We start from the raw sequence: 461,373 nt of genomic DNA, 5'->3' as shown, positions 1-461,373 counted from the left end.
TTTGTTCCGCTGCTGTGGTTCTTCGGTATTCACGGTTCACTGGCGCTGACTGCGCTGGACAGCGGTATCATGACGCCATGGGCGCTGGAAAACATCTCTATCTACCAACAGTTTGGTTCCGTAGATGCCGCGCTGGAAGCCGGTAAGACGTTCCACGTCTGGGCGAAACCGATGCTCGACTCCTATATTTTCCTTGGGGGTAGCGGAGCAACGCTGGGTCTAATTATCGCTATCTTCCTGGCATCGCGTCGTCCTGACTATCGTCAGGTTGCTAAACTGGCACTGCCGTCAGGTCTGTTCCAGATTAACGAACCTATCCTGTTCGGTCTGCCGATCATCATGAACCCGGTGATGTTTATCCCGTTCATTCTGGTGCAACCGATTCTGGCGGCGATTACGCTGGCAGCTTACTACTCAGGCATTATTCCACCGATTACCAACATTGCACCGTGGACTATGCCAACCGGTTTGGGCGCGTTCTTTAACACCAACGGTAGCGTCGCTGCTCTGCTGGTCGCGCTGTTCAACCTCGGTATCGCAACGCTGGTTTACCTGCCGTTCGTGGTGGTAGCCAACAAAGCGCAGAACGTTATTGACCAAGAAGAAAGCGAAGAAGATATCGCTAACGCATTAAAATTCTAAATTTAATCCGGCATGGCTTTACGGTCATGCCGGACTGAACCAGAGGAAAAAAGTATGTTGGATATCGAGAACATCGTCGATACGCAGTCAGAAGCAGAAGAACTTGAAGAAGTGGTGATGGGCCTCATCATCAACTCCGGTCAGGCGCGTAGCCTGGCGTACGGCGCACTCAAAATGGCCAAGCAGGGTGATTTCGAGTCAGCTAATACCATGATGGACCAGTCTCGTCTGGCGCTGAACGAAGCGCACCTCGTGCAAACGAAATTGATTGAAGGCGATCAGGGCGAAGGTAAAATGAAAGTTAGCCTGGTGCTGGTCCACGCACAGGACCACCTGATGACATCAATGCTGGCGCGTGAGCTGGTGACTGAACTGATTGAGCTTCACGAAAAGCTGAAATAGCGAGGAGTGCATAATGCAGCTACAGATTAACGCACCGGAAATCAAAACCGTTTATGAACAGCAGCTGTTTAATGGCAAAAATTTCCATGTGTTCATCTATAACAAAACTGAGAGCATCAGCGGGCTGCATCAGCATGACTACTATGAGTTTACCCTGGTTTTAACCGGGCGCTATTATCAGGAAATCAACGGTAAACGCGTACTGCTAGAACGTGGAGACTTTGTCTTTATCCCGTTGGGATCGCACCACCAGAGTTTTTATGATTTTGGTGCGACAAGGATCCTTAACGTTGGCATCAGTAAACGTTTTTTTGAACAGCACTATCACCCGCTGCTGCCATTTTGTTTCGTTGCATCGCAGGTCTACCGGGCGAATAACTCGTTTCTTACCTACATTGAAACGGTTATTGCATCACTTAACTTTCGTGAGAGCGGGCTGGATGAATTTGTAGAAGTGGTCACCTTCTATATTATAAATCGGTTACGCCATCATCGCGAAGAGCAGGTGCTGGATGATATTCCGCAGTGGCTTAAAACCACCGTCGAGACCATGCACGACAAACGGCAGTTTAGCGAGAATGCGCTGGAAAATATGGTACACCTGTCCGCGAAATCCCAGGAGTATCTGACCCGCGCTACCCAGCGTTATTACAGCAAAACGCCGATGCAGATTATTAATGAAATCCGCATTAACTTTGCTAAAAAACAGCTGGAAATGACGAACTATTCTGTAACGGATATTGCTTACGAGTCTGGCTACAGTAGTCCAAGCCTGTTTATTAAAACGTTTAAAAAGCTGACGTCGTTTACACCGAATAGCTACCGTAAGAAATTAACTGAATTTAATCAGTAGATATTATTTGCCAATAACCCATTTTTTATAGCTTGCCCAAAATAGCGTCGGGACAGCCACGCTATACCTGACAAACGGGTTGAGCATAATACACGTCAGTGTTTTTACACTGAAGGGAGAAAGTATGAGCCAGAAATTAAAAGTCGTCACTATCGGTGGCGGGAGCAGCTACACCCCTGAATTACTTGAAGGCTTTATTAAGCGCTATCATGAATTACCGGTTTCTGAGTTGTGGCTGGTTGATGTCGACGGTGGAAAAGAGAAGCTGGACATTATTTTTGACCTTTGCCAGCGCATGATCGACAAAGCCGGCGTACCGATGAAGTTGTTTAAAACGCTGGACCGCCGTGAAGCACTGAAAGATGCTGATTTCGTTACCACCCAACTGCGCGTAGGGCAACTGAAAGCCCGTGAAAAGGATGAACGCATTCCGCTGAGCCACGGTTATCTGGGACAGGAAACCAACGGTGCTGGTGGGCTGTTCAAAGGTCTGCGTACCATTCCGGTTATCTTTGATATTATTAAAGATGTGGAAGAACTGTGCCCGAATGCCTGGGTGATTAACTTTACTAACCCGGCAGGGATGGTGACTGAAGCGGTCTATCGCCACACAAATTTCAAGAAATTCATCGGCGTGTGTAATATTCCTGTCGGCATGAAAATGTTCATTAGCGATGTGCTGGCGCTGAAAGAGAGCGATGATTTATCCATCGATCTGTTCGGTCTGAACCACATGGTCTTTATTAAAGACGTGCTGGTGAACGGTACATCACGCTTTGATGAACTGTTGGATGGCGTAGCTTCTGGACAACTGAAAGCTTCCACCGTGAAGAACATTTTCGACCTGCCGTTCAGCGAAGGGTTGATTCGTTCGCTGAAGCTGCTGCCGTGCTCGTATTTGCTGTACTACTTTAAGCCAAAAGAGATGCTGGCGATCGAAATGGGCGAGTACTATAAGGGCGGCGCACGTGCCCAGGTAGTACAAAAAGTAGAAAAACAACTGTTTGATCTCTACAAAAATCCTGAGCTAAACGTTAAGCCGAAAGAGCTGGAGCAGCGCGGTGGCGCGTATTACTCCGATGCGGCCTGTGAAGTGATCAACGCCATCTACAACGACAAACAGACCGAGCACTACGTCAACATTCCACATCATGGACATGTTGATAACATTCCTGCGGACTGGGCGGTTGAGATGACCTGCACGCTCGGACGTAACGGTGCTACGCCGCACCCACGTATTACCCATTTTGATGAGAAAGTGCTCGGTCTTATCTACACCATCAAAGGCTTTGAGGTTGCGGCGAGCAATGCGGCATTGAGCGGCGAGCTGAATGATGTGCTGCTGGCGTTAAACCTGAGTCCGCTGGTTCATTCTGACAGCGATGCCGAGATTCTGGCGCGTGAGCTAATCCTGGCGCATGAAAAATGGTTGCCAAACTTCGCCGGGTGCATTGAGAAACTCAAAAGCGAACAACACTAACTGAGGTCGGCTATGGAACGCGTACTGATTGTTAATGCGGATGATTTTGGCCTGAGTAAAGGACAAAACTACGGCATTGTTGAAGCCTGTCGTAATGGCGTTGTCACCTCGACAACAGCACTGGTTAACGGTGCGGCGATTGACCATGCGGTACAACTGAGTCGCGACATACCTGCACTTGCCGTCGGGATGCATTTTGTTCTGACGCTGGGTAGGCCGTTGACGGCAATGCCGGGCCTTACTCGTGACGGATTACTGGGGAAATGGATCTGGCAGATGGCAGAGGAGGACACTTTGCCGCTGGATGAAATTTCTCAGGAACTGGCCGCGCAGTATCAGCGTTTTATTGACCTGTTCGGGCGGGAGCCGACGCATCTGGATAGCCATCACCATGTGCATATGTTCCCGCAAATTTTCCCTATCGTAGCCGGGTTTGCTGCCCAGAAGGGGATTGCATTGCGTATCGATCGTCAGACCGTGTTTCAGGCGTCTGATTTTCCGGAAACGTTACGTACCTCCCAGGGATTCAGCAGCGAGTTTTACGGTGAAGCGATTTCCGAGGCTCTGTTTTTACAGACGCTGGATGCGTCAGCCGACCGGGGAGAGTCTTCGCTGGAAGTGATGTGTCATCCGGCCTTTATCGATGACATTATTCGTCAAAGTGCCTACTGTTACCCCCGCTTAACTGAGCTCGACGTGCTGACGTCTTCGTCACTGAAATATGCAATTGCGGAGCGCGGTTATCGTCTTGGCAGTTTTCTGAACGTGTAATTCCTGAGTTTGCGGCGCAATCGTGCGCCGCATTTTTTTAGGCGGGAATCGTTTCTATTTTTCCGGCACGTGACCAGACGCGGTGCGCGGTCATCAGCGTCAACAGGGCATCCATAAACTGTGCGTCTGCACTGTCCGCTTCCACCACGCCTTCTTCTCCTTCATTTTTGATATTCAACGTTGCTTTAAACTGACGAGCATCGCCGGCCAGGGCGATAGGTTTTAAGTGCTTATACGCTTCGAGTAAATAATATCGGGCATCACCGTTCTTAATGATGTCCGCGAGATTACCGCATGGAACGATAACCGCATCGACCGTCAGGGATGGCGAACCCGCAAAAGTACCGGCGATCGTCAGGGCAGATCCATCATCGGCAACTACCTTACCCATTCGGGAATAGAGCAATTTGGCATGAACGCCTTTGGCCTGTAGGGCTTGCATGATGGCGAGCAGGTCGCTCGATTTCACCTGGTCATTAAGTAGGATGGCGACCACGCGGCCCTTAATCTCACCTTGCGCACCTGCATATAAACTGAGTGACGGTGCATTTTTCAAACCGTTGACGTTGGGCGGTGGCGCAATGCTGGCCTGTTCCTTGGTTAGCTTAAAACCGAGTTTATCGGCAACCGCCTCGGCGAGGGCAGTATCAATATGAGCTAACTGTTCGACCACTCTTTCCCGAATATAGGGGCGCGTAACCTTACTGAGTTCGAAACTGAATCCGCCGATAATATGCTGCTGTTCAATTGGCGTCTGACTTAGCCAGAACAGGCGAGGGTGCGCATAGTATTCGCCAAAAGAGGGGCTACGTTCGCGGATTTTGTTTCCTTCAATCCGTTCCTGATACGACTCAAATCCACCGCGTTTTGGCCCCGGCGGCGTTTCACGCGGCCAGTTATCATTGATGGAATTCGGTTCATAGTTGGCTGGATTGGTATCGATGTCCATACGATGCATGCCGTCACGCTGGAAATTATGGTACGGACAGGTCGGGCGATTAATCGGGATTTCATGGAAATTGGGCCCGCCCAGGCGACTAATTTGGGTATCGGTATAGGAGAACAAGCGACCCTGCAGCAGGGGATCGTTAGTAAAATCGATGCCAGGGACGATATGTCCGGGATGAAAAGCGACTTGTTCATTTTCGGCGAAGAAATTATCAGGATTGCGGTTCAGCACCATTTTACCGACGCGTTGCACCGGAACCAGCTCTTCCGGGATCAGCTTGGTCGGGTCGAGCAGGTCAAAATCGAACTTAAATTCATCTTCTTCGGGAATCAGCTGTAGTCCCAGTTCATATTCCGGATAATCGCCCGCTTCGATAGCTTCCCACAGATCACGGCGATGAAAGTCGGGATCCCGACCGGTAAGTTTTTGCGCTTCATCCCATACCAGCGAGGCTTTGCCTGCCAGCGGTTTCCAGTGGAAACGGACAAAGGTGGCTTTCCCTTGCGCATTAATCAAGCGAAATGTGTGAATACCGAAGCCTTCCATCGTGCGATAGCTGCGCGGAATACCCCGATCGGACATTGCCCATATGACGTTGTGCAACGTTTCAGGCTGTAATGAGACATAATCCCAGAAGGTGTCATGGGCGCTTTGGCCCTGCGGGATAGCCCAATGCGGCTCCGGTTTAACCGCATGGACGAAATCCGGGAATTTATGGGCATCCTGAATAAAGAAGATGGGAGTATTGTTTCCCACCAGGTCGAAAATGCCCTCTTCAGTGTAAAACTTGGTCGCAAATCCCCGTATATCTCTGACCGTATCCGCAGAGCCTGCGCCGCCCTGAACGGTAGAGAATCGGACAAAAACCGGGGTGATTTTATTTTCATCACTTAGAAAGTCCGCTTTCGTCGTCGCACTCAGGTTGGCATAGGACTGAAAGTAACCATGAGCGGCAGAACCTCGGGCATGTACGATCCGCTCCGGGATGCGTTCATGATCAAAATGGGTAATCTTTTCCCGCAGGATAAAGTCTTCCAGTAGGGTTGGCCCGCGATTACCCGCGCGCAGAGAGTTTTGATCGTCCGCGATGCGCACGCCCTGGTTGGTGGTCAGAGCAAAATCTTCGCTTCCTTTACGAAAACTGTCCAGTGCATTGAGTTTGTCACTTTTGATATCCGGCGCTTTTAAACTGCCGGACGTAGTGGGCTGCATACCTGGCGGCGTGGGTTCAGGTGTTGACCGATGTGAACCGTCTGTGGGTGCCAGTGAGTCAAGTCCTGGCTGGGATTCGCTGGCATCATGAACCGGCGCTGAGTGATGGAGTGGATGCTTATCATTCTGTGACATTAAACTCGTCTCCTGGTTTCATTGCTGAAAGGGTCGTTGTTGCTGTCAAAAGCTTTAACTATAGACCACTCACTCAGTGGCGCAGGTACAGGTCGATGACGTAAAGCGCGATGAACCAGGCAAACAGCGCACGCAAGGCAGGACGCAAGGCGGCAAAATCGGCTAAGATAGCGGTTTTCTGATTTTTAGAATTTGTCTTTAGTGAAGCAACTGATTATGAAACCTCTTCGCCAACAAAATCGTCCGGTTATCAGCTATGTTCCTCGCGTGGAGCCCGCGCCACCAGAGCATGCGATTAAAATGGATGCGTTTCGTGACGTATGGATACTACGCGGAAAATATGTCGCTTTTGTCTTAATGGGGGAGGCGTTTCAACGTTCGCCTGCATTTACGGCCCCGGAATCAGCACAGCGCTGGGCTAATCAGATTCGCCAGGAAAATGAACTAAGCGATTAATGGATATAAAAAAACCGCAGGAGCATGACACTCCGGCGGTTTTTTGTTTTTTAGCTGACAGACTTAGCGATGCGCCAGTTCGGCGTTATCGTCGCTGTCCAGAATCGTTTTATCAGTCTGCTTGAGCCATTGGCTGGTCAGCGTACCGGCAGTCATGGAACCGCTTACGTTCAGCGCGGTACGACCCATATCGATCAGCGGCTCAACGGAGATCAGCAGCGCAACCAGCGTGACCGGCAGACCCATAGCGGGCAGGACGATCAGCGCGGCAAATGTTGCACCGCCACCCACACCCGCAACCCCTGCGGAGCTCACGGTCACGATACCAACCAGCGTGGCAATCCACATTGGGTCCAGTGGGTTGATACCGACGGTCGGTGCAACCATTACTGCCAGCATTGCCGGGTACAGGCCCGCACAACCGTTCTGACCAATCGTGGCACCAAACGAGGCGGCAAATGAGGCGATGGATTCAGGCACGCCCAGACGACGGGTCTGCGCTTCAACGTTCAGCGGAATTGAGGCTGCGCTGGAGCGGCTGGTGAAGGCGAACGTCAGCACTGGCCATACCTTGCGGAAGTATTTTAACGGGCTAACGCCGTTAATACCCAGCAGGATCCCGTGTACAACGAACATAATGCCCAGACCGAGATAAGAGGCCACGACGAAGCTACCCAGCTTGATGATGTCCTGCAGGTTGGAACCTGCAACCACTTTGGTCATCAGCGCCAGAACACCGTACGGCGTCAACTGCATCACCAGACGAACCAGTTTCATCACCCAGCTTTGCAGGGTATCGATAGCGACCAGAACGCGCTCGCCTTTTGGTGCATCATCTTTCAGCAGTTTCAGTGCGGCTACACCCAGGAATGCGGCGAAGATAACCACGCTGATAATCGACGTCGGGTTCGCGCCAGTCAGATCGGCAAACGGGTTTTTCGGAATAAACGACAGCACCAGTTGCGGAACGCTGAGGTCAGCCACTTTGCCAACATAGTTGGTTTCAATCGCGTTCAGACGGGCGGTTTCAGCACCACCTTGCACCAGACCTTCGGCGGTCAGGCCGAACAGGTTGGTCACCAGAACCCCTACCAGCGCGGCAATCAGCGTGGTAAACAGCAGCGTTCCGATGGTCAGGAAGCTGATTTTACCTAACTGAGAGGCGTTATGCAGACGAGCAACGGCACTGAGTATAGAGGCAAAGACCAGCGGCATAACAATCATTTGCAGCAACTGGACATAACCGTTGCCGACAATGTTGAACCACTGTACTGAATCTTTAAGAACCTGGCTGTCGGAGCCATAAATGGTGTGCAGGGCAAGGCCGAACACGACACCCATGACCAGACCGACCAGTACTTTTTTTGCCAGACTCCACTGTTTGTGACGGGCTTGCGCCAGCACGAACAGCAGCACTACGAACACGATAATGTTCGCGATTAATGGAAAGTTCATCCCCGTTCTCCTGATCTTATTATGCGTATCACCATTGAAAGGTGATTCTGTTGGCGCAAGATTAGCAGAACTGTGACTTGCCTCTTATATTCAAATGGAATTGTTTATACCGAAAATGACTTTTGGGCTGATTTATTAGTCAATCTGATGCGTTATGAAACGATTGAACTGCATTTGTAGCGTATTAATCATCTGCGAAGACCAGCGTACCGCGCTGTTCTCTTGTACGGTCTGCGGCATCCAGATTGCCCACGCGAACAGTGCCATGCACAGAAACCGCTCCAGTTGATTGCCTTTTTGCGGCACGAGGATGGGCAGACGAAAACGCCAGCGGCAGGGCCAAAGCAGGGGAACGCCTGCTGGAGTCAGCATGTCAGCCAGAATGTGACTAAGATAGCCGAGTACCATACCTTGTAAGGCATCGGCCGGTATTATCCAGGTATCCGGGACTTTCAGGTAGAACGTGGCCAGCAGGGCAAAGACTGCCAGCAGGCTATGCGTAAACCCGCGATGGCCAAATGCGCGGGCAATGGGTTTTGATATCCACTTCAGACGCTGCCCCAGCAGAGATTTGGGATGATCGATATCCGGCAGCAGGCACGTTAAAATGGCTGAAGGAACAATATGCCACCAGTCACCCTGCGCAAGAACGGGCGTTAGCTCGGCATTTTTGGCAAATACCGCACAGGCAATAGAAAAAAGAAGGTGGCCTTCCGCCGTCATGATAAAACCCAATAAACTGTCGATTCATACAGTATAGGGGTTTTATACAGTAGGCGGAAGAGGTGACGTTGTAACCCTTTGTCACAAGTGCGCCTTTACCGCGCCAGCCAACCACCGTCCACGGCCAGCGTATAGCCATGAATATAGTCAGAGGCGGGACTTGCGAGGAACACGACCGGACCTTTTAGATCATCCGGCGTGCCCCAGCGCCCTGCGGGAATACGATCGATAATCTCCTTATTGCGCTCGCTGTCTGCGCGCAGTTGCTGGGTGTTGTTGGTCGCCATATAGCCGGGCGCGATAGCATTGACATTAATTCCTTTGGCCGCCCATTCATTGGCGAGCAGGCGAGTGATGCCCAGAACGCCGCTTTTTGATGCGGTATAGGAAGGTACACGGATACCCCCCTGAAAAGAGAGCATCGAGGCAATGTTAATGATTTTTCCACCATTGCCCTGCGCCACAAACTGGCGCGCCACGGCCTGCGACAGAAAGAAAACGGATTTGAGATTCAGATTCATCACGTCATCCCAATCTTTTTCACTGAAGTCCAGCGCATCCTGACGGCGTATAGTTCCTGCATTGTTGACCAGAATATCGACCCGGCCAAACGCCGATACCGTTTGTGTCACGATGCTGGTGAGAGCATCTTGTTGACTGAGGTCGGCCTGAATGGCCATAAAGCGTCGACCGAAGGCGTTAATTTTCTCTGCGGTTTCATGCGGTATTTTACGATTCACGCCGACTACATCGCAGCCCGCTTCAGCCAGCGCCACTGCCATACCCTGCCCGAGGCCGGTGTCACATCCAGTGACGATGGCGACTTTACCTTCGAGACGAAAAGCTTCCTGAATCATGTTTACCTCAACTATTTATGTCATTAACGCTTGCGCTATAGGGCAAGGATAGGAGAGGTTAAACAGAAATACAATTAAAAATGAAACGGCGTTTTAAAATAGAAAGTCTGAAAAGACGGGCAATACGATCATTGCCCGTTACAGGATTAGCCGCGCAGATGAGCGGCTGTGAGTTCGGTGAGCGAGGTTAGTTTGACGTCGGCAAGCACGAAGCGAGGATTGTCCTGATTCTCATGCGCTGGTACGACGATGGAACGCATACGGGCAGCTTTCGAGGCAATCATGCCGTTCACTGAGTCTTCCAGTGCTACGCAGTTTAACGGGTCAATGCCCAGTTTTGCCGCACAATCGAGGTAAACTTGCGGGTGCGGTTTGCTGTAAGGCAGTTTTTCTGCAGAAGCCAGCGCGTCGAAGTCATCGCGCAGATCAAACATGGTCAGCACTTTTTCCAGCATATGTAGCGGCGAGGCGGATGCCAGTCCTACTTTGATTCCCTGAGATTTGCACAGTGCCACAGCTTCACGAACGCCTGGCAGCAGCGGTTTTGTCTCTTCAACCAACGCAATGGCCCGGGTAATGATGCGCTCGGTGACTTCCTGACGTGAGGGGCCGTTCCAGGGTTGCTGCGCAAACCACAAATCAACCACCATGTCGATGCGTAAGCCAAGGGTATCGGGAAGTTCATGGCGGCGGGAGATATCAACGCCTAAACTTGCTATCACATCCAGTTCAGCCTGATCCCAAAGCGGTTCAGAATCGACCAGTAACCCATCCATATCGAAAATTGCAGCAAGAATTTGACGCGGGGTTGACATTACAACCTCTCCTTTACGGTGATAAAAGGGATTAGAGCCAGCCTGGACGGACTCTGAGCGTTCATTATGGCTAATTCAGAAGTATACCGCCTTTAAAGATCAGGCGAAAACGGTAATCAACGGGTAAACTTAGGCCAAAATGACACGTCTTAATCAAGGGGAACTCATGACGTATCAACAAGCTGGACGCATTGCCATCTTGAAAAGGCTGGTGGGATGGGTGGTTTTCATTCCCGCGCTGATTTCAACGCTGGTTTCAGTACTGAAGTTTATGTACGCGCACAGCGAAAAGCAGGAAGGGATTAACGCGGTCATGCTCGATTTTGCCCATGTGATGATCGACATGATGCGGGTGAACACACCTTTTCTTAACGTGTTCTGGTATAACTCGCCAACGCCCGATTTTCAAAGTGGGCTGAATCTCGTTTTTTGGCTGATATTCATCCTGATTTTTATCGGCCTGGCGTTGCAGGACTCAGGCGCCAGAATGAGCCGTCAGGCGCGTTTCTTACGCGAAGGCGTAGAAGATCAGCTAATTCTGGAACAGGCAAAGGGCAGTGAAGGATTATCCCGCGAGCAACTTGAGTCGCGAATTGTGGTACCGCACCATACGATCTTCTTACAAATTTTCCCGCTTTATATTCTGCCGGTGATCGTTATCGTGATCGGCTACTTCTTCTTCTCACTGCTGGGCTTTTTGTAAGTGCCACTCTATCGGGCCTGCCACGTTGCGAAACGGCAGGCCTGATAAGCAACATGGTACGTCGTTAAGCCGCCAGTAATCTATCCAGCGCTTTCTGCGCCACAACCAAATGCTGTCCCCCGAACAGAATTGCCCGATTCAGCAGCGTATAGAGCTGGTAGATTGGCTGCCTGTCGAGAAAATCCAGCGGTAGTGGCGAGACAGACTGGTAACCGTCATAAATTTGCGGCGGCTGATCGGTATGTAACGGCAGCATTGCCAGGTCACACTCTCTGTCCCCCCAGTAGCAGGCAGGGTCAAAGATGTACGGACCGTTCGGGCCGAGGGCGCAGTTCCCGGACCACAAATCACCGTGCAGGAGAGACGGCTGCGGCTGATGAGAAGAGAGACGTTGCTGGACATGTTCGACTATGGCGTCAATATTGCCAAACGCTATGCCTTTTTCAGCGGCGAGTTCCAGCTGCCAGCCTATACGCTGCTCGGCGAAAAAGGTTGACCAGCGACGTTGCCAGGTATTTGGCTGCGGCGTGGTAGAGAGCGCGTTATCGAAGTCGAGACCAAACTGAGGCTGGTCGCTCCATTCGTGCAAATGCGCAAGCTGTTGACCGAGGATAAACGCGTTATGCGCATCAAGCGGACGGGGAGGGAGGAAATCCATCACCAGAAAGCTGTAATCTCTGTCTGCACCTACTGCCCAGACTTTCGGTACAGATACAGTTTGACTGCGGGAAAGTAGCTCCAGCTGATCGGCTTCTGCCGTAAAGCCGGTTAACAGCTCTCTTTCATCGCATTTGACGAAAAAATCTCGCCCCGCATAGCGTAAATGCCATGCGGCGTGGATCTCTCCGCCGGGCAGTTCATTACGCAGTTCGATTTCGCCTTCACCTAATTGCTCGCTTAAAAGACGACTGATAGCCTGCCACATGATGTCTCTCCCCATGTTGTCTGCCAGATCATAAGGTTAGCGCAAGAATGCGGTTAAAAAACACGAACTGACGCACACCACGGACGCGTCATCGCTGGAAAGGCACTTAATGTTTGTCGCTCTTCTTCACCTCGCACCGTTGTGGAGACGTCTGACTGCACATGATTCACTTCTTTGTAATCACGTGATTTTTTATCATAGTCGCATAACACCCATGCTGACAGTTTTACGCGAGAATCCCCCTTTTTCTTCAAAAGAGGGACGGTGTCATTACTGAGCGAGATACGAATATATTTTTTGCGTGTCGTCCAAAGAGCACAGGCGAGTACCCTGATTCAGCGTTGCTGCGCTGCCCGCGGCGACACCGTAACGGACAATATCCTCAAAAGGCGCGTTCTCTGCCAGTTTAAGCGTCATGGCCCCGACCATACTGTCGCCTGCACCTACGGTACTTTGACTTTTCACCGGTGGCGGAACCACCTGAACGCAGGTATCGCGATCTACACCCAGCGCCCCTTGCGGCCCAAGCGAGACCACAACGCGGTGCGCTTTTCCGCTTTGTACGATTTCCTGCGCGGCCTTGCGCACATCATCGGGTTGAGTGAGTTCGCGGTTTACCAGCGCACTCAGTTCTTTGAGGTTGGGTTTGACCAGTTCGATATTGCCGATGGCTAACGCCGCCGTCAGTGCTTCGCCTGAACTGTCGACAATACAGCGGATCCCCTGTTTTTGTGCGGTGGTAATGAGTCGGGTCAATTTCTCAAGCTGTACGCCGGGCGGCAAACTGCCGCTGATGACCAGCAGCGCGCCAGATTCAATTTCCAGCACCTGATCCTGAAGTTGGTAGAACTCTTCATCGGTCAGCGCAGCGCCTGGCATGACAAAACGATATTGTTCGCCGCTGGACTCCACGTGGACATGAAGATTTTGTCGGGTCCAGTCTTTGGCTTCGACGGTAGATACGGGAACATTTTCGTCGGCGAGCAATGCAACAAGATGCTCTCCGGTTGCTCCCCCCGCGGGGAAAATCGCCGTTGCGGTTCCGCCAAGATGGGCAATTGCGCGTGCGACGTTGATACCGCCGCCGCCGGGTTCAAAAACCGGCGAGGTACAACGAAGCTTACCTTCCGGGTAAATTTGCGGGGTGATTGTTGCGCTATCGAGAGAGGGCGCAAGTGTTAACGTATAGATACGTACCATCTTTACCTCCTGTTAGGCTGAACTCAGTCTGGCACTTAACCTCCCGAAAGTGAAGTAATTAACAACATGATTTTTCATATCTTTATTTAAAATTATCGTCATAAAGATATATAAATAAAATAAAGGTTTAGGAACGCTCTTATTCAAAAAATGAAATAAGAATTTATTGCTATGTTATTCGAGTCTTTTTATAATTTGTTACCTTTCAAGGGTCTTTTGTCATTGATCCATATGAAAGTTTCCGAGACCGTAATGGTCTCTTTTTTTGTTGTACGGACTCTTAATAAATGAAGCTTTTGAAGACAGTGCCCGCAGCATTACTGCTGACGGGAGGCCTGCTTGCGTCAATGCATGCTGTAGCCGATGATTCCGTTTTTACTGTCATGGATGACCCTTCCAGCGCGAAAAAACCCTTTGAAGGTAACCTGAACGCGGGATATCTCGCCCAGTCAGGCAACACAAAAAGTTCTTCTTTAACCGCAGATACCACCATGACCTGGTACGGCCAAACGACCGCATGGTCTCTGTGGGGAAATGCCAGCAATACCTCCTCAAATGATGAGCGTTCATCGGAGAAATATGCCGTAGGTGGCCGTAGTCGTTACAACATGACCGACTATGACTATCTCTTTGGACAGGCAAGCTGGTTGACCGACCGTTACAACGGTTATCGCGAGCGTGACGTACTGACCGCAGGTTACGGTCGTCAGTTCCTCAACGGACCTGTGCACAGCTTCCGTTTCGAATTCGGTCCTGGCGTGCGCTATGACGAGCACACGGATGGCACCACCGAAACACAGCCGTTGGGCTATGCGTCCGGGGCCTATGCATGGCAGATGACGGACAATACCAAGTTTACTCAGGGTGTGTCGGTATTCGGCGCTGACGATACCACGCTCAACTCTGAAACTGCCCTCAACGTTGCCATCAATGAGCACTTTGGGTTAAAGGTGGCTTACAACGTGACCTGGAACTCTGAACCGCCGGCAACAGCGCCGGAGCATACCGATCGCCGCACGACAGTTTCCCTCGGCTATCGGATGTAATGACAAGCCGGGTCAAATAAATGACCTGGCTTTCCTAAATTAAAGTTAAGTTTATTTAATATTTAATTTGCGTTTTATTTTTTTATCTGGTCATAACGCACTATTTTCAGACAAATTCGATTAATCGATAAATAAACGAAAGCGGAACAGTGGGTGAGCGTCATTTAGCCCCAGATCATCGCAGCCCAGCGCAGCATCAACATGGCCGCACAAATAACGAGCAGAATCACAACCATCTTCCAGTGTTTCTTCGCAAAGCGATTTGTGGGCATTGTTTTTTTCTGCTCAGGTTAGATGACTTTGTGCAAGTGTAACAAAGACGGTTGGGTGTCAGTGAATTGATTTACATCATAGAGCGCGCGTTGATTGTTGCTTTTATCGACCCGTAATGCCGTGTACACTGTCAAACGGTGTTATCAAAAAGCGGGTGTAGGTCCAGTGTGGTCTTTAAGGCAACCAGTGACATATTTCGCAGAGTGAAGCGGGAATCAGCCCAGACCTTTTTGATAATTTTAAATATTGAATCTTTGTATGTGCTCTTACGTGTGGGGCACCACTGCAAATAAGGATATAACATGCCTGTTATTACTCTTCCTGATGGCAGCCAACGCCATTACGACCACGCTGTAAGCCCCATGGATGTTGCGCTGGACATCGGTCCAGGTCTGGCGAAAGCCACTATTGCTGGCCGTGTTGACGGTGAGCTGGTAGATGCTTCCGATCTGATTGAGCATGATGCGAAGCTCTCCATCATCACCGCGAAGGATGAAGAAGGTCTGGAGATCATTCGTCACTCCTGTGCGCACCTGTTAGGGCACGCGATCAAACAACTCTGGCCGCACACCAAAATGGCGATCGGACCGGTTGTTGATAACGGTTTTTACTACGATATCGATCTTGACCGTACGTTAACCCAGGAAGACGTCGACGCGCTCGAGAAGCGGATGCACGAGCTCGCTGAGAAAAACTACGATGTCATTAAGAAGAAAGTCAGCTGGTACGAAGCGCGTGAAACCTTCGTGAAACGTGGCGAGACCTATAAAGTCTCCATTCTTGATGAAAACATTGCCCATGATGACAAGCCTGGCTTGTACCATCATGAAGAATATGTCGATATGTGCCGTGGCCCGCACGTGCCGAACATGCGTTTCTGCCATCACTTCAAACTGATGAAGACCGCAGGGGCATACTGGCGTGGCGACAGCAATAACAAGATGCTGCAGCGTATTTATGGTACTGCATGGGCAGATAAAAAAGCCCTGAATGCCTACCTGCAACGTCTGGAAGAAGCGGCCAAACGCGATCACCGTAAAATCGGTAAACAGCTTGACCTGTATCATATGCAGGAAGAAGCACCGGGTATGGTGTTCTGGCACAACGATGGCTGGACTATCTTCCGTGAACTGGAAGTATTCGTTCGTTCAAAACTGAAAGAATACCAGTATCAGGAAGTGAAAGGTCCGTTCATGATGGACCGCGTGCTGTGGGAAAAAACAGGTCACTGGGATAACTACAAAGATGCGATGTTCACCACCTCTTCTGAGAACCGTGAATACTGCATTAAGCCAATGAACTGCCCAGGCCATGTGCAGATCTTTAATCAGGGTCTGAAATCCTATCGCGATCTGCCGCTGCGTATGGCTGAGTTTGGTAGCTGCCACCGTAATGAACCGTCAGGTGCGCTGCATGGCCTGATGCGTGTTCGTGGCTTCACTCAAGATGATGCACATATCTTCTGTACTGAAGAGCAGATTCGTGATGAAGTTAACGCGTGCATTCGTATGGTCTACGATATGTACAGCACCTTTGGCTTCGAGAAAATCGTCGTCAAACTGTCCACTCGCCCCGAAAAACGTATCGGTAGCGATGAAATGTGGGACCGTGCTGAAGCTGACCTGGCCGTTGCGCTGGAAGAAAACAACATCCCGTTTGAGTTCCAACTGGGTGAGGGCGCGTTCTACGGTCCGAAAATTGAATTTACCCTGTATGACTGCCTCGATCGTGCATGGCAGTGCGGTACTGTACAGCTGGACTTCTCCCTGCCGTCCCGTTTAAGCGCCTCTTACGTTGGCGAAAACAACGAGCGTCAGGTTCCGGTTATGATTCACCGTGCAATTCTTGGGTCGATGGAACGTTTCATCGGTATCCTGACCGAAGAGTTCGCTGGCTTCTTCCCGACCTGGCTCGCGCCGGTTCAGGTTGTGGTCATGAACATCACCGATTCTCAGTCTGAATACGTTAACGAATTAACGCAGAAACTACAAAATGCGGGTATTCGTGTAAAAGCAGACTTGAGAAATGAGAAGATTGGCTTTAAAATCCGCGAGCACACTTTACGTCGTGTCCCTTACATGTTGGTCTGTGGCGACAAAGAGGTAGAAGCAGGCAAAGTTGCCGTGCGCACCCGTCGTGGCAAAGACTTGGGCAGCCTGGACGTAAATGAAGTGATTGAGAAGCTGCAACAAGAGATTCGCAGCCGCAGTCTTCAACAACTGGAGGAATAAGGTATTAAAGGCGGAAAACGAGTTCAAACGGCACGTCCGAATCGTATCAATGGCGAGATTCGCGCCCTGGAAGTTCGCTTAACAGGTCTGGAAGGCGAAGCTTTGGGTATTGTGAGTCTGAGAGAAGCGATCGAAAAAGCTGAAGAAGCTGGAGTAGATTTAGTTGAAATCAGCCCTAACGCCGAACCGCCAGTTTGTCGTATTATGGACTACGGCAAGTTCCTTTATGAAAAGAGTAAGTCTTCTAAGGAACAGAAGAAAAAGCAAAAAGTTATCCAGGTTAAGGAAATTAAATTCCGTCCTGGCACCGACGATGGCGATTACCAGGTAAAACTCCGCAGCCTGGTACGCTTTCTGGAAGATGGCGATAAGGCTAAGATCACGCTGCGTTTTCGCGGTCGTGAGATGGCCCACCAACAGATTGGTATGGAAGTGCTCAACCGCGTCCGTGACGATCTGAGTGAACTGGCAGTAGTCGAATCCTTCCCTACGAAGATCGAAGGCCGCCAGATGATCATGGTGCTCGCTCCTAAGAAGAAACAGTAAGGCCTTCAAGTAGCAATGTCTGTGGAGCCTACGGGTTCCACAGCCGTTGTTCGCCTACGTTTCGTTTATTAACAATGCGAAGTGGAAGTTATTAAAATGCCAAAAATTAAGACCGTACGCGGTGCTGCTAAGCGTTTCAAAAAAACCGGTGGTGGTGGATTTAAGCGTAAGCACGCAAACCTGCGTCATATTCTGACCAAAAAATCTACTAAGCGTAAACGTCACCTGCGTCCAAAAGGCCTCGTGTCTAAAGGCGATCTGGGTCTGGTTATCGCGTGCCTGCCGTACGCATAAGCCGTTAACGTTTAATTCATTTTTTTACTAAGAATATAGATACAGGAGAGCACATATGGCTCGCGTAAAACGTGGTGTAGTTGCCCGTGCACGTCACAAGAAAATTTTGAAACAAGCTAAAGGCTACTACGGTGCGCGTTCTCGCGTATACCGCGTTGCCTTCCAGGCTGTTATCAAAGCTGGTCAGTACGCTTATCGTGACCGTCGTCAGAAAAAGCGTCAGTTCCGTCAACTGTGGATTGCGCGTATCAACGCAGCAGCACGTCAGAACGGTATTTCTTACAGCAAATTCATCAACGGCCTGAAAAAAGCCTCTGTTGAAATCGACCGTAAGATCCTGGCTGACATCGCAGTATTCGACAAAGTAGCGTTCACCGCTCTGGTCGAAAAAGCGAAAGCAGCTCTGGCATAAGCCGGTGAAAAGAGGGAGCCTGGCTCCCTCTCTTTTATTTGTAGTGCAATCAATTAGTTGACAATTTATCCGTAAGCCTTTTCAATAAAGGTTGTCCGGTTTTTACCACACAAGGTAACGCAAGCATGAATGCTGCTATTTTCCGCTTCTTCTTTTACTTTAGCACCTGAACTCAGGAGGCTTGCGCGTGAAAGAAGAAACGGAAAACAGCGCCTAAAAGCCTCCCTGGTGGAGGCTTTTTTTATACGCGTCATCTTTCAAGTTGTCTCTGTATTGGCTGCATTCGCTCTTTGGCCGCGTTGATACAACTTGAATGATTTTGCGTATATACGAGCGACTAGTGAATATCGCAACATAACGAGGAAAACCATGTCACATCTCGCAGAGCTGGTTGCCAGTGCAACAGCCGCCATTAACCAGGCTTCAGATGTTGCCGCGTTAGACAATGTCCGCGTCGAATATTTGGGCAAGAAAGGGCACCTGACCCTTCAGATGACAACCCTGCGCGAACTGCCGCCAGAAGAGCGCCCAGCAGCAGGTGCGGTGATTAACGAAGCCAAAGAGCAGGTACAGCAAGCGCTGAACGCGCGTAAGGCCGAATTAGAAAGTGCTGCGCTGAATGCTCGTCTGGCTGAAGAAACGATCGATATTTCCCTTCCTGGGCGTCGTATCGAAAACGGCGGTTTGCACCCGGTAACGCGTACAATCGACAGGATTGAAAGTTTCTTCGGTGAGCTGGGCTTTACCGTGGCGACTGGTCCGGAAATCGAAGATGACTATCATAACTTCGATGCGCTCAACATTCCTGGCCATCACCCGGCGCGCGCTGACCACGACACTTTCTGGTTTGACGCGACGCGTCTGCTGCGCACACAGACTTCCGGCGTGCAGATCCGCACCATGAAAGAAAAACAGCCGCCGATCCGTATTATCGCCCCGGGCCGTGTATATCGTAACGATTACGATCAGACACACACACCAATGTTCCACCAGATGGAAGGGCTGATTGTTGATACCAACATCAACTTCACCAACCTGAAAGGCACGCTGCACGATTTCCTGCGCAACTTCTTTGAAGAAGACCTGCAGGTTCGTTTCCGTCCTTCCTACTTCCCGTTCACTGAACCATCTGCGGAAGTTGACGTGATGGGCAAAAACGGCAAATGGCTGGAAGTGCTGGGCTGCGGGATGGTTCACCCGAACGTGTTGCGTAACGTTGGAATCGATCCGGAAATCTATTCCGGCTTTGCGTTCGGTATGGGTATGGAGCGTCTTACTATGCTGCGTTACGGCGTTACCGATCTGCGTTCTTTCTTCGAAAACGATCTGCGTTTCCTCAAACAGTTTAAATAAAGGCAGGATAAAACAATGAAATTCAGTGAACTGTGGTTACGCGAATGGGTAAACCCGGCGATTGATAGCGATGCGCTGTCAAACCAAATCACGATGGCGGGTCTTGAAGTTGACGGTGTGGAACCTGTTTCCGGCGCGTTCAATGGCGTTGTGGTAGGTGAAGTGGTTGAATGTGGCCAGCACCCGAACGCTGACAAACTGCGCGTCACCAAAGTGAATGTAGGCGGCGACCGCCTGCTGGATATCGTCTGCGGTGCGCCAAACTGCCGTCAGGGGTTGAAAGTGGCTGTGGCAACCGTTGGTGCCGTTCTGCCGGGCGATTTCAAAATTAAAGCCGCGAAACTGCGCGGTGAACCGTCTGAAGGCATGCTGTGCTCGTTCTCCGAGCTGGGTATTTCCGACGATCATAACGGGATTATCGAACTGCCTGCCGATGCGCCAATTGGCACCGATATCCGTGAATACCTGAAGCTTGACGACAACACCATCGAAATCAGCGTCACGCCGAACCGCGCCGACTGCTTAGGCATCATCGGTGTGGCGCGTGATGTTGCTGTACTGAACAAAGCCCCGCTGGTTGAGCCGGAAATCGCGCCAGTAGCCGCGACCATTAGCGACGTCCTGCCGATTCAGGTCGAAGCCGTGGAAGCCTGCCCACGCTATCTGGGCCGCGTGGTGAAAGGCATCAATGTTAAAGCGCCGACCCCGCTGTGGATGAAAGAAAAACTGCGCCGTTGCGGTATTCGTTCTATCGATGCCGTGGTTGACGTGACTAACTATGTGCTGCTCGAACTGGGCCAGCCGATGCACGCATTCGACAAAGACCGCATTGAAGGCGGAATTGTTGTCCGTATGGCAAAAGAGGGTGAGACCCTGGTATTGCTGGACGGCAGCGAAGCGAAGCTGAATGCAGATACGCTGGTGATTGCGGACCACAACAAAGCGCTGGCGATGGGCGGCATCTTTGGTGGCGAACATTCCGGTGTGAACGATGAAACACAAAACGTCCTGCTGGAATGTGCATTCTTCAGCCCGCTGTCTATTACCGGTCGCGCGCGCCGTCACGGTCTGCACACCGATGCATCTCACCGCTATGAACGTGGTGTCGATCCTGCGCTGCAACATAAGGCCATGGAACGTGCAACGCGCCTGCTGATTGATATCTGCGGCGGTGAAGCGGGCCCAGTCATTGACGTGACGAACGAAGCCACGCTGCCAAAACGCGCAACCATTACGCTTCGTCGTAGCAAACTGGATCGTCTGATCGGACACCATATTGCCGATGAGCAGGTGAGCGACATTCTGCGTCGTCTGGGTTGTGACGTGACGGAAGGGCAGGATGAGTGGAAAGCGGTCGCGCCGAGCTGGCGTTTCGATATGGAAATCGAAGAAGACCTGGTCGAAGAAGTCGCCCGCGTATACGGTTATGACAATATCCCGAACACGCCGATTCAGGCGGGTCTTATCATGGGTACGCATCGTGAAGCGGATTTGTCGCTGAAACGTGTAAAAACCATGCTGAATGACAAAGGCTACCAGGAAGTCATTACCTATAGCTTCGTCGACCCGAAAGTCCAGTCACTGCTGCACCCGGGTGAAGAAGCGTTGCTGCTGCCAAGCCCAATCTCTATTGATATGTCGGCAATGCGTTTGTCCCTGTGGACCGGCTTGCTGTCTACGGTAGTGTATAACCAGAATCGTCAGCAGAACCGCGTACGTATTTTCGAAACGGGTTTACGTTTCGTGCCAGATATGCAGGCCAACCTCGGGATCCGTCAGGATCTGATGCTGGCGGGCGTGATCTGCGGTAACCGTCATGATGAACACTGGAATCTGGCAAAAGAGACAGTTGATTTCTATGATCTGAAAGGCGATCTGGAAGCGGTTCTCGACCTGACAGGCAAACTGGCAGACATTCAGTTCAAAGCTGAAGCGAATCCAGCACTGCATCCGGGTCAGTCTGCGGCGATTTATCTGAAAGGTGAACGTATTGGTTTCATTGGGGTTGTTCATCCTGAACTGGAACGTAAACTGGATCTGAACGGTCGCACTCTGGTGTTTGAACTGGAGTGGAATAAGCTCGCAGACCGCGTGGTGCCTCAGGCGCGTGAAGTTTCTCGCTTCCCAGCGAACCGTCGCGATATCGCAGTCGTTGTGGCAGAAAACGTTCCCGCTGCGGATATTTTATCCGAGTGTAAGAAAGTTGGCGTAAATCAGGTAGTTGGCGTAAACTTATTTGACGTGTACCGCGGTAAGGGTGTTGCGGAGGGCTATAAGAGCCTCGCTATCAGCCTGATCCTTCAGGATACCAGCCGTACACTTGAAGAAGAGGAGATTGCCGCTACCGTCGCCAAATGTGTAGAGGCATTAAAAGAGCGATTCCAGGCATCATTGAGGGATTGAACCTATGGCGCTTACAAAAGCTGAAATGTCAGAATATCTGTTTGATAAGCTTGGGCTTAGCAAGCGGGATGCCAAAGAACTGGTCGAGCTGTTTTTCGAAGAGATCCGTCGTGCTCTGGAAAATGGTGAGCAGGTAAAACTCTCTGGTTTTGGTAACTTCGATCTGCGTGATAAGAATCAACGTCCGGGCCGTAACCCGAAAACGGGCGAAGATATTCCCATTACAGCACGGCGCGTGGTGACCTTCAGACCCGGACAGAAGTTAAAAAGCCGGGTTGAAAACGCAACGCCCAAAGAAGAGTGATTTAACGATACGCAGAGTATGACGCGTATAACTAAAAAGGCCGCTATGCGGCCTTTTTCCTTTTCACTACCGAATCAGCACCGTAGAATCACCTCCATCTCTTTTCAGCAGAATGGAAAACATGCTGACTTTCGCCCATCAACAACAACGCCGAAACGTGCGCTGGATACTGTCACTGTCAGTACTGATGCTACTGGCAACGATTCTAAGCTTGTGCGCAGGAGAACAATGGATCGCTCCCGGCGACTGGTTCAGCGCCCGCGGCGATCTGTTCGTCTGGCAAATTCGACTTCCCCGTACCCTTGCCGTTTTGCTGGTAGGCGCTGCATTGGCCTTATCTGGCGCAGTGATGCAAGCTCTGTTTGAAAACCCGCTCGCAGAGCCTGGATTACTGGGCGTATCTAACGGCGCGGGAGTCGGGCTTATCGCGGCGGTGCTGCTGGGGCAGGGGCAACTCCCCGGCTGGGCGTTGGGCCTTTGCGCGATTGCCGGGGCGCTGATTATCACGCTTATTCTGCTACGTTTCGCCCGTCGACATCTGTCTACCAGCCGTCTGCTGCTGGCGGGGGTGGCGCTGGGGATTATCTGTAGCGCGCTGATGACATGGGCTATCTACTTCTCTACCTCGTTTGATTTACGTCAGCTGATGTACTGGATGATGGGGGGCTTCGGTGGCGTAGACTGGCATCAGGCCTGGCTCATGGTGGCGTTGATTCCGGTGCTGGTGTGGATCTGCTGTCAGTCGCAGCCGATGAATATGCTGGCGTTAGGAGAGACTTCTGCGCGTCAGCTAGGACTGCCATTATGGTTCTGGCGCAACCTGCTGGTGGTTGCCACAGGCTGGATGGTTGGTGTGAGCGTGGCTCTGGCAGGGGCGATTGGTTTTATTGGGCTTGTGATCCCGCATATTTTGCGACTGTGCGGCCTCACCGATCACCGTGTTTTACTGCCAGGTTGTGCGTTGGCTGGCGCAATCGCATTATTGTTTGCTGATGTTGTCGCGCGTTTGGTGCTGGCCTCGGCTGAGTTACCTATCGGCGTGATAACGGCCACCATGGGCGCACCGGTATTTATCTGGCTATTGTTAAAAGCCGCGCGCTAGAACGCGTTGGTACGGTCTATGATTAAAAACTGAAAATCCACCTGTTGTTCTGGAGATGCTATGCAAAACACTATCCTCGATACAGAAGTGACGACCATCGACGGCGAGGTTACCTCACTGCAGCCGTATTCCGGGAATGTGCTGTTAATCGTCAACGTTGCTTCAAAATGTGGACTGACGCCGCAGTACGAGCAACTGGAAAATCTGCAGAAAGCCTGGCACCAACAGGGCTTCAGCGTTCTTGGTTTCCCTTGCAATCAGTTTCTGGGCCAGGAGCCGGGCAGCGAAGAGGAAATAAAAACGTACTGCAGTACCACATGGGGCGTAACTTTCCCGATGTTCAGCAAAATTGACGTCAACGGTGAGGGACGCCATCCGCTGTATCAGAAGCTGATTGATGCCGCACCAACGGCCGTTGCGCCTGCGGACAGTGGGTTCTACGAGCGAATGGCGAGCAAAGGTCGTGCGCCGCTCTACCCGGACGATATCCTGTGGAATTTCGAGAAGTTTTTAGTGGGTCGCGATGGAAAAGTGCTGCAACGATTCTCACCGGATATGACGCCTGAGGATCCCATCCTGGTGCAAACCATCAAGCAGGCGCTGGCAAACTAATGTCTCGATTGATGCAGCTACAGGACGTCGCGGAATCGACCCGTCTCGGTCCGCTTTCTGGTGAGATAAAAGCAGGAGAGATCTTGCATTTAGTGGGACCAAACGGTGCCGGAAAAAGTACGCTGTTGGCGCGTATGGCGGGTCTGACAAACGGAGAGGGTAGTATCACTTTTGGTGATATGCCGTTGGAGGAATGGCCGGCCGCCAGGCTGGCGCAATATCGCGCCTATCTTGCGCAACAGCAAAATCCGCCGTTTGCCATGCCGGTCTGGCATTTTCTGACGCTGCATCAACCCGACAAAGCACGCACCGATCTGTTACAGGAGATCGCCGATGCGCTCGGCCTGGGAGATAAACTGGGGCGCGGCGTGAACCAACTTTCCGGCGGTGAGTGGCAGCGTGTGCGCCTGGCTGCGGTTATCCTGCAGATTTGCCCACAAGCGAATCCATTAGGTCAGCTTTTACTGCTGGATGAGCCGATGAACAGTCTGGACGTCGCGCAACAAAACGCACTGGACCGACTGTTGAGTCAGCTGTGTTTGCAGGGCATAGCGATTGTGATGAGTAGCCACGACCTTAATCACACCTTACGCCATGCGCATAAAGCCTGGCTACTCAAACGCGGGAAACTGCTTGCCAGTGGTTCACGAGATGCGGTACTGACGCCGGCCAATCTGTCTGCGGCCTATGGCGTCAACTTCCGACGTTTGGATATTGAAGGGCACAGAATGCTCATATCAACCACTTAAGTGAAATGGGTTCTTGAAAATCATATAATTTCCACGCTAAATTGGCATAAAAATAAAATTCAGAGGATTCGTACTGAATGCGCTTTTGGCTCCTTTTCATCACAGCATTGTTTTTGGCGGGCTGCAGCAGCCATCGTGCGCCTGCGCCAAATGCCCGCTTGTCGGATTCTATTGCCGTTATCGCCGGTCTTAATGATCAGCTACAAACCTGGCATGGCACACCCTATCGTTATGGCGGTATGAGCCGTAGTGGGGTGGATTGTTCTGGATTTGTTTTGATGACGATGCGCGATAAATTCGACCTGCAACTTCCGCGCGATACGCGTACGCAATCAAAGATTGGTACCGAAATTGATAAAGACGATTTGCTGCCAGGCGATCTGGTTTTCTTTAAAACCGGGTCTGGGGAAAGCGGTCTGCATGTTGGTATTTACGATACCAATAATCAATTTATTCATGCTTCAACCAGCCGTGGCGTGATGCGCTCGTCTCTGGATAACGTTTACTGGCGTAAAAACTTTTGGCAGGCGCGACGTATTTAATCCCCCGCAACTCCGAGGCTGCCATCGAGTGCGCAGCCTCAACATCACCATTTGAAAGTTAACTTTTATTTCTGCTTTTGGTTAGACAATACCCCTGAACATTAAGAGCGTATCTTGCTAAAAATATGATTTATTCCGAGATATTAAAAAGTGTAAAGCTGGATATTCGCTTATAATCAGGATAAGCTAAAAAAAAGGATTCGATTTACCGGCTAAAAAGGGAAAAATGAAAGGGCCTCTACTTGCATCAGCAGTAACGTATTTCTCCATCCTTTGCTACAGGATGCCGGATAACACCCATGCAGCGGGGCTGGCACGATGATTGTTTCACTGGATAATCTTTACCATTCTGAGTTCTCTTTTCTTCCTGCGAGAAGCGAAAAAGGCGATCTTGAATTCGTCAATATCATCACCAGTTTCGCCAGTGCGCATGGGGATGTGCGTATACCCACCGAGCTGGTCCTACCTCGGATGTCAGACGACGAACAATGTCGTTTATTTGTAGAAAAACTAGAATTAATCGAAACGTGCCAACATTTTTTTATTCAGCGAAAAGTATCCGCCTGGATTAATTTAACGCCAGCAGTTGCTAATACTTTATTATCAGATACTGAACTTGCTTCACAAGTTGAACGATTTTCATTTCTGGAGCTGACTATTAATGAAAGCTATCCGGAGTTAAACAAAGGTAAAGATAATCCAATATTGGCCGCACTTGCTGCGCGATTTCCATTAGTCCTGACAAACTATGGTTCCGGCGGTATATCAACCCGGGCAATTTTTGACGGCCTGTTCAAACGCGTCGTGCTGGATAAAAACTTTGTTCAACAAAGGATTGCACATATTTCGTTTGAACCGTTTATGCGGGCTATTCTGGCGCAACTATCGCCCAGCTGTGAGTCAATAATCATTAGCGGAATTGATACACAAGAGATGCTGGAGCGCGTCTTGCCTGTGGGATTTAGTGCCATGCAGGGAGGATTGTGGCCTGCGGTGCCTCCTGCGCAGATAATTTCGCTCGCTAAGATATAACCCTTTTATTTGCTGGTGTTTAACAGCCTATTAACAGTCTACACTAGAGGCAGGAGGCCCTATGACCCTGTCTTTTACCACTCGCTGGCGTGATGAACTACCAGCAACCTATACCGCGCTTTCACCCACCCCTCTGAAAAACGCGCGCCTTATCTGGCATAACGATGCGCTGGCGGAGCAATTAGCCATTCCTGCGGCGCTATTTGATATTCCGACTGGTGCAGGCGTTTGGGGCGGCGAATCGTTGCTTCCCGGGATGTCGCCTTTAGCCCAGGTTTATAGTGGGCATCAGTTCGGCGTCTGGGCTGGTCAGCTTGGCGACGGACGTGGGATCCTGCTGGGCGAACAACAGCTCGTGGATGGTTCAACGTTTGACTGGCACCTGAAAGGCGCCGGACTCACGCCGTATTCCCGCATGGGTGATGGGCGTGCCGTGCTGCGCTCGACCATTCGTGAAAGCCTGGCCAGTGAAGCGATGTACTACCTGGGAATACCGACCACGCGGGCATTGTCGATTGTCACCAGTGACACGCCGGTTTATCGCGAAACGGTCGAAGCAGGGGCGATGCTCATTCGCGTGGCGCAAAGCCATATGCGGTTTGGCCACTTTGAGCATTTTTACTATCGCCGAGAGCCGGAAAAAGTGCGTGAGTTGGCTGACTTTGCGATTCGCCATTACTGGCCGCAATGGCAGGAAGAAGCCGATAAGTATCAGCTGTGGTTTAACGATGTTGTCACGCGTACTGCGACGTTAATCGCTGACTGGCAGGCGGTAGGATTTGCGCATGGTGTTATGAACACGGACAACATGTCGATTCTGGGTCTGACGATGGATTACGGTCCATTCGGTTTTCTTGATGATTACGTGCCCGATTATATCTGCAACCACTCTGACAACCAGGGGCGATACAGTTTCGATAACCAACCGGCTGCCGCGTTGTGGAACTTGCAACGTCTGGCGCAAACCCTGTCGCCGTTTATCCCGCTCGAGACGCTCAATGATGCGCTGGACGGTTACCAACTGGCGCTGTTAACTCGCTACGGTCAGCGGATGCGGCAAAAGCTCGGCTTCTTTAGCGAGCAGAAAGACGATAACGAATTGCTAAGCGAACTGTTTAGTCTGATGGCGAGGGAAAGAAGTGATTATACGCGAACGTTTCGTATGCTCAGCCAAACGGAACAACACAGTGCGCAATCCCCACTGCGCGATGAGTTTATCGACCGCGCGGCGTTTGACGACTGGTTCACGCGGTATCGCTCGCGTCTGCAGCAAGACAACATTGCTGACGCAGTCAGACAAACGCAGATGAAGGCGGCTAATCCGGCGATGGTATTACGTAACTGGCTGGCGCAACGGGCGATTAGTCAGGCAGAGCAGGGGGATTACGCCGAGCTGCATCGGTTGCACCAGGCGTTGCGTACCCCGTTTGCCGATCGCGATGATGACTATGCCAGCCGTCCACCTGACTGGGGCAAACGGCTGGAAGTAAGTTGTTCAAGCTAAGGGGCCAGAAATACCTGCGGGGAGGCGCTGGCCGGATGCTGGCCAACGTGTACCTGAGCACCGTACCAGCGCTTCAGATCATCGGCCTGTAACACAGTTTCCGGTGTTCCCTGCGACACCAGCCTGCCGTTGTGCAGCAGCACTATTCTGTCTGCCCACAGTGCGGCGAGGTTCAGATCGTGAAGCACAATGCACACATGCAGCTCACCCGAAGCGGTTAGCGTTTTTAGCATGCGCAACAGATGCTGCTGGTGGTAAAGATCCAGCGCGGAGGTCGGTTCATCAAGGAATAACCAACCGCGAGGCGCACCTTCGCACCAGAGTTGCGCCAGCGCACGGGCTAACTGCACTCGCTGTTGCTCGCCGCCGGAAAGCGCGGCGTATTGCCGGCCTGCCAGAGGCGTACATCCGGTCATCTCCATTACCTGTGCAATAAGCCCAGGTTCCGGTCGTTGGGTCCAGGGCGCGCGACCCATCGCGATGACGGCCTCTACCGGCCAGTCAAATCCCAGTTGCGTTTGCTGACGCATTACCGCCCGGTGTCGCGACAGCATTTGGGTAGGCCACTCCTCCAGCGGTTTGCCCGCCAGCACGCAGCGCCCGGTAGCCGGTTTCAGAAAACCGGTCAGCAAGCGTAGCAGAGTGGATTTCCCCGCACCGTTTGGGCCGATGAGCGCCACCAGTTCACCTTTTGTAAGGGCGAGGGATACATTGTCAATTACCGCTCTGCCAGCTACGTGATAGTGAAGCCCTTCAGCGATGAAATGTTCAGCCATGCGGTCCTCGCTGACGAAAAATAAGCCATAAAAACCACGGTGCGCCGAGAAGACTGGTCAACAGACCGACCGGCATCTCCGCAGGCGCAACCGCCGTACGGGCCAGTGTGTCGGCAATCAGCAATAAAAATGCGCCCGCCAGCACGGAACCCGGAATAACGGCCCGATGGTCTGAGCCGAGCCACATACGTATTAAATGTGGGATGACCAACCCGATAAAGCCAATCACGCCGCTTACCGCCACGGCTGAGGCAACCAGTAGTGCGCTACAAAGCAGCAAAATACGCTGGATTGTACGCACATCAACGCCGAGATAATGCGCCTCTTCCTCACCCAGTTGTAGAAGATTCAGCGCCGGAGCAAGTCGCCAGATGATCAGCACTGTCGGGATTGTCAGTGAAGTGACAGCCAACAGTGTGGACCACTGCGCGGCCCCCAGACTTCCCATTCCCCATAGCGACAGCTGGCGCAGTTGCGCATCATTACTGACCCACGACAAAACGCCAACCGCCGCCCCACAGAGCGCGTTAATGGCAATGCCGACCAGCAGCAGGCGTGAGAGTGAACCGTCGCGCTGTTGGCTAAGGATAAAAATCACTATGGTTGCCGCCAGCGCGCCGAAAAAAGCGGCCAGCATTGGAGCATACAACATCAGCAGCGCGGGCAAGGAGACAGGCAGCACCACCCACAGGGCCACAGCGCAGGCGGCGCCGCTGCTTATTCCCAGTAATCCAGGGTCTGCAAGTGGATTGCGAAACAGCCCCTGCATCACGCAGCCCGCGAGCGCCAGAGAGCCGCCAATCACCAGCGCCAGCAGGACGCGGGGCAGACGAATTGTGAGCCAGATTTGACGCAGTGCCTCATCGCCATCACGCCAGAGCAGACTTACCGGCAGGCGCAACGCGCCAAAACCGGTAGCCAGAACCGTCATTACAACCAGCATCAATGCCAACATCCACAACGAACAGGTGATCCGCCGGGACATCAGGGCAATTGCTCCGCTTTAGCACGAAGCTGCAAAATAGCCTGTGGCGTGCGAACGCTGAAGCCCAACAGCGCCATATCGTCAACCTGCAATACCTGCTTATTCCTTCCGGCAGGTGTTTGCGCAAGTCCAGGTAGCGTCCACAGGTTTGCCTCGCCACCCATCGCCTTAACACCTTCTTGTGAAATCACTACCAGATCGGGCTGGCTGGCAATGACGCCTTCTTGTGACAGCGGCTGATAGCGATTAACGCCCTGCATCGCGTTGCGTAGACCTGCGGCACGAATCGCCGCATCGGCTCCGGTTTGCTGGCCCGCCGCCATCGCGGTCATCCCGCCATGATTGAGAATAAACAGCACACGTTTATTAAGTTCAGATGACGGGAGCGTCGCCAGTTCCTGACGTAACGTTGCGCGCAGCGTTTCGCCGTCGGCATCCCGATGAGTAGCCTCGGCGATAACCCGAACTTTTTCATCAATCGCGTTAAGATCGTTGCTTGCTGGGATCGTGACAACCCTGACGTTGCTCTGCTCGAGCTGTTTTAACACCAGAGAAGGCTGCGCCTGCGCGCTGGCAAGGACCAGCGTAGGGCGTGTGGCAAGGATCCCTTCGGCGTTGAGCTGGCGCAAATAACCAACATCAGGTAACGCGGTTGCCGCAGCAGGCCATTGGCTGGTACTGTCTCTCGCCACAAGGGAGGGTTGTGCTCCCAGTGCGTATACGATCTCGGTGACATCGCCACCGAGGGCAACAACTCGTTCCTCGGGCGCAGCCAGTGTGGCGAAGGGCAGCAGCGCGATCAGGGCCAGCAGTTTTTTCATGGGGCCAGTCCTTTCGGCGTCAGTGCGTCAATCTGTGCGCGCCATTGCGTCTGCTCCGGCTCGCCTTCCGTACGTTGACCATACAGTTGTGCGATTTGCGTACCGTCGGCAGCAAACAGTTCCAGACTGGTGACGTGACCATCGGCGGTCGGTTTGCGCGTCACCCACGTTTCGGCCACGCTCTCTTCCAGCAGATGCAGGGTAAAGGTTGAGTTGAAGATGTTTAGCCAGCCTTTCATCGGTACCAGTTTTTCAATCACGCCGGTAAAAATCTGTACACAGCCGCGATTACCCACAAAAACCATAATTTCGTTGCCATCCTGACGCGCGGTGTCGAGTAACTGCGCCAGTGCACTATTAGAAACCTTACAGGCCAGATCGTCGCCCACCAGATTAAATGCCTGTTGGCGGGTGAGTTCATGGCGTTTCAGCAGACCGAAGAACTGGTGGACATCGGTCATCGCTCGCCACTCTTGATCGACGGTCTGCGCATCGACCGTGACGGCGGCAGGCGCAGAATTGTTGGCGGGTTGCAGTGCCAGCGGCGGGTTTTCTGCAAAGATGAAACGGGTCAGCAACGCTGCCCATTCCTCAACGAGGGTATTTTGCGTGGTATAGACCTTCAGCAGCGCATCTCCCTGATGGTCGAAGAACTGAATGCTCTGACGCTCACCATGGGCGGTTGTTTCGCTGATATGAAAGGTACTGGCCCACTGATTCAGGAACAGACGCAGATCGAGGGCGCGCGGATTGAGAACCAGTCCGGCATGACCGTTGAGGTGCTGATTGGTAAAAGCACCCACCTGCTCATGTACTGCGTATTCATTGCGGCAAATACATTTGGTTTCGCCAACTGCTTCCAGTGCGCTGAGAATTTCACGCACTTCGCCACGTAAGCGCCAGGCATCGTGACCGACGCGTGCAAAGGTCAGTTCGGCTTCGCTAATATTCATCAACCCCGCAATATCACGTGCGTATTTGCCAGGATTTTCTTTCTTCAGTTCCAGCCAGCGTGTGTAATGATTCATTGTCTCTTCCTTCCAGATTGCGGCCCCGGCGAACCGGGGAAAAGTGATTACCACTGATAACTCACGAAAATTTTGCCATTACGACCATCCTGCGGAATGCCTTGCGGCGACCAGTACTCTTTGTCGAAGGCGTTGCCTAGTACCAGCGTGGTGGTCATGCCTTTCAGCGCTTGTTGGCCCTGATAGCTGACGTAGAAATCGTTTACCGCATAGCCGGGCTGTTTAGCGTAGGTGCTGCTGATATGCGTTGAACGGTCAGCAAATGTCCCTATCCAGCCGACAGAGAAACCGCTGTGCGCAACCGGCACATTCAGTTTGCTGGTGACGGTGTCCGGGTTAATGCTGGAAATGTATTCGCCGGTGTCAGTATCTTTTCCGCGTGTGCGGTTATAGGCCATGTCGAGGCTGAACAGATCGGTGGAATATTTCGCCATCACATCCCAGCCCCAGATTTTGGCGTTGGGTACGTTATAGGACATGGTTGTCGAAGCGGCGAAATCGACGCTGGTGGAGATGTAATCTTTCGCTTTGGTGTCGAAATAGCTGGCTTTAAATTCGAGCGCGTCGCTCGCCATCAGAAGATCGTCAAAGCGCAGGCCAAATCCGTATTCCTGTGTTTCGTTGGTTTCCGGGCGCAGGTTAGGGTTCGGTACCCAGTAGTTGGTGTAAAAACGACCAATCGAGAAGTGTTTCGCATCGTTATACATCTCGCCCATAGTCGGGGCACGGAAAGCCTGAGCGTATGAACCGAACAGCATCAGCCAGTCAGTTGGCGCAACCGTTAATCCGGCGCGGGACGACCATTTATCGGCATCGACATCTTCATAACCGTCGCTGCTGCCGCGATAAGAGTCATAACGGGTACCGCCCAGCAGCGTAACCGGCAGGTCGCGCAGGGTGATTTCATCCTGGAGCCAGCCGGAGCTGAAATCGATCTTAGCCTCCGGGAAACCAGTTGTTGCTCCTCCCGGTTGTTGTTCCTGACGATAGTATTCACCGCCGTAGGTCAACAGGTGAGATGCAAAAGAGTCGGTAAACAGACGGCTGCGGTTGTCGATCTTCCCGCCTTTGGTGGTTTGCTTGCGAAATTCGCCAGTGTTATCTGCATTCTGAGCATTAATGCGCGCTTCGGACCAGTAGATACGGGCGTCAGCGTTCAGCCAGTCATTGTCCGCCGGAGCGAGCGAGTAGGTCAGTTGCGCATCACGCTGGATCGTTGAACGGTTGGTCATCGGATTGCTGGCATCCGCCGCGCTGGTCTGCGGATTTTTAGGTTCCCGGGCGTCATTATTGTAGTAACGTAGCGAACCGGCCAGCGTCTGGTCGCTGTCAATTTTCCAGCTACCTTTCGCCAGCATATTGTTAATTGCTTCGTCATTCGGCGCAGTAGTACCGTCACTCTGGCGTAAATCACCGCGATCGCGGCTGGACCAGGCAAGCAGTCCGTCCAGCGTATCGGTACGGCCATACGTGCTGGCGCCCATGCCGAGACTGTGATCGCCGGTCGCCGCGGTACCGAACACGCGATAACCACTGTTTTTCCCGACGTCCAGTAGATCTTTGGCATCTGCAGTGTCATAGGCGATCACGCCGCCTAGCGCGCCGCTACCGTACAGTAGTGCGGAAGGGCCACGCACGACTTCGATGCGTTTGATAAGCGCCGGGTCGAGGAAGGTACTGTTCAGGTGTCCGGTGTCGGTTCCCTGACGAACGCCGTCAACCAGTACCAGAACTCCGCGTCGATCGTAGCCGCGCAGATTCACGTCCTGGCCGTTGGTACGGCCCGTACCGTCAAGGGTCAGGCCTGGAACCTTACGTAACAGGTCGGCAGCGGAGCTGGCGGTTTGGTTTTCTGGGGCGGTGGCGTCAATGACGCTAACCATCATAGGTGCTTCAAAGGCGCTACGGGCATTGCCGGTGGCGGTAACGGTCATATCCTCGACCGCCGCCCAGGCGACGGCGGGCAGGTTACCGATAATCGCCAGCGCCAACAGCGATGGGCGCAGGGAAGCGGTGTGCAGGTAAGGCATAGCAACTCTCCATTAGGAAATCGAAAAGCGCTGGCTGCCTGGGTATGACCTGGGTGGCTGGCGAAATGTGTTGTTTATTTAGTCAGAATGAGTTTTCCGGCTTGTGTCTGGCGCAGCAGGTAGTGCTGACCATCATGTTCTATGATCACGCGTCCTTCGTTACCAAGCAGGGTTTTACTGTCAATTCGTCGGTCGTTTGGCGCGACGGAAGGCGGTGTTTTGTCTTTTGCGGGCGTTGCCGTTGTGTTATCCATACGTGACATAGTGTTTAAAAATAACAATCAATGTAACAATGATAATCATTATCATCAAACTGCAAATTTGCGGCAAGCGTTTTTGTGAAATAATTGTGACGAGAACGTTTTTTGCGCAATAAGCAAGGGAAAAACAAGGGATTAGCGCCGGGCAAGCTGATATTGCCCGGCGAACAGCATTAAAAACGGCTATCAACCGCAGAGGCGAGTTTTTCAACCAACAGTTCAGTATCTTCCCAGTTCAGGCACGGGTCGGTAATGGACTGACCGTAAACCAGCGGCTGGCCGCTAACGATTTTTTGCGTACCTTCACGCAAGAAACTCTCCGCCATAATCCCGGCAATCGCCGTCGAACCATTGCGAATTTGCTGGCATACATCATCACAAACGTCCAACTGACGGCGATGCTGCTTCTGGCAATTGCCGTGGCTAAAATCGACCACCAGATGCTCAGGCAGGGAAAATTCGTGCAGGGTATCGCAGGCGGCAGCAATATCTTCAGCATAATAATTCGGTTTTTTACCGCCACGCATGATGATATGCCCGTAAGGGTTACCGCTGGTCTGGTAAATGGTCATCTGACCGGTTTTATCCGGCGAGAGGAACATGTGACTGGCGCGGGAGGCGCGAATCGCATCGACGGCGATGCGCGTGTTGCCATCCGTTCCGTTCTTAAAGCCAACCGGGCAGGAGAGCGCGGAGGCCATTTCACGATGGATCTGACTTTCGGTGGTGCGCGCGCCAATAGCTCCCCAACTGATTAAATCAGCAATAAACTGGCCGGTCACCATGTCGAGGAATTCAGTCGCCGTGGGGACGCCCAGTTCGTTGACCTGCAACAGCAGTTTTCGCGCCAGTTCAATACCGTGGTTCACACGATAACTGCCATTCAAATCCGGGTCGGAAATCAGGCCTTTCCAGCCTACGACGGTGCGTGGTTTTTCAAAATAGGTACGCATCACGATTTCCAGACGCGCCTGGTGCTTAGTGCGCAGCGCCTGTAACCGTGTCGCGTATTCCATCGCGGCATCAAGATCGTGAATCGAGCAGGGACCTACGATCACCAGTAAACGGGGGTCTTCACCATTTAAAATTTTTTCTATCCGACGTCGGGAGTCCGTAACATGACGGGCGACGGAGGACGAAACAGGATGCCGTTGCGCAAGCTCTGCTGGAGTGACCAGGTTGTCAATACGCGCAGTACGGAGTTCATCGGTTCTGTTCATTACTTGTCTCAGAAATTTGTTGCTTCAACGGCAGGACTACCGGGAAGTGATGTACATCACAATATCACACTCATCCTGCCTGGTGGCGAGCATAATAACAAAAAATCGAACCAATGCACTAGCATTCTAGTACATGCGGCGATTCAGTCCCATGATATCGAGGATCTTGGTAGCAATCTCTTCTACCGAATAATTGGTACTGTTCAGCCAGGGGATCTGGTTTTTCCGGTACAGCGCTTCCACCTCAGCGACTTCCATACGGCACTGACGCAGCGAGGCGTAACGGCTGTTCTCACGGCGTTCTTCGCGGATGGCCGCCAGGCGCTCAGGGTCGATAGTCAGACCGAACAGCTTATGCTGCAACGGCTTCAGGGAAGTGGGCAGCACCAGATTATCCATATCATCGGCAATAAAGGGGTAGTTGGCCGCGCGGATACCAAACTGCATGGCCAGATACAAACTGGTTGGGGTTTTGCCGCAACGGGAAACGCCGAGCAGGATCACCTGCGCCTGATCGAGGTTGCGCAACGAAATACCGTCGTCGTGGGCGAGGGTGTAGTCAATGGCAGCGATGCGCGCGTCGTACTTGTTGAGGTTACCGGGATTCAGACCGTGCGTACGGTGGGCGATAGGCGTAGGGTCGAGTTTCATCTCGTGCTGCAGTGGGGCAACCAATGCCTGCACGATATCCTGACAAAACCCTTCGCTTTGCAGAATGATCGAGCGAATTTCCGGCAGGACGATGGAGTAAAACACTAAAGGGCGCACGCCAGTTTGTTGGTAGATAGCGTCAATCTGGTCTTTAACCGCGCGCGCACGACTCTCATTTTCCACAAACGGCAGCGTAATGCTGCTGATCGTGACCGGAAATTGCGACATCACCGCGTGACCCAATACCTCGGCGGTGATGGCCGTACCATCAGAAATATAAAATACGTGACGATCAACAGCATTATCCATTTTGCTCATCCTGGGGCAGATATAATTCTCTGAAAGCATAAATTAAAATTCGCCAGAAGCGAATATTGCTGCATCTATTTTATAAAATGAAACAGTATTTTTATATTTAATGAAAAGTACATTTCATTTTTCGGAACAAATGTTTATACCGGTCGTTTTTGTGGTGATCCCGTGTGGCTCGCGGGTTTGCGCAAATGCGGAAACAATCTGAAAAAATAAAAAATAAAGTTGCTTGAACGATTCACCGTTTTTTTCGCCGGAGTAAATATGCCAAGATAATTACGCAAAATTGAGTTTCCTAACCTCGTTCATATATAAGGATTGTTCGATGTCCAACAATGGCTCGTCACCGCTGGTGCTTTGGTATAACCAACTCGGCATGAATGATGTAGACAGAGTTGGAGGCAAAAATGCCTCCCTGGGTGAAATGATTACTAACCTTTCAGGTATGGGTGTTTCCGTACCGAATGGTTTTGCAACGACCGCCGATGCGTTTAACCAGTTTCTGGACCAGAGCGGTGTAAACCAGCGCATTTATGAGCTGCTGGATAAAACGGATATCGACGATGTCACTGAGCTTGCGAAAGCCGGGGCACAGATCCGCCAGTGGATTATCGACACTCCTTTCCAGCCCGAACTGGAAAATGCCGTCCGCGATGCCTACGCGCAGCTGTCAGCGGACGATGCCAATGCCTCTTTTGCCGTGCGTTCTTCCGCTACCGCAGAAGATATGCCAGATGCGTCATTTGCCGGTCAGCAGGAAACCTTCCTCAACGTCCAGGGATTTGATGCCGTACTGGTTGCCATCAAACACGTATTTGCCTCGCTGTTTAACGACCGCGCGATCTCTTATCGTGTTCACCAGGGCTATGACCACCGTGGCGTCGCACTTTCTGCTGGCGTTCAGCGGATGGTGCGTTCTGACCTCGCGTCCTCAGGCGTAATGTTCTCCATCGATACCGAATCCGGTTTCGACCAGGTTGTCTTTATCACGTCCGCCTGGGGCTTGGGCGAAATGGTCGTGCAGGGCGCCGTTAACCCGGATGAATTCTACGTGCACAAACCGACCCTGGCGGCTAACCGTCCGGCGATCGTCCGTCGCACAATGGGATCGAAAAAAATCCGCATGATTTACGCGCCGACCCAGGAACACGGTAAGCAGGTGACCATTGAAGATGTCCCGCAGGAACAACGCGACATTTTCTCCCTGACTAACGAAGAAGTGCAGGAACTGGCCAAGCAAGCGGTGCAGATCGAGAAGCACTACGGTCGTCCAATGGACATCGAATGGGCGAAAGACGGTCATACCGGCAAGCTGTTCATTGTTCAGGCGCGTCCAGAAACCGTGCGCTCTCGCGGTCAGGTGATGGAGCGTTATACGCTGCATGCTCAGGGTAAAATTATTGCTGAAGGTCGCGCCATCGGCCACCGCATTGGCGCGGGTCCGGTCAAAGTCATTCATGACATCAGCGAAATGAACCGCATCGAACCAGGCGACGTACTGGTTACCGACATGACCGACCCGGACTGGGAACCGATCATGAAGAAAGCGGCAGCAATTGTCACTAACCGTGGCGGTCGTACCTGTCACGCGGCAATCATTGCCCGTGAACTGGGGATCCCGGCCGTGGTTGGCTGTGGCGATGCGACCGAGCGCATGAAAGATGGTGAGAAGGTAACTGTCTCCTGTGCCGAAGGCGATACCGGTTATGTTTACGCTGACATGCTCGACTTTAGCGTGAAGAGTTCCAGCGTGGAGACCATGCCGGATCTGCCGTTGAAGGTGATGATGAACGTCGGTAACCCGGACCGGGCTTTCGACTTTGCCTGTCTGCCAAACGAAGGCGTCGGCCTGGCGCGTCTGGAATTTATCATCAACCGCATGATTGGCGTACACCCGCGTGCGCTGCTGGAGTTCGATGACCAGACGCCTGAGCTGCAAAATGAAATCCGCGCCATGATGAAAGGTTTCGATTCTCCGCGTGAATTCTATGTCGGTCGTCTGACGGAAGGGATCGCAACGCTGGGTGCGGCGTTTTATCCAAAACGCGTCATCGTGCGTATGTCGGACTTTAAGTCCAACGAATATGCCAACCTGGTCGGCGGTGAGCGTTATGAACCGCATGAAGAGAACCCGATGCTGGGCTTCCGTGGGGCGGGCCGTTATGTTGCCGACAGCTTCCGCGACTGCTTCGCGCTGGAATGCGACGCAGTAAAACGTGTCCGTAACGACATGGGCCTGACTAACGTTGAAGTGATGGTACCGTTTGTACGTACCGTTGCCCAGGCGAAAGCGGTGGTGGAAGAGCTGGCACGCCAGGGGCTGAAACGCGGCGAGAACGGACTGAAGATCATCATGATGTGTGAGATCCCGTCTAACGCCTTGCTGGCCGAGCAGTTCCTCGAGTACTTCGACGGCTTCTCCATCGGCTCAAACGACATGACGCAGCTGGCGCTGGGTCTGGATCGTGACTCTGGTGTGGTTTCTGAACTGTTTGATGAGCGTAACGACGCGGTGAAAACGCTGCTGTCGATGGCGATTCGTGCAGCCAAGAAACAGGGCAAATACGTGGGTATTTGCGGCCAGGGACCTTCTGACCACGAAGACTTCGCGGCCTGGCTGATGGAAGAGGGGATCGACAGCCTGTCGCTGAACCCGGACACTGTCGTACAAACCTGGCTGAGTCTGGCTGAACTGAACAAGTAATATCATGCCTTATCCGGCCTATTCAACGTAGGCCGGATAAGATGCGTGAGCATCGCCATCCGGCGCTTTATCCTGTAATACTCTCCACGCTCAAACGCTGAATAATATCCTGACGAAGCTGGTATTTTTGTACTTTACCGGACGCCGTGCGTGGTAATTTCTCCACGATCACAATGTGCTCAGGGTATTTGTACTTTGCCACCCGCTTGCGGCTAAAAAAGGCCACCACTGATTCCAGCGACAACGAATGATGCGGAGGTTTTAGAACCACGTAAGCACACGACCTTTCACCTAACCGTTCGTCCGGCATCGCGACAACACAGGCATCGTGAATGCGAGGATGCTGCAATAAAATATCCTCAACTTCGCGGCTGCTGATGTTTTCTCCACCGCGGACAATGATATCTTTTTTCCGTCCGGTGATTTTGATGTACCCCGCATCGTCCATTCGGCATAAGTCTCCGCTGTAATACCAGCCGTCTTGATCCAGCGCGCGGGCGGTGAGTTCGGGTTCATCGAGGTAGCCCATAAACACATTGGGACCACGCGAAGCTTCTTCACCTTCTACCCCCGCGGGCAACGTATTGCGTGCTTCGTCGACCACTTTAATTTCGACGCCTGCAGCAGCATATCCGTCGGTATTCATCATGCGAGAAAGCGAATCATCGAGATTGACCAGCGCATGCGGTGAACTCTCTGTCGAGCCATAAATGCTTAATAATTTTATGCCGAGCTGCTGGCAGTCACGGGCAATCTTTTGTGGAATGGTTGTGCCCCCACATAAGAAAAAGCGTAGCGATGAGAGGTCGCGTGGTCGTTTTTCCATGCTACACAACATGTCGTAGACGAAGGGCGTTGCGCCGAGCACACAGGTACAGTGTTGTTGCTCCAGCAGTTCAAGACAGGCGATTGGGGTGAAAATGTCTAACAATACGCTGCGTGCGCCGATTAAAAACGGTGCGGTAACGCCATGCAGAAAACCGGTAGCGTGTCCCAGTGGTGCGGGCATCAAAAACACATCCTGCCAGGTGAGATTGAGGCGGGCACAATAGGCGCGCTCGCTGGCAAGGATGTTGTTGTGGGTCAGCATTACGCCTTTTGGCATTCCCTCGGTACCGGAGGTAAACAACACCGCCGCCAGTTCATCGGCGTGAACATTAATCGTCTGGGTTAAAGGCGGAGCTAAAAGCAGTTGACTGAGCGCCAGCGAGGTCGTTGCCGGAGCCAGTTTATCCACGGCAACGATCTGTTGCAGATGCGGCAACTGGTTTTGTAAGGGGAGGATCAGATCGACCGGTCGGGTCTGTTTAAACAGCGTCGGTGCGAAAAAAATCTTCGCTTTGCACTTATTCAGCACCCATACCAGCTCTGCTTCACGCCACGCTGGCAGCAGAGGTACGGAAACGGCCCCGATTTTCAGACAGGCCAGGTAGATAATCGTAAACTCGCACCAGCCCGGTAACTGGAAGGCAATGCGATCGCCGGGTTGAATACCGCAGGCTAAAAACCAGGTTGCCAGACTGCTGGCCGCGCTGTCGAGTGCAGCATAGGTGTATGAAGCGCCATGGTTATCAACCACGGCGATTTTATCTGGCATGGCTCTGGCAGTTTGGTTCCAGTAATCGCCAAGCGAAGCATCTCCCCATAAACCCTGTTGCCGCCAGACTTCGCGGCGTTCGGCGTTAAACGTTAGTGTGATACTCATGAAGTTATTCCCAGGATGATTTCGGCATACATCTGACCGGATGGCCGGCGTGGCCGATCCGGTGTACTACAGGCAAAATCCATTAGCCGTAGCGAAAATCAACGCCAAATGTTCCGACCGGATATTCCCATTGGTCGAGGATCGTGTCGCCGCACAGTACTCGACACGTTCCGCACTCCAGGCAACCAGCAGAATCAAAATGAATGTTTCCACTCTCATCCTGCTTATACAGCCCGGCGGGGCAGGCTTTCAGCAGCTTGCGAAATTCATTAAGGTCTGGATGTTCGGCCAGGATAATGTGCGGGTGGCCTTCATCGACATTGAATTTATTGACGCCCAGTTTGACGTCAACGTTAACGGTATTGTCCTGATTCATAGTGCAGTTGCCCCCTTGATACCGTCTTTCAGTAAGTTCATCAGCCCGATTTGTTTTGCGTGGGACATAATCATCTTGCGAACCGGTTGATTTGGACGTCCGTCAACGGTGAACATATCGCTCATGATGTCGGCCACCATACGCGGATACTGAGTGAACAGCCGTGGGTTTTCCATTAACGCCGGGATCTTGCGAAAATGCTGTAAATCACGCATCACACAGCCCTGTTCGAGCGCGCGCTTGTAGTCCATCAGGCTGCTGGCAGAGAAATCCTGGCGTTCTTTTGCTGCAATAGCTGTTTGGGCAGCGGCTTCTGCGGAAGCGATGGCCAAATCCATACCTCGCACCGTGAAACCCAGGTTCAAACAGAAACCGGCGGCATCGCCCGCGATCATCACACCGTCATCGACCAGCTTTGGAACCATTGCCAGACCGCCTTCCGGCACCATATGCGCGGAATATTCCAGTAGTTCTCCACCGGCAATCAATGGCCGAATAGTTGGATGTTGCTTAAAGTCTTCCAGCATTTGTGGAATGCTTTTTGTGGCATGGGCAATATCCCCCAGACCACACACCAGACCCAGAGAGATGGAGTCCTGGTTGGTATACAAAAATCCGCCTCCCATCAACCCATCAGACGGTGAGCCTGCAAACAGCCAGGCCGCGCCTTCATTACCTGAAAGATTGAAGCGATCTGCAATGACCGCTGGAGGTAAGCCGATCAGCTCTTTTACGCCAACGGCATAGTGATGTGCAGAAGAGGGCGGAACCATCCCCAGAGAACGCCCCAGCATAGAGTTGACGCCATCGGCAAGGATGACAATATTGGCTTCCAGGATATCGTCACCGGCCTGAACTCCGGTAACCTTATTACCTTCGCGGATCAGGGCATCGACGCGCACGCCGGGGATGAACTGCACGCCAGCTTGTTCCGCCTTATCCATTAGCCATGGGTCAAGTCTGTTGCGCAAAACGGTATACGAATCCTGCGTTGGTGCGTCAGCTTTTTCACGATGGAAATCGAGAGTGACGGCGCTTTCTTCGGTCAGAAAGGAGATTTTTTCGCGGGTAACTTTACGCTCGAGCGGCGCTTCCTGCGCGAACCCCGGCATGATGTGCTCAAGACTATGTGCATAGAGTCTTCCGCCGGTCATATTTTTACTACCAGCACTGTTACCGCGCTCGATGACCAGTACGTCCAGTCCGGCCTGAGCCATCACGTAGCCTGCAACCGTACCCGCCACGCCAGCACCGACCACAATGGCATCAAATTTTTCATCTGACATGCTTTATGCTCCCTTCCCGCTGCGAGGGCAGCGGGATATGTGCGTTAAATGTGGGGGTTAGCGGCTGAGATGCTCGATAAGAGCCGGAACGACTTTGTAGATGTCGCCGACCAGTCCGTAATCGGCGTAATTGAAAATAGGGGCTTTCTTATCTTTGTTGATGGCAACAATGACTTTCGCGCCGTTACCGCCAACCATATGCTGAATTTGTCCTGAAATGCCGAGGGTGAGGTAAAGGTCCGATTTCAGTAACACGCCAGAAACGCCGATGTAGCGTTCGCGTTCCATCCAGTTTTCGCCTTCGGCAATCGGTCGTGAACAACCCACTTCTGCACCCAGTACAGATGCCAACTGGCGCACCATCTCCAGATCGTTTTGCGCAACCAGGCCGCGGCCCACACCCACCACACGTTTGGCTTTGCTGAGATCCACGCTGCTCACGGATTTGGCGCGACGTTCCTGGCACATAATTTCATGGTGTGGTGCGATGTAAGGTGCAAAGACAACAGGGCAGGTATGTGAAGCATTAGCCTCTACCGGTTCAAGTACGCCTGGGGCAAGGGTGATAATTGCCTGAGTTGTTTTGATTTTTTCTTTGCCGAATGCCAGGCCACCGTACATACGGTGTTCTGCGAACAGTGAGCCATCATCAAGCGTTACCGACGTGGCGTCATTTACCATCGCTGCATTGAGCTGAATACTTAACCGCGCACCAAGGGATTTAGCGCGTTTTGTAGCTGGCATCAGCAATAGCCCGGTATGTTCTTGTATCAGGGCGGCGATGGTCTCGGCAAAATTTTCAACACGCTGTAAACCAGACGTTGTTTCAAGCACGACAATCTCATCGGCACCCAGAGGTTTAACCTGATTGGCCTGTTCGTTGCCTTGTACAATAAGGTGTACCTGTTCACCCCACAGGCGTGCGCCGGCCATTAATTCTGCATAGCGTTCTACGTTATCGCTGAACACCCATACGTTAGCTAATTTACTCATGATAATTTCTCTCCGTTGGGCTTAGTTCAGGGCTTTTTTCAGATGCTCAGCCAGCTCGGCGATGGCTTCTGCTGAGTCATTTTCCAGAATGATGTGCTTACGTTCTGTTTGTGGCGGAACGGTGAGGCTCACTAGTTCTGCTAACGGTGAGGCAGGTGTCCAGCCAATATCGCTGGCTTGCCACGGTGTGACTGGTTTTTTACCTGCGCCCAGAATGGCTTTCATCGAGGGAATACGCGGCGTGTTGATATCCGAGGTTACGCACAGCACGGCGGGGAGCGGCAGTTCAATCACTTCAACTTCGTCTTCCAGCGTACGTTCAACCACAATGCGATCGCCGTTACGTTGGATGTTGCTGACGGCGTTAATCACCGGAAGTTGTAAGAGTTCGCCAACCAGTAAGCCAACCTGCTGGGCGTAGATGTCTCCAGACCCTTCGCCGAACAGCATCAGGTCGAATTCAATGTTTTTGGCCGCGCAGGCCAGCGCCTGAGCCGTGTCTCGCGGTAATGAATGCTCCAGTTGGGGATCCTGCACCATAAACAAACTTTCCGGCCCGCGGGACAGTACGTCTTTACGCACTTTGGAGTTTTGCAGTAGCGAGCCGCCAACCGTTAAGGCGACAATTTCATCACCTTCCGCACTAAGTTGCGTCGCGGCCTCTATTGCATTCAAATCAAACTGACTGATTTTGGCATCGGCCCGGTCAAAGTTAAGCGAACGTTCTGGGGTAACAACAATGTCCTGTTCTTCAGGCACCAACTTAAAGCAGGTTATTAGTTTCATGGCATCTCCAGTGATTCTCGTGTTGATGATGACGGGGAGTGCCATCATCAACAGTAGGGAAAATTGACTGAAAATAGTGTGCGGCAGAGGGAGACTGTTTTCGACGGGGCAATCTGTTTTCATTCCCAACAATCTTGCAAAAAAAAGGACTTTAGGAATGCTGAGTTTATGAACGTAAAGACGACGTCGGGTGTTAAAGTGATAAATATGGAAATAAAATCGAGACGTTTTTTTGAGAAATGGATCATATTTTTATCCGTTTCTGCATGCACTTTGTTTCTGGTGTGTAAATTATTATTGCTGACTTAATAACATTTACATTTTCCTGTTATTTTAAAATAAAAACAATTTGTGCGAGCAGCGTGCTGAAGTTGGAGGTGTCATCTTGCAGACGACGCAAATAATTTTGTTTCGCCTGGACAGAATAACGTTGTATAACGTCTTCATCGTTTTTACTTTTCGATATTAATTATCCGCAAAATTACTGCCTTTCGGTGGAGGTTGTCATGTATCAACGCTGTTTTGATAATGCCATGGAGACCCTTTTTGAACAGGGAAAAACCCCGAGATTTTCGCGATTCGTCATCAGTGATGATCCTAACTGGGAGTCGGGTCATCATGTTCATGACAATGAAACAGAGCTTATCTATGTAAAAAAAGGTGTCGCAAGGCTAATTATCGACTCTTCGCTGTATGTCGCACATGCGGGTGACATCGTAGTGATAGAACAAGGGCGGTTACATGCGGTTGCTTCCGATAGCAGCGCACCTGCAACCACTTACACCTGTGCGCTCTACGGCTTTCGTTTCAACGACTGGCAGGAGAACCAACTCTTGCAGATACACTCGTGTCCGGTTATTAGCGTTAGCCAGGGCAAAGAGGTTATTAAAAGTATCTTTAATGAACTGAGTGTTATGATCCCGCAGAGCAAGAATAACCTGACGTCTTCCGCTTATGACGCCTTCGCTTATGCATTAACCGTTTTATATTACGAAAACTTTAAAAATGCTTATCGTTCTGAGCAGGGATATATTAAAAAAGATATCTTAATTAAAGATGTGTTGGTTTATTTAAATAACAATTTCCGAGAGAAAATTACGCTGGAACAGTTGTCTAAGAAATTTCGTGCCAGCGTGAGCTATATCTGTCACGAGTTTACTAAGGAGTATCGTATTTCGCCGATTAATTATGTGATTCAGCGGCGAATGACAGAGGCAAAATTTGCCCTGACGAATACGGAGTCCTCGTTGGCAGAAATTTCCTGGCGGGTAGGGTATGAAAATGTCGATCACTTTGCCAAACTCTTTCAGCGGCATGTGGGTTGTACCCCCAGCGATTATCGTAAGCAGTTTAAAAATAACCTTGTAGAACAGGAATGTTTGATGCCAGAAATATGATTAACCTGGCTCGTGCCGGATAACGCATTTGCGCTATCCGGCAAGCATTACTGCTTACTTATTCTGATAATCTTTCAGGATTTGGCGACCCGCGACGTAAATCATGATTTCATCTGTACCACCGCCAATGCGTTCACAGCGGACATCACGCCAGAAGCGGGAAACGCGTGCTTCGTCGGTGTAACCCAGCCCACCCATAATCTGAATGGCGTCATCAATCACTTCCATTGCAGTACGTGCACAATACAGTTTTGCCAGCGCTGCACTGGTGCGCAGAGACTGTTCCTGATCGGCCTGCCAGGCGACTTTTAACACCATATTGCGCATGTTATCGATTTTAATCGCCATCAGCGCCAGTTTTTCCTGGATCATCTGATTGTGACCAATTGGCTTACCGAATGCGATGCGCTGGTTGGCGTAACGGGCGGCATCTTCGAAGGCGCATTCAGCAAAACCGGTACTGCGCGCAGCGTTGATCAAACGTTCCATTTCGAAGTTGTACATGACGTTGAGGAAACCCATGCCTTCCTCTCCGACCATATCGCTTTCGTCCACTTCGACGTCATCAAGATAGACTTCGCAGGTGCTGAGCATATGCCAGCCGATTTTATGCAGCGGATTAACCTTAATGCCGGGTTTCTTCGAATCGACCCACCACAGCGTAAAAGCTTTTTTCGGATCTTTTGGCTCCGGATCGCGGGCCAGTACCAGCATATATGGATACTCTTTTGCGCCGGTGATAAAGGTTTTTTGCCCGTTGAGATAGACCTTACCATTTTTGCGAGTGTAGCTGGTGGTCGCGCTGTTGTTGTCGGAGCCAGCTCCCGGTTCGGTTAATGCCAGCGCATACGCTGGATCGCCCGTTTCCATGGTGCTTTCTGCGGTCTTACGCAGCTGTTCAGCGGATCCAAAACGACGCATACTGTGAATGCACTGACCGTTAGTGATCAAAAAAGCGGGTGCGCCGCATTTTGAAACTTCCATCAGCGCCAGCATCTGTGTGACGTAATCTGCCGGGATGCCACCAAACTCTTCCGGAACGCCCAGCATCGAAATACCGTTGTCCGCCAGGGCACGCATAAACTCTTTCGGGTAGGTCGCCGTCTGATCGCAGGTACGGAAATATTCTTCCGGGAAATTGCTGGTAATCAGTTCTCGAATACTGGCAAGCAGCAGTTCTTGTTCTTCAGTTAAAGAAAAGTCCATCAGGGTACTCCTTTTAATTGGCGGCGTCGGGTAATACAAAACCCATCGAGACATCGATAAATAATCTTTCGTCCATCAGCTTCAGATTTGGCGAAATAATTGGCGTAAAATCCATCTTGTCCAGGATGTCTTCCTGTAAAGAGACTCCCGGTGCAATTTCGATTAAATGAAGACCATCTGCTTTTAACGTAAAGACAGCGCGTTCAGTGATGTAACGCACATCAAGTCCACGTTCGAGAGCAATTTTTCCGCTGAAAGTCACTTCAGGTAATTCGTTGACGAATTTTTTCACCCGACCTTCCTGCACGATATTTAACTTGCCATCGGCAACTTCCGTTTTCAGACTTCCGGCAGTTAACGTGCCGCAGAAAATAATTTTTTTGGAGGTGGCGCTAATATCGATAAAACCGCCGGTACCCATGATTTTGCCATTGAATTTGTGTACGCCGACGTTGCCGTGGCGATCGACTTCGGCAAAACTTAAATAGCACACGTCCAGTCCACCACCGTGATAGAAGTCAAACTGGGAGGTCATATCCAGAATGGCGCGGGTGTTGACGTTGGCGCCGAAAGCAATACCTTGAGAGGTGATGCCGCCAATCGGACCCGTTTCGACTGTCAGAATAAAATCGTCAGCACAGCCTTCTTCGCGCGCGACGAGGCCAATGCCATCGGCAATGCCTACGCCAACGTTGCCGACCGCACCTTTGCGCATTTCAAACAGGGCGCGTCTGGCCACCAGTTTACGCTGATTGAGCGGCAGGGCAGTCTGTTGGCTGTCATCGAGAACAAAATCGCCAGAGATAAAGCGGTTAACCGGCGCGCCACCATACAGTTGCGTTTGGTCGGGGTCGATGACCACAATATCGACCAGATAGCCGGGAATACGCACCGATTTCGGATGCAACGTGGCTTTCTTCACCATCTTTTGCACCTGCATCATAACGATGCCACCGTTATTGTGTACGGCCTGGGCAATCACCAGCGCATCAAGATACATCACTTCATCTTCAAAGGTGGCGTAGCCTTCACTGTCGCAAGTGGTGGCGCGAATAAAGGCGATGTTTGGCGCAATGGCCTTGTAATACAGATACTCTTTGTTATCAATTTCCACCAATTTGATCAGATCTTCGGTGGTCACTTCATTCAGCTTACCGCCCTGTTGGCGAGGGTCAACAAATGTACCAATGCCGATATCACTAAGGATCCCCGGCTGGTGAGCCGCCGATGCACGCAGGGTTTGGGTTAATACGCCCTGAGGATAGTTATAGGCGGCAATTTTATTTTGTTCAGCCAGATCGGAGATTCGCGGTGATTGTCCCCAGTGTCCGCATAATGCCCATTTGACTAAACCTTCCTGTGCCAGTGGGCTAATTCCCCGGTCGGCACGGTCACCCAAACCTGTAGGACTAATCAATGCTAAATTTCGCGGTGACTGAGAGTTTTTATATTTTTCAGCCAGTGCATTAATTAATGTTGTTGCTTCGAGAATACCCCCTCCAGCACCTAATACACAAAGCGTTGCTTCATCAGGAATATAATTGACTGCATCTGCAGCGGATAATACGGGTACCCGACCATCTATACGATTTGGCCTTGAAAATTTCATGTGAACTCCAGATTATATGCGTGCGACTACCTGTCGCTATATTCGACAATAATATTGTGAGTTATTTAATAACGCTTAATTACCGGCCAGATATCCGTGGTTAGACGAATATCTGGGGTGGGGCATTACTGATATTTATATGGATATATCTGTAATTAAGCCTGATGCAATATTGTCAATACAGTACGCAGGTCGGTGACCGAAATTTGTCCTGGTGCGGAGGCTTTTTTTACTGCCCCAAAGGTTGCCGCTGAACCGAAAACCTCACCAGACAGACGTGAAATCACCCCTGTTTTAGCCATCGACATGGTGATTATCGGGCGATCGGCATAGCGTTCTTGCATTTCCAGCGTGGCACTAAGCAGCGTCAGAACATCCGTTTTATTTTGCGGCATCAAGGCAATCTTCGGAATATCTGCGCCCAGCTCCTGCATTTTACGCAGGCGCTGGACAATCTCTTCCGCGGCTGGTGTCTTATGAAAATCGTGATTGGACATAATCACAAAGACATTTTTCGCATGCGCATGCTCGACGGTCGCTTTGACCAGTTCGTCACCGGTAAACAGTTCCAGATCGATCATATCCACCAGACTGCTGTCTACCGCCGCGCGGTTAAGTGCAATATAGTGCTCGACAGACAGAGCCTGTTCACCGCCTTCTTTGGCGCTACGGAAGGTGAAAAGCAGTGGTTTGTCAGCCATCACATCGCGGATGGTGCGCGCAGCTTCCAACACCGCCTCAATGGAAGAGACATCGGTGAAATGGTCTACGCGCCATTCCAGAATGTCGAAATCCGCTTCGCGATAGGCCAGCGCTTCGCTTTTTACCGTTGCGATGTCTTTACCCATCAGCGAGACAATGATCTTCGGCGCACCCTCGCCAATAACGAGGTTTTTTACGGTTACGGTTTTCATTGATTACCCTTTAACTATTGTACAAATGCTTGCCCGTCAGGCGGCAAAACCCATAACCTGTTTCACATACTCCAGTGGGAAATCTTTCCCGGTCCAGAGCTTGAACTGTTCAGCCCCTTGCCACAACAACATGCCGTAACCATCAATTGTTTTGCAACCAGCACTTTGTGCCTGCTGCAATAATTTGGTCATATGCGGGTTGTAGACGCATTCGGTTACCAGCAGTTCCGGACGCAGCAGGGAAGCGTCGGTCACGAGAGATTCATTTTCCAGCGGCTTCATGCCGACTTTAGTGCCGTTGGTCAAAATATCTGCGCTGGCAAGTGCGTCAGCAAAAGCCTGGCGATCGGCGAGATCGATAACGGTGACCACGCAGTCGGTGTTTTCATTGACGCGTTTGGCAAACTCCTGCGCTTTGGCAAAAAACTCATCCTGGCGGTTAAAGAGTTTAATTTCTTTGACGCCTTCAATCGCTGCCTGTGCACCAATAGCCGTCGACGCACCGCCTGCGCCCAACAGTACCATGGTTTTACCTTTGATATCGAAACCACTTTCCTTAATTGCACGAATATGGCCCGTGCCATCGGTATTGTAACCGCGCAGGTAACCATCATCATTGACGATAGTGTTAATTGCGCCGACCAGCTTGGCTGCGGGTGTTAATTCATCAACATACTCACATGCCAGTTGCTTGTTGGGCATTGAGACCCCGGTCCCCCGCATCTTTAAGGCCTTCAGCCCGGCAATGGCATTAGCAAACGTTGAGTTATCAACTTCAAATGCCATGTAAGTGAATGGCAATCCCGCTTTTTCTAATGCCTTATTTTGCATTTCAGGCGACAGACTGTGTCTGATAGGGTAAGCCATCAAACCAATCAGTTCATATTTAGCAGTTACGTCCATTTGATACTCCTTCTAAACAATTTATTGAAAATAACGCTCGCCCAACCGCACATCATTTTTGGGGATATCAAATACGCGGTAGTAACGAATAAAGACGATGATGGCGGTGACAAAAGCCAACAGAGCAAATGCAAGGTCCAGCAAAATAATGTATTGCAGACCAATGTTAGAGAGGTATCCGGTGATTAATGGGATAATAAAGTTGGCTACGCCACCCATCATCATATAAATACTGGTGACTTTGGCCTTGCTCTTGGGAAAGAACTCTGACATCACCGAGACACCGAGCTGTAAAATACCGCCAGCGGCAGAAAATCCAATGAGAAATGAACCGGCGTTACATACCAGCGGAGATGGGTATAAATAGATCATGGCTGCGGTGATGGTTGCCAGTCCGGCGTTAAATACGTTTGCCCAAATAGGTCGTACCCATTTTTTCAACAGTGCGGCAAAGATAAATACGCAGACCAACGACCCCATACTGTAGTAAGAGATTGTTTTCAGTGCGTCGGATTCTGCCATACCGGCAAAGGCCATCGCATATTTCGGCATCCAGACCACGATGACGTAAAAAGTCGAAAAGGCAGCAACACCAAACATGACGGATGCCACACCTTCCAGCCAGACCAACGGTTTACTGTTCATCTGTGGCAGATCTTTCGCGATGCCGGCATCCACCATCTGGCTGGGGAAACGACTTTTTAGCAGCATCAGGGTAATGACTACAAACAACGCACCCGGGATAATGACCGCATAACCGTACCAGATATGGTTGAGCAGCATGGTGCTGACGACGATGGGGTAGATCATCTGCCCAAACGAGACCATAGCTTTCACCAGGATAACGGCTGAGCCAGAGGCTTTAGGGAAGCATTCCATTAACGCCGGGTACCCACCGGTATCCAGTGCCGAGTTTGCCACACCAACGCAAACGGCCAGAATAAAGGCAATCATCAGATTAGGGCTGGCGGGAATACCGAAGAAGAACAGTATATAAAGAATAGCCCCTAACAGAATGATAGCCCGACGACCAAATTTATCTGAGAGCACGCCAAAGAATAATATGCTCACCAGTCGTCCCAGACCAATGCCTGAAATCAAATAGGCAATTCCTGCATTGTCGGTGGAAAACTTTTCTGCAAGAGAGGTCATATTTTGCGCCAGTGTAATGACGCTAATGCCGTGTAGGAAATAACTTAAATAAATACAGGTTATCGCCAAAAGAAATGGCGTATTAAAGGTCTTGCTTTGAGACATTTTCACAACTCCTTGCGGATTTTAAAATTGTTCTGTGCTCGTCGATATTGTTTAAATTGCGGCGACCTTGTAATTAATATACCGGGTGGCAGCCACAGAACCTACATAGCATGGCGTTTAAGTTACCAGGTATATTGCATAACACACTGTGAAATTGAACTCTGCCAGCCGGTGTTTTGTTGATGTTTTAAAACATATGCCAATTATTTTGCAGAAGGGGGGAACAATATTGCATCCACGCTATTCTACGGCTTGTATCATTTTTAGCTGATGCTTTGACGCGATGTGGCTGCGATAACCAATAAATAACGCCAACAGGAACCCAACAGCAGCTATGCCAGTATCAAACCACATGATGTGAGCAATACTGGTTTCTGAGAGTTTTGCTGTTATCAATGGAATGGTGAAGGTCGCAATGCTGCCCGCGCTATAGTAAATCCCGGTCGCTTTACCCTTCGCATGCGGAAAGCGTGCGGCCATGAGCGTTAAACCGATTTGCACAACGCCCCCAGCGGAAGAAAAACCGATGACAAACGCAAAGATAATGACCACGTAGGGTGTCGGATGCAGACAAACCATCAGCAATGCGACAAATGAGATAAACGTATACAGCATCAGCATCGATGTCGCGCGTTCTGCTTTTCGCGCCAGCGGGGCGGTGATCAGCACGCACAGTAGAGAGCCGCAGGTATAAATGCTTAACAGTTTGATAGATAACGTATAGGACATTCCTGCGACAAACTGTCCGTATTGCGCCAGCCACTGGCTTACCAGGTAAAATGTTGCCATTGCGATGTAGCCGTATAGGGTGTAACTGGCAAGGTCGAGCAGGGAGCAACGATGTTCAGGTTGTGCGATTTCTCGTTCAGCAGGTTGTGCCCGGATGACGATATGAGTCCCGGGGTGTGGCGGAAACCGACAGCGAAACAAAAACACGCCGTTGAGTATCATAACGGCAGCCGCCAGCAGGAAGGACCAGCCAAACCAAAGTTCGCTCCACACCAGCAGGCTGATGATCATTGGCAGCAAGAACTGACCGCTGGAGACGAAGGCTTTAATCAAAATATTGGCTGTGCTGGGGGAGCGGGGGAATGCCTCCATCAGGCTGGGATAGGTTCCGGCATCGAGAAAACTGTTTGCCATTCCTGCTAAAAAACCAAAAGCATAGGCAAGAAAAATACTGTGAGTATTGATGATGCCAATAAAGAAAATCAGGTAGCAGGTCATACCAAGGATAATAAATGGTCTGCGACCGTAGCGATCGGAAAGCATCCCTGCCACTAATAAAACGCTTAAGCGGCCGATGCCGAGTGAGGAAATAACAATCGAGACGCCCGCAGCATTGGTTTGCCACTGTTGTTCCAGCGAAGACATATTGAGGCTCATCAGAATGACCCCCATACCGTGCACAAGGTAATTTAGGTACAGCCCTATCGCAGTGGAGAAATAGGTGTTTTTCATAATGTGTTACTCAGCGAAGAGGCTAAATAGGTATGGCGTTGCAATCTCTTAACACATACGCTCGAGATCGTGAGCATAGAGTTCAACAGCAACCGACTGATAGATTTTCCAGTCGAGAAAACCATCGTGGTGATAAACCGCCTGAAAAGCGTTCAGATCGGGGAAAAAACGCATGGTGTTATTACCGATACGATTATTTATTTTGTCGATAATTGCATTAATTCTTAACTTCCTCCTGGCTTTCATTTCTGAACAAATGCGGATGATGTCTTCTGGAATTTCTCTTTCACCCTTTTCCCATTGCTGCCAGGCGGCAACATTGTTATCGCGCGCGATATACCTGGCGCTTTCTTCCACCGTCATAGCAAAAATATGGCGGATCGCCTGTAGTTCTAATGCGTTCATTATTTGGTCACTTCATAAAAGACGGTGGAATAGTAATAACATTGCTGTGGATATTTCTGCTTGAAGAGAGTCACAGTATTTTGTGCAATATTATTTGTTCCTTGACGGGGAAGATAATGTGTTGGTGCGTTAAGGTTGGTGGAGTGGCGCGCGAAAGACAAAAAAAAGCCCAACGTGGGAGTTGGGCAAAGACTACACACAGCAATTCGTTGTTTCACTCAGGGGATTTCCATGCTTATAAATCAATGTGTTGATCTAAAGCCATGAGCTAATAGTAGGCATAGTGATTTTTTACGTCGATCAGATTCATCTCAATAGTTTAAAAACTGTAAAGAATTTGCGACACAAATGATTATTTAAAGAAGGACGAGGTTGGGTCTAATCCCGCAAGAGGGAGGATTGATTAGTATTGTTAAACAATCAGGCGGCGCTGCCGCCTGATGTTGGATTACTTATTGCGTTCGATTTCAGCAATTTCTTCGAGGATTTCATCCGGATTGGTACCTGGCGCAGGGGCTTCGTTTACCCAGGCGGAGAACAGACGCCAGGAAACGGCCAGCACTACTGGACCGATAAACAGACCAATCATGCCGAAGGCAATCAGTCCGCCGATGACCCCGGAGAGAATCAGGATCAGTGGCAAATCAGCCCCCATACGAATCAGCATTGGTCGAATTACGTTATCCAGTGTTCCGACCACGCCGCTCCACACCAGCAGCACTGTGCCCCAGGTGGAATCCCCCGTCCAGTATAGCCAGATAATGGCCGGAATCAGCACTGGCAACGGCCCCAGTTGCACCAGACAAGACAGGATCATCAATACCGCAAGCAGTGTGGCGTAAGGCACGCCGGTTACCGCCAGACCAATACCCCCGAGCACTGCCTGCACCAGAGCGGTGACCACAACGCCCAATGCGACGGCGCGAATGGCTTGCGCGGCCAGCAGAATGGCAGCATCGCCACGTTTTGAGGCAAGACGGCAAGCGAAGTGACGAATACCTAATGCGACCTGTTCACCGCGCCAGTACAACAGGGCACTGAACAGCAGCATCAGACCACAGTGCATCATAAAGCGGCCGATATGCGCGGCCTGACCGACAAACCAGGTGGTGGTGGTACCGATATAAGGACGAACCTTGGCCATAATGGCCGAACCGCCCATATCCAGTAAACTGTGCCATGCGCCATACATCTTGGCACCCACCAGTGGAATGCTGTTCAACCATGCCAGATCCGGTAGCGTCATATCACCTGCGGTTACGGCATGGATCAGCGGCCCGCTGCCATCGACGATACTGTTAACCAGCAGCGCGATAGGGATGATGAACAACAGCACTAACAACAGTGTCATCACCAGTACGGCAAGTGAACGACGTCCCCAGAGCAATTTTTGTAAGCGTAGCAGGATAGGCCAGGTCGCAATGACAATCGTACCTGCCCAGGCAAAACCGAGGATAAAGGGCTGAACAATCCAGAGACAGGCCACAATCAGGATGGCTAAAAACAGCACCGATAGCAGCACTTGTGCAATATCCCTGGGCTGACGGAAATTTACCATAAATACTTTTCACCTTTGTCTTTGCGCCAGAACGTTGACGCGACGTGAACACGTTAATCACACTCTATAATGATGAGCAATTTCAGCGGTTTTGAACAGGCGGATTCTGCCTGTAAATCTGCTGAGCGTATTAGAAAAAAATGTGATACAACAAACAAAGCAACACGCAAACGATTAAATTCACAACACAGACCGCAGGAAAGGGTCACTATAATGATTCCACAAATTTCTCAGGCGCCAGGTGTCGTTCAGCTGGTGCTCAATTTTTTGCAGGCGCTGGAGCAGCAAGGATTCACGGGTGATACGGCAACGAGCTATGCCGATCGTCTGACAATGTCGACGGATAACAGTATTTATCAGCTGCTTCCTGATGCTGTCGTTTTCCCTCGTTCAACCGCAGATGTGGCGTTAATCGCCCGTCTGGCGGCAGAACCGCTATTCTCGTCGTTGATTTTTACCCCGCGCGGCGGCGGCACCGGGACCAACGGTCAGGCGCTGAACCAGGGCATTATTGTTGATATGTCCCGCTATATGAGCCGGATTATTGAAATCAACCCGCAAGAAGGTTGGGTGCGGGTAGAAGCCGGGGTGATAAAAGACCAGCTCAACCAGTTTCTGAAGCCATATGGCTATTTCTTTGCCCCGGAATTATCCACCAGTAACCGGGCAACGCTCGGCGGGATGATCAACACCGATGCGTCCGGGCAAGGATCGTTGGTTTACGGTAAAACTTCCGATCATGTGTTGGGCATCCGTGCGGTGCTGATGGGCGGTGATATTCTGGATACCCAGCCCATGCCGGTCGAGCTTGCCGAAATGCTGGGTAAAAGCAATACCACGATTGGCCGTATCTATAAGACCGTTTATGAGCGTTGTCGTGATAACCGACAGCTGATCATGGATAAATTCCCGAAACTTAATCGCTTCCTGACGGGTTACGATCTGCGGCACGTCTTTAACGATGAGATGACCGAATTTGATTTAACCCGCATTCTTACCGGCTCTGAAGGTACGCTGGCGTTTATCACCGAAGCCCGCCTTGATATCACGCCACTGCCCAAAGTCAGACAGTTGGTTAACGTTAAGTACGATTCGTTTGATTCGGCGTTGCGTAACGCGCCGGTGATGGTGGAAGCGCGCGCATTGTCGGTAGAAACCGTCGACTCCAAAGTACTCAATCTGGCGCGTGAAGACATCGTCTGGCACTCGGTAAGCGAACTGATTACCGATGTCGCGGATAAAGAGATGCTGGGCCTGAATATTGTCGAGTTTGCCGGTGACGACGAAACCTTGATTAATTCGCAGGTCAGCGCACTCTGCGAACGCCTGGATGGGTTAATCGCTCGCCAGGAAGCGGGCGTTATTGGCTGGCAGCTATGTACCGAACTGGCGGGCGTCGAACGAATTTACGCCATGCGCAAAAAGGCTGTCGGTCTGCTGGGCAATGCAAAAGGTTCCGCGAAGCCAATTCCGTTCGCCGAGGATACCTGCGTTCCTCCGGAGCATCTGGCTGACTATATTGCCGAGTTTCGCGCGCTGCTCGACAGCCATGGTCTGAGTTACGGCATGTTCGGCCACGTGGATGCTGGCGTGCTGCACGTCAGGCCGGCTTTGGATATGTGCGACCCGCAGCAGGAAGTGCTGATGAAACGCATTTCTGATGATGTCGTCGCGCTGACGGCAAAATATGGCGGTCTGTTGTGGGGTGAGCACGGGAAAGGTTTCCGTGCGGAATACAGTCCGGCGTTTTTCGGTGATGAACTGTATCGTGAACTGCGCAAAGTGAAATCGGTGTTTGATCCGCAAAACCGGCTCAACCCTGGCAAAATCTGTCCACCGGAAGACGTTGATGCGCCGATGATGAAAGTGGACGCGGTGAAACGCGGAACGTATGACCGTCAAATCCCGCTGGCCGTACGCCAGGAGTGGCGTGGGGCAATGGAGTGTAATGGCAACGGGTTATGCTTTAACTTCGATGCGAAAAGCCCCATGTGTCCGTCGATGAAAATCAGCCTTAACCGTATCCATTCTCCGAAAGGGCGAGCTACCCTGGTACGTGAATGGCTGCGTCTGTTGGCCGATCGCGGGATCGATCCTGTGCAACTGGAAAAAGAGCTACCGGAGAAACGCGCCAGTTTACGCACGCTGATTACCCGTACCCGCAACAGCTGGCATGCACGCAAGGGCGAATACGATTTCTCGCACGAAGTAAAAGAGGCGATGTCAGGGTGCCTGGCGTGTAAAGCCTGTTCCACACAGTGTCCGATTAAAATTGATGTGCCGGAGTTCCGCTCACGCTTCCTGCAACTGTACCACACGCGTTATCTGCGCCCGTTGCGCGATCATATGGTGGCGACCGTTGAGAGCTATGCACCGCTAATGGCGCGGGCGCCTAAAACGTTTAACTTCTTCATCAATCAGCCGCTGGTGCGAAATCTGGCTAAAAAGCACATTGGAATGGTTGATTTACCGCTATTGTCTGCGCCGTCGCTGCAACGCCAACTTGTGGGGCATCGTTCCGCCAATATGACGCTGGAACAGCTCGAATTACTCAGCCTCGAGCAAAAAGCCCGTACGGTGCTGGTGGTGCAGGACCCTTTCACCAGCTATTACGATGCGCAGGTGGTGGCTGATTTTATACGTCTGGTAGAAAAACTGGGTATGCAGCCGGTACTGCTGCCGTTTTCGCCAAATGGCAAGGCGCAGCACATTAAAGGCTTTTTAAACCGTTTTGCCAAAACGGCGAAAAAGACATCCGAGTTTCTTAACCGGGTAGCGAAGCTGAATATTCCGATGGTGGGTGTTGATCCGGCGCTGGTGCTTTGTTATCGCGATGAATACAAGCTGGTGCTGGGAGAACAGCGGGGTGATTTCCATGTGCTGCTGGCCAACGAATGGTTATCAAAAGCTGTGGAAACACAGCAGTCAGTCGCTGTTGGCGGTGAACCGTGGTACTTCTTTGGCCACTGTACCGAAGTGACGGCTTTACCGGGCGCGCCTGCACAATGGGCGGCTATTTTTGCTCGCTTTGGCGCAAAGCTGGAGAACGTCAGCGTGGGGTGCTGTGGTATGGCTGGCACTTACGGTCACGAAGTGAAGAATCACCAAAACTCATTGGGTATCTATGAGTTATCATGGCACCAGGCAATGCAACGATTGCCACGTAACCGTTGTCTGGCTACAGGGTACTCCTGCCGCAGCCAGGTTAAACGCGTTGAAGGTACGGGCGTTCGCCACCCATTACAGGCACTGCTGGAGATTATAGGATGATCTGGAAACGTGAAGTCACACTCGAGGCGCTTAATGCCATGGGTGAAGGAAATATGGTTGGGTTGCTCGATATTCGTTTTGTGCACATTGGCGACGATACGCTGGAAGCTACGATGCCAGTGGACCATCGCACCAAACAACCCTTTGGTTTGTTGCACGGCGGTGCATCCGTGGTGCTGGCGGAAAGCATTGGTTCGGTAGCTGGCTACTTGTGTACTCAGGGTGAGCAGAAAGTGGTGGGCCTGGAGATCAACGCCAACCATATCCGTTCTGCGCGGGAAGGGCTCGTCAGGGGCGTATGTCGCGCGTTACATACAGGTTCTCGTCACCAGGTGTGGCAAATAGAAATCTTCGATGAGCAGGGGCGATTGTGCTGCACGTCGCGTCTGACGACCGCAATTTTGTGATGCATATTGCTTTTGGTCATTATCTGCACAGGGAATGGTGTTATACTGTGCAGGTTTTGAACACAAGCGAGGATGATATGTCTACCCAATTAGACCCTGCCCAACTGGCAATAGAATTTTTACGTCGTGATAAAACCGATCTTTCACCGGCTCAGTACCTGAAAAGGCTGAAACAGCTTGAGCTGGAGTTTGCAGATCTGTTGGCGCTCTCTTCCACTGAACTGAAAGAAGAGATCTATTTTGCCTGGCGCATGGGCGTTCATTGATTCCGGTATGCTTATCGTAACGAAACCCCGACACGCGTTCGGGGTTATTTTTTGCCTTAAATCTTCATTACCACTTCATCTCGCCGCTGTTAACTTTTGCACTTAGTTCCAGCGAGCTTACGTCTGCAAGGCCTGGCCATGCTGCCGTCATGGTTTTAATCACATAACCCGATCCTTTTTTCGCCCCTAGCGCCTGCTCAAACGACTGCAAATAGTCCTGGGTGAAGCGAATAGCTTTATCACCGGTTGGGCGGTCGCCAATGTAATGACCCGGTACCACCTGAGTGGGCTGTAAGCTCTGCATTTCGCTCAGTACGCTACGCCATGCACTACGTTGTTGTTCAGACTGTGTGTCCGCCGTCCAGACGTGAATACCTGAAGCCACGCCTGTGCCGCCAATAATGGCTCGATTCGCCGGGATCCAGATATACGCGGCATAATCGTTGGCGTGACGCAGTTCCAGCGTTTCGTCATCAACCGTGAACTGCGTTTGCGTAGTCGCCTGCGGAACGGTGAGCGATGTTGGTGCGCCGTCCTTCATTTGCGGGCCCCAGAACTGCAGCTTGGCCTCTTTGGTGGCGCGGATATGGTCTACCACCTGCGGCGTTGCCAGGACTTTTACCTGTGGGAAGGCCTTAACGATGGGCTCCAGACCAAAATAGAAATCTGGATCGCCGGAGGTGATCACAATAGCCTTCAGCGTTTTACCGCTGGCGCGAATCATTTGCACCAGTTGTTCACCATCTTTGGTACTGAACTGGGCGTCAAACAAAATCGCCTCTTTTGGGCCAGACACCAGCGTCGAAGAAACCGGGAAAATAGCCTTATCCTGTGGATTATAGACGTCCAGCTGTAGCGGCGCGGCGAAAGCTGAAGACGCAAACAGAGGTAACAGCAGGGCCAGAGTTTTAACTTTCATACCAGGTAACCTTGTGCAGGAAATTGTCTTTTGATAGTTCCCGTATTTTAAGGATATTCGGATCTGTTAGAATTCCCTCATTAGGACATGCTGAGTTTCATAAAACGATCGGATGGGAACAATGGACAGAGTGATGGCGGCAACGGTATTCAACCATATCTGTGATTTGGGTAGCCTTAGCGCAGCCGCGCGTGCGTTGGGGCTTTCCCGTCCGATGGTCAGTCGTTATCTCGACGAGATGGAAAAATGGGCAGGCGCAAGGCTTCTCCATCGCTCATCGCGTCGCTTGACGATCACGCCAGCGGGTGAAGAGGCATTAGTGAAAACACGTTCTCTGGCGCAACTTTCGCTGGATATTGGTGCCGCCAGTGCCGCGCAAATTCCCTCCGGCACGCTACGTGTAGCCTGCGCCCATTTTACCGCGATGCATATTCTTGCTCCGGTTCTGCCGACGTTTATGGCGCAATATCCGCAATTACGTATTGAGGTGGAGATCAATAATCAACCGGTAAGCCTTGTGGGGGAACGCATCGATGTGGCGATCCGCATAACGGATAATCCAGAGCCAGGGACTATTGCCCGTCGGTTGGGCGACTGTAAATCGGTGCTTTGCGCGTCTGCAGATTATCTGCATCATCATGGCACGCCTGAGACAATCGACGATCTCACACGGCACAATTGCCTGTACTACAGCGGTTTTGCCGGACAATCCTGGCACTTTTTGGATCCTCAGGGGCAGCCTGTCTCCGTTGCAATCAAAGGGAATTTGAGTGCAGGGATCTCTTCGCTGCTCTGCGAGTCGGCGGTGGCCGGAATGGGGATCGCGTTGGTGCCAGAGCTGGAGGCGCAGGAAGGGCTGGCGCAGGGAAAGCTAATTCGATTACTGCCAGAACTTCAACCTAAGTGCCTGCCGATTTATGGTTTATACCTTTCGCGTGAACATCAACCCGCAGGGCTACGCCTGCTGCTGGACACGCTCAGTGAGGCACAGCGTTAAATATGTGATTGAACGCGTTTATAAAAGAGTCAAACCGCAATTAGTGTTAAAAAAAACTAATCGGTGTATGAGATTCTTCTTATCGCCCCTTCAAGAGCTAAGCCAATATGAGTGCCGGAGATAAGCGCCGGATGGGGCCGGAACCCTTAAGCCTGCCAACAAGCAGACTTAAGGGTTTTTTGTTGTTTGTTTATTATTTGAATTGTTTTTCCCTACCTTCATCCCCACCTATCCCTTAAATAGACATTTTCTATACATCTTTTGTCATTTGACCTGACTGAACGATTGGATTTTCATAATCCATTATTAATCAATGCATTGAACAAAATAATCCATCCCTGTAAACCCTCGCTGCAGGGTCTATGCTTAGTAAAAGTAGTCAAAAAGGGCGATTAACCCGAATGCCCCTGCTGTTGAGGGGTTGAAGTGATAATCATTATCACTAACATGGTGTTATAGCTTAAAAGCTAGTGACTCGAGGTAACTCTATGGAATTGCATTCAGGAACATTTAACCCGGACGATTTTGCCTGGCGTGGGCTGACGTTAACGCCAGCGGCTGCGGCGCATATCCGTGAACTGGTGGCAAAGCAACCTGACATGTTGGGTGTGCGTTTAGGCGTGAAGCAAACAGGGTGCGCGGGATTCGGTTACGTGCTGGATACCGTCCGCCAACCCGAAAAAGACGATCTGCTGTTTGAAACGGAGGGCGCCAGACTTTATGTGCCGTTGCAGGCGATGCCGTTCATTGACGGCACAGAAGTCGATTTCGTTCGCGAAGGATTAAACCAGTTATTTAAATTTCATAACCCGAAAGCCCAGAACGAATGCGGCTGTGGCGAAAGTTTTGGGGTATAGGCGGTACTATGTCTCGTAATACTGAAGCAACTGACGATGTCAACACCTGGGCTGGCGGGCACCTTAATTACAAAGAGGGCTTCTTCACCCAACTGCAAACCGATGAGCTGGCAAAAGGGATCAATGAAGATGTCGTGCGCGCGATTTCGGCAAAACGAAATGAACCCGACTGGATGCTGGAATTTCGCCTGAATGCCTTTAAAGCGTGGCTGACCATGGAAGAACCACACTGGCTTAAAGCACATTACGACAAACTGAATTATCAGGAGTACAGCTATTACTCCGCACCTTCCTGCGGTAACTGCGATGAAACCTGTGCGTCTGAACCGGGAGCGGTACAGCAAACGGGCGCGAATGCATTTTTAAGCAAAGAGGTTGAGGACGCATTCGAACAGCTTGGCGTGCCGGTACGTGAAGGCAAAGAAGTTGCGGTTGATGCCATTTTCGACTCGGTATCGGTAGCGACCACCTATCGCGACAAACTGGCGGAACAGGGCATTATTTTCTGTTCGTTCGGTGAGGCCATTCACGATCATCCTGAGCTGGTAAAACAGTACCTGGGCACGGTTGTCCCCGGCAATGACAATTTCTTTGCCGCGCTGAATGCGGCGGTGGCATCTGACGGCACGTTTATTTATGTACCGAAAGGCGTACGTTGCCCAATGGAGCTGTCGACCTATTTCCGTATCAATGCGGAAAAAACCGGGCAGTTTGAACGCACCATTCTGGTTGCGGATGAGGGCAGCTACGTCAGCTATATCGAAGGCTGTTCAGCCCCGGTGCGCGACAGTTACCAACTACACGCGGCGGTGGTGGAAGTCATCATCCACAAAGATGCCGAAGTGAAATACTCCACGGTGCAAAACTGGTTTCCCGGCGATGGCAATACGGGCGGTATTTTGAATTTCGTCACCAAGCGCGCACTCTGCGAAGGCGAAAACAGCAAAATGTCGTGGACGCAGTCGGAAACCGGCTCGGCCATTACCTGGAAATACCCAAGCTGCATTTTGCGTGGCGACAACTCGATCGGCGAATTCTACTCCGTCGCGCTGACCAGTGGACATCAGCAGGCCGATACCGGCACCAAAATGATCCACATTGGCAAAAACACCAAATCGACCATTATCTCGAAAGGGATCTCCGCCGGACACAGCCAGAACAGTTATCGCGGCTTAGTGAAAATCATGCCGACCGCTACTAACGCCCGCAACTATACCCAATGCGACTCGATGTTGATCGGTGCGGATTGTGGGGCACACACCTTCCCGTATGTGGAGTGTCGTAACAATAGCGCCCAGCTTGAACATGAAGCCACCACGTCGCGTATTGGTGAAGACCAGTTGTTTTACTGCCTGCAGCGCGGCATCAGTGAAGAGGATGCCATTTCGATGATCGTGAATGGTTTCTGTAAAGACGTGTTCTCTGAACTGCCGCTGGAGTTTGCCGTGGAAGCGCAAAAACTTCTCGCCATAAGTCTTGAGCACAGCGTCGGTTAAATTTTAAGGAAAGCACATGTTAAGCATCAAAGATTTACAGGTCAGTGTGGAAGATAAGGCGATCCTGCGTGGGTTGAGCCTTGAGGTTCACCCCGGAGAAGTTCACGCCATTATGGGACCAAACGGTTCGGGGAAAAGTACGCTTTCTGCAACTCTTGCTGGGCGGGAAGACTACGACGTCACTGGCGGGACGGTAGAGTTCAACGGCAAAGATTTACTGGAACTGTCGCCGGAAGACCGGGCCGGTGAAGGGATCTTCATGGCATTCCAGTATCCGGTGGAAATCCCTGGCGTCAGTAACCAGTTTTTCCTGCAAACGGCGCTGAATGCGGTGCGAAGTTACCGTGGCGAAGAGTCGCTGGATCGATTCGACTTCCAGGATCTGATGGAAGAGAAAATAGCGCTGCTGAAGATGCCGGAAGATTTGCTCACGCGCTCGGTAAACGTCGGTTTCTCCGGCGGTGAGAAAAAACGTAATGACATTCTGCAAATGGCCGTGCTGGAGCCTCAGTTATGCATTCTTGATGAGTCAGATTCCGGGCTGGATATTGATGCGCTGAAAATCGTTGCGGATGGCGTGAACTCGCTGCGTGACGGGAAACGCTCATTCATTATCGTCACTCACTATCAGCGGATCCTGGACTATATCAAACCCGATTTTGTTCACGTTCTCTACCAGGGGCGAATTGTGAAGTCCGGCGATTTTACGCTGGTCAAACAACTGGAGGAGCAAGGTTATGGCTGGCTTAGCGAACAGCAGTAACGTGCTGCAACAGTGGCATCATCTGTTTGAGACGCAAGGGGAGACACGCTCAGACCATGCGCAGCAGCACTTGCAACAGATGCTGCGTCTGGGGCTGCCAACGCGTAAACATGAGGACTGGAAATACACGCCGCTGGAGGGATTAACCAACAGCCAGTTTGTCAGTCATGTCGCTGAGATAACGTCAGCCCAATGTGCAGCGTTGTCGCCGACAATTGATGCTGTACGACTGGTGTTTGTTGACGGGCAATTCTCTCCGACGCTCAGCGACAGTACAGACGGTAGCGGTTTTGACATTACCATTGACGATGCGCGCCAGGCGCTGCCAGCGGCTATCCAACCGGAAGTGTTTTTGCACCTTACCGAAAGCCTGTCCCGTAGCGTAACGCACATTCAGGTGAAGCGTAACCAGCGCCCCGCGAAACCGCTGCTGCTGCTGCACGTAACCCAGGGGCTGGCGGGCGATGAGGTGAATACGGCGCACTATCGCCACCATCTGGAGCTAGCGGAAGGCGCAGAAGCCACCGTCATTGAACACTATGCCAGCCTCAGCGAGCGTCGCCATTTCACCGGCGCACGCTTAACGATGAACGTCGCGGCAAACGCCCATTTGCGCCATATCAAACTGGCGTTCGAAAATCCGTTTAGTCACCACTTCGCGCATAATGACATTCAATTGGGCGCGGATGCTACTGCCGTTAGCCACAGTTTCTTGCTTGGTGATGCGGTATTGCGCCATAACACCAGTACGCAGCTTAACGGTGAAAACACCACGCTTCGGCTGAACAGTCTGGCGATGCCGGTGAAAAATGAAGTCTGTGATACACGGACCTGGCTTGAGCACAACAAAGGGTATTGCAACAGTCGCCAGCTGCATAAAACGATTGTCAGCGATAAGGGACGAGCGGTCTTCAATGGTCTGATCAACGTCGCCCAGCACGCCATCAAAACCGACGGTCAGATGACCAACAATAATTTGTTGCTCGGAAAGCTGGCGGAGGTGGATACCAAGCCACAGCTCGAAATTTACGCCGACGATGTGAAATGCAGCCACGGGGCGACGGTAGGACGGATCGACGACGAACAGATGTTCTATCTGCGTTCGCGAGGGATCGGCCAGCAGGATGCTCAACACATGATTCTCTATGCGTTTGCCGCTGAGCTGACGGAAGCCCTGGGCGATGAAACGCTGAAACAACAGGTACTGGCGCGGATCGCCCAACGCTTGCCGGGAGGCGCAGCATGACATTTCCCATTGAAAAAGTACGGGCTGACTTTCCGGTCCTGACGCGTGAAGTGAACGGTTTACCGTTGGCGTATCTGGACAGCGCTGCCAGCGCGCAAAAACCCAATCAGGTGATTGATGCCGAGGCCGAGTTTTATCGTCACGGCTATGCGGCGGTCCACCGCGGTATTCATACGCTGAGCGCCCAGGCCACGGAAAAAATGGAAAATGTGCGCAAGCTTGCCTCGTTGTTTATTAACGCCCGCTCAGCGGAAGAGCTGGTGTTTGTTCGTGGTACGACGGAAGGCATCAATCTGGTGGCGAACAGCTGGGGCAGCAGCAATGTGCGAGCGGGCGATAACATTATCATCAGCGAAATGGAGCACCACGCCAATATTGTGCCCTGGCAGATGCTGTGTGCCCGCGTAGGGGCAGAGCTGCGCGTTATTCCGCTCAATGCCGATGGTACGTTGCAGCTGGAGACGCTGCCGACGCTGTTTGACGATCGTACGCAACTGCTGGCGATTACCCACGTTTCTAACGTGTTGGGTACCGAGAACCCGTTATCGGAAATGATTGAGCTGGCGCATCAATACGGCGCAAAAGTGTTGGTGGATGGCGCGCAGGCGGTGATGCATCATCAGGTGGATGTCCAGGCACTGGATTGCGATTTTTATGTTTTCTCCGGGCATAAACTTTATGGACCAACCGGTATTGGCGTTCTGTATGCCAGAGAGTCGCTGTTGCAGGAGATGCCACCCTGGGAAGGCGGTGGTTCAATGATTGCGACGGTGAGTTTGAGTCAGGGAACAACGTGGGCTAAAGCCCCCTGGCGTTTTGAAGCCGGAACGCCAAATACCGGAGGTATTATCGGACTCGGCGCGGCTATTGAGTATGTTTCAGCACTGGGGCTTACTGAAATCAGCGAATATGAACAGTTCATGATGCGCTATGCGTTGGAGCAGCTGGCGGATGTGCCGGATTTGACACTCTACGGACCGGATAACCGCCTGGGTGTGATTGCATTTAACCTTGGTAAACATCACGCCTTTGACGTCGGCAGTTTTCTTGATAACTATGGAATAGCCGTGCGGACGGGGCATCACTGCGCTATGCCGCTGATGGCCTACTATAACGTTCCTGCTATGTGCCGGGCGTCGATTGCAATGTACAACACCCATGAAGAAGTGGATCGCCTGGTAACGGGCCTCAAGCGTATTCATCACTTACTGGGCTAACAGGGAGGCGTTATGGCTGCGCTACCGGATAAAGAAAAGTTGTTGCGTAATTTTCTGCGTTGCGCTAATTGGGAAGAGAAATACCTGTACATTATTGAGCTGGGTCAGCGTTTGCCGGAATTAAACGACGACTTACGCTGCCCGGAAAATAGCATCCAGGGATGTCAAAGTCAGGTATGGATTGTTATGAACCAGAATGGCGAAGGGATTATTGAATTACAGGGCGACAGTGATGCGGCAATTGTGAAAGGACTTATTGCCGTGGTGTTCATTTTGTATGATCGCATGACGGCCCAGGATATTGTGAATTTTGATGTGCGTCCGTGGTTTGAAAAAATGGCGCTCGCACAGCACCTCACGCCGTCTCGTTCACAAGGGCTGGAGGCGATGATTCGGGCTATTCGCGCCAAAGCCGCAACTCTTAGCTAAACTGATAAAACACGTTAACTTTCAGACCGACTTGAAAGCGTTCGTGTAAGGCAACGCAGTGACTCGTAAGCCGGATTGGGCGCTCGCCGCCGTCCGGCAAGAACGCCAGGGGGGTGAGTGAGTATGAAACGCGCGTCTGTTATTACGTTAATGCTAATCGGCGCTTACAGCGCTATTCAGGCCGCATGGGCGGTCGATTATCCTTTGCCCCAGGCGAACAGCCGCCTTGTTGGGCAAAACCAAACCTACACCGTGCAGGAAGGCGATAAAAACCTACAGGCGATAGCCCGTAAGTTTGATACCGCTGCCATGCTGATCCTTGAAGCCAACAACACTATTGCCCCCGTACCTAAACCCGGAACCCTGATTACTATTCCCTCACAATTACTGCTGCCGGATGCACCACGCGAAGGCATTATTGTGAATCTGGCGGAACTGCGTCTGTATTACTTCCCGCCGGGAGAGAATATTGTTCAGGTATTCCCAATTGGTATCGGTTTGCAGGGGCTGGAAACGCCGGTAATGGAAACCCGGGTTGGGCAGAAAATCCCGAATCCTACCTGGACCCCTACACCAGGCATCCGTAAACGCTCTCTGGAGCGCGGCATCACATTACCGCCTGTTGTGCCTGCCGGGCCAAATAACCCGTTAGGACGCTTTGCACTGCGTCTGGCGCATGGAAACGGTGAGTATCTGATCCATGGCACCAGCGCGCCGGACAGCGTGGGCCTGCGTGTGAGTTCTGGTTGTATTCGCATGAACGCGCCGGACATTAAAGCACTGTTTGCTCAGGTCCGCACAGGCACGCCGGTCAAGGTGATTAATGAGCCGATAAAATATTCGATTGAGCCGAACGGCATGAGGTATGTCGAAGTGCATCGACCGCTGTCGCCGGAAGAGGAGCAAAACGTCCAGACCATGCCGTATGTGCTGCCAGCCGGTTTCACCCAGTTTAAAGACAATAAAGCGGTGGATAACAGTCTGGTGGAAAGGGCGTTGTATCGTCGCGCAGGTTATCCGGTCACCGTCACTGCCGGGCAAGCATCGGTCGCGAGCAATGGGCCAGAAGTGAAGTCTGCGCAAAATGGCGTGCCGGGAGGAGATGCTGAGGTGCGCGCTACGCAATAACAGGGAAGGGGAATTCAGAGCAAAAAAAATGGCGCACAATGTGCGCCATTTTTATTACACAGATACTATTACTTGCGGTATTTAGTAGCTGCGTTGTCCAGACGCTGGTTAGCGCGAGCTGCGTCATCTTTAGCAGCCTGAACGTCGGAACGCATTGCGTTCACGTCGTTGCTCAGCTGGTCAACTTTAGCGTTCAGAGTCTGAACGTCAGAAGACAGCTGATCGATTTTAGCGTTGCTGGAGCAACCTGCCAGCAGAGTAGAACCCAGGATTACCGCGCCCAGTACCAGTTTAGTACGATTCATTATTAATACCCTCTAGATTGAGTTAATCTCCATGTAGCGTTACAAGTATTACACAAACTTTTTTATGTTGAGAATATTTTTTTGATGGGAATGCACTTATTTTTGATCGTTCGCTCAAAGAAGCATCGAATTGTGCAAAAACGGCTAAAAACCCGAGTGAAAACAGAAAGCTTCCATCGGATTCATCTTAGATAATCACGGATTAGATAGTGAAATCCGATTTGATTTTTTATTAATTGTGGCTATCGATAAAATAAAAAAAGCGCCACCAGGGCGCTTTTTTAAGCAAATTAATTCGCGATGGAATTATTACAGCACGTGAACGGATGCGGTGTTGGTGGTGCCGCTCGGAACCAGTGCACCAGAAACCATAACCACAACGTCACCTTTCTGAGCCAGACCGCTTTCCAGAGCGACTTCTTTACCCAGACGATAGAAATCATCGGTAGAGCTGATTTCTTTAACCACCTGTGCAACAACGCCTTTGCTCAGCACCAGCTGACGCGCGGTAGTTTCGTTGGTGGTCAGCGCCAGGATGGTGGCATCCGGGAAGTATTTACGTACTGCGCGAGCGGATTTACCACCCTGGGTTGCGACGACGATCAGCGGCGCGTCCAGTTTTTCAGCAGTTTCAACCGCGCCACGGCAAACGGCTTCGGTGATGCGCAGTTTGCGGCTGTCGTTGTTGAAGTCCAGACGGCTGGTCATCACACGGTCAGTACGCTCACAGATGGTCGCCATGATGGTAACGGCTTCCAGCGGGTATTTACCTTTTGCAGACTCGCCAGACAGCATTACTGCGTCGGTACCGTCGAGGATGGCGTTCGCTACGTCACCGGCTTCAGCGCGGGTCGGACGCGGGTTTTTGATCATGGAGTCCAGCATCTGGGTCGCAGTGATAACGACTTTACGTGCACGGATACATTTTTCGATGATCATCTTCTGCGCGAAGATAACTTCTTCAACCGGGATCTCAACGCCCATATCGCCACGCGCAACCATGATGCCGTCAGACGCTTCGAGGATTTCGTCGAAGTTGTTCAGGCCTTCCTGGTTTTCGATTTTGGAGATGATCTGGATGTTTTCACCGCCATGCGCTTTCAGGTGCTCACGGATTTCAACGACGTCAGAACGTTTACGGATAAAGGACGCTGCAACGAAGTCAACGCCTTGCTCGCAACCGAAGATCAAGTCTTGTTTGTCTTTTTCAGCCAGTGCTGGCAGCGCGATGGAAACGCCCGGCAGGTTAACGCCTTTGTTTTCGCCCAGGTCGCCGTTGTTCAGCACTTTACAGATAACTTTGTTACCTTCGATGGCGGTAACTTCCATGCCGATCAGACCATCGTCAACCAGAACGGTGTTGCCGACAGACAGATCTTTAGTGAAGCCTTCGTAAGTTACAGCAACGATTTCGTTGTTGCCTACGACAGATTTGTCGGTGGTGAAGGTGAAGGTCTGGCCCGCTTTCAGGGAAACGTCGTTACCGCCTTCCAGTTTGATGGTACGGATTTCCGGACCTTTGGTGTCGAGCAGGATTGCGGCTTTCTTGCCGGTTTTGCTCATAACGTTGCGCAAATTCTTGATGCGCTGACCGTGTTCTGCGTAGTCGCCGTGGGAGAAGTTCAGACGCATGACGTTCATGCCTGCGTCCAGCATTTTGGTTAACATCTCTTCGGATTCGGTTTTCGGACCGATGGTGCAAACAATTTTCGTCTTTTTCATGACAGTCTTAGTCTTTAAGTTGAGAAGGATATGGAAATCTGGCTCCCATCGCGCACGGATGGGAAGCTAAACCTGAGTTACGAAAGTTGTGATGCCTCGCTCTAAGGATAGGTGACATCGAAAAAGCGTGCAGAGGAATGTGTGCTTGTGTTTCAGCCCAACGGGATGGTGAGTTCTGTAGTCGTTGAGTTTTACAGGTCAATGTGCTGAAACCATTCAAGAGACAATTGGCGCGCATTATACGCTGAAAATTATCAAAAAGGAAAATGGAAACAGCGTTTCAAAACACTTCTGTGCAGTTTTACAAAAATTATTCATTAATTTGTTCATCGGTATGGATAAAGAGGTTATCCGGCGTTGCGATTTGTTGCGCAACAAACAGCATTTAACATCTCGATGACTACGTTTTATGCCGTTGACGTCGATGCAGCACTATATTCCTAAAAGTTATATCAAATGCGTTTTAATTCATTTTAAAAGCCAATTCCACTGATTACACTCGTTTGGACATCCATACTGCTAAACAGCCAAAAGCGCTAGCAGAAGAACAATAAGCAGCAGCGGATACCCAAACGACATGATTGTCCTGAAAAATATTTCGAAAGTGTTTACGCCAGGCAGGCTTGCCATCACCGCTGTCGATAACGTCAACCTAACGGTTGAACAGGGGCAGATTTACGGCATTATTGGTTACAGCGGGGCAGGTAAAAGCACCTTAATTCGTTTGCTCAATGGTCTCGAAAAACCGACCTCCGGCAGCGTGACGATTAACGGCCACGATATCTCGGCCGCCAGTGGGGAATCGTTACGCCAGGCGCGACTGAAAATCAGCATGGTGTTTCAACACTTCAATTTGCTGTGGTCGCGGACCGTTAGCGAAAACATTGCGTTCTCTATGCAAATCGCCGGTGCGTCCAAAGCGTCCATCAAAGCGCGGGTTGCTGAACTGATTACGCTGGTTGGGCTGAGCGGTCGTGAAAATGCGTATCCTTCCCAGCTCAGCGGTGGGCAAAAACAGCGTGTAGGAATTGCTCGCGCGCTGGCGAACAATCCAGATGTCCTGCTGTGTGACGAAGCCACATCGGCGCTGGATCCGCAAACTACCGATCAGATCCTCGATTTACTCCTCGATATTAACCGTCGTTTCAAATTAACCATTGTGCTGATCACTCATGAAATGCACGTGGTACGCAAAATCTGCGACCGCGTCGCGGTAATGGAAAACGGCAAGGTCGTTGAGGAAGGTGATGTGCTCAGCGTCTTTACCCATCCTCAGCAGCCTATTACCCGACAGTTTGTTCGTCAGGTGAGCCAGTACACCGAAGAAGACGAGTTTAATCCGCAGCTGGCAAGCGAGTTGGGTGGGGTGGTTATCAAATTAACCTTTACCGGGCAACGTACCCATCGGCCTGTGGTTGGGGAATTGACCCTGCGCTATGGCCTGCCGTTCAACATCTTGCACGGCAAGATGACGCAAACCGCACACGGCGTGTTTGGTCAACTCTGGGTGCACGTGGTGGCCTCTGAGGAACAATTGAACAATATTTTGGCCGACCTGCGCCAGAGCGACATTGAAGGCGAGGTGATTCAACATGGCTGAAGAACTGTTTCCCCATCTGAAGTGGGAACAACTGTTAGCGGCAACCCAGGAAACGCTGTATATGACAGCTCTTTCGGGGGCGGCGACCTTTATCCTGGGCATCGCGCTTGGCCTGGCATTGTTCCTGACAGCGCGCGGCGGATTGTTCCCTAATCGCGCGGTATATAGCGCTATTTCACTGGTGGTGAATATCTTTCGTTCGATCCCATTCATCATTTTGATCGTGCTGCTGATCCCGTTTACCAAAGCGATGGTAGGCACCATTCTCGGCGCCAATGCCGCGTTGCCTGCGCTGATCGTGGGGGCCGCGCCGTTTTATGCGCGTCTGGTCGAAATCGCTCTGCGTGAAGTGGATAAAGGCGTTATTGAAGCGACGCGTTCGATGGGCGCACGGCTGAGCACGCTTATTTTTCGAGTTTTACTGCCGGAATCCTCTCCTGCTCTGGTGTCCGGGATCACCGTGACGCTAATTGCGTTGGTTAGCTACAGCGCGATGGCAGGGGTAATTGGTGCCGGTGGTTTAGGGAATTTGGCCTATCTGGAAGGATTCCAGCGCAACCACAGCGACGTCACGCTGGTGGCGACGGTGACGATTTTGCTCATTGTCTTCATCATCCAGCTTTGCGGCGATGTGATCACCTCTCTGTTAGATAAACGCTAATAAAATACGGAAACCATTATCATGAAAAAATCACTGACGTTACTCGCCGCAGCAACCTTAAGCGCCCTGAGCTTTGCCTCCTGGGCTGATACTCTGACCGTTGGCGCGTCTAACGTGCCGCATGCGGAGATCCTTGAACAGGCCAAACCGATTCTGGCGAAGCAGGGGATCGATCTGGAGATTAAACCGTTCCAGGATTACATTCTGCCGAACACTGCGCTGGCTGGCCGTGAGATTGACGCCAACTACTTCCAGCATATTCCGTACCTGAACAGCGTGATTAAAGACCATGCAGGCGATAAAACGTATGACTTCGTCAGCGCCGGAGCGATTCACATTGAGCCGATTGGTATCTATTCGAAAAAAGTGAAATCACTTAAAGATCTGCCGGAAGGCGGCAAAGTCATCATGCGTGACGCGGTATCTGAGGAAGGCCGTATTCTGTCGATTTTCGAAAAAGAGGGGGTGATCAAGCTGAAGCCGGGCGTGGATAAAGTAACCGCGCGCATTAGCGATATCGTCGAAAACCCGAAAAAGCTGAAGTTCCTGCCAAACGTGGAAGCCGCGCTGTTACCGCAGATGTATAACAACGACGAAGGCGATGCGGTGGTGATTAACGCCAACTACGCCATCGATGCCGGGCTGGATCCAGTGAAAGATCCTATTGCCGTTGAAAGTGGTGAAAACAACCCGTATGCCAACATCATTACCGTGCATCGTGGCGACGAGAAGAAAAAGGATATCGTAGCGCTGGTTGATGTCCTGCATTCAAAAGAGATCCAGGACTGGATCCGTACTAAATATAAAGGTGCGGTGATCCCGGTAAACAACTAATCTGCTTTTTGCCGGGTGGCGGCAGTGCTTTATCCGGCCTACGACGTCCTGTAGGCCGGGTAAAACGCGTTCGCGATGCCATGCGGCACCAGAGCTACACTCGCTCAATTCTCGCTGGCAACCCCTGACGCACCGACGCACCCGACACCCAGTCAAGCCAGGTATTGGCTACCTGTCGGGTTGGGTCCGCAAAACCCAATTCGTTGAGATTAATCCCCGACTTAATCTGCTCATCAAACGCCATCGGCTCACCGTCGAGGGTATGCTGTGCCGCGCCCATTTCTTTATGTCCGTAACCATGTTCAATGGCGATGACACCCGGCATGACGCCATGCAGCAGGCTTATCTGCGCTTGCGCCTGACCACCAGGGGTGGTGATACGCACGATATCGCCGTGTGCTAAACCATACCGCTGACCATCCTGTGGATTGAGCGCCACCAGATTAACCGGCTTCAGATGATGAAGGCGTGGGATCACCGCCGTGGCGCTGGACATGGTATTGGATTTGAAGGAAATCAGTTTCAACGGCCACTCTTGTTCCGGGAACAACTCCTCGACCGCACGTCCATCTGACAGACGTGATGGATACCAGGCCGGGCAGCCGCTGTAGCGCTCGCCAGTAATCGCATGGCGGTGCGCGGCGACGTTCGCATTCCAGATTTGGAGCGGTTTTTCCCAGGCATTGCCGACGCGGTTATCAACTCGCCCGCTGTTGTCCGGCGCAAAGCGCCCGCCGCGGGAGTAGATAAACGCCACTCGGCTGATTTCATCGGTTTTCAACGTTTGTGTCATCACAGGCATGATCCGCTGGACCCCGGTCAGCGCTATGTCTTCCGGCTGTGCTTCAGCAACCGGAGCTTTGCCCATAAACGCAATATTGGCCGCGAGACGCAGGTAGTAATCTTCCGCACGGTTCAACGGATAGTGATTACCTTGCGGATCGGTAATTGCATTGTCGCCGAATCCAGGTAGCCCGATGCGCTTTGCCACTGCGATACAGAAAGACTCCATCGAGGCCGGTTGACCGTCAGCCGTGAGGCTGGTCGCCGATCTGACAACTGGCCAACGCGCGGTGGTGGCTTTGCTGGCCACGCCCGCCCACGGAGCGCTGAATCCCCAGCTTTCGAAGTTGTGGGTATCCGGCACGATGTAATCTGCCAGCGCCGTGGTTTCGTTCATAAAGGCGTCAATGGCAATAAACAGCGGCAGACGAGCAGGATCCTTGAGCTTTTCTTCCGCCACGCCGCGTAACCCCGCAATGCCGTAAAACGGGTTGGTCATGTTGGAGATCCAGGCTTTCAGCGGATAAGGGTAACCTTCAAGCGCCGAGACGAGGAGTTCGGTAAGCTGACCGGCGACAAACGGATACCACGGCGCTTTAGCCGGGAAGGGCGATTGCCCGGCAGCCACCTTATTGCGGTACTCTTCCGAAGACTCATAAGCGGTTTTACTGCGCGCGATGCTTAACCCTTTCGGTTTTACCTTCCCGGCGAAGCTGTCCATGTTGTAGCGCGGACCGTCGGTGGCGCCATTAAACTTGCCGCCGCCGACGAACACGCCGCCTTCAAGGCTGAGGTTACCAATAAGCGCATTGAGCATCATCACCGACCAGGCGTTATAAAATCCATTGCCTGCCATCATTCCGCCGTGCGTGATCACCGCCGCTTTACGCCCGTGGCGGGTGAATGCGTCGGCCAGAGCGGCAATGTCTGCTTCTGACACCCCACACTGCTGGCTGTACTGCGTTAGCGACAGTTTCTCTGCGGACTCACGCAGACACTGGAAGCTGCTTTTTACCGTTACTGTCTGCCCGTCGGCCAGCGTCACTTCACGGGTAACAAACAGCTGAGCGCGCGGGCAACTGCTGGCGACGACAATCTCACCGGCCTCGTTGACGACCATCGGCTCCTGGGCTGCGTTTGCACTCAGATGGGCGAGGGTCAGGTGTTGTCCGGCAAGCGTTGGAATTTCATCGGTAATCACCAGATGCGTTGCATTAGTCCAGCTTTTTTCTCCTGCCTGCTGCATGGCCTGCACGCCGGGAATGGCGAGATAATCAGCGTTATAGCGTTGTTTATCGATAATCCAGCTTATCATCCCCATAGCCAGCGCGGAGTCGCTTCCCGGTCGTACGGGCTGCCAGTGGCCGCGATCGTCAGCCAGCACCGTGGTTAATGGCAGGGCTGGCGCCACCACAACATAGCGGAAGTCGTCACGTAAACGGGCGCTGGCCAGCTGGCGGGCCTGGCGCTTAAACGGGTTGCCGGATTGCGCCGGAGAGGTGCCCATAAACAGTGCGAATTCGACGTTATCCCAGTCGGGTTTTACGTGGGTATTTTTATCCAGATCGCCCATTAACGCGCCGGAACCGGCCCGATAGGCCAGACCGCAGTAAGCGCCATGAGCGCCGAAGTTTTTACTGCCGAAACTGTTCAGTGCGAAGCGACGTAAAAAGGTATCACGTCCTTCATCGCTGGTATTGGTGACCAGCAGTTGATTGGATTTTGGGCCAAAGCCGGGATGTTTCGCATCAAGCGGTGTAGTGGGATCGTGGATGGCTCTCAGACCATCAACGTGGCCTTCACCAAACAAATCGCCACCTTCCACCACCTCTTTGATCAGCTGTTCGAAGCTGATGCGCTGCCATTTTCCTTCACCGCGTTTACCGACACGCTTCATAGGCTCCAGAATACGTAGCGGGCTGTACAGACCTTCGAGTAAGGTTGCGCCACGGGCGCAGGCGGTGGAACGTGCGTCAAGACCTGACTCCCCGGCCAATTGTTCCATTGCCGTGGCAAAGGGGACGGAGGCGTCTATATGGTGCTCGTGCGACAACGGATGATAAGGGTTGCCCGCAATGCGCAGCACTTTGCCTTGCTCAGTGTCAACGCGAACCCGTACACCACACTGCGTCCAGCAACCAAAGCACTGCGTCATCGAGATCACCTGCTGCGGGTTTTGCTGCCAGTGAGGCCGGGCGTTGGCTTCTGGGATTAGCGCGTTGGCAAAAATGCGGTCACGGGTAATTTTGCCCGAGGTTCCGTCCAACAAACCGTCTATCGCGCGCTTTGCCACATCCCGATAACTCAGGCCAAAAGTCACCATGCCACCTACGGCAAGGCCCACTTTAAGCCACTGACGACGGGTTAAATTAGCCATGTTGCATTCTCCTTGCGATCGCGTTCAGGGCTTCACGAACAATAATAATCAGTGCTATCCACAGGCCGAAGGTACCCACAATAGCCAGCCAGCCATCGGTGCCGCCGGGCAGGGTATAGGGATTAAACTGCGCGTTAAATTTCGGTACGGTCTGCACCTGGATGAGTAACGTCCAGCGCATTAGCCAGCACAGCGCCATAGCGCTAAAAGCGAGTAATATGCGCAGCGGTAGCGACAAGGGGTAACGTACAACCAACCCGCAAAGAGCAAGCGAAACAAGCCATAGCGCAACCCAACCGATAGCGTAGTGTTGTGCTGAAGAGGCAACATCCAGCCAATGACGGATAGCCGAACCGGAAAGCGTATTACCACTCGCCCAGATCGCCACCACGATAGCCAGCGCGATCAACGTGACCATTTGCCCCCACGCTAGCTTACGCGGTAGTGCGTCCTTGCTATTTGTCGTGGCAATAAGCAGGGCAAGAAATGTTTGCAGCGCGCTGAGGAACATCGCAACCGGAAAGGCGTAACTGAACCAAATGGGACGCGCCTGTACCACCGACACTTCACGGCCGGTGTAAACCAGCAATCCGATGGCGGACAGCGCGCTACCAAGTGCTAACCATTTTGTGACGCTGTAACTTTTTAGCGTTAGCCGTTTCACATGTTGCGCCAGAAACCACAGACCTAAAAAACCGGTAAACAGCGGTAAAAACAGTGCGCCCCACGGCATCCAGGACCATGGCGTCGGATACGCATAGAAATGCCAGACGCGGGAGGTTTGGTGTAGATCAGCGGTCAGCGCCAGTGGCGCGGTAATCGCGCAGGTCAGGGCGATTAACAGCGTCAGATTCTCCAGGTCTGCCGTTTCTTTTTTGCGCCAGTGAAGAACGCAGGCGAACAGCGCGGCGCAGGCGGCAATGCCGATGAAAAAGAAGTATTGTACGGCCCAGGGTAACCAGCTTACATCCTGAGGATGGGCCAGAACCTCGTCGATAATCAGTGAATGGTTCATTTAAACCTCCTGCCAGAGAGCGGGTTGAGCTCGTCCCATCAATGGGGTAACAAACGCCTCATCCAGCCCCAGATAGAACACGTGAGGAGACGTACCGCTTTCCGGCTTCAGGACTTTGATGGCGTCATGGTGCTCATGCAGCATTTGCGAAATGCGGCTGTGCGGATCTTTAATATCGCCAATGATGCGCGCGCCGCCAACGCAGGATTCCACACAGGCCGGGAGCAGCCCCGCTTCGAGGCGGTGAACGCAAAAGGTACATTTATCGGCGGTTTGCGTTTCATGGTTGATGAATCGCGCATCATAAGGGCAGGCCTGCACGCAATAGGCGCAGCCCACGCAGCGTGTGTTGTCGACCACCACAATGCCGTCTTCGCGTTGGAAAGTGGCTTGTACCGGGCAAACGGGCACGCAAGGGGGATTATCACAATGGTTGCACAGTCGCGGCAGCAGGACGTTGGTAACGCTTTGCTGGCCTTCAATCTGTACTTGATACTGGTTGACAAGTGTACGAAATTCGCCCTGTGGCGTCTGGTTTTCAATGGCGCAACTGACGGTACAGGCCTGGCAGCCGATACAGCGTCGCAGGTCAACCAGCATGGCATAGCGATGCTGTTGTGAGCCTTCGTGGCGTTCTGGCGAAAAGGGAAATTGCGCCTGAGCCAGCGGAACCAGTGATGCGCCAGCGGTCAGGACGCCCAGTTGCTGGAGAAACTGCCGTTTACTGCTGTCCATATTTTCTCCCGTCACGATGCAACAACGAAACATTGGTCACGCCGTTGATTTGCGTGTGATGAATAAAGAATCTCAATGATTTACAGTGTAAAAATCGTGACGGGGTATACTCTATTGTGGTTAACCACATACCCGGCTTGTTGTTGATCTAAAACAACATAATTGACAGGGATAATTGAGTGGGACGCAACGTAGTAAGATGTCTGACGGTACTGGCGTCGCTGTGGATGCTAAGCGGCGCGGTCAGGGCGCAGACATGGAACATTGGCGTTTTGGCGATGCGCGGGGAGGTTTCTACACGTAATCACTGGCAGCCGCTGGAAACCTTGTTGAATCAGCAAATCCCCGGTGAGCAGTTTCATATTCAACCGCTGGACCTGCGGCAGATGCAGGAGGCGGTGAATCGTGGAGCGGTACACTTTGTGGTCACCAATCCGGCGCAGTTTGTCCAGCTTAACAGCCACTCAGCGCTACGCTGGCTGGCGTCGTTACGATCCACCCGTGGTGGGAAAGCCACCAGTAACGTGATTGGCAGCGCCATTCTCGTCAGGCGCGACAGTGGGTTAACCTCCGCACACGATCTGATCGGCAAAACGGTTGGCGCCATTGATGCTCAGGCGTTTGGCGGCTATTTGCTGGGATATAAAGCGCTCAGTGATGCCGGTCTGCGCCCTGAACGTGATTTACGTCTGACGTTTACCGGATTTCCCGCCGATGCCTTACTCTATTTATTACGTGAAAAAGCCGTGCAGGCGGTGATCGTGCCGGTGTGCCTGCTGGAAAAAATGGATGAAGAAGGCCTCATCCGTAAAACCGATTTTATGACCGTGTTGAATCATCCGACTTCAATTCCCTGTTTAACCAGTACGCCGCTCTATCCGGACTGGTCATTTGCCGCACTACCTGCAGTGAGTGACGAGCTGGCCGATCGCGTCACGCGGGTACTGTTCAATGCACCGCAAAACGCGTCGTTTCGCTGGGGCGCGCCCGCCTCGACCCGTGAAGTAGAAGCGTTGCTGCGCGACGTCCGACAGCATCCGCAGCAGCGTCAGCTGTGGCTGGATGTCAAAAGCTGGTTTATTCAACACCGACTGGCGATGGGGGGCGTGGTCATCGTATTGCTGTTGCTTACGCTCAATTACATCTGGGTGATGCTGTTGGTTCGCCGACGTGGCAGGCAGCTGGAGCGGAACAACGTGTTGTTGCACAAACAGGAACAGGCGCTGGAGACTGCCCGCCAAATGAGCGTGCTGGGGGAGATGACCTCCGGTTTTGCCCATGAACTCAATCAGCCGTTGTCTGCTATCCGTCATTATACCCAAGGCTGTCTAATTCGCCTGCGTGGTCAGGATGAGCAGCATCCGTTGCTGCCCGCGCTTGAGCACATAGACGCCCAGGCACAACGAGGAGCCGATACGCTGCGCAATCTCCGGCAGTGGGTCAGCCAGGCACAGGGCAATCCGGTACTCACCGATGACTGGCAAGCCATCAACGTTCACGATGCTATCCATCACGTCTGGCAATTACTGCGTATGCCCCAGCAATTCCCGGCGATAACGCTGCACACGCAGGTTAGTAAGGCGTTAACGTTGATGCTGCCAAGCGTTCTTCTTGAGCAGGTGCTGGCTAACCTGGTACTCAATGCCGCCCAGGCAGGCGCTACGACGGTATGGTTTAGCGCCCTGCATAAGGATGGCGGCGTGCGTATTCAGGTGCAGGATAATGCCGGAGGTATTGACGAGGCTCAGTTGTATCAGGCGTTTCAGCCGTTTATGACCACCCGCAAAGAAGGTATGGGACTAGGACTGGCCATTTGTCAGCGACTGGTGCGCTACGCAAACGGAGATATTGAGATCAAAAATCAGCAGGCCCCGGACGGCAAAGCGGGGGCGAGAGTGACATTGTATTTTAAGCCAAATCAGGAAGGAGGCCGTAGTGGCGATAATTCATCTGCTGGATGACGACATTGCTGTTACCCAGGCCTGTGCGTTTTTATTGGAAAGTCTGGGATATGAAGTGTCTTGCTGGGAGCAAGGCGAGAAATTCCTCGCCGAGGCAAATCTGCACCAGGTGGGCGTACTACTGCTGGATATGCGTATGCCGGTACTGGATGGGCACGCTGTGCATGAAATCATGCGTCAGAAAGCAAGTACGCTGGCGGTGGTCTTTCTCACCGGGCACGGCGACGTGCCGATGGCGGTTGAGCAAATGAAACGTGGCGCGGTCGATTTTTTGCAAAAACCGGTGTCAGCCGTGCCGCTGCAGGCAGCATTAGAACATGCCTTGCAGGTCTCGGCAGCGGCGTTCTCGCGACAAGAGATCATCTCATGCTACCAACAACTTACGCCAAAAGAACGGGAACTGGCGCATCTGGTAGCAAAAGGGTTAATGAATCGGGAAATTGCTGATGCCATGAATATTGCCGTGCGTACGGTTGAAGTGCACCGGGCGCGGGTGATGGAAAAAATGCAGGCAGGAAGTCTTGCTGAGCTCGTTAATCGACTTCAGAGAGTTCAGTAGAATGATGACATTTATTTGATTTTCATTGAATTTTGTCTAAATCCTCAGAGTGATATATGCTGTTGGTTTGAGTTAATGACGAGCGGGCAAAAATGGGAAATCAGACGAAAGACGACGAGTTGTACCGTGAAATGTGCAGAGTAGTCGGTAAAGTAGTGCTGGAAATGCGCGATCTGGGACAAGAACCTAAGCATATCGTCATTGCGGGAGTACTGAGAACCACCCTTGCTAACCAGCGCGTGAAGCGCAGTGAGTTAGAAAAACAGGCTATTGAGACCGTAATTAAAGCATTGGCCGGTTAATTCATAAAAAGAGGACCGCAGAAATTTTTTGCCGTCCTCTTATTCTCGATACGTTAATCTATCAATCTATATAATTTATCTCCGTTAATAATTGGTTGTAGAGAACTATAAATCGATATGTATTTATTTATATATCGGTGGCCGTGCAATATTATATTTGGGAGAGGGTTCACAAATATTTGTAATTTAAATGGGCTGCTATTTCACTCCATTTCTTAATGATAATAAATCTCACTCCGCATTAATTATATCCCTTCCGTTTTTTAATTGATGACGATCAAGACTATGTATTCTGAATAACCACATTATTTCTGCGCCTAACCCTAAAGGATTAGATTCATTCAGTTTAACCACCGTCATTTACGCGATCAGGTTAGGGCAAAAATTTACGTGTTGTTGGCAACATTAACCGCCCGATATGGCTTGAGCTGCGCTGGTTTAAATTAGCCTGGATGTGTTGCTACCACAGCATTTGCGAAGAGGATGCGAAATAAATGAACCAGGTTGATCGTCCATTTTTAGATTGTGGTTTAACGCGACTAGAATTCCTGCGGATATCAGGGAAAGGACTGGCGGGATTAACGATTGCCCCCGCGCTGTTATCCCTATTTGGTTGTAAGCAGGAAGATGTCGATAGTGGGACCGTGGGGCTTATCAATACGCCGAAAGGGGTTCTGGTGACCCAGCGAGCCCGCTGTACGGGCTGTCACCGCTGTGAAATATCCTGTACCAATTATAACGATGGTGCCGTAGGGACCTTCTTTTCCCGGATAAAAATCCATCGCAATTTCTTCTTTGGCGATGATGGCGTCGGGTCCGGTGGTGGGCTGTATGGCGATTTAAACTATACCGCTGACACCTGCCGACAATGTAAAGATCCGCAGTGCATGAAGGTCTGCCCAATTGGTGCAATTACCTGGAAACAAGAAGACGGTTGTATTGCGGTGGACCACAAACGCTGTATTGGCTGTAGCGCGTGTACCACAGCCTGCCCGTGGATGATGGCGACCGTAAATACCGAAACGAAAAAATCCTCAAAATGTGTGTTATGCGGAGAATGCGCCAATGCTTGTCCGACTGGGGCATTAAAAATTATCGAGTGGAAAGATATTACTGTTTGATAGATAACAGGCATACCTGATTCGCGCCATTAATTGCCAAAAATACTGCAGTTTTAGATCAAAAAGCTGCCTGAAGAATGGCGGGTATATCTATTAAACCTTCTTGCAAAGGAAAACATGATGGCTAATGGTTGGACAGGTAATATTTTACGGGTCAATCTCACCACGGGTAATATCACCCTTGAAGATTCCAGTAAATTTAAAAAATTTGTCGGTGGGATGGGCTTTGGTTATAAAATTATGTACGACGAAGTCCCGCCAGGCACCATGCCTTTTGATGAAGGGAATAAACTGGTTTTTGCCACCGGACCATTGACGGGGTCAGGCGCTCCCTGTAGCTCCCGCGTCAATATCACCTCCTTATCGACGTTTACCAAAGGTAACTTAGTCGTAGATGCCCATATGGGCGGTTTCTTTGCTGCACAAATGAAATTCGCCGGTTACGACGCCATTATTATTGAAGGCAAGTCCGCATCACCGGTCTGGATCAACATCAAAGACGATAAAGTCAGCATCGAAAAAGCCGATTTCTTGTGGGGCAAGGGGACTCGCGCCACAACCGAAGAGATTTGCCGGATTACCAGCCCTGAAACCTGCGTTGCCGCTATTGGGCAGGCGGGTGAGAATCTGGTGCCACTGTCCTGCATGATCAACAGCCGCAACCACAGCGGCGGTGCAGGTACGGGTGCGGTGATGGGTTCTAAAAACCTGAAGGCCATTGCGGTAGAAGGGACCAAAGGCGTCAACATTGCCGATCGTAAAGAGATGAAGCGTCTCAATGACTACATGATGACCGAGCTTATCGGCGCCAACAACAACCACGTTGTGCCAAGCACCCCGCAGGCCTGGGCAGAATACTCTTCGCCAAACTCGCGCTGGACAGCCCGTAAGGGACTTTTCTGGGGCGCGGCAGAAGGGGGGCCAATCGAAACCGGTGAAATCCCGCCGGGAAACCAAAATACGGTGGGTTTCCGTACCTATAAATCGGTGTTCGATCTGGGTCCAGCCGCAGAAAAATACACGGTCAAAATGAGCGGCTGCCATTCATGCCCTATTCGTTGTATGTCGCAGCTAAATGTCCCGCGGGTGAAGGATTTTGGCGTGCCGAGTACCGGCGGCAACACCTGCGTGGCGAACTTTGTTCACACCACCATTTTCCCCAATGGCCCGAAAGATTTTGACGATAAAGACGATGGGCGAGTCGTAGGGAACCTGATCGGACTGAACCTGTTTGACGATTACGGTATCTGGTGTAACTACGGCCAGCTGCACCGTGACTTTACCTACTGTTATTCGAAAGGCGTCTTTAAACGCGTGCTGCCAGCCGCAGAGTACGCGGAGATCCGTTGGGATCAACTGGAGGCGGGCGATCCTAACTTTATCAAAGATTTTTACTATCGACTGGCGCATCGCGTGGGGGAACTCAGTCATCTTGCGGACGGTTCGTATGCCATTGCTGAACGCTGGGATTTGGGCGAAGAGTACTGGGGTTATGCCAAAAATAAACTGTGGTCGCCGTTTGGTTTTCCGGTCCATCATGCAAACGAAGCCTCGGCGCAGGTGGGGGCGATCACCAACTGTATGTTTAACCGTGACTGTATGGCGCACACCCATATCAACTTCATCGGTTCCGGTTTGCCGCTGAAATTACAGCGCGAAGTGGCGGGTGAGTTATTTGGGTCGCAGGACGCCTATGACGAAACCAAAAACTATACCCCAATCAATGCCGCCAAGATCAAATATGCCAAATGGACACTGCTGAAAGTCTGCCTGCATAACGCGGTTACGCTGTGTAACTGGGTTTGGCCGATGACGGTTTCACCACTCAAGAGCCGCAACTATCGCGGAGATTTGGATCTGGAAGCGAAATTCTTCCAGGCAGTCACCGGTGATGAAACCACGCAGGCGAGTCTGGACCTGGCCGCTGAACGCATCTTTACCCTGCATCGAGCCTATACGGTCAAACTGATGCAAACCAAAGATATGCGTAATGAACACGATCTCATCTGCTCCTGGGTGTTTGATAAAGACCCAAAAATTCCGGTCTTCACCGAAGGCACCGACAAGATGGACAGGGAGGATATGCGCCAGTCACTGACGATGTTCTATCAGGAAATGGGCTGGGATCCCGAGTTGGGTTGCCCAACGCGTGAAACCCTGAATCGACTCGGACTTGAAGACGTGGCAGCCGATTTGGCTGCGCAGGATCTGTTGCCAGCGTAAGGAACGCGAGATGACTAACGTGAGCAACGTTCAGGCACCCGTTGGGGCGCTTCCTGACGAGGTTGATAGCCAAAAGAGACACTGGTTACAGGCGTTTCACCCGCCGGTCGAGCGGGTGACTGCGCCGCAGGTTCAGGAAGCCGCCAGCCCGGAGTCGATTGTGGCAGATTTTATCCGCCAGCATTCGGCATCGGGGCACCTGGTGGCGCGCAGCGTGTTTCTGCAGCCACCTTATTCGATCCCTGAAGCCGATCTCTCCGCGCTGCTGGATGTGCTGTGCCAGGACGCGAATAACGCGGATATCACCCGTGTGCAGGGTGCGGAAGATGTCTATTTCTACTCAACGCAAACCATGACGGCAAACTACGCCGGTATGTGCGTGCAGGTGGTGGAAAACGACATCTGCCGTGCGATTGCCGAGGCGGTACGCTTCGACTGTCGAACGTATCCTCGCCCCTATAAGGTCGCCATGTTGACGCAACCGCCGTACAGCTTTGAGTCTCAGCAGATTTCAGCGGCGCTCACGGCCATGGAAACGCACCCTGATTACGCAGATATAAGTACTGTGGAATCGTCAAATGCGGAGCCTTATTTGTTCAGCGAACGTTTTATGAGTTATGGCAAAGCGTACGGCCTTTGTGAATGGCTTGAGGTTGAGCAGTATCAGAACCCCTGAAATATTCAGGTTGATGTCATGGAATGTGTGGACGACCACTGTCACAGCATTAGAGGATAACCCGATGTCCTTCACCCGACGAAAATTTGTCATTGGCATGGGGACGGTGATTTTTTTTACCGGCCCAGGTCAAAATCTGTTAGCGAGTACCAGGAGCCCTAAAGCCGTTCGTTACGTCATGATTCACGACGAATCACTGTGTAACGGATGCAATATTTGCGCTCGTGCATGCCGGAAAACCAACCATGTACCTGACCAGGGCAGCCGTTTGTCTATAGCGCATATTCCGGTAACCGATAACGACAACGAAACGCTGTATCACTACTTCCGTCAGTCCTGCCAGCATTGTGATGATGCACCTTGTATTGAGGTGTGTCCGACCGGTGCCTCCTGGCGAGATGAGAACGGTATTGTGCGAGTAGATACGTCTTGCTGTATTGGCTGCAGTTACTGTATTGGCGCGTGTCCTTATCAGGTGCGCTATCTCAACCCGCAAACTAAAGTGGCGGATAAATGCGACTTCTGCGCTGAATCTCGGCTGGCAAAAGGTTTCCCTCCGATCTGTGTTAACGCTTGCCCGGAACATGCGCTGATTTTCGGTCGTGAAGATAGCCCGGAAATTCAGACCTGGTTGCGAGAAAACAAGTATTACGAATATCAACTTGCAGGCGCCGGGAAACCCCATCTGTATCGTCGGTTCGGTCAACATTTGATTAAAAAGGAAAATGTATGAACGCGTCGCAGAATGCCGAACAGTTTCACGCCCAACTTGCACAGTATGTCCCCCTGTTTTCACCGGACTACTGGCCTGTGTGGTTAGTCGTTGCCGGGTTAATGCTGGTGGGAATGTGGCTGGTGCTGGCGCTTCACGCCATGTTGCGCTTTCGGGCGGCGCATAAAGCGTCGGCAGGGCATGGTGAGAAGGTCTATTTATATTCGAAGGCTGTCCGCCTGTGGCACTGGTCGAATGCGCTGTTATTTCTGTTGCTTCTGGTTAGTGGCCTGGTCAATCACTTCTCTGCCGTTAGCGCACCGGTAATGAAAAGCCTGCTCACCGTTCATGAGGTTTGTGGCTTTTTGCTACTTGCCTGCTGGATTGGTTTTGTGCTGATCAACCTGATTGGCGGCAACGGACATCACTATATTATTCAACGTCAGGGCTGGATCGCACGTGCGCAAAGACAAACTCGTTTTTACCTGTTTGGCATTATGCAGGGCGAGTCACACCCATTTCCGGCCTCACCTCGCTCTAAATTTAATCCGTTACAGCAGGCGGCCTATGTTGGCGTGATGTATGGTTTGTTGCCACTGCTACTGATCACTGGATTGTTATCGCTTTACCCGACGGTCGTCGGCGATCTGTTCCCCGGGGTGCGTTACTGGCTGCTTCAGGCGCATTTTGCGCTGGCAATAGTCAGTCTGTTTTTCATTTTTGGGCATCTTTATCTCTGCACTACGGGGCGCACGCCGGGCGAAACCTTTAAGTGTATGGTGGATGGCTACCACCGGCATTAAGCGATGATGATTACGCGAAGTGACTTACGGGCCTGGCGTGTTGGGCCCGTCATGTACCGCTGGTTTCTACGTGCGTTTCCCGCAGGAGGAAGCTATGCCGATGTTCATCGTGCGCTCCAGCGGGAAGGGTATTCCGATTGGGCAAATAGCCTGGTGGAATACGGCTGGTCAAAATGGCGGGAAGAGGCGAGTTTTGCTCAGCAGGATATTGACGCAATGGGGAATATTTCCTGTGAGCAAGCCGCGGGGGAAACTAGTCGTCCGTTGGCGAGTGCGGAAGATTATGCCCGATTTAGCAGTGCGTGTGACAACGTTAAAATTGCCAGCGCCGGGTATGCTGCACAGATCGCCTGTGCCGGTTACAGCGCACGGATTGGCTGTGTAGGCTATAACACGCATATCGGCAGTTCAGGCGATCGCGGGCGAATAGCGATTGCGGGAAACTCGGCGCGTATCAGCAGTGTGGGCGATGGAACACGTATTGCCAGTACCGGCATGCGCGTACGTATCAGTTCACTCGGCGACCGAAATCGGATTGCCAGTAGCGGTGATTTAACCCAACTGGCCTGTTTTGGCGCAGAGGCGAAAATCGCTAACTGCGCGGACAATATCCACATTATTGCCAGCGGAGAGAACGCCGTTGTTGCCAGTACCGGTGCTGTCGACTCGATAATTCTTGGTCCCGGCGGATGTGCGGCGCTGGCTTATCACGATGGCGAAAGAATGCGTTTTGCGCTTGCCGTTGAAGGGGAAAATAACATTCGGGCGGGCGTGAAATATCGGCTCAACGAAGACCATCAGTTCGTGGAATGCTGAGCCGAGAGGTCATTTTAGTGCGAATCGGCGCTGGGTGATTTTTTCAAGGCTAAAGCACAGCAGGTAATAAACCAGCCCGGTAAAGATAAAAATGGCTGCGGGGTAAATTTGCACCCGGCTGTTAACCTGACCGGCAACTGTCGTGAGTTCCGGCACGTTAACGATAAACGCCAGTGACGTGTCCTTCAGCAGCCCAATAAAAATCCCTGTCAGCGACGGTAGTACGTTACGCAGCACCTGCGGCAGCAAGATAAGCCACAGGGCCTGATCCGGGCGAAAACCCTGAACGACTGCCGCTTCATATTGCCCGCCAGGCAGTGCGCTAATTCCAGCATACACCGAGTGCATCACCGAGGCGGCGGTGAACCATGCCAGCGCCAGCGTCACGGTAACGGCACCGGGCAGATCGCTTCCGGTCAGCATGGGTAGCAAATACCACATCCAGAAAATCACAAAGATGAGCGGAATGCCGCGAATAAATTCCGCCCAGATAAACAACCCGTTGCGAACCGCGCCCGGAAATCGCCAGGCACAACAGGCAAGAACGATCCCGCCAGGCAGCGCCAGCAAAGCCGCACCGATAGCCATCAGCAAAGTGAGCAGGACGCCACCGGGTTGCCCCTCAGCTACACGTCCCCACAGGAGATAGTCAAGATTGTCGGTAATGACCGAAACATTAGCGATCATGCAGTATGCTCCTGACGCTGAAGATGCGCATTCTTATCTTTGACGATTTACCCGACGCAGACTGCGGGCCAAGACGGGTAAGCAGCATACCCAGAACGATGCCGGTAAACAGATAGAGTGCAGTGCCAACGGCAAAGGCTTCCAGCGCGTGCGCGTTGTAGCTCTCAATTTGCCGTACCTGGTAGGTGAGCTCAGCAAATCCAATACCGCTGGCAAGCGAGGAAAGCTTCATCAGGTTGAGATATTGGCCAACAATCGGTTGCCAGGCGTTTGCCAGCCCCTGAGGCAGCAGAATGTGACGAAATATCGCCCAGGATGAAAACCCCTGCGCCACGGCAGCCTCGCGTTGTCCGGCAGAAACAGCCTGTAAACCCGAAGCGATCTCTTCAACCAAAAATGCTGAGGTAAATACCCCCAACCCCCATGCTGAACAGATAAATTCCGGCGTTAACCACCAGACATCACCCGGCAAAATTGACCATGGATGATCGGCATTGATAAAGCTAATGACGTTACGGGGTAGCCAGTTCCAGGCGGCAAAATACCAGAACATCAGTTGCACCAGTAAAGGCGTGTTGCGAAACACCGAGACCCACACCCCGACCATCGCTTTAGCGAGACGATTGCCCGTCAGGCGCAGGCCGAGCAGTGAGATGGCAATGAGCGTGGCGAGCACAATACCCGCCAGCGTCACCCAGAGCGTGGTGAGAAAACCGGAAATTATCCATTGCAGGGGTTGCCCGCTCAGCACCCCCTGCCAGTCCATTGCATGCATTATGACGATGACTCCTGGTGTAACGGGTCGAGCACTTTTTTCAGGAAACGCTGGGTTCTCGGGTGCTGTGGTCGGACGAAAAAATCCTCCGGCGCGGCCACTTCCAGAATATCGCCACCATCGATGAAAACCACCCGATCGGCAATTTCGCGGGCAAAATGCATTTCGTGGGTCACGACGATCATGGTGATACCGCTGTGGGCCAAATTTTTCATTACCTGTAATACCTCGCCGATCATTTCCGGATCCAGCGCGGAAGTGGGCTCATCAAACAGAATAATTTGTGGAGACGAAGCCAGTGCGCGGGCGATGGCCACGCGCTGCTGCTGCCCACCGGACAACTGCGCGGCATAGGCGTTGGCTTTTTCCGCCAGTCCCACTTTTTCCAGCAACTCAAGAGCCCGACGATCCGCTTCCGTCTTGTTCCAGCCGTGAACATATTCCAGCGCCAGTGCGATGTTCTGCAGCGCAGTCAGGTGCGAATAGAGATTGAATTGCTGAAATACGAAACCGATACGGCTACGTAGCTGGCGTAACGCCGCCCCGCGCAACTTGCTAATCGGTTTACCATCAATGAAGATTTCGCCACCGGTGAGCGACTCAAGCTGGTTGATAAGACGTATAAGAGTGGATTTTCCTGAGCCGGAAGGCCCCAGAATAGTCACCACTTCACCAGGTTCAACTGCCAGGCTGACGCCGTTAAGTACGGTATGAGCGTCATACTGTTTAAACACATTGTGCAGTTTTACGCTTGCCTGACCCAATTGGGTAGAATCCGCAGCCGAAGCTGCGGAACGATGAAAAAGAGCTGAGAGCATATTACTGGGCTTCTATTTTAAAGGCGCGGGGCTGCGGATTTTTGGTTTCAGGGCCGAACCACACATCATAAATTTTTGCTGCCTGACCGGTAGACTCCAGCTTCAAAAGTTCATCGTTGACGGCTTTTAACAGCGCGGGTTCGCCTTTTTTTACCCCCACGCCGATCTCTTCTTTACTCAGCAGGTCCGGCAAAATTTTGAAATCCGCTTTATCCGGCGCAGCGCCTAATAAACCGGCCAGAATCGTACTGTCCTGGGTAATGGCCTGAACATTGCCGTTGCGTAGCGCGGTTAACGCCAGCGGGATATCGTCGTAGGCCAACACGCGCGACTGCGGGAAGCGCTGATGCAGTGCCTGTTCACCAGTAGTGCCTTTTACCGCGCCGATGCGTGCTTTGCTGTATTCATCGAGCTTATCCGGAGATTTTGCTGGCACAAGGAACTGCTGGCCGGTAACAAAATAAGGAACGGAGAAATCTATTACCTGCGCCCGTTCAGGTGTAATCGTGATATCTGCGACGATTAAATCAGCTTTACCAGATTGTAATAACGGAATGCGGTTTGCCGGATTGGTCGCTACAAGTTCCAGTTTTACACCCAGGGATTTGGCCAGCGCTTCGGCAAAATCAACGTCGTAGCCGACAATCTTATGGGTTTTGGCATCGACGGAGCCAAACGGAGGATTCGCGTCAAATGTCGCGACTTTTACGACGCCTGCGGCTTTGATATCGGCCAGTTGGTCAGCCTGAACCTGCGAGACGGTAAGTCCTGAGGCCAGCAGCACGCCCAATGCCAGCAGTGTTTTTTTAGCGCGGTAAGTTTTCGTTGCCATCATTGTATGAAATCCCTGTAGTTTTTTGGTTTGTGCTTTTTACGCTCCCATAACTTACGGTTGGGACAAAATAAGAAAAAATTCTTATCTATATACAAAATGTTATTAGTGAAGGATGTGTTAATAGCGGGTGAAAATAATGCAGGAGTGAAAGGTAAAATCGTGCATAAGCCTGGTAATAATTCGCATTTTGTTTTTGTGTGAGAGCACGCTTGAATAAGATTGAGCTGTGCTAATGTCCAGAAATGCTACTGGAATACCCTCCGGACCTGTACCATATATCACAACAGGTCTGGAGTGGGGATAAGCATGCTGCGTGATAATTTTAACGATCTCTATTATCTCATTATCGTTGCCCGCGAGCGTAGTTTTACCCGGGCAGCGGCAAAACTTGGGGTTTCGCAATCCGCGCTAAGCCATGCGATTCGTGGGCTTGAAGAGCGGCTGGATGTACGGCTTCTGACCCGCACCACGCGCAGCGTTGCGCCGACCGAAGCCGGAGAACGGCTTATCAACAGTATCAGCCCGCGTTTTGATGACATTGAAACAGAGCTGCTGGCATTAACCGATGTCCGTCAGCGCGTGGCCGGTAACATCCGCCTGACGCTGGGCGAACATGCATTGCAATCTACCGTCTGGCCCGCGCTGGAGCCGTTTTTGCAGGCTTACCCTGATGTTAATGTGGAAATGACCATCGACAATAGTCTGACGGATATTGTGACTGGCCGTTATGACGCGGGTATTCGGCTCGGTGAGCAGGTGGCAAAAGACATGGTAGCCGTCAGAATTGGCCCGGACTGGCGCATGGTAGTGGTGGGGTCACCGGCGTATTTTGCTCGTCATGGCAAACCGCAAACCCCTCACGACCTGCAAAATCACAGCTGTATTAACATGCGCATGCCGACGTTGGGCGGATTATACGCCTGGGAGTTTGCTAAAGACGGGCAAGATTTGCGCGTACGGGTGGAAGGGCAGCTTATTTTTAACAATCTACCCCCGCGAATTAGCGCAGCGATGGCGGGAATGGGGCTGGCTTTTGTGCCGGAAGACACCGTCGAGCAGGCTGTTGCAGAGGGGGCATTGGAAAAAGTGTTGGAGGACTGGTGCGAACCTTTTCCTGGCTATTATTTGTACTATCCCAGCCGAAAACAGCATACCGCCGCCTTTGCCCAACTGATTGAGGCCTTACGGTATACGGGCTGAAGTGGGTGGGGTTAACAGGCGATAAAAAACCGGCATTGCGCCGGTTTGGAAATCAGATTTTGCAGGCGTCGCCGCAGTCATTATCAGCAATAATTTCCTGCGCTTTCTTGTCTGCATCTTCCAGACGTTCAGCGTTACGCTCTTGCGCTTCTTCCAGTCCATCAAAGACCAGATTATCGAGATCAATTTCCATCATTCACCTGCTCAGGTTCAGCGTTTAACATCACGTTATTATATTGCAAAAATGTTGCTTAACAGCAGCGATTCTTGCTACTTAGCATCGAACGCAATCCGCTGTGCGTATTTATCCGCCAAAATAGCCTATGGTTCGCAATTGCTAAAGAATCGTTGGTTGTAAATACCGCAAAATTCTCGCTCTCTCTACCGTTTTATCTCCACTTTTTCATTAACGTGATGCGCGATCATTTTTAACAAATCTGCGACAAAATCACTATACATATAACTTAATATCTTTTATACATTAATTGTTCAACCCTGCGACTATTCCACAAAAGAGAAAGCAATATGGAACAGACACCTGATAAGAAAAACGATAATTTTCAAAAAGATGGCAAAGAACAGTTCAATCGCTCGATCGGTCTTATTTCAAACTTTGCGTTGGGTTTTACCTACCTGTCGCCGCTTACCGCCGTATATTCGCTGTTTGCGCTGGCCGTAACGCTGGCGGGGCCGCCCGCAGTATGGTGGATTTTAATCGTCGCATGTGGGCAACTTTTGGTGGCATTGGTGTTTGGTGAGGTCGCTTCCCAGTATCCGATAACCGGCGGGCTTTACCCCTGGGCCAGAAGGTTGTGGGGCAAGAAGTATGCGTGGATCGCCGCCTGGATCTACCTGTGGGCGCTGGTGGTCACCATTACGTCGATCGCGGAATATACATCAACGTTTGTTGAATCACTCTTCCACTATGGTCAGACGCCGGCCACGATGTTGGTGACTTCCGTCCTGCTGCTGCTGTTGATGATGGCCGTTAATATGTCCGGGACTAAAAATCTGGCCCGGGTGGCAAAAATTGGCTTCTGGTGTGAAATTGTCAGCGTGATCGCGCTGGGGATTTATCTGCTGATTTTCCACCGTTCACAGCCGTTCTCCGTGATTTTTGACTCGATGGGCGTGCTGGCTCATGACGGCAGCTACTCCACCGCATTTATGTCTGCTGCGCTGATGGGACTGTTTATGTTCTTTGGCTTTGAGGCCTGCGGTAACGTTGCGGAAGAGGTGCAGAATCCGAGTAAAAAGATCCCGGTGGCGATGATTTTAAGCATCGTATTCGGCGCGATTTCCGCCATTATTTCTGTTATGGGTTATTTGCTGGCTTCACCGAATCTGGTCAGCATCGTGAATGGCAAAACGTCCGATCCGATCCCGGCAATCCTTAATGAAGCTCTGGGCGAAACTGGCGCGACTGTCTTTATCGTGGTTGCAATTATCGCCATGTTGTCGTGCATTTTGTCTCTGCAGGCTGCGTTAAGCCGTCTTATCTTTTCTTTCTCCCGCGACAGAATGCTGCCGGGAAGTGAATGGATGGCCAAAATCTCTAAAAATGGTGTTCCGGATAATGCCATGGTCGTCAGTTACCTGCTGCCAGTGATCATCTGCGTTTGGGTTTATTTCCAGCCAGATAACCTGTCGCGTATCACCGCGTTTGCTGTTATCGGGATTTACATCTCGTTCCAGATGGTTGTGCTGGCCGCGCTGCGTCAGCGTCTGAAAGGCTGGAAACCGGCGGGGGAGTGGACCATTGGCGGTTGGGGCGTAATCGTGAATGTGCTGGCGTTAGCTTACGGATTGTGCGGGATCTGGTTACTGGCGCAACCGGCAGACAGCAGCGACTTCATCGACCGTTGGACGGTCCTGTTCGGCCTGGCGATTGTTGTTGGCTCGGGGCTTATTTATATGTTCCTGACCCGTCCGTTTGGTCGTTCAGCGGCGCCGGAAAACGACGCCATTGCCTACGCCAATAAGCTCAATATGGGGCAGGATAACTAAAAACTAAGGGCCTTCGGGCCCTTAGTTTTGATAGTGATAAAGGATAAAGTAGTCGCTCCGATACACCACGGTACTGTTTGCAGGTGACAGCAATTCACCCACGCGAAAACGTGGCCAACTGGAGAAAATGATCCTGTTTTCCAGATTAGTCAGAATCACATAGTCAGGATGGGCACAGGAAAGCAGTTCGGCTTCTATCTGACTGACCAGCAGATCGACCGCGGCAACACCGAGAAACTGGTTGTTGTAGTAGACCGGGACGGCTGACGTTAGGGTATAGGAGATATTGCAAATATAGTCGACGTAGGGGCCGTGGATATAGGCTTTGCCTGCCGGAGGAGAATGCTTAAACCACTCAAAGGTTCTGAAATCCAGTCGTTGTTGCGTGGCCTGATCCAAATCCAGATGCGCCTGGCTTAAACCATTATCTTTCTTATACCACCACTCCAGCAACCAGTACTCTTTTGTGGTTGCGGTGCTCTCAATATGGCTGGCGAATCCTGCCCCTGAGCAGTAATGGTTGTTATTGAGCGTGCGCTTGATGTGCTGTTGAACGGTGGATCTGACTGAGGGGTCGAGAACGACCTCGGCTGAGGCCTTTTGTACCCCTGAAATCGCCTCATGGATGCTCCTCGCCAGCGCAACGGTAGAATCTACGGTAGAAACAGTAATGTCATCAATTTTACGAATTAATGCGCTTAGGGATGTCGAAGAGCTCATTGTCTGTCCTGCCTTCACTGATTGTCAGTTCGAGTTATATTTCAGCTTTTTTTCAATAAGGTAGTAGGTAAACGTGTCGATGATCCGCGTGGCAAACTGTACTGACTCTGCCTCGTTGTGAGCAGCCAGCGCATCGGCCAGCGCCGAATAAAGCGCGATAATTTCTGCATGAATACTGTCTGTGCGATAAAGTATCGCCACCAGCGATGCCCATTCAGCCTGAACCTGCAGCTCCTGATTGGCCAGTCGCGCTGAATGCGAACTGGCGGCAATCGCCAGCAGACAACGCATATCGGCCTGGGTCATCAGCTCAGGTGAGTTTGCCTTTCTGAGCACCTCGACAAACTCGCGAAATTTGGCGATATCCGCACCGGTCATCCGTCGGGAAGCCAGCCTCGCGCTATGGCTAATAATGGCGCAATGCATTTCACCCAGATCAGACAGATAATCCGTACTGATCGCCTTGAACGGATGCAGGGCGCTATTTTTGCCATCAATATTTTCGCAAACGAAACTCCCGCCATTACGACCACGAACCGTATGGATAAGATTATTAGCCCGAAGCGTGTTTAGCGCTTCCCTGATAGTGATATGTGAGACACCCATCATCTTTGCCAAATCAGTTTCGTTGGGGAGCTGTTCTTTTGGCTCCAGCAACCCCGTGATAATGGCATTTGAAAGGCGTTGGACTATCTGGTCTGAACGACTGACCTGCCCGATAGGCGCAAATATGACCGCGTGAGTAATCATAATCTTTTCTGTACTCAATTCCCTGAAACAACGACCATTTTTAACACATGCCCGTCGGGCAAGGAAGGTAAGAATGGCCGAGTTATTTTACATGCCTGGGCGCAACGTCACTGCACAAGCGGATGTGTGTCCCGATAACCTTATGATGAGCTGGGCGTAACGCGTCAGCTGGCAATAAAAAGCCTCATCCTGCAAATGTGAAAACTAAGTTAAAAATGCGAGGCTTATCATAGTGTCAATGTTGCGCATTTGAAAAAATTTTACAATATATATATTACATAAGATTCTTTATGTATTAATTGGCAGGAGACAAACATGAAAACCCTGAAGCATTTTATTAATGGGCACTATGTAGCAGGCAGTAGCGAAGATAGCTTCGAACTGGTGAGTCCGGTTGACGGTGAAACGTACGCAATATCTCCCAACGCTAACGAGGCGGAGGTAGAGCAGGCTTACTCAGCAGCGGAGGCGGCGTTTAGCATCTGGAGAAAATCGACGCCGGCACAGCGGCAAAAGGCGTTATTGCGGCTGGCCGATGAGATTGAACGCAACGTTGAGCGACTGGTAACCGCGCAGAGCCAGGAAACCGGTCAGCTTCGCCATTTTATTGAGAAAGAGGAGATCGCAGCATCTTGCGATGCCATCCGCTTTTTTGCCGGTGCGGCGCGCTGTCTTGAAGGAAAGGCGGCCGGAGAATATTCCTCAGGATTTACTTCAACCATTCGTCGTGAACCGCTGGGTATTGTTGGGCAAGTGACGCCGTGGAACTACCCGTTCATGATGGCGGTGTGGAAGATTGCACCAGCGCTGGCGGCAGGCAACACGGTGGTGCTAAAACCAAGCGACACCACGCCAGTCAGTACGCTGCTGTTGGCTGAACTGGCCGCACCGTTGTTCCCGAGAGGGGCATTTAACGTTGTATTGGGCAAAGCCAGCACTGGTTCGCTGGTGGTTTCAAACCCGAAAGCCTCACTGGTCTCGATTACCGGTTCGGTCCGTGCGGGTTTGCAGGTTGCGGCTTCGGCGGCGGCAAATCTGACCCGAGCACACCTGGAATTGGGTGGGAAAGCGCCCGCAATCGTATTCGCCGATGCGGATATGGACAAGGCGATTGCGACGATTACCACAGCAGGCTTTTTCAATGCCGGGCAGGATTGCACAGCGGCAACGCGGATTCTGGTAGAGCAATCTATCTACGCTGAGTTTCTGGAAAAACTGATCCAGAAAACAAAAAGTATCAAATTTGGGCCGCCAGAAGATCAAAATGCACTGTACGGCGCATTGAATAGCCGGAATCAGCTGGAGCAGGTGAAAGGCTTTATTGAGCGTTTACCGGCACATGCAAAAATTGAAACCGGTGGGCGCGCAGGATCTGGTCCAGGCTTCTATTTTGAGCCGACGATCGTCTCCGGTTTGCATCAAAATGATGAAGCTATTCAGCATGAAGTATTTGGCCCGGTAATGACTATTCAGTCGTTTTCTACTGACGAAGAGGTACTACACAAAGCGAATGATGTGGAGTATGGTCTTGCCGCCAGCGTCTGGACCAGTAACCATGGTCGCGCCCAACGCTTCAGCATTGACCTCGATTTTGGCACGGTGTGGATTAACAATCACATTCCTCTGTGTGCCGAGATGCCGCACGGCGGGTTCAAAAAATCGGGGTACGGCAAAGATCTCTCATCTTATTCACTCGAGGAATACACTCGGGTGAAACATATCATGTGCGACATTTCTGAATAGAGAGGGTTACGATGAAAACATTAAAAATCGCGGTGCTTTCATTAGTGATGTTCTCGGGCTATAGCCTGGCAGAAAGTACATCGCTGAATACCGTAAAAGAGTATATGGCGGCGTGGAATGCGCATGATGCTTCGCGAGCCGCTCAATTTCTTGCTGATGATGCGGTCTATTATGATGCCGCCGCAGGAGAACCGATAAACGGCAGGGAAAAAGCAGAAAAAGAGGTTATCGGCGCTTTTATTAAGGCGGTTCCAGATCTTAGCTGGAAAATGGTTGGAAAACCCGTCTACGACGAAGATACCGTGGCCTTTCGTTGGGAATTTTCAGGCAAAAATAGTGGTGAATGGGCAGGGAGTCCGCCGACAAATAATCCGATCAAATTTGAAGGCGTCAGCTATATTCATGTTAAAGCAGGAAAAATCACCTGGCAGGGTGATTATTATGATTCTAAAAAACTGGATGAAGAGTTAAAGCCAGTGAAGTAGTCGGTTGTACCCCTTTATAAATAAGAAGGGGTATCTCTCTTATTTGTGTCGTATTAAAGGCAGTGTGTAGCAATAAGGAAAAAAGTTAATGGCAATTACCAGACGTGATTTTCTCAACGGCGTCGCGGTGACTATTGCGGCGGGACTTACCCCGCTGGAGTGGGTCAGGGCGGCAGGAAAGGGAAACGCATTTATAGATGGAAATTATTATCCTCCTGCGCTGACGGGGCTGCGGGGCAATCATCCTGGATCGTTTGAAATGGCGCATGTGCTAGGTCGCGAGCATAAACATTTTGATTTAAACGCTCTGCCCGTTGAGGAAGAGTACGATCTGGTGATTGTGGGTGGCGGTATTAGCGGGTTAGCTGCCGGTTGTTTTTGGCGTCAAGTTGCCGGGCAAAATAGCCGGATCCTGATCCTCGATAACCATGACGACTTTGGTGGACACGCCAAACGCAATGAATTTACCAGCTCGGGTAAGAAATTACTCGGTTATGGTGGCAGCGAAGCATTCCAGTCCCCTGCGCATAATTTCAGCCCTGAAGTACAAAAGTTGATGGAAACCGTGGGCGTCAGCGTCACGCGGTTGAAAGAGAGTTTTGACGTAAACTTCTACCCCGACTGGCAGCTCAGTCGCGGCGTTTTCTTCGATAAGAAGAATTTTGGCGAAACAAAAATCGTCAGCGGCGATCCGGGCCGCGCGGTATCTGATGATATTCCGCCGGACAGGCTCAATGGGCGTAAAATTGAAGACTTTATCAATGATTTTCCGCTAAGTGAGAATGACAGAAAAGCGCTGATCGACCTGCACGTCCGGCCCGGTGATTACCTGCCGGGAATGACGGTCGATGAGAAAATGGAATGGCTGGATACCCACAGCTACAGTGAATTTTTGGCAACAAAAGTCGGTTTGAGCAAAATGGCGCTGCTCTATTTCCAGCAGCGTTCCAACGACTTCTTTGCTATTGGTATTGAAGGTATTTCTTGTAGTGATGCCAGGGCGTGCGCCTTACCCGGCATGGAAGGGATGGGGTTACCGCCGCTGGACGGAGAGTCGCTGGCCGACCTCGAAGAGCCGTATGTTTACCACTTCCCGGACGGTAACGCCGGGTTAGCCCGCCTGTTAGTCAGATATATGCTGCCGGATGCGCTACCGGGCAACACGATGGAAGACTCTGTCCTCGCCAGACTACATTACGAAAAGCTGGATCTGCCGGAAAACACCACGCGCCTGCGCCTGAACAGCACGGTGATTAATGCGGCCAACGTGCAGGATGGCGTGGCGGTGACCTATCTGCGTGACGGTAAAATGCACCGTGTGCGCGGTAAGAACACCATCATGGCAGGTTATAACATGATGATCCCGTATCTGGTGCCTGAGATGCCGGAACAGCAGCAGGCGGATCTTAAACTGAACGTGAAGGCACCGCTGGTGTACACCAACGTGGTGGTCAAAAACTGGCAGGCGTTCAAACAGCTTGGCGTACATGAGTTTTATTCTCCGGCGGCACCTTATAGCAGGGTCAAGCTCGACTATCCGGTCAGTATTGGTGGGTATCAACATCCGGCCTCCCCGGACGATCCGATGGTCATTCATATGGTCTATGTGCCGACCTATCCGGGCAGTAACCTGTCGGCCAGAGAGCAGTTCCGTCTGGGACGAGCCTATTTGCTGGGGACCACTTTTGCCGCGCATGAGGAGATGATTCGCTCCCAGTTGCAGGAAATGTTTGGCTCAACGGGCTTTGATAATCAACGCGATATTGCCGCCATTACGGTTAACCGCTGGGCGCATGGCTATGCGTACTACGCCAACTCGCTGTTCGATGATATGGATAAGATGCCAGAAATTATCGAACGGGCGCGTAAGCCAGTCGGTCGCATTGCCATCGCTAACTCTGATTCTGACTGGAGTGCTTATGCCCACACGGCAATCGATCAGGCATGGCGTGCGGTTAATGAACTCAAGGATATGGGGTGATCTATGCGTAATGTAACCATTCTCGCCGCCTGTTTATTTACCGCTTCGGTTTCCGCTGCTGAATCTAACGGTGAATACATCGCGCGAATTTCAGACTGCGTCGCCTGTCACACAGCAGAAGGTGGTGCGGCGATGGCGGGGGGCAAAAAGTTTCCTACTCCGGTGGGGGATATTTATTCGACCAACATTACCCCGGACAAAACGCAGGGTATTGGAAATTATTCTTACGAGGATTTTGAAAAGGCCGTACGGCAGGGGATCGCCAAAGATGGTCATCCGCTCTATCCGGCTATGCCTTATCCCTCCTATGCGAAACTTTCTGACGAGGATGTTAAGGCGCTGTATAGCTATTTTATGCATGACGTCACGCCGTCAGCAGAGCCCAATAAAGAGAATGCCATTCCGTGGCTACTCTCCGCCCGCTGGCCGCTGCATATCTGGAACTGGCTGTTTACCGACGCGCCAGTGACGGCTGTAGAGGGCGTGAAAACGGATGATAATGCTGCCCTGGTAAAACGGGGTGCTTATCTGGTGGAAGGCCCCGGACACTGCGGTTCATGCCATACCCCGAGAGGCATGGCGATGAACGAAAAAGCGTATACTAATGCTGATGCCGAATACCTGAGCGGCGCGATGATTGACGGCTGGTATGCACCGTCGCTGCGCGGCACCGGTATGTCTGAGCAGGAGTTAAAATCGCTGTTGCTGACCGGTAAAAGCAAGCATGCCGCGGTTTCAGGTTCGATGGCTGAAGTCGTCACGCAGAGTACACAGTATCTGACCGACGAAGATGCCACGGCGATCGCCCAATATCTGTTGAGCCTGAAAAGTGCGAAGCCTGAAACGGTACGTGCTGCGGCGACTACAGCATCCTGGTCGAATTCACCTGAGGCGGGCAAAGTGACCTATAACCGCTACTGTTCAACTTGTCACGGTCTGGAAGGGAAAGGTACGGATGATAACGCGCCTTCTTTAGTTAACAATCCACTGGTGATGGTTGATGACCCGACACCGCTGTTCAGAGTGATTGCCCACGGCGCAGAAACACCGACAACGCGTGGCAGCGTCTCCTTTAAGATGCCTGCCTACGGTGGCTTGTTAAGCGACAACGAAATGCGCGACGTGATCAACTACGTGCGTAAGAGCTGGGGTGAAGGGAATGGCGAAGTAAGCCAGGAAGACCTGGCTGGCGTTAAAAAAGCGTCACATTAAACAGTTTGCCGGAGAAGGTGCTTGCACCGTTATCCGGCAGTGCTTACACGGTGTTTACCCTGATAATATCCGCGAGTCGGGTAAACGCCGACGTCATTTCATTTTCTTCTATACTGGCAAATCCCAGCAACAGGCCGCTGCGTTTCTCTTCATTCACGTAGTAGCGTGACAGTGGGCGCACCAACAACCCTTGCGCATTCGCCTGTTGGGTAATGACCGCATCATCGCTCCCGGAGGGTAACTGTAAGATCATATGCAGCCCGGCGTTGCTGCTGAAAGAACCAAGAAAATGTTCACCAAGTTGGCGGCTGATAAGCTCTACCAGCATCTGGCGACGACGACTGTATAGCTGACGCATTTTCCGAATGTGTGCCGCGTAATAACCCTCGCGAATAAACTCCGCCAGTGCGGCCTGAATCAACAGATGCCCACCACGATAGAGGTCGTTATGAACCTTTTTCAGCGGAGCGGCTAACGATTTAGGTAGCACGACATACCCGAGTCGCAGTGCGGGATAGAGTGTCTTACTGAATGTCCCGATGTAAATGACCGGTGTCTCTTCTTCCAGCCCCTGCAAAGAGGGAATCGGCTGGCCGGAAAAGCGGAACTCACTGTCGTAATCATCTTCCACTATCCAACTTCGCGTTTCACGTGCGCGAAAGAGAAGTTGCCGGCGGCGGCTCAGACTCATTACCGAACCGAGCGGGTATTGATGTGACGGTGTCACAAAAATAAGTTTTGGCGGTGTTTCACCTGCATCCGGCGGGACCATGCCTTGTTCATCAACCGGGATAGCCGAAAAATTAACGGCATTGATGCGCAGAATATTTTTGATTCCCCAGTAGCCCGGTTCCTCAATCCAGGCGTGATCGCCGGGGTTGCATAAAGTCCGGGTCACCAGATCCAGGGCCTGGTGAATACCTTCAGTAATCAGAATTTGCTCCGGTGAGCACCGTACGCCGCGAGCGGTGCGCAGATAGTCTGCCAGTGCTTCTTTTAGCTCATTCACGCCGCCTGTGGCATCGTAAGTGAGATACTCCGGGCGCAGTCGTCTTGCCAGCCTGTCCTGAATTTTCTTGAGCACCCGGTGCGGGAAATGCTCTACATCAGGTACGCCTGGAATAAATGCCCCCCACTGACGGGGACTGGCGCTGGCATGACCCAGCAGCTCAAGGCAGCGGGCGGATAAGCGGGTGTGATCTTCCAGAGCGGCAGCAACAGGCTCTTTGTCAGGACGCAGGTCGAGATTGTCCAGCACGCTGTCGGTCACAAATGTGCCGCTGCTGGTGCGCGCGGAAATATACCCTTCAGCTTGCAACTGTTCGTACACCCGCAGGACGGTATTGCGCGATAGCGTCAGCTCTCCTGCCAGGTCACGCGACGGAGGCATTCGGGTAGCCGGTTTCAGGCTACCTTCGAGGATGCAACTACAAATGGCGGCATACAGACGGCGATGTAGTTTTTCGTCAGTCTGCTGATTAAATGCATGCTTGATCACATCTCCGGCAAGTGAACGCATTTGGATCCTTAAAATAAAACGATTTGGCTCTCGATTAAAGTACCAGACGGCGTCTAAATTTAAAGGGTAATTCAACCGAAATGTATTAATGGACAAGGTGTAGAGAATGAACAATAAAAACCTGCAACAACGTCGTCTGGATGCCACCCCGCGTGGCGTGGGTGTGATGTGTGATTTTTATGCCCAGTCGGCAGAAAACAGCACGATTACCGATATCGAAGGCAATCAGTACATCGATTTTGCCGCCGGGATCGCCGTGCTGAACACCGGACACCGCCATCCTCGCCTGGTGCAGGCAGTCGAAGCGCAACTTCAGGCTTTTACCCATACGGCTTATCAGATTGTCCCGTACGAAAGCTATGTGTCTTTGGCTGAGAAAATCAACGTCGTTGCGCCAATCGACGGCAAGCGTAAAACCACATTCTTCACTACCGGGGCTGAAGCGGTAGAAAACGCGGTGAAAATTGCGCGCGCGCATACCGGCCGTCCTGGCGTTATCGCATTTGGCGGTGGTTTTCACGGGCGTACTTACATGACGATGGCGTTAACCGGCAAGGTGGCACCCTATAAAAAAGGTTTCGGCCCGTTCCCTGGCTCTGTTTACCATGCGCCGTATCCTTCTGAATTGCAGGGCATTTCCACGGCGGATTCCCTAAAAGCGATTGAGCGTCTGTTTAAAGCCGATATCGATCCAACCCAGGTTGCGGCGATTATCTTCGAACCCGTCCAGGGCGAAGGGGGCTTCGTGGTGGCACCGCCAGAATTTGTGGCTGCCATCCGCCGTATTTGCGACGAGCATGGCATCGTGATGATCGCTGATGAAGTACAAAGCGGGTTTGCCCGTACGGGTCAGCTGTTTGCGATGGATCATTACGCCGATAAAGCGGACCTGATGACCATGGCGAAAAGCCTTGCGGGCGGCATGCCGCTGTCAGGCGTCGTGGGCAAAGCCGAAATTATGGATGCGCCTGCGCCGGGTGGTCTGGGGGGAACTTACGCCGGAAACCCGCTGTCGATTGCAGCGGCCCATGCGGTGCTGGATATCATTCGTGATGAGCAGCTATGCCAGCGTGCGGCGGCTCTCGGCGAACAGCTGCGCGCCGCTCTGACAGACGCGCAAGCAGGGTGTCCTGAACTGGCCGAAGTGCGAGGTTTAGGCTCTATGATTGCTGCTGAATTCTGTGATGCAGCGACAGGAGAACCCAACGCTGCTGCCGCACAACGCGTGCAGAAGAAAGCCCTTGAGCAAGGATTACTGCTGCTGACCTGCGGTCAGTATGGCAACGTTATTCGTTTCCTTTACCCGCTGACAATTCCGCAGGATCAGTTCGCCAAAGCGCTCGATATTATCAAAGCAGCAACCAAGTAATTCGTTAGTTGTCATTTACCCAAAGCCGACGGTCGTCATCACCGTCGGCTTTTTTGTTGCCGTGGATTTACCAACCACATTCCGTTATATATTTACATATATATCGATTGGATCTATTCTATTCATCATACAAATATAATAACTGTACTCTTCAAGAGAAGGCGCTTGCGTTAGCGGCCTCCAGTCTTTCTATCTAACGAATTGAATTAACGAATGTTAAATAACAAATTTACCCCAGTGGCCTCTGGGTTGTTAACCTTTGCCTGTTTTTCCACCGCCGTCACGGCTCATGCTGAAGATACCGTCATCGTTTCGGCGCCAGCCACGTCACAATCCTCGTTATCGGAACATGAACCTCCGGCGAGCGAAAAAAAAGTCACGTTAGGTAGCCTCGGCGAGCGAGAGTTGATAGACGTTCCCTGGTCGGTGCAGACGTTGTCGAAAAAAGTGCTGGATCAGCAACAAATCAAAGATGTGAAAGACGCCTATCGCTACCTACCGTCCGTTCAGGGTGACGGCGTCCGCCCACAAACCCGCGGCATGCAAGGGAGCGTGGTACAAAACCATATGATTGATGGCCTGAACGCCGTCTCCACGACGGAATATTCGACCGAACAGTTCCAGAACATTGAGGTGTTGAGCGGCATCGTTGGATCGCTGTATGGCCCTGCTAATCCAGCAGGGATGTTTAATTTGGTGTCTAAACGACCTGTCGATACACCGTTGCATCGCGTCACAGTAGGGCAAGGTACAGGGTCGGGAACGTTGGCATCGATGGATTTCAGCGGCCCAATCGATGCGGGAGACCGGGTGAAATATCGCCTCAACTTGCTGAACGATGAGGGCCATAGCTACACCACCGATAGTCATGTCCGTCGACAGTACGCTGGCTTGGGGCTGGACTTTCAACTGACAGATCAAACGGTGCTGGAGAGTAATTTCAGCTATTACCATTATTACGAAAAAGGCATGCCGGGTAGCTTTGCCCTGGCGAAAGGCGTTCACTTTCCCGCGGCATTTGATCCTACGGACAGTAAATATGGTCAATCTTATGCCGGTCATGATGACGAAACGACTACCGTCGATATGCATATTAAGCATGATTTTGACGGCAACTGGATGCTGGATCTGGGGGCGCTGCACCAGGTTGCAGACCGCGAGTCGACGGCCGTGACCAACACCCTGACGGATAACCGGGGCGATTACACCACTACAACCTCTAATTCGGCGGCCAGTCGGTTTACCATCAACAGTTATTTAGCGAACCTGACCGGTAGCATTGATACCGGCTGGCTGACGCAGGATATTGCTACCGGAATGCGTGGATTTGTGTGGAAAAACTATAATCCAAGAAACGGCGGCACTTTCACTCTGGGGCATTCTTCCCTCGATCAACATCCCGACTATCCACGACCACCGTATCCAGATTTTAACGATCGCTATCATTCAGCGACCACCACTCAACATGCATTTTTGCTCAGCGATACGCTGCATTTTTCCCCGCAGTGGAGTTTGCTGCTTTCCGGCAGTGAGAACCTGTTTACCGTCAGTAACTACAACAAAGCTGGACATGAAAGCAGCCATCAGCAGGACAATGGCATGAGCGGTTCTACCAGCCTGATGTATAAACCGGTGGAGAACGTCACGCTGTATACCACCTGGGCGGACAGTTTGCAGCAGGGCGATACCGCGCCCGCCGGGGCGCGCAATGCCGGGCAGGTGTTAGATCCCTACCGTAGCCATCAACTGGAGGTGGGCGCAAAATATGCGCCAGTAAAAGATCTGCTGCTTACCGCTGCGCTTTTTGAAGCCAAACGCCCCTTTGCCTATACCAACGACAATGGCGATTTTGCTCAGGATGGTACGCAGAAAAACCGTGGGCTGGAACTGATGGCTGATGGGCATATCACCCGTAATTTGCGCGTGTTAGGCGGCGGAGCCTGGCTTGATCCAACGCTTCATAATACCGCGGCCAGCAATGCGGATGGTAAGCAAGTTGTTGGTTTGCCGCGCTTCGCCTCGAATATCCTCGCAATCTACACCATCGAACGGGTTCCGGGACTGGATATCGACACGAACATGCATTACGTCGGACGTCGGGCTACCGATAATGCCAACGACAGCTGGGTCGGGAGTTACACCACGGTGGACATCGGTACGCGTTATGCCACCAGACTGTGGAACACACCAACCACTTTCCGGTTTGATATCACCAATCTCACCGACCGTCACTATTGGACCAATATTGTTCCGGGCGCATTGACTGGTTACACGGGCGCAGGGGCTGCCAGCGCTCAACTTGGCGCACCGCGCCAGGCTCAGTTTTCTGTTCAGGTTGATTTTTAGGGGTTGCTTATGAAAACGTGCCACACATGGCTGCTTTGTGTGTGGCTGGCGTTTCCTGCCCTGGCAACACGCCAGGTTGTGGATGATGCTGGTCACACAGTTACCGTTCCCGCGCATGTTGAACGTATCGCGGATGGCTGGTTTGCCCATCATTCGGTGCTGATGACGCTGGGTGCTGGTCGTAACATTGTTGCGACGGTCAACCATGAGGAAAACCAGCCATGGATGTTCAAAATCAATCCTTCTCTGAGACAAGCCTTACAGATACGAGGAACATCATTTAATAGCGAGGATTTGCTGGCCCGGCACGTCGACGTGGTGTTTGTGGCAAAAGGAAAAGGGGATGCTCAAAGCTACAGTCAGGCGGGTATTCCGGCCCTTGAAATGGCATTTACTGACTATGCTTCGATGGAAAAATCGGTCACTACGACCGCAGAGGTTCTGGGTACCGAGCAGGCTCGCGTCCGGGCAACGGCTTACAATCAGTATCTCAACCGTGTACTCGCGGATGTGCAGGCTAAAACTGCGGAGCTGGCGGAAAATCAGCGCCCTCGGGTACTTCATATTCAATCGCTAAATCCGCTTAAAGTCGACGGCAGGAACACGTTGATCGATACCTGGATTACGCTGGCGGGTGGACGGAATGCGGCAGGTGAAGTTGACGGCAACATGAAAGAGGTGTCGCCCGAGAGGGTGCTCTACTGGCAACCGCAGGTCATTATTCTCGGTGCGGGGTGCGGTGATATCGCCAGTTCGCCATACGCAGCATTGTTCAAAGAACTTAACGCAGTGAAACAGGGTAACGTCTGGCGCAATCCGGCGGGCGTGTTCCCCTGGGATCGCTACGGCACTGAAAGCGCGTTGCAGCTACAGTGGGCTGCATCGAAACTGCATCCGGCATTGTTTAGCGGCCTGGATATGGTCAGCGTAACGCGAGATTTTTATCGCCAGTTCTTCGATTATTCGCTCACTCAGGAGCAGGCGATGCGAGTTTTAAACGCGTTACCCCCACAGGAGTAGCGCTCGCGTATAAAGACAGGCGTAATAAGGATTGCACGCCATTTTTACCCCTCTGAAATGTGGGGTTTGGTGCGCTCATGATGAAAATGGTTTGCCAGGCCTCTCGTTATATAATTTAATGCATATCGTTTTTACTCCTCTATTCAGATGGTATCCCATGTTAACTTTCCGCTCTTTTGTGCTGGTTTGCGCCAGCATGTTGTTTGCGTTTTCTGCTCAGGCCGACCGAACGATCACCGATCAGCTTGGTCGACAGGTCACGATTCCTGACCACGTGGACAAAGTGGTCGTGCTGCAACATCAGACGTTGAATATTCTGGTCCAGCTCAATGCCCAGCAGGACATTGTTGGTGTGATGTCGAGCTGGAAAAAGCAGCTCGGGCCTGAATTTGCGCGCTTTATGCCGACGATTACTACATTGCCGACGCCAGGCGATCTCACCAGCGTGAACATCGAAAGCCTGTTGGCGATTCATCCGCAGGTGGTTTTTGTCGCCAACTATGCGCCCGCGGAAATGATCCAGCAGATTCAGAACGCCGGTATTCCGGTCGTGGCTATCTCATTACGCAAGGATGCCACCGGGCAACAGAATAAAATGAACCCGACCATGGCCGATGAAGAGCAGGTCTACAACGAAGGGTTGAAGCAGGGTATTCGCCTGATCGCTGACGTGGTTGGGCGCAAACCGCAGGCCGAAACGTTAATCGACTACGTTTTTGCCGCGCGGGCAAAATTCAATGCGCCGGTTGCAAAAATCCCGGATGCACAAAAAGTCCGTATTTATATGGCTAACCCCGATCTGATGACTTACGGCTCCGGGAAGTACACGGGACTGATGATGCAGCACGCGGGGGGATTAAATGTGGCGGCTGCCAGTGTGAAAGGCGCCCATCAGGTTGCGCTGGAGCAGGTATTAGCGTGGAACCCGCAGGTGATTTTTGTCCAGGATCGCTATCCGCAGGTGGTAACTGAGATCCAAAACGATCCGAACTGGCAGGGGATTGATGCGGTGAAAAATCATCGCGTCTGGTTGATGCCTGAATATGCCAAAGCCTGGGGCTATCCGATGCCGGAAGCGTTGGCGATCGGTGAACTTTGGATGGCCAAAAAACTGTATCCGGATGCCTATAAAAACGTAGACGTTGATGCGCAGGCCCAGGACTACTATCAACGTTTTTATCGTGTGAACTGGCAGCCTGATGCAGCTAAGTAACCGTATTCTGCCCCAGCAACCGCTCTTAATCGTTGTGGTCCTGTTGCTGGGCGTCAGTTCGCTATGCCTCGGACAGTATCCGCTGTCGTTAAGCGAAGTGTTTTACCACCTGACGCACTATAGCGACGCTGAGGGAATAGGCAGCCAGGTTATCTGGACGGTCAGGCTACCGCGTATTCTGATGGCACTGCTGGCGGGGGGCGCGCTTGGGTTATGCGGCGCGACGCTGCAAGGGGTATTTCATAACCCTCTGGTCGACCCGCATATTATCGGCGTGACGTCGGGGGCGGCCTTTGGTGGAACACTGGCCATCCTGCTCGGTCTTTCGCCCTGGCTGATGATGGGATCAACGTTTTTCTTTGGTCTGACAGCGTTGATCCTGGTGTATGCCATTGCTGCGTTACAGGGGCTGGAGAATACGCTGGTATTGATCCTGTCGGGTATCATTTTGAGCGGTTTTTTTGCCGCGCTGGTGAGCCTGATCCAGTATCAGGCTGATACCGAAGAGACGTTACCTAATATTGTGTTCTGGCTACTGGGCAGCTTCGCGACGGCCAACTGGCATAAAGTGCTGCTGTTGGCGGTCCCGGTCGGTATCGCCGCGACGGTTTTGTACCAGCTACGCTGGCGGATAAACCTGTTGTCGCTCAATGACAAAGATGCCAGAGCACTGGGTGTGGCGGTGGTTCCTCTGCGACGCAGCGTTTTGGTGTGCTGCGCATTTTTGGTCGCTGCTCAGGTGGCGGTCAGCGGCAGTATTGCCTGGGTTGGATTAGTGATTCCGCATCTGGCGCGTTTGCTGGTGGGGGTTGATCATCGTCGTTTACTACCGTGCGCCTTCTGGTTGGGGGGCGGATTTATGATTGTGGTGGACGATATTGCTCGCACCCTGATGCACGCGGAGATACCGTTGGGGATTATTACCGCATTGTTCGGCGCGCCGTTGTTTGCTTTCTTACTCATTCGTACCAGCCGTCGGGAGAAATCATGATACCTGCCGCACTGCGTGTACATCAGCTTACTTATGGGTATCGTGCGCCACTATTTGAGCCGCTTACGTTCTGTTGCCAGAAAGGTGAGGTCTGGGCCGTGCTGGGACGCAACGGCCTGGGTAAAAGTACACTGCTCGATACGTTAACCGGCACGCTGCCTGCTTTAGGCGGGAGTATTGAAAATAACGGTGGGATAGGGATTGTGGCACAGCATAGCCATTTGCCGTTTCCGTACACGGTCAGCGACGTGGTGCTGATGGGGCGAGCACAGCACGTGAAGCTGTTTGCGCAACCCAGTCCGCAGGATCAAAAAAGAGCAATGCAGGCGTTAGAGCAGTTGAATATCGCGCATCTCGCCTCCAGCTCATTTGGCTCACTTTCCGGCGGGCAGCAACAGTTGGTGATGATTGCCCGGGCTTTGGTGACAGAGTGTCAAACGCTGTTACTGGATGAACCGTGTTCCGCGCTGGATCTCGCCAATCAGCAGGTGGTGCTGCAGCTCATCAGCGATCTGGCCCATCAACAGGGATGCAGTATTCTCTTTTCGACTCACGATCCGCTTCATGCGTTACAGGTTGCTTCCCATACTTTGCTGCTACTCCCTGAAGGAAAATGGCGGGCAGGGCCCACGAACAGCATTGTGACGGAGGAGAATTTATTCCTGGCCTATGGCTTAACGCTGAGAAAACTCAGCGTGGAGAACTACCAGACGCCGTTTATCGCACCGTTGTTTTCTATTCGTCGTTAAGCGTTAAGAATCCTGCGGCGCTAAGAAATTCCTGCCCGCCGCGGGAGAGTATGAAATCAACCAGCGCCATGACTTCATTGGATGCATCAAGCACCGCCAGTTGGTATTCGCAGCGAATATTGTGCTCATCGGGAATAGCCACGTAATGTACGTCGGGCATCGCGCGCAGCGCGTGTGCGTAATGCGCGTAACCGATAAACAGATCGGCCAGTCCCTGGCGCAGGATCCAGGCGCTCGCCAGTTCTCCTTGCGGGATTTTTACCGTATCACGACCACCCACCAGCGGGATTGCGCGCGTCCGAAGCTGTTGCCCGAGTCCTGGCTCCAGTACATCCATATTGTCGAAAAATGCCCAGGTATAGTCTCCGGAAGGGTCGCAGCCGGGCGTTGATGTACCTGGTCGCAGCGTTGGGTCGCGGAGTAAATCCAGCCAGACACCGGTTCGGTTGCTGACCAGGCTCAGTTTGTTCCAGCAAAAAGTGTGCGTAGAGACGGCTATATTACGTGCTAACAGGTTTTGCGGATGTTCCCGGTTGGCCGAGGCAAAGAGCGCACACGGTTCTCCCGCTTCAATACGCTCACGCAATAAACCGGCCGGACCATATTCAACATTAACGTCTATTCCACTCATGCGCGTGAACTGGCTTATCAGTGGCGTAAATGCAGGGCGCAAACTGCCTGCGGTTAACAGGAATATGGAAGAGGGCATGGTATCCGATCTCTGGCGAATGACATTATGCGAAGAAGGTGAATGATACGCGTTGAGCATGGAATTTAGAATGATTTAGCGCAGTGCTATTGAATCATCAAAGGAAATGATAAAACTGACGGATACAAACTGAAGATAAAAAAATAGTTTTGAAGTGAAATAGCACCAAATCAAAGGGATATGATTTGGTGCGTCCGAGTGGACTCGAACCACCGACCCCCACCATGTCAAGGTGGTGCTCTAACCAACTGAGCTACGGACGCAAGATGGTGCGTTCAATTGGACTCGAACCAACGACCCCCACCATGTCAAGGTGGTGCTCTAACCAACTGAGCTATGAACGCAACGTTGTAGGTGACAACGGGGACGAATATTAGCGGCACAGACCGAATGAGGCAAGAGGGAAATAGCATTTTTCTTCCTGATCTCACGCGATTGCAGAGTAATTAAGCAAGTTGATTATATTTTGTTGATTTTGCAGCGTGTTTTTTATTCAGACAGCGAACTGGGGCATACCAGGATCGGTTCGAATTACAGAGGCGCTCAGACTTTAAGCGCTGTAAGGATAGTGGTTTCTATTTTCTCTGGGGTAGTGAAGGGGGCAAATCGCTTAAGCGGCTTGCCGTCACGCCCGATCAGGAACTTAGTAAAATTCCACTTGATCCGACTACCCAGCACGCCAGGTAATTCGTCTTTCAGGTAACGAAATACCGGGTGTGTAGCGGCACCGTTGACTTCCACTTTCTCAAACATCGGGAAGCTTACACCGTAGTTGATGTGACAGGTTTGCGCGATTTCGTCGGCTCCACCGGGCTCCTGGTTACCGAACTGGTTGCAGGGAAAACCAAGCACCACCAGACCCTGCGCGGCGTACTTCTTGTAGAGCGCTTCGAGGCCTGCATATTGTGGAGTGAAACCACAATGGCTGGCGGTATTAACCACCAGAACCAGTTTGCCAGCGTAGTCGGCCATACAGATGGGCTGGCCATGCAAACTGGTGGCAGTCAGTTGATGAAAGGGGGCCATGCCTGAATCCTCAAATAAGATAGCATTACTCATGTTGCCCGCGAGTGACAGGCTTCGCTGCGTATCTATTTATTATGATCGCAACTGCAGTTTTAATAAACTTGCCATTGGTGCAGGGCAAAAATAGAAATTTTCTGCGGTTCGGTTATGGACATTCCATAATTTATTTTAACCAACCTGACGAGCGTTCCATTCGTCGCGTGTGATTTCCCAAAGTTCAGAATCCAGCAAACCGCTGACATACTCTTTCTTTTCCGTTTTGATAAGCCGCATGCCGCTACTGTCTGAAATACGTTTGGAACGGATATTGAGAGAGGCTTTCGGCGCACGCAATACCGTCTTATTTAACGTATTAAACCAATAATCCGTAGCGACATTACTGGCCTCACGAATAAAACCCTGCCCCTGATATTCCGGAGCTAACCAAAATCCACGGTTATTATCCTCAACGTCATAAAGGCAAATTAAACCTATGAGAGCGTCAGGGGCCTCACGGAGTCTGATAGTCCAGATCCACGCAATCCCTTTTTCCATATCAGGCAGGGCAACGTTATTGACGTAATTCTCCGCACCGTTATCAGGATAGGGCCAGGGTACTGAGGAGACCATATAGCGAACTATCTCCCAGCGGGGATAAAGCACCTGAATCTGCGAGGCATCTTCGGCTTCTAATGGTTTTAACAGCAAGCGTTCCGTATGGAGTATTGGTATTTTCATATGCACTTTTCCTACTCGATCAAGATAAGAGGATCAATGTGGGGAGGATTTTGAAAAAATATTAATAACCAGAACCCCAGCACAAATAAGAAGCATACCTGCGATCGCCGGAAAATCTAGCTTTTGCCCACTTACCAACCAGCCCAAAAGACTGATTAATACGATTCCAGCACCTGACCAAATTGCGTACGCTATACCCGTTGGAATAGTCGACAGAGTCTGGGAGAGAAGATAAAAGGCTGTGCAGTAGCACACAATAGTTGCTACAGATGGCCATAGGCGTGTGAATCCGTCAGAGAACTTCATCAGGGTTGTACCTATGACTTCAGCTACGATGGCCCCGGCAAGGAAAATGTATGAATTCAAAATCTGACCTCATGTGACAATTTAAAGCTAATATCGTATCACAAAGGGGTGGGTGAGTTTGAACACAGCCCAAACTACTACTGAAATGCCCGTTTCATGGCATCTAGTGAAGCGCCGCAAGGTCCGCTGTGAGCGAGGAGCGGACATGCTCCTTACGAGATAAATAATAAAGAAAAGCCTAGATTAAGCTAAGTATTTAAGCGTAAAATTTTGGCAGACATTCACTATTTTTCTTTAAAGTGAAATATATTAAAAGAGATAACTAATTGTAAAAGGATTACTTAATGTTTGATTTTTCATTTATTAAAAATGATCGTTCTAATGAAACGATTAGTGTTCGTTGTGGAGAGGTTGTTTTTTTTGTCGGTGGAAATGGAACAGGAAAATCATCTCTCGTTAATAAACTATACCGAGAACACTCCGATGATAATTCCGTATACGTGGTTGCACATCGGAAAAATGCGTTTAAGACGGATATAATTGATTATAGTAACTCAGATTATAAAAGTGCATCCCAGAGAGTCTTTAATGATTCCAGGTCTGCAAGTAGTAGGTATCGGACGGCTTGGGAAGATGATAGAACTGCAGTGCCAATAGTAAGATTAAAAAATAAAGCGACATCCCATGCGGTCAAAAGCATGCAACACTTAAAGGCAGGTGGTAAAACAGAAGAACTTGTTCTTCACAACGAGATTGATCTTGTTAACAATATTTTTAAAAATAGTGGATTTAATCTTGAATTTATCATTGATGAAGAAGCAAACTTAATGGTGAATAATTTTAGCTATGAACCGGTAAAAAAATACTCATTATCCCGGATGTCTGATGGAGAAAAAAGCGCATTAATCATCTGTTGTGAGGTTTTATGTGCTAATAGTGGTGCACTTATTGTGCTCGATGAACCTGAGCGCCACTTACACAAACGGATCGTATCTCTTCTCTTATCGAACCTAATAGAGGCTCGCAGAGACTGTGCTTTTGTCATATCAACGCATGAATTGACATTACCTTCTTTTTTTAAAGAGTCTACAGTTGTAAGTATTAATAGCTGCATTTATGAAAATGATCAACCTATTCAATGGAATGCGGCTGTTATAAAAAAATATGATGAGGCGTTGAATGGTTTAGATGAGCAAGTCAAAACTGATATTCTTGGTGCAAGAAATAATATGTTATTTGTGGAAGGTACACAATCAAGCTTGGATGCTGAGTTGTACGGTGCTTTATTTGAAAATGTATCAGTAATATCAAAAGAAAAATGTGATCTTGTTGAACAGGCAGTTAAAGGCTTGAGAAATAACACTGCTGCGCATTGGGTTAACGCTATCGGAATCATAGATAATGATAATAAGGTTCCGTCACAAATAGAAAATTTAAATTCGAGTTTTGTTTTTAGTCTTTCAGTACATTCAATCGAATCAATTTACTATCACCCTAAAATGATAAGATGGGTATTGCATTCTGTTAAGGATACTAATTTGACTTCTACTATTGATGAATGTTTTAGTAAGGTTTGCGAAATTATACGCTCTGCTCTTGAAGAGAAAAAAGAACATTTATGTTGTCGAGCAATAGAGAAAAAAATTCGAGCAGATGTGATGTCCTCAATTCCAACGCAAAGAGATATTCGTGAAGGCGGAACCTACAGTAAAGAAATTAATTTTTCTTCATTTTTAAATGATGAAATTATTTATTTCAATAGTTTAATGAACTCATCTGATTTTGACTCGCTTGTTGGTCGTTACCCAATAAGAGAAACGAATTTGCTGACTCCTGTTGCCAAACAATGTGGGTTTATAGATAAAAAAAGATATGAGCTAAATGTTATCAGAGTTATAAAAAATAATTGCGACGCCAGAAATTTTGTGCTTTCTTTACTTGGCGGTGCTTCCGAAGCTCTCATTCACTAAAAAAAATAAGCTAATTAATCATATAAAGCAACAGCCTTCGTTAAAGAAAGGTTGTTGCATTATGATCTGATATGTTGTTCAAATCTCTATCAATCTTTTTAATGTCCGCTGTTGGCACGAAGCGGACGCTATGAAAAATCATCAAGCTCGATTAAGAAGAGAAGAAGACATTGTTTTTAGGTAAGATGAATGGCTCAACTCATTAGCATGTATCTTTAAGATCTCAAAGCAACTTTCTTAGGGCGTGTTACTTTTTTCTTTATCATATTGCTCTCTCCTTTACGCCCATTAATAACATAATGCACTTCGCAAAAAATTCTATACTGCGAAAAGAAATGTGAAAGTGCTATATGTAATTCACCTGCCCATGGAAGACGCTCAACTTCCTTATCAAAAAAATGATGTATAAAGCCAGTACTTTCTCTAAGATGAAAAACATTATTTCTAAATATCCTGAGTGAGTTCGAATGTTCGTTCATCAATTTTCCGATGCCATCTGAAATTGGTAATAATTCTTTAAATTCTCTAGGACGTTCATTATCGAGTAAGAGTCGCATGTTTAAGCTTTTAAATCCTTCGCAGACCACACCTAAAAAACCTAACCATGTAGAGAGATAAATTCCCATGTCAAATTTATCTCTCTCACTCAAATGGCCATTCTTTGTCATTTTTTTTGTTGAGCTTATTGTAATTTTTAAACATAAGATCAGCCGTTTCGAAATAATGAATTTGTAATGTTAATACGCGGTCGTGATTGCGACATGGGAGCATGTCCTCAGGGATGCGGCAATCTGTATCTATAGCGTAAGTATGTGGGACATTAGCAAAATAATAAAGATCATGATCTGGAAAAATCAGTTCTCCATCATCTAGGGCCTTTTTTAAATGATCAGAGACATCATCAAAATTTCTGAATCCGTAATCTATTAGATTTTCCCCTGCAAAGTTGGTCAACCACCAAGAATTAAACCCTCCTACCTCACCTCGCCCCCCAAAATCAAAATCTACGCTCCCGGAGTTTAGATCTACCCTGCATCCAGTCCCATGTTTATAATATTTGACACCACCATCTAACTCACCAACATTGGGTATATCAGATTCAATCCACCCATAGCAACTTGATGGCATTTTAATTCCAGACCGATGCATTAGCTTTAAAGCCACTTGGACATTTTCTTGAAAATCAACAATCAAACGATAAAGATTATTATTCATACCACAAGCTCACTTCAAATTATTGAGAAATGGATGCAAGACTTCACTCGGAACCAAAAACGCTATTAAGGATAATATCCCTTTTCCCGATAAATTAACACTTGTTATGCTCTTGATATCCGCTTCTGGCACTAAGCAGTCGTAAGAGAGGGCACTGTTTATCACGTAAGATTTGATTAGTTGAAGGTTATAAGTACGAATGATCAAATCGGTGATGAGAATGTGATGTGCAAAAGGCAGGCATACAACAACTCAAAGACTGAACAATGTGCGGTGGCTCGAAATGAGCTACGGAAATATGTTAATGAGAGGAATGAATGATCTGTGTGGTTATGGAGCGGTTTAACCCTACTTGAGGGCGTGATTTTGGAGGCAAATTGGGGCATAAACAGGCACACATTAATAGCTGCTATACCCTGATCCTTAAGTTTATTATCTTACTGATTTATATTTGTTTAACTTTGTGGTTGATTGATTTTTCCCTGTGTAATTGCAGCGTGTTTTCGTGCAAATAGCGTGGCAGGGCGTCATTGCAAAAAAACACCCAGCGCATTGGCTCACTGACCGAAAAATCTGTGAGTTAATAAGTTAACGTAATCACTACAGTGTCAGTATAACCCCCTGGTGATGGCCATTTCTGCGCTGGGACGGAGCCGTAAACCACCAGGCTCTGCGCTTGCCCATCAGCGGAATACTGTTTTTCCGGATTGCCCTGCGTCCATTCCATGGAGTGTGCTGCATCCTGATACAGCGCATAGTTTACGCACTCACCGTTATGACACATTGAACGCTGGTTCCCCTTGGGGTGCAGACCATGACCGATGCTGACGGAATAATCCGTCCCGGTTGGGCACTGGACAGTAATATTCGCCGTGGATGTCGCCTGTAGCAAATCGCTCTGGGCGGGGCTCTTGCTGCCGAATGCCATATCATCCACGTTGACAACTTCACAGCCGTTTTTCACCGTGGCAGAGGCGCTCATCTGGTCAGTAATTGTTGTACCATTCAGGGCGCCACAGGCCGGGAGCGCTTGTAATGAATTGGCTGAGGTGTATGCAATTTGGATTGCTGTGGCGTAATCATAGTATATCCCGGCGCTGACATTACTCTGACCGGGGTTTATCTTGCCGATAAGCGGTATGTCATGTTCAGCGGTTCCGCCTGTAGATAAAGCAAAATCGATTTGAGCATACACGTTGTTGTTTTGACTCAGCGGTGAATGTTGATTGTAAATCGAGTAGACCGAAAAATAGAGCGGGGTACTTGAAGGTTCGTTCTGGCTCATCGCCAGCGGATTGTTCGCCATAACCTTTAGACAGGCGCGGACATACTCGGCCTGACCGTCGTAATTATTACAGGTAAACGAAAGTCGGGTTGCGGTTGTCTCAGTTTGTCCGGGGGTGACAGTACCAAAATCCAGTCCAGCAGGGCTACCATTCCAGCAGTTAGCGGCCTCAGCTACTGGGCTGAATTTAAACATCATCACCACAAAAAGGGCGATAAACCAAAGGGAACGAGTTACTGACATAGTGCGTTTATTTTCTCCACCGAATGAGAAGAGTTAAATTGTGATGGCAGTTTTAGCGAACAAGAGTTAGATGCCCACTGAACGTTCAGCGTTCCGCCTGTCGGGGGATCTTCCAGATAAATTTTACCTTCATAACCAACAATGGTTTGTGGGGTGCCCTGACTGGGTGTCTGTCCATGAGTATCCTGCACGCTAACTTTTGCGGAGAAGGGCACATTTTTACCATCACGCATAGTGACGGTTAACAGAACGGCATGTGTGCGATAAATGTTAAAATTGGCGACGGCACCGCGCCCGGTTTGCGGGATCAGGATTTCATTAGTGTAGGGGGCGCGATAATCTTCATCGAGACTGAGAGGATCGATGTCGATATGGTTTGCCTGGTACGGATTAAGGTTGTTCAGAAACAGCATGCCATTACTATCCGTATGGCCAACCGGGCGATGTTCGAGATAAATCGGCACATTCGGTACCTTAGCCGTATCTACGAGGGCGAAAGCGCTACCTAATTCGCGGGTGGCGTAAAAGTGCCCCATAAACAAACCTACGGCACCGGTCATTGAACCGTAGTAGTTATTTTGTTGTTCATCACGATTATAGCCTAACGCCAGATCGCTCCAGGTGTTGCGGCGCTGGAGGCTTGCATGGATGCTTCTATTCTTACCTTGTTGTGCAGAGAGATTCCAACCCCAGCCCGGTTTATTAGATTCCAGTGAGCGCGTTAGGTTAGCTTGCACGGAATTTCCGTCTTTATCATGGTTATCCTGGATTGAGAGGTAATTCTGATGACGGAACAGTGGAATACTGAACGTGACGTACACGGTAGTGTTGTGATCGTCGCCAAGTGCTTGTGTGATGCTGGATGAAATGTTGATCTGGTTATCAAAACTTTTAGACCAGGATAATCCCAGATAGCGTTCCGCATACTCAGGGAATGTCTGGCTGACCCAACTCGCACCGAAAGTGCCCGTCATATCAAACGACACGCTGGCAAATGCAGAATCTTCACGGGTGGCAATATCATTATCTGCTATAGATGAAATATCGCGAAATCCCCGAGTGGCCTGTGAGTGTGAGAGCGAGAAATTAAAAATCTGATTGTTCCACTGCCAGCCGGAACCCCATTGGTTGCCACTATTGGCCTGATAACGGCTGGTGGCTGCGTTGGCATGTAGCGTCCCCAGTGACGGAGAGAGCAAATAGTCCCAACCGATCCCTTGATTATGCAGGCTGCCACTCTGTTCGGTATGCATGCCGATGGTGGTACTGTCGTTCAGCCCGTGACGCCAGTCGCCCACACCTACCAGTTGTGGATCATAGGCAAAAGAACGATAGGTATAATCTTCACGTACCCAACCCAGGCTCATACCCCAGGTTGTAAGGCCATCAGAAAGGAGTTGGTTGGTGCCGTACAGATTCAAATCCACCACGCGTTGTTTACCATTCACATCGGTGATGACCACCTGCGCACCTTCGCTGCCGGTAAAAATCGGCGCTGTGTTAAGCGTAAATTGTCCGGGCTGAACTTTCTGCGAGGAGGTTCTGATTCCTCTGACGTACAGATCAACCGTGGATGGGAGCGTAACACTATCGGTCAGGATATCCTGCGATGACGTATTGAAGGTGGGTTGGGTACTGTAGTTATGCGCAAGGCTAACGCCGCCAAAACGAACGCTATTTGTCCATGATTGCGAGGATGTAAAACCATCGCCGATCCTGAGTGTGAGCAGTTTATCCACGTTTTCGTAGTTCCAACTACTCATCAGGCGATGAGTACCTGTTTGTGCCTCGTTGCTGCTCGACTCCTGTGTGTTAAAAGAGGTCGAGAAAAAGCCGGGGCCAACGCCAAAGGTGCGAAACTCGCTATAGGCTGAAGTCTCTTGTACGCCGTCTTCATTGCTGGCAAATAAATCGTAGTTAAGTGCCAAACCCCGCACTTCAGGTGATAACTCGGACATACGGATAAGGCGCGAGCTATTGCTATTGGAAAGATGGCTTTCTCTGTCGAGCCAGTTTTTACTGGCAGTAATAATCAGGCTTTGATTCAGGTTGTCGAAGGTAACACTGAGGCCATCTTGTGAACTGATATCAAAATAACCCTTTTGTTCCGGCAGGGATGACTCTTTCAGGTTAAGCTTATCCATATCTTGAGCAGCAATATAAATCTTATTATTGCTATTTTTGGCTTTGATAAACCCCTTAACTGGTTGATCATTTATCGTTGCAGTCAGATACAGTGTCTCATTTTCTGCTGACTGGACAGAAGGACATACCAATAAAAAAACAACAATGGATTTAAGGTGTAATGTTAATGATCTGCGTTTTAGCATTGTCATTCAAATTAAGTGATAAAGATGACGCAGTAGTTATTCCATTCGGTAACGGCCATTCCTTTTCACTATGCGGTAATACATACCCGAGTAATCCATTGCTCATGGCAACACTTTTCTTGCCAGAGAAAATAAAAACATCGCTTAATTTAACATGTTGGGTACCATTGTTTTTTATTTTTAACATTAATGGATGAACTGAACGATCGATTGATACATCTAGTTGACTACTGACGGGTTGGGTATCTTTACAATTAACAAATACCGGGATGGAGTAACGCAGCAAGAAACGAACCCCATCTTTATCAGCCATATTATTTTCACCAGGGAGTTCATCAACGATAATACGGTAGGCCTGCTCGGTATCACCACTACCTGGCGTTGCTAAGATAACCCGGATCAATTGCTGGCGGGAGACCGGGATTGTGGTCATAGGAGGGCTAACCATTACATCCTGGGTCTCGGTCAAGTTGTCTTTATTATTTTGCTGTTTCCACGCATAGACACGGATCTGTGCCCCGATAGTGGCGCTACCCGTGTTACGTACATAGATAGCCTGGGCTGATTCTTTACCACAGAATCCCAGGGTGACCGGGTACACCTGCAAGGTGGCAGCGTATGAATTTATTGTGCAGGCCAGGCTCAAGACGCTAACACCAACCCATAAAATAAATCGTTTCATATGCTGCACCTTTAATATTAAATCAATATGTAACTGTTAATGTAACGGTATCGGTATAGTCCCCAGCAGAGGCCTGTTTCAGGGCATTTGCCGTTACTTTCCCGAAGATGGGCAATGCTTGCTGTTCACCGGTACCGATAGCTGAAATACCGTTATCAGCCAGAGAAGTGCCGCCAGGATGATCGGTAGAAAGGGTATAGGCTACTTTTTTTGCATCGGCGGTGTCGTTAGAACTCATTTCGAAATCGTGAGTTTTATCCGTTCCGAGCATATACCCTGTGCCGTTTGTACAGGTTACATAAGCTTTGGCAGAGGCTGTAACAGCCCCATCATTACTACCGTGTGAACCAAAATCCATATCATCAACGCTGACCTTGCATGATTTTTCGACGGTCAGTTTTACCGTCATTTGGTCGCTAACGCTGCCTGAATCATCTGCAAAGACAGCGGATGAAAATAAAATGCTAATCGCAGTCAGAGATAATGCAGTGGCTTTACGGTTAATCATTTTAAAACTCGCTAAGGTTATATAATCGATTTTATAAGGGTGGGAAAAGGCGAGGAAGGATAGAGATTACTGGTTAATTTTGATTATGTATTTGTGCTATGTGTAAATCATGTAAATGGCTGGAAAGGGTAGTTACATTCAGCAGGGTATCATTGAATCACAACCTCGGGTGTCACGTGATATGAGTTGAATTAGCGCCATAAAGAGTCATCCCTCCCGATGCTTATTTCCCACCGGGAGAGACATCAATCCAGATTAAAACACCGGCAAACCCAGTCCTTGCTTCACTTCTCTTAATGTCTGCTGCGTAATCTCGTGCGCCTGCTCGCTTCCTTTTTTGAGCATCGCCATCAGCATGCCTTTATCCTGAATGTAGGTTGCACGCCGCTCGCGCATTGGCGCGATGAGTTCTTGCAAGCACACTTCCAGCTCGTTTTTGCATGTCCGGTCACCCAGTCCACCCCGTTGGTAATGCGCTTTCATTTCCGCCACTTTTGCTTTATCCGGATGAAAAGCATCGAGGTAAGTGAATACCATATTGCCGTCTATTTGCCCTGGGTCGGACACTTTCAGATGATTAGGGTCGGTGTACATTGCGCTAACCGCGCGGTGAATGGTTTCTTCGCTGGCTGACAGGAGCAATGTGTTACCAAGCGATTTTGACATTTTGGCATTTCCGTCGATCCCTGGAAGGCGGCTGGTTTCACTCAGCAGCGCTTTGCAGTGCGATAGGACGGGGGCCGGTAACAGGCTATTCATCTTATGCACTATCTCATTAGTCTGTTCAATCATTGGCAACTGATCGTCGCCGACGGGAACGACTTCGGCTTTGAAGGCCGTAATATCTGCCGCCTGACTGATGGGATAAACCAGAAAACCAACCGGTAACGAGCGGGCGAACCCTTTCTGCGCAATTTCGTTTTTGACCGTAGGATTACGCTCCACGCGAGCCACGGTGACGATGTTCATATAAAGCGCGGTTAACTCTGCGAGAGCAGGCAGTGCAGATTGCAGACAGATGGTGGTAAGTGACGGGTCTATTCCTGCGGCAAGATAGTCGGCAAGTACTTCGGGAATATTGTTGCGGATCTTTTGCGGTGTGCTGCCGTTATCGGTTAACCCTTGTAGGTCAGCCACCAATATAAACTGCTGATAATCGTGTTGCAGCGTGGCGCGCTGGCGCAATGACCCCACATAATGGCCAAGATGCAGCGGGCCGGTGGGACGATCGCCAGTGAGGATGATGGTTTTATTGTTCATGTAAGACTCCTTAGTCATAAAACCGAAAGGGGTCTCTAAATGCAAATAACCGCCTTTCGGCGGTTATTTAAAATGAGGAAAACACATTCTGACCGCCTTTAAGAAGGCAGCCACCACAGGTTGTGATTAAAACCGTTGATATCGTGTTTTGTGTTCATCCAATTAACATACCACCTGGCGTAGAGGTAAAGCAATGCCCGAAGTGCTGGCTCCTATCAGCTCGCTTCCAGCATGCCAAAGCTCACAATGCGCGAACGACCTAACTCTTTCGCGCGGTACAGTGCGACATCTGCGGCGCGTAACAGGTTGTCGCTCTGGGCATGCTGCGGGTAACTGGCGACACCTATAGAGACATCCACGTGTCCAATATCGGAAACGCCAAAGCGCAGCGACAGTTCGCGTACGCCGTTGTAGATTTCCGTAGCAAAGCGGTTAGCGGCCTGTTCATCCGTATTGGCCAGCAGTACCAGAAACTCTTCACCGCCGTAGCGGAAGGCCATGCCGCTGTCGTGGACAACGCGCAGAATAGTCGCAGCGATACTTTTGATTACGCTATCGCCTGCCTCATGGCCAAAGCGGTCATTAATACTTTTAAAATGATCGATATCGATCATCAGGCAACTGATCGGTTCTTTGTTACGCACTGCCTGGCTCATCTGGGTACGCAGTGTATCTTCAAGATGATGACGGTTGCGCAGTCCGGTTAGCGGATCGTAGAGCGCTTTCTCCAGCAGGGCGTCACGCAGACGCTGGTTGGCTAATGCGAGGCCGAGTGCTTCTGCCATCAGCTCCAGATATGCACGGGAGGGGGCGGAATCATCGCTAAGGTTCTGGAATGAGAGCAGGCCGATGGCTTCGCCCTGGGCAATCAGCGGGACGCACAGAGTGTGGTGCTGGCATGACTCTGGCAGATGGTAGCAGGCGATATCGGGTTCACCTTGTACCGGAGGATGACTCTGACCGCGGCGCACAGCCCAGCATTCGTCCGGGTGGAACGCATCCGCTTTACCCTGCGGAGAAAGCCATTGCGCAACGCAGCGCATTTGCCAGGGTTCCTGGTCCAGTATGTAAAGCCGCCCGGCGATACCTGGAGCAATATTCGGTGCAAACAGCTCTGCCACATTGATGACATCGGCAAAACTCTCGCAACCCTGCAGACGTTGCGTCATGCGCGCCAGCAAATCGCGGATTGCCCAGTCGGCATCTCGCTCTTTCTCCAGTCTCTGACGCGCCAGACCGTTCTCGCGAAATATCCGGATCGCCTGTGCCATGTCGCCTATTTCATCTATCTGGTTAAAACTGGGCGTCTCAACGGCATAATCCTGCGATGCGAGACGGTTTACGACATCGCTCAAACGCACGACGGGGCGCAGGACGCGACGCTTTAAAATGAAACCGAGAACGAATAAAAACAGCAGCGCCGTCAGACCGACCATCACTTCAGAGGCCGTCCGCAGCATGCGGGATGACTGGGTTGCATCTTCAATCGTATTACGTACGCGGTTATCGAGCAGTTGGCGGAAATGATCTATCCGGTCCTGGGCGCGTTCCAGTTCCTGTTCATAGCTTTTCCCATAGAGCAGGGCAATAGCCTGCGACTCTTCTGCGCGCGCGATGCTGGCAAGCGCCGCAGCTTGCTCGTCCTGCAGGGCATCAACAATCTGCAGCCCTTCGTGCAATAGCGCCAGCTCTTCATCCGTTGCTCCAAGGTCCTTGAGCTTCGACAGACGATGCTCAACAGCTTTCAGCGACATTTCTTTCTGACGATAGGCGTCAAGCACCTCAGGATCTTTTGCAATAACATAGTCGCGTGCCAGGTCTGACAGCGACCAGGCATCGAGTTCGACTTCTTCGGTAAGTTGATCGAACTGATAACGCTGTTCTACCACCTGGCGTTCTGTGTTATCGGCGCTGGATGCCATCAGCATGACAACGCCTGAAGCGATGGTCAGGCATACCGTCGCGCTATAGGCCCAGTTGGTGATTGTGGCAATTCGCACTGATTAGTTCCTTCTGCGACGATTAATGAATACGCATGATTGCAATTATAGGAAACGCATGATTTTGCGTGAAAATAAAAAAGGCGGTCCCGAAACCGCCTTCTGTTATCGTCCTGCAATCATAAATCTGGAGGATTTTTTCCTTCTTCCATAAAGGCTTCGTCGATTCCTTCCACGTTACCTTCATGGTCACGCCCGGAAAACAGGTTCCAGCAGGTTATGAATAGTGCAGCAATCAGGGGGCCAATCACAAAGCCGTTAATGCCGTAGATCTCCATGCCTCCGAGAGTGGTAATCAAAATCAGATAGTCCGGCATTTTGGTGTCTTTACCTACCAGCAGCGGGCGCAGGATATTGTCCACCAGCCCAACGATAATCACGAAGAAGCCAACGATAAACAGCCCTTGCCATAGCTGGTGGGTGGCGAACAGGAATATTGCTGCAGGTACCCAGACGATCGCTGAGCCCACGGCAGGCACGAGGGAGAGAAACGCCATCAACGCCCCCCACAGAACGCTGCCGTCGATATCCACAATTGCAAACGCGATGCCGCCAAGAATACCCTGAACCAAAGCGACGACCGCCGTGCCCTTAACGGTTGCCCGCGTCACGCCGACGAATTTGGCAAACAGGTGCTGTTTGGCAAAATCAGAAAGGGGTAATGAGTCCAGAATCTGGCGCACCAGATACGGTCCATCCTTCAGTAAGAAGAACAGCAGATACAGCATGATGCCAAAACTGATAGCAAAGCCGAATGTCCCTTTCCCAATCAGAAATGCACTGCCAGCAAGGTACTGCCCGCCTTGCAGCACGACATCGGACAGTTTTTTCTGGATCTGCGCGACATCATCCAGATTGTGTTCTGCCAGAAATCCTCTGGCCCAATCAGGAAGGTACGAAAGAATAGAAGTGACGACTTCCGGGAACTGCGTGTCATTCTGTTGCAGTTTGGTGTACACCACGTTCAGTTCAATGGCCAGCGATGACAGGATTACCATCAGCGGGATAAAGACAATCAGACAGATAATGACGATGGTAATCAACGATGCCAGCCCGTTGCGTTCGCCAAGCGCGCTACGCAGTCTGTTTTTTACCGGGTTAAAGATAGTCGTTAATATCGCGGCCCACAAAATGGCGGAAAAGTAGGGGGACAATACATCGAAGAACGCCCAGGTCACGAGGGCAAGTATGAAAATGAAGAAACCTTTAGTTAGTCCGTTAAATCGCATTAGTGAACCCTGTAATGAGAAGCAGTCCCGACTATAGAACCGTTCAGGGGATTTACCAACTTTAGCTGCAGATATTTAGAATAAAGATGTTGCACTAAAGCTACATTCTTATTGTCCTTGCTTCACTGGCGGGAGAGCTATCCTCGCCTCAGTTCAAACTTAATCTTAGACATATACGAATTCCTTCTTTTCAATGATACTCTTATGTCTTGACTTCAAATAAGCAGCGTTATTACAGCTCTTCAGACAGATTCAATATCAACGTCGAATAATTTTTCGATATCCAAACTGCACCTTAATCAGTCCGGTGCATGGCAGACAGCCTCAATATTATGGCCATCAGGTGCAATGACAAATGCGGCATAGTAGTTTTCACTATAGGAACGTAAGCCAGGTGCTCCGTTATCCTGGGCTCCCGTGCGCAAAGCAGCATTGTAAAATTCATCAACTTGCTGCCGGGTTTTTGCGACAAACGCCAGATGCAGAGGAGCCGGCTTGTCATTCGTCTGGAACAGACAAAGTGAAACATTCTCGGAGCCCATTTCAACACCGTAGCTTGGTGTGCCTTCATCGATGAGTTCTACGCCAAGCGGTTGAAGCGCGTTGAGAAAGAAAATTTTACTTTTTTCGTAATCACTTACACCGATTTTTACATGATCGAACATACTTTATTCCTCATGAAGATATGAACAAATAAAGAGTATATAAAGAGATTGAAGTCGCATTCACGTAAGAACCTGTCAATGTGATGAACATCAATTTAGAGATCTATATATCTACAGTACCTGCCTTTGCTGTTTTAATTGGATTCTTTGATTGCCTGGTTTGTATCCCGCCTAAATATTCATTAGGAATGGCACGATTATGGGGGATACTTACACTTGCATCTATCAGTTCAACTCACAGCAGATAACTTACGCTATGATTTAATAGTGAAACCGTCATTTTTTCCCGAAAAGGGTCGTCAATTAACGAGGGGGTCGCTATGAACACTCAGCCTGTCATCGGGATTAGTGGATGTTTAACTGGTTCAGCCGTGCGATTCGACGGTGGGCATAAACGGATGGGGTTTGTGATGGACGACCTGGCTCAGTGGGTGACTTTCAAACCTGTCTGCCCAGAGATGTCCATCGGTTTGCCTGTACCACGTCCCGCGTTGCGTCTGGTTCAAACCGCCCAAGGGAATGTCCGCATCTGTTTTAGCCATGCGCCTGGTGAGGATGTAACCGATAAAATGTCCGATTTCACCAACTCATATCTTCAGGGACTTGGTGGCCTCTCGGGTTTTATCGTCTGTGCTAAATCACCGAGTTGCGGTATGGAAAGAGTGAGACTGTATGACGAGAAGGGAAATCGTGGGCGAAAAGAAGGGACTGGTCTGTTTACTGGCGCGTTAATGGAAACCTACCCGTGGTTGCCAGTCGAAGAAGATGGCCGCTTGCACGATCCAGTGCTGAGGGAGAACTTTGTCGAACGCGTGTTCGCATTGCATGAGCTTAATAGGCTGCGGGCCAATGGTCTTACTCGCCATGGCTTACTCAACTTTCACAGTCGCTATAAGCTACAGCTTCTGGCTCATCACCAGGCCGGTTACCGGGAAATCGGCCCATTCGTTGCCTCGCTTCACCAGTGGGATGATTTGGACGCTTTTTTCGTTGTCTATCGTGAAAAGCTCATGACGATCCTCAAAAAGCCCGCCTCACGAAAAAATCACACCAACGTACTGATGCATATCCAGGGCTACTTCCGCGAACGGTTGAACTCCCGCCAGCGCGGAGAGTTACGTGACGTTATCCTCAACTATAGCGGTGGGCTGCTGCCAATATTGGCGCCTCTGACGCTACTCAAGCACTATCTGGCTGAATACCCAGACAGCTATCTGCTTACCCAGAACTATTTTGATCCTTATCCGAATGATTTAGCGCTACGGTTGATGATCAAATAGTCTGAGAGCGATTCAACCGTTTCTGATTTTCTCATCGATACAAGGCTGAGGTTTACCAAACAGATATCCTTGGGCGAAATCGCAGCCCAGCGCCTGAAGGCTTTTTAGTTGTTCCTGCGTTTCAACACCTTCAGCAACAGCCTTCATATTGAGGGATTTCGCCATGCCGGTGATCAGTTTGATGATATTAAGCGCATCTTCCTGTGTGGATATTGAATGGACAAACGACTTGTCTATTTTAATTTTATCGAAGGCAAGCCTGCTCAGGCGCGAAAGGGAAGAATATCCGGTGCCAAAATCATCGATGGAGATTTTTACACCCATGGCTCTGAGTTTGTTAAGTGTGTTCATCGGCGTCGTACTCTCAGTGAAGAGAGAGGATTCTGTTACTTCCAGTTCAAGACGATCGGCTGGGAGTCCAGTTTCTTTCAGAATAGACAGTACGATACCGACAAAGGCTTTGCTGCTTAGCTGGACAGGAGAGACATTCACTGAAATTTTAGCCGGAACCGCCCAACAAGCCGCTTCCCGGCAGGCAATTTCAAGCACAGCTTTCCCCATCTCATTAATCATTCCGGTTTTTTCAGCAACAGGAATAAAGTTATCCGGCGACAGGAGGCCCTTTAGAGGATGGAGCCAACGAATTAGGGCTTCATAGCTATAAATTTCCTGGCTGAAGGAGTCAACAATGGGCTGATAATAAACCACGAATTCTTTGTTCACTATTGCCAATGCCATATCATGCTCAAGCGTTCTGCTTTCTTGTAGCTTTTCTAACATTCGTTGTCGGAAGACTTTTATCTTACCAGAGCCTTCACCTTTGGCTTCATAAAGGGCCAGATCGGCAAATTTATAAAGATAGTCGGAACGACGTTCAGTGTCTGAGATAACAATGCCAACACAGGTGGTTATGTTGATAATCGTGTTATAAATAGTGTAGGGCTGGCTGATAAATTCACATATTTTCTGGGCGCGCAAAACAGCGTGGCTTTCTGTCAGGCCACTTGAGAGAAACGCAAATTCATCTCCACCCAGGCGATACAGCGTATCCGAAGTAAGGCTCATCGAAACCAGTCGGTCAGATATCTGGCGTAGCAACATATCACCGGCATCATGACCATACGTATCATTTACTTCTTTGAATCGATCTAAATCAAACAACATCACAGTCACAGAATCGTGATTTTTTTCTGCTCTCTCAATTGTTTTATTTAAATCGCTCCAGAATAGCTGACGGTTATTCATCTCGGTAAGAGAGTCATGGTAGACGTCATATTCCAGTTTAGCATTCTGAATTTGCAGTTTTTCTTTAGATTTCTGCAGTTCTTCGGCAAGACTCTTGACCTGCAGGTGCGCCCGCAGAATATTTCTGTTTTGATAGAAAATGAGCACGCCCAGAATCGCACTCAGTATTATCAGCAGCACAGAGGTTGCAGAATAAATATAGTACAGCGTCTGGATTTTTTGGTTGGCGTTATTGATCGAGTTAACATCTTTGTTTAACGCACCAGATGAAAGACGACCCAGTGGCGCATCCAGAGTATGCATTTTTTTCAGATAAGCCTGGAGTGCTGAACGGTTCATTTTTTCTAGATTAACATCCAGAAAACTAAGGGTATTTTCAAGTTTTACCGCCAGCTCGCGGTGGGCTATATTGCTTTCGATGTAGCGCCCTAGGTCACCTTCTTTTATCAAATCACTCTGGCTAAGCATAATGTCGAGGCGCATGCGTACATCATCGAGATTCATCGTATCATCGATAGTGTAAAGACCAAGCAACGATTCAAATCGGTAATATTGTGATACCAGCTGAGCAGCAGACCAGGAATCGGTGTAGTGAGTCAGTTTCTGTAACTCTTGTTGCCGTTCATGCACGAGGAAAGAGATATACCCGGTAGATATAAAAAGAAAAAAGATGATGCCAGCCAGTATTCTGTTCATGATGTTCCTCTGAACGCTTACTCAATATCCATACTACTGACCTGCCATGCAGACCTTGAATAATAAATCTGATTATTCAATTCTGGCATGCTGTCATAGGGGTACACAATGAATAACGGGCCTTTGTCACGGATGCGCATATATTTTCCGTTGATTTTTAACGCAAGGATAGCATTGTATTTTTTGAAATCACTAAGAGGGATAACAGTGGTGTAGTCATTGAGTGCAGTGACCTTAACAACAGAGCCGTTCGCCCCGACATAATCCATGAGCTTTTGTAGCGGAATACCCGTAAAGGTAGTGCGTCCATTATACCAAGGGGAAGTGGTCTGGAAACTGACCATGCCCAGCTTCTCAAGGCTGGCGGTATCAAAAACGGCTTTCCCGTCTGCATTTGTATTTTCAATATTACCCGACAGCGTTAAAAGCACTTTACCGGTGGGCCTGGAAAGTTCACCTGCCCATAGCTGGGTGGAGAGTACAAAGCTTACCAACATGATCATTAACCGCATTCTTACCTCACCAATCAGCCGGATGTTAAAGAATTATAATTTAGATATCACGCTATTTATATATATTGCATGGGTATTATTGGTGTAATAACTTCAATATCTTTTTAACTCTTTTAAATCAGTGAGTTAGTTGTTGCTTGTTCTGTTGTGGTGCATTAAAAATGCTGGTGTGTTATTTGAGTAAAGATAAATTTCACTATGTATGTACAAAAATAAATCATCTATTTACTCAGTGCCAATAAATACGCACGAAAATAAAGGTTTATTTTTTCACTGCAGCTGGATTTGGTTGTTTACTGGTGGGTAACTATATCGGGCACGAAGCCACCTTTAGTGGAGCGGGAGCGCTTCGTGTCGGGAATCAAGGACAGAAATTCTATACGCGGCAAGTGTGGTCTATCTGAACCCGTTTATTCACCCGCCTGAGCTGACTGGCGGGCATACAGATAGGCGGTGGCCCTCGATACGCCCAGATGCTGTGCAACCGTATCCATAGATTTGCGTACGTTCAGCAAACCGTCCTGGCGTAATTGTTGAATCAGCAGCTTACGGTCTTGAGGTTTAAGGGCTCGGGCCGTCGTGGCGCGTTTAGCGGCAAAGTCATCAATACGCTGGCGAATGACTTCATTACTGCCGGGATCGATATGTTCCTTAATGGGGGAATTTTCAGTTTCAGTAAAACGCGCAAGAGCACTCTGCATACCACGGAACAGCGTCATATCGACATTCAGGCAAAGTGCCGCTACGTATTTGCCGTCTTCGTCCTTGATGCCAATGGAGGTACTTTTCACCGGACGGCCATCGGCAAACTGATTACTGTAGTTCGCAATGATGCTGGGAAAGTCAGGTGATGCGATTCTCGCCAGGCCAAGCTCGGTTGCTGGCTGGCCAGGTTGACGTCCGGAAAGATTATTATGGATGGACAAAATGGCATGTTCTGGATTTTTGAGGTCATGAACCACCACTTCGCAAAACGGAGAGAAGGTCTCACTCAATCCCCTGGCGATAGTATCAATTTGGCTGAGAAGCGAGTTATTGTCGGTTTTTGGCATGCCAGTCTCCTGCGGTGATGTCTGTTGCCATGATTGCGAGCAGTTTACAGTGACCTGGGAGCGTTTTTCCAGACGGGAGTGTACCGACAGTAAAAGTAGGGTATCTGCATGGCAGATACCCTGTTTATCATCCGGCCAGAAATTCACTGTAGCGACTGATATCCACATTTCCGCCGCTGATGATAATGCCGATTTTCTTGCCGCGAAGCTCAGCTTTACGCGCTCTGGCGGCAGCAAAACCCAAACACCCGGTCGGCTCAACGACGATTTTCATGCGTTCAGCGATAAATTTCATTGAGGCGATTAACTCAGCGTCTGAAACAGTCAGAATATCGTTCACGTTTTGCTTGATAATCTGAAACGTATAGTTCCCGAGATGTTGAGTCTGGGCACCGTCAGCAATGGTTTTGGGCGTATCGATATGAACTATTTTGCCGCTACGAAACGACTGTTGACCATCGTTACCCGCCTCAGGTTCGACACCATAGATGATGCAGTCAGGAGACAGATGTCTGGCCGCCAGGGCGGATCCTGAGAGCAGGCCGCCACCGCCCAGACACACGAAAAGGGCGTCTAACTGACCCACTTCTTCAATTAGCTCTTTTGTGGCGGTGCCCTGGCCTGCGATCACGTGCGGATGGTCGTAAGGGGGGATCAGCGTTAACCCCTGTTTCTCTGCCAGGTCCCGACCAATTTTTTCACGATCTTCAGTATAGCGATCGTAAGTTACCACTTTTCCGCCATAGCCTTTCGTCGCCGCAACTTTGGCCGCCGGGGCATCATGCGGCATGATAATTGTTGCTGGAATGCCTAACAACTTTGCCGACAAGGCAATGGCCTGTGCATGGTTGCCGGAAGAAAATGTCACGACGCCCGCAGCGCGTTGTTGTGGCGTGAACTGGCGTAGCGCATTCATAGCGCCGCGAAATTTGAAGGCGCCCATTCTCTGGAAGTTTTCGCACTTAAAGAAGACTTCCGCGCCAAATTCTTCATTTACCGTTCGGGAGGTCATCACCGGCGTTTTGTTAGCATAATCTGCGATGCGCTCTGCCGCAGCGGCAACATCGTAATAATCAGGCAGTGTCATTTCAGTCATTGTTGTTCACCTGTATGTTGTTAAACGTCACGCTTGCGGGGCCAACGCAATAGCTTCAACTTCCAGCGCAAAACCATAATGAAGTTCCGCAACACCTGCTACTGCACGGGATGGACGGAAATCGCCGATCCACTCTCCATAGATTTTGTTAAACGTCGGCCACTGGTTCATATCCGTCACATAGACGCGAACAGACACCAGATGCTGACGTGATGCCCCAGCACCAGCCAGACAAGCATCAATATTCTTGAGTACCAGCCGGGTTTGATCTTCAAAAGAGGCATCCGCTTTTTTCTCGCCGTCGAAAGTGACCGGCAATTGCCCGGAAATGAAGACGAATCCGCCAGCCGTTGTACTGTGCGAGTAATGACCTGCTGGCGGGAAGCTTCCAGCAGATGAGTTCAGTGTAATGTCCGCGGTCATATGAGAATCTCCAGTCGCCGTTTGTGATTCATTTTGTATAAAATAATACTGTTTGTATTATTTTATACTCCTTCATAGTGCGTTCGGCCAGCGATAGTTTTCGCTAACGCTGATTTTGTGAACTACTGCAAACGTGGCCCAGGCTAAATCACTGTCCTGGAGCGGTGACGGGGATATCGCTGTTGAAAGGGGAAAGCAGGAGGAAATGAAGAAACGCCCCGGGAGGGGGCGTCTAAGGCAAAAGTTTAGCTGATATGACCGTGGTTAATTTTACTTAGCGGTTCATTGATATCGAAGATTTTGAACGTTACTTCCTCCACACCCAGGTGCTTCAGGCGGGCGGTATGCTTTTTGATATAGGCCTGAGCGGTGTCTTCGTCCTGGAACAGGTAGATGCCTCCCGCTTCGTGATTTGCTTCGTTCTCGGTCCAGATTTTCCAGATGAACCCCGGCTCCTGGTTGATTGATTCGGCCAGTTCAACGAGCTGATTCGACATCTCAGCCCCAAACGGACCATGAAAATCAAAGTGTATCTGCACGAGTTTGTTCGACATAAATCCTCCATGGATTGGTTATTTTGGGTAAGGCTGCTAGCGCAACAGCACTTTACCGGTCAGATAAGTTATCGCCTGCCCACTGATATATACACGCGTTCCTGCTAACTGACAGCGTAAATCCCCGCCGCGTTCAGAGACCTGGCGTGCCAGCATCTGTGTTTTATTCAGTTTTCCAGCCCAGTAAGGGATCAGCATGCTATGTGCCGAGCCTGTGACCGGGTCTTCCGCGACGGCTTCGCCCGGGCAGAAGAAACGGCTGACAAAATCGTATTCCCCGTCACCTGGCGCGGTGATGCATACCATTTTCCCCAGCGGAATCATGGCGTGGATGTTTGGGCGCACAGCCTCAACCTGCTGTTGATTTTCCAGCACCACCATGTAATCGCGTGCCACACGCACCTCTTTGTATTCGGTGATGCCTAATGTTTCCAGCAGTAAAGCGGGCGGCACGGCAGATTCGCTTTGCCAGGCTGGAAAATCAAGCGTCAGCCATTCACCGCAGCGCGTGACCGTCAGCGGTCCCACAAAGCGGGTAGCAAATTGGATTTTGGTATCCGGGTAATCCAGATGTTCAAAGATGACATGCGCGGCGGCAAGCGTGGCATGCCCACACAGATTAATTTCACCCTGAGTGGTAAACCAACGCAGCTCAAAGCCATTCTCATTGGCGACAAAAAAAGCGGTTTCTGACTGGTTATGCTGCTGCGCCATCTTTAATAATGTTTCATCGGGCAACCAGTCCGTGAGCGGACAGACTGCTGCGGCATTACCACCAAATGTCGTGGTGGTAAAGGCATCCACCATGTAAAAATCGATTTGTTGCACAGAGTAACCCTCTCATCGCACTCAGGATAAATCACACTCTACCATGCCAGCCATTGGGTCAATGCTCAGATTCGCCACTGTGGTGAAAATTCGTTATCATCCGTTCCCACACCTCATTCTGGCCGCCTGATGTCTACGATCCTCGATACTTTTATTGCCCCGCCTTGCCATGACGAGATAGAGACCCTCTATCAGGACGAGCATCTGGTGCTCATCAATAAACCCAGCGGGTTGCTTAGCCTGTCGGGCAAAAATCCGCAGAATCTCGATTCGGTACATCACCGGCTGGTACAGATTTACCCTGGCTGCACGCTGGTACATCGACTTGATTTCGGCACTTCTGGGCTGATGGTGGTCGCTCGTAACAAGGCTATTAACGCCGCGCTTTGCCAGCAGTTCAGCCAGCGGACGGTCACTAAGGTGTACAGTGCGCTGTTATGCGGGCATCTGGAAAATGACGAAGGGGTTATCGACGCCGCAATTGCCAAAGACCCGGCGCTGTTTCCATTGATGTCGATTTGTGCTCTCAACGGCAAACCCGCGCGCTCGCGCTATCAGGTTGTCGAGCGTTTTTATCATCGTCAGGAAGAGGGGACGTTGCTCCCCTTGACGCGGGTACAACTGACCCCTGAAACCGGGCGCACCCATCAACTACGGATCCATTGTCAGCAGTTGGGACATCCTATTTTGGGGTGCGATCTGTACGGTGGGCGTCTGCTGCCGGGGACTGAACAAACGTCACGGCTGATGCTACATGCCAGTGAACTGCATTTCAGGCATCCCATTAGTGAAGCGTGGATGAACGCCAAAAACGCCAGCCCGTTTTGAGGCGAAAAAAAGCCGCCTGGTGGCGGCTTTTATGAGGTTATCGCGCAGCGCGTTGTAAAATAACCGCTGACGGCTGGCGTTGTAGAAACCGCATCCGCAGCATCATCAGTATCGCCGCAGAGGTCAGGCCGATAATAAAGCCCATCCAGAATCCCGCCGGTCCCATCCGGTCAACTACCAGATCGGTAAGCGCCAGAATATAACCGCTCGGCAGGCCCAGCACCCAGTATGCCGTAAAGGTAATAAAGAAAATGGAACGCGTATCTTTATAACCACGCAGGATCCCGCTGCCAATAACCTGGATAGAGTCCGAAATTTGATATACAGCGGCCAGTAACATGAGCTGAGCCGCCAGGGCGACAACTTCCGGGTTATTGTTATAGAGCAGGGCAATATGCTCGCGGAATGTCACGGTGAAAATCGCCGTTACGACCGCCATGCACACACCAACACCCAGACCCGTTCTGGCTGCGGTTTGCGCATCCAGCGTGGAACCCTGGCCCAGACGATAACCGACACGAATGGTGACGGCGGCAGCCAGAGACATTGGCAGGACGAACATTAACGAGCTGAAGTTCAGTGCGATCTGATGTCCGGCTACGTCGACAATCCCCAGTGGAGAAACCAGCAGCGCGACCACCGCAAACAACGTCACTTCGAAAAATAACGCCAGCGCGATAGGTAAACCCAGCTGTACCAGACGCTTCATTACTGCGGTGTCAGGTTTCTGGAAACCACGCGCATTACGGATATCGCGCATTGAACGCGCACGTTTGATGTAAGAGAGCATGGCGATAAACATCACCCAGTAAACCGCTGCTGTTGCCACACCACAACCCACGCCGCCCAGTTCCGGCATGCCTAAATGCCCATAAATGAAAACATAGTTAACCGGAATGTTCACCAGCAGGCCGAGAAAACCCATCACCATCGCCGGTTTAGTCTTGGCTAATCCTTCGCACTGGTTACGGGCTACCTGGAAGAACAGATAACCCGGTGCGCCCCACAGCAGGGCACGCAGGTAGCCAACGGCTTTATCCGCCAGCGCCGGGTCGATGTTATGCATGGAGCGAATAATGTACCCCGCATTCCATAGCACAACCATAATCAGCACGGAGACGCTGCCCGCCAGCCAGAATCCCTGACGTATTTGATGGGCGATACGGTCGCGGCGTCCGGAACCATTGAGTTGCGCAATTACCGGCGTCAACGCCAGCAGTAGTCCGTGACCAAACAGAATGGCCGGTAGCCAGATGGACGTACCAATGGCGACTGCCGCCATATCCGTCGCGCTGTATCCGCCCGCCATGACGGTATCAACGAATCCCATTGCGGTTTGAGCGATTTGCGCAAGAATCACCGGAATTGCCAGAGCTAATAACTGACGCGCTTCACTTACATACTTTTGCACGTGTACACCACTATATTGTTGTTATTTGAGAGACTAAAAAAGCCGCCTTATATGGCAGCAAGGAGAAAAAGCAGGGGAAATTTCAGTCTATTGTAGCGAGGAATACGTAATTCTCCAGTGAAAAAACAGGCGCTGGTGGTGCATTGCTGGCAACCTGAATTTCCACCTGCTATTGTGCTGTGCAGAGATGTCTTAATTGAGTTCAGGAGTAGGAAGTATGTTTACGGGTATTGTGCAGGGCACCGCAAAATTGGTGTCCATTGATGAAAAACCAAATTTTCGTACGCATGTTGTGGAGTTGCCTGAATATATGCTGGATGCGCTGGAGACCGGCGCATCGGTTGCCCACAATGGGTGCTGCCTGACGGTCACCGAAATTAACGGTAACCAGATAAGCTTCGACCTGATGAAAGAAACGCTGCGTATCACCAACCTGGGCGATCTGAAGGTTGGAGATTTGGTTAACGTTGAACGTGCGGCAAAATTCAGTGATGAGATTGGCGGACATTTAATGTCGGGCCATATTATGACCACTGCCGAAGTGTCGAAAATTCTGACCTCGGAGAATAACCGTCAGGTGTGGTTTAAAGTCCAGGATCCGTCGCTGATGAAATATATCCTGTACAAAGGATTTATTGGTATTGACGGTATCAGTCTGACGGTCGGTGAAGTGACGCCGACGCGTTTCTGTGTACATTTGATCCCGGAAACGCTGGAGCGTACGACGCTTGGCAAGAAAAAGCTGGGCGCACGGGTTAATATCGAAATCGATCCCCAAACGCAGGCGGTGGTTGATACCGTTGAGCGTGTCCTGGCGGCGCGTGAAAGCGCCATCAGCAACATAACGGGCGAAGCGGGAGCCTAAGCCTGAGAGTAAAGCCCCCGTTGCTACGGGGGCGAAAACGATTAGCGGGGAACGCGCAGACCGTGTTCAACACCGCGGGAAAATACCACCTGCCATAGCTGAATATCTCGAGCACGAAACGCCCCGGCGCAGGCGTTCAGATAATAGCTGAACATCCGTTTGAAACGTTCGGTATAGTTATCGGCGATTTCAGGCCAGGAGCTCATGAAACGCTCGTGCCATGCCATCAGCGTCGTGTCGTAATCCGCGCCAAAATTATGCCAGTCCTCCATCACAAAATGCGGTTCGCTGGCGTTGGCAATCTGGCGAACTGACGGCAAACACCCGTTTGGGAAGATATACTTATTGATCCACGGATCAACGTTATTGTCGGTTTTTTTGGAGCCGATGCTGTGCAGTAAAAAGAGACCATCCGGTTTTAAATTACGATCGACCACCTCAAAATAGGTGGCGTAGTTCTTCGGTCCAACATGTTCAAACATGCCGACGGAGACAATGCGGTCGAATTTGTCGTTCAGGTCGCGATAATCCTGCAGCAAAATGGTGACATCCAGCCCAGCGCAACGTTCCTGTGCCATTTTCTGCTGTTCTGCCGAAATGGTCACACCCACCACGCTCACGCCATATTGCGATGCCATAAACTGGGATAAACCACCCCAGCCACAGCCAATATCAAGCACCCGCATTCCTGGCTTCAGTTGCAATTTTTCAGCAATCATTTTGAGCTTCGCCTGCTGGGCAGATTCCAGAGTGTTGGCATCTTTCCAGTAGGCGCAGGAATACTGCATATAAGGGTCAAGCATGCGGGTAAAGAGATCGTTGCCCAAATCGTAATGTTCTTTGCCGACCATCCACGCACGTTTTTTGGTCTGTAAATTGAACAGGCGAGCCGTGGCGATACGTAGCGTATCTTTAAAGTGGCGGGGGAGTTGGTTTTCAAGACCGGCGCGCAAGACTTTACTAAAAAACATGTCCAGCCGGTCGCATTCCCACCAGCCATCCATATAACTTTCACCCAACCCTAACGATCCTTCCTGCAATACGCGTTTGAAAAAATCGGGGTTCTTTACTCGAATATCAGCCGGTGCATTGCCATTAATGGCAATGCCTGCACGGCTCAATAATTCATTGGTAATGCGGTACCAGTCATCATCCGGTACGCTGACGTCTTCTATACATGATGAACTCATAGCTTCTCCATCACTGGTCGGTGATCAGAACCTTAAAACAGCGTAGACGCTTTTTTGGGCTTTGTGAGAAATCTCACGGAATTAATCCGCGAATCTATAATCCGACGTAGAACAGAGGAAGGGAGAAACCCTTGCCGAAAAGGCCATCCGTGGTAAAACGGGAACGTTCTTGTCCCCGTTAACGCATTAAAATTATCGTTTTTTTAACAACTGAAAATCAGTATATGCCTGAATTTTTGACGATTCAACCAATAATTGTTAGCGGGCTAACTAAATGCCCGCAACCATTATTAGTGCGACTCTCCGTGGGCAACTTGCGCACGATCATCTGTTTGCGGGGCGTCAGTTTTCTGCGACTGCATTTTGTAACCCACAGCAGCCAGCAATACTGTTGTCAGCATAACGCTGGTGGTGGTGAGCAGTGGGGTGGCAATCAACCAGGAAACGACAAGGCTTGCCAGGAAGCATAAACCCAGTTGCAGCGTATTCTGCAATGCGGCTGCGCGTCCAGTGGCCTGTGGGAAAGGGCGTAATGCCTGCGCGACAACGATAGGGTAGATTGCGCCGTTCGCAATCGCCATAACGCAGAATGGGATCAGGATTTCAGCCAATGCAACATGATGAATAAAGCCGGTCGCCCAGGTGCCTACAACGCTGAAGGCATACAGAATGAGTAACCAGGGCAGCAGCTGACGACCCTGCCATTTTTGCAGCGCTGCACGACAGCCGTAACCACCAATTAAGAAGGCGATAGTTTGCGGAACATAGCTCAGACCAATTACCGCTGGGCTATAACCCATTTCGCTGAGGATGAACGGGGAACCTGTCAGCCATGCGAAAAAGCTCGCGGAACAGGCGGCATAAATCAGCACGTTTCCACGGTAAGTTTTCGAGCGCAGCAAGGTAGCGAAAGTCAGTTTATCCTGGCTGTCATCGCGCGCTTTAGCCGTTGGCTTGAGACGCAGAGCCGGAAGCATCAGAATCAGAGTAATGGCAAACAGAGTGGCAAAAATGGCCTGCCAGGAAAAATGTACCAGGATCCAACTGCCTAATAGCGGGGCGAGTGCAGGAGATAACCCGACCAGCGGCATAATAGTGGCAAAGATGCGGTTTACTTTTTGTGAAGGATAATAATCGGTAACCAGCGCTTGCCAGATAACCGATGCCGCACAGACGCCAACGGCCTGAACAAATCGCAGTACCAGCAGACCAGTGGCGTTTTCAACCCATAGCATGCCCAGACTACCCAGTGCGAAGATAGATAAACCCAGCAGCAAAATAGGCTTGCGACCATAGTGGTCAGAAAGCGGCCCCCACAGCAGTTGCGCGACGGCAAACCCCGCTAAGAACAAGCTCAGGCTGGCGCTGACGGCAGATGCAGGTGTTTGCAGATCGGACTGAATAGCAGCAAAGGCAGGTAGATACATATCCGTTGCCAGAAAACCGAGCACGCTAAGACCTGCCAGCCAGACTAAAAACCCTTTCCCAGGTTGCATCATCATTTCTCTTTTTTAGCAGTAGAACAATGCCGCTGAGTGTAGTGAGTGTAATTCTCGCTGTGAAACGCTAATATTTGCTTACTGATTTCAAATTTTTTGCAGGCAGAATATGTGGTCGGAATATTCACTTGAAGTGGTTGATGCGGTTGCGCGTAACGGCAGTTTTAGTTCGGCCGCGCAGGAGCTGCACCGTGTACCTTCGGCAGTAAGCTACACCGTACGCCAGCTGGAAGAATGGCTAGCGGTGCCACTTTTTGAGCGACGCCATCGGGATGTGGAATTAACGCCTGCCGGGGCATGGTTTTTAAAAGAAGGCCGCTCTGTTATCAAAAAAATGCAGATCACGCGCCAGCAATGTCAGCAAATTGCCAACGGCTGGCGCGGACAGCTGGCGATCGCCGTCGATAACATTGTCCGCCCGGATCGTACCCGACAGATGATCGTGGATTTCTACCGTCACTTTGATGATGTGGAGTTGTTAGTTTTTCAGGAAGTGTTTAACGGCGTGTGGGACGCACTGTCTGATGGGCGTGTGGAGCTGGCCATCGGGGCCACACAGGCCATTCCGGTCGGGGGGCGCTATACCTTCCGCGATATGGGAATGCTGAGCTGGAGCTGCGTGGTAGCCAGTCATCACCCACTGGCGTCAATGCCCGGACCGTTAAGTGATGACACGTTGCGCAACTGGCCGTCACTGGTGCGCGAAGATACCTCCCGAACATTGCCGAAGCGTATTACCTGGCTGCTGGACAACCAAAAGCGCGTCGTCGTGCCGGATTGGGAATCCTCTGCGACCTGTTTGTCCGCGGGATTGTGCGTGGGCATGGTACCGACGCATTTTGCCAAGCCGTGGATCGATAGTGGTAAATGGGTTGCACTGCAACTGGAGAACCCCTTTCCTGATGCCGCATGTTGTCTGACATGGCAGCAGAACGATACGTCACCAGCATTGAGTTGGCTGCTGGACTATTTAGGGGATAGTGAAACGTTGAACAAGGAATGGCTGCGGGAGCCAGATGAGACTCCCGCACAACAGGCTTAACGGCGGTAATCGCGGAACGGACCGTCGGCAACGGAGCGACGCTCAACCAGGCGCGGATGCACCTCGATAGACTGTGACTCTTCACGTTTATTCACGATACGGTCTAACAGCATGTTGAAGGCCGTTTCACCCAGTGAATCCTTCGGCTGGTGAATGGTCGTCAAGGCCGGCGTGAAGAAGCGGGCGTTGCGCACGTTGTCGTAGCCGATGAGTGAGACATCCTGCGGTACGCGCAGTCCCATTTCGTCAGCGGCGCACAGCGCACCCATTGCCATAATATCGCCACCGCAGAAGACCGCGGTCGGACGATGAGACTGCGACAGAATTTGCTGCATGGCGCGGTAGCCGGATTCAGGCTCAAAATCGCCCTGGACAATCCAGTTTTCAGGCACTTTAATCAGCGCTTCTTCCATCGCTTTCATAAAGCCAGCCAGACGCCCAGCCCCGGTGTTACGTTCCATTGGGCCAGGGATCACGCCAATCTCACGATGACCGCGTTCTACCAGATACCGACCCGCCATGTAACCGCCTTCGAAGGCGTTATCAATGACCGTATCAGTAAAGTCGGCTTTTGCTTCGCCCCAGTCCATGACGACCATCGGGATATGGCGATACTCTTCGAGCATCGAAAGCAGCGACTCCGGATACTCAGAACACATCACCAGCAGACCATCAACGCGCTTTTGCGCCATCATCGACAGATAAGCCTGCTGTTTTTCGAGACTGTTCCATGCGTTACCCAGGATCAGGGTATAGCCTTTCTGGAAACAGTTTTTCTCAACGGCTTCGATAATTTCGGCGAAATAGGCCGCTTCGCTGCTGGTCGCCAGCAAGCCGATAGACTTGGTGTGATTTACCTTCAGGCTGCGGGCAACTGCGCTCGGAGAATAGTGCAGTTCTTTGATCGCTGCCCAGACAGCATTACGTGTTTCTTCCGCGACAAAGCGCGTCTTGTTAATTACGTGTGATACGGTTGTAGTGGAAACGTTTGCTCGCTTCGCTACATCTTTAATTGTTGCCATTACATCTCACTCCAGACCATATCCTAAGCTCCTGAGAATACTCCAGGTAAACGTTTGCCTTTACATACCCTTATCGCAACGTAAGGGTTGCGGCACGCCGGGAAAACGACACGGAACGTCAGGAAGGGGTCAATGGCCGGTACGCTAATCAAGTAAGCGTGGAATTTTGTCTGATCTTAACGAAAAGGGGAAGAGTTAAAAGCAGTTATCAATATAAATCGTGAGAGATTTTTGCTTTCAAGTGTGTAAAAATGCGCAATATCACTTTTTGTGTGGGAATAAAAAGGAGAAAACTTGATGAGCACCGATCTGAAATTTTCGTTAGTGACTACCATTATTGTTCTGGGTTTGATCGTCGCGGGTGGTCTGACCGCAGCGCTGCATTGATTCCCCCGAGGGAGTTAGCTCTCCCTCATCCCTTCGATTCGTTTTTCCCCTCTATTGTTTGCGAATAAGCAAAAGTCTTTTGCAGTTTTGTTAACTTTATTAATTTTGCGATCAATGTCATGCTTTTGACTCTTATTTTATGTCGTGCCACGGCTCGACGAAACGGAGTCGAAATATGAAAATCAATTACCCTTTACTGGCGCTGGCAATCGGGGCGTTTGGTATTGGCACCACCGAGTTTTCGCCAATGGGGTTATTGCCCGTCATTGCTAAAGGTGTGGACGTCTCGATTCCGGCGGCTGGCATGCTGATCAGCGCTTATGCGGTAGGTGTGATGGTAGGTGCACCGCTGATGACATTGCTGCTGTCTCATCGTGCGCGACGTAATGCTTTGATATTCCTGATGGCGATTTTCACGCTGGGTAATGTGCTTTCGGCTATCTCGCCGGATTACACCACGCTGATGCTATCGCGTATTTTGACCAGTCTTAACCATGGAGCCTTTTTTGGTCTCGGTTCTGTGGTTGCAGCCAGTGTGGTACCCAAACATAAGCAGGCCAGCGCCGTGGCAACGATGTTTATGGGGTTAACCATCGCCAATATTGGCGGCGTTCCGGCGGCGACCTGGCTTGGTGAAACCATCGGCTGGCGCATGTCGTTTATGGCCACTGCGGGGCTGGGTGTCATTGCGATGGTCAGCCTGTTCTTCTCATTACCCAAGGGTGGAGCAGGAGAGCGCCCGGATGTCCGTAGCGAACTGGCGGTACTTATGCGCCCACAGGTGCTGTCGGCGTTACTGACTACCGTACTGGGTGCTGGGGCGATGTTCACGCTGTATACCTACATCTCGCCGGTTCTGCATACTATCACTCATGCTACACCGGCATTTGTTACCGGGATGCTGGTGTTGATAGGCGTTGGCTTCTCGATCGGTAACTATTTTGGCGGCAAACTGGCTGACCGTTCAGTCAACGGTACGCTGAAAGGCTTTTTACTGCTGCTGATGGTTATTATGCTGGCCATTCCTTTCCTTGCGCGTAATGAGCTGGGAGCGGCGGTCAGTATGGTGGTCTGGGGCGCGGCGACGTTTGCGGTCGTTCCACCGTTGCAGATGCGTGTGATGCGCGTTGCCAGCGAAGCGCCTGGATTATCATCGTCAGTCAATATTGGCGCGTTTAATCTGGGGAACGCCCTTGGTGCAGCGGCCGGTGGGGCGGTGATATCTGGCGGCCTGGGCTACAGTTTTGTGCCGGTGATGGGGGCGATTGTGGCGGGACTTGCGCTGCTGCTGGTGTTCATATCCGCAAGAAGACAGCCTGAAGAGGCTTTCACTATCGTGAATTAATGCAAAAACGCAGAAGGAAGTCCTTCTGCGTTATCTTTTTTATGCTGCGAAGTTATTCGCAACAAATTCCCAGTTCACCAGTGCCCAGAAATGTTCCAGGTAGCCAGGACGAGCATTGCGATAGTCGATGTAGTAGGCGTGTTCCCACACGTCAACGGTCATCAGCGGCGTCGCGTCGGTAGTCAGCGGAGTACCTGCGTTGGAGGTGGAAACGATAGCCAGTTTGCCATCAGTTCCTTTAACCAGCCAGGTCCAGCCAGAACCGAAGTTTTTGATAGCTGCATCGGTGAATTGCGCTTTGAAATCTGCAAAGCTGCCAAAGGAAGCGGCGATTGCATCGGCTAGTTTACCGGTTGGTTCGCCACCTGCGTTCGGTGCCAGGCAGTTCCAGTAGAACGTGTGGTTCCATACTTGTGCTGCGTTATTGAATACACCGCCTTCAGAGCTACGAACGATCTCTTCCAGTGATTTGCCTTCAAACGCCGTGCCTTTAATCAGATTGTTCAGATTGGTCACGTAGGTTTGATGGTGTTTGCCATAGTGATATTCCAGCGTTTCGGCAGAAATGTGCGGTGCCAGAGCATCTTTGGCATACGGTAATGCAGGTAATTCAAACGACATTGCTTCTCTCCTTATTATTTATATTGAGTACACACAATAGCCTCATTGTGAGTAAGGATAGGGTAGCAAATTGAAAGGTTATGCAAAAGAAGAACTTACCCTACAGCATGTTCTGTAGGGTAAGTTTTTAGCGAATTGTTTTTGGCGTCATTACCCGACGAGCGCCCACATAGTGGCGCTGCCAGTAATCTTCGCTCAGAGAGGTGATTTGAATTTCCTGCCCGCTGCGCGGTGACTGAATAAACTTACCGTTGCCGACGTAGACGCCGACGTGATCGGCTGTTCCGCGACCCTGGGTACGAAAGAATACCAGATCACCATTTTTCAGTTCGCCACGTTCAATTGGTGCGGCATCACGCAGATGGTACATTTCATTCGCGGTACGCGGAATGCGGAACTTCACCAGATCTTTATAGGCGTAATAAACCAGACCGCTGCAGTCAAACCCGGTTCTTGGCGAGGAGCCGCCCCAACGATAAGGTTTGCCGATTTGGTTCATCAAGGTGGACATAGCGGTTTTAGTCGCTTTCTGCACTTTCACTTTATGTGCATCAGCAAGCGTAGTCGGTGCAGTGGTTTTCATCTTCACGCAGCGTGGTTTATGACCTTTGCGCGGTGTGCATTTTTCCGTCCAGGTAACGGCTGCGGTTTGTGCTGCGGCAGTTTTACCACGGCGATTTGCAGTTTTAGTCGACTTTGCCGGAGTGGCAGTGCGTTTTTTAGAAGAGGAAGCGGTTTTGGTGCTGGTTTTGCTGGTGGTTTTTGTCGCCGTTTTCTTACTGGTCTTTGTTGTTTTTTGGCTGGTTGTTGCGCTTTTCTTTTTATCTACCGTTTTGATGGTGTGAGAATTGGTAGGTGTCGTCCTGGCCTGCTTGGAAGCATGAGCCATAGGCGTAAAGGGCAGTGTAGTAAAAAGTAAAGCACAGAGCGTGATCGAGATTCGGTTTATCCGCGCCACTGAGCAGTCCTCTGGTAAGGCAGGTCTATCGTGCCTGCGTGTGATTTTCAAAACTTGACGATTCTAATCTATAGAAAGAGGGAAAGTTAATAGCTTTTTTAGTTTAAAACTGCGTTTCGTAACCGACCGCAAAAAAAAACAGCAAATAGAGATAGAATTGGTGAACAGATAATCAAATCCACATGTTTGAAGGGGATAAGTGAGATTGTGAATGCAACTTTTAGCGTCAGGGGATAAAATAATAACGCGTAATGAAAATGTTATTTTCCGTTGCCTGTCTGACCCGTTACAATGTCAGACTACTGCCGTAAAAGAAGTTTAAGGAAGCAAGATAATGAGCACCACTATCGAAAAAATCCAGCGCCAGATCGCTGAAAACCCGATTCTCCTGTACATGAAAGGTTCCCCTAAACTGCCAAGCTGCGGTTTCTCCGCACAGGCTGTGCAGGCGCTGTCAGCCTGTGGTGAACGCTTTGCTTATGTTGATATTCTGCAGAACCCGGATATTCGCGCCGAACTGCCGAAATACGCAAACTGGCCAACTTTCCCACAGCTGTGGGTTGATGGTGAGCTGGTTGGCGGTTGTGACATTCTGATCGAAATGTACCAGCGCGGTGAGTTGCAGCAGCTGATTAAAGAAACAGCAGCAAAATACAAAACCGAAGAGCCGGACGCTGAGTAATACCAGCAGAAGTAAAAAAGCGACCTGAAATGGTCGCTTTTTTTATGTCGCCGTTACGCTTCTTCAGGCACGGGAAGAGGCCAACCGCCGAGACGTTTCCAGCGGTTAACGATTTCGCAAAACAGCACGGCCGTGCGTTCGGTGTCATACAGCGCTGAGTGCGCCTGATTCCCGTCAAACTCCATTCCCGCCGCCAGGCACGCTTTTGACAACACCGTCTGCCCCAGAGACAGACCGCTTAATGCCGCCGTATCAAAGGTTACAAATGGGTGGAACGGATTACGTTTGAGCGAGGCGCGTTCTGCTGCAGCCATCATGAAACTGTGGTCGAACGTAGCGTTATGCGCCACCATGATCGCCCGATTGCAGCCGCTGTCTTTAATTCCTTTACGCACCATTTTGAAGATGGCATGCAGAGCATCATATTCGCTGACCGCACCGCGTAGCGGATTGTTAGGGTCAATACCGTTAAAGGCGAGCGCTTCCGGTTGCAAATTGGCACCTTCAAACGGCTCTACGTGGAAATGTAACGTCGTGTCCGGCATCAGCCAGCCTTGTTCATCCATTTTCAGTGTGATGGCGGCAATCTCAAGCAGCGCATCGGTTTTGGCATTGAACCCTGCGGTTTCGACATCAATGACGACAGGATAAAAACCACGAAAACGGTCACACAGACCGGAAAGTTGAGCGTTATCGGACATCTGGGTCTCTTAATACGGGAAAATTGCAGCGCGTATTATGGCAAAATGATGAGTATAAAACTATGGGCACAGACGATCTGCGCCCGAGGGGGAGATTAATCGCCCAGGCCGCGCCCGGCGTCTTTCTCTTCGATCAGCTCAATTTTGTAGCCGTCCGGATCTTCAACGAACGCAATCACTGTGGTGCCGCCTTTTACTGGACCTGCTTCACGCGTTACGTTACCGCCATTCTGGCGAATACGTTCACAGGCTTCAGCCGCGTTGTCTACGCTCAGGGCGATATGGCCATAGGCAGTACCCAGATCATACTTGTCGACACCCCAGTTATAGGTCAGTTCGATTACTGCTTCACTGGTTTCAGGACCGTAGCCGACAAAAGCCAGAGAGTACTTGTATTCAGGGTTTTCGCTGGTACGCAGCAGCTTCATGCCCAGCACGTTGGTATAAAACTCGATGGAACGCTGCAGGTCACCCACGCGCAGCATGGTATGGAGTAAACGCATCTTTTTCCCCTTCGAAAATGGCTAATACATTCAAAATGTTGTTTTAGTATAGCGGCGTTGTTACGCCGCTATCAATGGCAGAACGGAGATTGTGACGTTAGAGGGTAGGATAGTCGGTGTAACCTTCCGCGCCGCCGCCGTAGAAACTCTCGGCACGTTGCGGATTCAGTTCTGCTTTTCGTTGCAGACGCGCCACCAGATCCGGGTTAGCAATATAGGCGCGACCAAAAGCAACGGCGTCGATCAGACCTTTCTCGATCAGCGCTTCTGCTTTTTCTGGGGTGTAAGCACCAGCACCAATGATAGGGCCGTGGAAGCGCGCGCGAACTTTTTCGCGGAACGCATCGGAATACGGCTCGCCACCGGCCCAGTCCGGCTCAGACATGTGCAGGTAAGCGATTCCGCGCTTGCCCAATTGTTCAATCAGATACAGCGCATCGGCTTCTTCGTTTGGACCATTGTCTACGTTCTGGAAAGTGCCAATCGGGGAGACGCGAATACCAATGCGATCGGCACCCCATTCTTTAATTCCGGCATCAACCACTTCCAGTACCAGACGCGCACGATTTTCGACGCTGCCACCGTATTGATCGGTACGCTGGTTAGACGTTGGCGACAGGAACTGGTGCAGCAGGTAGCCGTGGGCAGAGTGCAGTTCAACCATATCGAAACCCGCTTCGCGCGCATTGGCTATCGCCTGACGGAAGTCATTAACGATGCCCGGAATCTCTTCGGTTTCCAGCGCACGCGGCATTGAGGTATCGGCACGCGTTGCCAGGCCGTTTTCATCGCGCAGCGAGGTGCGGGTTCCAGCGCTAATCGCGGAAGGTGCAACTGGAGCTCGACCGTTTGGCTGCAGACTGGCGTGAGAGATGCGTCCAGTGTGCCACAACTGGACAGCAATATGACCTTGCTCAGCGTGTACGGCAGCAGTGATTTTCTTCCATGCGGCAATTTGCGCTTCGCTGTGTAAGCCGGGTGCTCCGGCATAGCCTTTAGCCTGTGCGGAAATCTGCGTCGCTTCGCTGATGATAAGACCCGCGCTGGCGCGTTGACGGTAATACTCGGCCATCAGCGGAGTAGGGATGTCGCCAGGCTCAATACTGCGCAGACGCGTCAGTGGCGCCATAAATACGCGGTTTGCTGCCGTAATGGCACCCACTTTCAGTGGGGAAAACAGTTTTTCAGATGACATGTGGTACTCCTGAATAGACCGGTCGTCTAGTGATAAAGAAAATAAAAACGCCTGTTAAACGGCAGGCGTTGTGATGATGTTTTTAACGTGCGCCAGCGCATTTTCCAGCGGAGTGGCGCTACGAGAAATCTTGGCCTGCAGGTTGGCGCCAAGCCACAGCGCATACAGTACCTGCGCCTGCTGTAACGGTTCGCCAACAAAAGACAGACAATGGCTGGCCTGACCTTTCTCCAGCGCCTGCGCTAACAGCACAATAATGTGCCGCGCGCCTTTATCCATCGCTGTGCGCATATCTTCTGACAGATCGCACACTTCGGCAGACAGTTTTACAGTTAAACAGCCGCTAATAATGCCGTGCTGGCTAAACTGGTTCAGGGTTTCCTGATAGTAGGCCAGAATGCGATCGCGGTAGTTTCCCGCTCCCGTATCAAAGTGCGTAGCCAGTCGCTGATGATAGGCCGCATAGTGGCGTTCCAGCATCGCGACACCGAACGCTTCTTTAGAGCGAAAGTAATGATAAAACGAACCTTTGGGTACTTCAGCGGTTTTCAGTAGTTCGCTTAACCCCATGCCGGTGAAGCCGCGCTGCATACACAGCAGTTCGCCAGTCGCCAGCAGATGTTCGCGTGTATCGTGTTCAGTGATTTTGTTCATGGGAAGGAGTGTAATAGACCAGTCGGTCTAATGCAATAGCGCTTGCGAGAAATTCAGTTAACGTCTTCAATAGGTATATCAATCTTATTAAAGGAGGGGATGTGGCCGAACAGCTGGAGTTTTTCCCCGTCCAGAGCCCATGCCGTGGAATATGTCAGTCTGACGAACGCGGCTTTTGCCGTGGCTGTTTTCGCAGTCGGGATGAGCGTTTTAACTGGCAAAAGATGAGCGATACCCAAAAGCAGGAAGTGCTGCGGCTTTGTCGTCAGCGCCTGATGCGTAAATTACGTGCAAACAAAGCCAACCCTTCGGAAGAACCGCAACAACCTTCACTCTTTTAAAAGCGTAATTGCGTATACTCGAGGCACATTCACTTAAAAGGAAGCTGCTATGGTTCAGCGTATTACTATTGCGCCGCAAGGCCCGGAATTTTCTCGCTTTGTGATGGGGTACTGGCGCCTGATGGACTGGAATATGTCCGCGCGCCAGCTAGTCAGCTTTATTGAAGCGCATCTGGATCTTGGCGTGACCACCGTCGATCACGCCGATATTTACGGTGGATACCAGTGTGAAGCGGCGTTTGGTGAAGCAATGAAACTGGCTCCGCATTTGCGTGAAAAAATGCAGATTGTGACCAAATGCGGGATCGCGACGACGGCGCGCGCGGAAAATGCGCTGGGCCACTACATCACCGACAGTGCACATATTATTGCCAGTGCGGAAGAGTCGCTGAAGCTGCTGGCGACCGATCATATTGATCTGCTGCTGATCCACCGTCCCGATCCGCTTATGGATGCTGACGATGTCGCCGACGCTTTTAAAAAATTGCACCATAGTGGCAAAGTGCGTCACTTTGGCGTCTCCAACTTCACCCCGGCACAGTTCTCATTGCTGCAATCGCGTCTGTCGTTTACTCTGGCGACCAACCAGGTAGAAATTTCACCAGTACATCAGCCGCTCCTGTTGGATGGTACTTTAGATCAACTGCAACAGCTGCGCATTCGCCCGATGGCCTGGTCCTGTCTCGGCGGTGGTCGCCTGTTTAATGATGATGCTTTCCAGCCTTTACGTAATGAGCTTGCCGTGATTGCTGAAGAGTTGAATGCGCAATCTATTGAGCAGGTGGTATACGCCTGGATTTTACGTCTGCCGTCTCAGCCGCTGCCGATTATTGGCTCAGGAAAAATAGAGCGTGTACGTGCTGCCATTGAGTCTGAGTCGCTGAACATGTCTCGCCAGCAATGGTTCCGCATTCGTAAAGCGGCGCTGGGTTACGACGTACCCTAATCGCGTTTTTGGCGCATCTCCGTTCAAAATTGTGTCACTGGTTTACACTTAACAATCAGACACCTTTTGGACGGAGGTCTTATGAAGCGTTTGAGTTTGGCCATCATCACTCTACTCGCCTGTGCAGGTGCGCAGGCTGCCAATGAAGAAAAAGTGACGATGAATCTGGTCACGTCGCAAGGCGTCGGCCAGGCGATTGGTACGGTCACTATTGCTGAAACCGCAAAGGGGCTGGAGTTTACGCCCGATCTGAAAGCGTTGCCGCCAGGTGAACATGGCTTCCATGTGCATATGAATGGCAGCTGCCAACCCGCGATTAAAGAAGGGAAAGCCTCAGCCGCAGAATCGGCTGGTGGCCATTATGATCCGCATCAAACCGGTAAACATGAAGGCCCGGAAGGCGCAGGTCATATGGGCGACCTGCCGCTATTGGTGGTGAATAACGAAGGTAACGCCACAACGCCGGTCGTTGCGCCGCGGCTGAAAACGATCGATGAGGTTAAAGGCAAAGCGCTGATGATCCATGTGGGCGGCGATAATATGTCCGATCAACCGAAACCGCTTGGCGGTGGCGGAGCGCGCTACGCCTGTGGTGTTATCAAATAATCAACGACTGAGAGTACCCGGCGGCGGCGCCTGTTCGAGTTGTGAAAGCGAGCAGTGTAGCCGCCAGACCAGTGCCGACAGTTCCTGCGCAGCGGGTTGATGATGGTGGGCAAGCGTATCGCAGATGCGCTGTAGCTCATTCAGCGTGGCATTCAGTGGTCGTTGCTGGACGCCACGTTCGCTCATTACATCGCGCAGCAGCGAGATACACACGTCCCTGACGCGAGCCAGCGGATCGGAACGCGCCTCCCAGGTGCGCAGTTGCCACACCACATGCGAGCAGTTCAGTAAAACGACCCCCCAACGTAATAACCAGCGTCGCGCCAGCGCATCCTGACTGTTGCTGAGCTGGCTGACGTGATGATACGTCAGCGATTCAAATTCGTTTTCACTCAGTGATGGATGTCGGCTGAGCTGATCGACAAAATCCCGGCGCAGGGCGCGAATATGGCGGCGACTTTTCCGTGCATCCGATCCGGGGCGCAGAATGGCGAAGGCCAGCCATGACAGCGCCACGCCGGTGATTTTCGCCATATTGTCATTCAGGAAATCAGCAAAATCATATACCGGCGGATTGGTCACCGCGATAAACGAACCCATAAATACAATCAGCTGCCCCCAAAGACCTGCCAGGGCAGGCATTTGTAGCTTCAACAGTTGCATGGTGGCGAGTAGTGGGAAGAGAAAGAGAATAAACTGCCAAAGGTCGGAAATTTGCACCATCAGGCCAAACTTAACTACAAAGCTAAATAGCGACAGTAGAACCAGCGTACGCATCAGCAAAGAAAGCGACTTGAACGGTGTGGCAACGGCGGAATACAGCACACTGCTGATCGCGGCGAGCGTGAGTGCGCCAGAGCCTGATTCCCATTGTGCACCAATGCTCCATGCGCCGATAAGCATCAAAGTGCAGAACGTACGCAACCCGCTCCAGATAGCTTCCGCATTATCGGTATGACGGGCAAGTCCCGGCGTGCGGGCGATATTAATACGCTCGGCGGTAACACCATTTTCCAGTAAATGCAGATAATGACTGCTGCGCAGGTAGAGCCGACAAAAATAACGCAGTCGTTGCCAGAAGGCGACGTGTCGATAGTCGCGGGCATCGACGGGCCGCAGCGGGGCAATAATACATGCGACGGTGTAGCTATTCGCATTGGATTTTATTAGTTCGCTGAGCAACTGCTCGATGATTTCCCGGGTGTTGGACGGGGGATTAGGCCAGTTCAGCAGCATCCTGCGCAGACTGGAAATCACGCTGGTCATCCGTAACTGCTGGTGCAACAGCGAATTGAGCAAAGCATTCTGGCGACGAAAGCGGTAATGACTCCAGAATGCCTGAATACGCAGCAGGTTCATGGTCAGAATCTGCCCGATAACACCTTCATGGGCTGTGCGAATGGCATCCGTGGTTTCTGGTTGCCAGAGTAGACTGGCATGTTCCAGTAAACGTGAATGCATGTTTTTCAATGCAGTCAGTAACGTGGTGCCATCGGAGGTGCTGGGCAGGATCATCATCATCACGCCGCCACACAGGATACCGACGATGACTTCACACACGCGTGCCTGCGCGATATCCCATAACTGCGTAATTTCCACGGTATTGACCATGGGAAACGCAATGATCGCCGCCGTATAACCCGCCAGTTGAAAGGCGTAGGCAACGTTATTGGTGAAGTGCGCGCATGCCCAGGTACAAAAACCGATCCACACTGACATGCTCAGCAAAAACAGCCACGGCTCATTGAGAGTATGACCGGCAATAATCAATGCGGCGGTGGCTCCCAGTAGGCTACCCGCCACGCGACCCAGACTTTTGCTGATAACCCCGCCAACGGTGGGAAAACTAACCACCGCCGCCGAGGTCATCGCCCAGTAGGGCTCGTCCAGATTCAGATAATAAGCAAAAGTTAACGCCAGACACATCGCAATGGTGTTACGCAGCGCATAACGCCACTGTGCCGCTGTGGCTTTAAACCACGGCAAATTGCCTGGTGTCAGGCGGGGCTGTTTCATTTACGCTGGCCGATGGATACGCTGCAGGTTGTACCTGACACAAGCGTGACCTCCCGCGGCAAGGCGTCGAATTCGATGCGTACCGGGACACGCTGCGCCAGACGCACCCACGGCACGTTGGGTTTGATGTCGGGAATCAGGCCGGAATCACTTTCCACACTTTGATCGTAGATGGCACGGCCAATACTGGAAACGTGACCCTGTAACTTTATATTGCCACTGTAGAGCGTAATCGTCGCAGGTGCGCCTTCTCGAATATGGCGCAATTTGGTTTCTTCAAAATACCCCATCACATAAAAAGAGTGACTGTCGACAAGGGCAAACAGGGGCTTACCGGTTGAAGCGTAATCACCGGTACGGGTAGACAGGTTTGTGACCCAGCCCGCCACGGGGGATTTGACCACCGTTTGCGTCAGTTGCCACTGGGCCTGGCGCAGACTGGCTTCTGCTGCTTCAACGCTTGCCTGCATGGCTTTCACGTTGAGATTTGCGGTATCCAGATCCTCGGCTGAGATGTAATTTTGCGATAAATGACGGCGGCGGTTGGCTTCGTTATTGGCTTTCGCCAGGTCAGACTGCGCTTTTGCCAGTTGCGCTTGCGCATTCAGTTCAGCAATGTGAAATGGCGTCTTGTCGATAATAAAAAGGACATCGCCTTTATTCACAAACTGGTTATCTTTTACATAGAGTTCGCTAATGCTGCCTGACACCTGCGGCGTGATGCTGACCTGCTCAGCACGTACTTTGCCATCACGTGTCCAGGGCGATTGCATATAGTAATTCCACATCCACCATCCGGCGAAAACTGCGATTGCAGCGACTATAATAGTGGAGAAGTATTTAACGGTTTTAAGCGACATAATCACCACGCTATCAGCATAACAAAGGCCAGACATACGCAAAGCGTAAAGAGTGACAGATCCATTAGCAGGGGATGCCAGATTTCGCCGGAGTAAATCCAGTCGCGCAGCAGGCGATGAACAACCAGCCAGAGAATAAATCCTGCTACAATCGCCTTGAAAACAGGAGGAAAGTAGACAGATGCGCCGATCATTAAATCTTGTAGGGGCAATCCTGTTGCATTAAACATAAACTTCACGGGCAAAATCCTTGACGGAAGAGAGCATTGCTATAGGTTTAGCAAAAAAGAGACAATGAGTCTCCGTAACGCATAATGTCTGAAAAAATGTCAGCCGGTAAGCAAATTTGGCAATACATTTGTTTTGGGAATACAAATGCTGCACACTATTCTAAAATCAGCACAATAACTTAGCAAGCTAATTATAAGGAGATGAAATTGGAATCGCCATTAGGTTCTGATCTGGCACGGTTGGTGCGCATTTGGCGTGCTCTGATTGACCATCGCCTGAAACCTCTGGAGTTGACGCAGACGCATTGGGTTACGCTGCACAACATTCATCAGTTGCCGCCGGATCAATCGCAGATTCAGTTGGCTAAAGCGATTGGCATCGAGCAGCCTTCGCTGGTACGTACGCTTGACCAGTTGGAAGAAAAGGGACTCATTTCACGACAGACTTGCGCCAGCGATCGTCGAGCTAAGAGAATTAAACTGACAGAGAAGGCTGAGCCGCTGATCGCTGATATGGAAGCGGTGATCAACAAAACACGTGGAGAAATTCTGGAAGGGATTTCAGCTGAGGAAATTGATCTGCTGATTAAGCTGGTTGCCAAACTCGAACACAATATTATTGAACTGCAGTCACAAGGTTGAAACGATAAGTTACGTGTGGCCAGAGCCTGACCACACGTGAATTCGATTAGCGTGGAGACACGGTAACCTGGCTGCCGTTGTTAGCCATAACAACGCGCTGGCCGGCTGAAAACTTGGTCGCACCCTGTTTCTGAACCACCATGATGGTATTACCATCATCCTTACGGATTTCCAGTTCCACACCCTGGGTTTTATTCATCGCACCTTGTACGCCTTGACCCGCTACGCCACCGGCAACTGCACCTGCCGCTGTGGCTAATGAACGACCCGTACCGCCGCCGACGGTGTTACCAAGGAACCCGCCGAGTACCGCACCACCAATAGCACCAATCACGTTTGCGTCATCGCCACCCTGGATTTGCACCGGACGAACATGAACAATCGTACCGTAGGTAACGTTCTGAACTTGTTTCGCTTCGGATGCGGTATATACGTCGCCTGAAAGGCTGTCATTGTTAACGCAACCCGCTAAAGATACGCCCATTAATGAAACAATCAGCACACGTTTAATCATTTACAAATCTCCTTTGTCACCACGAAACGCTAATAAAGCACCTTTCATGGCTAAATTATATGGCATTTGTGAGCCTAAGGTCACATGTTCTACTGGAACAATATGAAAATCTTAACCGAAATCGGATCAACCGAGTATAAACGAATCATTCATGTAATTGATGTAATTAAACGATCATTGTAATGATTAGCCACCAAAAATCATTAAGGAAGCATGGCATTAGTCGACACTTTATGGTTGAGTGTCAAGGCTAATTTGCTTAAAAGGATGACCTATGAAATCGGGCCGTTTTATCGGTGTAATGTCTGGAACCAGCCTTGATGGCGTCGATGTTGTGCTGGCGACAATAGATGAAACGATGGTTGCGCAGCAGGCGAGTCTGACCTGGCCCATCCCCATTCATGTTAAACAAGCGATTCTGGATATCTGCCAGGGGCAGCAGCTTACACTTTCTCAGTTTGGTCAGTTAGATGCACAGCTCGGTTATCTATTTGCTGAGGCGGTGAATGCGCTGTTGGCGCAAGAAAAATTGAAACCGCAGGATATCGTTGCGATTGGTTGCCACGGGCAAACCGTGTGGCATGAACCGAACGGTGCTGCGCCGCACACGCTGCAAATTGGTGATAACAACCAGATTGTCGCGCGTACCGGGATAACCGTAGTCGGCGATTTTCGTCGACGTGATATCGCCCTCGGCGGGCAGGGTGCACCGCTCGTTCCCGCGTTTCACCAGGCACTTCTGGCACATCCAACGGAACGGCGAATGGTGTTAAACATCGGCGGAATTGCCAATCTGTCTCTGCTTATTCCGCAACAACCCGTTCGCGGATACGACACCGGGCCGGGCAATATGCTGATGGATGCATGGATCTGGCGGCAATGTGGCCAGCCCTACGACAAAGATGCGCAGTGGGCCATTTCAGGAACGGTGATCCTGCCGTTGCTGCAGAATATGCTTAACGACCCTTATTTTTCCGCGCCTGCGCCGAAAAGCACCGGCCGTGAGTATTTTAATTACGGCTGGATAGAGCGTCATCTGGCGCAGTTTCCGGGAATTAGCCCACGAGATGTACAGGCGACGCTTGCCGAACTGACGGCAGTAACCATTTCAGAGCAGGTCTTGTTAAGCGGCGGCTGTGATCGACTCATGGTTTGCGGTGGAGGAAGCCGTAATCCACTGCTGATGATGCGTCTGGCGGCATTATTACCGGGTACAGAGGTTACCTCTACTGATGAAGCCGGGATCAGCGGTGATGATATGGAAGCGTTAGCCTTTGCCTGGCTTGCGTGGCGAACGCTGGCCGGATTACCGGGAAATTTACCGTCTGTGACGGGGGCGTCAGAGCCGAGTGTTTTAGGGGCAATTTATCCTGCCAATCCACGAACTCAGAGTTAACTGAAATTATTCAGCGCGGTGTGCCGGTAAACTAAGGATATTAGGGAGGGTGCCATTACCCTCCAGGACCAGGAAAGTCTTCAGGATATGGCTATGAAAAAACTGTTGTTAGTGTGTCTGCCCGTACTGCTTAGCGGTTGTAGTGTGTACAACCAATTTGTCGAGCGTATGCAAACGGATACGCTTGAATACCGCTGCGACGAAAAACCGCTGACGGTGAAGCTGAACAATACCCGCCAGACGGCAAGCTTTGTTTATGATAATCAGCTATTGAACCTCAAACAGGGCGTGTCGGCATCAGGTGCACGTTATACCGATGGTATCTACGTATTTTGGTCTAAAGGCGACGAGGCAACGGTCTATAAACGAGACAGAATTGTGCTAAATAACTGTCAGTTACAGAACCCGAAGCGTTGAGATTTTCACCTGGGCGGCGCACAATAGCGTCACCCACTGACAATCCGTAGCCCAACATCATGTCTGATAACGACGAATTGCAGCAAATCGCGCATCTGCGCCGTGAATACACGAAAGGCGGTCTTCGCCGCCGCGATCTTCCCGCCGAACCCCTTGCGCTGTTTGAGCGCTGGCTGGGGCAAGCCTGTGATGCCAAACTGGCCGATCCCACCGCAATGGTCGTTGCGACCGTCGATGAAAATGGTCAGCCGTATCAGCGTATCGTGTTACTCAAGCATTATGATGACAAAGGGCTGGTGTTCTATACCAACCTTGGTAGCCGTAAGGCGCATCAGATCGAGAAAAATCCACGCATCAGCCTTTTATTTCCCTGGCATACGCTGGAACGGCAGGTGATGGTGATCGGCAAGGCAGAGCGTCTTTCCACACTCGAAGTGGTGAAATACTTCCACAGTCGCCCACGCGATAGTCAGATTGGCGCCTGGGTCTCAAAACAATCCAGTCGAATCTCCGCGCGCGGTATTCTCGAAAGCAAATTCCTCGAACTGAAGCAGAAGTTTCAGCAAGGGGAAGTTCCTCTGCCCAGTTTCTGGGGCGGCTTTCGCGTGAGTATTGAACAAATGGAGTTCTGGCAGGGCGGTGAAAACCGTCTGCACGATCGTTTTTTATACCAACGCGAAGATAACGCGTGGAAAATTGATCGCCTGGCCCCCTAAAGATGCAAATTTCTTGTTTTAAGCGCTGGTGCTGATCAATCCGGCGCTTTATTCTATGTTTCTTTCGCATCAGGCGAAAAGTCGTGTACCGGCAAAGGTGCAGTCGTTTTATACATGGAGATTTTGATGGCAAGCAGTAACTTGATTAAACAATTGCAAGAGCGGGGGCTGGTGGCCCAGGTGACGGACGAGGAAGCGTTAGCAGAGCGACTGGCGCAAGGCCCGATCGCGCTCTATTGCGGCTTCGATCCTACCGCTGACAGCTTGCATTTGGGGCATCTGGTTCCATTGTTATGCCTGAAACGCTTCCAGCAGGCAGGCCATAAGCCTGTTGCACTGGTAGGTGGCGCAACCGGTCTGATTGGTGACCCGAGCTTTAAAGCCGCCGAGCGTAAACTGAATACCGAAGACACTGTGCAGGAGTGGGTGGATAAAATCCGCAAACAGGTTGCACCGTTCCTCGATTTCGACTGTGGCGACAACTCGGCGATTGCTGCGAACAACTACGACTGGTTTGGCGGTATGAACGTACTGACTTTCCTGCGTGATATCGGCAAACACTTCTCCGTTAACCAGATGATCAACAAAGAAGCGGTTAAGCAGCGTCTGAACCGTGACGATCAGGGGATCTCCTTTACCGAGTTTTCTTACAACCTGCTGCAGGGTTATGACTTTGCCTGCCTGAACAAACTGCACGGCGTGGCACTGCAGATTGGTGGTTCTGACCAGTGGGGTAACATTACTTCGGGTATCGATTTAACCCGTCGTTTGCACCAGAATCAGGTGTTTGGTCTGACCGTTCCGCTGATCACTAAAGCTGATGGCACCAAATTCGGTAAGACGGAAGGCGGCGCAGTGTGGCTGGATCCGAAGAAAACCAGTCCGTACAAATTCTACCAGTTCTGGATCAACACCGCCGATGCGGACGTTTATCGCTTCCTGAAATTCTTCACTTTCATGGACATTGAAGAAATCAATGCGCTGGAAGAAGAAGATAAAAACAGCGGTAAAGCGCCGCGTGCCCAGTATGTTCTGGCCGAACAGGTTACGCGTCTGGTTCACGGTGAAGAAGGTCTGGTCGCGGCAAAACGCATTACCGAAAGCTTGTTCAACGGCAATCTCAGCGATTTGAGTGAAGCAGATTTCGAACAGCTGGCGCAGGATGGCGTGCCGATGATCGAGATGGACAAAGGTGCCGATTTGATGCAGGCGCTGGTGGACTCCGAGCTGCAACCTTCTCGCGGTCAGGCACGTAAGACTATTGCGTCAAACGCGGTAACCATCAACGGTGAGAAGCAGTCCGATCCGGAATATTTCTTCCAGGATAGTGATATCCTGTTCGGGCGCTATACCTTACTGCGCCGTGGCAAGAAGAACTATTGTCTGATTTGCTGGAAGTAAGATTGAGTTAGCAGGGGCGTGGGAAACTACGCCCCTTTATTTTTTCAGGGTTGTGGTAAGTAAAATGAAGAATATCCTCGCCATCCAGTCCCACGTTGTTTTTGGTCATGCGGGCAACAGTGCAGCAGAATTTCCGATGCGTCGTCTTGGCGCAAATGTCTGGCCGCTGAATACCGTTCAGTTTTCAAACCACACGCAGTATGGCAAATGGACCGGTTGCGTTATGCCGCCGAGCCACCTGACTGAAATTGTTCAGGGCATTGCTGATATTGATAAACTCCAGACCTGTGACGCAGTACTGAGCGGCTATCTTGGCTCAGCAGAACAGGGCGAGCATATTCTGGGTATTGTACGCAAGGTAAAAGCGGCAAACCCGCAGGCAAAATACTTTTGCGATCCGGTGATGGGACACCCTGAAAAGGGGTGTATTGTTGCACCCGGAGTGGCGGAATTTCATGTACGCCATGCGCTTCCGGCCAGTGACATTATTGCCCCAAATCTGGTTGAGCTCGAAATTCTGTGCGAGCATGCGGTGAACAATGTCGACGAGGCCGTTGCAGCAGCGCGTGAACTGATCGCTCAGGGACCTGAAATTGTACTGGTGAAGCATCTGGCACGCGCAGGTATCAGCACCGACCGTTTCGAGATGCTGCTGGTCACCGCTGAACAGGCGTGGCATATCAGTCGTCCGTTAGTCGATTTTGGCGCACGTCAACCGGTTGGTGTGGGTGATGTGACGAGTGGCTTGTTGCTGGTGAAACTGCTGCAGGGCGCATCTTTACAGCAGGCGCTTGAGCATGTGACTGCGGCGGTGTACGAAGTGATGATTGCCACTAAAAATATGCACGAGTATGAGCTGCAGGTTGTGGCCGCACAGGATCGTATCGCCAAGCCTGAACACTACTTTAGTGCAACTCAGCTGTAATTAATGCCCGATGGCGCTCACGCTTATCGGGCATATTTTAGCTGTAGGCCGGGTAAGTGCCACCCGGCAACAACTATTAATTTAACCCTTCTGCTTTCAGCGCTGCGGCAACCGCCGGGCGTTCAGCCATTCGCGCCATATAGGCATCAATATTACTTAATCCTGCCATATTCAGCTTAACCGCATAGGCCCAACGCAGTACGGTAAACAGATAGGCATCGGCGATGCTGAAGCGCGGGCCGCAGATCCATTGGTTATCTTTCAGCGAGTCGTTCACATACTGCATTTTTTTCTCCAGCAGCGCGCGAACGGTTGGCTTGAAGTCTTCCGGCGTATCGGGACGGAACAGTGGCGTAAAGCCTTTATGCAGTTCAGTCGCAATGTAGTTAAGCCATTCGATGGTTTTGTAACGGGAGAGGCTGCTGGTAGGGGCAAGGAGCTGGCGGTCTGGCACGCTGTCCGCCAGGTATTGCATGATGGCGACACCTTCGGTAAGTAGCGTCCCGTCATCCAGCAACAGTGCGGGAACTTGCCCTTTTGGGTTTACCGCGAAAAAATCATCGCCATTTTCCAGACGTTTCTTCATCAGATCAACACCATCCAGCGTGAAATCTTTACCGCTCTCACGAAGTGTGATGTGGGAAGCGAGAGAACAAGCGCCCGGTTTGTAGAACAGTTTCATCGGTAACTCCTTTTGGCTGAGGTATATCGTATGGTAGTGCTACCTCAGGCAAAAAAAAAGCCGCTAACAACAGTTAGCGGCCTGAAAATGAGTTTCCCTGAGAATTACGCTGTCGCGGCCTTAGAGGCTTTCTCATTGACGTCATCGTCCTGAGTCATACGGTTCAGTTTCGGAGCCGTCAGCAGCATCAGAACAGCGATAACAGCCGTTGCGACACCAATCTGCAGGAACACACGACCGTAGACTTCAAGGGACATCAGCGGGTCAGTCACGTTCTCTGGTACAGCCATCATGTTAGCTACGTAGCCACCGATGATGTTTGCACCGGCAGTGGTCAGGAACCAGCTACCCATGATGAAGCCCATCAGGCGTTGCGGAACCAACTGTGCCACCATTGCCAGACCCAGACCGGAGATCATCAGCTCACCGATACTTTGCAGACCGTAGCAGATAATCAGCCAGTTAACGGAAACGATGCCTGCATCGGTAGCGAATTTCGCGCCCAGCGGCAGGATCAGGAATGCACCGGAACACAGCACCATACCAATCGCAAACTTGGTCGGCATCGGCAGGGTATCGCCCATCTTGTTATAGATAGCAGCGAGGATTGGGCTACCAATGATGATCCAGAACGGGTTCAGTGCCTGGTACTGTTCAGGTTCGAAAGCAATGCCAAGAATAGAGTGCTCAACGTTACGAATCGCAAAGAAGTTCAGTGAGGTCGGCATCTGGCTGTACAGCACGAAGAAGATAATCGCTTCCAGCATCAGGATGAAGGCGACGATCATTTTACGACGCGCAGCACCGTGCATGGTGAAGGCTTCTTTACCGAAGATGAACACGATACCCAGCGCAATGACACCCAGAACCATACGTGCGATCTGCTGGTTGTGCAGCAACCAGGTTGCAATCGCGATCAGTACCACAACGCCAGCAATGGTCAGCAGCAGGTTACGGAAGTTGATCGGTTCAAAGTCAGGTTTAGAACCATACTGTTTAACCCAGCGCTGACAGAATGCGAAGTTAACAACGGTAATCAGCATACCCACGACGCTCAGAGCGAACGCGGTGCTCCAGCCGTAGCGCGCAGCCAACCACGGTGTTGCCAGCATAGAGAAGAATGAACCGATGTTGACGGACATGTAGTACATGGTAAATGCACCATCAAGACGCGGGTCATCTTTGGCATAGCAGGTAGAGAGCAGGGAGGATGGGTTTGCTTTAAACAGGCCGTTACCGACCGCGATGGCCGCCATGCCCATATAAACGATACCCGCATCGTGACCGGACCATGCTACCAACGCATAACCGATGGCCAGCACAACGGCACCCAGCATAATGACACGTTTTGTTCCCAGAACTTTGTCACCTAACCAGCCGCCAATGGCAACCAGACCGTACACCAGGGCGCTAAAGGACGAGAAAAGGGTGATGGAATCCGCTTCTGACATACCCAGCTGTTTAACCAGGTAGACGGCCATAATCCCTTGCAGGCCGTAATAACCAAAACGTTCCCACAGCTCAATAGAGAAAATGAGATAGAACGCTTTTGGTTGTTTGAAGGCGTTTAAACTTACGCTTTCTGTTGGTTTATTGTTTGCAGTAGACACTTTTACCTCTTTTTTTACATCCCATATCAACGGGGGTGTTCAGGTACGTGATGAGTCAAGTTCATCCGTCCGATTGTTATAGTGGGAGGGGAAACGGCAAGTAATGTTCACTATCTTGACCATTCAGACAAGTGGTTTGTAATAATCTGTTACATATATCATGACTGGTGAAATCGTCGGGGCTGTGAAATGTTATCTAGCGTTAAATTTCTTCATTTCTAAAATGGCAGATTTTTACACTGTTTAATCACCGCCATAACCGCAATGTGGCGATATGTTCTGCTATTTAAGGTTGAATCCAGTGATATAGGCCATTATCTGAAAAATAGGCAGTGTAATGTTTTGTTTAGAAACTGTGCAGTTGGGTCATCTAATTGTCACCTTAACTAAAAAATAAAAATTTATTAACATTGTGTTAGCTGGATGATCTGGATCACGTATAGATAGAAATTTCTTTTGCTAAAAAAACGATTAACCTGCTCAGGTGTTAATTAACAAGAATATTGCATTAGATATGAGCAATTGAATGGCATCATTGTCGGGAAAATAAACGCAGGGGAGTGCATAACTAATCGTTATGTATGTAAGGGGCGAGGAGGATGCCCCGGCAGCATTAGATATCGACTTTCTCTTTGAATTCGCAGAGATCTTCAATAATACAGGAACCACAGCGCGGCTTTCTGGCGATGCAGGTGTAGCGACCATGAAGAATTAACCAGTGATGGCAATCGACTTTAAATTCACTGGGTACGACTTTCAGCAGCTTCTCTTCAACCTGCTCGACGTTTTTACCCGGGGCGAATTGCGTGCGATTACAGACGCGAAAAATGTGGGTATCTACAGCGATAGTGGGCCAGCCAAAGGCGGTATTTAACACCACATTAGCCGTCTTTCGCCCAACGCCGGGGAGAGCTTCTAACGCCGCACGGTCTTCTGGCACTTCACCATTATGTTGTTCCAGCAGAATGCGGCAGGTTTTAATTACGTTTTCCGCTTTGCTGTTAAACAAACCGATTGTCTTGATGTAGGACTTAACACCTTCAACACCGAGCTCCAGCATCGCAGCCGGCGTATTGGCGACGGGGTATAGCTTAGCTGTCGCTTTATTGACGCTGACATCGGTCGCTTGTGCGGAGAGCAAGACCGAAATCAACAGTTCAAACGGCGATGTAAAATTGAGCTCGGTTGTCGGATGCGGGTTGTTATCCCGCAGACGCGTCAGTATTTCCAGACGTTTTGCTTTGTTCATTACGCATTCCCTGTTTCACCCGCGGGACTGTCCACGACAGCCGCCTCGGCACGACGTTTCTTCATTTTCTCATCAATCAGATACTTCACTGCCAGCATCAGACCCAGGCCAATAAACGCGCCCGGTGGCAGCATGGCCAGCAGAAACGGCGTATCAGTATGGAAGATCTCAACGCGCAAGACTTTGGCCCAGCTACCCAACAAACCGTCTGCACCATCAAACAGTGTACCGTTACCAATTATTTCACGCAGCGAGCCCAGAACAAACATAGCACCTGTTGCGCCCATGCCGATGGAGAAACCATCAAGTGCGGATAACGCAGGGCCCTTTTTGGCGGCGAAGGCTTCTGCACGGCCAACAACAATGCAGTTGGTTACAATCAGCGGGATGAAGATGCCCAGAGACTGATACAGGCCGAAGGCGTAGGCATTGATCAACATCTGTACCGCACTCACCACGGAGGCGATAATCATGACATAAATCGGAATACGAATTTCTGGCGGTGTCCAGCGGCGAAGGGCTGAAATCGTCAGGTTGGTCAGCGTCAGGACGAGCGTAGTCGCAAGTCCAAGACCCAGCGCGTTAGTTGCGGTAGAAGTGACGGCCAACAGCGGACACATCCCAAGTAGTTGCACAAGCGCGGAGTTATTTTTCCATAACCCCTGGACAATCACGTCTTTAATTTCGCTCATGGTTATTCTCCACAGGCGCTAAGTTGAGGGAGTTGCGCAGGCAGCGTCTGCGCATACAGGCCGGCACGTTTAACCGCGTTAACCACCGCACGTGGTGTAATGGTTGCGCCAGTAAACTGGTCAAAGTCGCCGCCATCTTTTTTCACTGCCCAGTGAGAGGTGTTATCCGCAGAAATTGTTTTACCGCTAAAATGGGTGATCCAGTCGGACAGTCGCAGTTCGATTTTATCGCCCAGCCCAGGTGTTTCATGGTGTTCGGTAACCCGCGTACCCAACACGGTACCCGTGAAATCGACACCCACCAGCAGTTGAATCGCCCCGGAATAACCATCTGGCGCCGTAGCTTCAAGAATCGCAGCAACAGGACGATCGTCCTGGCGGGCAATATATACACGGTGCGTACCTTTGCCTAACGCTGGCGCATTGACCAGATAACAACTTTCAGACAAGTTATTATTGTAGCGATCGCCAGGCAGAACCTGATCGAACAGCGTTTTTTGCTGTATCGCGGCCTGTTCATCAATGGTTGACTTGGTTAATTGATTGATTGCTGCGGTTAACCCCGTTGAGCCCGCAGCAAACAGCGCTAGCGTAATACCGTGTTTACGAATCGTTTTCAGCATATCTAGTCCTTAGCGATGTCCGTACACGCGAGGGCGGGTGTAATAATCAATCAGGGGAACCGTGATATTTGCCAGCAACACGGCAAAAGCCACGCCATCAGGATAACCACCAAAACTACGTATCAACCACACTAACAGGCCCGCAAGCGCGCCAAAAATCAGACGACCACGGTTGGTTGTTGATGCTGTAACGGGATCGGTAAGAATAAAGAACGCACCTAACATCGTCGCGCCGGAAAGCAAATGCAACTGAGGCGATGCCAGTGAGTCTGGCGAAAAAATCCAACCTAAAGTGGCGCAAACGGCGAGCGACAGCAGGAAGCTAACCGGGATATGCCAGCGAATCGCTTTTTGCCATAACAGCACGATGCCACCAACCAGCCAGGCAAGGTTCACCCACTGCCAGCCAGCGCCTGCCAGCATGCCGCTGTAGATCGGGTATTGCATCACCTGCTCAACGGTACGTCCGGCATGCAGGGATGTCTTAAAAGTATCAAGAGGTGTTGCCTGACTGATACCATCGATACCCATACGCAGCGAATTCATATCACCTCCGCTGGCGGTATGCCCGTTAAAGATAACGTTCAGGGCGTCAAAGAAACCAGGCACCGTGGCCGCAATTTCATGCGGCGGCAGCCAACTGGTCATCTGTACCGGAAATGAGATGAGCAGCACGACATAACCAATCATGGCAGGGTTAAACGGGTTCTGCCCGAGCCCGCCATACAGGTGTTTCGCAATGATAACCGCAAATACCGTGCCTAATACCACCATCCACCATGGCGCGAGGGGCGGAATACTGACGGCCAAAAGCAACCCAGTGAGTAGCGCAGAGTTGTCTTTTAAAATTGCCACAATGGGTTGTTTACGCAGTTTAAGCACACCCGCTTCGGCAGCAATAGCGCTGATGGCAGCGAGAACGATCTGGAACAACGTGCCCCAGCCGAAGAACCACAGCTGAGCGGCGATCCCCGGCAATGCAGCAAGTAACACCAGCATCATGATACGCGATGTCTGGCGCTGGTTATGGGTATAAGGGGAGCTTGCTATTCTGAATACCATTTATTCCTCGTTTACAACCTGCTGCTGTGCGGCTTTCTTTGCCTGAGCGCGTGCGATGGCGGCCGCGACGGCGGCTTTACGTGGATCAACCGGCTCGGCTGTTTCTGTTACCGCTTCTTGTTCAAGCTTGCGGGCTTTGGCGCGGGCGATTGCCGCTTCCACGGCAGCTTTACGCGGATCAACCGGTTCGGTTGTTTCTGTTACCGCCTGCTGCTCGAGCTTGCGAGCTTTGGCGCGGGCGATTGCCGCTTCCACGGCAGCTTTACGCGGATCAACCGGTTCGACTGTTTCTGTTACCGCTGCTTGTTCAAGTTTGCGGGCTTTGGCGCGAGCGATTGCTGCTTCCACGGCGGCTTTACGTGGGTCAACCGGCTCGGCCGTTTCTGTTACCGCTTCTTGCTCAAGCTTGCGGGCTTTGGCGCGGGCAATTGCCGCTTCCACGGCAGCTTTACGCGGGTCTGTACCCGTGCTGCTGCCTTCACTTTGCGGCGGATTTTCCTTACGGGAAGCACGAGCTTGCGCCTTACGCGCCTCGCGTGCTGCAATCACGGCGCTATTGTCAGGTTTTTCACCTGCCTGAATGACCACCGGTTGCAGTGCCTGAGCCTGCTTTTCTTTTACGCGAGCCAGCGCGGCGGCAATGGCATCATGATCTTTGGCCGCCGGCTGAGCAGCGGCGCTCTTATGGCGTTCAAGACGTGCCGCTTTTTCACGTTCAAGGCGCGCCTGTCGGGCTTCAAACCGAGCTTTTGCTTCTGCGGCGCGCTTTTCTTCCTGACTAATGGCGTAAATCTCGGCTTTTTCCTGACGGAAATACTGTACCAGTGGAATATTGCTTGGGCATACCCAGGCGCAGGCACCGCATTCAATACAGTCGGCGATATTGTGGGCCGTCGCTTTGTCGTGCTGTTGCCCTTTACTGAACCAGTAAAGCTGTTGTGGCAGGAGATCGGCCGGACAGGCATCGGCGCATGCGCTACAGCGAATGCAGCCTTTCTCTTCTGGCGTTTCACCCATTTCACTGGCAGAGGGGGCCAGAAGACAGTTGGTTATCTTCACCACCGGGACATCCAGCCACGGCAGCGTAAAGCCCATCAGCGGCCCGCCCATAATCACCATCTGGTCGGCGGAAGGGCAGAAGCCCGCGTCGTTGAGCAGATGACGAACCGGCGTACCTAAACGCGCCCAGACGTTGCCCGGACGACTGACTGCTTCACCGGTTAGCGTCACGACACGTTCGGTGATCGGCTCTCCGTCGATTACTGCACGTTTAATTGCATAGGCGGTTCCGACGTTTTGCATCAATACGCCGATATCAGAGGAGCGTCCGCCGTGGGGAACCTGCTTGCCGGTCAGGATTTGTGTTAACTGCTTGGCCCCGCCGGATGGGTACTTGGTGGGGATCACGCGTAGGCTAATGTCGTGTGAATCAGCCAGCACCGCGCGCAGCATAGATATTGCCTGCGGTTTGTTATCTTCGATACCCAGGAGGATCTCGCGTGGCTGAAGAATGTGCGCCAGGATGCGGATACCTTCGACGACCTGAGCGGCACAGTCCTGCATCAGGCGGTCATCTGCCGTAATGTACGGCTCGCATTCGGCGGCGTTAATGATCAGCGTTTCAATTTTATCTCCGCCGCCCTGCAGTTTAACGCCGGTGGGAAAACCTGCGCCACCCAGCCCGGCGACGCCGTACTGATGAATACGCGCAATCAGCTCTTCCCGGCTGTGGGAGCGATAATCGGTCCAGCCGTCTCGCTCAATCCAGCGATCTTCGCCATCGGCGTCTATGATGACGCTCAACTCAGCCAGTGCCGAAGGATGCGCGGTGGAGTGCGGGGCAATGGCAACAACGGTGCCTGATGTTGGCGCATGGACTGGAAGCATTCTGCCACGTCCGCGGGTTAAGGGCTGACCACGCAGCACGGTGTCACCCACGTTTACGCACAGTTCACCCTCCGCACCAATATGTTGTTTCAGCGGAATAACGAAACGCGGCGCCAGCGGAACCTGTCGCAACGGCGTTCCGTTTGACTGGGTTTTCATTTCTGGTGGATGAATGCCGCCATCAAAGTCCCAGATTTTATTTTTTCTGAATGCAGAGAATAACTTAAACATGTTGTTCCACGGGAATGATGCGCACAGGGATGGTGTTTAAATCCCATTTCCAGCTATCGGGTGTCTCGGCTACCGGGCGTAATTCAATACATTGCGTCGGGCACGGGTCAACGCACAGGTTGCACCCGGTGCAGAGATCGCTCATTACCGTGTGCATGGCGCGGGTCGCGCCCACGATGGCATCGACCGGGCAGGCCTGAATACACTTAGTGCACCCAATACAGTTATTTTCATCAATGACCGCCAGCATTCGCACCGGCGTAACGTCTTGTTCATCGCCATCAATAGGCTGCGGATCGACATTCAGCAGGGCGGCAATTTTTAACATCACCGCTTCGCCGCCGGGGGCGCAACGGTTAATTTTTTCACCCTGAGACCCGATCGCTTCAGCATAAGGATGACAGCCCGGATAGCCGCACTGGCCACACTGGCTTTGCGGGAGAATTTCATCAATTTTCTCCACGACCGGATCATCTTCAACGGCAAAACGTCGTGAGGCGTATCCCAAAATAGCGCCGAACGCCAGACCCAGTAGACTCACTGCGGCAACGGCAATCCAGATAGCATTCATTACAACTTCACCAAACCACTAAAGCCCATAAAGGCCAATGACATTAAACCAGCGGTAATCAGCGCAATCGCATTGCCGCGAAACGGCGCTGGGACGTCCGCCACGGCGAGGCGTTCGCGGATCGCGGCGAACAGTACCATCACCAGCGAGAAGCCGACGGCGGCGGAAAAACCGTATAGCGCCGACTGTAAAAAGTTATGGCCGAGGTTGATGTTCAGTAGCGCAACACCTAACACTGCGCAGTTAGTGGTGATCAGCGGTAGAAAGATCCCCAGCAGGCGGTACAGCGCAGGGCTGGTTTTGCGCACAACCATTTCGGTAAACTGCACGACGACGGCGATAACCAGAATAAAAGCCAGCGTGCGCAGATAGATGAGATTGAGCGGAATTAGGATCCAGGTATCAATCAGCCAAGCGCAGATGGATGCCAGTGTCATGACAAACGTCGTGGCAAGGCCCATACCCATTGCGGTTTCCAGTTTTTTGGAAACGCCCATAAACGGGCAAAGGCCCAGAAACTTCACCAGTACAAAGTTATTGACCAGTACAGTTCCGACAAACAGCAGCAGGTAATCAGTCATTTTTCGGCCTGAAATAAAAAGCCGCCTATTATCTGACAATCTTCAACAGGCGACAACAGGTTAACTGTAGGGTTATTACGGGTTCACAAACGTCGATTTAACGCGCTGCGATCGTTTGAAGTAGGGCACCAACAGTGCTGCAGCCAGTAATGGGAACAGCAGTTGGCGCACGGCAAAAGCGTCTGGGACGGGTGAAAACGCAAACGCTTTAATCGCCAGCAACACGGAGATCAGCAGCCACAGAATATAATGCTTAGGTACACAGGTTCTGCGTTTGAAAAACGCAATCGTCAGCCACAGTGTGTAATACCACATGGCGATCGCGGTAACAAAGGAGACACCCCATAACAGCAAATTGGCCGTACTTTGCTCACCCAGCGTTTTGAAGGTTTGCGGTGTAGCCAGCGCAGTGACATAAAGTAATAACGCCAGCGAAGCGCTCAACAACGCGACTAACAGCCAGGCCAGTGGCCCAAGTAGCCAGCCTCCGATACGTTGTGCCGGTGTCGTAGTCATCTCTTCTCCAGGTTTACGCGCGCAATCAATCATGCCATTCATTTTGGGGCAATTATTATAAAGCTTTTAACGTTGAGCGCTACTTTCTTCTTTATTGCACGTAATGCCAGACTGATTTAGGTACCTGACCAACATCAAACAGACGACCTCCGGAGATAAGCTCCGCACGGCGATGGTCTGCGGCACGGTACATATTGATAATGTCGTTATCATCGGTGAGCGTGTAGTTAAGATGGTCGAACAGTTTTTCCAGACTTTCGAGCGAACTGATTTTGCGGAATTTTAATAAGTAATCCTGAACGGTCATAAATGCAGATCCATATTAATAAAATAATACCAATGGAGTAGAAAATATAAAAATGAACAACGAGCACAGGTAAAAACGCATTTACGTGCAAATGTAAGAAGAGTGTTCATACCTGTGAAAAATCAGGCGCTATGCGCGTCTTGAGCAAGGGTAACGCGCTTAGCGATCGCTGGCAATATGCAGCGGAGCGGGACGCGGCATAATTCGCTTTTTTTGACAGAAAGCGATCTTTTGCCGGCAGACCCTGCAACTACCAATGTTAATTGCCGGGCAATAAAAGGCTGCGGATGCTTATTTCTTCTGCACTGCCGCAACGGGCTCTGGTGGCTGGTAATTGTCAATATGATTGGCAACACCCAGCAGGATCACGGAGACGGCGAGAACAACCCAACCTGTTAATTCAATAAGACGATTCATTACTGATGACATTTGCTTTGATTTATCCATAAACACAGGCTGCAAATGTTACTAATCTCTCATTAATACAGCAAGATGATTGGGAACGATTTCTACCTCTTTTTCGCTGCAAGTTAAGCATAAGTGGCATATGTTTGACTTAAGTTAAAAAACAACCTTTGTAGCGCAAAGGTTATTAAACTATTGAGACGTTGCAAGGTATGGTGTGAAATAGGTCAGTCCTGAATTGAGAGGCAATAACATGAGTGACAACATCCGCGTTGGGCTAATTGGCTATGGTTATGCCAGCAAAACCTTCCATGCCCCACTGATTGTGGGCACGCCGGGTCTGGAACTGGCTGCAGTGTCCAGTAGTGATGAAGCAAAAGTGAAGGCAGACTGGCCTACGGTAACGGTTGTTGCTGAGCCTAAGCATCTTTTTAACGATCCAAATATCGACCTGATTGTGATCCCCACGCCAAACGACACGCACTTCCCGTTAGCGAAAGCAGCGTTGGAAGCGGGCAAACATGTGGTTGTTGATAAGCCCTTTACCGTGACACTGTCACAAGCACGTGAGTTGGATGCGCTGGCACGTAGCCTGGGGCGTGTGTTGTCTGTATTCCATAACCGTCGCTGGGACAGTGATTTTCTGACGCTGAAAGCTCTGCTGGCGGATGGTGTTTTGGGAGAGGTGGCGTATTTCGAGTCCCATTTCGATCGTTTCCGCCCACAGGTTCGTGACCGTTGGCGTGAACAGGGCGGTCCGGGAAGCGGTATCTGGTACGATTTAGCACCGCATCTTTTGGATCAGGCGATTAATCTGTTTGGTTTGCCCGTCAGCCTGACGGTAGACCTGGCCCAGCTGCGTCCGGGCGCGCAGGCGACGGATTACTTCCATGCCATCCTGACGTATCCGCAGCGTCGTGTGATCCTGCATGGCACCATGCTCGCTGCCGCAGAATCGGCCCGTTATATTGTGCACGGATCGCGTGGCAGCTATGTGAAGTATGGTCTTGACCCGCAGGAAGAGCGCCTGAAAAATGGCGAGCGACTTCCACAGGAAGACTGGGGTTATGATATGCGCGATGGCGTATTGACGCGAGTCGAAGGCGAAGAGCAGGTTGAAGAAACCTGGCTGACCGTACCGGGCAACTATCCGGCGTACTATGCTGGCATTCGGGATGCGCTAAACGGCAACGGTGAAAACCCGGTACCGGCGAGACAGGCTATCCAAATTATGGAGCTGATTGAGCTGGGTATAGAATCTGCGAAACATCGTTCGACGCTGTGCCTTGCCTGATTAGGTAAATGGCGCAAGGCGGTACCTTCCTGGCATCGTATCCGGCCTACAATGAAAACCAACGTAGGCCGGATAAGCGTTAGCGCCATCCGGCACTTTACCTGTTACGCTGCGGCGACTTTCTCGCGCAAGGCTCGTTTTTCCTCGTTACTCAGGAATGCCATTTCCAGACCGTTGATTTGCGCCTGGCGGATCTGTTCGGGCGTTAGGCCTGCAGCTGGTGCGGCAATGGTGTACTCGTGAATAATATCCACACCCTGAACAGCCGGGTCGTCCGTATTCAAACTGGCGATAACGCCATGCTCAAGGAACGTTTTCAGCGGATGGTTCGCTAGTGAGGCAACGGTGCTGGTCTGAATGTTTGATGTCAGGCAGGATTCGATGCCGATACGGTGCTCGGCGAGGTAATCCATCAACGCACGATCTTCAACGGCTTTAACGCCGTGACCAATACGCTCAGCGCCTAGCTCTTTAATGGCCTGCCAGATGCTTTCTGGTCCCGCGGCTTCGCCCGCATGTACGGTGATATGCCAGCCGGCGTCGCGTGCCTGGTTGAAGTGAGACAGGAACAGGCTGCCCGGGAACCCCAGTTCGTCACCGGCCAGATCCAGTGCCGTAATATGGTTTCGGTGGGCTAACAGCGCATCCAGTTCCTGCAGACAGGCGGCTTCGCCGAAAGTACGGCTCATAATGCCAATTAAGCGAGCTTCGACGCCAAAGGTCTTGCAGCCCTCGCGTACGCCTGCGATGACGGCTTCAACCACACCTGCAACCGGGAGCTGATGCGCCATCGCCATGTAGCCTGGGGAAAAACGCAGTTCAACATAGTGCAGGCCGTTACGTGCTGCGTCCTCAATATTTTCAAATGCCACGCGACGACACGCATCCAGCGAGGCCAGTACCTTCACGCCCCAGTCGAGCTTGGATAAAAAACTCACTAAATCTGGCTCAGTTGATGTGACTTGCACATGAGGGATCAGCGTTTCCAACGTTTGTGCCGGAAGCGTTAAGTTGAACTGACGGCCCAGATCCAGGATCGTTTGTGCACGGATGTTACCATCAAGGTGGCGATGGACGTCGGTCAGGGGGAGGGAAGTATCAATCATGGTCGCACTCGTGTATTTAGGTAAAGTGCAGGCCATTATACAACAGAAAAATGTACCTCTAAAAACTTTAAAAAAAGCAGTGCAGAGTTCGGGGTTATGGGGAAGCAAGCATCGCCAAATTGTTGACCATGCTGTTAGCGTACCAACAGAGTGGTGTTCCGACTCCCTGATCCTTGAGACCGTATCACGATGCTTTTGCTTGCGGTGGTAAGACGGGCGTAAAATAAGCAATAACGCATTTCCTGCAGCATGTGTGTAATAAGAGGATTTCATTTTTTAAGATTATTTACCTCGTTTTTATTTAATTACTACCTGTCAGTGTTATTTTATTCAGATATTTATTGAGTAACATTGCTAATAGCGAAAAATGGACACTTTCCAGTTTATGAATGTGCTGCGAAGTATGTTATAAAAACACAATAATGACTGAGGGTATTAATAAAGTGAAAAGTGTAAAGCTAATTGTCAGTACAATGTTCTGTGGAAGTTTGCTGCTGGCAACTGTGCCTGCGCATGCGGCGTATAAAGCGGATGAAACGCATGTAATCCAGTTTAAGAAAGGCACCAGTGGCGCAGATATCAAGGGGACAATTACGGGTGATAAAACAAAAGATTATACGTTTGTCGCCAAAAAAGGGCAGACCATGCAAGCAGTTCTGAAAAGCGCCTGGCCTCATCCTTTCATGAGTATTATTGCACCGGGCGAACAATTCATTTTTGATGGCATGATGAGTGGTGACACTTATAAAAATACGCTGCCTGCCAGCGGTAAGTATACCATCAGAATATATCAAAAAGGCGCGGCGAAGGATGAGGGGAAAACCAACGCATTCCAGCTGCACATGAAAATTACCAACTGATCATGAGGAAAAGATCGCCCTGGTGGTGATCTTTTCCTTTGCTATTAAACTTCTTCGCCAGAATAAGCCACAACGCAATTACGGCCTCGGTTTTTTGCCATATACAGGGCGCGGTCTGCGCAATCAGCAAGTTGTTCGGGGGCTGAACGGTTATCAACCGAGGTTACGATACCCAGGCTGATGGTGATGATGCGTGGAAAATCACCTTTAGTCGTCGCCTGAGTTTGTTGTTCTACGTGTTTTCTGATTCGCTCTGCGATGTTAAATGCTGCATCAGCGTTAGTTTCAGGTAGCAAAATAGCAAACTCTTCTCCGCCAATGCGTGCTACGATGTCGTTACGCCGACTCAGTCGCTGCATAATTTCTGACAATTTAATTATCACTCTGTCACCCTGTAAATGTCCCCAGGTGTCATTGACCGACTTAAAGAAATCAATGTCGCAAAAGACAATGCTCAGGGGGTTATGGGGCGCTGTCATTTTAATCTCATTGCTGAGTGCGTTATAAAAATAGCCACGGTTGAAAAGTCGGGTCATCGGGTCGCGGACTGAATTTTCATAGGATAATTCATAGGCCTGACGTGAGGCTTTGTAGCGCTTGAAAATATCAGACATGAGCACGATCATCACGGCCATTGCGCTAAGGCACTCCAGGCCTCTGGCGAGATACCATCCAGCGGAGTCTATATGTGTGTACTTCAGCATAATGATGACACTTAACAGATTGCTCAGAGCAACCAGTGACATACTTACCCAAAACTGTGTTTTTAGCCGGGTTAATTTTGCCCCTAATAAAACAATACAGGTCCACAAGATAATGAGGACATAAATAAAGCTACCACGCCAGGGTCTAAGCCATTCAAACATTTCTGTGTCAACCAACTGAAACGATATTGGCGTAATACGGATGGAGTAGAGGATAGCCATTACCAGATGCAACATGCACCATAAATAAGTGGCGTAAATAACTGTTTTACCGTGCTTTTCTTTTTTATTTTTAAACGTATATAAATAGTATGTTGCAAAAAACAACCCTGTAATTAACATGTTCCTCATAAAGTATAAAACAGCAATGTCATTGTAGATGACACCAGGAAGGCCGTTTTTATAAAAATAAATATAGAGCGCAAGAAATAAGAAAACCCCCGAGAAATAAAACGCGCAGGCCAGGGGTAAAAGATATTTTTTGCGCCGATAACTCATGTAATTCATCGTCATAAAGCACCCCGTCTGAATGTGCAATACACCAGCAAAGGTTGCAATAACCGGGTAAAAAGAGAGGCTATAACGCTGATTACTAAAAGGGATATACCAAAGAAAAATGGATGTTGTTACGGACAGGAGTAAAAAAAAAGTTAAATTCTTTTTGTGAATGTTTATTTGTGTTGTATTCATGATTTTTATGTATATAAAACAGCGCTATATTTCGGCTATCTTCTCAGCTTTGTATCTTGTCTTTTTGATTTTTATTGCTGTTGATTTTGACTGGCAGGAAAAGTCAGGGAGGAATTAGTATTAAAAAAAACGATAAAAAACAGATTTGTTTTTTTATATAAGGAGTTGCGCAATGAGTTCTTCATTGCGCAAGACTATTTAACGTATTGTGCGGATGGCGTTAATCAACCCCTGAACGCCTTTTTCAAGTTTGGAACGTGGACATCCGGCATTGAGGCGCACAAAACCGCGTCCTTCTTCTCCGTATGTGTATCCGGGCATGATGGCGACTTTCTGCTGATGGATGAGTGCATCCTGCAGTGCGTGGTCATCAAGGTTGAGTGGACGCAAGTCAATCCATGCCAGATAGGTGGATTGCGGAACCTGCCAGTTCAGTTCGGGGAATGCGTTATTCAGCTCGTGCGCGATGTAATCCAGGTTACTGGCAAGATATTCCCGCAGCGCATCAAGCCAGCTAGCGCCCTGTTGGTAGGCTGCGATATGTGCGCTAAGCGCGAGCACTGCAGGTGAGGAAAGACCATCCCGAGCCTTTAACGCACTGAGGTAATCGTTGCGACTCTGCTCATCCTCAATAATCCCGTAAGCCCCGGTTAATGCCGGAATATTGAAGCTCTTTGAACCGGAGGTGAACAGCGCCCAACTGTCGCGCGCGACGTTACTCCACGGGATGTGCGGCTGGTCTGCCCATACCATATCCATATGGATCTCATCAGAAATGACTTTTACACCGTGGCGCTGACACAGTTCCGCCATGGTTTCCAGTTCATCGCGCGTCCATACCTTACCGGTTGGGTTGTGCGGGCTGCAAAGCAGGAGAATTTTGCTTTCAGGCCGGGACAGAGCTTTTTCTAGTGCAACCATGTCGCAAAACCAACCGTCAGCGCGTTTTTCAAGTCCGACAGCGCATACCTGACGCTGATTACCTTCAATCGCTTTGTAAAACGCGTCGTAAGCCGGCGTATGAATAACCACCGCATCACCCGCAGAAGACCATTGGCGGATCAGCTCCGATACCATATAGATGACCGAGGGGCCATAAACCAGCGACTGAGGATTGATTTGGGTATTATGACGCGATAGAAACCAGTGGCTAATCGCCGCCAGAAATTCATCATTTTTCCAGCGACTGTAACCCAAAACGCCATGTGACAGGCGCTGAGCCAGCGCCTCCAGAATGCAGGGGGCGGTGGCAAAATCCATATCGGAGATGGTGAACGGCAGCAGGTCGGCTGAACCAAAACGGTCGGCAACGTAATCCCACTGGGTACACCAGGTACCATGCCTGTCCACAACTTTTGAAAAATCAAACATATTGTTGTCCTTAAGCCTGTACGGTGTTCATCAGAACTGCGATCTCGTCTTTCACTGACTGGACCTGCGGACCAATAACAACCTGAAGATTATGCTGATTGAGTTGCACTACGCCAATGGCGCGATTGTCCTTCAGTGCCTGTACGTTCACAAGCGACATATCCTTCACTGACAAGCGCAGACGGGTAATGCAGTTATCAAGGCTGACAATGTTTTCCGCACCGCCCAGCGCCGCCAGAATGGCAGGGACGTTGTAACCGGATTTACCCGGTGCTCCCGCCATGACTTTTTCGATATTGCTGGCAATTTCGACGTCCCGACCCGGGGTCTTGAGATTGAAGCGTGTGATGGCGAAACGGAAGATCACGTAGTACACAGCGAACCAGATTGCAGCCACGACAGGGACCAGATACCACTTGGTAGAGAGTCCGTGCAGAATGCCGAATACCACAAAGTCAATCAGGTTACCGTCCGTGTTACCGATGGTGACGCCTAACACAGCCATCACGGTGAAACCAAGACCGGTCAGCAGGGCGTGGATTACATACAAAACAGGGGCAACGAACAGGAATAAGAACTCGAGTGGTTCGGTTGTACCGCCGATCACGCAGGCAATGAGACCAGAAATTAACAGCCCTTTAATTTTATGACGATTTTCAGGGCGAGCACAGTGGTACATAGCGAGCGCTGCCCCCGGCAAACCCCCGAGGAACGCCGGCATTTTACCCTGCGACAGGAAGCGGGTTGCGCTTTCAGAGAAACCTTGTGTTGTCGGGCAGCTCAGTTGAGCCTGGAAAATAGTCAGTGCGCCGCTCACGCTGTGACCGCAGACTTCCTGCGTGCCGCCAGCTTCGGTGAATCGAATGAGCGCCACCAGAATATGATGCAGACCAAACGGCAGCAGCAGACGTTCACCGGTACCAAACAGCATTGGACCAAATTCGCCCGCGCTGTTGATGATGTGGCCGAGCCCGTTAATGCCCATGGCGAAAACCGGCCAAACCAGGGGAATGACCAGGCCGACCAGTCCCATCACCACCGAAGAGATAATTGGTACAAAGCGGGTACCGCCGAAGAACGCCAGTGCATCCGGCAGGCGAATGTTGTGGAAACGTTCATGCAGCATCCAGACGATGATCCCGGCAATAACAGCGCCGAGGATCCCGGTGTCGATCGACTGGATCCCCAGGATATTCTGTACGTTGTTAGCCTTCAGGATCGCGGCATCGGTGGTAGGCAAGATACCTTTCGCGGTTAACCAGAAGTTGACGGCAAGGTTCATCACCGCATAACCAACAAAACCGGCAAATGCCGCTACGCCTTTGTTCTCGCGGGCCAGGCCGAGAGGTATGGCAATACAGAACATCACCGGTAAGAAGCTAAACGCAAATGAGCCTACTTTGCTCATCCAGGTAAAAATAGCCTGCAGTACCGGATTACCCAATGCTGGAATCAGCGTTAAGACATCATGACTACTTAACGAGCTGCCGATCCCTAACATGATCCCGCAGAATGAGAGCAGAGCCACGGGCAGTATAAAGGTTTTGCCCAACTGCTGGAAAAATTCCCATAACGTAATTTTTGGTGTGGTTCTCGTCGTCATCAAACGACTCCTCGTAAAAGCTAGCTGACTAATGATGGCGAGAAGATAAAACGTTTTACCTAATTTTAGTGCGGTATAAATCACATTATCGAACGATAATAGGGCGTATAAATATATGTGATTGATAAAACGTTTTATCAGTCACGTTATCAGGGAGTTTTCCGTTTTTATGGCTATAGCCAAAAAAATAACCATCCATGATGTTGCGCTGGCCGCGGGCGTTTCGGTTAGTACCGTCTCATTGGTGCTCAGTGGAAAAGGCCGTATTTCATCCGCGACCGGCGAACGGGTGAATGCCGCTATTGAGCAACTGGGGTTTGTGCGTAATCGCCAGGCATCAGCGCTGCGTGGCGGGCAGAGCGGGGTAATTGGTTTGATCGTGCGCGACCTCTCCACCCCGTTTTACGCCGAGTTGACGGCGGGTCTGACGGAAGCTTTAGAAGCGCAGGGGCGCATGGTCTTTTTATTACATGGTGGCAGAGATGGCGAACAGCTGGCGCAGCGTTTCGCTATGCTGCTTAATCAAGGGGTTGATGGTGTGGTGATCGCCGGGGCTGCCGGCAGTAGCGACGACCTACAACAACTGGCCGCCGATAAGGGGATTCCGGTAGTGTTTGCGTCTCGGGCCAGCTACCTGGATGACGTTGACACCGTCAGACCTGACAACATGCAGGCAGCGCAATTGCTGGTTGAACATCTGATACGCCATGGACATCAGCGCATCGCGTGGTTGGGGGGACAGAGTTCTTCATTGACCCGTGCAGAGCGTGTCGGCGGCTATTGTACGACGTTGCTAAAGTATGGTTTACAGTTTCATAGCGACTGGGTGCTGGAGTGCTCATCCAGCCAAAAGCAGGCCGCAGAGGAGGTGACCGCGCTATTACGTCGTAACCCAACGATCAGCGCAGTGGTGTGCTACAACGAAACCATAGCCGTTGGCGCCTGGTTTGGCCTGATGAGAGCAGGGCGTCAGAGTGGTGAAATTGGCGTAGATCGCTACTTCGAACAGCAGGTCTCGTTAGCTGGATTTGCCGATGTAGCGGAAAATGCACTGGACGATATCCCCATTATTTGGGCCTGTACGCCCGCGCGTGAAATGGGATATACCCTTGCTGAGCGCATGCTACAGCGCATTGGGCACGATGATGGTCATTCGCGTAACTTAACGCTTTCCGCCCGTCTGGTGGTGGCAAAATAAAAAAGGCCCGATAAACACACGGTTATCGGGCCTGTTGTCACGCGTATTTACTGTTGCGGAATAGCCGGGGCATCCGGTTCGCCGAGAGAAGGCATACCGAACATGCCAACAAACTCATCCAGCGACATTTTTTGTCCGTTTAAGGTAACCTGGCCGTTTGCGTATTGCAGGCTGGAGCCGATGACGTTGTCCTGCATCGTTGTAATACGGAACATCTGACCCATTGCCGCCAGGCCATTCACCTGTTGTTTCGCCAGATCGGCCGCTTGTTCCTGCTGATAGCCTTCAATTTTGGCAATCTGCGTCATGAACTCAGTCGCCATATCAACCGGAATCGTCAGCTTAGCATCCAGTGATTTGACCGAACGATCCACTTCCTGAGCCAGCGTTTGTGGTTCCTCAGTATTTGCTGTCGGATCTTTTAGCAGCAGTGACAGATTAAATGCAGTTTCACCTTTTGCATTTTTCCAGCTCAGCGGGGCAATGGTGATAACCGGCTCGCCTTTCATCAGAATCGGCAGCGCATTGAAGAAGGCTTCAGTGACTTTTTGCTGATAAAGCTCAGGATTTTGTACCACATCAATCTGCGCCATCAGCGCCTTGGTTTGGGCGCTATACTGCTGACTGAACTGGTGTAATGCTTCACCGTCAATCTGGCCAACTTTCAGCGTCAGTTTACCGCTACCCATATCCTGACCCTGCAATTTCAGACTGTTCAGCGTGTAATCCAACTGGCTGTTGACAGTTTTACCCTCGTTGATCAGATCGGATTTGCCATCAATACCCATGCCTTCAAGAACCGCCAACTCTTTACCTTCGACGGAAATCGACAGTTTATCGAGTGACAATTTCTGGTCGCCGATGCGCTCACCAAAGCTGGCAATACTGCTGGAACCCTCAGTTTTCAGGTTATTGAAAGTCATTTGTACTTTCTGGTCATACTCGTTGACCGCATTGACCACGCCGCTTTGCGCATTGCCTGTCAGCGAGACAGCGTTACCTTCTTTGTCTGCTGTAAACTGGAATTCCCCGCCACTGAAGGCTACTTTTTCGTCGCCTTTCTCATAGTTTAGTGGTTTGAGGGAGAGATCGGAACGGGTATCGCCGCTGTAGCCGATTCGGGAATTAATGACAAATGGCGACTCACCTTTAGCAATATCAAACAGCGGTTTGGTAACGTCGTTATTGACCAGCGTCGTTTTCACGGAGGCCATAGCCGGGACCAGATTCAGTGATTTCAGTTGCGCCAGCGGGAATGGACCGTGATCGACGGTTTCATTCAGGACGATACTTTGCCCCGGTTTTAGCCAGGAATCTGCCTGCCCGGCGATTGGTTTCACCACCAATTGCAGTTGGCTATTGAACACCCCGCGCTGGTAGTTTTGATAACTCAGTTCAATGCCCGCCTCAGGGGAGAAACGTTTTAACTGATCGTTTGCCTGTGTCACCATCTCGGCGAGATGCGTTTCAAGTTTCTTACCTGTGTACCAGGCGCCGCCCGTCCAGACGATACCCAGCGCAACCACCACACCCGCAGCTACCAGCGATTTTTTCATTTCGATATCCATAAAATAAAACCAGGCGTTTGAAGACGCCTGGAGGAGTGACATGTCTTTAACTCACTACAGCTTAGCAAGAGTTGTTAAAAATATCAGTATCTTGCTATAGCTTGTTATAAACCCGGGCTAAACGACCTGCGCCACTGATGTTAACCGGCGATTCATTCGCGCCAATAAAGGCCGATTCACCCGGTCGCAGAACCAGACGTTGCTCGCCTTTGCTCAGCACGGCTTCACCCTCTATGCAGAACAAAATGGCTGCACTTTGCTGGCTGATATCTGCGCCATTGGTAGTAAGGTCATGCAGGGAGAACGCAAAATCGTCAACCGGGATTGGGAAGTCCAGTTCACCATCAGATTCAACCGGCGTGGTCAGTAACTGGTTTGCTGGCTTGGCGACAAACTTCACGTTGGCGACCAGTTCCGGGATATCAATATATTTTGGCGTCAGTCCGGCACGCAGCACGTTGTCCGAGTTAGCCATCACCTCAAGCGCCACACCTTGCAGGTAAGCGTGCGGAGTTTCGGCAAATAAGAACATAGCCTCGCCTGGATTGAGTTTCACCACATTGAGCAGCAGCGGGGAGAAAAGCCCACTGTCGTTCGGGTAGACGTCGGCGATCAGACGGATGGTTTGCCAGGGTTCACCCTGCTGGCTGTTCAGCGCTGATTTCAGGATCGCCAACGCATGGGATTTCTCCTCATCCTGCATATTCAGCAAGCTGGCGAAAAGATAGCTCAGACGTTCCGCACTCGGTTCTTCCAGGAAATGTGCAATAGCCGGATGTGCGGCGGAAACGGGTTGTAACAATGCAACAATGTCAGAGAACTCGCGGAATGCGTTCATCGCCAGGAAAGGCGTCAAAGCAAATACCAGTTCTGGTTTGTGGTTAGGATCTTTGTAGTTGCGCTCGGCGGCATCCATCGGGATCCCCGCAGCGTTTTCTTTGGCAAATCCAATTTCAGAATTGTGCTTGTTAGGATGAACCTGAATCGAAAGCGGTTGAGCAGCACAGAGCACTTTAAACAGGAAGGGCAGTTCACCAAAACGTTGCGCTACGGCATCGCCTAGCAGTGCGGATTTATCGTGCTCGATAACGTCGCGCAGAGCAACCGTCTGACCGTCAGCGCCCAGAACCTGCGAACTGCTTTTCGGATGCGCGCCCATCCACAACTCAGCCATCGGTTGCTGAGTGGGGTTGGCAATGCCATAGAGTTCCGTTAACGCCGTTTTACTTCCCCAGGCGTAGTTCTGCACTGAGTTGATGAGTTTTTGCATTATCAAGCCCTGTTTCAATGTTGAATTTTCTACGGCTATTAAACCAAGAAACCCTGAGGGAAGTAACCTGCACATGTAAAAAGTCGTACTTGTCTCAGTTTTTGTTAAAAAAATGTGTAGGATATGGTGACTCGCTTTTAATACCCTGAGTAATTCCGGTTGCAGAAAGCTCTTCCTTCTACAACCGGATCTGCGGCAGGGAAGCAGGGCAATGGAACATCTGCCCAGAGAATAACCAGACCGAGCAGTAAGTGAGAGCACAATGTCAAACAAACCCTTTCATTATCAGCATCCTTTCCCCCTCAAAAAGGATGATACCGAATACTATCTGCTGACCAGCGACTATGTCTCTGTTGCCGAATTTGAAGGGCAGGAGATTGTTAAAGTTGCACCGCAAGCCTTAACCCTGCTGGCTCGTCAGGCCTTTCATGATGCGTCGTTTATGCTGCGTCCCGCACATCAACAGCAGGTAGCTGATATTCTGCGCGACCCGGAGGCCAGCGAAAACGACAAATATGTGGCCCTGCAATTCCTGCGTAACTCTGACATCGCGGCAAAAGGCATTTTGCCGACCTGTCAGGACACCGGAACTGCGATTATCGTGGGTAAAAAAGGTCAGCGTGTCTGGACCGGTGGGGGCGATGAGGAGGCGCTGGCACGAGGCGTCTATAACACCTACATCGAAGACAACCTGCGCTATTCACAAAACGCCGCGCTGGATATGTATAAAGAGGTGAACACCGGTACCAACCTGCCAGCACAAATCGATTTGTATACCGTCGACGGAGATGAATACAAATTCCTGTGTATTGCCAAAGGTGGTGGTTCGGCGAACAAAACCTATCTGTACCAGGAAACCAAAGCGCTGCTAACGCCGGGCAAATTAAAAGATTACCTGGTTGAGAAAATGCGTACGTTGGGCACTGCGGCTTGTCCGCCGTATCACATCGCGTTCGTAATCGGTGGAACATCGGCAGAAGCCACGCTGAAAACGGTCAAACTGGCTTCTGCAAAATACTACGACGAATTGCCGACAGAAGGTAACGAACATGGTCAGGCATTCCGCGATGTTGAGCTGGAAAAAGAGCTGCTGATTGAGGCGCAGAATTTGGGGCTTGGCGCGCAGTTTGGCGGGAAGTACTTCGCGCATGATATCCGCGTGATCCGCCTGCCGCGTCACGGCGCGTCGTGTCCGGTTGGTATGGGCGTTTCTTGCTCAGCCGATCGAAATATCAAAGCCAAGATCAACCGCGAAGGTATCTGGATCGAAAAACTGGAGCATAATCCTGGGAAATTTATACCGGAAGAACTGCGCCAGGCGGGAGAGGGGGAAGCGGTGCGCGTTGACCTCAATCGTCCGATGAAAGAGATTCTGGCTCAGCTTTCCCAGTATCCGGTTTCCACGCGTCTGTCGCTCAACGGTACAATTATCGTTGGCCGTGATATTGCGCATGCGAAACTGAAAGAACGTCTGGATAACGGCGAAAGTTTGCCGCAGTATGTTAAAGATCACCCGATCTATTACGCAGGTCCGGCAAAAACGCCGGAAGGCTATGCCTCTGGTTCGCTGGGGCCAACCACTGCCGGACGTATGGACTCGTATGTTGACCAGCTTCAGGCCGCTGGTGGGAGCATGATTATGCTGGCGAAAGGCAATCGCAGCCAGCAGGTGACCGATGCTTGCCATAAACATGGCGGCTTCTATTTGGGCAGTATTGGCGGCCCCGCCGCGGTGCTGGCTCAGGGCAGTATTAAGAGCCTGGAGTGCGTGGAATACCCGGAACTCGGGATGGAAGCCATCTGGAAAATTGAAGTAGAAGATTTCCCGGCATTTATCCTGGTAGATGACAAAGGCAACGATTTCTTCAAGCAAATTCAGACGTCGCAGTGCGCACGCTGCGTTAAGTAACGTCAGCCGCCCTTCGGGGCGGTTTTTTTTACCGCACGAACCACCAAACGACAGCTTTATCCTCGTTAATACTCATAAGACCAATGCAAATGGGCAATGTCGAAACATAACCTAATCAACTGTTAATGTAAGGAGCAGGTAATGGTAACGGTACGCCGCGAGAATGATTCAATGGGGGCGATTGATGTTCCTGCCGATAAGCTTTGGGGCGCGCAAACCCAACGTTCGCTGGAGCATTTTCGTATCTCTACGGAGAAAATGCCGGTCTCGCTGATCCATGCGCTGGCGCTGACGAAACGCGCCGCGGCAAAGGTTAACCAGGATCTGGGGCTGCTGGCGGAGGATAAAGCCAGGGCTATTATGCAGGCTGCAGATGAGGTGTTGGCAGATAAACACCGCGATGAGTTTCCGCTGGCCATCTGGCAAACCGGCTCAGGCACGCAAAGCAATATGAACATGAACGAGGTGCTGGCAAACCGGGCCAGCGAATTGCTGGGCGGCGTGCGGGGGATGGAGCGAAAAGTACACCCCAACGATGATGTCAATAAAAGCCAAAGCTCGAACGATGTCTTCCCGACCGCAATGCACGTTGCCGCACTGCTGGCGCTGCGTAAATCTTTGATCCCACAATTAAATGTGTTGACCAAAACGCTCAGTGATAAGTCCCACGCTTTCGCCGATATCGTTAAAATTGGTCGTACACATCTGCAAGATGCAACTCCACTTACGCTTGGCCAGGAGATTTCCGGCTGGGTAGCAATGCTTGAACATAACCTCAGACACATTGAAAACAGTTTACCGCATGTGGCAGAACTGGCGTTGGGGGGAACCGCGGTAGGTACCGGACTGAACACTCATCCCGAATACGCCCGCCGGGTCGCGGACGAACTGCGGGTCATTACCTGCGCGCCGTTCGTTACCGCTCCGAATAAATTTGAAGCGCTGGCCACCTGCGATGCCCTGGTTCATGCCCACGGAGCGCTAAAAGGGCTGGCAGCGTCGCTGATGAAAATCGCCAACGATGTACGCTGGCTGGCATCTGGCCCGCGCTGTGGTATTGGCGAAATTTCAATTCCGGAAAATGAACCGGGCAGCTCGATCATGCCGGGTAAAGTCAATCCTACCCAGTGTGAAGCGCTGACCATGTTGTGCTGCCAGGTGATGGGTAACGATGTCGCCATCAATATGGGCGGGGCGTCAGGTAACTTTGAGCTCAACGTCTATCGACCGATGGTCATCCACAACTTCCTGCAGTCGGTACGCCTGCTGGCGGACGGTATGGAAAGCTTCAATGAACATTGCGCGACGGGAATCGAGCCCAACCGTGAACGAATAGATCAACTGCTCAATGAGTCGCTGATGCTGGTGACCGCGCTCAACACCCATATCGGTTACGATAAAGCGGCTGAAATTGCCAAAAAAGCGCATAAAGAAGGGCTGACGCTAAAAGCCTCCGCTCTGGCGCTGGGATATCTAACCGAAGCGGAGTTCGACAGTTGGGTACGTCCGGAGCTGATGGTTGGCAGCATGCGGCCAGGCAGTTAATCCGCAACGTACAGGTGCAGCCGGGGAATAATCAATCTCAACGGCTGCGCCTGAGGTTTAAAGCGATGCTGAACGTTATCGGCATCGTAATTCAGTAACTCGCCGATATCCGGTACGGTCATACCGTTGTCGTCATTAAGCAGTGCAATTAGTGGCGTCGGGCAGGCATATTGCACCTGTTTTTGCTCTCCTTTGTACCAGACTCGGGCAATAGGCTGCACTTTTACCGGCCTTTTAATTTTCAGGCGGGCCTGCTGCGGTAAGTCGGCGATATCCTGATATTCGCGTTCAAGCTTCGCCTGCCATTCTTTACGTGTCCAGGGATGTACGCTGCGCGGTGAGGTCAGGCTTTTTTCCAGTTGCTGCAGTACTTCATCACGTTTCAGGTTTTTAATAATGTGCTTGTTAGCCCAGCCGAATCGCAGGGTGGCAGGATCTCTGACAACGGTGAGCGTGCGATAGGCATTCAGTGTAATCAGCCCCGGCAGGTGGCGATGCACCCATTCGAAACGTGCTGCCGGCGCCAGCCCTGATTCTACTGTAACAATACGCTCGAAGGTGGTTTTCAACTGGTTTATACGCTGGATTTGTTCTTCCAGAGCACATTGCCCCGCATTATCAACCTGGTAGCACAATACACCCGGTAGGCGGACGGCCGCTTTGCTGCTGCGGTTTTCGGACTGCTGCTGAATAAACAGGTGACGGTAATGGCGCAGTGCCAGCGCTTCAGCCTCTTTGCCTAAATGCTGCTTAACATCAATGCTCTGCAGAGGGGCATGCTCTGCCTCTTTGACCACTTCCGGTAACGAGAATACGCGGGCAATCAGCAGCGTCTGCTGCAACAGGTTTTCATTCAGAAGCGCCAGTTCTTGTTCCATCTGGCGAAAGGTGCCGTTCAGGCGGTCAACGAGATCGTAACGGGCCATAGATTTACCATTTTAGTTACAACATACTTTTTTATAGCACAACATTCACCGCCTGGCCACCGAGCGGAATAGGTCAGGCAGCCGAAATTTCAGGAATGTTATGCCAGACGGGCCAACGGAAAGTAAACCGGGCGCCGCCAAGTTCACTTTCATCACAGACGACCGTCCCTCCCATAGCCAACGCTATTGAGTGGACGATGGCTAACCCAAGCCCACAACCCCCGGTCGCCCGGTCACGGCTGGGGTCAAGGCGTACAAACGGTTCAAAAACCTGTTCGCGAGCGTCTGGTGCAATACCGGGACCGTCGTCTTCCACTACCAGCGTGGCTTGATTGCCGTTCAGCAGCAGACTGGCTTGCACCGTTGACTGGCAATAGCGCAGGGCATTATTCAGCAAATTATCCAGGACCCGCTCCATCAGGCGCATATCCAACGCGCCGTAGTCGCCAGTTTCGAGATGACGTAATTGCACCGCACGGTCAGGATTTACGCTTTGCACATCCTCCAGATGGGTTGTCAACCAAGCAGGCAGGTCCGGTACGCTGAGTTTCAGTTCATTTTGCGGGCGATCCAGGCGGGCGTAGGTCAGTAACTCTTCGATCAACGCTTCCAGTTGGCCGATATCACGATTCAGCGCCTGAGATTCCTGCTCGGTGAGGTTATCACTCATTTCCAGCCGGTAACGTAAACGTACCAGCGGGGTACGAAGCTCATGGGCAATACCATCGATGAGCTGTTTTTTACTGGCGATCAGCGCATTGATATTGTCGGCCATTTGGTTAAACGCTACGCCCAGGCGCTCAAAGCTGGAACCGCTGTCAAAATGAAGGCGTTCACTCAGATGTCCTTCACCAAAACGTTGTGCGGCGGATTCGAGTCTGAGCATTTCCTGCCAGTGCGGGCGCATCCAGATCAGTACCGGGAAGGCCAGTGAGATAGCAATAAACGCCATCAGCGCGATGTCCAGCAAGCGCATTTGATGGAGAAAATAGAGGTAGGGAACCGGACCGACGGCCAGCACATAATGGCTGCGAGGAATGCGTTGAATGAAGGTGTATTGATCGTCAAGTGCCACAATATCGCCTTCGCGCAAACGCTGCATGGTTGGGGCATCCAGTGTGTACTTATTCAGCGGTTCAACGCGCAGGTCAAATGAAAGGTTTAAATCCATCTCCTTCAGCGTCTTACCCCAGTCGCGTGGCGGGATTTCGCGTAGTTCACTGCGCATCAGGTACAACGAGCTTTTCATCAAATCGTCGAGCGACTGTCTGCCTGCGCGTTCTGCGGTGAATTTGTATACCAGACCGACCAACAGGGTCATCACCAAAAAGCAGACAAACAGCAGGAGGTAAAACTGCACAAACAGTTTCTTCATAAAAAAATCACCGAACGCTCAATAAGTTAGCGAGTGCACGTGTCCCACAGGGGAAAAGTGAGCACAGCGGTATCCGCCGATGCGTGGGTTCAGAAAGGTTCTCCGATCACCATCCGGCGTGCTTGTCCACGCAGAGTACACTGTATATCTCTTTTCTGCATTCTTATGGCTCCTACGGGCGCGGAATGACCTTTCGCTGGATCACGCATTGCTTTCTACGCTGTAAGTTAATCAAAATCGGGATGGGGTTGTTCTGGCGTATGTCACGACCGCACCTAAAAGGTTACTTCGTTTCTCAACGTAGATGGTGTTGTTATATTCGTAGTTACCTTCGGGATAGCAAATTCTTATGTTAGTCCCGAGATCCGGATCGTCAACATCAGCCCCCGAACAGCTTTTAGAACTTCCTGTAGCATAGACGTATGTGGCGGTATAGGACGAGGGGACACCCGGAATGAACCAGGTTATCGCCATAACCATGATCACTGAAAACAGCACCATGGCAATGCTGATGCCACCAAATAATTTCAGATAGGTTTGGAAGGGACTTTTTTTCATTATCCCATTACCTACCAGAAATAAGGTAATTAACAATGACACTGCCAGAGAAATAAGCATGAGGTATTTGGATGTGAGCGGGTAGAGAAATGTCGCTCTGTAAATCGTTACCTTCCACCAGTAAAAGAGAAATATTGCGCCGAGAGATGAGACGGTAACAAAAAACAAATATGGATATGAGTATTTTCTCATCCTTGTGACTCCAGAACAATTTCTCCATTTGGGTTTAATAAATTACCATTTGTTTTGAATAATGAAAACGGCTCTCTTGTTTGAATTGTTAGGTACCCCGCAGACCAGAGAATTTGCGCTATCTTTGGGGATATAGGCATAATAATAAAAGGGATATTCTCACCCGTGGCAGGGATGACTGACCTTGCGTATAATGCGTGCCGATACCTCCTGAAAAGTGCTGTGACTGAAAATATGAATCTCAATCGCTGTTGTTATTCGCTACTCATTTTCGCAGCGGTCGGCTGCATTTTCACCGCTTATCCTCTTGTTATATGGTTTCTACTCGCCAACGTTTTGACGCTGCTGTTATACGGCGTGGACAAAATGGCGGCACGCAAGGACTGGCGCAGAGTGCCGGAATCCACATTGCTGGTGTTTGGCGTTGTGGGCGGATGGGGCGGCGCGATAGCGGGTCAACAAATCTTTCGCCATAAAACACAAAAGCAGCCTTTCAAAACCTACTTCATTATCAGTGTGATAGTGAGTGTTTCTGTGATGGGCGTGATTTATAAGTTCTATCCATTTTTACCTTCCTGAGCATGGTTGGTGAATAAACTGCGGTTTATTTGAGGCAGGAAATATATTTTTCACCTGAACGGCGCACAATTTCATCGGCATTTTGCGTAATATCTTTTCCTTCAAATGCGCCGTAAAGTTGCTTAAATTTCACTGTTCTCAGGCGTTGGATGATGTCGCTGACGGTGGCGGCTGGCAACGGTAGCATATTGGGGTAGCTCCACATAAAAGAGACTGCATGGGCACCTGGTGTAACTTGAACGATGTCGCCAGAAAGCACCACGCCTTCGTCACGTGCCCAGTGCAGGACGCAGCCGCCAGCAAAGTGCCCGCCGAGACGTATCATCGTGACGTCACGGGTTAACTCAATGGTGTCGCCATCCCAGAATCTAATCCACGGGCTGTCACGCATTACCCACCTTCTGTCGCTGGCATGAAGGTAAATCGGCGCGTTAAATTCCGCAGCCCAGTCCTGCATGGTGGTGTAGTAATGAGGATGCGAAATCGCGATAGCCTTAAGGCCGCCAAGGGACGTTATTAGCGTTTTTGTGGCATCGTCGAGCGTGGCAATGCAGTCCCACAGAATATTTCCTTCTGGGGTACGCACAAGAAACGCGCGCTGATCAATTGCAAAATCAGGAACGGTGCGGATGCTGAGGAGAGTACTGTCGTGTTGCTTCCACTTATTTGTATGCGATGCACACAGGGTGTCAAAATCGATCCATTTCTGCCCGCTTGTGGGGACATATTGACGTTCATCCAGGCAGATATCGCAATGTTCCGGATGGGCGCCAGTTACCTCATAGGATGTTCCACAGGTTTTGCATAACGTGATCATCGTGTCCTCCTCATATACCGAACACAGTCAGCATGGCACACAGATACACAAGGATGTGCCTGTTAGTGCTCTACCCGATAAGTCAGTGATGATGGAAGTGGGGGTTGTGGCTCAACCAAAAGAAAACAGGAATAATGCCGACACGGATCTTTTTGATTACCATCTTCCAGAGAAAAATGAGGATATTGTTTGGAAAATCGTCTGTTCAACACTTGGCTTAACCGTTGGGGGCTCACTCCAGATGGTGAACCGTTTGAAACGCACACATCGCAGCTTTTGCCTGTGGTGGTGGTCAAGGACGGGCAGAAAGCCATATTAAAGATCACCGATGATGACAGTGAACGGATCGGCTGTGAACTCATGGTCTGGTGGAACGGAAATGGCGCAGCGAAAGTACTTGCTCATGCAGCAGGGGCGATTCTGCTGGAACGTGCGACGGGGACAGAGTCTTTAGCGGACATGTCCTGGACTGGCAACGATGCGCAGGTCTGTCGCATTATTTGTCATGCTGCCAGTAGACTCCATCTCTCCCGAAATGCTTCTACGCCTGCGTTAACACCTCTGCACCATTGGTTTCGCGATCTGGCTCCTGCCGCGAAAAAGCATGGCGGTATCCTGACGCGTTGTGCTGCGGTGGCAAACTTACTGCTATCTTCACCCCATGATGCAGTCGTATTACATGGCGATCTACACCACGGCAATATTCTTGATTTCGGAACGAGAGGATGGCTGGCTATCGATCCCAAAGGGCTGGTGGGCGAGCGTGGCTTTGATTACGCCAATATCTTTACTAACCCCGATCTTGCCGAACCTACCAGACCTGTCGCCATTGAGCCTGAAAGATTCACGCAACGAGTCAACATTGTGTCTGAAATCGCCAGAATTGAACGGCAGCGTTTACTGATGTGGATTGTTGCCTGGTGTGGGTTGTCGTCCGTCTGGTTTCTGCAAGAGGGTGACAGCGCAACGGTACCTCTGCGTATTGCGGAGCTAGCGATGGCAGAACTTGCTTCAGGTGGTAATCAACTTTGATCTACGACACTGGGTTAGTAATTCTTAAGAGTTATCATTAGCTTGGTAAACGTTGTATTAATCAATTAATGAACGGCGGTGTGGTGTGTTGTTGAGCGAAAATTTGACAGGCCGGAAACAATGAACGCATTGTTTTCATTATTAAAAAAACGCCCGAATATTCTTTTGTTGATGGTCTTACTCATCGGGGCAAACATCGTAGCGTGGCTGTGGGCTTTCACCGCGTTTAGCAACAATACTTCCTTATTGGCACTGAGTCTGATTGCGTGGTGCTATGGTTTGCGCCATGCCGTTGATGCCGATCATATCGCCGCGATAGACAGCGCGACGCGTAAACTCATGCAGCAGAAAAAACGTGCCCTGACAACGGGGGCCTGGTTTTCTCTGGGACACTCTACCATTGTGGTGCTAGCCAGCATTGGCATTGCGCTAACTACCAGCGTGTTTAAGCAACATATGGCATGGTTTCAGAATGTCGGTGGTCTGATCGGAACTACGGTTTCTGCCGTATTTTTGCTGATTCTGGCTACCATCAATCTCATTATTTTCTGCCAGGTCTGGAAGGCATTCCGCCATCTTAAACGCACCGGTACTTACGATGGCACTACGGAAGACATTACAGTTTCAGGCCCTCTGAACTGGCTTTTCCGCTCAGCGTTTCGGCTGGTAGGTAAAGACTGGCATATGTATTTTGTCGGCTTTCTGTTTGGTCTGGGTTTTGATACCGCCACTGAAATTTCTCTGCTGGGAATTTCTGCTTCAAGCGCGTCCAGTGGCATGTCGATTTGGTCAATTCTCGTGTTCCCGGCGCTGTTTACCTGCGGTATGGCGTTAATTGATTGTCTCGACAGTATTCTGATGGTTGAGGCCTATGGATGGGCGTTCAATAAGCCGCAACGTAAGCTCTATTACAATATGACCATTACCGGGACTTCCGTGATTGTTGCGCTATTTATTGGCGGGCTGGAGGCGCTGGGACTTCTCTCTGACGCGTTTTCGCTTCAGGGTGGTTTGTGGGATACCGTCAGCAATTTGAGTGACCATATGGGGAATGTCGGTTTTGCGATTATTGGCGTCTTTATCGGCTGCTGGATTATCTCCGCCGTAAACTACCGTTGGAAAAAATACGACGGACTGACGTTTAGTTAGCTATCAATGTGACAGTGTAACGCCAGGTAATTAAGAGGGCCGATCAAAGTGACCGGCCCGGTTGGATTACTTCTGCGGCTCGTCGTCCCAGGCGTGCGGTGCGAACAGATAACCTTTGTTGCGTACCGTTTTGATTCGATAGGGTTCAGTCGCGTTATCGAGCAGTTTTTTGCGTAAGCGGGAAATCGCGACATCGACGCTGCGATCCATGCCGTCATAACTTACGCCGCGCAGGTTTTTTAGCAACGCATCACGGTCCATAATCTGCCCGGCATGGGTTGCCAACTCCCACAGTAATTCAAAATCAGCGGTAGAAAGAGAGATTTGCTCGCCGCCGAGCAGCACGGAGCGGTTGGTGGGATCGATTGTGAGTGTGCCAAAGCGCAGCGTTGTGTGCGGTGTGATGGTTGCCGCTTGAATGCCTTTAGACTGTGCTGAGTGTTCATTCTGGCGCAGGTGCAGGCGCAGGCGAGCCAGCAGCACAGCTGGCGGCGTTGTCTTCAGGATGTAGTCACAGGCGCCCATTTCCAGCGCCAGGATATGGTTCATGTCGCTGTCCAGCGAGGTGAGCAGAACAATCGGGCCTTGCCAGCGTCCGCGTAAATCGCGGCAGATAGTCATCCCGTCTTTGCCCGGCAGCATGATATCTAATAACACCAGATCGGGTTGAACGTGCAGGATTTTCTCCTCGGCCAAATCACCACGAGGTTCAAGGATAACCTCAATATCATGCCGGGCCAGATAGGCTGCAATCAGTGAGCCAACTTCGGGATCATCTTCAACAAATACGATGGTGTTCATATCATTCATTTTGAATATAAAACGCCAACATACACCGCCCCGGTTTTTCCTTCCATTAATCTTTTCTAAACAAGAACGCTTCCGTTATGCTAGAGGCTGATGTTATTGATGTGTTAAGGCAGAGTGATGGGACTCGTTATAAAAGCGGCGCTCGGTGCGCTGGTGGTGGTGTTGATAGGTTTGCTGGCGAAAACAAAGAATTACTATATTGCTGGATTAATTCCACTGTTCCCGACGTTTGCGTTGATTGCCCACTACATCGTGGCCAGTGAGCGTGGGATCGAGGCGTTACGTACAACCATTGTATTCAGTATGTGGTCGATTATTCCCTATTTTGTCTACCTTGTTTCACTGTGGTATTTCACCGGGTTTATGCGCTTACCCATCGCGCTCGGCGGTGCAGTAGTGTGCTGGAGCCTGAGCGCGTGGTTACTGATCTTTTGTTGGATCAAACTGCACTAACGTAGATGACGCCCGCCATCAAGGGCAAAACTACGTCCGGTGACAAAACAACTGGTTAGTAGGTAGTCAATTAAATCAATGACCTCTTTTTCACCAGGCGCGGTTTTCATCAGTGATTTGTTTAGTGCCTGCTGGCGATACTCTGCATCGTCACCCTCGTTAAACAGGATAAGTGAGGGGGCAATCGCGTTCACTTTCACTTCCGGTGCCAGTTTGCGCGCGAACGAGCGGGTCATATTATCCAGCGCCGCTTTGCTGGCAGCATAAGCAATGTGTTTGTCGCTGCCACGCTCCACAACATAATCCGTAAAATGGATGATGTCGCTGGCTGCGTGCCCATGACCGCGTAGCAATCCTTCCAGCGCGTGGTTGAGCAGGTAGGGCGTATTGACGTGGATCTGCATCATGCGTGACAGTACTTCGCTGAGCGGTGTGCCGGGTTTTTCGGCGACCCAGGCGCTGGCATTGTGCACAATGGCGCGCAAGCCATCCGTCTGTGCTTTGACCTCATCAGCAAAGGCCAGCACGCCTTCATCCGTGGAAAAGTCAGCCGGGATACAAATCGCGCCCGCTTCTCGCAGGCCGTCAATGGCAGGATAGTGAGTTCGGTAGCTGACGATAACTGGCTGTTTTTGGTTCAGAAAGTGCCATGCGACGGCGAGGCCGATACGACGACCACCTCCGGTGATAAGAATTGGCAAAGGGTTTTTTTTACCCATCGTAATCTCCATATGTCGCGAACGATGGGTATAACGTTATCCCATCAGCATCCAGGTAGCCGGCACAGCAGCAACAAGCAACAGGCCGATCAGCGCCATCTCCTGGCGTTTTAATACGTTTTCATGCGTGTGCGTTTTACGGGCATAAAGGAAAACCAACAGCCCTGGCGCATACAACACTACAGACAGCAGTAGGTGCATCGGACCTGACGCATACAATAACCATATGCCATAAATACTCGCGCCGATACCGACAGCCTTATGAATCGGACGGGTGGCAATTTTTAACAGAAATGCGCCGACCAGCAAATAGGGCACCAGAATCATCTCTGAGGCGATTGTCAGTAACGTATTGTAGTCGGAGCCTGTGAGCCAGATTAGCACAAGGCAGATTTGTACACAGATGTTCGTTAGCCACAGCGATGCCGATGGCGCACCCTGTGCATTCTGTCGCGCAAAAATACGCGGAAACGCTTTGTGCGTGGAGGCGAGGAACGGCACTTCAGCCGCCATAATCGTCCAGCTTAAATAGGCACCACACACGGAAACAATCAGACCCGCGGCAATAATAATTTCGCCCCATGGCCCCATCATTTTAACCATCAGACCGGCCATTGATGGATTGCGGATCTCTGCCAGTTCTGGCCGCGCGACAACGCCTAGAGATAGCAGGGTGACTAGCAGGTAAACGCCCAGTGCGGCGAGTACAGCTAACAGCGTGGCGCGACCAACATCGCGTTTATTTCTGGCGCGGGCAGATACCACCACCGCGCCTTCCACACCAATGAAAACCCACAGGGTGATGAGCATGGTGTTTTTGACCTGCTCCCAGACAGGCACGCCCAACGCGACGCCGGTAAAATCGAGAGTAAAGGTGTCGAGCTTAAACAGCATGAATGCCAGCACGATAAAGAGGCCTAGCGGCAATAGTTTTGCCAGAGTCGCGGCCAGGTTAATGCTGGCCGCGGTTTGTACTCCCCGCAACACCAGAAAATGGACTATCCATAACAGTACCGATGCGCCGACAATCGACTGCCAGGTATTACCGTCGCCGAACAGACGTAATTCCGGTGTGTCGGTAAAGAAACTGAGCGCAGAGAAGACGATGACCAGATACGAAACGTTAGCGATAACAGCGCACAGCCAGTATCCCCACGCAGAGCAGAAGCCAATCAACTCGCCGAAACCTTCACGTGCATAGGTGAAGATACCGCCGTCCAGTTCAGGACGGATACGCGTCAGGATCAGCATGGCAAAGGCGAGCAAAAGAATACCCGCACCGGTAATCGCCCAACCAATCAATAATGCGGCCGGGCTGGCTACTGCTGCCATATTTTGTGGCAGGCTGAAAACGCCAGCGCCGAGCATTGAGCTTAAAACCAGCGCGGTCAGTGCGCTCAGACCCAATTTCTTTTCCATTTGTATCCAGTTACAAAAACGAGAGTGAGAGAATAATTATTTTGGCAAACCGCATAAAAATGGTGAAAGCCACTAAGGCGCGGGATTTTACGGAGAGAAGAGAACGCATGCAATGGGGATAGAGAGATTTGTGACTAATAGTGTGAAAAGTTGTCTTAATACTGCTGTTTTTGTTTTGTCTGGAAACAGAACTGCGCGAAATTATCAGGTCTACAAGGACTGTAGACCTGATAAGGCATTGGGTATTACTTATACAAATCGGCGCTGATCGTCACGTTGTTACCACGTTCTGACCACTGGCGGGTAATGTGATAGTACTTCGCGCCTTTCTTCGCTGCGCGTTTTGCTACCTGATAAGAGACTTCCGTCATGTTGCCGTAGTTACCGGTGAACTTGATGCTGTCGAACGGTACCATCATGGCGGCTGTCGCTTTGTTCAGTTCTTCAACTTTGGTTCCATCCGGTAGCGTGACAGTGTAACGTCCGCCTTTGGTCGATTGCGTTTCGAAGAAGCGGCCGACTTCAGCACTCGGAGAAGCGGTAGTTGCTACGCCCGGGATCTCAACTTTCTTCGCGGCTTCGCCACCTGCTGCTAATGCGGCACGACCAGCATCTGAATCTGCTGGGATCGCATCAGGGCTTTGTACAATGCGTTTTTTCGCATCAGCTTTATAGATGAATGCAGTAATACGCTGGTTGCCGCCCTGGTTAGCATCGACCTGACGCACGATATAGAAGGAGTAAGCACCTTTCTCTTTCGCTGCTTTGGTGATGGCATCGTTTACTTCAGGCTGGCTACGGTAGAAACCTTGCACTGTAACGGTGTCGTAAGGTTCTATCAGAACGGCCTGATCTTTTGGCAATTCCATAACGCCGTTAATGACACGGTTTTTTGACGCTTCCGCTTTTTCAGCGTCGGCTTTATAGACGTCGGCAACAACGCGCCAGTTACCGCCGCTGCCAAAATCTGAGGTATCAACAACATAAAAGGAGGCTGCACCGTCTTTATCTGCACGGCGCGAAACGGCAGCAACCGCATCACCGATAGCATTAAAACGACCGGTGACCACAATGCGGTCATAGGGTTTCAGGGCAGCCGCTTGCTCCGGCGTCAATTCTGTCGCTGCATTTACAGAAAAAGCAGTCGCAGAAATTAGTGCGGACGCCAGGAGAGTGTTCTTAAGCTTCATAAAAATAATCCTTCGCCTTGCGCAAACCAGGTACTGGTATTGTTATTGACTAGAAACGTCGCTGATTATTGCATTTAAATTGTGTCAGTGTCTGCGTCATTTTTCACTCATCGTGTCACGTTAGGTAACAACAGCGATAACATTTTGTGATATGCCGAAAATTTCGGCGTTTGGTGACCAAAACTGATAAAGCAGTTGAATTTCATAAGTTAATTTAATGTTAATTAATTGTTTTTGGCAGGTAGGTAATCATGTTTTGCCGCTTCGCTTGAGCGAATTATCAGCCTTTGTGGGCTATTTTTAGGGCATTTTATCTGTCTGAGGTTCGATTCATCTCTATTTCGCGAATTTCATAATAAATACTGTTTTTTGGCGCTAGATCACAGGCGTCATTTTCAGTAGGTTATACAGAGTTTGTTACTGTTTTATTTTATTGAGGTAACACTGACCTCTCTCGAGAGTGCGCGCATGCCTCGTGCGAACATTGATAAACCATCATCATAATTACAGATGGAAGGGAACATTATGCGAATTGGCATACCAAGAGAACGGTTAACCAATGAAACCCGCGTTGCAGCCACGCCGAAGACGGTTGAGCAGTTGCTTAAACTGGGTTTCAGCGTCGCGGTTGAAAGCGGTGCAGGTCAACTGGCGAGTTTTGACGATAAGGCGTTTGTACAAGCAGGCGCAGAAATTGTTGATGGAAATGCAGTCTGGCAGTCAGAGATCATCCTGAAGGTCAATGCGCCGGAGGAGGCGGAAATTCCGTTACTCAATCCGGGCACGACGCTGGTGAGTTTTCTTTGGCCCGCGCAAAACCCTGAGCTGCTGCAAAAACTTGCAGAGCGCAACGTGACGGTCATGGCGATGGACTCCGTGCCGCGTATTTCGCGCGCGCAGTCGCTGGATGCCTTAAGCTCGATGGCGAACATCGCCGGGTATCGCGCTATTGTTGAAGCTGCACATGAATTCGGTCGCTTCTTCACCGGCCAGATCACCGCCGCAGGCAAGGTTCCACCTGCCAAGGTCATGGTGATTGGTGCGGGTGTGGCAGGTCTTGCGGCGATCGGTGCGGCAAACAGCCTGGGTGCTATTGTGCGTGCTTTTGATACCCGTCCGGAAGTGAAGGAACAAGTGCAGAGTATGGGCGCAGAGTTCCTTGAACTGGACTTTAAAGAAGAAGCGGGCAGCGGCGATGGCTATGCCAAAGTGATGTCCGAAGCGTTCATCAAAGCTGAAATGGAACTCTTCGCTGCGCAGGCGAAAGACGTCGACATTATCGTTACCACAGCGCTGATTCCGGGCAAACCGGCCCCGAAACTGATCACTCGTGAAATGGTCGATTCGATGAAAGCGGGCAGCGTAATTGTCGATCTTGCCGCGCAAAACGGCGGTAACTGCGAATATACCGTGCCTAATCAGGTGACCACCACCGAGAACGGGGTGAAGGTTATCGGCTATACCGATCTGCCTGGCCGTTTGCCAACGCAGTCTTCCCAATTGTACGGCACGAACCTCGTCAACCTGCTCAAACTGTTGTGTAAAGAGAAAGACGGCAATATCACTGTCGATTTTGACGACGTGGTTGTGCGTGGTGTCACGGTGGTTCGTGATGGTGAAATCACCTGGCCTGCGCCGCCGATCCAGGTTTCTGCTCAGCCGCAGGCAGCGCCAAAAGCCGCACCTGCGCCGAAAGAAGAGAAAAAACCTGTCTCTCCGTGGCGCAAATATGCGCTGATGGCGCTGGTAGTGATTTTGTTTGGCTGGCTCGCCGACGTCGCGCCGAAAGAGTTCCTTGGTCACTTTACGGTGTTCGCGCTTTCCTGCGTGGTGGGTTACTACGTGGTCTGGAATGTGTCACATGCGTTGCATACTCCGCTGATGTCTGTGACTAACGCCATCTCGGGGATTATCGTGGTTGGGGCGTTATTGCAAATTGGCCAGGGTGGCTGGGTGAGTTTCCTGAGCTTTATCGCGGTGCTTATTGCCAGCATTAATATTTTCGGTGGCTTCACCGTGACTCAGCGCATGCTGAAAATGTTCCGGAAAAACTAAGGGGTAACATATGTCTGGAGGATTAGTTACAGCTGCATACATTGTTGCCGCGATCCTGTTTATTTTTAGTCTGGCGGGGCTTTCGAAACACGAAACCTCTCAGCAGGGTAACAACTACGGCATCGCCGGGATGGCGATTGCGCTGATTGCTACGATTTTTGGCCCGGATACCGGCAACGTTGCGTGGATCCTGGTAGCGATGATCATCGGCGGCGCGATTGGTATTCGTCTGGCGAAGAAAGTCGAAATGACCGAGATGCCGGAGTTGGTGGCGATTCTGCACAGCTTCGTCGGTCTGGCTGCGGTACTGGTGGGGTTCAACAGCTACCTGTATCACGATACGGGCCTGGAGCCGATTCTGGTGAACATTCACCTGACGGAAGTGTTCCTGGGTATCTTCATCGGTGCGGTGACCTTTACCGGTTCTGTGGTGGCCTTTGGCAAACTGCGCGGCAAGATCTCCTCTAAACCGCTGATGCTGCCGAATCGTCACAAAATGAACCTGGCGGCGCTGGTTGTTTCTTTCCTGCTGCTGGTGGTGTTTGTTCGTACCGAAAGCGTGGGCCTGCAGGTTCTGGCGCTGCTGGTGATGACCATTATTGCACTGGCTTTTGGCTGGCATCTGGTGGCGTCCATTGGCGGTGCGGATATGCCGGTTGTTGTTTCAATGCTTAACTCCTATTCAGGATGGGCGGCGGCGGCGGCGGGCTTTATGCTGAGCAACGATCTGCTGATCGTTACCGGTGCGCTGGTCGGTTCTTCTGGTGCAATCCTGTCTTACATTATGTGTAAGGCGATGAACCGTTCATTTTTCAGCGTTATTGCGGGCGGCTTTGGTTCTGACGGTTCTTCTACCGGATCTGATGAAGAAGTTGGTGAACATCGTGAGATTACTGCGGAAGACACAGCAGAAATGCTGAAGAACTCGCACTCCGTGATCATCACCCCGGGCTACGGCATGGCAGTGGCTCAGGCACAGTATCCGGTCGCGGAAATTACTGAGAAACTTCGCGCGCGCGGCATCAAAGTGCGTTTTGGTATTCACCCGGTAGCAGGGCGCTTGCCAGGTCATATGAACGTGCTGCTGGCGGAAGCCAAAGTCCCTTATGACATCGTGCTGGAAATGGATGAGATCAACGATGATTTCGCCGATACCGATACCGTGCTGGTCATTGGTGCCAACGACACGGTAAACCCGGCGGCGCAGGATGACCCGCGCAGCCCGATCGCCGGCATGCCGGTGCTGGAAGTGTGGAAAGCGCAGAACGTAATTGTGTTCAAACGTTCAATGAACACCGGCTATGCAGGTGTGCAGAACCCGCTGTTCTTTAAAGATAACACCCATATGCTGTTTGGCGATGCCAAAGCCAGCGTGGATGCGATCCTGAAAGCGCTGTAATTGCCAGTAAAAGTAAGACGGCCTCTGCGGAGGCCGTTTTTTTAAACATCCAGTTTACGCTGGGTGATCCATTCCACACGAGCCGGATCGCGATGCGAGAAGAACGCGCTGGTTCCGCTGTCCATCGCGGCAATTTGCGTCATCTCTTCCGCCGTTAGGGCAAAGTCCAGCACCTGAATATTCTCGGCCATCCGCGTTTTACGCACGGTTTTCGCCAGCGAAATAATCCCACGTTGATAAATCCAACGCAGCACGACTTGACCAACGCTTTTGCCATATTTTTCACCAATAGCCGATAAGACCGGGTTCTGAAACAGGTCATTGCGTCCTTCAGCGAACGGCGCCCAGGCTTGCGGTTGAATATTCCGGCTCTGCATCCAGGCTACGGCATGCGGTTGCTGATGAAAAGGATTCACCTCAATCTGGTTAATGGCTGGAATAATGCGGTTGAAAGCGATTAAATCCGCCAGACGATCCGGATGAAAGTTACTCACGCCAATCGCGCGGATTTTCCCTTCTTCATATAATTCTTCCATCGCGCGCCAGGCACCGTGCACATCGCCATAGGGCTGATGAATCAAATAAAGGTCAATATAATCCAGTTGAAGCCGTTGCAGAGAACGTGCGAATTGCGCCTTTGCGCCTGCATAGTTGGTATCCTGTAACCACAGTTTGGTAGTCACAAAAAGCGCCTCGCGGGGGACTCCGCTTTGCTTAAGTGCATTGCCGACCTGAGTTTCATTCTGGTAGGAGGCTGCGGTATCAATCAGGCGATATCCTGTATCGATGGCATCCCGTACGGCTTGCTCACATTCGCTGGCATCAGTCATTTGATAAACGCCAAATCCGAGCAGGGGCATCTCAACTCCGTTATTCAGAACTGTTGTATTCATTGGGTTCTCCTGAGCATCATCGTTGCATTGGCTGCAGATTAGCAAATCTGTGTTGATACGATTAGTCTGTGAAATTCGCATGGACCTATGAGTAGAATTCATTTCTGAATGGTAATTGTTGGAAGTCAGTCACAAAATATGACGCATATGATTTCACCATTCATGATTTCAGTTCATAAACTCATGCGGTTTTAACCGTCTAATCACGGCAATACGTTGTCTATATACTGCGACCTGACTTTTTAGAACATGACAGGGCACTATGCGTACACGTGAACATGCTTCACCGGTAACTACCGCAAGCCAGACCGGTCTTACTTTTATTCTGATCCTCAGTGGCCTGATGGCCTTTACATCGCTTTCTACCGATATTTATCTTCCAGCAATGCCGACGATGGCCGAGGATTTACATGGCAATGTTGAGCTGACGATTACTGGTTTCTTAATTGGTTTTACTATCGCACAGTTGATTTGGGGGCCGATTAGCGATCATATGGGGCGGCGCAAGCCGCTGTTTATCGGCATGGTGCTATTTATCATTGGTTCCGCAGGGTGTGCGCTGTCTACAAGTATCACGCAAATTGTTTTCTGGCGGGTATTTCAGGCGCTTGGAGCCTGTACCGGGCCTATGCTGGCGCGAGCGATGATCCGCGATCTCTTTGCACGTACTCGTGCGGCGCAAATGCTCTCGACCCTGGTGTTGGTTATGGCGATTGCGCCAATCGCCGGACCGTTGATTGGCGGGCAAATTATTCGCCTGAGCACCTGGCACTCTATTTTTTGGCTGCTGGTGGTGATTGGTGCGCTGATGTTTATCTCCCTAAACTGGCTGCCCGAAACATTGCCGGAAGATAAACGGGTGAAAGCCTCTTTGGCTGGCGCATTTCGTAATTACCGCTCGTTGTTAACCAATGGGCGTTTTATGCGCTATACCCTGAGCCTGACGTTTTATTACGTCGGTGCGTACGCGTTTATTACCGGGTCACCGTTTGTTTATATTAGCTATTACCATGTTGATCCACAGCATTACGGCTGGTTGTTTGCGCTAAACATTATCGGTGTTATGGCGATGAGCGTGGTTAACCGTCGTCTGGTTCAACGACATGCTCTGGAACAACTGCTGAAATATGCGACGATGCTGGCGGCGCTGGCCGCAGTGGCGCTTGCACTGCTGGTTAAGCTGGAGTCAGGCGGAATTGTTGCCATTATCGTTTCCATTTTTCTGCTGTTCTCGATGAATGGCATTATTGCCGCGACGTCGACTGCCGCGGCGTTGGACGCGGTACCGAACATTGCGGGTTCAGCTTCGGCGCTGATTGGCGCGTTGCAATATGGCAGCGGTATTATCTCATCGTTGCTGCTGGCTGCCTTCAGTGATGGCACGCCCTGGACCATGGCGTGGATAATAGCGCTATTTACGCTGTTAAGCGCCGTTTTGGCTTTCCGCGTGAAACGATAAAGGAAATGCCCCGTAATGGCGGGGCGAAAACTCATTCTTTGTTCAGATCGCTAAGCAGCACGGCAATGCTTTGACCGCCGTTGGTTTGCTCAAGCGCGATTTTCACGATGATGGTCAGCGGCACAGAAAGCAGCATCCCCACGGGACCGAGCAACCAGCCCCAGAAGATTAACGACAGAAATACCACCAGCGTAGACAGCCCCAGCCCGCGGCCCATGATCCGCGGCTCGAGGATATTCCCGAATACCAGGTTGATGACCAGATAGCCTGCCAGAACCACCAGCGCATCGTAAAGACCGCTGAATGCCAGCACCTGAGCAATAGGGGGAATGGCCGCCAATACAGAACCGATATTAGGGATGTAGTTCAGGGCGAAGGCCAGTAATCCCCAGACAAAGGCAAAGCGCACATCCAATGCAGCAAGCATGCCCCAGGCGACCAACCCGGTCACAATGCTGATTGCCGTTTTAAGCACCAGATAGTGGGAGACGCTGTCGATGGCGCGTTGAATCGCCGCCATACCTTCAATGGGGCGACTCATCATTTGTTTGAGTTTGTTGGGCAGTTGCGGTACTTCCAGCAGCATAAAAACTACCGTCAGTAGCAGTAAAAATATCGATGACATAGCATTTGAAAGCTGCGCCAGTAAATTGGTCACCAGCGTCATTGCCGCGTTTGGATCGATATATTTGACGAGCTCGTCCACGGAAACGCCGATCCCTGCGCGTTGTAACCATGGTTCAAGATTTTTTAGTGGGATAACCAGTGAAGAGCGATATTGCGGTAGCGTTCGCGCAAGTTCATTTAAGGATGTACCTAAATACGCCAACAGCAGCACCATTAACATTACAATAATAACTATAAGCAATGACACCGCAATTACGCGCGGTATGCGAAGCTTGACCATCCGCTGCACCACGGGATTGAGCACAACGGCTATAAATAACGCCAGAATAAAGGGGACGATGATATCTGCGGCAAAGCGAATACCGCTCAGGATGATAACCAGCATGCCCAGCATAATGACTATTTTTAGACCGTTAAGCGTGATGATCGGTTTCGCCATGTGTATTCCCGCATTTTTCATTTTTGAATCTGCATAATAATGTGATTTGCGTCGAGCCGTTATAACAAAAATCAAACGGGACAGGTAAAGAAGTGAAAAGACTTTGAGTTCGTCTTGAAGCTATGATACAAATCATCTGTGTTTAACTACCGAGGACAATTATCATCCGCGATGATGAGAAGCAACACTGCGGATAATTGTAATATTATGGACAATATGTTCAGGATGTTTTTGCGTTTACCTACACTTCTTCGTACCTCCTCCACTTTCTTGCTTGCGGGTGAGCAACACTGGCGCAACGCGCTTTAGTCCCTTCTTCTGCCTGAGCTGGCGCTGTGCGCTGAGCTAACTAATTTTATTTTTTGGTTTACTGCATGCAGTAGGCCTAAAGGACTATATTCTCAAGCAGGAGAAGCATCATGTTTTACTGGATATTATTAGGTCTGGCCATCGCGGCTGAAATTACTGGTACGCTGTCAATGAAATGGGCAAGCGTTGGCCATGGTAATTCAGGCTTTATTTTAATGCTGGTAATGATCGCCTTATCATATATTTTTCTTAGTTTCGCTGTTAAAAAAATTGCCCTTGGTGTGGCCTATGCCTTGTGGGAAGGTATCGGTATTTTATTTATTACGCTGTTTAGTGTGTTGTTATTTGACGAAACCTTGTCCACGATGAAAGTGGCTGGACTGGTCTCGCTGGTATTAGGCATTGTGCTGATCAAGTCTGGTACTCGAAAACCTGCCAAAACGAGCAAAGAGGTGACCCATGCAGCAGTTTGAGTGGGTTCATGGTGCCTGGCTTGGCATGGCCATCGTGCTGGAAATAGTCGCTAACGTCTTTTTGAAGTTTTCTGATGGATTTCGCCGCAAGATTTATGGCGTGCTGTCGCTGGCTGCCGTGTTAGCGGCCTTTAGCGCGCTGTCGCAGGCGGTAAAGGGTATTGACCTTTCTGTTGCCTACGCTTTGTGGGGCGGGTTTGGGATTGCCGCGACGTTAGCGGCTGGTTGGGTGTTGTTTGGTCAGCGCCTGAATAATAAAGGCTGGATTGGCGTGGCGCTGCTGCTGGCCGGAATGGTGATGATTAAACTTGCCTGATATCCGTGCTGCCCGTTAATGCGGGCAGCATATGTTACTCCTGCGCCAACTCTTCCAGCTTATCGCGAAAACCGGTCACGGATATGGCGCGATTATCGGCTCGCCAGCGATCTTTTGCCGCCGGAGCGGAGCTTTGTACACCAATCAACTGCCAGCCTGAATCTGTCTTAAGCATCAATGGTGAACCGCTGTCGCCCGGTAGCGTGTCGCACTGGTGCGACAAGACGGTATTCTGCGCCCAGCCGGTCACCACGCAATCCTGATGGGTGTACAAATCGTCCAGATGATCTTCCGGATAGCCCGACTGTGTGACTTTACGATCGGCGGTTTTCAACGCCGCGGTTAACGCCGCTTTATCACCTTCAAATAATGGTAGGGGCGTGATTCCGGAAGGCGGGTAACGCAGCACCACCAGACCAAAATCCCACGGGGCTGCTGATGGCGGCACAATCCAGCCATCGCCATCGGCTTTCAAACGCTTTCCGAGTGAGGGATCAACCCGTCCTTCGATTCCATGGATTTCATAGCGCCAGACACCCTTTTTCGACACAAAGCGTAACGCGACGGCTTTATCCGGTTTGCCTTTCGGTGGAGCGAGCAAGCAGTGTCCGGCAGTCAGGGCCAGATGCGGTGAAATGAGCGTGGCGGTACACAGATTACCACTGGCGGTTTCCAGTTGTCCGATAGCGTCCCACGGTGATTGCGTTGGGTCCGTTACTTTCGTGCGATCGTCATGACCAAAAAACAGCGTTTTTATGTTTTCTGCTTCAGCGGTGGTCGTTGCTGGCTGATCCGCATGCGCAACAACAGGAAAAAAACAAATTGAGCCCAGTAATACAGCAATGGTTTTATGCATATCACACTCTGGTGGGGAATTATGATTATAAACAGCAAACCCTCAGTTAATACTATAGACGGGACGGCGAGAAAGTGGGAGTAAAATCAGATAACTACACTCAGGAAAGATAAAAATGCATGGCAATAAGGGCGCAAATTATCAGAGTAATAAGAATGAACTCAAAGCGGTAATGTGACACCATTTTACCCTCCGAAAGGCGGCGCTACATCAGGTCGATCTAGCGCCGTATGCTATGGCGTGGGGGACGCCATAGTAACTACAAATGCGTTATGCTGCAGGTTGAGCTGCTGGTTTAGCGGCGTCGTGTTTTACGGCTTTTTTGGTGTGTTTTTTAGCGGCCTGAGCTTTCTGCTCTGGTGCTTTTTGTTCTGCTGCTGGCTTGGTTGCTGCTTTTTTGGTGTGTTTTTTAGCAGCCTGAGCTTTCTGCTCTGGCGCTTTTTGTTCTACAGCCGGTTTAGTGGTGGATTTTTTAGCGTGTTTCTTGGCAGCCTGCGCTTTCTGCGGCGCTGCTTTGTGCTGTTTTTTATGATGCGTGGTTTTTGCCGGCGCTGCTTTGGTGGTTGCAGCAGCAGTCGGAGCGGTAGTAGCAGTTGTTTCAGCAGCAAAAGCAGCAGAAGACAGACCCATAGCAGCGGCAACAACCAGAGCTAATACTTTTTTCATTCTCATACCCTCGATTTGGTTTTTCATTCAACCCCACTGCGGGGCCGTTGAAATAACTATATCGCTGTAAACACAGGGCTTCCGTGAGTCATTGGTTTCGGCGTGTAACCGTTTGTACACTTTCAGCCTAAATAAAATATCCCTTCAAAATCAGACGTATGCGAAAGCACTTCAAGCCCTTGCCAGGGGTATTGACCACTATTATTGTATATTTATTGATATTTATCGCGGGGCAGTACCCCCCGCAGTACCCCCTGGGGAGGCGTTTGCGATGGCGTTTTACACTATTGAAAAGAGAGTTACTTCTAAAGGAGATATCCGCTACCGCGTAACGGTGGGAGTAAAGGAGGGCGGAAAGTACATCCACCGGGAAAACAAAACATTCCCAAGAAAGCCCCTGGCGGTCACGTGGGGTGCGCAACGTGTCACAGAGATAGAAACGGTGGGGTTAGTAAAGAAAACGCCAGGAATCAATTTGCGTGGCCTTATCTTGCGATACTTAAGCGATAGCACCATAACCAACAGCGTGAGCAAGAAAAGCTCGCTAAACACTATAATGAATTCGTCGTTAGGCGATCTGCTATTGGGCGACCTGACTATGAATAGATACATTGAATACGCAAGGGTGAGGCGGCAGACGGTCAAGCCATCAACGCTTGGGACTGAGCTTTCTTACTTAAAAACGGTCTTAGATGTGGCGTTACCTTTCTATGATATCCAGACGCTACCAGCGGAACTGGGCGCTGCAAAAATTTACCTGACCCGTAAAAACATTATTACGCCATCAGATAAAAGAACGCGCAGACCAACACGGGAAGAGTTTAATTTACTTCATCAGGAGTTAACGAGGGCATTTAATGGTTCGCGCCTAAAAATTAGATACCATGATGTTTTTGAATTCGCCGTTTATTCGTGTATGAGGCGCGGTGAGATATGCCGTATAACATGGGATGACGTTGATTTTAACAACCGTTCTGTAATTGTCCGTGACCGTAAGGATCCAAGAAAAAAACTTGGCAATCATATGGTTGCACCTCTTCTTGGGAGGGCTTGGGATTTGCTGGACGCTCAGCCAAGGATAAGCAATTACATTTTTCCTTATAAGCCATGCACTATTAGCGAGGCATTCAGAAGGGCGCGAGATAAATTAAAAATATCAGATATAAGACTGCATGATATGCGGCGCGAAGCGGCGAGCCGCTTATTTGAGCATGGTTTTTCTGTTGAGGAAGTTGCTCAAGTTACGGGACACAAAAACTTAAAAACACTTTGGACTGTATATCGGGAAATTTACCCCGAATCACTTCATGACCGCTTTGCCTACCTGACAGCCAACCGCACTAAAAGCTAACTTTCTCCCTCGTCACTTCTACCCCATTTCATAAATCCTAAAAAAAGAAGCCACTCCCCAGGGGGTGGCCTGCTGTGCTCATAACCATTTGGGCATAGAGCAACGCGAGAGCACTTTACACCCCCGGCGGGGTGGGTTGGGACGGCGTTGCATTGTGGTGGGAGGCTGCATTCAACTCTGGCGCATCGCCAGACAGGCTTACAGCGTTTGTACCCATCCGGGAACCGGGCCAGTGTCGAACGTCGCAGCCCGGAGGTTAGTCCAGGGGGCTTTGTAACTACCGGGCAAGTGATTGAGTTCGCGCCAGTACCGGGGGCCAACTGACTGGAGAACCTGACCGCGTGACCGTAGGCGCGAATACTCCAGTAATCCGAAGCATGGTTAGCGGTAGCCAGAGCGATAAGGGCGGTAGAAAACCTCGACAGAATGAGGCGGTGCATTCGTGCACCTGCTGCCTGGCATAGTTTGCGAGAAATCGTGAACTATGTCTGTTTGCGGTCTGCTTCCTGACTGAATGTCTACTCTGGCCTGTATGTTTCTGGTTTTTATAAAAAAACAGTTGTTGATGTGTGCACTAAGGGGAGTGAATGGCAACGCCAACAAAAGCAGTTGAGCGAGTGGAGGCTGAGAAGAAGCGCAGGCTTGCGGCAGGAAAGCGCCAGCTTGCTGATCAAGTAAAGCTGATGCGAGCACTTGGAATATTGCCGAACGGCGCAACGCCAAAGACAAAGCATTTCAACATGCTGGCAGCGCATCACAACGGAGTTGCGGCGGCAAACAGGGCGATCAGCATACAGCGTGACCTGGCAGCATTTGAGCAGGCGGGCGGTATTGGCGCGGCAATCATGGCAACGCTGAATAACCCAAAAGCCAAAGCAACAGAGAGGGCCTACGCATTGCAAGCAATGATTCAGCTAACCAAAGCAGCGCCGCAAGTTGTGGCAGCAACGCCAGTGACCACTGATGACGACACGTCATTCCTGATTGATGATAACGAACTGGCTGCGATCGAGAGGGAATTCTCTGGTGGCTGACGTATCGCTTGAGCATCGCATGAGGGTTAGGGCGGCGGCACAACTGCTGGTAAAGGCTGGCAGGGCTGCAATCAAGGAGCACCCGGCAACAATCCGAGCAGCGCAATACTTCAATAAATTCTATCGGTGGGACACGTTCAACCCATACGCATACCAGGTGAAATGGTTCGCGAGTGGGGCCAGCTACCTATTGCGCTACCTGTCAGCGGCTAACCGTATCGGTAAGACTTACGGCGCAGCGCATGAATTTGCCTATCACGCTACCGGGCAATATCCGGATTGGTGGAAGGGCTACCGTTGCGGCGCTGGCACGTTGTGGGCGGTTGGTATCAGTAGCGACTCAACGCGAAAGGTGCTGCAAAAGGAGCTAATCGGGACCAATGATGCGCGGTCAATAAACCTGTATGGGACGGGTTCAATCCCGCGCGATCTGATTGTTTGGGATTCAATCGTAAGGTGTGGCGAAACGCTGGTTTCACTGCGTGTGCGGCACGTATCGGGAGAAGAAAGTGAGATTCATTTTTACAGCGCGACTCAAGATGAAACAGTCTACATGGGGCAATCCATCGTCTTTGCCTGGGTTGATGAACAGTCAGAACGCGAACAGCAAATTATTGCGCAATGCACCACTCGTACTACGACAACAGGCGGTTGCATTGCTGTTACCGCGACACCAGAAGTCGGGGCGACAGATTTTTATGCTCAATGTCGGGACGACACAACAGGGGAAATCTATTTCCAGAATGCTACCTGGGACGATGCCGATCACCTGACACCAGAAGTCAAAGCGTCACTACTGGCCCGTATCCCGTATTACCAGCGCAAGATGCGTAGTCTGGGGATTCCTGTATTGGGCCAGGGTGCAATCTACCCGTTTGCTGATGAACAAATCACGTGCGCGCCGTTTGAGATTCCCGATCACTGGCAAGTGGTGGGCGGTATGGACTTTGGTTATAGCGGGATTAGCGACCCGTCAACCATCGTTAAATGCGCCTATGACCCTGACACGGGTAACAGGTACATCTTTGCGGAATGGTCCAGCGAAACAGACCAGGACACCTACGCGAACAGTCATATGCCTGACTACATGGCCCGCAAGGTTATTGGCTATGAGCCTGACGATTGGGCGGCGGCAACTGGCGGGCTGGTGGCGTTTGAGGGCTTGGGATTGCCTGGCATTGTCCTGAAGTCGCCGCATGACGGTAACGGCATCCAGGCGGGTACGCAGCAAAGCAGGACCGAAATAATGAGGGCAGTTGGTGCGAACGTTCACCACGAGTTATGGGAGATACCACCAGACCTGGCCCCGATGGAAGCGAACCGCAGGAGCCTGGCGGGTTCAATCGCGATCATTGCGCAATGGTTTCAAGACGGCGTGTTGAAAATCTTTTCCAACTGCCTGGGGCTGATGAAAGAACTACGCGTTTATCAGTGGGTTAAGCAAGGGCATCGCACTGTGCCAGCGGATAAGAATAACCACTTTTTGGACGCAATGAGGATTGCGGCTATCCGTGTGAGTTATGACGGCGAATACATGAGCGCGGCACGTAAGCAGCATGGCGAACCGCACCAATACACAAACAGTTATCAAACAGCAATGGCGGCATTTGGATGAATACGGACCAGTTATTTACAGAATTACAATCACACATGGACGCGGGGAAACAGCGCCAGGACGAACTACAACCACGCTATCGCAATGCCTGGGGGTTTTATCGTGGGGAGTTGCCAGCAGTCATGCAGGAGGGAGACATTGCCGCACGTCGCGTTATGTGGGAGGCGTTCGAAAGTATTTACCCGTCATTGGTGGCGATCTTTACCGACACGCAGAAAGCGCCGTTTAACTACGACAGTGACGCATTCAAAAACAGCAAAGTGGCGCTAGCTATTACGCGAGCCGTTCACGCAGCAACGCTCAAGGTTGACGACTACTACCGCAAGACCATGCTGGCGATTAAGGAAATGCTAGTCACTGGCAACCAGGCAGGGATTGTGGGCTATGACTCAAAGACTTACACATCCGAAAAGCACGCATTTAAAGATGCGCCCGCGTCTGAATTGCTGGCGCGTCAAAAGGTTTTATCACTATGCCAGCGTCATTTGCGTCGATATTAAGTCGAATGTCAGACGATGAATTGAATGAATTGCTTGAATGGGATAGTGATTCGTCCCGTAATTTCAAGGCGTTACAGGCCATTAAAGCGGAGATTGCAAAGCGTGAGAATAAGGCCAAATAAACCGGGCTGGAATAATGGATATCAGGCGAAACCGTTATTTGATAATGCGCCGCATACCCGCAAAACAGTGGTGAGCATATTTAAAGAATCAGCGCCGTCGCCAATTTCGCGCCAGGCAATAAGTAGTTGGAAACGTAGCGACCAAACAGGGGCATCAGATGATTGATTTATTCGGTATCAAAGCACGTAAATTGCTGGCGGTAGCAAAAGAGCACATTGCGGATCAAAACGCAGAGCTTGCCGCGCTTCGTGGGACTCGCGTTGCGCAGGCTGTGGTAATTCGTGAGCAAGGCGATGCAATGGGTGTATTTCGTTCGCAGATAAAGCAACTCCGTGACCTGGCTGGCGAACTGCGTGATCGCATCCACTCACACGGCAAAACAACGGCAGAGGGTGAATTTATCGCGACCTGTGAGGACATCTACGCCAACGGGAAAATGCTGTCATCAAAACGCTTTGTAGCGTCAATGCAATCCATCCAGGCAGAACGTAAAAGCATGGAGGATTTTAAATGCGGAGAGTGATGGCGGTTGCGCTGGTGGTGGTTTTGTCCGGTTGTTCGGTAGCGAGCAAATCAGGCAATCAAGAGCAGGCGTTTTCGGTGGGGCGCGGGTGCGCGGCAATTGTTGATTTCCCATCTGCTTACCTGGTGGCGTGTAGCAGTATCGACCCTCAAAAAGTTATTTCAGCAATTAAGGCGGCAAAGCAATGAATTTTAAAACGGTACACGGCCTGGGCCGCGCTGAGTACGCGCAGAAAGCGCTGGATGCGGCAATGTCCAATCTTCATAAACCTGAATATGTTGATGCCTGGATTAAGTGGTTTGACGCGCAGCCAGCTGACGTTGCCAGCAATTTCACGCCGGAGCAGTTGAAAGCGTACACGGAAAAAGAATTACTGGAAGCTAACCCGGTAATGATGGACCAGTGCGCACATTGCACCCCTGGCGTGGTTTGCCCTGATGACTGCCCGCAGCCAGAGTTTTACCTGGGGGATCTGGAGGAAGTGGCCCATGCCGTTGTTAGCCGTGTTGAGGCTGAGTTGGTGGCATTTCTTAGAAGCAACGCGCCGCTAATGACGTGTCCGCCATTGCCGCTGGAATTGCAGAACATGCTAAATCTCATTCGGGGCGAGCTGTCAGAGCCTGGATACGTAGAGGGGTTATTACCACAATGACCGCTATCACACCATCACGCAAGCTGGAGGCGCTGGCATTAATTAGCGCGGCGGGGAATGAGGGCGCGACGGTTCGCGACCTTTCCGAATCCATGTGCATGACCAAATCGGGCGTTGGTCGCTATATCAAGCAGTTACGCGATGCCGGGTTAATCACGGAAGTGGGCCAGATTCCGGGAACAAAAATCCCGGTTTACATGGCTGGCGACGGTTCCGGGTACATCCATGCGGAGCGCAAGACGACGCGCGACATAATCGTGGACTTCCTGACTGAGAACGGAGACTCAACGGCACAGCAGATTGTTGATGCGCACCCGGAAACCAACTACAACACCGTGGCGACGATGATCACCAAATTGCGCCACCTGAACATGATTGAAACAAAGATACCGGGGCGCGGTGGTAGGCCAGCGGTGTATGGCCTGGGGTTGCCTGACGCGTCACTTGATGGCGATATCTTCGAGCAGTGCAAGCGCAATTGGGGCGGGTATCACATCCACAAGATTTTCGGTAGTGCCGGGAGGGTTGCAGCATGAAGGGGATAGCTTGCGTGGCATTGGGGATGGTTGCTTATTACTTATGGGGTTCCTCCGCTGTTTTTTGGGTTGTTTTGGGATGCGTATTAATTTAGTCAATTAACGGAGCGCCCCGAAAGGGGCTGTAACGGAATGAGGATAAATTGCTGGATAACGCCGGAAAACCGGAAAGGACTAAGCAATCTGATCACCGCAGTGAACATCAAACGCGCGGAGGCTGGTCTTGACGAAGTAAGCCAGGCCCATGCTTTAAACGATGTTATTGCGCGGGTTGTGGAAATGAGCACTGTTAATTTATGCGGCACATTCCTGATAAAGCAGAGCCGGGGAGGGTGCGAAAAAGTGGGCGTGAGGATTGAATGAATACGCTTTACTTCCTGATGGCTGAGTTTGAAACGGTAACGCCAGCGTTATCAGATATATGTGAAAAGTATCTGGGCATGAAGCCCAGGACGGCAGAGGATAAGGCGGCAATAGGGAAATTGCCGATCCCAACATTCAGGCTTGGCGATACGCAGAAAGCGCCGCGCCTGGTTCACCTGGAGGATCTGGCTTTTCATATCGACAAAATGAGGCAGGATGCCAGGGATTTGCACAATAAATTTTTCCCATCATAACCCCGCATTGCGGGGTTTTTCTTTGCTGGTCAGCACCCCATACAGCACCCCAGCCGCATGTAACTCATTGAAAAACGCCGCTATGTTTTCGACGTGTAACGATATGTACAATGACTCACGGTATGAGATTACAAATAGCGGGATTCCAGATGAGAACGGAAATAACGGCTGCTGAGCGGCTCCCCGGTCGCCTGGGTAATAAGCTGTTCAGTAGTAAAGCGGCTGCCATGCTGCCAGATGTTCTGACGTAACCAGTCAAACAGAGCACCAAACTCACCTTGGGCAATAGACTGATTCAAATCAGGCAATGCGCGGTTAGCGGCACTGAACAACTGCGCTGCATACATGGCGCCTAATGTATAGGAAGGGAAGTAGCCAAAGCCGCCGTCAGTCCAGTGAATATCCTGCATACAACCGTTACGGTAGTTTCCGATCGTTGACAGCCCCAACCAGGCCTGCATTTTCTCGTTCCATAATGCAGGGATATCATCCACTTCAATATCGCCATTAATAAGCGCACGTTCGATTTCATAACGCAGGATCACGTGAGCGGGATAGCTTACCTCGTCGGCATCAACACGGATAAACCCGGGTTTGACCTGCTGGTTCCAGGCGATGAAATTGCTTTCTTCAAACGCTGCCTGATCGCCAAAGTGGCGCGTTACAGCCGGAATCAACCGCATCAGAAAGGCTTTACTGCGTCCCAGTTGCATCTCAAAGAACAGACTCTGGGACTCATGAATGGCGGTTGAGCGTGCCAGAGCAATAGGTTGCCCAGACCAGCTGCGTGGCAGGTTTTGCTCATAGCGCGCATGACCGGTTTCATGGATCACGCCAAACAGCGCGCTGAGTAATTCGTTTTCATCATAGCGGGTGGTAATGCGAACATCTTCTGGTACGCCGCCACAGAAAGGATGTGCACTGATATCCAGCCGACCAGCGGTAAAGTCGAAACCTAGCTGTGCCATTGTTTCAAGACCAAGCTCTCGCTGTACAGCTGTTGGGAAGGGACCTACCGGGGCGATGAGCGACTGCTGAGACTGCTTTGCCACCACCTTGTTTAGCAGATCGGGCAGCCAGCTTTTAACGTCTGCGAAAAGGACATCCAACTGAGCGCTGGTCATTCCTGGTTCAAAGATGTCCAGTAGCGCGTCATACGGTGAACAACCTTTAGCTTCTGCGCGCAGTCGGGCTTCTTCGCGGCTGTACTTCACAACTTCTTTCAGGTTATCGGAAAATCCTTCCCAGTCATTAGCTGGTCGCTGGCTACGCCAGGCATGCTCACAGCGGCTTCCCGCAAGAGATTTTGCTTCTACCAACGATTCGGGCAACAAGGATGCCTGGTGATGCAATCGCGACATTTCGCGCAGGTTCGCCTGTTCTACATCGTTGAGATCTTCCTGTTGCGCTGCGGCGATCCACATTGCCACTTTCGGATCGGTTAACAGTTGGTGCTCAAGCACGCTCAGCTCGGCCAGCGCTTCGCCCCGGGCTTTACTGCCTCCTGGCGGCATCATGGTAAACATGTCCCAACTGGCGATTGCCGAGAGGTGGGAGAAGCGAGAGAGCCGCTGGAACGTGCGGGTGAGCTGATGGTAATTATCATTGTTACTCATTTTTTGTTCTCGTTCTGTTTAGGTGTGGTTAAGAAGTTTACCGTGATTCACTCACTTTTCATAAACACACCTTTGTACCCGGTTTTCCGTAACAGCTTTTTATAGCGAAAAGCCAGCAGAACCACAAAACAGATGGCGTAGATAATAGGGAGCGGTGATAGCACTTTTACCGACCACAGATAATGCAGCGGTAGCAAAATGGCGGCCAGGTAGACGTAGTTGTGCAATGTTTGCCAGCGTTTGCCCATTTTACGCTGAGCGGCTTGTGTCGAGGTCAACGTCAACAGGAATAAGATAATCCAACCGGCCATACCCAGCATTAGCCATGGGCGTGAAACCAGTTCACGACCCAACAATCCCAAGTTTTGTATACCCAGTTCCAGCAGAGCATAGCTGGTTATATGCAGTGTGGCCCAGGCAAAGCACCATAAACCTAACAACCGCCGGGTACGAAACAACAAAGGCTGCTTTGCATAGCGCGCAAGCGGCGATACCAGCAGGGTAGCCAGCAAAAACTTCAGAGCGGTAATGCCCGTAAAGTGCTGGATATCTTTTCCCGGGTCGGCGCCCAACCCGCCATGCTGCGCGGCCCAGAAGAGCCATAGCAGGGGTAAAAAACCGGCGAGATGCAGCAGCACTTTCAGACCGGTTATCTGTTTTGCAGTCAACCTCACTTAAAAATACTCCCGAAGATCCATGCCCTGATATAACGATGCCACCTCATCGGCATAACCATTAAAAGGTAACGTGGGCTGTCGCTGTACATCGAGAATGCCACCCGAACCGATAAAACGCTCAGTAGCCTGAGACCAGCGAGGGTGATCCACCTGCGGATTTACGTTGGCGTAAAATCCGTATTCATTCGGTGCTGACATATTCCAGGTCGTCGGCGGCTGTTCACGCGTCAGCTTGATACTGACTATCGATTTAATGCCCTTGAAGCCGTATTTCCAGGGTACGGTCAGGCGTATCGGCGCCCCGTTTTGCGGCGGCAATGCTTTGCCATATACGCCTACGGTGAGAAGTGTGAGCGGGTGCATAGCCTCATCCAAACGAAGACCTTCGACATAGGGATATTTCAACCCACCGCCAATAAAGCGGTCTTTCTGGCCCGGCATTTCATCAGGGGCGTAGCGTGTTTCAAAAGCGACGTATTTGGCGTGACTAGTTGGCTCAACCAGCGCCAGTAATTTATGCAACGGAAAACCCACCCACGGCACAACCATTGACCAGGCCTCAACGCAACGCATCCGATAAATACGCTCTTCTAATGGAAAGCGTGTGGTCAGCGCATCATGATCTAAGGTTAAAGGTTTGTTGACCTCACCGCTGATGGTTAACGTCCAGGGATCGGTTTTCAGGCTACCGGCATTGGCCGCAGGATCGGCTTTATCCAGACCAAATTCGTAGAAATTGTTGTAGCCCGTCACCTTGTCTTCTGGCGTCAGTGACAGGCTGTTTTGCCAGCGTTCGGGCTTTGTGAACTCAAGCGCTTTGCCTGTGGGTGCGGGTGGATGATCGTTGCCTTTAAACCAATCCAGCAAATTAGCCTGTGTAGGGGAGGACAGCGTGGCCGCAGCAGCACCTATCCCAAGTGCTTTGAGGATCTGTCGTCGTTGCATAAAAAATACTGACTCGGCTGTAACATCTGCTTCCCGAAGTGGACTTTTTTTTAGCATGACTTTTCCTTCTTATTTTCATGTTAAGGAAAACAAGCGACGTTTCCCTGTTGATGTCTGACGTGTCTATAACGACATACTGCTCGCATGCGTATCCCTGGATCCTCACGAAAAGTTAAAAATTTTGTGATAACTTCCGCCCCTTGCCTGAGGTAAGCTTTCAGCACGACGAGAGGGGGATGACACTGATGGCAGGCGCGAAAAAGATATTTTTGGTTGAAGATGACAGCGATATTGCCTCACTTTTGCAGCTTAGCCTGAAGGATGAGGGTTACGAGATTGTTCATGAGGCAGACGGAGCTCGTGCGCTTGAACAACTGGAGAAACACGTCTGGGATGCCGTTATCCTCGATCTGATGCTGCCGGGTGTCGACGGGCTGGAGATTTGTCGTCGCATTCGCCAAATGAGTTTTTATTTGCCCGTCATTATCATCAGCGCCCGCACCAGCGAAACGCACCGTGTATTGGGGCTGGAGATGGGTGCCGATGATTATCTGGCCAAACCTTTCTCGGTGCTGGAGTTGATGGCCCGGGTAAAGGCATTGTTTCGTCGTCAGGAAGCGATGAGTCAGAACCTACGTATGGAGGCGGGGATTATCACTGTTCATGGCGTAGAGATTGACCCATTAGCCCGGGAAGTCCGGCTGCATGGTAAATCCCTCGATTTAACGCCGCGCGAATTCGATCTGCTCTATTTTTTCGCCCGTCATCCAGGCGAGGTCTTTTCGCGTCAGGCGCTGTTAGATCAGGTGTGGGGCTACCAGCATGAAGGGTATGAGCATACGGTGAACAGTCATATTAATCGCCTGCGGACCAAAATTGAAAAGGATGCTGCCGAGCCGGAAATTATTCTCACTGTTTGGGGACGAGGCTATAAGCTTGCTGCGGTTAACGCGGAGCATCAGCCATGATTTATCGCCTGTCGCTGAGCCAGCGTCTGACCCTCGTCTTTACCGCCATTATGCTGATTTGTGCGGTTACCGTCAGCGCTGTCCAGATCCGCAGCAGTAAACAGTATGGCGACGCCATGGTGCAAAGGCTCTCGCTGGAGTTGGCGAGCAAGATTGTCAAAAGTGAGTCGCTTATTGATGCCAGCGGGCAGGTTAATCGCCAGACCTTAAAAGGATTGTTTAATCACCTGATGACGCTCAACCCCAGCGTGGAGCTGTATCTGGTTTCACCATCAGGTGAAATACTCGCTGATGCCGCACCGCCTGGGCATATCCAGCGGCAGAAAATTAGCGTGCAGCCGATTCAGAATTTCCTTAATTCAGAAGAGTTGCCTGTATATGGCAACGATCCGCGCAGCAGCCAGCAAAAGGTATTCAGCGCCGCGCCGGTTTTATATAACGGTGAGCTGCATGGCTATTTGTACATTATTTTGCAGGGTGAAGACCTGAATATGCTGGCGAATACCGCATGGCAAAAAACGCTCTGGAATACCGTGGCCTGGACGTTAATACTGGTTTTATTAGCCGGTGCCATCGCGGGATTCCTGGTGTGGCGATGGGTGACGAATCCAGTGAAAAGGCTGACTGGGCAGGTGGTCAAACTGGAACAGGACAGCATTACCGTCATCAAACAATTGGCACAAAAAAATCCCGAACCGGTACCGGAGAATGAAATAGCGCTGCTGAACAATGCGTTTATCGAGTTAGCGCAGAAAATTGCCCAGCAGTGGGATTTATTAGCAGACAGCGATCGTCAGCGCAGAGAGTTTATTGCCAATATTTCGCACGATTTACGCACGCCGTTGACTTCACTGTTGGGATATCTGGAAATGCTGTCGCTGAAAGCCGATACGATGACGCCGGAGGAAAACCGGCATTATCTTAGCATCGCGCTGCGCCAGGGGCATAAAGTTCGCCATCTGTCACAACAGCTGTTTGAGCTGGCAAGGCTGGAGCATGGCGGTATAAAACCGCAGCGTGAACGTTTTGCTATTGGTGAATTGATCCAGGATGTGGCACAGAAATTTGATCTCCCTGTTGCCACGCGTCATTTGCAGTTGCACCTTGACGTAACGGGGCCGTTACCACTGGTGAATGCCGATTTATCGATGATAGAAAGAGTCGTGACGAATTTGCTGGATAACGCTATCCGTCATACGCCTGACGGAGGCGAAGTGCGGCTAAAAGTCTGGCGTGATGAAGACCGTTTATTCGCCGAAGTGCAGGACAGTGGGCCAGGGGTAGAAGAAGCTGTGCGAAAAGTATTGTTTCAGCGCCCGACCGCGTTAATTCCCCGTGAGCAGCGGGCCGAGCGCGGCGGCCTGGGCTTACTGATCGTGCGTAGAATGCTCGAACTGCATGGAGGGGATATACATCTGGTTAGCTCAACGGCAGGGGCCTGCTTCCGTTTCTCGTTGCCGCTGGCGGATTCTCCCCTGAGTAGTTGACGGTGATGTTTCAGAGTAAATAGGGTTTTGGCATTGTCCCCATGGGCATTGCGTAAAAGTTGGTAGGTTGTCAGTGATAATGAGAATTTTTATCATGCATAGGTAATTCATCAACTTATCTTCGATGAGCGCAAGGAGATCGTATGTCACAGGATGCCGACAACCTGTACATCGCCAGGACTAAAGCTGTTGCTGGCTGCTTTTCAATGTTTTTACTGATGTTTGGCCTCACGTTTACCCCGTTGTTTTTGCCCGCGAGTCAGGACCTGCTTGCCAAAGGGCTACTTTTTCCGCTGTTGTTTGCTTTGGAATTTGTTGTGCTGGTTCCGCTGTATTATTTCTTCTTTAGAAAAAGAGAGGGGCTGGGCAAAGGCATTTTCAACGCCAGGTGGTTTACCATTTTGTTTGCGGCGCTGCTTTTTATTCAGCTTATCCTGCCATTGGTTTTGGGGCTTAGACAAACCGAAGCGTGGGTGACCAGCCAAATATCCTTAAGTAGTTATGCGTTGTGGTTATCTACGTTGACCCTGATATTTATCGCGCCAGTTTATGAAGAAATTGTTTTCAGAGGCTGTTTATTCAACGCGTTCCAGTACTGGTTCAATAATAAAACCTGGCCGTCGTCAGTGGTGGTATCGGTCATTTTTGCCATCATGCATACGCAGTATGTGGATCTACGCACGTTGCTGATGTTGTTTCTTGTGTCGCAGGTGTTGATCCTGGCCAGACTGAAAAGCAACGGTCTGTTGATGCCAATTTTGCTGCATATAGTGATGAACGGGACAGTTGTTGCTCTGCAGATGGCGGCTCAGACGTTACAGCCAGGGTGATGAAGGTGATGCCCGGAACCCGGGCATCGCGGATTATACGTGCAGACGATGGTGCAAACGCGCACCGACCAGCAACGCCAACACCAGCATCAGGGCGATAAATCCGCCCACGCCGTTCCAGCCATAGCTGTGCCAGAACACACCGCCCAGCGTACCGGCAATACTGGATCCCAGATAATAGCTGAACAGATACAGGGAAGAAGCCTGGCCTTTAGCGCGTTTTGCCCGTGGTCCAATCCAGCTGCTTGCTACGGAGTGCGCGGCAAAAAAACCGGCTGAAAAGAGCAGCATCCCGGCGAAGATCAGCCATAGCGATGTGAACAGGGTCATCAAAAGTCCAACCAGCATCACGCCTGTTGAAAAGAGCATTACCGGGCCACGGCCATAACGAGTGGTCATAGAACCCGCCTTTGGCGAACTCCATGTCCCGGTCAGATACGCCACAGATAACAAACCTACAACCGCCTGGCTGAGCTCCCACGGGGAGAGCATCAGGCGGTAGCCGATATAATTAAACAGCGTGACAAACGATCCCATCAGTAAAAAACCTTCCGCAAACAGCAGCGGCAAACCTTTGTCGCGCCAGTGCAAACGGAAGTTGATAAACAACGTTTTCGGGCGCAGCGATGTGGGTCTGAAATGACGGGATTCCGGTAAGATTTTCCAGAACATCAGCGCAGAGGCAAGGGCAAAACAGCCGATCGCCGCCAGCGCGATACGCCAGTTAAAAAAGTCGGTAAACACGCCGCTGATCAAGCGACCACTCATTCCGCCAATTGAGTTACCGCTGATATACAGGCCCATTGAGAAGGCGACGAAACTGGGATGAATTTCTTCACTCAGATAGGTCATCCCTACCGCTGCGACGCCGCTCAGTGAAAGTCCTATCAGAGCACGCATGATTAAAATACCGTGCCAGCTGGTCATCATCGTTGAAAGCAGCGTACAACAAGAGGCGAGCAGCAGCGCGGTAACCATCACCGGCTTGCGGCCAATAGCATCTGAAAGTGGGCCGGTAAACAGTAACCCTACCGCCAGCATCGCCGTCGAGATGGAAAGCGAGATACTGCTGCTTGCGGGAGAAACCCCAAACTCGTGCGAGAGCACTGGCAGTATGGGTTGAACGCAATAGAGGAGGGCAAAAGTCGCCAGTCCGGCGGAAAACAGCGCCAGCGTGACGCGCATAAATGGGGATGTTCCGCGTTTGATAAATCCATCCGGCGGGGTAACTATCTGTTCATCAACATCGCTTGTTGGCGCGGTATCGACAGTTGTTGTACGGCTCACTTGAAATCCTTGCTCATTCAATTACGTCTACAGGACCAGCCTTAAGAGTATGAAAATCACAATATTCTGTCTAATATATTAATAATCTCAAATAATACTTTTAAAATATGAATATCGAACTGCGTCATTTACGTTACTTTGTGGCCGTTGCCGAAGAGTTGCATTTTGGTCGGGCGGCGGCGCGGTTAAACATTTCGCAACCGCCGCTAAGTCAGCAGATCCAGATCCTTGAACAGCAGGTTGGCGCCCGGTTACTTGCCCGAACTAACCGTAGCGTGGCGCTGACCTCTGCCGGAAAGCAGTTTCTGGCGGACAGTCGGCAGATCCTCGGGCTAGTTAATGAAGCCGCCGCCAGGGCTGAGCGTTTGCATCTGGGAGAAGCAGGGGAATTGCGTATCGGTTTTACGTCGTCCGCGCCGTTTATCAAAGCGGTTTCAGATACGTTATCTCTGTTTCGCCAAAGCTACCCGGCAGTGCATATGCAAACCCGTGAAATGAACACACGTGAGCAAATAGCCCCGCTCAATGAAGGAACGCTGGATTTGGGACTTCTGCGTAATACGCAGCTTCCGGAAACGCTGGAGCGTGAAATCATTCTGCATGAACCACTGATGGCAATGATCCCACGTGCGCATCCGTTGGCGCAAAAACCCGTGGTCACGTTGGCCGAGCTGGCGAATGAGCCATTTGTCTTTTTTGACCCCCATGTGGGGACAGGGTTGTATGACGATATTCTGGGCCTGATGCGTCGCTATGGACTGAAGCCGAAGATTGCACAGGAGGTTGGCGAGGCGATGACTATCATTGGGCTGGTGGCCGCAGGATTAGGGGTTTCTATACTTCCTGCTTCTTTTAAACGGGTGCAACTGTATGAAATGTGTTGGATCCCGATAGCGGAAGAAGATGCTGTCTCGGAAATGTGGCTAGTGTGGCCAAAGCATCATGAGCAAAGTCACGCCGCGCAACGCTTTCGTGAGCAGCTGCTGGCGGCCGTTCAGGCGATTAATTTAGTTTAAAAATGGGTGAAAATGTGCAGTAAATCACAAGGCTAAGTAAAAAGTTGACGGAAGCCATTGAAGTGCTTCACCATAGCCCGCAGATTATTTCGGAGCGCGAAAATAAAGGGAGTAAGTGGTGGTTGCTGATAGTCAGCCTGGGCATATCGATCAAATTAAGCAGACCAATGCGGGTGCGGTTTATCGCCTGATTGATCAGCTGGGTCCGGTATCGCGTATTGATCTCTCCCGCCTGGCACAATTGGCGCCTGCCAGCATTACCAAAATTGTCCGCGAAATGCTCGAAGCGCATCTGGTGCAAGAGCTGGAAATCAAGGAAGCGGGTAGCCGTGGTCGTCCGGCCGTTGGGCTGGTTGTCGAAACGGAGGCCTGGCACTACTTATCCATTCGTATCAGTCGTGGCGAGATTATTCTGGCGCTACGCGATCTGAGCAGCAAGCTGGTGGTTGAAGATTGTCTGGAAATGGCGCTGGTCAGTGAAACGCCTCTGCTGGAACGCGTTATTACCCAGGTCGATCAGTTTTTCATCCGCCACCAGCAAAAGCTGGAGCGCTTAACCTCCATCGCCATCACCTTACCCGGTATTATCGATACTGAAAACGGTATCGTTCATCGCATGCCATTTTACGAAGATGTCAAAGAGATGCCGTTGGGCGAAGCGCTTGAGAACCATACCGGCGTGCCGGTGTATATTCAGCACGATATCAGCGCCTGGACGATGGCCGAGGCGCTTTTTGGCGCATCGCGCGGTGCGCGCGACGTCATTCAGGTGGTGATCGATCATAACGTGGGTGCAGGGGTGATCACTGACGGCCATTTGCTGCATGCAGGCAGCAGTAGCCTGGTGGAGATTGGTCATACGCAGGTCGATCCCTACGGTAAACGCTGCTATTGCGGCAACCATGGTTGTCTGGAAACAATCGCCAGCGTCGACAGCGTGCTCGAATTGGCGCAGGTGCGCCTGAAGCAGTCAATGAGTTCTTCTCTGCATGGGCAACCGTTAACGGTAGACGCGCTGTGTCTGGCGGCCATGCAGGGTGATTTATTGGCGAAAGATATCATTAGCGGCGTTGGGACCCACGTCGGTCGAATTCTTGCCATCATGGTGAATTTGTTCAACCCGCAAAAGATATTGATTGGCTCTCCGCTCAGTAAAGCGGCAGATATCTTGTTCCCAACCATCGCTGACAGCATTCGTCAGCAGGCGCTTCCGGCTTACAGTCAGCATATAGTCGTAGAAAGTACCCAGTTTACCAATCAGGGGACGATGGCGGGGGCGGCGCTCGTGAAGGACGCGATGTATAACGGTTCTTTGTTGATTCGTCTATTACAGGGTTAACATTTTTTAACTGTTGTACGAAAAATTGCGCTATCTCAAGCTGATCCTGGTCGTCATACCTTAGACTTTCTCCACTGTTTTATTTTCCTGACTTATATTTTCAAAGCATAACGGTGGAGTTAGTGATGCTGAAGCGTTTCTTTATTACAGGTACAGACACTTCTGTTGGGAAGACCGTGGTTTCCCGCGCATTACTACAAGCGTTAGCGTCAGGGGGTAAAAGCGTTGCGGGTTACAAACCTGTAGCCAAGGGCAGCAAAGAGACGCCCGAAGGTCTGCGCAACAAAGATGCACTGGTACTGCAAAGTGTGTCATCTATCGAGCTGCCTTATGAGGCGATTAACCCAATTGCGTTGAGCGAAGATGAAAGTAGCGTGGCGCATAGTGGTCCGGTCAATTACACCCTGTTATCCAACGGTCTCGCAAGCCTCAGCGAAAAAGTCGATCACGTTGTCGTGGAAGGCACCGGAGGCTGGCGGAGCTTGATGAACGATCTGCGTCCGTTATCGGAGTGGGTGGTGCAGGAACAACTGCCGGTGCTGATGGTAGTGGGTATCCAGGAAGGCTGTATTAATCATGCGATCCTCACCGCGCAGGCGATAGCCAGCGACGGGCTGCCGTTGATTGGTTGGGTTGCGAACCGCATTAACCCTGGGCTGGCGCATTATGCGGAAATCATTGATGTGCTGGGTAAAAAATTACCTGCACCGCTGATCGGTGAACTGCCTTATCTGCCTCGTGCAGAGCAACGTGAGTTGTCGCAGTACATCCGCCTTTCAATGCTCGGCAGCGTGCTGTCGGTAGATAGAGTCGTGGCGTAACGTACGCGACAGTACCGACGCCAGGACACAGGCGATCAGTAATCCGGGGAGCAGGCGATACTCCCCGGTCATTTCACAAACCATCAACGTCGACATTATTGGTGCATGCGTGGTAGCCGCCAGCAGCGTGGCCATCCCCGTTAATCCCAGCAAAATGGCAATTTCATCCGAGCCCGGAAGCCATAATCCCCATACCTGACCCAGCAACATGCCCACCGACAAGCCGACAAACAGCGTTGGCGTAAACACGCCACCCGGAGCACCGGATCCACTGCTGGCAAGCACCGCCAGTAATTTGCAGATAAAAATCCCGCCAACCACGGCCAGCAGCGGTGGTGAAAGTAAATATGACTGCACCACGCTGTAGCCATTACCCCAGACCGTAGGCGTGAGCAATGAAAGCAGGCCAACGATCAACCCGCCAAGCGCCAGTTGCCACGGTGGCGAGAGTTTTAAGCGCAAAAATACATTATGGCTGGCGGTCATCAACCACATGAAGAGCGGTCCGCAGATGCCAGCAGCCAGACCGGTGCTGACAATCATAACGTATTCCAGAGCATGTAATTCCCGCGACAGGTGCACGGTATACAGCAGCGCATTGCTGCCGCTAAGCAGATTGGTGGTGAGTAATGCGACTACGGCGGACACCACTACCGGCCCCAGTGAGGCGAGGATCAGTGTGCCAAACAATACTTCGGCAATAAATAAACTGCCCGCCAGCGGGGCATGATAGGCTCCAGCCATACCTGCAGCGGCGCCGCAGGCAATCCATAACTTCCATTCTGTACGCGGGGTAAAGCGTTGAGCAAAGCAGGAGGCTGCCAGGGCCGCCAGTAAAATCATGGCACCTTCACGTCCGATGGCGCTCCCGCTGGCAACGACCAGTAACGATGCCAGCGATTTCACCAGGCTTGCACTGACGTCAAATTGTCCGTCGGTTTGCAGGGCTTCCATATAATCAGTGGGAGCCTGCGGACGTAAACGGTTAAATTTTTGCCAGCCCCACAGTAGTAATCCAGCCGCCAGACCGCCGAGTGCAGGTGTCAGCATACGCCTTAAGGGCGAAAGGTTTGTCGCTGCGTTGACCAGACTCCCTGTGTTGTTGCTCAGAAACAACCATTCGAGAAGTAGCATGGCATGACGAAATCCTGCGACGGCCAGCGCAGCAAGGACGCCAATCAACGCGGCGATCAGCAGGCGGCGGAACATGGCACGCAGGTCAGGGTAAGCATGTAAATGATGCATGAGTGGCCAGACTGGAAAATTCAGACGCTCTATTTTGCGGCTATTAGGTAACAGAAGCAAAAGCTCAGCGTGCGCAACAGGATGCACCACAGGCAGGACGCATCCTACCTGTGACGAAACTAACGGAACAAAGGCTTATCGGCTACCAGGATCAGTAACTGTGATTGCCACTGTGCCAGCGTCAGACGCGCCAGCTCACCCAGCGCCTGGTAGAACGGATGGTCGGCTTTTTCGATAAACACATTAAGGAAGCGCGATGACCATGGGAACAGATGCCAGGCCAGCAGTTGCTCGCACTCGGTGTGGCGTTCGTTCTCGGCAAGCCAGGCCGTCAGCAACAGCAGCGAACCAAAGTGATCTTCTGGCTCATTTTGCTGCATGGCAAACTGGATGCCGTTGTCCCGCATCCACTGGCGTAATGCCAGCGTGGAGTCGCCAAACAACACGTTTTCACGATCCAGCCAGACGGATCCCCATGGCGGAGAAGGGAGCGCATAAGGCCCAACAAACAGACGTTGCCAGGCCTGCGGGAGAGACTCATCGGCATCAGCCTGAAACTGATCGACTAACGGCGAAAGCGTTGTCTTTTCAAGCGGCCACTGCGACTGCCAGCCTTCGGTTCTTAATGCACTGACCAGTGCCGAAGCTTCCGCACTGTCTGGGGCATAATAAAACAGCGCGCCGAGCACACGCGCTGCAGTAGAAAAGTTGTCTCGTTGTGAAAAATGGGTCATGCAAACAATCCTGAACAGTGCGGGTTGCCCCGCACCCGAAAGTTAACCTGCAACAGCCATTCCGACTGTCATATGTAAACCGTAAAACAATCCGCGGCCAATGATTTCACCGACAAGCACCAGAATTAACCCGAGCGCCAACCCGCCAACGGACGGTCGTTTGCGACGGATCAACGGACATATCCAGCAACCCAGACCCGCAGCCAACAGCAGCACACGCCAGACCTGTAAACTGCCGTAGTCGGGAACCAGCGCGCTGGCGGATTGTACCGAACTGTGGATCTCGCCGAGTGACAGTCCCTGCAGCACAATAACGGCCACCGTAACCAGCAGAGCCAATACGCTGATACCGGCGAATCTGACGACGTTAAAAGAAACACCTGCAGCACGCAGCAGCAGAGCGGCAAATAGCGGTCCACTGAGCAGCATCGTCATGAAAAACGCCAGTGTAGTATAGCCGTTATACCAGGTTGGGACGGTGTCTATCTGGTAGACGTTGGTCATCGCAAAGACAAATACCAGGCCCAGCAACATGCTCAACAGCAGCCAGATTTTACCTAACGCTGCGGGCATTTTACCGAGAAACGCCACCAGCCACCACAGGCCACCGACGGCGAAAAACAGCGAACCGCTGGCGATTTCGTTACTTAGCGCCGATGCGCCAATTTTGTTCAGCGAGTTAAACGCGCGCAGCGGCGAACCTAAATGCATAACCGAGGCGAGAAAGGCGATGCCCATTACCAGCCAGAGAAAAAACATACTGCGAACGATACGTTGTTTTGCCAGCTCGTCTTTAGCTGTCAGCCAGCCGCAACCACTGACGATCAGCGCCCCGGCTACGCACTGGCCCAGCACCGTAAACAGTACCAGCGGCCATTCATGCCATCCATTTCCCATATTACACCTCCTTTGGATTAGCCAGAAAACCCGTGGTATCCCCGGTCGGGCGGCAATTGGCGTTTGGTTTGATCACAATATTTGGTTTGGTGAAGTGCGCACCCGGCAGCGGGGCGACGGCAGCCAGTTCACCATGTTTTTTGCGCAGTTCGTCGATGGGGCCAAAATCCAGCGCACGCAGCGGACAGGACTCGACGCAGATGGGCTTTTTGCCGTCTGCCACGCGATCATGGCAGCCATCACACTTGGTCATATGTCCTTTCGCAGCATTGTACTGTGGCGCACCGTACGGGCAGGCCATATGACAGTAGCGACAGCCAATGCATACGTCTTCATCGACCACCACAAAACCATCCTCACGCTTATGCATCGCACCACTTGGACAAACCTTGGTGCAGGCCGGATCCTCGCAGTGGTTACAGGAGATGGAGAGATAGTAGGCAAAAACGTTCTGGTGCCAGACGCCGTTGTCTTCCTGCCAGTCACCACCTGCATATTCGTAAATCCGCCGGAAACTGACGTCAGGAGTGAGGTCTTTGTAGTCTTTGCAGGCCAGTTCGCAGGTTTTGCACCCGGTGCAACGACTGGAATCAATAAAAAATCCATACTGAGTTGTCATGGGTTAGTCCTTAAACCTTCTCGATCTCGACCAGATTAGTGTGCTGTGGGTTGCCTTTTGCCAGCGGTGAAGGGCGCTGTGTTGTCAGCGTATTGACGCAGGCGCCATGGTCAATTTTGTCGCCGGCCATATCGGCATCGTGCCATGCACCCTGGCCCATTGCGCTGACGCCAGGCAGGATCCGTGGCGTCACTTTGGCCGGAATACGTACTTCCCCGCGGTCGTTAAAGACCCGCACCATATCGCCATTTGCAATACCACGCTTTTGGGCATCGACGGGGTTGATCCACACTTCCTGACGACAGGACGCCTGCAGAACATCAATATTGCCGTAGCTGGAGTGCGTACGGGATTTGTAATGAAAGCCAAACAACTGCAGCGGAAATGCGCTGCGTTTAGGATCGTCCCACCCTTCAAACGTGGAGGCGTAGACGGGAAGTGGACTAATTACTTCATCCTTCTGCAACTCCCAGGTGTTGGCAATTTTCGCCAGCCGGCTGGAGTAAATTTCAATCTTTCCAGACGGTGTTTTGAGTGGATTGGCCTGCGGATCGTCGCGGAATTTTTTATAAGCGACAAAATGCCCGTTAGGATCTTTGCGTTTATAGATCCCCATTTTTTTCAGCTCGTCATAAGAAGGGAGCGCGGGGTCCTTGGCCAGCATTTTTGCATACAGATACTGGAGCCACTGTTCCTGAGTACGGCCTTCCGTAAACCGTTGATAGATATCATTGCCAAGGCGTTTGGCGACTTCGCTCATTATCCAGTAGATCGGTTTGCGTTCGAACTTCGGTGACGTCGCGGGTTGAATAAAAATGAGGTATCCCATGTTGCCCGCATAGTCGTTAGGAATGATGTCTTCCTGTTCGACGGTCATTAGGTCCGGCAGCAGGATATCGGCATATTTCGCTGAGGAGGTCATGAAGTTTTCGATGACCACTATCATTTCGCATTTCGTATCATCCTGAAGGATCTCATGCGTTTTATTGATATCTGAGTGCTGATTAGTAATGGTGTTGCCCGCGTAGTTCCAGATAAATTTAATCGGTACATCGAGCTTATCTTTACCGCGCACGCCATCGCGGGTTGCGGTCATTTCCGGACCCCGGGCGATGGCGTCGGTCCAGCTAAAGCAGGATATCTGGGTCTTGATGGGATTATCCGGCAGCGGCATGCGTTCAATCGTGATGGTGTAGGTTGATTCTCGTGCACCGCTATTGCCGCCGTTGATGCCAACGTTGCCGGTCAGGATTGGCAGCATCGCGATCGCGCGCGAAGTCAGTTCGCCGTTAGCTTGACGTTGTGGACCCCAACCCTGACAAATATACGCCGGTTTTGTACTACCGATTTCCCGTGCCAGTTTAATGATGCGCTCGGCCGGGATCCCTGTGACATGCGAGGCCCATTGGGGCGTTTTAGCGACACTGTCATCGCCATTGCCAAGTATATAGGCCTTGTAATGTCCGTTAGCGGGGGCGTCAGCGGGTAGGGTTTTCTCGTCATAACCGACGCAATATGTGTCGAGGAACGCCTGGTCGACCAGATCTTCGTTAATCAGGACCCAGGCGATTCCCGCCACCAGTGCGGCATCGGTTCCCGGACGGATAGGGATCCACTCATCTTCACGACCCGCAGCGGTATCGGTATAACGCGGGTCGATGACGATCATGCGGGCGTTAGAACGCTCCCGGGCCTGCTCAAGGAAGTATGTTATGCCACCGCCGCTCATGCGCGTTTCGGCAGGGTTATTGCCGAACATCACCACCAGCTTCGTGTTTTCAATGTCGGAGGTACTGTTGCCGTCATTTGAGCCGTAGGTGTAAGGCATTGCCGCCGCGATTTGTGCGGTACTGTATGTGCCGTAATGGCTCAGGAATCCGCCATAGCAGTTCATCAATCGAGCGACCAGCGAGGCATAAGGGGAGGAGCGAGTAATATTGCCGCCGACAATGCCAGAGGTGTAGTTGATATACACGGCCTCATTACCATATTTCTGTACGGTATTTTTTAAACTGGTGCTGATGGTATCCAGCGCTTCCTGCCAGGTTATGCGTTCGAATTTGCCCTCACCGCGTTTACCCACGCGCTTCATAGGATAATTGAGGCGGTCCGGATGATTGATCCGTCGACGGATTGAGCGTCCACGCAAACAGGCACGCACCTGGTGCTGACCATAAATATCGTCTCCGGTCGTATCAGACTCCACCCATACGACCTCGTCATCTTTGACGTGGAGTTGCAGGGCACAACGACTGCCGCAGTTCACGGAACAAGCGCCCCAAACCACTTTCTCTTCAGCCGGTTGCATTGCCTGTTGTACCGCAGCAGCTGCGGTGCGCATCCCAAAAGGTAACGATAACCCGCCAGCGGCAAGCGCCAACGAACCTATAGCCGAGGATTTCACTAACATCCTGCGGCTAATGCCTCCATATTGCTCAGTATCAGACATAACTCACTCCATTATAGTTATCGCTATATACTAATCTCTACAGCGAAATTAATAGCATGCTAATAATAGAGTGAGTTTACCCATTTATGAGTATGGCATCTTAATGCATATCAAACTGGAGTAACCCTCCGCGTACGGAGGGTATGATTTATTGCGGTTCGGCGACGTGCCCGTCCTGTGCAGGCGAGCTGTTGGCAGGGGCGTTTCCACTGTTAGTCCGGGTGTAGAGAATTTTGTGCGTATCGTTTGCACAATGTCCTACCACCAGTGAATCAGGTTGATCGGCCTGATCGTTGGGGACAATGTTCAGCGTAAAGCTGGACTCTGCGACGCCATTATTGATGATGCGCTGCTCGATATCGCTTTTCACGCGTTCACATGACGCAGGTGCCGCCAGAACCTGTGGGGATGCAACTGCCAGTAAGATCGCGGCAATTCCTGTTACGTATTTCATCATCAGCTCCTTTATGATCGACATAGACTAAGATTAGCATTTCTGGTGTAAATAACTGTATTTGCTAATATGATTGAGAATTATCTTCTAATCCCGGTGAAAAATGTGAAGAAACAGACCCTGTTAGGTTTCCTGTGTGTCGTGCTGGTTGGGTGTGATAACGCCAAAGGGCTGGTTTCCTTTACGCCGGAAATGGCCAGTTTTTCCAATGAGTTTGATTTCGATCCGCTGCGCGGGCCGGTGAAAGATTTCAGTCAGACGCTGCTCAACGACAAAGGTGAGGTCACTAAGCGCGTTGCTGGTACCCTGTCACAGGAAGGGTGTTTCGATACACTTGAACTGCACGATATCGAAAACAATACCGGTATGGCGCTGGTCCTGGATGCTAACTACTATCGGGATGCCGAAACGCTGGAAAAACGGATCCGTTTACAGGGCAAATGCCAACTGGCTGAACTGCCTGCTGCCGGTGTGGTGTGGGATACCGACGATAACGGCTTTGTCGTTTCCGCCACGGGGAAAGAGATGAAGGTGCAGTATCGATATGATGCCGAAGGCTACCCGCTGGGCAAAACAACCGTCAGTAAGGACAGCACTTTGCAGGTTGATGCTAAACCGTCGGTTGACCCATTGAAGAAGTTAGATTACACCGCGGTGAGCATGCTCAATAATCATCCGTTAGGCAATGTCAAACAAACGTGCAAATACGATGAATACGCAAATCCGATCAACTGCCAGCTTGTTATCGTTGATGAGAGCGTGAAGCCGGCAGTTGAACATCATTACTCGATTGAAAACACGATCGACTACTACTAGTCGTGTTTACTGAGCGGTAGGTTGCAGCAGGTTAGGGCCTGCCGTTTTGTGTTCTGCCAGATACTGCTGCTGGAAGATGCACATGCGGATAGTGTTGCGGTACTGGCCGTTAATGAAAAATTCATGAATCAGCTCGCCTTCCACCATAAAACCGAGTTTACGGTAGATGTGGATGGCTTTTTCGTTCTCTTTATCAACGATCAAATACAGTTTATAGAGGTTAAGTACGGTAAAGCCATAGTCCATTGCCAGCTTTGCTGCCCGTGAGGCCAGACCCTTCCCCTGATATTCCGGCGAAATAATAATCTGGAACTCGGCCCGGCGGTGTACATGGTTAATTTCAACCAATTCCACCAGCCCGGCTTTTTCACCGTCGCACTCCACCACGAAGCGGCGTTCGCTTTGGTCGTGGATGTGTTTGTCATACAGGTCTGACAGCTCAACAAACGCTTCGTAAGGCTCTTCGAACCAGTAGCGCATTACGCTGGCATTATTATCAAGCTGATGGACGAATCGTAAATCTTCACGCTCCAGCGGGCGCAACTTAACACTGAGGGCGCTAGTCATATCGTATCCTTTCAATATCCTTCAAAGTGCAATGATTATGGGGCAACGGTGCGGCCAGTACGGCGGTCGAGGCAGCGCAGGGTGTTAGGTTCCCAGTACGCATTAATATTAGCGCTCTGCTCGCACTTATCACGGCTATCAAAGGCCGTATCGGCTTTGTCCCACTCTTTCTCTGCACGTTTATTGACTTTCTGGCGAAGCTGACGCGTATCGTTCCATTGTTCCTTTTCCATTGCGGCTTGTTGACGACTTTGCGCACTGTCTCCGGATTCAATGACCAGTTTACTGGTTTCAGCAAATGCCGAAGAGGTGTACACAGCCGCAGCCAGCGTCAGCATAGCCGTCAGGCACAGGCGTTTGGTCAGTGTAATTTTCATGGTGAATTCCTTTTATGGGAAAGGGTAAAAACGATAAAACAGGGTTAAATTCTACACTATTCCAGTTTGCGGGCATACCCACCCGGTGGATATGGATACGCTAACGAGATTCTGTCGTATCATGGTTAAACCGAAGGTAACTGAATAACATCAATGCTTAAGACCACATTTCTTTTTTTCATCACCGCGTTATGCGAAATCATTGGCTGCTTTTTACCCTGGCTTTGGCTTAAGCGAGGAGCTACAGCCTGGTTGCTGATACCCGCCGGGGTGTCACTGGCTTTATTCGTCTGGTTGCTGACACAGCATCCGGCAGCCAGCGGGCGTGTATACGCAGCCTATGGCGGTGTTTACGTGGTGACCGCGCTGCTATGGCTACGTATTGTCGATGGTGTAAAACTCAGTTTGTATGACTGGTCTGGCGCGCTGGTGGCGTTGTGCGGCATGCTGATCATTGTGGCTGGATGGGGGCGCGCATAGCGCCTTTTTTGTGATCAAACAGCGTTTTTTTGATCTTTATACTTGTATGGTAGTAGCTCAGTTGAGTAAATTTCCTGCATCACAAGAACAGATGTAGGGAATAAGAAATGAAGATTGTTGGGGCTGAAGTGTTTGTCACCTGTCCTGGGCGTAATTTTGTAACGTTGAAAATTACGACAGAAGATGGGATCACCGGGCTGGGAGATGCCACGTTAAATGGACGCGAGCTGTCCGTGGCGTCCTATCTGAAAGATCACGTGTGTCCGCAGCTTATTGGTCGCGATGCGCATCGTATTGAGGACATCTGGCAGTTTTTCTACAAAGGTGCGTACTGGCGTCGTGGTCCGGTCACCATGTCGGCGATTTCTGCGGTGGATATGGCTCTCTGGGATATCAAAGCGAAAGCGGCGAATATGCCGTTGTACCAGTTGCTCGGCGGTGCTTCTCGTGAAGGGGTTATGGTCTACTGCCACACCACAGGCCATACCGTTGATGACGTACTCGAAGATTATGCACGTCATAAAGAAATGGGCTTTAAAGCGATTCGTGTGCAGTGCGGCGTACCGGGTATGAAAACCACTTACGGTATGTCTAAGGGCAAAGGACTGGCCTATGAACCCGCCACCAAAGGGCAATGGCCGGAAGAACAGTTGTGGTCAACGGAGAAATACCTGGATTTCACGCCAAAACTGTTTGCCGCCGTGCGTGACAAGTTTGGTTTCAACGAACATCTTTTACACGATATGCACCACCGTCTGACGCCAATTGAAGCGGCCCGTTTCGGCAAAAGCATTGAACAGTACCGTTTGTTCTGGATGGAAGATCCAACACCCGCTGAAAACCAGGAGTGCTTCCGCCTGATCCGCCAGCATACCGTCACGCCGATTGCGGTAGGGGAAGTGTTCAACAGCATCTGGGACTGTAAACAGCTTATTGAAGAACAACTGATCGACTATATCCGCACCACCATCACCCATGCGGGTGGTATCACCGGTATGCGCCGGATTGCTGATTTCGCGTCGCTGTATCAGGTTCGTACCGGTTCACATGGACCTTCCGATCTGTCGCCTGTGTGCATGGCCGCCGCGCTGCATTTTGATCTGTGGGTACCGAACTTCGGCGTACAGGAATATATGGGCTATTCCGAGCAAATGCTGGAAGTGTTCCCACATAACTGGACCTTTGATAACGGCTATATGCACCCAGGAGACAAACCTGGTCTTGGGATCGAGTTTGACGAAAAACTGGCGGCGAAATATCCGTATGACCCTGCATATCTGCCCGTTGCTCGCCTGGAAGATGGCACGCTGTGGAACTGGTAAATATAAATTTTACGTACGAAAGATGTTGATTAACCCAATACCCTACAGAAGGTTAAACTTATGGTTAGTTCAGTCGATATTAAAAATAACGTAGATAATAAGCCTATTATTCGTCGAGTGGCTTCAGCATCCGCAATTGGTACTGCTGCTGAGTATTATGATTTTTTTGCATACGGGACTGCAGCTGTACTCTTTTTTGGTCATCTATTTTTCCCGAGTGACGATCCGTTAATAAGTACTCTCGCTGCTTTTGCAACCTATGCTGTTGGTTTCCTTGCAAGACCATTAGGAGGAATCGTCTTTGGGCATATTGGCGATAAGGTTGGGCGTAAAAAAGCACTGGTTATTACTATATTAATTGTTGGTTTGGGGACGTTCTGTATAGGGTTATTACCTACATATGAGAAAATAGGTGTCTGGGCTCCAGCTTTACTTATTTTTATTCGTGTATTACAGGGATTTGGCGTTGGAGGTGAGCAAGCTGGTGCAGTACTGATGACGGCTGAATATTCTGAACCCAAACATCGTGGATTTTTTTCCAGTTGGGTTCAAATCGGTGCGCCGGTTGGTTTCCTCCTGCCGTTAGCGCTCTTTGCGCTGTTAAATGCCACACTTTCTCCAGAGGCAATGATGGATTACGGGTGGCGTATACCGTTTCTGTTGAGTCTGTTGCTGGTTATTGTTGGACTGTTTATCCGCTTAAAAATTGATGAATCACCTGTCTTTGCTCAGATTAGGGAGACAAAAGCAGAAGAATCACGTCCATTAGTTGAAGTTATCCGCGATTTTCCTGGCATTGTTGTCAAGGGGGTCTGCGCGAAACTGATTGAAGCTTGCACATTTGCAATGTTCACAGTGATTGTTTTGGCTTACGGCAAGGCAAACAATCTTGATGCTAATATTTTGATGGAGACAATGATCGTTGCGGTCATAATAGAAATAATTGCAATACCGTTGATGGGGTCGCTATGCGATAAAATTGGACGTAAACCAGTCTATATTATCGGTGCGCTGCTGCAGGTCGTTATGATTATTCCTTTCTTTCTTGCGATTAATCAGGATAGTTTTTGGCTTACACAAATAGTAATGATCCTGGTACTGAGTGTTGGGCATAGTATGTGTTATGCACCTCAGGCTTCTTATTTTCCGGAGCTTTTCCCAACTCATATTCGCTGTAGCGGAATAGCTTTAATTTGGCAACTGGGGTCGCTAATAGGCAGTGGCATTCTTGGACTGGTAGCAGTAAAAATTCTGCAAGTAACAGGTGGACATTACTATGGACTTGCAACCTATGTGATTGTACTTGGAGTTATCTCAATTATTGGTTTGTTGATGATGCCGGAAACCGCTCCGCAAAGACTTAAGCGTGAATATCAGCAGTGGCAGAAACATTAATATCCTTTGGCGGCAGTATGCCGCCAAATTCACTGACTTTGGTATATAACTCAACAAATGATGTCATACCAATCATAAAAAGCTTAATGCAAATCAAAACATACAACCATACAGGCGTTACTCTGGAACAGTCCTGATTTCATTTATAAGTAGGCCATACCATGCAAAACAAGCTCTTAGCGGCAAAGGCTGCACTTCCTGACTACGATCGTACAAAACTGGTTCCGCGTATTGTTCATCTGGGGTTTGGCGCGTTTCACCGCGCACATCAGGGTGTTTACGCTGACATTCTGGCCGCCGATCACGGCAGTGACTGGGGCTACTGCGAAGTGAACCTGATTGGCGGCGAGCAGCAGATTTTCGATCTGAAACAGCAAGATAATCTGTATACCGTTGCAGAGATGTCTGCTGATGCCTGGACTGCGAGAGTCGTGGGCGTGGTGAAAAATGCATTGCATGCGCAGGTTGATGGTCTGGAAAGCGTACTGGCAGCGATGTGTGAACCGCAGGTTGCGATCGTTTCCCTGACCATCACCGAGAAAGGATACTGCCATTCTCCGGTGACCGGCCAACTGATGTTAGACAACCCAATGATTGCAGCCGATCTGCAAAACCCCAAACAGCCTAAAACTGCGCCGGGCGTGGTGGTTGAAGCCCTGGCGCGTCGCAAAGCTGCGGGTTTAGCCGCCTTTACCGTGATGTCCTGCGATAACATGCCAGAAAACGGTCATGTGATGCGCAATGTTGTCACTGCATATGCCCGAGCGGTGGATATGCAACTGGCCGCGTGGATCGAACAACATGTGACCTTCCCATCAACAATGGTTGACCGCATTGTCCCAGCGGTTACGCAGGAGACACTAGACAAAATTGAACATATCACCGGTGTACGCGACCCGGCAGGCGTGGCATGCGAACCGTTCCGCCAGTGGGTAATTGAAGATAACTTTGTTGCCGGCCGTCCTGAATGGGAAAAGGCCGGGGCGGAACTGGTGGCCGATGTCATTCCGTTTGAAGAGATGAAACTGCGTATGCTCAACGGCAGCCACTCTTTCCTTGCGTATCTTGGATATCTGGCGGGATATCAACACATTAACGATTGCATGGGCGATGAAAACTATCGTCTTGCTGCACGTGCGTTGATGTTGCAGGAACAAGCACCTACGCTGAAAGTAAAAGGTGTTGATCTACAGCGTTACGCCGATCTGTTAATTGAACGCTACAGCAATCCGGCGCTGCGTCATCGTACCTGGCAGATCGCCATGGACGGTAGCCAAAAACTGCCGCAGCGTATGCTTGATTCCATTCGTTGGCACATTGTGCACGGTAGTGACTTTGCGCTGCTGGCACTGGGTGTCGCTGGTTGGATGCGTTACGTTGGTGGTGTGGATGAACAGGGCCAGGCGATTGAAATTAGCGATCCACTGTTGCCGGTGATCCAGAATGCAGTGCGTAGCAGTAACGAGGGCGAAGAGCGCGTTCAGGCGCTGCTGGCAATCGATGCTATTTTTGGTCACGAACTGCCACAGGTTGAACTGTTCAACCGTCAGGTCACACAAGCGTATCTTACTTTACTGGCTGAAGGGGCGAAGGCGACGGTTGCGAAGTATGCAGCAAAACTGAAATAACGAAGATTATGCTCTATGTCGCCATCTGGCTTGCAACGGCCAGATGGCGCTGTGTTTTCTGGCATTCACACCAATTAGTTCATGCCTAAACGAATCAGCTCGAGGGGGGCGTATTTGCCTTCACATCCTTCGATTTCCACTGTTTTCCCGCGGCGAATCTGCTCAGCGGTCAGGCCATCGGTATCTATCGCTGTAATGCGGCCTGTGAGTCCGGTGTCGCTGATCATGACGCGGCTGCCAGTGGTGATTGCGTTACGGTTACGATCGTATGTTTTCATGGTGTTTTCTCCTTTCCAACTTACCGTCAAAGCCCGTGGGCTTTTAGTCCCACGTAACGGGCGCAATATAAATACGCTTCTCGTTAATGATTTTTTTTGTTTTCGATCAAAATCACAGCTTTTTTTATGCAGTTATGCAGGAGAGGGGAAAATGCAGGAGAAACTCACCCCGGAGTGAGGTGAGCGTAGTATTAATCTTCGCTGAACCAGTCGCTATTTTCCTGACGAATAAGCTGAACGGACTCACCAATTTCCTGAAGATGGAGCATCATTGCGCGCTCGACCGCATCGCCATCATGCTTCTCAAGGGCGGCAAAGATATCGTGATGCTGGCGTAGCAGCATTTCAGGCGGGGAAATATGATCCAGGCTCATATAACGAACGCGGTCAATTGTAGCCTTTATATTCTCAACGGTATCCCAGGCGAGTTGGCACTCGGCGATTAAAGCCAGTTTCTGATGAAACTCATCATCAAGCTGGAAGAAATCATTAATCTGTTTTCGGTCAATTGCGATGCGCTGCTGATGCAAATTTTGTTCAAGCTGATAGCACTGTTGATCGTTGATCAGCGATGCGGCACGACGTACCACAGCACATTCAATTGCCTGGCGAACAAAACAGCCGTTTTGCACCTGCGACAGCGAAATTTTATTCACGTAGCTGCCACGCTGTGGGCGGATCTGAATCAGACCGTTCTCGGCCAGTTTGATGAATGCTTCTCGTACCGGCTGGCGTGACACATTAAAACGTACGGAAACCTCTTTCTCCGACAGCGGTGTACCGGGTGCAATCAGACAATGCACGATATCACGGCGAAGAATACGGTAAATCTGTTGATTTACTGGCTGTGTAGGGTTGAGCTGCGTTTCTACGGTCATTCATTCTTACTTTTTAGAGAGTTAACCCGGATATTTTATCACTTCTTTCAGGCTATCTATACCCGGCGCAAGGCCGGGCAGAGAAATTAGCTCCGGTGGATACTCAGCCCGGCAAAAGACTGTGTGACAGGCATCATTTCAAGGGTGTTGATATTGACATGAGCCGGTAAAGAAGCCACCCACCATACCGCTTCTGTAACATCTTGCGGAGTCAGCGCCGTGGTATTTTCGTAGGCTTTTTCAGCTTTGGCGTCATCACCTTTAAAACGGACATTAGAGAACTCCGTACCGCCAACCAGACCCGGCTCGATGTCGGTAACGCGAATTGCAGTGCCGTGTAAATCAGTACGTAAATTCAAGCTAAACTGGCGAACAAACGCTTTGGTCGCACCGTAGACGTTACCGCCAGCGTATGGCCAGCTGCCCGCGGTAGAACCGATATTGATAATATGACCGCGGTTGCGTTCAACCATGCCTGGCAGAACGGCACGGGTCATATAAACCAGCCCTTTGTTGTTGGTGTCGATCATATTCTCCCAGTCTTCAATGCTGGCCTTGTGAGCAGGTTCAAGGCCCAGCGCCAGACCCGCGTTGTTGACCAGAACATCAATATTGCGCCATTCAGCAGGCAGGGCATCCATCATCTCTTCAATCGATGCACGATTACGTACGTCCAGTTGCGCGGTATAGAGGCGGTCACCCAATTCCTCTTTCAGTTCCTGCAGGCGCTCCTGGCGGCGTCCGGTGGCAATAACTTTATGCCCATTCTCAATAAAACGACGCGTAATGCACTCACCAAAACCTGCGGTTGCTCCGGTTACTAAAACGATCATCTCACTGTTCCTCAACGCTTTTTATGTCGTACTACCATAGCACGTCATTTCCGTTCAGAGCTATTCCTGCGTAACGCGATTGCGGTTGATTCCTGGGAAGTCTACTCTGGTAAACAAATCGTTTTCAGGAGTGAAAGATGTCGTTAACGAATCCTTTTTTACGTCACAGCACGTTGCCGTACCAGGCACCGCAGTTTGATCAGATAGAGGTGCAGCACTATCGCCCAGCGTTCGATGAAGGCGTGCGGCAAAAACGTGCAGAGATCGAGGCGATTGTGCAAAACCCGCAGGCCCCTGATTTTGCCAATACGTTGCTGGCGCTTGAACAAAGCGGCACGCTGCTCACACGTGTAACCAGCGTTTTCTTCGCGATGACGGCGGCGCACACAAACGATGAACTACAGCGCCTTGACGAAGAGTTTTCCGCAGAACTGGCGAACCTTGCCAATGATATTTATCTCAATGGCGCGCTTTTTTCGCGCGTTGAAGCGGTCTGGCAACAGCGAGGTTCGCTGGGGCTCGATTACGAATCATTACGCTTGCTGGAGGTCATCCACCAGCGTTTTGTATTAGCCGGCGCGCGTCTGAATGAGGTCGATAAAGCGAACCTTAAAGCGCTCAATACAGAGTCCGCCACGTTGACCAGCCAGTTTAATCAACGTCTGCTGGCGGCGAACAAGTCCGGTGCTCTGGTGGTGGATGATGCACGTTACCTGGACGGACTCAGCGCAGAGGAAATTGCTGTTGCCGCCGAAGCTGCAAAGGAGAAAGGGCTTGAAGTGCGTTGGGTTATCCCGCTATTGAACACGACTCAGCAACCGGCGCTTGCGGCGTTACGCGATCGCCAGACCCGTGAGAATCTGTTCAACCGCGCATGGACGAGAGCAGAAAACAATGACGCTAACGATACTCGGGCGATTATTCAGCGACTGGTCGAGATCCGGATGCAGCAGGCGAAGCTACTCGGTTTTGCCAATTACGCTGCATGGAAAATTGCCGATCAGATGGCAAAAACACCGGAAGCGGCACTCAATTTCATGCGGGCGATTGTTCCCGCTGCGCGAGCCAGGGCATTGGATGAACAGGCCGAAATCCAGAATGTTATCAATCACGAACAGGGGCAATTTAACGTCGAGGCCTGGGACTGGGCATTTTATGCCGAGCAGGTTCGTCGTGAGAAATATGCTCTTGATGAGGCGCAGCTCAAACCTTACTTTGCCCTTGATACGGTGCTGAACGAGGGCGTTTTCTGGACAGCTAATCAACTCTTTGGCATAAAATTTATAGAACGGTTCGACATTCCTGTTTATCACCCGGATGTTCGGGTATGGGAAATATTCGATCACGATGGCGTAGGGCTGGCGTTATTTTACGGCGATTTCTTTGCCCGGGAATCGAAAAGCGGTGGTGCCTGGATGGGCAATTTTGTTGAGCAATCGCAACTCAATGAAACCCGGCCGGTTATTTACAACGTGTGTAATTATCAAAAACCGGCAAAAGGTCAGCCTGCATTGTTATTGTGGGATGATGTTATTACGTTATTTCATGAGTTTGGGCACACGTTGCATGGCCTGTTCGCCACTCAGCGTTATGCCACGCTTTCAGGGACCAACACTCCGCGTGATTTTGTTGAGTTTCCTTCGCAGATCAACGAACACTGGGCGAGTCATCCGCAGGTCTTTGCTCGTTTTGCTCGTCATGTTGATACCGGGGAGCAAATGCCGCAGGCGTTGCGGAATAAGATGCAGCGGGCCAGCCTGTTTAACAAAGGTTACGACATGACCGAACTGCTCAGTGCCGCATTGTTGGATATGCGTTGGCACAGTCTGGAAAAGAGCGCGTTATCTCTTTCGGTCGATCAATTTGAACAGCAGGCGCTGGCGGCTGAAGGTTTGGATCTCAAGGCTGTGCCGCCTCGTTATCGCAGCAGCTATTTTGCCCATATCTTCGGCGGCGGCTATGCCGCAGGGTATTACGCCTATTTGTGGACGCAAATGTTGGCCGATGACGGCTATCAGTGGTTTGTAGAGCAGGGCGGATTAACTCGCGAAAACGGGCAGAAATTCCGCGAAGCGATTTTGTCCCGCGGTAACGGTACTGATTTAACTGAACTTTATCGCCAATGGAGCGGGCGTGATCCAAAAATGGAGACAATGCTGGAACATCGTGGTTTGAGCGTCTAAGAGATTATTAGCCAGAATATTGAGCCGGGCGTGATGCCCGGTTTTTTATTATTTTAAAAGATGGCAATTTTTAGGGTTTTATATGAAAGTTGACAATAATAGTTATCAACAAATGATGATGAAATATATTCAGGAATGCTAGTTTAATAATGATGATGCCTTTGGATGTTTGATAAGATTAGCGTTCATGTACGGGCAGGTTTCTCAGGTAATTGTTAATGAAAATAGGGGTTCTAATAGCTGTGCTTGTTATGTCCGGATGTGCAGATAGTAAAATTGTGCAATCCAGCGTCACTCCGTTTACGCCACATGTTTCACGCTCAAATGCTGAAATCATCGCACGGTATAAGGAAGCGCGTGAATCCGGGTTTTCCCATGGTTCTGCGTATCAATATGCCAGAGGCGACAAAACCTACACATCCGATCAATTAGAGGTGATTGGGCTTAATGAAATGCTGAATGAACCGTTATTGGTTTGACCACTTTATTGACAACGCTATGCCACACCAGATGGTATAGCGTAATATCCTGTTAATTACGATTTATTAATTACTATTAAAAAATTTACATAAATTTTCTTTTTTATCGTTAAGATAATTCCATCAGAAACGCTCGAACAGGGAGGGAGAACGTGATGATGAGAAATACGAAGGAAATAGATGCAATTTTGATTGAGTTGAACAAGTCCATTGATGCCCACTACAAATGGTTAGTGACAATGTTCCGCTGCGTGGTGTCTTCAGATGTTACACAGCCGGATATTATGGGTGAAAACTCGCATTTTGCTTGTCGATTTGGACAGTGGCTTGATAATCAATCACGGTACAATGAGGATGATTGTAGTTACGTAAGCAAGATAAGCGCCACCCACGAAAAGATGCATTTATCAGGCAAGAAATTGCTAATGGCTATCGTGGAGAATCGTAGCCATTCATGGCATTTCGACAGCTTCCAGGATGCGCTGCTGGCATTTACCTCATCTGTAATGGACTACAAAATATATTTATTGAGTATCCGCAGTAATATCGACGCATTAACAGGTTTACCTGGCAGAAGAATGCTCGATGAGTCTTTTGATCGGCAGTTGCTCGATGCCGAACCGCTTAATCTTTATATATTGTTGTTAGATATCGATCGTTTTAAATACGTTAACGATACCTACGGCCATTTGGTTGGTGACGTGGTATTGCGGGCTCTGGCATCAAATTTATTGTCATGGACGCGATATGATGAGGCGGCGTACCGCTACGGTGGAGAAGAGTTCATTATCATCATCAGGACAAAAACGGACGAGCAGGCATGCCAGGCGGGTTTGCGACTTTGTCGTCTGATTGGTCAGAAAAAAATTCCCTACGCTGAGGGAGAGATCGGTATCACGGTGACGGCAGGCATAACCCGGGTTCAACAGGGTGAAACGCTGGATACCGCGCTTGGTCGGGCCGACAGGGCGATGTATCAGGGGAAACAGACCGGCAGGAATCGCTGCATGTTTATGGATGAAAATGAGCAAATTGCGTTGGTGGACACCAATGACGGAACCTCGTATCCCCTCAGTGCGTGAGTTTTCGAAAAACGCTTTGAGGTAGTTGCGTTTCGTTTAACTTTCATTGGGGTTGTCGGTGATAGGTTAGCTGACTATCCGTTATCTTCGCAGGGAATTGCCAGATAGCGTATAAAAGCAAAACACAAATCTATCCATGCAAGCATTTACCGCTGGTTTATCCGGCGGTTTTTTTTATCTGTAAATCAAGAAAAAGGCACAGCGAGTGCGATTCAGGTAAAAAAATGGCCCCTTGTGCAGCTACGCAACAAGGGGCCGGTTCGGTGCAGGACTATCTCCGTTCATCAATCATCCCATCTGTGGCTAAAATACGCGGCCAGGAAACCGGAAAATAAAATAATTCCCAGAACAGCCATAAAAATATTCATATTACCCAGCATAGTAAATGCTCCTTTATCTGTGAGTTTCCTCTCTTACCTTAAGTTCACCTCGCTTATGACTATAGTAGCAATTCAATCTTAAACAAAGGCTGAACTGTGTGATTATTTCGACTGAAAAGTAAATTTTTGACATGATCACGTCGAATAAAATAAATAATAGTGACGAGACACATTTATCTGCGCACAAATAACCCTGTTTTTAAACCCTGAGTCGCTGTTATGACGGTGTGCTGCTGATACAGATTGTTGCACGTTTATAATGCAGAGTTGTCTCATGGTGGTTCAATTTTTCGTGTGATTAATCCTTTTGGCGGGAAAATGTAATACTGATCTATGTGCGCGAGATGCTAATTTGTTGATTTTATATGAGGTTTTAATATCTGGCATCGTTTTTGCCTTATCACTTCTGAACACCCTTAATTTGCACCGTTTTGTCTGCCCGGCTGCACCGGAGCTTTCAGCAAGTCTAATTTCAGGAGTGAAACTATGCAGCGTCGTACATTTTTAAAAGCTTTTGCACTTTCTGCCTCTGTTGTCGCAATGGGCGTGAGTTTTAGCGTTCAGGCAGCCGACACCATTAAAGTTGGCATCATGCATTCGTTATCCGGCACGATGGCCATATCCGAAACGCCGCTAAAAGATGTGGCGTTGATGACCATCGATGAAATAAATGCTCAGGGCGGTGTGTTGGGTAAAAAGCTGGAACCGGTGGTGGTTGACCCGGCCTCGAACTGGCCGTTATTTGCTGAAAAAGCAAGACAACTGCTGAGTCAGGACAAGGTGGCGGCAGTTTTCGGCTGCTGGACATCGGTTTCGCGTAAATCGGTTCTACCGGTATTTGAAGAGTTGAACGGTCTGCTGTTTTACCCGGTGCAATATGAAGGTGAGGAGATGTCGCCTAATGTCTTCTATACCGGCGCAGCCCCCAATCAGCAGGCGATCCCTGCGGTTGAGTATCTGATGAGTGAGGACGGCGGTAGCGCGAAACGCTTCTTCCTGCTGGGCACGGATTATGTTTATCCGCGCACGACCAACAAAATTTTACGCGCCTTTTTGCACTCAAAAGGGGTCGCCGATAAAGACATCGAAGAGGTGTACACCCCATTCGGACACAGCGATTACCAGACCATTGTCGCCAGTATTAAAAAATTCGCCGCAGGGGGAAAAACGGCGGTGGTATCAACCATCAATGGGGATTCTAACGTACCGTTCTATAAAGAGTTAGCGAATCAGGGGCTGAAAGCCACCGATGTGCCGGTGGTGGCTTTTTCCGTGGGTGAGGAGGAGCTACGCGGTATTGATACCAAACCGCTGGTGGGTAACCTTGCCGCCTGGAACTACTTTGAGTCCGTCGATAATGCGGCCAACAAAAAGTTTGTCGCTGATTACCGGGCGTATGCCAAAGCGCACAAATTACCGAATGCTGATTCGGTGGTGACGAACGACCCAATGGAAGCCACATATGTTGGCCTGCATATGTGGGCGCAGGCGGTAGAAAAAGCCGGAACTACCGATGTGGATAAAGTTCGTGCAGCTATGGCGGGGCAATCCTTCGCTGCGCCATCAGGTTTTACCCTGACCATGGATGCGACCAACCATCACCTGCATAAACCCGTCATGATTGGCGAGATTGAAGGCAACGGCCAGTTTAACGTGGTGTGGCAAACCGATGAGCCGGTCCGCGCCCAGCCGTGGAGTCCGTACATCGCTGGTAATGATAAAAAATCTGAACAGCCTGTGAAAACCGTCAGCAACTGATCTAACGCCCTCCTGCGGGAGGGTAATGCTTTGGAGAACGCTCATGAAAGCTATGCGCTTTATTCGTGGTGTGTTGTTGCTGATGTGGTTTTTGCCGTGGATAGCCCATGCCGCAGATGCTGATACCTTTACCGCCGCCAACCGTGCTCAGCAGGCCGCCTTGCTTGAACAATGGGCGGTGAATCCCGACGTTCAGCGCATCCCGCTGCTCAGCGCGCTGCGAGATGAGAACCTGCTGACCGATAACGCGAAAAATGCCTTCATCATGAACGGCTCGCACGTACAGCCGTTAGGAACAGCGACAGCCCCAAACGGCGAGCTAAAAAAAATTCGCCTGACTAACCGCCTGCGTAATCTGGTAGCCGGAGCGTTGGCTGTCCATCAGCTTTTAAGTGACAGTGTCACGGTAAGGCTAAAGGCAGCTCGTACATTACAGCGTGAGGCGCAGCCGGGCATGCTGCCGTTTTTACAGCAACGACTGGCTCAGGAGTCAGATGGTGATGTGAAATCCGCACTCGCTATTGCACTGGCAAATCTGCAACTGAGCAGCACCTCGCCGGAGGTCAGGCTTCAGGCAATCGAACTATTAGGGGCGTCAAATGATCCTGAAACTCAGGCGCGCCTGCAGCCATTCACCCGGGCTGAACATGAACCCGATGCCCTAGTGCGTGCTGCCGCTGACGAAAGTCTGAATTCCATCTCGCATCGCATGAAGGTTGGGGATCTTCTAGGGCAGGCTTTCATGGGACTGTCACTGGGTTCTATTTTGCTGCTTGCGGCATTAGGTCTGGCGATAACCTATGGATTACTCGGCGTCATCAATATGGCGCATGGCGAGATGTTAATGCTCGGGGCGTACTGTACCTGGATGGTGCAACAGCTGATGGGGCAGTTTTTCCCGCACGGGTTAGCCTGGTATCCGGTTATTGCACTTCCGGTCGCCTTTTTGCTGACTGCGGCAGTAGGAATGCTGCTCGAGCGTGGGGTGATACGCCATTTATATGGCCGTCCGCTTGAAACGCTACTGGCGACCTGGGGTATCAGCCTGATGCTCATCCAGTTGGTGCGTATGACTTTCGGTGCGCAAAACCTGGAAGTCGCCAATCCCGCATGGCTTTCCGGCGGCATTCAGGTTTATGCCAATCTGATATTGCCGTGGAACCGAATAGTGGTGCTTGGCTTTGCCATGCTGGTGCTGTTCTTCACCTGGCTGCTGTTGAATAAAACGCGCCTCGGGCTGCGCGTGCGTGCCGTGACGCAAAATCGCAATATGGCGGCCTGCTGCGGCGTACCTACCGGACGAGTCGATATGCTGGCCTTTGGCCTTGGTTCAGGAATTGCCGGACTGGGAGGCGTGGCGCTCTCGCAACTAGGTAACGTAGGACCGGAGCTGGGGCAAAGCTACATTATCGATTCGTTTTTGGTGGTAGTACTGGGCGGCGTTGGACAGCTTGCCGGGAGCGTGGCTGCGGCATTTGGGCTGGGGATCTTCAATAAAATTCTGGAGCCTCAGGTGGGGGCGGTTCTCGGCAAAATCATGATCCTGGTGTTGATCATTCTGTTTATTCAGAAACGACCTCAGGGACTGTTCGCGCTGAAAGGGAGGGTTATTGACTGATGACGATGCCAATGACAATAACGCTGGCGCGTAAAGCGCCGCGTACAACACGCGTGCTGGGTCTGGGCTTACTGCTGGCGTTGATTATTCTGCCGTTTCTTGCGCTGTTACCTGCGGAGCATCCGCTGGCCATATCGGTGTGGACGTTGACGCTGGCCGGGAAGATTCTCTGCTATGCCATTGTGGCCGTTGCGCTGGATCTGGTGTGGGGCTATGCCGGAATGCTCTCGCTGGGACACGGTATCTTCTTCGCGCTGGGGGGCTATGCGATGGGAATGTACCTGATGCGCCAGACTTCCGGCGAAGGATTACCGGCCTTTATGTCGTTCCTGTCGTGGAGCGAGCTGCCCTGGTTTTGGTGGGGGACGCAACATTTTCTCTGGGCAATGCTGCTGGTTGTTCTGGTGCCGGGCTTGCTGGCGCTGGTATTTGGTTGGTTTGCCTTCCGTTCAAAAATCAAAGGTGTCTATTTCTCCATCATGACCCAGGCCCTGACTTTCGCCGGAATGCTGCTGTTTTTCCGCAATGAAACCGGCTTTGGTGGAAATAACGGTTTTACCGGTTTTACCACCATTCTGGGGTTTCCGGTGACCGCGACGTCCACCAGGATCGCGCTGTTTCTGGCGACGGTTATGCTGCTGGTGCTGGCAATATGGCTGGGACTTGCGCTGGGCCGCAGTAAGTTTGGTCGTATTCTGACCGCCGTGCGCGATGCCGAGAACCGTTTGATGTTCTGTGGTTACGATCCGAAAGGTTTCAAGTTACTGGTGTGGACGCTTTCCGCTGTGCTGTGCGGCCTGGCCGGGGCGCTTTATGTCCCGCAGGTAGGGATTATCAACCCCAGCGAAATGTCGCCGACCAACTCGATTGAAGCGGCGATTTGGGTTGCTCTCGGCGGACGTGGAACCCTGATCGGCCCGGTATTTGGCGCTGTACTGGTGAACGGTGCTAAAAGCCTGTTTACCGTCATTATGCCGGAATACTGGCAGCTGTTTCTTGGCCTGATCTTTATTGGCGTTACGCTTTTTTTACCCCGTGGTGTGATTGGCCTGTTTCGCAAAGGAGACAAATAATGCAGCCGGATGAAGGACTTTTTACTCGCCAGATGCCGGGCGATCGGTTTCGCGAACAAACGGACCCGGTACTCCAACTGGAAAAAATTAACGTTAATTTCGACGGATTCCAGGCATTAACGGATCTCTCGCTCAATATTGGCATCGGGGAGCTGCGCTGTATTATTGGCCCCAACGGCGCCGGGAAGACGACGTTAATGGATGTCATAACCGGTAAAACCAGACCGCAAAGTGGTCGTGCGATATACGATCAGTCGACCGATTTAACAACGCTGGATCCCATTGCCATCGCGCGTCAGGGGATTGGACGGAAATTTCAAAAGCCCACGGTATTTGAAGCATTAACGGTGGAAGAGAACCTGGAGCTGGCGCTGAAAAATGATAAATCTGTCTGGGGGGCTCTACGGGCACGACTCTCAGGCGAACAAAGGGATCGTATTGATGAAGTATTGGCGCTGTTGCGGCTTGGTAATGAGCGGGGCCGCCGCGCCGGTCTGCTTTCGCATGGGCAAAAACAGTTTCTCGAAATTGGCATGCTGCTGGTGCAGGAGCCGCATTTACTGCTACTGGATGAACCCGCGGCGGGGATGACGGATGCGGAAACGGAATACACGGCGGAGCTGTTTCGCCAGCTTGCCGGTAAGCACTCTCTGATGGTTGTTGAGCACGATATGGGATTTGTTGAAACCATTGCCGATCGCGTCACAGTATTACATCAGGGACGTGTCCTCGCTCAGGGGAGTCTTCGCGATGTGCAGGCCAACGAGCAGGTTATTGAAGTTTATCTCGGGCGTTAAGGAGTTTACATGCTGCAGGTGAAAGAACTGAATCAATATTATGGTGGCAGCCATATTCTGCGCGGGGTGAGCTTTGAAGCGCGTATCGGTGAGGTGACATGCTTGCTGGGGCGTAACGGCGTGGGGAAAACAACACTACTAAAGTGTCTGATGGGGCTTATTCCGGCCCGTAGCGGAAGCGTACTCTGGCAGGATAAAAATGTCACTCACTGGAAGCCACACCAGCGGGTCAGAGCCGGTGTGGCGTATGTCCCACAGGGGCGTGATATTTTTCCGCGTTTGACGGTCGAAGAGAATCTGCTGCTCGGTCTTTCCCGTTTTTCAGCACCGGAGGCCCGACATGTGCCTGATGATATTTACGCGCTCTTTCCGGTTTTACAGGAGATGAAGCATCGGCGTGGCGGAGATTTGTCCGGCGGGCAACAGCAGCAACTGGCCATTGGACGAGCGCTGGCAAGTCGCCCACAGTTGTTGATTCTTGATGAGCCAACGGAAGGGATCCAGCCGTCGGTGATTAAAGAGATTGGTCAGGTGATTTCTCAACTGGCGCACCGGGGGGATATGGCTATATTGCTGGTGGAGCAATTCTACGATTTTGCGCAGCAGCTGGCCGACAAATACCTGCTCATGTCGCGGGGCAGTATTATTCAAAGCGGCGATGGTAAAAATATGGAGGCCGAGGGCGTTCGGGGACTGGTTGCAATCTGAGGTATGCGACAGAGCGGCTTCGGCTCTGTCGCTATACTCATCAGCAGACCACCGTCTGCCCCCAGGGTTTGGCGCGCATGCCTTTTATCATGAGCGCCCAGGCAAGAACGATCGCCACTATCAGCGCGACAAACAGCGACCATGGCGGCAATGTGGTTAAAATGACGCCGCTGACTAATGGGTTAACCGCTGCGCCAAGCCAGCCCAACGACTGGGCGGAAAAATAGCTGGCTTTCATGCCTGCTGGCGCGATGTTGTCGATAAGCATGTATTCACCCGGCGCGTAAATGACTTCGCCGATAGTGAAAAAGGCAGCAGAAATTCCCCATAACAACAGACTGTTGCCGGAGAAAGCGAAACCGACCAGGCCAACGACAAAGAAGACTGTACCCACTGTCATCAACGGGCGGATATTCGTGGCGGTGAGCCTACGACCAAGTGCGTATTGCAGTGATACTACGATGGCGGCGTTAACGGGCAGGACGACTGCTACCACTTTCTCGGCAAAATCGCCATCCGCTACCACCATAACGTATTGCGAAATACAGGACGCAAAAGCACCGCCAACAAACGATGCCAGAAAGGCCGATAACGTAAACCAAAATAATGCCCGGTCGCGCAGGAGTACCGAAGGGGACCACACCGCGGCGTTTAAACCTTCTGATGGTGCTGTCGAACGTTTTACCCAGGTCTGGATAAACACCAGTGGCAATGCTGAACAGGCGGCAGCCAGCCAGAATGGCAGGTTAATGCTTTGCATCACCAGTAGAGTGCCCAGCGGTGGACCAACGGTCCAGCCAATATTCAGCACGGTATAGTTAAGCGAGAAAATTTTAGTCTTGTTGGTGGCTGACAGATTATCGGCAAACCAGGCCTTCAGCACCGTGGCGAAGACGGAGTAGGCACAGTTGATCAGGGCAAAGAGTAAAACCACTACCACCACGTTATGCACCAGCGGGATTGCAATAAAGCCGGAAGCAAAGCCACAAATTGCCAGCAGCATATAGCGTTTTTTATCGAACTTGTCGGCCAGAATACCAAAGCCAAGGCTGAACACCACGCCAATGGTCAGCGCGACCGTCATCGCATAGCCGATCAGGTCAACGCTCAGATGATACTGCCGACTGAGGTAAATCGTCATAAATGGCAGAGTGGCGCCACGGCCAATTGTTAATAACAAAGATGACGCGAGTAACGCGAGAGTGGACCTTCTCAAGGAGATATTCATTTGCCTGCCCGACAATGCATGTTGTTATGTTTTTTTTAGATATAAGAAACAAATAGCATGTCAAAACTGTGATGTACACTCAATAAGTTGTCCGAAAATGCCTTGCGTGGCCTACCTGAAATAATGATCTGTTACGGCACAACGATTTCCGTTACTTTAACTTGTTTACAAAAATTTAATATTTGCAGGGGCGGTGGTATGTCGCGTAAAGACGGGTTGTTAGCGTTACTGGTTGTCGTGGTTTGGGGACTGAACTTTGTCGTTATTAAAGTGGGTCTGCACAATATGCCACCGCTAATGTTGGCGGGATTACGTTTTTTACTGGTTGCGTTTCCGGCAATACTCTTTGTTGCCAGGCCGAAAATCCCACTTTCGCTGTTGCTCGGCTATGGCCTGACCATCAGTTTTGGGCAGTTCGCATTTCTCTTTAGCGCTATCAAATTCGGTATGCCTGCAGGGTTAGCTTCTCTGGTATTGCAGGCTCAGGCGTTTTTTACCATTGTTCTGGGCGCATTTGCTTTCGGTGAGCGCCTGCAGGGTAAACAATTGGTTGGGATTGCGCTGGCGGTATTTGGCGTGCTGGTGCTGATTGAGGCCAGTCTGAACGGTCAGCATGTTGGCATGCTCGGTTTTATGCTGACGCTGGCGGCGGCGCTAAGCTGGGCCTGCGGTAATATCTTTAACAAAAAAATCATGCAGCATACCTCGCGCCCAGCCGTTATGTCGTTGGTGGTATGGAGCGCGTTAATTCCTATTGCTCCGTTCTTCCTTGCTTCATTAATTCTCGATGGTCCAACGCAAATGATCCACAGTCTGGTGGAGATAGATATGACCACCATTCTTTCACTGGTTTATCTGGCGTTTGTGGCGACCATTGTGGGTTACGGTATCTGGGGTTCGTTACTCGTACGCTATGAAACCTGGCGTGTCGCGCCGTTGTCGCTGTTGGTGCCGGTCGTTGGACTGGCAAGCGCCGCCGTGCTGCTGGATGAAACGCTGACCGGATTGCAACTGCTCGGTGCGCTACTGATCATGGCAGGGTTGTATATCAATGTGTTTGGCTTTCGGTTGCGTAAGGTTGCGTCGGTGAGGGGCTAAAAAAGCCCCGCAGTGGAGTAATGCTCGTCAGTTAAGCATGTATGGTGAACATGTGATTATTGCTCATGGTTCCGTTCACCTCAGAGGTGTCATTTCTCTGAAGCGTAGATACCCGTGAACGTGCAAGGGAGACTCACCGCCGTCTCCCTTGCATCCCAGGCTCCCGGCGGGAAAATCGTCGCTGCGCGATTATTCGCCCCATCCCTGGGGCTTACCCCTTCGGGGCCAGCACAAGCGCTGTTCAAAATTGCTCCCGGCAATTTTGTTATTCGTCTTATGTCGTCTGCCTGTCGGGTCGGGGCCGAGCCTGCGTCCATGCAGGCCGTCCCCTCTGTCCGCATCCCTGCGGACAGCCCCGGTCAGCCGTCAACGCCTCATCGATTTTCAGCCGGACCGGGGTCATCGCTTCAACGCACTGACTTCCAGTTAAATCTTTTTTGCTGTTTAAACAAAAAACGCAGATGGTCAGGTGTGGGCTGGTCCGGCTGAAAATTGCCGACGTGTTTCCGTAAGGCCCGGTAGCCAGGAGGAATAAGCGGAGGGTATTGCGTAGCAACAATTTTCCCGCCGGGAGCCGGGATTGTAAAGGGCGTGGCGGAGAACGCCCTTTACACGTTCACGGGAATCCGTGTTTCAGAGAAACGATGAACATGAGGTGAACGGAACTCTATTTCCGAGATAGCATGTTTTTTACCTCCGCCAGTTTACTGAAACTGAGGCGCTAACTGACAGGCATTACCGCAGTTGCTGGGCAATATAATTACAGGTTGCGCATATTGTAATAAGGCACACCTAATTCGTCGGACTTGTCGCTGCCTGCACCCATATGATTAAAATCGAACGGGGACTGATCGTGCGCAGGGGGCATAATCATCGCGTCGCGACTGTTCTGGGTGGCAGGTTGCGCGGTCTGTTCCGCCATGCTCTGGCCCGAAACAACAAACATCAGGGCCAGCATTGCATAAGACAGAAGTTTCATGATTTCCTCGGTTACGTCGTTAACTGGCGATTAGCAATTACATTGATTGAGTGGAAGCAAATAGCGTGATTCGCCGTGCATATTCGTCATACGGTACTTATGCGGCGGAACATCAAAATAGTTTTTGAATGTCCGGGTCAGCGTCTGCTGAGACTCAAAACCGTAACGCTCTGCCAGATAAAGAATGGGCTCGTTACTCTCTTTTAATTTTTGCGCTATTTCAGTCATTTTACGGCTGCGAATGTATTGACCCAGTGAATGGCCGGTTTCTTTTTTAAACATCCGTTGCAGGTGCCATTTGGAGTAACCTGAACGCTCAGACACTTTTTCCAGCGAGAGCGGCGATTCAAGGTTATTTTCGATCCAGTCCAAAATGCTATGAATAGTGATTGTGTCAGTATTGCGTCTGGACATCGTCATACCTCTTTCTGTTTACGGCAGGATTCTCTTAAGCAAGTGCTCAAGTGTGGCTACTTCATCCGCCGTTAAGTTTTTTGTTAGTTCCTGGTGCAGGTCTTGCCCTACTAATTGATGACACTGCTCGCAAATTGCTGCGCCATGCTCAGTGAGTTTCACCAGCACGCCACGCTTGTCATGTGGATTCGGAAGCCTTTCGATCCAGCCTTTACAGGCCAGTCTGTCCAGCATTCGCGTCAGGGCGCCAAGGTCGACAGACAGCACTTTTTTCAATTCGACAGGGGTGATGCACACCGCGCAACGGATGGAGCAGAGCACCTTGAACTGCGATGCCGTGATATCCAGCGGTGACAGATAGTCGTTTAGCAAACGATCTTTTTTCTGATTAACCATATAGATCAAACGACCCAGTGGGATGATTTCGTTAAACAGATCACTGGTGTTTTTCACAATGGTTGCCCTGGCAAGTAGTTAGTCACGGCTGATATTATTGCTTAGGCAAATATAAGTCAAATGAATGAGTCAGCAAATGCCACGTTTTGTTAAATCATCAGACTCAACATCCGATGAGTGAAATTTTAACGATCTGATAATTATGGTTTATACGCGTGGATGAAAAATGAATCCTTACATCGCGAAAATGGCTTATCTCGCGGATTTCACCGTATACTTGCCGTTGACGATTAACGCACAGGAAAGATGACATTATGATGGACTTGTTTAAAGCTATAGGACTTGGGCTGGTAGTCCTGTTACCGTTGGCAAACCCGTTAACCACCGTAGCGTTGTTCCTTGGCCTTGCCGGCAATATGAACAGCGCAGAGCGTAACCGTCAGTCACTCATGGCTTCCGTTTACGTGTTTGCCATCATGATGGTGGCGTACTATGCCGGGCAGCTTGTGATGAATACCTTCGGGATTTCGATTCCCGGACTACGTATTGCGGGTGGGTTAATCGTTGCGTTTATCGGCTTCCGGATGCTGTTTCCGCAGCAGAAGGCGCATGATTCTCCGGAAGCGAGAAGTAAGTCAGAAGAGCTGGAAGACGAGCCGACTGCCAATATCGCCTTTGTACCGTTGGCTATGCCAAGCACTGCCGGTCCGGGGACGATTGCGATGATCATCAGTTCCGCGTCAACCGTGCGTCATGGTTCCGAATTTCCGGACTGGGTGATCATGGTCGCACCGCCGATTATTTTTGCGGTTGTTGGGATTATCCTGTGGGGCTGTTTGCGCAGTTCCGGGGGGATCATGCGCCTCGTCGGCAAAGGTGGTATCGAAGCGATTTCTCGTTTGATGGGCTTCTTACTGGTGTGTATGGGCGTGCAGTTTATTATTAACGGCGTGCTGGAAATTATTAAAACCTACGCTTAGAACGCTGTGCCCGGTAATATCTACCGGGCATATTTTTTTATGAATGCTGAGGTTGTTCTTCCAGCGATACCGGCCATTTACGAAAGATAATCACCGACCATATCAACGCCACCACGGCAGGCACTGCGCCGACGTAACCAATCGTAGACATCGACCAGTGCAAACTCACCTGATTGCCTACCAGCGCACCAGCGCCAATACCGATATTAAAGATACCTGAGAACAGCGCCATTGCGACGTCAGTGGCATCCGGAGCAAGCGCCAGCACTTTCACCTGCATACCCAGACCTATCAGCATGATGGCGACGCCCCAGAAAATACTCAGGACAGCAAGGTGCATTTCGCTGTCAGCAGCGGGAAGTAACAGCACCAGGCATACCGTCAACAGGGCAATGGCACTGCTAATCAGCACGGATGCATGCAGATTCCCCAGCTTACCGAAAATGACGCTACCGACAATTCCCGCGCCACCCAGAACCAGCAACAGCACGGTAGCAAAGTTTGCGCTCAGACCCGCGACGGTCTGCACAAACGGCTCGATATAGCTGTAGGCCGTGTAATGTGCGGTGACCACAATCACCGTCAGTAGATACAGACTCATCAATGCCGGACGATGAAATAACACCGGCAGGCTTTTTAAAGAGCCGGAGTGCTCACTGGGTAGTTTGGGCAGGAGCTTAATCAGGCAAAGCAGGGTAACTAACGCCCCCATACCGATGGCGAAGAAGGTCGTGCGCCAGCCAAAATACTGACCGACGATACGTCCGATTGGCAGGCCAAGCACCATCGCCAGCGCGGTGCCGGTGGCAATCAGGCTGAGAGCCTGTGCACGTTTACCGGCAGGGGCCAGGCGGATCGCCAGCGATGCGGTAATCGACCAGAAAATAGCGTGCGCAAAAGCAATACCAATACGGCTAATTACCAGCACGGTAAAATTCCATGCCAGGAAAGAGAGCACATGGCTGGCGATAAACACAACAAACAGACAGATCAGCAGTTTTCGGCGCTCCACCTGACTGGTAAGTAACATAAAAGGGAGCGACATCAGGGCGACAACCCAGGCGTAGATCGTCAGCATGATCCCGACCTGAGCGGTCTGCATATTGAAGCTTTGTGCGATGTCGGACAGCAAGCCGACAGGGACAAACTCGGTGGTATTGAAAATAAAACCGGCAATGGCAAGCGTAACTACCCGTAGCCACGCGACCTTGCGGGAAACAGTGTCTGTTGTCATATCAAATAAGAGGATTAGCTGCGAAAAGGTAAGGCCACGATCTTAAAACGTTTGCTGGCGAAAATACAATCATTTTGTGATATGAATCTCATTTCATTGGCAGGGCGCCACAATATGCTGCCGAACATTCCTCGTATTTTTAAGTATTTCAATAATAATGAAATTCCGGGCGTATGACTTCACCCGGATTTACAGGTATTCATGTTCTTTGAGGATTGCCAGTTACTCCGGGCTCTGTGATAACTGAGGGTTCAACACCTCAATAAACGCTTCCAGCTGACGTGTCATTGCACCTCTGCGCCAGACCAGCCATGTATTCAGCCAGCGCCAGTTCTCGCTTAGCGGCCAGGCGTTGACCTGATGATGCCCAGGCATGCTCTCCAGCATCGATCGCGGGATCAGTGCGATACCCGCACCGGCAATGACGCAGGCCAGCATGCCGTGATATGACTCCATTTCATGAATGGTGCCGGGCATGGCGCGATCGGCATGAAACCAGCTTTCAAAATGGCGGCGATAGGAACAGTTGGCGCGAAAGGCGTAAATACTGCAACCGTTGACGTCGCTGGCCCGCTGAATGGGGGGATGGCCGTGCGGCGTCACGATCATCATCTCTTCACGGTAGACCGGCATTCCTTCAAGTCCCGGATGGGTAATTGGGCCATCGACAAAGGCCGCGTTCAATGTACCGTCGAGTACGCCGTCCAGCATTGTGCCTGAAGGACCTGTCGCCAGCGCGAACTGAATTTTGGGGTAACGCTGGTTATATTCAGCCAGCGTGGCGGGGATGCGTACTGCTGCTGTACTTTCAAGCGAGCCGAGAGAGAAGAGTCCTTGTGGCTCATCCCCGGCGACGACCATCCTGGCTTCCTCAACCAGTGCCAGGATCCGCTGGCTGTAGCGCAAAAAGTTGTGCCCGGATGGGGAAAGCCGCAGGCGCTGGTTTTCACGAATAAACAGATCAACGCCCAGGTCGGCTTCAAGCTGACGTATACGGGTGGTGAGATTGGATGGCACGCGATGCACTTTCGCGGCGGCCTGTGTAATACTGCCAGTCTCCGCGACGGCATTGAACATTTCCAGCTGCGTCAGATCCATAATCTTCTCTATTCGTGAATGGTATGGTTAATATTATTCATTTTTCAGAAAGAGTAAATATGCTCATGATATAACCATACCCTGCGATAAAGAGAGGCACTTATGACTATCACAGCAGCAACACATGCGATTTCCATTGACCCTGCCAGCGGTGAAAGGCTGACGGCGACGCCGTGGGCCAGCGCGGAAGAGATTGATCATGCGCTGAACCTTGCCGCGAATGGCTATAGCGAATGGAAACATACTTCCGTTGAGCACCGTGCGCAAACGCTGCGCCAGATCGGGCAAGCTCTGCGCCATCGTGCGGAAGAGATGGCACAGTGTATCTCACGTGAAATGGGTAAACCCATTAAGCAGGCGCGTGCTGAAGTCGCCAAGTCAGCTGCATTGTGTGACTGGTACGCCGAGCATGGACCGGCGATGCTCAATCCGGAACCTACGCTGGTGGAGAATAACCAGGCAGTGATTGAATATCGTCCGGTAGGAACCATTCTGGCGATCATGCCGTGGAACTTCCCGCTCTGGCAGGTAATGCGAGGTGCCGTCCCGATTCTGTTGGCCGGAAATGGCTACCTGTTAAAGCATGCGCCTAACGTAACAGGCTGTGCTGCAATTATTGCGCAGGTTTTCGCTGATGCGGGTGTACCTGCGGGGGTTTACGGTTGGGTGAATGCCGATAACGCCGGGGTCAGTCAGATGATCAATGACCCGCGTATTACGGCGGTAACGGTGACAGGCAGTGTACGTGCCGGTGCGGCGATTGGCGCCCAGGCGGGTGCCGCGCTGAAAAAATGTGTGCTTGAACTGGGCGGCTCCGATCCGTTTATTGTCCTCAATGATGCTGACCTCGATCTGGCCGTTAAGGCGGCAGTCGCTGGGCGTTATCAGAACACCGGGCAGGTTTGTGCGGCAGCCAAGCGCTTTATTATCGAAGAAGGGATTGCGGCAGAGTTTACTTCACGCTTTGTGACCGCTGCGAGCGCGCTCAAAATGGGTGATCCGCTGAACGAAGAAAACGATCTGGGGCCGATGGCGCGATTTGATCTGCGTGATGAGCTGCACCAGCAGGTAGAAACCACCCTTGCCGAAGGGGCACGGTTACTTCTCGGCGGGGAAAAAATTGCGGGTCAGGGCAATTACTATGCCGTGACGGTACTGGGCGATGTCACTCCAGAGATGACGGCGTTCCGCCAGGAGCTGTTTGGTCCAGTTGCGGCAATTACCGTGGCGAAGAATGCTGAACATGCCTTAGCGCTGGCGAATGACAGTGATTTCGGCTTATCCGCCACTGTCTTTACTGCGGATGAAGCGCTGGCGCAGAAGATGGCGTCACGCCTGGAGTGTGGTGGCGTATTTATCAATGGTTACAGCGCCAGCGATGCCCGCGTTGCGTTTGGTGGTGTGAAGAAAAGTGGCTTTGGCCGCGAACTTTCTCACTTTGGCCTGCATGAGTTTTGTAACGTGCAGACCGTCTGGAAAAACCGCCTTTGATGGTGTGGGTGCCTCCGCTGGGGGCACCTGTCTTATTTCTGCAATTTTTCTGTCATTTACTCTCCGTACACTCGCGGCTAACGCTTTGATACAGAAGAGTAATATGAACATAACGCAAATTTTCCATCGTCTAATACCCCGTCACTTCGGTCTGTTAACCGGCATTTTTTGCATTATTGCGCTGTTCTCTGTTTTGCAGGTCGTGTCCTCCTTGATGCTCTCGGCCTCAGTCAGCGACGCACAGCATAATGAAGGGCGTAATCAACTCGCGCTTTTGCAGCAGGCAAAGGTCGATGAAGCGCGGGTGGCATTATTATCTGCCAGCGATTTACTTAACCGTGCGGGGATTTATTTTATGCAGGATGCCGCCACCGGTTCGGACGGGAGTTGGCGGCCGTTAATGGAAGAGGCATACCGGGCACTGGCGCAGTCAAAAAGTGCATGGGATGCCTGGCGGGATATGAAGCCGCAGTCGGACCCGGGTCTAACGGAGAGCTATCAGCGTTTTTATAGCGGTATTCAGGAGCAGGCGGATGGGCTGATGCAGTCAGGTTCCATTGATGCGTTTTTTGCCGTACCCGTGCAGGCCTTTCAGACAGACTTTAACGGTAATTACGCGCGCTTTCAGCAGGACAGTGGGCGACATGCGGAAGCTGGGCGTCAGCAGCTGTTGACCAGTCTTGAGCGTTTACAAAATCTATTTTTGTTTATTCCTCTGGTGCTGGTGGTTATCGCCTTTCTGGTCTGGCGTAGTATGTTCCGTTGGGTGATTATGCCGCTGCGACGGCTGATCGATCATATCGATATTTTAGCGGCGGGGGATCTTTCTCGGCCAGCCCCGCAGGTGAGTCAGTTTAATCGGGAAGTGACGCAATTAAGTTCGCGTATTGCTGCAATGCAGCAGGGGCTCTGCGCGCTGGTGCGGCAGGTGAATGATGCCACCACCGCAATGGTAGGAAATATCAACGAACTTGCGCAGAACAATAAACAACTATACCAGCAGTCGGCAAAACAAAGTGAAGAGTTGAGCACTGTGACATCGCATATTTCGGTTCTGGAAACGCATGTTGAGGATAACAGTGGCTTTGCTGAACTGGCGAATCAACGCGCAGTGCAGGCGCGTGATATTGCGGCAGGTGGAGACCGAATGATGGCGACGGTAAATGCGTCAATGCAGGCGATTGTGACTCGCTCGTCTGAAATGCGAGGGATTACAACGCTTATCGACAACATTGCATTTCAGACAAATATCCTGGCTCTTAACGCGGCAATCGAGGCAGCACATGCCGGGGAGCAAGGGCGCGGGTTTGCCGTGGTTGCGAAAGAAGTTGGGCTGCTGGCGCGAAAAAGTGGTCAGTCTACGCAAAACATTCAGACACTGATTAAACACTCGTTACAGGGCATTGAAGAGGGCTTTCACGCGGTTAACGGACTGGATAAGAATTTGCAGCAGGTTCTCGCACTGGTGGAAAACCTCGGTGCGTTACTGAACGACATTTCGACTGCAACGTTAAATCAGGGGAACAGTATTCACCAGTTAACCCGTCAGCTCCATGTCCTGAACGGCGAAGCCCGACAAACCAGTGATCTGGTGAATGCTGCATCTGATTCTTCCTTACAGCTTCACCATGAATCTAACCAGCTTATGCAGGCCGTGGCCAGATTCCGCCTTCCGGCCTGACGCTGCGTATTCAGCTCTGTTATACTCGCAGGCCTTTCATACCTGCGAGCAAGGAGCATGTTGTGGCCAGGGCCATGGACAATTCAATTTTAGAGACCATTGTGCAGCAGGTTCGTCCGCTGATTGGTCAGGGTAAAGTCGCTGATTACATTCCGGCATTAGCCTCCGTCGACGGTTCAAAACTGGGTATTGCTATCTGTACCGTTGATGGACAGCACTATCAGGCGGGAGATGCGCAAGAACGTTTTTCTATTCAGTCGATTTCAAAGGTGCTCAGTCTGGTCGTGGCGATGCGTCACTATCAGGAAGATGAGATCTGGCAGCGCGTCGGCAAAGATCCTTCCGGTCATCCTTTTAACTCCCTGGTGCAGCTGGAAATGGAGCAGGGTATCCCTCGCAATCCCTTTATTAATGCCGGGGCGCTGGTGGTTTGCGATATGCTGCAAGGGCGTCTAAGCGCACCGCGTCAACGGATGCTGGAAGTGGTGCGGGCATTAAGCGGCGTGTCGGATATCGCCTATGATGCGACGGTCGCGCGATCGGAGTTTGAGCACTCGGCGCGTAACGCCGCTATTGCATGGTTGATGAAATCCTTCGGCAATTTTCACCATGACGTGCCCACCGTTTTGCAGAACTATTTTCACTACTGCGCGCTGAAAATGAGCTGTGTGGAACTGGCGCGGACTTTTGTCTTTTTGGCAAATCAAGGGCATGCCTTTCATCTTGCGGAGCCTGTGGTCACTCCGATGCAGGCCCGGCAGATCAATGCACTGATGGCGACCAGCGGCATGTATCAGAACGCAGGGGAATTTGCCTGGCGGGTCGGGCTTCCGGCGAAATCAGGTGTGGGTGGCGGCATCGTGGCGATCGTGCCACACGAGATGGCGATTGCTGTCTGGAGCCCGGAACTGGATCCGGCGGGAAATTCACTGGCCGGTATCGCCGTGCTGGAGCAATTAACACAACAGCTGGGGCGCTCGGTTTACTGATGAAAACGCTCGATCCTCTTTTTGCCCGGCTGGCGAAATCAACGTTTCGCTCGCGGTTTCGTCTTGGTCAGAAAGAAAGGCAGTATTGTCTGGATAAAGGGGCGCCAGTTATCGAACAACATGCTGCGGATTTTATAGCTAAACGACTGGCACCTGCGTTTCCCGCCAATGATGGTAAACAGACTCCTATGCGTGGTCACCCGGTATTTATTGCTCAACATGCTACGGCGACGTGCTGTCGAGGGTGTCTGGCGAAATGGCATGATATACCTCAGGGTGTAGCGCTAAACGATGAACAGCAACGTTACGTTGTCACGGTTATTTACCACTGGTTAGTGCTCCAAATGAACAAGCCATAGATAACATTATCCTATGATATGCCCCCTTGTGTTGTGTAATTGTTAAAAGCAGTATGAAGGGGTCAATCTAAGGAGAAACCATGGCTTCCGACAAACCCTGCTTTGTGCTGAGCGCGGCACAGATTCTGTCGCGAATCGACGAGCTCAGCGATGTTCTTGAACAGTGCGTCAATGACGGCGCCTCCATCAGTTTTATGCTGCCCTTTAATCGCGAAAAATCAGAGCCTTTCTGGATGAAGGTCGCGCAAAGTGTTTCTCGCGGAGAACGGATCGTTCTTGGTACGCAGAATGCGCTGGGGGTGCTTGTCGGTACCGTCCAACTCATTATCGATCAACCCGAAAATCAACCTCATCGTGCTGATGTCGCCAAACTGCTGGTTCACCCTTCAGCGCGACGCGGTGGCCTGGCCCGTGAATTGATGAATGAACTGGAAAGTTGCGCGCGTCAACAAGGTAAAACGGTGCTGGTGCTTGATACGGCGACGGGCAGTGGTGCGGAGTTGTTCTACCACAATTGTGGGTGGAAAAAGGTAGGGGTGATACCTGACTATGCCCAAATGCCCGATGGGATGCTGACCGGAACCACACTTTTCTATAAAACGCTCTAATTTGTCGCCGGGGATTGATCAAAACAGGGTTTCAATGTATTAAAGTTTGCTAACCTATTGGACCAATTCAATCAGGTTGTATGACTAATCATAAAGGGAACCCATTGTGCAAACACTAAATCGTCGCGATTTCCCCGGTGCTCAGTATCCTGAACGCATTATTCAGTTTGGTGAAGGAAACTTCCTGCGCGCCTTTGTAGACTGGCAGGTAGATCTGCTGAACGAACATACCGATCTGAACGCTGGTGTGGTCATTGTTCGTCCTATCGAAAGTTCCTTCCCGCCATCGCTGAGTACGCAGGATGGCCTCTATACCACTATCATTCGTGGTTTGAATGAGAAGGGCGAGGCCGTCAGTGATGCCCGTCTAATTCGTTCAGTTAACCGTGAAATCAGCGTCTATAGCGAATACGATGAGTTCCTGAAGCTGGCGCATAATCCTGATATGCGTTTTGTGTTCTCTAACACCACGGAAGCAGGTATCAGTTACCACGCAGGCGATAAGTTTGACGACGCGCCTGCGGTTAGTTATCCGGCTAAACTGACGCGTCTGCTGTTCGAACGCTTCAGCTATTTTAACGGCGCATTGGATAAAGGCTGGATTATCATCCCTTGCGAACTGATTGATTATAACGGCGATGCGCTGCGTGAACTGGTTCTGCGCTACGCTCAGGAATGGGCGCTGCCGGAAGCGTTTATTCAGTGGCTGGATCAGGCCAATGCATTTTGCTCCACGCTGGTGGACCGTATTGTTACCGGCTATCCGCGTGATGAGGTAGCTAAGCTCGAAGCTGAACTGGGCTATCATGATGCTTTCCTCGATACCGCAGAACATTTCTATCTGTTTGTCATTCAGGGGCCGAAGTCATTAGCCGCAGAACTACGTCTGGATAAGTATCCGCTGAATGTCCTGATCGTGGATGACATCAAACCGTACAAAGAGCGCAAAGTGGCGATTCTCAACGGTGCTCACACCGCGCTGGTCCCTGTTGCCTGGCAGGCAGGGTTGGACACCGTGGGCGAGGCGATGAATGACGCTGAGATTTGTGCTTTCGTGGAGAAAGCGATCTATGAAGAGATCATTCCGGTACTGGATTTACCACGTGATGAGTTAGCTTCTTTCGCCAGCGCGGTAACCGGTCGATTCTGCAACCCGTATATAAAACATCAGCTGCTGTCGATTGCCCTGAATGGCATGACCAAATTCCGCACCCGTATATTGCCGCAACTGCTGGCAGGGCAACAGGCCAGCGGTAAGCTGCCGGCGCGTTTGACGTTTGCGCTTGCCGCGTTAATTGCTTTTTATCGTGGAGAGCGCAACGGTGAGTCTTATCCGGTTCAGGATGATGCGCACTGGATAGAGCGTTTTCAACAGCTGTGGTCCCAGCATCGCGATCGCCAAATAAGTACCGAAGCGTTGGTCAAATCTGTACTGGGTGTCAAAGAACACTGGGAACAAGATCTGACGCAGGTTTCTGGACTGGTGGAACAGGTCTCTGCCGATCTGGATACCATTCTGGCAAAAGGTATGCGTGAAGCCGTTAAGCCACTGTGCTAAGACGACTACCGACAACCCGGCTCAGGCCGGGTTTTTTCTGGATATACATTAGTTACAACATACTGTGTGGTTTATATCATAAACCCGGTCTGTGACTTAGGTGCGGCTTCATTTTAAGCAGGGCAAAAGTTGTTGGGTTAATGTTGCTATTAACTTGCAACATTGATCGCTATCGCGTCTAATGTGACGGATTTCACATTTTCCCGAAGATAACCATGATCGTTCGTCCCCAACAACACTGGCTGCGCCTGATATTCGTCTGGCATGGTTCAGTATTATCTAAAATATTCTCACGGTTGCTGCTGAACTTCCTGCTCTCCATCGCCGTTATCATCATGTTGCCCTGGTATACGATGTTGGGTATCAAATTTACCCTGGCACCGTTCAGTATTCTGGGCGTGGCGATTGCTATCTTTTTAGGTTTTCGCAATAACGCCTGCTATTCACGTTATGTCGAAGCCCGACACTTGTGGGGACAGTTGATGATTGCTTCCCGATCGCTACTTCGCGAGGTGAAAACCACCTTACCGGATGACGCTGAACTGGGGCAGTTTGTTCGTCTGCAAATCGCATTTGCCCACTGTTTACGCATGACATTACGTCGAAACCCACAGGCAGAGCCGTTGGCGAAATATCTCAGCGAGAAAGATCTGCAGACGGTATTTGCCGCACAATCGCCAGCAAACCGCATTTTGTTGCTGATGGGGGAGTGGTTGGCCATACGCAGACGTGATGGACAGCTGTCCGATATATTATTTCATAGTTTAAACAACAGATTAAATGATATGTCGGCAGTACTGGCAGGTTGTGAGCGAATCGCGAATACACCAGTTCCGTTTGCTTATACTTTGATCCTTCATCGCACTGTTTATCTGTTTTGTATCATGCTGCCATTCGCGTTGGTGGTGGATCTTCACTACATGACGCCGTTTATTTCAGTGCTTATTTCCTATACTTTTATCTCGCTCGATGCGCTTGCGGAAGAGCTTGAAGATCCGTTTGGTACTGAGAACAATGATCTGCCGCTGGATGCGATTTGCAATGCAATCGAAATCGATTTACTGCAAATGAACGATGAAACCAATGTGCCAGCAAAACATATGCCGGATAAACATTACCAACTAACTTAGTTTCGTTCTGTTTCCCACCATGCTGGCCGCATATCAGAAAACGAATGAAACTCCGGCGCCAGATCTTCATCATTAGGATCGTCAAAAGCGCCGGCTAAAAGCGCAATGACCGGAGCGTCATCGATGGCGCCCACGGAACTACCGCACTGAGGGCAAAAAGCCCGGCTGGTAGTTTCAGATGAGCGCCAGGTTGTTGGTTTTCCGGCTTTTCCCGTCCATTCTACATTTTCTGCATCAAACTCAATCCAGACGACAGTCGGGGCCCCCGTATGTTTCCGGCATATATCGCATGAGCAGGTATGGGAATTATTAGGACTGCTGGCAGTGAAGCGGATCGAGCCACACAGACACCCACCAATGTAGACTTTAGACATAACAACCCCCGTCAGAAACATGTGGCAAGACACTAGCAGATGCCTGACATAGCCACTAGATCCTTATGATAAAAAGGCGAGGGCGCGCATACTCGGTAGCCCTGTCCTGTGATCTGTCTGATGATAAACGTTTAACTATTGCGTCTGGCAACAATAAACAACCGCGGAAATGCCAGCAAAATATTGCCGTTTTCCTGCAACGGATATTGATCCTGAAGCAGTTCATGGTAGCGAGCCAGGTAATGACGCTGCTCGCTTTCGCTCAAATCCTGCAACCAGGGGCGTAGTCCCGTTGAGCTTACCCAGTCGATAATCGCCTGATGCGAATCCATAATGTGATAATACGTTGTACGCCAGATATCCACATCACAACCCGCTTCGGTTAAAATATCATAGTAGGCGTGAACGCCAGGAAGCGGAGCACGCCCCCGGTCGGGGTAATCTTGTTCATAAGCCACTTCGCGCATCAGTACATGCGTGGGCTCCAGCCAGTTATCCGGCATTTGCACGGCCAGAACGCCGTTGTGACTCAGCTGTGAGACCAAATGTGGGAATAATTCATAGTGATCGGGCACCCACTGTAACGACGCATTTGCATAAAGCAGATCCACGGGATGCTCGGGCTTAAACTGGCTAATATCCGCTTCGATAAAATGGCAGTCAGGTAATGCGTTGCGTGCTTCATTCAGCATAGCAGGTGAAGAATCGACACCTGTTGTCTTTGCCGTGGGCCAGCGCTGATGCAGCAATGCCGTACTGTTTCCCGGACCACAACCAAGATCAACAACTGAGCGGACATTTTCTAACGCCACACGGCTGAGTAATTCTGCTGCGGGTCTTGAACGTTCAGTTGCATATTGCAGATAAAGCGAAGGGTTCCAGTCGGCCATGTATAAATCTCCAGTATGAGAGGAAAAGTCGGAAAAAGACGGTATAAGACCTTGCCGATGAGCCACTTATTTTAGAAGATTATATGAAAATGAATGATAAGGGCAGGAATATGCTGGAAACATCAAGGTTGATATTACGACAGTGGGAGGCTAAAGACCGAGCCCCTTTTGCTGCACTCAATGCCGATTCTGACGTGATGCGTTTTTTCCCCGCGCCGCTACAGAAAGCTGAAAGCGATAACCTGGCCGATAGATTTAGTGAAGGTATTGCAGAACGCGGCTGGGGATTTTGGGCCGTAGAGCTAAAAGAAACACACCAGTTTGTGGGCTGTGTGGGGTTGCATCCACAACCTGATAAATTTCATTTTTCACCCTGTACCGAAATTGGCTGGCGCCTTGCTAAAGCATACTGGCACCAGGGTCTGGCGTTAGAAGCCGCGCAAGCGAGTCTTGCATTTGCTTTTGACGTACTGGCACTAAATGAAGTCGTTTCATTTACTTCTGTGCTGAATAAACCGTCAGAGAATCTGATGATACGACTTGGTATGAATAAAACAGAAGAGTTCACGCATCCCGCGTTGCCGCCAGATCATCGATTGGCACAACATGTTCTGTATCGTCTTTGCCGATAATTAATCAGTCTATTTTGCTCCTTTTCTCATATCAGAGAAAATAACTAAGCCAATTCCAGCCAAAATAATGACGCTTGCGAGAAGGATTCTGACGGTGAGCGTTTCGCCCAAAAATAGGATCCCACCGAGAGTGGCCAGACAAGGTACGCTGAGTTGAATAGTACTGGCCGTTGTGGACCTGAGTAAGGGGAGCAATGAATACCAGAGCAGATATGCACCTCCCGATGTAATTGCACCAGAAAGCACGCCCAGAACTAATCCATATATATCAATATGAAGATGAGAGCGGAAGAACAGAGGGATAATCAATGCGACCGGGATTGCCAGGATGAAATTCCCCCCGGTTGAGGCAGCAGCATCCGTGATTTTTTTCCCTGTGATACTGTAGAAAGCCCAGGCTAACCCAGCAATAACCATCATTATTGCAGCATACAAGGAAGGGCGTTCTGCACCAGGAAGCAGCAATATGGCTATTCCAGCCAATGCCCCGAGTATTCCTGTTATTTTTAAAATTATGAGCTTTTCTCCCTGAGCTATCCCCCATACTGTCATGACGAGCTGAACGGTACCAAAGAGCAGCAGGGCACCAGCACCGGTGCTGAGAGAAACATAGGCAATAGAGAATGAAAAAACATAGATGCAAAGGAGCAGGGCATTTAACCACTTGAACTCAAATTTTCTGCTGTCAGATGTTATCGCAATAAATAAAAAAAGGGCAATTGCGCCACTTATCAACCGGAGGCTGCTGAATGAAATAGCATCAGCATGCATCCCCTTCAATGCGAGTCGGCAAAGTACGGAGTTGCCGGCAAATGCGACCATTGCGATGATGATTCTGATGAGCAAGATAACGTCCTTTAGTCGATACGATAATTAGCGCAAGATGCAGGTGTTGTCTTTAAAAACAGGTGTGTTGATTAACATAATTGCCAACATCAACGACTCTATTCGTGTTGGGATCGACATTAAGAACGACAAAACGCATTTGCGGGCAGAACAGCTCTGCACTTTTCTTGCTGCATTCAGTTTGTAGCCATCGATGCTCACCCTGTTCGGTTACAACCGTGTTCACGTTTCCGTATTCGCTGCACACAAAACCTTTTTCAGTTGCTCTTTGCCTTGCTCCCTCCAGGCTCAGACCAATAACATTCAGCTCATCGACCTCTTTGGCATGTGTGCTGTCGGAAACACGGGTTAATGTGCAGCTCGACAGCGTAGAGGTAGAAAGTAGTAATAATATGATACGTAAGAAGATGTTATCGTCTTTTAGGAACATGGACTGATGCCTTAAACAGATCGTTATGGTGATGATTTCACGACGCACTGCGCCGGGTCAAATACGGTCTTCCAGTCCTGTTTCATATCAACCACGGTCCAGCCATGCGATTTCGCCTGCGTTAATCCATCAACAAGTTTTCCGCTTGCGGGTGGGTGACTATCATAGGCGTATTCACGTGCGGCATCGGTATGATGGACCAGCAGTCCGAAGGTTTTCGCGTCCGGATTGGCGGCCGTGTACTGCAGCATGGCGAGATCGCCATCGCTATTGCCAAATGCGCCCACGGGGCGCTGCCCCATAAACAGGTGGATCGCCACGGGCTTGTTCGCCGCGTCATCATTGAAGGCTCCCGACATCGTCTTGGTGATTGTTGTCCCATCTCCGGATAACGCGAACTCGCCGAGCGCGAACGATCCGATCACCTGTTCTGGCGGAATACCATACATTTTTTGCGAGAGCACGCGCATGAAATCTATCCCGCCGCCGGAAACAATCCAGGTTTTAAAGCCATTCTCTCGTAGATAATCCAGCAACTGACGCATAGGTTGATATCCCATCTGGTCATACTGGCAGCCAAAACGTGGGTCTTTATGCGTTGAAACCCAGTTGGCAACCCGCTGAGTAAAGTCCTCCGTTGTCATGCCACTGTGCGTGAGCGATAGCAGGTGCATAAGCCCTTTTTCTCCTGAACCGACGACGCTTTTGAGGTCGTCTTTCAATACGGCCTGCACCAGCAGATCGTTCGACCAATTGGGATTTTCTGGGGCAAGACGTTTAATCTCGTCCAGCGCGAACTGGATCTGAAACGTCATCGGCGCTTCCGGCCACAGTGTCCCGTCATTATCAAATACGACGTAGCGTTTATCAGTGGGAATAAACGTTGGACTATCGGGGTTGGTGGCATTTTGTACCCATTCCTCAATAGCGTGTTTGGCTGCCGTGTCATTCCATGCGGAGAGCGGCTCAGCCGCGGCGGTGCTGCAAAGGCCGCATAAAACCAGTGTAATTAACGTACGCTTCATTGTGAGTTCCTGTTATCTGGGGTTTGTCCCGGTAACGAAATCGGCTGCCAGAATCGGCACCAGCGGTGAGATAAATAACGCGTGCTACGCAGCAATGTGCGGCGGAAAATAAACATAAGAACGAGTAAAGCGAGGCCGCCCGTCAGCAGCAGCACGGTCGACCAGGTGAAGGTGTCGCGGCTGCCTTTTAACACAGATTCTGCCCCAGCGGTGCGTGAAGCGGCAACGGTATATTTACTGCCGGGCAGTTCAGCGATTTGCCATTGCTGATGGGTTGTATCCCACCAACGTAATTTAATCGGCGGTAGTGTGATTTCTCCTGCATCAACCGGTAAATAGCGGAGTGTTTCCATGCGTTCAGCGCCTGTAATGTCACCGCGCCCCGACGTCAGCATACGGTTTTCTGGTGTCAACCGTTGGGTGTGCGTGCCGTTTATAGCATACAGCAGCTGTGGGATTTGAGCGGGCATCACATCGGTAGCGTTGGCTGTGACGACGCGTTCGATTACGTCACCGGCGCGCAGCGTTTTATCTTCACCACTGCGGTAAATATTGACCTTCTGGCTGAGCGAAAAGCTGGAAGCGGGCAGAAAACGGTCCGGTTGTTGGACACCTGTCGGCCAGCTAACTGCCGTTTCCAGTGCAGGCAGTTTGACCGTAACGGGTGCTTGCCCGGATGCGGTTAATGTCATTTCGAAAGCCGGTAAATCCAGCTTACCCTGATCCCATGCAGTGATTTGGCGTTCCATGCGCACGCCGCTCCAGCTTGTACCGCCATCGTGACGGGTCAGCAATTGATTCGGTGACGTGCTGGTTAGAATATCGCCGTTTTCTACTGGGAAATCGGGCCACTGCGGCGGCGGGTTAAACCAGGAATCTGTCCAGAACGTTACCGCTACCCGCACCGGCTGGCCAGGGACAACGTGTTCTGGGGCGATCAATTCGCGGGAGACCGTCATTGCCGCCTGGCAGGGAAGTACCGCCAGCAGTAATAACCAGATAAGCTTCATTGGTCTTCTCCTGGCTGGGTTCGGTAGAGGCTTTCTAACAGCCCAGAAGGTGAAACCGCCAGATTTTCATACCACTGATTCACCTGTGGATTCCCTCCGGCAATGGGCTGAATATCCTTTTGTTCTGCCCCCTGGTGGGGCTTCAGGTCGTGCTTAATTTCATCGGGTTTATAATCTTCTTCTTCTCCCTGAGCCGATTTATTTTCGCGCTCCTTTTGTCGCAGTTGCATAATGATTGCGGCGATTTTTGCGCGGTTACCCTGCGCCAGCTTCCAGTCCGGGCGCAGGCTTAACGCCCGATCGTAGCTGTTCAACGCCTGTTGCCACTGCTTTTGCTGGGCGTAGCTATTGCCTGTCCAGAGCAGTGCTTCCGGGGTTTGTTCCGCCTGTCGGAACGCGGCGGTAGCGGCGGGATAATTTCCCGCCCGATACCATGCGATACCTTGCCGGAGTGGATCGTTAAAATGCTGGGCCGCGCGGGCGTAATCCCCTTTGGAGAACGCACGCTGCCCCTGCACATCGGGGCTTATCCAGGCATCCAGCCAGGCGGCGTGGCCGGAAGGCTGCCAGAGCAGCAGCGGCGCGACCAACACCCAGCAAAAGAGCTGGCGTCGCCAGATTAACAGCAGGGCAAGTATTGGGATCGTTAGCATCCAGCCATCGTTCCGCCAGTGTAAATCGCTGCGGGCATTGTTTTGCGCGGTGACACTTTGCTGGATGTGGCTCTGTACCACGGGCAGGTCTTCATCATCGGTGGTTACCAGCGTGACCGGAATTCCGTCGTCGCGCATCTGCTCGAAGCGCGAAACGTTCAACCGTGTATCCGTACCGCTGGCGGCATATTTCTCGGGCAGCACGCCCCCTTGCGCGGTTCCGGGCACCCAGATTTGTAGCGGCGTATTTTGTTCACCAAGCCATCTGGCGTCTTCCGCGCTTAAGGTATCGCTCACCAGGATAATGCTGCGCGGTGCGGCGGGCATATTGTGCATTGCCAGCGAGACCGCATATTGTAATCCAGAACCTTCGCCAGACGGTAATAGTGCAGGCGTTTGCGCATGCAGGAACAGCGAGTAAAAGGCCGTATCGACGGTAAGTGGAGTGGTAAGCCAGGCCCCGGCGTTATAGACCACCAGGCCAAAGCGTGTTCCAGGCATGCGTTCCATCAGCGACATGATTTTGGTCTGCATCCGCTGATGTCGGCTGGGAGGCATGTCGCTGGCAAGCATCGCGGTATCCTGCTGCAAAATCACCATCACGTTGCTTTCTGGCGTCAGGGCGGCGGGAAGCTGACGCTGCCAGCTTGGGCCTGCGAGCGCGATAATACCAAGCATCACCAGCCACGGCAGCGCCCGACTGAGTTTACGTTGTCGCCCGACGATCAGCGCGTTTGCCAGCGACTTATCCATAATGCGTGACCAGGCGCTACGCCCGGCAGAGGGTAACCACCACAGCGCGATGGCAGGAATCAACAGCAGCAAACACCAGGGGTATAAAAAGTGAAAATCACTCATGCCATTCTCTCCCTGAGCGCGCGATAAATATTAAAAGCCAGCAATAAAACCAGTGCGGCAGCGAGAGGCCAGGCAAACAACGGTATTCGCCATGACCAGCCAATACTCTTCACCTGCACCGGCGTGATGGCGTCAATTTCTTGCCAGACCGCATCCAGCGACGCACCGCTGTTCTGCGCCGTCCATGCGCGCCCGCCGGTGGTATGGGCGATATCCTGCAAAAGACCTAAATCCACCTTGTCATCGCCGCTGCTGTTGACGTCTCCAAAAGCGATGGTGTGGACCTGTACGTGATGGCTGGCCGCCAGCTGTGCGGCAAGGCGAGGTGTCAACTGCGAAGCTGTGTCGTTACCGTCGGTCAGAAGAATGGCCAATTTGCTGGCTTCATTATCGCCGCTGGAATCTAACAGTTTCACCGTCACGCCCAGCGCGTCGCCAATCGCCGTCTGTTGCCCCGCCATGCCAGGCGCAAGCTGATTGATACGGGTTTCCAGCGCCTGTTTATCCTCACTGACGGGCGCAAATGGCCAGGCGCTGTTAGCAAAGATCACCAGACCGATACGATCTGATTTGCGGGCGGCCACGAATTTTTTAACCGATTCCTGCACCTCCTGTAACCGGGTAATGCCCCCCGCAACATCGTTTTTTTCCATTGATCCAGAAACGTCCAGAATCAGCATGATGTTGCGCATTGGTTTTTCAATATGTTGTGGCGGAGTCAGCAATTCCGGGCGGGCAAGCGCGCAGACCAGCAGCGCCCAGACCAGCCAGAACAGCCCGGTCGATAACTTTCCGCTGTGGGCAGGCTGGCTATTGAGCTGGAGTTCATTGATCAGCCCGGGCAAAAAAGGGACCCGAACATACTCTTTAAGTGAGCGCTCTTTGGCCATCACAAAGCGGCCTACCAACGGTAGGATAAGTAGCAGCCAGGCCCATGGCCAGGCGAACGCCAGGCGTGAGAAGTATTCAGACATGGGGTAGTCCTTCAAGCCAGGTGCGAAGCTGCACACGCAGCCGCGCGGTATCGGCATCACTCAACTGGTTGTCTGGTTGACAGTATCGTTCGCAAAGACGTTGGCGCAGCGCATTATCCAGTGGGACGGACGGGAGCCATTGGGCAGGGTCCAGCGCACCGCTAACCTGTTCACGCGGCTGATGCACCAGCAAAATACGTTTGATCAGCAGCAGCCAGCTGTCCACCGTTTGTGGTTGAGTGAGGGCCGTCAGGGCCTGACGACGCCACAGATTACGGCGCCATCTGGCGACGCGAATGATGAGAAAAACAAGTATCACGAGGAGCACGACGCCGCCCAGAGCGAACCATCCCGGCGGCAGGGGAAACCATGACGGTGAATCGGGGAGAACCGGTTCCGCCAGTTCGGGTACCGTAAATCCTTTCTCCAGCATCTAAACCCCTTTTTGTAGCTGTCTGAGCAGATCCCCGGCGACAACAATCTGCTTCACCTGGACGCCAAGCCGCGTGAGGCGCGACGCCTGCGCCGAAAGCCGCGCTGTAATACTCTGTTTGATGCCGTCCTGTAGTGCAGGCGAGAGTGAAAATGCCACCTCTTGCCCTTCATAACAGGCCGCCAGTCGCCCGTGAGCAGGCAGGCGCAAATGCAGATCGTCGAGCATCACGAACGCGCTCACTTCTCCCCGACGGCGCAGGGCCGCCAGCAGTGCATCGCATTCACTATCCATATCGTGAAAGTCGCTGATTAACGCGACCCAGCAGCCGGTTGGAATCAACGGCAGGCTGTGGCGCAGGATGGCTGCCAGCGTGAGCGGATGGGGGGCTTCATGCGGATAGTTGTCCGCCACGGCGTGGTTGTACTGCACTAAATCGTCGAGAAATGCAGGGAGTGAAGCGTTTGGCGCACGGCATTTGCGCAGGGAAAAGTCCTGGTCACCAAAGACGATACCGCCTAAACGATCGCCGTCGTGCCAGCTGCGCCAGGCCAGCAGCCCGGCGGTTTTAGCCGCAGCGACGGATTTTGTCTGCACGCGCGTCGAAAAAAACATATCCCGCCTCTGGTCGACCAACAAGAACACGGGACGTTCTTTCTCTTCGTTATACAGGCGAATCCACGGCGTACGCATGCGCGCGGTGGCCTGCCAGTCAATCAGCCGGACGTCGTCGCCGGGCTGATAGCGGCGTAGGCTGTCAAAGTTCAGCCCGCGACCTTGCTGTCGTGATGTGCGCTCTCCGCCAAGTGCACCTGGTGGGATCTGCCCTGGCGGATTGGCAATGGCTCGCGCATCGCCAGCGAGCTTCAGCAGCGTATCGCGGTCAACGCGAACGGCACTGTTCATCACGCTACCACGGCATCAAGGAGCATCCGTACGGCATCATCCGGCGTGCAGTTGTCGGCGCTGGCCTGGTAGCTGAGCATCAGGCGGTGGCGCAACACGGCCGGGGCTATCTTTTTAATGTCTTCTGGCAGCACCGCATCCCGACCTTCCAGCCAGGCCTGCGCGCGACCGCAACGCTCAAGGGCCAGGGTGCCGCGGGGACTAATGCCAAAGGTCAGGTACCCGGCCAGCGTATCGTTCACCGACTGCGGATGGCGGCTTAAGTCCACCAGATTGACGATATAGTTTTCGACAGTAGAGGAAACATGAACGGCGGAAATAGCCTGCCAACATTCGGCAATTTCTTGTTGGCTAAGCATCAGCGCATCGGGTTGTTCAGGTGCGGCCGGTGTGACGTTCGTCAATTGTTGGTACTTTTGCTGCTGTTCTCTGCGCACCAGTTGCATCACTTTCTGTTCGTTTTCTTTAGACGGGTAATGCACCAGCACCTTCATCAAAAAACGGTCCAGTTGGGCTTCCGGCAGCGGCCAGGTTCCTTCCTGATCCACCGGGTTTTGCGTGGCAAGGACCATAAAAACACCGGGCAGAGGCCAACTGTTGCCCGCCACCGTTACGTGACGTTCTTCCATGGCTTCCAGCAGAGCGGACTGCACGCGCGCCGAGGCGCGGTTAATTTCATCGGCGAGAATGATATTGCCGAACACCGGGCCAGGGCGGAAGCGGAACTGATCCTCTTCGCGGGAAGCGTTCTGCTGATAGATTTCGCTGCCGGTGATGTCTGAAGGCAGAAGATCCGGCGTGAACTGAATACGGCGGTAATCCCCCTCAACGTGGCGCGCAAGCTCACGCACAGCGCGAGTTTTCGCCAGACCCGGTAGGCCTTCCAGCAGAACGTGTCCATCACAAAGCAGGGCGATGATCAGCATGCGCACCAGCTCTTCCTGACCGAGAACCTGCTCATTCATGCGTTGTTCAAGCTGTAATAATTTTTCTCGATTTATCATCGGCGTAGCCCTGCAAAATCACGTTTAAGTAAGGTTGTGATGCCCACCAGAATCGGCTCGGCATAGTTAAAAAAGGCTTTAATGCCCGGGCAAAGGTAGTTCAACCCCAGCTCGCCGTCCGGTGTGCGGACAATGCGGTTTTTCGGGCATTCGCCCCAGCACAGCTTCAGATAAGGGCAGGTTTTGCAGTAGTTGGGTAGCGTGTCGCGCTTGCCCATGCCGAAGGCTTTTTGCCGTTCGGAAAAAGCCAGGTGTGAAAGTTGGGCATGTTCAATATTGCCGATCTGGTACTCGGGATAGACGTAGTGATCGCAGGAAAAAATATCGCCGTTTTTCTCGATCGCCAGCCCTTTACCACAGAATTCTGAATGGGTACAGATTTGAGCAGGCATTCCCATAGTCTGCGCGACCGCCGTTTCGAACAGATTGACCTGTACGCGGCCCAGATCGTTATTAACCCACTCTTCAAACACGGCGATCAGAAATGTGCCCCAGTCCTCCGGGTCAACTGACCAGTCGGTGACGATCGAATCGAGATCGCCAGGGCGCGCGCGGCGGCTACCGGTTAACGGGATGCTTTCGTCCTGCCAGAACTGTGGTGCGGTTTGCTTGAAATCGACCGGTTCGACGCACGGGTTAAACTGTACGTAGGTTGCGCCCAGTTCACGGGTGACGAAGCGGTATACTTCCAACGGAAAGCGGGCATTGGTGCGGTTTACCGTGACCAGGGCGTTAAATGGGACGCCGTGACGCTTGAGGGCCTCAACGCCCGCCATCACTTTGTCGAATGTCGGTTTGCCGCTACGGGTGACACGGTAGCGGTCATGCAGTTCTCGTGGACCATCAATGGACAGCCCCACCAGAAATTGATGTTCTTTAAGAAATTCAGCCCATTTGTCGTTCAGCAACACGCCATTAGTTTGTAAATCGTTCTCGACGCGCTGGCCGGGCTTCTGGTACAGCTTCTGAAATTTGACTACTTTCTGGAAGAATTCCAACCCCATTAACGTGGGTTCGCCACCTTGCCAGGAAAAGACCACCTGGTCGCCGTCCTGGCCATCAATGTACTGGCGAATGAAATTCTCTAGCACCTCATCGCTCATGCCAGTATGTCTGTCCTGATGCAGCAGCTCTTCTTTGTGCAGGTAAAAACAGTAGGAACAGTCGAGGTTGCAGGTCGAGCCGGTGGGCTTGGCCATTACGTGAAAGCGGCGCTTGTATTCTGGTCCTTTACCGTCATATTTTTCCGCCGACGGAAGCGCTTTAACCGGTAGTGTGGTGCTGTACTTCATATAGCAGACCCCTAACAAGAAAACGTCACTACTCTTCAAAAAACGGGCAGGCTGTCTGAACAGCCTGCCCGGAGGCTTAGGTTATTTATTGATATTAGAGCCTTGTTCCAGCATCGCCGAAGCGTCGGAAATGGTGAACGAACCCGGTTTCTGACGCGGTGGGAACTCTTTGAAGGTTTCCAGCATCTCTTTCGCGTATTTCTGCGCGCCGCCCATAAGGAACAGACGGTCGTAGAACCAGGAGTTGTAGCCCATACCGTCGCTGCCTTTCTCCAGCGGATCGACCTCAAGGTCAAAGATCAACGGCGTACGCAGCTTGGTGAACGGGTATTTCCACAGATCAAGACCGGTATGCTCCTGAATCATAAAGTGAACTTTCCAACGCTCGTAGCGCATAGCCAGCAGATCGCCGTCATCGCTCCAGTAGAAGAATTCTTTACGCTGATTCGGGCCTTTGCCCTGGAGGTAGTCGAGCTGGTTGTAGCCATCCAGGTGCACCTTGTAGGTAATGGACGGCGTTTTGTAGCCTTTTAACAGCTCGTTTTTAATGTTCGGATCGCCCGCAGCCGCAACCAGGGTAGGGAACCAGTCGTTACTGCCGAAAATGCCGTCAACGATGGTGCCTGGCTTAACGTGGCCCGGCCAACGAATCATCGCAGGTACGCGGAAACCACCTTCCCAACCGGTGTTCTTCTCGCCGCGGAAAGGCGTTTCGCCTGCATCCGGCCAGGTTGCTGTCATCGGGCCGTTATCGGTGGTATAGACGAGGATCGTATTGTCTTCGATGCCGAGATCTTTAATCTTCTGCAGCACTTCACCAATCATCTTGTCATGTTCCACCATGCCGTCGGCGTAGGTTCCAAGGCCCGTAGCACCAATGCTCCCGTCTTTCAGGTGCGTTTTGTTATGCATACGGGTGGTATTGAACCAGGTGAAGAATGGCTTACCGGCTTTAACCTGACGTTCCATGAAGTCGTTGTTGGCAGCGAGCGTTTCTTCGTCCACGGTTTTCATACGCTGGACGGTAAGCGGACCGGTATCTTCAATCTTGCCATCGGCGGTGCTCTTAATGACGCCACGTGGGCCAAACTCTTTGCGGAAGGCCGGATCTTTCGGGTAGTCCGGGTTCTCCGGTTCTTCTTCGGCGTTCAGGTGGTAAAGGTTACCCATGAACTCATCGAATCCGTGCGCGGTTGGCAGGAATTCATCGCGATCACCGAGGTGGTTTTTACCAAACTGGCCAGTAGCGTAGCCCAGTTGCTTCAGGATGTTCGCAATGGTCGGATCTTCTTTTTGCAGACCCTGCGGCGCACCCGGCATCCCCACCTTACTCATCCCGGTACGGAACGGCATTTGTCCGGTAATGAATGAAGAACGGCCAGCGGTCGAGCTTTGCTCAGCGTAGTAGGAGGTGAACTTGGCACCTTCGGCAGCGATGCTGTCGATATTTGGGGTTTTATATCCCATGGTGCCCTGATTGTAGGTACTCAGGTTCCAGTAGCCGATGTCATCACCAAATATAACGACAATATTTGGTTTAGATGAGTCTTGCTTTGGCGCATTTTCCGGTGCGGTAGATGTCGCCGGTGCAGCATGAACAGTGGACACAGCGCCAGCTGCTAACGTTAGCACACTGGCAATCATCGTCCTTCTAAAAGGGACACTTTTATGCATGGTGGGGAACTCCGTTCATTAGGAAAGCCTTTTGAGTATAGACACGAACAAAATCCTCCAAATTTTTTCTAATGGAGGTTAATTACTTTCACAAGATAACTATTCGAGAATTCCTGCAAAAATATGAATAATGCAGGGCATATCTTTCGCATCGTGATTAATTTAATGCAGCTTAATTAAGGCGGAGGGGTTATTCCATCTGGAAGTTATTTAATAATAAATTATGGAAGAAGTTATCATTATTGGATTTCAACATAATGCTGAATCGATGCAACACACACTGACAGTTAATTTTACGCACCAGGACGCTATGCAAGCCACGCGGATACATAGCTGCCAAATGCTCTATTCAGGTCAAAGAGGTGCTATTTCTTTACGAGTGGATACGCTGACTGACCCCGTAGGGAAACGTCATTTACCTTTTTATCAGAGGGGATAATCGAACGCTTATATTTAGTGATGAGGAAAAGAACCTTTGAAAGGCAATGTCATCTTTCACATGAAATGAAGATCTCTTTATCACTAACATTGCGTAAGTGAAAGGCTGGTCTATGCTAAAAAAAAGCAATCAAATTTGCGTTGGCTTTTTGAATAATAACGATAATTCTCGTGTTTTCGGTGGCGAATATGAACAGGATTGTGATCGCTTTTTTAATGTGCTTTCTTTCCTCTTTGGTTGTTAACACATATGCGGCGGAACCTCGTCAGGAGCCCACCGAAAAGGAACGCGCGCGAACGGTTTATATTTTTCATCAACCGATTGTCATGCTCCAGGCGAAATTCGGCCTTACTACGCCAGAAGAGCGGGTGCTGCGCATCCGCAATACGCTACGAAATTTCACTGAAGCCGATGTTCGCGAACCGCTACAGGTTGTATCGGTCACGCGTTATAACCAGCCGGGAAGGCTTATCGTGATGAACGGTAAACCGGTGATGTTGCTGACACAAGGCGATCTCGACGAAGGAGACGATCTTACGCTCGACCAGGCGGCGCAGCGCGTACTGGCGCGCATGGAGGCGCAGCGGTCTGCATTGAGCGATCAGTATAACAGCGGTTGGCTGGCGCTGTCGGCGGTGAAAACGGTGGCTGGTCTGGTGGGACTGGTGCTGTTTTGGTTCGGTGCATACCGTTCCTGGCGTTGGGTCAGACGCGTTTATCGTCGTCGCATTTTTGAGAACAAAAGCTGGATCCCCCAAAGTTGGCGGCGTTTTATCGGCGCTATCGAGACACGCCTGTACGCACTGTTGATGATCCTGCTGGGTATCGTTGCACTTTACGTTTGGCTGAGTTGGGTCTTTAGCCTGTTTCCCTGGACGCGCGTCTGGGGAGAGTCCCTTGGTGACTGGTCTGTACGCGTAGTGCGTGATATTGCATTGTCGATTGTCTCAGCGTTACCTGGCTTGATGATCGTCCTGATCATTTTTCTCATCACGGCCTTCATCCTGAAGTTGCTTAAAGTGGTTCTCAACCAGGTGGAGGCAGGGCGTTTGCAGTTGCCTGGAATTCACCCTGAAACCGTGGGCGCAACCCGGAAGTTGATCTCTGTGGTGGTGTGGCTCTTTGCGCTATCTGCAGCCTATCCCTTTTTGCCTGGTGCCAATTCACTGGCGTTTAAAGGTATCAGCGTTTTCTTTGGCCTGATGCTCACGCTGGGGTCGGCCGGGGTGATGAACCACGCAATGAGTGGACTGGTTTTGATCTATTCGCGCGCGCTACGCAAAGGCGACATGATTCGGGTAGCGGACAACGAGGGATTGGTAAGCGAAATTGGTATGCTCGCGACCAAAATTATCACTCGTGAAAATTACGTGGTCACCGTGCCAAATGCGGTAGTGGTTAGTGGAAAAATTACTAACCTTAGCGCGCAAAGCACCAACGGCGGCGTCAACCTGACGGTCGGCGTTACCATTGGCTACGACACGCCCTGGCGCCAGGTCCACGCAATGCTGGAGTTGGCAGCCAAGCGGGCCAAAGGAATCGATCTTTCACAGCCGCCGTTGGTGCGTCAGCTGAGTCTGATGGACTGGTATATTTCCTATGAATTGCAGGTGCGCCTGCTGCCGGATGTATCTCTGGCAGATGCCCGTAATGAACTGCATAGCAATATTCAGGACGTCTTCAACGAATTTAACGTGCAGATTATGTCTCCGAATTTTGTGCTACAGCCAGAAAACAGCGTGATGGTGGCCAAAGAGAATTGGTATACCGCACCCGCAACACCGCCAGAAGGCGGGAAATAATGCGTTGGCTTTTTCTGCTAATTCCTCTGCTGTGCTGGCGCGCTATGGCGACAGGGCTTATTGATCCTGAAGACGGCATGGTGGACATGAGCCGTTATTTACAAGAAAACCCGTACGGTTTTCTACCGATTCCGCTGGTTATTACCGAACCGGCCGTTGGTTATGGCGGCGGCCTGTTCGGTCTGTTTCTGCATGGCAAGGGACGACAGGTTGATGGGCAGTTTATTCCTCCGGCCATGAGCGCGTTTGGCGGTGGCGGAACGCAAAACGGTACCTGGTTTGTAGGAGGGGGGCATCGCCACACCTGGCAGGATGACCACATTCGCTATCTGGTTGCAGGAGGCTATGCCGATGTCAATCTGGATATATATTCCGGTGACGTATTGGGCTTTGGCAATAACCGGGCCGTGGAAACCGAAACTCGCGGTTATGGCGGTATGCAAAAGCTTCTCTTTCGCGCAGGGGATTCTCCCGTTTTTTTGGGAGCATCACAGTTCTGGGCAAAGATGGATATCTCTGCCCGCAATAATCCGCTCGTCAACCAGGTATGGCGGCAGCTATTGGGTGAAAGCAGCATCACCTCTGCATTGGGGCTGGTAGCGGAATACGACACAACTGATAACTTCTTTTGGCCCGGACGCGGGCTTTCTCTTAGCGGCGAGTATCAATTCTACGGCCACTATCTTGGGGGCGACTATCGCTATGACCTGCTGACGCTCGAAGGCAAGTTTTTCCTGCCACTGAACGCCGACTGGACGCTTTCACTTGCAGGGGACTATCAAACGCTGTCGCAGCAGGATAAACATCTGCCACCAATGGCGCGCCCTTATATCGAACTTCGTGGTATCTCTCGCTATCGCTATCAGGGGGATGACGTGAGTACCGTTCAGACGCAGTTAGCCTGGCAAATGTCGTCGCGTTGGATTGTTTTGGGTTTTGTCGGTGCTGGAAGTGCGGCAGACAGTACATCAGAGCTTTACCGTAGCGCAGAAGTGGCCTGGGGCAGCGGTATTCGATATTTGATTGCGCGCGAATACGGACTGCGTACCGGTGTAGATGTCGCTTTTAGCGATAACGAACAAGCAGTTTATTTTAATGTTGGCTCTGGCCTGTAGGGATGAGCGGAATGAATGAGGACAAATAATGAAATGGTTCCACGCGGTTGTTCCGTTGCTGTGGGTTTCCGGCGTGGCCAGCGCAGCTGAAACTGATGCCAGCACGTTTCCGATTTGGGGCGAGGAGGCCAGGGCGCGGGGATATGCCATTCCGCTACCGTTTGGCATCAACCTGAGCTATATGAACATGCGGCAAAATATTGATGTCGATAGCATCAGTTTTTCCGGACTGGCGCTTGGCAATCACCCGATTCCTGTCGATATGTTCAATATTGATGCCGGCCATACGCGTGAACAGAGCAAAACTGAAAACCTGCGTCTGGACATGTGGGTCTTCCCGTTTTTGAACATTTACGGGCTGGTAGGGCACACACGCGGATCGTCGGTCTCGAATGTTTCAGTAGATGCAGACCCTTCGCGCTACACCGGTGTTGACCGCATTATCGCATCATCTGTGCATCAGCTTTATCAGAGCGGTGAGCTACAGGATATTGATTTTGTTCTAGATTTTAAAGGCACAACCTGGGGAACTGGTATTACTTTGGCAGGAGGATACGAAAACTGGTTTGCCCTGGTGGATACCAACTATACCCGTACTGATTTTGACATTCTGGATGGCAAAATTTCAGCCCTTACTGTGTCTCCCCGTGTTGGGTATCGCTTTAAATTTCAGGGGCCGGTGGGCGAATCGCATCTGAGCGTCTGGGTGGGGAGTATGTACCAGAATGTGCAGCAGGAGTTCAGGGGTAGCCTCTCCGATCTGCATATGCCCGCTGAGCTTCAGCCACTGATCCAGGCCGTAAACCAGGATGGCAACGGGCGATTTGATGTTAAACAGAATCTGACCTCTCCGTGGAACATGCTGCTGGGGACTCAGTTTGAAATGACACCACAATTTAACGTCCTGACGGAGTTTGGATTTAACGAACGCAATAGCTTCTTTATTGCCGGTGAATATCGCTTCTGATGAACGGTTTTCGCGTCATGTTGACATCGCTATTGGCTCTGACGACCTGGTCTGCGGAGGCGTTAACATTGGATCAACCCTCAATTGACGCTTTCCTCGGGAAGCTGGGTGCGGATAACCAGTACGATCCGGCAAAAGGGGTGAACTGGAGCGTGTTGCCGGGGCCATTTTACACTCCAGAGCTGAAGCTGGGTCTTGGCATGGCGGTGGCGGGGATCTACCGGGTGGATGCGGCAGATAAAACAACTCAGAACTCTTCTGTTTCCTTGACGGGTTATGTCAGTGCCAGCGGGGCGTTGGGAATGGGGATCAGCAGTTATACCTTTTTTACCGACGACCGTTGGCGATTGTTTGTGGACGGCTCAGTGAACAAAGTGCCAACGGGTTTTTGGGGCATTGGCTACGACGCAGCCCAGGGTAATGAACAGGATTACACCAACAACTCCGTGAGTTTGCATCCTGTATTGATGCGAGAAATCGCTGAACGCGTTTATCTCGGCGTGGGTTGGGATTTTTCTTCTATGCAGGCGGACGTTGACGATCCGCATCAGGGGGACGTGTTCAGCCTAAATAATGCGCAGACATCGCCGTTATCGTCTGGACCCAGTGTAAGTCTGAGTTACGACACGCGTGACGTTGTCACGCGGCCACAGCATGGACACTATTTTAAGCTGGAGTACACCTGGTTTGATCCGTCTTTTGGTTCAGATACTCATTTTACGGCAGCACAGGTTCAATACGATCGTTACCTTTTACTTGATGACAGGACTGTGCTGGCGTTCGATTTATGGGGACGTTTCACTCGTGGAGACGTGCCGTGGGATCGTTTATCAATGGCCGGAGACGACCGCCGTCTGCGGGGGTATTACCAGGGGCGTTATCGGGATAAGGATGTGGTAAGTGGGCAGGTGGAATATCGAAAAAAACTCAACTGGCGACATGGTTACGTGTTGTGGTTGGGCGCAGGAGCTTTAGGCAGAAACATTGACGATATGGGACATCATCCGATCTTACCTAATGCGGGTGTCGGTTATCGCTTTGAAGTGAAGCCCGCCATGAATATCCGCCTGGATTTAGGTTTTGGGAGAGAGAGTGCAGGATTCTATTTTCAAATTGCGGAGGCATTCTGAATGGCTAAAGGATTTCTGTTTTTACTGCTGGTAGCCGGATTTGCCTGCGCGGAAGTTCCTGGCCTCACTCTTAAACAAGCGCATAAGGCATATCCCGTTGTCGGCCATTTAGCACCGCCGGAGTCACTACGCCCATGCTGCGCGTTTGGCTATGATCTTCATGTCAGGGCGATAGGTGTGCCGATCCCTGTCTACCAGATTGGCAATGTATTAACGTTAGATTCACTGGGGCGTCATCACTATAACGATAGTGCGTTGGGGGCCGTGAAAAATATCGTTGGACTGAGTGAGGAAAAAAACGGACTGCTTTATACCCACCGTGGGGGTTTTATCGACATAGCGCACGTTCGCGATACGGCGGATAACACCTTTTACCTCTTTTCTCGTATTTATCCAAAACTTGGTCAACAGTGGCGTTTTTTTTACAGCGAAGAATTGGGCGTCAGACGGATACAGCTACACGGTTTCACACCTCCTGCGGCAATGGCGCAGCGTTACACATTGGCCGCCTGGTTGGCGGGGAATCTGGCCTTTGAACTGGCTCAATGGCACGAAATTGCACAGTGGTATGGATTCGAGTCTGTTCCCGGTTTTTCTGAGCAGATTTCTGCATTTTCCCCGGAAGATCTCTATTCAAATCTACTGGGTGCTCGTATCGCCATCAACGTGATTTTACAGGGCAGGGTGGAATCCATTGCGGCCTACAACGCGGCGGTGGATCGCGAACTGCAGCGGGTTTTACTGCAACTTGGCGTCGCAACCCGGACTGAAACTGAGCGTAAGTTTCGCGAATTGGACGGTGACTGGTGGAACAGTAAACGTAGGGTTCCAGATAAATTTCTGGTGTTAAAGCGTAACTATAATCTTGAGCATAACCGGTTACCAACCCCAGTTTCGTACGAGAACGCCACGCCACTGCAACTGACTTTTCCCGCCGTGATCGAAGGATATCGGCTTGCGCGCCTGGGCGAGTTACAAATTTACCCGGGCACTTCCATGCAATCGCTTCCGCGACCGAAAACTTATTACGCACCAGATAGTTTTCAGTCCCTGGCTGACACAGCGAGTGAAGCAGACAAAATCCAGCTCGAACGTATGCACAAGTCGCGCTTTTAATCCGGTGCTTTTGCCTGACAATTTAAATGCTGCGAGCTACGCTTTTACAGACGCTAACTACTTCAATAATGAAGAAATTCTGCAGGTGGCCTATGAAAAAATTGACCTTGATTTATCTTAGTCTTTTTTGCTCGCCGTTAGCACAAGCTAGCGCACTCTATTTTTATGAAATAGGCACCGAAGATACGGCTTTGGCAGGGGCGGGGCAGGCAGCACGTGCGCAGGATGCCTCCACCATCGTGACTAACCCCGCAGGAATGACGCGACTTCCGGATCATATGTTCACCGGTGGATTACAGGCAATGGATGGTGATGTGTCCTACACCCTTGAAGACGAGACGGGGCGTAAAAGCCCCGGTGACATCATGCGCTTCTTTCCAAATGCCAGCGCATTCTATGCCCAGAAGGTGAATGACGATCTTTATGCTGGTATTGGGCTATACGGGAATTACGGTCTGGGGATCGATTTTGGCAATTGGTCCGGCGACCGGCTGATTAAGAAAAGCACCATGGTTGCGATGACGCTCAGTCCATCGCTGGCTTATAAGCTTAGTGACAGGGTTTCCGTTGGGGGCTCTGTTAACGTCAATTACGGTTTTCTGTCACTCACTCGAAATGTTGATGGCAACGATGAAAAAGAAAAGGATCATGACTGGGCGATGAGCTATCGTCTGGGATTATTAATGGAACTGACCGATCAAACCCGGGCCGGTATCTCCTGGACCAGCAAAACTGAGTACGATTTTGATATTGACGGCAAAGCGCGTTTCCCGAACTTACCGAACGTGGAATACGATTTGCCTATTTCTGCGCAGGTACGTGCTCCACAGCAGATTATGTTAAGTCTGGTTCATGACATTAATAAACAGTGGTCAGTGATGGGCGATCTTGGCTGGCAGGACTGGAGTCAGTTCGGCGCGCCGCAAATAACGGTGGTCGGGCAAGAAGTTGATAAGTCCAGTCGTCTGAAGGATTCGTGGCATACGGCTTTAGGTGTGCAATTTCGACCTACGGAACAATGGCGTTTGAATGCGGGCGTAGCTTTTGATAGTACAGTCTATAATTCGCAAAGCGATGTGGCGCTGACGTTGCCGACCGGTGATGAATGGCGATTTGCTACCGGAGCGCAATATCAAATTACACCACAAAGCAATATCGGTGCTGCCGTGTCGTATCTGCATATGCAGTCGTCCCACGTACAGTCACCATCAATTTATCAGGGGAGTTACGATAATCCGTATCTGTGGTTTGCCAGTGTGAACTACAGTTATCAGTTTTAATGTTCAGTGAAGTGAGAGTCGCGGTGGAATTGTAGAAGACATAAAACAGCTATTTGCATAACCAGCTGTAGTCGAGAGCCATCATCCAGAACTGTTAGCGCTGTTGAGGCAACTGTGCTTGAAAGGGTTTTGAGGCGTCATTATTGAGCGGTACAAGGATGACCATAAAACATCAGATTCAGCCTTTATCTACGTTAGTGCGCATAATGTATATTATGTTAAATATGGTGGGTTTGTTCTTAAGTTCATGAGTTTCTCTCTTTCAGGAACTTACCGATGAATCAGTCAGTTGCCAAAGTTTAGTTGTGGACTTACGATGACTTCATAACGCAAAAATTACGGAGCATCCGCTAAGTTCATGGCATATTCCATCTTACATTTATCGAGGAACAACCAGAGAACTCATCTCATAGTTGATGATGTGACTACCCTACCGGTCATGTTCGCCACAATTTATGGAATGAATGAACTCAGCAAGAAACATCTGGGGACTCAAGAAAACATTCTGTGTTCGCTGCGTTTCTTTTACGTCTATTACTTTAAGAAGCACAAACGAACATTTGACTACGATTTCTATCGGTCTGGCTACAATATCTCCTGTTTTATCAGGGAGCTTGATGGCTTCTTTACTTACCTGCTCGGGAAGCAGCACCTGAGTGACGAGACCGACATAATCTCTACCGGGTTTTTACATTCTGCACTCTCCAGAACCAACAAGTCCACCTATGGTAACCACGTCAGAAACGTTGGCCGATTCCTTAAGTATCTCAACTATAGATATATGAATCTGGCATACCAGGATATGTCACCTGTTGAAGCTCACCAGATTAACCAGGCGAACCACAGAGATCTCGCTGACAGAATTAAGGTCTTCAACAGAGTTGAAGTATCCAGGAACGAACCCGCACACCGATACAAAAGTATCACCAGTCAGCAAAGTGTCGAACTAACGAACATGTTAATCCCCTCCACTCCTGAATTTTCAGATATCGAGACCGGCGAATTATTCACGGCCGTGGTTAATCCCCAAAACCCATTCGATTCAGGATTTCAACAATACCGTAACTACCTTATCCACCGGTTAATGTTTAACTATGGCTTACGTGTTGGTGAAGTTCAATTGTTGTTGAAGGATTGCGTGGGGCCAACCCTTCCAGACTCACGAGGTAACATTCGTTTCATCCTGATTGTACAAAATCTACCAGATGATGTAGTTGATCCAAGGAAACAACAACCTTCACTCAAGACTGAGCATTCACAGCGACAAATCGAACTGACCGAAGATGACTTCATTATGTTTACCATTTATATGGAGCAATATCGGTCCCCATTATTTGAAGAGAAAAAAATTGATGACCATGAATTCGTTTTTATTAAAGGCTCAGGTAGGTTAACTCCATTAACTTACGATGCAATTAGAACATTTTATAAGGAACAAATTGATCCGGCATTCATTGCCCTATTCCCTCATTATCGTGCGAAAAGTAATAATATCATTAATAATATGGTTAATATAACACCACACGTTGGGCGGCATACTTGGGCTAACATCACTCTTGAGTTTATTTACAATAGTCTCCTGAGTGAATCACTAATACTGGCGCAAGACTATGGTATTCGAGCAAGGATGAATGGAGTACTTGAACCAGCTATTGAACAACTTCGTGCTTTAGGCGGCTGGTCACTGACCAGTAAAGTTCCATTAAGATATGCCAAGCGGTTTATTGAAGTGGTGAGTAACCAGAGCAACTATAAGCGTACGAAACATTCAGATATGCATTTAGCTTCCCCAAGAACAAACATTTCGCAAACAAAAACCTACAACTTGCTAGAAGATAATGTTTATGACGAAGACTTCACATTCAAAGATCTATTCAACTGAGAGCGGTATCACTGGGGGCGATTTATTTAAAATCTCTCCCCTTCACTTTAAAAAAGAACAGCTTGAATGGATTGAAAATATTCAGCTCCCTACACGATTGTTTTTAATAAATGCAACAGAATTTGATGACCGATATTTATATCTACATGATGATTGGCGATACAGATTCTCAGGTAATAATGTGGCTATATTATTCTCTACTGGTAAATACTTTTGTGATTTATCACCAGTTTCACTCAAGCTCTTGAAATACTTAACGATCGCGTACATTAATGAGAACTCGGCAAGTGTTGCTGATAAATTTGCTCAGTTTGTCGCAACAACTTTCAAACAAATTGAGGTTATCACTCGCGAAAGCCTTATTGAAAAAATGCAAATGCTGGTTGCGAAGACTGAGCGAAATCACTCAGACAGCAGTCAGTTCTATTACACCCTCTATGCGTTACGAAAACTTGATCGTAGTGGATTCTTCGGAAGTAAGGATGACAGTAATGAGCTGGAAGATCTATTGCTGGAAGTGCCACGCCCTAGGAATAATAACTGGGCTCGCTACCAAAACCTAGACCTCGTTATACCAGAAGAAGTATGCCTAATGATAGAAAATGGCATTCAACGTTGGGCATCTAAACTATGTCCAAAAATTGATGTTGAAGAAAATAAAAACATTCATCTGGAAACTGTAAAGAAAACCATTAAAATTGATACATTACGGGACTGCATTATTATTGGCATAGTATATTACATTGGGGCCAGACCTGTACAGATCGGTAAACTTTCCGGAGGAGATTTTATCGTTGATACCGAGAATAAGTACGGGATGCGTTATTCAGTACTTGTGCCATATGCCAAAAAGTCAAAACTAACTATCGATCGAGTTCGAGTTGCAATTCCGGAAGAACTTGGAAAGTTAATCTTACTGTATAAGTACCTAGTTGGAATTGGTGATACCGACCCAATGTTTTCCATCATAGTATCTTCAATGAAGATGGTGGAAGCGTCATTAAAGAAAATGCTTTTCAGATTTTCACCACAGGAGATTCAGGAGGCAGTAAAAAACGATGATTATCAACTACCTGTATATACCGCAAGCCTCTTTCGTCACAACGTTGGTCACTCAATGGCAATGAGTGGTGCCAGTGCTCCTGAGATAGCTTATATATTGGGTCAATCCTCTTATGTTGTTGCAGATCGATACATTGCAGCCACCCCTGAGATGGCTGATATTCGTGAGGCTGCTTTGGGTCGCAACCCTGTGTTTAAGAACATGATGGCACTCATGTTGACTGGGAATTTGGTTCACAGCAGCGAATGGGGAGGCCGCAATGTTGCAGGGTCAATTGGTGGGCAACTTCATTACCATCTCGGTGGATGTAATTATGAAGAAGACATGTGCCCCTTTGCACAGGGTCGTGGATGTTACGGTTGCCTGTATTTCAAACCATTTATAGATGGAAATCACAAAAAAGTATTTCTTTCGCTGAATGATGAAATCCAAAATGTCCGTGATGTTGCCGATGATGCTGGCGTTTTAAATCATCCACTTCTCAAGGAATTAGTGCGGCTGAAACAGCATGTAAATCAGGTTATGGCTCGCATTGAAATGGCAAACGTCCGGAGGGCTATTTAAACGATGACTACGCAAATGACAATACTTAATAAACAGGCGGATAATCTTCTTATTTATATAGAGAAATATAAAGCAAAATTTGAAGAGCGTCTTGTTGCCTACAATGCTGTTGGGCAATTGGAGTGGAATGCCGGTTCCTGGCATTTTGGTGAGAAAGGTGTTGCATGGCTTAAAGAAACCAAAGATCGCGGCTTTAAGTGGGACGAAGTTTCTAGTCGTATTAAGGGGCTCTCACAAATGAATATTTCTTCGGAGTTTCAGGATTTTATGCGAGCTTATCACATGCATCTGGTGTGTATCACTGGCGGATTACCATCAGGTTCTACACTAGACAAACCATTACAGGTGATGAAGCGCTGGTATTGGGAAATGGTAAATAAAACAAGTCAAACGCACCCAATGTATCTGACTTCCGATATTATTCATACAGCGATGGAGCGGCATCATGAGAATTCTGACAGTCCTGATAATGTCAGTGACTATTGCGATATTGCAGTAAAGGCCATTGCTTTACTACGTCAATATGATCTTTTCTTAGTTAATATTGAAGTCAAAAATAAGTATCCTTGTCGAAATGGTTCTAACAGCACTAAAGAAAGGAAGAAAGCGCAAGAAGCCACCCCTGAGCAAACTGATGATGAAAGACTCATATCAATCCGTGCATTTATGTGTGTTATTGAGTTGATCGCTTTAGCTGAGAATAGTTATCAGCGTATCTTTTACAATATGTTGTTACTCACAATTATTTGCGGTTTCCGTTTCCAAGAAATAATGTTGCTGAAAATGACTTCTTTGGTTAAGCGAGAAATCACGGATAAAGAAAAACGTCAGCACGCAATAGATCAAGACTGGCCTACTTACAGGTTGGGTATTGAGTATCTTGGTGCGAAAAAGGCTGGATGGCGGATCCATTGGCTGGCGCCAAGCACTTATTCTGTCGTTGAGATGATTTATAAATCTGTTCAAGAATTGACCTTGGGGTTTCGTAAAACGATTCAGGGCTTCAGAGATTCTAATTTCACTAACCTGCTCCCAGATAAGATCGCTGATTTTCCTGATGAATGGGTTGAGCAAAATTATCTTGAAGACATCATGTTTAGTGGTTCTGGTGGCTCTAGAAATGATCTTGGAAAGAGTATTCGGAATTCCATTGCGAACTTTAGTGGACATAAACCTAAGGTAATACCCGTTCATAAACAGAAGAACAGCTGGTACTTCACTAAAGAACAGTTGAATGATTATGTCTATCAGCGTTACGCTCAAGCAAAAAACTTCGAGCCTGGGCACCAGTGCATAATTTCAGCCAAAAACAATGGTGACTGGGAACACTTCAATTATGAAGACCTGATGTTCATCATGCCGGAAGGTGCATTTGGAATTGGAAAAGATTTTGTTTCATTGCAACATATTTTTCCACTTGATGAAAACTCAATAGAAGCGTGGTTAGGCGGAACACAAAACCGAAAATCAATCTTTGATCACTTTAATCTTTTTGAAGATGATGGGTCCCGTGTCATTATCAAAAAGCATGTACCGCGACATAACATAAATACATTCTTGGCAATCGCTGGAGTGACGGATCATATTCAGGCCATCCTAATGGGGCGTGTTGATATTACCCAGAATAAACACTATCAGCATCAGGTCGAATCACAGTCCTATCAGACCGCTTCTCTAGCAATCAATATGCTCGAAAAGGCTTATGATGAGAACAATCAAGCTCTCACGAAGAGTTTCCAGCTATCACTCTTTACTACGCAGCAGAAGCCCCGCATTCCGCTCAACCTACCCTCCCCCAGAACTGAGCTTAGCCGCAGAATGGCAGCTCTATCACAGTCTTCTAACACGGTAAAAAATACAGGTGTTGCAAACGTTAAATTAACAACCTCACTAATGATAAATCCTGAGCTCAATACCGAGCATAATCTGAAGCAGAACATGCAGACTTTTGGTGAAACAACTGCTGAGGTTGTTGACTATATAACCGGCACAATGTCCGATAAGTTTCTGCCTGAACTAAAACGTGCACATGACAAGTTAGTACAACAAAATTTGGTTGATAAGGCGAAATCACTGCTTCAACGCCATGCAAAACTGCATCCTCTTGGATTTGGAGCCTGTACGAGAGATGTAGCTCGCTGGGGTTGTCCTCACGCGCTTAAGTGTCAGTCTGGTCTACCTTGTGGCTACTTCACCCTTACAGGTCGTCTTGGCGAAGCGGAAGAAGCATCACGACGTTTATCAAACAAGCGAAAAGAAATCATTCAACTCCGTAAGTTGACTATAGTGAATCCAGGCTTCATGCTGGCATTAAAAGAACAGGAAGAAGCTCTCATCGTGCTCGAGGCTCTTGAAGCTGATACTATAAAGGTTAAAAGCGAGAAAAAACTGGTTTCCCTGTTTTCTGATGATCTGAACAACCCATTATATAAAGTTATTGAGCGAATTAATAAACAAATGCTAATTGGCAAAACTCCAAAAACCCTAGCTGATCTTTTCTTTATTGAACAGAAACGTATAGAGAGAAATAATAATGGCTAAGACCCCGCGCAGTCGCAATGCAGACGATAAAGTCATTCAGGGTAAGGAACTTGATGCTTACATCAAAGCCGAGCTACAAGCTATGGTGCAAGAGGGACTGGAAAATTCCCCCATTCAACCATCTACGTTACATGCCCGTCTTAAAGCCAAAGGAATAGTTAAAGGTGGCATTAGTACCCTCACCTCTCGAAAAATTATCATCAATCATTACAGGCTTCGCCAGCATAACAACTACGAAGATGGCAAACGAGAGTTGACTACAGATGAAAAGGCTAAATTGGCTATGGGCCGAACCGGCGCTGCTTATATAAGTAAGGCAAATCGTCTTGATGCTGAAATTATAGCATTGAAAGCAAAATATGAACGAAATGTACTGGCGCTCGCCGACATCATTGAGTATATCGACAACGCAACTCCTATCAAAGTAGAGGACATGCTTGCAGACGATCTCATTCGAGAACTTGCTGAGCGCAAAAGAAATTCAAGAATGAGCTAATGAGTAAACGCCCTACTCTATTCGTAAAATTAGCGCACTAATTATCAATACTCTCTCTTCTATGTCCTTTATGTCGAAGGGAGTCTTTCATTCTAATGCCGATTTGGTTCATTACACCAGTTTAATGCTGCACTTTCGTTACCTTCTAAAAGATCAATAGCCTTTTGTAGAACATCATGTGTTACCACCATGTTTTACACCTGAAGACGTTTTGAGTGCTTCGATGAGATTACTTCGCTCTTCCTCTGTCATACGGGATATGAGTAATGCAAGTTCTGCTGTGGTTTGATCATCACAAAAAAAGTAGTTTAACGGCACGTTTAACTCTGACGCCATCCGTCGAAGCGTATCAATATCGGGGACATGCCGCCCTTTCTCATAATGATTCATACGACTGCTAGCCGAAGCGGGATCAAACCCAACAAGGAGGCCCAGTGAGCGCTGTGATAATCCCGCCCTGCATCTCGCTTCCTTAAGTCGTTCTGGTATCGGATTTTTTTCAGACACTGATTCATCTTCATTAGCCTCGAATGCTTAGATTGTCTAAGTATCTGCCATTGTTGTATACTTAGCAATCCTAAGTTAACTGCATTGTTTTAGTCATATGAATAGTCGAGTATCCAACCCTGAGTCGTACATATTTTCTGCAATAATCCACATTGGCAAGGATAACTTCACCAGTAACGATGTAGCAATAATTCTTGTCGAGCGATTCTCACTCCCGAAAACCTACCTAAAGGCAAAAGCTTTTGCTTATAACCAAATTCAATGCCTAGTTAAAAAAGGATTATTAAATAAAGTAAGAAAATCAGGCGTGTATCAATATTTATACTCACCCACATCAGAATTCAATATCGCAATGGAAAATGTGCAATTAATTGAGGCAACCAAAAAAAGTTCTCGCCAGCTTTCAAGTGCTAATAGCTATGAACACAATAATGTAAATATTCAAATAAGAACTCTTATTGAAAAATACAGCAGTGAATTGGAAAAAATATCAGGAGCAAAAGAAATTTATGAAGAATTGATAATTGCCGTACCGAGCAGGGAAAATGAATTCCGAAAACTTTCTCTAGAGCAAGACAAAAAACACATTAAGATAAATGAAAAAATAAATACATTGATTGAGATTGTTAATCATACATTTCAATAAGACAATGAATTCCAGAAAGGATTTAAAGTTTAATAGAGTCGTGAAAAAGAGAGGGCAAAGCCGAGACCGCCCTCTCCCTTCATGCACTGATAAACTTCACTAATATGAGATTAACAGCGCGTACCACTATATGCTAGACCTGAAAAATATAATCATAGTCAGCCCTAGATGCAACCTTTAACACTTCAATACAACAAATTAAACAACGAGTTCATCCTTTCACCTTAAAAGCTGTAAAGTAAAAAAACACCCTGAAGGCTGTTTTTTTACGTAAAGTGAACTTATTTTAAAATAATCGACATGGTCTCCTACTTATGGATAATATTTTCCCGGTCAGACTTCTTAGCCAGTTACGGCCACTTTTAATTGGTTTTCGTAAATCAAAAGGATTAACTCAAAGAGAATTATCCGCCAGGTTGGGTGTCACTCAGCAGACTTATGCTCGCCTTGAGGCAAACCCTTCAAAAGCAAGTTTTCAGCGCCTGTACAACGTGTTAAATATTTTGGGAGTGGAGATTTCGCTTAGTTCTGAACCTATTTCAACTTATACAAAGGTTTCAAATTTGGTTGAAAAGGAGTTTGATTCACCGGCAAGGCGTGAAGAATGGTGATAGTAGCCAGGCTATTTGATAGGGCTGTACGTCAGGCACTGCCCCTAAGGAAGGTACGATTTGTGAGCAAGGGCGCTTTGCATCGGGGTTAGCGGACCGTCAATATGGGAGTTAGCGAGCACACAACCAGCCGCGAAGATCCCCGCGTCATAGCGACATAGAGGTGTTGTGCATCCATCTCTTCCGGGGATGTGATGACTGCCACCTCTCCTTCCAGCCCCCTTAGCAACAATGTGCTGCCGAATACACGCCGGGCCAGCGGTCGACTCTCGTGGCGATTGCGTTCTCGCTCATTTACCGTGGCGTCTGCAAAAGTGTAGCCTCCGGCAGCAGCCGACTGCAGGGCACGCAAACAACAGCGCAATACCTCTGGCCGATAGACCCGCGCATCGTCCTGACGAGTCAGAAGGCACAACGCCTCTGCGGCCAGCATAAAACCTGGTCTCTCTGCAAATGCCACTAACGCTGCTTCGGCAACCGTCGGCGGGTTGCGGGCTCGCCCTCTTCGTAGCGTTTCTAGGCGGGGCAGCAATGCTGCGGGGCCAACCTGGGTCATGACGCCTGCGGCAAACTGCACCAGGCGCGTCAACGCATCCGCAGCTTCCAGGTTAAACGCTGCACCAAAGTCGGTAAGGTCGACCAAATCGACGGCTTCGACGGTCGTTGCCCCCGGGATCTGGCTGTCCATCTGCTGACGCCCGCGGGTGTCGTAGCTGTTTCCAATCACCAGTACCTGCCCGTTCGCGGTGACCGCGCGCGTCAGGGCGGCAGTAAGACGCTGCTGAACAGCGGTTTCTGCCTGTAACAGGGGCTTGCTTTAGGGCTAATGAAGTTGCTGATTTTGATGCCTTAACGGCAGGAGAGTGCATTGATTGATTATCATTCTCACATACCTTTACCGTCTTACCCTTTTTCAGATCGGGCAGAGCGGGAATTGCAGGCGCAGTACCTTTCGCAAGTGCCTTCCAGTAACCGGCAAGCGGCCTGGGTATCCGCATTTCGCTGCATCGTTTTGCCAGTAACTCAGTACTGATGTCATACAACACAGCTATACATTCCGCGGGCTCGCACCAGACCAAGTGGTACAGCGTTTCCCGGTCCTGGGGCAAAGTCTGCGCGGCATCGTGTGGATTCATCTCTGACATTGCGTCTCCCCTCCTATGGGTACATTTTCAGGAATCTTTGCCTGTTGGTGATTGAAAGAAATATGAGCAGCTTCCCATTGATTGGCGCGACTGAAACTGAGCGGGAAGAGATTGACGCCATTTTGCAAGATACGTGGGAAAGCGCTGAGGATGGATTCTTTCAATAAGCCGATTTCGAATCGGGAAAATCTTGACGTGATCAGAACTGATTGATAGGGAGAAACGCCGTGGGGCTATATGAGAAGTGGTGTGAATCCATTAAAGAAAATGATGAACGCAAGTATTACTGGACGTATGTCGAGAAGGACGGCGGCCGCGATGATATCCGCGAGGACCTTGCTGAGACCATTCGCTCGCACTACGAACGACTTGAACGCATCGCCGATGACGTAGGGCGACTAGGATACAAGGTTGCTGCCAAGATCCTCCGCGAGGCAATGCCTAATACCCCGAAGGGCCGCTCTGGCGACCTCGGCGAAATCCTTGCGACTGAACTAGTTGAGGAAGAAATCGGTCTGCGGGTACCCGTGCGTCGGCTCCGTTACAAGGACGGCCGTAACATGGCCATGCGCGGCGATGACTTCATCGGCGCGGGCTACCAAGGCAATAAGCTCTGGCTGCTAAAAGGTGAAGCTAAAAGTAACCAGAAGCTTGGCAAAAAACCACGGTCACCGCCGCCCGCAAGGTCCTCGACCGCGACAATGGCCGCTGCACGCCTGACTCGCTGCTGTTCGTCGCCAATCGCCTGCTGGAGAGCAACGACGCTGGCGATAACGCACTGGGTCGCGACCTTCGTGACGAAGTGGATCTTAAGTCTATGCCAGCCGATCGCATCGACCACATGCTCTTCACCGTGTCGGGTAACGGCCCTCACGCTTCCCTGAAAGAGAACCTTGAAGCCGCTGGAGTCAACAGGGACCATTACGTCGTGAACATTCACGTCGAAGACCATCAGGATTTCATTGCGGCAATGTACCTAGAGGCGGAAGATCTTGGAGACGACTGAAGAATTAAGCACCTTCCTGACGGCCGCTACAGTTGACGGTATTCTCGGGCGCCTCCTCTATCGCGGTGCAGCTTGGTCGTTGATGCGCAAGAATGGCGTATTGCTGCAAAACGCTCCGCCGCTTGGCGCAACCATCGAAACAGATCTTGCCGAGCACGGTTTTGCCCTGCTTCGAGGCGCAATGGCACTGCGGGCTCAGGCTGGTGCTTCGGAACTCACTGGCAAGGCCTTTGAGCGCGCAGGCAACGCCTTCGAAGCCCTCGTGCGTAATGGTAATCCAGAGTCGCCTGATCGCGGATTCCGCCGCACCATTGCTGCTGCAGCCTACCATCTAGCCGGCTTCTCGGCCGTCGCCTTTTCAATATTCAACGAGATAGAGGAAGACCTTAACGTCTCACCCGGGGAAATAGCGATCCGACACCTGATACTGCGCGATCTCGATCAACTTCGCGGCTCCGGATGCATGCTCAAAGGCTTCCCACCGGGCTGAAACATCAAGACAGATGGCTCCATAATTTTCCGTCTCACGTCTGTATTCCGCTATATCCGTTTGCGCACGTTGAAGGAAGGTTTCATGATTTGACTTGTCCAGCCCGGAATTCAGACTGACGGCAAGCTGCGAAATCAGCTCAGCCGCATCTGACGCAGGTTCATTTACTTTTTCAGCCTCATTGACGGCGCGGAGCTCTTCCCGGAGACGGTCTAGCCGCTGTGTCAACTGGCTGACACCGGGCAGATACTGGAGATAACTGTTGATGGACTGCTGTAGAGGTATGAGGTGTCCGTACCCCAGAATGTTGGCAAAGACCTGTGAACGCTGTTCGGCTTGCGATTCATCGACCAGCAGGGATAAGGCATTAGAATAAAGCCACCGGCTATTACGAAGCCAGGCCTGCTTTGTCAGAACCGCCTGGGGACGGTTCTTGCCCGCACCAAGAAAGATAGATTCTGGCTCATGGCAAGTAGAGTTGTTCATTTGTATAAAGAGACTTCGCCTTCAGGACGCGTTTTGAACCTGCGATGCATCCACAGGTATTGCTCAGGGGCACGGAGAATTTCACGCTCGATGATCTTGTTCATATAAGCCGCTGCGGCGACCTTATCTTCCCCTGGATAACCTGCCAACGGATTGCTGATATACATGTGATAACCTTTTTTATCGCTACGTCTAATCATGCTAAGTGTGATCAAGTGTGCACTAGCGAGTTTTGACAGAGCATACGTTCCGTTCGTCGTGGCTGCTTTTTTTACCGAGAAAAAAGGTGCAAAAACGCATCCCTTAGACCCATAATCCTGGTCTGGTGCAAACCAAACGGCTTCACCTGCTTTTAGCGCATGAACAAAACCTGATAAATTACGTCGATTAATCATAGCTTTATTTGAACGCATACGCCCTTTTGTCTGTACCCATTCCATTAATGGATCATTGTGTGGGCGATACGTTGCCATCATAGGATGGCATAACCCCATTACTCTTCCACACAACTCAAGGGACATAAAATGAATCCCGACAACCATTACTCCTCTTGTCGCACCGGTCAGGTTTTCAAGCCCTTCGACATCAAACCATTTTTTGACTCTCGCATCACTCCAGAACCAGGCCATTCCTGTTTCCATCAGTCCCAGCCCGAGAGAAACAAAGTTTTTATTGACCATCTGGCTCCGGGCAAACGGTGTCATCTCGGGAAAGCACAGTTCGATATTTCTAATCGCAATTCCTTCCCGGCGTTTCAGAAAGGGTCTGGATATTTTTCCAAGGCCAGAGCCCAGAATATGTAAAACCGGGTAAGGAAGTTGAACGAGAAGCCACAGCAGACCCAAACCAGACCAGGTAAGCCAGTGACGAGGATGAAGTAAATTATGAGTAAAAGTCTGTGCCATAAATTTCCTTAATGCTAATGAAGGTTATAACGCAAAAGGAAAACAATGAGGCAATTCGTCTTTAGCGATACATTTTGTTTTAGATAATTTAAATCCATCTAAATTCAGGGGAAAATATTTTCCAATGGCTGGTGAATAATTTAAAGAGCCAGGAGTGAATTGTAAGCCAGAAAATTTATTCTGTTATAAATCCATGGTTTTATCATTGATACTCAAGGAATTGTCTTCTTGATTCATCACCATCAAGGTACTCAAAAGAAAGAAGCCGAATTTTGGTAAGTTTATAAAACCACTCACAATCGTTTCGTTGAATAATTTCGCCTGGTTTGAAACATATCCCGGATGCCACCCGAATAATCGCATATTTACCATTACTAAACCTGACCCGGTGAATACAGAAAGGTTGACCGGCCTGCCCGTGACAGCTGTTTGACAGGATATGTCCTTCAATAAAAACAGTTTTTTTAGATTTCATTATCATACCCTCGACAACTGCAGTACAGGAGGAACGTTGTCATTTTCCGACATCACTGACGTTACGTGGCAGAAGCCGTTCAGCCGCCGATACACCAGCATTCTGAAGGTCTGAACAACAGTCCGCAGGCAGGGCACTCAAGAACCGCATCTTTTCTTAGTTTACCTGCTTTCTGATCGGCTCTGTGTGCACATACCGGACAGGTAACATGAACCGGTCTTTCTTTAAAATACCTGAGCCCATTTGTATAAGACATAAATAATTCTCTGAGGAATAGAGTAATTATTATACGCTTTAATAAAAAAATAACTGGCATAAGTTATGTTAAGTTGTGTCTGAATCAGGATATCAGATATTGAAAATTGAACGTCTTATTTATGATACACTACCCTTCCGTGAGAAATTTAAGATGAAATCAGAAGACACCCTTGACTGGTATCCGGCACAATTACCGCCTGTGAAAATTATTCTTGGAGAAGCCGTGCTGGCTGTGGGTAAACAGGGCCGACCGATTAATACCCGCACCTTGCTGGAATACCTTCAGGTCATACAGGACAAACAAAAAAGGCGGGATGACAAAATCGCCATGCAGACTGCGATTGATGTTCTCAGGGATAATCAGCGCATTAACGGCAGACGTTAATGCACCTCCGGGATCAGTGTCAGTTCTGAATGATCTCAACCGTATGGTTTTGTCCATCATCCTTCAGCGGTATTCTGTCATCAGGGAGGAGAACACCATCCAGCGTCACGCAATATTCTGCATCGCCGCGTGAAACACTAATCTGATAATGGCTTTCACCATATTGATATGCCATAGAAAAAGAGGACCACTCATCCGGTAACCTGGCATGAACACTAAAGTCAGTGCCGGAACGTTTTATCCCCAGTAATCCCTCGGTAAGTAAACGCCAGGCCCAGGCTGCGGAACCGGTATACCAGCTCCACCCTGCACGTCCGGTATGGGGAGCGACACTGTAGACATCAGCACTCATGACATAAGGCTCAGCTTTATAAATCCCGACAGAGTCCGCATTCAGGGTATGATTTATAGGGCTGAGCATTGACCAGAGTTGCCAGGCTCGTTCGGCATTCCCCATTCGGGCAAAGGCCATCACTGCCCAGATGGCGCCATGCGTATACTGCCCTCCGTTTTCCCGCACGCCGGGCAGGTACCCCTGTATGTAGCCCGGATTTGGACCGTGTCCGTCGAAAGGAGGCGTTAACAGTTTGATCAGCCCTCCTTCGTTATCCACAAGGTGCTTATCCAGCGCCTGCATGGCCTTTGCGCTCCGTCCCGGGCTCGCGGCGCCGGACAATACAGACCAGCTCTGCGCAATCGCATCAATCCGGCAGTCCTGTGAGGTTTTCGATCCCAGGGGAGTACCATCGTCAAAATACCCGCGCCGGTACCATTCCCCATCCCAGGCGTGGGCTTCGAGATTACTTTGCAGGCGCAGAGCCTGTGAACGGCACATCGCGGCGACGCTTTCATCCAGCCTGTGCTCCGCCAGCGCTGCAAACCGCTGCAAAATGTCGTACAGGAAGAAGCCCAGCCAGACGCTTTCACCTTTGCCTTCGATACCCACCCGGTTCATCCCGTCATTCCAGTCACCAGCCCCCATCAGCGGCAGGCCATGCTCCCCGAAGCGAAGTCCATAGTGAATAGCTTTGACGCAGTGTAACCAGAGTGTCTCTTCGGTGCCGCTGATGACCGGCGTGTCATAGACAGACTCTTCACCAAGCTGAAGCGAGCGTCCTTCCAGATAAGGAATGCGTATTTCCAGTGCATCCATATCCCCCGTCGTTTCAACATAGTGGCAAACAGCAAGCGGCAGCCAAAGATAGTCATCGGAACAGCGGGTACGCACACCGTTGCCGTGTGGCGGGTGCCACCAGTGCTGCACATCCCCCTCGATAAACTGCCGTGATGCACAGAGTATTATCTGTTCACGCATCCGGTCCGGAGCAGCGTGGCTCAGAGCCAGCGTATCCTGCAGCTGATCGCGAAAACCAAATGCACCGCCAGACTGATAGTAGCCACTCCGGGCCATAAGACGGCAGGCGACCGTCTGATAAAGCAGCCAACCATTAACCAGTAAATTTACGGACGTGTCGGGGGTGTTAACTACGATTTTATCGAGAACATTGTGCCAGTGATTATGAATCCGGCTCAGCTCCTGGCGGACCGTATCCTCGTTCATGTAGCGGGCCAGCGTCTCCTGAGCACAAACATCATTCTCTTCTGCGCCGAGGATAAAAATAAACGTCCTCTGGTCCCCGTCAATTAATGTAACCGCCGATTGCACCGCTCCGCAGGGATCCAGACCGGCCCCCGTCTTACCAGAAAGCTTTTGCAGTTTCATGGCCGAAGGGGCGTGAAGGGAACCATTACGGCCAATAAACTCCCGGCGATCCCCTGTCAGAGAACAGTCATTACCGCTGACGGCAAAAAATGCAGTTCGGCCGCCACCATTATCACCATAAAAGTTATTCGCAAGCACCCCGCAGCCACCGGGCGTTCTGGCCACATGTGTCACAATGTGAGGGGCTGAGCGCGTTCGTGTTTCTCCGAGCGTCCACTCTACATAGCCTGTGACGGAAAGTTGACGTGTCCGTCCCGAGGAGTTACTGAGCGTCAGGAGCACCAGTTTAACCGGATCTTCTTCAGCAACCAGGACCGTCAACTCGCTGTCTATACCACTCTCACGATGGGCAAAAACGCTGTAGCCAAAACCATGGCGGGTCAGGTAGTCACCGTGTCCGCGAACAGGTAAAGCCGTCGGCGACCAGCACTCCCCGCTCTCTTCATCGCGCAGGTAAAATGCCTCGCCGCTGCGATCGCTCACCGGATCGTTCTCCCACGGCGTCAACCGGTATTCATGGGCATTCTCATACCAGGTATAGGCCTGCCCTGCCTCTGAGATCACACTGCCAAAACGAGAATTTGCCAGTATGTTCGACCAGGGAGCCGGTGTAAGCGCATTTTCCCGAAGGACGATCTGATACTCCCGCCCATCCTGAGAAAATCCACCGTACCCATTGAAATGGCATAACTGACTGGTATCAGGGCTCCAGTCCGTATGTTGATTACGCTCGCGTACAGCACGCGGAATGAATGCCCTTGCTGGCGATTTCAGGGTATGAATACGCTGGTTAAGCTGCTCATTAATACCCCCTGCGCGGTCATCAAGATAAAGACAGGCCACGCTCATCAAAAGCAACTTATCCTCAGCGGAGAGATGCTCACCGTTCCGGACAAAAAGCCCGCCCTTTTTATCGAGCAGACTAGCTTCAGACCCGGCATAAATTAACTCCATAATCTGATTTTGTAATCCCTGCTGGTAGCCGCCGGGGCTGTTATTCAGGATAACCAAATCAACATCCAGCCCTTTCTGTCTCCAGTAACGGTGTGCCTGAATCAGTGTGGTCACTGAGGTGATACTTTCCTCGCTGGTTATACTCAGCAGCACTATCGGCAGATCCCCTGAAATTGCCCAGCCCCACAGTCCGGACTGGCCACGCCGGTTGCGGCCTATCGCCTGGCCTTCGGCGCGCAGCTCCTGGACAGGGTAAAGCACAGCGCTGGCGAGACTATTGAACAACGTGGCATCATCTTCACTGGCGTTCATCTGGCGCAATACCACCAGACTGTGAGACCAGGCCAGTTCAAAGACGCGATCGGCAATAGGGTAATCGCGATATTTCTCCAGCAACGCCAGGCTCTGCTGACGGGTCTCGCTGATGCCATAAATGATATCAATCGTAACCGGCTGCCCTGGCTGCAGAATGATGGCGTTGCGAATTGCCAGTATCGGATCCAGCACCGAGCCCGACGTGTTGCCTAGCATCCCTCCCGTCTCTATTGCCTGTGCATTCGCAGGGTTTCTGCCACGTCCAATAAACCTTGCCCTGTCCGTTTCAAACGACACGTTATGTCGGTTATCGCCGTGCACCACCATCATGTGAAACAGGCAAGGGCCCGGTTCATCCGGTGAGCGCGGGCGCCGGTGGCAAAGAATAGCGTCACGCTCAGGAGCCAGCTCAGTCTGAATAAACAAATTGCTGAATGCCGGGTGTGCCAGATCGCTGGCATCAGGTGCCAGTACCACTTCAGCATAGGTTGTTAGCTCCAGAGAGCGAGGCTTACGACCACGATGAATCAGTGTGAGCCGTCGCAATTCAACATCATCCTCCGGAGAGATCACCACCTGAGTTTTGACGCTGAGTCCCCCTAAGCTGCGTCTGAATTCTGCCCCCGCATCGGTGAACAACACTTCCTCGTCTTGTCCGCTGGTGTAGCCTGTTGGTTGCCAAGTATTGCTCCACACATCTCCCGTCTGGGTATCGCGGATGTAGCAGAATGCTCCCCAGTTATCACGGGTGGTATCACTGCGCCAGCGCGTTAGTGCAATATCATTCCAGCGACTGTAACCACCGCCGCCCGCGGTCAACATCAGATGATAATGGCCGTTGGACAGGAGTTGAATATCCGGGGAGGGGGTATCCATGCTATAGAAAATACGGGGTTCATAGCGAACGGGTTTGACCATGCCCTCATGAGATTCAAAATGACGGCGCGGACTGTACAGATCGACCGCATCCGGCACGCGCTCCTGTAACAGCAGACTCGCTGACCGGAATACCGTGCTGGACATAAAGCGTTCAGTCATGGGGGCGTCAAGCAGCACATGAGCCAGCGCCTGAAATGCCATACCCTGGTGATGCGCCATCCAGGACTGTACCACCGCATAGAGCTGACCGGTTGCAAGACGTGAGGGGGTATAGTCCAGCGCTTCATAAAAGCCGTATTCTCCGCGTGCACCATTTTTTTGCAGCCTGAACAGGTTTTCACAGGCTCTCTGTGGGGAAACCATCAGCGCCAGCAGCGTGGCGTAAGGAGCAACAACCATGTCATCGGCAAGTCCCCTGCGTAGACCGAGCCCCGGTACGCCAAATGCCTGATACTGATAATTATGCTGAACATCAAAAGCATGATAGCCAGACTCTGAAACACCCCATGGTACCCCGCGTTCTTTCCCCCAATGAATCTGGCGCATAACCGCCGACTGACTCATTTCATCGAGCAGGCTGCCGGGCCAGGTGGGCATCACCAGATTCGGCATCAGATATTCAAACATGGATCCGCTCCATGACATCAGGGCAGTTTCATTATCAATCGTGGTAAACAATCGACCCAGCGCGTACCAGCTTTTAAGAGGCAGCTGATTAGTCGCAATGGCAAGAAAACTGGTCAGGCGGATTTCAGACGGCAGGAGATCGTAGTGGCTTTTGTCAGGCATATTGGTGTCACAGTTATAACCGACGCTGAGCAGACTGGTTGCTTCACTGTACAGAAAGGCGAAATCCATCCGGGCATGCTCATCCAGCCGCTGTTCCAGCTCGGTGATAATATTGAGTCGCATTCGGGCCTGCTCCGCCACTGACGCCGGAGGCGTTCCTGTACCGGTTAATGTCGGACGGGCAAGCTCGCTCAGCTTCGGCAGCGTCTGTTCATTCCAGGATGCAGGCAACCAGCCAAGCAACAGAGACCACTCATGGCAAAGCTGAACCAGTTGATGCTCCAGATGTCCAGCCCAGCGCATCTGAAGAGGAGATCCCTGATGACATGCGCTGGTCAGATGGTTGCACTGGGTGCGCATGCTTTTCAGTTCGCTGAAAAGCGCCTGCGGAGAGAGCGACACCGCGTTCAGGCAATGCTTGCGTAGCAGTCTCAGGCTGTCAGGTGGGTTCTTACCCCACTGTTTTTCCAGAATATCCAGCGTATCGTTCAGTCCTGCCAGTATCTGTTGGTTGCTTAAAACAGGCTGATGACGCATGGCGGACAGGCCTGCACGAAGGGTCAATAAATGCCCGGCCATATTGCCGCTGTCGACGCTGGAGATATAGCGTGGACTTAGGGGGGCCAGCGTACGGGTGTCATACCAGTTGTAGAGATGGCCCCGGTAGTGCTCCATTTTATCCATCGTGTCGAGCGTGAGCGACACGCGCCGGAGCACCTCTCCGCCAGGCAGGTAGCCAAAGTCCCATGCCGTCAGGTTAGCCATAAGTGAAAGACCAATATTGGTAGGAGAAGTTCGGTGTGCCACCGTCGGTTGTGGTATTTCCTGATAATTATCAGGCGGAAGCCAGTTCTCTTTTGCTGTGGCAAATGTTTCAAAAAAAGCCCAGATTTCACGGCTTGTCTGGCGTAACAGCTGTTTTTGTTCCTGATTAGGCGAAAAAACCTTACGCACGGGCTGGCGACTCAGCCAGCTCATCAGCAGCGGTGCCACACACCATACCAAACCGATCGGTAACGCAATCCCCAGCAGCTGCGGGGCAAATTGTCCGGTCAGTATTGTCAGCGCCACGCCACCGACAACGTTCAGCCACATCGCCTGATAAAAACGTGCAACAGTGGGTCTGGCCTGACTGCTGTCCTGGCTGTGGCTGACCCACTGGCTGAGGTGACGCCTGCTTATCCCCAGTCGCCATAGCGTCACGGCGATCGCTTTCAGCGAATATCCGGCTTCGTGCGGCAGTATCGCAAAATTAAGGCTGATACCTGACAGACGCTTTAGCGCGCCCGCCCCCACCATTAACAGATGCGGCTTCACGCGGCGACGCAGAGGTTTATGCAGAAGGTCGTGGCTGATGCAGAGGATGGCTGGCAAAAGCCATATCAGCAACAGTATGCCCAGCCAGTAAACCGGGTTGGGTACCCAAAGCAGAGCGAAGAACAGCAATATCAGTAAGGAGGGGGCGACCAGACTGCGACGTAGATTATCGAGTAATTTCCAGTAAGAAAGCGCGGTCAGCGGATTCCTGACCCGGGTTCCATCGGCTTTTCTGACGCGTGGTTTTAGCCAGTTAAGCAGTTGCCAGTCACCCCGGATCCAGCGTGAACGTCGTGCAACATCCGACAGATAATTATTAGGGTACTGTTCGTACAGTAACACCTCGCTCAGCAGACCCGAACGTGCATAGCATCCTTCAAGCAGATCGTGGCTGAGTACCAGATTTTCCGGGCAGATGTTGGTAGTGGCCTGCATAAAAATATCAACATCGTAAATCCCTTTGCCCACAAACGAGCCTTCCCCAAAGAGATCCTGATAAATATCCGAAGACATCATCGAATAAGGGTTATTGCCCGGTACGCTGCTGCGCAGGGCTGCGTAACGCCCCTGACCGTTGCGTGGTATCTCCTCCGCAAGACCGGGCTGTAAAATACCGAATCCTTTGACAACCCTCTGGCGTACCGGATCATACTCAGGCGTATTCAGCGGATGCGCCATCGTCGCGACGAGTTTGTGTGCCGTATCGCGCGGGAGTACCGTATCGCTGTCCAGGGTAATGACGTATTTTATGTGACCCGGTAAAAGGTGGGCAGGCATCTCTGCAACGCTGACGAATTGCGTTCCGGGATTGCGCAACCAGCTGTTCAGTAACGCCAGTTTTCCCCGCTTGCGTTCATAGCCCATCCACGCTCCTTCCGAGGGGTTCCATTCAGGCTGGCGATGTAACAGATAAAAACGTGGTCGGCCGGAGGGGTAGCGGCGATTAAGCGCCTGCGTATCGGCGATAGCCTGTCTGAGCAGCGCGTGACTTTCCGGCGAGGGTTCATTTTCAGAATCAGCAAAATCAGTGAGCAGCGCGAACCTTAGATTTTCGTTTTCATTCCCCAACCAGCAGACTTCAAGACTGGTGAGGAGCTGGCTGAAACTTTCGTGGGTGGTCAACATGCAGGGAATGACTAACATGGTGGCACTGTCAGCGGGAATACCGGCTGAAAAATCCATCCCCGGCAAGGGTCGAGGAACGCGAAAACGGGTGGTTGCATCACTGAGCAAATCGCTCATTAACTGAGTTAATGCGATAATCAGAGGTAATATCACCGCGATCAATAGCCAGTCTGCGCCCTGCATGGCGGTTTCGTGCAATATTGCTGCGGTCGCTGCGGTTGTCAGCAACGCCAGGCTTCCAAGCCATGACAGCAGGGTTATTCTGTTGAAACTGTGCCGCAAGCGTATGAGCCTTGAGGCGTCTGCCAGGAGATGAATATCCAGCGCCTGTCGACCTTCGCCCGCAAGATAATAACCAACATGATGTTCCGGTGTATCGGGCGCTTTTTCCTCTGAAAGCGCCAGCACCTTCTCAGCAACCTCAGGCTCGCTGAGACCGCTGTCCCTGGCCAGAACCTCAACTACGTGCCGGTAATGATCCCGGGTATTGAAGTGCATCCGGGGATAGATGCCGGCAGGATCATTGCGTAATGCCTGTTCGACAACACTTATCGTTTCGGCGAAATCAGCCCAGTCCGTTTCACTCAATAAACGCAGGCCCGCGATGCTGTTACTGACGGACAGCTGGCTGGCGGCAAGCTGCTGATTGAAACTATGTATGAGAACGTCAGTGGTGATCCCCTGTTCCCGAAGGCACTGATCAACCCAGGTCAGAGGTAACGACAGCGCGTTGCCATGCCCCTGCAGTCGCCGCACCAGCTCTGCGACAAACGCACTGGTTAACGGAGGTCGGGAGCGCGCCATATCGGCAACCACCATGATTAAATCACCAGGCGCACTCTCTGCGCATTCGACAATCCTTGTTATCCACGTATCAGCAAGGTTTCTGTCCTGCTGCGCTTTTATCACTTCCATACTGATACGACGAAGATTTTCAATCAGCGCAAGGCGCAGCATTCCCGGTAACGCCCAGACTTCACCCAGCGTCAGCGGCGTCACCTGTTGATAGGCAGTGAGATAGCTGGTCAGGCTGGCGGCATCCCAGCGGCCATCGCCGTGAGCAATGGCCTCTGATGCAATATGATAAATTCGTGGGCAATTCAACGGCGATACAAGCGACGGAAGACCTTTGCCAAAGCTTTTCGGCAGATGCTGGCGGACAGTGCGGATTTGTTCCTCAATCAGATAATAATTGTCCAGCAGCCATTCACCGGCGGGCATGATACTGGGTTTTTTACCCGCGTTAAGCTCATAGCAGTTTTGGGTAATGACGGCCTCATTGTCGCCAAGCCGTTTCAGAAGATAATAAGGATGCCTATCCGGTGATACTTTATGAGTCCGCGCCAGCTTCTGGCCGTAGCGTTCCATCTGGACGGTCGAAAAGAGTTCCGACCGCGGCGAGCTTTCACCGGCAGGATCGTTCGCCGAAAACGTTATGTTTTCGGCAGCATTCATCAGAATACGGGAGCGGTTAAACCACGCTCTGGGGATCATTTTCATAGCATTGCTCTGATGCGACGTTAGCGCGCAGGAGCAGTTGCGAAATCAGTTCAGAAACGTTCTCTCAGGATGGGCGTCAGGCATCAGGGATTTAACAGCTGCCGGAATCTAACATAAGTATAGGACATGAGCTCTGTTCTGCGGTTTTGGTCGAGCTAGCGTCGGGAGATAAACAGAGCCTTACATCCGGGGCAAAGCATGGTCTGGTTGAGCCGGATTTTTGACAACGGTTGTACTGATTTTAAGCCACAAACAGGACAGGCTGCAGTGGCAGTAGACGCACTGCTGAAGAATTTCATTGCGTAATTGATAACAGACATAACCATTAACCTTTCAATGAATGAGCTTCACCGTACCACATGTGGTTAAGTTTTAATCTATCTATTTTGACACACTGAAAATCAGGAAAGATAAATGTTCGCAGCCACAGGCCCCCTGAGACCGTTTATCCGGCAAAACTCTATGCGGCTTCCAGGGATGAGTAATTCTGATTCGCGAGAGTTAACGGCTGAAATGTGAAGCAGAACGTCTTTTCGTCCATCAGATGGGATGATGAGGCCTTTACCACTAAGAATATCAAAGCTTTTGACAATTCCTGTCATTTTATGGGACAAGTCAATTCCTTATTGAAAACACGTAAAGACTATACATTGAAAATGGCATTCAGCCACTTTTATTTTTCCCTACAGGACCTCTGGACGGCTAAAAGATAATTTGCTTATATCGATTCCCTGTGCCTTAATGAATCCCATCAGTTCGATGTACTAATGAAAGTTAGAAATTTTCCGGGCAGTTCTCATTACCAGGCGCTATCGTTGATATCCCCTCTTTTGAGTCCATATGTTTAATCCTATACGTTTACTATCAATACAATCATGTATAACGGAGTCAGTATGACCTCTAGAATTATGGGCCTGGTTAAATGGTTTAACGAAGACAAAGGTTTTGGCTTCATCTCTCCTCTTGATGGCAGCAAAGATATCTTTGTCCATTTGTCTGCACTTGATGGCGACAACTTTAAAACTTTATTTGAAGGTCAGAAAGTTGAATTCGCCATTCACCGCGGAGACAAGGGTCCTGCTGCTGCAAACGTAACACTTTGCGATAAATAAATCATTGTGGGTCTGCGATAACGATGAAGGATTATTCCTGAGTAGACAGATCCATAACTTAAATCAGATGAAAGTCGTTTATTCATAATATCTGATCAGCATATTTTTCAAAATTATGAGTATGCTAACTGATGTGATGAAGTGCAGTACTACTGCATAAAAAGTCTAAAAGCACAAACTAACCACATGTTAAATAAGAAGTGCGTAATGGCTTTGACCTTAATGGCATCTGCCAGTTAATATCCACGAGAGAACAGGGTAATAGAATATGATTAAAGTCCTTGTTTTCTTTAATGCTGAATCCTGTAAAGTCATGACCGTTCTGGAAGGTATATCCTCTATCAGGCAGGAATATCCAAACGGTGAAGAAACACATCTTCGGATTATGTCTGCAGGTTTTCCTTCCTTAACTGGCGATCATGGTATTGTTTACGTGGCTACTGACAGGGAGTTAACATCACAGGAGATACTTGATGCGGCCAGGAAATATTTATAGCATTTTTGTCATGCTCTCTGCTCCACGTTTAATTGCATGCTTACCCTATTTATCAGAATCGAACAAAAAATGAGTTGAAAACATTTATGGCCTGCTAACAGCAGGCTTTTTTTTACATTACACTTTTTTAGAAACACCTCTATAAAGAGAGAGTAATTCGCTACCTTCTGACAAAATGCAGGTGTCTCTCCCCTGCGTGCCATCTTGCCATTTGTGAAAAACCTTGCTAAGTGGCGGCGCTGTCTCTCCTCATTTTAAATCTCATCAGGTGTGACTGAAGCAATAAGTTATGAGGATATAAAAAGGCTCTCCGGATGACTCCTGGCATCATAGTTTTAAGTACCTTCAAAAATGCATGGACATTTTGTAGGAGTTGTAATTTAGTTCTTGCACATTCTTCTTAATTTTTTCTTGCGACAAGAGATTTATATAAGTAGTCTAAACCTCGTTAATAACAATATGTCCCAATCGCATTAAAATGCTCAGTAAGAAAAATCGGGTCGATGAGCAACCGTCGACATTGGTATTTGCTGAACAACGAAAAAACTTTAAAAGGTCTCTTTATGTCAGATGCTCTAACACAGTTAAACAATATCCGTACCTTACGTTCTCAGACTCGTGAAATGTCATTAGATGTACTGGAAGATGTTCTGGAAAAGTTTAAAATTATTCTTATAGAACGACGAGAAGAAGAGACATTACGTCTTGCAAATGAAAGTCAGCGCCGCGATAAACTGGAAACACTTCGTCAGATGATGCTTGATGAGGGTATCGACCCCTCCGAACTTTTAGCTGCTATTGGCTCTCCGGGTAAGGCTAAAAGGACGCGCTCCCCCCGCCCCGCGAAGTATCGATATACTAACGAAACTGGAGAGTCAAAAACATGGTCAGGTCAGGGGCGAATGCCGAAGCGGATCTCAAATCTGATTGCTGAAGGTGGGGAATTAAAAGATTTTGAAATCAGCTAAAAAGAGCCGGGTAAAACCCGGCTCTTTTTTGTAAATGCCGCAAGTTGCCTTAGAGAATAGTCGAGAAACATTTAGTTCCGTCGATGTAGCCGAGGCGCTGTTTAAAATCACAGTGCTGCTTAAGGGACAAACCGGTTATCTTGCAGATCGCTACAGCGAGTGAAAAGAGAGCCATCAGGAGCTTTCATTCCGAGTCAATCAGGACAAAAAATAACGTATGTTCTTCGTGAATCCATACTGCATGAGCTTAACAACGTCTGCCATTGGCACTAAGTGGACGTAGAGCAAGTTCGCTTGGTCCGAGACGAAGTACGGTGAATCGAAATTCATCAAAACAGTCGCAATGCTGCTATTCGGGATTGGTTCATGAAGTAAATTTTTTGGCAAAATGGACAAGGCTGATAAATATCATACAAAAACAATGCATTATAAAATATGCTCTCTATGAACAACATTTGTGATCAACATAAGGATGGCGTGGTTTAAAATTTAAATCCTAACGTGTTTGAACATATGGTGAGAACAGTGATCTACCACAGGGATCCCCAGCTAATTCCTTTATAGCAGTATATCTTAATGTGGCTTCGCAACTACCCACAAATCATCAGGGCCGAGATAGCTCAGATTGATCTGGCCGTTATTCATAGCGACCGTCGCTCGCACAAGTCCCCGCCGATTAAGGTTAAGAGGGTGTTGTAGCAGACCAATCGCGTGCCCATCTGGTGCAAGCACTAGCGGTTGTCCGTTCCAATGAAAGAGACCGACTGGAGTTCCGGAAGGCGCCGGAACATCGAACCAATTGACGTTTCCAAGATAATCTCGCCGCGCCCAAGAAAGGTTGTCTGACGGAGCAAATTCCTGTATGAATTCGAGCCATATAGTCCGAGCTTCGGCCGTTGGCCAGTTTGGTTGTGCCGAATAGACAGCGAGACCAGGTGAACGCAACCAATCGCGCAATTCCGCCCCGTTCGTGAAGTTAGCAGCCGTATCGGTGACGGCTTTGATGGCCGCCTGTCGTGAATTAAAACCCGCCTGGATCAGTATTGAGGCTGAGCGGTTCATCGTCCCCGTTTCGACAGCTGGAACAGCAAGGCCGAGTTCATAATCTTCCAACGCTAGTGCTGGCATGCCAACGGTATCACCGTTGGCGGCGGCACGTACCCGCAACGCCTCCATAGCCCAAGGAAGACGATAGCCCAGACCGCCCTCAATAAATTGCAATGCGTCTACCTCCTCTCCGGCGATCATCATTGCCAACGGATGCCCAAGCAGCCAACCTCTGAGGATTTCACGCCAATTCGCCGGGAGCGTGTCTGGTTCAAACGGATAAAAGGTGAACACGCGTTCGGCGATATCTGTGATCGCAGTGATTGCAGCCTCATGATCTGATACAACCAAGGCTGCATTAGCTTGCATGAGCAGATTGTTCGCCTCCGGTGCAATTGCATCCAGCGCACGTCCAGCTTCAAGGCCAAGCCCAGCCAGAAAATAACCACGCCGTGTGACGGCAGTCGAATTCGCCCAGATATAACGGCTCCGAGTAAACAGCGCGGTGCGATAGGCAGCCCGTGATTCGTCGTTAACACGCAGCAGGCGGCGTTGCCAGAGTGAAGATTGGAGAATACTGTCGAGAGCGGTCTCGATCTGGTCATCGGGTACATCGGCCTCACCAATGAGACTGAGAATGGCGGTATCTAGTGTCGCCATATGGCGATCCCACTCTTTCAGCGCCTGCTCTCGCTCATCAACCTTTTCACCGGCAACCTCTGGGAAGACCCACGCAGCAGCATTATTGACAACATAGTCGATCAAATGGTCGAGATCACCGCCAATGTGAGAGTGCATGCGGCTTAGCAGCGAGAAGATGAGCTGGATGAGCCCGCTTTCCATCTCACGAGCACCGTGGTCTTCTATCAGATTGACCCATTTGTTGTGCTTCCTGTTATTCACATCTTCAAAGATGGGATAGAGAACAAGGCCTTCTACATCAATATAAGCACGGCCTGCGCGGCCGATGACATTCTTGAATTCCGAAACCTTGATCATTTCACCGTGCCGGTAGAGCGAGTGCATGACGACCGCTGTCGCCGAGAGATTGAGTCCCTGCGCCAGAGTCGGCGATGAGATCGTGACCTTGAGTATACCTTCTCGCAGAAGGCGCTCGATTTCCTTGCGATAAGCTGTCGGCAAGGCACCATGGTGAAGAGCCACACCAAGCCGAAGGCATTTCAGAATATAGCTGTCTGTCCCAAGCCATTCCTCACCGAGTGCTATAGCGATCTGCAAAGTGGTCAATTCGACTGTTAGCAAAGACTCGAGTGCACCGCGCGAGTGCAAGTCAACGATGACCTTGGCAAATGGTTCGACGCTGCGACGCTCTGGGCAATAGATCAACACTGTCTGACCATCTCTGACTAGACGCCATGCGGTTGCAAGGCTCAACTCCTGCTGATTGTCCGGAAAGAGTCGGTTGCGACGCTTCTTCGGTGGTACGAACAGCGGCGGTGCCGCACCAGTCAGAAATCTGGGCACAAATGGCCTTTCCTCACCAACGCGAAGATTTAGGCGCGCTGTCGGCGAATTCCAAGTGACCTCGCCGAACCGCAAACGCGTCGGACGCCAATCGTTCTTAATGGGACCTCCCGGTTGATCGCGCCGTAGCCACGCCGAGAAGTCTTCCATTTGATCTCCGTCCGGAAGAATTGCCGATAGACAGACTATGCGGCGTTGATCTGCGTCCTTACGACGTAAGAGGCGCTGAATCTGAACCTCGTAACGAACTTCGCGCTCACCTGAACCAATCATATGGCCCTCATCGAAAACGAGCAAGCCCACATCGTCGAGCAGTGACGGATCGTTCCTCAAGGCGAAATCGAGCTTCTCTGGGGTTGCGACAACAATATCACGCCCGCGGATGGCATCTTCGTCGAAGCCGGACACTCCGATACTGCCATAAAGGGCAGAAATGGTCTTGCCGAGTGGCCCGAAGGTACGCTGAAGTGTGGCTTCGGTTTGCGCAGATAGAGCGCGAAGCGGGGTCACGACAATGGCACGCCTCCCACCGGCTAAACATCTCAGAATAGACAATTCAGCGATGCGGGTCTTACCTGCGCTGGTCGGCAACGAAACAACGAGGTTGTCGGTCTGGTTGACAGCTCGCGATGCCGCTTCAATCTGCGACGGCCACAAGTCGACCTCTGCCCTTGGGCGTCGAGCGAGCAAGCCAATAAAGAGTTCACGAAGGACAGGCCACGAAGGGGCAACGCCGCCAGCGGGAAGCAGCGGAACTTTTTCGTGGAAGGTGTTCGACCAGAAATCTTTAAGCAGATGGATAGCAATCCGGTGCACCCACCATTGCGGTATAAGGTTCAGCTCCCCGCAGATATCGAGGTTTTCACGAAGCTGGGCGATCGCTTTTTCGAGAAGAGTATATTCACCGCGATCTAGGGCGAGCAGGAACATCGAAAAGGCACCGAAGAAAACATCTGTCAGTGCGAGATTCAGGCCTTCGAAAAGAAAGTCCTTTCCATCTCGTTCCGCCGCATCGGCAACGATGGACTCGGTGAGATGCTGCTGTAAGAATGTCGTAATGGTCGCATCAGATCCACGACCATCGAGACGAAAGGTATATACGCGTGTACGCAGCGAATTGATATCTCGGCGTATCAACAGAGTTAGCGCATGCTCGATCGGCGAGAAATTTGCTTCATCGGCCACAATTGCGAGGAGGGAATAGGCCCGGGCAGAAAGGTGCGCGAGGTGATAACTGGCAGCTGCAAGGAGAAAATGGAAATCGCGATCAGCTTCTTCGCGATTGCCGTTGGCCATGACCGACTCAAGCGCTGTCGCCGCCTGTTCGAATGCGATCCGTGCTTGATTCGGGTCGCCATCTGACTCTAAAAGGCGCAGACCTAGTCCAAGCAAACCATACGCGTAACTGTGAAGATCGAAGCTGAGTTGAGCCGAGAAATCCGGCGCACCAGGAGGAAGAACACCGTCACGCCAGATCATTGCACGTGCCTGACCTCGTGCAATTAGCCTGCCGCGAAAGCCGACCGTCGCCGCGTCCGTTATAGCAGCAATGATAGCATCAGGGGTTGTTGGCATCGGCAATTACTCGATCGTAGACGGCTCCGACAAAAGCAGCATGGTTGTCGATATGCAAACCGACACCCCATTGTCCAATCGGGCCAGGATAGGCCTGTAGCGCCTGTGTTAGGAGCGTCTGTGGTGGGTTACCTGAAAACGTGAAGAGTAGATGTTTAACGCTCTCGGGCGGGATACCGTGCCGGTAGAGTGCCTCGTCGATTGCGTCTACGAGCGGTGCATCGGTGCCTATCTCCATAAGTCTGGCCGAGATAAAAGATAACGCATGCGACGAGGGAAGGCCGCTATCCTTATCTAAGGCGCTCCGAGCCTCCTCAAGCGTTTGAGCGCGCAGGTTAATACGGCTTTTAGCTTCTGTTTTCAGGAAGCTGAGTCGCTGTGTTTCAGCGTCGAGAAGCATACCGATGACATCATCGCCGCGCATTGCCATATTTCGATGATCCTTCCAGCGCAGTCTTTTGATAGGCGCTCGATAACCGCTGTACGCATCAATCCATTCTGTTGCATAGATCTCGCCAAGGTCACCCGACCTAATATGCGCAGTTTGCGGAAGGAGATCGTTGAGCATTTGAGCAGCTGCTGTCTTACCTAACTTCGCAAGCGCGGCGGCAATCCGCTCCTCTGTAGTGTAGTGGGCGGGGATAGCCCTAGCTGTCATCTGAATGCCAGTCGCAATATCTCCTGGCCGGCCCGTCATGACTCGAACATGGTGATTACCTAATGGCATGTCAGCCGAGTCGCACCAATCATAGAACGGGACCATACCCTACTCCTTAATTCGAAAAAGGTTAGACTTCATGCGATGACCCTTTTTTCACTAACAACCATTCGTAGAGCGATTGCACCTTGGAAGTTGGGTGTAACATTTCTGCAAATGTAGGTTTTAGTCGTATGCTGAGACCCGGGTATAACCGTCAGTTAATTCGTCCGCTGCCCCAGTCAATGAAAAATTGATGGGAATTTTAACAGTTTGTAAGCCTAATAGGCAGTGATCTCCCAATACTTTTACGATTGTCGAAAAAAAATCATTGCCTTATGCGTTTTTTGCTCCTCCCTCTGTTTTGGGTACCCCCGTGTCCGTAGATGAAACTAGCTGAAACTTGTACAAGATACACTTTCATCGTAAGGAAATCCTATACATATAGAATCGGTGACGTGAATTAAACTGTGCCATACATTGGACTGGCTGTTGAGCTACACAAAATCAGGGATGAATATCTCTCAGGCCCCTATCAATCCTTGCTGCGATTTTACTGGTAGGAGATACTCCTGAAACTAAGAAGTGTCGATTCAGATTATGGTGCCTTTCGAAAATTGAGATATCTTATAAAATGGGGGGCAGGCCAATCACTTTTGTGATAATAAAGCCAGTATAAAGTGGTTCCAAAATCCTTTAAGATCTTGGAACCATAATGAAAATCACTTCAGATCCAAAATTTCTGCAAAACTATTAATTGAATAATCCGGTTTAACTCTTGAAAATGATTCCTTCAGTTGCTCTTCTCTTTCAACATCTTTATCAGTCCAGTGTGTTATTTTCACTAAAATTTCCCATAGCTCGGGAGCAAACTGACGACCATAGCGAGCCCAAACAGCTTTCATTCCAATAGACTTTGCCATTGATATATCTTTAGTAATAGAGTCACCAACATATACCGCATCTTTAATATCTACATTTTCAGTGAGACAAATGTGCTCCAGGAGTTTTGGGTTAGGCTTAGATTCAGCACTAGATAACCTTATAATAAAATCATCTTTTACTGAAATAACTTTTGCGTTTTTAGGATTGGGGTGGAGATTGTGATTGTCTTCAATTGTGTAAAGGTGATCAAAAAAATCAATGACATCAAGCTTATAAAGGCGATACAAAGAATTATATTCTAAAGATTCAGTATGACCGACAATCTTAACACCACGCTCCCTTAAAATATTTAAAGTATCCCTGACAGTAGGGTATAATTTCAATGTATGATTGCGCTTTGAGCTAAAAGCCGAAAATACTCGCGTGAGTTTTTTTTGTAATAAAATCTTATCATTGGTCCCAAAATAAGAAATAACAGATGGCAACTCTAGAGTAGCAAACGGTTTTTCAGAATTACCAAACCTCTGATGAATGACCTTATACTCGGACAAAAGTATATCTAAAGGAACATTTATCTCCTTTGATAGTTCCTCAGCCATAGCACTAAATGATTGGGAATAAAAACTTACCCAATCGTACAGTGTATTATCCAAATCGGTGATAAGTAATTTCATGATAAACCTTCAATAGCATAGGTTGCCGTTTCATTTGCTCCGTTCTGTCTATCGAGCTTGAAAAATTTGAACGCTAGCTTTTCACCAGAAAAATCCATTATACATGCATAGTTAGCACAATCTTGATTTGGCAATTCTGAACTAGCAACCCCTGAACTTCCCAAAGAAATAATTTGAAAAGTATGTTCAGGATTTGAAGCCGAGACTGGTTCTAATGGAGATAGTATTTTTTTTATTGTAATACAACTACTTCTATGCATATGCCCATGAAGAATATAGTCAACTTTATGTTTCACCACCCAACGCAACAATCTCTCCGCATCTAGTGTAACACTATATTTTGAATCCAAATAGGCATCTTCGGCCTCATTAATTGAAGTTAGGTGATGATGGAGCATAGCAATTCTTGTGACCCCCCTTTTTTTAGATATATACTCCCCACTTTTGTTCATCCATCCCATAGATTCCGCAACGTTACTGAGTTGTTTCTCACCGATAAACCCCATACCCAAAAATGAATCTTTAACTTGTTGTAAAACACATGAGTTCAAGGCCGCCACTTCAACTACTTTGTGCCCTCCCAATAAAAATTTTCTTCCTTGCGAGAGATCTTCTTCAGGTTTTCTTTGGAAAACATCTTTATAAAATTTTATATAGTTTTCTTTGCTTCCTTTATGATAGTTTTCTGCTAGAGTTGCCCATGGAGTATCAGTAGTAGGCTTTCCCATTATTTCAAAATATTCTTCTTTAGAAACCAAACCAACATCATGATTCCCTGGGCAAATAATTATATCATCCGGTGTAAGGCTAAGAGAAGAACTAACATCTTTGATGAATTTCGAAGCCAGCTCAAATCCCTCAACCTGTGATTGCCAAGTCAAATCACCTGAAATAGCCAATCCGGCACATTTATTTCCATTGCTATATTTGTCTGCCAACTCTACTACACGAGAAGATAAACATTTCTGTTGATCATTATCTTGCGCTGGAAACGCATGCTTGCCTTTTCCGTTATCGAAATGAATATCTGAAAGCCAAATTATAAACTCCCCTTTTTTTTGGCTATATTTTTGGTTGAAATTATAAGGAATATAATGGGATGCTAATAATTCATGCTGAAGATCAGAATCAATAGCAGGTCTCACCTTCCAAATTGTTCTATCTTGTTCTTTTAATTCAGTTACTGAAAAAACAACTTTATTGAAAAGCTGTTCATCTAAATCCTTTGAGGTGGTGAATAATGAATCTAATGGAATATAGGATAAGGTTTTGAGAACATCATCATTATCATGAATTTCACAAATTTCAGAAACTTTTAACCAACCTAACAACTCATCTTCATTATAATACCTTGGTGTTTTTCTACCATTATCAGGAGCCTTCTTCTTGCTATCCCCAGCAGCTGAGGAGCAGACTTCTTTTAATTCGGCCCTATAGAACTTTAGTCGCCCTGAATCAAAAAAATATATTTTGGTGAGATTTTCGGCAGCAATTCTTAGTTCTTGTGATGGAAACACCTCACCAGATTTTGCCCACCATCCCCACCAAACATCCCCTTCCTCACGAGCAATTTGGTTATGCTGTTCGATGGTAAATCCTTCACTTTTTCCTAGATCACGGAACCTAAAAATGTAAGTCTCTTTCATTTACTTCATCCTTAAATGCAATGGTTTTATAATATCTTCGTTTTATCAGTAAATCATAGTGAACTCAAATTCGAGTCTTATCTTTTTGAGAATAGCGTTAAGTAAGGTAATCACCTCGCTACCTTCTTCCAGTTTGCCTGATTACACCAATACGATCCGGCAGCTGCTAATGCATGTTCATTCAATCGGCTCGCTTAAATCAATGAACTCAATAGTCTTTGCTAAAGGTATAGATTGACGGGGAAAGTCACGTCGCAGTCGGCGGGCTAACTCTCCCAATGCATCACTACGATCCATCGCATGATGGACTAGCAAAGACGCAACCTGCCGAACCTGAGCCTTTGCGCCAGGCTCACGACTATTATCCTGCCCGCGAAGTGCATTACGCCACCCCAGTGTTGCCCTGTTTACATCAATTTGATCCAGCACTCGAATTAAGCCTGAAGGCTGGACTTGCACGAGGAGACAAAGAAACATCAGAGCCTCATTGTAAAAAGTGGGGCTGGGCTGAGATAACGCCTCTGCTAGCCCACTGTAGTGCGGTTCAAGAAATGTAGAAACCAGTGTTGGCTCCGACTGAGCAATCCTCGCCAAAACTAATGCTCCCAGTTGCCAATCGACATGACCCCAATGGCTGAGTGCAATGCGTCTGCCCGCGGCTATATGACGTAACGCGCTAGCCGGCGCGATGGCTGCGAGATGCGTCGACATGTTGACGATACGCGGCTCATTGCGCGCAATCATCTCCTGAATTGCGAGTCTCGCTGCTGGTACGATGTGCGCAACTCCGAGCAGCATTCTCGCATCGCCGATATTTTCCGCCCAATCCGAGCCTATCGCTTGGTCGATCTCGCTCCAATTGAGTGCTAATACCGTCTCCTCGAACTGCTTTGGCGAGGCCTTATGCATGAAGCTAAGAAGCCCTGCGGCAGCTTGGAAGTTTCGTTGCGTACTGCGCGACAAAGAGAGCGCGAGATCCTTAGGCGACCAGCAACGGCAGATTTTTCGCCCCACCTGCCGCATTCTTCGGGACGGTGCCAACTTGCCAACATAGATGTTAAGCGGATCGTAGAGCCGCAACGCGTTCCACACGATATCGTTTAGTTCGTGGAAAGACTCTTGCGGAGCGGCACGCAGTCGATCGGCGATGGCCGGGATAAGTGCTTCGATCAAAGTGAACCCGAACTCTGATTCGACGTAGCAGAAATGTTCGCAAAAATCGGCAACGACCGATAGGTAGGCATCCTGCGGCCACTGTGACACAATGCGAAGGCACGCATCGTGATCAATGTGTTCGAGATAGCGTGCCTTCCACATATCATCTCTACAAGCACCTATCATCGAAAGCAGATCGGCAATCTCACCCGCATGCAACGGGGCAGCAGCACTGATCGCCTTTGCTAATGCGCGTGGCTCAACTAGCATGACGATGTTTTCACCAAGTGCCCGATTAGTATTAAGTACATGATTAAGCACGCGGCCAATCGCATAGCATGCACCTTCCGGCGCCGCCTGTATCCACTCTGCAAGAGTCTCACTATGATCGGCAATCGTTTCCATCTCATCGGGCAGATAGCTATGCAAATTATTCAGTAACCAGCAAGCATGCCGAATATCAAGTGGTTCTGTCGCTACCCAGCAGCGTTCTAAAGCGGGAGTAAGCCATGCCGGCTGTACAAGCCTTCGCCACATCCCAAATTCGCCAGCTAACGAAAGTTCGCTAAGTAGAACACTTAGGCCACTGAGAGGCATCTGAATGTCGGTCAGAACTGTTCTGAGCATAACTGCAATTTTCTGACGCTCTTCGGCTGTCTGTCCGTCGAGAATACGTGCCAGGAGTACAATAGCAAGACGCTGGTGTGGACAGCGAAGGTCGTTGAAACTCAGTAAAAATCGTTGCGCTACAAGCCAATCAATCGCAGCATTTCCATCAGAATTCGACAACTCGTCCCCGACTAACCGCAACAACATTTCGCGTGAACAGTGCGCATCACGTGATGCCAGCTGTCGAATTGCAGCAGCTGCAAGAACCACGTCAGCGCCTGCTGCGCGCGCAGAACTTGCCATTGCATTCGCTCGCCGCCATCCTCCTCCAAGGATGAAACAGAATTGCCAGGGATAAAGCGCTTTCTCCGCTGCTTGCTCAAGGCGTAGATCGAACTGCTCATCTCCAGGCCGATCGCCGATGCGATCATCGGCTTGACGAACAGCGGCAAGTGTTGCTTCGCGGGAAGCCAGAAAACCATTCGCAATAACCCGAACCGCTCGCTTAGCATCAAGATGGATGGCGCCTGGAAAGCCGCTCTTATCTTCGGAAATCGTGTACGCACTTAATACCCATCGCGATGCAGTGGCCTGTTCTTCCAACTCACGAAGCAATGCTGGGCGAGTCAGGTGAGCATCATCAACGATGTAGAGTGTCGGTTTCAGACTCTCATCAAAAGAAGGTATCTTTCCAATTGGGTCGGCTAATCTTAGGACACGCCAGCCGCGACAATACATTTGAAGCGCCACTTGAAGAATTGAGATTGATTTCCCAGCTCCCGGTACCCCCGCAAGTCGAGCTGTTCCTGCGCGCTCCAGGTCTGCAGTCAGTAGAGCTACCTCCGGAAGAATGGGACAAGCAGCGACATCTGCAGGCCCGAGTGGACGACCCATTAGAGCAGGTCCAAGATCACGAGGCTTTTCGAACTTAACCTCAGACCAAACTGATGCTTCAATATTGAGTACTGATGATCTTGGTGCGAACACAATGAGGCTCCGCCGGATCTGATCGAGCTCCTCGGAACTTGGTAACGCGCGCAGAGCTGCCATGATTTTATGCAGATCGCTTGCATGTTCGGGATAGATTTCTTCAATCACTTCCTGATGAGTGGATAGCAGCGCTTGAATCGTGTCCCATCCAATAGCAACTACGGGAAATTTTCCTTCCTTCACGCGTTGTTCTGACACTAGTCGGGCATGTTCTTGAAGTCGCGCATCATTAGGCGCTGTAGTAGCAAAGGTCCAGTGTCCAAGCTGTGGTTTAAAATTTTCGGCCTTGATGAGTTCCGTATCGAACTCCACGATAGTCGCCTTGGCCCCATAACCTCCGTTCTTCCCTTTGCATTGCACACCAAAATTTATGCCGGGTGTTGCCTGTGGCGTTCCATAGACATCAACACCGTGCTGTTTTTGCCCAGACCGACCATTTTTTTGCGTAAGGGGAGACCTCCACACTGCGGCAAACAATGCACGAGTCAAATCTTCGAATTTCTCCCACGACTTTGGCGGGAGAATCTGTTTGTCAATAAAGTCCATTGCACAAGCCACTTTGTAAGTATTTTAAGGAACAGTCATCGCCTTCGCTTTAACCACATCCTCAAGAACGTGACTAGTCAAGCATCAGGAGTAGATTTTATTATTTCAGAGTTCCAAGTGGAATGAAAAGTAATCCATTTCGACTTGGGTAGCTGACAACAGCATTATCTCCCCACACCAAAACAGCTCTCGGGCCGTTAAGCGCTTCACCAACAAATAGAATTTTTTTTATTTGAAGTGAAGCACGATCTAACGCTACAAGCTCATGATTGTTTCGATTGACCGATAACAGTAAGTTTCCACTCACCGTTTGCGATAACGGGTCTGCCCATGCGAAAAAATTATTATTATCATTTGAGGCAAAGCGAATTTCTTGAATTAGCTCCCCTGATTCCGGCTCTATTACACAGATGCCACGCTTGGACTGGAACATGCCGACATAGATGCGATTGTAGAGATCGTCATATGTTAGACATGCAGGGGTTGAATCATCTGCACGACCATTGCTTATCTCGGCGAGCTGGACATCCGCCGTATATTTTTGACGACTCAAGTCGTAGATAGCTAAATAGCAGTTAGCATGTGGATAACTCAGCCCGTGGCTGCGTCCGCCGCGTTGAATGCCAATGTAAATTAATGGCAGTGTCGGATGTCGTAGCAGCGACATGCAGCCTCGGCCACCTTCGGGATATGCTACTGTCTTTACAACGTATGTGGCACTGTCAATGATGTAGAACTGGTTGACTCGATTGCTTGCGAAATAGATTTCTTTTTCGTTTTGTGACACTGCTAATTGTCCGTTACCGCCCCCAGGTAACACTATTCTTTTAACGATAGCATGCGTAGCCAAATCAATAACGAGCACAAAGTCCGAAAAAACCTGGCCGACAAACAAACGGCCATCTGCAATAACTAAGCTACCAGGAGGATGGCTCAAAATCTCTCTTTCACCGTTTTGCGGGGAGATCGACTCATATTTATCCAGGTCGATGGTACGTATGATTGATTTGGATGATGGATTAACGATTGAAATGCTGCATCCAGCCCAATTTGCAGTTATCAGGAAGTTGTTATGCAGGAGAATGTCATGTGGTTCAGAGCGGCTTGGAAATTTATAAATCGGGGCTCCATCATCACTACTGTCTAGAATAAGAGAGGCTTCTGATGTTGCTGCCTGTGCAGTCTTGGCAAAATCATCCAAGGATGTGACCAGAGTGATGTTCGACCCTCGTGCCGCATCCTGTGCTCCAGGTTGGAAACCAACCTCACTGACCATGATTCCTCGATCGGCACCAAGGTCATCAATGAGGCTCTTGAGAGCAAGCACCTTTTCCTTAGGAACGCGAGTTTTCCACAATTTGCATTCGATTACCCAAGTACAGAGGATACCCGATCGAAGGAAGGTCGCGTAGACGTCAATATCATGGGTCGCTCGAACACCTTTGGCTCGATAATCAACCAAAGCATTACATCCAAGACGTCGAAATACTTCAGCTGTGGCCTCCTGATAAACTCGGCAGTCCGCGTAGCTCATGCAACTCCCCAATAATATGGCTATATTTTTTTCTGTGTGCCATCCAGCTTGCGATGAATAAGCGAAACCAACGTAAGGATGTCCAGCGCATCCAATTCAGACATGGGCCAATTCTTCTTAGGCGAATGGGCCAGTGGATTGCGCACAGCGCCGAATAGACCAATGAGTAGGTTCGCAAAACCTTTTTGTTCACTCTTTTCTGAGTCGGTAGTGAGCGGTCCCAAGGTCAGAACTGGTTGTTGTCCGGTAAATACCTTGTTCACCAAGTCAGCACCATCGCCGCTCAACCCAGACAACTGACGAATACGTTCCGCAACCCCTTTCGTCGCCTCGAAGACGGCATGAAAATAGTTTTCGTCCAGAAGTTCTGCACGACAATAGTTCAAAACTTCTGCATGCACAGCACGGTTTTCGAGTGCAGCCTTAAGTCGCCCGGCGCGGGCTCTGGCTGAATCGAGTGTTGTTGCTTTAGTAGCGTTCGTGACCTTACCATCTTCGCGGACATAAAAGCCGGAAAAAGCTAGGACAACATTGAGTTCATCACGCCTCCAGGTAAATACTGCTGGATCACGAGCGTAATTTACCGGATTCATCGCACGGTTAATGAACATTATGAGATGGTTGCCGACCTGATATTGGTTCTGCGCACCTACGAGCGCATTATACAGCCGTTTCCATTTTGTCATGCTTGGCGATGTGTCGGCAACTTTGATTTCTTGTAGGAGTCGCTCGATCTGCGCCCCACTCAAGCCACGTTCGGTATCAGCAAGAACGCGACAAGCGGCCTCAAGGTGCTGAGAGTTGAATAATGGAATACGTATCATAAATTACCTTTTTATCACCTTTCAGACCCACTCGAGCGCCGTGATAATCGATTGTCCCTCAGTACCGACCTCCACAAACAAAGCGTGATCGTAGCCAAGCTGCTGCTTATAACCTTGAAGTTTCAGTAGATCGATTCGTCTATCGACGCGACTCGTTGATTTTTTAAATTCTAAGACCAGATGATTCTGTTGTGTACCTCGCCGATGCACGATCACATCAGGAAATACTGTCTTTGCTTCAACGTCTTCGCTGTCTGGATAAAGCTCCAAATGTCTGAGCCGTTTAGGTTCTACACCATCCCGGTTATATTCGCAATCTACATTCCAACCGGGGAAAGATAGCTGGAGGTACATCGCAAAGCGAAAGGTAATGGACCGTTCGTTAGCATCAATACTGAGTAGATCATGATCATTGAATAGTAGCTCGGACAATGCATGTGACACAGGTTCGCCTGGTTCACATTGATTGAGGTAGCGTATTTGAGCCGGGGTCAGTGCCATTATCACGCTCGCATATTTAAGGAATTTTATTGGATTTTTCAGTACGCATTCGGTTACCAACTAAAAGGTATAATAACTGAATACTAAAACCTGATGTTCATCACAAAATCAGAAAAACCAGTTCATGAAACAATGGTAGAAAATTCGTATGATTTGTGTTCAGCTACTTGCACAGTTATGAACCAAAACTTAGTTCATAAGTGCATGCTTTGATTGCTCGATGAGAAAAAATTATTTAATTACAGTGGGTTGCAAAGTTTTTTATTATAAATTAAATTATGTATTTCCCTCAAACCCAGAATAGTTAAATGCAATTTGATACGTACTCAGTTAAGTCCCCATGTGGCCCACGTTTGGCCATTGACCTCCTCTGCTCATTACAATCATGAAAGCCTGAGAAACAGAGTTCTTTCCTGCAGTTGAGATGCTTTGAATCCGTGGTGAAGATAAAAACGTTTAGCTTCGTCTGTGAGCGCATGCACCATAACGGCACGCACGCCAATATTTTCTGCCACTTTGTAACACCGCAGTACCGCATCGTAAAGCAGATCGGCCCCTAACCCTTTTCCACGAACAGAAAGATCTACGGCCAATCTGGCAAGGATAATTACGGGGATTGGATCTGGCATGTTACGCCGAAGATTGCCTGTTGCTTCTGTGTGGTTGACGCTACCAGTGGCCAGTGAATAAAAGCCAGCGACTTTTCGCGTGTCTGTTTTGCAGACAACAAACGTCCTGGCTGCGCCGAGAGCCTGATTTTTTAGCCCTTTTTGCTTTAACCAATCATCGAGAACAATTTCTCCGCTGACAAATTCCGCCAATTGATGAATGTGAGTTAGTGGCTCAGGTGCGGTTACAAATCCCACTGTGGTTTCCTTGCCAGTAGCTTCCTGATAGCGGGATCTTCGGCAACCGGAGCATCAAGCATCTCGATAAACTCAGCGTATTGTTCATCATTAAAATTAAACACTCGGCGATCGAGAATAACGTTCTCTGCCGCCTGGCAGGCCATTTCCAGAATAAAGTCTGTACGCGATTTATGTAGAATCTCTGCGGCCGCATCAATAAGTGCGCGTTGGGATTCTTTAGCTCTAAGGTTGAGCTGGACATCTGATTTCATTATTAAGCCTCTTGTATAGCAATTGCTTTACAAGCATACCATAAGGCTTATGTATAGCAACTGCTATACAGTCTCGTACAACTCAATACTCTGATAAGCAACAATAAAAAACCCGCCAGTGCTGGCGGGTTATGGCATGGTTTGTCTCTACAGTTAAGGAGTTACCATGTTAAACCAGAAATCAAAGCTATCTAAATACCCGAGGAACTCATCAAGCTTGGCATGATTGCCGGAAATTTGTACATCACCCTTCTCTTCTGCCTGTTTCAGCGATTCTTCCTTGAGAATAATTTTGTTCAACGTTGCACGGTTAAGCGTAATGGAGGCATCAGCGTTGCTGGCCTGTGCATCAGCGCTATGGTTAAGAACACCGTTTTCCAGTTCCAGTTTGTATTTACCGCCGTCAGCACCTAAATCGACGTTGAAGACTGCCTGCGCATTTGCCGCTTTTTCTCCGTTAATATGTACCGCGAGATAATCAAAGAACATCTCAGGTGACATGGCTTTAACGGTATCCGGGCTGGCGGTATTTGGCGTCGCGCCTTTCACCACACCGTTGCGTAATTCTTGTGCACCAGTCAGATAAAAATTACGCCATGGACCGGACTCAGCCTGGTAACCCATTTGTTCAAGGGCATCGGCTTCCAGATTACGGGCTTCTTTATTGCTCGGATCAGCAAAAACGATATTGTTAGTGACTTGCGCCACCCAACGGTAATTGCCCTGGGCGTAATCCGTTTTCGCTTTTTGCATGATTGCATCGGCGCCGCCCATATAATCGACATATTTCTTCGCGGCATCAACGGGCGGTAATTCATTCAGTGTTGCCGGATTACCATTGAACCAGCCGAGGTAAAAGACATACGTTGCTTTCACATCATGGCTGACAGAACCATAGTATCCACGGCTGGCCCATGATTTTTCCAGGCCAGACGGCAGTTTGAAGTTAGCGGCGATTTCGTCACGGGTCAGCCCCTGGTTAGCCATGCGCAGCGTCTGATCGTTGATGTAACGGTACATATCACGCTGACTTTTCATTAACTTCACCACATTTTCATTACCCCAGGTCGGCCAGTGATGCTGAGCAATAATAATGTTTGCCTTTCCACCCCAGCGGCCAATAACGTCATTGATATATTTTGACCATGCCAGCGGATCGCGGATCTTCGCGCCACGTAATGAATAAGTGTTATGCAGCGTATGGGTGACATCCTCTGCAGCTTCGATCATTCCCTTCTCTTCTACATACCACAGCATTTCAGAAGGTGCTTCCGATCCCGGCGCCATCATGAAATCATAGGTTAGACCGTCGATAACTTCTTTTTGCCCGGTGTGGGTAATATAGTTAGTGGGTTCAATCAGCGTCACCGTACCGGCGGAGGTTGTCGTTCCCAGACCCGCACCGACCTGACCTTTTGCATCCGGTTTCAACAGATTGCCATACATGTAACTGGCTCGGCGACTCATGGCGTTACCTGCCATAATATTTTCAGATACAGCTTCCTTCATAAAACCAGCCGGTGCATATACCTTCACTTTACCGGACTTCACATCCGCTTCATCAATCACGCCGCGGACGCCACCGTAGTGGTCAACATGGCTGTGCGTATAAATGACGGCAACAACGGGTCTTTTACCGCGATTCTTATAATAAAGGTCCATTCCCACTTTCGCGGTTTCTGCCGAGACAAGCGGATCAATGACCGTAATACCCTCTTTCCCTTCCATAATTGTCATATTCGAGAGATCAAGATTACGGATTTGATACACGCCATCGGTGACCTGGAACAAGCCGCCAATATTGATCAACTGCGACTGACGCCACAGGCTTGGATTAACCGTGTCGGGGGCTTTTTCGCCCTCTTTGATAAAGGCATATTGCTGAGGGTCCCAGACAACATTTCCCTGCTTCCCTTTAATCAATTCATTGGGAAGCGGAGCAATAAAACCTTTATGAGCGTTCATAAAATCGGTTTTATCAGTGAATGGCAATTGACCATATAAGGCGTCATTCGCACTTTTGGTCTGAGCAGTCGCATCTTTTGCCCCTTCCTGTGCCAATACAGGTAGTGATATTAATGATGTTGAACACACACCAGCCAAAGCCAGATAACTTACTAGTTTATTAAGTTTCATAAATCCTCGCTAATAATATATTATCAAGAAGAAAGAAACCCTGCTGCTCTGATTGCTGAGAAGCTTCCTTAATACTGTATTTATCAGGTTTCTATGATCTAATGCTCGTAGGCTAACATGGTCTTCTGAAACAATGTAATGCAATGACATTTATTTTTAAATTTCCTTTTGTTTTTATTTAAACAAAATAGCTGTAGACACCTGACTGTATAAAAAGATAATGGCTGGCATCCATTGTCTTTAGAACACTATATATGCGCACTCTCTATCTACTTCTCATCACTGGGATACTTTCTGGCTGTAATACTTCTCCCCCAGAGAAAGTTGTTAAGATCAATAAAATGGTGATCCCTGTTGTTCAGGCACAACCCGAGTCAAAATCAAGTAGTGACTCGGCATCCCTGTCCTTATATCAGGATAATAAACAGCAAATTGAAAACGTCGTGAGTTCGTTAAAAAACGAATATCTTCATGAGGTTAAGCCAAGAGAGATGTTTGACGTTCATAGCCAGGCATACCAGGTTTATGCTTCTTTAACCAAGCTCGAACAAATGCAGCAAATGAACAATTTTTATTATAAGGAGCATAATCAAACAGGACTGTTAAGCATTAATCAGTCCGTGAACTCTCTTATTGAATAACAAGAAGTCCTCCTCAGAGAATGATGAGGAGGTTTTTTTACGATTGATATATGGCATGCTACTACAATAGAATATTAAAGTTAGATAATCGATTTGTAACTTGTTTGTGGGTTTATTTAAAATCGCTCAGGCAATTTATTGATGGAAGTAAGATACCCTCCGCGTTCAAAATCAATATACCCTCCTTTTTTTAACGCAGATACAACATTTAAAACACTGCTGCGCGATAAGTGGGTCCGATCCTGAATATAATCCAAAATAGAAACTCGCTTGCGCGTCTCTTCCGGCAACAAAATCATCTCTTCGAGGTGGTTACGTATCACTGAATAAGTACGCTGCTGTACGACTAAATCATCACGATAAAAGAGATAACCCGTATGATATGAAAGCACTGCCGCCGCATCTTCCCACAAGCCTTGTTGATGAAAGAGTTCTCGTGCTTTATCGGCATCGACGCGTAATAAGGTTGATTCAGCTTCAGCGCGCAATAAATGGCCGTGTACCGGTTGGATCATTTCGGCAATACCGAACAGATGGGGTTCATAGACGGTCACGATTAACAGACCATCAGAAGAACGTAAAATGGACAGCTCCCCTTGCAAAAAAAGGTAGAGTTGAGGCTTATTCTTGTATTTCCACATGATACGCCGCCGCGGCACAACCTTCATCTTTTCTGCAATCGGTTCAAGTGCTTGCATTAAACGTTGTATGCTTTGTTCTGGGCGTACCGGAGGTGAAATTTGCATAATCAAACCTGTATTATTTAGATTGAAAACAATATGCTTTTACCTATATTCCATGAAGGTAGTACAGATTCATATTAAAACCATAAATAGCTCAATAATAAAAGTACAAATTTGTTTTTATTTAAACGAGCGTGTGTGATACGACCACCAGCAGACGGTTACCAGACACTGTCGGATAGATAATCCGCTATGGTGACTATTAACAATGCGTGAGATATTTAATCGGGAATAACGGCGCTAGAATTGATAGCTGTAGTTGACACTGGCAAACCATAACCACGGGTTCTTATACTGGCCTGCAAAGATATCAGATTTGACGTTGGACGACTGCATGTGCAAATACTCAACGGCAACGCCAATATTGCTGGCTGGCGTAATCTGGTACTGTGCACCGGTGGCAAGTCGCCATTCATCGCCGGTTGGCATCGAAAGCGCTACATCACTTTGCGATTTGTACGGTGAACTGTCATACGCAATACCGGCATTAATGCGCCACTGCTCATCGGGATGATATTGCACGCCCAACGCTGTATGCCATGTATCTTTCAGACGATTATCACGATCGCTTTGCTGACCATTTATTGTAATCTGCGGGCTGCCAAACTGACTCCAGTCCTGCCAGCCAAGATCGCCCATCACTGACCATTGACAGTTGATATCGTGAACCAGACTAAACATCACCTGCTGCGGAGCACGGACCTGCGTGGAGATCGGCAGATCATATCCAATATTAGGTATATTGGGAAAACGCGCTGTCCCGTCTATATTAAAATGATAATCAGTCTTGCTGGTCCAGGTTACACCCGTCCGAGTATTGTCAGTTATGTCCATTAATAACCCAAGGTGGTAATTCATCGCCCAGTCATGATCGCTTTGTTTCTCATCGTGGCCATCGACATCTCTGCTTAGCGACAGAAAACCATAGTTTAGCCCTGCAGCTGCGCCAACCGACACCTTATCACTTAGTTTCCATGCAACGGCGGGACTCAGCGTCATCGCAACCATGGTACTTTGTTTAATTAACCGAGCCCCTGCCCAGTTGCCGAAGTCGATACCTAACCCATAGTTACCGTACAAACCCAAACCGGCAGAAACGGTATCACTCAGCCGTTGCGTATAAAACATGCTGGCATTGGGGAAAAGCGTCATTACATTACCGGGGCTTTGTCTGCCATCTGTCGTATTATTCAGCGTATAGGGAATATCTCCGCCCATCGCCTGTAATCCTCCGGTGACCATATGGTCAGGTAAACGAGTCATCCCCGCCGGGTTTGTTAACAGCGTAGAGGCATCCTGAGCACGAGCGGCCTGCCCTGCACCAGCCAGTGCGGTATCCTCCGTTCCGATTTCATAGAAATAGAGCGCACTGGCGTGACCGACCGATGAAAAGATCATCCCGGAGAGAAAAATTATATTTTTTTTCATTGTATTACCTGTTTGGAGAGGTCGTTCTTTACTAAATGTAGGGTCAGCTATCACACGGTATTGATTTATGCTAATAGCATAATCAGGCATCAGGAATGATGTCGTGTTAAATTTTATCCAATATTAAATTTTATAATTCAACACAACGACATCTTAAAAGCCGACTTAATGAGAACTCTTCTTAATAAGTGATTTGACATAAATTCTAATGTAAAGAAATGAAAATTTAATCTTTTCATAAAAAAGTATGAGTGAAGTCGCCAACGGAAAAACCATAGTTATGATCATCACATAACTGTAATATGCGTTTTAAAAAGTAAAACCTTTACAGCCTTGAGGAGACCTTGTCTTCTCAAAACTTCGCGTCTCAAATATGTCTGTGATTTCAATGGGACACGATGATCATTAACCTCTAAAACCTAATATATAAGTGAGGTGAATATCTTATTGTGCTAACTAACCCTCAGGAGAATAACGCTAATCTGGTCATGGATACATCATTTTTAAAATATGGACTTTCAATCATGCAATAACAATCAGGTATCTGAAACGACTCATTCTTCTGTCATTCTTTGTAAGCAGAAGAAAAGAGTGATGATAGCTAATACAGGTAAAGATAGGGGTAATGACTTATGGCCTCACAATATGACTTTACTGTCACCCTGCACGATCTTGCTTTTATTCTTAAGCAGATCAAAATATCCGAAGCGGCAACTAACCCAGATGGTAGCGTTAATGCTGAATTGCTTAGAGAATTAGTTTCCAGCCCGCTATTACCTTATGGACTTCGCACGGTAGATGGTTCATGGAATAATCTTCTACCGGGTCAGGAGTTATATGGCTCTGCCGACCAGACAATGCCGAGATTAACCGCGTTAAACTGGCAAGATGCGGACCAAATGACCAGTTATATCCAAATTGGTGGCACCGTTATTGATGCCGACCCACGTATTATTAGTAACTTAATTTCCGATCAAACGGCATCTAACCCAGCCGCACTGGAGGTATTTAACGCGTTAAAAGATGCTCCCGGCGGGGGGACTATTACAGGAGACGGAGAAACGTTATCCATTCCTAACCAGTCTCCCGATATCGGTCTCTCCCCTGCTTTTAACGGCTGGATGACCTTCTTTGGCCAGTTTTTTGACCACGGTCTGGATTTGATTCCCAAAGGAGGCAACGGTATCGTTTTCATTCCGCTACAGCCGGATGACCCTTTATATGTGGAAGGGTCGTCAACAAACTTTATGCTATTAACCCGGGCAACGGTGGATGAAAATCGAGAGACAGTAAACCTGACTACCCCCTTCATCGACCAAAACCAAACCTACACCTCCCATCCTTCACATCAGATTTTCATCCGCGAATACGTCATTATTGATGGGAAACCTGAGCCTACCGGGAATTTATTAGGCGGTGCGAACGGTGGACTGGCGACCTGGGCCGACGTTAAAAACCAGGCTGAAACTCTGCTTGGCATTAAACTCACCGATCAGGATGTGTTTAATGTTCCCCTGCTGGCTACGGATCGCTATGGTAATTTGATTTTAAGTGAAAATGGAAAGGTAATGATTGTTACCACCGGGGGACTGGTTGAAGCCAACGGCGGTCTGTTGCCTGAGGGAACATTCCGCACCGGCCATGCGTTTCTTGATGATATTGCGCATACTGCCGCGCCAAAAGCGGGTCTGCTGGCAGATGATGACACTGCGATTGGGGGCGAAGGAGCGCAACCGGCAGGAACCTATGATAACGAACTGCTCGATCGTCACTTTATTACCGGTGACGGGCGTGGGAACGAAAATATAGGTTTAACCGCGGTGCACGCCGTTTTTCACAGCGAGCATAACCGTCTGGTTGAGCAATATAAAACAACACTGCTGGAAACCGGTGATATCGACCTCATTAATCAGTGGTTGATGCCCAATCATCAAATCACGGAATTACCTGCCGATACCAGTACGCTGGTATGGAACGGTGAGTACCTATTCCAGGCAGGTCGTTTCTCCACGGAAATGCAATATCAGCACCTCGTATTCGAGGAGTTTGCGCGCACCGTACAACCTGCCGTCGATCCGTTTGTCTTCTCCAACACGGCGGATATAAACCCGATGATCTTTGCCGAGTTTGCGCATGTGGTTTACCGTTTCGGGCATTCAATGCTGACAGAAACCGTGGCGCGCACCGACATTGATATGCAAAGCGGTGATATTGACCTGATTTCAGCATTCCTGAATCCGGTAGCATTTAATCAAATCAACGGGGCCACCGTCACGGACGATCAGGCTATTGGCGCAATTGTGCGTGGTATGACGCGTCAGGTGGGTAACGAAATTGATGAATTTATTACCGATGCTCTGCGTAATAATCTCATCGGCCTGCCCCTCGATTTAGGCGCGCTTAATATAGCCCGTGGCCGTGACACCGCAATGCCGACGCTGAACCAGGCCCGCGAGCAGTTTTTTGCATTAAGCGGTGATAGTCAACTGAAGCCTTATACCAGTTGGGCTGACTTCACTACCTACCTGAAAAATCCCGCTTCAATCATTAACTTTATGGCCGCCTATGGTCAGCATGAGCTGATCCTCAATGCCACCAGCCTTGAAGGTAAGCGTGCAGCGGTAAACTTCCTGTTGTTTGGTGATGCTAACAATGCCCCGCCTGCGGATGCGATGGATTTCTTTAACAGTACCGGAGCGTGGGCAACCAAAGAGACCGGCCTGAATATGGTCGATTTCTGGATTGGCGGGCTGGCAGAGCGCAAAAATGAATTTGGCGGCATGCTCGGCTCAACCTTCAACTTCGTCTTTGAAACACAAATGGAAATGCTTCAGGACGGCGATCGTTTCTACTATCTGAGCCGCGTTCAGGGATTGAACTTGCTCAATGAACTGGAGGCCAACTCGTTTTCCGCACTAGTAATGCGTAACAGCGATCTTGGTGATGAGGGATCCTCCCACCTGCCCGCAAATCTGTTCCAGACACCGGACCATATTTTTGAAGTGAACCGCGTGCTGCAAACGGAAATCGACCCGAAATGGGGTAATCCGCTGAAGGATCTGCTCTCGCCGTTGTTGGTGCGTCGCGACCCAGGTGTGGATGTTGACGGCGATAGTTTTGCCGATGGCGGGTATCTGAAATATACCGGCGATGGGCATGTGGTGCTTGGAGGGACGGCAGGCAATGATACGTTAATCGGCGGTAAAGGGATCGACAGTCTGTGGGGTGATGGCGGAGATGACCGACTGGACGGCGGCGACGAAGCAGACGTGGTCCATGGCGGTGACGGTGATGACATTATTACCGATACCGGTACGCCTGTTGGTGATGCGGACTTCCTGCACGGTGATGCCGGACATGACGTTATCTTCTCCGGTAACGGAAACGATCTGGTCTTTGGTGGCAGTGGTAGCGACTTCGTGGTGGTCGGCGAAGATGCGCAGGAGGTCTTCTCGGGTCAGGATAACGACTTTGCGCTTGGCGGCTCGGGTGGTGATTTCCTGATGGGCAACGAAGGCGATGACTGGCTGGAAGGCGGTGACGGGTTTGACACGCTGGCGGGTGACAACTCCGAGTTGTTCTTCAACAGTACCATTATCGGTCACGATGTCCTCAACGGTCAGGGTAACGACACCGACTACGATGGCGAAGCCGGTGACGACATCATGGTTCAGGGCGCGGGGATCCAGCGCAATAATGGCATGGCCGGTTTCGACTGGGCTATCCATAAAGGCGACCCAAATGGCGCTAACTCTGACCTTGGGATCCCTATTTTCGTCAACCAGCAGGAGTTTATTCTACGCGACCGTTTTGATCTTGTTGAAGGGCTGTCGGGCTGGAAATACGACGATATCCTGACCGGGACAGAACAGCCGATAGGTACTGCGCCTGTTCAGGGCGTTCCCCTCTCTAACAACCTGACCCAGGAAGGTGCGGATCGGATCACCGGTTTACAGGCTATTCTCGGCGTAGAGCGTTCTACAAATCCGGACGCGGTGCTCCTGAATCCTGATGATGGTAGCGATATTTTACTCGGCGGTGGCGGTAGCGACCGCATTATGGGTAAAGCCGGAAACGATATCATTGATGGTGATGCATGGCTCAACGTGCGTATTGCCGTTACGGGTATGGCAGGACTCACCAGCGCCGAAGGTATGGCTGAACTGAAATCGTACATGCTGGCCGGCACGCTGAAACCGAATCAGCTGTCGATTGTGCGAGAAATCCTGCATGAAGGTAACGGCACGGAAACTGACGTCGCGGTGTACCGTGATGTCAGCAGCAACTATGTCTTTACCCGTATGGCGGACGGTAGCCTGCGCGTCGATCACGCCACGCCGGATGCCGCGCTGAACCTGAATGATGGCATCGATCGCCTGTTGAACATCGAAAAGCTCGAGTTTGGCGATGGGAAGCAGCTGTGGGTGACGGGGCAACAAGCGACGGGCGATCTTACCATCAGTAACCCTAACCCTTCGGTGGGCGACCTGCTGCGCGTCAACGTGGCGAACTTGCTGGATGGTAACGGGCTGGCGGCGGATGTGGCCATCACCATGACCTGGCAGGCATTCGTCAACGGCCAATGGCGAGATCAGGCAACCGGCGTTGAGTTCAGAGTGCCTGGCACTATTCAGGGCGCACCGCTGCGTGTGGTAGCCAGCTTTAACGACCGCATGGGTGACGCTGAAACCCTTGTGTCGGCACAAACTCAGGCGATCCTACCGCGAAATCAGGCCACGACCGGTGTGCCGGTAATTAACGACCTCACCCCAACTGAAAGCCTGACGCTGACCGCAGTGGTTTCAGGCATTGCTGACGCCGATGGTCTGAGCGGCGGTAATTTCACTTATCAATGGAGAATGAGTTCGCCAACCGGATTCGTCAACATTAACGGTGCGACTTCCGCCACCTATACGCCGGGTCAGGCTATGGTTGGCAGAACGTTGCAGGTGGTCGTTACCGTCGTCGACGATGAAGGCAACCCCCCTGTTGTCCTGACGTCGACCACCACCCAGCCCGTGGGCGATCTGATTGTAGGTACCAACGGGGCTAACACCCTCGTCGGTACTGCCTGGAGCGATATCCTACGCGGTGAAGGCGGTAATGACACCTTACTCGGCGGTGCAGGTGACGATCTGCTCATTGGCGGTGCGGGAAACGACAACCTCTCTGGTCAGGCGGGGCAAGATATTCTGCAAGGTGATGCCGGTAATGACACGCTTGATGGCGGGCTTGGTGCCGACAGTATGACCGGCGGCACGGGCGATGATACCTACATCGTTGATGATTTCGGTGATGTAGTTATTGAAGGTGTGAATGGTGGCACGGACGTTGTCCGAACCAACCTCAGCAGCTACGACCTCACCGATAACGTGGAAGAGCTGGTATTTACCGGCAGCGGTAGTTTTATCGGTACCGGTAATGCCATTGCGAACACCATTACGGGAGGGACCGGTAACGACTATCTGTTCGGCATGGGCGGTAACGACCAGTTGTTTGGTGGTATCGGGAATGACTTCCTCGATGGCGGAGATGGCGCTGATAACCTGCAAGGCGGAGTTGGTAACGACGTCATGATTGGCGGTGCGGGCGCGGATACCCTTTCCGGCGGTAGCGGGGACGATATTCTTAATGGTCAGGAAGGTAACGACATTCTGGACGGTGGTGCCGGGAGCGATATCTTCGCCTTTGGCGCCAACTTTGGGCAGGACCGAATTACCGGTTTTGACAGTAACCCCAACGGCGGGCAGGACTTCCTTGATCTCGTCTTGTTAGGTATCAACGCGGGCAATTTTGCCAGCAGCGTGTCTATCACCGGAAACAATGGCAACACCATTGTGACTATCGGTACAGATACCATCACATTGGTGGGCGTCAATTCGACCACCGTGAATATTGGTGACTTTTATCTGGAAATGCCCACTACCCTTGCCAGCAACAATGGCAATAGTTCATTGATCGTATAAGGAGAAGACTATGTCGCGCCAGCATACGCCAACAGAACTGAATGATGCATTAAAGGGAACGAAACCCACTTTTCTGATGCTGTTGTTTTTTAGTTGTGTGATTAATATGCTTATGCTGGCGCCGGCAATTTATATGCTACAGGTTTACGACCGTGTGCTGGTCAGTAAAAATACCACCACGCTGTTAATGTTAACCTTATTGATTGTCGGCTTGTACATCGTTATTGCCATGATTGAATCTGCCCGCGCGCAGGTTATGGTCAGGCTTGGCAACCGGCTGGATATAAAGCTAAGCCAGTTGGTTTTTAACGCAGCCTTTAAAAGAAAGATGGTTACCGGCGATAACAACCCGGCGCAATCTTTAGCCGAGCTGGATCAGATTCGTCAGTTTCTTTCCGGGAATAGTCTATTCGCCTTACTGGATATTCCCTGGACGCCGATATATCTGTTCATCGCCTTTTTGGTCCATCCCCTGCTGGGATACCTTTCTCTCGGCGGAATAACGTTATTATTCATTCTGACGCTGGTATCTGAAATCTCTACCAAGCGCCCGATTCAGCAAGCGCACGCCTTAACCATTAACAATGCCAGCAAACTGAATAAACAGCTGCAAAACGCCGATGCCATTGAGGCGATGGGTATGCTCTCGACCCTGAAGTCCAACTGGCAGGAGCAACATAACAAAGTGCTGGCACTACAAACGCAGATTGCCGACAAAACGGCCGGGTTAAGTAGCCTCAGCCGCTTTGTGCGGGTGTTGCTGCAATCTATTGCGCTGGGTGCCGGGGCTTTACTGGTGATCGGCGGCCATATTACTCCGGGCTTGATGATCGCCGCCTCGATCATTCTTGGCCGCGTCCTCAACCCGGTAGAACAAGTTATTGGCAGCTGGAAGCAGTTCGTGCAGTTTCGTAGCGCGTGGCATCAGCTCTCAACCTTGCTGAAGGAGTATCCGGCACCGAAAGAGGTACTGACCCTGCCGCGTCCGAACGGCAACATCAGCGTCGAAAGCGTCTTCGCCGCTGCCCCCGGCCAGCCTTCCCCGCTACTGCGTAATATCTCATTCCAGCTGGAGCAAGGTGAAGTTCTGGGGATTATCGGCCCCTCAGCCTCAGGGAAAACCTCGCTGGCAAAGGTTCTGGTTGGCGTCTGGAAACCGATATCAGGGAAAGTCAGATTAGACGGCGCAGATATTTGTCAGTGGGATAAAGCGCTGCTGGGCCCGTCTATTGGCTATCTGCCGCAGGATGTGGAACTGTTTGACGGTACCATCGCGCAAAACATTGCCCGCTTCGCGCAGAATGACAGTGAGCTTATCGTCGCCGCCGCATTACTGGCAGGCGTTCATGAGATGATCCTGCGCTTGCCACAAGGTTATGACACGCTGTTGGGCGCAGGCGGATACCAGCTCTCCGGCGGGCAGCGGCAGCGTATCGGGCTGGCACGCGCCGTGTATAACAATCCTGCGTTCATCGTGCTTGATGAACCGAATGCCAATCTTGACGACGCGGGCGAATTTGCACTCGTTAAAGCCATCAATACCCTGCGTACACAGGGACAAACTACCGTCATTATCTCACACCGCCCGACGCTGCTCGGCGTGGTCAATAAGGTTTTGCTGCTTAACGATGGCGCCATACAGGAGTTTGGTACCCGCGATCAGGTTTTTGCCCATTTGCGTCAGGCCAACGTACTGAAACCGGTGGCTACGCCTTCTCCATCCACGACTGAACAGCAACGTGAGGCCTGATGATGAAAAAAAATCCCCACAACACGGCATCTGCTGGCGTAGATACCAATATCTGGTCGCCGATTATACGGGGCGTGATCGTCATTGTGCTTGGTGTCGGTAGTTTTATCCTCTGGGCAGTGCAAGCTCCATTAGATGCGGGCGTGGTCGCTGATGGTACGGTAACCGTATCGAGTAACCGCAAAACCATTCAGCATCTGAGCGGCGGTCGGGTAACGGATATCTTTATCAAAGAAGGCGACTTCGTGAAGAAAAATCAGGTTCTCGTCCGGTTGGATAAAATGCAGCTCGAAATGCGTTTCAGCGCGTTAAATGCCCAGTATATTTCTGCAAAAAGTATCGAAGATCGCCTGTTGGCAGAACGCGATGGCCTGGAAGCGATCCGCTTTAATACGACGCTGACGCAGCAATTCTCTGGCAATAAACGGCTGACAGAAGTCAGAAATCTGCAGGCCAAGCTTTTCGATACGCGTCGCAAAACGATTCAGGACGAACTGTCGATGATTGAGGAGACGCTCGATGGTCTGGTAGGGCAAACGGATAATCTCAATAAAATAAAAGGCTATCGCGACCACCAGTTTTCTCTGATTAACCGGGAGTTGGGGGCTATTCGCGCGCTGAGCGAAAAGAACTATTACCCCAAAGCGCAATTACTGGTGCTGGAGCGCGAAGCGGCTGAAATATCTGGCAGCGTTTCAGAAGATATTCTTAACATTGCCAAACTGAAATCGCAGCAAAACGAATTAAAAATTAAAGCCTACCAGGTGCGTCATCAATATTTACGTGAAGTTGAGTCTGAACTGACGGAAAACCAAAAAGAAGTGGCGATGCTGGAGGATGAACTGGTGTCCACCCGTCACGAGCTGGATAACACCGAGATCCGCTCGCCGATTAACGGTATCGTGCTGGATGTTAAAGTCAGTACCGTGGGCGGCGTCATTCAACCCGGCGAACATCTTATGGATATTGTCGCCGCCGGACAACCGATGCAAATTGATGCCAAAATACCCGTGCATGCCATTGATAAACTGGTCCCCGGCTTAACCGTTGATGTGCTTTTCCCTGCCCTTAACCATGCCCTGTTGCCGTCGGTTCCGGCCCGGGTTCTGACTATCTCGGCGGACCGCTTAATTGATGAAGCCACTCAGCAGCCTTACTACCTTGCGGAAGTACAGGTTTCAGCAGAGGGCGCGCGTTTGCTGGGCGATTACAAAATTAAAGCGGGAATGCCCGCCAGCGTGACGATCAAGACCGGTGAACGAACCCTGATGAGTTACCTGTTTAAACCGTTGATTGCCCGTCTGGAACTGGCTTTTAAAGAGTATTGAGCCATCCATTGCCGGTATGGCGTACGGCTTGTCGCGCCATACCGCTTTCTGCCGTTGCTGGCAGCTTTGCTTTCTTGTAACCTTCTTCCCGTCACACTACTGACAAAATCTGGAACCACTGAACTGGACTTCATATGAATGCTCATATTTCTAAAGACCCTTTACATGGCGTAACGCTTGAAATGCAGGTCAATGCCCTGGTTGAACGTTATGGTTGGGCTGAACTGGCGCAACGCATTAATATCAACTGCTTTAAAAATGAACCGAGCGTTAAATCCAGTCTGAAGTTTCTGCGCCGTACGCCGTGGGCGCGGGCAGAAGTTGAAGCGCTGTACCTTGATTCGCTGCATGACCTGGCCTCAAACAACACCCCCGAACCGGCCTTCGATCCCTGGGCTAACAGCCGCAATAAAAAGAAATAAGAGCAAAATCAGATGGCAGCATCCGGTTTCTTTTCAGGAAATTATCAGAAAAAACTGGCGAATATTCTCGCCCGTTCTCGTGCCAGACTACCGCTGACCAACATGAAATGGTTTGCTGTACTTGTGGGCAGTATGTTGTTACTTGGCAGCTGTTCTTCACAACCGCCCGGCCCCAAAACCACTCCGCTACCTCCGGTGAGCAAACCACAGCAGAGCAAGGAGCCAGTGCGCGGGATCTGGCTGGCGACGGTTTCACGTCTTGACTGGCCGCCTATCTCATCCGTGAACATCAGTTCGCCTGCCGTACGCATCAGCCAGCAGCAAAAAGCGCTGACGGATAAGCTGGACAACCTGAAACGGCTTGGTATTAACACCGTTTTTTTCCAGGTTAAGCCCGATGGGACTGCATTGTGGAAGTCAAAGATTCTACCGTGGTCAGATACCCTGACCGGTACGATTGGCCAGGATCCGGGTTACGATCCGCTGCAGTTTATGCTCGATGAAGCGCATAAACGCGGAATGAAAGTTCATGCCTGGCTTAACCCCTACCGCGTGTCCGTAAACACCAAACCTTCGACGGTCTCTGAATTAAACAGCACGCTTTCACAGACGCCGTCCAGCGTATACGTCCTGCATCGTGACTGGATCCGCACTGCGGGCGAGCGTTTTGTGTTAGACCCCGGTATTCCCGACGTGCGCGACTGGATCACCAGCATCGTGGCGGAAGTGGTTGAGAATTACCCGGTTGATGGCGTGCAGTTTGATGATTACTTCTATACCGAATCTCCCGGCTCTGCGCTCAACGACAGCCAGACCTTCAGAAGATACGGCCAGGGATTCGCTTCCAAGGCAGACTGGCGTCGCGATAACACGCAACGGCTGATTGCCCAGGTTTCGCGGACCATCAAGAAACTAAAGCCTGAGGTTGAATTCGGCGTCAGTCCTGCGGGCGTGTGGCGCAACCGTTCGCACGATCCAGCGGGCTCCGACACGCGCGGCGCGGCAGCGTATGATGAGTCGTATGCAGACACCCGCCGTTGGGTGCAACTAGGTTTGCTGGATTACATTGCACCGCAACTCTACTGGCCTTTTGCCCGTGACGCAGCGCGTTACGATGTACTGGCAAAATGGTGGGCAGATGTCGTGAAATCAACCAACACCCGCCTCTACATTGGTGTAGCGCTGTATAAAGTTGGTGAACCATCGAGAAAAGAGCCAGACTGGACGGTAAAAGGCGGTGTGCCGGAACTGAAAAAGCAGCTCGATTTAAACGAATCCGAACCGTACATCAACGGCACGATCCTGTTTCGCGAAGATTATCTTAATCAACCGCAAACGCAGGAAGCCGTGACCTATATTCGTAATCGTTGGGGACGTTAATAGTTGTCCTGAGTGGGAAGTCTGAGCCAGACGCTCACGTAGCGGGTAAATTTCCCCACAAAAACGCCGGCGAACATGCCGCCTGTAATGATAGCCAGAGCGCTCATTGCGGGTTGACGTAAAACGTCGGGAGCAGTGGCGTTAAGTACGCCAAGAACGTACTTAACGCCAAATGCCAGCAACATAAATGGCAATGCGGAATAATCTGCCGGACGATGAATACTCCGCGGTGCGCTACTGCGGCTCAAACGGTCTGGGTTAATTAATATGTAGCCAATTATCGCGCCGCTGATAATACCTATCGCCCACTGGATATAGGTAATGAGGGTCGGGTCGCGATAAGTGATTAAATCGTAGATATCCCAGAACAGAAAAATAGCCGGGATCAGCGCCAGCTTTTCCAGCGTGACGGTGGCGGGTGTTCTGGCTTTAATCCCTCTGTAAAGTAGAAAGGCAAACAGCAGATACACCCAAACTGGCGTGTGTTCCAGCATACCCAAGACAAATTCAGCCATAACATTGCCCCGCTCAGATTTAATTCTTCGCTAAGTGTAGCGGCTGTATCTGCGTTACCGGGACATTAACCGACGGACATTATCATCAATTTGTTTCTGAATCGTCTTCAGCGTGGATTGCGTTATCTGATCGGGGTATTTGTCCCTGGCGATGGCGCTCAATGCCGTGGCAAAGTGACAGACTTTTTCGATTATGCCGTTCACATGGTCAGCAGATAACTCAGCTTCCTGAACGCCAAGCGACTGAAGGTGCTTTCTTTCGATATCCAGCGCCTCTCCCAGCACGTCCATTTGGTGATACCCGCCAGGCCCTTCGCACCAGGTGACATCGTAAGCCGGAGCCAGAGTCCAGTTTCCATCGGCTGACATTAAATAGGCAAAATTCTTCGGATGATCGTCGCGGTTGTTAAAAGCCACGTTGAAAACCACGCGTTCGAACGCTTTTGCCTTTTCTCTGACATCATTGGTACAAATCTGCGTGGCGCGCAGAAAATCCCGGTAGTCTAAAGCACCGGGTATCTGGTAATTTGCCCCGGTAAGTGCAGCCAGGCTCTGCATAGGAATTCGTGTCGACTGGTCACGGTCGAAACGGCGAGTGGCAAATGCCGCCTGTCCGCCGGGCAGATTGAAATACGCCGTATCAGGCGTGGTTATCCCACATTGGCGCAAGCATTCAGCATAAACCGCTTCGATGGCACATACCTCAGCATGCTCATGCCTGGCGGGAAATTTAATCAGCCAGCTTTCGCTCCCGGGTAGCGGCACCGTGGTGAATTTAGACGTGACAGTGTCACGATAAAGTAACGCCTTAGGCCTTGCTCCCTGTGGCGAACCGCCCATCTGGAGTAGTTTTTGCAAGAATTCCCCGCCTTCGCCGCTCAGGACTTCCTGAACCTCAGCGGCCAGTTGTGCGAGAGGAACATTCTCTTTTGACAGCGTCTCGACATCTGACTGAACGGGCTGGAATGTCATGGCGCCCATCGCGTTGTTGCCGACCCAGGTTAAGCGCTCCAATGGACCTATGCGTGCTGCGTTGAGCCCGCGGCGTTTAAATAGTCGGTCCATCAACAGCATACCCCAGCCATCTGGAAGCGAATCATAGACTGGCCCAGGTAATCCCAGCTGATGAGCCGGGAAATCCCTGCGTAAACGGGGACCGTTCAGCGGTAACATCAGTCGGGACAGTTCCAGCCCCTTACGTAAGGCCTCTTCACTGTATTCAAAGGCGATCAACGGACGTCCGGTCAGGGCTGTGGAAGACACCAGTTTGCCCCACAGCCATTTCTCACCCCAGCCTTCATAGAAGACATCAACTTGCTCAGGCATCAGAATTTTTCCTTTTGATCCGCTGACGTGCCGCGCTCTTTTCGTAACGCAAAATATCATCCAGACTATCAATCCTGGGTTTGAATAACCCCTCCAGTGCATCGCCATAGCCTAACACCATCGCGACTTTGACCAGATTCTCAAATCCTACATTTTTCCCCGCTTCCAGATTCGACACGGTATTCACACCGACCCCTGAACGCGCGGCAACATCAGCCTGCGTCATTTGCCGGGCGAGTCGTTCTTTACGCAATCTGTCGCAAAGCAGTTTGACGATATCAGCTGCAGTATTTAGCGTTAAATCCATAATATTGGCTCTTATTGGGATAAAAACGACTTTACACCCAATATTATAGAGTTAAGTTGGGAATGATTCAAAATCTTATAAGACACAATAAAAGGGAGTTAAACCGGAAAATCTTGCTTAAGGGAGATTATACTGGAGTTATCCGGGCACATTGTCTGTACCCGGATATGGTGTGGTTACCCGGCAACGGAAGGTTCAGGTAATCTGAAGGAAGAGACCAGCAATGCCAGTTGTTCCGCCTCCTCTTTCAGCGCCTGCGTCCGTGCTGCGGCATCATCAATTAATGAGGCGTTTTGCTGAACGGTGCTGTCCATCTCGGTAACGGCCAGCGTAACTTCGGAAACGCCCTTACGTTGTTCTTCACCCGCAACGCGTATTTCCCCCATCAACTGGCGCACCTGACGCACATTGTTGACCAGTTCTCCCAGACGCTCACCGGCATTGTGAATTTGCTGACTTCCGCTACCAACATGAGAAACGGATTCATCAATCAACGTTTTAATTTCCTGGGCGGCGGTGGCACTGCGCTGAGCCAGCGTGCGCACTTCGGAGGCCACGACGGCAAACCCTCTGCCAGCATCGCCCGCTCTGGCGGCTTCAACCGCGGCATTCAGGGCGAGAATATTGGTCTGGAACGCAATGCTGTCGATGACCGCGACAATTTCCACCATTCTGCCGGATGAGGCGCTGACGTTATCCATTGTTGAGATCACGCCCTGCATCACATCGCCGCAGCGGTTGGCCGTTTGCGCGGTGCTATCGGATAGCTCATCCGCCAGTTGTGTATTACTGGCGTTTTGATGAACGGTCGCATTTAACTGCTCCATGGCCGCCGAACTCTCTTCCAGCGCAGCGGCCTGCTGCGTTACGCGAGATGAAAGCTCCATATTACTGTCAGCCAGGCTAACGGCGTTATTCGCTACCACTGTGCTACTGCTTCTGACGGTGATCAGGATGGCCGAGATTTTATCGACGAACAGGTTAAACGCCTCGGCGATAGCCGAAATCTCGTCTTTGCCACGAACATCCAGACGACGGGTAAGATCGCCTTCTCCCTGCGCGATGTCATCAAGTGCCTGACGGGTATCATCGAGACGTGAAATCAGTCGACGAACCACCAGCCATGATCCCACCAGCAATAGCGTCATGATAGGGATCAATACTTCCAGAACGTCCTGCATCATCACTTTGGCAAGACCGACAATACGAGATTCCGGAGTTGCAAGTCCTACGACCCAGCCGGTATCTGGCATCGGGAACAGCATTACCTGTGACGCGGTATTCAGGACGTTGTCGTTTGCCAGCGTGATAGTCTTCACCCCATCTGTCGGGCGCAAAGATTTCAGACCGTTTTGCACCGGGATAAGCCACTGCGCGCTTTGCGCCAAATCGTTAATGGTTTTATATTTTGCCAGGTCGGCCTGCGGGAAATAGAGAATTTGTCCCTGCTTGTCTACCACAAATGCGTAACCACCGGTGCTGTTTCCCTGCTGCTGCATGAAGGTAGCGACGTTATCCAGACGGATATCAGTGGTAGCGACACCGGCAAACTTGCCTGCCTGTTGATAAGGCACGCTGCATGTCACCATGTTGACGCCTGAACTGGCATCCTGGTAAACGTCAGACCATAAACAGCTGTTTTGTGAATGGCCTTTGGCCAGTTGATACCAGCTTTCATTGTGGTATCCACTCGATCCTTCGACGTTATAATCATTGGAATACACCAGCTTTCCTTCAGCATTACGCGCCCAGAAAAAGCTTCTTTTCTCCACACCTGCGGTGAAGGCGTCTGGTTCTGGCCAGATGCCGCCGCCGGTAATAATCGAGTCTTTACCTTCACCAATAAGATGCGGAATAACGCTTTGGTACAGAGATTCATCGTTAGGCAATACTTCAGCCAGTCGCGACAGGCTGACGGTCTCACCTTCAATTCGGGACAATACGGTACTCAACTGACGGGTTAAACCTTGCCCTGTTTCTTCGATCAGAGCGGTGTTGATTTCAACGACGCGCGGCTGACCGCGCCAGAGCATAATCACCACGATAACAAGGGTCGTTACTGCAAGCAGCAGAATGCCGCCGATGGTTAAACGCGTTGAAATACGAGTAGGATACCAGGCCATACAAACTCCTTCTGCAAAAGGCTAACTTTTATCCAGTATCGGCACAGGCGTTTATATCTTTATAAAGTTTTCTTAAGTATCACAAAACAAATTAGTGACAGCGTCACAAATAACAAAACCCAGCACTTTGGCTGGGTTTTAATAACGGTTTAATCTTATTTAGATAATTCTTTTTTGATTTCGTCTTTTATTTTACTTAATTCACTCTGCGGATGTTTCTTACAAAGTTCAACGGTCAGAGGAACTGCAGTCGTAACGGTTTCGTTATAGTCGACGTAGTCACCACCTTTGAAGTCTTCGTCTTCATTGAGCACCCAGAAGGCCACCGGAGCCATAGTTTGTGGGTTCAAATCAATAAACTCCTGGCAGTTCATACCTTTCGGAGTCACTTCAGTTTTAGCGTTATCTGTTGCTGCATTGACGCTGACACTGGTTAACAGCGCTGCGACCAGAATACCTGCTGTAGAAAGGGAGAATTTATTCATTGTAGTACTCCATTTATAATATAAATAATATCTACACTTGCGCTTAACACCGTTAATGTAGCTCGCGAAAAATAATACCCCTACCGTCATAAGAATAAAGATTGCTGTTATTGATATGGCTGAAATTTATATTTCCCATTACTGATTCTTATGTCTGAGGGATAAATGTTGCCCACAATGTGATCGTTCCGACGAAATCAGCAGATTCATACCCCTCTTCCTCTACCGTTGCACCAAAACTGAACTACGCTGCACAAATGTTGATCATTGGTTAATGAATATCGGTTGGCTTTTAACAAAAACAGCCGGCGTGCCGCTGTTACGCACATGGCACGCGTCCTGCATTGTTAATTCGCTAACAGAAATACGGTATCTGACAGGCAACTAACAGCGAGAAGGTAATGACAGCCAAACCAGAGTTATTTACCCGCATAGAGCAAACCTTTAGCCAGCTGACGCCCAGCGAAAAGCGCGTGGCCGGGTGGCTGTTAGCCCATGCTGTGCAGATCCCATTTGAAACCGCAGATGGCATCGCCAAAGCAACCGGAACCAGCGGCATTACCGTCGGACGTTATCTGCGTAAACTGGGTTTTCGTAACCTGGAGGATGCAAAAGCCAGTCTGCGTGAACTGCCCGTTGTTCCGTATCAGCCCTGGGGAATGAATGAACGACTGGACTCCTGGCACCAGCAACAAAGCCTGCCGGATCGGGCACAGCAGTCGCTGTTGCTGGAGATCGACGCTATTACCCACGTCTATCAACTTGCCCAGGGTGAGACGTTTCAACGCATTGCGCAGCAGTTGGCGCATGCGGAAGCCGTGTACATCCTCGGGATCCAGTCCACCCGCGGGATCGCCAACGCCTTTTTTAGTCACCTGGAATACCTGCGACCTAAAGTCAGCTACTCCGAAGGCCTGTCCGGCAGTTGGGTTGAGTCGCTGAACTCGGGATTCAGCCAGCCTTACGTGGTTATTACCGATATGCGCGCCTACTCCGCTATTTCGCGACAATATTGCCGCGTCGCCACAGAACGCTGTATTCCGCTGGCGCTCATTACCGATGTGTGGTGCCCATGGGCCAGGGATTATTCCATTGATTTACTTCAGGTAAAAACTGACACCGGGCATTTCTGGGACTCACTGGCACCGGTGAGCTGTCTGTTCAACTTATTACTTTCTGCGGTGGTGGCGCAACTGGGTGACGCCCTCGCAGGACGCCTGCAAACCAATCGCCAGTTACAACAACAATTTGGTCAATTCGAACAATAAACAGGAAACGTGCTATGTCAGAACTCCCAGAACTGGTCGATCTGTCGGTGATATTTCCGTCGCTGCATATCGATCTTAAATACGCTACTGCCGATAACATTACCGGCGCACCTATCTACCGGGAAGCGCGTTGTCTGTTGCATACTGAGGCGGTAACCGCGCTGGCTAAAAGCATCAGCATTGCGCAACTGGCCGGCCTGCAGCTTGTGGTGTACGACGCGTATCGCCCCCAGCAGGCGCAGGCGATACTGTGGAATGCCTGTCCCGACCCGCAGTATGTTGTCGATGTCGCAATTGGTTCCAATCACAGTCGGGGTACGGCCATTGACGTCACGTTGATGGACGATCGCGGCCATCTCCTTGATATGGGGGCCGGTTTTGATGAAATGCACGACCGTTCCCATGCCTGGCACCCGTCTGTACCTCCGGCAGCGCAGCGTAACCGCCTGCTGCTCAATGCCATTATGTTTGGCGGTGGTTTTGTCGGTATTAACAGTGAATGGTGGCATTTTGAATTACCTGATGCCGCTCGCTATCCGCTGCTTGACGATCAAATAGATTGTTACACTGTCACGCCTATAACAACACAACATCCCCTTTAATTCTGGAGCCTGGTTATGAAGACTACACCTGCGTTAAACGCTTTTTTCCGCCCCGCTCTGATAGCCGTTGCGTTAGCGTTTGCCCTGCCCGCCGCACAGGCTGCCGTTCCCAAAGATATGTTGGTGATTGGTAAAGCCGCCGATCCGCAGACGCTCGACCCCGCCGTGACCATCGATAACAATGACTGGACGGTTACCTATCCCTCTTACCAGCGGTTGGTTCAATACAAAACCGACGGAGGTAAAGGCTCCACGGAAGTTGAAGGTGATTTAGCCAGCGGCTGGAAAGCCTCTGACGATCAGAAAGAGTGGACGTTTACCCTGAAAAACGATGCCAAATTCGCCGACGGAACGCCGGTAACGGCAGATGCGGTAAAGCAATCCTTTGAACGTTTGCTCAAGATTGGTCAGGGACCTGCGGAGGCTTTCCCAAAAGATCTGAAGGTCGACGTCATTGATAACAACACGGTGAAATTTACCCTCAGCCAGCCGTTTGCCCCGTTTCTGTATACGCTGGCAAATGACGGTGCCTCAATCATTAACCCGGCCATCTTAAAAGAGCATGCCGCAGACGATGCCCGCGGATTCCTGGCGCAGAACACGGCTGGCTCTGGTCCCTTCATGCTGAAGAGCTGGCAAAAGGGACAACAACTGGTGCTGGTGCCTAACCCGCATTATCCCGGTACAAAACCGACATTTAAGCGTGTCTCAGTCAAAATCATTGGTGAAAGCGCCTCCCGTCGCCTGCAATTGTCGCGTGGCGATATCGACATTGCCGATGCGCTGCCTGTTGACCAGCTTGCCGCTTTGAAACAGGAAGGCAAAGTGAACGTGGCGGATTATCCCTCGCTGCGCGTGACCTATCTGTATCTCAACAACAGTAAAGCCCCGCTCAATCAGGTGGATTTACGCCGTGCCATCTCGTGGGCCACTGATTATAAAGGCATGGTTAACGGGATCCTGAGCGGCAATGGAAAGCAAATGCGTGGCCCGATCCCTGAAGGCATGTGGGGTTTTGACGATAAGGCCATGCAGTACAGCTTCGATGAAGCCAAAGCCAAAGCCGCGTGGGACAAAGTTGCTAGCAAACCTGAAAGCCTGAGCTTCCTGTACTCTGATAATGACCCTAACTGGGAACCTATCGCGCTCGCCACCCAGGCAAGCCTTGGCAAACTGGGTATTAAGGTGAAACTGGAAAAACTGGCAAACGCCACCATGCGCGACCGCGTGGGCAAAGGCGATTACGACATTGCCATTGGCAACTGGAGTCCGGATTTTGCCGACCCGTACATGTTTATGAACTACTGGTTTGAGTCAGATAAGAAAGGCTTGCCGGGTAACCGTTCGTTCTATGAAAACGGTGAGGTCGATAAACTGCTGCGCAGCGCGCTGGCCACAACCGATCAGGTGGCCAGAACCAATGACTACCAGCAGGCGCAAACCATCGTGATTGATGAGGCGGCCTACGTCTATTTATTCCAGAAAAACTATCAGCTGGCGATGAACAAAGACGTCAAAGGATTTGTATTCAACCCCATGCTGGAACAGGTCTTCAATATCTCCACCATGAGTAAATAAGCCACGTTTATGCGGAGCCGCTCTGGCTCCGCAAGGGGAAGCTAATGACGTTCTGGAGTATTTTACGCCAGCGATGCTGGGGACTTATTCTGGTGGTTATCGGTGTTTGCGTAATCACCTTTATTATTTCACACCTGATACCTGGCGACCCCGCGCGGCTGCTGGCGGGCGATCGCGCCAGTGATGAAATTGTCGAAAATATTCGCCAACAGTTGGGGCTGAATCAACCGCTGTATGTCCAGTTTTTTCGCTATGTCAGCGATATTTTTCACGGCGATTTAGGTACCTCCATTCGCACCGGGCGTCCGGTACTGGATGAGCTGCGCATTTTTTTCCCCGCGACCCTTGAATTGGCTTTCTGTTCTTTGTTGCTGGCGCTGGTGATAGGTATCCCGCTGGGTATTTTATCTGCGGTCTGGCGTAACCGCTGGCTTGATCACCTTGTTCGGCTAATGGCAATTACCGGTATCTCCACGCCTGCATTCTGGCTGGGGCTGGGGGTTATCGTGCTGTTTTACGGTCATCTGCAAATTTTACCCGGCGGTGGGCGTTTAGACGACTGGCTGGATCCACCAGCTCACGTCACCGGTTTCTACCTGATTGATGCTCTGCTGGAAGGCAACGGCGAAGTCTTTTTCAATGCGCTTCAGCACCTGATTTTGCCATCGCTGACATTGGCTTTTGTACATCTTGGGATCGTTGCCCGTCAGATTCGTTCCGCCATGCTGGAGCAACTGAGTGAAGATTACATACGTACCGCCCGCGCCAGCGGGCTCCCGGGCTGGTACATCGTGCTGTGCTATGCATTGCCTAACGCACTTATCCCATCAATCACCGTCCTGGGCCTGGCGCTGGGCGATCTGCTATACGGTGCGGTATTGACCGAAACGGTCTTTGCCTGGCCTGGCATGGGCGCCTGGGTGGTGACCTCAATTCAGGCACTCGACTTCCCGGCGGTAATGGGATTTGCGGTGGTGGTCTCGTTCGCCTATGTGCTGGTCAACCTGGTGGTGGATTTACTCTATCTGTGGGTAGACCCTCGAATTGGACGTGGAGGTGCTGAATGATGCTCACACAAGAAACACCGACCGCCCCTCAGACTGCACGCCGCCGCACGGACTGGGCCAAACTGTTCTGGATGATGAAAAGTAGCCCGCTGACGCTGGTTGGCGGGGTCATCATCGTATTGATACTGCTGCTGATGGTGCTGTCGCCGTGGATAACACCCCACGATCCGAATGCCATCAATTTGAGTGCGCGCCTGCTGCCCCCGTCAGCCGCTCACTGGTTTGGAACCGATGAAGTCGGTCGCGATCTGTTCAGCCGCGTTCTGGTAGGAAGTCAGCAATCTGTCGTTGCGGGTCTGGTGGTAGTGGGTATCGCCGGGGGATTGGGCTCACTGCTGGGTTGCTTGTCGGGTGTCATGGGTGGGCGTGCCGACGCGATAATTATGCGGATGATGGACATTATGCTGTCCATTCCTTCGCTGGTGTTGACGATGGCGTTAGCCGCCGCGCTGGGCCCCAGCCTGTTTAACGCCATGCTGGCGATTGCAATCGTCCGTATCCCTTTCTATGTACGCCTCGCCCGTGGTCAGACGTTAGTGGTACGCCAGTTTACTTTTGTACAGGCTGCCCGGACCTACGGCGCTTCACGCTGGCATCTGATTAGCTGGCACATTTTACGCAATTCTCTGCCGCCGCTCATTGTGCAGGCATCACTGGATATCGGCAGCGCGATCCTGATGGCCGCCACGCTCGGGTTTATCGGTCTGGGCGCCCAGCAGCCCAGCGCTGAATGGGGGGCGATGGTCGCAATTGGCCGCAATTACGTGCTTGATCAGTGGTGGTATTGTGCTTTTCCCGGCGCCGCCATTCTGATTACCGCCGTGGGCTTTAATCTCTTTGGCGATGGTATTCGCGATCTGCTGGATCCGAAAGCCGGAGGAAAACAGTCATGACACAACCCGTACTGGAAATCGAAGATTTGCATCTGAGTTTCCCCGGCTATAAAGCTGACGTGCATGCGCTGAACCATGTATCACTGCACATCAACCGCGGAGAAATCGTTGGTGTGGTGGGTGAATCCGGTTCCGGTAAGTCCGTGACCGCCATGCTCACCATGCGTCTGCTACCGGAGGGAAGCTATCGTATTCACCAGGGACGCGTTTCGCTGCTGGGTGAAGATGTGCTCAACGCCAGTGAGAAACAAATGCGCCAATGGCGCGGCGCACGCGTCGCGATGATCTTTCAGGAGCCCATGACGGCACTGAATCCGACCCGCCGTATCGGCCAGCAAATGGTGGAGGTGATCCGCCATCATCAGGCGTTAAGCCGCACGGATGCCCGCCAGAAAGCCGTCGCTCTACTCGAAGAGATGCAAATTCCGGACGCGCCGGAGGTCATGAAACGATTTCCGTTTGAGCTTTCCGGCGGTATGCGCCAACGCGTGATGATTGCGCTGGCCTTTTCGTGCGAGCCGGAGCTTATCATTGCCGATGAACCGACCACTGCTCTGGACGTCACGGTGCAACTGCAGGTGCTGCGTTTGCTGAAGTTAAAAGCGCGCGCCAGTGGAACAGCCGTGTTATTTATCAGCCATGATATGGCGGTGGTTTCACAGTTATGCGACCGGTTGTACGTCATGTATGCCGGGAGCGTGATTGAGAGTGGCCCGACGCAAACCGTTATTCAACGCCCGACACACCCCTATTCCATCGGCTTGCTGAAATGTGCGCCGGAACACGGCGAACCGCGCGCATTGCTGCCCGCCATTCCCGGCACCGTGCCGAACCTAACCTGCTTACCTGCCGGATGCGCGTTTCGCGACCGCTGCTTTGCCGCTGGTCCTCGTTGTGAAGAAACGCCGGTGTTAAGTAGTCAGGGAGGTGCAGATCAACAATCTGCCTGCTGGTATCCGCAACTGGAGACAACACATGTCTGATTTTTTACTGGCGCTGCAGGATGTACATGTCAACTTTCCTGCGCGTAAAAACTGGCTTGGCAAGGTTACGGAACGGGTGCATGCGCTCAACGGTCTGGATTTACAGATTCGCCAGGGTGAAACGCTGGGGATTGTTGGCGAATCCGGCTGTGGAAAAAGTACGCTGGCGCAACTGTTGATGGGCATGTTGAAACCCAGTCAGGGAAGCTATTCTCGCCGTGGTGATAAGCAGCATAACGGTATGCAAATGGTCTTTCAGGACCCTCTTTCATCACTGGACCCGCGCTTACCGGTGTGGCGGATAATTACCGAACCGGTGTGGATCCAAAAACGGAGCCCGGAGCGTGAACGACGCATGCTTGCCGAGGATTTGGCACGGCAGGTGGGGATTCGTCCTGAATATCTCGACCGCTTGCCGCACGCGTTTTCCGGTGGACAGCGCCAACGTATTGCTATTGCCCGGGCGCTATCGTCAGAGCCGGATGTTATCGTCCTCGATGAGCCCACTTCAGCGCTGGATATCTCCGTGCAGGCGCAAATTCTCAACCTGCTGGTGTCGCTACAGGCGCGCAGAAACCTGACCTACGTATTGATATCGCATAACGTGTCGGTGGTCCGCCATATGAGCGACCGTGTGGCGGTGATGTACCTCGGGCAAATTGTTGAGCTGGGTGATGCCCAACAGGTTCTCACTCATCCCGCCCATCCGTACACACGATTATTACTGGACTCGGTACCTAAAACGGGCACACCGCTGGCGGAAGATTTAGTGTTACGTAAAACCGAGCTACCGGGAAACCGAACGTTGCCCCAGGGCTGCTTTTTCCGTGACAGATGTCCATTGGCAACCCACGGTTGTGAGAAAAAACAGGCATTGCTGAAGAGTGATACCGGATGTGACGTTCGCTGCTGGCGGGCGGTTACATGACCTGAGCCGTTGAGAAAAGTCAGGTGCGATACGCCTTTTTCAGTGAATCCACCAGCACCTCGGAAGCGGTAGATAATTTATGATGCGCCGAACGCAAAACCCCGATCCGACGCTGGATCACCGGCGTATCCAGATCGATACAGGTTGCGCCTAACTCTGTCATTTGCGTGCGGCATAGTGCAGGTACGGCGCTACCGCCCAGACCGTTAGCCACCAGACGGCCAACGGTTACCAGCTGATGGCTCTCCAGCGCTACTTCCAGCGTATGTCCGCTTTGCACCAGTTGTTCTTCCAGCATCAGCCGCACGGCGGACGGGCGTTGCAGGGTGATAAAATCCAGCGTCAGCAGTTCGCGCCACGCAATACGATCCCTGTCTGCCAGTCGACAGGTTGGCGGCACAATCGCGATAAAACGATCCACGCCGAGCGGCGTGAAATGCAGATGTCCCGAATAGTCCGGCTCGAAGGCTATGCCCATCTCGACCCGCCCTTCACTAACCATTTCAATCACGTGTTCATTGATCACATCATGAACCGTTACGTTGATACCGGAATAAGAATCACGAAATGTTTTCAGTACCGATGGCAGGACGTTAGCGGCAAATGAGGGCATGGCGGCGATCGATATTTTACCGCGCTGCAGCGTAAAGCGCTGGCGCATGGCTTCTTCCGTATTCTCCCAGTCCGCCAGCAGCTGTCGCCCCATATTCAGCAGCGTTTCTCCCTCCTGCGTCAGGGTCACTTTGCGGGTCGTTCTTAATAGTAACGCCCCGCCCAGCGAATCTTCCAGTCCTTTAATCGCCAGGCTTAACGCGGGTTGCGACATATTCAGTCTTTCGCTGGCATGAGCAAAATTCAGAGTGTGAGCTACCGCTAAAAACGCGCGTAACTGTTTGATGCTCATTCCCACTTCGCATTCCTTTAACTTGTTGAATACCTTTAATTAACATTAAATTGATAAAAAAACCCAATGAGTGAGTCACAAATTTAAAATTAACAAATCATTTTTCACCCCCAATGATGTCGGCAAGGACAACTGGGGAGGCAAGTGTATGGCTGGACTGGATAAACGTGTTGCCACTTATCAAGAGGCGCTGGAAGGACTGACCGACAACATGACGCTGCTGGCAGGTGGTTTTGGTCTATGTGGGATCCCTGAAAACCTGATTACCGAAGTACGCCGTCGGGAGGTTCAGGGACTTACCGTTGTATCAAACAACTGCGGCGTGGATGGCTTTGGCCTTGGCGTGCTGCTGGAAACGCGTCAGGTGCGCAAAGTGGTCGCGTCCTATGTGGGGGAAAACGCCCTGTTTGAGAAACAGGTGCTTAGCGGCGAACTGGAAGCCATCCTGACGCCACAGGGTACGCTGGCAGAGCAGTTGCGCGCGGGCGGCGCGGGGATCCCGGCATTTTTTACCGCGACCGGATATGGAACCCCCGTGGCGGAAGGGAAAGAGGTTCGCGAATTTGCCGGACGCCCTTACATCCTTGAGCAGGCGATAACCGGTGATTTTGCGTTGATTAAAGGCTGGAAAGCCGACTGGTACGGCAACGTCATCTATCGCCACACTGCACAGAATTTTAATCCGCTGATGGCCGCCGCCGGGCGCATTACCGTCGTGGAAGTCGAAGAGATTGTCCCTCCCGGAGAACTGGACCCTGCTGCGATTCACACTCCCGGAATTTTCGTTAACCGCATTATTCAGGGTCAGTTTGAAAAACGTATTGAACAACGCACCCTGCGCCAGAAAGGAGCCTGACCATGTTAACGCGTGAACAAATGGCGATGCGCGTCGCCCGCGAGCTGCGCGACGGATATTACGTCAACCTTGGGATCGGCATTCCCACGCTGGTGGCAAATTACATCCCTGATGGCATGGATGTGATGCTGCAATCAGAAAACGGTTTGCTGGGTATGGGGCCGTTTCCCACAGAAGACGAAATTGATGCCGACATGATCAACGCCGGGAAACAGACAGTGACGGCGCGCAAAGGCGCGGCGATTTTCGACTCGGCGCAATCCTTCGCCATGATCCGCGGCGGCCACGTTGATCTGACGGTGCTCGGTGCGTTTGAAGTCGATGTTAACGGCAATATCGCCTCATGGATGATCCCCGGAAAAATGGTGAAAGGCATGGGCGGCGCGATGGACCTGGTTGCCGGAGCTGACAATATCATTGTGGTAATGACCCATGCTTCCAAAAACGGTGAGTCCAAACTGCTTCCCGCCTGCACCTTGCCGCTGACCGGCGTGGCCTGCATCAAACTCGTGCTTACCGACCTGGCTCTGCTGGAAATTGCCGACGGTGCGTTCATTCTGCGTGAGCGTGCACCGGGCATCAGCGTGGATGAAATTGTCGCCAGAACCGCCGGCAAGCTGATCGTTCCCGAAATTGTCCCCGAAATGCACTTTAGCTGAGGAGCTGACCATGCAGGATGTTGTAATTGTCGCGGCAACGCGCACCCCGATTGGCAGTTTTCATGGCGCGCTGGCACCACTTTCCGCGGTTGAGCTTGGTTCAGTGGTGATCCGTTCGCTGCTGGAAAAAACGGCTGTGGTGCCTGAGCAAATTGATGAGGTGATTTTAGGTCAGGTTCTGACTGCGGGCTGCGGTCAGAATCCGGCCAGACAAACGGCGTTACGGGCAGGACTGCCGGTCACCACGCCCGCGTTAACTATCAACTTGGTGTGTGGTTCGGGTCTGAAGGCGGTGCATCAGGCGGTACAGGCGATTCGCTGTGGCGATGCGCAAATCGTGATTGCCGGGGGCCAGGAGAGCATGAGCAATGCGCCCTATTATCTCGACGGCGCGCGGGCCGGTCTGCGGTTGGGTCATGCCAGTATGAAAGACAGCGTGGTGCATGACGGCCTGTGGGATGCGTTCAACGACTATCACATGGGTATTACTGCCGAAAATCTGGCGGATAAGTTCGTAATCAGTCGTGAGCAGCAGGACGCTTTTGCCCTGCACTCCCAGCAAAAAGCTGCCGCCGCCATTGAAGCGGGTCGTTTTAACGCGGAAATCACGCCGGTCAGCGTCCCACAGGGCAAAAAGCCGCCACGTGTGGTGGACCGTGACGAACAACCTCGCCCGGATACTCAGGCCGACAAGCTGGCGCAACTTAAACCGGCGTTTCGTCCGGGTAACGGCACGGTGACCGCCGGAAATGCATCATCCATCAATGATGGTGCCGCCGCGGTGATGTTGATGAGCGCCGCCAAAGCGGCGGAACTCAATCTGCCAGTGCTTGCCCAGGTGGCGGGCTACGCGGTTTCTGGCGTCGATCCCGCCATTATGGGCATTGGGCCGGTAGAAGCGTCACTCCAGTGCCTGAAGCGTGCTGGCTGGACGCTAAATGACGTGGATCTTATCGAAGCCAACGAAGCCTTTGCTGCGCAAGCGCTGGCGGTTGGCGAATCCCTGAACTGGGACAGCAACCGGGTAAACGTGAACGGCGGTGCGATTGCGCTGGGGCACCCGATTGGCGCATCAGGTTGCCGAATTTTGGTAACACTGCTGCACGAAATGGCTCGCAGCAATGCAGCTAAAGGGCTGGCTACGCTGTGCGTAGGTGGCGGTCAAGGTGTGGCGCTGGCGGTAGAACGTCCGCAGGGGGTAGCTCATGCAAAGTAAGCCTATCTGCATTTTGGGCGCGGGGTTAATGGGTGTCGGCATTGCTACCCACTTCGCCCGTTTTGGTTACGATGTCTGGTTATACGATACCGATAGCAGCCGAATTGCAGAAATAAGCGGAGTTGCTGGCGGTATCCTGGATGAGCTGATTGTCACCGATCAATTTGCAATTGGTGAAAAAGCGACGGTCGTGGCTCGCCTGCACGGCACAACCTCGCTACAGGATATTGCCGCATGCCGGTTACTGATTGAAGCGATCCCGGAGCGGCTCGAACTCAAACACGCACTGTATGCGCAACTGGAAGAGCTGATCGCGCCGGAGGCCGTTATTGCCAGTAATACCAGCGGCCTGCCGCCGGATGCGCTGGCAGAAAAACTCGCCCATCCCGAACGGTTGCTGATCGCCCATTTCTGGCACCCGCCACATTTTATTCCGCTGGTCGAAATTGTACCTGGCACCGCAACGAAGCCGGAATATCTCCATGAATTGCAACAACAACTGATCGCGATGCAACTTGAGGCGGTGGTGCTCGACCGCGCCGCTCCAGGGTTTGTTGGCAATCGACTGCAGTTTGCCCTGCTGCGTGAAGCGCTACATATCGTTAAAAGCGGCATCGCCAGCGCAGAAGTGGTTGATCAGGTGATGCGCGCCTCGCTCGGACGTCGCTATGCAATGGTCGGTCCGCTGGAGGCTGCTGATATGACCGGACTTTCTACGGTGCAGGACATTTGTCGGCATCTGCTTCCGGAACTGGCAACCGGCAGCGACATGATGACGCTGGTCGCTGACAAGGTCGCCAACGGTAATACCGGTGTACGCAGTGGTCAGGGTTTTTATCATTGGGATGATTCGCGCAAGGAATACATCCAGCAACGCAGGGAGCATCAGCTGCGATTTGCCCTGAAGCCATAACGTCTCTTTCTGTACCCCAATATAATAATAAGGAGTCATGATGAGTGTATTAATCGCCCTGGCAGCGCTGGGCCTGCTGATGCTGGCAGCCTATCGCGGATACAGCGTCATTCTGTTTGCCCCCATCGCAGCATTAGGTGCTGTATTGCTTACCGAACCCAGCGCCGTCGGCCCTGCCTTCACCGGCCTGTTTATGGAAAAAATGGTCGGTTTTGTGAAGCTGTACTTCCCGGTGTTCTTGCTGGGGGCCGTGTTTGGCAAGTTAATCGAGTTATCTGGATTTTCACGTTCCATTGTTGCCGCCGCTATCAACATCCTCGGTCGTCGTCATGCCATCCCGGTGATTGTGCTGGTATGTGCGTTGTTGACCTACGGCGGCGTATCGCTGTTTGTGGTGGCCTTTGCGGTGTATCCGTTCGCGGCTGAACTGTTCCGTCAGAGCAATATTCCTAAACGCCTGATCCCGGCAACCGTTGCGCTGGGTGCCTTCTCCTTCACCATGGATGCCCTGCCAGGCACACCGCAGATCCAGAACATTATTCCGACCAGTTTCTTCGGTACCAACGCCTGGGCCGCGCCGTGGCTGGGTTTGATAGGTTCCGTATTTATCATCGTTGTTGGTCTGGTTTATCTCGAACGTCAGCGTCGTAAAGCGCAGGCTAAGAATGAGGGTTATGGGACTGAACTGTTAAACGAGCCGGAAACGCCGGATAACATTAATCTGCCGAACCCGATCATCGCGATCTCTCCGCTGATCCTGGTTGGGGTATTTAACCTGCTGTTTACCCGCTGGATCCCGCAATGGTATGGCGCCACGCATCAACTGGAGCTTCCGGGTCTCGCCAAACCGATTACCACCGAAGTCGGTAAAATCACTGCTATCTGGGCAGTGGAAGCGGCGCTGATTTCTGGGATCCTGCTGGTGGTGCTCTTCGGCTATCGCAACATTAAAGGTCGCCTGGCGGAAGGCAGCAGAACGGCGGTTGGCGGCGCGATCCTCGCGGCGATGAACACCGCGTCAGAGTACGGTTTTGGCGCAGTGATCGCCGCCCTGCCAGGTTTCCTTGTACTGTCAAAAGCACTGGCGGCTATTCCTGACCCGCTGCTCAATGAAGCTATCAGTATCACTACGCTCGCCGGGATCACCGGTTCGGCGTCTGGCGGGATGAGTATTGCCCTTGCCGCCATGTCTGACACCTTTATCGCGGCCGCTCACGCTGCCAATATCCCACTTGAAGTCTTTCACCGCGTGGCGTCTATGGCCAGCGGCGGTATGGACACCCTGCCGCATAACGGCGCAGTCATTACCTTATTAGCTATCACCGGTCTCAGCCACCGTCAGGCGTATGGCGGAATTTTTGCTATTACCGTCATTAAAAGTCTGGCCGTACTGTTTGTCATCGGCGTCTTCTACACCACCGGAATTGTTTAAGGAGAATCATCATGAACTTAACGGGAAAAACCGCCCTGGTTACCGGCTCGACCAGCGGTATCGGATTAGGTATCGCACAGGTGCTGGCGCAATCGGGCGCCACCCTGATCCTCAACGGGTTTGGTGATGTGGATGCCGCCAAAGACGCTGTTGCGCAATATGGCAAAACGCCAGGTTATCATGGAGCGGATCTGAGCGATGAAGCGCAAATTGCCGACATGATGCGCTATGCCGAGAGCGAATTCGGCGGTGTTGATATCCTGGTCAACAACGCGGGGATCCAGCATGTATCCCCGGTGGAAACCTTCCCGGTTGATAAATGGAACGCGATTATCGCCATTAATCTCTCTTCCGTTTTTCACACCACGCGTCTGGCGCTTCCTGGTATGCGCGCGCGAAACTGGGGGCGCATCATTAATATCGCTTCTGTTCACGGCCTGGTGGCCTCAAAAGAGAAATCTGCCTACGTAGCGGCGAAGCACGGCGTGGTGGGATTCACCAAGACCATCGCACTGGAAACCGCGCAGACGGGTGTCACCAGCAATGCGCTGTGTCCCGGCTGGGTGCTCACGCCGCTGGTTCAGCAGCAGATCGATAAGCGTATTGCCGAAGGCGCAGAGCCTGAGGCTGCGCGTGACGCCCTGCTGGCGGAAAAGCAGCCGTCGCGCGAATTCGTTACGCCGGAACAGTTAGGTGAGCTGGCACTATTTCTGTGTTCAGACGGTGCGGCGCAGGTGCGCGGCGTGGCGTGGAATATGGATGGCGGTTGGGTAGCGCAATAACATCATCAGGTGCCGGATAAGACTGACTTACATCCGGCACAGTCGTAGGCCGGATAAGACGCAGTCGCATCCGGCACGCCACGATTAAGACTTCAGCTGATAATCCAGCGTAATTTCCGCGTTCAGTACCTGCGATACCGGGCATCCGGCTTTTGCTTTCTGGATGATGCCGTCAAACGTGGCGGCGTCTATCCCCGGCACGCTCACCTGGCTATGCAACGCGACTTTAGTGATCGCAAACCCGGCATCTACTTTATCCAGAGAAACATCGGCAGTGGTATCAATGGCATCTGGGGTAAACCCCGCTTCACCCAGCATCAGCGAAAGTGCCATCGAGAAGCAGGCTGCATGGGCCGCGCCAATCAACTCTTCAGGATTGGTGCCTTTCTCACCTTCAAATCGTGTATTAAACCCATACGGTTGCTGATTCAACACGCCACTTTCGGTCGACACAGTGCCTTTGCCGCGCTTAATGTCGCCTTCCCAGTGTGCCTGACCTTTCTTATGGATAGTCATTACCGCTCTCCTGTGTTGTCGTCGGAGTTACTAGTATAGGACGGCTGAGAAAAAGCATGTTACATACGGGATAGTTCTCATTTGCCGCTTAAGCATTGACCTTTCAGATAAAATGACCGACCATCCAGAAAGCCGTTATGTTGAACATCGGCTTTATATCAGGTTGTATTTCGTCCGTTCTCATACGGGCTCGCCCTTGAAACCAGTAACAGGATTAAGGAGTTAGAATGAAATCGAACCGTCAGGCCCGTCATATTCTCGGACTGGACCACAAAATCTCAAATCAACGTAAAATCGTGACCGAAGGTGACAAAACCAACGTGGTCAATAATCCTACTGGAAGAAAGCGCCGCACTGACGGCAAGTAGCCTTTCGCACGTCTGACTGAGTAACGAGATAAACACCATTGCAACCGCAGTGGTGTTTTTGCTTATAAAACCCCTTAACCCATTCACAATGCTTTATACTTCGCCCGTTTCCCTGGCGGACAGGCTACATACGATCATAAAGAGCGCCAGGGACGGTTATTCAAAAAAGAGTGAGTGACATGGAAAACGAAACCAAAAAATTGCGTTCCCTTTACATCCCCTACGCTGGCCCGGTACTGCTGGAATTCCCTTTACTGAATAAAGGGAGCGCCTTCAGTGTGGAAGAACGCCGTAACTTCAACCTGCTGGGGTTACTGCCGGAAGTGGTCGAGACGATTGAGGAACAGGCTGAACGCGCCTGGATCCAATATCAGGGATTCAAAACCGAAATCGACAAACATATTTACCTGCGCAACATCCAGGACACCAACGAAACCCTGTTTTACCGACTGGTGCATAATCACCTGGATGAGATGATGCCAGTTATCTATACCCCAACGGTCGGCGCGGCCTGTGAGCGTTTCTCTGAGATTTATCGTCGCGCACGCGGCGTGTTTATCTCATATCAGAACCGCCACAATATGGACGATATCCTGCAAAACGTCCCTAACCACAATATCAAGGTCATCGTTGTCACCGATGGCGAACGTATTTTAGGTCTTGGCGATCAGGGGATCGGCGGGATGGGTATTCCAATCGGTAAACTGTCGCTGTATACCGCATGTGGCGGAATTAGCCCGGCCTATACTCTTCCGGTGGTACTGGACGTGGGGACCAACAATCAGCAACTGCTGAACGATCCGCTGTATATGGGCTGGCGCAATCCGCGTATCACTGATGATGAATACTACGAATTCGTTGATGAATTCATCCAGGCCGTGAAGCATCGCTGGCCGGATGTGCTGTTGCAGTTTGAAGATTTCGCCCAGAAAAACGCTATGCCACTGCTGACCCGTTATCGTGATGAAATTTGCTCGTTTAACGACGATATTCAGGGCACCGCGGCGGTTACTGTCGGTACGCTGATTGCGGCTAGCCGCGCGGCCGGTAGCCAGTTGAGTGAACAGAACATCGTCTTCCTCGGCGCAGGTTCCGCCGGTTGCGGGATCGCCGAGCAGATCATTGCGCAGATCCAGCGTGAAGGTTTAAGTGAAGAAGCGGCGCGTCAACGCGTATTCATGGTCGATCGCTTCGGCCTGTTAACAGACAAAATGCCGAACCTGCTCTCCTTCCAAACCAAACTGGTGCAAAAACGCGAAAATCTCCAGCATTGGGATACCCAAGAAGATGTGCTGTCGTTGCTCGATGTGGTCCGCAACGTTAAGCCGGATATCCTGATTGGCGTTTCCGGACAAACCGGCCTGTTTACCGAAGAGATCATCCGCGAAATGCACAAGCATTGTCCGCGTCCGATCGTCATGCCGTTGTCCAACCCCACTTCCCGTGTTGAAGCTACACCACAGGATATTATCGCCTGGACCGAAGGTAACGCGCTGGTTGCGACCGGTAGTCCGTTCGCACCGGTACTGTGGAAAGATAAAATTTACCCAATCGCCCAGTGTAACAACGCCTATATCTTCCCGGGTATCGGCCTGGGTGTGATTGCGTCTGGCGCATCGCGCATCACTGATGAAATGCTGATGTCGGCGAGTGAAACGCTGGCGCAGTATTCACCGCTGGTGCTCAACGGTGAAGGTCTGGTGCTACCGGAACTGAAAGATATTCAGACCGTTTCTCGCGCCATTGCCTTTGCCGTCGGTAAAATGGCTCAGCAGCAAGGTGTGGCAGTGAAAACCTCCGCCGAAGCGCTGCAACAGGCTATTGACGATAATTTCTGGCAGGCAGAATATCGCGACTACCGTCGTACCTCTATTTGACGGTTTGCCCGGCGGCACACTGCTGCCGGGCGTTCAACACTTGCGCTTTTGCGTAACTTACGATTACACTTTCACCACCGATTAACATTCTGAAAAACAAAAGGAGGATACTTATGCTGTACTGTGAACGTTTTATCGTTTCACATGCTTTTGGCGATCGCCAGTGCTCAAGCGTTATCGGTATCGTGCTGCGATAACTTCTGCTTGAGCGAAGCTAACTTCTAAATCCCCTTCTCTCGGGCTTACCGGGTTATCGTCAGCGATGTTTGACGAGGCGTTTTCACGCCTGTAACTCTTGAGTAAGCAACAATGAGCACATTACTAACCGCACAATCCTTACACGTTGATACGGCATTCGGCACGCTATTCGACGATCTTTCCTTTACCCTGAAAAAAGGCGACCGCATCGGGCTTATCGGTTACAACGGCTGCGGTAAAAGCACACTGTTAAAACTGCTCGATGGCACGATCTCGCCCACCAGTGGGGCAATCGCGCAGGCGAATCACTGCCATCTCGCGCGTGTAGAACAACATCTACCTGACGATATACTGCCGCTTACGCTGCAGGAAGCCGTTCTCGCTCAACTTCCCGAGCATGAACGCGCAGCTCAGCAGTGGCGGGTTGAAGCACTGCTTGCCGAAATGGGTTTTACACCAGAGAATTTATCTCTGACTGCGCAAACATTGAGCGGTGGCCAGCACACGCGCTTGCTATTAGCGCGGGCACTGATGCGTAATCCTGACTTGCTGCTGCTGGATGAACCGGGTAACCACCTGGATTTGCCTACATTACTGTGGCTTGAGCAGTTCTTACAGAACTGGTCTGGCAGTTTTGTGGTGGTCTCCCACGACCCGCAACTGCTGGACGCGGTGACTCATGGAACCTGGATCTTGCGCGATCGCACTCTCCATGCGTTTGATCTACCCTGTAGCGCGGCGCGTCAGGCTCTGGCAGAAAGAGATGTCAGCGATGCTCTGCGCCACAAGGCTGAGCAAAAAGAGATAGACCGGGTGACTGCCAGCGCCAAACGGCTGGCAACCTGGGGGCGGGTCTACGACAACGAAGATCTCTCCCGCAAGGCAAAGCAGATGGAAAAACAGGTACAGCGCCTGAAAGAGGTGCAAACAGAAGTAACGTCAGGAAGTCAGTGGACACTAACATTGCAGGGTGATGCCCTGCGTGCAGATCGTTTGCTGGAGATGACCAATCTGTCTGTAGCCCCTGCTCCCGGTGCAGATACACTGTTTTCCATTGCCGGTATCCGGTTAAAAAGCGGCGATCGCGTGGCGATTGTCGGGCGTAACGGTTGCGGGAAATCATCGCTGTTAAGGCTTATCTGGCAACAGTTTCAGTCACAGCTGGCATCACCTTCACTGGTGTTACACCCGCGCGTTACCCTGGGTTATTACGACCAGACGCTGCATCAGCTTGCCGATAACGATTCATTGTTTGACGCGCTGGAAGCGTTTGCCCCGCAGCCAGAGATTCGCAAGATGGCGTTGATTAGCGCGGGATTTCCGTGGGTTCGCCATGCGCAGCGAGTCAGCACGTTAAGCGGCGGTGAGCGCTCCCGGTTACTGTTTGTTGGGTTGACGCTTGCGCGCTACAGTCTGCTGATGCTCGATGAACCGACCAACCATCTGGATATGGAAGGCAAAGAGGCGCTGGCAGAAACGCTACAAAGCTATAACGGCGGCGTGTTGCTGGTCAGTCACGACCGGCAGCTTATCAGCCAAAGCTGCAACCGGTTCTGGTTAATCGACAATGGCGAACTCAGTGAATGGCACGATCTGGATGCGGTCAATGCGCGTATTCGGGAAACGTCCGCGGAGATAACCGTTCCCAAAACGGTGGCTGAAGCGAAAACTGAAATAAGCGGTGACAGCGATAGATTGCTGGAACAACTTCTCGATCTTGAGCAGCGTCTGGCCGACGATCTCGCCCGCAAGCCGAAACATCAAAAACCGTTGTTACAGGCGCAATGGCGTAAAGAGATTGAACGTCTGAACGCACAACTGGAGTAATCTTTATTGCCGGATGGCGCAAGCTTATCCGGCCTACATCAGCAAAATGCGCGTGTAGGCCAGGCATCCGGCAATTCTTGCGTGACGCTTTCCAGTTATTCCCCTTCTCCCTTTTTCTTTTTGCACATTCGCCGCACAATTTTAAATATCGCAATCTTGGTGTTGCGTTTAACGGAACATTGATGGTAGTGTTCCTCTTGAAGGAACAAGGATGATACGGATGATCATGAACTTCAGGCACAAGGGATTGCGCGATTTGTTTCTTCATGGACGAACATCAGGCGTTATTGCGAAACATGTCCGACGATTACGACACAGACTTGCCGTTATTGATGCGGCAAGCAAGGTTACAGATATCAATATGCCCGGTTATAAGCTACATCCTCTGGTGGGTGAACGCGACGGCATATGGGCAATTTCTGTTTCAGGTAACTGGCGTATTACGTTTGAATTCGTCAATGGCGACGCGTACATACTGGATTACGAGGACTATCATTGATGAAGATGGCAAATCATCCCCGTCCTGGGGATATCATTCAGGAAGCGCTGGAAGAACTCAATGTCAGCCTGCGCGAGTTTGCCAGAGCTATGGAGATTGCACCGTCAACGGCAAGTCGACTATTAACCGGGAAAGCGGCTCTGACGCCTGAGATGGCGATTAAACTCTCCGTAGTGATTGGCAGTTCACCCGAAATGTGGTTAAACCTGCAAAATACCTGGAGTCTGGCAGAGGCCCAAAAAAGCGTGGATATTTCACGTCTGCGTAAGCTGGCGGTACAGTGATATAAATGCCGGATATACTTTTGTCATCCGGCATACCATTTATTGCTGCGGTTTTCTCTCTTTCCAGGCATCCCAGGCCTGTTTGATCTCTTGCTTTGCCGTAGCGGCGTCATTGAAACCGTTTAATTCGACCTTCTTGCGCCCTTCCGGCAGATCTTTGTACACGCGGAAGAAAGATTCCAGACGTTGAACTTCAATCTTGGGCAGATCGCTCAACTCTTTGATGTCGTCATAAGTGGGGTCAATTTTACTGGCCGGAACGGCGACAATTTTGTCGTCCTTTTCACCGCCGTCGATCATCTTCAGGACGCCAATAGCGCGCAGCTTAATCAACGTTCCCGGAGCAAGCGGCGCACGGGTATAAAAAATGACGTCCAGCGGGTCACCGTCACCGGCTAAAGACTGGGTGAGTGAACCGTAGTTGGCGGGATAGGCAACCGGCATTGACTGGAAGCGATCGGCAACGATAAAACCGGTTTTGGCGTCGGTTTCATATTTAATCATTCCACCTGCCGGAATTTCGGTTACGGCATAAAACTCTTCCGGGTTGTTCTCCGGCTGAGGAAATTCGAGGATGTTCTGCGCCTGAGCTGAAGCACAAAGAAACACGCTGACTGCGAGTAATTTTTTCACCAGATGCATTGTCTTTTAACTCTTCTATTATCGGAAAGACAACACCTTACGTTCAGCAGATGACAGAAACATGACGTTTTTTTGGCAAAAAAATGGCGCTACCGATGTAGCGCCATTGCGTAGAGGGAACATCAGGGATTAGTTAACCCCTTCCTCGCTCTCTTTTTTCGCTTCTTGTCTTTCAACTTCGCGATACCAACGTGGGTGATGTTTCTTCGCCCAACGACGGCTCACCTTCCCTTCGACCATACCTTTAATCGATCCTTTCACCCAGAATGCCATATACATATGGATGAGGATGGCGTGCATCAGGATAATCCCCGCAGCCGCATGGATCAGCAGGCTATAGCGCACGACCTGCATCGGGAAGAACTGCGCAAAGTACGGACGCCAGATAATGATACCGGTAATCAGCAGCACGAAAATCATGCTCATAATCGACCAGAACATCATTTTCTGCCCGGCGTTGTATTTGCCCACATCCGCCACTTTGTGTTCATTGCCTTTCAGTACTTCCACAATGTTTTTCAGCCACGGAATATCTTTCTTATCCGGGATGTTGTGGTGCACAAAGCGTACAAACATGAACATCAGCGCCACGAAGATCAGTATGCCGAAGAACGGGTGTAAAATGCGTCCCATCTGCGGCGTACCGAAGGTTTGCGTCAGCCATTGCAGAGTCGGGAAGAAAAATGAAATCCCCGACAGCGCTACCAGGAAGAAGCAGATCACCACCGTCCAGTGACAGGCGCGGTCGATAAACTTCGTGCGCACAATCATTTTCGACTTACTCATGATGATCCTCCTCGTCGTCGTCCACTTCCTTATTCGGACCAATACCAATGTAGTGGTAAATCAGTCCGGCGAAGGTGGCGATAAATCCGGCAGCGGCCAGCGGCTTCAGCGCCCCTTTCCACAGATTGATAGAGGTATCTATCTGCGGGTCTTTTGGCAGACCGTGATACAGTTCAGGCTGGTTGGCATGATGCAGAACGTACATGACGTGCGTGCCGCCCACACCTTCCGGGTTGTAGAGACCGGCATGTTCAAAACCGCGAGCTTTCAGTTTTGCCACACGCTGTTCGCCCATTTCCAGCATTTCCTGCTTGGTGCCGAAATGTATTGCCCCGGTCGGACACGTTTTCACGCAGGCAGGTTCCTGCCCGACGCTGACGCGGTCCACACACAGCGTACATTTATACACCCGGTTATCCTCTTTATTGAGGCGCGGAATATTAAATGGACACCCGGCAATACAGTAGCCGCAGCCAATGCAGTGCTCTGACTGGAAATCGACAATCCCGTTGGCGTACTGGATGATGGCCCCGGCAGACGGGCACGCCTTCAGGCAGCCCGGATCTTCACAGTGCATACAGCCGTCTTTACGAATCAACCACTCCAGCTTGCCGTTCTGTTCGGTTTCGGTAAATCGCATCACCGTCCAGGACTTGGCGCTGAGATCGGCGGGGTTGTCATAAACCCCGACGCAGTGGCCAACTTCATCGCGGATATCGTTCCACTCTGAGCATGCCACCTGACAGGCCTTACAGCCTATGCAGGTGGAAACGTCGATCAGCTTCGCGACTTCTGCTTTGTAATCACGGGCCTGAGGCGGCGGCGTGATGGAGTTTGTTGCGGACCGTTTGATGATGTCCTGCGTTTCCATAGACATATGTTCGCCTCCCTTACGCCTTCTCGATGTTAACTAAAAACGCTTTGTATTCCGGCGTTTGCGAGTTTGCATCACCGACATTCGGCGTCAGGGTGTTGGCGATAAAGCCTTTACGCGCGACTCCTTCAAAGCCCCAGTGGATTGGGATCCCAACCGTTTCTACCTGCTGACCGTTGACGTTCAGGGTACGCAGACGACGAGTGACCACGGCAACTGCGCGAATAAATCCACGTTTGCTGCTGACTTTCACGTGATCGCCGTTGTTGATCCCCTTCGCTGCCGCCAGCGTTTCGCTGATTTCCACAAACTGCTCCGGCTGGGCAATCGCATTCAACAATGCGTGCTTGGTCCAGGTATGGAAATGTTCGGTCAGACGATAGGTCGTCCCGACGTACGGGAAGTCCTGTTTCGTGCCCATACGGAGTTTATCCGCTTCGTACAGACGCGCTGCCGGGTTGGAGATCACATTCGGGTGCAGCGGGTTAGTGCCCAGCGGCGTTTCCATCGGCTCGTAGTGTTCCGGGAACGGACCTTCCGCCATCTTATCGATAGCAAACAGACGCCCCAGCCCTTCCGGTTGCATGATAAACGGATTGGTGCCACTGCCCGGTGCCGCGGTATTGAAGTCCGGGATATCGTTCCCCGTCCACTTCGTACCGTTCCACTGGATAAGCATGCGTTTTGGATCCCACGGTTTACCCTGCGGATCCGCCGAAGCGCGGTTATACAGCACGCGACGGTTCAGCGGCCATGCCCAGGCCCAGCCCAGCGTATTCCCGAGACCTGACGGGTCGGCGTTATCGCGATTGGCCATCTGGTTGCCCTGCTCGGTCCAGCTACCGGTATAAATCCAGCAGGATGATGACGTAGAACCATCATCGCGCAGCAGCGCAAAGCTGTTGAGCAACTGACCTTTCTTCGCAACCAGCACGCCGTTGGCATCATAGAGATCTTCCAGCGCATAGCCGTTGTTCTCTTTCGCCACTTCTTCGGAGTGCGGTTCGTCCGGCTGCTTATAGTTCCAGCTCATTTTCAGAACGGGTTCTACAGCTTTACCGCCTTCAGTGCGATACATGTCGCGCAGACGGTGGTAAATACCGGCCAGGATTTCTCCGTCGTTGCGGGCTTCGCCAGGGGCATCCTGACCTTTCCAGTGCCACTGCAGCCAGCGGCCGGAGTTGGCGATGGAACCGTCTTCTTCTGCAAAGCAGGTAGAAGGCAAACGGAAGACTTCGGTCTGAATCGACGCCGGATCAACGTCGTTTGATTCACCGTGGTTCTGCCAGAACGTTGAGGTTTCGGTCACCAACGGATCGATAACCACCAGATACTTCAGTTTGCTGAGGCTCTGCACCACTTTGTTTTTGTCCGGGAAGGACGCAACAGGGTTAAAGCCCTGACAGATGTAGCCGGTGACTTTCCCGCTATCCATCATGTTGAAGTATTTAATGACGTCGTAGGACTGATCCCACTTCGGCAGCCACTCAAAGCCCCAGTCATTTTCTTTCTGCGCTGCATTGCCGTAGAAAGATTTCATCAGGCTGACGAAGAACTTCGGATAGTTGCCCCAGTAGTTAACCTGATCGGCCAATGTCGCTTTTGGCGTGTTTGCGGCCAGATAGGTTTGCAGGTCTGTCTGTTTCTCTGACGGCAGCGTCAGGTAGCCCGGCAGGCTGGTAGAGAGCAGACCTAAGTCGGTTAACCCTTGAATGTTGGAGTGGCCGCGCAAGGCGTTGACACCGCCACCTGCCATCCCCATGTTGCCGAGCAGCAACTGGATCATCGCCATGGTGCGGATGTTCTGTGCCCCGACGGTATGCTGAGTCCAACCCAGCGCGTACAGGAACGTGGTGGTGCGATCGGCTGCACTGGTGGAAGCCAGCACTTCGCAGACTTTCAGGAAGTCTTCTTTCGGCGTACCACAAATGTTTTCCACCACATCCGGCGTGTAGCGGGAAACGTGCTGTTTTAGCAGGTTCCAGACACAGCGAGGATGGCTTAACGTTTCATCACGTTTCGCGTAGCCGTTTTCATCGAACTGGTAGTTCCAGGATGATTTATCGTATTGGCGTTTTTTCGCATCGTACCCGCTGAACAGACCGTCTTCAAAAGCATAGTCATCCCGTACCAGCAGGCTGGCGTTGGTGTAATGCTTAACGTATTCAGCGTTAATTTTGTTGTTTTCAATCAGGTACAGCAAGACGCCGGACAAGAACGTAATGTCCGTGCCGGAACGAATTGGCGCATAGATATCCGCCACCGAAGCTGTACGTGTAAAACGAGGGTCAACAACAATCAGCGTGGCATCATTGTTGTTTTTGGCTTCCATCGCCCAGCGGAATCCCACCGGATGTGCTTCAGCGGCGTTACCGCCCATCACCATCACGACGTTAGCGTTTTTAATATCAACCCAGTGGTTGGTCATCGCACCGCGACCAAATGTTGGAGCAAGACTTGCTACCGTTGGTCCGTGTCAGACGCGCGCCTGGTTGTCTACTGCCAGCATGCCGAGTGAGCGCACAAATTTTTGCGTCAGCATGCCGGTTTCATTACTTGCCGCAGATGCACACAGCATCCCGGTTGAAAGCCAGCGGTTTACCGTTACGCCCTGCTCATTCTTCTCAATAAAGTTAGCGTCACGGTCAGTTTTCATCAGCTTCGCGATACGGGTAAATGCTTCATCCCAGCTGATACGCTGCCATTTGTCGGAACCTGGTGCACGGTATTCCGGGTAACGCAGACGGTTTTCACTGTGCACGTAATCCAGTAATCCTGCGCCCTTAGGGCATAATGCCCCACGGCTCACCGGATGATCCGGATCCCCTTCAATATGGTAAATCGACTCTTTGGCGTTTTTTGCTCCATCTCCCAGGCTATACATTAATAGCCCGCAACCTACGGAACAGTATGTGCAGGTGTTTCGGATCTCTTTGGCGCGTAACAGCTTATAGTTTCGCGCCTGAGCCAGTGCCATTTTGGGTGCAAAACCCAGAGCAGCTACTGTTGTTCCCGCCATACCGCCCGCGCAGATTTTAAAAAATTGTCTGCGGCTGACGTCCATTGCTTTCCTCTTTTTTGCAGGGATTCGTACAGGACATCTCTCAAATCGCGCCAGCGCGGCATAATTGAAAGATGACATGTACAACTTCGCGACGAAACTATCAGCTATATCCATATTTTTTTTGCGTCAAATCAATAACGAAACGGTTCCGCTACTAAATAGTGCACTTTGTTTAACCTTTGTACCCATAAAGGGGTAGGTGAAAGGTAATTAGTTAGCGCGCTACGGTGTAAAAGTGCTATAAATTTCAGCTTGAATTTTTGCCAGCACCATGGACAGACAATCAGAATGACAAAACAAAAAGCGACGTTAATTGGGCTCATTGCCATCGTGCTCTGGAGCACAATGGTCGGGCTAATGCGTGGGGTAAGTGAAGGACTGGGTCCTGCGGGTGGCGCAGCAATGATTTTTTCGTTAAGTGGCCTGTTGCTGATTTTTACCGTTGGATTTCCGAATATCAGAAAAATTCCTGTGCGTTATTTAATCGCCGGTAGCGTGCTTTTTGTTACCTATGAAATATGTTTAGCGCTGGCTCTCGGTTATGCGGCTACTCGTCACCAGGCTATTGAAGTCGGTATGGTCAATTATCTCTGGCCGAGTCTGACGATATTGTTTGCTATTTTATTTAATGGTCAAAAAACAACCTGGCTGGTAATCCCTGGATTAATTATCGCATTGACCGGGGTTTGTTGGGTATTGGGTGGCGAAAATGGCCTTAATCCTGGTGAAATTATAAACAACGTTGCCAGCAGCCCGCTGAGCTATTTCCTCGCCTTTCTTGGCGCATTTATCTGGGCAACGTATTGCACGGTGACCAATAAATACGCAAAAGGCTTTAACGGTATTACCGTATTCGTTTTACTAACGGCTGCAAGTTTGTGGGTTTACTATTTTATGACTCCGCAACCAGAAATGAATTTCAGCACTTCGGTGACTATTAAAATGTTCTCAGCGGCATTAACGTTAGGATTTGCCTATGCGGCGTGGAATATTGGCATTTTGCATGGCAACGTGACCATCATGGCCGTAGGTTCCTATTTTACCCCAGTGCTATCCTCTGCTCTGGCTGCTGTGTTACTCAGCGCCCCGTTGTCGCTATCTTTCTGGCAGGGTGCATTGATGGTTTGTGCGGGTTCGCTACTTTGCTGGTTGGCAACACGCCGCGCCTGAAAAAAATCCGGGTTTTATCGCGTAAATCTAAAACCCGGCTACACTGTAATCAAATTAATGAATAATAAATGTTCATTCCACTTGTGGTTTATGTTTATTTTTGTTTAATTTAATGTTAAATAATTGGTGATTAATTAACTCCCGAAAATATTGCATGCTTATCTATATTCCTCAGTATGTATATATTATACCTGCGTGACTAACGCCATTTAAACCATAGACGGCACAATAGTCCCCTACGTAAATATACCCATTCAGATTTGTCACATATAAAGATTAATACAATCAGCTATATTATGTAGATCTGGATCACACAAATTCAAATATTTCGCAATATTATGAAACTTATTATTGAACTTATACCACTGCGTCATTTAAAAATAGTTTGCCATTGACGAACCCCTTCGTTTAGCAATGGTTTAGGAAACACACCAAGAAAAAATTATAAGGATTATTTAGAATGAAACTTAAATTAGTTGCAGTGGCAGTGACTAGCCTGTTGGCGGCAGGTGCGGTAAACGCAGCTGAGGTATATAACAAAGACGCAAACAAACTGGATATCTACGGTAAAGTTCACGCTCAGCATTACTTCTCTGACGACACCAGCAGCGATGGCGACAAAACCTACGCGCGTCTGGGCTTCAAAGGCGAAACTCAGATCAATGACCAGCTGGTTGGTTTTGGTCAGTGGGAATACGAATTCAAAGGCAACCGTTCCGAAAGCCAGGGTTCCGAAGCAGACAAAACCCGTCTGGCATTCGCTGGCCTGAAATTCGCTGAATACGGTTCTTTCGACTACGGTCGTAACTACGGCGTAGCTTACGACATCGGCGCATGGACCGACGTCCTGCCTGAGTTCGGTGGTGATACCTGGACCCAGACCGACGTATTCATGACCCAGCGTGCTACCGGCGTTGCTACCTACCGCAACACCGATTTCTTCGGTCTGGTTGAAGGTCTGAACTTTGCCGCTCAGTACCAGGGCAAAAACGATCGTACCGATGAAGTTGAAGCGAACGGTGATGGTTTCGGTCTGTCTACTACCTATGAATACGAAGGTTTCGGCGTTGGTGCTACCTATGCGAAATCTGACCGTACCGATCGTCAAGTGCGCAACGGCACCAATGGTCTTTACGCTTCAGGTCAGAATGCGGAAGTGTGGGCTGCTGGTCTGAAGTATGATGCGAACAACATCTACCTGGCGACCACCTACTCCGAAACCCGCAATATGACCACATTCGGTAAAATCGACGGTATTGCTAACAAAACTCAGAACTTTGAAGCTGTTGCACAGTACCAGTTCGACTTCGGCCTGCGTCCGTCCATCGCTTACCTGAAATCCAAAGGTAAAGATCTGGGTGCATACGGCGACCAGGATCTGGTTGAATACGTAGACTTGGGTGCTACCTACTACTTCAACAAAAACATGTCCACCTTCGTTGATTACAAAATCAACCTGCTGGATGACACTAACTTCACTAAAAATGTTGCGCAGATCAGCACTGACAACATCGTGGCTGTTGGTCTGAACTACCAGTTCTAATTTTGTTGTAGTCTGAATACAAAGCCAGTCCTTCAAGGGCTGGCTTTTTCTCTTAATGTAGACTCGGTCATAAGGAGTATGCCGTGCAGACATTCACTGGTCGTTGTCTTTGCGGACAGAGTCATTTTACCGTTGACGTCGAAATGCTGGATGTCTATGCCTGCCACTGTACGCTGTGTCAGAAATGGTCAGGCGGCATCGCCATGTATCTGGAAGCCAGCACTCACCCGCTGATGTCGCCAGAATCGGCAGAACCTTCGCACTTTCCTTCTTCAAATCGTGGTGAACGGTTCTTCTGTTCCGGCTGCGGATGCCCACTGTGGTTTACGTTGACGGACAGCGATCGCTACTTTATTCCGTGGACACTTCTGGAACTTAATGAGGTAGATCGCCGCCGCCTGATATTAGCGGCAGAAATCTATACGGAAACACAGCCTGCGTTCTGGAGATTGACGGGGCAATACGCTCGACTGAGTGGGAAAGAAGTCGAAGAGATGGATTACCCCTGTCATTTAGCTCACTAGTTATTAACGTTGTACCTTTGCCAGACTGAACCACATTCCTATCGCTAATATGATAAGCATGCTGCCGGCGCTGCTTAAGGCCACGCTATGTGACCAGGTGAACGCTTCTCTGGCAGCCGTCAGCAATGCCTCACTCAGTGACGACGGGAGCGAGTGCGCCAGTTGTACCGCCTCCCCCATTGACGATGTGGCTCGTTCTACTTCCTGCGGATTAAGTCCGGCTGGCGGCAGAATCGATGCAGAAAAGCTACGGCTCAGCAGTAAGCCAAAGATAGCGATCCCAAGTCCTGCCCCCAGTTCATAAGCCATTGTCTCAATGGCGCCAGCGGCCGCGGCTTTTTCCGCCGGCGCTGCTGCCATGATAGCCGCCGTTGAAGCCAGGAGCGCACTGGCGGCGCTGAAACCGAGCAAAGCCATCAAAATCCAGGCTTGTACCTGTTGGCTACTGAAATCCGTCATCGCCAGGCCGTAAAAACTGACGGCGCTCAGTGCCATGCCCGCCGTTGCCACACAACGTAATCCAAGGCGTGAAACCAACATACCGGCAATCGGTCCGCTGAAACCACTTGCCAGCATCACAGGCAGCATGAACAATCCAGCCTGATATGGTGTTAAACCGTGAACAAACTGTAGTTCCTGAGCCATCAGCAACTCAAAACCCACCAGCGTTATCATCGCGGTCATCGCCATCACTACACCGCTCAAGATAATGCGATGCGTGAACAGACGCATATCAATCATCGGGCGGGCTGCCGCAAGCTGGATACGGACAAACTGCCACAACAGTAAAGCGCCGGTTAACAGCGTCAGGGCGATGGCAACGGTCGCCGTATGCCCTTTCAGCGCGGTTTTAGCGCTGTAAACCAACAGCAGAATGGCAACAATCAGCATGATCGCATGACCAAAATTTAACGATTGATCGCGACGTCCGGCCTGGCGTGGCACTAAGCGTGCGGTTAAGGCCATTACCACCAGGACAATTGGCACATTAATTAAGAATACGGACCCCCAGTAGAAGTGCTCCAGCAGCATCCCGCCAACCAGTGGGCCAAACGCCGCACCGCCGGAACCGACCGCCGCCCAGACGCCGAGAGCCATATTTCGATGCCGTTGCTCAGAGAACGTGGCGCGAATACCCGCCAGCGTTGCCGGAACAATCATCGCCGCGCCAATCGCCAATACCGCCCGGGTGGCAATCAGCCAGCTTGCGCTATGAGCAAAAGCGGCCGCCAGCGATGCGAGACCAAATAATCCACCGCCTAACAGCAGCAGACGTTTAAAGCCGATGCGATCCCCCAGCGCACCCATTGGCAATACCATTCCGGCCATTACCAGGGAATAAATATCAATGATCCACAGCAGCTCGTTACCACTGGCACCCAGCGTCATACTCAGCGTGGGCGCGGCAACGTGCAGCACCGTTGCATCAATCGCAACAGGGATGTAGACCAGCACAATAATGACTAACGTTAACCACTGACGAAACATAAAACTCCCTAACGAAACCAAAACTGGACACATGTCCAGCTTTAGCGATCCTACGGAAAATTGAACATATGTCCAACTTTTTGTTAGACTGCGATCTATACGGGTACAGGAGGAATGATGAGCTATCTAAATCGGGATGAACGTCGGGAAGTGATTCTGCAAGCAGCAATGCGTGTCGCACTTGAAGAAGGATTTTCCGCCATGACGGTTCGACGCATTGCTGCAGAAGCTCACGTCGCGACGGGCCAGGTACATCACCATTTCGCCTCTGCCGGCGAACTCAAATCCCAGGCATTTGTGCGCCTTATCCGCACCCTACTTGATGCCGAACTGGTCAGCGAAGACGCCAGTTTCCGTGAGCGACTGCATGCGATGCTAGGCAGTGAAGATGGTGGTCTGGAACCCTATATTAAGCTATGGCGTGAAGCACAGGTTGTTGCGGGTAAAGATCCGGAAATTAAAAGCGCCTACCTGTTGACCATGCGAATGTGGCACGAAGAAACCGCCAACATCATTACACAAGGACAGAAAGCCGGTGAGTTCTCATCCGCGCCTGATGCCGCCGACGTCGCATGGCGCTTAATCGCATTAGTCTGCGGCCTGGATGGTATGTACATATTAGGTATTGAGGAAATGGCCGATCCTGCATTCGATCGTCATCTTGATCGTATGATAACGCAGGAGTTATTTATTTGATGTAATAGATGGATTAACAATACATCTTTTATGTTTACAATTAGTAACACTTAAGCAACGTGTAATTCTCCCATCACGCCGCGTTATTGCGCTTTTTTATCTATTCTTTCAGTCAATATTCCTAAAACTTTTCAATAGTTTCTAAAAAGAAGCCGAGCGGCGCTGCATGCGTTTATTTCTTTTTCATGAACGGCATGTGCATGGAGAATAATATGTCATCATCAAATGAGAAAAATAATCGTTATCTTTTAACTGACTGGAAACCAGAGAACCCCGGCTTTTGGGAAAATAAAGGCAAGTACATTGCGCGCAGAAACCTCTGGATATCAGTAAGTTGTCTGCTGCTTGCGTTCTGCGTCTGGATGTTGTTTAGCGCCGTAGCCGTCAATCTGAATAAAATTGGTTTTAATTTCACCACCGACCAACTGTTTTTATTAACGGCATTGCCATCTCTTTCTGGTGCAATATTACGCGTGCCCTACTCCTTTATGGTACCTATATTTGGTGGTCGTCGCTGGACCATTTTTAGCACGATTATTCTGGTTATTCCCTGCGTCTGGCTCGGATTTGCCGTGCAAAATACCGCTACTCCGTTTGGAGTATTTATAATCATTGCGCTGATGTGTGGTTTTGCTGGCGCTAACTTTGCCTCCAGCATGGGCAATATCAGCTTTTTCTTCCCCAAAGCGAAGCAAGGTAGCGCATTAGGCGTTAACGGTGGTCTCGGCAACCTCGGCGTCAGCGTGATGCAGTTGATCGCGCCACTGGTGATCTTTCTGCCCATATTTACCTTTTTGGGCGTACAGGGCGTACCGCAAGCTGACGGCTCGTTATTGTCGCTGGCCAATGCCGCATGGATATGGGTGCCGTTACTGCTGATAGCCACCGTGGCAGCGGGCATGGGAATGAACGACATTGCCAGCTCGAAGGCCTCAATTGCCTCTCAGTTACCGGTCCTCAAGCGTTTTCATCTGTGGTTATTAAGTCTGCTGTATCTCGCCACCTTCGGTTCATTTATCGGTTTTTCGGCAGGCTTTGCCATGCTGGCGAAAACCCAGTTCCCCGACGTGAATATCCTGCAACTGGCGTTCTTCGGCCCCTTCATCGGCGCGCTTGCACGATCGGCGGGCGGCGTTATCTCTGACAAGTTTGGTGGTGTGCGTGTCACCTTAATTAACTTCATCTTTATGGCACTGTTCAGCGCCCTGCTGTTTCTTACTCTGCCGGGTTCAGGTGAAGGAAACTTTGTCGCCTTCTATCTGGTGTTTATGGGGCTGTTCCTGACCGCGGGGCTGGGAAGCGGGTCGACCTTCCAGATGATTGCGGTGATCTTTCGCAAAATCACAATTTATCGGGTGAAGCTGCATGGTGGTACTGAAGAACAGGCTCAGCGGGAAGCGGTAACCGATACTGCAGCCGCCCTGGGGTTTATCTCCGCCATTGGCGCTGTGGGGGGCTTCTTCATTCCTAAAGCGTTTGGCTCATCGCTGGCATTGACCGGCTCGCCAGTAGGCGCAATGAAAATATTCCTCGTGTTTTACATCGTCTGCGTGCTGGTGACCTGGTTGGTCTATGGCCGTAAATCACAAAAAAAATAACAAAATGGATACCGCAGGATCGGACATTTAGGTTGGCCGGATTAGGCCTGGAGTTCGATTCACCGTCGGCAATATTATCGAAGCAGGAGTTATGTCATGAGTAAACTGTTAGACCGCTTTCGCTACTTTAAACAAAAGGGCGATACGTTTGCCGAGGGGCATGGGCAAGTAATGCACACCAACCGGGACTGGGAAGACAGCTATCGTCAGCGCTGGCAGTTCGACAAAATTGTGCGTTCTACCCACGGCGTTAACTGTACCGGCTCATGCAGCTGGAAGATCTACGTTAAAAACGGGTTGGTGACCTGGGAAACGCAGCAAACCGACTACCCGCGTACCCGTCCTGACCTGCCAAATCATGAGCCCCGTGGCTGCCCACGCGGCGCCAGTTACTCGTGGTATCTCTATAGCGCTAACCGCCTGAAATATCCCCTGGTGCGTAAACGCTTAATCGAATTGTGGCGCGACGCCCTCTCCCGCCAGCCCGATCCGGTGCTGGCCTGGGAATCCATTATGAACGACCCGCAAAAATGCCAGAGCTACAAGCAGGTACGCGGGCGCGGTGGGTTTATCCGTTCGAACTGGAAAGAGCTTAATCAGCTGATTGCTGCCGCCAACGTCTGGACGGTGAAAACCTACGGCCCGGATCGCGTGGTCGGTTTCTCCCCGATCCCGGCGATGTCGATGGTTTCCTATGCCGCCGGCACACGCTATCTCTCGCTAATCGGCGGAACCTGTCTGAGTTTCTATGACTGGTACTGCGACTTACCCCCCGCGTCACCGATGACCTGGGGCGAGCAGACCGACGTTCCTGAGTCCGCCGACTGGTATAACTCCAGCTATATCATCGCCTGGGGCTCTAACGTGCCGCAGACCCGTACCCCGGATGCGCACTTTTTCACAGAAGTACGCTACAAAGGCACCAAGACGATTGCCATTACGCCGGACTACTCGGAAGTCGCCAAACTGTGCGATCAGTGGCTGGCACCCAAACAAGGGACAGACAGCGCGCTGGCAATGGCGATGGGCCACGTCATCCTGAAAGAGTTCCACCTCGACAATCCCAGCGATTATTTCCTCAATTACTGTCGTCGCTATACCGACATGCCGATGCTGGTTTTGCTGGATGCCCGCGAAGATGGCAGCTACGTGCCTGGACGCATGATGCGTGCTTCAGACCTTGTCGATGGCCTGGGTGAAAGCAACAATCCAGAGTGGAAAACGGTAGCCTTTAACAGCGCTGGCGAACTGGTTGTCCCGAACGGATCTATCGGTTTTCGGTGGGGGGAAAAAGGCAAATGGAACCTGGAACCACTGGCGGCTGGCGCTGAAACTGAACTTTCTCTTTCGCTGCTTGGTCAGCATGATGAAGTGACCGGCGTGGCATTCCCCTATTTTGGCGGCAACGAAAACCCACATTTTCGCAGTGTAAAACAAGAACCGGTGCTGATCCGTCAACTGCCGGTAAAACATCTTACCCTCGCTGACGGTAGCCGTTGCCCGGTGGTGAGCGTCTATGATCTGGTGCTGGCGAATTATGGCCTCGATCGTGGTCTGGATGACGTTCATAGCGCGCAAGATTACAGCGAAGTGAAAGCCTACACCCCGGCCTGGGGCGAGCAAATTACGGGGGTGCCACGCCGTCATATCGAACAGATCGCCCGTGAGTTTGCTGATACTGCGCACAAAACGCATGGCCGTTCGATGATCATTCTCGGGGCTGGCGTGAACCACTGGTATCACATGGATATGAACTACCGTGGCATGATTAACATCCTCGTGTTCTGTGGCTGCGTGGGACAAAGCGGCGGCGGCTGGGCGCACTATGTGGGTCAGGAGAAACTGCGTCCGCAAACCGGTTGGTTGCCGCTGGCCTTTGCGCTGGACTGGAACCGACCACCGCGTCAGATGAACAGCACTTCGTTTTTCTATAACCACTCCAGCCAGTGGCGTTATGAAAAACTCACCGCGCAGGAACTCCTCTCTCCGCTGGCCGATGCGTCGAAGTTTAGCGGACATTTGATTGACTTTAACGTACGGGCTGAAAGGATGGGCTGGCTGCCGTCTGCGCCGCAGCTTAACCTCAACCCTTTGACCGTTAAAGCAAAAGCCGAACAAGCAGGGCTATCTCCTGCGCAATACACCGCACAGGCGCTGAAGTCAGGTGATATTCGTTTTGCCTGCGAACAGCCAGATAACGGCAAAAACCATCCGCGGAACCTCTTCGTCTGGCGCTCTAACCTGCTCGGCTCCTCCGGTAAAGGGCATGAATACATGCTCAAATATTTGCTGGGTACCGAAAGCGGGATCCAAGGGGAAGCGCTCGGTTCAAGCGAGGGTATTAAACCTGAAGAGGTTGAATGGCAGTCGGCGGCGATAGAGGGCAAGCTCGATCTGCTGGTCACGCTCGATTTCCGTATGTCCAGTACCTGTTTGTTCTCCGATATCGTTCTGCCAACCGCTACCTGGTATGAAAAAGACGATATGAATACCTCGGATATGCATCCGTTTATTCACCCGTTGTCTGCGGCGGTCGACCCGGCATGGGAATCGAAGAGCGACTGGGAAATTTATAAAGGCATCGCCAAAGTATTTTCTGAGGTTTGCGTCGGACACCTTGGACAAGAAACGGATGTGGTATTGCAACCGCTGCAACACGACTCTCCGGCAGAGCTGGCGCAGCCGTTTGACATTCAGGACTGGCGCAAAGGCGAATGCGATCTCCTCCCGGGCAAAACGGCACCGAATATCGCCGTTGTGGAGCGTGACTACCCCGCCACCTACGAACGCTTTACTTCACTTGGCCCGCTCATGGACAAACTCGGTAACGGCGGGAAAGGCATTGCGTGGAATACCCAGGCGGAAGTCGATTTCCTCGGCAAGCTGAACTACACCAAGCGCGAAGGCCCGGCAAAGGGACGCCCGCTGATTGACACCGCGCTGGATGCCTCTGAGGTGATCCTTGCCCTGGCACCGGAAACAAATGGTCAGGTGGCGGTGAAAGCCTGGGAAGCGCTGGGGGCGATGACCGGACGCGACCATACGCACCTGGCGTTGAACAAAGAAGACGAAAAGATCCGTTTTCGCGATATCCAGGCGCAGCCGCGCAAAATCATCTCCAGCCCCACCTGGTCCGGGTTGGAAAGTGAACATGTTTCCTATAACGCAGGCTATACCAACGTCCACGAGCTGATCCCATGGCGTACTCTGTCCGGTCGCCAGCAGCTGTATCAGGATCACGCGTGGATGCGAGCGTTCGGTGAAAGTCTGGTGGCGTATCGTCCACCTATCGATACCCGCAGCGTCAGTGAAATGCGCGAGGTTCCGCCTAACGGCTTCCCGGAAAAAGCGCTCAACTTCCTGACGCCGCACCAGAAATGGGGGATCCACTCCACCTATAGCGAAAACCTGCTGATGCTGACGCTGTCGCGCGGCGGACCTATTGTCTGGATCAGCGAGACCGATGCCAAAGAGCTGGGCATTGAGGATAACGACTGGATTGAAGCCTTCAACGCCAACGGTGCGCTCACCGCGCGTGCAGTGGTGAGTCAACGCGTGCCACCGGGAATGACCATGATGTATCACGCTCAGGAGCGAATCATGAATATCCCTGGCTCAGAAGTGACCGGGATGCGCGGCGGGATCCATAACTCGGTGACCCGCGTCTGCCCGAAACCCACGCACATGATAGGTGGCTATGCGCAGCTGGCATACAGCTTCAACTATTACGGTACGGTCGGCTCTAACCGCGATGAGTTCATCATGATTAGAAAAATGAAAAATATTAACTGGCTGGATGATGAAGGTCGCGATCAGGTACAGGAGGCGAAAAAATGAAAATACGCTCACAGGTAGGCATGGTTCTTAATCTGGATAAGTGCATCGGCTGCCACACCTGCTCCGTCACCTGTAAAAACGTCTGGACCGGGCGTGAAGGGATGGAATATGCGTGGTTTAACAACGTCGAGACTAAACCGGGGATTGGCTATCCAAAAAACTGGGAAGATCAGGAAGAGTGGCAAGGCGGCTGGGTTCGCGATGTTAACGGCAAAATAAGACCGCGTCTGGGCGGTAAGATGGGCGTCATCACCAAAATTTTCGCCAACCCGGTGATCCCGCAAATCGATGATTACTATGAGCCGTTTACCTACGATTATCAGCATCTGCATAGCGCGCCGGAAAGCAAAAACCAGCCCACTGCGCGTCCACGTTCGTTGATTGACGGCAAACGGATGGACAAGATTATCTGGGGCCCCAACTGGGAAGAACTACTCGGCGGCGAATTCTCAAAACGTGCCCGCGACCGTAACTTCGAGAAGATGCAAAAGGAGATGTACGGCCAGTTCGAAAACACCTTCATGATGTATTTACCGCGCCTGTGCGAGCACTGCCTGAATCCAAGCTGTGTCGCCACCTGCCCAAGCGGTGCTATCTATAAGCGTGAAGAAGACGGCATTGTGCTGATCGACCAGGACAAATGTCGCGGCTGGCGCTTGTGCATCAGCGGCTGTCCGTACAAAAAAATCTACTTTAACTGGAAGAGCGGTAAGTCAGAGAAGTGCATTTTCTGCTACCCACGTATTGAGTCCGGCCAGCCGACGGTATGTTCGGAAACCTGCGTTGGACGTATTCGTTATCTCGGCGTATTGCTGTACGACGCCGACCGCATCGAAGAAGCGGCCAGCACCGAGCATGAGACCGATCTCTATGAGCGTCAGTGCGATGTATTCCTCAATCCGCACGATCCGGCGGTCATTGAAGAGGCGTTAAAACAAGGTATTCCGCACAACGTCATCGAAGCGGCCCAACGTTCGCCAGTCTACAAAATGGCGATGGACTGGAAACTGGCGCTGCCGCTGCACCCGGAATATCGCACCCTGCCGATGGTCTGGTATGTACCGCCATTGTCACCGATTCAGTCGGTCGCCGACGCGGGCGGACTGCCGCACAATGGCAACATTTTGCCGGCGGTTGAGTCGCTGCGAATTCCGGTTCAGTACCTCGCCAACATGCTCAGTGCGGGTGATACCGGTCCGGTGCTGCGCGCGCTGAAACGTATGATGGCCATGCGCCACTATATGCGTGCGCAGACAGTGGAAGGCGTGACGGACACCCGCGCGATTGAGGAAGTGGGTTTGACCGTTGAGCAGGTTGAAGAGATGTATCGCTATCTGGCCATCGCCAACTATGAGGACCGCTTTGTGATCCCGACCAGCCACCGTGAAATGGCGCGCGATGCCTTCCCGGAGAAAAACGGCTGCGGATTTACCTTCGGTGACGGCTGCCATGGCTCAGATACCAAATTCAACCTGTTTAACAGTAGCCGTATCGATGCAATCGACATCACCGAAGTGCGCGATAAAGCGGAGGGTGAATAATGCAAATCCTGAAGGTTATCGGCCTGCTGATGGAATATCCCGACGAGCTGCTGTGGGAGTATAAAGACGACGCGCTGGCGCTTGTGGCCAGCGATGCCCCCATGCTTACCGAATTTAGCCAGGGATTGCTCAATGCGCCACTGCTGGATAAACAAGCGGAATGGTGCGAAATCTTTGACCGGGGCCGGGCCACCTCTCTGCTGCTGTTTGAGCACGTGCACGCCGAGTCCCGTGACCGGGGTCAGGCGATGGTTGATCTGCTGGCGCAGTATGAAAAGGTCGGGCTACAGCTCGACTGCCGCGAACTACCGGATCACCTGCCGTTGTATCTGGAGTATTTGAGCGTGTTGCCGGAGGACCAGGCCAAAGAAGGACTGCAGAACGTTGCACCGATTCTGGCTCTGTTGGGCGGGCGCTTAAAACAGCGCGATACGCCGTGGTATCAACTGTTTGACGCCCTGCTGCTGCTTGCCGGAAGCCCTCTTTCAAGTGACAGTGTCACTAAGCAGGTTGGTGCTGAAACCCGCGATGATACTCGTCAGGCGCTGGATGCGGTGTGGGAAGAGGAACAGGTGAAGTTTATCGAGGATAACGCCACCGCCTGCGACAGTTCACCGTTACAAAACTATCAACGACGCTTTAGCCAGGACGTGGCGCCGCAGTATGTCGACGTCAGCGCGGGAGGCCCGAAATGATACAGTACCTGAACGTCTTTTTTTACGATATCTACCCGTACCTGTGCGGTACGGTGTTTATCCTCGGCAGTTGGCTACGCTATGACTACGGGCAATACACCTGGCGCGCCTCTTCCAGCCAGATGCTGGACAAACGCGGCATGGTGCTGTGGTCAAACCTGTTCCACATCGGCATTCTGGGGATCTTTTTCGGTCATCTGTTCGGCATGCTAACGCCGCACTGGATGTATGCCTGGTTCCTGCCGATTGCGGTGAAACAACAGATGGCGATGATTGCCGGTGGGCTTTGTGGCGTACTGACGCTGGTTGGTGGCGCAGGCTTGCTGGTGCGGCGTCTGACCAACCCGCGCATACGTGCAACGTCTTCCACCGCTGATATTCTGATCCTTTGCGTTCTGCTGATTCAGTGTATCCTCGGTTTAACCACCATCCCGTTCTCCGCACAGCATCCTGACGGCAGTGAAATGCTGAAACTGGTTGGTTGGGCGCAGTCAGTGGTGACCTTCCAGGGCGGCGCATCTGCACATCTGGATGGTGTGGCGTTGATTTTCCGTGTGCACCTGGTTCTGGGGATGACTATCTTCCTGCTATTCCCGTTCACCCGTCTGGTCCACGTATGGAGTGCGCCGTTTGAGTACTTCACTCGCCGCTATCAGATAGTGCGTTCCCGCCGATAATTGAACTCTGATGCCCGGTAGCGCTTGCGCTTACCGGGCCTGCATCGCTATCCCGCTTTTTGTACGTTATGATGCTTCTCCATTTCAGGGAGAACGCTAATGAAACCACAGGTTTACCACGTCGATGCCTTTACCCCGGTCCCTTTTCGCGGCAACTCAGCAGGTGTGGTTTTACATGCTGATGGACTGAGTGACGCGCAGATGCAGCTCATCGCTCGCGAGCTGCGTCATTCAGAAACCGCATTTCTGCTGACCAGTGACGACAGCGATGTTCGCATCCGCTATTTCACCCCGACGGTCGAAGTTCCTATCTGTGGGCATGCTACCGTCGCCGCGCATTATGTGCGGGCCAAGGTGCTGGGTCTGGGCAACTGCACGGTCTGGCAAACCTCGCTGGCCGGACGTCATCGGGTGGATATTGACGCTACCGGGAACGACTATCGCATTAGCCTTGAGCAAGGTGAACCGGGTTTTGAACCTCCGCTGGAGGGCGCTGTTCGTACTGCGATTCTCGATGCGCTGCACCTGAGCGAAGACGATAAGCTGGCAGGCTTACCCATTCAGGTTGCCACGACCGGACATTCGAAAGTGATGATTCCACTGAAACCCGAGGTGGACTTTGACGCCATTTCCCCTGATTTACCGGCTTTGACCGCCATCAGCCAGCAAATTGGCTGTAACGGCTTTTTCCCTTTTCAAATCCGCGAGGGCGAAAACGCCACTGATGGCCGCATGTTTTCACCTGCTATTGGTATTGTGGAAGACCCGGTTACCGGCAATGCCAACGGTCCAATGGGCGCGTGGCTGGTCCACCATGGGCTGATGGCGCATGATGGGAAAACGTTACGTGTTCAGGGGCATCAGGGCCGTGCGCTCGGGCGCGACGGGATTGTTGATGTGACGGTGACTATCCGTGAAAACCAGCCGGAAAAAGTCACCATTACCGGTTCGGCGGTGATCCTGTTTCACGCAGAATGGGCGATAGATTTTTAATTGTTCCCGAAGGCCGGATAAGGCGATGACGCCGTATCCGGCATGACTTCCGATGCCCCTATTTCCCCGCCTCCGGATGCGTATCAAACGCCGCCATGACCGTCGCCAGCTCATCTTCGGTAAACCCATGCTTCACGTCATCCACACCCAGTCCAAATCGTTCTTGCAACAACGCATACAAACTGGCGACATCAGGCAAATTAATCTGCTCTACCGCATGTCCATCCTGATAATGGGTAAAGTGAAAATTGGTTAACGTTAATTTCCCGCCGTCGGGCAGATGACGGCACATCAGCAGATGATGGCGAAAATGTGATTGCGGCCAGTGTGCGGACCAGAAGTTGCCCATCAGATAATCGCTCTGATGCTGCACGACCAGATCGAAACGATACATTGACTGCCAGTGTTCGTGATGACGGAACTGGAGGATCCAATCTTCACCTTCCTGAATCAGCCGATATTCGCCGTGTGGCGTCTTCTGCTCAGTGTTAGCCTGCAGACGAATCGGCGCCGTCAGCGTTTGTCCGCCGAAACCAACGTCGGCGATCCACTGCTCTCCCTGCAATTCAACCAGCAACAGACGATGCGTGCGCGGCGGCAGGCTTGACGGATTTGCCAGTACCACGCGACCGAGAAGGCTACGTACGTTAAAACCGATTTCGCGTAGCGCGCGTTCAAACACGCCATTCTGTTCAAAGCAATAACCGCCACGACGCGCCGTTACCAGCTTCTCTTCCAGCGACAAATCGTCAAGCTGCATCTCTCTTGGCAGTAATACATCCAGGTTTTCAAAGGGAATTGCGCTGTTGTGCAGTAGATGTAGCGCTTGCAAGGTTTCAAGGTTGACGTTGGCCGAACCTGACCAGCCAATACGGGCAAAATAAGCGGTTAAAAAAGGCGTCATACGGAGTTCCTGTTCGATTAATGCAGTACTTATAACGTATTTTTCGTTTTACGCTGTCGATTTTGTGCGTTGTTAATTCCTGTGAGGCGACAAAATCGCTAATACCGTTAATATCTATGTTTATTGTGGTGTGTTATCTCTCAGCCAAGGAGCATCCATGAGCCATTTTCGTCCGATCGAATTAAAACATGCCAGTCGGCTACTCAATCATGGCCCAACGATATTGATAACCAGCCGGGATGAGCATACCGAGCGGCGAAATGTGATGGCTGCGGCATGGTCAATGCCCGTGGAGTTTGAGCCGCCGCGGGTAGCCATTGTTGTTGATAAGACCGCCTGGTCGCGGGATCTCATTGAGCGTAGCGGTAAATTCGGCATCGTTATTCCGGGTATCGCCGCCGTCAACTGGACCTGGGCCGTAGGCAGCGTTTCCGGTCGCGTGGAAGATAAATTCAACTGTTACGGCATTCCCGTGGTGCAAGGACCCGTGCTAGGTTTACCGCTGATAGAAGCGAAATGTCTGGCCTGGATGGAGTGTCGCCTGTTGCCAGCCACGGCGGCACAGGAAAAATATGACACTCTGTTTGGGGAAGTGGTCTCCGCTGCCGCTGATGAGCGAGCCTTCGTGGAAGGACGCTGGCAGTTTGATGATGGCAAGCTCAATACTCTGCATCACCTTGGGGCCGGAACGTTTGTCTCCAGCGGGAAACGCATTATCGCAGGTGAATGATAGTATGCTAACGGATGGCAGTTCTGCTCTGTCATCCGCAACTGTTTTCTTAAAACTTCTGAAAAACCAGTTAGATAAATTACTCTCCCTTCCTTGCCTAATCATTCATGTGAATTATAGTTAATCTTGCACTAACTCAAATACCTAATCAAAACGCTATCCGTCAAAGCAGCATCCCCAACTGTACTTTTGAAGTGTCAGAGAGGTTTTACGATGCAACTTAATAGAATCGCACAAAGTTTTATACTTGCTGGGTTACTCACATCGTTTTCTGTTCCCCTTATGGCCGCTGAAGCCCCCAAAGACGCTACAGCCGCCACGCAACAAGCCAACAACGCGCTTTACAATCAACTGCCCTTCTCCGATAACACCGACTTTACCGACGCCCACAAAGGCTTTATCGCCCCACTCCCGCAGGACGTGATCAAGGGCGAGCAGGGAAATGTTATCTGGAATCCGCAGCAGTACGCGTTCATCAAAGAAGGCGATAAAGCCCCGGATACGGTAAACCCGAGCCTGTGGCGTCAATCTCAGTTGATCAACATCAGCGGGCTGTTTGAAGTAACGGATGGCGTTTACCAGATTCGTAACCTCGATCTGTCAAACATGACCATTATTGAAGGTAAAGAAGGCATCACCGTTGTTGACCCGCTGGTCTCGGCAGAAACGGCCAAAGTCGGGATGGATCTTTACTTTAAAAACCGCGGTCAAAAACCAGTTGTTGCGGTGATTTATACCCACAGCCACGTTGACCATTACGGCGGCGTACGCGGTGTTGTCGATGAAGCCGACGTTAAAGCGGGCAAAGTGAAAGTTTATGCGCCAGCCGGCTTTATGGAAGCCGCGGTCGCTGAGAATATCATGGCCGGTAACGTCATGAGCCGCCGCGCGAGCTACATGTACGGCAACCTGTTAAAACCTGATGCCAAAGGCCAGGTCGGCGCGGGACTGGGAACCACGACCTCCGCGGGAACCGTTACCCTGATTGCGCCAACAAATATCATTGAGAAAGATGGACAAAAAGAGGTCATCGACGGCCTGACCTATGACTTCATGCTGGCTCCGGGTTCCGAAGCACCATCGGAAATGCTGTGGTACATCGAAGAGAAGAAACTGATTGAATCCGCAGAAGATGTTACCCATACCCTGCACAACACCTACTCCCTGCGCGGAGCCAAAATTCGTGAGCCGCTGCCGTGGTCCAAATACATCAACGAAGCGATTGTGCGCTGGGGTGATAAAGCCGAGGTGCTGATGGCGCAGCACCACTGGCCAACCTGGGGTAATGACAAGGTGGTCAGCCTGCTGAAAAGTCAGCGCGATCTGTATCGTTACATCAACGACCAGACGCTACGCATGGCTAACGAAGGTCTGACCCGCGATGAAATCGCTGCCAACTTTAAGCTGCCGGACTCACTGGCACATACCTGGGCTAACCGCAGCTACTATGGCTCAGTGAGCCATGACGTAAAAGCGACCTATGTGCTCTATCTCGGCTGGTTTGACGGCAACCCGGCAACGCTGGATGAGCTGCCGCCGGAAGAGTCTGCGAAGAAATTTGTCGACTACATGGGTGGTGCGGACGCCATTTTGCAGAAAGCAAAAGCAGACTATGACCAGGGCAACTACCGCTGGGTGGCACAGGTGGTAAGCAAAGTCGTGTTTGCCGATCCAAATAACCAGGCCGCACGTAATCTGGAAGCAGATGCGCTTGAGCAACTGGGTTATCAGGCTGAATCCGGCCCGTGGCGTAACTTCTACCTGACCGGCGCGCAAGAGCTGCGTAACGGCGTGGTCAAAGGCCCAACCCCGAATACCGCCAGCCCGGATACCGTTCGTGCTATGACGCCGGAAATGTTCTTCGATTATCTGGCAGTGCATATTAACGGACAAAAAGCGGGTGATGCGAAGTCGGTGTTTAACATCGATCTTGGCAGTGATGGCGGTAAATATAAGCTTGAGCTGGAGAATGGCGTCCTGAACCATACCGCCAATGCCGAAGCGAAAGATGCCGATGCTACGATCACGCTTAATCGCGATACGCTGAACAAAATCATCCTCAAGGAAGTGACGCTGAAACAGGCACAAGACAGCGGTGACGTGAAGATAACCGGTGACGGCGCCAAGCTTGATGCCATGCTCGGCTATATGGATAAGTTCGAATTCTGGTTCAACATCGTTACACCATAAGCACAACGAAAACGGGCGGAAATCCGCCCGTTTTTTCTTACATACTGTAGCCAGGTTTTTTAATTAATCTCGCCATCTGCGGCGCAATTTCCGTATCCCACACGGCCTGCCACGCCTCTGGCTCAATTTCATTGAGCGCCACGCTGACTGAACTGTCTTTGCTTTGCAAATGACGAATAATAACCTCGGTAATATCCGCCGCCAGGGCGGTTTTCTGTTCGTCGGTAAGAGAGCGAGGAAAACATTTAATATCAACGTGCGGCATAGCAGATTCCTTATTGTTTTGGGTTGCAGGTAACTTATGCGGACTCTCGTTCAACCAGATGAAAACCGACATCAATAATATCGTCTTCACGCGGAATTTGTTCGATACGATCGGCAAGCAGTGAGGCAGCACGTTGCCCGATGGCCCGTCTGTCGACGCTGACGGTAGTGATAGCGGGCCGATTGCTGGCAGCAAAATCCAGATCGCCAAAACCGATTACCGCCAACTCTTGCGGCACGCGTATACCGCGACTCTCGGCCTCCATGATCGCCCCCTGAGCTAACGTATCTGAGCTACAGACAATGACATCAAACTTGCGATCCGCCAATAGCTGCGCCAATCCAGTGCGTCCCAATGCCAGAGAGGCCGGAAGTGGGACGTCCACCTGTGCGTCAGCAGCAATACCATGACGACTCAACGCATCGCACAGTCCTTGTTTACGCTGGCCTGCCCGGCGATCGGCAGTCCATAACAACCCCGGACGTCGATAGCCTTTATTCAGCAGATAGTCTGCCACCGCTTGCCCGACCTTTTCATGCGAAAAACCGACCAGCATATCGATGGGTGTTGGGGTTAAATCCCAGATTTCCACGACCGGGATGGCCGCATTAAGAATCACTTTTTTCAGCTCAGCGGTATGATGAATACCGGTGAGTACTACACCATCCGGGCGACGAGAAAGCAGCGTCGCCACCAGCTCCGCCTCTGTTTGCGGCGTATAACCCGACACGCAGAGCAAAATGTGGTATCCGCGTTCTGCCAGTTCATCACTTAATGACTGGATGGTATCGACAAACATATTGTTGTTAATTTGCGGAATAACCACGGCGATAAGCTTGCTGCGACGCGACGCCAGTCCCCCAGCCAGTGCGTTGGGAATATAGCCGGTGGCGCGCACCGCCTGCATCACTTTTTCAACCGTTTTCGGGCGCACCAGCTGCGGGGTATTCAACGCCCTGCTCACCGTCATGGGTGACAATCCCGCGGTACGGGCAACATCTTCCAGCGTGGGAGCGCGCGGTGGTTTGGGATTTTTCACTGTCGATGCCCTTGTCAAAAATCGCTGATTTATGCTGGCATTATTCATCATGATTTTGGCTATTGCCAGCGTTGCTCAGTGATAACGCAGGGAAAACAGCAGCTTAGTTAATTATCGCCACTCACAATGATAGCGCAATCACAATGATTTGTGCATTTCTCCATAAAGTACTGGAATGTGACGTCGTTTATAATTCACCACCCTTCTCTCTCTGAATTTGTGAGCAATTGTTCAAATCGCAGTCAATTCGCTGGCACAGTGATTGCGCTAACATTAAAAATGATAGCGCAATCATTTGTTATCACCAGGAGAGAACAATATGTCTTTAAGTGCCAATTCCGATGCCGTGACCTATGCCAAATCGGCTAACGCTAAAACCGCAGCAGAAACCGGTGACCGTATTGAATGGGTAAAACTGTCTCTGGCTTTCCTTCCTCTGGCAACACCCGTGAGCGATGCCAAAGTGCTCACCGGTCGCCAGAAACCGCTAACTGAAGTCGCCATAATCATCGCCGAGATCCGCAGCCGCGACGGGTTTGAAGGCGTGGGATTTAGTTACTCCAAGCGGGCTGGCGGCCAGGGAATCTATGCGCATGCCAAAGAAATTGCCGATAACCTGTTAGGCGAAGATCCAAACGATATTGACAAGATCTACACCAAGCTGCTGTGGGCTGGCGCTTCCGTGGGGCGCAGCGGCATGGCGGTACAAGCCATCTCCCCTATCGATATCGCATTATGGGATATGAAAGCCAAGCGTGCAGGATTGCCGCTGGCAAAACTGCTTGGCGCGCATCGGGACTCCGTGCAGTGCTACAACACCTCCGGCGGATTCCTGCATACGCCGCTGGATCAGGTGCTAAAAAACGTGGTTATTTCCCGTGAAAACGGCATTGGTGGTATCAAACTCAAGGTTGGTCAGCCAAACTGCGCTGAGGATATTCGCCGCTTGACCGCGGTGCGTGAAGCGCTGGGGGATGACTTCCCGCTAATGGTCGATGCCAATCAGCAGTGGGATCGGGAAACCGCCATCCGTATGGGACGTAAAATGGAGCAGTTCAATCTAATCTGGATTGAAGAGCCGCTGGACGCCTACGATGTTGAAGGCCACGCCCAACTGGCCGCCGCGCTTGATACCCCGATTGCCACCGGTGAAATGCTGACCAGCTTCCGCGAACATGAACAGCTGATCCTCGGCAATGCCAGCGATTATGTGCAGCCCGATGCACCGCGTGTGGGGGGAATTTCACCGTTCCTGAAAATTATGGACCTGGCGGCTAAACATGGTCGCAAACTGGCTCCGCACTTCGCTATGGAAGTTCACCTGCATCTGTCCGCTGCTTATCCGCTTGAGCCATGGCTGGAGCATTTCGAATGGCTGAACCCGTTATTTAACGAACAACTTGAGCTGCGCGATGGCCGGATGTGGGTTTCCGATCGTCACGGTCTGGGCTTCAGCATCAGCGAGCAGGCGCGCCGCTGGACGCAATTAACCTGCGAGTTTGGCAAACGTCCTTAATTAATTTGGCGGGTAAGCAATACCCGCCCTCCTCCCCTACAAAAACGCTCTCAAGCTTATGAAAGGAGTGGGTGATGAACACAATAATAAAGCGTACAAAAGTGCGTTACGGCATTCTGATATTTCTGTTTCTTGCGACCGTATTTAATTACGCTGATCGCGCGACGTTATCCGTCGTGGCGCCGATTATGAGCAAAGAATTAGGTTTTGATCCTGAAGCAATGGGGCTGGCCTTTTCTGCCTTCGGTATTTCTTATGTCATTATGCAACTCCCCGGCGGCTGGCTGCTGGATCGCTATGGCTCGCGTCTGGTATACGGCTGCGCACTGATTGGCTGGTCGCTGGTCACTATGTTTCAGGGCACCATTTATCTGTACGCCAGCCCGCTTGTCGTATTGATTATCTTACGATTACTGATGGGTGCGATTGAAGCTCCGGCCTTTCCGGCCAACAGCCGATTAAGCGTGCAGTGGTTTCCTAATAACGAACGGGGCTTTGTTACCTCTGTCTATCAGGCCGCGCAATATATCTCGTTAGGGATTATTACGCCGCTAATGACGATTATTTTGCATAATCTCAGTTGGCACTTTGTGTTTTATTACATTGGGGCAATAGGCGTTATTCTTGGCATCTTCTGGTTGGTCAAAGTAAGAGACCCTATGCATCATCCAAAGGTGAACCAGCAGGAAATTGACTATATTCGGGAAGGCGGTGGTGAACCGTCGCTGGGTAATAAAAAAGAACCACAGAAGATTACCTTTGCGCAAATTAAAAGCGTCTGCGTCAACCGCATGATGATTGGCGTATATATCGGACAGTTCTGCGTGACATCCATTACCTGGTTCTTCCTGACCTGGTTCCCTACTTATCTGTATCAGGCGAAAGGCATGTCGATCCTCAAAGTGGGGTTTGTCGCCAGTATCCCTGCCATTGCCGGTTTTATCGGTGGATTATTAGGCGGTGTTTTCTCCGACTGGCTTTTAAAGCACGGCTACAGCCTGACGATTGCCCGTAAGCTGCCGGTTATCTGCGGAATGCTGCTTTCCTGCGTCATCGTTATCGCCAACTACACCTCGTCAGAATTTGTGGTGATCACGGCGATGAGTCTGGCGTTTTTCGCCAAAGGTTTTGGCAATCTGGGATGGTGCGTACTTAGCGATACCTCGCCAAAAGAAGTGCTCGGTATTGCAGGTGGCGTTTTCAATATGTGCGGCAATATGGCCAGTATCATCACGCCACTGGTGATCGGCATCATTCTGGCGAATACCCAGTCTTTTGATTACGCCATTCTGTACGTCGGTTCGATGGGGCTGATTGGTCTGATTTCTTATCTGTTTATCGTGGGTCCATTGGATCGTATTACGCTGACCCCTTCTGTCGCGTAATTTAAAACTTATGGCGATAGTTCGCCCGCTGTTCCGGGATTTGCACTCCTGCGGAACAGCGTTTTTTACTCAAATAATCTTATTGCTTTTCAGTACGGTACGCAGCCTCGGATGCTGACAAACCGCATCGGCGATGGCGCTAATATTCGGCGTGTTGTCCTGAAACCAGTCATGCCCTGGTCCCCAGGTGCGCATAACGGCAATGTAAATGTCCAGCAGTGTTAGCTGATCCCCAAATGCGTACGGCTCGGCGCTTAGCTGGTTGTTCAGCCACATATAGAGGGATTTACGGTACTCAATGCAGTTCTTTTTCAACTGCGCCGGGGCGTCCGGTACCCATCGGTCAGGATAATCGGCATAGGTAAATGTGGGATAGACATTTGCCACCAACCATATCAGCAGACGCTGAAACTGCTGGCGTTCGGCGTGTCCAACGGGTGGTGAAAGTTCGGGGCGACGATCGAGGATCATCAGCGCGATCGCCGCCGTTTCCGTCAACACGCTGCCATTTTCCAGTACCAGCGTGGGCACCTGGCATAGTGGATTCATTGTTTTAAGCAACTCCCGCGAAGGACCATCGCTGTCAAAACCGTCCACATCAATAAAGCTGTAAGGGATCTCCGCCAGTGTGAGCATCACTTCACTGATGGCCGATCCCCAGCCCGGTACCCCATAGACCTTAATCATGCTGCAACCCCCAACGTTAAAACCCTAAGTGTAGAGCAGCATTCGGCAACCTATGCAGACATGATTATTATTTTCATAATAACAATGGTCGAATACCGGGGGAGAATAAGCAATGCGTTCCAGTATGTTTGAATACATGAACATTTTTGTACAGGTTGTTGAGCAAGGTGGATTTGCCAGAGCCGCAGATGTGTTACACCTGCACCGCCCTGCGGTGACCAAAGCTATCCAACATCTTGAAGACGATCTGGGGGCAAAGTTGCTTAACCGCACGACTCGTAAAGTGAGTCTGACAGAAGAAGGTGATGCTTTTTACCAACGCACAAAAATACTGCTCAGTGACGTTGATGACATCATGGCTTCTTTCTCGCCAACTCGCCCGCCACGCGGAAAACTCAGGGTTAATGCACCTCTGTCGCTGGCGCACTCCGTGTTAGTTCCTGCGCTGAAAGATTTCCAGTCGCGATATCCTGACATCGAGATGATACTCACCTCCACCGACCGTAGAATCGATATGCTTGCCGAAGGCATCGACTGCATGATCCGTATTGGCGAGCTACAAGATTCGACCTTGATCTCCAGGCGGCTTGGTGAGGTCAAAATGGTGACCTGTGCTTCACCGGATTATCTGCAAAAACAGGGGGTGCCGCAGGTACCAGAGGATTTATCCCGACACCAGGCGCTTAACTTTTTTAGCGAGCGTCATCGCGAAGCGCTGGAATGGACCTTCGTCAACAGAGGTAAAACCGAATCGTTCCCCCCCGCAGGGCGGATAAGCGTTGATAACTCCGATATTCTGTTGACCGGCTGCTTATCTGGACTCGGCATTATACGTGGCGTTCATGCTGTCCTTGCGCCCTATCTTCAGTCAGGCCAGCTTGTTGAGGTGCTGGCCGATTATACCGGAGAATCAAAACCAGTTTCGGTGCTTTACCCGGACAGACGTCATCTCGCCCCTCGGGTTCGGGTATTCATTGACTGGTTATGCGAACTTTTTAGCCAACAAAAACCGCGACTTCAGGGATTATTACAAAATAAGTAATAGTGAAGTTCCGCAACAACGGTTTTTCACTCTCATCTGAGTCGTTAAATTGTGCAGACCCAATACAGAACAATTTACTGAGGTCTGCTATGTCTAAGGTCGTAGTTTTTAATCAAATTGGTGGCGCTGAAGTCCTGAAGATTCAGGAGATGCAGGTTCCCGCGCCTGATGCAAATGAGGTTCAGATCCGCGTGCGGGCTATTGGTATCAACCGTGCGGAAGTTATGTACCGCACCGGACAGTATATTTACCAACCTAATTTCCCGGCGCGACTGGGTTATGAAGCTTCCGGAGTCATTGAATCAGTGGGAGACAACGTACGTGAGTTTGCACCTGGCGATTACGTTAGCGTCATCCCGGCATTCAGCTTTCATCAATATGGAATGTATGGTGAAGTCGTTAATGCCCCCGCTCACGCGGTCGTAAAGCATCCACAAAACCTGAGCTTTACCGAGGCTGCTGCCAGCTGGATGATGTATGTGACCGCTTTCGGTGCGCTGGTTGAATATGCGGATATTAAGCCCGGTGATAACGTGCTGATCAATGCTGCTTCCAGCAGCGTCGGACTGGCGGCAATTCAGATTGCTAACATGCGGGGAGCAAAACCGATTGCGATGACACGGACCAGTGAGAAACGTGATCAGTTGCTGCAACGGGGCGCGGCAGAGGTTATTGCAAGCCAGGAGCAGGATCTGGTGACCGAGATTCAGCGGATTACTGAGGGCAAAGGAACCCGCGTGGTGTTCGATCCGGTCGGTGGCCCAGCGGTGGCAAAAATTGCCCAAGTGATGCCAGCCGGTGGGATCTTTTTCCAGTATGGTTCGCTTGATTCACGTGACCTTTCTATCCCGGTCATTGAGATACTTGGTCGCCATCTGACCTTCCGCGGCTATGAGATTTTCGAAATCACCACGGACGCAGAAAAACTTGCGCGGGCGAAACGGTTTATCTTTGAAGGATTGCAGTCTGGCCAGCTCAAGCCGCTGATTGATAAAACCTTTGCCTTTGATGATATCGTCGAAGCACATCAATACATGGAAGCCAACGGCCAGGTAGGCAAAATCGTCGTCACTCTGTAACCTCTGTGCGGCACAGCCTTGTGCCGCATTGTGTCTCAAAGCACTTTCGACAAAAACTGCTGAGTGCGCGTGTGGCTTGGATGATTCAGCACTTGCTCGCTGCTGCCCTGCTCGATGATTTTGCCATCGACCATAAACACCACCTGATCCGCCACTTCCCGGGCGAAGCCAATCTCATGCGTTACCACAACCAGCGTGGTTCCCGACTTCGCCAGCGCTTTAATGACATCCAGTACTTCACCGACCAGTTCAGGATCCAGTGCAGATGTAGGCTCATCAAACAGCATGACGCGCGGATTTAACGCCAGCGCACGGGCAATAGCGATACGCTGCTGCTGACCTCCGGATAAGTGACGCGACCAGGCATCGGCTTTATTCCGTAACCCTACTGCATCAAGCAGAGTTAATGCCCGCTCGGTGGCGGTTTTACGCGTTGCCAGTCCGTGCGCAATGGGCGCTTCAATCAGATTCTCCAGAACCGTTAAGTGCGGGAACAGATTAAAGTTCTGGAACACATAGCCGACGTTAACGCGCTGGCGCAAAATTTCCGCCTCTTTCAGCTCATACAGCTTGTCTCCCTGCCGACGATAGCCAATGTAATCGCCATCGATTTGAATAAACCCCTCATCGACGCGTTCCAGATGGTTGATGGCCCGCAGGAGTGTGGATTTCCCTGAACCGGACGGGCCAAGAATAACCGTTACCGTACCGGGAGGGATCTCCAGCGACACATTATCCAGCGCTTTGTGGCGACCAAAGTATTTGCTAACGCCGGTAATAGAAATATGGCCTTCAGGCGAGCGGGACATGGACGGCCTCCTGCTGTGGACGTTGACGACTGCGTTTTTCTGCACGCCTCACCCGGGTTGTGTTGATCGCTGAACGTCGTTCGCTGCGTGCCAACGCACGTTCAACCAGGTGCTGAATTAACGACAGGACGCTGGTGATCACCAGATACCATACCGCACCCACCATCAGCAGCGGGATCACTTCCTGCGTGCGGTTATATATCATCTGGATGGTGTAGAACAGCTCCGGCATTGCCAGCACATATACCATCGCCGTCCCTTTCGCCAGGCTGATGATTTCATTGAATCCAGCAGGCAAAATGGTGCGCAGCGCCTGCGGCAGAATAATCCGCAGCGTACGTCGCCCTGCTGGTAAGCCCAGTGCTGCCGCTGCCTCGTACTGACCGTGATCGACCCCTAAAAATCCACCCCGAATAATTTCAGCGGTATAGGCGCTTTGCACCAGCGTCAGGCCAACCACCGCAGTGGAAAACTGACCGAGTACATTGATGGTCTCAAAACTTCCCCACTGAATGGGAGTGAACGGAATACCAATCGTCAACGTGTCGTACAGATAGGAGAAGTTGTACAAAACGATCAGCACCACAATCAGCGGTAACGAACGAAACAGCCAGATGTATCCCCATGCCAGACCGTTCAACAGCCAGGAAGATGAAAGCCGCGCCAACGCCAGCAGACCGCCGATGACAATACTCAACAGCGTCCCGATCAGCGTCAGTAACAGCGTTTGCCCGAGGCCGGACAAGATAACCGGATCAAAGAACCAGCGGGCAAACACGCTCCATTCCCAGCGCGGATTAAACGCCACGGACTGGAGAATTACCGCAAGGGCAAATAAGGCAATGACCGCGCCTACGGTACGCATGGGATAACGTGCCGGTACGACTCTAATGCTATCTGTCGTTTTCATTTTCTCTCCTCAGGCGATTCTGGCCTGACCGGCAATAGTCAGCAGTTTGGTAAAGCGCAGCCGTCCATCAAACGGCGGCAGGCTGTACTCTTCGGGATCGCGCGTCGTATCAAATTGCGGATCGTAGCCCTGGCTTAAATAAAGTCTGACGGCCTCCGGCTGGCGAAATCCCGTGGTCAGATAAATCCGGCTGTAGCCTGCGAGCAGCGCTCTACGTTCCAGTTCCTGCACCACGCGCGCCGCCAGCCCCTGCTGACGCAGGCTGCTTTTTGTCCAGATGCGCTTAATCTCGGCGGTATCTTTATCGTAAGGTTTGTAAGCCCCGGTGGCGATAATTTCGCCGCGGCGCTCCAGTACCACAAAAAGTCCCTGCGGCGCCAGATACCATTCGGTCAGTTCCACTTCAGCGTCGCGAGAAAAGTAATCGCCATAGCGGGCGGCATATTCACCGAACAGACCGTTCAAAATGGGCTGCAGCTCGCTGGCTTCCGGTGAGAGCACGCGAAATTGATCGCTCACGATGACCTCCTTAGTCGCCTAAACCGGCCGGGTTGATTTCAGATTGTGGAATTCGTTCCCCCCCTTCTCCCCAGCGATTCAGCACCTTGTCATAGTCGCCGTTGCCTATCACGCCGTTGAGGGCGGTTTGTACCGGCAGAACCAGACCGCTGTCTTTTTTCAGCGTCACAGCGATATGTGCCGCTTTTGGCCAACCGCCATCAACGCTACCCACTAATTGCGTTTTACCGTTGAGTGCAGCTTTCCACGCGCCGATTACATTAGGACCGAAGTAGGCATCGGCGCGGCCCGACTGTAGGGCCAGGGTTTGCGCGGCATCATCTTTGGTATACACCGGCGTAAACGGCTGTAACCCTTTCTTCACGTTCTCATCGTTCCAGGCCAACAGAATGGCTTCCTGGTTAGTCCCCGAACCGACAATAATGCGTAGTCCTGCGATATCTTCCGCCTGCTCGATTTTCTTCAGCTTGCTACCGGTTTTGACATAAAAGCCAAGAGAGTCCTTCCGATACGTCGCGAAATCGAATTTTTCTTTGCGTGCTTTGGTGACGGTAATATTGCTGATCGCGGCATCGTATTTGCCGGAAGTGACGCCCAGCGGCCAGTCTTCCCATGACGTAGGTACAACGTTGAGTTCCAGTCCCAGACTGTCAGCCACCAGACGCGCGATGTCCGCCTCGCTGCCGATCAACGTCTTATTGTCATCGGCAAAAACGGTCAGCGGTGGCTGGCTGAGCCCGGCGATCGCCACGGTGAATTTGCCCGGTACGGCCAGGTGCAGGTTTGCGGGCAACTGCGCGATCGCCTGCGGGTTTTTTGCTGTATTGATTGGCGCTTTATTGGCTTCCAGGCTTACGCCGGTGCCGTTAATCGTCACCTCATTTGCCCAAACGGTCGCGCTGAAAGCCAGTGACAGCGCGAGAAATACTGATTTTTTCTGCATAGCGTTTTTCTCTTATTGTGTGAATTGATTTGCAGGTGTCGCTAATCCCAGGCTTGCGCGCAGGGTCGTACCGGGATATTCATGGCGGAACAGGCCGCGCGCCTGAAGCACGGGGACAACCTGTTCGACAAAACGCGGGAAGGTATCCGGCGTTCCGCCCTGGATGATAAAACCGTCTGCGGCTTTTTCGTCGAACCACTGCTGCAAGCCGTCGGCAACCTGTTGTGGCGTGCCGCTGAAACGCGGACGTGGACTGGCCGCTTCCAGAGCAACCTGACGAAGTGTTAAACCTCGCTCGCGTGCGTTGCGTTTGATCTCATCAGTCGTACTGCGAAAGCTGTTTTGTCCGAGAGAGCCCAGATCCGGGAATGGTGCGTCCAGCGGATATTGGGCAAAATCATGATGTTCAAAGTAGCGGCCAAGATAGTTCAGCGCGTCAGTAACGGAGACCAGCGCAGCGGTAGTCTGATACTGCTGCTCAACGTCCTCTGCGCTGTCGCCAACAATAACGCTGACGCCCTGGAATATATGCAGTTGATCGGGATGTCGTCCGGCGACTTCCAGCTGGCTTTTTACATCCTGATAGAACGCTTTAGCCTCTGCCAGCGACTCCTGATGGGTAAAAATGGCATCAGCGTGCTGCGCCGCTAATTTCTTGCCATCTGCTGAAGCTCCCGCCTGAAATATAATCGGACGGCCTTGTGGTGTACGCCCAATATTTAAGGGACCGGCGACCTGGAAATAATCTCCATGATGATTAAGCGTATGCAGTTTTTGCGGATTAAAAAATTCCCCACTTGTTTTATTACGGGTAAAAGCATCATCTTCCCAGGAATCCCACAGCCCTTTCACTACCTGTAAATATTCATCGGCAATACGATAACGCTGGGCATGCTCTGGATGCTGAGCGCGAGAATAGTTTTTTGCCGATCCTTCCAGAGGCGACGTCACCACGTTCCAACCCGCGCGCCCCTTGCTGAGATGGTCCAGGCTAGCGAACTGCCGTGCGGTCGTAAACGGCTCGCTGTATGATGTGGACACCGTGCCAACCAGCCCCAGATTCGTGGTGATACTGGCCAAAGCGGATAATACTGTCAGCGGCTCAAAACGATTTAAAAAGTGTGGGATTGATTTTTCATTAATATACAGACCATCGGCGAAAAAAATAAAATCCAGCTTCCCTTTTTCCGCAATAAGCGCCGTCTCTTTGACAAAATCAAAATTAATACTGGCATCAGCCTGAGCCGCCGGATGGCGCCATGCGGACATATTTCCCGATGCGCCATGTAGAATAGTGCCGAGCCGTAGTTGCCGATTTTCAGCCATAATAACCCCTACCCAACAGGTAAACTTAAAGGTGTGCGAATGCCGTTTTTGCTAACTGCGCAAAGTAGTGCGCGGCAGGTTCAATTAAACGCTCGTCCGGATTAAATCCCGGGTGATGTAATCCGTATTCACTGGCGCTGCCAATACTGACAAATGCGCCAGGTGTATTTTGCAGGTAGACGGCAAAATCCTCCCCGCCCATATGCAGGTCGGCATGGTGGGTGGTATAGCCTGACTGTTTCGCCACCGCGGTGGCAATATCGGCCCAACGATCATCATTTACCAACGCGGTTGGTCCCGCATGCCAGATTACGTCGATTTGTGCGCCAAAGGCGTGGGCAAATCCGGCGGCAATGTCATTAACCCGAGCCTTAACCTGCTGCTGTACCTGGGTTCGGTGCGTTCTGAGTGTCCCTTCCAGCTCAACGGACTCCGGCAGTACGTTCCATGTGTTTCCCCCCTGAATACGGGTCACGCTGAGCACCACCGAATCCAGCGTGTTAACGTCGCGGCTGGCAACGCTTTGCAGCACCGTTACCAACTGGCTGGCGAGCAGGATGGCATCCTTACCTTCATGCGGACGCGCCGCATGTGCGCCCTTGCCATTAATGCGCAGCACGAAGCGATCGACATTGGCATAAAATGCGCCGCCGCGTGTGGCAAATTCGCCCACTGGCAAACCGGGCTCATTGTGCATACCGAAAATAGCCGCTACGTTTTGCAGCGCACCGGCGCGGATCAACGTTTTTGCGCCGCCGAAACTCTCTTCAGCTGGCTGAAACAAAATACGTACTCGCCCCGGTAAGGTTGTTTCCTGTTGTTTTAGCAGCAGTGCTGCACCAAGCATAACGCTGGTATGGACGTCATGCCCGCAGGCATGCATCACGCCCGGCGTGAGGGAGCGAAACGGAACGTCGGCGCTTTCTTCTATCGGTAGCGCGTCGATATCCGCCCGCAGCGCGATGACATCTTCTCCCTGACCAATTTCCACGACCAGACCGGTTTTCAGCTCGAACGGCAGAATGTCGACGTCCGCAGCGTGCAACCAGGCGTGAATGCGCGCCGTGGTTGCTTCCTCCTGCAGGGAAAGCTCAGGATGCTGATGTAGTTCACGACGCCAGTCGATAAGCGTTGAGCCGAGAGTCATCAGAGCACCTCCACGGCGTTATGGGCTTGCGCTAACAAACGCAGCGATGTCAGACGCGCATGCCCTTGCGCCACTGGCGTGTCGATAATGAACTCGTCAATGCCAAATTGCGTATGCAGAGCATTCAGCTTTGCCATCACCTCCTGAGCGGTGCCGTGTAGCAACGCCTGCTCACGACGCGCGATTTTGCGTGGTGGGCTGCCAGACTGAGCGGCAAACGCCAGCGCCTGTTCTTCGCTGGCTACCGTGACACGTTGACCATCTTCCAGCTCCACGCCCCAGATTTGTACGTTTTCCGCCAGTTGCGCAGCGGTGTCGTAACTGTCAGCCACAATTACCTGCACGGCGACTATCGTCGGGCGTGCACTGTGGGTCTGCCAGAAGGACAAAACGTCATGCAATAACGCTTTGTCACCATTGAGGTGCGCTGCGAAGATGAAATCCCAGTCGGATTGCGCTGCTAACTGCGCGCTTTGCACACTAGCTCCCAGTACAAACTTTTCCGGTGAAATCGGTGGAATTGGCGTCGGGAATACCGTTTCCCCGCTTTCCGTTCCGCTCAGCGCCAGCCAATCGTTAAGCAAAGAAAGCTGGTCGGCAAAACTGCCTTTTTCTTCCTGATGCAGCCCATGCTGTAACGCCTGGGTCGACAGCGGTAAGCCGCCAGGGGCTTTCCCTACGCCGAGATCAACACGTCCAGGAGCCAGCGATGCCAGAAGATTGAAGTTTTCCGCCACTTTGTACGGGCTGTAATGTTGCAGCATTACGCCGCCGGAACCTACGCGGATATGCTGGGTTTGCCCGAGGATCCAGGCGATCACCAGCTCCGGCGATGGGCTGGCCAGCTGTGCCGTATTATGGTGTTCCGCGATCCAGAAACGATGGTACCCCCACTCTTCTGCCAGTTGCGCCAGGCGCAACGTCCGGGAAAGCGCGGTTGCGGCAGTTTCACCTTCCCCGATGGGGCTTTTATCCAGAATACTCAGGCGATATGACATGTTACGAGCCTATGTTTGTTAACATGTCTTTATTATTAATTTATCAAATAGCCATACTGAAACATTTAATTCACATTTGCTCAGCTAAAAAGTAGATAACAACCCCTGTCGCTGCCAGGGTTAAAATTTGGATCGCCCAGTACTGGTTGTAACGCTAAACAGAAAAACACCCGCAATTAATAGCCTACAAAATATAATAGGGTCGTTGGCATCACGGTAATAACATCAAAATCATTTCATGCCAGTTTTCTTTTTACGAAAAGGTTTTTTAACGCGATTTACGTTAAGTCAGTTTAAACGACTTGTCACGTTATGCGCTTGTATTAATTGTTTCACTTTTATGACGCAGGATGAATGATTTACATAGAAATTTTTATTTTAACTACTTCCACAGAATTGATGATTAGTAGAGAATGCAACGTTCTTATTAAAACGGTTTAAAACAGATTTTAATATCCCCCGATTTTATTGCGGGGATTTTTGTATGGATTATACATAGCACCATGGGACCTCTATGAAAAGTAACATGCCCGTTACACAAATTGAGCACGCACTTAACGATAAAGCGACGCTGCTTTCTACGACGGATAAAGAAAGTCATATTACCTACGCCAACTCCGCGTTTATTGATGCCAGCGGATTTAACGAAGACCAGTTAATGGGCGAACCACATAATATTATTCGCCATCCCGATATGCCTCCCGCGGCGTTCGCCGATATGTGGTACACGCTACAGCAGGGAGACAGCTGGACGGGGATGGTGAAAAACCGTCGACAGAATGGCGACCATTACTGGGTTCGCGCCAACGTTACGCCAGTCTGGCACAATGAAAAACTCACCGGCTACATCTCGGTGCGTACCGTTCCTTCGCGCGATGAAATAACTCAAAGCGAAAGCTTATATCAAAAAATTAATAATCAGCAGCTTAAAGGGTTTCGTCTTTTTAAAGGCATTATCATTCGTCGCGGAATATTGTCATGGGCATCAATGTTTAAATGGCTGAGTATTAGCCAGCGCGTCAATTATTCTTTAGGGGTAATCGCCCTGCTCGCTGTACTATTTCTCTTCGCTCCTGTTAATCCATTTATTCAGGCGGGAGGGTTATTGTTCTTATTTCTGATGCTTGCTATTTACCTTAAGTATCAAATTTGTCAGCCAGTTAATACGCTACTGACGCAAATGAAGAAAGTGGTATCCGGGAGAAAACCTGATAACTGTCATTTAAATCGGGTGGATGAGATCGGAATGCTGATGCGTCTGGTTAATCAGTCCGGGCTTAATCTGAATTCCCTGGTCGATGATGTCAGTACGCAAATATCCGGTATTCGCGCCATCAGTCAGCGGGTATCAAAAGAAGGTACGGCGCTGCACAAGCGTTCAGAAGAAACCTCCGCCGACCTGCAACAAACCGCTGCCGCCATTGAAGAAATTGGTAGCGCGGTACAGCAAACTGCTGAGACTGCGGCTCATACTATGACCATGGCCGATAAAACCAGCGCCAATGCGACAGAAGGCGGCGATATTATGAAACAAACTATCGCCATGATGCAGGCGATATCGCGTGACAACGGGCAGATAGTCGACATCATCGGCGTTATCGACAGTATTGCTTTCCAGACTAATATTCTGGCGCTCAATGCCGCGGTTGAAGCCGCGCGGGCCGGGGAGTCCGGGCGTGGTTTTGCCGTTGTGGCGGCAGAGGTCCGTAATCTGGCGCAGCATTCGGCGTCTGCAGCAAAAGAGATTAAACAGCTGATTGAGAAGAATGTCGCTAACGTTAACAGCGGTGTCAAAATGGTGGAGCAAACGGAAACGCATCTCACTGGGATGATTGGCGATGTCCTGCAGATGTCGATGATGATCAAAGATATTAGTCTGGCGTCGCGTGAGCAAACCCAGGCGCTGGATCTGATTAACGATTCGATTTCACGCGTTGGCACCATGACACACAATAACGCCGAGATGGTGGAGCGTGTCACCGATGCTACCGCCGATCTGACTCAACGTTCATCGCGCTTACAGCAGGCCGTTCAGGTCTTTGGCGTATCAGCATAACCTTACGGCGCTTATCGGGTGAATGTCTCGATAAGCGCACACCTCTCCACGTATTTACGCCCTTCTCTTTTATTGGCTGAATCGAGGCCACACCGCGCCAGTGCTGGCTGTACAAAAATGCTGAATTCTTGTTATCGGGGCTTTGCGGAACCGAACAATTGAATGTAGGATGCTCGGCCGGCAGTTTTCCCCCATAACACAATGAAGGTTAAGGCTGTTTTTCGCCGCAGCAGGTGCGGCAAAAAGGATTTTGTATTTTTGTCAGGTCAACAGGAAAAGTAATGAACACAAACAACACGCAAGCCGCGGAACAACATGCGGCGAAACGACGCTGGTTGAATGCCCACGAAGAGGGGTATCACAAAGCGATGGGTAATCGACAGGTACAAATGATCGCCATTGGCGGCGCAATTGGTACCGGGTTGTTTTTAGGGGCTGGCGCACGCTTGCAAATGGCGGGTCCTGCTTTGGCGCTGGTTTATCTGGTGTGCGGTATTTTTTCGTTCTTTATACTGCGTGCGCTTGGTGAACTGGTTTTACATCGCCCTTCCAGCGGCAGCTTTGTCTCCTATGCTCGCGAATTTTTAGGTGAGAAAGCCGCCTATGTGGCTGGCTGGATGTACTTCATCAACTGGGCGATGACCGGCATTGTCGATATCACCGCGGTGGCGTTGTATATGCATTACTGGGGCGCATTTGGTGATGTACCGCAGTGGGTGTTCGCCCTCGGCGCGCTGGCCATTGTCGGCACCATGAACATGATCGGCGTGAAGTGGTTCGCGGAGATGGAGTTTTGGTTTGCGCTGGTCAAAGTGCTGGCGATTGTGATTTTCCTGGTGGTGGGTACCGTCTTTTTAGGCACTGGAAAGCCGCTGGATGGTAACGCCACCGGTTTTCACCTAATCACCGACAACGGTGGATTCTTCCCACATGGTCTGCTTCCAGCGCTGGTACTGGTTCAGGGGGTAGTTTTTGCGTTTGCCTCCATTGAACTGGTGGGCACCGCTGCTGGAGAATGCAAAGATCCGCAAACCATGGTGCCAAAAGCGATCAATAGCGTTATCTGGCGTATTGGTCTGTTCTATGTGGGTTCTGTCGTTCTGCTGGTTCTGTTACTGCCGTGGAATGCCTATCAGGCGGGGCAAAGCCCGTTTGTTACCTTCTTCTCCAAACTGGGCGTGCCGTATATCGGCAGTATCATGAATATTGTGGTGCTCACCGCGGCGCTTTCCAGCCTTAACTCTGGGCTGTATTGCACCGGGCGTATTTTACGTTCCATGTCGATGGGCGGATCGGCTCCTAAATTCATGGCTAAAATGAGCCGTCAACAAGTACCCTGGGCTGGGATCCTCGCCACGTTGGTCGTCTATGTCGTCGGGGTATTTCTGAACTATCTGGTACCGTCGCAGGTGTTTGAGATCGTGTTGAACTTCGCGTCGTTGGGCATTATTGCGTCGTGGGGCTTTATCATGGTCTGTCAGATGCGTCTGCGCCGGGCCATAAAAGAAGGTAAAACGGCAGACGTCAGCTTTAAACTGCCGGGCGCTCCGTTTACCTCGTGGCTAACCCTACTGTTCCTGCTGAGCGTGCTAGTGCTGATGGCGTTTGACTATCCAAACGGCACCTACACCATCGCGTCATTACCGTTGATTGCCATCCTGCTGGTTGCAGGGTGGTTCGGCGTGCGTAAACGCGTCGCGGAAATCCACCGCACCGCGCCGTAATGGCTGAAGGCCTGACTGGTTAACCCTTCAGGCCTTCATTTTTAGTTCGCTTCAATCAACTGCGCTACATCGTTGCTGTTAATTTCCCGCGCATTTCCATCCTGATCGGTATAGCTGGTCATTCCCGTATCTTTATCCAGTTTTGGCTTACCCTGGGTGGTGATGGTTTGTCCGCTTTTGGTCGTCATGACGTAATCGGTGGTACATCCTGCAAGGGTAAACAGCATTACGCCTGCACAAAGACAGATAAATGGCTTTTTCATGGTATTCCCGTGTTATTCAGTTAGCCGTTGAGGGCGTAGTGTAAGTCCCTGAAGTGGCTCGGGCTACCGCCGGGGTGTAACGAGGCGTATCGTGGGGTTTAGAGAAATGACAGGAGGGGTTTCCCCCTCCGGATGTTTTATAGCGCAATACGAATAACATCGTCCGGCTGGGTGGCTTCCTGCTCGCGGGTAGATTTCTGTTTCACGCTGACATACAGGGTTTTACCATCGGCGGAGAGCGCCAGGCTATTCGGGAACGTTGGGGTCTCGAATGTTTTGACGACTTTATAGCTTTTCGCGTCGATCACACTCACTTTACCGGCCTGGCGATGAGTCACGTAGGCTTCATTACGCGTTGGGTTGAACAACACGGCCAGGGATTCCGGCGCGGCTACTTTTGCCAGTACATTGCCATTACGGGTATCGATTACCAGCACTTCCGCCGCTTTAGAGTCGGTGACAAATGCGCGGTTGCCCGCTGTGTCCAGGCTCAGGTTGATAAAGAAATGCTCTTTCCCGTCATCCAGCAGTTTTTTGCGGCTGAGAATTTTGTTAGTGGCGGTGTCAATGGTAATGAATTCACCGTCCGCATTGGCGGTGTACAGGCGTTTAGCCTTGCTGTCGACAGCCAGAGCAGTGCTCATTTTGCCGGTATTCTGGATGGTGTTCTTCAGCTTGATCGTCTCACCGTCCACCACCCAAACCACGCTCTCTTTACCAATACCGCTAATGTATACCGTGTTGGTAGCATCATCGGCGACCAGCTCACGCGGCTGCAGCGGGCGAACGTCTTCAGAACGTTTACGCGCATCCAGCACCAGACGTCCTTTCACCGCACCCGTTTTGGCATCCATCGCCGTTACCGCGCTGTTTACCGTATTGCCGAACCACAGCGTTTGCGTGGCGTTGTTGATGGTGGCACCAAACGGTTTGAGATCGTTATGAATCACCTGGGTCACTTCGAGGGTGACCGGGTCAAGACGATAAACCACCCCGCCGGTATCCAGTTTGCGGCTCTGTGAGGTCGCCAGCCACAGCGCGTTCTCTTGCTGGCTGTACGCCATTTCATAGGCACCTTTGCCGACGGCTTTGCGCAGCAGTTCTTCTGCAGCCTGCGTAGTAAAAGATGATGCAACGAGCAGTGAACCTAACAGTAAAGAACCACGCAGACGCGGCGAAAACAGATGACGTAAAGACATGACGACTCCCTTTGATAAATTCGTTTGTTACTGCTTCACATAGCTTCAATGAGCAAAATCATGGTTTTGCCTTTTTAGGAATGAGAATAGTAATCATTATTCATCTCAAAGTGGAGCACTTCTTCACATATTGACTACAATCGTTTTCATTGCCCGAAAAATTACCGCAATTACGCAGCGCAAAAATTCATTTTTTATAAAAAAATTCACATGCTTACCGTTCATTTTTCGACGCAAGCATCATAACTGGCCTTGTTCATGACGATTTTTTCAGCCCGCTATACCGTTGTTCCTGTTTCTTTATTGCCTGCCTTCTTCTCGCCTTTTGCCCTGGCAGAAAGTGAGATAAACGATCAAACGCTGATCGTGAGTGCGACGCCACAGTCCGTTTCTGAGCTAGACACCCCTGCTGCCGTCAGCGTTGTTGACGGAGAGGATATGCGTCTGGCAACGCCGCGCATTAACTTGTCTGAATCCTTAACCAGCGTCCCGGGGTTACAGGTACAAAACAGACAAAATTACGCCCAGGACCTCCAGCTATCGATTCGTGGATTTGGTTCGCGAACCACTTATGGTATCCGCGGTATTCGTTTGTACGTCGATGGTATTCCAGCAACCATGCCGGATGGACAAGGTCAAACATCCAATATTGACATTAGCAGCGTACAAAACATTGAGGTTTTACGCGGCCCCTTCTCTGCTCTGTATGGCAATGCGTCCGGCGGGGTAATGAATGTCAGTACTGAGACAGGACATGAGCCGCCAACCATTGAGGCCAGCAGTTTTTACGGCAGTTTTGGCACCTGGCGCTACGGGTTAAAAGCAACGGGAGCTCTGGGAGATGGTACTCAGCAAGGCGATGTGGATTACACCGTTTCGACAACCCGGTTTACCACCCACGGTTATCGCGATCACAGTAGCGCGCAAAAAAATCTGGCCAATGCCAAACTTGGCGTGCGCATAGACGATGCGAGCAAACTAACTCTGATTTTCAATAGTGTTGACAGTAAAGCCGCCGATCCCGGCGGTCTTACCGAGTCGGAATGGCTGGTTGATCCACAGCAATCACCCCGTGCTGAGCAATTCAATACGCGAAAAACCATCAAGCAGACCCAGGCGGGATTGCGCTATGAACGCCAGCTTAGCGAGCAGAATGATATCAGTATCATGACCTATGCGGGAGAACGTGAAACTACTCAGTATCAGTCGATCCCAATGGCACCACAGTTAAAACCGTCTCATGCCGGAGGCGTCATTACCCTGCAACGTCATTATCAGGGGATAGACAACCGCTGGACTCATCGGGGTGAGTTGGGCATCCCCGTGACCTTCACCACCGGTCTGAATTATGAAAACATGAGCGAAAACCGTAAAGGCTACAACAACTTCCGTCTTGATGATGGCGTGCCGGAGTATGGGCAGAAAGGCGACTTACGACGTAACGAACGTAACCTGATGTGGAATGTCGACCCCTATCTGCAAACACAGTGGCAATTAACGCAGAAACTCTCACTGGATGCTGGCGTTCGTTACAGTTCGGTGTGGTTTGATTCTAACGATCGCTATATTACGCCCGGTAACGGAGATGACAGCGGTGACGCCAGCTATCACCAATGGCTGCCAGCCGGATCGTTAAAATATGCCATCACCGATGCCTGGAACGTCTATCTGGCCGCGGGTCGCGGTTTCGAAACACCCACCATTAACGAACTGTCCTACCGTTCCGACGGCCAAAGCGGCATGAATTTTGGTTTACAGCCGTCCACAAATGACACCGTTGAAATCGGTAGCAAAACACGTGTTGGCGATGGGTTGTTTACCGTGGCCTTGTTCCAGACTAACACAGACGACGAAATCGTCGTTGACAGCAGCAACGGCGGACGGACAACTTATAAAAACGCCGGAAAAACTCGCCGTCAGGGAGGGGAATTATCCTGGGATCAACGCTTTGCCGCAAACTGGCGCGCAAGAGCATCATGGACCTGGCTGGATGCAACCTACCGCAGCAACGTCTGTGGGGATCAAAACTGCAACGGCAACCGACTGCCCGGCATAGCGCAAAACATGGGATTTGCGTCACTGGGCTACGTTCCTGATGAAGGTTGGTATGCGGGAGCAGATGTGCGTTATATGGGCGACATTATGGCCAATGATGAAAATACGGCGAAATCCCCGTCATATTCCGTTGTTGGCTTGAATACCGGTTATAAATTTTATTACAGCAATCTCATGGTAGACCTGTTCGGACGGGTGGATAATCTGTTCGATAAAACTTATGTCGGCTCGGTGATTGTGAATGAGTCAAATGGCAGATACTACGAACCGGCGCCAAGACGAAACTATGGCGTAGGTATTAACCTGGCCTGGCGTTTTGAGTAACACTGGCGGGAATGACTCCCGCCATCAGTTTTTACGCATCACTCCTCAGCAAGACGAATCACTACCTTGCCGAAGTTTTTGCCGGTCAGCAGACCGATAAAGGTTTGTGGCGCATTTTCCAGACCGTCGGTCACCTGCTCGCGGTAGTGGATTTTGCCCTCTTTAACCCAGCGCCCCATCTCCCGCTGAAACTCATGAATACGGTGTCCATAATCCTGACCAATGATAAAACCCTGCATGCGGATACGCTTTTTCAGCAGCGTTGCCATTAACAGCGGTAATCTGTCAGGTCCGGCCGGAAGCGACGTTGCGTTATAACCGCTGACCAGGCCACAAAGCGGAATCCGCGCTGAGGTATTGAGCAATGGCAGAACGGCATCAAATACTTTTCCACCGACGTTTTCGTAATAAATATCAATACCCTGCGGGCAGGCTTTTGCCAGTTGTTGCGCAAAATCTTGTGCGTGGTGATCGAGACAAACATCAAAACCCAATACCTCGGTGGCATGTCGGCATTTCTCTGCCCCACCCGCCACACCGATCACCCGACAACCCTTAAGCTTACCGATCTGCCCGACCGTTGCGCCAACCGGCCCGGTTGCGGCAGCTACCACCAGCGTTTCCCCCGCTTTTGGCTGACCGATATCCAGCAGGCCCATATAAGCGGTAAACCCCGGCATACCCATAACACCCAGCGCCCAGGAGGGATGCTCAGGATGATCGCCAAGCTTCACCAGCCCGTTACCGTCGGAGATGTCATAGTCCTGCCAACCGCTGTAGCTCAATACCCATTCGCCTGGCTGGTAGTCCGGATGGTGGGATGACACCACGCGACTTACGGTACCCCCAACCATGACACCACCAATATCTACTGGTGGTGAGTAAGATGGCTCATCGCTCATGCGGCCACGCATGTAGGGATCGAGGGAAAGATAAACTGTGCGCAACAACATCTGGCCTTCGCCCGGTGTTGCGACTTCATCTTCTTCAAGACGGAAGTTCTCTGGGACTGGCGCGCCATGTGGACGGGAAGCCAGTACCCAACGACGGTTACGATTAGTCTGTTGACCCATGATGTGCTCCTCTGCTTTTGGCATGAATCCATCAATAGTAGCAGCCCGTTCCTGCTATTTAGCTGACGACGTGATTTAACCGCACAACCAGGTAAACGCAAGGTTGCGCGGTTTCATTGATAAACCGACAGTCATTCGGCGGGCCAAGTTCCAGGCAATCACCTGCCTGCATTTCATGGCGTACGTCCCCTTCCACAAAGACTAATTCCCCCTGCTGTAACCAGATAAGTTGTCTGGCCTGCACATAGGAAGAGGCTGGCATCGGGATATCACTTCCGGCGGGTAATTCGATCTGCACCAGATCGATAGGCAGATCGCTGCGCGGTGAAACATGGCGGCGCAGATAGTGACTTTGTGGATCGTGCCAAACAGGCTGATCGACGAAGCGCAGGAGCTTGCCCTCCTGCATTTCAGCTCGTGCAATCAGGGTAGACATGCTGATGCCAAACGCGCCGGAAAGCCTGCCCAGCAACGTAGCCGTTGGACTACTCTCGCCGCGCTCTATTTTATGGATCATGGCCCGCGACACACCCGCGCGCTCGGCAAGTTCCGTGAGTGACCAACCGCGAGATTCCCGCTCAATGCGAATTCTTGCACTGATCCGTTGATTTATGCTGTCTTCAATAGTATTCATATTGTAATACTATAGTGAACAAGCCCTGAGGTTCAACATGTCAATTCGATTTGCCAGCAAAGAAGACTGCGCCGCCATTGCAGAAATCTACAACCATGCGGTACTGCATACGGCGGCTATCTGGAACGATCAAACGGTCGATGCCGAAAACCGTATTTCCTGGTATGAAGCCCGCCAATTGATGGGGTATCCGGTGCTGGTGAGTGAAGAGAATGGCGTGGTTACGGGATACGCCTCCTTTGGCGACTGGCGTAACTTTGATGGCTTCCGTCATACCGTTGAACATTCGGTGTATGTTCATCCTGAACATCAGGGAAAGGGGCTCGGACGGGAACTGCTCAGCAGACTGATAGACGAAGCCCGCGCATGCGGCAAGCATGTAATGGTGGCAGGTATTGAGTCTCAAAATCAAGCATCACTGCATCTGCACAGCTTGCTGGGCTTTAAAACCACCGCGCAAATGCCGCAGGTTGGCACTAAATTTGGGCGGTGGCTGGATCTGACCTTCATGCAGTTACAGTTAGACGATCGCCGCGAACCGGATGCCCGTAGATGAACCAGACGCTGACCCTCTCCTTTCTGATTGCCGCAGGTATTGGTCTGGTGGTGCAAAATACCTTGATGGTACGCATCACCCAGACATCCTCGACGATCCTCATCGCCATGTTGCTTAACTCGCTGGTCGGGATCGTGCTGTTTGTCAGCATACTGTGGTTTAAGCAAGGAGCTGCGGGATTTGGAGAACTGGTATCCAGCGTGCGCTGGTGGACACTCATCCCCGGATTGCTGGGATCGTTCTTTGTTTTTGCCAGTATCAGTGGGTACCAAAATGTGGGGGCCGCTACCACTATCGCGGTGCTGGTGGCTAGCCAGTTAATCGGCGGGCTGGTGCTGGATATTCTACGTAGTCACGGCGTGCCGCTGCGGGCGCTGGTAGGTCCGGTCTGTGGCGCGGTGCTGTTGGTCATCGGGGCGTGGCTGGTGGCGAGACGTTCATTTTAATTGCCTGATGGCGCTTCGCTTATCAGACCTACAGAATATGCCTGTAGGTCGGATAAGTGAAATATCAGAGGATTGTGCCGCCTTTGGTCAACTGTTCGCGACGGGCTTCCATATCTTCTTTATGCTGACGGCCATGATGTGCGATAGCCGTACGCAAACGCTGTTGCTGGGTATAGCGGTCTTCCCGGCTCAACGCGACATCATCGCTGAGCTCAATCAGCAATTCATTCATATGCGTAATGACGCTCTCTTCAATGGCGGCATCAACACGTGCGCTGACCTCATCCAGATGCGACATAACCTCTCCTTAACTCATTAATTTAATTTTGCTTTTGAAAAATCACTGCCCATCAGGCTGACGCTGTATCCGCTAACGTTGCTGCGCGTAGCATAGAACGTTTTACCGTTTGCCAGGGCTATCCACGGAGCCTGCTGGTAGAAAATCTCTTGCGATTGCTGGTAAAGCGCGGCGCGCTCTTCCGGTTTACTCACCAGCTTCGCCTTTTGAACCAGCGAATTATACTCTTTATCGCACCAGCGCGCGGCGTTAGATCCGGTTTTTATGCTGTCGCAGCCCAGCAGCACATCGGCGAAATTATCCGGATCGCCGTTGTCTGACATCCAGCCAAACAACGCGGTGTCATGCTCACCTTTACGCATTCCGGAGAGATATTCCCCCCACTCGTACGACACAATTTTCGCCTTCACGCCCACCTTTGCCCAGTCGCTCTGGATCATCTCAGCAATCCGTCGGGAGTTCGGGTTGTAAGGGCGCTGAACCGGCATTGACCACAGCGTCGCTTCAAAGCCGTTTTCCAGCCCCGCCTGCTTCAGCAGATCTTTCGCCTTTTGCGGGTCGTAAGCGTAATCCTGCAGATCTTTATTGAAGCCCATCATATTCGGCGGAATCGGCGATTTCGCCACCGTACCGGAACCTAAAAAGACGGCGTTAATAATGGCCTTTTTATCGGTCGCGTAGTTTAGCGCCTGACGCACCAGTACGTTATCAAACGGTTTTTTCTCGGTATTAAACGCCAGATATCCGACGTTCAGCGCTTCAACCGCATGCAGCGTCAAATCTTTATTCTTTTTAATCTCGTCAAACTGTACGGGGGCTGGTGCCGGGATTATCTGGCACTCATTGGTTTGCAGTTTTGCCAGCCGCGTCTGGACGTTTGGCGTGATTGAGAAGATCAGGTGCTTCGTTGGAACGGCGCCATCCCAGTAGTTCGGGTTGGCAAGATAGCGGATTTGCGAGTCCTGCTTGTACTGTTGCAACACGTAAGGCCCGGTGCCAATCGGCCAGTTATCGACGTTTTCCGGGGTGCCTTTTTTCAGCATCGCGTCGGCATATTCCGCAGAAAGGATAGAGGCAAAATCCATACCCCAGTCGGCAAGAAACGCAGCATTAGGTTCATTGAGGACAAACTGAACGTGATAATCATCGACCTTCTTCACTTCTTTAATCAGTTTATCCAGACCAACATCGTTAAAGTATTCGTAGCTTCCCTGAGAAACCTTGTGATACGGATGATCGGCATCTTTCTGCCGTAATACCGAGAAAATCACGTCATCTGCGTTGAAGTCGCGGGTCGGTTTAAAGAATTTATTACTGTTGAATTTCACGCCCTGACGCAGGGTAAACGTATAAGTCTTACCGTCCGGGGAAATCGTCCAGTCCGTTGCCAGAGACGGTATCGGGGTATTCTTTACTGGATCAAAGTTGATGAGTCGGTTGTAGAGTACCTGTGAACTGGCCACAAATGAAGGACCTGAACTGGCGATTTGCGGGTTAAATGACTCCGGAGATGCTTCAGAGCAATAGATGATGGTGTCAGTATTGGCCGCGAACGCAGCGCCTGACGGTAAGACGGCGCTGAGAGCCAGCGCGAGTAACGTTTTCCTTGCAATCATGGTTATAAGCCTTCTTATTTTATTATTAACAGGGATATCAGAGCATAGCTGACAAAAACTGACCAATAACAAATCACTATCAGGTTATTCTAATCCGGTGTATTTCGCTGAATAATTCATCACTCCAAGCGAATTAATTTCCCTTAAGTCTTTTTCAAAACGTCAAGATTTTTCCCGGCACTCTATGCCATGAAAATTAGCCCCTTTTTGCCTCTCTTTCGCCGTTTGCTCGTTTTTATAAAACGTAAAGTAGATACGTGAAGAAGTCTAAGGGGTAACAACGTGGCAAAAACTCTCTTGCGCAGCGGCAATTTGGATGACTATCAGGCCGTGGGCGGCGGTGGTCAGGCCGTGTTTGATTCAGCATTGCAAATTCGTGAAACGCTTCGTCTGCGTAAACAGCAGGCGATGGTGGATTGTCTGGCGATCCCACAAATTAACGACAACGGCGATCGGGTTGACTGGTATTCCCCGATAGAAGGGAAAGCCGTGGCGTGGAAAGCCGCTGATGAAGAAGCACGTTTTCGTGCGCTGCGCTATCTGGGGAGCACGCTGGAAAATGCGGCGACCCTGAGCCGTAAAAGCCTGCAATCGGGGAAAACTTCCCTACAGCTGTTTGGCTCACTGCTCGAAAAAGCCATCCAATTTCCCGGTGAAAATCACGTGTTTCTGGTTGATGGCAAACCCGTTATTACGTTCTGGGGCTTCGTCAATCTGAATGAAAATCCCCGCGACGATGTGCTCGACTGCCTGCGCATTGCCGATGTTCCTCCTGTGGTTACCGTAGCAGAGCCAGAACAGGAAGATGAAATCGCACCGGAAATTACCTTTGCCGAGGCCGATGTCCCCTTACTGACGCCGATCGTTGATCTGCCAAAACCGGCTGAACCTGAACCTCACCCCCCGGTTATTGTTAACGAACCTGAAGTCACTGCCCCGCCGGTACATGAAAAGCCCATACGCCGCCTGCCGCTGTGGAGCCTCCCCGTTGCCGCAGTGATTATTGCAGCCATTGTTGGACCGCTGCTGTGGAAGCAACAGACCATCCAGCCCGTACCCGCAGTAGCCGCTATTGAAGTCGCTAAGGTTGATATGGCACCGCTGCCAGCACTGACATCTGCACTGCCCCTGCATCGTGCTGAAGTGACTCCAGCTGCGAAGAAAGAGAAACCTGTCGAAGGACCGGTGGTGATTGCCGCAATTCCAAAAGATGCGCTGGTGATGGATGCCAACCAGATGAAGGCAGGAACGACGCGTTTTCTCAACGGTAACTGGCGCGTCATGGTCGATGTTAAAGATCCGGTGAGCGGCAAAGCGCCGTCGCTGCGCTATCAGATCCAGGCCAATAAAGGCACTGCGCGCGTGGTTCATGGTGACAACATTGTTTGTCGTGCCGAGATTTTCTCTGGTTTGCACCAGTCGGGTGAATTAATGATTAAGAGTCGCGGCAATGCCCGTTGTACCGACGGTTCACGTTATCCGATGCCTGAAATTACCTGCAAAGCGGGAACCAATGACGTCGCCGCCTGTACCGCGCGTTATGACGATCACGCGGAAATCCCTCTGACGATCAAAAAGATAGGTGCCTGATTTTATGTTGGTGAATCTGTGTGATTACAAACAGAGCGTGACGCTCATCGCCAATAGCGGTGTGCAATTTCTGGATTTCGGCCTCACGCCGCAGGAATCTGCGCACCATGGACGCTTTGTGCGCAAAACGGCAAACGGTCCGCTACTGAGACTAGACTTCGATCTGACGTCAGGACGCTATACCCTACCGGGCAGCACCGGCGCGCAACCCGAAGTGGTGAAGCCGGAAAGTACTCAGACGCTGCACTATTCGCTGGACGTGCTCGACGGCGTCTGGCTGCCGCTGCCGTTTTTGCGCTTTAACCCGCCGCGTACGTTTGTTGAAGGCCCGGATAACTGGGCTCGCGTGCAGGTGCGAAAGCTGCCGCAGCCGGACAGCGCGGGCAACACCCACCGTGTTACCGTAGCGCTGGACAGCCAGCTTACTGAAAATGCCCCTGCGGCGTTAACCCCCAACGAAAATGATCTGCTTAACGGTACACGGTTTGCGCTGGCCTGGCATGACAACGAAATTGCTGATTTCCTTGACCAGACCTGGATTGACGGCTGGTTGCGCGAATCTTTTATGCACCATGTCACCCAACATGAGAACCGCTCAGAACAAGAGATCCAGCAGGCGCTGCGTAACTTTGAATACCAGGCGCACTGGCTGAATGTGCTGACCCTGTTAGGTGAGCAGCTTTCCGTCCCGGAAGTGAAACTGGTTACGCACACCCTTAGCACACCCGCCATTCCCGTCGATCTTATTTTGGATATCGGTAATACCCATACCTGTGGTGTCCTGATTGAAGATCACGGGGATGCCAATGACGGGCTGCGTCAGACCGCTGAATTGCAGGTCCGTTCGTTAAGCGAGCCGCAGTTCCTCAACGATCCGCTATTCACCAGTCGGCTGGAGTTTTCCGAAGCACGCTTTGGTAAGCAGCACTTTTCCGTTGAGAGCGGACGTGATGACGCCTTTATCTGGCCGTCGATTGTGCGTGTGGGTGATGAAGCCCGTAAGCTGGCGATGCAGCGTATGGGCACCGAGGGCAACAGTGGGATCTCAAGCCCGCGCCGCTATCTGTGGGATGAAACGCCGGTGCTGCATGACTGGCGCTTTAGCCAGATGAATGGCAAAACCCAGCGCGAACCGCTGGCTACCGCCTTCCCGCTGATGAACCTGATGAACGATGACGGGCAACCGCTGTTCAGCCTGCCGCAGGACGATCGTCTGCCAGTGTTCTCACCACAATACAGCCGCAGCACGCTGATGACACATATGCTGTGCGAAATACTGGCCCAGGCGCTGGGGCAAATTAACAGCGTAGCGACGCGTTTGCGCCTCGGATTCCCGGCGTCTCCTCGTCAGTTGCGGACGCTGATCCTGACCCTACCGTCGGCGATGCCCAAACAGGAGCGCGAGATTTTCCGCCTGCGCATGTTTGAAGCTATTGCCCTGGTCTGGAAAGCGATGGGCTGGCACCCGCAGGATGAAGACTTCACCACCCGTAAGCAGCAGGAAAAAAGTGTGGTTCCCGTACCTGAAATTCAGATGGAATGGGATGAAGCCAGCTGCGGGCAACTGGTGTGGCTGTATAACGAAGCTATCTCACACTACGATGGCCACACCGAATCGTTCTTTAACGCCCTTGCCCGCCCGGACCGTTTGCCGGAGCCTGGTGAGACTAAAGGTCGAGCACTGCGCGTGGCATCGATCGATATTGGCGGCGGGACAACGGATATGGCTGTCGTTCATTACCAGCTTGATGACGGCGTTGGCGCGAATGTCAAAATTACCCCGCATCTGCTGTTCCGTGAAGGTTTTAAAGTTGCGGGCGATGACATGCTGCTGGACGTGATTCAGCGCTGCGTGTTGCCTGCACTGCAAACCCGCTTACAACAGGCTGGCGTGACCGACGCCGCCGCATTGCTGGCCACGCTATTTGGCGATTCCGGGCGCATCGATACTCAAGCAATTCTGCGTCAACAAACGGCATTGCAGCTCTTTATGCCGCTTGGTCATGCGGTCCTCTCTGCCTGGGAACAAAGCGATATTAACGATCCGGTCGCCGGACTACATGCCACCTTTGGCGAACTCCTGAGTCAACAACCCACGCGCAACGTGATGAACTACATCCAACAGGCTATCGATCATGCGTTGCCTGCAGGGTCGCCAGCGTTTGATATTCTGAGCGTGCCGTTACAGGTACAGTTCAGGCAGTTACAAGAAGCACTATTGGCGGGGCAATTTACCCTGACTTCCCCACTGCACGCGGTTTGTGAGGCCATTTCACATTATCGCTGCGATATCTTATTAGTGACCGGCAGGCCCGCCTGTTTACCGGGTGTACAGGCGTTGATCCGCCATCTGCAACCTGTTCCGGTTAACCGTATGATCTGGATGGATAACTACCGCGTGCATGAGTGGTATCCGTTCAGCCAACAGGGGCGGATTGGTAACCCTAAATCCACCGCTGCTGTAGGCGCTATGCTGTGCAGCCTGGCGCTGGATTTGCGTTTGCCACGTTTTAACTTTAAAGCTGCCGATATCGGCGCTTACTCGACCGTACGCTTTCTCGGTGTGCTGGATAATACGGTCAATACCCTGCGCGATGAGAACATCTGGTATCACGATATTGATCTGGATAAACCTGGGGCGAAGCTGGATGCCCGGTTGCATTTCCCGTTACGTGGCAACGTGACGTTAGGATTTCGGCAACTGGCAAACAGCCGCTGGCCTGCCACGCCGCTGTATACGCTCAGCATAAACTCTGCCGAACTGGCAAAAACTATCGCCGGAGATGGCGTGTTGAATGTTCGGCTGCAGCTACGCGGCGGCAGCAAAGAAAGTGGCCCGGAATTCTTCATCCTGAGTGATGCCTGGTTACAGGATGGCACCCCCGTTGCCGCCAATGCCTTAACGTTAAAACTGAATACGCTGGCAGACCGTCGCCATAGCGGAAGCCATTACTGGATTGATAGCGGGAGCGTGTACCTGAAATGAGTAAGATGTTAAATACCGCGCAGGCCGCCATCGAGTGGGTGGTAGATACCCGTCAACGTGCGGCGCGTCTTGATGATGAAGCGGATGCCCTGCTGGCACAGCTTACGCTAGCCGCAGTGAGTGAATCTGCGTTGAAGGAGACCTTTTCATCGCAAGGATGTATAGGGTTATACGGACACTCACAATCGGCAAAAGCACATCTACTGGCAGCATTGTGCTGCAATGCCACTGGCAAAGTGAATATTGTTACCCCGGATCGCAGCTTTGATTATTTCTCGCATATTAATCCGGGCCATGCACCAACCAATATGGCGATCCGCTTTACGCGCGATGAAAATCCGCATGATAACGAATGGCCGTTGCGTCTGCGATTACTCAGTGAAGCCGAACTGGTACAGCTATTTATCGCCCAGTTCAGCGCGCTCCCGGACAACCGACAGGTCGAGAAATCGATTATTGAGGCGCGCCTGGAAAAATGGCAAACGCTGCGTCAGCGTCACCCGGTGCCGGGCATTACCGCACATGATGTTGCGGCAATTGGTCGTTTCTGGCGCTCCTGCGTACCGGCAAACCAGCAGCAAATTGACGATGCACTATGGTATCAGTTTGCCACGTTGCTGCCCGCACTGGACCTGACTACCCGGGCAAACGCCTGGGCGTTACTGTGGGGAGAACAACCAGAGCTGACGCAGCAGTGGCTGGCGCTGGCGCACACGTTGCAACAAACCGGACACGCGCAAGAATTAGCGGCCCCGCTGAGCCTGCTGGTTGATCATTTTGGTTTACCTGCCGAAAGTTTCCTGACCCAGGTGGCATTGACCAGCAATAATGAGGCGCAAAGCGATGTGGTGGTTCATCCGATTGAAAATCATCAGTTGCTCAATGCGGTCAGTCTTTCTTTGTCGTCACTGGCGCTGCTCACGCGCGAGCTGGTCCTGACGGTTGAAGACTCGGTGCTGGAGAATGTCGATCTGCTCGATATTCCCCTCGCCCCGGATGCTCATCCTCATCCACTGTGGCAGGCAAAATTAGGCTGGATGCTGGAACATTATCGCCAGCACCTGCAACCGGATGTGCTCTTAATCTGCAACGCGGTCTCTGCCCGCGCCCAGACGCCCGCCATCACCCGCAAGCTGTTGGGCTGGGTCAACGATACCCAACCTGTTCATGATGCCGCATTACCGGGCGTGGTTTGGGCCATTACCCCGCAGGATGCGCGTTTTAGTACCCAGCAAAACCTTGATGAATCCGTGCAGCAATTAATGGGCAAGCCCGGGCTGCATTGGGGTACATTGCAGGCGCTGGATAAACATAGCTTACAACGTCTTGTCGAATGGCTGACTCAGGCAACCTCACCACAGCAGCGCCAGGCCAGGTTGACTTCTCTACGCGAGCAGCATCAACAGCGCATCCGCGAAACGCTGATAAGCTGGATTAATCCCGCTCAAGCTGAATCGGATAGCCACGAGTCGGTGATCCGCCAGTTACAGGCGCAAGCGGCAAAACATGGCGAACTGCTGGATGGTTTGCTCCCGCCGATGCGCATTTTTGAGTCGCTGCTGCGTATTCAGCAACCACGCGAGGAGCAGGTAAGCGGTTTATTTTATGAAGAGATTGACCTGTTTGCCGAGGTGCGTGACACACTACACTCGCCGGAAAGTCAGGAGACCGGATATCAGGCACACAAAATGTGGATTAACCACGTGCGCCAGTGGTGTCGCGATGAAAATAATGCCCGCCGTTTACGACTCGATCCCCGTACGTTAAGGCAGGTTGCCGACATTCTCGTCACCACCAGCTATCGCCTGGAGATGCCACAACGCTTACAGCGCATTATGCAGCGCGAAAATGTCTGTGCCGCGCAGTTACACGCCGATATTGGTGATTTTATTACCTGGCTTGGATTTGCCGACGTTGCTGAGGAACAGCGCCCTGCCAGCAGGATCCAAAAAGGATCGGCTATTTTTAGCGCGCCGAAGCAATCGCCGATGCTACGCCTGACGAAGCTGGATGAACAACCCTCGCATGGTGCAAGCCGTTACGTTTACGACTGGCTGGTTGCCTTGTACACCCGTGCGAATGAGAATGCGGGATATCAGCACCCACAGGATGTCTCTGAAACCGACAAAAAACGATTAGATGCCCTGCTTTTCTCCTGAAACGGCGTATACGCCGTCATCAGAAAAGAGAAAACATCAGCGCAACGGGAAAACTCATCGGCCAGGTCGCCCCGACTAATACCGCGCTAAGAAAGCGGATCCGCTTTTTATCGCGGGAAAGAAACCAGGTGATGATTGCCGTGATGACGGCCATCACCGCATAAAAAACCAACATTTTTTGGTATAGGGACATTTAAGGCATCCTGGCCAGAAGGGAAAATCGCGCGCAATATGCTCTTTTTCATGACTCACATCAAGTTTTATTAATTAATTTAAGAAAAACGGCTGTAAAACAACCCATTTTCATTATGTTCAGAATTCGTACTATTGCGGATAGTTATAAGCCGTACTATACCCATAAGGGTTAAAACGAAAGGTGGCAAAAATGAATGTTTCCAGTAAAACTGTGGTGCTGATAAATATATTTGCTGCTGTAGGACTTTTCAGTCTGATATCCGCAAGGTTCGGCTGGTTTGCTTGATGTAACTCTTCTTGATTAATTGCAGCGTCCGCTGGCAGAGAGGATCTTCTCTCTGCCATCAGTAAACGATCTTCCCACTCTGCTATTACTGGGTAAATTATCCTTAATATGTAATACCCCTAATCCTTCTGCGGCATTATATTGCCCGAATATCGGCCAGGTGTTGTGCCGGTATGTTGATGGAAGAACGCAATAAAAGCACTGTCGCTGACAAACTCCAGATATTGCGCGACCTGGCTGATATGGCCTCCGTCAGCCAACATCTCCATGGCTTTTAACAGCCTAAATTGCTGCCGCCAGTCCTGATAATTCATCCCGGTATCCCTGATAAATATTCGGCTGATCGTCCTCTCGCATGCCCCAACCTGTCGGGACAATTGATTCAGTCGTGGTGGCAATTCCCCCATGCGTAATCCCTTGAGCCACACGTTAAGCCGCGGATCTGAGGGATACTGCAATGTCCAGTTTTCAGTGCGGGCGGCACGCATTTCCTCACAAAAAACGGTAATGAGGCTGGACTGCTGTGCGGCAGGCATTTCCCATGGCCAGAAGGCCATACGTTCTATCACTTCAAAAAACAGCGGATTAACTTCGACTATCTGCAGCGGTAACTCAGATAACGGCAATGTGGTTGAAAAGTACAAAGAGCGATAAGCCATCACACCACGCATTATGGCACGATGTACCGTGCCTGCCGGGATCCAAACCGCACGACGTGGCGGCAGCAGACACAGGGCCTGCTCCAGCTCAATCGTAATACTTCCCGCTGCCGAAAAAAGTAGCTGATGACGAAGATGACTGTGCCGCCCGGAATCATGTACCCCCATATCGGCAGCAATACCGATTACCGGTTTATCAAAGCTATCCGCATCAAAAGCATCATCAGGGGCAATTTTCATTATCTGTCTGATATTTGATATTTAAAGTCATGATAATGGTAATACGACATATCCCTTTCAGCAATAATGCCCGCCTGTTTTCTGTCTCTCTGGATATTGCTATGAACACACTTCGTCGCCCATCGCTGTGGCTTCTTACGCTACTGATTATGTTTCCACAACTGGTGGAAACCATTTACAGCCCGGCATTGCCGGGTATCGCTACCTCTTTTCACGTAAGCAGTGAGCGCGCGGCTCAAACACTCTCCGTTTATTTTGTTGCCTTTGCCGTCGGCGTAGCGATGTGGGGTTGGCTAAGTGACTGCATCGGACGACGTTGGGCGATGCTGGCAGGGCTAATATGCTATGGAACAGGTTGCGCATTGGCCATTGTTGCCACCGACTTCAGCGTTTTGCTGCTGGCGCGGATGATCTCCGCCGTCGGTGCGGCTGCGGGGTCGGTCGTGGTACAGACCATGCTAAGGGACAGTTATGAATCAACTGCGCTATCCCGCGTCTTTTCCTTGATGGGGGCCGCGCTGGCATTGAGTCCAGTTTTTGGCCTGCTAAGCGGAGGTTGGTTAGTGAGTCTGTATGGCCATACCGGTGTCTTTGTTGCCCTTGTGCTGTTGGCGTTGCTACTGCTAATACTGACAGCGACCATGCTGCCAGAAACCCGGCCCGAACATACGCTCAGCCCGAAGCTTGCCGCGCTGTTTTCCCGCATGATGCGGGACAGTGAGTTGCGGAAAAACGCCTTGCTGGTTGCCCTGCTGAACACCATGCTATTTAGCTATTACAGCCTGGCGCCGTTTCTTTTTGGGCAATTAGGATGGAGCTCCAGAGCCTTTGGCTGGACGGGGTTGCTACTTGCGTTTGCTTCTCTGTCAGGTAGCCTGCTGAACCGAAGACTGTTAACGACAGGTCTGACGCCGGAACAACTGGTACGTTATGCCTGTGTGCTGGCAGCGTTGTCAGGTCTCGTCGCGTGGTGTTTACAGCACTCCGCGTGGATCCTGATTCCGGTGTTCGGCGTGGTGATTGCCTATGGGATCGCCATTCCCAATGTGCTGAGTCAGGCGCTGCGTCACTACCATGAACAGGCCGGTGCCGCAGGTGCTTTGTTCGGATTAAGCTATTACCTGTTACTTGGGATGATGCTGGGTTTAGCAGGCATGGTGCAGCAACTGGGGCTGGTTCTGAGCGTCTGTGCCCTACTCGCCTGGCTTTGCAGCCTGGGCCGCAGATAAACCCGATGGCGATCCTGAAAGCACAAAGCCCCGGCTATATGCTGGGGCTTTGTTGTATCAATTAGCCTGACCTCGCGGATATTTCCAACTTACCGCCGTCCGATGGCGACGAGGCCAGTGGCGCGAATAGTATAGACACACGTATGCCAATATTTAGCTATCCGTGCCCCATTCGCCGATCGCGCTTAAGATATTACTCATGCTTGATCATAACATGGCGAATAACCGTGTAATCCTCCAGCCCATAAACCGACATATCCTTTCCATAGCCGGACTGTTTTTGCCCACCGTGCGGCATCTCGCTAACCAGCGTGAAATGGGTATTGACCCAGGTGCAACCATATTGCAGGCGAGCGCTAAAGCGATGCGCTCGCCCAACATCCCGGGTCCAGACGGAGGATGCAAGGCCGTATTTCGAATCGTTGGCCCATGCCAGCACCTGATCTTCATCATCAAATACGGTCACGCTGACCACCGGACCGAAAACTTCCCGCTGTACGATGGCATCGTCCTGCTTCGCCCCAGCAAGCAGCGTCGGGGCAAAATAGTAGCCTGAACCATCCACTTTTTTACCGCCGGTGATGACCTTAATATGGCCCAACGCTTTAGCCTCATCGACCGCTTTAGTCACGCGATCGAGATGTGCCTGCGAGCTCACAGGTCCCAGCTCGGTCGATTCATCATTCGGCGGACCAATTTTCAGGCTGGCAACGGCGGCGCCAAGTTTTTCGACCAGTGCATCATAAATGCCTTTCTGGGCATAAATTCGGCAAGCGGCGGTACAGTCTTGCCCGGCGTTGTAATAACCAAAGGTCCGCACGCCGCTCACCACTGCATCCAGATCGGCATCATCAAAAATGATCACCGGAGCTTTTCCGCCCAGTTCCATATGCGTACGCTTAATTGACGGCGCGGTGTGCTGAATAATGTGTTCGCCGGTTGCAATGGAGCCGGTCAGCGAAACCATGCGCACTTTTTCATGACCGGTCAGCGGATCGCCCACCGTTTTACCGCGGCCAAACAGCACGTTAATCACGCCAGCCGGATAAATGTCTTTGGCGAATTCGGCCAATTTAAGCGCTGTCAGCGGAGTAATTTCTGACGGTTTAATCACCACGCAGTTCCCCGCCGCCAACGCTGGAGCCAGCTTCCACGCCGCCATCATCAGCGGATAGTTCCACGGCGCAATAGAAGCCACCACGCCCAGCGGATCACGGCGAATCATCGAGGTATGCCCTTCCAGATATTCACCGGCCGCCTGTCCTTGCAGGGTACGCGCCGCACCGGCAAAGAAGCGGAAAACATCGACAATAGCGGGAATTTCATCGTTGAGAACACAGTGCAGCGGTTTACCGCAGTTAAGTGATTCCAGCTCAGCGAAGGTTTGCGCGTTATCAGCAATAGCATCCGCCAGTTTCAGCAGCAGTTCAGAGCGGACTTTCGGCGTGGTTTGCCCCCAGGTGGCAAACGCGGCGTCTGCCGCACGTACAGCGGCATCAACCTGCATGGCTGACGCCTCAGCAATCTCCAGAATGAGTTCACCAGTGGCAGGGTTATAGACTGGCTGCTTTTCACCTTCACCGTTGACCAGCTCGCCATTAATCAGTAATTGATGTTGCATAGCAATTTCCCATATCGTCGTTTATTTACCGTTTCCGGCGAGAGTGTCGCCTTCACGCGTTAGCCACCAGGCCCCTAAAATTGGCAGTGTTGTCACCAGCATTACCAGCAATGCCACAACGTTGGTGACCGGCACATCCCGTGGACGGCCCAATTGATTGAGCAGCCACAGAGGAAGTGTTCTTTCATGTCCGGCGGTGAACGTTGTCACGATGATTTCATCAAACGACAAGGCAAACGCCAGCATCCCCCCCGCCAGAAGTGCCGATGCCAGGTTTGGCAGCACGACATAACGAAAGGTTTGCCAGCCATTGGCGCCAAGATCCATAGACGCTTCGACCAGACTCCATGAGGTACGGCGAAAACGCGCCACAACGTTGTTAAACACCACCACCACGCAAAATGTCGCATGGCCCACCACGATCGTGAGAAAACCCGGTTCCAGGTTGATGGTTTTAAACGCGGTCAACAGCGCAAGGCCGGTAATAATGCCCGGCAGCGCGATCGGCAACAGTAGCAACAGCGATATTGCACTTTTGCCAAAAAAGTCCCTACGCCACAGCGCGGCCGCGGCCAGCGTCCCCAGAACAAGGGCAATAGCTGTCGACAACGCAGCGATCTTAAGTGACAACGTCACAGACTCCAGAATATCGCTACGCTGCGCAGCAACGCTAAACCACTTCAGCGTTAATCCCTGGGGTGGAAAACTAAAAGCAGCCTCCTCAGTATTAAAAGCATAGGTGGCGATGATGAGGATGGGAAAGTGCAGGAAAATAACCCCGCCCCATGCCGCCAGTTTGAGTAGCCAGGGTGCGCGTTCAGAGTGCATCGAAAGCTCCCAGACGCTTCACGAACGCCAGATACAGTGCGATTAACACAATCGGCACCAGAGTAAATGCCGCCGCCATCGGCATATTGCCGATCGCCCCTTGTTGCGAATACACCATGTTGCCGATGAAATAGCCCGGCGGTCCCACCAGTTGCGGCACAATAAAGTCACCCAACGTCAGAGAGAAGGTAAAGATTGAACCCGCTGCAATGCCCGGTATCGCCAATGGAAGCACCACATAGCGGAAGGTTTGACGCGGACGCGCGCCCAAATCAGCAGAAGCCTGTAACAGCGACGGCGGAAGTCTCTCCAGCGCGGCCTGTACCGGCAGGATCATAAACGGCAGCCAGATATAGACGAACACCAGAAAACGCCCTAACCCTGAAGTCGACAGCGTATTGCCGCCTACCGCAGGCAATGTCAGGAACGAAAGCAGCAACGGCTCCAGCCCAAGGTGGGTTAAAAACCACTGCGCCACGCCGTCTTTAGCCAACAGCAGCGTCCACGCATAGGCTTTAACGATGTAGCTGGCCCACATTGGCAACATTACGGCAATGTAAAAAAAAGCCTTCATTTTGCCGCTGGTATAGCGAGCCATATACCACGCCATCGGAAACGCCAGAATCGCGCTGGCGATGGTGACTGCTACCGCCATCGTCAGAGTGCGCAAAATGATGTCGTAGTTAGCGGGATTAAACAGCGCCTGCAAATTCGCCAGCGTCAGGTCTGGTGTGACCGACATGGTGAAATCGTCGAAGGTATAAAAACCTTGCCACAACAGCGTCAGTAATGAGCCAAAGTAGACGATGCCAAACCACATCAGCGGTCCGAGGAGCAGCAAAAATAACCCCAGCCCCGGATTACGCCAGAAGTAACCTGAGATCCGGTTCAGGTTGGTCGACTGTGGAGGCGAATGTAAGACGTTCATAGCCATTCACCTCTCCTCAACCAGCGGTACCATCACGTCGCGTGACCAGGATGCCATCACCTGCTGACCTGGCGCCAACGTTGACGGTAGCATTTCTCCCGTCAGGTTCGCCTGGCTAACCAGCAATTTTTCCCCTCCGGCGAGTTTTAGCTCAAACCGCGTCGCCGCCCCCTGATACTGCACCGCCTGAATAACCCCCCGGGCCTGAACTTCTCCTCCGGTATCATTCAAGCGAATGTGTTCCGGACGCAGGGAGAACATCCCCTGTAGCCCACAAACGTTCGCCGACATCGTCGCATCGAAGACATTGGACGTCCCGACGAAACTTGCCACAAACGGCGTACGTGGACGCATATACAGTTCACGCGGAGAATCTACCTGTTCAATGCGACCGTTATTAAACACCGCCACACGATCGGACATCGACAGGGCTTCCCCCTGATCGTGGGTAACAAAAATGAACGTGATGCCAAGAGATTGCTGTAATTTTTTCAGTTCCAGCTGCATCTGTTCACGCAATTTAAGATCCAATGCCCCGAGCGGCTCATCCAACAGCAGGACGCGCGGCTCATTGACCAGCGCCCGGGCAATCGCCACGCGCTGACGTTGCCCACCGGAAAGCTGCGACGGTTTACGCTCATGCACAAAACCGAGTGCGACCTTATCCAGCGCTTCACGTGCTTTCGCGTGGCGCTGTTTTTTATCGATGCCTTTGACCATCAGCCCGTAGGCGACGTTGTCGAGAATCGACATGTGCGGGAACAACGCGTAATCCTGAAATACCGTATTGACGTCCCGTTCCCAGGGCGGCAATTCGCTGGCCTGCTTACCAAAAATGGTAATTGCGCCGCCTGACAGCTGCTCAAACCCGGCAATCAGGCGCAGACAAGTGGTCTTGCCGGAGCCGGATGGCCCCAGCATAGAGAAAAACTCACCGTCGTTAATCGCAATACTTACCCCATCAACTGCACGAACATCCCCATACAAACGCGAGACGTTATGAAACTCCACTGCGTACGTCATAAAACCCCCAGTGGAATTAACGACCGCCCATAATGGCGATGTAATCCTGCGTCCAGCGACTGTAAGGAACGAATTTTCCACCTTCGGCAATCGGCGTTTTCCAGAAGGCTATTTTGTCAAAGTAGCTATAGCCGTTGGTTTCACAACCCTTTTCACCCAACAGTGGGCTGGCTTTACAACCTTCAGGCACCACTGGCAGAGAACCAAACCAGGCCGCTACGTCGCCCTGTACTTTCGGGGTTAATGACCAGTTCATCCATTTGTAAGCACAAACCGGGTGTTTCGCTTCACTGTGCAGCATGGTCGTATCAGCCCATCCGGTAACCCCTTCTTTTGGGAAGACCGTGGCAATTGGCTGACCTTCGCCTTTCAAGGCGTTAGCCTGATAAGGCCAGGCGCTTGACGCTACCACGCCTTCGTTTTTGAAATCGCTCATTTGCACGGTGGTATCGTGCCAATAGCGATGGATCAGCGCGTGCTGATCGCTCAGGACTTTGATCACCGCCTGATACTGTTTTTCAGTGAGCTGATAGGGATCGGTAATACCCAACTGCGGCTGAGTGGCTTTAACGAATAACGCGGCATCGGCAATATAGATCGGGCCATCGTAGGCCTGAACGCGCCCTTTATTGCTTTTCCCATCCTCAAGTTTTTGCTCAACAAACACCACGCTCCAGCTATCCGGCGGCGTTGGAAAAATTTTGGTGTTATACATCAGCAGGTTTGGTCCCCACTGGTACGGTGTGCCGTAAACTTTTCCGCCAACGTTAAACCATTCGCCTTTTACCACGCGTGGATCGATGGTTTTCCAGTTAGGGATCAGCGCGGTATTAATTGGCTGAACGCGTTTTCCCATAATCAGGCGCAGTGAGGCATCACCAGAAGCGGTAACCAGGTCGTAGCCGCCTTTTGCCATCAGGCTGACCATTTCATCAGATGTGGCTGCCGTTTTTACATTAACCGCGCAGCCGGTATCTTTCTCAAACTGTGAGACCCAGTCATATTGCTTATCGGTTTGCCCACGTTCGATATAACCCGGCCAGGCAATAATATCCAGGCGGCCTTCCGGTTTATCTAATGATGTGGGGGGTTCGGCTGCCTGCGCAGTCATCAGCGTCATACTGAGTGCGCACAGGCTACTGAGGGCAAACGGCTTGCTCATAACGTCTTACTCCTGTCTAAAAAATATTGAGCGGCAGCCTTGCCGTAAATATATGTCCTTTTCTAAAAATAGTCGGGGTGTTGTAAGCGTTCCTGCTGGCGCAAGGAAATTTAATCAGGTTGTGAGCTAACGCTCATTACGCTACAGACTCTGACCTGGGGGTAATCTTCTGGAGTATAGACAAGGAGTTAGACGCAGAGGTGGCAATAGTATTAACTATTGATAGTTTGTATGGACGTACCCGATATAAATAATACCGTGGTTCAGCATTCACTATTTCGAAAATAAGAACACGCTATTCATTTATATTGAATAGCGCGTTATGGTTTATTTCATCATTTCACGAATTAATTTACCAAGCTGTTTTACGGCCTGCTCTTCGCGATCTCCCCAGTGCCATGCCGTATTGAAACGAAAAAAACGTGTCCAGCTTCCCGAGGTCGAGAACATTTTCCCCGGCGCAATACTGATGTGGTGTGCCAGCGCATGGGTACTGAGCACACCGGCATCAAGCGGTTCCGGCAGCTCCAGCCACAGAAAATAACCACTGTCGTTGTGGTGAATTTTGACTTCCGCCGGAAGATGACGCAGCAGCGTTTGCCAGGCCTGTTGTTTACGTTCCGCCAGTTGCCGACGCAAGCGCCGCAGATGCGCGTCATAGCGCCGGGTTGAAAGATAATCAACAAGGGCAAGCTGCATGGGCGAACTGGTAGATAAGGTGCTCATTAGCTGGAGTCGCTGAATACGCCGGGCATGTTTCCCTGCTGCCACCCAGCCAATACGAAATCCTGGTACCAGACACTTCGAGAAGGACGAACAATGCAGAACGCTGTCGGTGCGATCCCAGGCTTTGGCGGGCAACGGTTTTTCGCGGCCAAAGTACAGTTCGCTGTAAACATCATCTTCAATCAGTATTACGTGGTATTTTTCCAGCAAGGCAACCAGACGCACCTTTTTCTCTGCGCTGAGCGTAAAACCCAGTGGATTTTGGCTGTTTGTCATTAGCCAGCAAGCTTTTACCGGGTACTCCTGCAACGCCTGCTCCAGCGCGGTGAGATCGATCCCCTCTTTTACGTCGGTGGCAATCGAAAGCGCCTTCAGACGTAATCGCTCCAGGGCCTGCAACGCCCCGTAAAAACAGGGGTTTTCGACAATTACCCAATCACCCGGTTCGGTGACTGCTTGCAGGCTCAGGTTGAGGGCTTCCATCGCGCCGGTGGTGATGACGATTTCGTCCGGTGAAATGGTCATCCCCTGTTGAGCATAGCGACGGGCAATGGCATGACGCAGCTCAGCATTCCCCGGCGGCAGGTTTTCAATCACGCTCATGGCGGTGGCAGTTTTACTCACCTGCGCCAACGAGCGGTTCAACTGCTGAAGTGGAAACAGACGCGGGTCGGGGAATGCGGAGGCAAAGGGCATCACTGACGCATCCCGGCTGGCCTGCAACATATCAAAAATGTAGGTATTGATATCCACTGCTTCATCGCGCATGACCTGCACCTGCGGCGCAGCAAGTTCACGTTCGGGGCGCGCGGCGACATAATAACCAGACTGCGGTCGGGCAATAATTCGCCCCTGGCTTTCCAGCAACTGGTATGCGTGTCCGACGGTCATAAAACTCATTCCGCTGCTGACCACCTGCTCACGCAAGGATGGCAAGCGATCGCCTGGCTGCCATACGCCAGACGCAATTTGATCGCGAATTTGCTCTGCCAGTCGCTGGTACTTTTTCATTTTTCGTCCTGATTACCGGTGTCGGTGACAACCACTGTGTATATCAGTTTACATAATCAGGGTATTTTATTTAACTGTTATAGTTAACAGTTTTACAACATCGGTAATGACAGTTCTTTGCCTACGGCGCGTATTTCAAGAAGAGAACGCTATTCAATAACAGGAATCAAGCTTCCAGATTTCATATCAGCGAGTGCAACTTATAACAGCGCTGCAACTGTTATGGTTAAAAAGAACTGTTCTGTTTCTGCCTTCCATTGTTCCTCAGACTTAGAATTGCGCTAAATCAATTTTGCCTGCGGAGTTAAGCATGTTCGGTCTTGACGCGTTTCACCTGGCAAGGATCCAGTTCGCGTTTACGGTATCCTTTCACATCATTTTTCCGGCTATTACTATCGGGCTCGCCAGTTATCTGGCTGTGCTGGAAGGGCTATGGCTAAAAACGAAAAATCCCACCTGGCGATCGCTTTACCACTTCTGGTCGAAAATATTCGCCGTAAATTTTGGTATGGGTGTAGTTTCCGGGCTGGTGATGGCTTATCAGTTCGGCACCAACTGGAGTGGTTTTTCCGAGTTCGCCGGGAGTATCACTGGGCCGTTGCTGACCTATGAAGTATTAACCGCCTTCTTCCTCGAAGCTGGTTTCCTTGGGGTGATGTTGTTTGGCTGGAATCGGGTTGGTCCAGGACTTCATTTCTTTGCCACCTGCATGGTCGCACTGGGTACCATTATTTCAACCTTCTGGATCCTCGCCTCCAACAGCTGGATGCAGACACCGCAAGGCTATGAAATAGTTAACGGCCAGGTCGTTCCCGTCGACTGGTTCGCCGTTATTTTCAATCCCTCATTCCCCTATCGTCTGCTGCATATGTCGGTTGCCGCCTTCCTGAGCAGCGCGTTGTTTGTTGCTGCCTCGGGGGCATGGCATTTGCTGCGCGGGAATAACACACCAGCAATTCGAGCGATGTTTTCGATGGCGCTGTGGATGACATTAATCGTCGCTCCATTGCAGGCCTTGATTGGCGATATGCACGGTTTGAATACGCTGAAGCATCAGCCGGCAAAAATTGCTGCGATTGAAGGACACTGGGAAAATCGCCCCGGTGAACCGACTCCGCTGCTGCTGTTCGGCTGGCCGGATATGGAGCAGGAACGCACCCGCTATGGGCTGGAAATCCCGGCGCTGGGCAGTCTGATCCTGACCCATAGCATGGACAAACAGGTTCCGGCCCTAAAAGAGTTTCCTAAAGAAGACAGGCCCAACTCCACCATGGTGTTCTGGTCGTTTCGCATAATGGCCGGGCTAGGCATGCTGATGATCCTGTTGGGCGCGTTTGCCCTGTGGCTGCGTTATAAGCAGCGTTTATACACCTCGCGCCCTTTTCTGCGCTTTGCCTTATGGATGGGCCCCTCCGGTCTGATTGCCATCCTTGCCGGTTGGGTGACCACTGAAGTTGGCCGTCAGCCGTGGGTGGTTTACGGTCTGCAACGGACGGCGGATGCGGTTTCTGCACATGGCGATTTACATATGAGCATCAGCCTGCTGTCCTTCTTTGTGGTGTATAGCTCAGTGTTTGGCGTGGGTTACAGCTACATGATCCGCCTGATCCGTAAAGGGCCACAGGAAGATGACCCTACCATTCCGCCAACAGGCACGCCTGCCCGGCCGCTTTCAGCCGCCGTCCTCGATTCTCAACCGGAGGCACATCGCTAATGGGTATCGATTTATCAGTTATCTGGTTTGTGATTATCGTCTTCGCCACGCTGATGTATATCGTGATGGACGGTTTTGATCTCGGGATTGGCATTTTATTCCCAGCGATTCAGGACGCTGACGACCGCGATGTTATGGTCAACAGCGTCGCCCCGGTATGGGACGGCAATGAAACCTGGCTGGTGTTGGGCGGAGCCGGATTATTCGGCGCTTTCCCCCTGGCCTATGCGGTGATTGTCGATGCGCTGACGATCCCGTTGACCCTGATGCTAATCGGCCTAATTTTTCGCGGCGTCGCGTTCGAGTTTCGCTTCAAAGCCACACCGGCTCACCGACCATTCTGGGATAAAGCCTTTATCGGCGGTTCAATCCTCGCGACATTCACGCAAGGTGTCGTGGTGGGTGCCGTACTCAACGGGTTTTCCGTTACCGGACGCAGCTACAGCGGCGGTCCTTTCGACTGGTTGACCCCGTTCACGTTGTTCTGCGGCGTTGGTCTGGTCGTGGCTTACGCCCTGCTGGGGGCGACATGGCTGGTGATGAAAAGCGAAAATCCGTTGCAGGATAAAATGCGCAGTGTGGCCAAAAAACTGCTGCTGGCAATGTTGGTTGTGATTGCCATTATCAGCCTGTGGACACCACTGGCACATAGCGCGATTGCCGAGCGTTGGTTTAGCCTGCCCAACCTGTGGTTCCTGATGCCGGTTCCGCTGCTGGTTGCGCTTATCAGTCTCTGGCTGTGGCGTTCGCTGGGGCAACATAACTGCCATACGCTGCCTTTTGTATTAACGCTGGGGCTGATTTTTCTCGGGTTTAGCGGGCTGGGGATCAGTATCTGGCCACATATCATTCCACCGTCTATTACGCTCTGGCAGGCGGCGGCTCCGGCACAAAGTCAGGGCTTTATGTTGGTTGGCGCACTGCTGATTATCCCGATAATCCTGGTGTACACCTTCTGGAGCTACTACGTTTTCCGCGGCAAAGTTCAACATGGTGAGGGGTATCATTGATGCAACAAACAATCTGGAAACGCCTGATGTGGCTGGTGATCCTCTGGGGCGGCAGCGTGCTGGCCCTGGCCGCCGTTGGTATGTTCTTTCGTCTCCTGATGACGGCCGCCGGATTTAAGTCCTGAATCTCGCCCTGATAACACCCGGTCAGCGCGCTGCACTGCCCGGGTGTTACAAATCCCAACATCGACTAAACAAAAATGTAAAAAACATCGAAATGGCAAAACAGAGATTGTCATTAACCCGATTAAAATATTGAATAGTCACCGGGCGAAATTATCGCCAATTCCGCAGCTAACGTACCAGAGGGTGCATGATGTTTAAGAAAGGGTTAACGGTGTTATTGCTGGCCAGCGCGCTTTTTTCCGGTCAACTTTTCGCTACTAATCAGGGACATGAATATCTTCAGGTGCAGGATGCCGATCATTTACTACGACACACGGCCGACAGCGATGAGTTGCGAGTGACGGCGGAAGAATCCGCCGCCGATCTTCGTGAGCACCATCACTGGCAAAAATCACGCAAACCCGATACACATCTGAGCTAACGATTAACCTTTGCGCTTCAGCAGTGTCTTCATCAGTTCTTCTGGACTGACCGAAGCCACGACGCTGCCCGGCAACGGCATCTTCAGAATGTGATGCTTCATCTTGCCGATTACGTGCATTTCGCACGGTCGGCAATCAAATTTCAGCGTCAGGACTTCATCGCCGTTAACCAGTTGCATCGGTGTTGCTTTCCAGCTTTTGATGTTACCTTTTGCCTGTTTCGGACACAGGTTAAAGGCGAAACGCAGGCAATGTTTGGTGATCATCACCGGCACTTCGCCCTTTTCTTCATGTGCTTCATAGGCTGCATCAATCAACTGAACGCCATAACGGTGATAAAACTCACGCGCTTTTTGGTTGTAGACGTTAGCCAGGAAACTCAAGTGCGTTTGTGGATAAACCGGCGCTGGCTGAGATACCGGTTTGCGGCTACCGCGCTGATAGCTTTGCAGGCGCGCTGCATCCAGCATATCAACGGCTTCACGCCGGAACTGATTTAGTTGACCGTTTGGCACAAACAGCGCGCCCGGCAGATTCACCTGAATATTGCGGGCGTAGTACATCGTCTGACCAAGTTTTGCCAGTCCGTCCTGTAGGTTACTCAACGCTTTTTCCGCATTGTTCGCTTCCTCAAACTGGCCGTCCAACGTATGGGTGATACTCACGCCTTCTTCACTGGTGAGCGTCAGAATCAACTGCTCCTGCCAGCCGCCGAGCTCAATATCGATCGCAACACGGCGTTCGCTGGAAGTTTTTGTTAACGCTTGCTGCCAGTTATGATCGAGGTTGCGATTCAGCGGATGATGCGGACGCACTTTGTGCAGGTCGGCGGGCATTTCATTCGGCCATACCCGATAACGATTGTTCCCCATTTTTTCCACGGTGTTGGCGCGAAATCCAACAACCTCACGTTTGATTAACACGTTCAGGCCATCCCCGTTTGCCAGCGCTTCAGTCACCTCAACATCGAGATGATCTTTCGCCACCTTCAGGACTTCGCCGACCGGCAAACCGATAAACTTTGGTGAGTCGAATGCGCCAATATCCCCTTTACGGGCATTCACAAAATAATCGGTACTGCCGCGATGGAAGGTTTTCTCTGTGGATGGAGTAAAGAAATGTTCGGTACGTCCCGCTGATGAACGGGCCAGATCGCCGCGCTCTTCAATAATGGCGTCGAGCATCTGGCGATAATGCGCGGTAATATTCTTCACATAACTCATGTCCTTATAGCGCCCTTCAATTTTGAAGGAACGCACACCTGCGTCAATCAACGCGCCCAGGTTGGCGGTCTGATCGTTATCTTTCATCGACAGCAGATGTTTTTCATAGGATACCACGCGCCCCTGATCGTCTTTCAGGGTATACGGCAGACGGCAAGCCTGGGAACAGTCGCCGCGGTTAGCGCTGCGTCCTGTTTGTGCATGTGAAATATAACACTGCCCTGAATAGGCAACGCACAGCGCACCGTGAATGAAAAACTCAATGGTCGCATCAGTAGCCTGATGGATAGCGCTAATCTGCTCAAGGCTCAGTTCGCGCGCCAGCACAATCTGGGTGAATCCCACATCGGATAGAAATTTCGCCTTCTCAACGCTGCGAATATCGCACTGGGTGCTGGCGTGCAGTTCAATCGGGGGAATATCCAGTTCAAGAATCCCCATATCCTGCACGATCAGGGCATCAACGCCGGTCTGATACAGATCGGTAATTAACCGTTGTGCGGGCTCCAGCTCATCATCATGCAAGATCGTGTTTAGCGTCACAAAGATTTTTGCCCCGTAACGATGGGCAAAAGGCACTAATTCGGCAATATCTTTCAGGCTATTACTGGCGTTATGACGCGCGCCAAAACCTGGTCCACCAATGTAAACGGCGTCTGCGCCGTGCAAAATGGCTTCGCGCGCAATGGCGGTATCCCGAGCCGGGCTTAACAATTCAAGGTGATGAGGCTGCTGGCGCATACAGTTGTTACCATCCACAAGCGGTAAAAATGGCGGTTATTGTAGTCACAAGCGCGGCGTTTCGGAATAGTTTTCCCGATTAACCGCGTGGGTAATGGATCAGCGAGTGAAAATGAACCGTTTGCTCGCTACTGTTACGGTAGCTATGTGCCGTATCTCCGGCGAAACGGACACCTTCACCGGATTTAAGGATGCGCCACTGCCCCTCAATACTCATATCCAGCAGACCACTAATCACCACCACGTGCTCAATTACGCCGGTTTCATGCGGAGTAGATTCACTGAGCGCGCCGGGTGCCAGCAGTATCGAAAAATGATCGAAGCACAGTTGCGGATCCCACGGGAACAACGGCGTGACGACCATCGCCTGCTGCTGGGGATCGAATGTTAGCGTGCCTTCTGACTCTGGTGGTGAAATAAACGTTGAAAACGGGACGTTCAGTCCAGTGGCAATTTTCCACAATGTCGCCACCGTTGGACTGGATTCGTTGCGCTCAATCTGCCCCAGCATCGCTTTTGAGACGCCAGTTTCCTCCGCCAGACGCGAAAGGCTCCATTCACGCTGGTGACGTAGCGTCTTGAGCGTTGTGGCCAGATAGTGGGTTAAGTTGTCCATTTTTCTCCTTCGTCGCTCTCCTTTCTCGGGGCTACAGCTTAGCACTTGTACGCTATAACGCACAGTGCTACAGTGACTGACCGTTATAACGCACGCGGAGTTGCTATGCGCACATTTTCCATCCCCTTGCCTACAGTTTTGTCGGGTTTTGTGGCTGTCCTGGTCGGCTACGCCAGTTCAGCGGCCATTATCTGGCAAGCGGCGCTCGCCGCAGGTGCGACGACCGGACAAATCGCAGGCTGGATGACCGCACTGGGGCTAGCAATGGGGGTCAGTACGCTGGCGCTGACATTGTGGTATCGCGCCCCTGTACTCACCGCATGGTCAACGCCCGGTGCCGCGCTGCTGGTGACGGGCCTGCACGGGGTATCGATTCAGGATGCTATCGGTGTTTTTATCGTAGCTAATGCATTGATTGTGCTGTGCGGTATAACCGGGCTGTTTGCCCGCCTGATGAAAATTATTCCCCACTCGCTGGCATCGGCCATGCTGGCCGGGATCTTGCTGCGTTTTGGTTTGCAGGCGTTCAATAGCCTGAACAGTGAGCTTATCTTGTGCGGCAGCATGCTGCTGGCGTGGTTAGTACTAAAAGTGATTGCCCCACGGTATGCCGTTATCGCCGCAATGTTGGTAGGTATAGCCATCGCCCTGGTTAAAGGTGACATTGTCACCGATGGTGTTAATCTGTCACCGGTGTTGCCAGCGTTTATTGCACCACACTTTTCATTAGCCCACAGTATCAGTATTGCGCTACCGCTGTTTCTGGTCACTATGGCTTCGCAAAATGCCCCCGGTATTGCGACCATGAAAGCATCTGGATATTCGTTACCCGTTTCACCCCTGATTGTTTTTACGGGTCTGTTGGCACTGCTATTTTCGCCGTTTGGCGTCTATTCCATCTGCATCGCCGCCATAACCGCCGCAATTTGCCAAAGCCCCGAAGCCCATCCAGATGCAAATCGACGCTGGCTCGCCGCAGCGGCAGCGGGTGTCTTTTACATTCTGGCTGGGGTGTTTGGCGGTTCGGTCACAGGACTGATGGCAGCCCTGCCCGTAAGCTGGATCCAGATGCTTGCTGGTCTGGCATTACTCGGCACGATTAGCGGTAGTTTATTTCAAGCCTTACATAATGAAGCAGAACGCGATGCGGCCATCGTCACTTTTCTGGTTACGGCCAGTGGTCTGACGGTATTTGGTGTTGGGTCTGCATTCTGGGGGCTGGTCGTCGGCGGTATCTGCTACTCAGTGTTGACGTTATTTCGCCGCGCGTAGCTGCGTTGGCGTTTTACCCGTCACTTGTTTAAACCGGTTACTGAAATGGCTCGCCGAACTGAACCCACAGGCCATTGCAATATCCGACAGGCTGCGTGATGAACAACAGACCAGTTGCTGCGCCAGCGCCATACGGCGTTGCATGACGTACTGATGAGGCGCCATATTCATCGACTGGCGAAACATTCTGGCAAAATGGAATTCACTTAGCGCTGCTTCACCTGCCAGATCGCTCAACGTTATGGGATACGCCAGATGTGCTTCAATATAGGCCAGCACGTTGCGCAATGTGGCAGGCGCAAGCCCTCCGGTGACAACGGGAAGTCGCCATTGCACATTGCTGTAATGCTGGATCAGATGCGTTAACAGTAGTGAAGATGCTGCGCTAAGCGTGAGGTGATTGGCCGGTTGCTGCCAGTCATTACCAAGCAAAAACTGACGGTAAACCGCCGTGATCCCCGGGTCACTGCCAAACGTATGCTCGTCCAGCGTGAAACTATAGGGGCTTTTGTCCCAGACTTTTTCACCCACTTCGCGCAAATGGGCGTCTGTACAATAGAGATGAACAAAGGAAAGATCGTCACGAATATCCCAACTGGACTCACTCTCCTTCGGCATCAGGCAAAAACGGTCTGGTCCCCCGCCATTCTTCCAGCCTCCCGCCGTCTTGTGGTAACTCTCGTAACCATCTGCGATGTATAAACTGAGCGTATGATGATCGCAATACTGGGTGATGGTATCGCGTTTGTTCGACCAGGCCGCCAGTTGGATCCCTGAATGTAACGCAACCGATTCATGCAGCACGGCATTATGTTTGCGCAAGTTTTCAAAGGCACCGTAGGGCTGAGACATACCATCACATTCAAAATAAGTTAGCAGGCTTTCAGTCTATATCAGCTACATATCGTTAACAGCTGCCTTTTCACTATTACGCTAAAAAAAGCGCAAGATTTTGCAAGTCCACCGCAAGCCGATGAAAGTCTCCTGCATTCCGTCGTGACACAGTGTAAGTCTGAAAGCATAAAGAGAGAGTCGTATGAACGCACTGTTGTACTGCCTGGTGGTGGTTATTTGGGGAACGACATGGATTGCGATTTATTTGCAGCAAGGTCCGGTTTCTGCACCGGTTTCTATCTTTTGGCGCTTCGCCGTTGCCAGCTCGGTGATGATAGTGATCCTGTTGCTAAGCGGTAAATTACGCAAACTGTCTGGTCGCGATCATCTGTTTTGTCTGTTACAGGGCGGATGCGTTTTTTGCTTTAACTTCTGGTGTTTTTATACGGCTGCGGCGTGGATTAATACCGGCCTGGAGTCGGTGATTTTCTCAATGGCCGTCCTGTTCAATGCAGTCAATAGCTTCATCTTTTTTGGTCAAAAACCACCGCTGCGCTTCTATATTGCAGCGGGTCTGGGACTGACGGGCATCGTCACCTTATTCTGGCAAGATCTGCTCAACAGCGGGTTTAATCATTCACTGCTGCTGGGCATCGGCTTAAGCGCTCTGGGAACCTTCGGCTTCTCACTGGGCAATATGATCAGTCTGCGTCACCAGAAAAAAGGGTTAGAAGTGTTAACGACCAACAGCTGGGCCATGCTGTACGGCACATTGCTGATCGCGGCCATTGCTCTGGTGCGCGGCGACAACTTCACGCCACAGTGGACATTCAGCTATCTTAGCGCGCTGTTATATCTTGCTATTTTCGGCTCAGTGATTGCCTTTGGCGCTTATTTCACGCTGGTAGGTCGCATTGGTCCCAGTAAGGCGGCATACAGCACGCTGCTGTTCCCGCTGGTGGCGCTGACGCTGTCAACATTGTATGAAGGATACATCTGGCAAGTTAATGCAATTGCCGGATTGGTGTTGATCTTACTGGGAAATCTGGTGATGTTTGCCCGACCGGAAGCGCTGATGGGTAAACTACTCTATCGTCGTCGTGTGGCATAAAAAAACGCACCATCCTGAGATGGTGCGTTCATCATTTTTATTGTGGTTTTTTGTTCACATCAAACATGGAGGCATCGGTCGCCATGTCATCAACAACTTTCTTCAACGTTTCGAACGCCATCGGCGTGCTTTCGTTGTTCAGGTCTTTACCTTCACCCTTACGTACAACTTTAATCACCGGTTTATTGGTCGCTGCATCAATCAACTCACCCTCGAAATAGAGGTTGGTATCCATGGTACGGTGACCCGTCGCCATTTGCGTTCCTGCAACCAGCAGTGCAACCGGGACCACTTCATAGAACTGCAGTCCTTCTTTGCTGGTCGCAACACCGGTAATCGCTCCGCGGAAAATCAGGCTACGTGGCCCTGGGGTTGTAACCAGAGGTTTACGCTGACCGATCGCCGTTTTCAACTTCGTATTGGTATAGGTCAGTAATTGATCAAGAACCTGCTGCCCTACCTGTGTAGTAGGTTTAGGAACCGGATAATACGTTACCGGGTTATACACGATGTTGTCATATTTGGATTCGTTGTAGCTCGGATCAACCCAACGGAGTACCGTTTGTCCCGATGCTGATTTTGTTTCCTTCAGATCAGAGTAATTTTTTAAAAACCCAGAATATTTATCCGGCTCGGTCACTTTTGACGCACAGCCGGATAATGCCAACAAGCCAGTAAGCACTGCAACTTTAAATAAAGTTTGAGTACGCATGAAACGATCCCTTTAGTTTTCGCAATGATGCCTAAAAAGGATAGCAAAACAGTTTCATTTTGGATGTACTAAAAATGGTAAGCACCGCACAATTTTATCTCTGCGCTCAGCACAAAAAATGCTGAACGCAGAAAGAGTTAACCCAAACGGGAGGTTCAGGAAGTTTTGCGTGCCAGCATGGTGGCAAAGCGCAGTTTAATTCGATTACCGTTTTCATCTGTACGATGAAGTTCACCTACGTCTTCGTTATATTTCAGCAGATCCCACCCACTGTAATAGTTGCGTAATTCTCCGGTTTTAAACGCGAACGGAAAACCAACTGTGCACGGAAAATCATCAGTATCCATCGCTGCGACGATTAAGTTATATCCACCCGGTTTAGTACAACGTTGCATATTCTCAATAAGGCCAGGGATTGTTTTGGCTTCAAGAAACATCAGCACAACGGTAGATAGAATAAAATCGTATTCACCCTCAAAACGTAACGCATTAAGGTCAGCGACCTTCGCGTTCAGGTTGGTCAGCCCCTCAGCCGCTTTGATGCGCTCAAGGTTAGCGATGCTCATGGGGTTTTTATCCCATGCGGTAACGTCATAGCCGTTTGCCGCCAGGTACAGGCTGTTTCGGCCGTTACCGCAGCCCAGATCTAACGTTTTACCTGGTGCAACCACTTTTGCCGCTTCAACGACATCGGAATGCGTACGGGTTAAATCATATTTTTCAGTAAAGTAGTTTTCGTCGCAAAGGGTCATTATTTATCCTCAGATTTCAGTAATGCAGCACGCTCCGTGCGGATGAGCAGTTTCCCCTGCATCAGCAATGCAAACGTACGTATCAGTAATAATGCAATGATAAAATTGGTAAAAATAAACAGTGGGATAGACAGCGTATGAAAAAATCCTGATTCACTGCCGTGTCCAAGATGCAATCCCGTTGTCGCCAACGCAGACACGCCAAACGAGAAGCTCCAGAATGACGCATTAAATGGCTGTGACAAATACCACGGCATAAGGCGTAGCATGAACAGAAGTTGCAGCAGACCATAACCAAATAGCATTTTAGCTAACGTATCCCCCTCGCCGCCGTTGACGCTAAGCCAGGCGCTACAGGCCACCAGCGCGGGTGCCAACTGTATACCAAGTGAAGTCCGTAAAACCGTCGGCAGTTCACCGCAGCTACGTAAACGCTGCAGAATCACCGGCTCCAGGCTGAGCCAGGAAAATACCCCGGCGCCCAAAAAAACCAACCCGGCATCGTTGAACCCAAGTGCACCACAGGCCATGGCGCTGATAAAGTTATTGGCAACGGTTGGCAGATACAGACCCGGCGTGGTGGCCTCTTCCGGATGCTCCCCACGCCACAGCCCTGCCGTTTGCCAGGCGGCGTACGCCAGCTGTATCACCACGCCGATGCTGAACAATCCTAACGCCAGCGGTCGATACCACGGTACAAAACCAATCGCGACCAGCATCGTTGTTGCTGGAAACAGACTGACAAAACTGCTCATCACCGGATGACGAATTTCCGCCAGTACGCTGTGCGGAAAACGTAGTAAGCGATTCACAAATGCCAGCGTCAGCAATCCCCAGATGACCATCGCAAGGATGACTAAGCCATCACCAATCCAGTGGCTCACCGGCCACACCTGGCTGGCGTAACGCCACGCAAATCCCATCCCAATTGTACCCAGTACCATGCCAAAATAACCAGCCGGAAGATTGAGGACCCGTTCACTCTGTTTGTTCTTACTCATTTTGTTTATTTTTTAAAGTATATTTGAAATGCATTTTATGGAATATCTGCCGGTTTAGCCAGTGCAGAAAACTTTGCTACGTTTAACTAAGGTGCGCAACATGGAAATGAGCTATGACCAAATACCGTCTAAGCGATGAATCTCGCTCCTTTAGTTACCAGGATAATGGCAATAAAAAAAGTGTATTACTACGCCAAATCATCGCACTCATTGATTTTAATGATGTTAGATCCGGTACGCTCGGTGGCTGGATTGATGATGAAAGCGTTCTGTCGCAAAGCGGTAATTGCTGGATATACGATGAGAATGCGCTCGCGTTTTCCGGCGCGACGATAACCGGAGACGCCCGTATTACACAGGCAAGCGTGGTCAGAGATGGCGCGCAGATTGGTGATGCCGCCTGGATTGACCGAGCAGAAATCAGCCATAACGCGCAAATACGTGACAACGTCACCATTCAGGATTCTGTTGTTCGCGGTGAGTGCCTCATCTGCGGTGATGCACGCATTGTGTGTGACTCTGAAATCATTGCAGCCAGAGGGTTAACCCGTGAAAGCGACCAGCTCCTGCAAATTTACGAGCGGGCGGCAGTCAGTAATTCACGCGTGGTGCATCAGGCGCAAATCTATGGCGATGCGATGATCAATTATGCCTTTATAGAACATCGGGCTGAAGTTTTTGATTTTGCACGGATAGAAGGCAACGAAGAGAATAATGTCTGGATCTGCGATTGCGCCAAAGTCTATGGGCATGCACGCGTCATCGCCGGAACGGATGAAGACGCCATTCCTACCCTGCGCTACAGCTCGCAGGTGGCGGAACACGCGGTGGTTGAAGGTAACTGCGTGCTGAAACACCACGTGCTGGTTGGGGGGCATGCGCAATTACGTGGCGGACCGCTCCAGCTTGACGGTCACATCCTGATTGAAGGCTATGCCTGTATTCTGGGTGAAGTGCTGATCGAGCATCATATTGAGATAACCGATCAGGCCCAAGTTGAAGCCTTTGATGGCGATGCGATCCATCTGCGCGGGCCAAAAGTGATCAACGGCGAACAACGTATCACGCGCACCCCTATCGCCGGTTTATTCTGAAGAGCCATCAATGATGCGGGCGTAGAGATTCACGTCATGGTAATCCCCATTAAGGAACTCCGCCTGTTGCATACATCCTTCCAGTCGGAAGCCATTGCGCAGTGCAGCCTGGTTGCTCTTGACGTTATCTACACGACATTTAATCACGAAGCGGCGAATCTCCTGGCGCTGCGCATAATGATGAATCATCGCCTGTAGCGCCTGAGACAGAATGCCTTTGCCCTGGTGCTCTTCATCCAGCCAATAACCAATATAAGCGGCTTTGTTCAGCGGCTCTATCTGGTTAAACGAGATAACGCCAGCCACCTCCCCTTGTTCGAAAATAAGGAACATTTTGGCGTAGCCGCGCTGGTGCAACATCATATTCCCCTGCACGTTCTTACGCGTGTCGTCCTCAGATTCGACAAACTGCGGCCAGTTCAGTGACTGTTGGAGCCAGGTTTTATTTTTAAGCACCAACTGATGCAGAGGGGTGACGTGGTGTTCTTCTACCGCCCGCAGTTCCAGCGCGTCACTAACGATAATTATTTCTGACATGTTTATCTCCTTTGCGATCGTAAACGGGGCATTTCTGACTGGCAGTAGCCGATATTACTCTGTTTAGCACCGAGGATGTCTTATTTTTATGCTGTAACAGCAATCACTTAGAAAGAATCTCTGGCGTGGAACCCGTTACTCTGGTGATCCGGGTATCCCCTCATGGATAGACCGTAATGATGACAATAACACTTTCATTCTATTGCTAAGGAGCAAGCATGGCAGCACCTTTGGGTCGTTTAGCACTTATTCCGCTTTTACTGATTACCGCCTGTCACCAACCTGTTTCCACCACGCAAGCGGGCCCCGTTCCCTTTGCCGTCAATAAGCAACAGGTCGTGGATAATACCACGCTGGAAATTTCCCGTAGCGCGCTGGAATATAACATTCATAAAGTTCAGCAACTGCTGGGAGATAAAACCCGGATGTGCGCCATTCTTAAAGGCGACGCGTATGGCCACGATCTCTCACTGGTAACACCGGTGATGATGCAAAACGGCGTGCAATGTATTGGCATCGCCAGCAACGAGGAGATTAGTACCGTTCGCCGGTCAGGCTATACATCGCAGCTCATGCGCGTGCGTAACGCGACGGAAAAAGAGATGCGCCAGGCGGCGGATTTCGATACCGAAGAGCTTATCGGTAATCTGGATATGGCTAAGCGTCTAAGTGCAATCGCTCAGGAGAAAGGTAAAACTATTCGTATCCATCTGGCGCTGAACTCTGGCGGTATGTCGCGTAACGGTCTGGAAGTCAGTACCGCTGCAGGTCTGGAAGAAGCACGCGCTATTTCCGCATTACCCGGCCTGAAAATTGTCGGCATCATGTCGCATTTCCCGGAAGAAGATGCGGCAGTGGTAAAACGCGATCTGGCCCGTTTCAATGCGCAATCAGCCCAGGTACTGAAAATTACCGGGCTTAAGCGCGAAGATGTCACCCTGCATGTCGCGAATACGTTCGCTACCCTGACCGTTCCAGAATCCTGGCTCGACATGGTGCGTGTTGGCGGTATTTTCTATGGCGATACCATCGCCAGCACCGAATACAAACGCGTCATGACGTTTAAATCTGCCATCGCGTCGGTAAACCATTACCCCAAAGGAAACACCGTCGGATATGACAGAACCTATACCCTTAAACGTGATTCCGTTCTGGCCAATATCCCGACAGGTTATGCCGATGGTTATCGCCGTGTGTTCAGTAATGCGGGGCACGTGCTGATCCGCGGCCAGCGGGTTCCGGTACTGGGTAAAACATCCATGAATACCGTGATCGTCGATGTAACCGATTTGCCGCAGGTTGCATCCGGTGATGAAGTGGTGCTGTTCGGTAAACAGGGAAATGCGCAGGTTAGTGCAGAAGAAGTCGAAGAAATTAGCGGCGCGTTGTTCACTGAAATGTCGATCCTCTGGGGGGCGACGAACAAACGCGTGATGGTCGATTAACACCTAAAACAGGAAGGGCTTCCGTTTCTCGCAGGAAGCCCTTTTACACAGCAAGCGCCGTTCTACTCAGCTCTCACTGACACTCTCTTTTTGCAATATTTTGAGCAGATCTTCCTTCAGGTGGAGTTTCTGTTTCTTAAGACGAACAATGTCCAAACTATACCCCCGACCATCCGAACCTTCCAGTCTGGAGATCTCATGATCAAGGCTGTTGTGTTTTTCGAATAAGGACAGAAAGCGAGGGTTCTCGGATTTCAGTCGGGAAATAAGGTCTCTGTATTCTGGAAACATACTTTCTCCCTGTTAGTGGACAAGAACGTGTATAAGAAATACACACCCACAGAGTACCCATTTGCCATACAGAAAAATGCGAACAGGATCGAGTAAATAGTGTACAGAGTCGTTATGAGGATGAATGCAGATACGGCTCCCCATCAGGAGAGCCGTAAAGGGCGTGATTAACGCATCTCGCGGTCGTCAACGTACTGACGTTTATCCGGCGCAGGCGGGAAGTACTGATACAGCCAAGTTTCGCTGATGGCGTCACCCTGACAACGCAGGAACATACGCATATCTACCGGATCGGTCGAGTCAGAGGTTGGATACCAGTCAAACTGAATGCGATAACCATCGATAGGCTCCACGTAGAGGATCTCAATCTGTTTCGCTTCACCGCTGGAGAGCGTAATCACCGGTTCAATGCCTTTCGGCGCAGCCGCTTTTAGATCGCCACCAACGAAGTCAACGGCAAAACGACGCGCCCATTTTTCTGGGTAATGCTCGCCCGGTGCCCATCCTTCCGGGAAACCGCCCATGCCTGTCCGGGTCGCCATCACGCGAGCCAGCGGTGAACGCACCGGCGGTTGAGCGCTCCAGTACAGGCGATATTTGAATTCCAGCTCATCGCCAGCTTTGATCTTCTTGTCCGGCTGCCAGAAGCAGACAACGTTATCCAGCGTTTCGCCGGTCGTCGGGATCTCCATCAGACCGATGGTCCCCTTGCCCCACTGGTTGCGCGGTTCGACCCACAGGCTTGGACGCTTGTTATACCAGCCCATGATGTCCTGATAATGGGAGAAGTCGCGATCGAGTTGCAGTAAGCCAAACCCTTTCGGGTTGTTATCGGTATAGGCGTTGAACTGCAGCTTTTGCGGGTTATTCAGCGGACGGCAGATCCACTCGCCATTGCCCCGCCACATCGCCAGACGATCGGAGTCATGGATTTGCGGGTGAATAGTGTCGCACATCCGACGCTCGTTGTTGCCACAGCTGAACATGCTGGTCATCGGCGCAATGCCGAGCTGCTTGATGTCTTTGCGCGCATAGATGTGGTTTTGTACATCCATAATCACCTGCGTTTTCTCGCAGTGGATCACGAACTTGAATGCGCCGGTTACGCTTGGGCTGTCGAGAAGCGCATACACGGTAAAGGAGGTTGCGCCCGGTTTAACCGTTTCGAACCAGAAAGAGGTGAAATCAGGAAACTCTTCTTTGCTGTCGGTGTAGGTATCTACCGCCAGACCACGGGCTGATAAACCGTACTGATAGGTGTCATCCACGGCGCGGAAATAGCTGGCGCCCAGGAAAGAAACGACATCGCGGCGGGCCAGTTCTGGCGCTTTAAACACGCGGAATCCAGCGAATCCGAGGTCAGTCTGCCCTTCCAATTGTTTGGTATCCACACCCGCGTCGTTGTATTTAAACAGTTCCGGACGGAAGTGAATTTCACGCGCCATATGCGTACTACCATCAACCGAGAACATGCGTACACGACGACGGAAGCCCATTCCCACGTGGAAGAACTGCGCATCAAGCTGACGATTTTCAACATTGTTCCACAGAGACTGCTCTGCGTCATATTGAATGCTGTTGTAGGCCTGCGGCGTCAGTTTCGCCAGCGTGTCCGGTAACGCGCGTGGTGCGCCGCCCCAGGGTTTCTGTGCTAAGTCATGGGCCATCGATTGCAGAACGGAAAAATCAAAACGTACGGTTTTTCCGTCTGCAATGTCAGACTCTGCCGCAAAGGCGGCGCGGGAAAAGAGTGATGCAATACCACTGGTTCCGCACACGGCGGCCATTGCCATTGAACCTTTAATAAATCGTCTGCGATTCATGCCTGAAAGTGAGTCCTTCTGGTCGTGTAAATGGTCCCGCGCCGGTCAAAATCAGCGGCAAGAGAGTGCACATTTCTGACCGCTCACTCTAGACAAAATTCATTAATAATCCAATTGTTGGTCGCCGATTATCTGTACAAAATCGAAAATATTTTATGTCGATGGGAACAGACCGAATCCCATGTAAATTCCGTTAAAGTAAACCACACCGACGTTTACTTCGTTCTTGAGCCTCCTGATACAGCGCAAACTCATCATAAACCGCGCAACCCAGCGCCTGTTCAAACGCGTCGCGGCTGGAATTTCCGTGGCTGCGAGCCTGTGTTTCATTACCCAAATTGGACTGGAAAATTCCTGCGGCGCTCACCGGTAAAAAATCTTCGTAGGTGATGGGTTGCGCAACCAGCCAGCCCCGTTCAATAAGCGGCTGCGGATCGTCATCCGGGCGAATCGCCTGCCGATGCGCTTCACCCGATGGCGTCAGACGATAGCGGAACCAGGCTAGCCCCTGCTGGCGCAGCAGGAATTCGCTGTCCGGGAAGGCTTTAAACACCTCCTGAAGGTGTAGCTGGTGCGTCAGATTGTCTTTCCCCGTTCCCGCTTTATTCAGCAATTCGTCGTACAACGCTCTGCCTTTCGGTGTCAGGGCCACGCCGCGCTGTTCGATTTCACCAAAACGTGCCGTGTGAGTGCCGCGCATTTCACCGGCAAACAACACCGGTTCTTCCAGCGCTTTGAAACTGGTCTGACGCAATAAAATGGGCACCTCGCGGCGCGGCGGCCCTTCAATCAGTATTTTCGGTTCAATGCCGCATTCCGGCATCATCGACTGCACCCGGTCAATATCCAGCGTTCGCGGTGTCAGATGGTTGATATGACAACCGGGGAAGCACACCACATCGGCAATCAGCCGGTGTTCGTTGTGTAATGCGTGATAGGTCGCTTCATCGACCGTGGCATGCTGATGCCAGCGGAATGTTTCCAGCGCTTCATGCACAAATTCTTGCGCCTGTTCAGATGTAAAACTGCCCTGCGCATCAAATTCATCCAGCAGTTCGTGGCAACGGCGAGTGAAAATATCGCGTTTCGCGAGGATCTCAGCGGCTTTTTGCCGCAGCGCGGCGTTTTCGATTAGTTCGAGCCGTAATAACGAGGTGAATACCCGAAACGGGTTGCGCGATAGCGAGGCATCGTCGATGGGACGAAAGGCTGTGGAATGTACAGGGACGCCCGCCTGGGAGAGATCGTAATAACTCACCGGATACATGCCCATAACGGCAAACATCCGGCGCAGCGTAGAAAGCTCCTGCGCGGTACCCACTCGAATGGCACCATGACGCTCAACGTTTAGCCGGGCCAGTTCATCCGCATTCGCCAGTTTTTCATGCAGCGTCGGATTATTTTCCAGTACCGCCAGATTCACATCAGCGACAAGTTCCAGCAACGTGCCGTACTGCGGGACTTCCTGCTGGTACATTGCTGACATTGCCTGCGAAAATTGTTCCCGAATCTCATCTGCCGTGATGGTGTTCGCCATAATGTCATGCCTCCAGTGAATATTACCTGGAGTGTAGAAAACGCCGCTGACTCCGGTGGGAAGAATTTACAAAGTGTGACCCCGCGTAAACTTCCCACCCATACAAAAGATGAACAGTACCTACTGGCGTGGTTTCAAATGACTTTCCAGCCAGGGCAGCATCTGTTTTTTACGGCTAAGCATACCTTCTACCTTGCAAGGCTGCGGGATGTCTGAAAGTTCTGATCCAGCAAACCATAGGCTGGTGTCACCCAGATTGATGTCAGTGAGCATCAGCACGACTAACGCAGCGTTCTTTTCTTCTGCATAGCGCGCCATTTCCTGACGGAGATCGTCCAGCGCTGTATCAACCTGTTGCAGCGCATAGAGTTCGAGCTGCGCTACACAGACTGAATGTCCATGGATGGTGAAGGTTTTAATGTCTTTCTGCAAAAGTTCCCGGGCGCTCATCCCTTCCACACTTGTTTTAGCTGACAGCAGGTCGCGACTGAAAGCGTCAAGATCCACTCCGGTTTTTTGGGCCAGCGCATCAACCGCCAGGCGATCGTCAGTGGTCGTCGTTGGTGAACGAAGCGTGACAGTGTCACTCAATACGGCGCCGAGCAGTAAAACAGCCTCAGCTGAAGATAATTGATTGCGTTCATCCTCCGTCATCAGTTGCCACAGCAGGGTTGCGCTACTGCCGACAGGCTTCACCCACACTTCCGGTGGCAGACGGGTGACTAACCCACCAAGTCGGTGATGATCGATAATTCCCACCACGTTACTTTCTGTTAACGATTCCGGTCCCTGGGCCGGCTCGGTGAAATCGACCAGCCAGACATCACGATCGGTCAGTTCAAACGTCAACCGTTCAGGCATCGTCAGCCCCGCATGCTCAAAGATAAACTGCGTTTCGCGATTAGGCTCGCCCAAACGCCATGCCGTCGCCTGCTGGCCACGTAAACTAAGCCAACGCGCCGTCATTGCGGCGGTGCAGATGGCATCGCTATCGGGATTAAGGTGCCCTATTACATGTATCATTCATCAGTGCCTTGTGAAGAGAAATCGTTCAAAAGTAAACAATCACCAAAGTATAACGACTGGGCACACTCCCTTCCATGATCCCACAACCCAGCAATGCTGTACAAAACATAAGCAAAATAAATCAGTTGTAAGTAAAACATGATAAATGTTAATAATATTTTGCTATCAGGTTATCAAAAACAAACAACTTTACTTGTCACCGATACGGCTCTGTTTTTAACATCGCTTATGGAAAAAAATGTTCTGTTCAATCAGCGCATTCGCTTGCGCCACCTTCATACTTTTGTCGCCGTTGCACAGCAGGGAACGTTGGGGCGCGCGGCTGAGACCCTTAACCTGAGCCAACCGGCTCTCTCCAAAACGCTAAATGAACTGGAGCAACTGACCGGTACCCGTCTCTTTGAGCGTGGCCGCCTTGGCGCGCAGTTAACGCTGCCCGGAGAACAGTTTCTTACCCACGCGGTAAGAGTGCTGGATGCGCTCAACACCGCCGGACAAGCGTTAAATCAGCGCGAAGAGTCGCAGACTGATGTCGTACGGATCGGGGCCTTACCCACCGCGGCACTGGGCATTCTGCCTGCGGTAATTGGTCCTTTCCACAAGCAGCAAATGGAGACCACGCTACAGGTCGCCACCATGAGCAATCCGATGATTCTGGCAGGTTTAAAATCCGGGGAAATCGATCTTGGCATTGGTCGCATGGCCGATCCGGAATTGATGGTCGGTCTGAATTATGAATTGTTGTTTCTGGAATCACTTAAACTGGTCGTGCGCCCTAACCATCCGCTGTTGCAGGAAACCATCACGTTAAGTCGGGTAATGGAGTGGCCGGTGGTGGTTTCGCCAAAAGGAACCGCGCCTCGCCAGCACGCAGAAGCATTGTTGCAAAGTCAGGGTTGTAAAATGCCGCCAGGCTGCATTGAAACGCTGTCAGCATCGCTTTCCCGCCAGTTGACGGTTGATTACGACTATGTGTGGTTTGTCCCTTCAGGTGCGGTTAGAGAGGATTTACGCCAGGCGACGCTGGTGTCGTTGCCGATACCTACCCACGGTGCGGGTGAACCCATCGGTATTCTTACCCGTGTCGATGTGCAACTCTCTCAGGCCGCGCAGATCCTTATCGCCGCAATACGCAAAACCGTACCGTTTTGATGCCAAATATTAAGGGACCATCAGGTCCCTTAATTTATTGTTAAAACGTTTCCCAGTTATCGCCACTGGCCGTTGCCGTCTGCGGACACGATTGGTCAGGCGTAGTGGTTACGGGAGGGCGTTTAATTGCACTCGTTCCCGTTAAGCGAAATGTACCTACGGCTTCCGTTAAGCGCGCCGCCTGCTCTTCGAGAGAGGCCGCCGCAGCCGATGCTTCTTCAACCAGCGAGGCATTTTGCTGCGTAACCTTATCCATTTCTGATATCGCCTGGCTCACCTGTACGATACCCCGGCTCTGCTCATCAGAGGCCGCCGCGATTTCCAGCATGATATCGGTGACGCGTTTTACCGCATCGACAATATCCGTCATCGTATTGCCCGCCGCGACGACTTCTCCGGAGCCCTGGTCAATCAGTCGGACCGATTCGCTGATCAATCCTTCAATCTCTTTTGCCGCCTGAGCGCTGCGGCTTGCCAACGTACGGACTTCACTGGCGACCACGGCAAATCCACGCCCCTGCTCTCCTGCCCGCGCCGCCTCAACCGCAGCGTTCAGTGCCAGGATATTGGTCTGGAAAGCAATGCTATTAATCACGGCTGTGATTTCGGAGATTTTCTTCGAACTCGTTGAGATATTACCCATGGTTTTCACCACGCCAGAAACCATCTGACCGCCCCGACTGGCCTTACCGGACGCATCTTCCGCCAGTTTGCTTGCGTGATGCGCATTGTCGGCGTTTTGCTTCACCGTGGCGGTCAGCTCTTCCATGCTGGCTGCCGTTTGTTCAATCGCTGCGGCCTGTTGTTCAGTACGTGAAGACAGATCGGTATTACCCGCCGAAATCTCGCTGGTACCGCGGTAGATTTCTTCCGCGCCCTGACGTACCGTGCCCACCGTTTTCCCCAACGATCGTTGCATTGTCTGTAGGTGACGGCTCAGACGGCCAATTTCGCTACGCCCGGTCGGTTCATCGTGCATCGTCAGATCGCCTGATGAAATTCGCTCAATACGCTGGGCCGCGCGTAGCAGAGGGTGAATGACGGTACGACGCAGAACAATGAACGTCATCACGGTTAGCACCAGCGCAAGAACGAATGCACCCAGCATAAAAGCCATGCCGAGTTGTGTACGCTGATGCGCCTGTTCGCTTAACTGGTTCGCCCTTGCGGTACGAATGTCGATCGCTTTTAACAATACCTTATTGTAAGCAGAGTCCAGCGGTCGGGCCTGTTCATTTTCATGGTTGATGATCGCTTCAAACATGCCGTTTTTAGCGTACTTCAGCATGGGCTGTAAACCGTCGGTATAGGCTTTGAAGCTGGCGCTCAGTTCAGCATCTAGCGCTTCATCAGCAGACGTTTTTACCGCACGCGACATATAAGCGTTAAAACCGTCCTGCGACTGCTTGATGCGTTTTTCTGCCTCGGCAATATTGGCCTTCATGTCATCCATTTCGGCAATACGGCTCGCCGCGCCGGCGTGGATCATGTTGATACGTGCGGTACGTAGATGGTTAGAGCTGTTAGATAACCCCATCCTGACCTGAATCTCATCGGTCACGTCGCGCTGATCGCGATCGGCCTGCATAAGAAAATAGCTTGCCAGTCCGGAACTTAAGGCGAACAGCAGAAGGATGCCACCGAGAATGGAGGAAAACAGCGGAACCAGCCGGATTTGATGCAGAAAGCCCAGTTTATGCTGGGCTTGCATCGATGTAGTGTTGTCCATGACCGTCGACTCTCTTGTAGGGTTTATGCGTGAAAACACGCCCGTTAGATAGTCATCGGCAATCCGGGAAGTTTACTTACCGTGAAAAGCGCCGGATTCGTCACACTTTCACAACATAATTCTAAAAAATTCAGGAAAGTGCCAGCGGTTAAATCCGCTGGCCAATGAATCAGTTATCGCCAAAGTGGATAACGGTACGGATGGACTTACCTTGGTGCATTAAATCGAACGCTTCGTTAATCTGCTCCAGCGGTAAACGGTGGGTAATAAAGGGATCCAACTGAATTTTCCCGCTCATTGCTTCTTCAACCATGCCAGGAAGCTGAGTACGCCCTTTCACACCGCCAAACGCGGAACCGCGCCAGACACGCCCGGTAACCAGCTGGAACGGACGAGTTTTGATCTCTTGCCCTGCTCCCGCCACGCCAATGATGATGCTTTCGCCCCATCCTTTATGGCAACATTCCAGTGCCGCGCGCATCACGTTAACGTTGCCGATACATTCAAAGCTAAAATCCACGCCGCCGTCGGTCAGCTCAACGATCACATCCTGAATCGGTTTGTCGTAATCCTTCGGGTTGATGAAATCGGTCGCGCCCATTTCACCTGCCAGCTTAAATTTTTCCGGATTGGTATCAACGGCCAGAATACGCCCGGCTTTCGCCTGCACCGCGCCCTGAATTACCGCCAGACCAATACCGCCCAGACCAAATACGGCGACGGTGTCGCCTTCTTTCACTTTTGCGGTGTTATGGACTGCTCCGATACCGGTGGTCACGCCACAACCCAGCAGACACACTTTGTCCAGCGGGGCCTGCGGGTTAACCTTCGCCAGAGAGATCTCCGCGCAAACGGTGTATTCGCTGAAGGTGCTGGTGCCCATATAATGATAAATCGGCTCACCGTTATACGAGAAGCGCGTTGTGCCATCCGGCATCAGACCTTTGCCCTGGGTCGCACGTACGGCCTGGCACAAGTTGGTTTTACCCGATTTACAGAACTTACACTCGCCGCACTCTGCGGTGTACAGCGGGATCACATGATCGCCCGGCTTCAGACTGGTGACGCCTTCGCCTACTTCAACCACAATGCCGCCACCTTCATGGCCAAGTACCGCCGGGAATACGCCTTCCGGATCGTCGCCAGAGAGCGTAAAGGCGTCGGTGTGGCACACGCCGGTATGGGTAATTTTAACCAGCACTTCACCTTTCTTTGGCGGTGCGACGTCGATTTCGACAATTTTTAACGGTTGGCCGGGGCCGAATGCAACTGCTGCACGTGATTTCATTTGTCTCTTCCCATTATTGCGAGGTGATGATGTTATTTTAGATAAGCACGCAGAAGATGGCCGATTTCAGCCATGCGCACGGCACGCTGGTCTGGCGTTGTTTCTCCGCTGACCAGCTCGTCTTTCAGATGGATCTCAACCATTTCGCCCATCAGGCCATTGGATGCACCGCGCACGGCGGCAATTTGCTGCAGGATTGCCAGACACGGTTCGCCAGATTCCAGTGCACGCTCAAGCGCATCAACTTGACCGCGAATACGGCGTACACGGGTGAGAATGCGTTTCTTGTCTTCAGGTGAATGCGGCATACGCCCTCCGGATACTATAGGGGTGTATACTATCAGATTTGTTATTTCATTGTAAAATATAAGACTTATTTAATATCAGTAGCTTAGATTAAGCTGTTATCGGATATATGCGGACACCCGTTTACTATCGCCTGCACAGGCAAACGGAACCCCGGTTTATATCCACAGCGCTATGTGGGTATGAATGACTGTCGCCAGTTCCCGCTGGCGGCGGTCAACCACCTTCTAATAGTCACTACGCTGCGATGGAGCTGGGTGCTGATTACTGGCAATAAAAAACCGCCCAAGGCCGGCTGATTTTGATGTGTAACGGTTTAGCTAATTGGTTGATGATTAGTGTCTAATATCATTTCCCAAATATTGAAATTCTCTTCAGTACATCTGCCATAAGGTAAAGCTGTCGCCCTGGCTGTACGAAATTACCAATACGATACTCAATCTGTTCACCACCCGATTAGACACAAAAATTTCTTTCATCCGAAGGTTGTGCTGCGCCCCTTTTATTTCACGCTCGCTAATTTAACGACGGACCTTCGTTAACCACTTCGACTCCGCCCCCCCCTTTTTTCATTACCTAAATATATAATTCCATGTTTTATGACTTAATTAACTTCATATTTATTCTTGATGATGATTAACATCACTTAATGATAATTTACAAAAACAATTAAATTTAAAGCGTAATGTTTTACTGTGGGCTTTTTTATTAATACAAGGAAACGTTATGAGCTGGAATAAAGATGCTGCCGTTAATTACGCACGAAATCACGCAGGAAGTGCCAGTCAACATAGATGCGCTCATTTTGTCTCTAATGCCGTGCGCGCTGGCGGCGCTAGACTCATCAATACAAACTATGCAAAAGATATGGCGTTTAACCTACGTGCAGCAGGCTTTCGAGCTGTTTATGGCGCCCCAATGAAAGGCGATGTTGCTGTAATACAACCGATCGCTGGCCATCCGGCGGGACATGCTTGCATTTACGGCGGTGATGGCACCTGGTATTCAGATTATAAACAAAACAGCATGTACCCTGGCAATAATTGGGCATCTGCGGCACCGTCCTATCAATTATTCAGGCACAATTGATATGAAATTATTAATATTTACCAGCCTACTAATCTGCACTTCCGCGTTCGCGACTGTTTCCCCTACTGGCCCAGAGGCAGCAGCATTGAAATTTAATCACTGGTATATTGCACAATTGTTAAAAGAGAAAAATCCTTTAACGGATTACGCTGGACTTAAACCTTACGTCACTACCAGCACGATTGCCGCATTGAAAAAATCTAATGCGGCCGACCCCAATACCGAAGACGTACCGGACTCTGATATGTTTATCAAAGCCCAGGATTATAGTGAAGACTGGCGGCAGATCAAGATTGTGTCGTCAGATTATGATCCCGTGTGTATGCAAGTTTATGTGTCGTTTGGAACGAATAAAGCACATACCGTTATCGACTGTATGGTGCAGGAAGGCGGGGCCTGGAAAGTTCAATCTGTAGCCAGACAGGATATCTTGCCGAACATCAGTCTAAAGTAATCTATGTAAAGCCCGTTAATTCGTACGGGCTTCATTCCCCTTAATTATTTTTTCGTTGCGCTATAAGCTTGCGCAAATCGATACCAAACCGTTTTTTAATACCCCGAAGATAACTTCCTTCAACCCCTTATAACCGAGCATACCCAACACAAACACGATCTCATTGTATGTAAATGTGACCTCGCCAACTTGCGGGATAGTGAACGTTACGTTTGGGAGGTGAACTGCTGCAAACATCATGATCACTGCCCCGATCAGGACGTCACCACAACATTCACGGAATTTCCCCCCCCCCAATAAAAACTCGAACGATAACGCCCAGGGCAACCAGGATTACTAATTTATGGTTCACCGCAGCAGATTTATCAATACCTCATCACAGGCCATCGCGAGGGAACGGATATTGTTCAGCATTTCAGGGAGTACGGCAGTAGCGAAACGTAACATCTCTAGTTTGTATTCCTGCCAAGACTAAAACAAAACTGTGTTTTATCATATTAGTTTGAACAACACACGGATGGGTTTTAATTGTGTAAGATGCTCCCAAAGATTATGTAAATTAATAAGACCTGCCTGAGCTAATATTGCTATCGTGATCATCAATGTGGACGCGGTAATCACAAGCATCAAACGACTAATATTTTTCTGGATCCTGATCTGCTGCTTTTCCCGTTTATCTTCAGATTCCCATGAAACAATTGTTGAAATAGCCTTGCCTTGTATATAATATTTTTCATCACTAAATCTGACATCTTCTGTAATTACAAGTGACTGGAGAAGCAGAAAGACCTTCCTCCTGAAATCTTCATTCTTGATATGTTTATACCAAAGCGTCCCGTACAATAGATCAATAACCTCATCACATGTTACTCCAGTGTGAGTTTTCTCTGGCGATTGATGTACATATTCGTTCACCAGCATCTGTAGCAACATTATACGATCAAGTCCACTCAACGCCTTGTTACTGGTGAATGAAGAAAAGAGATTGCTTTTTGCTCTCGTCAGCGCATTTTTTGCATAAGCAATACGTGTAAAATAATTTATTGCAAAAAGAAAAATCGAATCAAACCTTAATGGACCTTGCTTTCTCCAATGAATAATCTCAACATTCATTTTTTCAATATCATTGAGTGGAAGGTTTATTTTCTCCATATAGGCGTGCTGCTCAGCATGCCATTTTTCAAGCACAACATTTTTGCCTCTTAGGCTCACAAGCTGATATTTTTCTTGTTTTACATCCGAAAAATAAACACCATAGTAATTATATACTTGATCATCCACATGATTTTTCAGAGTAAACCGTGGCAGAAAATAACGCCATAATCTACCTTTAGCTCTCGAAACTAAGGATTCTATGAACATAATTACGCTCTAACATCTTTAATTTGTCACAGTTAATGATAGTCCACTGTGCGAATAAAAAAGCCCTCCCCATTCGATAATGTGGAGGGCTTTTGTACACCGATTTAGTGCTTATCAGTGATCTCAACAACGACATGGCGATCTGGAGCAAGGCAATTAATCAGCTGCTGTCCGGTCTGCCCATCACAACTAGATCCCGTGACAGAATCACTCGAACCATGTCCTTGTGCAGTAATATTTGCAGCTGGCATGCCTAACGCGACTAATTCATCGGCAACAGCCTGCGCGCGCTGGGCTGACAGTTGCTGGTTATAATCTGCGGCTCCGGTGCGATCGCTATAGCCAATAACAACGGTCGCTTTGTCTTTGGCCGGTTGCAGACCGGGATTTCGGTATAACTGCGCAATCGCCGCTTTCCCTTCTGGGGTTAGTGCTGCTGAATCATAACCAAACATCACATCAGATTTTAAGTTAAAACGCTGAGGTTCAGGCGCAGGAGTTGCGGCAACTGCCGGTGCAGGCGTAACCTCCGCGTCGTCATGCTGGCCAAAACGATATGACAACCCAGCGGTAACGGAACTAACATCACTTGATACGCCAATCTGGTTTTCATTACCCACATTGCTCACCCATTGATATTCCACGCGACCAGCCCAGTTCTTGTTAAAGGCATATTCCGTACCAACAGCCACAACCGGACGCACACCAGTATCAAAGCGGTTATTGCCTTTAATATCTGACTCCGCGCGATATCCCATTGCCCCTGCACGACCGTAGAGATCCCAATCATCAGTCAAACCATAACTTGCTTTCAGCGATAATTGCAGCCCCTGGCTTTTCATTTGAGAACCAGAAGAACCATTTTTACCGTTGAATTGCATATTACCTAAATAATCATAGCCGCCTTCAACTGCCAGCCATGGAGTAATCTGGTAGCCTGTAAATACCCCGCCACCGACGTTATCGCTATCAAAACCAACATCACCATATTTATTACCATTGGCCCCCGTTTGCTGGCTTGCGCTGGTATCAAAGTAATGTGACCAACCAAATTTCCCACCAGCATACCAGGTTCCCGCATCCGCTGCGGCAAATGCCGTAGTCGCGGTCAGCGCATTTGCAATAATGAGTGTAATAAGCGTCTTTTTCATAAATTTCCTATTATAGACTTGCCGTTTGTCAGTTAGTTATCTGTTAGTCGGCGCTACAATAAGATTTTTAATGAAGGCTGATAATCGTTTTTTTATTTATTTCTGGACAGTTTTAGAATCGCTCTGGACGCTTATTTACGATAACAATGGCTATCCCACCCGCAGTAAATCGCTATATCTCGTTGTATAACGCGGTGAAAGCATATCTCGCTTCATTGCCCACGGTTGTTGTATACCTTGTCCGGCAAAATAGAGTGTTCCTTTACCCTTTTCAGCATTGAGTGTATCCAGAACGGCCATCAGCTTATCGCTGTTATGCCGTGGGGCGTTGTCATCAAACAGATTCAACTGCGCAACGCCAGAACTAAAAAAATCGCCCAGCATGACCCCTGCTTTTTGATAACGCAGCCCCTCCCGCCATATTGCGTCCAGGCTACGTGTGGCCGCCCTTATAATTTCCCGACTATCCTGGGTTGGTGTCAGCAGTTTTATCGATGCGCTGTTACCGTAATACGGTTCATTCAGGGAAAATGGGCTGGTTTTGATAAACGTAGAGATAAACCGGCAGAACTGGTGCTCTCTGCGTAATTTTTCCGCAGCACGTGCAGCATAGGTACAAATAGCCTCTCTCATCGCATTGTAATCCGTGAGTTTTTCACCAAACGATCTTGAACAAATGATCTCCTGCTTAACTGGCGCAAACTCTTCCAACGCCAGGCACGGTTCACCGCGCAATTCCCGCACAGTGCGCTCAAGCACAACGTTGAAATGTTTGCGGATAAAGCGAATATCGGTATCCGCTAGATCGCAGACCGTTTTAATGCCCATAGCGTCCAGTTTTTTACTGATACGGCGTCCGACACCCCAGACTTCATCAACCGGGAGCGCAGCCATCAGCTTACGCTGACGCTCAATATTCGAGAGATCCACCACCCCGTCAGTCTGTTCCTGCCACTTTTTGGCAGCATGGTTCGCCAGCTTGGCCAGGGTTTTGGTCTGGGCGATACCGACCCCAACCGTGAGGCGTGTTTTCTGTAAAATGGTTTCTCTGATTTCACGACCAAAATCTGTAAGATCCCTGCAGTTTCGCACGCCGGTTAAATCACAAAAGGCTTCATCGATACTGTACATTTCCACGCGCGGAGACAGCTCCTCCAGAATCGACATTACCCTGCTGCTCATATCCGCATACAGCTCGTAGTTCGAACTAAAGCAGAACACGCCGCAGCGCCTGAACAGATCTTTCTGTTTGAAGTATGGTGCTCCCATATTGACGCCAAGCGCCTTCGCTTCCGCGCTGCTGGCAATGACACAACCATCATTATTTGAAAGAACAACAACGGGTTTACCTTTCAGGTCCGGTCGGAATGCCGATTCACAACTGGCATAAAACGAATTAACATCCACCAGCGCAAACATAATCAGCCCGCGGATTTAATGATAAATGTCACCACGCCAAATATATCCAGCGAGTCCTCGCTGCCGATCATGATCGGCGCGTAGGCGCTGTTCTCTGGCTTCAGCATCACCACCGGATGCAATTGCAGGCGCTTAACGGTGAATTCGCCTTCAATAGCAGCAATCACAATGTCTCCGTGGGCCGCTTTTCTGGCACTGTCGACTACCAGCAAGTCACCAGCACCGATCCCTGCCCCCATCATGGAGTCGCCAGACGATTTAACAAAATAGGTTGCGCTGGGATGCTGCACCAACAGGTCGTTAAGATCGATACGTTTCTCAACGTAATCCTGCGCCGGAGAAGGAAAACCGCAGGGCACGAGATCGCTAAATAGCGGGAAGTGTTTGATTTCGGGGTGTTCTACTGGCTGGAAAAACAACATAATAATCTGCCTCTCATGTGACTGTATTTATATACAGTAGTTTTAATGAGGACAGTGATCAAGTGACAGACGTGGCGAACTGAGCGTTGTTTAACCATCTTGCCGGTAAGCGTTTATGCTATCTGGAAAAATAATTTTCGGTTTTATTCCACAGAGGAAAGTACAAATTTTCGCGACATGTACTCAGCCGGAATGATAACGACTACGGCGCCCTGAAAGCGCGTATAGTGGCGTACTAAAATCATTAAAACGGACACATTATGACCACCGCAGGGAAAAGTCATCCGCTGGCCATTGGCGGCCTCATCACCTTAACGCTCATCTGGAGCTACAGCTGGATCGCGATGAAACAGGTCACGCACTACATCGGCGCGTTCGACTTTACCGCACTACGCTGTTCTTTTGGCGCATTATTGTTATTCATCGTTCTGTTACTGCGTAGCCGAGGAATGCGCCCGACACCTTTCGGCTATACGTTAGCGATCGCCTTACTACAAACATGCGGCATGGTTGGATTATCACAATGGGCGCTAGTCAGCGGCGGCGCAGGTAAAGTAGCCATACTGAGTTATACCATGCCATTCTGGGTGGTGATTATGGCCGCCATTTTCCTCGGTGAACGCATGCGGCGTTTACAGTATTTCGCCATTGCCGTGGCAGCTGCGGGATTATTGCTGGTTTTACAGCCATGGCAATTGAACTTTGCCTCAATGCAGAGCGCGCTACTGGCGATCCTTTCTGGGATCAGTTGGGGGGCGAGCGCGATTGTCG

428 protein-coding genes, 2 tRNA genes, 1 other RNA gene, 5 pseudogenes and 1 other annotated feature (2 of these 437 running past the window's edge) are annotated in these 461,373 nt (G+C 50.9%); of the genes and pseudogenes, 211 read left to right on the top strand and 225 right to left on the bottom strand.

Features of this window, described 5'->3' with window-relative positions; genetic code table 11:
• The 5 genes from chbC to chbG form a co-directional block, all read left to right on the top strand.
• Window positions 1–642, top strand: partial view of a PTS N,N'-diacetylchitobiose transporter subunit IIC gene (gene chbC, locus OGX97_RS08780; protein ID WP_003030619.1) — the end only. The gene continues 717 nt to the left of window position 1, outside the view; only the last 642 of its 1,359 coding nucleotides appear in the window; its start codon lies beyond the left edge, outside the window; its stop codon occupies window positions 640–642.
• A 54-nt stretch (window positions 643–696) separates the two neighbouring features.
• Window positions 697–1,044, top strand: a complete 348-nt coding sequence (chbA, locus tag OGX97_RS08775) for a PTS N,N'-diacetylchitobiose transporter subunit IIA (RefSeq protein ID WP_235124051.1) — start codon at window positions 697–699, stop codon at window positions 1,042–1,044.
• A 10-nt stretch (window positions 1,045–1,054) separates the two neighbouring features.
• Window positions 1,055–1,897: a transcriptional regulator ChbR gene (gene chbR, locus OGX97_RS08770; protein WP_085951046.1), complete on the top strand. Its 843-nt coding sequence runs from the start codon at window positions 1,055–1,057 to the stop codon at window positions 1,895–1,897.
• A 124-nt stretch (window positions 1,898–2,021) separates the two neighbouring features.
• On the top strand, window positions 2,022–3,377 hold the full coding sequence (locus OGX97_RS08765) for a 6-phospho-beta-glucosidase (protein ID WP_032943151.1): 1,356 nt from the start codon (window positions 2,022–2,024) through the stop codon (window positions 3,375–3,377).
• 12 nt (window positions 3,378–3,389) lie between these two features.
• Entirely contained in the window at window positions 3,390–4,148 is a 759-nt protein-coding gene (gene chbG, locus OGX97_RS08760; protein WP_057066961.1) for a chitin disaccharide deacetylase, read from the top strand.
• A 37-nt stretch (window positions 4,149–4,185) separates the two neighbouring features.
• On the opposite strand, the gene katE is transcribed toward chbG, so the two are convergent.
• Window positions 4,186–6,444 carry a catalase HPII gene (katE, locus tag OGX97_RS08755; RefSeq protein WP_279850557.1) on the bottom strand — a complete coding sequence of 753 codons (2,259 nt, stop codon included), beginning with the start codon at window positions 6,442–6,444 and terminating at the stop codon, window positions 4,186–4,188.
• 192 nt (window positions 6,445–6,636) lie between these two features.
• Between katE and cedA the strand changes: the two genes are divergently transcribed.
• Window positions 6,637–6,900 (top strand): cell division activator CedA, encoded by a 264-nt coding sequence (cedA, locus tag OGX97_RS08750; RefSeq protein ID WP_279850558.1) that lies wholly within the window; start codon window positions 6,637–6,639, stop codon window positions 6,898–6,900.
• 63 nt (window positions 6,901–6,963) lie between these two features.
• On the opposite strand, the gene tcyP is transcribed toward cedA, so the two are convergent.
• The 4 genes from tcyP to hxpB form a co-directional block, all read right to left on the bottom strand.
• The gene (gene tcyP, locus OGX97_RS08745) at window positions 6,964–8,355 is read right to left on the bottom strand and encodes a cystine/sulfocysteine:cation symporter (protein WP_003832558.1); all 1,392 of its coding nucleotides are present in this window, start codon (window positions 8,353–8,355) and stop codon (window positions 6,964–6,966) included.
• 135 nt (window positions 8,356–8,490) lie between these two features.
• Window positions 8,491–9,090, bottom strand: coding sequence for a metal-dependent hydrolase (locus OGX97_RS08740; protein WP_008784570.1), 600 nt, complete (start codon window positions 9,088–9,090; stop codon window positions 8,491–8,493).
• Between the two features lie 83 nt (window positions 9,091–9,173).
• A complete protein-coding gene (gene kduD, locus OGX97_RS08735) occupies window positions 9,174–9,935 on the bottom strand; it encodes a 2-dehydro-3-deoxy-D-gluconate 5-dehydrogenase KduD (RefSeq protein ID WP_235124038.1) in 762 nt (253 codons plus the stop codon).
• A 146-nt stretch (window positions 9,936–10,081) separates the two neighbouring features.
• Window positions 10,082–10,750 (bottom strand): hexitol phosphatase HxpB, encoded by a 669-nt coding sequence (gene hxpB / locus OGX97_RS08730; protein WP_204191767.1) that lies wholly within the window; start codon window positions 10,748–10,750, stop codon window positions 10,082–10,084.
• 166 nt (window positions 10,751–10,916) lie between these two features.
• Here hxpB and OGX97_RS08725 point away from each other — a divergent pair, with 166 nt between their 5' ends.
• Window positions 10,917–11,453 carry a YniB family protein gene (locus OGX97_RS08725; protein ID WP_008784573.1) on the top strand — a complete coding sequence of 179 codons (537 nt, stop codon included), beginning with the start codon at window positions 10,917–10,919 and terminating at the stop codon, window positions 11,451–11,453.
• A 64-nt stretch (window positions 11,454–11,517) separates the two neighbouring features.
• Here OGX97_RS08725 and OGX97_RS08720 read toward each other — a convergent pair whose 3' ends face one another.
• Together OGX97_RS08720 and pfkB are read right to left on the bottom strand one after the other, a co-directional pair.
• On the bottom strand, window positions 11,518–12,378 hold the full coding sequence (locus tag OGX97_RS08720) for a fructosamine kinase family protein (RefSeq protein ID WP_003030598.1): 861 nt from the start codon (window positions 12,376–12,378) through the stop codon (window positions 11,518–11,520).
• A gap of 270 nt (window positions 12,379–12,648) precedes the next feature.
• Window positions 12,649–13,578, bottom strand: coding sequence for a 6-phosphofructokinase II (pfkB, locus tag OGX97_RS08715; protein ID WP_100272567.1), 930 nt, complete (start codon window positions 13,576–13,578; stop codon window positions 12,649–12,651).
• A gap of 287 nt (window positions 13,579–13,865) precedes the next feature.
• Between pfkB and OGX97_RS08710 the strand changes: the two genes are divergently transcribed.
• Window positions 13,866–14,624, top strand: coding sequence for a DUF481 domain-containing protein (locus OGX97_RS08710; protein WP_003832568.1), 759 nt, complete (start codon window positions 13,866–13,868; stop codon window positions 14,622–14,624).
• 164 nt (window positions 14,625–14,788) lie between these two features.
• Here OGX97_RS08710 and yniD read toward each other — a convergent pair whose 3' ends face one another.
• Complete coding sequence (yniD, locus tag OGX97_RS08705; protein ID WP_003030590.1) at window positions 14,789–14,896, bottom strand: small membrane protein YniD; 108 nt, start codon at window positions 14,894–14,896, stop codon at window positions 14,789–14,791.
• A gap of 303 nt (window positions 14,897–15,199) precedes the next feature.
• Between yniD and thrS the strand changes: the two genes are divergently transcribed.
• The 14 genes from thrS (at window position 15,200) to selO (ending at window position 27,981) form a co-directional block, all read left to right on the top strand.
• On the top strand, window positions 15,200–17,128 hold the full coding sequence (gene thrS / locus OGX97_RS08700) for a threonine--tRNA ligase (RefSeq protein ID WP_003832572.1): 1,929 nt from the start codon (window positions 15,200–15,202) through the stop codon (window positions 17,126–17,128).
• 3 nt (window positions 17,129–17,131) lie between these two features.
• Window positions 17,132–17,674, top strand: coding sequence for a translation initiation factor IF-3 (gene infC / locus OGX97_RS08695; protein ID WP_048997935.1), 543 nt, complete (start codon window positions 17,132–17,134; stop codon window positions 17,672–17,674).
• 96 nt (window positions 17,675–17,770) lie between these two features.
• A complete protein-coding gene (gene rpmI, locus OGX97_RS08690) occupies window positions 17,771–17,968 on the top strand; it encodes a 50S ribosomal protein L35 (protein WP_003030583.1) in 198 nt (65 codons plus the stop codon).
• A 55-nt stretch (window positions 17,969–18,023) separates the two neighbouring features.
• Window positions 18,024–18,380 (top strand): 50S ribosomal protein L20, encoded by a 357-nt coding sequence (gene rplT, locus OGX97_RS08685; RefSeq protein WP_003030578.1) that lies wholly within the window; start codon window positions 18,024–18,026, stop codon window positions 18,378–18,380.
• 120 nt (window positions 18,381–18,500) lie between these two features.
• Window positions 18,501–18,625 (top strand) — a sequence feature (Phe leader region).
• The gene (gene pheM / locus OGX97_RS08680) at window positions 18,506–18,550 is read left to right on the top strand and encodes a pheST operon leader peptide PheM (protein WP_001386830.1); all 45 of its coding nucleotides are present in this window, start codon (window positions 18,506–18,508) and stop codon (window positions 18,548–18,550) included. (Overlaps the previous feature by 45 nt.)
• A 124-nt stretch (window positions 18,626–18,749) precedes the next feature.
• On the top strand, window positions 18,750–19,733 hold the full coding sequence (gene pheS / locus OGX97_RS08675) for a phenylalanine--tRNA ligase subunit alpha (RefSeq protein WP_003832580.1): 984 nt from the start codon (window positions 18,750–18,752) through the stop codon (window positions 19,731–19,733).
• 15 nt (window positions 19,734–19,748) lie between these two features.
• Window positions 19,749–22,136, top strand: a complete 2,388-nt coding sequence (gene pheT / locus OGX97_RS08670) for a phenylalanine--tRNA ligase subunit beta (protein ID WP_279850559.1) — start codon at window positions 19,749–19,751, stop codon at window positions 22,134–22,136.
• 4 nt (window positions 22,137–22,140) lie between these two features.
• Window positions 22,141–22,440 carry an integration host factor subunit alpha gene (ihfA, locus tag OGX97_RS08665; protein WP_003030571.1) on the top strand — a complete coding sequence of 100 codons (300 nt, stop codon included), beginning with the start codon at window positions 22,141–22,143 and terminating at the stop codon, window positions 22,438–22,440.
• Between the two features lie 121 nt (window positions 22,441–22,561).
• The gene (btuC, locus tag OGX97_RS08660; RefSeq protein WP_279850560.1) at window positions 22,562–23,542 is read left to right on the top strand and encodes a vitamin B12 ABC transporter permease BtuC; all 981 of its coding nucleotides are present in this window, start codon (window positions 22,562–22,564) and stop codon (window positions 23,540–23,542) included.
• 60 nt (window positions 23,543–23,602) lie between these two features.
• Window positions 23,603–24,154 (top strand): glutathione peroxidase, encoded by a 552-nt coding sequence (locus OGX97_RS08655; protein WP_003832585.1) that lies wholly within the window; start codon window positions 23,603–23,605, stop codon window positions 24,152–24,154.
• On the top strand, window positions 24,154–24,903 hold the full coding sequence (btuD, locus tag OGX97_RS08650; protein ID WP_008784579.1) for a vitamin B12 ABC transporter ATP-binding protein BtuD: 750 nt from the start codon (window positions 24,154–24,156) through the stop codon (window positions 24,901–24,903). The genes OGX97_RS08655 and btuD overlap by 1 nt, the downstream gene beginning before the upstream one ends.
• 77 nt (window positions 24,904–24,980) lie before the next feature.
• Complete coding sequence (locus tag OGX97_RS08645; protein ID WP_003832591.1) at window positions 24,981–25,445, top strand: NlpC/P60 family protein; 465 nt, start codon at window positions 24,981–24,983, stop codon at window positions 25,443–25,445.
• A gap of 318 nt (window positions 25,446–25,763) precedes the next feature.
• Window positions 25,764–26,477, top strand: a complete 714-nt coding sequence (locus OGX97_RS08640) for an EAL domain-containing protein (RefSeq protein ID WP_235124036.1) — start codon at window positions 25,764–25,766, stop codon at window positions 26,475–26,477.
• Between the two features lie 61 nt (window positions 26,478–26,538).
• Window positions 26,539–27,981, top strand: a complete 1,443-nt coding sequence (selO, locus tag OGX97_RS08635) for a protein adenylyltransferase SelO (RefSeq protein ID WP_235124034.1) — start codon at window positions 26,539–26,541, stop codon at window positions 27,979–27,981.
• Here selO and OGX97_RS08630 read toward each other — a convergent pair.
• From OGX97_RS08630 to ppsR, 8 genes are all read right to left on the bottom strand, one after another.
• The gene (locus OGX97_RS08630) at window positions 27,978–28,757 is read right to left on the bottom strand and encodes a heme ABC transporter ATP-binding protein (protein WP_235124032.1); all 780 of its coding nucleotides are present in this window, start codon (window positions 28,755–28,757) and stop codon (window positions 27,978–27,980) included. The genes selO and OGX97_RS08630 overlap by 4 nt on opposite strands.
• Window positions 28,750–29,742 (bottom strand): FecCD family ABC transporter permease, encoded by a 993-nt coding sequence (locus tag OGX97_RS08625; protein ID WP_008784583.1) that lies wholly within the window; start codon window positions 29,740–29,742, stop codon window positions 28,750–28,752. The genes OGX97_RS08630 and OGX97_RS08625 overlap by 8 nt, the downstream gene beginning before the upstream one ends.
• Window positions 29,742–30,563, bottom strand: coding sequence for a heme/hemin ABC transporter substrate-binding protein (locus OGX97_RS08620; RefSeq protein ID WP_048214325.1), 822 nt, complete (start codon window positions 30,561–30,563; stop codon window positions 29,742–29,744). Before OGX97_RS08620 ends, OGX97_RS08625 begins: the two co-directional genes overlap by 1 nt.
• The gene (gene chuS / locus OGX97_RS08615) at window positions 30,560–31,591 is read right to left on the bottom strand and encodes a hematinate-forming heme oxygenase ChuS (RefSeq protein WP_279850562.1); all 1,032 of its coding nucleotides are present in this window, start codon (window positions 31,589–31,591) and stop codon (window positions 30,560–30,562) included. The genes OGX97_RS08620 and chuS overlap by 4 nt, the downstream gene beginning before the upstream one ends.
• Before the next feature lie 47 nt (window positions 31,592–31,638).
• A complete protein-coding gene (locus tag OGX97_RS08610) occupies window positions 31,639–33,621 on the bottom strand; it encodes a TonB-dependent hemoglobin/transferrin/lactoferrin family receptor (protein ID WP_286592245.1) in 1,983 nt (660 codons plus the stop codon).
• A gap of 74 nt (window positions 33,622–33,695) precedes the next feature.
• Window positions 33,696–33,884, bottom strand: coding sequence for a hemin uptake protein HemP (gene hemP / locus OGX97_RS08605; RefSeq protein WP_003832599.1), 189 nt, complete (start codon window positions 33,882–33,884; stop codon window positions 33,696–33,698).
• A 170-nt stretch (window positions 33,885–34,054) separates the two neighbouring features.
• Window positions 34,055–35,101 carry a 3-deoxy-7-phosphoheptulonate synthase AroH gene (aroH, locus tag OGX97_RS08600; protein WP_003030555.1) on the bottom strand — a complete coding sequence of 349 codons (1,047 nt, stop codon included), beginning with the start codon at window positions 35,099–35,101 and terminating at the stop codon, window positions 34,055–34,057.
• A 126-nt stretch (window positions 35,102–35,227) separates the two neighbouring features.
• Entirely contained in the window at window positions 35,228–36,061 is an 834-nt protein-coding gene (gene ppsR / locus OGX97_RS08595; protein ID WP_003832602.1) for a posphoenolpyruvate synthetase regulatory kinase/phosphorylase PpsR, read from the bottom strand.
• Between the two features lie 328 nt (window positions 36,062–36,389).
• Here ppsR and ppsA point away from each other — a divergent pair, with 328 nt between their 5' ends.
• Window positions 36,390–38,768 carry a phosphoenolpyruvate synthase gene (ppsA, locus tag OGX97_RS08590; RefSeq protein WP_235124021.1) on the top strand — a complete coding sequence of 793 codons (2,379 nt, stop codon included), beginning with the start codon at window positions 36,390–36,392 and terminating at the stop codon, window positions 38,766–38,768.
• Between the two features lie 67 nt (window positions 38,769–38,835).
• Here ppsA and fadK read toward each other — a convergent pair whose 3' ends face one another.
• The 5 genes from fadK to OGX97_RS08565 form a co-directional block, all read right to left on the bottom strand.
• Window positions 38,836–40,473, bottom strand: coding sequence for a medium-chain fatty-acid--CoA ligase (gene fadK, locus OGX97_RS08585; protein ID WP_235124008.1), 1,638 nt, complete (start codon window positions 40,471–40,473; stop codon window positions 38,836–38,838).
• Between the two features lie 82 nt (window positions 40,474–40,555).
• The gene (locus OGX97_RS08580; protein WP_003832609.1) at window positions 40,556–40,849 is read right to left on the bottom strand and encodes a ferredoxin ydiT; all 294 of its coding nucleotides are present in this window, start codon (window positions 40,847–40,849) and stop codon (window positions 40,556–40,558) included.
• On the bottom strand, window positions 40,846–42,135 hold the full coding sequence (locus OGX97_RS08575) for an FAD-dependent oxidoreductase (protein WP_235124006.1): 1,290 nt from the start codon (window positions 42,133–42,135) through the stop codon (window positions 40,846–40,848). Before OGX97_RS08575 ends, OGX97_RS08580 begins: the two co-directional genes overlap by 4 nt.
• Window positions 42,136–42,192: 57 nt before the next feature.
• Entirely contained in the window at window positions 42,193–43,128 is a 936-nt protein-coding gene (locus OGX97_RS08570; protein WP_235124002.1) for an electron transfer flavoprotein subunit alpha, read from the bottom strand.
• Window positions 43,129–43,149: 21 nt separating this feature from the next.
• The gene (locus tag OGX97_RS08565) at window positions 43,150–43,914 is read right to left on the bottom strand and encodes an electron transfer flavoprotein (protein ID WP_286592241.1); all 765 of its coding nucleotides are present in this window, start codon (window positions 43,912–43,914) and stop codon (window positions 43,150–43,152) included.
• A gap of 506 nt (window positions 43,915–44,420) precedes the next feature.
• Here OGX97_RS08565 and OGX97_RS08560 point away from each other — a divergent pair.
• On the top strand, window positions 44,421–45,311 hold the full coding sequence (locus tag OGX97_RS08560; protein WP_208744367.1) for an AraC family transcriptional regulator: 891 nt from the start codon (window positions 44,421–44,423) through the stop codon (window positions 45,309–45,311).
• Between the two features lie 54 nt (window positions 45,312–45,365).
• Here OGX97_RS08560 and OGX97_RS08555 read toward each other — a convergent pair whose 3' ends face one another.
• The 9 genes from OGX97_RS08555 to ydiK form a co-directional block, all read right to left on the bottom strand.
• On the bottom strand, window positions 45,366–46,517 hold the full coding sequence (locus OGX97_RS08555) for an acyl-CoA dehydrogenase (protein ID WP_003832619.1): 1,152 nt from the start codon (window positions 46,515–46,517) through the stop codon (window positions 45,366–45,368).
• A 13-nt stretch (window positions 46,518–46,530) separates the two neighbouring features.
• On the bottom strand, window positions 46,531–48,126 hold the full coding sequence (locus OGX97_RS08550; RefSeq protein WP_235123999.1) for an acyl CoA:acetate/3-ketoacid CoA transferase: 1,596 nt from the start codon (window positions 48,124–48,126) through the stop codon (window positions 46,531–46,533).
• A 155-nt stretch (window positions 48,127–48,281) separates the two neighbouring features.
• Complete coding sequence (aroD, locus tag OGX97_RS08545) at window positions 48,282–49,040, bottom strand: type I 3-dehydroquinate dehydratase (protein ID WP_235123997.1); 759 nt, start codon at window positions 49,038–49,040, stop codon at window positions 48,282–48,284.
• Between the two features lie 36 nt (window positions 49,041–49,076).
• The gene (ydiB, locus tag OGX97_RS08540) at window positions 49,077–49,943 is read right to left on the bottom strand and encodes a quinate/shikimate dehydrogenase (RefSeq protein ID WP_235123988.1); all 867 of its coding nucleotides are present in this window, start codon (window positions 49,941–49,943) and stop codon (window positions 49,077–49,079) included.
• A gap of 21 nt (window positions 49,944–49,964) precedes the next feature.
• The gene (locus OGX97_RS08535) at window positions 49,965–51,200 is read right to left on the bottom strand and encodes an MFS transporter (RefSeq protein WP_111465728.1); all 1,236 of its coding nucleotides are present in this window, start codon (window positions 51,198–51,200) and stop codon (window positions 49,965–49,967) included.
• 240 nt (window positions 51,201–51,440) lie between these two features.
• Complete coding sequence (locus OGX97_RS08530) at window positions 51,441–52,661, bottom strand: MFS transporter (RefSeq protein ID WP_235123972.1); 1,221 nt, start codon at window positions 52,659–52,661, stop codon at window positions 51,441–51,443.
• Between the two features lie 48 nt (window positions 52,662–52,709).
• Window positions 52,710–53,066: a YdiL family protein gene (locus OGX97_RS08525; protein ID WP_235123969.1), complete on the bottom strand. Its 357-nt coding sequence runs from the start codon at window positions 53,064–53,066 to the stop codon at window positions 52,710–52,712.
• Between the two features lie 157 nt (window positions 53,067–53,223).
• An RNA gene (gene rprA, locus OGX97_RS08520) (antisense sRNA RprA) lies at window positions 53,224–53,331 on the bottom strand.
• A 183-nt stretch (window positions 53,332–53,514) separates the two neighbouring features.
• The gene (ydiK, locus tag OGX97_RS08515) at window positions 53,515–54,624 is read right to left on the bottom strand and encodes an AI-2E family transporter YdiK (protein WP_003832632.1); all 1,110 of its coding nucleotides are present in this window, start codon (window positions 54,622–54,624) and stop codon (window positions 53,515–53,517) included.
• 213 nt (window positions 54,625–54,837) lie between these two features.
• On the opposite strand from ydiK, the gene ydiJ reads away from it, so the two are divergent.
• The 3 genes from ydiJ to OGX97_RS08500 all read left to right on the top strand — a co-directional run bounded on the left by ydiJ (window position 54,838) and on the right by OGX97_RS08500 (window position 58,567).
• The gene (gene ydiJ / locus OGX97_RS08510) at window positions 54,838–57,894 is read left to right on the top strand and encodes a D-2-hydroxyglutarate dehydrogenase YdiJ (protein WP_057067855.1); all 3,057 of its coding nucleotides are present in this window, start codon (window positions 54,838–54,840) and stop codon (window positions 57,892–57,894) included.
• Window positions 57,891–58,301, top strand: coding sequence for a 1,4-dihydroxy-2-naphthoyl-CoA hydrolase (gene menI / locus OGX97_RS08505; protein WP_008784603.1), 411 nt, complete (start codon window positions 57,891–57,893; stop codon window positions 58,299–58,301). Before ydiJ ends, menI begins: the two co-directional genes overlap by 4 nt.
• Window positions 58,302–58,378: 77 nt before the next feature.
• Window positions 58,379–58,567, top strand: a complete 189-nt coding sequence (locus tag OGX97_RS08500; protein WP_003030540.1) for a YdiH family protein — start codon at window positions 58,379–58,381, stop codon at window positions 58,565–58,567.
• Window positions 58,568–58,634: 67 nt separating this feature from the next.
• Here the strand turns inward: OGX97_RS08500 and OGX97_RS08495 are convergent, their stop codons facing one another.
• Entirely contained in the window at window positions 58,635–59,486 is an 852-nt protein-coding gene (locus OGX97_RS08495) for a Vmh family MBL fold metallo-hydrolase (RefSeq protein ID WP_008784605.1), read from the bottom strand.
• 121 nt (window positions 59,487–59,607) lie between these two features.
• On the opposite strand from OGX97_RS08495, the gene OGX97_RS08490 reads away from it, so the two are divergent.
• The 8 genes from OGX97_RS08490 to ldtE all read left to right on the top strand — a co-directional run bounded on the left by OGX97_RS08490 (window position 59,608) and on the right by ldtE (window position 67,619).
• Entirely contained in the window at window positions 59,608–60,483 is an 876-nt protein-coding gene (locus OGX97_RS08490) for a LysR family transcriptional regulator (protein ID WP_235123966.1), read from the top strand.
• A 488-nt stretch (window positions 60,484–60,971) separates the two neighbouring features.
• A complete protein-coding gene (gene sufA, locus OGX97_RS08485) occupies window positions 60,972–61,340 on the top strand; it encodes a Fe-S cluster assembly scaffold SufA (RefSeq protein ID WP_003832645.1) in 369 nt (122 codons plus the stop codon).
• Window positions 61,341–61,348: 8 nt separating this feature from the next.
• Window positions 61,349–62,836, top strand: coding sequence for a Fe-S cluster assembly protein SufB (gene sufB, locus OGX97_RS08480; protein ID WP_020996440.1), 1,488 nt, complete (start codon window positions 61,349–61,351; stop codon window positions 62,834–62,836).
• A gap of 16 nt (window positions 62,837–62,852) precedes the next feature.
• The gene (gene sufC, locus OGX97_RS08475; RefSeq protein WP_174770334.1) at window positions 62,853–63,599 is read left to right on the top strand and encodes a Fe-S cluster assembly ATPase SufC; all 747 of its coding nucleotides are present in this window, start codon (window positions 62,853–62,855) and stop codon (window positions 63,597–63,599) included.
• A complete protein-coding gene (sufD, locus tag OGX97_RS08470; protein WP_235123963.1) occupies window positions 63,574–64,845 on the top strand; it encodes a Fe-S cluster assembly protein SufD in 1,272 nt (423 codons plus the stop codon). The genes sufC and sufD overlap by 26 nt, the downstream gene beginning before the upstream one ends.
• Entirely contained in the window at window positions 64,842–66,062 is a 1,221-nt protein-coding gene (gene sufS, locus OGX97_RS08465; RefSeq protein WP_008784609.1) for a cysteine desulfurase SufS, read from the top strand. The genes sufD and sufS overlap by 4 nt, the downstream gene beginning before the upstream one ends.
• 12 nt (window positions 66,063–66,074) lie before the next feature.
• On the top strand, window positions 66,075–66,491 hold the full coding sequence (gene sufE, locus OGX97_RS08460) for a cysteine desulfuration protein SufE (RefSeq protein ID WP_003832654.1): 417 nt from the start codon (window positions 66,075–66,077) through the stop codon (window positions 66,489–66,491).
• A gap of 123 nt (window positions 66,492–66,614) precedes the next feature.
• Window positions 66,615–67,619 carry a L,D-transpeptidase LdtE gene (gene ldtE, locus OGX97_RS08455; RefSeq protein ID WP_008784610.1) on the top strand — a complete coding sequence of 335 codons (1,005 nt, stop codon included), beginning with the start codon at window positions 66,615–66,617 and terminating at the stop codon, window positions 67,617–67,619.
• Between the two features lie 68 nt (window positions 67,620–67,687).
• Here ldtE and lpp read toward each other — a convergent pair whose 3' ends face one another.
• The 3 genes from lpp to ynhH all read right to left on the bottom strand — a co-directional run bounded on the left by lpp (window position 67,688) and on the right by ynhH (window position 69,848).
• Window positions 67,688–67,924 (bottom strand): murein lipoprotein Lpp, encoded by a 237-nt coding sequence (gene lpp / locus OGX97_RS08450; protein ID WP_003029373.1) that lies wholly within the window; start codon window positions 67,922–67,924, stop codon window positions 67,688–67,690.
• A 309-nt stretch (window positions 67,925–68,233) separates the two neighbouring features.
• Window positions 68,234–69,646: a pyruvate kinase PykF gene (gene pykF / locus OGX97_RS08445; protein ID WP_003029366.1), complete on the bottom strand. Its 1,413-nt coding sequence runs from the start codon at window positions 69,644–69,646 to the stop codon at window positions 68,234–68,236.
• 7 nt (window positions 69,647–69,653) lie between these two features.
• Window positions 69,654–69,848 (bottom strand): protein YnhH, encoded by a 195-nt coding sequence (gene ynhH / locus OGX97_RS08440; RefSeq protein WP_244293978.1) that lies wholly within the window; start codon window positions 69,846–69,848, stop codon window positions 69,654–69,656.
• 375 nt (window positions 69,849–70,223) lie between these two features.
• Between ynhH and OGX97_RS08435 the strand changes: the two genes are divergently transcribed.
• The 3 genes from OGX97_RS08435 to OGX97_RS08425 are packed head-to-tail and all read left to right on the top strand — an operon-like array spanning window position 70,224 to window position 72,741.
• Window positions 70,224–71,246 (top strand): methionine ABC transporter ATP-binding protein, encoded by a 1,023-nt coding sequence (locus OGX97_RS08435; RefSeq protein ID WP_063941515.1) that lies wholly within the window; start codon window positions 70,224–70,226, stop codon window positions 71,244–71,246.
• Window positions 71,239–71,907, top strand: coding sequence for a methionine ABC transporter permease (locus tag OGX97_RS08430; RefSeq protein WP_003029361.1), 669 nt, complete (start codon window positions 71,239–71,241; stop codon window positions 71,905–71,907). Before OGX97_RS08435 ends, OGX97_RS08430 begins: the two co-directional genes overlap by 8 nt.
• A gap of 21 nt (window positions 71,908–71,928) precedes the next feature.
• Complete coding sequence (locus OGX97_RS08425; protein ID WP_003029358.1) at window positions 71,929–72,741, top strand: MetQ/NlpA family ABC transporter substrate-binding protein; 813 nt, start codon at window positions 71,929–71,931, stop codon at window positions 72,739–72,741.
• 94 nt (window positions 72,742–72,835) lie between these two features.
• Here OGX97_RS08425 and ttrA read toward each other — a convergent pair whose 3' ends face one another.
• The 3 genes from ttrA to ttrB are packed head-to-tail and all read right to left on the bottom strand — an operon-like array spanning window position 72,836 to window position 77,651.
• Complete coding sequence (ttrA, locus tag OGX97_RS08420) at window positions 72,836–75,901, bottom strand: tetrathionate reductase subunit TtrA (RefSeq protein WP_279850564.1); 3,066 nt, start codon at window positions 75,899–75,901, stop codon at window positions 72,836–72,838.
• Window positions 75,894–76,916 (bottom strand): tetrathionate reductase subunit TtrC, encoded by a 1,023-nt coding sequence (ttrC, locus tag OGX97_RS08415; protein WP_235123958.1) that lies wholly within the window; start codon window positions 76,914–76,916, stop codon window positions 75,894–75,896. Before ttrC ends, ttrA begins: the two co-directional genes overlap by 8 nt.
• Entirely contained in the window at window positions 76,917–77,651 is a 735-nt protein-coding gene (gene ttrB, locus OGX97_RS08410; protein WP_020996438.1) for a tetrathionate reductase subunit TtrB, read from the bottom strand.
• Window positions 77,652–77,878: 227 nt separating this feature from the next.
• Here ttrB and ttrS point away from each other — a divergent pair, with 227 nt between their 5' ends.
• From ttrS to ydhT, 9 genes are all read left to right on the top strand, one after another.
• Complete coding sequence (gene ttrS / locus OGX97_RS08405; protein ID WP_279850702.1) at window positions 77,879–79,612, top strand: tetrathionate respiration histidine kinase TtrS; 1,734 nt, start codon at window positions 77,879–77,881, stop codon at window positions 79,610–79,612.
• Entirely contained in the window at window positions 79,587–80,171 is a 585-nt protein-coding gene (gene ttrR, locus OGX97_RS08400; RefSeq protein ID WP_008784617.1) for a tetrathionate respiration response regulator TtrR, read from the top strand. The genes ttrS and ttrR overlap by 26 nt, the downstream gene beginning before the upstream one ends.
• 92 nt (window positions 80,172–80,263) lie before the next feature.
• A complete protein-coding gene (gene fumD, locus OGX97_RS08395) occupies window positions 80,264–80,473 on the top strand; it encodes a fumarate hydratase FumD (protein WP_003029345.1) in 210 nt (69 codons plus the stop codon).
• A 494-nt stretch (window positions 80,474–80,967) separates the two neighbouring features.
• Window positions 80,968–81,594, top strand: a complete 627-nt coding sequence (locus tag OGX97_RS08390) for a ferredoxin-like protein (protein ID WP_003029338.1) — start codon at window positions 80,968–80,970, stop codon at window positions 81,592–81,594.
• Window positions 81,595–81,714: 120 nt separating this feature from the next.
• Entirely contained in the window at window positions 81,715–83,817 is a 2,103-nt protein-coding gene (locus OGX97_RS08385; protein WP_048226696.1) for an aldehyde ferredoxin oxidoreductase, read from the top strand.
• A 10-nt stretch (window positions 83,818–83,827) separates the two neighbouring features.
• Window positions 83,828–84,493 carry a YdhW family putative oxidoreductase system protein gene (locus OGX97_RS08380; protein WP_235123955.1) on the top strand — a complete coding sequence of 222 codons (666 nt, stop codon included), beginning with the start codon at window positions 83,828–83,830 and terminating at the stop codon, window positions 84,491–84,493.
• Window positions 84,494–84,557: 64 nt separating this feature from the next.
• Window positions 84,558–85,226, top strand: coding sequence for a 4Fe-4S dicluster domain-containing protein (locus tag OGX97_RS08375; protein WP_020996435.1), 669 nt, complete (start codon window positions 84,558–84,560; stop codon window positions 85,224–85,226).
• Window positions 85,223–86,008 carry a thiosulfate reductase cytochrome B subunit gene (phsC, locus tag OGX97_RS08370; protein ID WP_032943228.1) on the top strand — a complete coding sequence of 262 codons (786 nt, stop codon included), beginning with the start codon at window positions 85,223–85,225 and terminating at the stop codon, window positions 86,006–86,008. Before OGX97_RS08375 ends, phsC begins: the two co-directional genes overlap by 4 nt.
• Before the next feature lie 3 nt (window positions 86,009–86,011).
• Window positions 86,012–86,824 carry a protein YdhT gene (gene ydhT / locus OGX97_RS08365; RefSeq protein WP_149607163.1) on the top strand — a complete coding sequence of 271 codons (813 nt, stop codon included), beginning with the start codon at window positions 86,012–86,014 and terminating at the stop codon, window positions 86,822–86,824.
• 9 nt (window positions 86,825–86,833) lie between these two features.
• Here the strand turns inward: ydhT and OGX97_RS08360 are convergent, their stop codons facing one another.
• Genes OGX97_RS08360 through OGX97_RS08345 form a run of 4 tightly spaced genes read right to left on the bottom strand, consistent with a single transcriptional unit; the run spans window position 86,834 to window position 89,939 of the window.
• Entirely contained in the window at window positions 86,834–87,511 is a 678-nt protein-coding gene (locus OGX97_RS08360; RefSeq protein WP_003832686.1) for an amino acid ABC transporter permease, read from the bottom strand.
• A complete protein-coding gene (locus tag OGX97_RS08355) occupies window positions 87,501–88,286 on the bottom strand; it encodes an amino acid ABC transporter permease (protein WP_167819870.1) in 786 nt (261 codons plus the stop codon). The genes OGX97_RS08360 and OGX97_RS08355 overlap by 11 nt, the downstream gene beginning before the upstream one ends.
• Window positions 88,286–89,104: an amino acid ABC transporter ATP-binding protein gene (locus tag OGX97_RS08350; RefSeq protein ID WP_235123944.1), complete on the bottom strand. Its 819-nt coding sequence runs from the start codon at window positions 89,102–89,104 to the stop codon at window positions 88,286–88,288. The genes OGX97_RS08355 and OGX97_RS08350 overlap by 1 nt, the downstream gene beginning before the upstream one ends.
• Before the next feature lies 1 nt (window position 89,105).
• Complete coding sequence (locus OGX97_RS08345) at window positions 89,106–89,939, bottom strand: ABC transporter substrate-binding protein (protein WP_235123942.1); 834 nt, start codon at window positions 89,937–89,939, stop codon at window positions 89,106–89,108.
• A 306-nt stretch (window positions 89,940–90,245) separates the two neighbouring features.
• On the opposite strand from OGX97_RS08345, the gene OGX97_RS08340 reads away from it, so the two are divergent.
• Complete coding sequence (locus tag OGX97_RS08340) at window positions 90,246–91,139, top strand: LysR family transcriptional regulator (RefSeq protein ID WP_032943239.1); 894 nt, start codon at window positions 90,246–90,248, stop codon at window positions 91,137–91,139.
• Between the two features lie 52 nt (window positions 91,140–91,191).
• Here the strand turns inward: OGX97_RS08340 and OGX97_RS08335 are convergent, their stop codons facing one another.
• Entirely contained in the window at window positions 91,192–91,332 is a 141-nt protein-coding gene (locus tag OGX97_RS08335) for a hypothetical protein (RefSeq protein ID WP_003832695.1), read from the bottom strand.
• A 332-nt stretch (window positions 91,333–91,664) separates the two neighbouring features.
• Between OGX97_RS08335 and OGX97_RS08330 the strand changes: the two genes are divergently transcribed.
• A complete protein-coding gene (locus OGX97_RS08330) occupies window positions 91,665–93,146 on the top strand; it encodes an APC family permease (RefSeq protein ID WP_286592227.1) in 1,482 nt (493 codons plus the stop codon).
• 21 nt (window positions 93,147–93,167) lie between these two features.
• Here the strand turns inward: OGX97_RS08330 and OGX97_RS08325 are convergent, their stop codons facing one another.
• Together OGX97_RS08325 and OGX97_RS08320 are read right to left on the bottom strand one after the other, a co-directional pair.
• The gene (locus tag OGX97_RS08325; protein WP_103014626.1) at window positions 93,168–93,866 is read right to left on the bottom strand and encodes a cache domain-containing protein; all 699 of its coding nucleotides are present in this window, start codon (window positions 93,864–93,866) and stop codon (window positions 93,168–93,170) included.
• A gap of 24 nt (window positions 93,867–93,890) precedes the next feature.
• Window positions 93,891–94,616 (bottom strand): FadR/GntR family transcriptional regulator, encoded by a 726-nt coding sequence (locus OGX97_RS08320; protein WP_003029304.1) that lies wholly within the window; start codon window positions 94,614–94,616, stop codon window positions 93,891–93,893.
• Window positions 94,617–94,931: 315 nt separating this feature from the next.
• Here OGX97_RS08320 and OGX97_RS08315 point away from each other — a divergent pair, with 315 nt between their 5' ends.
• The 4 genes from OGX97_RS08315 (at window position 94,932) to OGX97_RS08300 (ending at window position 100,037) form a co-directional block, all read left to right on the top strand.
• Complete coding sequence (locus OGX97_RS08315; protein WP_186413448.1) at window positions 94,932–96,359, top strand: gamma-aminobutyraldehyde dehydrogenase; 1,428 nt, start codon at window positions 94,932–94,934, stop codon at window positions 96,357–96,359.
• 11 nt (window positions 96,360–96,370) lie between these two features.
• A complete protein-coding gene (locus OGX97_RS08310) occupies window positions 96,371–96,844 on the top strand; it encodes an ester cyclase (RefSeq protein WP_032943249.1) in 474 nt (157 codons plus the stop codon).
• An 88-nt stretch (window positions 96,845–96,932) separates the two neighbouring features.
• Complete coding sequence (locus OGX97_RS08305; RefSeq protein WP_235123930.1) at window positions 96,933–98,825, top strand: NAD(P)-binding protein; 1,893 nt, start codon at window positions 96,933–96,935, stop codon at window positions 98,823–98,825.
• A gap of 3 nt (window positions 98,826–98,828) precedes the next feature.
• Window positions 98,829–100,037 carry a c-type cytochrome gene (locus OGX97_RS08300; protein WP_235123928.1) on the top strand — a complete coding sequence of 403 codons (1,209 nt, stop codon included), beginning with the start codon at window positions 98,829–98,831 and terminating at the stop codon, window positions 100,035–100,037.
• Window positions 100,038–100,080: 43 nt separating this feature from the next.
• Here the strand turns inward: OGX97_RS08300 and pdxR are convergent, their stop codons facing one another.
• Complete coding sequence (gene pdxR / locus OGX97_RS08295; RefSeq protein ID WP_235123926.1) at window positions 100,081–101,556, bottom strand: MocR-like pyridoxine biosynthesis transcription factor PdxR; 1,476 nt, start codon at window positions 101,554–101,556, stop codon at window positions 100,081–100,083.
• A 106-nt stretch (window positions 101,557–101,662) separates the two neighbouring features.
• Here pdxR and puuE point away from each other — a divergent pair, with 106 nt between their 5' ends.
• The 6 genes from puuE to OGX97_RS08265 all read left to right on the top strand — a co-directional run bounded on the left by puuE (window position 101,663) and on the right by OGX97_RS08265 (window position 109,244).
• Window positions 101,663–102,925, top strand: coding sequence for a 4-aminobutyrate transaminase (puuE, locus tag OGX97_RS08290; RefSeq protein WP_071446917.1), 1,263 nt, complete (start codon window positions 101,663–101,665; stop codon window positions 102,923–102,925).
• 213 nt (window positions 102,926–103,138) lie between these two features.
• Window positions 103,139–105,271, top strand: a complete 2,133-nt coding sequence (locus OGX97_RS08285) for a TonB-dependent receptor (RefSeq protein WP_235123924.1) — start codon at window positions 103,139–103,141, stop codon at window positions 105,269–105,271.
• A gap of 9 nt (window positions 105,272–105,280) precedes the next feature.
• Complete coding sequence (locus OGX97_RS08280) at window positions 105,281–106,291, top strand: ABC transporter substrate-binding protein (RefSeq protein ID WP_079933958.1); 1,011 nt, start codon at window positions 105,281–105,283, stop codon at window positions 106,289–106,291.
• A gap of 157 nt (window positions 106,292–106,448) precedes the next feature.
• On the top strand, window positions 106,449–107,504 hold the full coding sequence (locus tag OGX97_RS08275) for an ABC transporter substrate-binding protein (RefSeq protein WP_235123922.1): 1,056 nt from the start codon (window positions 106,449–106,451) through the stop codon (window positions 107,502–107,504).
• Complete coding sequence (locus OGX97_RS08270) at window positions 107,491–108,495, top strand: FecCD family ABC transporter permease (RefSeq protein ID WP_003832715.1); 1,005 nt, start codon at window positions 107,491–107,493, stop codon at window positions 108,493–108,495. The genes OGX97_RS08275 and OGX97_RS08270 overlap by 14 nt, the downstream gene beginning before the upstream one ends.
• Entirely contained in the window at window positions 108,492–109,244 is a 753-nt protein-coding gene (locus tag OGX97_RS08265; protein WP_235123920.1) for an ABC transporter ATP-binding protein, read from the top strand. The genes OGX97_RS08270 and OGX97_RS08265 overlap by 4 nt, the downstream gene beginning before the upstream one ends.
• On the opposite strand, the gene OGX97_RS08260 is transcribed toward OGX97_RS08265, so the two are convergent.
• The 6 genes from OGX97_RS08260 to OGX97_RS08235 all read right to left on the bottom strand — a co-directional run bounded on the left by OGX97_RS08260 (window position 109,231) and on the right by OGX97_RS08235 (window position 112,062).
• Window positions 109,231–109,953, bottom strand: coding sequence for a substrate-binding domain-containing protein (locus OGX97_RS08260; protein WP_235123918.1), 723 nt, complete (start codon window positions 109,951–109,953; stop codon window positions 109,231–109,233). The two genes, OGX97_RS08265 and OGX97_RS08260, sit on opposite strands and share 14 nt — an antisense overlap.
• Window positions 109,954–110,139: 186 nt before the next feature.
• A tRNA-Val gene (locus OGX97_RS08255) sits at window positions 110,140–110,216 on the bottom strand.
• Window positions 110,217–110,220: 4 nt separating this feature from the next.
• Window positions 110,221–110,297 (bottom strand) — tRNA-Val (locus OGX97_RS08250).
• Between the two features lie 199 nt (window positions 110,298–110,496).
• Window positions 110,497–110,979: a glutathione peroxidase gene (locus OGX97_RS08245; protein WP_100272531.1), complete on the bottom strand. Its 483-nt coding sequence runs from the start codon at window positions 110,977–110,979 to the stop codon at window positions 110,497–110,499.
• A 168-nt stretch (window positions 110,980–111,147) separates the two neighbouring features.
• Window positions 111,148–111,696 carry a GNAT family N-acetyltransferase gene (locus OGX97_RS08240; protein WP_235127610.1) on the bottom strand — a complete coding sequence of 183 codons (549 nt, stop codon included), beginning with the start codon at window positions 111,694–111,696 and terminating at the stop codon, window positions 111,148–111,150.
• A gap of 33 nt (window positions 111,697–111,729) precedes the next feature.
• On the bottom strand, window positions 111,730–112,062 hold the full coding sequence (locus OGX97_RS08235) for an EmrE family multidrug efflux SMR transporter (RefSeq protein ID WP_063941528.1): 333 nt from the start codon (window positions 112,060–112,062) through the stop codon (window positions 111,730–111,732).
• A 284-nt stretch (window positions 112,063–112,346) separates the two neighbouring features.
• On the opposite strand from OGX97_RS08235, the gene OGX97_RS08230 reads away from it, so the two are divergent.
• Complete coding sequence (locus OGX97_RS08230) at window positions 112,347–113,972, top strand: ATP-binding cassette domain-containing protein (protein WP_235123916.1); 1,626 nt, start codon at window positions 112,347–112,349, stop codon at window positions 113,970–113,972.
• Between the two features lie 215 nt (window positions 113,973–114,187).
• Here the strand turns inward: OGX97_RS08230 and OGX97_RS08225 are convergent, their stop codons facing one another.
• The 10 genes from OGX97_RS08225 to OGX97_RS08180 all read right to left on the bottom strand — a co-directional run bounded on the left by OGX97_RS08225 (window position 114,188) and on the right by OGX97_RS08180 (window position 125,389).
• A complete protein-coding gene (locus tag OGX97_RS08225; RefSeq protein WP_235123915.1) occupies window positions 114,188–114,622 on the bottom strand; it encodes a hypothetical protein in 435 nt (144 codons plus the stop codon).
• Entirely contained in the window at window positions 114,615–115,187 is a 573-nt protein-coding gene (locus tag OGX97_RS08220) for a DUF6896 domain-containing protein (RefSeq protein WP_235123912.1), read from the bottom strand. Before OGX97_RS08220 ends, OGX97_RS08225 begins: the two co-directional genes overlap by 8 nt.
• A 580-nt stretch (window positions 115,188–115,767) precedes the next feature.
• The gene (locus OGX97_RS08215; protein WP_235123910.1) at window positions 115,768–116,715 is read right to left on the bottom strand and encodes a Csu type fimbrial protein; all 948 of its coding nucleotides are present in this window, start codon (window positions 116,713–116,715) and stop codon (window positions 115,768–115,770) included.
• Window positions 116,706–118,859 carry a fimbria/pilus outer membrane usher protein gene (locus OGX97_RS08210; RefSeq protein WP_235123907.1) on the bottom strand — a complete coding sequence of 718 codons (2,154 nt, stop codon included), beginning with the start codon at window positions 118,857–118,859 and terminating at the stop codon, window positions 116,706–116,708. The genes OGX97_RS08215 and OGX97_RS08210 overlap by 10 nt, the downstream gene beginning before the upstream one ends.
• Window positions 118,860–119,010: 151 nt before the next feature.
• Complete coding sequence (locus OGX97_RS08205; protein WP_060682266.1) at window positions 119,011–119,727, bottom strand: fimbrial biogenesis chaperone; 717 nt, start codon at window positions 119,725–119,727, stop codon at window positions 119,011–119,013.
• A 22-nt stretch (window positions 119,728–119,749) separates the two neighbouring features.
• The gene (locus OGX97_RS08200; protein ID WP_003832728.1) at window positions 119,750–120,235 is read right to left on the bottom strand and encodes a Csu type fimbrial protein; all 486 of its coding nucleotides are present in this window, start codon (window positions 120,233–120,235) and stop codon (window positions 119,750–119,752) included.
• 255 nt (window positions 120,236–120,490) lie between these two features.
• Window positions 120,491–121,495 carry a tryptophan--tRNA ligase gene (gene trpS / locus OGX97_RS08195; RefSeq protein WP_032943285.1) on the bottom strand — a complete coding sequence of 335 codons (1,005 nt, stop codon included), beginning with the start codon at window positions 121,493–121,495 and terminating at the stop codon, window positions 120,491–120,493.
• A 215-nt stretch (window positions 121,496–121,710) separates the two neighbouring features.
• Window positions 121,711–123,495 (bottom strand): diguanylate cyclase, encoded by a 1,785-nt coding sequence (locus OGX97_RS08190; protein WP_235123893.1) that lies wholly within the window; start codon window positions 123,493–123,495, stop codon window positions 121,711–121,713.
• 119 nt (window positions 123,496–123,614) lie between these two features.
• Complete coding sequence (locus OGX97_RS08185) at window positions 123,615–124,724, bottom strand: AI-2E family transporter (protein WP_003832733.1); 1,110 nt, start codon at window positions 124,722–124,724, stop codon at window positions 123,615–123,617.
• A 299-nt stretch (window positions 124,725–125,023) separates the two neighbouring features.
• Window positions 125,024–125,389, bottom strand: coding sequence for a VOC family protein (locus OGX97_RS08180; RefSeq protein ID WP_048214280.1), 366 nt, complete (start codon window positions 125,387–125,389; stop codon window positions 125,024–125,026).
• A 320-nt stretch (window positions 125,390–125,709) separates the two neighbouring features.
• On the opposite strand from OGX97_RS08180, the gene OGX97_RS08175 reads away from it, so the two are divergent.
• Window positions 125,710–126,669: a YbgA family protein gene (locus OGX97_RS08175; protein WP_008784653.1), complete on the top strand. Its 960-nt coding sequence runs from the start codon at window positions 125,710–125,712 to the stop codon at window positions 126,667–126,669.
• Between the two features lie 12 nt (window positions 126,670–126,681).
• On the opposite strand, the gene OGX97_RS08170 is transcribed toward OGX97_RS08175, so the two are convergent.
• The 7 genes from OGX97_RS08170 to OGX97_RS08140 form a co-directional block, all read right to left on the bottom strand.
• Window positions 126,682–128,610, bottom strand: coding sequence for a putative bifunctional diguanylate cyclase/phosphodiesterase (locus OGX97_RS08170; protein ID WP_218659297.1), 1,929 nt, complete (start codon window positions 128,608–128,610; stop codon window positions 126,682–126,684).
• 17 nt (window positions 128,611–128,627) lie between these two features.
• A complete protein-coding gene (locus tag OGX97_RS08165; protein WP_048214277.1) occupies window positions 128,628–129,122 on the bottom strand; it encodes a molybdopterin-dependent oxidoreductase in 495 nt (164 codons plus the stop codon).
• Window positions 129,123–129,532: 410 nt separating this feature from the next.
• On the bottom strand, window positions 129,533–130,174 hold the full coding sequence (locus OGX97_RS08160) for a helix-turn-helix transcriptional regulator (protein ID WP_008784655.1): 642 nt from the start codon (window positions 130,172–130,174) through the stop codon (window positions 129,533–129,535).
• A gap of 127 nt (window positions 130,175–130,301) precedes the next feature.
• The gene (locus OGX97_RS08155; RefSeq protein WP_149607194.1) at window positions 130,302–131,270 is read right to left on the bottom strand and encodes a threo-3-hydroxy-L-aspartate ammonia-lyase; all 969 of its coding nucleotides are present in this window, start codon (window positions 131,268–131,270) and stop codon (window positions 130,302–130,304) included.
• Between the two features lie 27 nt (window positions 131,271–131,297).
• Complete coding sequence (locus OGX97_RS08150; RefSeq protein ID WP_003832744.1) at window positions 131,298–131,693, bottom strand: RidA family protein; 396 nt, start codon at window positions 131,691–131,693, stop codon at window positions 131,298–131,300.
• A 245-nt stretch (window positions 131,694–131,938) separates the two neighbouring features.
• A complete protein-coding gene (locus OGX97_RS08145) occupies window positions 131,939–132,247 on the bottom strand; it encodes a monooxygenase (protein WP_057067232.1) in 309 nt (102 codons plus the stop codon).
• A gap of 36 nt (window positions 132,248–132,283) precedes the next feature.
• Entirely contained in the window at window positions 132,284–133,075 is a 792-nt protein-coding gene (locus tag OGX97_RS08140) for a PhzF family phenazine biosynthesis protein (RefSeq protein ID WP_048235441.1), read from the bottom strand.
• A gap of 129 nt (window positions 133,076–133,204) precedes the next feature.
• On the opposite strand from OGX97_RS08140, the gene OGX97_RS08135 reads away from it, so the two are divergent.
• A complete protein-coding gene (locus OGX97_RS08135) occupies window positions 133,205–133,903 on the top strand; it encodes an RluA family pseudouridine synthase (protein WP_032943309.1) in 699 nt (232 codons plus the stop codon).
• A 37-nt stretch (window positions 133,904–133,940) separates the two neighbouring features.
• On the opposite strand, the gene mdtK is transcribed toward OGX97_RS08135, so the two are convergent.
• A complete protein-coding gene (mdtK, locus tag OGX97_RS08130) occupies window positions 133,941–135,314 on the bottom strand; it encodes a multidrug efflux MATE transporter MdtK (RefSeq protein ID WP_032943310.1) in 1,374 nt (457 codons plus the stop codon).
• 217 nt (window positions 135,315–135,531) lie between these two features.
• Here mdtK and OGX97_RS08125 point away from each other — a divergent pair, with 217 nt between their 5' ends.
• Window positions 135,532–136,179, top strand: coding sequence for a riboflavin synthase (locus tag OGX97_RS08125; RefSeq protein WP_003832752.1), 648 nt, complete (start codon window positions 135,532–135,534; stop codon window positions 136,177–136,179).
• 41 nt (window positions 136,180–136,220) lie between these two features.
• Here the strand turns inward: OGX97_RS08125 and cfa are convergent, their stop codons facing one another.
• A complete protein-coding gene (gene cfa / locus OGX97_RS08120; RefSeq protein WP_008784662.1) occupies window positions 136,221–137,369 on the bottom strand; it encodes a cyclopropane fatty acyl phospholipid synthase in 1,149 nt (382 codons plus the stop codon).
• Between the two features lie 290 nt (window positions 137,370–137,659).
• Window positions 137,660–138,865 carry a purine nucleoside transporter PunC gene (punC, locus tag OGX97_RS08115; RefSeq protein ID WP_032943314.1) on the bottom strand — a complete coding sequence of 402 codons (1,206 nt, stop codon included), beginning with the start codon at window positions 138,863–138,865 and terminating at the stop codon, window positions 137,660–137,662.
• A gap of 112 nt (window positions 138,866–138,977) precedes the next feature.
• Between punC and punR the strand changes: the two genes are divergently transcribed.
• Window positions 138,978–139,910, top strand: a complete 933-nt coding sequence (punR, locus tag OGX97_RS08110; protein WP_003029215.1) for a DNA-binding transcriptional activator PunR — start codon at window positions 138,978–138,980, stop codon at window positions 139,908–139,910.
• Here the strand turns inward: punR and purR are convergent.
• Window positions 139,907–140,932 (bottom strand): HTH-type transcriptional repressor PurR, encoded by a 1,026-nt coding sequence (gene purR, locus OGX97_RS08105; protein ID WP_003832757.1) that lies wholly within the window; start codon window positions 140,930–140,932, stop codon window positions 139,907–139,909. The two genes, punR and purR, sit on opposite strands and share 4 nt — an antisense overlap.
• 297 nt (window positions 140,933–141,229) lie before the next feature.
• Here purR and cydH point away from each other — a divergent pair, with 297 nt between their 5' ends.
• Together cydH and OGX97_RS08095 are read left to right on the top strand one after the other, a co-directional pair.
• On the top strand, window positions 141,230–141,319 hold the full coding sequence (gene cydH, locus OGX97_RS08100) for a cytochrome bd-I accessory subunit CydH (protein WP_003029209.1): 90 nt from the start codon (window positions 141,230–141,232) through the stop codon (window positions 141,317–141,319).
• Between the two features lie 175 nt (window positions 141,320–141,494).
• On the top strand, window positions 141,495–142,664 hold the full coding sequence (locus tag OGX97_RS08095) for an MFS transporter (RefSeq protein WP_235123883.1): 1,170 nt from the start codon (window positions 141,495–141,497) through the stop codon (window positions 142,662–142,664).
• A 39-nt stretch (window positions 142,665–142,703) separates the two neighbouring features.
• Here OGX97_RS08095 and sodB read toward each other — a convergent pair whose 3' ends face one another.
• Both sodB and OGX97_RS08085 read right to left on the bottom strand, forming a co-directional pair.
• Window positions 142,704–143,285 carry a superoxide dismutase [Fe] gene (gene sodB, locus OGX97_RS08090; RefSeq protein ID WP_235123880.1) on the bottom strand — a complete coding sequence of 194 codons (582 nt, stop codon included), beginning with the start codon at window positions 143,283–143,285 and terminating at the stop codon, window positions 142,704–142,706.
• Window positions 143,286–143,412: 127 nt separating this feature from the next.
• Window positions 143,413–144,243, bottom strand: a complete 831-nt coding sequence (locus tag OGX97_RS08085; protein WP_235123877.1) for a C40 family peptidase — start codon at window positions 144,241–144,243, stop codon at window positions 143,413–143,415.
• Window positions 144,244–144,577: 334 nt separating this feature from the next.
• Between OGX97_RS08085 and grxD the strand changes: the two genes are divergently transcribed.
• Window positions 144,578–144,925, top strand: a complete 348-nt coding sequence (grxD, locus tag OGX97_RS08080) for a monothiol glutaredoxin 4 (protein ID WP_003832760.1) — start codon at window positions 144,578–144,580, stop codon at window positions 144,923–144,925.
• A 53-nt stretch (window positions 144,926–144,978) separates the two neighbouring features.
• Here grxD and rnt read toward each other — a convergent pair whose 3' ends face one another.
• The 4 genes from rnt to OGX97_RS08060 form a co-directional block, all read right to left on the bottom strand.
• Window positions 144,979–145,626 carry a ribonuclease T gene (gene rnt / locus OGX97_RS08075; RefSeq protein ID WP_003029200.1) on the bottom strand — a complete coding sequence of 216 codons (648 nt, stop codon included), beginning with the start codon at window positions 145,624–145,626 and terminating at the stop codon, window positions 144,979–144,981.
• 95 nt (window positions 145,627–145,721) lie between these two features.
• Window positions 145,722–146,129: a lactoylglutathione lyase gene (gene gloA / locus OGX97_RS08070; protein WP_003832762.1), complete on the bottom strand. Its 408-nt coding sequence runs from the start codon at window positions 146,127–146,129 to the stop codon at window positions 145,722–145,724.
• Window positions 146,130–146,226: 97 nt separating this feature from the next.
• On the bottom strand, window positions 146,227–147,324 hold the full coding sequence (locus OGX97_RS08065) for an alkene reductase (protein WP_167819898.1): 1,098 nt from the start codon (window positions 147,322–147,324) through the stop codon (window positions 146,227–146,229).
• 54 nt (window positions 147,325–147,378) lie between these two features.
• On the bottom strand, window positions 147,379–147,978 hold the full coding sequence (locus OGX97_RS08060; protein ID WP_003836447.1) for a TetR/AcrR family transcriptional regulator: 600 nt from the start codon (window positions 147,976–147,978) through the stop codon (window positions 147,379–147,381).
• 101 nt (window positions 147,979–148,079) lie between these two features.
• Between OGX97_RS08060 and OGX97_RS08055 the strand changes: the two genes are divergently transcribed.
• The 3 genes from OGX97_RS08055 to sodC all read left to right on the top strand — a co-directional run bounded on the left by OGX97_RS08055 (window position 148,080) and on the right by sodC (window position 149,871).
• Complete coding sequence (locus OGX97_RS08055) at window positions 148,080–148,319, top strand: DUF1289 domain-containing protein (RefSeq protein WP_003832768.1); 240 nt, start codon at window positions 148,080–148,082, stop codon at window positions 148,317–148,319.
• A gap of 49 nt (window positions 148,320–148,368) precedes the next feature.
• Complete coding sequence (locus OGX97_RS08050; RefSeq protein ID WP_235123875.1) at window positions 148,369–149,265, top strand: aldo/keto reductase; 897 nt, start codon at window positions 148,369–148,371, stop codon at window positions 149,263–149,265.
• A gap of 81 nt (window positions 149,266–149,346) precedes the next feature.
• On the top strand, window positions 149,347–149,871 hold the full coding sequence (sodC, locus tag OGX97_RS08045; protein WP_235123859.1) for a superoxide dismutase [Cu-Zn] SodC: 525 nt from the start codon (window positions 149,347–149,349) through the stop codon (window positions 149,869–149,871).
• Here sodC and OGX97_RS08040 read toward each other — a convergent pair.
• From OGX97_RS08040 to OGX97_RS08030, 3 genes and pseudogenes are all read right to left on the bottom strand, one after another.
• Window positions 149,847–151,887: pseudogene (locus OGX97_RS08040) on the bottom strand (FUSC family protein). The gene sodC and the pseudogene OGX97_RS08040 sit on opposite strands and share 25 nt — an antisense overlap.
• The gene (locus OGX97_RS08035) at window positions 151,884–152,747 is read right to left on the bottom strand and encodes an efflux RND transporter periplasmic adaptor subunit (protein ID WP_048214266.1); all 864 of its coding nucleotides are present in this window, start codon (window positions 152,745–152,747) and stop codon (window positions 151,884–151,886) included. The pseudogene OGX97_RS08040 and the gene OGX97_RS08035 overlap by 4 nt, the downstream one beginning before the upstream one ends.
• Before the next feature lie 2 nt (window positions 152,748–152,749).
• Entirely contained in the window at window positions 152,750–152,986 is a 237-nt protein-coding gene (locus tag OGX97_RS08030) for a DUF1656 domain-containing protein (protein ID WP_003029180.1), read from the bottom strand.
• A 192-nt stretch (window positions 152,987–153,178) separates the two neighbouring features.
• Between OGX97_RS08030 and slyA the strand changes: the two genes are divergently transcribed.
• The gene (gene slyA / locus OGX97_RS08025) at window positions 153,179–153,619 is read left to right on the top strand and encodes a transcriptional regulator SlyA (protein WP_008784672.1); all 441 of its coding nucleotides are present in this window, start codon (window positions 153,179–153,181) and stop codon (window positions 153,617–153,619) included.
• 46 nt (window positions 153,620–153,665) lie between these two features.
• Here the strand turns inward: slyA and slyB are convergent, their stop codons facing one another.
• The gene (gene slyB / locus OGX97_RS08020) at window positions 153,666–154,133 is read right to left on the bottom strand and encodes an outer membrane lipoprotein SlyB (RefSeq protein WP_003029175.1); all 468 of its coding nucleotides are present in this window, start codon (window positions 154,131–154,133) and stop codon (window positions 153,666–153,668) included.
• Window positions 154,134–154,407: 274 nt separating this feature from the next.
• On the opposite strand from slyB, the gene anmK reads away from it, so the two are divergent.
• From anmK to pdxY, 5 genes are all read left to right on the top strand, one after another.
• Entirely contained in the window at window positions 154,408–155,529 is a 1,122-nt protein-coding gene (gene anmK, locus OGX97_RS08015; RefSeq protein ID WP_008784673.1) for an anhydro-N-acetylmuramic acid kinase, read from the top strand.
• Window positions 155,530–155,616: 87 nt separating this feature from the next.
• Window positions 155,617–155,946, top strand: a complete 330-nt coding sequence (gene mliC, locus OGX97_RS08010; protein ID WP_003029170.1) for a C-type lysozyme inhibitor — start codon at window positions 155,617–155,619, stop codon at window positions 155,944–155,946.
• A gap of 59 nt (window positions 155,947–156,005) precedes the next feature.
• Window positions 156,006–156,662, top strand: coding sequence for a pyridoxamine 5'-phosphate oxidase (gene pdxH, locus OGX97_RS08005; protein WP_003029169.1), 657 nt, complete (start codon window positions 156,006–156,008; stop codon window positions 156,660–156,662).
• 126 nt (window positions 156,663–156,788) lie between these two features.
• Window positions 156,789–158,063 (top strand): tyrosine--tRNA ligase, encoded by a 1,275-nt coding sequence (gene tyrS / locus OGX97_RS08000; RefSeq protein ID WP_020996426.1) that lies wholly within the window; start codon window positions 156,789–156,791, stop codon window positions 158,061–158,063.
• Between the two features lie 64 nt (window positions 158,064–158,127).
• The gene (gene pdxY, locus OGX97_RS07995) at window positions 158,128–158,988 is read left to right on the top strand and encodes a pyridoxal kinase PdxY (RefSeq protein ID WP_048214264.1); all 861 of its coding nucleotides are present in this window, start codon (window positions 158,128–158,130) and stop codon (window positions 158,986–158,988) included.
• Between the two features lie 76 nt (window positions 158,989–159,064).
• On the opposite strand, the gene gstA is transcribed toward pdxY, so the two are convergent.
• The 12 genes from gstA to blr form a co-directional block, all read right to left on the bottom strand.
• Complete coding sequence (gstA, locus tag OGX97_RS07990) at window positions 159,065–159,670, bottom strand: glutathione transferase GstA (RefSeq protein WP_003832787.1); 606 nt, start codon at window positions 159,668–159,670, stop codon at window positions 159,065–159,067.
• A 104-nt stretch (window positions 159,671–159,774) separates the two neighbouring features.
• The gene (gene dtpA / locus OGX97_RS07985) at window positions 159,775–161,280 is read right to left on the bottom strand and encodes a dipeptide/tripeptide permease DtpA (protein ID WP_020996425.1); all 1,506 of its coding nucleotides are present in this window, start codon (window positions 161,278–161,280) and stop codon (window positions 159,775–159,777) included.
• Between the two features lie 613 nt (window positions 161,281–161,893).
• Window positions 161,894–162,529 carry an endonuclease III gene (gene nth, locus OGX97_RS07980; RefSeq protein WP_003029161.1) on the bottom strand — a complete coding sequence of 212 codons (636 nt, stop codon included), beginning with the start codon at window positions 162,527–162,529 and terminating at the stop codon, window positions 161,894–161,896.
• On the bottom strand, window positions 162,529–163,221 hold the full coding sequence (locus OGX97_RS07975; RefSeq protein WP_008784678.1) for an electron transport complex subunit E: 693 nt from the start codon (window positions 163,219–163,221) through the stop codon (window positions 162,529–162,531). The genes nth and OGX97_RS07975 overlap by 1 nt, the downstream gene beginning before the upstream one ends.
• A gap of 2 nt (window positions 163,222–163,223) precedes the next feature.
• The gene (gene rsxG / locus OGX97_RS07970; RefSeq protein ID WP_032943336.1) at window positions 163,224–163,844 is read right to left on the bottom strand and encodes an electron transport complex subunit RsxG; all 621 of its coding nucleotides are present in this window, start codon (window positions 163,842–163,844) and stop codon (window positions 163,224–163,226) included.
• A gap of 9 nt (window positions 163,845–163,853) precedes the next feature.
• Window positions 163,854–164,906 carry an electron transport complex subunit RsxD gene (rsxD, locus tag OGX97_RS07965; protein ID WP_279850569.1) on the bottom strand — a complete coding sequence of 351 codons (1,053 nt, stop codon included), beginning with the start codon at window positions 164,904–164,906 and terminating at the stop codon, window positions 163,854–163,856.
• Window positions 164,907–167,024, bottom strand: a complete 2,118-nt coding sequence (gene rsxC / locus OGX97_RS07960; RefSeq protein WP_048235436.1) for an electron transport complex subunit RsxC — start codon at window positions 167,022–167,024, stop codon at window positions 164,907–164,909.
• The gene (gene rsxB, locus OGX97_RS07955) at window positions 167,017–167,595 is read right to left on the bottom strand and encodes an electron transport complex subunit RsxB (RefSeq protein ID WP_032943340.1); all 579 of its coding nucleotides are present in this window, start codon (window positions 167,593–167,595) and stop codon (window positions 167,017–167,019) included. Before rsxB ends, rsxC begins: the two co-directional genes overlap by 8 nt.
• Complete coding sequence (gene rsxA / locus OGX97_RS07950; RefSeq protein ID WP_003029144.1) at window positions 167,595–168,176, bottom strand: electron transport complex subunit RsxA; 582 nt, start codon at window positions 168,174–168,176, stop codon at window positions 167,595–167,597. Before rsxA ends, rsxB begins: the two co-directional genes overlap by 1 nt.
• 75 nt (window positions 168,177–168,251) lie before the next feature.
• Window positions 168,252–168,692: a DUF2569 domain-containing protein gene (locus tag OGX97_RS07945; RefSeq protein ID WP_235123847.1), complete on the bottom strand. Its 441-nt coding sequence runs from the start codon at window positions 168,690–168,692 to the stop codon at window positions 168,252–168,254.
• A gap of 91 nt (window positions 168,693–168,783) precedes the next feature.
• A complete protein-coding gene (ydgT, locus tag OGX97_RS07940) occupies window positions 168,784–168,999 on the bottom strand; it encodes a transcription modulator YdgT (protein ID WP_008784684.1) in 216 nt (71 codons plus the stop codon).
• A 291-nt stretch (window positions 169,000–169,290) separates the two neighbouring features.
• Complete coding sequence (gene blr / locus OGX97_RS07935) at window positions 169,291–169,416, bottom strand: division septum protein Blr (RefSeq protein ID WP_279850703.1); 126 nt, start codon at window positions 169,414–169,416, stop codon at window positions 169,291–169,293.
• Window positions 169,417–169,657: 241 nt separating this feature from the next.
• Between blr and OGX97_RS07930 the strand changes: the two genes are divergently transcribed.
• Window positions 169,658–170,698, top strand: coding sequence for an oxidoreductase (locus tag OGX97_RS07930; protein ID WP_060682249.1), 1,041 nt, complete (start codon window positions 169,658–169,660; stop codon window positions 170,696–170,698).
• A 104-nt stretch (window positions 170,699–170,802) separates the two neighbouring features.
• Here OGX97_RS07930 and add read toward each other — a convergent pair whose 3' ends face one another.
• Window positions 170,803–171,804, bottom strand: coding sequence for an adenosine deaminase (gene add / locus OGX97_RS07925; protein ID WP_111465680.1), 1,002 nt, complete (start codon window positions 171,802–171,804; stop codon window positions 170,803–170,805).
• Window positions 171,805–172,226: 422 nt separating this feature from the next.
• Between add and OGX97_RS07920 the strand changes: the two genes are divergently transcribed.
• Window positions 172,227–172,664 carry a DNA breaking-rejoining protein gene (locus OGX97_RS07920; RefSeq protein WP_239497863.1) on the top strand — a complete coding sequence of 146 codons (438 nt, stop codon included), beginning with the start codon at window positions 172,227–172,229 and terminating at the stop codon, window positions 172,662–172,664.
• 44 nt (window positions 172,665–172,708) lie between these two features.
• Here the strand turns inward: OGX97_RS07920 and OGX97_RS07915 are convergent, their stop codons facing one another.
• The 3 genes from OGX97_RS07915 to malX all read right to left on the bottom strand — a co-directional run bounded on the left by OGX97_RS07915 (window position 172,709) and on the right by malX (window position 177,032).
• Window positions 172,709–174,058 (bottom strand): sensor domain-containing diguanylate cyclase, encoded by a 1,350-nt coding sequence (locus tag OGX97_RS07915; protein WP_279850570.1) that lies wholly within the window; start codon window positions 174,056–174,058, stop codon window positions 172,709–172,711.
• A gap of 198 nt (window positions 174,059–174,256) precedes the next feature.
• Entirely contained in the window at window positions 174,257–175,429 is a 1,173-nt protein-coding gene (locus OGX97_RS07910) for a MalY/PatB family protein (RefSeq protein WP_279850571.1), read from the bottom strand.
• A gap of 10 nt (window positions 175,430–175,439) precedes the next feature.
• Window positions 175,440–177,032, bottom strand: a complete 1,593-nt coding sequence (gene malX, locus OGX97_RS07905) for a maltose/glucose-specific PTS transporter subunit IIBC (protein WP_279850572.1) — start codon at window positions 177,030–177,032, stop codon at window positions 175,440–175,442.
• A gap of 169 nt (window positions 177,033–177,201) precedes the next feature.
• Between malX and OGX97_RS07900 the strand changes: the two genes are divergently transcribed.
• On the top strand, window positions 177,202–178,230 hold the full coding sequence (locus OGX97_RS07900; protein ID WP_286592193.1) for a Mal regulon transcriptional regulator MalI: 1,029 nt from the start codon (window positions 177,202–177,204) through the stop codon (window positions 178,228–178,230).
• A gap of 47 nt (window positions 178,231–178,277) precedes the next feature.
• On the opposite strand, the gene OGX97_RS07895 is transcribed toward OGX97_RS07900, so the two are convergent.
• Complete coding sequence (locus tag OGX97_RS07895) at window positions 178,278–179,786, bottom strand: YdgA family protein (protein WP_235123831.1); 1,509 nt, start codon at window positions 179,784–179,786, stop codon at window positions 178,278–178,280.
• Window positions 179,787–179,892: 106 nt separating this feature from the next.
• On the bottom strand, window positions 179,893–181,068 hold the full coding sequence (manA, locus tag OGX97_RS07890) for a mannose-6-phosphate isomerase (RefSeq protein WP_032943354.1): 1,176 nt from the start codon (window positions 181,066–181,068) through the stop codon (window positions 179,893–179,895).
• Between the two features lie 262 nt (window positions 181,069–181,330).
• Between manA and fumB the strand changes: the two genes are divergently transcribed.
• Window positions 181,331–182,977 (top strand): class I fumarate hydratase, encoded by a 1,647-nt coding sequence (gene fumB / locus OGX97_RS07885; protein WP_008784695.1) that lies wholly within the window; start codon window positions 181,331–181,333, stop codon window positions 182,975–182,977.
• Window positions 182,978–183,118: 141 nt separating this feature from the next.
• Window positions 183,119–184,522 (top strand): class II fumarate hydratase, encoded by a 1,404-nt coding sequence (fumC, locus tag OGX97_RS07880; protein WP_003028966.1) that lies wholly within the window; start codon window positions 183,119–183,121, stop codon window positions 184,520–184,522.
• Here fumC and tus read toward each other — a convergent pair.
• The 3 genes from tus to OGX97_RS23200 all read right to left on the bottom strand — a co-directional run bounded on the left by tus (window position 184,519) and on the right by OGX97_RS23200 (window position 187,573).
• Window positions 184,519–185,448, bottom strand: a complete 930-nt coding sequence (gene tus / locus OGX97_RS07875; RefSeq protein WP_279850573.1) for a DNA replication terminus site-binding protein — start codon at window positions 185,446–185,448, stop codon at window positions 184,519–184,521. The genes fumC and tus overlap by 4 nt on opposite strands.
• Before the next feature lie 73 nt (window positions 185,449–185,521).
• Window positions 185,522–186,823 carry a two-component system sensor histidine kinase RstB gene (gene rstB, locus OGX97_RS07870; RefSeq protein WP_060682245.1) on the bottom strand — a complete coding sequence of 434 codons (1,302 nt, stop codon included), beginning with the start codon at window positions 186,821–186,823 and terminating at the stop codon, window positions 185,522–185,524.
• A 231-nt stretch (window positions 186,824–187,054) separates the two neighbouring features.
• Window positions 187,055–187,573, bottom strand: coding sequence for a hypothetical protein (locus OGX97_RS23200; protein ID WP_103014909.1), 519 nt, complete (start codon window positions 187,571–187,573; stop codon window positions 187,055–187,057).
• Between the two features lie 234 nt (window positions 187,574–187,807).
• Here OGX97_RS23200 and OGX97_RS07860 point away from each other — a divergent pair, with 234 nt between their 5' ends.
• On the top strand, window positions 187,808–188,152 hold the full coding sequence (locus OGX97_RS07860) for a DUF1294 domain-containing protein (protein WP_032944411.1): 345 nt from the start codon (window positions 187,808–187,810) through the stop codon (window positions 188,150–188,152).
• Between the two features lie 25 nt (window positions 188,153–188,177).
• On the opposite strand, the gene OGX97_RS07855 is transcribed toward OGX97_RS07860, so the two are convergent.
• The gene (locus OGX97_RS07855; protein WP_032943363.1) at window positions 188,178–188,969 is read right to left on the bottom strand and encodes an MBL fold metallo-hydrolase; all 792 of its coding nucleotides are present in this window, start codon (window positions 188,967–188,969) and stop codon (window positions 188,178–188,180) included.
• 189 nt (window positions 188,970–189,158) lie between these two features.
• Between OGX97_RS07855 and OGX97_RS07850 the strand changes: the two genes are divergently transcribed.
• Together OGX97_RS07850 and OGX97_RS07845 are read left to right on the top strand one after the other, a co-directional pair.
• Window positions 189,159–190,001: an aminoglycoside phosphotransferase family protein gene (locus OGX97_RS07850; RefSeq protein WP_279850574.1), complete on the top strand. Its 843-nt coding sequence runs from the start codon at window positions 189,159–189,161 to the stop codon at window positions 189,999–190,001.
• Window positions 190,002–190,121: 120 nt separating this feature from the next.
• Entirely contained in the window at window positions 190,122–191,150 is a 1,029-nt protein-coding gene (locus tag OGX97_RS07845; protein ID WP_032943366.1) for a HoxN/HupN/NixA family nickel/cobalt transporter, read from the top strand.
• A gap of 66 nt (window positions 191,151–191,216) precedes the next feature.
• Here OGX97_RS07845 and rstA read toward each other — a convergent pair whose 3' ends face one another.
• On the bottom strand, window positions 191,217–191,960 hold the full coding sequence (gene rstA / locus OGX97_RS07840) for a two-component system response regulator RstA (protein WP_003832842.1): 744 nt from the start codon (window positions 191,958–191,960) through the stop codon (window positions 191,217–191,219).
• A 117-nt stretch (window positions 191,961–192,077) separates the two neighbouring features.
• On the opposite strand from rstA, the gene OGX97_RS07835 reads away from it, so the two are divergent.
• On the top strand, window positions 192,078–192,413 hold the full coding sequence (locus OGX97_RS07835) for a GlpM family protein (protein ID WP_008784705.1): 336 nt from the start codon (window positions 192,078–192,080) through the stop codon (window positions 192,411–192,413).
• Here the strand turns inward: OGX97_RS07835 and folM are convergent.
• From folM to ydgH, 3 genes are all read right to left on the bottom strand, one after another.
• Entirely contained in the window at window positions 192,410–193,132 is a 723-nt protein-coding gene (gene folM, locus OGX97_RS07830; protein ID WP_020996413.1) for a dihydromonapterin reductase, read from the bottom strand. The two genes, OGX97_RS07835 and folM, sit on opposite strands and share 4 nt — an antisense overlap.
• A 36-nt stretch (window positions 193,133–193,168) precedes the next feature.
• Window positions 193,169–194,551 (bottom strand): amino acid permease, encoded by a 1,383-nt coding sequence (locus OGX97_RS07825; protein ID WP_008784707.1) that lies wholly within the window; start codon window positions 194,549–194,551, stop codon window positions 193,169–193,171.
• A 245-nt stretch (window positions 194,552–194,796) separates the two neighbouring features.
• A complete protein-coding gene (ydgH, locus tag OGX97_RS07820; protein ID WP_003832856.1) occupies window positions 194,797–195,741 on the bottom strand; it encodes a DUF1471 family protein YdgH in 945 nt (314 codons plus the stop codon).
• Between the two features lie 525 nt (window positions 195,742–196,266).
• Between ydgH and pntA the strand changes: the two genes are divergently transcribed.
• Complete coding sequence (gene pntA / locus OGX97_RS07815; protein ID WP_020996412.1) at window positions 196,267–197,796, top strand: Re/Si-specific NAD(P)(+) transhydrogenase subunit alpha; 1,530 nt, start codon at window positions 196,267–196,269, stop codon at window positions 197,794–197,796.
• A gap of 10 nt (window positions 197,797–197,806) precedes the next feature.
• The gene (pntB, locus tag OGX97_RS07810; protein ID WP_003832859.1) at window positions 197,807–199,195 is read left to right on the top strand and encodes a Re/Si-specific NAD(P)(+) transhydrogenase subunit beta; all 1,389 of its coding nucleotides are present in this window, start codon (window positions 197,807–197,809) and stop codon (window positions 199,193–199,195) included.
• Window positions 199,196–199,236: 41 nt separating this feature from the next.
• Here pntB and OGX97_RS07805 read toward each other — a convergent pair whose 3' ends face one another.
• Window positions 199,237–200,088, bottom strand: a complete 852-nt coding sequence (locus tag OGX97_RS07805; RefSeq protein ID WP_235123826.1) for an aldo/keto reductase — start codon at window positions 200,086–200,088, stop codon at window positions 199,237–199,239.
• 262 nt (window positions 200,089–200,350) lie between these two features.
• Between OGX97_RS07805 and OGX97_RS07800 the strand changes: the two genes are divergently transcribed.
• Entirely contained in the window at window positions 200,351–201,547 is a 1,197-nt protein-coding gene (locus tag OGX97_RS07800) for a multidrug effflux MFS transporter (protein WP_048235417.1), read from the top strand.
• Between the two features lie 31 nt (window positions 201,548–201,578).
• On the opposite strand, the gene OGX97_RS07795 is transcribed toward OGX97_RS07800, so the two are convergent.
• Window positions 201,579–202,613 (bottom strand): AI-2E family transporter, encoded by a 1,035-nt coding sequence (locus OGX97_RS07795; RefSeq protein WP_003832866.1) that lies wholly within the window; start codon window positions 202,611–202,613, stop codon window positions 201,579–201,581.
• Between the two features lie 138 nt (window positions 202,614–202,751).
• Between OGX97_RS07795 and OGX97_RS23285 the strand changes: the two genes are divergently transcribed.
• The 3 genes from OGX97_RS23285 to mdtI all read left to right on the top strand — a co-directional run bounded on the left by OGX97_RS23285 (window position 202,752) and on the right by mdtI (window position 203,711).
• The gene (locus tag OGX97_RS23285; RefSeq protein WP_087050578.1) at window positions 202,752–202,922 is read left to right on the top strand and encodes a protein YdgV; all 171 of its coding nucleotides are present in this window, start codon (window positions 202,752–202,754) and stop codon (window positions 202,920–202,922) included.
• A gap of 107 nt (window positions 202,923–203,029) precedes the next feature.
• The gene (mdtJ, locus tag OGX97_RS07790; protein WP_162623449.1) at window positions 203,030–203,395 is read left to right on the top strand and encodes a multidrug/spermidine efflux SMR transporter subunit MdtJ; all 366 of its coding nucleotides are present in this window, start codon (window positions 203,030–203,032) and stop codon (window positions 203,393–203,395) included.
• Window positions 203,382–203,711, top strand: a complete 330-nt coding sequence (gene mdtI / locus OGX97_RS07785; RefSeq protein WP_003832870.1) for a multidrug/spermidine efflux SMR transporter subunit MdtI — start codon at window positions 203,382–203,384, stop codon at window positions 203,709–203,711. Before mdtJ ends, mdtI begins: the two co-directional genes overlap by 14 nt.
• 34 nt (window positions 203,712–203,745) lie before the next feature.
• On the opposite strand, the gene OGX97_RS07780 is transcribed toward mdtI, so the two are convergent.
• A complete protein-coding gene (locus OGX97_RS07780; RefSeq protein WP_048214237.1) occupies window positions 203,746–204,567 on the bottom strand; it encodes a trypsin-like serine peptidase in 822 nt (273 codons plus the stop codon).
• Window positions 204,568–204,837: 270 nt separating this feature from the next.
• Complete coding sequence (gene asr / locus OGX97_RS07775; RefSeq protein WP_257119561.1) at window positions 204,838–205,233, bottom strand: acid resistance repetitive basic protein Asr; 396 nt, start codon at window positions 205,231–205,233, stop codon at window positions 204,838–204,840.
• A 271-nt stretch (window positions 205,234–205,504) separates the two neighbouring features.
• Here asr and OGX97_RS07770 point away from each other — a divergent pair, with 271 nt between their 5' ends.
• From OGX97_RS07770 to OGX97_RS07730, 9 genes are all read left to right on the top strand, one after another.
• On the top strand, window positions 205,505–206,584 hold the full coding sequence (locus OGX97_RS07770) for a site-specific integrase (RefSeq protein WP_279850576.1): 1,080 nt from the start codon (window positions 205,505–205,507) through the stop codon (window positions 206,582–206,584).
• Between the two features lie 587 nt (window positions 206,585–207,171).
• A complete protein-coding gene (locus OGX97_RS07765; RefSeq protein WP_279850577.1) occupies window positions 207,172–207,618 on the top strand; it encodes a hypothetical protein in 447 nt (148 codons plus the stop codon).
• A gap of 157 nt (window positions 207,619–207,775) precedes the next feature.
• Window positions 207,776–209,233 (top strand): terminase large subunit domain-containing protein, encoded by a 1,458-nt coding sequence (locus tag OGX97_RS07760; RefSeq protein WP_279850578.1) that lies wholly within the window; start codon window positions 207,776–207,778, stop codon window positions 209,231–209,233.
• Window positions 209,230–209,733 (top strand): portal protein, encoded by a 504-nt coding sequence (locus OGX97_RS07755; protein WP_279850579.1) that lies wholly within the window; start codon window positions 209,230–209,232, stop codon window positions 209,731–209,733. Before OGX97_RS07760 ends, OGX97_RS07755 begins: the two co-directional genes overlap by 4 nt.
• A 280-nt stretch (window positions 209,734–210,013) precedes the next feature.
• A complete protein-coding gene (locus OGX97_RS07750; protein WP_279850580.1) occupies window positions 210,014–210,379 on the top strand; it encodes a hypothetical protein in 366 nt (121 codons plus the stop codon).
• A complete protein-coding gene (locus tag OGX97_RS07745; protein ID WP_279850581.1) occupies window positions 210,379–210,567 on the top strand; it encodes a hypothetical protein in 189 nt (62 codons plus the stop codon). Before OGX97_RS07750 ends, OGX97_RS07745 begins: the two co-directional genes overlap by 1 nt.
• Window positions 210,564–211,031: a hypothetical protein gene (locus OGX97_RS07740; protein WP_279850582.1), complete on the top strand. Its 468-nt coding sequence runs from the start codon at window positions 210,564–210,566 to the stop codon at window positions 211,029–211,031. Before OGX97_RS07745 ends, OGX97_RS07740 begins: the two co-directional genes overlap by 4 nt.
• A complete protein-coding gene (locus OGX97_RS07735; RefSeq protein WP_279850583.1) occupies window positions 211,028–211,567 on the top strand; it encodes a MarR family transcriptional regulator in 540 nt (179 codons plus the stop codon). Before OGX97_RS07740 ends, OGX97_RS07735 begins: the two co-directional genes overlap by 4 nt.
• A 359-nt stretch (window positions 211,568–211,926) precedes the next feature.
• Window positions 211,927–212,184 carry a pyocin activator PrtN family protein gene (locus OGX97_RS07730; RefSeq protein WP_079799503.1) on the top strand — a complete coding sequence of 86 codons (258 nt, stop codon included), beginning with the start codon at window positions 211,927–211,929 and terminating at the stop codon, window positions 212,182–212,184.
• 128 nt (window positions 212,185–212,312) lie between these two features.
• Here OGX97_RS07730 and OGX97_RS07725 read toward each other — a convergent pair whose 3' ends face one another.
• The 3 genes from OGX97_RS07725 to msrP are packed head-to-tail and all read right to left on the bottom strand — an operon-like array spanning window position 212,313 to window position 215,479.
• Complete coding sequence (locus tag OGX97_RS07725; protein WP_235123815.1) at window positions 212,313–213,800, bottom strand: carboxypeptidase M32; 1,488 nt, start codon at window positions 213,798–213,800, stop codon at window positions 212,313–212,315.
• Window positions 213,801–213,847: 47 nt separating this feature from the next.
• Window positions 213,848–214,474: a protein-methionine-sulfoxide reductase heme-binding subunit MsrQ gene (gene msrQ / locus OGX97_RS07720; RefSeq protein ID WP_008784717.1), complete on the bottom strand. Its 627-nt coding sequence runs from the start codon at window positions 214,472–214,474 to the stop codon at window positions 213,848–213,850.
• Window positions 214,475–215,479 carry a protein-methionine-sulfoxide reductase catalytic subunit MsrP gene (gene msrP, locus OGX97_RS07715; RefSeq protein ID WP_279850584.1) on the bottom strand — a complete coding sequence of 335 codons (1,005 nt, stop codon included), beginning with the start codon at window positions 215,477–215,479 and terminating at the stop codon, window positions 214,475–214,477.
• 188 nt (window positions 215,480–215,667) lie between these two features.
• On the opposite strand from msrP, the gene OGX97_RS07710 reads away from it, so the two are divergent.
• The 3 genes from OGX97_RS07710 to OGX97_RS07700 all read left to right on the top strand — a co-directional run bounded on the left by OGX97_RS07710 (window position 215,668) and on the right by OGX97_RS07700 (window position 218,707).
• A complete protein-coding gene (locus OGX97_RS07710) occupies window positions 215,668–216,390 on the top strand; it encodes a response regulator transcription factor (RefSeq protein ID WP_008784719.1) in 723 nt (240 codons plus the stop codon).
• Window positions 216,387–217,877: a sensor histidine kinase gene (locus OGX97_RS07705; protein ID WP_279850585.1), complete on the top strand. Its 1,491-nt coding sequence runs from the start codon at window positions 216,387–216,389 to the stop codon at window positions 217,875–217,877. Before OGX97_RS07710 ends, OGX97_RS07705 begins: the two co-directional genes overlap by 4 nt.
• Before the next feature lie 143 nt (window positions 217,878–218,020).
• Window positions 218,021–218,707: a CPBP family intramembrane glutamic endopeptidase gene (locus tag OGX97_RS07700; RefSeq protein ID WP_279850586.1), complete on the top strand. Its 687-nt coding sequence runs from the start codon at window positions 218,021–218,023 to the stop codon at window positions 218,705–218,707.
• A 33-nt stretch (window positions 218,708–218,740) separates the two neighbouring features.
• Here OGX97_RS07700 and OGX97_RS07695 read toward each other — a convergent pair whose 3' ends face one another.
• Window positions 218,741–219,994 (bottom strand): MFS transporter, encoded by a 1,254-nt coding sequence (locus tag OGX97_RS07695; protein ID WP_279850587.1) that lies wholly within the window; start codon window positions 219,992–219,994, stop codon window positions 218,741–218,743.
• Between the two features lie 107 nt (window positions 219,995–220,101).
• Here OGX97_RS07695 and OGX97_RS07690 point away from each other — a divergent pair, with 107 nt between their 5' ends.
• The 3 genes from OGX97_RS07690 to bioD all read left to right on the top strand — a co-directional run bounded on the left by OGX97_RS07690 (window position 220,102) and on the right by bioD (window position 223,170).
• Entirely contained in the window at window positions 220,102–221,010 is a 909-nt protein-coding gene (locus tag OGX97_RS07690; RefSeq protein WP_279850588.1) for a LysR family transcriptional regulator, read from the top strand.
• 118 nt (window positions 221,011–221,128) lie between these two features.
• Complete coding sequence (mlc, locus tag OGX97_RS07685) at window positions 221,129–222,349, top strand: sugar metabolism global transcriptional regulator Mlc (RefSeq protein WP_218659277.1); 1,221 nt, start codon at window positions 221,129–221,131, stop codon at window positions 222,347–222,349.
• A 125-nt stretch (window positions 222,350–222,474) separates the two neighbouring features.
• Window positions 222,475–223,170, top strand: coding sequence for a dethiobiotin synthase (gene bioD, locus OGX97_RS07680; protein WP_020996409.1), 696 nt, complete (start codon window positions 222,475–222,477; stop codon window positions 223,168–223,170).
• Here the strand turns inward: bioD and clcB are convergent.
• From clcB to OGX97_RS07650, 6 genes are all read right to left on the bottom strand, one after another.
• The gene (gene clcB, locus OGX97_RS07675; protein WP_048216317.1) at window positions 223,126–224,415 is read right to left on the bottom strand and encodes a voltage-gated ClC-type chloride channel ClcB; all 1,290 of its coding nucleotides are present in this window, start codon (window positions 224,413–224,415) and stop codon (window positions 223,126–223,128) included. The two genes, bioD and clcB, sit on opposite strands and share 45 nt — an antisense overlap.
• 119 nt (window positions 224,416–224,534) lie before the next feature.
• Complete coding sequence (gene dmsD / locus OGX97_RS07670; RefSeq protein WP_279850589.1) at window positions 224,535–225,149, bottom strand: Tat proofreading chaperone DmsD; 615 nt, start codon at window positions 225,147–225,149, stop codon at window positions 224,535–224,537.
• Between the two features lie 42 nt (window positions 225,150–225,191).
• Complete coding sequence (locus OGX97_RS07665) at window positions 225,192–226,046, bottom strand: dimethyl sulfoxide reductase anchor subunit family protein (protein WP_048214220.1); 855 nt, start codon at window positions 226,044–226,046, stop codon at window positions 225,192–225,194.
• A 1-nt stretch (window position 226,047) separates the two neighbouring features.
• On the bottom strand, window positions 226,048–226,665 hold the full coding sequence (gene dmsB, locus OGX97_RS07660; RefSeq protein ID WP_008784727.1) for a dimethylsulfoxide reductase iron-sulfur subunit DmsB: 618 nt from the start codon (window positions 226,663–226,665) through the stop codon (window positions 226,048–226,050).
• Between the two features lie 10 nt (window positions 226,666–226,675).
• Window positions 226,676–229,114, bottom strand: a complete 2,439-nt coding sequence (ynfE, locus tag OGX97_RS07655; RefSeq protein ID WP_149607215.1) for a selenate/tellurate reductase subunit YnfE — start codon at window positions 229,112–229,114, stop codon at window positions 226,676–226,678.
• Window positions 229,115–229,262: 148 nt separating this feature from the next.
• Entirely contained in the window at window positions 229,263–229,571 is a 309-nt protein-coding gene (locus OGX97_RS07650) for a DUF1161 domain-containing protein (RefSeq protein ID WP_008784729.1), read from the bottom strand.
• A 102-nt stretch (window positions 229,572–229,673) separates the two neighbouring features.
• Between OGX97_RS07650 and OGX97_RS07645 the strand changes: the two genes are divergently transcribed.
• Window positions 229,674–230,384, top strand: a complete 711-nt coding sequence (locus tag OGX97_RS07645; protein ID WP_081003631.1) for a YnfC family lipoprotein — start codon at window positions 229,674–229,676, stop codon at window positions 230,382–230,384.
• Between the two features lie 6 nt (window positions 230,385–230,390).
• On the opposite strand, the gene speG is transcribed toward OGX97_RS07645, so the two are convergent.
• Both speG and OGX97_RS07635 read right to left on the bottom strand, forming a co-directional pair.
• Window positions 230,391–230,951, bottom strand: coding sequence for a spermidine N1-acetyltransferase (gene speG / locus OGX97_RS07640; protein ID WP_003832900.1), 561 nt, complete (start codon window positions 230,949–230,951; stop codon window positions 230,391–230,393).
• Between the two features lie 35 nt (window positions 230,952–230,986).
• Window positions 230,987–231,328, bottom strand: coding sequence for a DUF1283 family protein (locus OGX97_RS07635; protein WP_003032382.1), 342 nt, complete (start codon window positions 231,326–231,328; stop codon window positions 230,987–230,989).
• A 153-nt stretch (window positions 231,329–231,481) separates the two neighbouring features.
• Between OGX97_RS07635 and OGX97_RS07630 the strand changes: the two genes are divergently transcribed.
• The 4 genes from OGX97_RS07630 to OGX97_RS07615 all read left to right on the top strand — a co-directional run bounded on the left by OGX97_RS07630 (window position 231,482) and on the right by OGX97_RS07615 (window position 236,153).
• Window positions 231,482–231,808: a YnfA family protein gene (locus OGX97_RS07630; protein ID WP_279850592.1), complete on the top strand. Its 327-nt coding sequence runs from the start codon at window positions 231,482–231,484 to the stop codon at window positions 231,806–231,808.
• Between the two features lie 107 nt (window positions 231,809–231,915).
• Window positions 231,916–233,130: a starvation-sensing protein RspA gene (rspA, locus tag OGX97_RS07625; protein ID WP_003832907.1), complete on the top strand. Its 1,215-nt coding sequence runs from the start codon at window positions 231,916–231,918 to the stop codon at window positions 233,128–233,130.
• A 60-nt stretch (window positions 233,131–233,190) separates the two neighbouring features.
• On the top strand, window positions 233,191–234,525 hold the full coding sequence (locus tag OGX97_RS07620; RefSeq protein ID WP_051642672.1) for an MFS transporter: 1,335 nt from the start codon (window positions 233,191–233,193) through the stop codon (window positions 234,523–234,525).
• 161 nt (window positions 234,526–234,686) lie between these two features.
• Window positions 234,687–236,153, top strand: coding sequence for a mannitol dehydrogenase family protein (locus OGX97_RS07615; RefSeq protein WP_279850593.1), 1,467 nt, complete (start codon window positions 234,687–234,689; stop codon window positions 236,151–236,153).
• Between the two features lie 74 nt (window positions 236,154–236,227).
• Here the strand turns inward: OGX97_RS07615 and ydfZ are convergent, their stop codons facing one another.
• The 3 genes from ydfZ to ydfG all read right to left on the bottom strand — a co-directional run bounded on the left by ydfZ (window position 236,228) and on the right by ydfG (window position 238,142).
• Window positions 236,228–236,431, bottom strand: a complete 204-nt coding sequence (gene ydfZ / locus OGX97_RS07610) for a putative selenium delivery protein YdfZ (protein WP_003032393.1) — start codon at window positions 236,429–236,431, stop codon at window positions 236,228–236,230.
• A 191-nt stretch (window positions 236,432–236,622) separates the two neighbouring features.
• Window positions 236,623–237,309: a GntR family transcriptional regulator gene (locus OGX97_RS07605; protein ID WP_003032396.1), complete on the bottom strand. Its 687-nt coding sequence runs from the start codon at window positions 237,307–237,309 to the stop codon at window positions 236,623–236,625.
• Between the two features lie 86 nt (window positions 237,310–237,395).
• Window positions 237,396–238,142, bottom strand: a complete 747-nt coding sequence (ydfG, locus tag OGX97_RS07600) for a bifunctional NADP-dependent 3-hydroxy acid dehydrogenase/3-hydroxypropionate dehydrogenase YdfG (protein WP_020996406.1) — start codon at window positions 238,140–238,142, stop codon at window positions 237,396–237,398.
• A gap of 137 nt (window positions 238,143–238,279) precedes the next feature.
• On the opposite strand from ydfG, the gene dcp reads away from it, so the two are divergent.
• From dcp to OGX97_RS07585, 3 genes are all read left to right on the top strand, one after another.
• Window positions 238,280–240,325, top strand: coding sequence for a peptidyl-dipeptidase Dcp (gene dcp / locus OGX97_RS07595; RefSeq protein ID WP_235123792.1), 2,046 nt, complete (start codon window positions 238,280–238,282; stop codon window positions 240,323–240,325).
• A gap of 218 nt (window positions 240,326–240,543) precedes the next feature.
• Complete coding sequence (locus OGX97_RS07590; protein ID WP_235123791.1) at window positions 240,544–240,804, top strand: hypothetical protein; 261 nt, start codon at window positions 240,544–240,546, stop codon at window positions 240,802–240,804.
• A 155-nt stretch (window positions 240,805–240,959) separates the two neighbouring features.
• On the top strand, window positions 240,960–241,886 hold the full coding sequence (locus tag OGX97_RS07585; RefSeq protein WP_218659269.1) for a diguanylate cyclase: 927 nt from the start codon (window positions 240,960–240,962) through the stop codon (window positions 241,884–241,886).
• Window positions 241,887–242,126: 240 nt separating this feature from the next.
• On the opposite strand, the gene OGX97_RS23280 is transcribed toward OGX97_RS07585, so the two are convergent.
• Both OGX97_RS23280 and mgtS read right to left on the bottom strand, forming a co-directional pair.
• The gene (locus OGX97_RS23280; RefSeq protein ID WP_424953288.1) at window positions 242,127–242,171 is read right to left on the bottom strand and encodes a hypothetical protein; all 45 of its coding nucleotides are present in this window, start codon (window positions 242,169–242,171) and stop codon (window positions 242,127–242,129) included.
• A complete protein-coding gene (gene mgtS / locus OGX97_RS07580) occupies window positions 242,171–242,266 on the bottom strand; it encodes a protein MgtS (RefSeq protein ID WP_003032406.1) in 96 nt (31 codons plus the stop codon). The genes OGX97_RS23280 and mgtS overlap by 1 nt, the downstream gene beginning before the upstream one ends.
• Before the next feature lie 486 nt (window positions 242,267–242,752).
• Here mgtS and urtA point away from each other — a divergent pair, with 486 nt between their 5' ends.
• Genes urtA through urtE form a run of 5 tightly spaced genes read left to right on the top strand, consistent with a single transcriptional unit; the run spans window position 242,753 to window position 248,220 of the window.
• Window positions 242,753–244,024 carry an urea ABC transporter substrate-binding protein gene (gene urtA / locus OGX97_RS07575; protein ID WP_218659268.1) on the top strand — a complete coding sequence of 424 codons (1,272 nt, stop codon included), beginning with the start codon at window positions 242,753–242,755 and terminating at the stop codon, window positions 244,022–244,024.
• A gap of 43 nt (window positions 244,025–244,067) precedes the next feature.
• A complete protein-coding gene (gene urtB, locus OGX97_RS07570) occupies window positions 244,068–245,642 on the top strand; it encodes an urea ABC transporter permease subunit UrtB (RefSeq protein ID WP_218659267.1) in 1,575 nt (524 codons plus the stop codon).
• On the top strand, window positions 245,642–246,715 hold the full coding sequence (gene urtC, locus OGX97_RS07565; protein WP_279850594.1) for an urea ABC transporter permease subunit UrtC: 1,074 nt from the start codon (window positions 245,642–245,644) through the stop codon (window positions 246,713–246,715). Before urtB ends, urtC begins: the two co-directional genes overlap by 1 nt.
• Window positions 246,715–247,512 (top strand): urea ABC transporter ATP-binding protein UrtD, encoded by a 798-nt coding sequence (gene urtD, locus OGX97_RS07560; protein WP_279850595.1) that lies wholly within the window; start codon window positions 246,715–246,717, stop codon window positions 247,510–247,512. The genes urtC and urtD overlap by 1 nt, the downstream gene beginning before the upstream one ends.
• A 9-nt stretch (window positions 247,513–247,521) precedes the next feature.
• Window positions 247,522–248,220 carry an urea ABC transporter ATP-binding subunit UrtE gene (gene urtE, locus OGX97_RS07555; RefSeq protein WP_048214207.1) on the top strand — a complete coding sequence of 233 codons (699 nt, stop codon included), beginning with the start codon at window positions 247,522–247,524 and terminating at the stop codon, window positions 248,218–248,220.
• A 40-nt stretch (window positions 248,221–248,260) separates the two neighbouring features.
• Here the strand turns inward: urtE and ydeE are convergent, their stop codons facing one another.
• Window positions 248,261–249,448 (bottom strand): efflux MFS transporter YdeE, encoded by a 1,188-nt coding sequence (gene ydeE / locus OGX97_RS07550; protein WP_032943415.1) that lies wholly within the window; start codon window positions 249,446–249,448, stop codon window positions 248,261–248,263.
• 198 nt (window positions 249,449–249,646) lie between these two features.
• Between ydeE and eamA the strand changes: the two genes are divergently transcribed.
• Window positions 249,647–250,546: an O-acetylserine/cysteine exporter gene (gene eamA / locus OGX97_RS07545; protein ID WP_286592163.1), complete on the top strand. Its 900-nt coding sequence runs from the start codon at window positions 249,647–249,649 to the stop codon at window positions 250,544–250,546.
• A 760-nt stretch (window positions 250,547–251,306) separates the two neighbouring features.
• Here eamA and marB read toward each other — a convergent pair.
• The 3 genes from marB to marR are packed head-to-tail and all read right to left on the bottom strand — an operon-like array spanning window position 251,307 to window position 252,392.
• Window positions 251,307–251,525 (bottom strand): multiple antibiotic resistance protein MarB, encoded by a 219-nt coding sequence (marB, locus tag OGX97_RS07540; protein ID WP_048226519.1) that lies wholly within the window; start codon window positions 251,523–251,525, stop codon window positions 251,307–251,309.
• A gap of 30 nt (window positions 251,526–251,555) precedes the next feature.
• Entirely contained in the window at window positions 251,556–251,939 is a 384-nt protein-coding gene (marA, locus tag OGX97_RS07535; RefSeq protein ID WP_003032424.1) for an MDR efflux pump AcrAB transcriptional activator MarA, read from the bottom strand.
• 18 nt (window positions 251,940–251,957) lie between these two features.
• A complete protein-coding gene (gene marR / locus OGX97_RS07530) occupies window positions 251,958–252,392 on the bottom strand; it encodes a multiple antibiotic resistance transcriptional regulator MarR (RefSeq protein WP_003832935.1) in 435 nt (144 codons plus the stop codon).
• Window positions 252,393–252,649: 257 nt separating this feature from the next.
• Here marR and OGX97_RS07525 point away from each other — a divergent pair, with 257 nt between their 5' ends.
• Entirely contained in the window at window positions 252,650–253,315 is a 666-nt protein-coding gene (locus OGX97_RS07525) for a MarC family NAAT transporter (protein WP_003832936.1), read from the top strand.
• A gap of 37 nt (window positions 253,316–253,352) precedes the next feature.
• Here OGX97_RS07525 and OGX97_RS07520 read toward each other — a convergent pair whose 3' ends face one another.
• Window positions 253,353–254,549 (bottom strand): sugar transporter, encoded by a 1,197-nt coding sequence (locus tag OGX97_RS07520; protein WP_008784749.1) that lies wholly within the window; start codon window positions 254,547–254,549, stop codon window positions 253,353–253,355.
• 222 nt (window positions 254,550–254,771) lie between these two features.
• On the bottom strand, window positions 254,772–255,647 hold the full coding sequence (gene ptrR, locus OGX97_RS07515) for a putrescine utilization regulator PtrR (RefSeq protein WP_048214206.1): 876 nt from the start codon (window positions 255,645–255,647) through the stop codon (window positions 254,772–254,774).
• 102 nt (window positions 255,648–255,749) lie between these two features.
• On the opposite strand from ptrR, the gene sad reads away from it, so the two are divergent.
• The 7 genes from sad (at window position 255,750) to OGX97_RS07480 (ending at window position 263,463) form a co-directional block, all read left to right on the top strand.
• The gene (sad, locus tag OGX97_RS07510) at window positions 255,750–257,138 is read left to right on the top strand and encodes a succinate-semialdehyde dehydrogenase (protein ID WP_286592160.1); all 1,389 of its coding nucleotides are present in this window, start codon (window positions 255,750–255,752) and stop codon (window positions 257,136–257,138) included.
• Between the two features lie 103 nt (window positions 257,139–257,241).
• Window positions 257,242–258,819, top strand: coding sequence for a methyl-accepting chemotaxis protein (locus OGX97_RS07505; RefSeq protein WP_235123779.1), 1,578 nt, complete (start codon window positions 257,242–257,244; stop codon window positions 258,817–258,819).
• A 62-nt stretch (window positions 258,820–258,881) separates the two neighbouring features.
• Window positions 258,882–259,808 (top strand): glutaminase B, encoded by a 927-nt coding sequence (gene glsB, locus OGX97_RS07500; RefSeq protein WP_137377907.1) that lies wholly within the window; start codon window positions 258,882–258,884, stop codon window positions 259,806–259,808.
• A complete protein-coding gene (locus tag OGX97_RS07495; RefSeq protein WP_008784753.1) occupies window positions 259,808–260,167 on the top strand; it encodes a DUF4186 domain-containing protein in 360 nt (119 codons plus the stop codon). The genes glsB and OGX97_RS07495 overlap by 1 nt, the downstream gene beginning before the upstream one ends.
• A gap of 80 nt (window positions 260,168–260,247) precedes the next feature.
• Window positions 260,248–260,775 (top strand): GNAT family N-acetyltransferase, encoded by a 528-nt coding sequence (locus OGX97_RS07490; protein WP_186413398.1) that lies wholly within the window; start codon window positions 260,248–260,250, stop codon window positions 260,773–260,775.
• 106 nt (window positions 260,776–260,881) lie between these two features.
• Window positions 260,882–262,333 (top strand): tagaturonate reductase, encoded by a 1,452-nt coding sequence (locus OGX97_RS07485; protein ID WP_008784755.1) that lies wholly within the window; start codon window positions 260,882–260,884, stop codon window positions 262,331–262,333.
• A gap of 215 nt (window positions 262,334–262,548) precedes the next feature.
• Entirely contained in the window at window positions 262,549–263,463 is a 915-nt protein-coding gene (locus tag OGX97_RS07480) for a bestrophin family protein (RefSeq protein WP_048235395.1), read from the top strand.
• Here OGX97_RS07480 and OGX97_RS07475 read toward each other — a convergent pair.
• Window positions 263,460–263,837 (bottom strand): GFA family protein, encoded by a 378-nt coding sequence (locus OGX97_RS07475; RefSeq protein ID WP_003832953.1) that lies wholly within the window; start codon window positions 263,835–263,837, stop codon window positions 263,460–263,462. The genes OGX97_RS07480 and OGX97_RS07475 overlap by 4 nt on opposite strands.
• Window positions 263,838–263,968: 131 nt before the next feature.
• Window positions 263,969–264,727, bottom strand: a complete 759-nt coding sequence (gene tam, locus OGX97_RS07470; protein ID WP_057067518.1) for a trans-aconitate 2-methyltransferase — start codon at window positions 264,725–264,727, stop codon at window positions 263,969–263,971.
• Window positions 264,728–264,837: 110 nt separating this feature from the next.
• Between tam and OGX97_RS07465 the strand changes: the two genes are divergently transcribed.
• On the top strand, window positions 264,838–265,359 hold the full coding sequence (locus tag OGX97_RS07465) for a GNAT family N-acetyltransferase (protein WP_048226507.1): 522 nt from the start codon (window positions 264,838–264,840) through the stop codon (window positions 265,357–265,359).
• A gap of 9 nt (window positions 265,360–265,368) precedes the next feature.
• Here the strand turns inward: OGX97_RS07465 and OGX97_RS07460 are convergent, their stop codons facing one another.
• The 11 genes from OGX97_RS07460 to OGX97_RS07410 all read right to left on the bottom strand — a co-directional run bounded on the left by OGX97_RS07460 (window position 265,369) and on the right by OGX97_RS07410 (window position 276,464).
• Window positions 265,369–266,205: a DMT family transporter gene (locus tag OGX97_RS07460; protein ID WP_219988093.1), complete on the bottom strand. Its 837-nt coding sequence runs from the start codon at window positions 266,203–266,205 to the stop codon at window positions 265,369–265,371.
• Window positions 266,206–266,257: 52 nt separating this feature from the next.
• A complete protein-coding gene (locus tag OGX97_RS07455; RefSeq protein ID WP_048235393.1) occupies window positions 266,258–266,635 on the bottom strand; it encodes a hypothetical protein in 378 nt (125 codons plus the stop codon).
• A 23-nt stretch (window positions 266,636–266,658) separates the two neighbouring features.
• Window positions 266,659–267,660, bottom strand: a complete 1,002-nt coding sequence (locus OGX97_RS07450) for an HAD family hydrolase (RefSeq protein ID WP_279850597.1) — start codon at window positions 267,658–267,660, stop codon at window positions 266,659–266,661.
• Entirely contained in the window at window positions 267,657–268,670 is a 1,014-nt protein-coding gene (locus OGX97_RS07445; RefSeq protein ID WP_071446460.1) for a BatD family protein, read from the bottom strand. Before OGX97_RS07445 ends, OGX97_RS07450 begins: the two co-directional genes overlap by 4 nt.
• Window positions 268,667–270,181, bottom strand: coding sequence for a tetratricopeptide repeat protein (locus OGX97_RS07440; RefSeq protein ID WP_279850598.1), 1,515 nt, complete (start codon window positions 270,179–270,181; stop codon window positions 268,667–268,669). The genes OGX97_RS07445 and OGX97_RS07440 overlap by 4 nt, the downstream gene beginning before the upstream one ends.
• A complete protein-coding gene (locus OGX97_RS07435) occupies window positions 270,178–271,155 on the bottom strand; it encodes a VWA domain-containing protein (protein WP_279850599.1) in 978 nt (325 codons plus the stop codon). The genes OGX97_RS07440 and OGX97_RS07435 overlap by 4 nt, the downstream gene beginning before the upstream one ends.
• On the bottom strand, window positions 271,148–271,588 hold the full coding sequence (locus OGX97_RS07430) for a DUF4381 domain-containing protein (RefSeq protein ID WP_103285202.1): 441 nt from the start codon (window positions 271,586–271,588) through the stop codon (window positions 271,148–271,150). Before OGX97_RS07430 ends, OGX97_RS07435 begins: the two co-directional genes overlap by 8 nt.
• Window positions 271,589–272,494: a DUF58 domain-containing protein gene (locus tag OGX97_RS07425; protein WP_258736516.1), complete on the bottom strand. Its 906-nt coding sequence runs from the start codon at window positions 272,492–272,494 to the stop codon at window positions 271,589–271,591.
• Window positions 272,494–273,498, bottom strand: a complete 1,005-nt coding sequence (locus OGX97_RS07420; protein WP_235123757.1) for an AAA family ATPase — start codon at window positions 273,496–273,498, stop codon at window positions 272,494–272,496. The genes OGX97_RS07425 and OGX97_RS07420 overlap by 1 nt, the downstream gene beginning before the upstream one ends.
• Entirely contained in the window at window positions 273,495–274,790 is a 1,296-nt protein-coding gene (locus OGX97_RS07415) for an anaerobic sulfatase maturase (protein WP_234095819.1), read from the bottom strand. The genes OGX97_RS07420 and OGX97_RS07415 overlap by 4 nt, the downstream gene beginning before the upstream one ends.
• 81 nt (window positions 274,791–274,871) lie before the next feature.
• Window positions 274,872–276,464 carry an arylsulfatase gene (locus OGX97_RS07410; RefSeq protein ID WP_079934031.1) on the bottom strand — a complete coding sequence of 531 codons (1,593 nt, stop codon included), beginning with the start codon at window positions 276,462–276,464 and terminating at the stop codon, window positions 274,872–274,874.
• Between the two features lie 627 nt (window positions 276,465–277,091).
• Here OGX97_RS07410 and OGX97_RS07405 point away from each other — a divergent pair.
• The 10 genes from OGX97_RS07405 (at window position 277,092) to OGX97_RS07360 (ending at window position 290,859) form a co-directional block, all read left to right on the top strand.
• The gene (locus tag OGX97_RS07405) at window positions 277,092–278,705 is read left to right on the top strand and encodes a mechanosensitive ion channel family protein (RefSeq protein ID WP_032943434.1); all 1,614 of its coding nucleotides are present in this window, start codon (window positions 277,092–277,094) and stop codon (window positions 278,703–278,705) included.
• Window positions 278,705–279,820 carry a BamA/TamA family outer membrane protein gene (locus OGX97_RS07400; RefSeq protein ID WP_071446452.1) on the top strand — a complete coding sequence of 372 codons (1,116 nt, stop codon included), beginning with the start codon at window positions 278,705–278,707 and terminating at the stop codon, window positions 279,818–279,820. Before OGX97_RS07405 ends, OGX97_RS07400 begins: the two co-directional genes overlap by 1 nt.
• A 28-nt stretch (window positions 279,821–279,848) precedes the next feature.
• The gene (locus tag OGX97_RS07395) at window positions 279,849–280,787 is read left to right on the top strand and encodes a hypothetical protein (protein WP_008784763.1); all 939 of its coding nucleotides are present in this window, start codon (window positions 279,849–279,851) and stop codon (window positions 280,785–280,787) included.
• Between the two features lie 17 nt (window positions 280,788–280,804).
• Window positions 280,805–281,917, top strand: coding sequence for a BamA/TamA family outer membrane protein (locus tag OGX97_RS07390; protein ID WP_235123753.1), 1,113 nt, complete (start codon window positions 280,805–280,807; stop codon window positions 281,915–281,917).
• Window positions 281,918–283,033 (top strand): DUF4056 domain-containing protein, encoded by a 1,116-nt coding sequence (locus OGX97_RS07385; protein ID WP_079934033.1) that lies wholly within the window; start codon window positions 281,918–281,920, stop codon window positions 283,031–283,033.
• Between the two features lie 92 nt (window positions 283,034–283,125).
• Complete coding sequence (locus OGX97_RS07380; RefSeq protein ID WP_079934034.1) at window positions 283,126–284,313, top strand: OmpP1/FadL family transporter; 1,188 nt, start codon at window positions 283,126–283,128, stop codon at window positions 284,311–284,313.
• A 358-nt stretch (window positions 284,314–284,671) separates the two neighbouring features.
• On the top strand, window positions 284,672–286,195 hold the full coding sequence (locus tag OGX97_RS07375) for a site-specific integrase (RefSeq protein ID WP_286592148.1): 1,524 nt from the start codon (window positions 284,672–284,674) through the stop codon (window positions 286,193–286,195).
• Window positions 286,158–287,822 carry a site-specific integrase gene (locus OGX97_RS07370; protein ID WP_286592146.1) on the top strand — a complete coding sequence of 555 codons (1,665 nt, stop codon included), beginning with the start codon at window positions 286,158–286,160 and terminating at the stop codon, window positions 287,820–287,822. The genes OGX97_RS07375 and OGX97_RS07370 overlap by 38 nt, the downstream gene beginning before the upstream one ends.
• 3 nt (window positions 287,823–287,825) lie before the next feature.
• The gene (locus tag OGX97_RS07365) at window positions 287,826–290,363 is read left to right on the top strand and encodes a hypothetical protein (RefSeq protein WP_286592143.1); all 2,538 of its coding nucleotides are present in this window, start codon (window positions 287,826–287,828) and stop codon (window positions 290,361–290,363) included.
• A complete protein-coding gene (locus OGX97_RS07360) occupies window positions 290,356–290,859 on the top strand; it encodes a hypothetical protein (protein WP_286592141.1) in 504 nt (167 codons plus the stop codon). The genes OGX97_RS07365 and OGX97_RS07360 overlap by 8 nt, the downstream gene beginning before the upstream one ends.
• Before the next feature lie 174 nt (window positions 290,860–291,033).
• Here OGX97_RS07360 and OGX97_RS07355 read toward each other — a convergent pair whose 3' ends face one another.
• Window positions 291,034–291,366, bottom strand: a complete 333-nt coding sequence (locus OGX97_RS07355) for a helix-turn-helix domain-containing protein (protein ID WP_072040316.1) — start codon at window positions 291,364–291,366, stop codon at window positions 291,034–291,036.
• 97 nt (window positions 291,367–291,463) lie between these two features.
• On the opposite strand from OGX97_RS07355, the gene OGX97_RS07350 reads away from it, so the two are divergent.
• Window positions 291,464–292,012, top strand: coding sequence for a hypothetical protein (locus tag OGX97_RS07350; protein WP_286592139.1), 549 nt, complete (start codon window positions 291,464–291,466; stop codon window positions 292,010–292,012).
• A gap of 314 nt (window positions 292,013–292,326) precedes the next feature.
• Window positions 292,327–292,623: a helix-turn-helix domain-containing protein gene (locus OGX97_RS07345; RefSeq protein WP_286592136.1), complete on the top strand. Its 297-nt coding sequence runs from the start codon at window positions 292,327–292,329 to the stop codon at window positions 292,621–292,623.
• 88 nt (window positions 292,624–292,711) lie between these two features.
• On the opposite strand, the gene OGX97_RS07340 is transcribed toward OGX97_RS07345, so the two are convergent.
• Together OGX97_RS07340 and OGX97_RS07335 are read right to left on the bottom strand one after the other, a co-directional pair.
• Window positions 292,712–293,350: a hypothetical protein gene (locus OGX97_RS07340; protein WP_286592134.1), complete on the bottom strand. Its 639-nt coding sequence runs from the start codon at window positions 293,348–293,350 to the stop codon at window positions 292,712–292,714.
• Between the two features lie 165 nt (window positions 293,351–293,515).
• A pseudogene (locus OGX97_RS07335) lies at window positions 293,516–293,768 on the bottom strand (hypothetical protein); the annotation flags it as partial.
• 62 nt (window positions 293,769–293,830) lie between these two features.
• Between OGX97_RS07335 and OGX97_RS23195 the strand changes: the two are divergent.
• The 3 genes from OGX97_RS23195 to OGX97_RS07325 all read left to right on the top strand — a co-directional run bounded on the left by OGX97_RS23195 (window position 293,831) and on the right by OGX97_RS07325 (window position 295,264).
• Window positions 293,831–293,935, top strand: coding sequence for a DinI-like family protein (locus OGX97_RS23195; RefSeq protein ID WP_353622200.1), 105 nt, complete (start codon window positions 293,831–293,833; stop codon window positions 293,933–293,935).
• Window positions 293,936–293,995: 60 nt separating this feature from the next.
• Complete coding sequence (locus tag OGX97_RS07330; protein WP_286592132.1) at window positions 293,996–294,652, top strand: Hachiman antiphage defense system protein HamA; 657 nt, start codon at window positions 293,996–293,998, stop codon at window positions 294,650–294,652.
• 108 nt (window positions 294,653–294,760) lie between these two features.
• Window positions 294,761–295,264, top strand: coding sequence for a hypothetical protein (locus OGX97_RS07325; RefSeq protein WP_286592129.1), 504 nt, complete (start codon window positions 294,761–294,763; stop codon window positions 295,262–295,264).
• Here the strand turns inward: OGX97_RS07325 and OGX97_RS07320 are convergent.
• From OGX97_RS07320 to OGX97_RS23190, 4 genes are all read right to left on the bottom strand, one after another.
• Entirely contained in the window at window positions 295,169–295,750 is a 582-nt protein-coding gene (locus tag OGX97_RS07320) for a hypothetical protein (protein WP_286592127.1), read from the bottom strand. The two genes, OGX97_RS07325 and OGX97_RS07320, sit on opposite strands and share 96 nt — an antisense overlap.
• Entirely contained in the window at window positions 295,747–296,655 is a 909-nt protein-coding gene (gene lpxP, locus OGX97_RS07315; protein ID WP_286592122.1) for a kdo(2)-lipid IV(A) palmitoleoyltransferase, read from the bottom strand. Before lpxP ends, OGX97_RS07320 begins: the two co-directional genes overlap by 4 nt.
• A 202-nt stretch (window positions 296,656–296,857) precedes the next feature.
• Window positions 296,858–297,130, bottom strand: coding sequence for a hypothetical protein (locus OGX97_RS07310; protein WP_286592119.1), 273 nt, complete (start codon window positions 297,128–297,130; stop codon window positions 296,858–296,860).
• A 79-nt stretch (window positions 297,131–297,209) separates the two neighbouring features.
• Window positions 297,210–297,386, bottom strand: a complete 177-nt coding sequence (locus OGX97_RS23190; protein WP_353622199.1) for a YnfU family zinc-binding protein — start codon at window positions 297,384–297,386, stop codon at window positions 297,210–297,212.
• Window positions 297,387–297,539: 153 nt separating this feature from the next.
• Between OGX97_RS23190 and OGX97_RS07305 the strand changes: the two genes are divergently transcribed.
• Window positions 297,540–297,773: a hypothetical protein gene (locus OGX97_RS07305; protein WP_001446196.1), complete on the top strand. Its 234-nt coding sequence runs from the start codon at window positions 297,540–297,542 to the stop codon at window positions 297,771–297,773.
• 19 nt (window positions 297,774–297,792) lie between these two features.
• Here OGX97_RS07305 and OGX97_RS07300 read toward each other — a convergent pair whose 3' ends face one another.
• The 3 genes from OGX97_RS07300 to cspF all read right to left on the bottom strand — a co-directional run bounded on the left by OGX97_RS07300 (window position 297,793) and on the right by cspF (window position 306,989).
• Window positions 297,793–306,375 carry a glycoside hydrolase family 94 protein gene (locus OGX97_RS07300; protein ID WP_286592117.1) on the bottom strand — a complete coding sequence of 2,861 codons (8,583 nt, stop codon included), beginning with the start codon at window positions 306,373–306,375 and terminating at the stop codon, window positions 297,793–297,795.
• Window positions 306,376–306,530: 155 nt separating this feature from the next.
• The gene (locus tag OGX97_RS07295; protein WP_213076230.1) at window positions 306,531–306,695 is read right to left on the bottom strand and encodes a YnfU family zinc-binding protein; all 165 of its coding nucleotides are present in this window, start codon (window positions 306,693–306,695) and stop codon (window positions 306,531–306,533) included.
• An 81-nt stretch (window positions 306,696–306,776) separates the two neighbouring features.
• Window positions 306,777–306,989 (bottom strand): cold shock-like protein CspF, encoded by a 213-nt coding sequence (gene cspF / locus OGX97_RS07290; protein ID WP_001446195.1) that lies wholly within the window; start codon window positions 306,987–306,989, stop codon window positions 306,777–306,779.
• A gap of 279 nt (window positions 306,990–307,268) precedes the next feature.
• On the opposite strand from cspF, the gene OGX97_RS07285 reads away from it, so the two are divergent.
• The 4 genes and pseudogenes from OGX97_RS07285 to OGX97_RS07270 all read left to right on the top strand — a co-directional run.
• Window positions 307,269–307,487, top strand: coding sequence for a cold shock domain-containing protein (locus tag OGX97_RS07285; protein ID WP_000203924.1), 219 nt, complete (start codon window positions 307,269–307,271; stop codon window positions 307,485–307,487).
• A 268-nt stretch (window positions 307,488–307,755) separates the two neighbouring features.
• The gene (locus OGX97_RS07280) at window positions 307,756–307,983 is read left to right on the top strand and encodes a hypothetical protein (protein ID WP_010434226.1); all 228 of its coding nucleotides are present in this window, start codon (window positions 307,756–307,758) and stop codon (window positions 307,981–307,983) included.
• Window positions 307,984–308,546: 563 nt separating this feature from the next.
• A complete protein-coding gene (locus OGX97_RS07275) occupies window positions 308,547–308,951 on the top strand; it encodes an H-NS family histone-like protein (RefSeq protein WP_023303013.1) in 405 nt (134 codons plus the stop codon).
• Window positions 308,952–309,003: 52 nt separating this feature from the next.
• Window positions 309,004–309,114, top strand: a pseudogene (locus OGX97_RS07270) (arsenical resistance protein ArsH); the annotation flags it as partial.
• Between the two features lie 410 nt (window positions 309,115–309,524).
• Here OGX97_RS07270 and OGX97_RS07265 read toward each other — a convergent pair.
• The 11 genes from OGX97_RS07265 to OGX97_RS07215 all read right to left on the bottom strand — a co-directional run bounded on the left by OGX97_RS07265 (window position 309,525) and on the right by OGX97_RS07215 (window position 326,375).
• Entirely contained in the window at window positions 309,525–313,058 is a 3,534-nt protein-coding gene (locus OGX97_RS07265) for a DEAD/DEAH box helicase (RefSeq protein ID WP_032677266.1), read from the bottom strand.
• Window positions 313,042–313,821 (bottom strand): Hachiman antiphage defense system protein HamA, encoded by a 780-nt coding sequence (locus OGX97_RS07260; protein ID WP_286592114.1) that lies wholly within the window; start codon window positions 313,819–313,821, stop codon window positions 313,042–313,044. The genes OGX97_RS07265 and OGX97_RS07260 overlap by 17 nt, the downstream gene beginning before the upstream one ends.
• Window positions 313,822–314,477: 656 nt before the next feature.
• The gene (locus OGX97_RS07255) at window positions 314,478–315,314 is read right to left on the bottom strand and encodes an HAD family hydrolase (protein ID WP_224394088.1); all 837 of its coding nucleotides are present in this window, start codon (window positions 315,312–315,314) and stop codon (window positions 314,478–314,480) included.
• Window positions 315,311–316,960, bottom strand: a complete 1,650-nt coding sequence (locus OGX97_RS07250; RefSeq protein WP_286592111.1) for a metallophosphoesterase family protein — start codon at window positions 316,958–316,960, stop codon at window positions 315,311–315,313. Before OGX97_RS07250 ends, OGX97_RS07255 begins: the two co-directional genes overlap by 4 nt.
• Before the next feature lie 177 nt (window positions 316,961–317,137).
• Window positions 317,138–320,260 (bottom strand): hypothetical protein, encoded by a 3,123-nt coding sequence (locus OGX97_RS07245; RefSeq protein ID WP_286592110.1) that lies wholly within the window; start codon window positions 320,258–320,260, stop codon window positions 317,138–317,140.
• Window positions 320,261–320,360: 100 nt separating this feature from the next.
• Complete coding sequence (locus OGX97_RS07240) at window positions 320,361–321,794, bottom strand: restriction endonuclease (RefSeq protein ID WP_286592108.1); 1,434 nt, start codon at window positions 321,792–321,794, stop codon at window positions 320,361–320,363.
• Between the two features lie 20 nt (window positions 321,795–321,814).
• A complete protein-coding gene (locus tag OGX97_RS07235; RefSeq protein WP_286592106.1) occupies window positions 321,815–322,618 on the bottom strand; it encodes a TIGR02391 family protein in 804 nt (267 codons plus the stop codon).
• Between the two features lie 21 nt (window positions 322,619–322,639).
• The gene (locus OGX97_RS07230; protein WP_001542736.1) at window positions 322,640–323,119 is read right to left on the bottom strand and encodes a hypothetical protein; all 480 of its coding nucleotides are present in this window, start codon (window positions 323,117–323,119) and stop codon (window positions 322,640–322,642) included.
• A 383-nt stretch (window positions 323,120–323,502) separates the two neighbouring features.
• Window positions 323,503–323,985, bottom strand: a complete 483-nt coding sequence (locus OGX97_RS07225; protein WP_234102858.1) for a GNAT family N-acetyltransferase — start codon at window positions 323,983–323,985, stop codon at window positions 323,503–323,505.
• Window positions 323,973–324,239, bottom strand: coding sequence for a type II toxin-antitoxin system TacA family antitoxin (locus OGX97_RS07220; RefSeq protein WP_008784769.1), 267 nt, complete (start codon window positions 324,237–324,239; stop codon window positions 323,973–323,975). The genes OGX97_RS07225 and OGX97_RS07220 overlap by 13 nt, the downstream gene beginning before the upstream one ends.
• 153 nt (window positions 324,240–324,392) lie before the next feature.
• On the bottom strand, window positions 324,393–326,375 hold the full coding sequence (locus tag OGX97_RS07215) for an alkyl/aryl-sulfatase (RefSeq protein ID WP_079934036.1): 1,983 nt from the start codon (window positions 326,373–326,375) through the stop codon (window positions 324,393–324,395).
• Window positions 326,376–326,629: 254 nt separating this feature from the next.
• Here OGX97_RS07215 and OGX97_RS07210 point away from each other — a divergent pair, with 254 nt between their 5' ends.
• Window positions 326,630–327,016, top strand: a complete 387-nt coding sequence (locus tag OGX97_RS07210; protein WP_008784771.1) for a hypothetical protein — start codon at window positions 326,630–326,632, stop codon at window positions 327,014–327,016.
• A 116-nt stretch (window positions 327,017–327,132) separates the two neighbouring features.
• On the opposite strand, the gene OGX97_RS07205 is transcribed toward OGX97_RS07210, so the two are convergent.
• Window positions 327,133–327,762, bottom strand: a complete 630-nt coding sequence (locus OGX97_RS07205) for a winged helix-turn-helix transcriptional regulator (RefSeq protein ID WP_008784772.1) — start codon at window positions 327,760–327,762, stop codon at window positions 327,133–327,135.
• Window positions 327,763–327,999: 237 nt separating this feature from the next.
• Window positions 328,000–329,187, bottom strand: a complete 1,188-nt coding sequence (locus OGX97_RS07200; RefSeq protein ID WP_032943450.1) for an OmpP1/FadL family transporter — start codon at window positions 329,185–329,187, stop codon at window positions 328,000–328,002.
• A 632-nt stretch (window positions 329,188–329,819) separates the two neighbouring features.
• On the opposite strand from OGX97_RS07200, the gene OGX97_RS07195 reads away from it, so the two are divergent.
• The 5 genes from OGX97_RS07195 (at window position 329,820) to OGX97_RS07175 (ending at window position 340,033) form a co-directional block, all read left to right on the top strand.
• A complete protein-coding gene (locus OGX97_RS07195) occupies window positions 329,820–335,153 on the top strand; it encodes a peroxidase family protein (protein WP_286592102.1) in 5,334 nt (1,777 codons plus the stop codon).
• Between the two features lie 10 nt (window positions 335,154–335,163).
• Entirely contained in the window at window positions 335,164–336,903 is a 1,740-nt protein-coding gene (locus OGX97_RS07190; protein ID WP_008784775.1) for a type I secretion system permease/ATPase, read from the top strand.
• Window positions 336,903–338,231, top strand: coding sequence for an HlyD family type I secretion periplasmic adaptor subunit (locus OGX97_RS07185; RefSeq protein WP_171845945.1), 1,329 nt, complete (start codon window positions 336,903–336,905; stop codon window positions 338,229–338,231). Before OGX97_RS07190 ends, OGX97_RS07185 begins: the two co-directional genes overlap by 1 nt.
• Window positions 338,232–338,365: 134 nt before the next feature.
• Window positions 338,366–338,653, top strand: coding sequence for a VF530 family DNA-binding protein (locus OGX97_RS07180; RefSeq protein ID WP_032943454.1), 288 nt, complete (start codon window positions 338,366–338,368; stop codon window positions 338,651–338,653).
• 12 nt (window positions 338,654–338,665) lie between these two features.
• A complete protein-coding gene (locus tag OGX97_RS07175) occupies window positions 338,666–340,033 on the top strand; it encodes a glycoside hydrolase family 10 protein (protein WP_191227182.1) in 1,368 nt (455 codons plus the stop codon).
• Here the strand turns inward: OGX97_RS07175 and OGX97_RS07170 are convergent.
• From OGX97_RS07170 to hdeB, 5 genes are all read right to left on the bottom strand, one after another.
• Window positions 340,030–340,548 carry a hypothetical protein gene (locus tag OGX97_RS07170; RefSeq protein WP_213752249.1) on the bottom strand — a complete coding sequence of 173 codons (519 nt, stop codon included), beginning with the start codon at window positions 340,546–340,548 and terminating at the stop codon, window positions 340,030–340,032. The two genes, OGX97_RS07175 and OGX97_RS07170, sit on opposite strands and share 4 nt — an antisense overlap.
• A 54-nt stretch (window positions 340,549–340,602) precedes the next feature.
• Window positions 340,603–341,874: a type II toxin-antitoxin system HipA family toxin gene (locus OGX97_RS07165; protein ID WP_057067759.1), complete on the bottom strand. Its 1,272-nt coding sequence runs from the start codon at window positions 341,872–341,874 to the stop codon at window positions 340,603–340,605.
• Window positions 341,867–342,181: a helix-turn-helix domain-containing protein gene (locus tag OGX97_RS07160; protein ID WP_032943458.1), complete on the bottom strand. Its 315-nt coding sequence runs from the start codon at window positions 342,179–342,181 to the stop codon at window positions 341,867–341,869. The genes OGX97_RS07165 and OGX97_RS07160 overlap by 8 nt, the downstream gene beginning before the upstream one ends.
• 176 nt (window positions 342,182–342,357) lie before the next feature.
• Window positions 342,358–344,304, bottom strand: a complete 1,947-nt coding sequence (locus tag OGX97_RS07155; RefSeq protein ID WP_267454984.1) for a methyl-accepting chemotaxis protein — start codon at window positions 344,302–344,304, stop codon at window positions 342,358–342,360.
• Between the two features lie 155 nt (window positions 344,305–344,459).
• Window positions 344,460–344,789 (bottom strand): acid-activated periplasmic chaperone HdeB, encoded by a 330-nt coding sequence (gene hdeB / locus OGX97_RS07150; protein WP_003019999.1) that lies wholly within the window; start codon window positions 344,787–344,789, stop codon window positions 344,460–344,462.
• A gap of 401 nt (window positions 344,790–345,190) precedes the next feature.
• Between hdeB and OGX97_RS07145 the strand changes: the two genes are divergently transcribed.
• The 7 genes from OGX97_RS07145 to OGX97_RS07115 are packed head-to-tail and all read left to right on the top strand — an operon-like array spanning window position 345,191 to window position 352,108.
• Window positions 345,191–346,057 (top strand): MurR/RpiR family transcriptional regulator, encoded by an 867-nt coding sequence (locus OGX97_RS07145; protein ID WP_003832990.1) that lies wholly within the window; start codon window positions 345,191–345,193, stop codon window positions 346,055–346,057.
• 14 nt (window positions 346,058–346,071) lie between these two features.
• Complete coding sequence (gene ddpX, locus OGX97_RS07140) at window positions 346,072–346,659, top strand: D-alanyl-D-alanine dipeptidase (RefSeq protein WP_003832991.1); 588 nt, start codon at window positions 346,072–346,074, stop codon at window positions 346,657–346,659.
• A 15-nt stretch (window positions 346,660–346,674) separates the two neighbouring features.
• Entirely contained in the window at window positions 346,675–348,237 is a 1,563-nt protein-coding gene (locus OGX97_RS07135; protein WP_057067750.1) for an ABC transporter substrate-binding protein, read from the top strand.
• A gap of 44 nt (window positions 348,238–348,281) precedes the next feature.
• Entirely contained in the window at window positions 348,282–349,304 is a 1,023-nt protein-coding gene (locus OGX97_RS07130; protein ID WP_003020008.1) for an ABC transporter permease, read from the top strand.
• Window positions 349,301–350,197: a D,D-dipeptide ABC transporter permease gene (gene ddpC, locus OGX97_RS07125; protein ID WP_008784785.1), complete on the top strand. Its 897-nt coding sequence runs from the start codon at window positions 349,301–349,303 to the stop codon at window positions 350,195–350,197. The genes OGX97_RS07130 and ddpC overlap by 4 nt, the downstream gene beginning before the upstream one ends.
• Complete coding sequence (locus OGX97_RS07120) at window positions 350,194–351,180, top strand: ABC transporter ATP-binding protein (RefSeq protein ID WP_218659253.1); 987 nt, start codon at window positions 350,194–350,196, stop codon at window positions 351,178–351,180. Before ddpC ends, OGX97_RS07120 begins: the two co-directional genes overlap by 4 nt.
• A complete protein-coding gene (locus tag OGX97_RS07115; protein WP_125363645.1) occupies window positions 351,173–352,108 on the top strand; it encodes an ABC transporter ATP-binding protein in 936 nt (311 codons plus the stop codon). Before OGX97_RS07120 ends, OGX97_RS07115 begins: the two co-directional genes overlap by 8 nt.
• A 19-nt stretch (window positions 352,109–352,127) precedes the next feature.
• Here OGX97_RS07115 and OGX97_RS07110 read toward each other — a convergent pair whose 3' ends face one another.
• Window positions 352,128–353,018: a LysR family transcriptional regulator gene (locus OGX97_RS07110; RefSeq protein ID WP_003020016.1), complete on the bottom strand. Its 891-nt coding sequence runs from the start codon at window positions 353,016–353,018 to the stop codon at window positions 352,128–352,130.
• Window positions 353,019–353,160: 142 nt separating this feature from the next.
• Between OGX97_RS07110 and OGX97_RS07105 the strand changes: the two genes are divergently transcribed.
• The 6 genes from OGX97_RS07105 to OGX97_RS07080 are packed head-to-tail and all read left to right on the top strand — an operon-like array spanning window position 353,161 to window position 358,870.
• On the top strand, window positions 353,161–353,868 hold the full coding sequence (locus OGX97_RS07105; protein ID WP_125363646.1) for a CoA transferase subunit A: 708 nt from the start codon (window positions 353,161–353,163) through the stop codon (window positions 353,866–353,868).
• Window positions 353,869–353,870: 2 nt separating this feature from the next.
• Window positions 353,871–354,527: a CoA transferase subunit B gene (locus OGX97_RS07100; RefSeq protein WP_125363647.1), complete on the top strand. Its 657-nt coding sequence runs from the start codon at window positions 353,871–353,873 to the stop codon at window positions 354,525–354,527.
• A 10-nt stretch (window positions 354,528–354,537) separates the two neighbouring features.
• The gene (locus OGX97_RS07095; protein WP_060682196.1) at window positions 354,538–355,743 is read left to right on the top strand and encodes an acetyl-CoA C-acetyltransferase; all 1,206 of its coding nucleotides are present in this window, start codon (window positions 354,538–354,540) and stop codon (window positions 355,741–355,743) included.
• Entirely contained in the window at window positions 355,733–356,656 is a 924-nt protein-coding gene (locus OGX97_RS07090) for a 3-hydroxyacyl-CoA dehydrogenase family protein (RefSeq protein WP_111465569.1), read from the top strand. The genes OGX97_RS07095 and OGX97_RS07090 overlap by 11 nt, the downstream gene beginning before the upstream one ends.
• Window positions 356,657–356,693: 37 nt before the next feature.
• Window positions 356,694–358,088 (top strand): GntP family permease, encoded by a 1,395-nt coding sequence (locus tag OGX97_RS07085; RefSeq protein WP_196776256.1) that lies wholly within the window; start codon window positions 356,694–356,696, stop codon window positions 358,086–358,088.
• Window positions 358,089–358,099: 11 nt separating this feature from the next.
• Window positions 358,100–358,870: a 3-hydroxybutyrate dehydrogenase gene (locus tag OGX97_RS07080; protein ID WP_125363648.1), complete on the top strand. Its 771-nt coding sequence runs from the start codon at window positions 358,100–358,102 to the stop codon at window positions 358,868–358,870.
• Between the two features lie 84 nt (window positions 358,871–358,954).
• Here OGX97_RS07080 and osmC read toward each other — a convergent pair whose 3' ends face one another.
• Window positions 358,955–359,386, bottom strand: a complete 432-nt coding sequence (osmC, locus tag OGX97_RS07075) for a peroxiredoxin OsmC (protein WP_003833007.1) — start codon at window positions 359,384–359,386, stop codon at window positions 358,955–358,957.
• Window positions 359,387–359,613: 227 nt separating this feature from the next.
• Here osmC and sra point away from each other — a divergent pair, with 227 nt between their 5' ends.
• The 5 genes from sra (at window position 359,614) to OGX97_RS07050 (ending at window position 364,439) form a co-directional block, all read left to right on the top strand.
• Window positions 359,614–359,754, top strand: coding sequence for a stationary-phase-induced ribosome-associated protein (gene sra / locus OGX97_RS07070; RefSeq protein ID WP_003833009.1), 141 nt, complete (start codon window positions 359,614–359,616; stop codon window positions 359,752–359,754).
• 179 nt (window positions 359,755–359,933) lie between these two features.
• Window positions 359,934–361,631 carry a malate dehydrogenase gene (gene maeA, locus OGX97_RS07065; protein ID WP_003833011.1) on the top strand — a complete coding sequence of 566 codons (1,698 nt, stop codon included), beginning with the start codon at window positions 359,934–359,936 and terminating at the stop codon, window positions 361,629–361,631.
• A gap of 309 nt (window positions 361,632–361,940) precedes the next feature.
• Window positions 361,941–363,656 carry an ABC-F family ATP-binding cassette domain-containing protein gene (locus OGX97_RS07060; RefSeq protein ID WP_060682195.1) on the top strand — a complete coding sequence of 572 codons (1,716 nt, stop codon included), beginning with the start codon at window positions 361,941–361,943 and terminating at the stop codon, window positions 363,654–363,656.
• A 220-nt stretch (window positions 363,657–363,876) separates the two neighbouring features.
• Complete coding sequence (locus OGX97_RS07055) at window positions 363,877–364,155, top strand: type II toxin-antitoxin system RelE/ParE family toxin (protein ID WP_060683726.1); 279 nt, start codon at window positions 363,877–363,879, stop codon at window positions 364,153–364,155.
• On the top strand, window positions 364,155–364,439 hold the full coding sequence (locus OGX97_RS07050; protein ID WP_003833018.1) for a HigA family addiction module antitoxin: 285 nt from the start codon (window positions 364,155–364,157) through the stop codon (window positions 364,437–364,439). Before OGX97_RS07055 ends, OGX97_RS07050 begins: the two co-directional genes overlap by 1 nt.
• A gap of 41 nt (window positions 364,440–364,480) precedes the next feature.
• On the opposite strand, the pseudogene OGX97_RS07045 reads toward OGX97_RS07050, so the two are convergent.
• The 4 genes and pseudogenes from OGX97_RS07045 to fdnG form a co-directional block, all read right to left on the bottom strand.
• Window positions 364,481–365,081, bottom strand: a pseudogene (locus OGX97_RS07045) (inorganic diphosphatase); the annotation flags it as partial.
• Between the two features lie 129 nt (window positions 365,082–365,210).
• Window positions 365,211–365,867, bottom strand: coding sequence for a formate dehydrogenase-N subunit gamma (gene fdnI, locus OGX97_RS07040; RefSeq protein ID WP_003020054.1), 657 nt, complete (start codon window positions 365,865–365,867; stop codon window positions 365,211–365,213).
• Window positions 365,860–366,744: a formate dehydrogenase N subunit beta gene (gene fdnH / locus OGX97_RS07035; RefSeq protein WP_003833024.1), complete on the bottom strand. Its 885-nt coding sequence runs from the start codon at window positions 366,742–366,744 to the stop codon at window positions 365,860–365,862. Before fdnH ends, fdnI begins: the two co-directional genes overlap by 8 nt.
• 13 nt (window positions 366,745–366,757) lie before the next feature.
• Window positions 366,758–369,805, bottom strand: coding sequence for a formate dehydrogenase-N subunit alpha (fdnG, locus tag OGX97_RS07030; RefSeq protein WP_095533095.1), 3,048 nt, complete (start codon window positions 369,803–369,805; stop codon window positions 366,758–366,760).
• Between the two features lie 288 nt (window positions 369,806–370,093).
• On the opposite strand from fdnG, the gene yddG reads away from it, so the two are divergent.
• The 3 genes from yddG (at window position 370,094) to OGX97_RS07015 (ending at window position 373,042) form a co-directional block, all read left to right on the top strand.
• Window positions 370,094–370,975 (top strand): aromatic amino acid efflux DMT transporter YddG, encoded by an 882-nt coding sequence (gene yddG, locus OGX97_RS07025; RefSeq protein WP_048214181.1) that lies wholly within the window; start codon window positions 370,094–370,096, stop codon window positions 370,973–370,975.
• A 460-nt stretch (window positions 370,976–371,435) separates the two neighbouring features.
• Window positions 371,436–372,518: a porin OmpD gene (ompD, locus tag OGX97_RS07020; RefSeq protein ID WP_008784801.1), complete on the top strand. Its 1,083-nt coding sequence runs from the start codon at window positions 371,436–371,438 to the stop codon at window positions 372,516–372,518.
• A gap of 83 nt (window positions 372,519–372,601) precedes the next feature.
• Window positions 372,602–373,042, top strand: coding sequence for a GFA family protein (locus OGX97_RS07015; RefSeq protein WP_008784802.1), 441 nt, complete (start codon window positions 372,602–372,604; stop codon window positions 373,040–373,042).
• Window positions 373,043–373,045: 3 nt separating this feature from the next.
• Here OGX97_RS07015 and OGX97_RS07010 read toward each other — a convergent pair whose 3' ends face one another.
• Window positions 373,046–374,530 carry an MFS transporter gene (locus OGX97_RS07010; RefSeq protein ID WP_008784803.1) on the bottom strand — a complete coding sequence of 495 codons (1,485 nt, stop codon included), beginning with the start codon at window positions 374,528–374,530 and terminating at the stop codon, window positions 373,046–373,048.
• A gap of 117 nt (window positions 374,531–374,647) precedes the next feature.
• Between OGX97_RS07010 and OGX97_RS07005 the strand changes: the two genes are divergently transcribed.
• From OGX97_RS07005 to OGX97_RS06975, 7 genes are all read left to right on the top strand, one after another.
• Window positions 374,648–375,226: a TetR family transcriptional regulator gene (locus OGX97_RS07005; RefSeq protein ID WP_057068227.1), complete on the top strand. Its 579-nt coding sequence runs from the start codon at window positions 374,648–374,650 to the stop codon at window positions 375,224–375,226.
• A gap of 212 nt (window positions 375,227–375,438) precedes the next feature.
• Window positions 375,439–376,824 carry a NarK family nitrate/nitrite MFS transporter gene (locus tag OGX97_RS07000; protein WP_235123721.1) on the top strand — a complete coding sequence of 462 codons (1,386 nt, stop codon included), beginning with the start codon at window positions 375,439–375,441 and terminating at the stop codon, window positions 376,822–376,824.
• Between the two features lie 96 nt (window positions 376,825–376,920).
• Window positions 376,921–380,661, top strand: a complete 3,741-nt coding sequence (locus OGX97_RS06995; protein WP_008784806.1) for a nitrate reductase subunit alpha — start codon at window positions 376,921–376,923, stop codon at window positions 380,659–380,661.
• Window positions 380,658–382,202, top strand: coding sequence for a nitrate reductase subunit beta (narH, locus tag OGX97_RS06990; protein WP_008784807.1), 1,545 nt, complete (start codon window positions 380,658–380,660; stop codon window positions 382,200–382,202). Before OGX97_RS06995 ends, narH begins: the two co-directional genes overlap by 4 nt.
• The gene (gene narW, locus OGX97_RS06985) at window positions 382,202–382,897 is read left to right on the top strand and encodes a nitrate reductase molybdenum cofactor assembly chaperone (RefSeq protein WP_048214176.1); all 696 of its coding nucleotides are present in this window, start codon (window positions 382,202–382,204) and stop codon (window positions 382,895–382,897) included. Before narH ends, narW begins: the two co-directional genes overlap by 1 nt.
• Window positions 382,894–383,574, top strand: coding sequence for a respiratory nitrate reductase subunit gamma (gene narI / locus OGX97_RS06980; protein WP_003833047.1), 681 nt, complete (start codon window positions 382,894–382,896; stop codon window positions 383,572–383,574). Before narW ends, narI begins: the two co-directional genes overlap by 4 nt.
• Before the next feature lie 99 nt (window positions 383,575–383,673).
• On the top strand, window positions 383,674–384,567 hold the full coding sequence (locus tag OGX97_RS06975; RefSeq protein WP_279850603.1) for a PhzF family isomerase: 894 nt from the start codon (window positions 383,674–383,676) through the stop codon (window positions 384,565–384,567).
• A 58-nt stretch (window positions 384,568–384,625) separates the two neighbouring features.
• Here the strand turns inward: OGX97_RS06975 and nhoA are convergent, their stop codons facing one another.
• Window positions 384,626–385,471, bottom strand: coding sequence for an N-hydroxyarylamine O-acetyltransferase (gene nhoA / locus OGX97_RS06970; protein ID WP_048235350.1), 846 nt, complete (start codon window positions 385,469–385,471; stop codon window positions 384,626–384,628).
• A gap of 157 nt (window positions 385,472–385,628) precedes the next feature.
• On the opposite strand from nhoA, the gene OGX97_RS06965 reads away from it, so the two are divergent.
• Complete coding sequence (locus OGX97_RS06965; RefSeq protein ID WP_149280957.1) at window positions 385,629–386,201, top strand: flavin reductase family protein; 573 nt, start codon at window positions 385,629–385,631, stop codon at window positions 386,199–386,201.
• Window positions 386,202–386,414: 213 nt separating this feature from the next.
• A complete protein-coding gene (locus OGX97_RS06960) occupies window positions 386,415–388,391 on the top strand; it encodes an alkyl/aryl-sulfatase (RefSeq protein ID WP_286592094.1) in 1,977 nt (658 codons plus the stop codon).
• 37 nt (window positions 388,392–388,428) lie between these two features.
• On the opposite strand, the gene pptA is transcribed toward OGX97_RS06960, so the two are convergent.
• Together pptA and OGX97_RS06950 are read right to left on the bottom strand one after the other, a co-directional pair.
• Window positions 388,429–388,656 (bottom strand): tautomerase PptA, encoded by a 228-nt coding sequence (gene pptA / locus OGX97_RS06955; protein ID WP_079934054.1) that lies wholly within the window; start codon window positions 388,654–388,656, stop codon window positions 388,429–388,431.
• Window positions 388,657–388,690: 34 nt separating this feature from the next.
• Complete coding sequence (locus tag OGX97_RS06950; RefSeq protein WP_172111133.1) at window positions 388,691–389,695, bottom strand: LacI family DNA-binding transcriptional regulator; 1,005 nt, start codon at window positions 389,693–389,695, stop codon at window positions 388,691–388,693.
• Window positions 389,696–390,014: 319 nt separating this feature from the next.
• Here OGX97_RS06950 and OGX97_RS06945 point away from each other — a divergent pair, with 319 nt between their 5' ends.
• Together OGX97_RS06945 and OGX97_RS06940 are read left to right on the top strand one after the other, a co-directional pair.
• Window positions 390,015–391,211: an L-talarate/galactarate dehydratase gene (locus OGX97_RS06945; RefSeq protein ID WP_008784814.1), complete on the top strand. Its 1,197-nt coding sequence runs from the start codon at window positions 390,015–390,017 to the stop codon at window positions 391,209–391,211.
• 74 nt (window positions 391,212–391,285) lie between these two features.
• Window positions 391,286–392,596 (top strand): MFS transporter, encoded by a 1,311-nt coding sequence (locus OGX97_RS06940; protein ID WP_257119544.1) that lies wholly within the window; start codon window positions 391,286–391,288, stop codon window positions 392,594–392,596.
• Between the two features lie 69 nt (window positions 392,597–392,665).
• On the opposite strand, the gene OGX97_RS06935 is transcribed toward OGX97_RS06940, so the two are convergent.
• Window positions 392,666–393,283 (bottom strand): glutathione S-transferase family protein, encoded by a 618-nt coding sequence (locus OGX97_RS06935; protein ID WP_126318050.1) that lies wholly within the window; start codon window positions 393,281–393,283, stop codon window positions 392,666–392,668.
• Between the two features lie 112 nt (window positions 393,284–393,395).
• Here OGX97_RS06935 and OGX97_RS06930 point away from each other — a divergent pair, with 112 nt between their 5' ends.
• Together OGX97_RS06930 and OGX97_RS06925 are read left to right on the top strand one after the other, a co-directional pair.
• Window positions 393,396–394,325 carry a LysR family transcriptional regulator gene (locus tag OGX97_RS06930; protein ID WP_279850604.1) on the top strand — a complete coding sequence of 310 codons (930 nt, stop codon included), beginning with the start codon at window positions 393,396–393,398 and terminating at the stop codon, window positions 394,323–394,325.
• Between the two features lie 89 nt (window positions 394,326–394,414).
• Window positions 394,415–395,404: a zinc-dependent alcohol dehydrogenase family protein gene (locus tag OGX97_RS06925; protein ID WP_284884894.1), complete on the top strand. Its 990-nt coding sequence runs from the start codon at window positions 394,415–394,417 to the stop codon at window positions 395,402–395,404.
• Window positions 395,405–395,439: 35 nt separating this feature from the next.
• On the opposite strand, the gene OGX97_RS06920 is transcribed toward OGX97_RS06925, so the two are convergent.
• From OGX97_RS06920 to OGX97_RS06895, 6 genes and pseudogenes are all read right to left on the bottom strand, one after another.
• The gene (locus tag OGX97_RS06920) at window positions 395,440–396,213 is read right to left on the bottom strand and encodes an amino acid ABC transporter ATP-binding protein (protein WP_279850606.1); all 774 of its coding nucleotides are present in this window, start codon (window positions 396,211–396,213) and stop codon (window positions 395,440–395,442) included.
• Window positions 396,197–397,123 carry an amino acid ABC transporter permease gene (locus OGX97_RS06915; RefSeq protein ID WP_048214165.1) on the bottom strand — a complete coding sequence of 309 codons (927 nt, stop codon included), beginning with the start codon at window positions 397,121–397,123 and terminating at the stop codon, window positions 396,197–396,199. Before OGX97_RS06915 ends, OGX97_RS06920 begins: the two co-directional genes overlap by 17 nt.
• Before the next feature lie 9 nt (window positions 397,124–397,132).
• The gene (locus OGX97_RS06910; protein WP_003833076.1) at window positions 397,133–397,642 is read right to left on the bottom strand and encodes a GNAT family N-acetyltransferase; all 510 of its coding nucleotides are present in this window, start codon (window positions 397,640–397,642) and stop codon (window positions 397,133–397,135) included.
• A 10-nt stretch (window positions 397,643–397,652) separates the two neighbouring features.
• Window positions 397,653–399,911: pseudogene (locus tag OGX97_RS06905) on the bottom strand (NtaA/DmoA family FMN-dependent monooxygenase).
• 25 nt (window positions 399,912–399,936) lie between these two features.
• Window positions 399,937–401,058, bottom strand: coding sequence for an amidohydrolase (locus tag OGX97_RS06900; RefSeq protein ID WP_279850608.1), 1,122 nt, complete (start codon window positions 401,056–401,058; stop codon window positions 399,937–399,939).
• Window positions 401,058–402,056 carry an LLM class flavin-dependent oxidoreductase gene (locus OGX97_RS06895; protein ID WP_100272439.1) on the bottom strand — a complete coding sequence of 333 codons (999 nt, stop codon included), beginning with the start codon at window positions 402,054–402,056 and terminating at the stop codon, window positions 401,058–401,060. The genes OGX97_RS06900 and OGX97_RS06895 overlap by 1 nt, the downstream gene beginning before the upstream one ends.
• A gap of 514 nt (window positions 402,057–402,570) precedes the next feature.
• Here OGX97_RS06895 and OGX97_RS06890 point away from each other — a divergent pair.
• Both OGX97_RS06890 and ansP read left to right on the top strand, forming a co-directional pair.
• The gene (locus OGX97_RS06890; protein WP_279850609.1) at window positions 402,571–404,112 is read left to right on the top strand and encodes a methyl-accepting chemotaxis protein; all 1,542 of its coding nucleotides are present in this window, start codon (window positions 402,571–402,573) and stop codon (window positions 404,110–404,112) included.
• 281 nt (window positions 404,113–404,393) lie between these two features.
• On the top strand, window positions 404,394–405,836 hold the full coding sequence (ansP, locus tag OGX97_RS06885; RefSeq protein ID WP_003833088.1) for an L-asparagine permease: 1,443 nt from the start codon (window positions 404,394–404,396) through the stop codon (window positions 405,834–405,836).
• Between the two features lie 41 nt (window positions 405,837–405,877).
• Here the strand turns inward: ansP and OGX97_RS06880 are convergent, their stop codons facing one another.
• Both OGX97_RS06880 and yncE read right to left on the bottom strand, forming a co-directional pair.
• The gene (locus tag OGX97_RS06880) at window positions 405,878–406,099 is read right to left on the bottom strand and encodes a YgdI/YgdR family lipoprotein (RefSeq protein WP_003020157.1); all 222 of its coding nucleotides are present in this window, start codon (window positions 406,097–406,099) and stop codon (window positions 405,878–405,880) included.
• Between the two features lie 137 nt (window positions 406,100–406,236).
• On the bottom strand, window positions 406,237–407,298 hold the full coding sequence (gene yncE / locus OGX97_RS06875; protein ID WP_218659236.1) for a 7-bladed beta-propeller protein YncE: 1,062 nt from the start codon (window positions 407,296–407,298) through the stop codon (window positions 406,237–406,239).
• Between the two features lie 258 nt (window positions 407,299–407,556).
• Between yncE and pqqU the strand changes: the two genes are divergently transcribed.
• Window positions 407,557–409,677: a TonB-dependent receptor PqqU gene (gene pqqU / locus OGX97_RS06870; RefSeq protein WP_279850610.1), complete on the top strand. Its 2,121-nt coding sequence runs from the start codon at window positions 407,557–407,559 to the stop codon at window positions 409,675–409,677.
• 38 nt (window positions 409,678–409,715) lie between these two features.
• Here pqqU and OGX97_RS06865 read toward each other — a convergent pair whose 3' ends face one another.
• Complete coding sequence (locus tag OGX97_RS06865) at window positions 409,716–410,750, bottom strand: NADP-dependent oxidoreductase (RefSeq protein ID WP_218659235.1); 1,035 nt, start codon at window positions 410,748–410,750, stop codon at window positions 409,716–409,718.
• Window positions 410,751–410,808: 58 nt separating this feature from the next.
• Window positions 410,809–411,384 (bottom strand): helix-turn-helix domain-containing protein, encoded by a 576-nt coding sequence (locus OGX97_RS06860; protein ID WP_003833097.1) that lies wholly within the window; start codon window positions 411,382–411,384, stop codon window positions 410,809–410,811.
• Between the two features lie 37 nt (window positions 411,385–411,421).
• Between OGX97_RS06860 and OGX97_RS06855 the strand changes: the two genes are divergently transcribed.
• Together OGX97_RS06855 and OGX97_RS06850 are read left to right on the top strand one after the other, a co-directional pair.
• Entirely contained in the window at window positions 411,422–411,940 is a 519-nt protein-coding gene (locus OGX97_RS06855) for a GNAT family N-acetyltransferase (RefSeq protein ID WP_100272436.1), read from the top strand.
• Window positions 411,937–412,386, top strand: a complete 450-nt coding sequence (locus tag OGX97_RS06850) for a DMT family transporter (protein WP_048227592.1) — start codon at window positions 411,937–411,939, stop codon at window positions 412,384–412,386. The genes OGX97_RS06855 and OGX97_RS06850 overlap by 4 nt, the downstream gene beginning before the upstream one ends.
• A gap of 64 nt (window positions 412,387–412,450) precedes the next feature.
• On the opposite strand, the gene OGX97_RS06845 is transcribed toward OGX97_RS06850, so the two are convergent.
• Window positions 412,451–412,684: a YdcY family protein gene (locus OGX97_RS06845; RefSeq protein WP_003020183.1), complete on the bottom strand. Its 234-nt coding sequence runs from the start codon at window positions 412,682–412,684 to the stop codon at window positions 412,451–412,453.
• A 17-nt stretch (window positions 412,685–412,701) separates the two neighbouring features.
• Window positions 412,702–414,300 carry an ABC transporter substrate-binding protein gene (locus OGX97_RS06840; protein WP_032943514.1) on the bottom strand — a complete coding sequence of 533 codons (1,599 nt, stop codon included), beginning with the start codon at window positions 414,298–414,300 and terminating at the stop codon, window positions 412,702–412,704.
• Window positions 414,301–414,582: 282 nt separating this feature from the next.
• Here OGX97_RS06840 and OGX97_RS06835 point away from each other — a divergent pair, with 282 nt between their 5' ends.
• From OGX97_RS06835 to OGX97_RS06825, 3 genes are read left to right on the top strand one after another with little or no spacing between them, the layout of a single operon-like run.
• Entirely contained in the window at window positions 414,583–415,890 is a 1,308-nt protein-coding gene (locus OGX97_RS06835) for an SrfA family protein (RefSeq protein WP_218659233.1), read from the top strand.
• 4 nt (window positions 415,891–415,894) lie between these two features.
• Entirely contained in the window at window positions 415,895–418,876 is a 2,982-nt protein-coding gene (locus OGX97_RS06830) for a virulence factor SrfB (RefSeq protein WP_008784834.1), read from the top strand.
• Window positions 418,873–421,035 carry a virulence factor SrfC family protein gene (locus OGX97_RS06825; RefSeq protein ID WP_020996391.1) on the top strand — a complete coding sequence of 721 codons (2,163 nt, stop codon included), beginning with the start codon at window positions 418,873–418,875 and terminating at the stop codon, window positions 421,033–421,035. Before OGX97_RS06830 ends, OGX97_RS06825 begins: the two co-directional genes overlap by 4 nt.
• Before the next feature lie 19 nt (window positions 421,036–421,054).
• Here OGX97_RS06825 and OGX97_RS06820 read toward each other — a convergent pair whose 3' ends face one another.
• The gene (locus tag OGX97_RS06820) at window positions 421,055–421,228 is read right to left on the bottom strand and encodes a GhoT/OrtT family toxin (RefSeq protein WP_003020198.1); all 174 of its coding nucleotides are present in this window, start codon (window positions 421,226–421,228) and stop codon (window positions 421,055–421,057) included.
• Between the two features lie 192 nt (window positions 421,229–421,420).
• Here OGX97_RS06820 and yncL point away from each other — a divergent pair, with 192 nt between their 5' ends.
• Window positions 421,421–421,516, top strand: a complete 96-nt coding sequence (gene yncL, locus OGX97_RS06815; protein ID WP_071524268.1) for a stress response membrane protein YncL — start codon at window positions 421,421–421,423, stop codon at window positions 421,514–421,516.
• A 119-nt stretch (window positions 421,517–421,635) separates the two neighbouring features.
• Here yncL and OGX97_RS06810 read toward each other — a convergent pair whose 3' ends face one another.
• Complete coding sequence (locus tag OGX97_RS06810; protein ID WP_008784837.1) at window positions 421,636–422,415, bottom strand: AraC family transcriptional regulator; 780 nt, start codon at window positions 422,413–422,415, stop codon at window positions 421,636–421,638.
• Window positions 422,416–422,516: 101 nt separating this feature from the next.
• Between OGX97_RS06810 and OGX97_RS06805 the strand changes: the two genes are divergently transcribed.
• Window positions 422,517–423,644, top strand: a complete 1,128-nt coding sequence (locus OGX97_RS06805; RefSeq protein WP_286592080.1) for a multidrug effflux MFS transporter — start codon at window positions 422,517–422,519, stop codon at window positions 423,642–423,644.
• A gap of 193 nt (window positions 423,645–423,837) precedes the next feature.
• Here the strand turns inward: OGX97_RS06805 and patD are convergent, their stop codons facing one another.
• The 6 genes from patD to OGX97_RS06775 all read right to left on the bottom strand — a co-directional run bounded on the left by patD (window position 423,838) and on the right by OGX97_RS06775 (window position 430,943).
• Window positions 423,838–425,265, bottom strand: coding sequence for an aminobutyraldehyde dehydrogenase (patD, locus tag OGX97_RS06800; protein WP_003833127.1), 1,428 nt, complete (start codon window positions 425,263–425,265; stop codon window positions 423,838–423,840).
• Window positions 425,266–425,286: 21 nt separating this feature from the next.
• Window positions 425,287–426,093: an ABC transporter permease gene (locus OGX97_RS06795; protein WP_003020204.1), complete on the bottom strand. Its 807-nt coding sequence runs from the start codon at window positions 426,091–426,093 to the stop codon at window positions 425,287–425,289.
• Window positions 426,083–427,027 carry an ABC transporter permease gene (locus OGX97_RS06790; protein WP_003833133.1) on the bottom strand — a complete coding sequence of 315 codons (945 nt, stop codon included), beginning with the start codon at window positions 427,025–427,027 and terminating at the stop codon, window positions 426,083–426,085. Before OGX97_RS06790 ends, OGX97_RS06795 begins: the two co-directional genes overlap by 11 nt.
• Complete coding sequence (locus OGX97_RS06785; RefSeq protein ID WP_279850612.1) at window positions 427,028–428,044, bottom strand: ABC transporter ATP-binding protein; 1,017 nt, start codon at window positions 428,042–428,044, stop codon at window positions 427,028–427,030.
• Between the two features lie 16 nt (window positions 428,045–428,060).
• The gene (ydcS, locus tag OGX97_RS06780; RefSeq protein WP_279850613.1) at window positions 428,061–429,206 is read right to left on the bottom strand and encodes a putative ABC transporter substrate-binding protein YdcS; all 1,146 of its coding nucleotides are present in this window, start codon (window positions 429,204–429,206) and stop codon (window positions 428,061–428,063) included.
• Window positions 429,207–429,533: 327 nt separating this feature from the next.
• Window positions 429,534–430,943, bottom strand: a complete 1,410-nt coding sequence (locus OGX97_RS06775; RefSeq protein ID WP_279850614.1) for an aminotransferase-like domain-containing protein — start codon at window positions 430,941–430,943, stop codon at window positions 429,534–429,536.
• A 310-nt stretch (window positions 430,944–431,253) separates the two neighbouring features.
• Between OGX97_RS06775 and OGX97_RS06770 the strand changes: the two genes are divergently transcribed.
• From OGX97_RS06770 to OGX97_RS06755, 4 genes are all read left to right on the top strand, one after another.
• Window positions 431,254–432,657, top strand: coding sequence for a cytochrome ubiquinol oxidase subunit I (locus tag OGX97_RS06770; protein ID WP_153753017.1), 1,404 nt, complete (start codon window positions 431,254–431,256; stop codon window positions 432,655–432,657).
• On the top strand, window positions 432,657–433,667 hold the full coding sequence (gene cydB / locus OGX97_RS06765; RefSeq protein WP_103285248.1) for a cytochrome d ubiquinol oxidase subunit II: 1,011 nt from the start codon (window positions 432,657–432,659) through the stop codon (window positions 433,665–433,667). Before OGX97_RS06770 ends, cydB begins: the two co-directional genes overlap by 1 nt.
• The gene (locus tag OGX97_RS06760) at window positions 433,667–433,792 is read left to right on the top strand and encodes a DUF2474 domain-containing protein (protein WP_003020230.1); all 126 of its coding nucleotides are present in this window, start codon (window positions 433,667–433,669) and stop codon (window positions 433,790–433,792) included. The genes cydB and OGX97_RS06760 overlap by 1 nt, the downstream gene beginning before the upstream one ends.
• Window positions 433,793–433,983: 191 nt before the next feature.
• A complete protein-coding gene (locus OGX97_RS06755; protein ID WP_003020233.1) occupies window positions 433,984–434,214 on the top strand; it encodes a DUF2554 family protein in 231 nt (76 codons plus the stop codon).
• Between the two features lie 3 nt (window positions 434,215–434,217).
• On the opposite strand, the gene OGX97_RS06750 is transcribed toward OGX97_RS06755, so the two are convergent.
• Window positions 434,218–436,179 carry a peptidase U32 family protein gene (locus tag OGX97_RS06750; RefSeq protein ID WP_279850615.1) on the bottom strand — a complete coding sequence of 654 codons (1,962 nt, stop codon included), beginning with the start codon at window positions 436,177–436,179 and terminating at the stop codon, window positions 434,218–434,220.
• Between the two features lie 79 nt (window positions 436,180–436,258).
• Window positions 436,259–436,795, bottom strand: a complete 537-nt coding sequence (locus OGX97_RS06745; protein WP_235127571.1) for a helix-turn-helix domain-containing protein — start codon at window positions 436,793–436,795, stop codon at window positions 436,259–436,261.
• Window positions 436,796–436,900: 105 nt separating this feature from the next.
• On the opposite strand from OGX97_RS06745, the gene OGX97_RS06740 reads away from it, so the two are divergent.
• Window positions 436,901–438,067, top strand: a complete 1,167-nt coding sequence (locus OGX97_RS06740; protein WP_235127569.1) for a benzoate/H(+) symporter BenE family transporter — start codon at window positions 436,901–436,903, stop codon at window positions 438,065–438,067.
• Here the strand turns inward: OGX97_RS06740 and OGX97_RS06735 are convergent.
• Window positions 438,050–438,919 (bottom strand): AraC family transcriptional regulator, encoded by an 870-nt coding sequence (locus OGX97_RS06735; RefSeq protein WP_048214144.1) that lies wholly within the window; start codon window positions 438,917–438,919, stop codon window positions 438,050–438,052. The two genes, OGX97_RS06740 and OGX97_RS06735, sit on opposite strands and share 18 nt — an antisense overlap.
• A gap of 184 nt (window positions 438,920–439,103) precedes the next feature.
• On the opposite strand from OGX97_RS06735, the gene OGX97_RS06730 reads away from it, so the two are divergent.
• Window positions 439,104–440,012 carry a DMT family transporter gene (locus OGX97_RS06730; RefSeq protein WP_032943534.1) on the top strand — a complete coding sequence of 303 codons (909 nt, stop codon included), beginning with the start codon at window positions 439,104–439,106 and terminating at the stop codon, window positions 440,010–440,012.
• A gap of 37 nt (window positions 440,013–440,049) precedes the next feature.
• On the opposite strand, the gene OGX97_RS06725 is transcribed toward OGX97_RS06730, so the two are convergent.
• The 3 genes from OGX97_RS06725 to tehA form a co-directional block, all read right to left on the bottom strand.
• Window positions 440,050–440,724: a DUF3313 domain-containing protein gene (locus tag OGX97_RS06725; RefSeq protein ID WP_003833157.1), complete on the bottom strand. Its 675-nt coding sequence runs from the start codon at window positions 440,722–440,724 to the stop codon at window positions 440,050–440,052.
• Window positions 440,725–440,879: 155 nt separating this feature from the next.
• Window positions 440,880–441,476: a tellurite resistance methyltransferase TehB gene (gene tehB, locus OGX97_RS06720; protein WP_003833160.1), complete on the bottom strand. Its 597-nt coding sequence runs from the start codon at window positions 441,474–441,476 to the stop codon at window positions 440,880–440,882.
• The gene (gene tehA / locus OGX97_RS06715) at window positions 441,476–442,477 is read right to left on the bottom strand and encodes a dicarboxylate transporter/tellurite-resistance protein TehA (RefSeq protein ID WP_003833162.1); all 1,002 of its coding nucleotides are present in this window, start codon (window positions 442,475–442,477) and stop codon (window positions 441,476–441,478) included. The genes tehB and tehA overlap by 1 nt, the downstream gene beginning before the upstream one ends.
• Before the next feature lie 113 nt (window positions 442,478–442,590).
• Here tehA and ydcK point away from each other — a divergent pair, with 113 nt between their 5' ends.
• Window positions 442,591–443,571, top strand: coding sequence for a YdcK family protein (gene ydcK, locus OGX97_RS06710; RefSeq protein ID WP_235127567.1), 981 nt, complete (start codon window positions 442,591–442,593; stop codon window positions 443,569–443,571).
• Here ydcK and rimL read toward each other — a convergent pair.
• Entirely contained in the window at window positions 443,563–444,108 is a 546-nt protein-coding gene (gene rimL / locus OGX97_RS06705) for a 50S ribosomal protein L7/L12-serine acetyltransferase (RefSeq protein ID WP_235127566.1), read from the bottom strand. The two genes, ydcK and rimL, sit on opposite strands and share 9 nt — an antisense overlap.
• Before the next feature lie 218 nt (window positions 444,109–444,326).
• Here rimL and alr point away from each other — a divergent pair, with 218 nt between their 5' ends.
• A complete protein-coding gene (alr, locus tag OGX97_RS06700) occupies window positions 444,327–445,553 on the top strand; it encodes an alanine racemase (RefSeq protein WP_279850616.1) in 1,227 nt (408 codons plus the stop codon).
• Window positions 445,554–445,619: 66 nt separating this feature from the next.
• On the opposite strand, the gene OGX97_RS06695 is transcribed toward alr, so the two are convergent.
• From OGX97_RS06695 to OGX97_RS06680, 4 genes are all read right to left on the bottom strand, one after another.
• Window positions 445,620–445,844, bottom strand: a complete 225-nt coding sequence (locus OGX97_RS06695; RefSeq protein WP_003833168.1) for a YdcH family protein — start codon at window positions 445,842–445,844, stop codon at window positions 445,620–445,622.
• 167 nt (window positions 445,845–446,011) lie between these two features.
• Window positions 446,012–447,667, bottom strand: a complete 1,656-nt coding sequence (locus OGX97_RS06690) for a glucan biosynthesis protein D (protein ID WP_047411098.1) — start codon at window positions 447,665–447,667, stop codon at window positions 446,012–446,014.
• A gap of 193 nt (window positions 447,668–447,860) precedes the next feature.
• A complete protein-coding gene (gene hglS / locus OGX97_RS06685) occupies window positions 447,861–449,204 on the bottom strand; it encodes a 2-oxoadipate dioxygenase/decarboxylase HglS (protein ID WP_008784859.1) in 1,344 nt (447 codons plus the stop codon).
• 120 nt (window positions 449,205–449,324) lie between these two features.
• Window positions 449,325–450,227, bottom strand: a complete 903-nt coding sequence (locus OGX97_RS06680) for a manganese-dependent inorganic pyrophosphatase (RefSeq protein WP_008784860.1) — start codon at window positions 450,225–450,227, stop codon at window positions 449,325–449,327.
• Window positions 450,228–450,458: 231 nt separating this feature from the next.
• Here OGX97_RS06680 and pcaQ point away from each other — a divergent pair, with 231 nt between their 5' ends.
• On the top strand, window positions 450,459–451,382 hold the full coding sequence (gene pcaQ / locus OGX97_RS06675; RefSeq protein ID WP_003020288.1) for a pca operon transcription factor PcaQ: 924 nt from the start codon (window positions 450,459–450,461) through the stop codon (window positions 451,380–451,382).
• Between the two features lie 40 nt (window positions 451,383–451,422).
• Here pcaQ and OGX97_RS06670 read toward each other — a convergent pair whose 3' ends face one another.
• The 3 genes from OGX97_RS06670 to OGX97_RS06660 form a co-directional block, all read right to left on the bottom strand.
• Window positions 451,423–453,111, bottom strand: a complete 1,689-nt coding sequence (locus OGX97_RS06670; protein ID WP_235127562.1) for a methyl-accepting chemotaxis protein — start codon at window positions 453,109–453,111, stop codon at window positions 451,423–451,425.
• Between the two features lie 169 nt (window positions 453,112–453,280).
• The gene (locus OGX97_RS06665) at window positions 453,281–454,399 is read right to left on the bottom strand and encodes an S-(hydroxymethyl)glutathione dehydrogenase/class III alcohol dehydrogenase (RefSeq protein ID WP_008784862.1); all 1,119 of its coding nucleotides are present in this window, start codon (window positions 454,397–454,399) and stop codon (window positions 453,281–453,283) included.
• 32 nt (window positions 454,400–454,431) lie between these two features.
• The gene (locus OGX97_RS06660) at window positions 454,432–454,707 is read right to left on the bottom strand and encodes a metal/formaldehyde-sensitive transcriptional repressor (protein ID WP_003833178.1); all 276 of its coding nucleotides are present in this window, start codon (window positions 454,705–454,707) and stop codon (window positions 454,432–454,434) included.
• A gap of 724 nt (window positions 454,708–455,431) precedes the next feature.
• On the opposite strand from OGX97_RS06660, the gene OGX97_RS06655 reads away from it, so the two are divergent.
• Window positions 455,432–455,794, top strand: a complete 363-nt coding sequence (locus OGX97_RS06655) for a CHAP domain-containing protein (protein WP_103285263.1) — start codon at window positions 455,432–455,434, stop codon at window positions 455,792–455,794.
• A 1-nt stretch (window position 455,795) separates the two neighbouring features.
• Window positions 455,796–456,248, top strand: coding sequence for a DUF3828 domain-containing protein (locus OGX97_RS06650; protein ID WP_057068233.1), 453 nt, complete (start codon window positions 455,796–455,798; stop codon window positions 456,246–456,248).
• 492 nt (window positions 456,249–456,740) lie between these two features.
• Here OGX97_RS06650 and OGX97_RS06645 read toward each other — a convergent pair whose 3' ends face one another.
• From OGX97_RS06645 to OGX97_RS06630, 4 genes are all read right to left on the bottom strand, one after another.
• On the bottom strand, window positions 456,741–457,529 hold the full coding sequence (locus OGX97_RS06645) for a hypothetical protein (protein WP_235127559.1): 789 nt from the start codon (window positions 457,527–457,529) through the stop codon (window positions 456,741–456,743).
• A gap of 185 nt (window positions 457,530–457,714) precedes the next feature.
• Entirely contained in the window at window positions 457,715–458,761 is a 1,047-nt protein-coding gene (gene ompA / locus OGX97_RS06640) for a porin OmpA (RefSeq protein ID WP_149335290.1), read from the bottom strand.
• A gap of 150 nt (window positions 458,762–458,911) precedes the next feature.
• Entirely contained in the window at window positions 458,912–460,180 is a 1,269-nt protein-coding gene (locus OGX97_RS06635) for a Y-family DNA polymerase (protein ID WP_048214134.1), read from the bottom strand.
• 2 nt (window positions 460,181–460,182) lie between these two features.
• Complete coding sequence (locus OGX97_RS06630) at window positions 460,183–460,602, bottom strand: translesion error-prone DNA polymerase V autoproteolytic subunit (protein ID WP_235127557.1); 420 nt, start codon at window positions 460,600–460,602, stop codon at window positions 460,183–460,185.
• Between the two features lie 260 nt (window positions 460,603–460,862).
• On the opposite strand from OGX97_RS06630, the gene OGX97_RS06625 reads away from it, so the two are divergent.
• On the top strand, window positions 460,863–461,373 hold the 5' portion of the coding sequence (locus OGX97_RS06625; protein WP_235127556.1) for a DMT family transporter. The gene runs 416 nt beyond the window's last position; only the first 511 of its 927 coding nucleotides appear in the window; it begins with the start codon at window positions 460,863–460,865; its stop codon lies beyond the right edge, outside the window.

Source organism: Citrobacter sp. Cpo061 (assembly GCF_030332845.1).
Taxonomy (GTDB): Bacteria; Pseudomonadota; Gammaproteobacteria; order Enterobacterales; family Enterobacteriaceae; genus Citrobacter; species Citrobacter portucalensis.
This window is presented reverse-complemented; position numbering and strand designations above follow the sequence as displayed.

Coding starts and splice junctions, on each gene's coding strand:
- chbA (WP_235124051.1), top strand. CDS start 697: ATGTTGGATATCGAGAACATCGTCGATACGCAGTCAGAAGCAGAAGAA.
- OGX97_RS08765 (WP_032943151.1), top strand. CDS start 2,022: ATGAGCCAGAAATTAAAAGTCGTCACTATCGGTGGCGGGAGCAGCTAC.
- chbG (WP_057066961.1), top strand. CDS start 3,390: ATGGAACGCGTACTGATTGTTAATGCGGATGATTTTGGCCTGAGTAAA.
- katE (WP_279850557.1), bottom strand. CDS start 6,444: ATGTCACAGAATGATAAGCATCCACTCCATCACTCAGCGCCGGTTCAT.
- tcyP (WP_003832558.1), bottom strand. CDS start 8,355: ATGAACTTTCCATTAATCGCGAACATTATCGTGTTCGTAGTGCTGCTG.
- kduD (WP_235124038.1), bottom strand. CDS start 9,935: ATGATTCAGGAAGCTTTTCGTCTCGAAGGTAAAGTCGCCATCGTCACT.
- hxpB (WP_204191767.1), bottom strand. CDS start 10,750: ATGTCAACCCCGCGTCAAATTCTTGCTGCAATTTTCGATATGGATGGG.
- OGX97_RS08725 (WP_008784573.1), top strand. CDS start 10,917: ATGACGTATCAACAAGCTGGACGCATTGCCATCTTGAAAAGGCTGGTG.
- OGX97_RS08720 (WP_003030598.1), bottom strand. CDS start 12,378: ATGTGGCAGGCTATCAGTCGTCTTTTAAGCGAGCAATTAGGTGAAGGC.
- pfkB (WP_100272567.1), bottom strand. CDS start 13,578: ATGGTACGTATCTATACGTTAACACTTGCGCCCTCTCTCGATAGCGCA.
- OGX97_RS08710 (WP_003832568.1), top strand. CDS start 13,866: ATGAAGCTTTTGAAGACAGTGCCCGCAGCATTACTGCTGACGGGAGGC.
- yniD (WP_003030590.1), bottom strand. CDS start 14,896: ATGCCCACAAATCGCTTTGCGAAGAAACACTGGAAGATGGTTGTGATT.
- thrS (WP_003832572.1), top strand. CDS start 15,200: ATGCCTGTTATTACTCTTCCTGATGGCAGCCAACGCCATTACGACCAC.
- rpmI (WP_003030583.1), top strand. CDS start 17,771: ATGCCAAAAATTAAGACCGTACGCGGTGCTGCTAAGCGTTTCAAAAAA.
- rplT (WP_003030578.1), top strand. CDS start 18,024: ATGGCTCGCGTAAAACGTGGTGTAGTTGCCCGTGCACGTCACAAGAAA.
- pheS (WP_003832580.1), top strand. CDS start 18,750: ATGTCACATCTCGCAGAGCTGGTTGCCAGTGCAACAGCCGCCATTAAC.
- pheT (WP_279850559.1), top strand. CDS start 19,749: ATGAAATTCAGTGAACTGTGGTTACGCGAATGGGTAAACCCGGCGATT.
- ihfA (WP_003030571.1), top strand. CDS start 22,141: ATGGCGCTTACAAAAGCTGAAATGTCAGAATATCTGTTTGATAAGCTT.
- btuC (WP_279850560.1), top strand. CDS start 22,562: ATGCTGACTTTCGCCCATCAACAACAACGCCGAAACGTGCGCTGGATA.
- OGX97_RS08655 (WP_003832585.1), top strand. CDS start 23,603: ATGCAAAACACTATCCTCGATACAGAAGTGACGACCATCGACGGCGAG.
- btuD (WP_008784579.1), top strand. CDS start 24,154: ATGTCTCGATTGATGCAGCTACAGGACGTCGCGGAATCGACCCGTCTC.
- OGX97_RS08645 (WP_003832591.1), top strand. CDS start 24,981: ATGCGCTTTTGGCTCCTTTTCATCACAGCATTGTTTTTGGCGGGCTGC.
- OGX97_RS08640 (WP_235124036.1), top strand. CDS start 25,764: ATGATTGTTTCACTGGATAATCTTTACCATTCTGAGTTCTCTTTTCTT.
- selO (WP_235124034.1), top strand. CDS start 26,539: ATGACCCTGTCTTTTACCACTCGCTGGCGTGATGAACTACCAGCAACC.
- OGX97_RS08630 (WP_235124032.1), bottom strand. CDS start 28,757: ATGGCTGAACATTTCATCGCTGAAGGGCTTCACTATCACGTAGCTGGC.
- OGX97_RS08625 (WP_008784583.1), bottom strand. CDS start 29,742: ATGTCCCGGCGGATCACCTGTTCGTTGTGGATGTTGGCATTGATGCTG.
- OGX97_RS08620 (WP_048214325.1), bottom strand. CDS start 30,563: ATGAAAAAACTGCTGGCCCTGATCGCGCTGCTGCCCTTCGCCACACTG.
- chuS (WP_279850562.1), bottom strand. CDS start 31,591: ATGAATCATTACACACGCTGGCTGGAACTGAAGAAAGAAAATCCTGGC.
- OGX97_RS08610 (WP_286592245.1), bottom strand. CDS start 33,621: ATGCCTTACCTGCACACCGCTTCCCTGCGCCCATCGCTGTTGGCGCTG.
- hemP (WP_003832599.1), bottom strand. CDS start 33,884: ATGTCACGTATGGATAACACAACGGCAACGCCCGCAAAAGACAAAACA.
- aroH (WP_003030555.1), bottom strand. CDS start 35,101: ATGAACAGAACCGATGAACTCCGTACTGCGCGTATTGACAACCTGGTC.
- ppsR (WP_003832602.1), bottom strand. CDS start 36,061: ATGGATAATGCTGTTGATCGTCACGTATTTTATATTTCTGATGGTACG.
- ppsA (WP_235124021.1), top strand. CDS start 36,390: ATGTCCAACAATGGCTCGTCACCGCTGGTGCTTTGGTATAACCAACTC.
- fadK (WP_235124008.1), bottom strand. CDS start 40,473: ATGAGTATCACACTAACGTTTAACGCCGAACGCCGCGAAGTCTGGCGG.
- OGX97_RS08580 (WP_003832609.1), bottom strand. CDS start 40,849: ATGAATCAGGACAATACCGTTAACGTTGACGTCAAACTGGGCGTCAAT.
- OGX97_RS08575 (WP_235124006.1), bottom strand. CDS start 42,135: ATGTCAGATGAAAAATTTGATGCCATTGTGGTCGGTGCTGGCGTGGCG.
- OGX97_RS08570 (WP_235124002.1), bottom strand. CDS start 43,128: ATGAGTAAATTAGCTAACGTATGGGTGTTCAGCGATAACGTAGAACGC.
- OGX97_RS08565 (WP_286592241.1), bottom strand. CDS start 43,914: ATGAAACTAATAACCTGCTTTAAGTTGGTGCCTGAAGAACAGGACATT.
- OGX97_RS08560 (WP_208744367.1), top strand. CDS start 44,421: ATGTATCAACGCTGTTTTGATAATGCCATGGAGACCCTTTTTGAACAG.
- OGX97_RS08555 (WP_003832619.1), bottom strand. CDS start 46,517: ATGGACTTTTCTTTAACTGAAGAACAAGAACTGCTGCTTGCCAGTATT.
- OGX97_RS08550 (WP_235123999.1), bottom strand. CDS start 48,126: ATGAAATTTTCAAGGCCAAATCGTATAGATGGTCGGGTACCCGTATTA.
- aroD (WP_235123997.1), bottom strand. CDS start 49,040: ATGAAAACCGTAACCGTAAAAAACCTCGTTATTGGCGAGGGTGCGCCG.
- ydiB (WP_235123988.1), bottom strand. CDS start 49,943: ATGGACGTAACTGCTAAATATGAACTGATTGGTTTGATGGCTTACCCT.
- OGX97_RS08535 (WP_111465728.1), bottom strand. CDS start 51,200: ATGTCTCAAAGCAAGACCTTTAATACGCCATTTCTTTTGGCGATAACC.
- OGX97_RS08530 (WP_235123972.1), bottom strand. CDS start 52,661: ATGAAAAACACCTATTTCTCCACTGCGATAGGGCTGTACCTAAATTAC.
- OGX97_RS08525 (WP_235123969.1), bottom strand. CDS start 53,066: ATGAACGCATTAGAACTACAGGCGATCCGCCATATTTTTGCTATGACG.
- ydiK (WP_003832632.1), bottom strand. CDS start 54,624: ATGGTAAATTTCCGTCAGCCCAGGGATATTGCACAAGTGCTGCTATCG.
- ydiJ (WP_057067855.1), top strand. CDS start 54,838: ATGATTCCACAAATTTCTCAGGCGCCAGGTGTCGTTCAGCTGGTGCTC.
- menI (WP_008784603.1), top strand. CDS start 57,891: ATGATCTGGAAACGTGAAGTCACACTCGAGGCGCTTAATGCCATGGGT.
- OGX97_RS08500 (WP_003030540.1), top strand. CDS start 58,379: ATGTCTACCCAATTAGACCCTGCCCAACTGGCAATAGAATTTTTACGT.
- OGX97_RS08495 (WP_008784605.1), bottom strand. CDS start 59,486: ATGAAAGTTAAAACTCTGGCCCTGCTGTTACCTCTGTTTGCGTCTTCA.
- OGX97_RS08490 (WP_235123966.1), top strand. CDS start 59,608: ATGGACAGAGTGATGGCGGCAACGGTATTCAACCATATCTGTGATTTG.
- sufA (WP_003832645.1), top strand. CDS start 60,972: ATGGAATTGCATTCAGGAACATTTAACCCGGACGATTTTGCCTGGCGT.
- sufB (WP_020996440.1), top strand. CDS start 61,349: ATGTCTCGTAATACTGAAGCAACTGACGATGTCAACACCTGGGCTGGC.
- sufC (WP_174770334.1), top strand. CDS start 62,853: ATGTTAAGCATCAAAGATTTACAGGTCAGTGTGGAAGATAAGGCGATC.
- sufD (WP_235123963.1), top strand. CDS start 63,574: ATGGCTGGCTTAGCGAACAGCAGTAACGTGCTGCAACAGTGGCATCAT.
- sufS (WP_008784609.1), top strand. CDS start 64,842: ATGACATTTCCCATTGAAAAAGTACGGGCTGACTTTCCGGTCCTGACG.
- sufE (WP_003832654.1), top strand. CDS start 66,075: ATGGCTGCGCTACCGGATAAAGAAAAGTTGTTGCGTAATTTTCTGCGT.
- ldtE (WP_008784610.1), top strand. CDS start 66,615: ATGAAACGCGCGTCTGTTATTACGTTAATGCTAATCGGCGCTTACAGC.
- lpp (WP_003029373.1), bottom strand. CDS start 67,924: ATGAATCGTACTAAACTGGTACTGGGCGCGGTAATCCTGGGTTCTACT.
- pykF (WP_003029366.1), bottom strand. CDS start 69,646: ATGAAAAAGACGAAAATTGTTTGCACCATCGGTCCGAAAACCGAATCC.
- OGX97_RS08435 (WP_063941515.1), top strand. CDS start 70,224: ATGATTGTCCTGAAAAATATTTCGAAAGTGTTTACGCCAGGCAGGCTT.
- OGX97_RS08430 (WP_003029361.1), top strand. CDS start 71,239: ATGGCTGAAGAACTGTTTCCCCATCTGAAGTGGGAACAACTGTTAGCG.
- OGX97_RS08425 (WP_003029358.1), top strand. CDS start 71,929: ATGAAAAAATCACTGACGTTACTCGCCGCAGCAACCTTAAGCGCCCTG.
- ttrA (WP_279850564.1), bottom strand. CDS start 75,901: ATGGCTAATTTAACCCGTCGTCAGTGGCTTAAAGTGGGCCTTGCCGTA.
- ttrC (WP_235123958.1), bottom strand. CDS start 76,916: ATGAACCATTCACTGATTATCGACGAGGTTCTGGCCCATCCTCAGGAT.
- ttrB (WP_020996438.1), bottom strand. CDS start 77,651: ATGGACAGCAGTAAACGGCAGTTTCTCCAGCAACTGGGCGTCCTGACC.
- ttrS (WP_279850702.1), top strand. CDS start 77,879: ATGCTAAGCGGCGCGGTCAGGGCGCAGACATGGAACATTGGCGTTTTG.
- fumD (WP_003029345.1), top strand. CDS start 80,264: ATGGGAAATCAGACGAAAGACGACGAGTTGTACCGTGAAATGTGCAGA.
- OGX97_RS08390 (WP_003029338.1), top strand. CDS start 80,968: ATGAACCAGGTTGATCGTCCATTTTTAGATTGTGGTTTAACGCGACTA.
- OGX97_RS08385 (WP_048226696.1), top strand. CDS start 81,715: ATGGCTAATGGTTGGACAGGTAATATTTTACGGGTCAATCTCACCACG.
- OGX97_RS08380 (WP_235123955.1), top strand. CDS start 83,828: ATGACTAACGTGAGCAACGTTCAGGCACCCGTTGGGGCGCTTCCTGAC.
- OGX97_RS08375 (WP_020996435.1), top strand. CDS start 84,558: ATGTCCTTCACCCGACGAAAATTTGTCATTGGCATGGGGACGGTGATT.
- phsC (WP_032943228.1), top strand. CDS start 85,223: ATGAACGCGTCGCAGAATGCCGAACAGTTTCACGCCCAACTTGCACAG.
- ydhT (WP_149607163.1), top strand. CDS start 86,012: ATGATGATTACGCGAAGTGACTTACGGGCCTGGCGTGTTGGGCCCGTC.
- OGX97_RS08360 (WP_003832686.1), bottom strand. CDS start 87,511: ATGATCGCTAATGTTTCGGTCATTACCGACAATCTTGACTATCTCCTG.
- OGX97_RS08355 (WP_167819870.1), bottom strand. CDS start 88,286: ATGCATGCAATGGACTGGCAGGGGGTGCTGAGCGGGCAACCCCTGCAA.
- OGX97_RS08350 (WP_235123944.1), bottom strand. CDS start 89,104: ATGCTCTCAGCTCTTTTTCATCGTTCCGCAGCTTCGGCTGCGGATTCT.
- OGX97_RS08345 (WP_235123942.1), bottom strand. CDS start 89,939: ATGATGGCAACGAAAACTTACCGCGCTAAAAAAACACTGCTGGCATTG.
- OGX97_RS08340 (WP_032943239.1), top strand. CDS start 90,246: ATGCTGCGTGATAATTTTAACGATCTCTATTATCTCATTATCGTTGCC.
- OGX97_RS08335 (WP_003832695.1), bottom strand. CDS start 91,332: ATGGAAATTGATCTCGATAATCTGGTCTTTGATGGACTGGAAGAAGCG.
- OGX97_RS08330 (WP_286592227.1), top strand. CDS start 91,665: ATGGAACAGACACCTGATAAGAAAAACGATAATTTTCAAAAAGATGGC.
- OGX97_RS08325 (WP_103014626.1), bottom strand. CDS start 93,866: ATGAGCTCTTCGACATCCCTAAGCGCATTAATTCGTAAAATTGATGAC.
- OGX97_RS08320 (WP_003029304.1), bottom strand. CDS start 94,616: ATGATTACTCACGCGGTCATATTTGCGCCTATCGGGCAGGTCAGTCGT.
- OGX97_RS08315 (WP_186413448.1), top strand. CDS start 94,932: ATGAAAACCCTGAAGCATTTTATTAATGGGCACTATGTAGCAGGCAGT.
- OGX97_RS08310 (WP_032943249.1), top strand. CDS start 96,371: ATGAAAACATTAAAAATCGCGGTGCTTTCATTAGTGATGTTCTCGGGC.
- OGX97_RS08305 (WP_235123930.1), top strand. CDS start 96,933: ATGGCAATTACCAGACGTGATTTTCTCAACGGCGTCGCGGTGACTATT.
- OGX97_RS08300 (WP_235123928.1), top strand. CDS start 98,829: ATGCGTAATGTAACCATTCTCGCCGCCTGTTTATTTACCGCTTCGGTT.
- pdxR (WP_235123926.1), bottom strand. CDS start 101,556: ATGCGTTCACTTGCCGGAGATGTGATCAAGCATGCATTTAATCAGCAG.
- puuE (WP_071446917.1), top strand. CDS start 101,663: ATGAACAATAAAAACCTGCAACAACGTCGTCTGGATGCCACCCCGCGT.
- OGX97_RS08285 (WP_235123924.1), top strand. CDS start 103,139: ATGTTAAATAACAAATTTACCCCAGTGGCCTCTGGGTTGTTAACCTTT.
- OGX97_RS08280 (WP_079933958.1), top strand. CDS start 105,281: ATGAAAACGTGCCACACATGGCTGCTTTGTGTGTGGCTGGCGTTTCCT.
- OGX97_RS08275 (WP_235123922.1), top strand. CDS start 106,449: ATGTTAACTTTCCGCTCTTTTGTGCTGGTTTGCGCCAGCATGTTGTTT.
- OGX97_RS08270 (WP_003832715.1), top strand. CDS start 107,491: ATGCAGCTAAGTAACCGTATTCTGCCCCAGCAACCGCTCTTAATCGTT.
- OGX97_RS08265 (WP_235123920.1), top strand. CDS start 108,492: ATGATACCTGCCGCACTGCGTGTACATCAGCTTACTTATGGGTATCGT.
- OGX97_RS08260 (WP_235123918.1), bottom strand. CDS start 109,953: ATGCCCTCTTCCATATTCCTGTTAACCGCAGGCAGTTTGCGCCCTGCA.
- OGX97_RS08245 (WP_100272531.1), bottom strand. CDS start 110,979: ATGGCCCCCTTTCATCAACTGACTGCCACCAGTTTGCATGGCCAGCCC.
- OGX97_RS08240 (WP_235127610.1), bottom strand. CDS start 111,696: ATGAAAATACCAATACTCCATACGGAACGCTTGCTGTTAAAACCATTA.
- OGX97_RS08230 (WP_235123916.1), top strand. CDS start 112,347: ATGTTTGATTTTTCATTTATTAAAAATGATCGTTCTAATGAAACGATT.
- OGX97_RS08220 (WP_235123912.1), bottom strand. CDS start 115,187: ATGAATAATAATCTTTATCGTTTGATTGTTGATTTTCAAGAAAATGTC.
- OGX97_RS08215 (WP_235123910.1), bottom strand. CDS start 116,715: ATGTCAGTAACTCGTTCCCTTTGGTTTATCGCCCTTTTTGTGGTGATG.
- OGX97_RS08210 (WP_235123907.1), bottom strand. CDS start 118,859: ATGGATAAGCTTAACCTGAAAGAGTCATCCCTGCCGGAACAAAAGGGT.
- OGX97_RS08205 (WP_060682266.1), bottom strand. CDS start 119,727: ATGAAACGATTTATTTTATGGGTTGGTGTTAGCGTCTTGAGCCTGGCC.
- OGX97_RS08200 (WP_003832728.1), bottom strand. CDS start 120,235: ATGATTAACCGTAAAGCCACTGCATTATCTCTGACTGCGATTAGCATT.
- trpS (WP_032943285.1), bottom strand. CDS start 121,495: ATGAACAATAAAACCATCATCCTCACTGGCGATCGTCCCACCGGCCCG.
- OGX97_RS08185 (WP_003832733.1), bottom strand. CDS start 124,724: ATGCGATTTAACGGACTAACTAAAGGTTTCTTCATTTTCATACTTGCC.
- OGX97_RS08180 (WP_048214280.1), bottom strand. CDS start 125,389: ATGTTCGATCATGTAAAAATCGGTGTAAGTGATTACGAAAAAAGTAAA.
- OGX97_RS08175 (WP_008784653.1), top strand. CDS start 125,710: ATGAACACTCAGCCTGTCATCGGGATTAGTGGATGTTTAACTGGTTCA.
- OGX97_RS08170 (WP_218659297.1), bottom strand. CDS start 128,610: ATGAACAGAATACTGGCTGGCATCATCTTTTTTCTTTTTATATCTACC.
- OGX97_RS08165 (WP_048214277.1), bottom strand. CDS start 129,122: ATGCGGTTAATGATCATGTTGGTAAGCTTTGTACTCTCCACCCAGCTA.
- OGX97_RS08160 (WP_008784655.1), bottom strand. CDS start 130,174: ATGCCAAAAACCGACAATAACTCGCTTCTCAGCCAAATTGATACTATC.
- OGX97_RS08155 (WP_149607194.1), bottom strand. CDS start 131,270: ATGACTGAAATGACACTGCCTGATTATTACGATGTTGCCGCTGCGGCA.
- OGX97_RS08150 (WP_003832744.1), bottom strand. CDS start 131,693: ATGACCGCGGACATTACACTGAACTCATCTGCTGGAAGCTTCCCGCCA.
- OGX97_RS08145 (WP_057067232.1), bottom strand. CDS start 132,247: ATGTCGAACAAACTCGTGCAGATACACTTTGATTTTCATGGTCCGTTT.
- OGX97_RS08135 (WP_032943309.1), top strand. CDS start 133,205: ATGTCTACGATCCTCGATACTTTTATTGCCCCGCCTTGCCATGACGAG.
- OGX97_RS08125 (WP_003832752.1), top strand. CDS start 135,532: ATGTTTACGGGTATTGTGCAGGGCACCGCAAAATTGGTGTCCATTGAT.
- cfa (WP_008784662.1), bottom strand. CDS start 137,369: ATGAGTTCATCATGTATAGAAGACGTCAGCGTACCGGATGATGACTGG.
- punC (WP_032943314.1), bottom strand. CDS start 138,865: ATGCAACCTGGGAAAGGGTTTTTAGTCTGGCTGGCAGGTCTTAGCGTG.
- punR (WP_003029215.1), top strand. CDS start 138,978: ATGTGGTCGGAATATTCACTTGAAGTGGTTGATGCGGTTGCGCGTAAC.
- purR (WP_003832757.1), bottom strand. CDS start 140,932: ATGGCAACAATTAAAGATGTAGCGAAGCGAGCAAACGTTTCCACTACA.
- cydH (WP_003029209.1), top strand. CDS start 141,230: ATGAGCACCGATCTGAAATTTTCGTTAGTGACTACCATTATTGTTCTG.
- OGX97_RS08095 (WP_235123883.1), top strand. CDS start 141,495: ATGAAAATCAATTACCCTTTACTGGCGCTGGCAATCGGGGCGTTTGGT.
- sodB (WP_235123880.1), bottom strand. CDS start 143,285: ATGTCGTTTGAATTACCTGCATTACCGTATGCCAAAGATGCTCTGGCA.
- grxD (WP_003832760.1), top strand. CDS start 144,578: ATGAGCACCACTATCGAAAAAATCCAGCGCCAGATCGCTGAAAACCCG.
- rnt (WP_003029200.1), bottom strand. CDS start 145,626: ATGTCCGATAACGCTCAACTTTCCGGTCTGTGTGACCGTTTTCGTGGT.
- gloA (WP_003832762.1), bottom strand. CDS start 146,129: ATGCGTTTACTCCATACCATGCTGCGCGTGGGTGACCTGCAGCGTTCC.
- OGX97_RS08065 (WP_167819898.1), bottom strand. CDS start 147,324: ATGTCATCTGAAAAACTGTTTTCCCCACTGAAAGTGGGTGCCATTACG.
- OGX97_RS08060 (WP_003836447.1), bottom strand. CDS start 147,978: ATGAACAAAATCACTGAACACGATACACGCGAACATCTGCTGGCGACT.
- OGX97_RS08050 (WP_235123875.1), top strand. CDS start 148,369: ATGGTTCAGCGTATTACTATTGCGCCGCAAGGCCCGGAATTTTCTCGC.
- sodC (WP_235123859.1), top strand. CDS start 149,347: ATGAAGCGTTTGAGTTTGGCCATCATCACTCTACTCGCCTGTGCAGGT.
- OGX97_RS08035 (WP_048214266.1), bottom strand. CDS start 152,747: ATGTCGCTTAAAACCGTTAAATACTTCTCCACTATTATAGTCGCTGCA.
- slyA (WP_008784672.1), top strand. CDS start 153,179: ATGAAATTGGAATCGCCATTAGGTTCTGATCTGGCACGGTTGGTGCGC.
- slyB (WP_003029175.1), bottom strand. CDS start 154,133: ATGATTAAACGTGTGCTGATTGTTTCATTAATGGGCGTATCTTTAGCG.
- anmK (WP_008784673.1), top strand. CDS start 154,408: ATGAAATCGGGCCGTTTTATCGGTGTAATGTCTGGAACCAGCCTTGAT.
- mliC (WP_003029170.1), top strand. CDS start 155,617: ATGGCTATGAAAAAACTGTTGTTAGTGTGTCTGCCCGTACTGCTTAGC.
- pdxH (WP_003029169.1), top strand. CDS start 156,006: ATGTCTGATAACGACGAATTGCAGCAAATCGCGCATCTGCGCCGTGAA.
- tyrS (WP_020996426.1), top strand. CDS start 156,789: ATGGCAAGCAGTAACTTGATTAAACAATTGCAAGAGCGGGGGCTGGTG.
- pdxY (WP_048214264.1), top strand. CDS start 158,128: ATGAAGAATATCCTCGCCATCCAGTCCCACGTTGTTTTTGGTCATGCG.
- gstA (WP_003832787.1), bottom strand. CDS start 159,670: ATGAAACTGTTCTACAAACCGGGCGCTTGTTCTCTCGCTTCCCACATC.
- nth (WP_003029161.1), bottom strand. CDS start 162,529: ATGAACAAAGCAAAACGTCTGGAAATACTGACGCGTCTGCGGGATAAC.
- OGX97_RS07975 (WP_008784678.1), bottom strand. CDS start 163,221: ATGAGCGAAATTAAAGACGTGATTGTCCAGGGGTTATGGAAAAATAAC.
- rsxG (WP_032943336.1), bottom strand. CDS start 163,844: ATGCTGAAAACGATTCGTAAACACGGTATTACGCTAGCGCTGTTTGCT.
- rsxD (WP_279850569.1), bottom strand. CDS start 164,906: ATGGTATTCAGAATAGCAAGCTCCCCTTATACCCATAACCAGCGCCAG.
- rsxC (WP_048235436.1), bottom strand. CDS start 167,024: ATGTTTAAGTTATTCTCTGCATTCAGAAAAAATAAAATCTGGGACTTT.
- rsxB (WP_032943340.1), bottom strand. CDS start 167,595: ATGAATGCTATCTGGATTGCCGTTGCCGCAGTGAGTCTACTGGGTCTG.
- rsxA (WP_003029144.1), bottom strand. CDS start 168,176: ATGACTGATTACCTGCTGCTGTTTGTCGGAACTGTACTGGTCAATAAC.
- OGX97_RS07945 (WP_235123847.1), bottom strand. CDS start 168,692: ATGACTACGACACCGGCACAACGTATCGGAGGCTGGCTACTTGGGCCA.
- ydgT (WP_008784684.1), bottom strand. CDS start 168,999: ATGACCGTTCAGGATTACTTATTAAAATTCCGCAAAATCAGTTCGCTC.
- blr (WP_279850703.1), bottom strand. CDS start 169,416: ATGAATCGTCTTATTGAATTAACAGGTTGGGTTGTTCTCGCCGTCTCC.
- OGX97_RS07930 (WP_060682249.1), top strand. CDS start 169,658: ATGAGTGACAACATCCGCGTTGGGCTAATTGGCTATGGTTATGCCAGC.
- add (WP_111465680.1), bottom strand. CDS start 171,804: ATGATTGATACTTCCCTCCCCCTGACCGACGTCCATCGCCACCTTGAT.
- OGX97_RS07920 (WP_239497863.1), top strand. CDS start 172,227: ATGACTGAGGGTATTAATAAAGTGAAAAGTGTAAAGCTAATTGTCAGT.
- OGX97_RS07915 (WP_279850570.1), bottom strand. CDS start 174,058: ATGAATACAACACAAATAAACATTCACAAAAAGAATTTAACTTTTTTT.
- OGX97_RS07910 (WP_279850571.1), bottom strand. CDS start 175,429: ATGTTTGATTTTTCAAAAGTTGTGGACAGGCATGGTACCTGGTGTACC.
- malX (WP_279850572.1), bottom strand. CDS start 177,032: ATGACGACGAGAACCACACCAAAAATTACGTTATGGGAATTTTTCCAG.
- OGX97_RS07900 (WP_286592193.1), top strand. CDS start 177,202: ATGGCTATAGCCAAAAAAATAACCATCCATGATGTTGCGCTGGCCGCG.
- OGX97_RS07895 (WP_235123831.1), bottom strand. CDS start 179,786: ATGAAAAAATCGCTGGTAGCTGCGGGTGTGGTGGTTGCGCTGGGTATC.
- manA (WP_032943354.1), bottom strand. CDS start 181,068: ATGCAAAAACTCATCAACTCAGTGCAGAACTACGCCTGGGGAAGTAAA.
- fumB (WP_008784695.1), top strand. CDS start 181,331: ATGTCAAACAAACCCTTTCATTATCAGCATCCTTTCCCCCTCAAAAAG.
- fumC (WP_003028966.1), top strand. CDS start 183,119: ATGGTAACGGTACGCCGCGAGAATGATTCAATGGGGGCGATTGATGTT.
- tus (WP_279850573.1), bottom strand. CDS start 185,448: ATGGCCCGTTACGATCTCGTTGACCGCCTGAACGGCACCTTTCGCCAG.
- rstB (WP_060682245.1), bottom strand. CDS start 186,823: ATGAAGAAACTGTTTGTGCAGTTTTACCTCCTGCTGTTTGTCTGCTTT.
- OGX97_RS23200 (WP_103014909.1), bottom strand. CDS start 187,573: ATGAGAAAATACTCATATCCATATTTGTTTTTTGTTACCGTCTCATCT.
- OGX97_RS07860 (WP_032944411.1), top strand. CDS start 187,808: ATGAATCTCAATCGCTGTTGTTATTCGCTACTCATTTTCGCAGCGGTC.
- OGX97_RS07855 (WP_032943363.1), bottom strand. CDS start 188,969: ATGATCACGTTATGCAAAACCTGTGGAACATCCTATGAGGTAACTGGC.
- OGX97_RS07845 (WP_032943366.1), top strand. CDS start 190,122: ATGAACGCATTGTTTTCATTATTAAAAAAACGCCCGAATATTCTTTTG.
- rstA (WP_003832842.1), bottom strand. CDS start 191,960: ATGAATGATATGAACACCATCGTATTTGTTGAAGATGATCCCGAAGTT.
- OGX97_RS07835 (WP_008784705.1), top strand. CDS start 192,078: ATGGGACTCGTTATAAAAGCGGCGCTCGGTGCGCTGGTGGTGGTGTTG.
- folM (WP_020996413.1), bottom strand. CDS start 193,132: ATGGGTAAAAAAAACCCTTTGCCAATTCTTATCACCGGAGGTGGTCGT.
- OGX97_RS07825 (WP_008784707.1), bottom strand. CDS start 194,551: ATGGAAAAGAAATTGGGTCTGAGCGCACTGACCGCGCTGGTTTTAAGC.
- ydgH (WP_003832856.1), bottom strand. CDS start 195,741: ATGAAGCTTAAGAACACTCTCCTGGCGTCCGCACTAATTTCTGCGACT.
- pntA (WP_020996412.1), top strand. CDS start 196,267: ATGCGAATTGGCATACCAAGAGAACGGTTAACCAATGAAACCCGCGTT.
- pntB (WP_003832859.1), top strand. CDS start 197,807: ATGTCTGGAGGATTAGTTACAGCTGCATACATTGTTGCCGCGATCCTG.
- OGX97_RS07805 (WP_235123826.1), bottom strand. CDS start 200,088: ATGAATACAACAGTTCTGAATAACGGAGTTGAGATGCCCCTGCTCGGA.
- OGX97_RS07800 (WP_048235417.1), top strand. CDS start 200,351: ATGCGTACACGTGAACATGCTTCACCGGTAACTACCGCAAGCCAGACC.
- OGX97_RS07795 (WP_003832866.1), bottom strand. CDS start 202,613: ATGGCGAAACCGATCATCACGCTTAACGGTCTAAAAATAGTCATTATG.
- mdtI (WP_003832870.1), top strand. CDS start 203,382: ATGCAGCAGTTTGAGTGGGTTCATGGTGCCTGGCTTGGCATGGCCATC.
- OGX97_RS07780 (WP_048214237.1), bottom strand. CDS start 204,567: ATGCATAAAACCATTGCTGTATTACTGGGCTCAATTTGTTTTTTTCCT.
- asr (WP_257119561.1), bottom strand. CDS start 205,233: ATGAAAAAAGTATTAGCTCTGGTTGTTGCCGCTGCTATGGGTCTGTCT.
- OGX97_RS07770 (WP_279850576.1), top strand. CDS start 205,505: ATGGCGTTTTACACTATTGAAAAGAGAGTTACTTCTAAAGGAGATATC.
- OGX97_RS07765 (WP_279850577.1), top strand. CDS start 207,172: ATGGCAACGCCAACAAAAGCAGTTGAGCGAGTGGAGGCTGAGAAGAAG.
- OGX97_RS07755 (WP_279850579.1), top strand. CDS start 209,230: ATGAATACGGACCAGTTATTTACAGAATTACAATCACACATGGACGCG.
- OGX97_RS07750 (WP_279850580.1), top strand. CDS start 210,014: ATGATTGATTTATTCGGTATCAAAGCACGTAAATTGCTGGCGGTAGCA.
- OGX97_RS07745 (WP_279850581.1), top strand. CDS start 210,379: ATGGCGGTTGCGCTGGTGGTGGTTTTGTCCGGTTGTTCGGTAGCGAGC.
- OGX97_RS07740 (WP_279850582.1), top strand. CDS start 210,564: ATGAATTTTAAAACGGTACACGGCCTGGGCCGCGCTGAGTACGCGCAG.
- OGX97_RS07735 (WP_279850583.1), top strand. CDS start 211,028: ATGACCGCTATCACACCATCACGCAAGCTGGAGGCGCTGGCATTAATT.
- OGX97_RS07730 (WP_079799503.1), top strand. CDS start 211,927: ATGAATACGCTTTACTTCCTGATGGCTGAGTTTGAAACGGTAACGCCA.
- OGX97_RS07725 (WP_235123815.1), bottom strand. CDS start 213,800: ATGAGTAACAATGATAATTACCATCAGCTCACCCGCACGTTCCAGCGG.
- msrP (WP_279850584.1), bottom strand. CDS start 215,479: ATGCTAAAAAAAAGTCCACTTCGGGAAGCAGATGTTACAGCCGAGTCA.
- OGX97_RS07710 (WP_008784719.1), top strand. CDS start 215,668: ATGGCAGGCGCGAAAAAGATATTTTTGGTTGAAGATGACAGCGATATT.
- OGX97_RS07705 (WP_279850585.1), top strand. CDS start 216,387: ATGATTTATCGCCTGTCGCTGAGCCAGCGTCTGACCCTCGTCTTTACC.
- OGX97_RS07700 (WP_279850586.1), top strand. CDS start 218,021: ATGTCACAGGATGCCGACAACCTGTACATCGCCAGGACTAAAGCTGTT.
- OGX97_RS07690 (WP_279850588.1), top strand. CDS start 220,102: ATGAATATCGAACTGCGTCATTTACGTTACTTTGTGGCCGTTGCCGAA.
- bioD (WP_020996409.1), top strand. CDS start 222,475: ATGCTGAAGCGTTTCTTTATTACAGGTACAGACACTTCTGTTGGGAAG.
- clcB (WP_048216317.1), bottom strand. CDS start 224,415: ATGCATCATTTACATGCTTACCCTGACCTGCGTGCCATGTTCCGCCGC.
- dmsD (WP_279850589.1), bottom strand. CDS start 225,149: ATGACCCATTTTTCACAACGAGACAACTTTTCTACTGCAGCGCGTGTG.
- OGX97_RS07665 (WP_048214220.1), bottom strand. CDS start 226,046: ATGGGAAATGGATGGCATGAATGGCCGCTGGTACTGTTTACGGTGCTG.
- dmsB (WP_008784727.1), bottom strand. CDS start 226,665: ATGACAACTCAGTATGGATTTTTTATTGATTCCAGTCGTTGCACCGGG.
- ynfE (WP_149607215.1), bottom strand. CDS start 229,114: ATGTCTGATACTGAGCAATATGGAGGCATTAGCCGCAGGATGTTAGTG.
- OGX97_RS07650 (WP_008784729.1), bottom strand. CDS start 229,571: ATGATGAAATACGTAACAGGAATTGCCGCGATCTTACTGGCAGTTGCA.
- speG (WP_003832900.1), bottom strand. CDS start 230,951: ATGACTAGCGCCCTCAGTGTTAAGTTGCGCCCGCTGGAGCGTGAAGAT.
- OGX97_RS07635 (WP_003032382.1), bottom strand. CDS start 231,328: ATGAAAATTACACTGACCAAACGCCTGTGCCTGACGGCTATGCTGACG.
- OGX97_RS07630 (WP_279850592.1), top strand. CDS start 231,482: ATGCTTAAGACCACATTTCTTTTTTTCATCACCGCGTTATGCGAAATC.
- rspA (WP_003832907.1), top strand. CDS start 231,916: ATGAAGATTGTTGGGGCTGAAGTGTTTGTCACCTGTCCTGGGCGTAAT.
- OGX97_RS07620 (WP_051642672.1), top strand. CDS start 233,191: ATGGTTAGTTCAGTCGATATTAAAAATAACGTAGATAATAAGCCTATT.
- OGX97_RS07615 (WP_279850593.1), top strand. CDS start 234,687: ATGCAAAACAAGCTCTTAGCGGCAAAGGCTGCACTTCCTGACTACGAT.
- ydfZ (WP_003032393.1), bottom strand. CDS start 236,431: ATGAAAACATACGATCGTAACCGTAACGCAATCACCACTGGCAGCCGC.
- OGX97_RS07605 (WP_003032396.1), bottom strand. CDS start 237,309: ATGACCGTAGAAACGCAGCTCAACCCTACACAGCCAGTAAATCAACAG.
- ydfG (WP_020996406.1), bottom strand. CDS start 238,142: ATGATCGTTTTAGTAACCGGAGCAACCGCAGGTTTTGGTGAGTGCATT.
- dcp (WP_235123792.1), top strand. CDS start 238,280: ATGTCGTTAACGAATCCTTTTTTACGTCACAGCACGTTGCCGTACCAG.
- OGX97_RS07590 (WP_235123791.1), top strand. CDS start 240,544: ATGAAAATAGGGGTTCTAATAGCTGTGCTTGTTATGTCCGGATGTGCA.
- OGX97_RS07585 (WP_218659269.1), top strand. CDS start 240,960: ATGATGAGAAATACGAAGGAAATAGATGCAATTTTGATTGAGTTGAAC.
- mgtS (WP_003032406.1), bottom strand. CDS start 242,266: ATGCTGGGTAATATGAATATTTTTATGGCTGTTCTGGGAATTATTTTA.
- urtA (WP_218659268.1), top strand. CDS start 242,753: ATGCAGCGTCGTACATTTTTAAAAGCTTTTGCACTTTCTGCCTCTGTT.
- urtB (WP_218659267.1), top strand. CDS start 244,068: ATGAAAGCTATGCGCTTTATTCGTGGTGTGTTGTTGCTGATGTGGTTT.
- urtC (WP_279850594.1), top strand. CDS start 245,642: ATGACGATGCCAATGACAATAACGCTGGCGCGTAAAGCGCCGCGTACA.
- urtD (WP_279850595.1), top strand. CDS start 246,715: ATGCAGCCGGATGAAGGACTTTTTACTCGCCAGATGCCGGGCGATCGG.
- urtE (WP_048214207.1), top strand. CDS start 247,522: ATGCTGCAGGTGAAAGAACTGAATCAATATTATGGTGGCAGCCATATT.
- ydeE (WP_032943415.1), bottom strand. CDS start 249,448: ATGAATATCTCCTTGAGAAGGTCCACTCTCGCGTTACTCGCGTCATCT.
- eamA (WP_286592163.1), top strand. CDS start 249,647: ATGTCGCGTAAAGACGGGTTGTTAGCGTTACTGGTTGTCGTGGTTTGG.
- marB (WP_048226519.1), bottom strand. CDS start 251,525: ATGAAACTTCTGTCTTATGCAATGCTGGCCCTGATGTTTGTTGTTTCG.
- marA (WP_003032424.1), bottom strand. CDS start 251,939: ATGTCCAGACGCAATACTGACACAATCACTATTCATAGCATTTTGGAC.
- OGX97_RS07525 (WP_003832936.1), top strand. CDS start 252,650: ATGATGGACTTGTTTAAAGCTATAGGACTTGGGCTGGTAGTCCTGTTA.
- OGX97_RS07520 (WP_008784749.1), bottom strand. CDS start 254,549: ATGACAACAGACACTGTTTCCCGCAAGGTCGCGTGGCTACGGGTAGTT.
- ptrR (WP_048214206.1), bottom strand. CDS start 255,647: ATGGATCTGACGCAGCTGGAAATGTTCAATGCCGTCGCGGAGACTGGC.
- sad (WP_286592160.1), top strand. CDS start 255,750: ATGACTATCACAGCAGCAACACATGCGATTTCCATTGACCCTGCCAGC.
- OGX97_RS07505 (WP_235123779.1), top strand. CDS start 257,242: ATGAACATAACGCAAATTTTCCATCGTCTAATACCCCGTCACTTCGGT.
- OGX97_RS07495 (WP_008784753.1), top strand. CDS start 259,808: ATGAAAACGCTCGATCCTCTTTTTGCCCGGCTGGCGAAATCAACGTTT.
- OGX97_RS07490 (WP_186413398.1), top strand. CDS start 260,248: ATGGCTTCCGACAAACCCTGCTTTGTGCTGAGCGCGGCACAGATTCTG.
- OGX97_RS07480 (WP_048235395.1), top strand. CDS start 262,549: ATGATCGTTCGTCCCCAACAACACTGGCTGCGCCTGATATTCGTCTGG.
- OGX97_RS07475 (WP_003832953.1), bottom strand. CDS start 263,837: ATGTCTAAAGTCTACATTGGTGGGTGTCTGTGTGGCTCGATCCGCTTC.
- tam (WP_057067518.1), bottom strand. CDS start 264,727: ATGGCCGACTGGAACCCTTCGCTTTATCTGCAATATGCAACTGAACGT.
- OGX97_RS07465 (WP_048226507.1), top strand. CDS start 264,838: ATGCTGGAAACATCAAGGTTGATATTACGACAGTGGGAGGCTAAAGAC.
- OGX97_RS07455 (WP_048235393.1), bottom strand. CDS start 266,635: ATGTTCCTAAAAGACGATAACATCTTCTTACGTATCATATTATTACTA.
- OGX97_RS07450 (WP_279850597.1), bottom strand. CDS start 267,660: ATGAAGCGTACGTTAATTACACTGGTTTTATGCGGCCTTTGCAGCACC.
- OGX97_RS07445 (WP_071446460.1), bottom strand. CDS start 268,670: ATGAAGCTTATCTGGTTATTACTGCTGGCGGTACTTCCCTGCCAGGCG.
- OGX97_RS07440 (WP_279850598.1), bottom strand. CDS start 270,181: ATGAGTGATTTTCACTTTTTATACCCCTGGTGTTTGCTGCTGTTGATT.
- OGX97_RS07435 (WP_279850599.1), bottom strand. CDS start 271,155: ATGTCTGAATACTTCTCACGCCTGGCGTTCGCCTGGCCATGGGCCTGG.
- OGX97_RS07430 (WP_103285202.1), bottom strand. CDS start 271,588: ATGCTGGAGAAAGGATTTACGGTACCCGAACTGGCGGAACCGGTTCTC.
- OGX97_RS07425 (WP_258736516.1), bottom strand. CDS start 272,494: ATGAACAGTGCCGTTCGCGTTGACCGCGATACGCTGCTGAAGCTCGCT.
- OGX97_RS07420 (WP_235123757.1), bottom strand. CDS start 273,498: ATGATAAATCGAGAAAAATTATTACAGCTTGAACAACGCATGAATGAG.
- OGX97_RS07415 (WP_234095819.1), bottom strand. CDS start 274,790: ATGAAGTACAGCACCACACTACCGGTTAAAGCGCTTCCGTCGGCGGAA.
- OGX97_RS07410 (WP_079934031.1), bottom strand. CDS start 276,464: ATGCATAAAAGTGTCCCTTTTAGAAGGACGATGATTGCCAGTGTGCTA.
- OGX97_RS07405 (WP_032943434.1), top strand. CDS start 277,092: ATGAACAGGATTGTGATCGCTTTTTTAATGTGCTTTCTTTCCTCTTTG.
- OGX97_RS07400 (WP_071446452.1), top strand. CDS start 278,705: ATGCGTTGGCTTTTTCTGCTAATTCCTCTGCTGTGCTGGCGCGCTATG.
- OGX97_RS07395 (WP_008784763.1), top strand. CDS start 279,849: ATGAAATGGTTCCACGCGGTTGTTCCGTTGCTGTGGGTTTCCGGCGTG.
- OGX97_RS07390 (WP_235123753.1), top strand. CDS start 280,805: ATGTTGACATCGCTATTGGCTCTGACGACCTGGTCTGCGGAGGCGTTA.
- OGX97_RS07385 (WP_079934033.1), top strand. CDS start 281,918: ATGGCTAAAGGATTTCTGTTTTTACTGCTGGTAGCCGGATTTGCCTGC.
- OGX97_RS07380 (WP_079934034.1), top strand. CDS start 283,126: ATGAAAAAATTGACCTTGATTTATCTTAGTCTTTTTTGCTCGCCGTTA.
- OGX97_RS07375 (WP_286592148.1), top strand. CDS start 284,672: ATGGCATATTCCATCTTACATTTATCGAGGAACAACCAGAGAACTCAT.
- OGX97_RS07370 (WP_286592146.1), top strand. CDS start 286,158: ATGACGAAGACTTCACATTCAAAGATCTATTCAACTGAGAGCGGTATC.
- OGX97_RS07365 (WP_286592143.1), top strand. CDS start 287,826: ATGACTACGCAAATGACAATACTTAATAAACAGGCGGATAATCTTCTT.
- OGX97_RS07360 (WP_286592141.1), top strand. CDS start 290,356: ATGGCTAAGACCCCGCGCAGTCGCAATGCAGACGATAAAGTCATTCAG.
- OGX97_RS07350 (WP_286592139.1), top strand. CDS start 291,464: ATGAATAGTCGAGTATCCAACCCTGAGTCGTACATATTTTCTGCAATA.
- OGX97_RS07345 (WP_286592136.1), top strand. CDS start 292,327: ATGGATAATATTTTCCCGGTCAGACTTCTTAGCCAGTTACGGCCACTT.
- OGX97_RS23195 (WP_353622200.1), top strand. CDS start 293,831: ATGAGCAGCTTCCCATTGATTGGCGCGACTGAAACTGAGCGGGAAGAG.
- OGX97_RS07320 (WP_286592127.1), bottom strand. CDS start 295,750: ATGAACAACTCTACTTGCCATGAGCCAGAATCTATCTTTCTTGGTGCG.
- lpxP (WP_286592122.1), bottom strand. CDS start 296,655: ATGGCACAGACTTTTACTCATAATTTACTTCATCCTCGTCACTGGCTT.
- OGX97_RS07310 (WP_286592119.1), bottom strand. CDS start 297,130: ATGAAATCTAAAAAAACTGTTTTTATTGAAGGACATATCCTGTCAAAC.
- OGX97_RS23190 (WP_353622199.1), bottom strand. CDS start 297,386: ATGTCTTATACAAATGGGCTCAGGTATTTTAAAGAAAGACCGGTTCAT.
- OGX97_RS07305 (WP_001446196.1), top strand. CDS start 297,540: ATGAAATCAGAAGACACCCTTGACTGGTATCCGGCACAATTACCGCCT.
- OGX97_RS07300 (WP_286592117.1), bottom strand. CDS start 306,375: ATGAAAATGATCCCCAGAGCGTGGTTTAACCGCTCCCGTATTCTGATG.
- OGX97_RS07295 (WP_213076230.1), bottom strand. CDS start 306,695: ATGTCTGTTATCAATTACGCAATGAAATTCTTCAGCAGTGCGTCTACT.
- OGX97_RS07285 (WP_000203924.1), top strand. CDS start 307,269: ATGACCTCTAGAATTATGGGCCTGGTTAAATGGTTTAACGAAGACAAA.
- OGX97_RS07280 (WP_010434226.1), top strand. CDS start 307,756: ATGATTAAAGTCCTTGTTTTCTTTAATGCTGAATCCTGTAAAGTCATG.
- OGX97_RS07275 (WP_023303013.1), top strand. CDS start 308,547: ATGTCAGATGCTCTAACACAGTTAAACAATATCCGTACCTTACGTTCT.
- OGX97_RS07265 (WP_032677266.1), bottom strand. CDS start 313,058: ATGCCAACAACCCCTGATGCTATCATTGCTGCTATAACGGACGCGGCG.
- OGX97_RS07260 (WP_286592114.1), bottom strand. CDS start 313,821: ATGGTCCCGTTCTATGATTGGTGCGACTCGGCTGACATGCCATTAGGT.
- OGX97_RS07255 (WP_224394088.1), bottom strand. CDS start 315,314: ATGAAATTACTTATCACCGATTTGGATAATACACTGTACGATTGGGTA.
- OGX97_RS07250 (WP_286592111.1), bottom strand. CDS start 316,960: ATGAAAGAGACTTACATTTTTAGGTTCCGTGATCTAGGAAAAAGTGAA.
- OGX97_RS07245 (WP_286592110.1), bottom strand. CDS start 320,260: ATGGACTTTATTGACAAACAGATTCTCCCGCCAAAGTCGTGGGAGAAA.
- OGX97_RS07240 (WP_286592108.1), bottom strand. CDS start 321,794: ATGAGCTACGCGGACTGCCGAGTTTATCAGGAGGCCACAGCTGAAGTA.
- OGX97_RS07235 (WP_286592106.1), bottom strand. CDS start 322,618: ATGATACGTATTCCATTATTCAACTCTCAGCACCTTGAGGCCGCTTGT.
- OGX97_RS07230 (WP_001542736.1), bottom strand. CDS start 323,119: ATGGCACTGACCCCGGCTCAAATACGCTACCTCAATCAATGTGAACCA.
- OGX97_RS07220 (WP_008784769.1), bottom strand. CDS start 324,239: ATGAAATCAGATGTCCAGCTCAACCTTAGAGCTAAAGAATCCCAACGC.
- OGX97_RS07215 (WP_079934036.1), bottom strand. CDS start 326,375: ATGAAACTTAATAAACTAGTAAGTTATCTGGCTTTGGCTGGTGTGTGT.
- OGX97_RS07210 (WP_008784771.1), top strand. CDS start 326,630: ATGCGCACTCTCTATCTACTTCTCATCACTGGGATACTTTCTGGCTGT.
- OGX97_RS07205 (WP_008784772.1), bottom strand. CDS start 327,762: ATGCAAATTTCACCTCCGGTACGCCCAGAACAAAGCATACAACGTTTA.
- OGX97_RS07200 (WP_032943450.1), bottom strand. CDS start 329,187: ATGAAAAAAAATATAATTTTTCTCTCCGGGATGATCTTTTCATCGGTC.
- OGX97_RS07195 (WP_286592102.1), top strand. CDS start 329,820: ATGGCCTCACAATATGACTTTACTGTCACCCTGCACGATCTTGCTTTT.
- OGX97_RS07190 (WP_008784775.1), top strand. CDS start 335,164: ATGTCGCGCCAGCATACGCCAACAGAACTGAATGATGCATTAAAGGGA.
- OGX97_RS07185 (WP_171845945.1), top strand. CDS start 336,903: ATGATGAAAAAAAATCCCCACAACACGGCATCTGCTGGCGTAGATACC.
- OGX97_RS07180 (WP_032943454.1), top strand. CDS start 338,366: ATGAATGCTCATATTTCTAAAGACCCTTTACATGGCGTAACGCTTGAA.
- OGX97_RS07175 (WP_191227182.1), top strand. CDS start 338,666: ATGGCAGCATCCGGTTTCTTTTCAGGAAATTATCAGAAAAAACTGGCG.
- OGX97_RS07170 (WP_213752249.1), bottom strand. CDS start 340,548: ATGGCTGAATTTGTCTTGGGTATGCTGGAACACACGCCAGTTTGGGTG.
- OGX97_RS07165 (WP_057067759.1), bottom strand. CDS start 341,874: ATGCCTGAGCAAGTTGATGTCTTCTATGAAGGCTGGGGTGAGAAATGG.
- OGX97_RS07160 (WP_032943458.1), bottom strand. CDS start 342,181: ATGGATTTAACGCTAAATACTGCAGCTGATATCGTCAAACTGCTTTGC.
- OGX97_RS07155 (WP_267454984.1), bottom strand. CDS start 344,304: ATGGCCTGGTATCCTACTCGTATTTCAACGCGTTTAACCATCGGCGGC.
- hdeB (WP_003019999.1), bottom strand. CDS start 344,789: ATGAATAAATTCTCCCTTTCTACAGCAGGTATTCTGGTCGCAGCGCTG.
- OGX97_RS07145 (WP_003832990.1), top strand. CDS start 345,191: ATGACAGCCAAACCAGAGTTATTTACCCGCATAGAGCAAACCTTTAGC.
- ddpX (WP_003832991.1), top strand. CDS start 346,072: ATGTCAGAACTCCCAGAACTGGTCGATCTGTCGGTGATATTTCCGTCG.
- OGX97_RS07135 (WP_057067750.1), top strand. CDS start 346,675: ATGAAGACTACACCTGCGTTAAACGCTTTTTTCCGCCCCGCTCTGATA.
- OGX97_RS07130 (WP_003020008.1), top strand. CDS start 348,282: ATGACGTTCTGGAGTATTTTACGCCAGCGATGCTGGGGACTTATTCTG.
- ddpC (WP_008784785.1), top strand. CDS start 349,301: ATGATGCTCACACAAGAAACACCGACCGCCCCTCAGACTGCACGCCGC.
- OGX97_RS07120 (WP_218659253.1), top strand. CDS start 350,194: ATGACACAACCCGTACTGGAAATCGAAGATTTGCATCTGAGTTTCCCC.
- OGX97_RS07115 (WP_125363645.1), top strand. CDS start 351,173: ATGTCTGATTTTTTACTGGCGCTGCAGGATGTACATGTCAACTTTCCT.
- OGX97_RS07105 (WP_125363646.1), top strand. CDS start 353,161: ATGGCTGGACTGGATAAACGTGTTGCCACTTATCAAGAGGCGCTGGAA.
- OGX97_RS07100 (WP_125363647.1), top strand. CDS start 353,871: ATGTTAACGCGTGAACAAATGGCGATGCGCGTCGCCCGCGAGCTGCGC.
- OGX97_RS07095 (WP_060682196.1), top strand. CDS start 354,538: ATGCAGGATGTTGTAATTGTCGCGGCAACGCGCACCCCGATTGGCAGT.
- OGX97_RS07090 (WP_111465569.1), top strand. CDS start 355,733: ATGCAAAGTAAGCCTATCTGCATTTTGGGCGCGGGGTTAATGGGTGTC.
- OGX97_RS07085 (WP_196776256.1), top strand. CDS start 356,694: ATGATGAGTGTATTAATCGCCCTGGCAGCGCTGGGCCTGCTGATGCTG.
- OGX97_RS07080 (WP_125363648.1), top strand. CDS start 358,100: ATGAACTTAACGGGAAAAACCGCCCTGGTTACCGGCTCGACCAGCGGT.
- osmC (WP_003833007.1), bottom strand. CDS start 359,386: ATGACTATCCATAAGAAAGGTCAGGCACACTGGGAAGGCGACATTAAG.
- sra (WP_003833009.1), top strand. CDS start 359,614: ATGAAATCGAACCGTCAGGCCCGTCATATTCTCGGACTGGACCACAAA.
- maeA (WP_003833011.1), top strand. CDS start 359,934: ATGGAAAACGAAACCAAAAAATTGCGTTCCCTTTACATCCCCTACGCT.
- OGX97_RS07060 (WP_060682195.1), top strand. CDS start 361,941: ATGAGCACATTACTAACCGCACAATCCTTACACGTTGATACGGCATTC.
- OGX97_RS07055 (WP_060683726.1), top strand. CDS start 363,877: ATGATCATGAACTTCAGGCACAAGGGATTGCGCGATTTGTTTCTTCAT.
- OGX97_RS07050 (WP_003833018.1), top strand. CDS start 364,155: ATGAAGATGGCAAATCATCCCCGTCCTGGGGATATCATTCAGGAAGCG.
- fdnI (WP_003020054.1), bottom strand. CDS start 365,867: ATGAGTAAGTCGAAAATGATTGTGCGCACGAAGTTTATCGACCGCGCC.
- fdnH (WP_003833024.1), bottom strand. CDS start 366,744: ATGTCTATGGAAACGCAGGACATCATCAAACGGTCCGCAACAAACTCC.
- yddG (WP_048214181.1), top strand. CDS start 370,094: ATGACAAAACAAAAAGCGACGTTAATTGGGCTCATTGCCATCGTGCTC.
- ompD (WP_008784801.1), top strand. CDS start 371,436: ATGAAACTTAAATTAGTTGCAGTGGCAGTGACTAGCCTGTTGGCGGCA.
- OGX97_RS07010 (WP_008784803.1), bottom strand. CDS start 374,530: ATGTTTCGTCAGTGGTTAACGTTAGTCATTATTGTGCTGGTCTACATC.
- OGX97_RS07005 (WP_057068227.1), top strand. CDS start 374,648: ATGAGCTATCTAAATCGGGATGAACGTCGGGAAGTGATTCTGCAAGCA.
- OGX97_RS07000 (WP_235123721.1), top strand. CDS start 375,439: ATGTCATCATCAAATGAGAAAAATAATCGTTATCTTTTAACTGACTGG.
- OGX97_RS06995 (WP_008784806.1), top strand. CDS start 376,921: ATGAGTAAACTGTTAGACCGCTTTCGCTACTTTAAACAAAAGGGCGAT.
- narH (WP_008784807.1), top strand. CDS start 380,658: ATGAAAATACGCTCACAGGTAGGCATGGTTCTTAATCTGGATAAGTGC.
- narW (WP_048214176.1), top strand. CDS start 382,202: ATGCAAATCCTGAAGGTTATCGGCCTGCTGATGGAATATCCCGACGAG.
- narI (WP_003833047.1), top strand. CDS start 382,894: ATGATACAGTACCTGAACGTCTTTTTTTACGATATCTACCCGTACCTG.
- OGX97_RS06975 (WP_279850603.1), top strand. CDS start 383,674: ATGAAACCACAGGTTTACCACGTCGATGCCTTTACCCCGGTCCCTTTT.
- nhoA (WP_048235350.1), bottom strand. CDS start 385,471: ATGACGCCTTTTTTAACCGCTTATTTTGCCCGTATTGGCTGGTCAGGT.
- OGX97_RS06965 (WP_149280957.1), top strand. CDS start 385,629: ATGAGCCATTTTCGTCCGATCGAATTAAAACATGCCAGTCGGCTACTC.
- OGX97_RS06960 (WP_286592094.1), top strand. CDS start 386,415: ATGCAACTTAATAGAATCGCACAAAGTTTTATACTTGCTGGGTTACTC.
- pptA (WP_079934054.1), bottom strand. CDS start 388,656: ATGCCGCACGTTGATATTAAATGTTTTCCTCGCTCTCTTACCGACGAA.
- OGX97_RS06945 (WP_008784814.1), top strand. CDS start 390,015: ATGTCTTTAAGTGCCAATTCCGATGCCGTGACCTATGCCAAATCGGCT.
- OGX97_RS06940 (WP_257119544.1), top strand. CDS start 391,286: ATGAACACAATAATAAAGCGTACAAAAGTGCGTTACGGCATTCTGATA.
- OGX97_RS06935 (WP_126318050.1), bottom strand. CDS start 393,283: ATGATTAAGGTCTATGGGGTACCGGGCTGGGGATCGGCCATCAGTGAA.
- OGX97_RS06930 (WP_279850604.1), top strand. CDS start 393,396: ATGCGTTCCAGTATGTTTGAATACATGAACATTTTTGTACAGGTTGTT.
- OGX97_RS06925 (WP_284884894.1), top strand. CDS start 394,415: ATGTCTAAGGTCGTAGTTTTTAATCAAATTGGTGGCGCTGAAGTCCTG.
- OGX97_RS06920 (WP_279850606.1), bottom strand. CDS start 396,213: ATGTCCCGCTCGCCTGAAGGCCATATTTCTATTACCGGCGTTAGCAAA.
- OGX97_RS06915 (WP_048214165.1), bottom strand. CDS start 397,123: ATGAAAACGACAGATAGCATTAGAGTCGTACCGGCACGTTATCCCATG.
- OGX97_RS06900 (WP_279850608.1), bottom strand. CDS start 401,058: ATGACTCTCGGCTCAACGCTTATCGACTGGCGTCGTGAACTACATCAG.
- OGX97_RS06895 (WP_100272439.1), bottom strand. CDS start 402,056: ATGTCATATCGCCTGAGTATTCTGGATAAAAGCCCCATCGGGGAAGGT.
- OGX97_RS06890 (WP_279850609.1), top strand. CDS start 402,571: ATGAAAAGTAACATGCCCGTTACACAAATTGAGCACGCACTTAACGAT.
- ansP (WP_003833088.1), top strand. CDS start 404,394: ATGAACACAAACAACACGCAAGCCGCGGAACAACATGCGGCGAAACGA.
- OGX97_RS06880 (WP_003020157.1), bottom strand. CDS start 406,099: ATGAAAAAGCCATTTATCTGTCTTTGTGCAGGCGTAATGCTGTTTACC.
- yncE (WP_218659236.1), bottom strand. CDS start 407,298: ATGTCTTTACGTCATCTGTTTTCGCCGCGTCTGCGTGGTTCTTTACTG.
- pqqU (WP_279850610.1), top strand. CDS start 407,557: ATGACGATTTTTTCAGCCCGCTATACCGTTGTTCCTGTTTCTTTATTG.
- OGX97_RS06865 (WP_218659235.1), bottom strand. CDS start 410,750: ATGGGTCAACAGACTAATCGTAACCGTCGTTGGGTACTGGCTTCCCGT.
- OGX97_RS06860 (WP_003833097.1), bottom strand. CDS start 411,384: ATGAATACTATTGAAGACAGCATAAATCAACGGATCAGTGCAAGAATT.
- OGX97_RS06855 (WP_100272436.1), top strand. CDS start 411,422: ATGTCAATTCGATTTGCCAGCAAAGAAGACTGCGCCGCCATTGCAGAA.
- OGX97_RS06850 (WP_048227592.1), top strand. CDS start 411,937: ATGAACCAGACGCTGACCCTCTCCTTTCTGATTGCCGCAGGTATTGGT.
- OGX97_RS06845 (WP_003020183.1), bottom strand. CDS start 412,684: ATGTCGCATCTGGATGAGGTCAGCGCACGTGTTGATGCCGCCATTGAA.
- OGX97_RS06840 (WP_032943514.1), bottom strand. CDS start 414,300: ATGATTGCAAGGAAAACGTTACTCGCGCTGGCTCTCAGCGCCGTCTTA.
- OGX97_RS06830 (WP_008784834.1), top strand. CDS start 415,895: ATGTTGGTGAATCTGTGTGATTACAAACAGAGCGTGACGCTCATCGCC.
- OGX97_RS06825 (WP_020996391.1), top strand. CDS start 418,873: ATGAGTAAGATGTTAAATACCGCGCAGGCCGCCATCGAGTGGGTGGTA.
- OGX97_RS06820 (WP_003020198.1), bottom strand. CDS start 421,228: ATGTCCCTATACCAAAAAATGTTGGTTTTTTATGCGGTGATGGCCGTC.
- yncL (WP_071524268.1), top strand. CDS start 421,421: ATGAATGTTTCCAGTAAAACTGTGGTGCTGATAAATATATTTGCTGCT.
- OGX97_RS06810 (WP_008784837.1), bottom strand. CDS start 422,415: ATGAAAATTGCCCCTGATGATGCTTTTGATGCGGATAGCTTTGATAAA.
- OGX97_RS06805 (WP_286592080.1), top strand. CDS start 422,517: ATGAACACACTTCGTCGCCCATCGCTGTGGCTTCTTACGCTACTGATT.
- patD (WP_003833127.1), bottom strand. CDS start 425,265: ATGCAACATCAATTACTGATTAATGGCGAGCTGGTCAACGGTGAAGGT.
- OGX97_RS06795 (WP_003020204.1), bottom strand. CDS start 426,093: ATGCACTCTGAACGCGCACCCTGGCTACTCAAACTGGCGGCATGGGGC.
- OGX97_RS06790 (WP_003833133.1), bottom strand. CDS start 427,027: ATGGCTATGAACGTCTTACATTCGCCTCCACAGTCGACCAACCTGAAC.
- OGX97_RS06785 (WP_279850612.1), bottom strand. CDS start 428,044: ATGACGTACGCAGTGGAGTTTCATAACGTCTCGCGTTTGTATGGGGAT.
- ydcS (WP_279850613.1), bottom strand. CDS start 429,206: ATGAGCAAGCCGTTTGCCCTCAGTAGCCTGTGCGCACTCAGTATGACG.
- OGX97_RS06775 (WP_279850614.1), bottom strand. CDS start 430,943: ATGAAAAAGTACCAGCGACTGGCAGAGCAAATTCGCGATCAAATTGCG.
- OGX97_RS06770 (WP_153753017.1), top strand. CDS start 431,254: ATGTTCGGTCTTGACGCGTTTCACCTGGCAAGGATCCAGTTCGCGTTT.
- cydB (WP_103285248.1), top strand. CDS start 432,657: ATGGGTATCGATTTATCAGTTATCTGGTTTGTGATTATCGTCTTCGCC.
- OGX97_RS06760 (WP_003020230.1), top strand. CDS start 433,667: ATGCAACAAACAATCTGGAAACGCCTGATGTGGCTGGTGATCCTCTGG.
- OGX97_RS06755 (WP_003020233.1), top strand. CDS start 433,984: ATGTTTAAGAAAGGGTTAACGGTGTTATTGCTGGCCAGCGCGCTTTTT.
- OGX97_RS06750 (WP_279850615.1), bottom strand. CDS start 436,179: ATGCGCCAGCAGCCTCATCACCTTGAATTGTTAAGCCCGGCTCGGGAT.
- OGX97_RS06745 (WP_235127571.1), bottom strand. CDS start 436,795: ATGGACAACTTAACCCACTATCTGGCCACAACGCTCAAGACGCTACGT.
- OGX97_RS06740 (WP_235127569.1), top strand. CDS start 436,901: ATGCGCACATTTTCCATCCCCTTGCCTACAGTTTTGTCGGGTTTTGTG.
- OGX97_RS06735 (WP_048214144.1), bottom strand. CDS start 438,919: ATGTCTCAGCCCTACGGTGCCTTTGAAAACTTGCGCAAACATAATGCC.
- OGX97_RS06730 (WP_032943534.1), top strand. CDS start 439,104: ATGAACGCACTGTTGTACTGCCTGGTGGTGGTTATTTGGGGAACGACA.
- OGX97_RS06725 (WP_003833157.1), bottom strand. CDS start 440,724: ATGCGTACTCAAACTTTATTTAAAGTTGCAGTGCTTACTGGCTTGTTG.
- tehB (WP_003833160.1), bottom strand. CDS start 441,476: ATGACCCTTTGCGACGAAAACTACTTTACTGAAAAATATGATTTAACC.
- tehA (WP_003833162.1), bottom strand. CDS start 442,477: ATGAGTAAGAACAAACAGAGTGAACGGGTCCTCAATCTTCCGGCTGGT.
- ydcK (WP_235127567.1), top strand. CDS start 442,591: ATGACCAAATACCGTCTAAGCGATGAATCTCGCTCCTTTAGTTACCAG.
- rimL (WP_235127566.1), bottom strand. CDS start 444,108: ATGTCAGAAATAATTATCGTTAGTGACGCGCTGGAACTGCGGGCGGTA.
- alr (WP_279850616.1), top strand. CDS start 444,327: ATGGCAGCACCTTTGGGTCGTTTAGCACTTATTCCGCTTTTACTGATT.
- OGX97_RS06695 (WP_003833168.1), bottom strand. CDS start 445,844: ATGTTTCCAGAATACAGAGACCTTATTTCCCGACTGAAATCCGAGAAC.
- OGX97_RS06690 (WP_047411098.1), bottom strand. CDS start 447,667: ATGAATCGCAGACGATTTATTAAAGGTTCAATGGCAATGGCCGCCGTG.
- hglS (WP_008784859.1), bottom strand. CDS start 449,204: ATGGCGAACACCATCACGGCAGATGAGATTCGGGAACAATTTTCGCAG.
- OGX97_RS06680 (WP_008784860.1), bottom strand. CDS start 450,227: ATGATACATGTAATAGGGCACCTTAATCCCGATAGCGATGCCATCTGC.
- pcaQ (WP_003020288.1), top strand. CDS start 450,459: ATGGAAAAAAATGTTCTGTTCAATCAGCGCATTCGCTTGCGCCACCTT.
- OGX97_RS06670 (WP_235127562.1), bottom strand. CDS start 453,111: ATGGACAACACTACATCGATGCAAGCCCAGCATAAACTGGGCTTTCTG.
- OGX97_RS06665 (WP_008784862.1), bottom strand. CDS start 454,399: ATGAAATCACGTGCAGCAGTTGCATTCGGCCCCGGCCAACCGTTAAAA.
- OGX97_RS06660 (WP_003833178.1), bottom strand. CDS start 454,707: ATGCCGCATTCACCTGAAGACAAGAAACGCATTCTCACCCGTGTACGC.
- OGX97_RS06655 (WP_103285263.1), top strand. CDS start 455,432: ATGAGCTGGAATAAAGATGCTGCCGTTAATTACGCACGAAATCACGCA.
- OGX97_RS06650 (WP_057068233.1), top strand. CDS start 455,796: ATGAAATTATTAATATTTACCAGCCTACTAATCTGCACTTCCGCGTTC.
- ompA (WP_149335290.1), bottom strand. CDS start 458,761: ATGAAAAAGACGCTTATTACACTCATTATTGCAAATGCGCTGACCGCG.
- OGX97_RS06635 (WP_048214134.1), bottom strand. CDS start 460,180: ATGTTTGCGCTGGTGGATGTTAATTCGTTTTATGCCAGTTGTGAATCG.
- OGX97_RS06630 (WP_235127557.1), bottom strand. CDS start 460,602: ATGTTGTTTTTCCAGCCAGTAGAACACCCCGAAATCAAACACTTCCCG.